Here is a 461,373-nt window from a genome sequence, read left to right as displayed (position 1 = left end):
AATTCTCGCGGGAACTTGCGGCATTATTCCCAGAACTATCACTGGCTCCGCCGGTGCCGGCGCAATGCGCGCGCATGGTTCTAAAGGGATACGAGGGCGGAATGCTGACCTCGAAAACCAGGCAATAACGCAACACGATAACCCCACACCTCCCTAACCCTAGTCCAAACCTCCTCCGGCTTAGGTGGACCCATGGGGTTACTCTGCGACCTGACGCAGCCATTTTGTTCTTCGTCGGGCTTTGCCCCCCCCGGAAGGCGTCGAAAGATAACCGCAAACCTAAACTCCGGGCCTACAATCCTAATTTTAATGCAATCACTCATATCGACCGGACGTGGCGGAACGCAAAGATCGAAGGCGGTCATGCTGCGTTGATGGGTCTGCTCTGAACACGTTGGTCACTCGATCCTTGCGCGCGGGAGGCGTCACTTTCTGCGTAAGCACCAGCTGGCGCCCACCTTTTTCTGCTGGGTCGTTTTCGGGAAGCCGTGCCTATTCTGGAACAGGGATGGAGTTCCTCATTGGAAGGTCCGCTGGAGTTTTTCGGTCAGGCGGAGTGGTCAGCTTCGCTACGGGCCGACGGCGGAGATCTGATAATCTCACGGCGCGGTTTGTGGCTGATACGCTGGAGCGCGGGGTGAAGGTTCGTGATGTGGCCGACAGGTATGGCGTGCGCGCGAACCGGATTTCGGAGTGGCGGCGTCTTGCGAAGGACGGCAAGCTGGTCCTGCCTGATGTGCCGGGACCACCCGGATTTGCGCCGCTGATGCTGTGCGATGAGGCGCCTTCGGGTTCATCGCCGGAGACCACATCGGCCCCGGGCGCGCCTTCGATCGAGATCATGGTTGGCGAAGTATTGGTCGGCTTGGACGCGGGTACTTCGGCAGCGCGGATTGCCGAGATCGTGCGGGCCGTGGGATCGCCAACATGATGATGCCCTCGCACAGGGTGCGCATTTTGATGGCGACGCAGCCGGTCGATTTCCGCAAGGGGCATGACGGGCTGGCGGCGCTGGTGCAGTCGATTTTGCAGGAAGATGCCTTCACCGGCACAGTGTTCGTGTTTCGGGCCAAGCGGGTCGACAGGCTGAAGATCCTTTTACGGGATGGGGCCGGGCTTGCCCCTCTCGGGACATCGCTGCGCAATGCTCTGCCAGGCAGTGGATGACATATAAACGTCTGGAGGAGACGACGTTCGCCTGACCAGTGATCCGGGATGGTGTGAGGACGCTGGACCGGGCATAGCTCGATGCGCCGTTTGCGGGCTTGGATTGGCGCCAGGTCAGGGCGCCGTAGGCGCGCAGGCCATCTGCGGCAGACTGAATCAGGTACCTGAATATAGCGGGTATAGGTCTGATGTTGTGTTGTAAAATTGGCTAGGATCGCTGCCGCCAAAGACCTCGGTCTCTCTGTTTTGCCGCCTGATTACCGCGTGGCGTTCGAAGCCTTGCAGGCGACGCCGCGCGCGTCGCCGAGGTTGAAGAAATCAACGAGCGCCTCGAGCACCCGGTCGCCGAATTGAATCATGTGGTGCATGCCCGGCGCAAACTGACGGAGGTGTTCGACCGTGACGGTCCCGAGATCGCGGCGGAGGGCCTGCGCCGGGTAGCCGAGTCTACGCTGTGGAGGCCGACATAACTGGCATCGACCCCGGGCAACGTTTCTCGGCTCGACAGGCACGGACGGCCCCCTTGGTTGTCGCCTTCGGCGACTGGCTCCAGAAGCAGCGCCTGCGTGTCTCTACCAAATCCCGCCTTAGCGAAAAGCTTGCCCATATCCCCCATGACGGCCGCGTCGAGATCGGCTCCAACAGCATCGAGAACCTCATCCGCCCGGTCGCACTGAACAAGAAAACGCCCTGTTTGTGGGTCATGAGGAGGGCGGAAAAGCCTGGGGCCGCATCGCCTCGCTGATCGAAACCGCCAATATTAATGGCGTCGACCCCTTCGCCTATCTCAAGTCCACGCTGGAGGCCATAGCACGCGGGCATACCCAAAACCGCAACGACGTATTGCTGCCTTGGAACTTCAGGCCGCCAATTTGAAATCCTCGTGCTGTTCAGCTGGCGCTTACCCTGGGGCTGTCGGGGCGTTCAGGACAACAGCAGCTTAGCCTCATAACCTTTCAGTGAACGGCGCGCCGCGCGATAGGCGCTCAAGCCCTGCGCCTGCGCCAGCTCGGGAAACAGTCCCAGAATTTCGTCGCGCTGCTCCTGCCCGACTGCGCCCAGCGACGTGTCACCCGGCTGAAAGCTTTCGCTCCATGCGCCATCTGCCAGAATGACCTCGTGGGCATCGAACATGACGTGAATGTAACTGACACCCGCCGGGCGCACGCGTTCGACACCGTCCATACCGACAAGGTGTTTGGCCGCGACCAGGACTTCGGACTCCTCAAACAAAAGTTGCGCGGTGGCGCGGTTCAACAGCATCCTGTGGTTCGGGCTGACCATCATGTCGCGCACCGGCATGTTGGGCCCCAAGGAACCCGCGCGGATCAGAACCGGCTGTACCTTGGGCGTTGCGATCAGTTCGCCCACCCGCAGGTCGCGCCGCCCGCACCAGCGCACGGGCTGGAGACCATTGTCACGGGTGATGACGCGGTCACCGATCGACAGCATCTCGACCGGCACCTCGCCTCGCGGGGTTGCGATACGGGTTCCGGGGGTGAAGCAGATGACTTGCTCGATCTCTGAGTAGGTCATCGTATGGGTGACGTTGCCGGATGCATCCAGGAAATCCACCGTCCCGGATTCCGCGCCGGTCCTAGTAACATTGGTACTGAGTCCGCTCAGGTCCAGAACATCGACATCCAGACCATCCGCGTCCTCACCGCCAATCACCGTGTGGTTGCCCGCAGCGTCAAATCTGAATGTGTCGCTGTTATCTTCGCCTTCCAGACGATCGTTTCCGGCGCCGCCGACCAACAGATCGTCGCCCAGATCGCCCCTAACGGTATCGTTGCCTTCGCCGCCACTCAGCGTGTCCCGGCCTTCGCCGCCGAACAACTGGTCGTTGCCCGCGCCGCCCGTCACGATATCGTCGCCGGACCCGCCTTCGAGGGTGTCGTTCCCGTCGCCCCCATCGATGCTGTCGTTACCGCCCTGACCGAATATGACGTCCTGTCCGTCGCCCCCGAGAAGGGTATCGTCGCCCGCCACGACCGGAGTGATGACGACGTCGTCGATCAGGTCGCCCGAAAACGTGAACCCGGATTGCGTGGACCGCGCCTCTAGCGTGAACTCGATGAACTCGCGGTTTTCGAACTCGGTACTGAACCATGCATCCTGATCTGTCGGATCGTTCGCTTCGGTCCCTGCGGCAGTGACCTGCCCGCCAGTGGTCGTGACATTCAGCGAGGTATCCTGTGACGTTCCATAAGCAGAAAAGCTGTTGGAATCGATCGTGACAGATTCCTGATCTCCAACGCTGTTGCGATCCAGGTCATTGAATGTCGCGGTCGAGTTCAGCGCAACCGGATCACCTGTCGCCGGATCGAAAAACTCGAACCGGAAGCTGGCCGTTCTTCCGGCGCCGACCTGTTGCCACCACGGGCCGCTGTTCAGCAGGATTTCAGCACCGTTGGATCCAGAAATATCAATGTTCAGATTTGGGTCCGACGCGCCGGTAACGATCAAACGGCCCCAGACCGAAGTTCCGTCCTCCAGAACGGCAACGTCACGATAGATCGCCGAGTCGCCGACCCCCGCGTTGTTATTGCCGCTGGCCGTTTCGCTAACGAAGTTGGTGCTGCTCAGCAGGAGCGAGCCGGCATTGCTGCCCGGCGCCGTTCCGGTGCCCGCATCGCCGTAGATGACGTCATCGCCATCGCCGCCATCAATAAAATCATCTTGACCTTCACCTGAGATCAGGTCGTCGCCACCAAGGCCGGTGATTACGTCGTCGTCTTCGGTGCCCTGAAAAACATCATCATTGGGCGTGCCATTTATTATGGCCATCACTCATCTCCAGTGCGTTACTCGTCAACAAAAAAAACATACAAACACTGCAAGACCTTATATTACGGTTTAGCCGTTTTCGGCTATAGGCAAGTCTGCCTATTTTTCGAAGTATTGTAGCCTGTTCACGTGTGATGCCGGGGCGATCACACCGCTGTGTCCAAAGTCGTCGTCACGCTTGGGCTATACGGGCCTGTCTTGGCGAAGTGTTTATGCATTGGGCGAAAACGCTGGTTCAAGGAGTGTATGGCGTTGTTGCAGAGCATCTGCCGATGCGGGAGTTTTGGTGATATTCAATGATCCTGCATGGGGGAGGCGTGTTGAATCCCGTCCGCCCCCTGCCGCGCGGCCAAGACCGTTCGCGCGGCAGGGTGTCAAAGGACAAAGCGGGGGCACGGCTCATACTTGGGATCGGCGATAATGCCGTCCGGGAATACTCAACATCCTGACGTCAGCTTAACCCGGACGGTTCATATCAAACTGCGACGCTAAAACCGGATACCGGGTGACGGGCTATGCGCAGCTACAGACCCAGACACCAGCGCATCACGGCCTTCTGCGCGTGCAACCTGTTTTCGGCCTCATCGAAGACGACCGAGCTTGGTCCGTCCATGACCGCGCTTGTAGCTTCCTCCTCGCGGTGGGCGGGCAGGCAGTGCATGAAAAGGGCGTCTGGTTTGGCGGCGGCCATCAGCGCGTCGTTCACCTGATAAGGGCGCAGCATGTTGTGGCGCCGCTCTTTGGCGGATTGGCTGTCATGCATGCTGACCCAAGTGTCGGTGACGATCAGATCGGCGCCTGAGACGGCTTTGTGAGGGTCGCGTTCGATATCGATACGCGCGCCGGCCTTGCGGGCAAGTCCGATAAATTCCGCCTCCGGGTCCAGCTGCGCCGGGCCGGTGAAGGTCAGATCGAACCCGAACTGCCCTGCCGCGTGCAGGAAGGACGCGCAGACGTTGTTGCCGTCGCCGGACCAGACGACCTTCTTTCCGGCGATGGGGCCGCGGTGCTCCTCGTAGGTCAGGATATCGGCCATGATCTGGCAGGGATGGGTGCGGTCCGTCAGGCCGTTGATGACCGGCACATCGGCATATTCGGCCATTTCGATCAGCACCGATTCATCAAACGTGCGGATCATGATCAAGTCGACATACCTGCTGAGGACGCGGGCGGTGTCGGCAATCGTCTCGCCATGACCCAGCTGCATTTCCTGCCCCGACAGCAGCATCGTCTGCCCGCCCATCTGCCGCACGCCCACGTCAAAGCTGACCCGCGTGCGTGTCGACGGTTTTTCAAAGATCAGCGCGACCATTTGCCCGGCCAATGGCTGATCATCATCCGGTGCGCCGCGACTGCGCCCGGCGCGGGCGGATTTCATCGTGGCGGCACTGTCGATGATGCCGCGCAGGGCGGCGGGGTCGGTTTTATGGATGTCGAGAAAATGATTCATTGTCGGTCCCAATTGTCGGGGGTCCGGGGGCTGTCTGCCCCCGGACCCCCGAGGATATTTTCAGCAAGAAGAAAGCGCTGCCGCGGCGTTGTCGAGGCGGTTGAGCGCCTCGGCGATGTCGGATTCTGAAATGTTGAGCGGAGGAAGCAGGCGCAGGACGTTGTCAGCCGCAGGCACCGTGCAGAGTTGCTGGGCATAGCAGGCATTCAACAGGTCCGTGTTGGGCACCTTGCATTTGAGGCCCAGCATCAGGCCGCTACCGCGCACTTCCTCGAAGACGTCCGGATGCGTCGCAACCAGCGCCTCGAGCCGCTGGCGCATATAGCCTGAGCGGGCGCGCACATCTTGCAGGAAATCTTCGGTGGCGATCTGGTCCATCACGGCGCAGCCGACCGCGCAGGCCAGCGGGTTGCCGCCATAGGTGGAGCCGTGCGTGCCCGCGACCATTGCAGCGGCAGCATGTTCAGTCGCAAGGACCGCGCCAAGCGGGAAGCCGCCTCCAATGCCTTTGGCCACCATCATGATGTCGGGGTCAATTCCGGCCCATTCATGCGCAAAAAGGCGCCCGGTACGGCCCATGCCGCATTGCACCTCGTCCAGGATCAGAAGGATACCATGTTCGTCGCACAGATCGCGCAGCCCCTTGAGGCAGACATCGGGCAGGGGACGGATGCCGCCTTCGCCCTGGACCGGTTCGATCAGGATTGCGGCAGTCTGGTCGGAGATCGCAGCCTGCAGCGCGTCGTGATCCCCCCACGGCAGATGGGTGAAGCCGGGCAGCAAGGGGCCAAATCCCTTGGTCATCTTTTCTGATCCGGCGGCAGCGATACCGGCGGCAGAGCGCCCATGAAAAGACCCTTCGAACCCGATGATATGGGTCCGACTCGGTTGGCCTGCATCGTAAAAATGGCGGCGGGCCATTTTCACCGCCAGTTCGCAGGCTTCTGTTCCGGAATTGGTGAAAAAAACCGTGTCGGCGAAGGTTGCGGCTGCCAGACGGTCGGCCAGCTCTTGTTGGGCCGGGATGTTGTAGAGGTTAGACGTATGCCAGAGCGCCTGCGCCTGCGCCGTCAACGCCGCGACCAGCGCGGGATGCGCGTGGCCCAGCGCGTTGACCGCGATGCCGGCGCCGAGATCGAGAAATCGGCGTCCATCCGCCTCGATCAGCCAGCTGCCTTCGCCCTTTACAAATGTTAGGGGCGCGCGGTTATAGGTTGGCAGAACGGTCGGGATCATGGCGTTTTCCTTGACTTGAGGCTGCAAGGAGTGACTCAGGCGCTGCGCGCTGTCAATCGGCGCGCATTACGCCTTCAGCCGGTAGCCCCGCGCAAACATCGCCAGCGCGATGCCGCTGACCGCCATTGTAGAGCCAAGCGCGACGGCAACGCCCAAGGCCGGAGCGCTGTCCGATACGCCCAGCATCGCATAGCGCAGCCCGTCAATGAGGTAGAAAATCGGGTTGAAATAGGTGATCGTCTTCAGCATGGGCGGCAGCGCATCGATCGAGTAAAACGTGCCTGACAGGAACGCGAGGGGCGTGACGATGAAATTCGTGATCGCCGCCATCTGATCGAATTTGTTGGCGAAAACGCCCGCGACAATACCGACCGCGCCCATGAAGGCCGAGCCGAGGATCACGTACCCCAGCAGCAGCACCGGGTGTGTCGGCGTGATCCCGAGGAAGATCGCCAGCCCCAGTGCGATCGCGACCGCCACGAACAGGCCCCGACCGATCGCCCCGACCAGATAGCCCACCACCAGTTCGGCCGGGCTGAGCGGCGGCATGAGCGTGTCGACGATATTTCCCTGCACCTTGCCGATGACGATGGAGGATGACGTGTTGGCAAATGCGTTCTGGATCACGGTCATCATCAGGATACCGGGCGCGATGAAATGCGTGAAGGGTACGCCCATCACCTCGCCGCGTGTAGGGCCGATAGCGATGGTAAAGATAAGCATGAAAAGCGCCGCCGTGGCCAGCGGCGCCAGCAGTGTCTGGGTCCAGACCGCCATGAAACGCTGCATCTCGCGCGAGCAGAGCGTGGCGACGCCCAGCCAGTTGACGCGGCCAAAGCGGCGCGTGCCCATTTTCGCAAAATCGTGCATGAAAGGCTCCTGAATCGTCCTGCCGCGCGGGTTTGCCCGGCGCTGATATGTATCGATGCCTTGTAACTCAAGCGTGAGTGATTAGAATAGGGATCTCAAGAAATTTGCAGGGCGGCGCGATCTGATGCGGGCCGCCCTTGGTTATAGGAACGGGTCCATGTCCTGGAGCGATGATCGCGTCGAACTGCTGAAGAAAATGTGGGGCGAGGGCCAGTCGGCCAGCCAGATCGCCAAGGAGCTGGGCGGTGTTACCCGCAACGCCGTGATCGGCAAGGTCCACAGGCTGGGCCTGTCGAACCGCAACGGCGGTGCTGCCGCTGCCGCGTCTGCGCAAACTGCCAGCCCGGCCCCGGCAGAGGCCGACGTCAAACCGGCGGCCAAGGCCCCGCTGCGGCCTGCGGCCAAGCCCACCAAGGCGCCCGCGGAGAAGCCCGCCGCCAAGGCAGAACCGGCCCCCGAGCCCGAAGAGGAAGAGCGCGCGCCTGTCACGCGGATCAAGCCGATCATTCCCGCCGGACAGCCACTGCCGCCGCAACCCTCCGCCAACGAGATTGACCCCAAGGCATTGGCAAAGGTCAACGAAGTTGAGAAGAAGGCGAAGAGGCTGTCACTGATGGAGCTGACATCGCGGACCTGCAAGTGGCCAGTGGGCGACCCGGCGACCGACGATTTCTGGTTCTGCGGCCTGCCGTCCCAAGCGGGCAAGCCCTATTGCGAGGCACATGTCGGTGTCGCGTTCCAGCCGATGAGCTCGCGCCGCGACCGGCGGCGCTAAGCCGGATTTCGGATATGCAAGGCCCCGCCGGATTGGTGGCGCATTTCGTGTGATGGGGTATGACGCCTCGACTCTTGTCAGGTGTTCCAGAAATGAGAAATGGCCGTGGCTCGGCGAGTCGCGGCCATATTTCGTATGATCGCTTGTGATTTCCGTCCTGAACCTGCTGAGGTTCCAACAATGCCACAGCCGCCATGTGAAAAGCTGAAAGCGCCGGGGAAATGCGGCGGACGTGGTTACTGCAGCAGGTTCAGCAGCGCGAAGATACCTGCGGACATCAGTGCGGCGGCGGGCACGGTGATGACCCAGGCCGCGACGATGGTCATAAAGTGGCTGCGGCGGACCAGCTTGCGGCGCTGCCGCTCATCAGGCTCGATACTTGGGCTCTCGCTGCGCACGGGCAGATTTTGCCGCCGCCGCCGCTCCATGTGCCACTCGCGGTAAAAGCCGACGCCAAAGACGCCACCGACCGCGATGTGGGTCGAGCTGACCGGCAGCCCCAGCCAACTGGCGACGATGACGGTCATCGCTGCCGACAGCGCGACGCAATAGGCGCGCATCGGGTTCAGTTTCGTGATCTGGCTGCCGACCATACGGATCAGCTTCGGCCCAAAGAGGAACAGGCCGAACGAAATGCCTAGCGCGCCGATGACCATGACCCAGGTGGGAATCTGCACGTCTGCGGCCACGTCTCCGGCCTGGACCGCATGCACGATCGCCGCCAGCGGGCCGACCGCATTTGCCACGTCATTGGCGCCATGGGCAAAAGACAAAAGCGCTGCGGAAAAGATCAGGGGCAGCCCGAACAGCACCTTGACCGATTTATTGCGGTTCTCCATGCCCTGCGACTTGCGCCGAATCATCGGGCGCGTGAGTGCCCATGTCGCTGTTCCCAGAGCGGCGCCGATCAACAGCGCGGTGGGCATGTCGATCTTGATCACGCTCTTGAGCCCCTTGAGGGCGAGGTAGGTCGCAAACGTGCCGGCCATGATACCGACCAGGATCGGCACCCACCGGCGGGAGGCCGCGATCTTGTCCTCCTGATAGAGGATCCGGCTTTTGATGAGGGCAAGGAACGCGGCGGCGACAATACCGCCGAGCATGGGCGAGATGACCCAGCTGGCGGCGATTGCGGCCATGGTGGGCCAGTTGACAGCGGAAAACCCTGCGGCTGCGATCCCCGCGCCCATGACGCCACCGACCACCGAATGGGTGGTCGAGACCGGCGCGCCGATCTTGGTCGCCAGATTGACCCAGAGCGCGGCCGATATCAGTGCCGCCATCATCGCCCAGACAAAAACGCGTGTCTCGGCCACGCCAGCGGGGTCAATGATGCCCTTGGAGATGGTCGACACCACGTCGCCGCCGGCCAGCAGCGCGCCGGCGCTTTCAAACACGACGGCGATGGCGATGGCGCCGCCCATCGACAGCGCCCCTGCGCCCACTGCCGGGCCCATGTTGTTGGCCACGTCATTGGCGCCGATATTCAGCGCCATGTAGGCGCCAAAGACGGCAGCCGCCACGACGATGCTACTGGTCGGCGTCTGCACAAAGAAGACGGCGGCGGCCAGCCCGGCCAGAACGATAAAGGCCAGCGCAACGCCGGTGGCGATCAGCGGGCGGGCGGCGTAGGCGGCTGCCGTTTCGACATGGGAAATCCGGCTGAGATCCTTGTCGATCGTGCTCCAGTTGCGGGTATCGGGGGTTTTGGCCAAAATTCGTCCGCCTTGATGTGTCGCCGCCGGGGTATAGCCTTGCGCGTCCTTCAGTAGCATCCGCCCAAACGCAAAACGCGCGAAACGGTTGAGCGTTGCGCGCGTTTTGCCACACCTCTTGGGTCAGAGATATGACAAAACGCATTAGACAGGAACGGCGGGTGGATCAATGTCTTTCGCGGGCAGGGGGCACCACCAGCGTCAGAGCGCGCGCAGAATGTCCTGAAGCCCGGGTTCGCGCACCATGGTTGCGGCCTTGGCCGGGCTGACCCAGGCCCGTCGGCGTTCGCCGGATTCGGGAAAGCTGTCTGACAATCCCTGCACATGCAGCTTATAGACCTGCACGGCGACCGCCAGATCATAGCCGGATTCTTGGGTTTTGCCGTAATCATAGCTGCCAATGGGCGTCGCGGCAGGCGGCGCACCGGTGACGCCGGCCTCTTCCCACGCTTCGCGCAGGGCGGCCTCGGCGCCGGTCAGTCCTTCGATGGGCCAGCCCTTTGGCATGACCCAGCGCCCGGTGCCGCGGCTGGTGATCAGCAGGATCTCGATGCCATCGCCGCCCTCTGCGTCGCGCCAGCATAGCGCAGCCACCTGATGTTCGCGCGGACGGCGCAGCAGGGGTTGAACCAGCTCGGTCCATGCCTTTTTGAGTCCATTGGTCATGTCGATTGCCTCACCGCTTTATGGTTTTTGTTATATGCGACACTGCAATCTACGCCGCATCGGGCATTTTTGCAAATGATGGCGCAGCGAATCGGCCCCAGACGGCCTGTTATTTGCGCGGTTTGGCGCGCAGCGTAGGGTCGGCCTGTCGGGGGTCTTCCGGCCAAGGGTGACGCGGATAACGCCCGCGCATGTCGCGCCGCACATCGCCGTAGGAGTTGTCCCAAAATCCGGGAATGTCCTGTGTCGTCTGAACGGGGCGCCCGGCTGGTGACAACAGCGTCACGCGCAGGGGCGTGCGGCCCAGCATCGGGTGGGTGGTCTGGCCGAACATCTCTTGCAGGCGCAGCTGGATTTCGGGGGGATCGATGCCATAATCGATGGGAATGTCGCGGCCCAGCGGCGTGGTGAACCGCGCGGGCGTTGCCGTGTCCAGCGCCTGCATGGCGTCCCAGTCCAACTGCGCGCGCAGCGCCTCCAATATGTCGAAACGGCGCCAATCCTGCGCCGATTTCACGCCATCCAGATAGGGCAGTAGCCACGCCTCCAGACGGTCCAGCAACGCGGCATCAGACATATCGGGCAGGTCCATCCCTGCGGCCCGCCCCAATGCCACACGCGCCGCAAAGCGGCGGGCGGCATCCGTCCAGATCAGGCCAATGTCGCGCACGCCATCCAGCATTGCGCGCGCGACAGCGGCCTGCGGCGCGCCCTTCCACTGGCGATCCTCCAGCACCAGCGCACCAAAGCGTTCCTGCTGGCGCGTCAGCACGCGGCCTTCGCGGCGCGACCAAGCGCAGACATCGTGCCAAGCAATCTGATCCGCGAAAAGCCTGCGCAGCCCCGCGTCGCTGAGCGCGATGGCCTGCCGGATGCGGGCCTCACGCGGGTTGCCGTCGGTGTCCGTCACCACGATCAGGCGCTGGCCGGCCAAGGTATCGGTCGCGTCCAGCATTGCGCCCTTGCCGCCGGACAACAGATAGCGCGGCGCGTCGCCGGGCCGGCGCAGACCGATCCGGTCGGGATAGGCGAGGGCGGCCATTTCGGCATCGCTGATTGGTTCGCCGGGCGGTTTTGTCGTGCTGCGCAGGCGACGCGCCTCCTGTGCGATGCGGTGCAGGACGGCGCGGCTGGGCGGGTAGGGATGCGGGCCTTTGGGGTTGCGGATTGCCTTCAGGCGCAGGACCAGATCGGCAGGCGCGCTGCGCGGTAGCGGATCGCGATCGGACAGCAGCGCCGCCAGCGGGGCCGCGTCCGGCCCGGCCAGTGCCAGCATATGCGCAAGGCGCGGGTGCAGCGGCAGTGCAGCCAGCGCGCGTCCGTGGGCAGTGATGTGGCTCGCGCCATCCAGCGCCCCCAGCATCATCAGCAGGGCCTGCGCCTCGCCATAGCTGCCGGGGTTGGGCTGGGTCAGCAACGGGATCTGATCGGGCGCGGCGCCCCACAGGGCCAGTTCCAGCGCCAGAGGGGCAAGGTCCGCCGCCTCGATCTCTGCCGGGGGAAAGGCGGGCAGAGCGCCCTCTTCGCCGCGCGTCCACAGGCGGTAGCAGGCGCCGGGCGCCACCCGCCCCGCGCGGCCCTGCCGCTGGGTCGCCTCGGCCCGCGAGACCGGCTCCGTCACCAGCCGGGCCATGCCCGATGCGGGATCGAACCGCGCGCGCCGGGCGCGCCCGCCGTCGACCACGGTGCGGATGCCCTCAATCGTCAGCGAGGTTTCCGCGATGGAGGTCGCCAGCACGATCTTGCGCGCCGATGCTTCGGGAGCGATCGCTGCGCGCTGGGCGGTAAAATCCATCGCGCCAAAGAGGGGGCGGATGACACAGCCGACAGGTATGTGCGGGGCCAGCAGCCCCTCCAGCCGCCGAATCTCGCCCTCGCCGGGCAGGAATACCAGCACGCCGCCCGTCGTTTGCTCCAGCGCGGTGCAGGTCAGATCGGCCAGCGCGACCTCGAATCGCTGCGCCTTGGGCACGGGGCGGTCCAACCACCGCGTTTCGACCGGATAGGCGCGCCCCTGTGATGTGATCAGCGGCGCATCCCCCATCAGCACCGCCACTGGGGCGGCGTCCAGCGTGGCGGACATCGCCAGCAGCAGCAGATCTGGCCGCAATGCTCCGGCGATTTCCAGACACAGCGCAAGGCCCAGATCGCTGTCGAGGCTACGTTCGTGAAATTCGTCGAAGATCACGGCGCCGACGCCTGCCAGCTCCGGGTCGGACTGGATGCGGCGGGTCAAAATGCCGGTTGTCACCACCTCGATCCGGGTGGATTTTGATACTTTTGCCTCGCCGCGCACGCGGTAGCCGACGGTCTGGCCGACCTCCTCGCCCAGCGTTTGGGCCATGCGTTCGGCGGCGGCGCGCGCGGCCAACCGGCGTGGCTCCAGCATGACGATGCGGCCCGGCGCCACCCCGGCGTCAAGCAATGCCAGCGGCACCAGCGTCGTCTTGCCTGCACCCGGCGGCGCCTGAAGAACGGCCCGGCCACGGCTGCGCAGCGCCTTGATCAGTGGCGGAATAACTTCGGTGATGGGCAGGTCCGGCGTCATTTACTTGCGGGTCAACTCGGCGGTGCCATAACCTGAGCGGACCGATAGTGACTGCGGTTGCATGACCCCCCCGGCAGGCGCGTAGGTGATGGAAAAGGAATAGACGCTCTGGCGCTTCATTTCGGACGCGGAAAATCCGGCAAGGCGGGTATAGGCGCCGGTACAAGTGACCAGATCACCCGCATCGCGGCGCCCGGACATAACCAGCGCCGCGCGCCGCGCGCCGTCAAAGACGATTACGCTATAGCGGCAGATCCCTTTTGCGGGACGGCCGCGCAAAACGCCGTAGAGCGCGGTCAGAGGATCGACGCTGCCTTTTTGCGCGCGCGGGTCCAGCGCATCGGGATCCTCGGCCACCTTGGCCGCGACGGTGCCGCCGGTGATGCGCGGTACGCCGGACGCATAGCTGAGCTGCGCGGTCGAGCGCCGGTCACCGGTGTCGATCTGTTCGTCATATCTGCTGGGCGCAAGGCCGCCTGCGGTGATGCGCCCCTGCGCGCTGAGCCTGAAACTGGCGTCCACGATGCGCGCAAGTCCGGTCGTGGCGAAGGTCGAACTGACGGCGTAAGCGGCCCCGTCCTCGCGCGCGGCAAGGCGCAACTGGCCGACAGGCAGGCCCAGCAGACGCACGTCATAGCTGCTGCGCGCCTCGGCGGCAGGGGCGGCTTGGGCCGTCAGACACAGGGCGGTGATGACAAGGGCAAGGGCAGGGATGCGCATGGGAAAGGCGGCCTCGTAATTGGTTCTGTGACCGGGCTGGACAATTCCCCGCCCGGCACGGCAGATAGGTATTCGGACCGGAGACGAGGACAAGAGCAGCCATGACCATCGACATTGCACAGCTTGAGAGCGGGATTGTCAAAGGGGATCGACGCGCATTGTCACGCGCGATTACATTGGTCGAAAGCACCCGCGCCGATCACCGCGCCGCCGCCGCCCAGCTGATCGAGGCGCTGACGCGGGCAAATGGCGCGCCGCGCGAGGCGCTGCGCATCGGCCTTTCCGGCACGCCGGGGGTGGGTAAGTCGACTTTTATCGAGGGATTCGGCGGCATGTTGACGGCGCAGGGGCTGCGCGTCGCGGTGCTGGCGGTCGATCCCAGTTCATCCCGGTCCGGGGGGTCGATCCTGGGCGACAAGACTCGGATGGATCTGCTCAGCCGCGATCCAAATGCCTTTATTCGCCCGTCACCCAGCCAGACGCATCTGGGCGGTGTCGGCCGCCGCTCGCGCGAGGCGGTGGCGCTGTGCGAGGCGGCGGGGTTTGACGTGGTGCTGATCGAAACCGTGGGCGTTGGTCAGTCCGAAACGGTCGTGGCCGAAATGTCGGATCTCTTTGTGTTGCTGCTGGCGCCCGCTGGCGGCGACGAATTGCAGGGCGTCAAGCGCGGCATCATGGAAATTGCCGATATCATCCTGATCAACAAGGCCGATGGCGATCTAAAGGCGGCAGCCAGCCGCACCTGTGCCGACTATTCGGGCGCCCTGCGCCTGCTGCGCAAGCGCCCGCAAGACCCCAAGGGATTCCCCAAGGCGATGATGGTATCGGCGCTGGAGGATACCGGATTGGAGGCTGCCTGGACCGAAATGGAGGCTCTGACCGGCTGGCGGCGCGAAAATGGCCACTGGGCTGCGCGGCGGTCGGCGCAGGCGCGCTATTGGTTTCAGGAGGAGGTGCGCCAAGCGCTTCTCGCGCAGCTCGACACGCCCCCCGCCCGCACAGCGATGCGTGAGTTGGGCGAAGAGGTGGCGCAGGGGCTGACGACGCCTGCGATTGCCGCTGCGGACCTTCTCGAACGGATTGGTGCGCCACGATCCGCGCAATGAGGGGCGTTGCCCCTCCGCCGCGATGCGGCTCCTCCCCAGGATATTTGACGGCAAGAAGAACGAGCGGGCGCGCTTTCTTCTTGCTTAAAATATCCTCGCCGAAGGCGTCGAATCTCTTTTGGTGCAGTTGGGTGCAAAAGGCGGGGGTGGGCCTTGACGGGCAAGCCGATTCCGCCTATCCACCGGCAACATAATTTCGGGCGCGGCCTTTGGGCGGCGTCCGTCGGTTTAGAGTGGTTATACTCAGGACCGCTGAAAAAATAGGCCGACTGGCCTTCACCTGTAAGACGAGGATGACACCATGTCGCGCCGTTGCGAATTGACCGGAAAAGGCCCGATGGTTGGCAATAACTCCAGCCACGCCAATAACAAGACCAAGCGTCGGTATTTGCCGAACCTGAACGACGTGACGCTGCAGTCCGAGACGCTGAACCGCGGCATCAAGCTGCGCATCAGCGCGCATGCGCTGCGTAGCGTCGATCACCGCGGTGGTTTGGACGCCTATCTTGCCAAAGCGAAGGATGTGGAGCTTTCGCCCACCGCGCTGAAGGTCAAGAAAGAAATTGCAAAGGCGCAGGCAGTTACCGCCTGATCCGCGCTGATGTGTCGCATAGTTTTTGGGACGGCCCTACCGCTTGCGGCAGGGCCGTTTTCCTTTGCGCTCTTCCCTCTGATGCAGGGGCGGGGCATATTCGGCATATGAGCCGGAGATTTAACATCATTGCTGCCGTCGTGCTTGCGCTGTCTTTGACCCTTAGCGGGCAAGCTATGGCGCAGTTGCGCGTGGCGCCCGGTCCGGCGGGAATGATCGAGATATGCACCGGCTCTGGGCCGGTGCGCGTGGTGACGGGCAAGGATGGTGCGCCGCTGGGCCCTGTGCATATCTGCCCGGACTGCGTGCTGGCAGCGCTCAGCGTTGATCTGCCGCAGGCTTCGTTGCCGCCGCACTGTCCGCGCGTTTCGCGGCTGCCGGTGCAGCGGATCACAGCGCATGCCGCGTCACTGGCGGGTGTGCGCCCCTCGGCAAGGTCACCGCCCGCCGAGGCCTGAGCTGTAATACCCTTTATCAACCGACCACATAAAGGAGAGACTGATGTCTTTCACATTCCGCACACTCGCCGCAACTGCGGCAATCGTCTTTGCGATGCCTGCCTTTGCCGGAAGCATCGAGATCGCTGACCCTTATGCGCGCAGTGCCGCGCCCACTGCCAAGACCGGCGCGGCCTTCATGCAGATCGTCAACCATGGCGAGGCCGACCGCCTGATCAACGCCGCATCACCTGCGGCCGACCTTGTCCAGCTTCACACACATGTCGAAGGCGATGATGGCGTGATGAAGATGATGCATGTCGAGGAGGGTTTTGATCTGCCCGCCGAAGGCACGCTGAGCCTGGAGCGCGGTGGCAAGCATGTGATGATGATGGGCCTCACGTCGCCGCTGGAGCAGGGGGCCACGGTATCCGTCACGCTGACCTTTGAGAAGGCAGGCGACTTGGTTGTGGAGATACCCGTCGATCTGGAGCGGATGCCCGGAGACGGCGCCAAAATGGACCACGATATGGAGCATGGCGACCACGCCGGCAAAAGCGAGTGACACCAGCCTGACTGCATACCGAGGCGGCCCGGTTGCGGGCCGCCTTTTTCGTATCGGCCATTCGCATGGCCCAAAATGCGACCGAACCGCCGCGTTGCAGGACCGGTCAGAGCGGTTGGATATCCGCCGCGATCTGGCGTCCGTCGCGTCCCTCTTGCAACTCGAATGCGACCTTTTGGTTGTCTGCCAGTCCGGTCAACCCCGAGCGTTCCACGGCCGAGATGTGAACGAACACATCCTTGCCGCCGTCGTCGGGGGCGATGAATCCATACCCTTTGGTTGTATTGAACCACTTCACGGTGCCAGTCGGCATGCCGCTTCTCCTTCTTGTCTGCGCACCCGGGCGGTTGCCGGGCCAAGCAGCCGCGGGGGCGATGCCGCGAGGATTCTCTGCATCTCGCCGCCGCTGCGGCACTGATTTTTGCATGGCTCGTGCAAAAATCAAGCAAAAGCGCGCTGGCCCGGCTGGAACCGGCGGCGAATCGGTGGGACAAGGGCAGGGCGCCGCGATTGAGGCGCCTTGATTGCGAGGGTTTCATGATCATCTACGGGCTCAAAAACTGCGACACATGCCGCAAGGCAGCCAAGGCGCTGCCGGATGCCACCCTGCAAGACGTGCGCGAGGCCCCGGTGCCGGGGGATACACTGGCCGCCGCGCTGGCCCAGTTCGGCGCGGCGTTGGTCAACACACGCTCCACCACGTGGCGCAATATGCCCGAGGGCGAACGGGCGCATGCGCCGCTGGATCTGATCGGGCGGCACCCCGCGCTGATGAAGCGACCGCTGATCGACGCGGGCGGGACGTATTATCTGGGGTGGGGCAAGGACGTGCAGGCGGCGCTCACTCGGGCCTGAACCAGCCGATCCATGATTGGCGAATCAGGCGCCCGATCAGTGCCGTTGGCATGTGCAGTAAGTTTAGCTGGGGCGGGCATAAGCCGCCGCCCGGGTGGCACGAGAATATCAGCGGGTTGGTCCCGACCGAGGGTTGGAATAGCGTGAGCAGGCCGGACGCCGGATAATCGAGCGCCAGCGCCGCCGTCAGATTTTTGCAAGACGCATGAGTGTTGGGCGACCTGCGCGGCGCAACCGCGCAGGTCGCGGCTGCGCTACAATTGATCGGGCGCCGTAGCCTCACGGCCCAGCTCTTGGGTGACCTCGTCCAAAGGTCGCACGCTGGACTGCTTTTCGCCAAGCCGACGCAGCGACACGGTGCGATCCTCGATCTCGCGGTGTCCGCAGGCCAGGATGACGGGCACCTTGCCGACGGAATGTTCGCGGACCTTGTAGTTGATCTTCTCGTTGCGCACATCGGCCTCGGCGCGCACGCCTGCGGCTTGCAGCGCCGCGACGACCTCCTGCACATATTCATCTGCCTCTGACACGATCGAGGCGACCACCACCTGACGCGGGGCCAGCCAGAACGGTAGCTTGCCGGCGTGTTCCTCGATCAGGATGCCGATGAACCGCTCGAAACTGCCCAAGGTGGCGCGGTGCAGCATGTAGGGCCGCTGCTTGCTGCCGTCGGCGGCAATATATGTGGCGCCCAAACGTTCGGGCAGGTTGGGATCCACCTGAAAGGTGCCGCATTGCCATGTCCGTCCGATCGCGTCGGTCAGGTAGAAGTCCAGTTTCGGCCCGTAGAATGCGCCATCGCCCGGCTCCAGCGTGAAATCGCGGCCCGTGGCCTTGATCGCGCCTTCCAGTGCGCTTTCGACGTGGTCCCAGCTTTCGTCACTGCCGACGCGCACTTCGGGGCGGGTGGCGAATTTGATCTCGAACTGCTCGAAGCCAAGATCGGCATAGATATCGGCGAGGAAGTTGATGAACTTCGCGCATTCCCCTTCGATCTGGTCCTCGGTGCAGAAGATATGTGCGTCGTCTTGCGTGAACCCGCGTACGCGCATGATACCGTGCAGCGCGCCTGACGGCTCGTAGCGCGAGCACGAGCCGAATTCGGCCAGCCGCAGGGGCAGATCGCGGTAGGATTTCAGGCCCTGATTGAACACCTGCACATGGCAGGGGCAGTTCATCGGTTTCAGGGCGTTCACGGCCTTTTCGCGGGCATGTTCCTCCTCGACCTCGACGATGAACATGTGGTCCTGGTACTTTTCCCAGTGGCCCGACGCCTCCCACAGCTTGCGGTCGACGACCTGGGGTGTGTTGATTTCCTGATAGCCACCTGCACGCTGCTTGCGACGCATGTAGTCCTGCAATTCGGTGTAGATCGTCCAGCCGTTCGGGTGCCAGAAGACCTGACCGGGGGCTTCCTCCTGCATGTGGAACAGGTTCATCTCGCGGCCCAGCTTGCGGTGGTCGCGTTTCGCGGCCTCCTCCAGCATGTGCAGATGCGCCTTCAGCTTTTCCTTGGAGCTGAACGCCACGCCATAGATGCGCTGCAGCATCTCGCGCTTGGAATCACCGCGCCAATAGGCGCCTGCGACGCTCATCAATTTGAACGCGTCGCCGGGCAGTTGGCCGGTGTTTTGCAGATGCGGGCCACGGCACAGATCCTGCCAGTCGCCGTGCCAGTACATGCGCAGGGGCTCGTCGCCGGGAATCGCCTCGATCAATTCGACCTTGAAGGGTTCGCCAGCGTCCGTGTAGTGCTGGATCGCGCGGGGGCGGTCCCAGACTTCGGTGCGGACGGGATCGCGCGCTGCGATGATGTCGCGCATCTTCTTCTCGATCAGACCCAGATCTTCGGGCGTGAAAGGCTCTTTGCGGTCGAAATCATAGTACCAGCCGTTTTCGATCACCGGGCCGATCGTGACTTTTACATCGGACCAGATTTCCTGCACGGCGCGGGCCATGACATGGGCCAGATCGTGGCGCAGCAGCTCATTCGCCTGCGCCTCGTCCTGCATGGTGTGGATGGCGATGGCGGCGTCGGCAGTGATGGGCCATTGCAGATCCCAGTGCTGGCCGTCGATACTGGCCGAAATCGCCTTTTTGCCTAGCGATTTGGAGATATCCGCAGCGACCTCGCCGGGGGTGATACCGGGGGCGTATTCGCGGGCGTTGCCATCGGGAAATGTCAGGGAGATTTGGGCCATTTTCGGCGCTCCTCGTCGGTTTGGCGCCTACGCGTGCGCCCGGTTGCGGGTAAGCGGCCCTTTTGCCGCCGCCCCGCGCGGCTGTCAAGGCGGGCACAGTACGATTGCCGTTGGAGATGACGCGGCGCGCGGATAGGCTGGTGACGTGAACACCCCCAGGAGGAGGGCCCAGAATGACCCATTACAATCCGAATATCGAACTGACCGTCGCTGATATGGAGCTGATCGAAGACGCGCTGCGCCAGTCCAAACGGCGGTTGAGCATGCCGGAAGGCCCGGAAGCGGACGCGCCCATCGCGGGCCGGACGATCCGCGAGATCGACGAATTGCTGGGACGCCTGCACAATCAAAAGGTGTTCTTTCGCCCCAGCAAGACACCCTACGTCAGCGGCTAAAACGCCCCCTTGCAACGCGCGGCGCAGGCTGTGACATTGCAGCCGCGCAGTTTTAAGGGGACAGCCATGAGCGACCAGAAGCCAGGGTATCTCGATACGCCGCAAGGTCGGCGTATCGCCTATCATCGCACCGATGGCGCGGGGCCGGGAATCGTGTTCCTCGGTGGTTTCATGTCGGACATGGAGGGCACAAAGGCCGTGCATATGCAGGCGGCCGCGATTGCGCGGGGCAGGGCGTTTCTGCGGCTGGATTATTCCGGCCATGGCGCATCCTCCGGTGCGTTTGAGGACGGGTGCATCAGCGACTGGGTGGCCGATGCGGTTGCGGCGATTGAGGCGCACACCGAAGGACCGCAGATCCTGATCGGCTCGTCCATGGGCGGCTGGATCGCGCTGCTGATCGCGCGCATGATGCCACAGTGGTTGGCGGGCCTGGTGACCATCGCTGCCGCGCCCGATTTTACCGAAGACAGCATGTGGGCCGGAATGAATGAGATCGAGCGCGCCAAGCTGATGCGGCAGGGGCGCATATTCATGCCCAGCGACTATGATGCGCCCTATACGATCACCCGAAATCTGATCGAGGACGGGCGCAAGAACCTTGTTTTACGCGATAAGCTGGAATTACCCTTCCCTGTTCGCTTTCTGCAAGGAACGGCGGATAAAGATGTGGATAGGTCCGTTGCATTATCGCTTTTGGATCATGCCAAGGGGCCGGATATGCGCCTGACATTGGTGGCCGGGGCCGATCACCGCTTTTCCACGCCTGACTGTCTGGATCTGATCGAGGCGGCGCTGGACGAGGTGACGGCGCAGGCGGCAGGCTGATGCGGCGGCCCCGCAGCATGCGAGGGCTGGAGGATCTGGGGCGCGTGCGGCTGAGCCGTCATTTCTACATGCGCGACTTTCTGTATTCCGAGATCGGCAGCATCCACGGCATCCCCAACATTCCGGACCGCCCCGATATCGCTATCGAACATGGCCGCGCGCTGTGCCAGACGCTGCTGGACCCGCTGCAAGAGACATTCGGGCGCATTGCCATCCGCTCGGGCTATCGCTCGGCGGTGCTGAATCGGTTTGGCAACGAGAACGGGCTGAACTGTGCGCGGAACGCCGCCAATCAAGGCTCGCATATCTGGGACGGGATAGGCGCCGCACCGGGCGCCTGCACGTCCCTGGTTATCCCGTGGTTTGCCGATCAATATGACCGTGGCCGCGACTGGCGCGATCTGGCGTGGTGGCTGCATGATCATCTGGAGTATTCAGAAATATATTTCTTTCCAAAGCTCTGCGCGATGAACTTAACCTGGAGCATGAAGCCGCTACGCACCATTTCCAGCTATATCGCTCCAAGGGGCCTTTTGCTGCGTGCAGGCGTTGCACCGCAGGAAGCGCCGGAGGCGCGGCGCGCCCGCTATGCCGATTTCCCGCCCTTTCGCGGCATTGCCTATCCGGCCTGTCCATCTGCCGGTTGACGCTGGCGCGGCGTGTGCGACTGTGCGCGCGATCCGGCCCTGAGCGAGAGGACAACCCATGAACGAGCCCCTTGTTCTGCTGCCGGACGTCATGTGTGATGCGCGGGTGTTCGGCCCGCAGCTGGCCGCCTTCAGCAAGAGCCACGCGGTGACCGTCGCCCCCATAACCGGCGGCGACCGGATCGAAGAGGTCGCGTCGAACCTGCTGGATGTGTTGCCGCGCAAATTCGCCATTGCGGGGCTCGGCCTGGGGGGCGCCGTGGTGATGGACCTGCTGCGCCGTGCGCCGGACCGGGTGGCGCGGATCGCGCTGATCGGCGCGAGCGCCTTTGCCGAAACGCCGGAATCTGCCGCCGATCTGGAGCCGGTCATTATCAAGGGGCGTACCGGCAACATGACTGGGATGGTCGATGGCCTGCTGAGGCCGGACATGTTGGCCCCCGGCCCGATGCGCTCAGAGTTGATTGCGCTGGTGCGGGACATGGCCGATCATCTGGGCGCCGACGTGATTACGCGGCAGGTCCGGGCGATGCAGCGGCGACGCGACTATCAGGCGGAACTGCGCCGGTGCAAGGTGCCTGCATTGGTCCTGTGCGGTGAGCATGACGGGAAAACAGACGTTAAACGTCACAGCTTTCTTGCCGATCTGATCCCTTATGCCCAATTCAGCGTGATCAAGGGCGCGAGCCATCTGCCCACACTGGAACAGCCCGATGCCACCACAGAGGCGCTACGCGGCTGGCTGCGGCAGGTGCCGCGTTAGGCCCCGCAGGAGCGGGGCCATGTCTGCATTGTCAAGTGGCAGGATCAGCGTCCAGAGCGCCCAGCAGTTTTACCATTGAACTTCGACTTGGCGCCTGATTTTGAGCGATACTTGCCCTTGCCCTGCGCGTCTTGCGCTGCCGTCACTTTCATCGCCGCGTCGGCGTTGGCCGCTTTGGGCGCCTCGTCCTTGGCCTGCGCGTCTTGCGCTGCCGTCACTTTCATCGCCGCGTCGGCGTTGGCCGCTTTGGGTACCTCGTCCTTGGGCGCAGGCGCATCGGGGCCGCTGTTGCGGTCGATGAAGTCCAGCACGAGCGGGCGGATATTGTTGCGCCAGCTGCGTCCGGCGAAAATGCCGTAATGGCCTGCGTCAGGTTCGACATGGCTGGCCTTTTTCGAATCGGGCAGGCCGGTCAACAAGTCCAGCGCCGCGATGCACTGTCCGGGCGCCGATATATCGTCCTGTCCGCCTTCGACTGTCTTGACCGCGACGGTCGTGATCTTGCCGATATCGACGCGGCGGCCGTTGATCGTGAATTCGTTGTTGGCGATCTCAAGGCCCTTGAAGATCCGCTCCACCGTCGAGAGGTAGAATTCGGCAGGCATGTCCATCACCGACAGGTATTCGTCATAGAACCGGTTGTGCCGGTCGTAATCGCCGCCTTCGCCCTTGGCGACGCGCGCGATCTGTTCGCTGAACGCCTTGGCGTGCTTTTCGCTGTTCATCGAGATGAAAGAACTCAGTTGCAGAAGGCCGGGATAGACCATGCGCCCGACGCCGGGATATTTGAACCCGACACGCTGCGTCATCGTCTCTCCCAGCTGGCCCATGGTGACGCGGCGGCCGAAATCCGTGACCTCGGTCGGGTTCGCATCAGGGTCGACCGGTCCGCCGATCAGCGTAAGCGAGCGCGGCTGTGCCTCCGGCTCGTCCTCGGCCAGAAGCGCGGTGGCGGCCAGCGCCAGCGGAACGGGCTGACACACAGCAATCACATGGGTGTCAGGCCCCATTTCGCGCATGAATTCCGTCAGGTAGAGCGTGTAATCCTCGACGTCGAACTTGCCGGCACTTACGGGAATGTCGCGGGCATTGTGCCAGTCGGTGATGAAGACCTCGCAATGGACCAGCAGGCTTTTGACGGTTGAGCGCAGCAGGGTTGCGTAATGGCCTGACATCGGTGCGATCAGAAGAACGCGTCGTTTCATTGGCTTGCGGCCCGGAACGGCGAACTGGATCAGATTGCCGAACGGCTTTTCGACGATGGTGTCGATGCTGACCAGGTGATCCCTGCCGTCGTCACAGGTAAAGGTACGAATGCCCCAGTCGGGTTTTTTCACCATCCGGTCAAAGGTGCGTTCTGTTACCTCGCCCCAGGCTGATATCCACTGAAAAGCAGGGTTTGGCGTCATGCTGAATATGGGGTAGGATGCGAATGATAGGGCGGTCGCCCCCAGCCATTGATTGGCGTTGCGCATTGTTTCCATCATGTCATAGGTGGCCATGTAGCGCATGAGACTCCTTCAGGGCGGTTAGCCCTATTATTGTGTGCCGCGGGCGCTTGGCCGACCTGGCCGAGACGTGGCGACGAAATGCTGCGACGAAATGCTGCGTAGCAGAAACTTAGGGTGAAATGATCAAGATGGCAACAAATCAGCAGAGCTCGGACGAAAATCAGGGCGAAACATTGGACCGCATGACAGCGAATCTGGCTCTTGTCGAGACGCTTTCGAAGCGTCTGATCGCAGCATTGTCACATCGCAATCCGGCCAATCCCACGCTGAATGCCCCCTCGCAGGACCTGTTTGCCAAGGCCGCCGCGTCCTACTGGAGCGAGGCGCTGGAGAACCCCGCCAAGCTGTACGAACATCAGCTGGAATATTGGGGGCAGTCCGTGCGCCAGTTCATGCAGGCCCAGCAGATGATGCTGACCGGTACGCCCCCCGCAGAGGAGGAAGGGGCGCCCCGCGACAAGCGGTTTTCCAATCCGCTATGGTCCACGAACCCCTTTTTTCGTTACGTCCGCGAGCAATACGAGCTGAACGCGCGGGCCGTGGCCGATGCCGTGGCCGAGGTCGATGATCTGGACCCGGTCGAGAAAAAACGGCTCGATTACTTCTCGCGCCAGATCATCGATATGATGGCGCCAACCAATTTTCTGGGCACCAACCCCGACGCGCTGGAAAAGGCCGTGGCGACCGAGGGCGAAAGCCTGGTCAAGGGGCTGGAAAACCTCGTTGCCGATCTTGAGGCGAATGATGGCGAAATGGTCGTGCGCCTTGCCGACGAAAACGCCTTTCAGCTGGGTGGCAATATTGCCACTACTCCGGGCAAGGTTGTCTATCGCAACGACATGATGGAGCTGATTCAGTACGCGCCCACAACCGGGAAGGTGCGCGAAATCCCGTTGATCATCTTCCCCCCCTGGATCAACAAATTCTACATTCTCGACCTCAAGGAACAGAACAGCCTGATCAAATGGATCACCGAGCAGGGCTATACGCTGTTCGTGGTTTCATGGGTCAACCCGGATGTCAGCCATGCCGATGTCGGGATGGAGCAGTATATCGAAGATGGCTACCTTGCCGCCATCCGCGAGGTCCGCGCGATCACCGGCGCCGCCAAGGTAAACGCCGTCGGCTACTGCATCGCCGGCACCACGCTGGCGCTGACGCTGGCGCTGCTGAAGGCACGCGGTGATAAATCGGTCAACTCCGCCACCTTTTTCACAGCGCTGACCGATTTCGACAATCAGGGCGAATTCACGCCCTTTCTTCAGGATGATTTCGTCGACGGCATCGAGGCCGAGATCGAGGCGCAGGGTATCCTGCGCGCGTTTATCCTGGGCCGCACGATGAGCTTCTTGCGCTCGAACGATCTGATCTACACGCCTGCAATCCGCAGTTACATGCTGGGCGAGGCGCCCCCCGCTTTTGATCTGCTGTATTGGAACGGTGACGGGGCGAACCTGCCGGGCCGGATGACGCGGCAATATCTGCGCGGTTTGTGCCAGCAGAACCGCTTTGCCGGGGATGGGTTTGAATTGCTGGGCGAAACGCTGCGCCTGTCCGATGTCGACGTGCCGCTTGTGGCCGTCACCTGCGAGACGGACCACATCGCGCCATGGAAGGACTGCTATCGTGGCATGCGACAGGTGGCCTCAAAGGACCGGACGTTTATCGTGTCCCAGTCGGGGCATATCGCCGGCATCGTCAATCCGCCCAGCAAGAAGAAATACGGTCACTATACCAATGGCGACTGGTCCGGCGATGCCGCTACCTGGAAGGACGCCGCCACCTTCACCGAAGGTAGCTGGTGGCCGCGGTGGGAGGCATGGCTGCGCCCTCGTTCGGGCGATGAGGTGCCCGCGCGCGAGCCCGGTGATTCGGACCATCCCGCCCTTGCTGACGCGCCCGGGGACTATGTGCGCAAGCGCGCCGGGCGGTGAAAATCACGCATCGTCAACGCCTTGGCTGATAGTTTCGAATAAAATGCTGCGGTGCAGAAAAAACCCTTGAAATGCCGCAATGCAGCATCCATATTGTTTGCAGACGCAGCATAGGCGGAGCACCTTCCGCCACCAGCAAAGGAGCTACACCATGGCTAACAAGACACAAGACATGAACACGATGATGAAAGACATGATGGGCGCATTCCCCGTCGACACCAAGTCGATGGAAGATTCGTTCAAGAACCAGGCCGCACTGGGCGAGAAACTGTCGAGCGTTGCACTGAGCGCCGCCGAGAAATCTGCCGAGATCCAGAACGCATGGACCAAATCGACCCTCGAGAAGATGGCCGAAATGTCCAAAGCCAAGACCGATCCGGCCGACTACGCCAAGGCAATCAGCGATTTCGCTTCGGCTAACGCCGAAGTCGCCGCCGAGAACATGGCCGCTTTCGCTGAAATCGCCAAGAAGGTCCAGACCGAGACCGTCGAACTGATGATGTCGGCAGGCCGCGACCTGCAGGAAGACGCGTCGCAGGCCGTCAAGAAGGCGACCGACGACATGTCCAAGGCTGCCGCCAAGGCAACCAACGCTGCGAAGTAATTCGCAGCTGATATCGCGCTCTTCCCTCCTCCCTGAGGGCGCGACATCAATCGGGCGGGCCGCTATGCGGCTCGCCCTTTCTTTTTGCACGCGCAGCGACTAGGCTATGCTGCACCGCTGCATTTTATTGGGAGAGCCGCCCTTGGCCGATACTGACAAGCCGCTGCTGATCAAACGCTACGCCAGCCGCCGCCTCTACAATACCGAAACGTCCGATTACGTCACGCTTGAGGATATCAGCCAGTTCATCCGCGACGGACGCGACGTGCAGATCATCGACCTGAAATCGGGCGACGACCTGACACGCCAATACTTGCTTCAGATCATCGCTGAACACGAAAGCCGGGGCGAAAATGTCCTGCCGATCAACGTGCTCAATGATCTGGTGCGCAGCTACACAACCCAGGCCGGCAGCGTCGTTCCCGAATTCCTCGCCGCCAGCTTCGAAATGCTGCGCGACGGGCAATCAAAGCTGCTGGAGAACATGACGCAGGCCACCCCGATGGCCAAGATGCCCGGCATGGAGGCTATGCGCATCCAGCAGGAGGCGTTTATGAAGGCCATGACCGGCGGGCTTGGCGGCCTCGGCGGGGCGCCCGCATCCAGCACGCGCGAGCCGACGCCTGACCGCGACCTCGATGAGATCAAGGCGCAGCTGGCCGCCCTTCAGCAGCAGCTATCGCGCATGGGCAAGTAACCGGCCATGGCGGGCAGTCCCGGCCGGATCACGCTATGGGGGATCGAGGTGTTCATGGCGGCGGCCGATGAACGCTCGATTTCCGCTGCCGCTCGGCGCCTTGGCACCTGCGCATCCACGATCAGCCAGCAGCTCAGCAATCTGGAAACCGCCGTCGGCGCCCCCCTGCTGGAGCGCAGCGCGCGCCCTCTGCGCCTGACCCGCGCGGGCGAGATCATGCATCGCCGCGCCCAGACGATCCTGAACGAGGCCGCGCAGGCCCGGGCCGAGCTGGCAGCGTCGGACCTCACCACCCTGACTCTCTTCCGCCTCGGCATGATCGAGGATTTCGAGGCGGACGTCACGCCCCGCCTGCTGACCCATATGGCGGATCGCCTGATCTCCTGTCGGTTCCAGCTGGAAACCGGCGCCAGCCATATGCTTCAGGACCGCTTGGATGCGCGCAACCTTGATGTGATCGTCGCCGCGCAGCTGGGCACGGCGCCCGAATGGGCCGAAACCCATCCGCTGCTGCGCGAGGGGTTCGTCGTCGCTGCGCCGCGCGGTGTCATCGATGCGGGGGCTGACATGCTCGGCCAACTGCGCCGCCTGCCGCTGGTGCAGTACACTCAAGCCCACTACATGGGCCGACTTATCACGTCACATCTTGCGCGCCAGAATGTCGTGCTGCCCCACCGGTTCGAGCTGGACAGCTATCACGCCATCCTCGCCCTTGTCGGGCAGGGCAGTGGCTGGACTATCCTGCCGCCACTGGCACTGATGCGTGCGCGCCGCTTTGCCGATCAGATCGACGTGCTGCCTTTGCCGTTTCAGCCGCTGACGCGCACCATCACGCTGACGGCGCGCAAGGACATTTTGCAATCCATGCCCGCCGATGTGGCCGCCGCGCTCAAGCCGATCCTGCAAGAGGCCATCGTCACCCCGGCACTGGCGCGCTATCCCTTCCTAAAGGACGCGCTGACGGTGCTGTAACGTGCCGCCGCGGCTTTTTCTTGGTTGAAATACCTAAATCCCGGCGGGCGCACCGCGCGCGACCGCCGATTTTCAAGCGCGGTCAGGTGCCATAGGCCTTCGCCTGTCCCATCACATCCTCCACCGCACCCAGTATCGCACCCGCGATTGCGTCCTGCTGGTCGCGTGTCAGGCGGGCGGGCAGGCGGGTGTCGCAGGCCCGCGCCAGCATGGCGCGCGTTTTCGGCAATTCCGGCACATCGCCGGGGATGAACTGCCAGTTCCAGAAGGCGCGCGCATTGTCGCGGCTCTGCCCGAAGATCTGCACCTTGACCCCGCGCTGGGCGGCTGCATCCGCAAAGGCGCGTGCCGCGTCCTCGTCCATGCCCACCAGATTGAACTGGATCGAATCGGGCGCGCGTTCTTCGGGCGCCAGCGGCGCAGGCACGCTCAGCCACGGGCTCTGCTCCAGCAAGGCGGCGACGTGGTCGTGCCCCGCGCGCCCATCACGCACGCGGCGCGGGATTTCGTTCAGTTGGGGGCGGATGATCGCCGCGCTCAGGTTGTTCAGGCGTAGGTTGTAGAGCGGCAGCTTGTTTTGCCAGCGACCGAAGGCGTCCTTCAGCGCGTTGTCGCCGTGGGCCAGATGTTTGGCCCAGTTATGCTCATAAGCGCCTGACATGATGATTGCGCGCGCCACCAGATCGGCGTCGTCGGTAATCATGATCCCACCTTCGCCTGCGTTCAGCAGCTTGTAGGACTGAAACGAAAAGCACCCGATCCGCCCGATCGTGCCGATGTTGCGCCCATGCCATGTGGTGCCCAGCGAATGGGCGGCGTCCTCGATCACCGGGATATCCCGCGCATTGCACAGCGCCATGATAGCGTCCATGTCGGACGTGTGCCCGCGCATGTGGCTGATGATGACCGCGCTGATATCGCCGTCCAGCCGCGCCTCGAAATCGGCCATGTCGATGCGGTAATTATCCCCGACCTCGCACAGAACCGGCACGCAATCTGCGTGCATGATCGACGATGGCACCGCAGCAAAGGTAAAGGCCGGGATCAGCACGCGCGCGCCATGTGGCAGGTCCAGCGCCTTGAGCGACAGGAACAGTGCGGCCGAGCAGCTGGACACCGCCAGCGCATAGCGCGACCCCAAGCTGTGCGCAAATTCACGTTCCAGCAGGGCGACAGGCGAATCCTCGGGGGCAGTGTATCGAAACAGATCCCCCGATTGCAGCATGGCGTCGATCGCGGCGCGGGCGGCGTCGGGGATGGGTTCGGCGTCGTATGTGTTGGGGGGCAGGGTGCTCGCGGTCATGTTTCACCTTTTCCGAAGGGACATTTCGTTTTTCCTGAACAATATACCTACCTGCGCGAAAGCACAAACCAAGCAGCGATTTGATCAGAAGGTTTTCCAGATCCCGATCTGAAGACCGAAATCCTCGGCATTTATCAGGCTGGTTGTTGTGCCGACCTCGATATGGCGGCCCGCCGAGACCTGCCAGACAACCGATGCGGTGGCGCGCAGAAAATCGGGCGCATGTGGTGCACCACCCTGTTGCAGTTGCCAAATCATCTTGGTCCCCTCCCAGACGGTCAGGCCCAGCGTCGCGTCGATGGCCAGGTCCACGTCGCCTGGCGTGATGGGGGCGCGCAGGTCGACATTGGCCCAACCATCCAGCCCGCCGATGCGCAGTCCCCGGCCGACCGAAATGCCCGGCCGTAGGGCCGGATCGTTCGCAATGGCGCCGGCGGCCAGTTGGAACGCGACATGCAGGGTGTCGCGGCGGATCGGCATCAGGACAAAGGCCAGCGCCTTGTAATCGCCCGTCTCGTCGCTGCCGATATCCAGCCCCCCGGTCAGGTCCGGGTTCAGCCCGTATTCGGCATAAAGCGTGCTGTATCCCTTGGAGTCGGCCCCGTCCTGCACCTTGATGCTCCACGAGGAAAATCCGTCGCCCTCAGCGCGCAGCCACGCGCCCGCGCGCGCCGGTCCGGCAGCGAGCCATGCCAGCAAACAGCATAGGGCAAAGGGCAGGGCGTGGGCCGGGCGCATCGCTCTACAATCGTTAAACTTGGTAAATGAATGGTTAAGGCGTTTCGCGAAAAACCTGAATCACTGCGTTTCGCCTTAAGTGAGTACCTCAAGTTTAAGGCGAAACGCTTTAATGCTCTGCCGCTTTGCGCAAGCCCGTCCCGGTGCTAGGCTGAAATGTCACAAAGGAGAGTGTCCATGCCCCAGATTCAGTTTCCCAGCCCGCATCAGACCGTTTTGACAACGTTCGATATGACCCCCGGCACCGCCCAGGACCTTCTGGATGCGCTGACGGATGCCTATGATAAATTCATCTCGCTTCAGCCCGGATTTATCGCGGCGGGCCTGCATATAAACGACGCGCAGACGCGCATCGCCAACTATTCGCAATGGAAACGTCGCGAGGATTTTCAGGCGATGTTGCGTTCGGATGAAATGCGCCGCCGCAACCGCGATATCCATGGCCTGTGCCGCAGTTTCGAGCCGGTGATGTATGACGTCGCCGCGATTTTCTGAGGTTCACACGCCCAGCCGGTCGCGCAGCGAATACCACGTCATTGCCAGCATAAGCAGCGGTGTGCGCAGTGCCGATCCGCCCGGAAACGGCGTGCACGGCACCCGCGCCATGGTGTCGAACCCGTCCGCCTGACCGCGCACCGCCATTGCCATCAGTTGCCCCGCATGGGTCGCGGTGCCGACGCCGTGGCCCGAATAGCCCGACGCGCTGAGGATATTGGGCGCCAGCCGGGCAACATAGGGCATCCGCTGGATCGTGATGGCCAGCGTGCCGCCCCAAGCATAGTCAATCTGCACATCGCGCAGATGCGGAAAAATCTGCGCCATCGGTTTGCGCACCAGCGCCGCGATATCTGACGGAAAGCGGTAGCCATAGCTTTCGCCGCCGCCGAACAGCAACCGCTTGTCGTGGCTGAGGCGGAAATAATTCACGACGAATTTCGTATCCGCAACGGCGACATCCTGTGTCAGAACGCGCGCCACCTCGTCGCCCAAGGGTTTGGTGGCGGCGATGAAATTGTTGATCGGCATGACCCGGCTGGCAACCTTGCCGTTCAGCTCGCCAAGATAGCCGTTGCAGGCAAGGATGACGTGATCGGCGCTGATCCGACCGTCCTTGGTATGAATGACCGCGCGCGCGCCCTCGTCGATCGCGGTGACTTCGCTGCGCTCGTAGATGCGCACGCCCGCCCTCTTTGCCGCGCGGGCAAGGCCCAAGGCATAGCGCAACGGGTGTAGATGCGCCGCGCCCATGTCCAGCACCCCGCCGTGATAGGCGGGCGAGGGGCAAAGCGCATGCATTTGCTCCGTGTCCAGTTTCTGAATCTGGTCATACCCATAGCGATCTGCCAGATGGTCCGCATAGGTATGCTCGTGCGCGGCCTCCTTGGCACTGAAACAGGCGTGGGCCACGCCGGGCGCCAGATAACAATCGATTTCATGTCTTTCGATCAATGACTTGACGAGGGTTTTGGCGTCCTCGGCCAGTTCCCATAGCTTGACGGCGTCAGCACCGCCCACCAGCCGCTCTAGGCCGGTCTGCTCCATGCGCTGGCCACTGCCCAATTGCCCGCCATTGCGCCCTGACGCGCCAAAGCCTATGCGCTGCGCTTCGATCAGGGCAACGTCCATGCCCGCCTCGGCCAGATGCAGCGCGGCCGACAGGCCGGTGTAACCAGCGCCGATCACGACCACATCGGCGCGCACCTCGCCGGTCAGCGGTGCAAATTCCGGCAGGGCGTTCGCCGTGGCTGCGTACCAGCTGGTGGGATATTGCCCGGCGCGGTCGTTGCTGTGCAGAAGGTTCAGCGCCATGATATCAGACGTTTAGCAGCAGATGTTCACGCTCCCAAGGGGAAATGACCTGAAGGAATTCCTCATATTCGGCCCGCTTGACGATTGAATAGACGCGGGCGAATTCCGGCCCCAGCAGCGCGTGCAACTCGGGCGCCTCGTCGAACAGATCCAGCGCATCGCCCAGAACCGGGGGCACGTCGGCCTGACCATCCCCCTGATAGCTGTCGGTCTTGCATTCCGGCTCGGGCATCTGCTGTTCCTCAAGGCCCAGAAGGCCGCAGGCCAGACTGACGGCAATGCCCAGGTAAGGGTTGCAATCCATCCCGGCCAGCCGGTTTTCCACGCGCCGCGCCTCGGGGCCCGCCAATGGCACGCGGATGCCCGTCGTGCGGTTGTCGCGGCCCCAGTCCAGGTTGATCGGCGCCGCGTGATCCTTGACGTAGCGGCGGTAGGAATTGACGTAGGGTGCCAGCACCGCGATGGCGCTGGGCAGGTGGCGCTGCATTCCGCCGATAAAGTGATAGAACGCGTCCGTTTCATTGCCGTCATCGTCGGAAAAGACGTTTTTGCCGGTGGTGCTGTCCAATATCGAGTGGTGGATATGCATGGCCGATCCCGGCTCTTCCGCGATGGGCTTGGCCATGAAGGTGGCAAAGCAGTTGTGTCGCATCGCCGCCTCGCGGATGAGCCGTTTGAAGTAGAAAACCTCGTCGGCCAGCTGGATCGGATCGCCATGGGCCAGATTGATTTCCAGCTGGCCGGCGCCGCCCTCTTGGGTGATGCCGTCGATCTCGAATCCCTGCGCCTCGGCGAAATCGTAGATGTCGTCGATGACGGGGCCGAATTCGTCCACCGCGGTCATGGAATAGGCCTGCCGCGCTGCGGCGGGGCGGCCCGAGCGGCCCATCATCGGCTGGATCGCCTGACCGGGATCGGTGTTGCGCGCGACCAGATAGAACTCCATCTCGGGGGCGACGACGGGGACCAGACCGCGTTCGGCATAGGCCTCGACCACGCGTTTCAGCACGTTGCGCGGTGAAAACGGGATCGGCTTCATGTCGCGGTCATAGGCGTCATGGATCACCTGAAGAGTCCAGTCCCCTGTCCAGGGCGCGGCGCTGGCGGTGGTCATGTCCGGCACCAGGATCATATCCTGCTCGATGAACCCGGTCTCGCCCGCGGCCTCGCCCCAGTCGCCCGTGATGGTCTGAAAAAAGATCGAATCGGGCAGGTGGAAGTGCTTTTGCTTGGCGAATTTCGAGGCAGGCAGGGCCTTGCCCCGCGCAATGCCGGGCAGATCCGAGATGATGCACTCGACCTCGTCCAGGCGCTTGCCCTCCAGATAGTCGCGCGCCGCTTCGGGCAGATTGTCGGTCCAGTCGGCCATTTCAGGCACCTCTTTTCAGGAAGGCCGCCATGCGGTGGGCCATTGTTTGATGTTGTGTAGGCTTGTCCAGCCCGGCGATGGCGGCGTCCAAAAGGTCGTCCGGGACCAGCCCGCGCCCCCGGCTTTCGATCAGGCGGCCGACGAATTCGGCGGTGTGTTCGGGATGTGGCTGGATCGTCAGGATGCGGTCGCCGTAAAGCAGGGCGGCATTGTCGCAAAATTCGTTCCGCCCGATCACCGTGGCGCCCTGCGGTAGCTGTGTCACCTGATCCTGATGCCACGCGTTCAGCGCCATGGGCTGACCGTCGATGATGTAATCATGTCGGCCCACGGCCCAGCCATGCGCGTATTTTTCGACCGTGCCGCCCATCGCCTGCGCGATGATCTGGTGGCCAAAACAAACGCCCACCATCGGTCGTCCGTCTTCATAGACATCGCGGATGAACCGCTCCAGCGGGGGAATCCAGTCATGCGGCTCATAGGCGCCATACTTGGAGCCGGTGATGAGCCAGCCGTCGCATTCGTTCGCGCGATGCGGGAATTCGCCGTCAACCACCGCGTAGGTACGGTAGCTCAGGCCGTGGCCCTTCAGCAGATCGGCGAACATGCTGTCATAATCGCCCAGATCGGCCTTGATCTCATCGGGTGAGTGACCCGTCAATAGTATGCCGATGGTCGTCTTCTCGGGCTCGGCGGTAAGCGAGGGGTGGGGCACGGTCACAAGGGGCCTCATAATTTGATCAAATTAGAGCGTATCCCAGCCAAAGCGGTCGGGCAAGGGGTTTAGGACAAGGTAATTCAAACCTTGTCGAGACAGGTTTTCCAATGATCGGATTCCGAAATCTTGCCCATGACGACAATCTCCTGCCGCATTGTTTGTACATGGTTTCGAATCAGGCGTGGCAGGAAAGATGCGCGCCGACGGCGCGCCGGGGTCCATCGCTCAAAGGCTGAACTGTTGGAGCACCATGGTCAAACCCTGCGGACGGACGCAATTGAACGGGATATCGCCCTTCTGGCTATCCTCCCGCAGGGGCAAATCGCCGGGCGATGTAGTGAACAATCCAGTCCTGCAACCGGACATCCGTGACGTCAGGCCTGCGCGGGTTCCGGCGATGGCGGGGGGGGATTGGGCACGGCGTGGTAGGCCGTCGCTGGTACCTGAACCAGGCCATACAGCGACAGCGCATCGCGCCGGGCGGGGCCCAAGGCGGCGATCGCGCCCATCAAGGCGGCGCGGATGACACCGGCATCGCGGCCCGGCCCCGTGATGAAGGGCAGGGTCGGCGTAGGCGTCGTGCGTCCGATTTCGCGCAGTTGCGCAACGTGTGGATCAAATTGCAGCATCAGCCGCCAACTGAGTGCGTCAATGGCCGCGATATCGGCGCGACCATCTGCGACGGCCCGTGCTGAGTGACGATGGCCACCTGTGCAGATCGGCTGCGTGAATTCAAAGCCGAGCGATGCTGCGTGGTTTTGCGGTGCAGCCCAGCCTGATTGCGACAGCGCCTCGCTATAGGCAAAGCGCGCCGCGCCAAAGGCGGCAAGCCCCTGCCGCGGATCGTCCGCGCGCACGATAAATACGCTGTTGTAGTGGCCGGGCGGGCAGCCGGGCAGGCGGCAATCCGGCGCGCCGATCAGTTGCACCCGTCCGGACAGGCGCGTGCGAAACGGATAGCCGCAGGTTTGCGACAAAATGAGATTGGGATCACACCAGTCACTCCAGAGATCGCCGCCACGCGTCAGTGCGGTGGGGGACTCGAACGGCAGGCGCGCGCGGATTTCCGACCATAAGGTATCTAGCATCGGCGCCGTTTCAGCGCGGTCATACATCGGCAGGCTGGCGATCACTCGGGGCTAGCGATTTGCCGCCTGAACGCGCTGGCGCGCGGCGGCGCTATCGATATCGCTGACGCCCAGCAGGCTGGCCGTCATTCGCAGCAATGCGTTTTCCGGATCGGCCCGTTCGCCATCGGCCAGAACGACCTGCCACAATGCTTCGACAACCTTGGTGCGATGCTCGTAGGGCACAGCGTCCTTGATCGCGCGGGTAAAGCGGACCGTGTCGGGCGCGTCGGCCTCGGTTGCTTCGCCTTGGCGACGCAGGCTGGCGGCGGCGTCCGCGCCCAGATCATAGCGCGCGGACAGAATGCGGTCGATGCGGTCGATCTCGGCCGGGGCATAGTAGCCATCGGTGCGCGCGGCGCGCACCAACAGCGCGGCCAGCGCGAGACGCGCATCGGTTTCGGTCATCGGAGTGGGGTCGGCGCCACTGAGACGCTTGAGGATATTTGCAATCATGAATGACGTATAGCGTGGGGCGCGGCGAGGTCAAAACACTAAACGCGGTTGTCGCAGGAATGGCGCGGATCAAAGCGGCGCGGCACGCTCCTGCGCGGCGTCGCAATCAGCCTTGCTGAGGCCCAGCGCCTCGCGGACCCGAGTGACGACGGCCATTTCTGGCGCGCTTGGCTTGCCGTCTGCCAATATGACCCGCCACAGCGCCTCGAGCGCCTCGATGCGGGCCTCGTAGCTGACGGTTTCGCGGATCAACAGCGCGAATTTACGGGTCGAAGGCGCTTCGGCCTCGATCTTTTCGCAGGTGGTGCGCATCTTGGCAGCATCGACCGGACCCAGCCCGTTCATTCGCGCCAGAATCGCGTCGATGCGGACACTCTTCTCAGCGTCGTAGTGGTTGTCGGATTTGATCACGCGCACCATCAGGGCCCCCAGCGCAAGGCGCGCGTCCGGGTCCGGCAAAGGATCCGATGGATGTTCCTTGAGGAAGTCGAGAATACGCGACAGCATAATCTCACGATTACCGCCCTTGGGCGGTAGGGCAAGCACTTTCATGCGCGTGCGACATTTGCGACCAGCGAAGACCCCGTATCCAGACCAGAGATTCATCCATATTTCCGCGTCATTTCAAAGGGGCAATAGATGCAGAACATGGTCCGCCATTCGAAAGACTGTTACCCCGCGCGCCAATTTGCGCTAGGATTGGGGCGGCCCTGCGGGCATGATGCCTCGGCTGCCGCGCCCTTTTATCCTGCCTTTCGGGACCAGACATGACACATGAGCACGCCTGACCCCTCTTTTGCCGCGCGCACGCTGTCGGACATGCAGCGCGCGATGCGCCATGCGTGGCAAGTATTGTTGGCGCGCGGACCCAGCCAGTTCCAGTTCTGGTTGATCGCGCTTTTCATCGGGATCGTCGCCGGGTTTGCCGCGCTGCTCTTTCGCAAGGGAATCAATTGGTTGCAGGTGCTTCTGTACCGGGTGGACGATCCCCAGCACCTGAACACTTTTGCACAGGCGCTGCCGTGGTATTGGATTCTGACGATACCCATCCTCGGTGGGTTGGCGGTGGGAATCATCCTCACCCGGTTTACACCCGACGGCAAGGTACGTGCGGTGGCCGATGTGATTGCTGGCGCCGCGCTGAACAATGGCCGGGTCGAGCGGCGGGCCGGGCTTGCCTCGGCGGCGGCGTCGCTGATCACGCTGGGCACGGGCGGGTCCTCGGGACGGGAGGGGCCGGTGGTCCATCTGGCGGGCGTGATCGCCACATGGGTCAGCACGCGGATCAACGCAAACGGCGTGACCGGGCGCGACCTGCTGGGCTGCGCGGTGGCGGCGGCGGTATCGGCATCGTTCAACGCGCCTATTGCGGGCGCGCTGTTTGCGATGGAGGTGGTGCTGCGCCGGTTCACTGTCAATGGCTTCGCGCCGATTGCCATCGCCAGTGTGGCGGGTACGGTCATCAACCGGATGGAATTTGGCGATATCACCGAATTCACGCTGCCGGTGGCCTCGGCGCTGGAGTTCTATGTCGAATTGCCGGCCTTTCTGGTGCTGGGCCTCGTGTGTGGTGTGGTGGCGGCTGCCCTGATCCGGTCGGTTTTCTTTGCCGAGGATCTGGGCGACGTTCTGTGTCGCCGCCTGCATATCCCCGGCTGGCTGCGCCCGGCCATCGCGGGTGCGATGCTCGGCGGGTTGGCGATTGCCTTTCCGCATATCATCGGCGTTGGTTACGAGACGACATCGGCGGCGCTGACCGGTGATCTGCTGCTGAACGAGGCGATCGTGTTTGCCGTGCTGAAAGTGGCGGCGGTGGCGATCACGCTGGGCGGCCGGATGGGCGGCGGGATTTTTTCGCCCTCGCTGATGCTGGGCGCGCTGACCGGCCTGGCCTTTGGGTTGATCGCGACATCCGTTTTTCCCGACGTGTCGGGCGCACACACGATATATGCACTGGCCGGGATGGGCGCGGTTGCCGCCGCCGTGCTGGGCGCGCCGATTTCGACCACGCTGATTGTGTTCGAGCTGACCGGAGACTGGCAGACCGGCCTTGCGGTGATGGTGGCGGTGTCGACCTCGACCGCGCTGGGCACGCGGCTGGTGACGCGGTCGTTTTTCCTGAACCAGCTGAAGCGGAGGGGCATCCATTTGGCTGAGGGGCCACAGGCGTATCTATTGTCGGTTACGGCGGTGGTGGGGCTGATGCGCCGCGCAGGCGATGACAGTGCCCCGTCCGAGGATGTATGCCGCGCCATGATCGAAAAAGGGATATATATCGACATCGGCGCAACGCTTGAGGCGGCAATGCCGGTCTTTGACGCCCATTCGGTGAATTATGTGCCGGTAATTGCGCAGGCCGAGGCGAATGCGCCGCCCGAATATAAGGGTGTTCTGTACCATGTGGACGCGTTGAAGGCGTTCAATCTGGCGCTGGCGGCAATATCGCGCGAGGATCACGCGTAGCGCACAATGGGGCGGAGTAGCGGGGGCTTTGCCCCCACGCGTTGAATTCCGACGGAATTCAACGCTCCCCCAGGATATTTTTAGCAAGAAGAATGTGGGCGGCGGCTAGACCCGCTCGACCGTGACGAGATCGCCGGTGTGGAAGGCGAGATGGCCCTTGATTTGGTCCATTTCGGCGTTGGGGGCCTCATAACACCAGGCGGCATCTTGGATGGTGCGGCTTTTCGTAACGATTGAAAAATAGCTGGCCGTGCCTTTGGCGGGGCAGACGGTGCTGTGCGCACTGGGGTCAAGGAATGCAGTCGCTATGTCGGCGCGGGGGAAGTAGATGACGGGCGGGCGCCCGTCTTCGGTCAACTCCAGCGCGTGTTGGCTTTCGCCGATGACGGCGCCGCCTGCGCGGACGGTCCATGTGCCTGTGGCTTGGTCGATTGTGATGTCGGTCATATGACCCCTCCTGATACGTCGGGTGAACAATGCCGCGTTTGGCGCGGTATTGCCAGTGCGGAGAGCCGAGTTACGTCAGATCGGCTGCGTGGCCCGCGCCAGCCAATCGGCGGCATCCGGGGCGAGGCGGGGGGCGATCTTGGCGTGGCAGTCGGCGTGATAGGCGTCGAGCCAGGAGATTTCGGGCGCGCCGAGCATGTCCCGCTGGATCAGGCGGCGGTCTACGGGCACGTAATTGAGCGTCTCAAACGCCAGCTTGCGCGCGGCGCTGTCTGCGGAGTTGCCGCCGGGCAGCGCGGTGGCGGGTTGTACGACCAGCAGGTTTTCGATGCGGATGCCGAAATGCCCCTCGCGGTAATAGCCCGGCTCGTTCGATACGATCATACCGGGGTGCAAGGCCACCTCGCTGGCGCGGCTGATGCGCTGCGGGCCCTCATGCACGCACATGTAGACGCCGACGCCGTGGCCGGTGCCGTGGGCATAATCCTGATCGGCCAGCCATAGTGGATACCGCGCGATGGCGTCGATATCGCGGCCCGCTATTCCCTGCGGAAAGCGCAGGCGGGAAATGGCGATCATGCCTTGGAGCACACGGGTAAAGGCGGCGCGTTGCTCTGCGCCGACGTCGCCCACGGGCAGGGTGCGGGTGATGTCTGTGGTGCCGTCCAGATATTGGCCGCCGCCATCCAGCACCAGCAGATCGCCTGCGATCAGCGTGCGGTTCGACGCCTCGGATACGCGATAATGGGGCAGCGCGCCGTTGGGGCCGGAGCCTGCAATCGTCTCGAAGCTGATATCGAGCAGTTTGCCAGTGGCGTGGCGACATTGCTCCAGCTTCGTGACCACGTCGATCTCGGTGATCGTACCGGGCGCTTGCGCGTCGAACCATGTCAGAAATTCGCACAGCGCGGCGCCGTCGCGCAGATGCGCCTCGCGGGTGGCGCTGATTTCGGCGCCCGTTTTGCAGGCTTTGGGCAGGATGCAGGGATCGTCGGCGAAGGCGGGTTTGACGTCGGCCTCCTGCAGTGCGGTGACGATGGCCAGCGGGATGCTGGCCGGATCGACGCGCGCCGGGCTGAGCTGAAGGGTCAGTGCCGCCGGAAACCCTGTATCGGGATGTGCGGTGACGCCATTCGTGATGCAGTTTTCAGGTAGGCTGTCCAGCTTGGCGGGGTGCATGTACAGGTCGACGCGTGCATCGTCATGCAGGACGGCAAAGGCATGCGGGATCGGGTTGCGCGGGATGTCATTGCCGCGAATGTTCAGCAGCCACGCGATGCTGTCAGGCAGGGTAAGGATGGCGGCGCGGTGGCCGACCTCGCGCAGGGCCTCGGCCAGATCGGCGCGCTTGTCGGCGCTGGTTTTGCCGGCAAGGTCATCGGGATAGGCGGTGATCGCCCCGGTGGGCGGGGCAGGCCGGTCCTGCCAGATGCTGTCAATCAGGTTCGCGTGCGGCACGGGGGAAATGCCAGAGCCCTTTAGCGTAGCGGTCAGATCGGCGATTTCCTTGTGCGTGTGCAGCCATGGGTCAAAGCCCAGCCTGCCGCCATCGGGAAGCGCGCTGCGTGCCCAGTCGGCCAGCTTGACCTCGGGCCAGTCGATGGGCTGGAACGCATCTGCATCTGTCTGAGCGCGCACCTGTGTGCGGTAGCGACCGTCGACGAAAACACCGGCTTGCTGCGCCGTGACGGCGGCAAATCCGGCCGAGCCGGTAAAGCCGGTCAGCCATGCCAGCCGTTCATCCCCCGGCGCGACATATTCGCCCTGATGCACATCGGCGCGCGGCACCAGCCAGCCATCCAGATCGGCCGAGATCATTGCATCGCGCAGCAGCTTCAGGCGCGGCGGGCCCTGTTCGGGGCTGGCCTTGTCGGTAAAACTCTGGATCATCGGGAGGCCTTTCGTATGCCCATCACCCGGGCGCGGGCGCGCGGGTCTTTGTCGAAAAGCGAGGCAAGTTGTTCGGTCATCGCGCCGGCCAACTGGTCGACATCGGTGATCGTGACGGCGCGATCATAATAGCGCGTCACGTCATGGCCGATGCCGATGGCCAGCAGTTCGACAGCCTTGCGTTTTTCAACCATGCCGATCACATCGCGCAGGTGTTTTTCGAGGTGGTTCGCTGGATTGACCGACAATGTGCTGTCATCGACCGGGGCACCATCCGAGATCACCATCAGGATCTTGCGCGCTTCGCGGCGGGCCATCATCCGGCGATGCGCCCATTCCAACGCCTCGCCGTCGATGTTTTCCTTTAGCAGGCCCTCTTTCATCATCAGGCCGAGGTTCTGGCGCGTGCGGCGCATGGGCGAGTCGGCGGATTTGTAGATGATATGGCGCAGATCATTCAGGCGGCCCGGAAGCTGCGGGCGGCCTTCGGCCAGCCATGCCTCGCGGCTTTGCCCGCCCTTCCACGCCCGCGTGGTGAAACCGAGTATCTCGACCTTGACGTTGCAGCGCTCCAGCGTGCGGGCTAGAACGTCGGCGCAGATCGCGGCGATGGAAATGGGCCGTCCCCGCATTGAGCCGGAATTGTCCAGAAGCAGCGTCACGACGGTGTCGCGGAATTCGGTATCCTTTTCCACCTTGAAGCTGAGCGGCGTCGTCGGGCTGGCCACGACGCGCGCAAGGCGTCCGGCGTCGAGGATGCCCTCCTCGCGGTCGAACTCCCAGCTTCGGCTTTGCTGCGCCTGAAGGCGGCGCTGAAGTTTATTCGCAAGGCGGCTGACGGCGCCTTTCAGCGGCTCGAGCTGTTGATCCAGATAGGCGCGCAGGCGGTCCAGCTCGACCGGGTCGGCCAGGTCTTCGGCGTGGATTTCTTCGTCGAACTGTGTGGTGTAGACCTGATAATTGGGGTCTGCATCGGAAACGGGCTGTGGCGCGGGCGGTTCTATCGGGGCGTCGCCGTCGGGAAGGTCGGCCTCTTCGCCGGCTTCCTGATCGGCCATGTCGTCCATGCTGACCTGCGCTTGGGACGCATCCTGCTGATCCTCCTGGGTCTGTTCGGGATCGGCGTCGGCATCGTCGGCATCGCTTTCGTCCTGCCCTGAACTCTCGGGTTCTTCCTCGCCGGTTTCCTCCTCGGCCTCGTCGTCCTGATCGTCGTCCTCGGCGTCGGGGTCATCGCCCAGCTGGTCGCCATATCCCAGATCCTCGATCACCTTGCGCGCGAACCGGGCAAAGGCGCTTTGATCCCCCAGATTGTCTTGCAAATTCTCCAGCGTTTCGCCTGCCTGGCCTTCGATGAAGTCGCGCCGCAATTCCATCACGTTGCGCGCACCCTCGGGCAGATCGCGGCCCGTCGCAAGGTGGCGGATGAGGTATCCGGCAGCGGTGTGCAGTGGCGCGTCCGCCGGATCGGTGATCTGCTCAAAGCCCAGCCGCGCGGCCTCGGCGGCGATCTTGGCGTCGATGTTGCTGGCGGTGCCGGGCATGGCACGGGCGCCCAGCGCCTCGCAGCGGGCGGTTTCCATCGCCTCATAGATGTCGCGGGCCATGGCGCCGGGGGGGACGTATTTCGCGTGGGTCTTGGCGTTGTGATACTTGTGGCGCAGCGCCAGCGCATCGGCGGTGCCGCGCGCGTGCAGTACTTCGTCGCGGGTCATGCGGCGGCTGATCTGGGGCAGGCGCATGGCATCGCCCGACACACCTGACGGGTCGACCGAGTAGCTGACATTCAGATCGGCATCGTTCGCCATCACCTTCGTCGCCTCGGCGAGGGCTTTCTTGAACGGATCGGCGGGGTTGTCGGATGGTTTTTTCACGGGCTTGCTCCAACGCGGCTAGGCCTTGTAGCCATCATGTAATGTACCGCGCCCGGCGTGTGCCCGGCGCGGCCGGGCCCTCACGCCATGCTGACGCTTGCTGCGCTTTCGGGCAGTTCTTCGTCAAAGCAGCGCTGGTAGAATTCGGCGACCGTCTGACGCTCGAGCTCGTCGCATTTGTTGAGGAAGGTCAGGCGGAAGGCATAGCCGACATCGCGGAAGATGCTGGCGTTCTGCGCCCATGCGATCACGGTGCGCGGCGACATCACGGTGCTCAGGTCACCATTCATGAACGCGGTGCGGCTGAGGTCGGCCACGGTCACCATCTGGCTGATCGTCTTGCGGCCTGCCGCCGTGTTGTAGGTCGGGTTTTTAGACAGCACGATCGCCACCTCGGCATCGTGGCTGAGGTAGTTGAGCGTTGCGACAAGGCTCCAGCGGTCCATCTGGCCCTGATTGATCTGCTGCGTGCCGTGGTACAGACCCGTGGTATCGCCAAGGCCGACGGTGTTGGCCGTGGCGAACAGGCGGAAATAGGGGTTCGGCGTGATCACCTCGTTCTGGTCCAGCAGGGTCAGCTTGCCGTCCGCCTCCAGCACGCGCTGGATGACGAACATCACGTCCGGGCGGCCGGCATCGTATTCGTCGAACACGATGGCGGTCGGATTGCGCAACGCCCAAGGCAGGATGCCTTCGTGGAATTCGGTGACCTGCACGCCGTCCCTCAGCTTGATCGCGTCCTTGCCGATCAGGTCGATCCGGCTGATGTGGCTGTCCAGGTTGACGCGCACGCAAGGCCAGTTCAGGCGGGCGGCGACCTGCTCGATATGGGTGGATTTGCCGGTTCCGTGATAGCCCTGGATCATCACCCGGCGATTGTGGGCAAACCCGGCAAGGATCGCCAGCGTGGTGTCGCGGTCGAACTTGTACGTGCTGTCATTGTCCGGTACGCGGTCCGTGCGCTGGGCAAAGCCCTTGATATGCATGTCGGATTCAATGCCGAACACCTCGCGCACGTCAATGTCTTCGGTGGGTTTCGCGGTCGCGTCAATCATGCCATCGGCCATGTCGGGGTCCTCAATTTAGCATCGTTCCGTTGCGACATGTGGTGCAACATATCTTTGCCAAGGGCAAGGGAAAGGAAAGAATTGCTGGCCTCGCGCGGCGCGCGCCATATATGTTGGACGAACGCGCCGCGGTGGCGCGCCATTCGGGGTGCGAGCCGCTGACCGTGACACATGACAATTTGGAACATATGATTGCCCGCACCGCGCTGGGGGATCGGGCTGCGTTCTCGGATCTATATTCCCATACGTCTGCGAAACTTTTCGGTATCTGCCTGCGTGTCTTGAACGACCGGGCCGAGGCCGAGGAGGCGGCGCAGGAGGTTTATGTCAAGATCTGGCGGCGCGCGGATCGTTACCGCGTCAATGGGCTGAGCCCGATGACGTGGCTGATCACCATCGCGCGCAACACGGCCATCGACCGGCTGCGCCGTCGGCGCGATGCCCAGCCGGGACTGGACGTGGCCGATACGCTGGCCGATACCGCCCCCGGCCCCGAGGATCTGGTGGTGCAAAGCGGCGAGCGTGCGCGCCTGATGTCCTGCCTGAACGAGTTGAACGCAAACCGCGCCGAGGCCGTGCGCCGCGCCTATCTGGGCGGCGAGACATATGCCGATCTTGCCGCGCAATTCGATGTGCCGCTGAACACCATGCGCACATGGCTGCGCCGCAGCCTGCTGAAACTGAAGGAGTGCCTGACGCGATGACCGGCCAGCCGCCATATGACGAGGATGCCGACCGCGTTCTTGCGGGCGAATACGCCCTTGGCCTGCTGACGCCCGAGGAGGCGGCCCGGTTCGAGGCGCGCATGGTGGGCCAGCCGCATCTGCGCGCGCTCTATGCCGAATGGGCCGAGGATTTCGTGCGCCTGACCGATGATATACCGGACGCTGCGCCCCCCGCCGCGCTGAAGGCTCGTATTGACGCCGACCTCTTTGGGGCGTCCCCGTCCCGGCGTCGCCCCTTTGCTGGCTGGCGCGGCATTCTCTGGCTGGTGGGCGGCGCAGTCGCCGCGACCATGGTGCTGCTGCTGGCCGTGGATGACGGGGTATTGGGACCGCAGCCGGGGAATGTGCCGGGATATATTGCCGACATCAGGGCCGAGGACGGATCGCTGGTGCTGGCGGCCAGCTACGACGCGGCCAGCGGGCTGCTATATGTCGAACGCCTTACCGGCGTGGCGCCCGCCGGACGGTCGCTGGAACTGTGGCTGATCGCGGGCGAAAATGCACCCGTGTCGCTGGGTATCCTGCCCGAGGATGGCACCGCGCGGCTGAATGTCGCGGCCGATCTGCGCGCGCTGATGAATGGTGGCCTTCTGGCCATCACGGACGAGCCGCCGGGCGGGTCGCCCACGGGTGCGCCGACGGGCACTGTCCTGGCCAGCGGGCCGGTGACGTCTGCCTGATCCCGCGGTCAGAAAATAAATTTAGCCATTTTGAAACTTCTCTGCACCGGCCCGCGTGAGTCGAGGGGTCAGCAGGCGATACCGTCTGCGCGAACCCCGAGGAGACGACACATGACTTTCAAGACAATGATGACCGCCACCGCCACCGCCGCAATTCTGGCCACCGGCGCGCATGCCGAAAACCCGATGGTCGGCGGCGCCGCGATGTACGCGGACAAGAACATCATCGAAAATGCCGTGAATTCGGACGATCACAAGACGCTGGTCGCCGCCGTTCAGGCCGCCGGTCTGGTCGAGACACTGTCGGGTGAGGGCCCCTTTACCGTGTTTGCGCCGACCGATGACGCCTTTGCCAAGCTGCCCGAGGGCACTGTCGACACCCTTCTGAAGCCCGAAAACAAGGACCAACTGACCAAGATCCTGACCTGCCATGTTGTTGGCGCTGATGCGATGTCGGGTGCGATCATGGGGATGATCGATGATGACGGCGGCGCACATATTGTGCCCACGCTGGGCGGCTGCATGCTGAACGCCACCTATGACGGCGACAAGATCATGCTGGCGGACGAGCAGGGCCAGACGATCACCGTCACCATCGCCGATGTGGACCAGTCCAACGGTGTGATCCACGTCGTCGACACCGTGATCCTGCCCGCCGCCGAATAAACGGCGCACACGCACCGCGCACGATCAGGTGATGTCGCGGGCCCGGCTCTTGTGGGCCGGGCCCGTTGCTTTCACATTGGTACCAACAGGAAGAGGAGCGAGAAAAATGGACAGACGACATTTCATCACCGGCACTGTAGTCGCCGCAGGATCGGCTGCCCTGTTTGCGCGGATGGGCGTTCCGGCCCGCGCCGAAGGCCGCTTTGAGGTGACCCGCACCGAGGCGGAGTGGCGTGAAATGCTGACCGACGCGCAATACGCCGTGATGCGCGAGGAATCGACCGAGCGCGCCGGATCGTCGCCGCTGGACAAGAATTACGCAGACGGCACGTATATCTGCCGGGGATGCGATTTGCCGCTGTATCCGTCCGAGACGAAATACGACAGCGGCACGGGCTGGCCCAGCTTCTGGCAGGCCAAGGACGGTGCGATCGGCACCAAGGAGGACCGCTCGTTCTTCTCCGTGCGCACTGAATGCCATTGCCGCCGCTGCGGCAGCCATCTGGGCCACATTTTTGATGACGGCCCGGCGCCGACCGGCAAGCGCCACTGCCTGAATGGCGTCAGCCTGAAATTCGAAGCCGCCTGATAGCCCCGCGGCGATGCAACCAATCCCGCGCGTCTGCGTTTTGTGCAGGAAGGGCCGCCTCGGTGGCCCGTTTGCAAATTATGAATCCAGTAACCATAGGAGAGTGACATGCAACGCAAGGGATCCGCAGTCTGGAAGGGCGATCTGAAAACCGGCAAGGGCCATGTCAGCACGCAAAGCGGCGCACTGAAAGATAACCCCTACGGTTTCAACACGCGCTTCGAAGACACGCCCGGCACCAACCCCGAGGAACTGGTAGGTGCCGCTCATGCCAGTTGCTACGCGATGGCGATGTCGCTGGGTCTTGGTGAAAAAGATCTGAAGGCGGATGAGATCAATGCCACCGCCACGGTGACACTGTCCAAAGTCGATGACGGGTTCGCCGTGACCAAGGTGCATCTGGACGTCACCGCCAAAATCCCCGGCATCAACGAAGCGGATTTTCAGGACGTGGCCGAAGCGACCAAGCAGAACTGCCCGATTTCCAAGCTGCTGACGGCAGATATCACGCTGGACGCAAAGCTGGTCTGACATCGTTCTGAATTGACGCGGCCCAGAATACGCGCCCGCCGGATCATATCCGGCGGGCGCGTTTGTTTCAGGATGCGGTATTCATTCTCCGGCGCGATAGAATACCTCGCCCGTCTGCGCCTCGCCGCCGAAGGACAGCACATCATAGCGCGCGGTTGGGTCGTCGCCCATTCCGGGCGAGCCCATCGGCATACCCGGCACCGCGATGCCGCTGATCGCAGGTTTGTCACGCAACAGTTTCGCCAGCGCGGCAAAGGGCACATGCCCCTCCACCACATACCCGCCGATACGCGCCGAATGGCACGACGCCAGATCGCCGGGCACGCCATGGGCGTGTTTGGTCGCGGTGTAATCGGCGTTTTCAATGATTTCGACGTCATAGCCTTCGGCGGCGGCCAGATCGGCCCATGCGGTGCAACAGCCGCAGTTCGGTGTTTTGGTGACAACCATGGACATGGCGTCGTCTTCAGCCAGAAGGGACGTGGCTGACAGGGCTGCGAAGGCCGCGACAGCGGCAAGGGTCTGGATCATTTTCATGGGATTTCTCCGTTTCAGAACAGTTTTGAGAAGGTTTCAGGCTCTCAACTGCGCCGCGGAGGGGTGAATGGTGGCGCCCAAGTCAGACCATGGCGGTCGGGCGCGGCGCCGGGCGTGGAATATCGCGCCACGCGCAACTGCGGCTGCGCCATCTGAAATATGGCAGGCGCGCAATACGCCGCGCAGGCGGGGGTGGCGTGCGCGGCGCCCGAGGCGTCATCGCAGCATGCCATCTTTGCCATGTCTGTCTGCGCGGTTATCGCCGCGCCAGCGGAATGGGCGGCCATGGTCTGTGCGTGACCCGCGCTGGCCACCAGCGCGAACAGCATGATCACCACGTACCGCAGCCCGACGTCCAAACCGGTCCGCGCCGCAGGGCGCCGAACTGCGGGCGCGTGTGCCATCTACTTGAAATTCCGGCTGTTCTTGATCTGCTCCCAAGCCCACATGACTTGTTGCAGCTGCTCTTCCTGACTGCGGTCGCCGCCGTTGATATCGGGGTGCAATACCTTGATGAGGGCGCGGTAATTCTTGCGCACCTCGGCCTTGGTCATGGTGTCCTTGGCCTCCAGTATGTCGATGGCCTGCCGCTCGGTGGGGGGCAGGCGACGGCCGCCGCCGGCCTTGTCCTTGCCGGGGTTGCGGGTGGCGTTGCCGCCCAGCACCTGATGCGGGTCTTCGATACCCAGCCGCGCCCAAGCGCGCGCCTCGGGGTCGGTGAACGCCTTGGTCTGGCGTTCCCACACCTTGTCCTTGGACAATTGCGCGTTCAGCTCGGCCTCGGTCGTGCCGTCGAAGAAGTTCCACTTCAGGTTGTACTCGCGCACATGCTCCTGACAGAACCAGAAGAATTCATCCAGCACGTCGGGCGCCTTGGGCGCGCGGTAAAGGCCGGGATTTTCACACCCGGCATGCTCGCACTGGCGCTGCGACGTTTCGGACGCACCGGACATGCTGCGCCGTCCGCGGGGGTTCTTCTTCTTGGCCGAGGATACGGACATGTCGAAGCCAAAAGGATCTGATTTGCTCATCTGGCACCTCTATGCGAGTCGAAGCGGATACTCTAATCTAATTGGGCACGAATTGAAGGGGGCCAAAGGCGATATTATGGAAAAGGCAGCAGAAATCCGCGCGGCGTTGGAACATAGTTTCGATGCGCAATTTCTTGAAGTCATTGACGAAAGCGAGGCGCATCGCGGCCATTCAGGATATCCCGAAGGGGGGCAGTCGCATTTTCGGGTGCGCATTCAGGCGCCCGAACTGGCGCCAATGTCGCGGATTGCGCGCCATCGGGCCATCCATGCGGCCATAGGCCCCGCCCTGATCGCACGCATCCACGCATTGGCAATCGAAGTCGAGATCTGACCTCAATCGGGTTTCGCAGGGCCGGGCGCATCAGGTTCGGGTGCGTCGGGCGTGTCCGGCTCTGGCGCATCGGGTTTCGGCTGGGGCGTGTCGGGCTTGGGCGCGGGGTCGGCGTGTGCCGGCTGCGCAGGGGCAAGGGACGGCTCGCGGCGCCGCGCCGGGGCGCGGTCGGGCAATATGGCCTCGGCGACGCTTTGGGCTGTCGATATCACCTCGTTCGCCGGATCCTGCGGCCCGCCACCCTTGGCACGGCGGAACACCAGCAGCGTGCGGTATACCGTCTGGGTCCCGGTCAGGCCGGAACGCTCGTCGCTGGGCAGGATATCGGTGCGCACATACTCCCAACCGTTTGCGGCCTGCGCGTTCAGCAGCTCCTCGATCGTGTGGGCAAAGCGGGCCTCCGGCATCTTGATGCCCTGGACCTTCTGGCCCTTGGTGGGGGCCGGGATCACCTTGTACTCATAGATTGCCATGCGGGGTTCCGTTCTGATCGTGGATGGGCACCAACCTAAGCCCGGTGGGCGGTAGTTGAAAGGGGGCGTCAGCCCTTGCGCGGGATACCGATGGGCAGGCCAACCCCCTCAGGGCGCGGCAGCAGATCGTGGGCCGCCTGCATGGCTGCGACGTTGGCCGCGATATCGGCAGGCATCGGCGCCACGCGCGGTCCGGTCATATCGACATGCAGCGTCAGCCCCTCGGCGGTGGCGGCCAGCCAGCCATCTTCGTGATAAAGCTGCTGAAAGCAGTGGAACCGTTTTGCGTCGTGATCCAGCAGATAAAACGCGCAGCGCACACGATCCCCCTCATGCAGCTCGCGCAGATAGCGCACGCGGAAATCCGCGACATAGGTCGTCATCCCGCGCGTGCGCGCGTAGTCCGCGCCGAAACCGATCAGGCGATAGATGTCGTCGATCCCGTCATCGAACAGGACGTTGTAATAGGCCATGTTGAGATGGCCGTTGAAATCGATCCATTCGGGCCGCACGGTCATCCAGTCCGATATCGCCGGACCGTCCTGGACGGGCGCGTCCATCATTGGCCCAGCTTGGCGGCGACGATGTCGTTCACGGCCTTCGGGTTTGCCTTGCCGCCGGTCGCCTTCATCACCTGACCGACGAACCAGCCGGCGAGTTTCGGATTGGCCTGCGCCTTTTCCACCTGAGCGGGGTTTTCGGCGATGATCCGGTCGACCGCCTCTTCGATGGCGCCGGTGTCGGTGACCTGTTTCATGCCGCGCTCTTCGACGATTTTGGCCGGATCACCGCCCTCGGTATAGACGATCTCGAACAGATCCTTGGCAATCTTGCCGGAAATGGCGTCGGACGCGATGAGGTCCACGATGCCGCCCAGTTGCGCGGGGGAAACGGGGCTGGCGGTAATATCCGCGCTTTCCTTTTTCAGGCGGCCGAACAGCTCGTTGATGACCCAGTTCGCCACCAGCTTGCCGTCGCGGCCCTCGGCGGCGGATTCGAAATAGGCGGCATTGGCGACCTCGGCGGTCAGCACGGATGCGTCGTATTCGGACAGGCCGAAATCTAGAACGAAGCGGGCTTTTTTGGCGTCCGGCAATTCAGGAAGAGTCGCTGCGATCTGGTCGACCCAGTCCTGCTCGATCTCCAGTGGCAGAAGGTCGGGATCGGGGAAGTAGCGGTAATCATGCGCCTCTTCCTTGGACCGCATGGAGCGGGTTTCGTTCTTGTCCGGATCATAGAGACGCGTTTCTTGCACGACCTCGCCGCCAGCCTCGACAATGGCGATCTGGCGGCGCGCCTCGACCTCGATGGCCATCTGGATAAAGCGCATCGAGTTCATGTTCTTGATCTCGCAGCGCGTGCCGAGATGCGAAAAATCCTGCGTTGCCTGATATTTCTCATATTGGCCAGGGCGGCAGATGCTGACGTTGACGTCCGCGCGCAGGTTGCCGTTCTGCATGTTGCCATCGCAAGTGCCAAGATAGCGCAGGATCTGGCGCATTTTCAGCACATAGGCGGCGGCTTCTTCGGGGCCGCGAATGTCGGGGCGGCTGACGATCTCCATCAGGCAGACGCCCGTGCGGTTCAGATCCACAAAGGACATGTTGGGGTCCATGTCGTGAATGGATTTGCCGGCGTCCTGCTCCATATGGATGCGTTCGATGCGCACCAGACGCGCGATGCCCGGCTCCATGTCCACCAGCACCTCGCCCTCGCCGACGATGGGGTGATACAGTTGGCTGATCTGATAGCCCTGCGGCAGGTCGGGGTAGAAGTAATTCTTGCGATCAAACGCCGATTTCAGGTTGATCTGCGCCTTCAGGCCCAGACCCGTGCGCACCGCCTGTTCGATGCAATACTCGTTGATGACGGGCAGCATGCCGGGCATGGCCGCATCGATGAACGACACGTTCGAATTCGGCTCGGCGCCGAAACGGGTGGACGCGCCCGAGAACAGCTTGGCGCTCGAGGCGACCTGCGCGTGCACTTCCATGCCGATGACCAGCTCCCAGTCATGCTTGGCGCCGGCAATCACGCGCGGTTTCGGGGTCTCATAAGTCAGGTCCAGCATGGCGGGCGTCCTTTGGTCAGATCGCCAGCGTTTTAGGGCAGGGCGCGCGCTGGGGCAAGAGGCGCGCGTACATCACTCCGGCGCCAAAGTCAGGCAGCAACGCGCCCGATTCGGCGCCGGGGTGGTTCTGGCCTGTCGGTCCAGGTGCCTCCCACATCCTTTGGTGGGCCGATTTCACGTCGGTGACTGGCATCGGCGGCAGGATGATGCGACGGCTGAGCAGGCTCGGATCTGGCGCTTTGATCGAAATGGATGGGCGCCTTTGATTGCGCGCAATTGGGCCAAATATCTGTCCCGGACAAGGCGACGCCACCGGCAATCGTGATCGCCGCCGTCCATCGCCGCCTGCTGCGCTGCGCCAGAATCTGCCTGCGCGGTCTTCGCCGGGATTGCCACAGGCACGGGTTTCAGCCAAAATACACCATGAACCCGCTGCCCCTTTGCCTTGTCATCGCTATACTGAGCATGTCCGCGCCCACGGACGTGCGCGCCGATGTGGCGGGAGAAACACGGCCCGAAGCGCGCATGGCCACCACCCCCAAGGCCCGCTGGGATCATCGCCCCAACGGCTCGGACTGGACGGACAGCGCGCTGTCCGCGCTGGCCCAGCATGGCACGCCATTGGTGCAGACCGTGCCACGCGATATTACCGAGTGGTGCCCCGGATATGCGTCAGCGGATGCGCCCCGGCGGCGCGCCTTTTGGGTGGGGTTCCTGTCGGCATTGGCCAAATACGAGAGCACCTACCGCGCCAAGGCGGTGGGTGGCGGTGGATTGTGGTATGGTCTGTTGCAAATCCTGCCGGGCACCGCGCGCAGCTATGGCTGCCGGGCGCGGTCGGGCGGGGCGCTGAAGGATGGGGGCGACAATCTGAGCTGCGCGATCCGCATCATGGCGCGCACGGTGACGCGTGACCGCGCCATCGCTGTCAAGGATGGGCGCTGGCGCGGCGTCGCCGCCGATTGGGGGCCGATGCGCGATGCAGGCAAGCGCGCCGAAATGGCCGCGTGGCTGCGCGGCCAGAGCTATTGCACCGTCACCCGCTCGCCCCGCCCGCCGCTGCGCCCGAAATCTGTCGAGACGCGCAACGGCGGCGGGGCTGCGCGCTAAAGCGTTTCGCCTTGAACTTGAGGCACTCACTTAAGGCGAAACGCTTTAGGCTTTCAGGATGCGCCCGACCATCTCGGCGGTGTCGCGGCTCAGATCAGGCTGCGCCGCGATACGCTCCAACTGGGCGCGCATAAATGTCTGGCGATCCTCGTCATAGCGGCGCCACGTCTCGAAGGCCGAGCACATACGCGCGGTGGTCTGCGGATTCAGCGGATCCAGCTTGATCAGCCAATCGGCCAGCAGCGCATAGCCCTTGCCTGATGCGTGGTGGAACCCGGCAGGCGATCCGGCCAGCGCGCCCAGCGTGGCGCGAAAGCGGTTTGGGTTTTTCATCGTAAAATCAGGGTGCTGCGTCAGGTGATTGGCCACATCAGCGGTTTGCGCCGGATCGGCCAGCGTGATTTGCAGACCGAACCATTTGTCAATGACCAGCCTGTCGCCCTGCCATTGGTCATAGAAGGCCTTCACCGCCGCATCGCCCTGACCGGCCTGCAAGAGGCATCCCAAGCCGGCCAGTTGCTGCGTCATGTTATCGGCCCCGTCATATTGGACCCGCGCCGCCGCGCCGCCATCGCGGCGGGTGATCATTGCCAGCGCCGCATTGGCCAGCGCGCGCGCGCCGGATTGTTCAGCGTCCGGGCGGTAAGCGGCCTGTACCTGATGCTGAGCGAATAACTGCTGCGCGGCCTCTTTCATGACGTCCGCGCGCGCGTCTTTCAATGTCTCCAATGCCTCGTAAATGGCCTGCGGATCGGGCGTGCCGCCGTCGTCATGCAGCGCTTGCGCCAGATCGTCCTGGCTGGGCAGCCCCAGCGCCAGCGCACGGAATGCCGGATCGAGGCTGTCGTCCAGCGCCATGGTGCGGGCCGCCTCCAGATAGGCGCTTTCGGGGGCGGCACCGTCGCGGATCATCGCCAGCAGCCCCTCACGCGCCAACGCGCGCCCGGCCTCCCATTTGTTGAAGGGGTCGGTATCATGGGCCAGCAGGAACGCGCGTTCGGCATTGTTCGTCTCGCGCTCAAGGATCACGGGCGCCGAGAAATCGCGCAGGATTGATGGGATCGGGCGCGCAGGCAGGCCAGTGAACTCGAAACTTTGCTCGGCCTCGGTCATTTCCAGAACGCGGGTTTTATGCACTTCACCGCCATTCTGGCCCAGAAGGCCGACCTTGATCGGGATTACGCGGGGCGGTTTGTCGGCTTGCCCCGGTGTGGGCGGGGTGTGTTGTTTGAAGGTCAGTGTGTAGGTGCCGTCCTCATAACCGTCCGTCACCGACAGACGCGGGGTGCCGGCATCCTCGTACCAGCGTTTGAACTGCGCCAGATCGCGGCCGGTGACATCCTCGAACACCTTCAGCCAATCCTCGATCGTGCAGGCCTGTCCGTCGTGGCGTTTGAAGTAGAGCGTCAGCGCCTTGGCCCATGCGTCATCCCCGACCAGTGTTTTCAGCATGCCGATCAGTTCGGCACCCTTTTCATAGACCGTAGCGGTGTAGAAATTGTTGATCTCGACAAAGCTGTGAGGCCGCACCGGGTGCGCCAGCGGGCCGTTATCCTCGCGGAACTGGCGGGCGCGCAGGGCGATCACATCCTCGATCCGTTTGACCGGGGCGCTGCGCATGTCAGAGGTGAACTGCGCGTCGCGAAACACCGTCAGCCCCTCCTTGAGGCACAGCTGAAACCAGTCGCGACAGGTGATGCGGTTGCCCGTCCAGTTGTGGAAATACTCGTGCGCGATGATCGCCTCGATCCGCTCGAAATTGGCGTCGGTAGATGTCTCGGGCGACGCCAGAACGCAGGAGGAGTTGAAGATGTTCAGCCCCTTGTTTTCCATCGCGCCCATGTTGAAATCATCGACCGCGACGATGTTGAACAGGTCCAGATCGTATTCGCGGGCGTAAACCTCTTCGTCCCAGCGCATCGAATCCTTCAGCGCCTGCATGCCAAAGGCGCATTTGCCCTCGTCGCCGGGGCGCACCCAGATGTTCAGATCGACCTCGCGGCCCGACATGGTGGTGAATGTGCCGGGATGATTGACCAGTCGCCCGGCGACCAGCGCAAACAGATAGGCCGGTTTCGGCCATGGGTCATGCCACTCGGCATAGCCGTCGCCCACGGCCACGGGATTGCCGTTGGACAGCATCACCGGCTCGCCGCCCTCAATGCGGACGGTGAAAATGCTCATGACGTCGGGACGGTCGGGGTAGTAGGTGATCTTGCGAAAGCCCTGGGCCTCGCATTGGGTGCAGTACATACCGCTGGACATATACAGCCCTTCCAGCGCGGTGTTGGCCGATGGATTGATCTCGACCTCGGCCTCCCACACGAATTGGCGGTCAGGAACGGTGCAGGTCAGGCCATGTTCGGCGACATCCGGCGATACCTCGGCCCCGTCGATGCGGGCCGAAATCAGTGTCATTCCCTCACCATCCAGCGCGAAATCGCGTGCCTGTGTATCGGGGTTGGGGGCAAAGGTGATGCGGCTGAGGACGCGTGTGCGTGTGGGATCGAGGCGAAATGTCAGATGCACGTCCCGTACCAGCCAGTTCGGCGGTGTGTAGTCGGACAGGTGAATGGTCTGGGGAGCGGAAGTTTGGGCGGCGGCGTCGTTCATGGTGCGTCCTTTTCGGTCGGAACCTCTTTGTTGGGATCAGAGTTAAGGGGATACTCACGGGCCTTCAATGGCCGATGTCAGCGCGTAGCGACGCGTCAAGCCACCGAAGCGGAGGACACACCATGTCGGCACCCGACACCAACACCGAAAAGAAAAAACCGGCGCACAAGACGCCCATCGTCGGGATGATCGGCGCGGTCGTTTTCGCGCTGCTCCTTTTGTTCGGTCTTGTCACATGGCTTAGCTTCGACGGTAATACACCCGGAGAGAGCGATACTGAGGAGGGCATCAATTCCGAGGTTCTGGACAATCAGCAGCAAACCCTGCCTGACTCGGATTGATCTCGGTTCGCGGTTGCGCCGGGCGGTGTGTGGCGTCAGGCATAGGTGAAACACAGGACCAAAGGCGATCTGCCGACCAATATCTGCGTCACCTGCGGACGCCGCCTTACATGGCGGCGCAAATTGTCCGGTGTTCGGGGCGACGTGCGCCCTTGCAGCGACGGGTGCCGCCGCGCCGGACCAAAAGCTGACAAAGAAGCATGACTGGCCGTCCGAGGGGGTTGAAAAACCTCACTCATACGTCAAACTGCACCACACCCATTCACTACATGAAGGCCCTCATGCGACGTCCTGTTATCGGCATCATCGGCAACCAATACGTGATCGAAAACCGCTATCCCGTTCATGCGGTCGGCCGGATGAACCTTGATGCTGCGGCCGAGGTGTCGGGCGGGATGCCTTATATCATCGCCGCCGATCCCGGGCTGGTCACCGTGGCCGAGCTGATGCAGGTCTGCGACGGGTTCATCCTGACGGGCGGGCGGGCCAATGTGCATCCCGAAACCTATGGCGAGCCGCCGACCGAGGCGCATGGCGCCTTTGATACGGCGCGCGACGCCGTCACCTTGCCGCTTGTGCGGGCCTGCATCGAAGCGGGGCAGCCTATCTTGGGCCTTTGCCGGGGCTTTCAGGAAGTGAACGTGGCGATGGGCGGCACACTGCATCCCGAAATCCGCGATCTGCCGGGGCGCGACAACCATCGCATGCCGCCGGGTGGCACGCTGGAAGAGCAGTTCGCCCTGCGCCATGTCGTGACCTTCGCCGAGGGTGGCGTGTTCCATCGGCTGATGGGTGCGCGTCAGGTGATGACGAACACGCTGCACGGGCAGGGGGTCAAGGCACCGGGGCCGCGCGTCAACGTCGATGGCCTTGCGCCCGACGGCACTGCCGAGGCGCTTCATATCACCGGGGCGCCCGGTTTTGCGTTGGCGGTCCAGTGGCACCCCGAATGGAACGCGGCAAACGATCCCGCCTCGCGTCCGCTGTTCGAGGCATTCGGCGCGGCTGCGCGCCACTGGGCGGAAGGGCATGGGCCGGTGCCGACGCTGAAATCTGCCTGAAGGGCGCGTCATGTCTGGCGTTTGTGCCTGTGGCTGGCTGCGGGTTTTGGGTATTTTTACCAAGAAAAAACATGCTGTGCCTGTTCTGCCTGAAAGTGCGGGATGTGCCGGGCTGGTCAGCTTGGGGGCAAAGCGCTAGATCTACCGTGCCGATAGCGGCGATAGCGCGAGACGCCATGCAATCAGATCCGCCCCCCTCTCCCGACAATAACGCCCGTCCGGGTGGGTCGGTGTTACGCGCGCTGTGGGTGTGCGTGGGCACGGTGTCTTTGGCGCTGGGCGCGGTGGGGGTGATCCTGCCGCTGCTGCCGACGACGCCCTTTGTGCTGCTGGCGGCGTTTGCCTTTGCCCGCAGTGCGCCACGGTTGCGTGCATGGCTGACCGACAACCGCGTCTTTGGTCCGATCATCATGGATTGGGAGGCGCGCGGCGTCATCGCGCCGCGCTACAAGGCGATGGCTTGCACGGTCATGGCGGCGGTCCTGCTGGGGTCAGTTCTGGGCGGGTTGGCGTGGCGGCTGATCGTGATTCAGGCGATCTGCATGGGCGGGGCAGCGGCCTATGTGCTGAGCAGGCCCTCGGGTACGCGGCGATAGGTTTTGATGAAGCAGTTGCATCGGAAATGCCTGTTGCGCCGCAAGGCGCGCCGACGCGTAACGCGTGCCCCTTACGAACGGGGGACATTGTGGCGCAGGACATCTTTATCCCAGGCGCTGGATTGCGTTGATCCAAGCACGGGCGAGGCGTTTGACACCATTGCCAATGGCGATGCGCGCGATGTGGATGGCGCAGTGAACGCTGCGCGCGCCGCGCTTCTGCGCCAGATTGCGGCGGCGATTCTGGAGAACCGCGAGGAACTGGCCGCGCTGGAGACGCGCGACAACGGCAAGCCACTGGCCGCCGTTCCTCAGGAAAACCTTTGACCATCCAAGGAAACCGATATTTTTCCGATGCAGGCGCTGCTGCTACCCTCGCTGCAACATATAGCCAAAAGGGGATGCCAGATGCTGAGAACCGGCGAGGAATACAAGGACTCGATCCGCGATAACCGCGAGGTTTACATGAACGGCGAGCGGGTCAAGGACGTGACCGCGCACCCGATGTTCAAGCCGCTGGTCGATATTCGCGCGCGCATCTACGACATGGCTCATGACCCCAAGACCGCCGATGTCATGGTTGACCATGACGGCACGGAAAAGAACGCTATCGGTAACGCGCTGCCCTACACGCAGGAAGATTGGTGGGCCAAGCGCCGCTCGACCGACGCGGTGATGGAGGATATCGGCGGCGTCGTCACACGCGTCGGGGACGAGACCGTGGGCGAGATGTGGTCGCTCTATGACGGGCAGGACATGCTGAACGAGGTCGATCCGCAGTTCTCCAAGAACATCGAGACGCATATTCACAAGGTGCTGAAGGAAGACCCCTTTCACGTATCCGCCAATACCGACCCCAAGGGCGACCGCAGCCTTGCACCGCAGGATCAGGACCCCGACATGCTGCTGCATGTGGTCAAGGAAACCGATGCCGGCCTGATCGTGCGCGGCGCGAAATACGAGACGGCAGCCGCCTACGCCAATCAGGCCTTTACCAAGCCGACCATTGCCAACTGGGGCAATGACACACTCAGCGACTATGCTGTCGGATTCATCTGCGATCTGGGCTCGCCCGGTCTGAAATTCCTCTGCCGGGGCGGTTTTGCCGGGACGCGGGCCGATGATCGCGACTACCCTCTGGCCGCGCGCTTTGACGAGGTCGACACCATCGTCATCTTTGATAACGTGCTGATCCCGTGGGAAAACGTTCTGTTCTATCGCCATACCAAGGCGGCGGCGTTCATTCGCAACACATTGCACCGCTATTCGGCCTTTGCCTTTGTTCAGCGCACGCTGAAACAGGCGGATCAGATGATCGGTTCGGCCTTGTTCAACGTGCGCCAGACCGGGCTGGACAAACAGCCCGCCGTGCAGGAAAAACTGGCCGATCTGGCGATCTGGCGCGAGGGGATCAATGCCCATCTGACCGCCTCCATCGCGCTTGGCGAACGCTCTCCGGCGGGGCTGATGATGCCCAACCAGTCGCTGCTGATGGCGGGGCGCTGCCATGCGCTGAACAATCTCAGCCCGATGATGCATATCGCGCGCGAGCTGTGCGGTGGTCAGATCTGCGTCACGCCCAATGCGGCCACATTCGATGCGCCCGAAACCAAGCCGTGGATGGATAAATACTATTCCATCAACGAAAACTGGGTCGCCGATGACCGCCGCAAGCTGCTGGCCTATGCGCGCGATCTGCTGAATTCGGACTATGCAGGCCACCGCCTGACATTCCAGCTGTTCGCGCAATCGCCGCCCTTTGCCCAAAGCGCCGCCGTCTATCGCAACTTTGACTGGGACGGCCCGTTGAACTTCGTCAAGAAGGGCGCATTCCTGTCGGACAACGTCATGGCCGGGATCGAGCAGAAAACGGGCGACGGATCGGTCGAGCAATATTACAGCCAGCCGCTGCTGAAAGCAGCCGAGTAACCGCCGGGAGGTATTCCAATGGGACACGAGCCACGTGCTATTGACGAGTTGATGAAGACGGCCGCGCTGCCCTTCGAGTCGGCGCGCGCCATGCCGCCTTCGGTTTATACGTCCGAGGAGTTTCTGGCGCAGGAGCAGGAGCATATCTTTGGCAAGGAATGGTTCTGCGTCGGGCGTGCCAGCGCGATGCAGGAGCCGGGCGATTATGTGGCGGTCGAGCTGGCCGGCCAGCCCATAGCGGTCGTGCGCGGGCGCGATGGCGACTTGCGCGCGATGTCCAATGTCTGCCTGCACCGGATGTCGACCCTGCTGGAGGGGCGCGGCAACACGCGCTCGATTGTGTGCCCGTACCACGCCTGGACCTATAATCTGGACGGCACGCTGCGCGGCGCGCCCGAGATGCAGCGCAACGATGGTTTCTGCAAGGCCGATTACAAGCTGGGCGACATCCGCTGCGAGGAATGGCTGGGCTGGGTCTATGTCACGCTCGATCCCGATACGCCTCCGGTCGCGCAGCAGCTTGCGCCGCTGGCTGATCTGATCGGGGATTACGGCATGGAAAACTATGTCGAAACCTTCAACGAGACCCATGTTTGGGACACGAACTGGAAGGTGCTGGCCGAGAACTACATGGAAAGCTACCATTTGCCGGTCTGTCACAAGGGGACGGTCGGCCCGTTTACCGATCTGGCGCAGGTCGATTGCCCACCGGGCCATCCGCATTTCAACATCCACTGGTTCACCAAGGAGGCGGAGCTGGCCATCGGCAACGCGCATCCCGATAATACCCGCCTGACGGGTATCATGCGCAAGACCTCGGCGCTGATCTCGATCTATCCCAGCCACATGGTCACGCTGACGCCGGGATATTTCTGGTATCTGTGCCTGCAACCCGATGGGGTGGGCCGTGTCAAAATGATCTTTGGCGGCGGGTTTGATCCGCATTTCATGGGCGATCCCAAGGCGATTGAATACAACGAAACGCTGAAAGCGATCCTCGATGACGTGAATGTCGAGGATCGCGGCTGCACCGAGAAGGTGTACCGGGGGCTTTTGTCGCGCATGGCCGCGCCCGGCCATCTGTCGCATCTGGAACGGCCCAATTACGATTTTGCCCAATATCTCAGCGGCCGCATCGCGCCCGCTGCCACCAACCAAGGACCGAACACATGATCCATAAACGTCTGCGCCCGTTCAACACCAAGAAAACCTACCCCGAGCAGAACCTGGACAACGACCTGTCCCAAGGCGTCGTTGCACGCGGCACGATGGTGTTCCTGCGCGGGCAGGTCGCGCAGGATCTGGACAGCCGTGAAAGCACCGGTGTGGGCGATGCCGGCGCGCAGACGCGCAAGACGATGGAAAACATCGACATGCTGCTGAAGGAGGCTGGCAGCGAGATGGCGCATGTCTGCCGGATCGTTGTCTATCTGACTGACATCCGCTATCGGGAGGCTGTATATCAGGAGATGGGCAAGTGGCTGAAGGGGGTTCATCCCTGCTCGACCGGGATCGTCGTGCCGGCGCTGGCACGCCCCGAATGGGTGGTTGAAATCGAAGTCACCGCCGTCATCCCCGACAGAGAAGAGAACCGCAAATGACATTTTCCGTATCTGCCCGCTGCCCCGAAACCGGCATGTTCGGCGTTGCCGTATCGTCCTCATCCCCATGCGTCGCTGCGCGCTGCGCGCATGTGCGCGCGGGCGCGGGGGCGGTGTCGACGCAGAACATCACCGACCCGCGGCTTGGCCCCAAGGGGCTGGATCTGATGGGGCAGGGCATGTCCGCCGCCGACGCGCTGGAGACGTTGAAAAAAGACGCGCCGCATCTGGAGTATCGCCAGCTTGCGCTGGTCGATGCCAAGGGCGGCACGGCGCATTTTTCGGGTGCCAACACGCTGGGCACGCATCATGTCGTCACCGGTGATGGCGTCGTTGCGGCGGGTAATCTGCTGACCTCCAAGGCGGTGCCCGAGGCGATGGTCAAGGCGTTCGAGGCGGCCAAGGGCCAGCCCTTGGGTGACCGCCTGATTGCCGCGATGCAGGCCGCGCTGGATGCGGGCGGCGAAGAGGGCGATGTGCATTCCGCAGGGATGCTGCTGGCGCGTGACGTGGCGTGGCCCATCGCGGACCTGCGCGTCGATTGGCGTGATGACTGCCCGATTGCCGCCCTTGGAGATCTGTGGGAGCGCTGGAAGGGCGAGATGGAGGCCTATGTGTCCCGCGCGCTGAACCCGTCCGAGGCGCCCAGCTATGGCGTGCCAGGGGATCTATAGCGGTATGGGAACGCTCGACATTCTAGAGCGGCTGATTGCCTTTCCCAGTGTCAGCCGCACGCCGAACCGCGATCTGATCGCCTATATCGCGCAGCTTCTGGACGATGTCGACATTCATTGCGAGACGGTTGGCACCGAGGACGGCGCGCGCGCCAATCTTTTTGCCACGATCGGCCCGCAGGATCGCCCCGGTGTCATGCTGTCAGGCCACACCGACGTGGTGCCGACCGAGGGTCAGAACTGGTCGAGCGATCCGTTCAGGATGCGCCGGGACGGCGCGCGCTATTACGGGCGCGGCACGACGGACATGAAGGGCTTTGTCGCCGCCGCCATCCACGCCGCCCGGCTGGCGGCGACGCGCGATCTGAAAACACCGCTGCATCTGGCGTTTTCCTATGACGAGGAAATCGGCTGCGTTGGTGTGCGCAGCCTGATCGACGCGCTGGAGCCGCGCGCCATCAGGCCCAGCCTTTGCATCGTGGGCGAGCCGACGGGCATGGCCATCGCCATCGGCCACAAGGGCAAGACCGCCCTGCGCGCCACCTGCACCGGCCATGCCAGCCATTCCGCCCTTGCGCCCGAAGGGGTCAACGCGCTGCATCTGGGCGCTGATTTCATGGCCCGCCTGCGCGCAAGGCAGGCGGATATTGCCGAAAACGGCGCGCAGGATCCGGCATATTCGGTGCCCTATACCACGCTGCACGCGGGTATCATGCATGGCGGTGTGCAGCTGAACATCGTGCCTGATCACTGCACGCTGGATTTCGAGATCCGAAATATCGCGGCGGATGATCCTGCCACTATCGTTGCGGGGCTGCATCAGGACGCGGCCCAGGTCGTCGCGCCCTACCGCGACAGCCATCCGCATGTCGCCATCGATTTCGCCGAAACGAATACCTATCCGGGCCTAGAGACAGATCCTGAGTCCGCCATCGTTGCGTTTCTGCGCGATGTGACGGGCAGCAACGATCCTGCGATCAAGGTCGCCTTCGGCACCGAGGGGGGGCTGTTTCACAACCGTCTTGGTATCGCCACGGCGGTCTGCGGGCCGGGGCATATGGCGCAGGGTCACAAGCCGGACGAATTCATCGACGGCGCGCAGCTGGACGCCTGCGACGCGATGCTGGCGCGGGTGCTGGACCGGCTGGAGGCCGGTTTGTAGGCGCACCCCCATTGATCCCGGCGGCCCGCTTGCGGCACTATGGGCAGCCGGATATGGACCGGACCCTCAGCACAGGACCCCGCCTACATGCGCTTTACCCTTCGCCAGCTCAGCTATTTCATCGCGGCAGGCGAAACCGGCAGCGTGACGCGCGCTGCCGAGACGATCAACATTTCGCAGCCCTCGGTATCGTCGGCCATATCGCATCTGGAAGAGGAACTGGGCGTGCAGCTGTTCATCCGCCAGCATGCGCAAGGGCTGGTGCTGACCCCCTCGGGCAAGCGCCTGCTGAAGGCGGCCAAGGAATCGATGCGCGCGGCGCATCGCCTGTACGAGGTCGCGGGCGAGACGGCATCGCTGGTCTCTGGTCCGCTGCATATCGGCACGTTTCACACCTTTGCGCCGGTGATCCTGCCGGAAATCTGGCGCTCGTTCAGCGCCCTTTACCCGGACGTGCAGCTCAAGGTGACCGCCGCCAGCGAGGCCGATCTGATGGAGGGGCTGCGCCGGGCGCAGATCGACGTGGCGCTGACCTACGAGAGCCATCTGAGCCCTGAGATGGTGTTTCATCCGCTGGCGCGTATGCCAACCTATGTGTTGTTGGCGGCCGATCATCCGCTGGCGGCGCGCGCATCGCTTAGCCTGGCCGATCTGGCGCAGGAGCCGTTCGTGGTGCTGGATCTGCCGATCAGCCGACAATATTTCATCTCGCTGTTCGAGCAGTCGGGGCAAAAGCCGCATATCGTCGCGGAATGCGCCGATCCGTCGATGCTGCGGTCCTTTGTGGCGGCGGGGATCGGATTTTCGCTGATGACGTCGCGCCCGGCCAATATGCGGGCCGAGACGAACCGCCCGCTGGCCTATGTTCCGCTGGAGCGGATCGGCGACGATGCCGCGTCGATGACCGTCGGCCTTGCGATGCTGCGCGACATGCATTCGACACGGCTTCTGGACGCGTTTCGCCAGCATTGCGAAGGTGTGGTGCGCACCGGGGCCATCCCGGGCATGTCCAGTTAAGGGCGCTGTGGGGCGTCTGCTTTGGAAATCCTGAGTGCCAGCCAATTGAAATCCGTCTTTATCGCTGCGCGGCTGCGGTCCACACTGAGGGCGCGATTATCCCGCGATCCAGCCGAAAGGGGCCAAGCCGATGAGCGATATGACACCAGACCTGAGGACGCGTTTTGTCGCCGGAATGAGCTACGCGGCCTGTACGGTCAATGTCATCACGACCAATGGCCCCGAGGGGCGCGCCGGCGTCACCGTGTCGGCGATGTCGTCCGTGTCCGCCGATGGTGAGGGGCCGACGTTGCTGGTCTGCGTCCATCACAAAAGCCCCGCCGCCGAAAAGATCGCGGCCAACGGCACCTTTTGCGTCAACGTGCTGCGCGACGATCAATCCTACGTCTCCGATACGTTCGCAGGCCGGTTCAAGAACGAGGTCGCGGACAAGTTCGACTGTACCGATTGGGAGGCCTGCACCGGCGGCGCGCCGCGCATGGCGGATGCGCTGGTCGCGTTCGATTGCCGCCTGCAATCGTCACAGCAGATCGGAACGCACCATATCTTTATCGGCGAGGTGCAGGATATCCACACGACGCGCGCCGGATCACCGCTGATTTACGCCAACCGCGCCTATGGTGCCTCCAGTCCGATCGAGGGGACCAGCACGCTGAAGCTGGCGACCGAGGCAAGCCTGGCCAAGGTGACGGTAGGCTGTTTCCAGACCTTCGGGCCGTTCCTGATGCCCCAGCTGCTGTGCGATGCCGCAGATCTGGACGTCAAGCTGATCGACGGTGATCACCGCCGCATTCGTGAAAGCCTGGCCTCGGGCGAAAGCGAGATCGCGCTGCTGTACGACATGGCGCTGGGCGAGGGGCTGACGACCGAAGTACTGACATCGCTGGAGCCATACGTGCTGTTACCCGAAGGCCACGAGCTGGCCGCGCAGCGCGAGGTGTCGCCCGCCGATCTGGCGGAGCAGGCGATGATCCTGCTGGATATCGATCCCAGCCGCGACTATTTCACCGGCCTGATGACCGATGCGGGCATCCAGCCCAAGATCGCGCACCGCACAACGTCGCTGGAAACGGTGCGCGCGATGGTGGGGCATGGCATGGGCTACGCATTGTTGGCGACCAAGGCCGGCCTCGTCGATGAGCTATGACGGCAAGGCGCTGGTCACGCGCCCCTTGGCCGGAAACCCAAAGGCCAGCGATATCGTACTGGTGCATCGCACCGGGCGTCGCCTGTCGCCCGCCGCCGAACGGTTTGCCGACATCTGCCGAAAGCGGCTGAAGGGCTGATGCCGCGCAGTTCCGGCAGGCGGGTGCGCGTGTTGGATGGGGCGGGATTTTGGGTATTTTCACCAAGAAAAGCCATGGGCGCGCTAGAATCTCAGGCGATATCGCCCTCGTAGATCTGGGCCAGCGCGGCGCGCACCTGTTTATGTACCTCGGCAGAGGATCTGTCCAGATGGACCCTGAGCGCGTCCAATGCCGTCTGCGTGTCGCGGGCCTGCACCGCCCGCAATAGGCGCTGATGTTCGTCGTGGGCGCTGGCGCTGCGCGCGCCCGGCTCAAGGTTGAGGCGGCGCACGAAGCGGATCCTGTCGTTGATATTCTCCAGATATCGCAGGCGCGCGTCGTTCCCTGCCAATCGCGCAAGGCCGTGGTGGAAATCCTCGTCCGCCGCGACCAGCGCATCGAGATCGCCGCCCGGCGATATGGCGGGCCAGCGGTCAGCGAATACGGCGAGATCGGCATCTGATGCAGTTTGCAAGGTGTGCGTCAGCGCGCCTGCCTCCAGATCATAGCGGACGGCATAGAGATCTGCGATCTCACGCGCGCTGAGCTTGCGGCAGAAGAAACCGCGCCCCGGCTCGAACCGGACCAACCCGTCCGAGATCAGCCGGTTCAGCGCCTCGCGCAGGGGGGCGCGGCTCATCCCCAGATCAGCGGCCAGCGCGCTTTCATTGAGGCGCGCGCCCGGTTTCATGCGGAAACCGACCAGCCACGCGCGCAGCTGATCATAGGCGATATCGACACTATTTTCGCGCGGCTGAGCCATGGGAGGGGCACCTTGTGACTTGGAAATACCGCCAAGCTTGACAGAATGGCGGGCGGAGTCAATTCTGCCTTCAGAATTGTCGACAGACCGGTCGGCAGTATGCGCAGCGCCTAGAGGAAACACCATGACACGCCAGACCGCCACCGTGGACGGCCCCTTGAGCCAGACACAAATCGATGAATATCATGAAAAGGGTTGGATCATCCCCGATTGGGAATTCCCGCCCGAGTTGATCGCCGAAATGCGCGCGGAATATGAGGCTTTGCTGGCGCGCAACCCTGATATCGAGGCGGATATCATTCTGGCGCCGCATCAGGTGAGCGGCGGATCGATGGGCGTGAAGGGCAGCGAGACGTTTCTGGAATTTGCCACCCACCCCAAGCTGATGGAGACCGCGCGCCAGCTGATCGGGGACGACATCATCCTGTGGGGGACGACGCTGTTCGGCAAGCCGCCGCGCAATGGCAAGGAAACGCCGTGGCATCAGGATGGCGGCTATTATCCGATCAGGCCGCTGGAGACGCTGACCATGTGGATCCCATTGGACGATGTCACGCCCGAAAACGGCCCGATGACGTTTATTCCCGGCTCGCATAAGGCGCACGAGCTATACAGCCATTCGTGGCAGGAGGGCGGCAACAAGACCATCAACCTTGTCTGCGATTCCGAGCATTTTGACGAGGCAGATGCCGTGCCGTTGATCCTGAAGGCCGGGCAGGTATCGTTCCATGACGTCTACATGATCCACGGCTCCAAGGCGAACCACACAGATCACCGCCGCGCCGCGTTTATCGTGCGGCTGATGCCGGCGACGTCGTTCTACGATCACGCTTGGGGCGCCGAGATCGGCAAGAAGCACCCCAGTCAGGGCTATGGAACCCGCCCCTTGCATCTGGTCAGCGGGCAGGACCGGGCGGGCAACAATTTCCAGATCGGCCACGGCGGCGCGACGGCGTGAGGCGTTAGCCTTGCAATTTGCGCAGCACCAGATCGCACGCGCCATTCCATGCGGCGGGGGCGCCCTTTGCCTCAAGGTGGTCAAGGCCCGCGCGGGTGATGCCGCCTGGGGTGCAAAGAGTGGCGAGGATGTCGTCCATCGGGGCGTCCTCCTCGGCGATCATGCGCCCGGCAGCTGTGAACGTGCTTGCGACCAGTTGGCGCGCCTGGGTTGCGTCCATGCCGTGTGCGGCTGTCCAGTCTGCACCGCTGCGGATCAGCGCCTGCGCCCAGCCATACATGGCTGCCGAAACGGTCGCCGCCTCGAATTCGGCCTCGCTGCGCAGAATGATGACCGTGCCGATCGCCTCCAGCAGGGTGCGGGCTGGGCCAGCGTCGGGATAGGCCAGCGTCGGGCTGGCGCCGAGCGACGCGGCGGTTATCGGCATGATCCGCACCGGCGTTGCGGCGCCGATATCAAGGGCTGCCAGCGGCACTCCGGCGCAAGCGCTGAGCATGGTCTGTCCCGCGCGCCATGGCAGGCCGCGCACCGCACCCGGCGCATCGCCCGGGCGCACAGCAAGAAGGACGATATCGCACGCGCCCACGATCTGCGCATTGTCTTTGGCCAAGGCAAAGCCATGGTCGCGCGCCATGTCCGCGCCATGTCCGCGCGGCGAAAGCAGGATACTCTCCGGCGCATGACCGGCCCGCAGCAGCCCCCTGAGGATCGACACCGACAGATGCCCGACGCCGATAATGCCCAATTTCATGTCATCAATTCCCATTCCCGCGCGATTTCGCGCCATAGTGGCATAGATATACGCACCGACAAGGGGAGGCCGCAGGAAAGGCGATGACGTTGCAACGCTCAGCAAGTGACCCATGTCTGACCGATCCGGAAATGGCACCGGGTGCTGATCTGCTGGCCGAGGGGCGGCGCATGGCGGCAGAGTGGCGGCTGGGGCGGTGTCTGTTTCTCGATACCGGAAGCGTTGCATCAGAGGCGGAGTACAAACGTCGCGCCATGGTCGAGGGGCAGATGATGCAGCACGCGCATATCGGGTTTCGCAGCATCGAGCGGACGATTGCCGCGATGGGCGAGTTGCATGACCGCGCGGCGCAGCACGGCGTGCGCATCGACCGTTTCGGCATCACGCTGGACTGGACGATGGGCTATCCGCTGGATCGTCGCGCGGATGCCGCGCGCGGCACCGGGATCGTGCTGACCGGGCCAGAGGATTTTGCGCGCATCACCAATGCCAGCCCCGCCGCCGCGCATTTCGGCGACTTCATGCTGGGCCTGCCCGGCGCGCTGGAAAATACCCGCGCGGCCATTGCTGCAGGGGCCACCGCCATCGGTAATCTGGGGCAGTACTTCACCTTTCGCCTGCCATACTGGGATGACGACGTCGCCACGACCGAGGCGACACTGCGCGCGCTGGGCCTGATCGCAGCGCAAGAGGCCGAGATACTGGTGCATTCCAACCTTGATGACGGGTTCGCAGGGCTGTTCCTGGATATGACGTCGGCCTTTGGCATGATGCTGATCGAAAAGCATATCGTAGAGGATCTGATCGGTGCGGCGGCGTCATTCTGTTTTGGGCATCATTTTTCAGCGCCGCTGACGCGGGCGGCATTTCAAGCGGCGCTGGCGCGTGAGACGGACACGCCGGGAACGATGATCTTTGGCAATACCGTGGCGTACCAAGGTGCGTCCGCGAGTAACTATGCAAGCCTTGCCAATTACTTGCTGGCTGACCTTACAGCGTTGCATGAACATCATTCCGGCCACGCGGTGAACCCCGTGCCGGTGACCGAGAATATCCGCATTCCCGATGTGGACGAGATCCTTGATGCGCAGCTATTCGCTGCGCGGCTGGCCGAACATGCGCCGGGGCATGCCGCCGTCCAGGACAATGCGCTGATTGCGCAGATGGCGGACCGGCTGATTGCGGGCGGGCGCGCCTTTGCCGAAATGGCTTTGCGGGGCTTGGCCGGGCGGGGCGTCGATACCACGGATCCGGCGGCGCTGATGCTGGCGATCCGGCGTCTTGGCGCCAAGCGGATGGAGGCGCTGTGGGGCGCTGGCACGATGCAGGACGGGCGGCGCGCGCCGCTGGTTGCCGCCGATTGGGCCGAAGAGTTGGACGAGATGGCAGGCGCGTGGGTACGCAGGCAGGCGGGCGCGCGTTTGACGCATCGCCGCGTGGCGCTGGGTACGACGGACGTGCATGAACATGGCGCTTATCTCGTGCGCCGCGCGCTGGAAGGGTTGGGCGCCGAGGTGCTGGAGGTCGGCGTCGCCATCGACGCCGAAGTGCTGGTCGCCCGCGCGCTGGAAGCCGGGTCGGATGCCATCGCCGTCAGCACCTATAACGGCATCGGGCTGGGCTATGCGCGCAGCGTCATGGCCGCGCTGGCGGCGCAGGGCGCCGACCTGCCGGTGCTGATGGGAGGCAAGCTGAACGAGATCCCGCAGGACTCGAACTCCAGCCTGCCGGTGGATGTGACGGAGCAGATCCGGCAGGCCGGGGTGATCCCCTGCGCGGGGCTGGACGATATGCTGGCGGCGCTTGGCGGCTCAGACGTGCTGACCGCCGTTGACGTCGATGGACGCGCCGTTGACGTATGACGCCTGACCCGAGCAGAGGAAAAGGACCACGCGCGCAACCTCTTCGGACTGGCCGAGGCGGCGCAGGGGGATGGTGCGGGTGATTTCCTCGGTTCCCGGCGACAGGATTTCGGTTTCAATCTCGCCGGGCGTCACCATGTTGGTGCGGATGCCGCGCGGGCCGAATTCTGCTGCCGCCTCGCGCGTCAGCGCCGCCAGCGCTGCCTTGGAGCAAGCATAGGCCGCGCCCGCAAAGGGATGCACCCGCGATCCGACGATAGAGCCCACGTTGACGACGCAGCCCTTGGCCGTCTCAAGCTCGGGCAGCAGATCGCGCATCAGGGCGGCGGGTCCGATCAGGTTGACGTTCATCACCTGATGCCAGACCTCGTCGCTGGTCGCCGCGATCCCCATGCGCGCGCCGCCGCCCCCCTTGGGCGAGATGCCGGCATTGTTGACGATGGCGCCAAGGCCGGTGCCGCCCAGCGTGTCGCGCACCCGCGCGACCAGATCGGCGCGCGCGCTCGCGTCGGCCAGATCGCCCTGGAAATGATCGGTCGCGCCGGCATGCCAAGGGCAGCGTGTATCGAATGCGGTGCGCGACACGGTCAGAACGCGCCAGCCCGCGGCCTGAAACGATTTAACGGTCGCGTGCCCGATGCCACGGCTGGCGCCGGTCAGCAGAAGTGTCCTGTTGGTCATCGAAATTCCTCCGGGTCCCGGTGCGCCGCCGCCTGTGGCGTGCCCGGGCGTGGCGATAATTAGTAGGCCGCGCGGCGTCAGTGTCAACGCAGGGACGGGTCACGAATAGGACCGCTCGGGCAGGGGGGTGCCGGTGATTTCGTCGGCCAGCATTTGCGACAGCACCGCCTCTGCGCGGTTCTGGCTACGTGCGGGGTTGGTGACGACGTGGATGTCGATGGCAGGCAGGTTCGTCGCAGGCGGCAATTGCCACAACCGCCCGGCGGCAACGTCGCGCGCCGCGACATGGATGGGCAGGGCGCCGATGCCGACATTGCACATGATCATGCGCCGCACCTCGGACAGGCTGGAGGACACGCCCTTCAGCTCGGACCGCATCCCGGCCCGCGCGCGCAGGCCCGCCAGTTCGAACAGCGGCCCGGCGCTGCTGTCGGTCTGGAAGGACACGGCGACCTCGTCCTGCAAATCCGATAGTTTCAGCCCTGTCTTGCCGAACAGGCGATGCCCCGGCCCGCAGTAATGCCCGAAATACTCGCGGTATAGCACGCGGTAATTCAGCTTGGGTCGCTTGTGAGACACAAGGCAGATCCCAAAGGATACGCGGTTCTGCTCGACCCGTGTGATGACTTCTTCGCTCTCATTGATGCTGAGCGTGTAGGTCACGTCGGGGTGGGCGGCGTTGAACCGCTCCAGCACCGCGTCGAAATGCGGGCAGGCGATGTGGCTGGCCAGCGCGATGGTGATCTGGCCGGTCACCGCGTCCTCGGCGCCGCTCAGCAGGATGGGCAGTTGCATGACCGAGCCGAAGATCGTGCTGGTTTCGCGATAGAGAACCTCGCCCATGGGCGTCACGCTGAAATGCGTCGACGAGCGGTTGACCAGCCGCTTGCCCACCTGTGCCTCCAGCCGTTTGAGCGCTGAACTGATGGTCGGCTGCTTGAGCCCCAGAAACGTCGCGGCGGGGGTAATTCCGCCCTGTTCGACCATCACCATGAAGGTACGCAGCAGGTTCCAGTCCAGATTCCACACAAAGCGTTGTTCATAGGGGCGCATCATTGATCCTCTCAATCCGGGCCATTGCCCTTATTTATTTGCATGATGATTGGTGCCTGTGCAAACCTCTTGGCAAGGCCGAAAGAGCGCACCGCAGCGGTGCCGCAGCCTGAAACAGATGCGAATCAACGGGAGAAACTGAATATGACAATGATAGCCAAGATGATGCGCCGTACTGTCCTGATGGGGGGGGCCGCGCTGCTGGGCGTCGTGGCGATGCAGCCCGCCTTTGCCGACGAACTGGAAGGCATCAAGGAGCGCGGCGTTCTGAAGATCGCGATGACGGGGCAGTATCCGCCCTTCAACTTCGTCAATGAATCCAACGAGGTCGTCGGTTTTGACCCGGCCATCGGCGCCGAAATCGCCAAGCGTATGGGCCTGGAGACCGAGATCGTGACCACCGCGTGGGATGGCATCATCGGCGGTCTGCTGGCCAACAAATACGATGCCGTCGTCGGCTCGATGTCGATCACCGAGGAGCGTGACAAGGTCATTGATTTCGTCGGCCCCTACTACCAGACCCGCCGTGCGATCTTTACCGTCGCAGGATCGGACATCACGACGATGGAGCAGCTGGACGATGCGGTTGTCGGTGTCACGCTGGGCGAGACGAACGAGGAATGGGCCAGCGCGCAGGGCTATAACATCAAGACCTACAAGGGCCTGCCCGAGCTGTTGCTGGAACTGACGAATGGCCGCGTGGACGTCATCGTGAACGACAGGATCCCCGTCATTCTCGCCATGAACAGCGGGCAGTATGATCTGGCCGAGATCCCGGACCCCACCGCCGAGCCGCTTCCGGCGGGCATTGCCATCCGCGAGAACAACCCGGATCTGGCCGCCGCCATGCAAAAGGCGCTGGACGACATGATGGAGGACGGCACCTACATGGAAATCGCGAACGAGTGGGTCGGCGGCGACATCCGCTGAACAACGGGCCTGTCGGCATTGTCCGACAGGCCGCTCACGATGCTCCGGGCTGCATCTGTGGCGCCCCGGCGCCTTTGTTGACCGCGCGCCAGCCGGCGTCACCATCATCGGAGATTGCCCTTGGACTTCGACCTGATCCTGCGGGTCTACCCGTTCTTCATCGAGGCCGCTGTCGTCACAGTGCAGCTGTCGGTTCTGACCTGCCTTCTGGGGCTGGCCTGCGGCACGCTGGGCGCGTCGATGCGCCTGTCGCGGCTGGCGCCGCTGCGCTGGATCGCGGCGGCCTATGTCAGCCTGTTTCGTGGCACGCCCGCGCTGATCCAGATCTTCCTGCTCTATTTCGGCGGCCCGCAGATCGGCATCCAGCTGGATGCCTTCGCGGCTGGCACCATCGCGCTGGGCGTCAATATCGGCGCCTACATGACCGAAACGATCCGCGGCGCCATCGTGTCCGTGGATCGCGGCCAGACCGAGGCGGCGCGCACCCTGGGCATGAGCAAATGGCAGACCATGCGCAAGGTGATCCTGCCGCAGGCCGCCCGCATGATGATCCGCCCGCTGGGCGTCAACATCAACGCGTTGATCAAGGGCACCGCGCTGGTCGCGCCGATTTCGGTGATCGAGCTGACCTATACCGCGCAACGGTTTATCGGATCCACCTACAAGCCGTTCGAAATGTTCCTGATCGCCGGCATTCTCTACATGATCATCATCTACGCAGTCGGTCAGGGCATCAAATGGCTGGACCGCCGGGCGCAGATCGTATGAGCGCGCGCGTCACACTGACAGGAGGCCGCCATGGGTCTTGATTTCACCGTCGTCCCCGATTATTTCGGCGTCCTTTTGCTGGGTATGGCATGGACCGTCGCCATCACCATCGGCGCCGGAGTGCTCAGCTTTTTCGGTGGCATCGTGTTCGCCGTCATCGCGCTATACGGCCATTGGGCCATCCGCCTGCCGTTCCGCCTGTTTGCGTGGCTCTTCATGGGCACGCCGCTGCTGCTGCAACTGTTCCTGATCTATTTCGGCCTCATCCAGATCGGCATCGACCTGCCTGCCTTTGTCGCCGGCGTGATAGGTCTGGGCCTGCATTTCGCGGTTTATAATTCGGAACTAATTCAGGCGTCTATCCTGTCGGTCGACAAGGGTCAGTATGAGGGCGCGCGCACCCTGGGCCTGTCCAGCGGCCAGACGCTGCGCCGGATCGTGATCCCGCAGGCGGTGCAGGCCGTCGTTCCGCCGATGGGCAACAACATGATCGCGCTGCTCAAGGATTCGGCGCTGGTGTCGGTGATCGGCGTGGCCGAGCTGACCCTTTCGTCGCAGCAGGCGATCAGCCGCACATACCGTCCGTTCGAATTCTATATCGCTGCCGCCGCCTGCTATTACGTCATCAACCTGTGCCTTGAGGCTGTTTTGCGCCGCCTTGAGCGCCGCATCGCGGCCCAGCGCTGAGGAGCCCCCCACATGAGCGATACCCCCTTTGTCGACATCCGCCACGCGGCCAAAAGCTTTGGCGCGCTGGAGGTGCTGAAAGACATCAACCTCACCGTCAAACGTGGCCAGATCGTCGCGATCATCGGGCCGTCCGGTTCAGGCAAATCGACGTTGCTGCGCGCCATCAACGAGCTGGACCCCCTCACCTCGGGCGAGGTTTGGCTGGAGGGCGTGCAGATCAACAAGACCCTGCCGCACCGTCAGTATGAAAAGCACGTTAACCAAGTGCGTCAGGACATCGGCATGGTGTTCCAGCACTTCAATCTGTTCCCGCATCTGAATGTGCGTGACAACATCACGCTGGCGCCCAGGATGCTGAAAGGCATGTCCAGCGCCGACGCCAACAAACTGGCCGAGGAACAGCTGGCGAATGTCGGCCTGTCGGAAAAGATCGACGTGTTCCCCTCGCGCCTGTCGGGCGGCCAGAAGCAGCGCGTCGCGATTGCCCGCGCGCTGGCGATGAAGCCCAAGGTCATGCTGTTCGACGAGGCGACATCGGCGCTGGACCCCGAGCTGGTCGAGGAGGTCAACCTCGTGATGAAAAAGCTGGCCGAGCAGCACATGACCATGATCATCGTCACCCACGAGATGGATTTCGCGGCCAGCGTTTGTGATCGCGTGCTGTTCATGGATCAGGGCGTCGTGGTCGAGGAAGGCCCGCCGGACGTGATTTTCCAGACCCCCAAGGAAGAGCGCACGAAAAACTTCCTGCGCAAACATCTCAGCCGCTAAGGGCGCCAAATGTCCAACCTGTTCTACCAGACCAAATCGCCCCGTCCCGTTCTGGACCGGGCCGACGGCATCTATATGTATGACGTCCACGGCAAACGCTATATCGACGGCTCATCCGGCGCGATGGTGTCCAATATCGGCCATTCCAACCCCGCCGTGCTGGACGCGATGCGCGCGCAGATGGACAAATCCACCTTTGGCTATCGCCTGCATTTCCAAACCGAAGCGTCCGAGGAACTGGCGCAGAAGATAGTGGCGCTGACGCCTGAGGGACTGAACAAGGTGTTCTTTGTATCCGGCGGGTCCGAGGCCGTGGAAAGCACGCTGAAATTGGCCCGGCAATACGTGCTGAGCCAAGGGCAGGCGCAGCGGTTCAAGGTCATCTCCCGCTTTCCCAGCTATCACGGCTGCACGTTGGGCGCGCTGGCGATCACCGGCATGTCCACGATGACCGCGCCGTTCGATCCGATGATGCAGCGGATGCCGAAAATTCCCGCACCGCGCGCATACCTTGATGGGCTGGATCCGAACGATCCGGCAACCGGTCTGCACTATGCCAACATGCTGGAGCAGAAAATCCTCGAAGAGGGGCCGGAAACGGTAATGGCCTTCATCGTTGAGCCGGTCGGGGGCGCCTCAACCGGCGCGCTGGTGCCGCCTGCGGGGTACATGCAGCGCATCCGCGAGATTTGCACCGAATATGGCGTGCTGCTGATCCATGACGAGGTGATGACCGGCGGCGGGCGCACTGGCGCGTTCTTTGGCGCCGAGCATTGGGATACCGCGCCCGACCTCATCTGCCTGTCCAAGGGGTTCGGCGCCGGTTACGCCCCCCTCGGCGCGATGATCGCGCGTGACGATATGGTTGACGCCGTGATGGACACGGGCGGCTTCATCCACGGGTTCACCTATGCCGGCAATCCGCTGGCCTGCGCGGCAGGGAGCGCCGTTCTGGACGAGATTGCCCGCCAGGATATGGTCGCCAATGCGGCGAAGATGGGCGACGCGCTGGCCGACCGGCTGCGCGACCTGATGCAACGCTATCCGCTGATCGGTGATGTACGCGGCAAGGGCCTGCTGACCGCGTTCGAGCTGATGGTGGACCGCGCCACCAAAGCGCCGCTGCCCAAGGACCTGAACGCCCATGCACGTCTGGTCGATATCGCCTATGACAACGGCCTGATCATCTATTCGCGCCGCACGCGGGGCGGCACGTCCGGCGATCATTTCCTCGTCTGCCCGCCGATGATCGTGACCGAGGCCCAACTGGATGAGATGACGGATATGCTGGACCGATCGCTGGCGCAGTTCATGGTCGAAATACCGAAATTGGCGGCGGAGTAGCCCATGTCGAAAATCATCATCACCTGCGCGATCACCGGATCGATCCACACGCCGTCGATGTCGCCCTACCTGCCGATCACCGCCGATCAGATCACCGAGCAGTCCATCGCCGCCGCCGAGGCGGGCGCGGCGATCCTGCACCTGCATGCGCGCGACCCCAAGGATGGCAGGCCCTCGGCCAGCCCCGAACATTTCAACGCGTTCCTGCCGCGTATCAAACAAAATTGCGACGCGGTGCTGAACCTGACCACCGGCGGCAGCGCCACCATGACGCTGGAGCAGCGGCTGGCGGCGCCGATGCAGGCCGAGCCGGAAATGTGTTCGCTTAACATGGGCAGCATGAACTTTGCGCTCTATCCGGCGGCCGAGCGGATTACCGAATGGAAATACGACTGGGAAAGGCCGTTTCTGGAAAATTCCGATGATCTGATTTTCAGGAACACGCCGCGCGACATGGCGCATGTTATGACCGAGATGGGCGACAAGCGCGGCGCGCGGTTCGAGTTTGAATGCTACGATGTCAGTCACCTTTATATGCTCAGACACTTCGTGGATCGCGGGCTGGTCAAGGCGCCGCTGTTTATCCAGTTCGTCTTTGGCGTACTGGGTGGCATCGGGCCGGACCCCGAAAACCTGACGCATATGAAGCTGATTGCCGACAAGTTGTTTGGCGAGGATTATACGTTCTCCGTGCTGGCGGCGGGCCGCCACCAGATTCCGCTGATTACCATGTCGGCCATCCTTGGCGGTCATGTGCGCGTGGGGCTGGAGGATTCCCTGATGATCTCGCGCGGGCAGCTGGCCAAAACCAATGCCGAGCAGGTGCGCAAAATCCGCCGCATCGTTGAGGATCTGGGGCGCAATGTGGCCACTGCCGAGGAGGCGCGCGCGATGCTGCACCTCAAGGGCGGCGACGCGACGGCGATCTGATGAGCGTCGCAATCCAGATCGTCACGCCCGAAACCCTGCCTGCATTCCACGCCGGGCTGCGCCACCTGTCGGACCATCTGGGCGACTCGCACCGCGCCGATGCGGATGCGCTGGGTGCCGCGCTGTTTGGCCCGCACCCCTTCGCGCTGGGTATGGTTGCCGAGGATGGCACCGGCGCGCTGCTGGCGATGCCGGTCTTTTCAACCATCTATGGCGGCGCGGGCCTATATGTCAGCGATCTGTGGGTGGCCGAGGCCGCGCGCGGCACCGGCATGGGGCGGCGCCTTCTGTCTGGCGCGCTGAACCAGACGCTCTGGGGCGCGCCGCGTTTCCTGAAACTCACGGTCTACGAGGATAACCCCAGCGCGCGCGCCGTCTATGACCGGCTGGGGTTCCAGCCGCAGGAGGCCGACACGGTCATGCTGCTGGAAGGCGCGCAGCTGGGCGCGCTGAAGGACATGACATGAAAGCGATATGCAACGACCGCCAGTGAAGGCCGATCCGCAGAGCGTCATGGCCAATGGCCTTATCACCCACTACAGGCCCTGCCAGCGGCGCAACATCCAATACCATTGATCGGGCGTGTCCAGGATCCGCGCCGATAGGCTGTCGTTGAAGGCTTGGGTCATTGTCAGGGCATCGCTCGGGGGGATGGGCGCCTCGAACTCTACCGCGAAAGTGCTGCCTGCGCCGATCCGCGTGCCATACGCGGGGACCATGGGAATGTCGTATTTCAGGGCCAGACGTGCAGCCGCGAGCGAGGTAAGCGCATCGTGACCCAGGAAGGACATGCGCACGCCGTCGACGACCTTTTCATCCAGCAGGATCGCGATAAAGCCGCCCCTGCGCAGATGGCTGACCAGTGCCTTGGTTCCGATTTTTCCGGTGGCCACGATCGGCCTGCCGCCCGCCTCGATGCCGGCCAGCAGGCGGCGCTGGTAGTGGCGGTTCGTCTGCGGGCGATAGACGGCGCCGGTTTCCATTCCGCGAGCTTTCAGCACGGCGCGGATGGCCTCCCACTGGCCGAAATGGCCGGAGACGATGATAGCGCCCTTACCCTGGCTGCGCGCAGCCTCTAGCGCCCCAAGGCCGGGGCCGGAGATGGTAATCCTGTTCTGAAGCCTTTGAAATTCGTCGCAATGGTAGATTTCGAACAGTGTCTTGCCCATGTTTCTGCCGATGCTCTGGCAGAGCCTCATACGCTCCGGGCGCGGCATGTCGGGCACGACGCGGATCAATTCACGGTCCAGCCGGCGCCGGGCGGCGGGAAACCAGCGCGCGGCAAAGCCGATGAAATTTCCGAACGCACGCACCCGTGCGTCGAATCCGCGGCGCTTTGAAAAGGTGAGCGCGGACAGCAGTGGGGCATATCGAAGATGATGCCAGAACGTGATGAAATGTCGGGAGGGCACGGGTGCTATATGGGTGCAATCGCGGCATTCGCCAATAGCTAAAATCTGGCACGCTGTCCTTTGGGGCCCGACTGGCGCTGGAATGCGCACGGTGCGCCGATCTCCTTCTGGCCACTGCCGGGCTATCGGTCTATACGCGGCGCATGACCCAAGCCCTGCCTCCATGCCCCGAATGTGCGTCTGTTTATACCTATCAGGTGGACGCTTTGCTCATTTGTCCCGAATGTGGCCATGAATGGTCGCCGCAGGCGCCACCCGAGGCCGCTGCCGAGGTGCGCGACAGTGTCGGCAATGTTCTGAAAGACGGCGACACGGTGACGGTGATCAAGGATCTCAAGGTCAAGGGATCGTCATCCGTGGTCAAGGTCGGGACCAAGGTGCGTGGTATCCGGTTGGTTGATGGCGATCACGACATCGACTGCAAAATTCCCGCATTCGGCCAGATGAGTCTGAAATCCCAGTTCGTCAAAAAGGTGCCCGACTAAAGCGTTTGGGATTATTTCAGTGTCAGCGCGAACCCGAAAAGCAACGTATCATAGAAGCGTTGCGCGCGTTTCCTGATAGACGCGGATGTCGCGGGGCATAGCCTGTTGGTTATTATTTGCTAACTATGCCCTGGGCAAGCGCGGCTTTTCATTGGTGGGCGAAGGGCGCAGCCTACTGGCATTCAGATGCGACTGTTCGGCAGTCCGCGACCGGAGGGGGCGGGGGCACCGGCAACGCTCAGGCGTGGCTCAGCGAGACCGGCGCGGGGCGTTTTTCAGGGGGCGCACTTTGGCATGATCCGCAGCGCCCGCAGCGCGTTCAGGATCACCGCGACGTCGATCACTTCTTGCAGGATCGCGCCCTCAACCGGGCTGAGATACCCCAGGGCGGCGGCGATCATGCCGATGATGGACAGCCCGATACCCGCGATGACGCTCTCCAGTGCGATCCGCCGCGCGCCGCGCGCCACCTCAAGCCCCGGCAGCAGGCGATCCAGCCGGTCGACCAGCAGCACGACATCCGCCGCCTCGGCAGAGGCCGCCGTTCCGCGCGCGCCCATCGCCACCCCTACATTAGCGGCGGCCAGCGCCGGCGCGTCGTTGACGCCATCCCCGACCATCATCACCGGGCCGTGTTCACGCTCGGACAGCACCAGGCGCACCTTCTGATCGGGAGCCATCTGGGCGTGGACCTCGTCCAGATCCAGCCCCTCGGTCACGCCATCGGCAACTGCCTGCCGGTCGCCCGTGGCCAGCAGGATGCGCGCGATTCCGATCCGGCGCAGCCCGGCCAGAAACCCGCCCGTGCCGCTGCGCAGCATATCCGCCATGACCAGATATCCGACCAGCTGGCCATCGACGGCAACGGCCACCGTCACCTCGGCCTCGGACGTGGCGGGATGGTCCGAGTGGCCTGAGCCGACCTGCCCGATAACGAAATCCGCGCCGCCTAAGGCGATCCGGTGGCCGTCGACCAGCCCGGTGATGCCCGCGCCGGGTGTCTCGACGGGATCAACCGGAACGGGCAGGCCCATCTCGCGGTCCTGCGCCGAGGCGACGATGGCCTGAGCCACGGGATGTTTCGAAGCCTGATCGAGGGCGGCGGCATAAAACAGGATCTCGTTTGCGGTCAAATCCGACTGCGTCTCAACAGTCAAAATCCGGGGGCGCCCGTCCGTCAGCGTGCCGGTCTTGTCCAGAATTACCGTCCTGATCCGGGCCATCGCCTCTAGCGGGCCGGCGCCCTTGATCAGCACGCCGTAATGCGCGGCGCGCGACATGCCGGCCACCAGCGCGACCGGCACGGCCAGGATGAGCGGGCAGGGCGTGGCCACGACCAGCACGGCGACCGCACGAATGGGATCGCCGCTGAACCACCACGCTGCGGTGGCGATGGCGACCGTGACAACAAGGAAAACCAGCGAATAACGGTCGGCAAGCCGCACCATTGGCGCCTTGGATTTCTGCGCCGCCTCGACCAGCCGGACGATCCCGGCATAGGTGCTGTCGGTCGCCCGGTGGGTGGCGCGCAGATCGAACGCATCGCCGGTGTTGGTCGAGCCGCTCATCACGTCGCCGCCGCGGGGCAGGCGGGCCGGCATCGCTTCGCCGGTCAGGGCCGACTGGTTCAGGACCGCGCCATCGGCTTCGACGGTGCCGTCCACCGGGGCGATATCGCCCTGCCGGATCAGCAGCAGATCGCCGGGCGCAATGTCGTCCAGATCCACCTCGACCAGCGCGCCATTGTCATGGCGCGTTGCGGATCGCGGCACGCGCGATAGCAGATCGCTCATCTCGCGGCGGGCGCGGCGTTCGGCAAAGCTCTCTAGGAAAGTGCCGCCGGAATACATCAGGGCGACGACCGCCGCCGCGAGGGTTTCACCGAAAACCAGCGCTGCGGACATCGACAGCGCGGCGACGATGTCCAGCCCGACATCGCCCTTGGACAGGCTGCGAATAATCTCAAAGACGAGGGCGGCCAGCACCGGGGCGACACCGGCGGTCCAAACGATGTCGGCCAATTGCGGATGCCCCGTCGCCCAAATCCCCAGACCAAGGACAAGCCCGACCAGCGCAATCGCCACCAACACGACGTTCAGACGATCCTGAAATCCTGACATTATCTTAGCTGCCGCCTCTGGTTGGCTTGATCTGCAAACTGGTTTGCGGCGCGAATAGCGGACCGCTGGGGGTCTGGTGGAAATTCCCTTGCTTGCGCAGGAAGAAAAGGACGTTCAGATCCAATCTACGGGCCGTTGCCGCCACCTCCAAGCCCCCTTTGATCATCAGGGCGGATACCCACCAACTTGGCGGGCGCTGTCAAGGCTGCAACGGACACCAACTGGCGTTGGGTCAGTGAACTACGCTTTGACGATTGTGGGGACATGCGGGTCATTCCCGACCAAAGTGTTTTAATCACGCTCGGCGTCAGTGTGACCTTGGAAGATCGCGTTTTCCAGATAGGCGGCCACGCGCTCGGCCCGGATCATCAGATAGTTTGCCGCAGCAACCGTCGGAGCGGTTTCATCAAGCGTGGCGCGAAACAACTCTAGCCAGCGTTTGAAATCCTCGTGCCGGAGATCAGGCAATTTGCGATGCACCTCGACCAGGTCGCCGACATATTCGTCCGTCTCCAGCGTGTTGGATATCCAGAATGTGATCATCTGCGCGACCTGCCGCGCCCTGTGTTCCTCGTCCTCAATCGCATAGAACCGGCCAAGGCTTTTGTCGGCGCGCAGACGCGCAACGAAAAAATGGATCAACCGCAGCAGATACGTTTCATCGATGCCGATGATCTCTGCCGCCTCGCGCCGCTGCGTGCGTGTTCGTTCGCAGGAGTCCGTTTCAAATTTGAGTTGATTGCACATATCGCGTCTCCTTCGCGAATGTTCGGGGCCATCAAATGGATTTCACCCCACGTATTAAGACAACGCCTGATCTGGGCTTTGGGTTCCATAGCCCTACCGGGATCGCGGCGCTCATATTCAGGCCCATATTCAGAAAGAACCATAAAACAGCTCTGTTGCATGGAGCGCGTAACTGGTTTCGGCCAAACTGGCCCAAAGCGCGTGAAACCCTCCGGCACTGGAAACTATAGGTATTTCCCGCCCTGTCTGACGTGCAACAGGGCGGGAAGATGGTACTCGGCAAGCGCAGAATTTACTCGGCAGGGACCGTTTGAGCGTCAGCAGGTGTCAACGGATGTTCGTAACCATATTGGCTCATATCCGTGATTTCACGATCGCTATCGACCCAATCCTGACGTTCGGCCTCGCCCGCGCGCGGCGAGAAAAGCCCGGTCCACGCATAGATGATTCCGATCACCGGTGTGACCCAGCAGGCAAACGACAACGGAATATACAACAGGTTTTCAAGATTTCCCGACGATATGCCCAGCCCGAGTGCCGTGATTACAAATGCGCCGCCGGCATTCCAGGGAATCAACGGTGACATCAACGTCCCGCCTTCTTCGGTCGCCCGTGACAGGTTCAGCGTGGAATATCCCATGCCCCGATAGACCGGCGAATACATGCGCCCCGGCAGTGCGATCGACAGATAGGGATCGCCCGCCACCAGGTTCGTTGCAAACGAAGTGCCGATTGCCGCCGTCTGTACCCCGGCAAAGCTGTGCACCTTGGTCAGGATCGCGGCGATGATGGTTTGCAGGCAGCCCGTGCGCTCCAAAACGCCGCCAAAGCCAAGCGCGATCAGGATGAGAGAGATCGTCCACATCATCGACTGGATACCACCTCTATTCAGCAGACTGTCGATTTCGCTGACGCCTGTATCAATCTTGTAGCCACCGTTCGCGAACTGGAACACCTCATGCAGGGTTACCCCCTGGGCAATGATCGCAACCAGACCGCCGACCAGCACACCGGCGAACAGCGACGGAATCGGTGGTTGTTGCAGGACGGCAAGCGCGACAACCAGCAGCGCGGGCACCAGCAACCACGGAGAAATCGTGAAATTCGTCTGAAGTGCGGATGTAATCGCGTCAATCCGCTCAAATGCGGCGCCGTCGACGCCCTCCATCAGACTGAAACCGGCCCAGACATAAATCCCCAATGCGATCAGCATGGCGGGAACGGTGGTCGGCATCATGTTGCGGATATGGGCGAACAGGTTTTGGCCAGTCACGGCGGGGGCAAGGTTGGTCGTGTCTGACAGCGGCGAAATCTTGTCGCCAAAGAAGGCCCCTGAGACGACGGCACCGGCGGTCCAGTACATCGGCACGTCAAATCCGGCCCCGATCCCCATCAGCGCAAGACCCACGGTGCCGACCGTGCCCCAAGAGGTGCCAAGCGACAAAGAGACGATTGCACACATGACCATGGCAGCGGCCAGAAAGATCTTCGGCGACAGGATGATCAGCCCGTAATAGATCAACGTCGGCACCGTACCGCTGGCAATCCAGACACCGATGATCATGCCGACGACGATCAGCACCGACACGGATGGCAACGAGACAGTGATGACCCTGAATACGCCCTCTTCCAGTCCGCTCCAGTCATGTCCCAGATAGATGCCCAGCACGCCGGTGATCGCCAGCCCGATCGCCAGCGGAATCTGCGGCGTGAAATCGCTGAAATAAAACAACTGCAAGGCTAACAGCAGCAGGGTCAGCACGACCGGCACAAGGGCCAGGAACAGCGTTGGTCGGCGCGGTGCTTTGGCTTCGGTTGACATGGATCTTTTCTCCTGTTGGATATTCAAGGCGCCTGCGGGCGGAAATATGCACCTTTCAAATGTCTTTGTTGTTTGGTCTTTCCTTGGGTCATTCCTTCCAGCGTTGGCGCCGTTTGCTTGGCCATCCGTGATCGTTTAACGCGAGCAGTGCCCAAAATTGGGTACAGTTCGATCGGGCCGCAGATTTAGGTTGTTTGATACGGTTCACGATAGCAACCCTTTGTTCGATCGGGGCTATGCGGTCCGTCAGCTGCGGAATTCTTTGTGGTGCACTCGGCGCGACGGCGGTATCCTTGGCTGGCCCGCGTACTACCAGAGCGTGCGGGCACCACATTTTGGGCGGGGTCGAAGCATGAATGCCAAGTCTGGTCACGACACCCGGCGCGAGGTCGTGATGACTCACGGGATCCTTAGTAAAAACCCCGAAGACCTGTTTTACGGAACGGGATGGCGCGTTGTGCGGGCGGTTTTGCGCGAAGCAATCCTGAGATTGTGGAGCGATGATGCATTCGGATTGGCGGGTAATGTCGCCTTCCGCGCCCTGCTGGCGCTTTTCCCGTTCCTGATCTTTACCAGCGCGATGACAGCCTTTATCGGCGACCGGTCCATGGCCGACGATCTCGTCGATTTTCTGATCGCCATCGTGCCTTCGCACCTGATCGAACCTATCGTGTCAGAGGTCGAACAGGTGATGACCGTGCCGCGCGGGGGCGTCCTCAGCGTCGGTATCCTGCTGACGATCTGGTTCGCGGTCGGTGGCGCCGACGGTGTGCGTGTCGGGCTGAACCGTGCCTATGGAATTCGCGAAACCCGATCCATGGTCGTGCGCTATAGTGTCGAGGCGGCAATGGTCGTCCTTGCCAGTCTGGCCCTCGTGCTGGTCGGCTACCTTCTGGTTCTTGCGCCGCGCGCCGGGTCGTGGCTGCATACGGTCATACCGGATTTCGATCCCGCGTCGGTCACGATCAGGTTGATCCGCTTTCCAGCGTCGGCGACCATCTTCGTGGTCGCGCTTTTTGCGGCGCATTTCGTGCTGCCGGCGCGCCGGACGACATTTTCCAACACATGGCCGGGCGTTGTGTTTACCGCCGCCGCGTGGACGCTGCTTGCCGCTGCCTTTTCGTATTACGTCGGCAGTTTTGGCACCTACGCAAGCTACTATGCCGGGATGGCGGGAATTATCGCCGCCCTCTATTTCATGTATCTTGCGGCGCTTCTGCTGATCTTCGGAGGCGAGCTTAACCGGGCGCTGCGCATCAGGCGTCTTGCCCGCGCGCTGCGCGACTGAGGGTGCAGCCAGCCCGCGGCACGATCCTCCATTAAGCAGCGCGGCAAGGCGGGCAGGGACGCCTCAATAGACCTCCTCGTAGCGGCGGCATTGCTCGACCGGGTTCAGTCCGGCGACCATGGCCGCCTCGCCCTGCTTGTGCTTGACGTAAAGATCGACGAATCCCTCGGGAAACCAGCCAGCCACCGTTTCATTGGTGGCAAAAAGCTCCAGCGCCTGCTCCAGGGTTTGCGGCAGGCGCTTGTGCCCGCTGGCGGCCAGATCCTCGGGTGACAGCAGGGACAGATCCTGCTGCGTGGCATCGGGGACGCTCAGACCCTCTTCGATGCCCTGCGCGCCGGCATGGACCAGCGCGGCCAGCACCAGATAGGGGCTGGCGGCGGCGTCGGCGGCCCGAAATTCGAAGTGGTACTGGCGCGCACGGGCCAGATCGGAAATATCCGAAACCGGGCAGATCCGTACCGACGCCTCGCGGTCGCGAAAGCCGAGGTTGTTGAACGCTGCACTCCAGCGATGCGGCGTCAGGCGCAGATAGGACACGACGCTGGGCGCGGTGATGGCGGTGAACGCGTCCAGATATTTCAGGATACCGGCCACGAATTGCCCGGCATGACGGGACAATTCATGTTTGCCGTCCGCATCATGGGTGGCCGGATCGCCATTCGCATCGATCAGGCTGATATGCACATGCACGCCGTTGCCCACCGCATCGGGGCCGCGGATCGGCACGAAGGTCGCACCCTTGCCGAACCGCGCTGCAACGGCGTGGATCAATTCGCGCAGGATCACTGCCTGATCTGCGATGGCCATGCCCTGAGCCGGGTCCATCGTCACCTCGAACTGGCCGGGGCCGAATTCGCGCAGGAACGTGTCGGGCGCGATGCCGTTATCGCGCATCGCCGCAACCAACGTCTCGCCAAAGGCGCGCCATTGGCGGAATCCGGCGGCCGAGTACGCGGTGCCGGGCTGCGGCGCCTCATCACGGATCTGGAATTCATGCTCGAACGCGCCGTTCAGCGTCAGGTCCGACACGCGCTCCAGCCGGGCCAGCGCATCGCGCAGGATCGCGCGGGTGCAGAACTCCCAAGGCGTGCCGTTCGTGTACCGGATATCGCCCAGCATCAGCACCTCATCTGGTGCGCCATCCTCGGGCAGGCGCATCACCGCGGCCTCGACCGGGATCAGCACCAGATCCCCGAACGACCCAAAGGGCGTGTCGGCGATTTTATCGAAACAGGTGATCTGCACATTTGTGGGCGTCCAGCCAATCCCGCGCTTCAGCCGCTTTTCCAGTTGCGACGCCGGAAAGGATTTGCCCCGGACCTTGCCGGCGATGTCGCTGGTGCAGGCCAGTATCAATTCTTCGCGTTTCATCGGCTGTCCTCGTTCTTTGGTGTGCTTTTACCCTCAAGCCGGGCGCGCAGGGCGTCCCAGTCCTTGATGCGTTGCTCGGTGCTGTGCCAGTTCTGCTCGGATACGGTGACGACCAGCGCCTCGATCAGGGCCAGCGCGGCGGCGCCGGTGTCCCAGGCGGTGCCAATCTCGATCGGCAGGGCGATGACGTGGCTGGAATGGCGGGCGGCGGGCGATTGCCATTTATCGGTAATCAGCACCACCTGCGCGCGGCGCTGCTGGCTGATGGCGGCGGCCAGCCGTTCCAGCGATGGCTGATAGCGGCGGAAATCGAACAACACGGCCACGTCGCGGCGGCGCATCTGCAGCGCCGTATCCGGCCATAGTTCGGGGTCGTCCGCCAGATGATGAATGCCGGGCCGGATCTGGCGCAGATGCACCGACAGGAACCGCGCCAGTGTGTCGCTGATCCGCCCGCCGCGCACATAGATGTTGCGCGCCGGATCGCCCAGCAGGGCGGCGACACTGTCCAGCTGCTGCTGCGTGATGGTCTGGGGCAGTTGACGCACCAGATCGGCAGCGCGCTGGGTATAGCTGTGCAGGAAACAGGCGCCCCTGCCGTCGCCCGCCAGCGCATGCAGATCGCGGGGGGACCGGCTGCCCTCGCGCAGTTCCCCGATCAGGGCATTCTGGAAATCGCCAAACCCCGCAAAGCCCAACCTGCTGACAAAGCGCGAGATCGACGGCGGGCTGACCCCCGTCGCATCGGCCAGTTGCTGGATCGGTTGCAGCCCGGCGAACGGGTAGTCGGCAAGTAGGGCATTGGCCAGCTTGATCTGCCCCGCCGTGAGACGGGTCAGGTTCGCACGCACGTCGTCCTGAACTGTCATCAGTGTCCTTTCGCAGGCGGGCGTCGCGCTGGCGCCGTTTGATTCGAAAGCATTGGATCATATGAAATTATCTTATCAAAGCCTAAATATGACTTGATCTTTGAGCTTCTATTTTCTTTACTTTCCTTAATCCCGGAGTCTGCTGCCTGATCATGTCCCATGCGTCCCATAGCCCGCGCCACGACGCGCCATGCCTTCTGTCGCCGTGCGATCCCGATCCGGTCGAGGTGGTTCGTGCGTCAGGCACCTCGCTCATATTTCTGCTGTGCGAGCATGCCGGACGGGCGGTGCCCGCTAACCTTGCCGGGCTGGGGCTGGATGGGGCCGATATGGACAGGCATATCGCCTGGGATATCGGCGCCGCAGCCACCGCGCGGCGCCTGTCGGACCTTCTGGACGCGCCGCTGGTGCTGCAACGCTACAGTCGTCTGGTCATCGACACGAACCGCCCGCTGAGCGCGCCTGATTGCATTCCCGAAATCAGCGATGGCACGATGGTGCCCGGCAATGCCGCGCTGGATGCTGCGGCGCGCGCGCAGCGCTATGACGAGATCCACCGCCCCCTGCATGACACAGTTGCGGAAATGCTGGACGCGCGCGCCGCAGCAGGGCGGCCGAGCGTGCTGGTCACGATCCATTCCTATACCCCGGTCTTTGCCGGGCAGGCGCGGCCCATGTCGGTCGGCTTTCTATATAACCGCGATGCGCGACTGGCGCAGGCGCTGAAGGCCGCGCTGACACAGATCGCGCCGGATGATATCATTGCGCTCAACGCCCCCTATGCGGTGGACGACGACAGCGATTATGCCATCCCCATCCATGGAGAACGGCGCGGCATCCCGCATGCCCTGATCGAACTGCGCAACGATCTAATTTCGAACACCGCCGGACAGCGGCTGTGGGCGGTTCGTCTGGCAGAGGCTCTGGGCGCCGCCCTCGAAACTTTGGAGATTACCCCGTGACCCACCCGCAAACCCGCGAAATCCCGCTTGATCCGGCCCGGTCGGGGCTTCTGTTCATCGACGTCCAGAACTTCTCGGTCGCCCGCGACGGGGGCGAATTCAGCGAGGTCTCCGACGCCGATATCGCCGGGAAATACGGCCACTACTTTGAGCGGATCAAAACCACCGCGCTGCCCAATATGCAAAAGCTGCAAAAGGGATTTCGCGCGGCGGGTATCGAGGTGATGTATACCACCATCGAGTCGCTGACGCTGGACGGGCGCGACCGTAGCCTTGATTACAAGATCACCGGCTTCAACGTGCCCAAGGGATCGCATGACGGCAAGGTCGTGGATGAAATCGCCCCCGAGGGCGATGAGATCGTGTTTCCCAAATCGTCCTCGTCGGTCTTTGTGTCGACCCATATCGACTATGTGCTGCGCAATCTGGGGATCACCCAGATCGTGCTGTGCGGCCTGCTGACCGATCAATGCGTCGAATCGGCGGTGCGCGATGCGTGCGATCTGAACTACCTCGTCACGCTCGTCCCCGACGCCTGCGCGACCTACAGTCAGGAGCGGCACGACAATTCGCTGAAAACCATCGCCGGTTATTGTCGGCAGGTGAACACAGACGACCTTCTGGCCGAAATCGCCCGAAGCTGACGATAAAAAGCGCCGGAAAAGGCGCGAAAACCAACCGGAGGAGAAAAGACCATGAGTATCAAGAAAACAGCCGCCTTGATCGCGTCCGGCGCGATGATGACGGCAGGCGCGGCATCCGCGCAGGATGGCGAAGAACTGCTGATCGGCGGCGCGCTGTCGCTGACCGGCATTCAGGCGCCGCTGGACACGCCCGGATTTCTGGGCGCCGAAGTGGCGGTCGACTACCTCAACGAAAACGGCGGCATCCTTGGCCGTCCCGTCAAATTCGTCAATATCGACGGCAAATCCGACCCCGTCACGGTCGGCAACGTCGCGGTCGAGCTGATCGACCGGGGCGCCGAACTGATCGTCGCACCCTGCGATTTCGACTTTGGCGGCCCGGCCAGCCGCGAGGCGCAGGAGGCCGGTCTGGTCGGCATTTCGACCTGCGCGTCCGATCCGCTTTATTCGTCGTGGTCGCTGGGGGACAAGCAGTTCACCCTGTCGATGTGGAACACCACGATGGGCGCCGTCGCCGCGAATTTCGCCTGCGAGGAAAAGGGCTGGAAAAAGGCCTATGTCGTCACCGATCAGTTCATCGCCTATACCAAATCGCTGTCGAAATATTTCGTCGAGCACTACCAGGATATCGGCTGTGAGGTGATCCTCGAGGATACCTATACCAACGGCGACAATGACTTTTCGGCGCAGCTGTCGCGCCTTCAGGCGCTGGACGAGACGCCCGACGTGATCTTCCTGTCGTCCTACGGGCAGGATATCGGCGTGATCATCCGCGCGCTGCGCGAGGCGGGCATCGACGCGCCGGTCCTGGGCGGCGACGCCTATGACGATCCGGCCATGCACGAGGCGCTGGGAGACAAGCTGGGCAATGACATCTATTTCGTCACCCATGCCTGGATGGGGCCGGAATCGCATCCGGATATGTTGAAATTCAACGAGCTTTACGCAGCAAAGCACGGCGAGGCGCCTGAATCGTCCTTTGTCGCGACCGGTTGGGACACCATCATGCTGATGGCCGCTGCGGTCGAAGCGGCGGGCACGACCGATGGCGCCGCTGTCGCCAAGGCATTGGAGGAGGGTGAGTTTGATCTGCTGACTGGCAAGCTGTCCTATTCGTCGGCCGAGGACGGCCACGAGCCCGACAAGGCCGCCGTGCTGACCGCGCTGGAAGGTGGCAAGCCCAGTTTCATGGGTTGGCGCCGCCCCGAGGCGCTGCCCAAGCCGTGATGCTACAGCGGGTGGCGGCGCATTGCCGCCGCTCGTTTTATCCAACTAAGGGATCATTGCACGATGCTGGATGATGCAAACCTCCGCGCGCCTCTGGAAGTGCGCGAGGCCTCGGTCGAATTTTCCGGCCTCAAGGCGCTGGATGCCGTCTCGCTGCGGCTGGAGCCGGGCGAGATCCTGGGCCTGATCGGCCCCAACGGTTCGGGCAAGACGACGACGATTAATGCCATCACCGGGCAGGTTCCGCTGGCCAATGGCGACGTGCGCATCGGCGAGCGCGTGATTTCCGGGCTGACCCCGCGCAAGATCGCCCTTCTGGGGGTGGCACGGTCATTTCAGATCGTGCGCTTGTTCAACAACATGACCACGCTGGAAAATATCGAGACGGCAGCACTGGCGCGCGGCGACAGTCGGCGCATTGCGCGCGCCAAGGCGCAGGCGCTGCTGGACGATTTCGGGTTGCGGCGCCATTCCGACGATCTGTGCGGCACGCTTAGCTATGGCGACAAGCGCCGGGTGGAAATCGCCCGCGCGCTGGCCGCCGAGCCGTCATTCCTGTTTCTGGACGAGCCTGCGGCGGGCATGAACGTGGCCGAAACCGATGCGCTGTTGGATATCCTGCGCGCGCTGCCTGCCGAGCGGGGCCTTGGTCTGCTGATCATCGACCATGATATGAGCCTGATCATGCGGCTGTGCGATCGCCTGCAAGTGATCTCGTCCGGGCGTACCATCGCCGAAGGCTCCGCCGAAGAGGTGCGCACCAACCGCGACGTGATCGAGGCCTATCTGGGAAGCGGCGCAGATGATTGAAGTCAAGGATCTCCACGTGCGCTACGGCGCCGTCCACGCGGTGCGCGGCGTGTCCTTCGCCGTTGCCGATGGCGAACTGGTGACGCTGCTGGGCGCCAATGGCGCGGGCAAATCATCCTCCATCCTGTGCGTCGCGGGCGCGATCAAGGCATCGGGCGGGCAGGTATTTCTGGACGGGCAGGACGTGACCTCGGCCAACCCCGAGGCGATGCTGCGCAAGGGCATGGCGACCGTGCCGGAGACGCGCGATGTGTTCCCCGACCTCACGGTCGATGAAAACCTGACGCTGGGTGCCTATGTGCGCCGCAGTGATCGCAAGGGCGTGGCTGAGGACCGCCAGCAGATGTTCGGGATGTTTCCGCGTCTGCACGAGCGGCGCGAGCAGGCCGCCGGCACGCTGTCGGGGGGGGAGCAGCAGATGTTGGTGATCGCCCGCGCGCTGATGTCGCGCCCGCGCATCCTGTTGCTGGACGAGCCGTCGCTGGGCCTTGCCCCCGCTATCGTCGACCAGATCTTTGAGATGATCGCAGAACTCAAGGCGCAAAAACTGACCATCCTTCTGGTCGAGCAGAACGCGCGCAAGGCGCTGCAAGTCGCCGACCGCGCCTATGTGCTGCGCCTTGGCGAGATTGCCGGCAGCGGCACCGCGCAGGAGATCGCATCGTCGAGCGACCTCGACGCGCTGTATCTGGGGGGCTGAGGCATGGATTTCGCGATACAGTTCATCATCAACGTGCTCAGCCTCGGCGGCGCCTATGCGCTGATGGCGCTGGGTTTGGTGCTGGTCTACGGCATCCTGAAACTGGTCAATTTCGCCTATGGCGAGCTGATCATGGTGGCGGGATACACCCTGCATCTGGTTGGCGGATCGCCCCTGCCGTGGCTGGTGATGGCGGCGGTGGCCGTCGTCATGGCGATGGTCGCGGGGCTGGCGACGGATTATGTCGCCTTCCGCCCGGTGCGCGCCAAATCAGTGACGGCGGTTCTGATCACCTCCTTCGCTTTTTCCAAACTGCTCCAGAACGCCGCGCTGCTGTTCATTTCGCCGCGTCCGCGCAGCGTGCCGCTGCCCGAGATTTTTTCGCAAAGCGTGATGATCGCAGGCACACCGACGCCGATGCGAGATATCATCACCATCGTTGCGGCTGTGCTGCTGCTGGGTCTGTTTGCATTCCTGATGCAAAAGACCGTCCTCGGCATCGCAATGCGCGCTGCGGCGACGAACTTCACCATGGCGCGGATGCTGGGTGTGCCGGCGAACCTGATCATTTCCTCCGCCTTCGCGATCAGCGGGCTGCTGGCCGGTGTCGTCGGCATCCTTTGGATCGGCCGTATCGGCACCGTCGCGCCCGCCATCGGGCTGGAGCCGCTGCTGATCGCCTTTATCGCCTGCGTGATCGGCGGCATGCGGTCGCTGCAGGGCGCAGTGCTGGGCGGTTTCATCCTCGCCCTTATCGACACGACGCTGAACTACACGCTGTCGCAGGATCTGCTGAAATTCCGCGACGCCTTTACCTTTAGCCTCGTCATCCTGATCCTTCTTTGGCGCCCCGAGGGCCTGATGAAGGGTCCGGCCAGCGGACAGCGGACCTGAGCCATGCAAAGAAACCTTCTGACATTTCTGATCCTTGGCGCGCTGATCGTGGCGGCGGCGCTGCTGGCTGAGTTCATGGGCATACGCCTGTACGAGCGGATCGCAACGACGATGTTCGTGTCGATGATCCTTGTGCTGGGCCTTCAGGTTTTCATGGGTAATTCGGGCATCCTGTCATTCGCGCATATCGGGTTTATGGGAGTGGGCGCCTATACCTCGGCTGTCCTGTCGATCCCGGACCGGATGAAGGGCATGGCGCTGCCCGATCTCTATCCCATTCTGGAGAACGTGCAGCTCAGCCCTTACCTGACCATCCTCATCGGCGGTCTGGTGGCAGCGCTGGTCGCGGCTGCGCTGTCCTATCCGCTGATGCGGCTGTCGGATGCGGCGGCGGTCATCACCTCCTTTGCGCTGCTGGTCGTGCTGCATACGGTCCTTACGCATTGGAGCGCCGTCACCAACGGGCCGCGCACCCTGTTCGGTATCCCCGAGGCGACCAGTCTGTGGCTGGCCTGCGGCGTGGCATTGGCCGCGCTGATCGGCGCGATGGCATTCAAGGAATCGCGCGCCGGACAGCTGCTGCGCGCCAGCCGCGATGACGAGGTCGCCGCCGCCGCCATCGGCGTGAATATCACCCGTCTGCGCTGGGTCGGCTTCATCCTTGCTGCGCTGTTTGCCGGGATCGGGGGTGCGCTCTGGGGGCATTTTGTCACCTCGTTTTCGCCGCGCGCGTTTTACCTGAAAGAGACGTTCCTGATCCTGTCCATGCTAGTGATCGGCGGTGCCAACACGGTGACCGGCGCGGTCATTGGCACGCTGATCGTGACCTTCGCCTACGAGGCGCTGCGCAGCGTCGAGGCTGGTATAAACGAGGCCGGGTTCATGCCGCAGCAGGTGATCGGCCTGACGGAAATCGTGCTGGCCCTTGCCATGATCGCGGTGCTGTCGCTGCGCCCCGGTGGGCTGTTCCCTGCGCGCGAGATCGGCACATTGTTAACCCTGAAACGCAAGACAGGAGGGAAATCCCCATGAGCTGGAAAACCGCATACCGTTCATTCTATTACGAAACCGCCGAGCCGCCCGAGGATATCGTGCTGGATCCGAAACGCACGGCGCTGCTGATGATCGACGTGCAGAAAACCTATCTGCAAGACAAGGAAACCCCCGAGGAAACCGCCCGCTGGCAGCCGTTCTACGCGCGGATGAACGACACTGTGATCCCGAACTGCGCCAAGCTGATAGAGACCTGCCGCGCCAAGAGGATCGAGGTGATCCACGCCCGCATCGCCTGCCACAAGGAGGACGGGCGTGACCGCTCGCTTAGCCAGAAGAAACCCGGTTTCAACTATCTGCTACTGCCCAAAACCCTGGAAGAGGCGCAGATCGTCGATGAACTGGCCCCGGTGGGGGATGAGATCACCGTCGAGAAAACAACCGACAGCGCCCTGACCGGCACCAACCTGCGGCTGATCCTGCGTAACATGGAGATCACGGATGTGATCGTCGCAGGCATCTTTACCGACCAATGCGTGTCGTCCACGGTGCGTAGCCTTGCCGACGAAAGCTTTGGCGTCGTCGTCGTCGACGATTGCTGCGCCGCTGCGACGATGGAACTGCACGAGGCCGAATTGCGGATCATCAATATGATTTATTGCCACGTCGCCAAACGCGACGAGGTCGAGGGCTTTGTTCAAGGGTCCGCATGATGGCAGACCTTTACGCCCGCGTCGCTGTCGTCGATGTCCCATCCGGGGGTTTTGTCCGCAGGCGGCTGCCGGGCGCAGGCTTAGCCGCCTGCGCGCATTGCTGGACGGTGAAACCCCGGCCAGCGACGTGGCGCGCAGTGTGATCGGCCCGGTCGATGTCGCCGGGCGGTGACAGTCGCCGGGCGCGACGTATTTCTAAAATATACTGGCGATTATGGGTTGATAAGAAAATCGTTCTGCTTCGGGGGGCTTTCGAGTTCAAAATTTCCGTTAATCCGGCCTTGGTTTGCGGCTGTGTCTGACCATCTTTGCGCCGCGCGAATTTCTGACTACGGTACAGGTCATCTGCCACAATCTGCCCCTTGTCACGCGGCCTGTTCCGACCGACATGGTCACTATCAATCTTGTGTTCAAACAGCCAATCCGAGGTGCCCCCATGAAGATTTTCGCCATCGCCGCGCTGGCCGTTGCCAGCTATGGCTCTGTCGCAGCGGCAGAAAATACGTTTGGCCCGCTGGTCGCGCCAGATGCCCTGAACGCCGGTCTGTCCGCAGATACGCTGCTGATCCTGGATATCCGGGGCGATGCCTATGGCGAAGGACATATCCCCGGTGCGATTTCGGCGCCTTACGCAGCGTTTCGCGGTCCGTCCGATAACCCCGGCCAAGTCATTCCCGAGGATCAGCTGGAGGCGACATTGCAAGGCTTGGGCGTGACCTTCGATCAGCCCATCGCCATCGTGCATGAGGGCGACAGCGACACCGATTTCGGCGCCGCCGCGCGGGTTTACTGGACGCTCAAATCGTCGGGCCTGACGCAACTGGCCATCCTGAACGGTGGCATGACCGCGTGGGAGGCGGCAGATCTGCCGCTGGACACCGATGCCGCCCAGCCGGTGGCGTCCGATATCGACATCACCTTTTCCGACGAATGGCTGGCCGACACAGATGATGTCGCGTCGGTTGTCGCGGGCGACCGCGATGCGGTGCTGGTCGATGCGCGCCCCGCCAGCTTTTACGAGGGCAAGCAATCGCATGGCGCCGCCGAACGTCCGGGCACATTGCCGGGGGCGCAGAATGTGACCCATTCGGTCTGGTTCAAGGATGGCACGTCGATCGTCGATGGCGCGACCGCAACTGACCTGATGGCGACGCTGGGCGTGAAAAAGGATACCGAGATCGTGTCGTTCTGCAACACGGGTCACTGGGCGGCGACCGACTGGTTCGCCATGTCAGAACTGGCCGGTGTGCCGAACGTCAAGCTGTATCCCGAGTCCATGGTCGGCTACTCCAAGACCGATAACGAGATGGCGAATGTGCCGGGCCTGTTCCAAAACCTTCTGAACAAGATCATGCCAAACTAATGTCCAATACGGTTCAATACGACGATGTGCGCGGCCCGTGGGGCCGCGTCCTGACGCGCGGCGCGTTGGTGATCGGGGCGCTGATTGCGATTGTGCTGGTCGCCGCGCTGGCCGGTCCGCGGTTCGGGCTGATGTTGGCGATCGGTCTGGGCCTTGGCATGACGCTGGAGGGGCTGCGCTTTGGCTTTGCCGGGCCGTGGCGGGCGATGATCCTGCGGCGTGATCCGGCGGGCATTCTGGCGCAACTTCTGTCGATTGGCATTGTCGCCATCGTCGCTATCCCCTTGCTGCAAAGCCATTCGGGCGAACTGGTCGGCGCCGAGGCGCCGGTTGGCCTTGCCATGATCGGCGGCGCCTTTGTCTTTGGCGCGGCGATGCAGCTGGTGCTGGGCTGCGGGTCCGGCACGCTGATCAATGCCGGCAGCGGCAATCCGGTGGGTCTGCTGACGCTGCCGTTTTTTGCCATCGGCAGTTTTTTCGGTGCGTATAGCCTGGTGTGGTGGACGGACCTGGGCAGCCTGCCGATCATCGTGCTGCGGGGCGGGCAGGGGCTGGCGATCACGCTGGCGCTGCTGGTGGCGGTCGCGGCGTTTTTGCTGTGGCGTGCAGCGCCGGGCACACGTCGGATTCCGGGCCGCCTGATCGTGGCGGCGCTGATCCTTGCGGCGCTGGCGATTGGCAATCTGCTGGTCGCGGGCCAGCCTTGGGGCGTGGTCTACGGGCTGGGTCTGTGGGTGGCCAAGGGCGCGGTTGGGGCAGGGGCGGATCTGAGCGGTTCGGCCTTTTGGTCGACGCCCGGCAATGCCGCCCGCGTGGGCGACAGCGTGTTGACGGATTACACGTCGTTGACCAATTTCGGGCTGATTGCGGGCGCCTTCGTGATCGCAAACTGGCGCGCCGGAGGGCTATCGGCGCGGATGCCGACGCTACCGGCACGCGCATGGGTGGCAACCGTGATCGCGGGGCTGCTGTTGGGTTTTTCCTCGCGGTTGGCCTTTGGCTGCAATGTCGGCGCGTTCTTTTCCGGCATCTCGACCGGAAGCCTGCATGGCTGGGTCTGGTTCGCTGCTGCCTTTGCCGGGGCGTGGGTAGGGGTCGGATTGCGCCCGCATCTGGGGCTGGAGCCACGCACATGAGTCGCCGTATCATCGCGCTGGCCGCACTGGCCCTTGTCCTGCTGGTGATCGGGCTGGACATCACGGCATCGCCGCCCAATCCTTATACGGCGCCACCGATCTTGGCCTTTGGGTCGGGCGTGGCGCCGTCCGGTGGGTTCTGCGGTGCCCTGCCGGACTGAGCCGCGCGCCATGCACAAATGAAAAGGCGGCACCGTTGTCGGTGCCTCCTTTTTGTGATCAGCCATGTTTTCCGCGCATGCCTGCGCAGGTGCGATTGCGACGTTCAGCGACGGCGCAGGAAATCGGTGAACTTCTTGGGGCTGGCCTCGGATTCGGCCAAGGCGTCGCGGATGGTGGTGACCGCCGACAGCATGTCGACAGTGTAGCTGTGGATCAGGAAGTCGGGCCAGGTCGAAAGCTTGACGGCCATGAACTCTGTCTGCGGATCGAGATAGATCAGCTGGCCAAAGACGCCTCGTGCCATGAAATCGCCGCGCTTCGCGTCATGAATCCACCACTGGCGACTATAGGCGCCGTGCGGCGATGTCGCTGTATAAGGTTCGCCGAAAGCGGCGGTATCGCCGCGGGCGCAGGCGCGCACCCATGCCTCCGGGACGACCTGACGCCCCTCGACGGCGCCGCCCTGCAACATCATCAGACCAAAGCGCGCATAGTCCCGCATCGTCGCGTTAAATCCGCCATCGGCCAGCGCGGTGCCTGCGGCGTCGACGGTAAAGAACCCGTCACGCTCGGCGCCGATATGTTGCCAGATGCGGTCCGACATCAGCGCGGCCAGCGATTGACCGCCCGCCCGCTCCAAGGCCCAGGCGGCAACGTCCGTTTCGATCGAGCGGTAGTTGAACGCCTCGCCATGGGGACGCTCGGCTTGCAGGGTCTGAATCACCTCGCGGATGGTCGGCACAGCCTCGCCCGGCACGGGCGGGCGCCAGCCACTGGCAATGTCAATCCGGGTCATGTCCGATCCGGGCATGTTGTATTCCTCGGTGAACCGCGTACCGGTGCGCATGTCCAGCACCTGACCGACGGTCGCGCCAGCGTAGCCCGAATTGCCCAGCTCGGGTATCAGGTCCAGGAGTGGTGCATGCAGATCCAGCGCGCCCTCGCCATTCAGAACGCCGGCCAGCGTGCCGACGAGCGATTTGGCGACCGATTGCGACAGATGCGGGGTGTGCCCCTCCATGTCGTTGAAATACTGCTCGGACACGACCTTGCCGCGGCTCATCACCAGAAACCCGTCGGTATAGCTGTGGGCCAGCCAGTCATCGATGGTGCTGGTCTCGCCCGCCATCGTCTTGAACGTGATCTCGCCCAGATCCTCCTGCGGAGCGGCGGGCAGATCGCGCACGGGGCCATCGCCGCGCCGTACGTCGGTTGTCGGGAACAGGCCGCGCATATTCTGGAATGACCAGCGGTTGTAGGGCGGCATGTCCCAGTTGGTTGGGCCGGGAATCTTGTCCGGCGCTGGCGGGAACCCTTGCATGATCCCCTGTTCGCGCGCGCTGAGCGGGGGTTGCGGCGCTGGGCTGGGGGCGACGGGGACGGTCATGGCGGGTTTCCTTAGGGCTGGGCGCGACGCGGTGCGCGCAAAACTTGACGGCGGGGTGCTGATATCGCGCCCCGCCTGCCTATGGCAATGCCCTATTGCTTCAGCGTCGTCCAGATACGGTTGCACAGATCGGTCACCTCGTGCGGGCAGGGCTGGACGAAATCAGGCGCTGGGGCGTCGTCCGGCATCACGATTTCGGGCGCCGTTTTCATGTACTTGCCCACGAATTCCACGCTGCCGGTGATGCCATTGGCATAGTGGGTAAAGTTGGAAATCAGCCCGCGTTCTCGGGCAACATGATGAAGTTGATGAACAACTTGGCGTTTTCCATATTGGCTGCGTTCTTCAGGACGGCGGCGTTGTCCATCCAACCGGTGAAGCCGTCATCTGGGGGGCACAGGCCAGCGTCGGGGGCTGGTCGCGCGGGCGCATGGCGGCGCTGTTCCATGTCTGGCTGAGTTTGATATCACGCAACGTCAGCTTCTCGACGGGTGCGTAGTCCGTCGTGCGCCAGCATCAGATACCCTGTGCCGGTGAGGCCGGTCAGTTGCTTGATGACCGCCTAGGCGAGCGTCTGTCCCCGGAGCGTGCATGCGGGTGGTGGCCAGTGCCGCGCCGCCGCCCAGTAATTTGGGCGTAATACAGGCGCCAACGCCGGGGATGAACACCAGAATGCAGGCCGCCACGATGCCCGGTCTCGCCATCGGGATGATGACATGGCGCAGCACCTGAAAACGGCTGGCGTAAAGGTCGTACGCGGCCTCGACCAGCCGGAACCCAGCCTTTCGAGACTGGCATAGAGCGGCAGAACCGTGAAGTGCAGGGTGATCGGGCACAGCCAGGAATTGCGATACTTCGGCGGCTTGGATGCGATGAAATACGCGGTCGGAAACCCGATGATTAGTGCGGGCGACATCAGTTGCCAGCGGCAATGACGTGCGGCGCCGAGGCGATTGATGCCCCGGCTGGCAGGATTGCGCGTTATTTTTTACATTATGATTGATGCCTAATATATTGGTATAGAATAAGGATGTCTGAACGATGGCGCGCGAAATTGTTGCGGATCTCTTTCGGGACTCCGACCTGAAGGATGCTGCCCGCCTGCATGACCGCGATCCGGTCGGACTGGTCAGCGCCTCTTTCTGATCGTGGGTCACAAAGACAAAGGTGATGCCCGTCTCGCGATGCAGGAGGTTCAGCGCGATCTGCATTTCCTCGCGCGGTTTCGGGTCCAGCGCCGACAACGGATTGCCCAGCCGCTTGCCGCAGCGCGCAGGATGGCCCAATCTGGGGGCGAATACCTTTGGCCAAGGGAGCGGGCGCATGGCGGGCACAGCGGATCTGGTGATCCTGAACGGCAAGGTTCTGACGATGGATGGCGCGTATCCCCGTGCCGAGGCGGTGGCACTGGCCGGAGCGACGATTCTGGCCGTGGGTAGCACGGCTGATATCCGCGATCTGGCGGCGCCGGGCGCGCGGGTGATCGATGCGGCCGGCGGCACGGTTCTGCCCGGTTTCATCGACAGTCACGTGCATCTGTTCCAAGGTTCTGCCGCGCTGGAATTCATGGCGATGGAAGGGGTTGAAACGGCGCAGCGCGCGGCGCAGACGATCCGCGCCTATGCAGATGCCAACCCGGGCGAGCCGATGATCCTGGGCACCGGCACCGCCTACGGGCTGATGGACGGGCGCAATCCCACGCGCCATGATCTGGATGCCATGTTGCCGGGCCGCCCTCTGGCGTTGCTGGCGCCTGATATTCATACCCTCTGGGCCAATACGATGGCGCTGGAGCAGGCGGGCCTGCTGCATGGCGGCCCGGTGCCAGAAGGCAGCGTGATCGTGATGGAGGAGGGCGGGACAGCCTCGGGTGAGTTGCAGGAAACCGGCGCCTTCGGCCCGGTGCTAAAGCTCAGCCGCACGGGCGGGCGCGACATGCTGGGCTACGTTACCGGCGCCGAGCCAGAGCCGCCTGTGACGCAAGGAGAGCGCGCCGCCGACCGCCGCCTGCTGGCCAAGGGGCTGGCGCATGCGGCCAGCCACGGCATCACGACGATGCATAACATGGACGGCAATTTCTATCAGATGGAACTGCTTAGCGATCTGGATGCCGCGGGCGATCTGAAATGTCGCATGCAGGTTCCGTTTCACCTGAAAAATTACGACCCGCTGGACCGGCTGGAGGAGGCTGCGGAAATGAGGCGTCGCTATACCGGCGACCGGGTCTGGTCGGGCCGGGTCAAGATGTTCATGGACGGCGTTATCGACACCAAAACAGCGATGATGACGCGGCCCTATCCCGGCACCGACATGGTGGGCGAGCCGGTATTCGAGCCGGATCATTTCAACGCGGCCAGCATCCGCGCCGATGCCATGGGCCTGCAACTGAGCGTTCATTCCATCGGTGATCTGGCGACGCGCTGCACGCTGGACGGGTATGAAGCCGCACGCAATGCCAACGGCGCGCGCGATTCGCGCCACCGAATCGAACATATCGAACTGATCCACCCCGACGACCTGCCGCGCATCCATGCCTTGGGCGCGGTCGCGTCACTCCAGCCGCGCCACTCGCCGCTGGGGGATTATTTCCCGATCGTTCCGCAGGGCACCCTGCTGCATGACGATCAATACCCCTACGCCTATGCATGGCAGCGCATCCGCGACACCGGCGCGCCGGTGATTTTCTCGACCGACTGGCCGGTCGTGCCGGTCGATGTGATGCGCAACATCCAGTGCGCGATCGCGCCCGCGCAGCCCGGCGTGCCGTGGGACGTGCGCCCGCAAAGCCTGATGGATACGCTCGCCTCCTACACCAGTGGCAACGCGTGGGTGGAGTTCAACGAGGGCCGCAAGGGGCAACTGATACCGGGGCAGATGGGCGATGTGGTGGTGATGGACCGCGATCTGGAGACCTGCGCGCCCGATGCCATCCACCAAGCGCGCGCAGTGCTCACGATCTGCGGCGGGCAGGTGACCTACAGCGCCTGACGGGCCAGCAGCATCAGGTTGTTGCTGGGCATGTCGATGGGCGGCTCGGGGCACAGCCCCGCGTAATCCATCCAGTGCAGAACGTCGTCGACATCCTTGTACCCGATTTCAGGATCATTCGCGCGCAGGCTGGCGTCAAAATCGGCGTCGGCCTGCGACACAGTGCATCCGCCCTGCAAGAAGGGGCCATAGACGGCGAACAGCGCACCGGGCGCCAGTGCGGCAGCGACCTCGCGCAGCAGGATCTGCGCCTCGGCGTCACTGATGAGATGCAGCAGGTTCACCAGCACGATCAGATCCTGTCCCGCGTGTCGCACGCCCCATTCGGGCGCGGTCGCGTCAAGCGGGATCGCAGGCAGAATGTTGTGCGCCTCTGCCCATGCGTCAATGCTGGTGCGGCGGGTGGCGTCAATTTCGGTCGGCTGCCAGGTGAGGCCAGGCAGGGCGGCGGCAAAGGCAACCACATGCTGCCCTGTCCCGCTGGCTATTTCCAGCGCGCGGCCTGATTGCGGGCCATGCTGCGCCAGCACCGCGGCAATCGCGGGCGCGTTGCGCTGGGCCGAAGGCGCTGTCAGCCGCGCACCAGTATCTGGCAGGGCAATTGAGGCAGAGGACGGTAGCCGCGTGCGGTGGGTCATAGGCGTATCCTTTTATTCTTGCTGCGAAATTGCCAAGATCTTGGTGGTTGTTACGACGGGTGCCGCGGGGGCATCGCGGATTGCCCACTGGCGGCTACGATACCACTGGCCTAAACTATCGCCATGTCAAATTCAGCCCGATTCATCCACCTGCGCGTTCACAGCGAATATTCCCTGCTTGAAGGGGCCATGCGCCTGAAAAAGCTGCCGGGCCTGTGCCAGAGCGCAGGCATGCCCGCTGTCGCCGTGACGGACACGAACAACATGTTCGCTGCGCTTGAATTCGCAGTGTCTGCGGCGGGTGCGGGCATTCAGCCGATCATGGGCTGTCAGATCGATCTGGCCTATGTCGACGTCGCCCCGGGCGAGAGGGTGCCGCCGCCCGCGCCCATCGTTCTGCTGGCCCAGAACGAAGAGGGGTACGAGCATCTGATGAAGCTCAACTCCTGCCTGTATCTGCGCGGCGACGGCACGCTGCCGCATGTCACCCGCGCCGATCTGGCCGAAAATTCTGGCGGCCTGATCTGCCTTTCGGGCGGCCCCGACGGCCCTGTAGGACGCCTGTTGCGCGCCAACCAGCGCCCCGCCGCCGAGGCGCTGATGCGCCAATTGGCCGAAATCTACGGTGATCGGTTGTATGTGGAACTGCAACGCCACCCCGGCGAGGATGGCCTGCCCGAGTCTGAAAGGCTGAGCGAGCGGGGCCATGTCGAAATGGCCTATGCGATGGAGCTGCCGCTGGTCGCCACGAACGACGTCTATTTCCCGAAATCCGAGATGTACGAGGCCCATGACGCCATGCTCTGCGTCGCCGAGGGAACGTATGTCGATCAATCCGCCCCGCGCCGCCGCCTGACGCCGCAGCATAACTTCAAGACGCCGCGCGAAATGGCGACGCTGTTCGCGGATCTGCCCGAGGCGATTGAAAACACGATCGAAATCGCCAAACGCTGTGCCTTTGGCGCGTATCGCCGCGACCCGATCCTGCCGAAATTCGCTGATGATGAGGTGGACGAGCTGCGCAGGCAGGCCAAGGAGGGGCTGGCCGCGCGGCTGGCCGTCATCCCGCATGCCACCAGCGTTGAGGATTATGAAAAACGGCTGGAATTTGAACTGGGCATCATCGAAGGCATGGGATTTCCCGGCTATTTCTTGATCGTTGCCGATTTCATCAAATGGGCCAAGGACCGCGATATCCCGGTGGGTCCGGGGCGTGGCTCGGGCGCTGGCAGCCTCGTGGCCTATGCACTGACGATCACTGACCTTGATCCGCTGCGCTACTCCCTGCTGTTCGAGCGGTTCCTGAATCCCGAACGCGTCAGCATGCCCGACTTCGACATCGACTTTTGCATGGATCGCCGCGAGGAGGTGATTCAATACGTGCAGGATAAATATGGCCGCGACCGCGTGGGCCAGATCATCACCTTCGGCGCGCTGCTGTCCAAGGCCGCGGTGCGCGACATTGGCCGGGTGTTGCAAATGCCCTATGGGCAGGTCGACCGCCTGTCTAAAATGATCCCGGTCGAGGGCGTCAAACCCGTCAGCATCCAGCAGGCGCTGATCCAGGAGGACCGCCTGCGCGAGGAGGCCCGCAACGAGGAGGTTGTGGACCGGCTGCTGAAATACGGCATGCAGGTCGAAGGGCTGCTGCGCAATGCATCGACCCATGCAGCCGGCGTCGTGATCGGGGATCGCCCGCTGGACGCGCTGGTGCCGCTCTACCAAGACCCCCGATCGGATATGCCGGCCACCCAGTTCAACATGAAATGGGTCGAGCAGGCTGGGCTGGTCAAGTTCGACTTTCTGGGTCTGAAGACCCTGACCGTGATCCAGAACGCGATTCAGCAAATTCACGGCGAGGGCCGCGATCTGCACACCGCCGCCGATGGCAGCGCGATTTACGAGCCGATTGAGGGCGCCGAAAATGATATCGGCCAGATCCCGCTGGACGATGCCAAGACCTATGCGCTGTATGCCAAGGCAAAAACGGTTGCGGTGTTCCAGGTGGAAAGCTCGGGCATGATGGACGCGCTCAAGCGAATGAAGCCGGACTGCATCGAGGATATCATCGCGCTGGTGGCGCTCTATCGACCCGGTCCGATGGAGAACATCCCGAAATTCTGCGAAGTGAAGAACGCGATTTCAGAGCGTGATGCGCTGCATCCGACGATCGATCACATTCTGGACGAAACGCAGGGCATCATCGTCTACCAGGAGCAGGTGATGCAAATCGCGCAGGAAATGGCGGGCTACTCACTGGGGGGCGCCGACCTGCTGCGCCGCGCGATGGGCAAGAAGATTCAGGAGGCGATGGACGCCGAACGGCCCAAATTCATCGCGGGCGCCAAGGAAAACGGTGTTGATGATGCCAAGGCGCTGGAGGTTTGGAACCTCTTGGACAAGTTCGCCAATTACGGTTTCAATAAATCCCACGCGGCGGCCTATGCGGTGGTCAGCTACCAGACTGCGTGGCTGAAGGCGAACCACCCTACCGAGTTCATGGCGGGCGTCATGAACTGCGATATCCATCTGACGGACAAGCTGTCGGTTTATTTCGAAGAGGTGAAAAAGGGGCTGGGCCTTCCATGGGCGCCGCCTTGCGTCAACCGCTCGGACGCGCAGTTCATGGTGCGCGATGGGGTCCTGCATTACGGTCTGGGCGCGCTGAAAAATGTCGGTGTCGAGGCGATGAAGCTGATCGTGGAGGGGCGGGACGGTAAACCCTTTGCCACGCTTTATGATTTCGCGCGCCGCGTGGATATCAAGCGGATCGGCAAGCGGCCGATGGAGATGCTGGCGCGTTCCGGCGCGTTCGATGAGATCGACCGCAACCGCCGCCGCGTGTTTGGCGCAATCGAAGCGTTGATGAATTACTCGGCGGCGATCCACGACCAGAAAAATTCAGCGCAGGTGTCCCTGTTTGGTGAGGCGGGCGAAGATCTGCCCGAGCCGCGCCTTCTGCCCGCCGATGACTGGCTGCCTGCCGAGCGCCTGACCGAGGAATTCAAGGCGGTCGGGTTTTACCTGTCCGGGCATCCGCTGGACGATTATATGGCGGCACTGAAGCGCAAGAAGATCAAGACGCTGGACGAAGTGATGCAGCAGGCCGCGCGGGCGCCTTGTGTCGTCAAGATGGCCGGTATCGTCGCAGGTCGGCAAGAGCGGAAATCGGCGCGCGGCAACCGCTTTGCCTTTGTCCAGCTGAGCGATACGACGGGCGGTTACGAGGTCGTCATGTTCTCGGAAACGCTGGAGAAATCGCGCGAGCATATCGACACCGGCGCGCAGGTGGTCGTCACGGTCGAGGCAACGATGGAGTCCGAGCAGTTGAAGCTGCTGGCCCGATCTGTCGCGCCGATTGACGGCGTGGTGGCGGATGCGGGCAGTCTGGGGCTGAGGATCTTCGTCGATGCGCCCGGCGCTGTGGCGTCTGTCGCGCGGGTGCTGGAGGGCGCGGCCGAGGCCGCGCGCGCGGCCCGCCCCGGCCCGATCCGGTTCTGCCTGATGGGCGATGGGCTGCCGGGCGAGGTCGAACTGTCAGCGGGGCGCGACTATCCGGTGACGCCGCAGATCAAGGGCGCGATCAAAAGCCTCGACGGCGTGATGGATGTGCAGGACCTCTGAGACGGGCCTGAGACGGGCCTGAGACGGGCCTGAGACGGGGCAGAGATTTTTCGCCGAAAAATCTGGTGCTCAGTAGTGAGGAGGGCGCTCGTTTCCCAGCGTGACAGAGCCGCCAAGGTCGGCTTCGCGCTCGGCCTCGCGGCGCATCAGCATCTCGACGCGGCGGGTCAGCATGGCAATCTCGCGATCCTGCCGCGCGACCGTGTCCGACAGATCGTCGACGGCGCGGACAAGATGGGCGATTTTCTCTTCGAGCTGTTCCATGTCGCGCTTGTCGCGTGCCGAATGGGTGGCGTCAAGCGGCGTGCGCGCAGCACCGTTCCGATATGGGTATTTTGCCCAAGAAAAAGCCGCAGGCGGAGTGCCCCGCTTGCCGGGGGGCGGTGCTTGGGCTAGACCGCGCGGCAGGTTCCACAGCTTTGGGAAGTCATGCGATGGCCAAGCAGAAAAAGACCCCGCGCCCCAAGGCGCAAACGCCCAAGGGGTTTCGCGATTACTTTGGTGTCGAGGTCGTGGAGCGTGCAGCAATGCTGGACGCGATCGCGCGGGTCTATCACCACTACGGCTTTGACGCGCTGGACAGTTCCGCCGTCGAAACGGTCGAGGCGCTGGGCAAGTTTTTGCCGGATGTGGACCGGCCCAATGCAGGCGTTTTCGCATGGCAAGAGGACGAGGGCGAAAAGCCGGGTGACTGGCTGGCGCTGCGCTATGATCTGACGGCGCCGCTGGCACGGGTCTATGCGCAGCACAAGGACGAGTTGCCGACGCCCTACCGGCGCTACGCCATGGGGCCAGTCTGGCGCAATGAGAAGCCAGGTCCAGGGCGGTTCCGCCAGTTTTATCAGTGTGATGCGGATACGGTCGGCGCGCCTTCCGTGGCGGCGGATGCCGAGATTTGCGCGATGCTGGCCGATTGTCTGGAGACCTTGGGGATTGCGCGCGGCGACTATGTGGTGCGGGTGAATAACCGCAAGGTTCTGAACGGTGTGCTTGAGGTTATGGGGCTGGACGACCAGACCCAGCGCGACGCCGTGCTACGCACCATTGACAAGTTCGACAAGGTCGGCAGCGACGGCGTGCGCCAACTGCTGGGCAAGGGGCGGCTGGATGCGTCAGGCGCCTATATTGACGGTGTGGGGCTGAGCGATGCGCAGTCGGGACCGGTGATCGCGTTTTTGACATCGAAGGGGGCGGATGCGGCTGAAACGCTTGCCAATTTGCGCGCCGCTGTCGGCGGATCGGCCATCGGGGCCGAGGGCGCGGATGAGTTAGAAGAGATTGCAGCGCTGGTCGCGGCGCAGGGGTATGGGCCGGACCGGATCGAGATTGATCCCAGCGTCGTGCGCGGCCTTGGCTATTACACCGGGCCGGTGTTCGAGGCTGAGCTGACCTTTGACATTCTGGATGAAAAGGGCGTCAAGAGGCAGTTCGGCAGCGTCGCGGGCGGCGGGCGCTATGACGATCTTGTCAAGCGCTTTACCGGGCAGGCGGTGCCGGCCACAGGCGTCAGCATCGGTGTCGACCGTCTGCTGGCGGCGCTGCGGGCTAAGGGCAAGACCAGCTGCGAGGCGCGCGGCCCGGTCGTGGTAACGGTGATGGACCGTGCGTGTATGGCAGATTATCAGGCCATGGTGGGTGAATTGCGGCAGGCCGGAATTCGGGCCGAAGTTTACTTGGGAAATCCGAAAAACTTCGGTAACCAGTTGAAATACGCGGACAAGCGCGGCAGCCCCGTTGCCATCATTGAGGGGGCGGACGAGCGCGCGCAAGGCGTGGTGCAGATCAAGGATCTGGTGCTGGGCGCGCAGATTGCCACCAGCGCAACGCTGGAGGAATGGAAGGAACGGCCCAGCCAATTTGAAGTGCCGCGCGCGCAGATGGTCGCGAAGGTGCAGGAGATATTGGACGGCTTTGAGCCGGGCGGCGAGGTTTGATGCCGGATCTGGACATGCAGCACCGCGCGCCCGGCCCTGCCAAGCCTGCCGATGTCAGCCGCGCGGCCACCCGCGCCGAGGCAGCGCGCTTGCGTGCCGCCTTTGAGGCCGCTGGCGCGCAGGTGGTTGAAACCGCGATCCTTCAACCCGCCGCAACCTTGCTGGATCTATACGGCGAGGATATTCGCGCACGCGCCTATGTGACCTCGGATCCGCTGAAGGGCGAGCAGATGCTGCGCCCAGATTTCACCGTGCCGGTGGTGCAGATGCACATGGCCGGGGGGGCCGAGCCCGCGCGCTATACCTATTCCGGCGAGGTGTTTCGCCGACAGGAGGCCGATACGGGCCGGGCCAGTGAGTACGTCCAAGTGGGTTATGAGGTGTTCGAACGTGGCACGCCAGCCCAGTCGGATGCCGAGGTGTTCGCGCGGTTGCACGATATGCTGGCGCCGCTGAAGCTGCGCGCGATGACGGGCGATATCGGGGTTTTGATGGCGGCTGTCGACGGTCTGGGCACTACATCTGCCCGCAAGGCGGCGCTGCGGCGGCATATCTGGCGTCCGCGCCGCTTTCGCGCGCTGCTGGACCGGTTCGCCGGGCGCACCCCTGTGCCGACCAGCCGGGCGGCACTGCTGCAAGCGGTCGATCCGATGGCCGGGGCCGGGCCGATGATCGGACTGCGCAGCGCGACCGAGATCACCGCGCGCATCGACGCGCTGCGCGCGGATGCGGCGGCGCCGCCCGTGGCCGAGGGCGAAGTTGAGCTGATCGACGCGATCCTTGCCGTGCGCGAGACGTGCCCCAATGCGCTGGAGCGTTTGCGTGATATTGCCGTCGACATGCCCAGCATCAACGGCGCGGTCGCGCAACTGGCCGCGCGGTTGGAGGCGCTCGCGGCGCGGGGGATCGACGTGGATCATCTGCCGTTCGAGGCGTCCTATGGGCGCAGCCAGATGGAATATTACGACGGGTTCGTCTTTGGTTTTACCTCAGAGGCGCATCCCGAATTGCCCGCTGTCGCAACGGGCGGGCGCTATGATGCGCTGACCCGGCAACTGGGGCAGGGGCGTGAAATTCCTGCCGTGGGAGGGGTGATCCGCCCCGGTCTGGTGGTCTGGCTGGGAGATTTGTCATGAGCATTCGTCTGGGCGTGCCGTCCAAGGGGCGGCTGATGGAGAAGACATTTCAGTGGTTCGGTGCGCGCGGTGTCACGCTGGGGCGGACGGGGTCTGATCGCGAATATGCCGGAATTGTCGAGGGCGCTGGCGATGTGGAACTGGTGCTGCTGTCAGCCGGGGAAATCCCGCGCGAACTGGCTGCCGGACATATCCATCTGGGCGTGACCGGCACCGATCTGGTGCGCGAAAAACTGGGCAACTGGGAGGACCGCGTCGAGGAGTTGGCCGAGCTGGGCTTTGGCCAGGCCGATCTGGTGCTGGCGGTGCCGCGGTCTTGGGTCGATGTGGGCACGCTGGATGATCTGGATGCGGTTGGGGCGGCGTTTCGCGCCAATCATGGACATCGCATGCGGATTGCAACGAAGTACCACCGACTTGTGCGTGATTTCCTGCGTGAAAATGGCGTGGCCGATTACAGCCTGGTCGATAGTCAGGGCGCGACCGAGGGCACCGTCAAGAATGAGACCGCCGAGGCGATTGCCGATATCACATCGTCGGGGGATACGCTGAACGCGAACCACCTGAAAATCCTCGATGACGGATTGATCCTGCGCAGTCAGGCAACGCTGTTTCGCGCTCGCCGGGCGGCGATGAGCGATGCGGACCGGGCCACGCTGGCAAACCTGACGGCGATACTGGGCGTCAACTGACGCAGCGATGAGTGGGGGCGCCGCGCGTCGATTTATCAAGATAAAACAACGGAAAACGCGCGGCCCGTTGGGACCGCGCGTTGCATTGGGTGGTTGCCGGGCCAAAATGGCCCGGCCGTCCAATTAGAAGCGGAACGTTGCACGCACCTGAGCGGTGGTCACGTCTGCGTCGTAGCTGGCAACGCCGGCAGCGGGGTTGCTGAAGTCATCAAACTGGTGGTACAGGACTTCGCCGCCGAGCGAGAAGTTCTGGGTCAGCATGTGCTCGTAGCCTGCGCCGATGAACCAGCCGTCCGAATCGCCAACCAAGTTGGTGTCTGCGTTGGCATAACCACCGGTTGCGTACAGCAGGCCATTGCCGAATTTGTAACCGCCGCGCAGTTTCGCGCGCCAGACACTTTCCACGCTGACAGGGGAACCGCCCAACGTGATATCGGTCCAGTCGTAGTCGAAGCCGGCACCGATGACCCAGTCACCCAGATCGTAGTCGTAACCAGCAACGAGACCACCGATGAAGCCGTCACCATTGGCGGTGAAGGGAAAGTCATCGCCGGGAATGAGCGGCGTGCCGTTGTTGTCAACGCCGTCACCGTCGACGTTCGCATAGCCCAGCTGGCCACCGGCGTAGAAGCCAGTCCAGTTCGGCGAAGCGAAGACCGGGGCTGCCGGTACAATCACGGCTTCGACGGGTGCGGGCTCGATGTTGCCGGCGAATGCGGTGCCTGCCATCAGGGCGGAGGCAGCTGCTGCGGAGAGCAAGTATTTCATGGTATGTCCTTTCGTTAACTGCTCGGGCGTGGTGTCCAGTGTTCTGGTCCTGCGCCTCATGGATCTCATATTTAGAATTGGCCTGCGGGATGCAACGGCTTCGTTGATCTGACAGCCTCAAGAAAATGTGATTTGGATGAGCGATTAACAGCCGAGCCTGGAGTGTGGTCGCGAGTCGGGTTATTCTGAAAAAAAATCTTTTATTAATAACAGTAGCTTAAATTTGGTCCCGGAGCGGGTCAAGCCGATTAAGGCATGGTCGGGGGTGCGATTCTACCTGTGCGGGATGTGTCGTCAGTGTTGCGCTTATATCACGCCGATATCGGCCAAGGCAGCGCTGAGACCGGGGGGGAGTGAGTCTTCGTCGTCGCGCGTGCCGCTCAGATCGACCGGCGCGTCGATTCCCTGCAGATAGCGCCAGCCCTGAAAGGGCCGTTTTTGCGCTGTGGCTGTACGCACGATCTGCGGGTCCAGCACAATAGCGCAGCGGCGCACACCGTCCTGGCCGATGACCTCGTCCAGACGCAGGATTCGCTGGCGGCATTGCAACGCCCCTTGGATCACCCAGTAGATCGATCCGCCTTGTAGCAATTCCTCGGCGCGTTTGGGCCACATGCGGGTGACATGGCGCGGCACTCCGTCGTCGCTCTGCGCGCGGCGCGAAGCCTGCCATGCGATCAGATCTTCGACGCTGCTGGTGCCGACGCTGAGCTTGATTAGGTTCAGGGGTGCTTGGGCCATGGCGTTAACCTTATGCCGTGCGGCGGCAAGTGCAATCCCGAAGCGGTGTTTTGCACACCCGGACGTTTTGCCGGTGCCGCGCGCACCTATCAGTGCAGATATCTGCGGGACCGACGGAGTTGGGTATTTTTCCCAATGAAAAACAAAGCTGTATGATGTATAATGTATGATTGTGGCCTGCATGCATCGATCCGCACCGTTGACCGCATCGCGACGCGGGCCTATTGTTTGCACTCCGCCACCCCATTGCATTTTCAGTCTATTCGGAGCCTCGTATATGAGCCGTTTTTCTGCCCCCATTTCCGAACAGATCTGGAACATGAAGTATCGTTTTAGTCCTGCAAACGGGGACGGCGGCGATGCGACGGTCGAGGATAGCTGGCGTCGGGTCGCGCGGTCGCTGGCCAGCGTCGAGGCCGAGCCAGACGTGTGGGAAGAGCGATTCTATGGCGCGCTGGAAGACTTCCGATTCCTGCCTGCCGGGCGCATCGCGGCCGGGGCAGGGACCGGGCGCAAGGTGACGCTGTTCAACTGCTTTGTGATGGGCACCGTGCCGGATGATATGGGCGGCATATTTGATGCGCTGCGCGAGGCGGCGCTGACCATGCAGCAGGGCGGCGGGATCGGCTATGATTTCTCTACCATCCGCCCGCGCGGCGCCGTGGTCAAAGGCGTGGGTGCCGATGCCAGCGGGCCGCTGAGCTTCATGGACGTCTGGGATGCAATGTGCCGCACGATCATGAGCGCCGGATCACGCCGGGGTGCGATGATGGCGACGATGCGCTGCGATCATCCTGATATCGAGGATTTCATCGCCGCCAAGAGCGATCCGGCGCGCCTGCGTAATTTCAACCTGAGCGTTCTGGTGACGGACCCGTTCATGGAGGCGGTCGACGCCGACGGGCCTTGGGATCTGGAATTTGGCGGCAAGGTGTATCACACGGTACAGGCGCGCGATCTGTGGAACCGGATCATGCAGGCGACCTATGACTACGCCGAACCGGGCGTGATCTTTATCGACCGGATCAATCAGGCCAATAATCTGGCCTATTGCGAGACGATCGCCGCGACCAACCCCTGCGGCGAGCAGCCCCTGCCACCTTATGGTGCGTGCCTGTTGGGTAGCATCAACATGGCGCGGCTGGTCAGCGACCCCTTTGGCAAGCGCGCCGCGCTGGACGAGGCCGCGCTGTCCGAACTGGTCGCGCTGGCCGTGCGGATGATGGACAATGTGGTCGATGCCAGTCAGTTTCCGCTGCCCGCACAAGAGGCAGAGGCGCAGGCCAAGCGGCGGATCGGGCTGGGTGTCACCGGCCTTGCGGACGCACTGCTGATGGTCGGGCTGCGCTATGGCTCGGACGCCGCAGCGGCACAGACAGAGGCGTGGCTGAAGGCGATTGCGCGGGCTGCTTATCTGGCCTCGGTCGATCTGGCAAAGGAAAAGGGCGCCTTTCCGTTGTTCGATGCGGACGCCTATCTGGCCAGCGGCACGATGCAGGGCATGGACGACGATGTGCGTCGCGCGGTGGGCAAGCATGGCATTCGCAACGCGCTACTGACGTCGATCGCGCCGACCGGCACGATCAGCCTGTATGCCGGGAATGTCAGCAGCGGGATCGAGCCGGTCTTTGCCTACAGCTATACCCGCAAGGTCCTGCAAAAGGACGGCAGCCGCACCGAAGAGGAGGTCGTCGACTACGCCGTTCAGATGTGGCGTGACACGTTCGGCGATGTCGAACTGCCCGAGTATTTCGTCAACGCCCAGACGCTGGCGCCCGCCGACCACGTGCGCATGCAGGCGGCAGCGCAGAAATGGGTCGACAGCAGCATTTCCAAGACAATCAATTGCCCCGAGGACATCAGCTTTGACGCGTTCAAGGATGTGTATATGCAGGCGTGGAACAGCGGCTGCAAAGGCTGCACGACCTACCGGCCCAATGACGTGACCGGATCGGTATTGAGTGTCAGTGAGGCTTCGAATGTGGCCCCTCAGCAGGTCAGCAGCGACGGCGCCGAAATCGTCTATATGTCCGACCCGCTGGATCGTCCGACCGAGTTGGAGGGCATGACCTACAAGCTGAAGTGGCCCGACAGCAGCCATGCCATCTATATCACCGTCAACGACGTGGTACTGGGCGGCCGACGGCGCCCGTTCGAGGTGTTTATCAACTCCAAGAACATGGAGCATTTTGCCTGGACGGTCGCCCTGACGCGGATGATCTCGGCGGTGTTCCGGCGGGGCGGGGACGTGTCCTTCGTGGTGGAGGAGCTGAAAGCCGTGTTCGACCCGCGCGGCGGAGCCTGGATGGGGGGCAAATACGTGCCGTCCATATTGGCGGCGATCGGTGGCATCCTGGAGCAACACATGGTCAAGACGGGGTTCCTCGCGGGCGAGGGGATGGGCCTGAAAAGCGATCCGACGGCAGAAGTGGTGAACTTGGGCGGTGACCGCGGCGCGGCGTGCCCAAGCTGCGGCGATTTCGCGATGCGCATGGTGGAGGGGTGCATGACCTGCGCCAGTTGCGGTCACTCCAAGTGTTCCTAGTGATTGGGTAATGTTCTAGTATTTATCGGGACGGGCGTAGTTATGCCAAAACCGCTGTTTTGGTTTGCCACGAAGCGGGGTAAGTTTTGTCAGGTGGCATTAACATCCTGAATTAGAACGATTTTGGCCGGATGAAATATTTCGACCAAAATTCGTGAAATGACCTCGCGCTGCGGCGCTGATTTCATGATCTGTTAAAGGTATAGCAGTGTCCACCGCTCCCAATCGGTAAGAGATAGGCCGATGGCTGCGGGTGCTCTACGCCGCAGCATCGCAATCAGCCATATTCAGTGTGTCATAATGCACAGGATGCCCGGTTCTTGTGCGGCTCCCTGTTTGAGAGCGCTCAGATCCGGGATCTGCGGTGAGATGCGGTTTGCGTCTGGGTAACGTGCAAGCTTGACACTGGCACATCACATTTTTCGAGGTAGATCACCGATGCAACCCGATTCACCGATGCAACCCGATACAGACATGGAGAGGTTCGCCACCCTGGACTTTGAAGTGGTCCCACTTTTTCGGACAGGTTTGCAGCGTTTCTAAGGTGTATCGGGTTTAGGTTTCATGCTGCCTTTTGCTCTTCCAAGCCGGTCCAGTATGCGTCGTCAGGCGTTTGCCGATCAAGCGCGGAATGGGGCCGCTCTGCGTTGTAGAATGCCATCCAGTTCTTGATGACATGCCGGGCTTGGAAGCCGTCATTGATCTCTTCGAGATAGATCGCTTCCTGCTTCAGGGATCGCCACAATCGCTCGATGAAGATGTTGTCCAGATAGCGTCCGCGTCCATCCATTGAGATGCGCACGCCAGCCTCGGTCAGCGTTTTGATCCAGGCCGATCCCGTGAACTGTGATCCTTGGTCCGTATTCATGATCTCCGGTGTACCGTGTTTGGCAATGGCTTCATTCAAAGCGTCTATGCAAAAGTCTGCGTGCATCGTGTTGCTCAGTCTCCAACTCAGCATCTTGCGCGTAGCCCAATCCATGATCGCGACCAGATACAGGAAGCCGTTCTTGACCGGCACGAACGTGATATCAGCGCACCAGACCTGATTGGGGCGGTCGATCTGCATGCCTCGAAGCAGATACGGATAGACCGGGTGCTGCGGGTGCGGTTGGCTGGTTCGGGGGCGTTTGTAGATTGCCTCCAAGCCCATCTTCGCCATCAATCGCCTGACGCGATGACGCCCGACTACTGTGCCCTCTCTTCGTAGATAGGCAGCGATCTGACGACTGCCGAAGAACGGATATTTGGTGAAGACCCGGTCAATCTCTTTCATCATGGCCAGCGTATCCGCGTCGATCCCGACGGGCGTATAATAAAACGCCGACCGCGATAGCCGCACCAGTTTGCACTGCTGGCTGATGCTCAGCTCAGGGTGATCCCGCTTGATCATGGAGCGTTTCTCTGCCGGGCTCACCGCTTCAGCCCTTCGGACAAAAAATCATTCTCGACGGCCAGCCTCCCAATCTTGGCATGCAGTTCTTTGACCTCCGCTTCCGTCGGGCCGCTCTGCTTGCCACCAGAAAACACATCAGCCATCCCGTCGATAGCTTGCCGTTTCCATGTGCTGACCTGGTTCGGGTGCAACTGATGCTTTGCTGCGATCTCCTGCACGGTCTTATCGCCACGCAGCGCTTCCAACGCCACCTTGGCTTTAAACTTGTCTGTAAAGTTCCGGCGCTTCGCCATTCTCGTATCCCTTCAAAGGTTTGGGATACACCTTAGCCGACTGTCCGGTTTTCTGGGACCACTTCAATACTGAGGTTCGTCCAAACAAGGACGAGAGAAAGAGCGTTGAGGGTGGGTCGTACGACGACGCCCCGTGTCACCCGATTTCCAGATCTTGCGCGGGCCCTCTTGGGAGGCCGCGCAGATCAGGAAACCCCGGTGCGACGGAACCCAAATAAACACTGACATGAGCCAGACCGACGGACCCAGTTGCTGCTACACCGGGTCTGGCCAGATTGCCTTGTGAAAGGAGGAGACAGGCATCTTGAAGCTGCCGCTTTGGTGCAGCGCAACCCGGGGATGAAACCCATGACCTATTACCAAACACTGACAAAGCTGCCTTGCCCCAATCTGGAGTATGTGCGCGCGTTCCTCCGCGATCACGGGACAGCGTTGGCTAATGCTGCACACAGGCTGGGCGGCCCAGCGGCCAGTGCACGCGCGTTTTTACTGTGTGAGGCTATGCGCCACACACGGCGCCTGACACGGGCACAAAGCAGCCAGCTGGTTGATTTTCACCGGTTGCTAACCCTGGAATATGTAGCCGATCCAGATCGGATCGAGAGCGGCCTTTTTGCCCAGATTGACCCTGCTTCCGGGTTTGTCACGGACTGCTGTCTGCTTTCGGACAAACTCGGCGCATTGCTGAAGCTAATCGCTGAGAATGATCCTACCAGCGACATCCGCTGCAAAGCATCGCAAATGATCTCGCAAGTCGCGTGATGTCCCCAACCAAAGCCGGCCCCGTCAGGGCCGGCTGTCTTGAAGGGGCTGCCTTTCCGGTCGCTCCAACGATCGACTGCTAACCATGGGGATACCCGACGATGCAATTACTTTCCGACAGACAAGACATGGATGATCTGGCTGCGCAGGCCGTGGCGCTGGGCCGTCAGATAGCCAACCGGGCCAAGTCACTCCACCTTGGCGACAATGCAAGAGACGTGGCTTTCGTGTCGCGCTGCCTCGGGCGCCTGAAAGAGCGCCAACCCTTCGATGCGAGAGACGAAGGCGGCTTGGACGCTGTCATGGACATCCTGGACCGCAGCATCGTTGCTGAATACCTCGGCAGCGAAGACCGCTTCGAGGAAACGGGGTATGACGAATTTGGTCCGCATGGCGAAATCCGCGAAATGCTCGTCTATTCGGATCGCGGCGAGGAGCTTATTGAGTTGCGATTTCTTTTCCAAGATTTTCTCAACATCCGTGAGAGCGTCCTTGATCAAGTTGCGGCTCATCGCTGTCTGCTGGGCATAATGAACAGATAAAAAGTAAGACGAGCGCCCTAAGCAGCAATGCTGCTCGGGGCGTTTTAAATTCCTTGCAGAATAGTGGTACGCCTGAGCTTTGGTCGAGATCGGCCCGGTGCTGCCGCTCGCTTCATCGGTCAGTGCTGCGGTGCAGCTTCATCGAACCGGGCATTCGTGTGCCGCGCAGCATTTTGTCAACCTAAATGACGGAGTGCGGACTTTCCCGACCTTCGCGAGTGCAGCGGAATTTTCTAGGACCGGTCATTCAATCGCGTCGATTCTGGTAGGAATTCAACCGAAATTGCCTTTTGGCCCTACCCAGCTTGGCCGGTACCTGCTCGGAAAGCAGCGAGTAGGTTCCGCTGCTCCAACGTTAGGCCGGTGGAAAGAGAGCTCGACAGACGAAGCCTACGAGGCATTCGCAGCCTTCTCGCAAGCAGAAACGTTGTAACTATATCGAACCGAAGGCGTCGCGTGACTTGCGGTCGGCCCGGAAACATGAAGGCCGACCGCAACGCAAGATCAGCTGGTGAGGTCAAGGACCATCCGGCCTTCGATCTTGCCGCTCCTCATCCGGTCAAGGATCGCGTTGATCTCGTCCAGGGGTGCTGTTTCGATCGTGGCCTTCACCCTGCCATCACTGGCGAACGCGAGCGATTCCTGCAAATCAAGCCGCGTCCCGACGATCGAGCCGCGCACCGTCACGCCGTTGAGCACCATCCCGAAGATGTTGAGCGGGAAATTACCCGGGGGAAGACCATTCAGCGCAACCGTGCCGCCGCGATCAACCATGCCGATGGCCTGCTCGAATGCCTTTTCCCCGACGGCGGTGACGAGGACGCCCTGAACCCCGCCGCCGGTTTCCTTCACCACCCTGGCAGCCGGATCGTCCTCGGTCCGGGCGTTCACGGTCACCTTGGCCCCAAGGCGCCGGGCAAGCTCGAGCTTGGCATCGTCGATATCGACGGCCACAACGTTCAGCCCCATCGCGACGGCGTATTGCACCGCCATATGACCCAGACCGCCGATCCCCGAAATGGCCACGGTGTCGCCCGGCCTGGTGTCGGTCATCCTCAGACCCTTGTAGACCGTCACACCCGCGCAGAGCACCGGAGCGATTTCGTTGAAGCCGACGTTATCGGGAAGGTGGCCGATATAGTTGGGGTCGGCGAGCACGAATTCGGCAAAACCGCCATTCACGGAATAGCCAGTGTTCTTCTGGCTCTTGCAGAGCGTCTCCCACCCGCCGAGGCAGTGCCGGCAATGTCCGCACGCGGTGTAGAGCCATGGCACGCCGACGCGGTCACCCTCTTTCACATTGGTCACGCCCTTGCCAACAGCAGAGACGTATCCCACGCCTTCATGTCCGGGAATGAAGGGCGGCTGAGGCTTGACCGGCCAGTCGCCCTCGGCGGCGTGCAGATCGGTATGGCATACGCCGGACGCGTGGATGGCGACCTGGATCATGCCCGGCTCGACTTCCGGGATGGGGACCTCTTCGATCTGAAGTGGTGCCCCGAATTCGCGGACAACGGCTGCTTTCATTGTATTGGTCATCTTTTTTCCTCCCTAGAAAAAACCAAGTTTGTTGGGGTTGTAGCTGACCAGCATGTTCTTGGTCTGCTGATAGTGATCGAGCATCATCTTGTGGTTTTCGCGGCCGATCCCCGACTGCTTGTAGCCACCGAAGGCAGCATGGGCAGGGTAGGCGTGATAATTGTTGACCCAGACGCGGCCCGCCTCGATTGCGCGGCCCATGCGGTAGCAGGTGTTCATATCTCGTGACCAAACGCCCGCGCCAAGCCCGTACATCGTATCATTTGCGATCGCCAAGGCTTCTGCTTCGTCCTTGAATGTCGTGACGGAGACAACCGGTCCGAAAATCTCTTCCTGGAAAACACGCATACTGTTGTCGCCCTTGAAGATCGTTGGCTGGATGTAGTTGCCACCTGCCAATTCGCCGCCGAACTCCGCCGCAGCACCACCAATGAGAACTTCTGCCCCTTCCTCACGGCCGATCGTGAAGTAAGACAAGATCTTCTCCTGCTGGGCTGTGCTGGCTTGAGCGCCAACCATCGTTTCAGGGTCGCGCGGGTCGCCGTGCTTGATGGCTTTTACACGTTCTATGACGCGTTCCATGAAGGCGTCATAGATGTCTTCCTGCACCAAGGCACGTGACGGGCAGGTACAGACTTCGCCTTGATTGAACGCGAACAAGACGAAACCCTCGATCGCCTTGTCAAGGAATGCATCGTCCTCGCGCATGATGTCCGAGAAGAACACGTTGGGGCTTTTCCCCCCCAACTCAAGCGTGACCGGGATCAGGTTCTCGGTCGCGGCCTTCATGATCGTGCGACCCGTCGCAGTAGAGCCTGTGAAGGCGATCTTGGCGATGCGCTTGGATGTGGCCAGTGCAGCCCCGACCTCGGCACCATAGCCGTTGACGATGTTCAGCACACCCGCCGGAAGCAGATCTTTGACGATCTCCGCCAAGACCATGATCGCAGCTGGTGTTTGTTCGGCGGGTTTCATCACGACACAGTTGCCCGCTGCCAATGCTGGCGCCAACTTCCAGGCTGCCATCAGGATCGAAAAGTTCCACGGGATGATCTGCCCGACAACGCCCAGCGGCTCGTGGTAGTGGTAAGCCACCGTATCAGCGTCAATTTCGCTCATCGTGCCTTCTTGACCGCGCAGCACGCTGGCAAAGTACCGGAAGTGGTCCGCGGCAAGGGGAATGTCGGCGGCCATCGTTTCGCGGATTGGCTTGCCGTTATCCCATGTTTCGGCTTGGGCGAGCAGTTCAAGGTTGTCTTCAATCGCATCAGCAACCTTCAGCAACATGTTCGCCCTTTCGGTGCTCGATGTGGCACCCCAGGCAGCCTTGGCCGCGTGGGCGGCATCCAGCGCCAGGTTCACGTCATCCGCGTCCGAGCGTGCGATATCATTGATTTTTTCGCCTGTAATTGGCGTTACATTCTCAAAGTATCGACCGTTCACCGGGGGCACGAATTTGCCGCCGATATAGTTGTCATATTTTGTCTTGAACGGTGATGTGTACGTACCGGCTTCGGTATGTGCGAGATCTTTCATTGTACTTTCCTCCTGAATGCCCAAGTCCTCCACCTGGGCTTGGGCGTAATCTGACATGTGCATCAGCGTCCGTCAGCAGGACGAAATCGAACGATCGTCGCAAGTGTCTCACATCTGAGACAGGTCCGGTCAGATATCGTTCAGACCGAGCCGCCTCATCCGTCGATAAAGCGTAGCACGTCCCACACCAAGCTGGCGGGCGGCCTGTGAGACGTTGCCATCTGCCCGAGCAAGGGCACGCAATACCGCGGCGCGATCGGCCCGTTCGAATCCCGATGGGCCATCTTTACGACCTAAGATATCTGATGCCGGTCGCGCTTTAAGTGGCCCGGTGGTGGCCAGATCAAATGCGCGGCGCGCTTCGCGGGTCGCGCCAACGACGAGGTCGTCCTCGTCAATTGCAAGAAGCGTCGCGGCTTCGTTGTTATCGGAATCCGCAACAATGATCCGTGCTGAGGGGAATGCGGCTCGAAAATTGGCTTCTTCGATGGCACGGGCGGTTTGGTTGACTTGTGCCGCGATCAGGCGATTAAACGCCTCCGTCTGGTCAACGCGAGCGGATGATACGTCCAACGCAGCCAAAATCTGCCCGTTTGGTCCGAAAATTGGCGCGTCCATGCAACTCATACCCGTGTTGCGGGCGTGAAAATGGTCGTCTTGATGAATGATAAGCCGACGGCATTCGGTCAGGCAGGTACCGATACCGTTCGTGCCCTCGCGCTCCTCGCTCCAGATTGCGCCGGTGGATAGACCCCAGCGTTCAAACGTCGACGTGTCTGCGTCCGCCATACGTTTATCCAGAATCACGCCATCTGCGTCCGTCAACAACACCGCGCAGCCCGATCGGCCGACCAATGAATACAGACCGTCCAGACGAGGTGCAGCAACCATCATAAACTGTTCGTTGGCGGCAATCCGGGACCGAAACTCCGCCTGTTCGAGTTTGTCAGGTGCGCGATGGTTGTTGGGATCTAGACCGTGCTTCTGCACAGACCGATGCCAGCTTGCCGCTATTTGCGAACGAGCTGCAGCAGAAGCAGAGCTTGTTGCTTCGAGAACTCTATCGGCATGCGACGTCTTACGTTCCATCGGCGACCCGTCTGGCGCTAAGTTGCGCATAGTCTAAGAAAATCGAAACAATTAGCAAGATTTCATATCCGGCAAGCTGCAGCGTAGAAAAGCGAGATGATGAGGGTTCTTGCAACCAGCTCTGGCCCAACATACTTCGATCGGCATTGAACAGCTTTCCAGTAGCTGTGACAGCTAAGTGCGGTTCGTGTCCCTTGGTGCGATTTGCAGCATCGTTCAAAAGGGCTTGAAGCTGCCTTGCGGCGGTGCAGAGAAAATCGAGCTTTGATGGTCGCCTGAATGTCAGCTTCACTTGATCGCTCCATGAGATTTCGCGCCTGCGGAGAAAGTCCGGAATCCGCCCTTCAAGTAAAATTAATCAAAATGAATGGCCAAATTTCCATCTGCTATCGTGCAAGTCATCTTATTCCCTTCACAACTGAATCGAAGCTCTCCATTGCGGCTCCCAGATGCTCGAGAATTTCTTCAGCCAGCACGACGGGATCGGGCAAGTTTTCGAGGTCGGTCATCGACACATCGCGCAGCCAGAACAAATCGAGGCTGGCCTTATCACGTTGCAGCAGATCTTCTCGGGAGTAGGCCCGCCAGCGACCATCCGGGGTGGCCTCGCTCCAGGTTGCTTCCCGCTCATGCTGGTTAGCTGGATTGTAGCAGGCGATGAAATCTTCCAGGTGTGCGAAGGTCAAGGGTTTCTGCTTGAGCGTATGATGCACATTGGTGCGGTAGTCGTAATACCAGACCTGTGACGTCTGCGGGTCGGGGCTGGCGGCGCGGTTGTCGAAGAAGATGACGTTCGCCTTGACGCCCTGGGCATAGAAAATCCCGGTCGGCAGGCGCAGGATCGTGTGCAGGTCAGTGTTTTGCAAAAGCTTGCGCCGGATTGTCTCTCCAGCGCCGCCCTCGAACAGCACGTTGTCGGGGACCACGACGGCAGCGCGGCCGGTGGTTTTCAGCATTGTGCGGATGTGCTGCACAAAATTCAGCTGCTTGTTTGAGGTCGTGGCCCAGAAATCCTGCCGATTGTAGGTCAGATCGTCGGTTTCCTGCTCCCCTTCGGCATTGGTAAAACTCATCGAGCTTTTCTTGCCGAAGGGCGGGTTCGCCAGAATATAGTCGAAGGTCTCCGAGGGCGGCGAAATCAGCGCATCGGCGGGCGAGACCAGAGAGTAGCCGGTCATCTCGCCGATCCCATGCAGGAACATGTTCATCAGGCATAGCCGCCGTGTGCCGGCGACGATTTCGTTGCCGAAGAAGGTTTCATGCTTCAGAAATGCCTTCTGAGCCTTGTCGAGCGCGAAATTCTCACTGTCTGTCAGGAAATCATGGGCGGCGAGGAAAAAGCCGCCGGTGCCGCAGGCCGGGTCGGCGATCGTCTTGCCCGGCTCGGGGCGCATGCATTCCACCATGGCGCGGATCAGGGCGCGCGGGGTGAAATACTGACCAGCACCTGATTTAGTGTCTTCCGCGTTACGCTCAAGCAGGCCTTCATAAATGTCGCCCTTCACGTCGGCACCCAGCATCACCCATTGCGTGCCGTCTACCATGTCGATCAGGCGGAACAGCTTGGCCGGGTCGGTGATCTTGTTCTGCGATTTGGTAAAGATCTGGCCCAGCATGCCCTTTTGCTCGCCCAGCTTGCGCAGGAGGGCGATGTAATGCGCCTCCAGATCGGCACCGCGGCGGGTCGTCAGGCTGGTCCAGTCATAGCCCTCGGGAACACCTACATCGCGGCTGTACGGCGGCTTGGCGTACTCATCCGCCATCTTGAGGAAGATGAGATAGGTCAGCTGTTCGAGGTAATCACCGTAGCCGACGCCATCATCGCGCAGCGTGGTGCAGAAACTCCAGACCTTGGAGACGATGGGGGCGGTGGTCATTCTGTTTCCTCTACTGCTGATGGTCCATCCCAGACATGAGCTGTCTCGGAATCGAAGAAACTATACGCCACGTCGTCACCACCGAGCTTCTTGTACTTTGCGAGTTCGGCGTCCAGGGCCGTGATCTTTTCGGCATTCGGCTGAAATACACCAAAATAGACGTGCTTAGCCTTTGAGCCGAAAATGGCGTGGTAAATATGCGCATCATTTGGATCGGCGCTGTGACCAAATACAAAGATGGCAGCGGGATTTTCGTGCAACTTATCTATACAATGCCGTAAATAGGAATTGGAGTTAATTTTCCGAACCTTTGCCTTTGAGGTGCCTTCGGCGACGTAGAGTGGGAGACGCTTCTTGACTGCAATAGAATGCGTAATAGTCGCAACTACACCGTCTCCAGTGTGCAGGGCCTTGAACACATCACCTGTGCGGGTTTGAAAGAGATGAAGTCCTCCATGAAGATTATAGATGTGGCAGTGAGCATCCGGTTTGAACGGTCCGCGAAATCCACCGCCGTCAATTACTCGTCCGAGCCCAAAACCATCATTCAGGAGACCCTTTTCCAAATTCACCCAGTAGAGCAGCAAGTCGTAGTTCAGGGTGAACACTTCTTGAAAATGACCCAAGAAAGCTGAACTACTTTCATATTCCAGATCTTCGCGATGCATAGGGTGTGTTTGATTAATTGCCGAAACAAGTGCTTCCCTAACTCTTTGAGCGTCCACTTCGAGCTCGTCTGAGTGGGCATTATTCCCGTAGGCGCGTTCGACGATGGCAGCATCTTCGATCGAACGCACGACCGCTTCAAAATCGACAGTCTCGAGAATTTCGAAAACGTTCCGGATCGGGGTGCCTGCCCCAAGACCTGACTTGGCCAGGAGGTCGGTGTAGTTGAAATACTGTGCCGAAAAGCCATTGCCAATTAGTAGCGCGCGGTCTTCGTCTTTGGTAGCTTCGATGGCTTCTTGAAAGCTGATGAAATCAGGCATTGGCAGTTCTCTTTTACTTTGTTCTTGGCGTCTTGGATTTCTCCGCCTTGATCTGGGCCAGCAGGGCGGCGGCGGGCTCGTCCGAGAGGTCGTGGGGAACGAGTTGGCCCGAGAAGGCTTTTTTCAGGATGGATTGGCGCAGGGCGTCGGCGCGGGTGAGGGCAGCGTCGATTTCGGCCTCAAGCCGCGTGGCGGCGTCGAGGCGGGCGCCGAGGATGCGGGTGATTTGGGCTTGTTCGGCGGGTGAGCAGATGGGAACGGGCATGGCTTTGATGTCGCCACCAGATACACCGGATTGCCCGGCAGTCGTTCGGATGCGACGTTCAATGTATGCGCGGCTCTCGCCGCAGTTCGTCGCTGCCTCGAGAAATGCTGGGTTCAGAATGTCGGACCTGATCTCGCACCGAATGAGCTTGTCAGGGTAGACGTGACTGCCATCGCCTCGATACATGGCCGACACCCCAACATAATCACGCGACCCATTGTAGCGCGTGAATACGAGATCACCTTCGGACAGGCGATAGTCCTCGAAGCTGCCGTCGGGATCGGTGATTCGTCGAAAATCCTCCAAGCCGAAGGCCATTGGCCGGACAGCACTGATCCGGAAAATTTTGAGCGGACCTTTTTTATCGGGTTTAGCCGAAATGCCATTTTGGACAGACCAAGCGAGGGCCTCAAATGGTAGGTAGGCCCAGCTGTCCGGCAGATCTCGAAGCTCCGAGAAATCGAACTTGTCCGGCCAAGCTGGCCGTTTCGGCTTCGTGGGCTTCTTGTCATTTTCGCCATCGGCGCGCCACTTAGCCAAATCCTCTTGCCAAGTTGCCAGAGCGGCTTTGTAGCGGGTGTCGCGTTCTTTCTGGATGCGGGCGAGGAGGGTTTTGGGGGCTTCCAGTTTGTCGGCGTTCTGCGCGCGCCAGTCGGCGGTGAGGCGGCCCTCAAAGGCGGATTTCAGCAGGGATTGGCGGTAGAGGCCGAGGGTGGTGCGCGCCGTCTGCAGGCTCTGGATCCCGGCGTCGATCTCGTCGAACAGCGCCTCGATCTTCTCCACGATGCGGCGTTGTTCGTTTGTGGGGGCCAGCTCGAGCGGTTGCGATTTGACCTGTTCGTCCTTCACGGCAGGATAGCTAACGCCGTATTGTTCGCCGGTTAGGGCGCTGACGAAGTCGTGGGAGATTGCCTTGTAGTAAAGGTATTTTGGTTCGATTCCATTTGCGCCGCGGAGAACGGAGAAACCAGTAGAGGCGATCTCACCATCATACTTAGCGGTAAACCAACGCCTCGATAAAGAGGGCGTCGGCTTGCCTCTTCGTGTTCCGGGACGCGACGCTGTCCGCACCGCAATCAAAAAGCTTGATCCCTTGCGCGTCATGATTGCCCGCCACGGCCGGGAGTATGCGATCAAGCAGCTGCGTCCGGTCGGCAAGGGCCTGGAGGTTTCGCGGCCCGGTGAGCGCGTTGAAATGGATGAGTGGTGCATTGACCTTCAGTCGATCATCCATTCTGCCAATTTGAAGGAATTTTTCGGTGCCGAACTTCTGGATCTGATCGGGCTTGATGGAGATACAGCGCGCTGGTGGCTTGTTCTGGCGATCGATTGCCGGACCAAAGTCATCCTCGGCATGAAGCTGACGCGGAACCCTTGCACCAGTGCGGCACAAGAATGCCTGCGCATGATTGTGAGTGACAAGGGCGAGTGGGCGGATGCGTCGGGAGCCCTCACACCGTGGTCAATGGCCGTGAGAACCGAGAACGCCATCATCTTGGCTACGCTGTCGCGCGAGATGTTGAAATGCCGCGCCGCTTCTCGCTGGCTCATGCCCTCGGCACAGGCCAGCCGAACTTTCCGATACAAATCCACGGTGAAAATCCTCCCGCCCTCCCTGTCGCCAGAAAGGGTAAAGGTGGACGACTTTTACGCCGCCCGCAGCAGGCTCATCCCGCCGCTACCGTGGCAGACTTTCGCACCGCCGTTCTCACCCTCACTGCTAAAAGCAGTAAGGGCTTTTTTTGTGCGTCCATCGCGGTAAATTTTACTGAGGCGAGGTCTGTTTTGCGAGTTTCGGTGGGGCGTCTGCTCTGTCTGAAGTCATTGAGCGACGCTGGTCTTGGATGTCTCTGATAACGAAGCCAATGGGGCGAAAATGACAAATTACTACTCGCCGCCAACGCCCCAAACCTCTGGAAGTTGGCGAAGATATTTCCTGCGCAGCATCAAATGCACAAGGCCTGAAAGAAGAGCGGGTCGCGTGGTCGTCAAAGCCAAGCTCACTGCGACAGCAAGCGATTGTTCTTCGGCTGAAAGGGCGGGAAGCGGACCTTTGCCGCAGGTGCGAGGACAAAGCGCAAATTAACGAAAGCCGTCGTTCCAGCCCTGTAGCTACGGGATTAACGAGACGAAAGCCGCAATTTTCCAGCCTCCACTCGCCAACGACTGTCATTGCTCTGAGGCGGCAATTCTGTAAATCCCATAGTGGTGCCCACAGAATTTCTATTCTGCCTCGCTCCACAGTTTATCTTTGGCGATTGTATATTTGACAAACCCGTGACGTAGGGGCAGGCTCGGATTCTACCAGAGGGGGATTCGAGACATGCCACTATACCTTGTAAGTTACGACCTGAACAAAGCTAAGAATTACCAGAAACTTTGGGATGAGATGGATAGGCTAGGCGGTCACAAACCACTTGAATCCGTCTATTTTCTTGACGTGACCAGTACTACAGCAACTGTGCTTCGGGATCACCTGAAACCGTTCATTGATGAGGACGACCAGCTTATCGTTGTACCCTTCGATCAGCGCCCCTCAACGTTCAGGGCGAAGCAGGGCACACAAGAATGGCTTGATCGCAAGTTCGGCTAATCTTCTTCCACGGCGCGGCGTACCCTACGCCCGCGCCAGATACCGCCGATCTGGACTTCAACGCCAAGAAGATTTGCAAGGGCTGATATGATGGAGGATCGCATAGGTATAATAATACCCCATTACGTGGGGTATGTAAATACCTCACCCGTTAGCCTTCTTGTCTTCCGGATTCTGCTTCACCAGCTTCTTTAGCCGTTCCTCAAACCGTTCTTCGTCGTCGTCCGTCTCTAACTGACGGGCGGCTTCTTTGAAACGGTCAAGTTGGGTTTTCTGTTTGGTCTTCATTAATCAAATCCATTTGCGCATACTCAGGTGGCAAATCCAAATCCCATGTGTGCTTCACGCTCAACCCCAACTGTTTTGCGAACTTTGACTGACTGTTATCGTCTGTATAGAAGATTTCAGCACCTCCAACTTTCGCGATAACTGCGATTTGCCTGTCAAATTTGACTTCCTGCCATCCGGCAGATACGCCAGACTTCTTATCGCCGCTTACTCGTGCGCGCCTGTTTACGTCTGCGAGTTCGATGGCACATCGAGCATCAAATGGTGCAATGTCGAAGGCGACAGATCGATTAATTTCACTTATGGCCTTCCCCATGTCTGGAACTGCGGCTAGCAGTTCCGACAGGCACGGTGTGGGCACGATTACTGTGTCACCTCTTTTACTGTGGCGATCTATCAGCGCTTCAATGCGCTGCAAACAGTATTCCACAGGGCTGCCGGTCGCGGGATTTGGCGTCGGTTTGGTTCTTGGATTCAACGCAAGTGAAAGAAAAGTGTTATCAAACGCTACTATCAATGCACTTGCCCGCCATTCTCTTCAAAATCACGAATTTCGCCAAGAGGATCGTCAGGCCAATTAACCCCCATTTCTCGGATGCGATTCACTGCGGAGCGTAAGCTCTCTCTCTGGACGGGGGCAAAATCAGTAATTGCGAAGTCGTCTATATCCCATGCTCCAACTTCACTGCGTGTCCACATGCCGCGACCGCTAACTTTCACTTCTTCAAAAAGGAAATCGCGCAGCGCTTTCGCAATATCTCGGGTTGTGGAGCAAAACACCACGCCATAAGCGCTAGTATTGATGCGAACTTTCACATCATCCTTGGTGCCCGCAATGTGATACAGTTCACCAGTAAAGGTCGCTGCGTCACGTATTCTAAGTTGCACGGCATCATCAGAGCGCTTCCCTGGGAATTGAATGACGTTTTGGCTTTTCGCGTCGGAAAACACCCCGCTCGTGCCGTCTTCTTTCAGCATGGCGTTGATTGTGTCGTGCGCTCTTTTGGACTTTTGAGACGCGGTTCCCTCCTTGATCGCAATCAACCGCTTTATGAGAGTGCTTTCATGGTTCCTATCGATTGCAAAGGCGCTGCCATGACTGCTTTCAAACACGCCGACCAAGTGCATGCTTTCGGCTAAGCCGAGCATCTTCTTGATCTCGGAGTAATAGTCCACCAGCCGCCCGAAAGGCATGCTTTCGGGCGTAAAATCGTCAATCTTGAAGGTGTACTTCGTAGTTTCTGTCATATCCTGCGTCTCCGGCGCAGATTCTACGCGCCCAACGAGTCCCGGTAAAGAACTCTCTTGCCAACAACCCCAGATAATGCCTTGGACGCTCTTTCCACATCGTTGACGCCGTTCGCTTCACGATTGTTGTAGCGGAAGTCGAACTCCGCAGCGTAGCGGTGCAGGTGCTGCTTTCCGCAGTGCTGATAGATGCCTTTCATGCCGCGCTTGAAGACGCTGTAGAAGCCTTCGACGGTGTTCGTGTGAACCTGCGGTTTTTCGCGCTTCACATACTCGCCCTTGCTGTGCGTGGTGAAGTCGTGGTCTACGAAATCGCGGCCAAGGTGCGTATACTGCTTGGCTTCGTCGGTGTAGATCACGGCTTCTTTCGCGATGTTCTCGCGCAGGATCGGCACCAGCGTATCCTTCTTGATGTCGTCAACCACGATGGATTTAGCTTGCTTGGTATCGCGGTCCACCAATGTCAACATGGCGTTCTTGTGAGCATACCCTCGCGCACCCTTCTTCTTGGGCTTGTTTGGGTTCTGACCGATGAAAGTTTCATCCACTTCAACTGTGCCGCCATTGCCGCCCATCGGGGCCAGATCTCCGGAGCGCATACACTCGCGGATACGGTGCGTAAGGAGCCAAGCAGATTTGTAGGTAATGCCGAGAACGCGGTGCAGTTGATGGCTGCTGATGCCCTTCTTGCTAGACACCATCAGGTGAATGGCTTGAAGCCACAGGTGCAGCGGAAGGTGACTTTCCTCGAAGATCGTGCCTTTGCGCACGGTGAACTGCTTGCGGCACTCGCGGCACTTCCACAGGCCGTGGCGCTCTTTGCCCTCTGGGTTCTTCTTGCTGGCCTTTGTGCGGACGCCTTCCAGCTTGTAGGCGCTATCGACCACGCCGCAATGCGGGCAGACCGGACCATCCGCCCAAAGCATCGCTTCGACATGGGCAAAGGCGGCTGCTTCGTCGTGCATGTATGGGGCGGAAAGAACGGACATTTCAAAAACCTCTAACTTGTTGACTCCAATATAGGACTCTCAGTTTGGTTTGTCAAATATACAATCGCCTTATCTTTGTTACTGCAGATTCTGCTATCAAAGGGGCGGCAGCTAACTGCGGCAGGTTCACATCCAGATTGGGCCAGTGTGCAGCAATAGCCGGGCTTCTTGCACAGCCGGCTTCGTACTTAGTGGGCATCTTGCGGACATGGCCTGAGTAGTCCATTTTTACCCTTAGGGGGATGAGCCGTGAAATGCCGGAAGACCTAAGAGCCAATGCGCCGAGTTATCTGACCACCAAAGAGGTGGCGGATATTTTGCGCGTGAAGGAACGCAAGGTTTACGACCTTGCGGGCGCCGGTGAGATCCCGCACCGGCGCATTACCGGCAAATTGCTGTTCCCGAAAGCAGAACTGCTGGACTGGATCGACAACGGCTGTGGGCCATTAGCGGGCACACGGCCGCCAGTTTTGACCGGATCGCATGATCCACTTCTGGACTGGGCTGTGCGTGAAAGTCGATCGAACCTTGCGACCTTGTTCAACGGCAGCCGTGCCGGTCTGGAATGTTTTTCCGAGGGGCAAGCGGCGCTGACAGGGCTGCATATCCAAGGCGGAACGGATTGGAATGTCGATGCCGTCACCGCACAAGAGCTGAAGGGTTGTGTGCTTATCGGGTGGGCATCCCGTGCCCGGGGGCTGGTTCTATCGACGGATTCGCGCAGGAAGATCACCAGCTTTAGCGACCTCAGAGGCAAGCGCGTTGTGCTGCGCCAGCCCGGTGCCGGAGGGGCCATTTTTTTCGATGACATGCTTCGGCGCGAAGGGCTGAGCGTTGCTGATCTCGATCTGGTCAGCGGGCTGGCCTACACCGAATATGACGCGGCGGCGGCGGTGGCCGCAGGCCAGGCAGATGCCGCGACAGGGATCGAAGCGATGGCGCGGCAGTTCAATCTTGGCTTTCTGCCGCTAGCTCAGGAACGCTTTGATCTTTTGATCGACCGACATGCCTATTTCACGCCAGCGGTGCAAAAACTGCTGGCTTTTGCCCGCAGCCCGGCGTGCCACGAAAAGGCTGAGGCAATGGGCGGTTATGATCTTGGCCAGATGGGGACAGTGCGCTGGTTGCCAGACTGAAGTATGGACGTTGGATAAGCCATTATTGGCGTCTTACTTTACAGTTTCAAATCCATAGCTCGCAAGGATCTGCTGCCCGTCGGACGCAAGGATGAAGGCGGCCAGATCGTCTGCTTGTGGAGGCATCGTTCAGCACGCTCAAGCCGTAGTCGGCCCCAACGACCAGCGCCTCGGGCAGTTGCACGATCTGTAATGTCGGGGTGTCACGCTGGGCAAGCACTGCGTTGGTGCAGTAGGTCAGGAACAGATCCGCCCGATCCTCGCTCATAACCCAGCCATAGGGGTTGCGGCCCTCTGGCGGCGTAGCGCTGTTCGGCCCACCGGTGAGTTGCAGGGCTTTGGCTTCGAGCGTGGCGGTGGCGCCTTGTCGAACCTCGCCCGCCTTGCCGAATAATTCCCAAGCGTAATCACCCGAAGGGTCGGCCTTGGGCGTTGAGGTGCCAAGCCGGATGTCATCTGATAGCATGACATCCAAGACTGTATCACTCGTGACCTCGACCTCCTGTTGCGCCAGCGCGCACAGGCTGTTGCGAGCGAACATAGTCACAGTGCCGGACAGGCCCTCATCGGCAAGCGTTTGCGGGTGGCGCATGTTGGCGGAGGCGAAGACCTCGGCGAGTTCACCTTGTTCGATCCGTTCACGGAGCAGGCCAGAGGGGCCGAATTTGCGCTGGACCGTTGCGCCCGTCGCGGTTTCAAAAGCGTCTGCAATATCTGTCATTGCCGTCTTGAGACTGCCCGCCGCGTGCAAGCGGACCTCTTGGGCGATGGCGGGCCCTGCAACCACTGTCATTGCGAAAATTCCGGCTGTGATGATGGATTTCATGGGATACCCCTAAATTTAAGAAAGGCGCGCCCGCTGTAGGCGCGCCTTATCATCAGATTATTTTGCGTTGGGGAAGAATAGCTGCTGGCCGTCGACCTTGAAGTCGGCAATCGCGGCTTGGCCTTCATTGGAAAGCACCCAGTCGATGAATTGCTGGCCCAGATCGGCCTTCACGTTGGCGTGCTTTTCAGGGTTCACGAGGATGATGCCATACTGGTTGAACATCTTCTCATCGCCTTCGACCGCAATTCCATAGTCGCCCTTGTTGCCAAAGCTGATCCAGGTCGCGCGGTCGGTCATGATATAGGCGTTCATGCCGGTGCCCGTGTTTAGCGTAGCCCCCATGCCAGAGCCGGTTTCGCGATACCAGCCGCCGGATGCTGCATCGACGTCAACGCCTGCGTCTTTCCACAGGCGAAGCTCGGCCTTGTGGGTGCCGCTGTCATCGCCGCGCGAGGCAAAGGGGGCCTCCGCCTCGGCGATCTTGGCCATGGCGGCGGCGACATCGGACATGCCCGCTACGCCCGCTGGATCATCCGGAGGCCCGACGATGATAAAGTCATTATACATCACGTCGCTGCGGCTAACCCCGTCACCGTCGGCGACGAATTTTTCCTCTGCCGGTTTGGCATGGACAAACAGCACGTCCCCGTCGCCATTGGTGGCGTTCTTGATCGCCTGACCGGTGCCGACGGCAACGACGCGCACCTCGATGCCAGTCTTGTCCTGAAAAATCGGCAGGAGGTATTCGTAGAGCCCCGAGTTTTGGGTCGATGTGGTGGACTGGACGATAATAAAATCGTCCTGCGCGGCAGCTGGGCCGGACAGGCCAAGTGCCAGAAGGCCCGCTGAGGCCAAGCCGAGGAAGTTGCGTCTAAACATTATCATTCTCCTTTATGATACTTTGGTTTTACGTTTCGGATGGAACGAACAGACGCCCGCCAAGCCATGCCTGCGCGGCCTCTGATGTCGGCTCTTCCAGCACCCGCTCGACAGGGCCGGTTTCGGCGACACGTCCGCCATGAAGAAAAATGAGATCATCGCCCAGCCTGCGGGCCTGACCGGGGTCATGGGTTACGAGAACGATTGTGGTGCCGTTGTCGCGCGCGTCTTGGATCAGATGCTCAATCGCCAGGATCGAGGCGGGATCGAGGCTTGCAGTTGGCTCGTCGAGGAACAGCATGCGCGGTGCGCTGATCATGGCGCGCGCCATTGCAAGCCGCTGTTGCTCTCCGCCGGACAAAACGCGAGCGGGCTTGTCTTTCAGCGCGTCCATTCGAGCGAGGGCGATTGTTTCAGCCTCCCGCGCCTTGCCCTCAGCCCCCCGGATGCCGAGCACGGACAGCGCAAAACGCAGGTTTGCCGCGACGGAGCGGCGCAACATCACGGGGCGCTGAAATACCATCGCCTGTTCCTGCCGCGCGTCTCGATCCAGTGGCTGCCCGCGCCATGACACACGCCCCTCAGTCGGCTGGATCAAGCCATGTAGTAGCCTCAAAAGCAGGCTTTTGCCGCTGCCATTGGCACCCATAATCACTGTGCAACGGCCCGGCACTATATCCAGATCAATCCCATCGATTAACCGCTGCCCGCCAGCGTCGAAGCACAAGCCGCGTGCTGACAGAAGCGGAGCAGGCGCCACCCCACTATGGTCTCGTATATCGATGAAGGCCTCAGACATAAGCTGCCCTTGCAGCGGTCCCGCGAATCGCCATCAAAAGGCCATTCACGATCACCGCAATCGTCAGCAGAATAAGGCCAAGCGCCAGTGCAAGCTGCATGTTTCCCTTTGAGGTTTCCAGCGCAATGGTGGTTGTCATCACGCGGGTGACATGGTTGATATTGCCTCCGACGATAATGACCGCGCCAACCTCGGCTACTGCACGTCCGAACCCCGCCAGCGCGACCGTCAGCAAGCTGTAGCGCGCGTCCCAGAGCAGAGCCAGAATACGGTCCAGCGGGCCGACGCCGAGCGAGGCGAACTGTTCTGCATATTCTCCATTAAGGTCTTCGATCACTTGCCGCGTTAAGGCTGCAACGATGGGTGTCACCAAAATGGTCTGCGCCACGATCATGGCCGTGGGCGTGTAAAGCAGGCCTAACACCCCCAACGGACCTGCGGCGGAGAGCATCAGATAGACCAGCAATCCTACCACCACCGGCGGCAGGCCCATTAGCGTATTCAGAGCGACGATCACGCCAGTGCGTAACGGAAACCGGAATGCGCCGATCACGGCCCCCAAAGGCAGCCCGATCAGACAGGCTGCGGCAACCGCCGTTATGGTCACTTGCAGCGATAACACGATGATCTCGATCACGTCGGGGTCCCACGACAGGATAAGCGCCACCGCTTCCATAAAGATCGCCGAAAAGCTCTCCATTCCTGCATATCCTCCCATTCCTCGGAAAAATTGCACAATAACGCATATGAATCCATAGCGATGAGTGGTCAACTTCGATGACGCGGCTGGCTAAGGGCGGATATTGCGGTATTCTGGAACGATGATCGGATGGTAATCGACGCGGAATGACCCGACCAAGCTCCAGCATCGGCGAATGGCTCCGCTCTTTCAGTGGAGAGGTTTCCGGTGCGCTTGGCGATCTCGGGACATTTCTGCCCTATGTGATTGCAATTACCGGTGCCGGTATCTTGGCACCCACGCCGGTTTTCGTCGGGTTCGCGGCCGGTTACGCGCTGGTGGCGTTAGTCTACAGGGCACCCATCGCTGTGCAGCCCATGAAGGCCGTCGGCGCGCTCATCATTGCCGGAAGCCTGACCGCGCCCGAAACCGCATGGACAGGTGCGATCATCGGAGCCTTTCTGCTGGTGTTCTCCGCAAGCGCCCAGCTTGGCAAAGTCGCATGGGCCATTCCGCAATCTGTCGTGACCGGGTTACAGGTCGGGCTTGGGCTGATGCTGGGAATGGTTGCTATTGATTTGATGGCCGCACAATGGGCGCTGGCGATCCCTGCTCTGGCGGTGCTTGCGCTGTCGTTGATCTGGGGCCGTGGGCCGTGGGCGTTGATCGTCGTGGGTGCGGCAGTTCTGGTTGCCCCTGTAAGCGACCCGCTCGTTATCACTGAGGCGCCGGATGCCAATATCTCAATCCGCGCGCTGCTGTCGGGCATCACAGCGCAGCTGCCCCTGACGCTGCTTAACGCGGTTGTCGTTGCGGCGGCGGTGACGCGGTCGCTTTATCCGTCCCGCGCTTCATTGGTAAGCCAGCGCAAGCTGGCGGCGACCAGCGGGGCGCTTAATCTGTTTTTGGTGCCGTTTGGTGCCCTCCCCATGTGCCACGGCGCGGGCGGCATTGCGGCGCATCACAGGTTCGGCGCGCGCGGGATCGGTTCTCCAATGATCATGGCGGTATTGTGTGTGGCGGCGGCGCTGGCCGGACGGGATGTGATCGGATGGCTCACGATGATCCCGATGCCAGTGGTCGGCGCGCTGCTGGCCTATGCAGCGGCTGATCTGGTGCTGAGCCGCCGGATGTTCGACGCCAGAGCTGACTGTCGCCCCGTTATCGGGGCTGCCGCTATAATGACTGTGGCACTGGGTGCCGGGGCGGGTTTGATCGTCGGATTGGCGGCCGAGGCAGTGCGGGTGCAGATCCGCCGTAGGCGCCAAGTGATGAATACACACAGATAAACGAATAAGGACATGCTCATGACCACCAACAATTCGGAAATACGCGAGCATGAGGTATCCGCTGAAGCGTCAGATCTCTCCGACAAGATCCGCAATGGGCCGGTTCGTGTCGATGCTGCAATTATCGACACAGAGGGCGGATTTCGTTGAAAAACTCACCACCTCGTCCCAACGGGTAGGATCAGCAGAATACTTTCCCTCGAAGAGGCCTTTCCGAAAACATGGTTTGCCTATGGGCCTGTGATGAGAGCGATGTTCCAGATTGTCGGGTCGATTTTTGCGTGGCAGAGTTTTTCCACAGAATGGGCGGGAAGCTGTCTTTCGCTGCAGTCGGCCCACCATGAATCAAGGCGTTTAAAGCGGACGTTGAGGGGCCTTATTATCGCTTGGCGCTGATCCGAAAAATTGAAAATCCAAGGTTCCATAGGGATAGAATATCCAACTCTTTTATTGGTCTTTATATTTTTGAATTTTTTAGAAATTGAAACTTCAGTGGTGGTCAGCAATGATTTCGAGTTAGGCAGGTAAGAGCGACATGATATTAATAATTAAGGAAATTCAAGATGCGCCTCAATATCGCGCGAATGTGTCATAATTATCAGGATTGATGCCAGCAGATGATAAGTAATCATATAATTCATGTAGGAAATTTTTTGACGCCCTAATTAGATCACTAGACATAAGGGTAATATCTCGTGGAACCTCTACAAGCGCTGATACAATTATTAAACCCCCGGCTTCTCCATGTTTAAATGCCAGTACCGGCTCTTCTTCAAAGTCCATAGAGCTATAGAAAAATTCTTGACCAGACCTTTGACGCTCTGCCGCAACCCACGCACTCAAACAACGTGCAAATTCAACTAAGAGAATCCCATCGTGAGAAAATACCAACTTCCCGCTTGAGAAAATCGTTAACTCACCCTCTGTATCGGTAATTAGCCGGTATCTTTCCGTGCCAACCAAAAGAGAGCTTACATTAAAAGATATGTGAATCACGGTCTGCCTCCGTTAAGTGGTCCAGTCTGGTTGTTAGTGCATGGTCGACCTTTGACCTATCGGAACGATGCTTTTGATCGCTGGTGACCGTTTAAGCAACCAGGGGTTTCGGAGGCAATAGATGAAGCGCCAGCTGCTCAATTCTCAATGCAGTTTCATCTGCGCGCTGAATGTACTCAGCGAGAGCGCCCGCATTCAAAGCTTCACTATCGGGCAGATCCAGTTCAAGCCGCTTTAGTAGCTCGCATCCTTCACTTTCTAGCTGTGCGATGTGAAGCGTGTCATTCCTACGGAACTCTTGGCTTCCCATGATAGGGTAATGACGATCATGATGAACGCTCCACCGGCTGCGTATCTCTTGGCAGGCCGATTTCAGCGTCAGAAAACTACGTTTTGCTCGCATGCGTTTTTCTTGAGCCGTCATCTTCAACGCGACCACCTCGTACTCTTGCGCTGTGGCCTGGGCTTTCTTGGAGATACGATGGGCGAGGGCGGCATAGATGAGTGCGGCAGAAGCAATTAAGAGAGAGGCTGCGTCAAAGAAGTAAGTCCGGAACAATTCCGCAATTGAACCTACTACCTGATCCATGGTCTATCCCCCCAGCTTTTAACGTATATTGTACTTCTGTGCGGCTTGTGCAAGGCGGGGTTGGCGGTAGGCCCGATAATCTTCACATGTCCGCTATGTTGGGCCGCACCGCGGCATCCAAGCAAGGATTGGAATGTCCGCTTCGGCCGTCTCCGAAGACGGCCCAGGCATTTAGATTTCGATAGCTTCGGCGATAGCCAGCGCATCTTCGAGCTCCACGCCGAGGTAACGCACCGTACTGTCCATCTTCGTGTGGCCAAGGAGGAGCTGCACCGCCCGCAGGTTGCCGGTCTTCTTATAGATCTGCGTCACCTTGGTGCGCCGCATCGAGTGCGTGCCATAGGCGCTGGCCTCCAAGCCAATGGACGTCACCCATTCTCGGACAATACGAGCGTACTGGCGGGTCGAGATGTGAAGCCGACATCAACCGAGCCGCGAGCATGCCTCAGCTGCCAATTAGCCACCTCAGCTGACACCCCTTGAACCGGCCTTTGGAACTTGTCGCAGCAAGACCAGTGCTCCTCTTTGAGGGCTACTGACAACCGAAAAGCTATATAGCAGCCCTAAGAATGCGTCTTGCTCACCCAAGAGTCTGTTTGGTATCCGTTTTTCCAACATCACGCTGAAGCTTGCATATTTGTGCTGAGCTCTCGCTAAATCGTGCTGCCGGAGGGCACTAGAATGGATGAAGTCAGCGGTATCGATCTGGGCATTTTTTTCGACGCAGCGCCGACGGCGCAGATGGTGTTCACGCCGGACCTCCGGATCGTCGCGGCGAACCAACGTTATTGCGCCATGCTGGGCCGCCAGCCCGAAGAACTAATCGGGAACCGGGTTTTCGAGGCATTCCCAGCTAATCCAGATGATCCGAACTCGGACGCCGAGGCGGAATTGCAGGCCTCGACAGACGCAGTTGTCGCGACTGGCGAGGCACAGGAAATGCCGTTGCGACAGCACGATGTCCAGGAAGCCGACGGTCGCTACGGCACAAGATATTGGCGCATCCTGAACTCACCCGTCTTCGCCGACGCATCCGAGCCGGAACGGGTGACCCACGTGATCCATACAGCCGAAGACGTCACGCGGAGCATTCTGGGGGAGCGCGCTGACGCTGCGAAGCGAAGGGCTGCAATGCGCGGTGCGGAGCTCAGCTACTTCGAGTTCGACCCGGCTTCCGGGAGGCTGACCCGCTCGCCGCAATTGGATGCCCTGTTCGGCTTTGAACCAGGAGAGACTGTCACAACGGCGCAGGAGTTCTTTGACCGCATCCATCCCGATGACCATGGGGCGACCATAGCCGAGATTGAGCGCGCCGGTCGCACCATTGGGTCGGACCTGCATCTCGACTACCGGATAATGCACCCCGACGGAACCGTGCGATGGGCCATTGGGCACGGCGAATCTGTTCGAGATCCGGATACGCAGCATGTCAGGATCGTCGGCATCGTGCTTGACGCGACATCGATCCGCGAACGCGAAGAGAGCCTGCGCGAGGCGGTCGGCGCGCGTGACCTCCTGATCGCAGAGGTTAACCACCGGGTGAAGAACTCGCTCCAGATGGTGACGAGCATCCTTAACCTGGAAGCATCCGCGACCGAGGACGCGGCGGCTCGCGCGTCGCTCAAGGCCGCTACGACGCGCGTGAACGCCGTAGCGGCGATCCATGCCTCGCTCTACGAGGACGAAGACGTCAGTTCGGTTCAGATCGACAGATATATGGAAAGGTTGAAAGAGCACCTTGACGCTTCGCTTTCGAGTGAAGGCCGGGGCGTGAAAATCGCGCTCGACGTGGAACCGATCCGGCTTCCAACCGACAAGGCCATCACACTGTCCCTGGCGGTGAATGAGCTGGTGACCAACTCATTCAAGCACGCCTTCGGGAACGAAGACGAAGGCGCTGTCACCATCAGCCTACGGCGTAGCGGCGGCGACACGATCGTTCTCGAGGTCGCAGATGACGGAACAAGCTCGTCTACTGATCGTTTAGAGATCAAGTCACCATCGTCGGGTCTCGGACAGCGCTTGATTAAGGGGATGGCGTCGCAATTGGGCGGGACAATCGAAGTAGAGGGCAAGAATGGCTGGCGGACACGCATTTATTTTCCCGAGTGAGGGAGCCGCCGCTCTGAAAGTGCTAGTAATTGAAGACAACATTTTTATCGCGCTTGATCTGGAAGGGCAGCTCGAAGAAATGGGACATGACGTCGTCGGCATTGCCGCGACCGCGACGAAGGCGATCGAGATGGCCCTAAAGTCGGTTCCTGATCTTGCAATCGTCGATCTTCAGCTTGCTGATGGGAGCCGTGGGCAGGATGCGGCGTTCGTGCTTCGTGCGGAGATGGATATTCCGTCCATCATCGTGAGCGGGAGCATGCACCAGGTGACCGACGAGGAGAGGGCGGCAATCCGTCCGCTGGCGATGCTGTCAAAGCCTCTGCTTTCGGGTGAACTTGGCCGCGCAATCGAAACCGTGAAAATCTCGGATAGCCCCAAGGACGAATGACGGCTGTCGCAAACCGCATAAAGCGGACCTTAACAGCCAAAACTCGAACGGCAGCAAAGTCCCGCATTGCTGCCACTCGCCACCCGAGATGCTGCACGACGGACGAATGACCGGTCTGGTGAAGCTGCGCTGCAGCGCTGTTGGCGATCATAGATGACCGCTAATGGAATGTGTCGGCTGCTTCCCCACCGTTGGGTTATCCTGAACCGGGATCAACCGCGCAACAAGGAGAAGCAGCCATGTGTGCAAAGAAGACAGGAAGCATTGGAGACCTTGCCGTCGTTGGGATCGACATCGGCAAGGATACGTTTCACTTGGTCGGGTTCGACCGGTCTGGCCAGCTGGTCATGCGCAAGCAGATCAAACGCTTGGCCCTGAACGCCACCTTCGAAGGGCTACCACGCTGCATCGTGGGAGTGGAGGCTTCAGCACCGGCGGTCGCACCATTCTCGGCCGGATCACCAAACGCGGCAGCCGCTATTTGAGGATGTTGTTCGTGCAAGCGGCGAAAGTGATCATGATGCGGCCACACCGATGGGCCGACTTCAGTTTCGGCCCGTGGCTGACCGAAGCGGTGGCACGCATGCCCCGAAACAAGGCGGCCATCGCGCTTGCCAACAAGCTCGCCCGAACCGCCTGGAGCCTACTGCGGCACGGCACCCGGTTCGACGCGCCAAAAGACGCGGCCATGGAAGCGATCTGACGCCTTCCACGGTCACAAAGGAGTTCGCGATAGAGAGAACAGCATGGAACGGAGAAAATACGCCCCCAGAGTCTGACGGCCCAAATGGTCATCATGGACCTTGCCGGTAATGAGACCACGGCGCGTGCGTAACCCCATCAAGGCCACGGCCCGCGAGCCGATCAACAGGCCGGATACATATGAGCGATTTCCGAAATCGTGCAAAATTCTCGATTGCGAACAGCAGCCGACACATACATTTGGGCCGAAACAAACTACGCTCGCATGTCCACCTGAGGCACAAAGAGCGGTCAATGGCTCCTAATGACTCGAGATCACGCTGCGACAGTATCAAGGCTGAGGTGTGCGGCCCCCGCCGCGGCCAATGCGCCTTCGAGAAAACCGCCATTATCTGGGGCGGCTTCGGTCCCAGCGAAGATCAAGCGGTCAGTCGACGGGACCGCACGATACATGTGATGGCCACCGGACGGTGTCTGGTCAGCAGCGACAGCAGTGTTTAGATCCATACTCCAATCCTTGAATATTACTTCATCGGGTGTAGCCGCCCTTGGGCCGAATAACCGCACCAGTTGGTCAACGGCTGCGTCGCGGAACTCCGGAAGGCGCCCGGCGCCGGGATAAGCAAAACCAAAAAGCGCCCCCACGCTAGCCCCATCAGGCGAAGCATCGTGTATCTCGGCCAGCGGCCCGCAGTGCGAAATCGCGTCCCCATTCAGCCCTTGGTCCCGCCAGAAGGGGGTCGCATAAGTTGCAACCAGCTTGGTCTGCCCCGCCATCCATGTGGGCACCTCCGGGACAGAAATGCCCAGCCTGGTAGCCAACCGTGGCGGCAAGGCGAGCACGACTCGCGCAGACCGTATTGTCTGACCTGCTGTTGAGACAGTTACTCCTGTCGCATCTTCAGCCACACTTTCCACCGGGCGCGATAAGAACAGGCTATCTCCGATCTCTTCCGCCAATGCGTCGCTGACACTCGTAAGCCCGCCCGCCACACGCAGCGCACCGCTCATGGTGGCAAATTCGAGATCGCGGCGGATCATGCCCCTCGCATCCTCAAAAACCAGACGCCCGGTCGCGTATTGTGGAAAGCTGTCTATTCCGAGACGAGAAAGAAGCGCCAGCATGCGGTGATTATGCGGCCAGATCCATGATGGCCCAAGATCATAGCCATTTTGCGACAACATTCGGCCACCTGGCCTGTCGCGGGCCTCCAGCACTGTTACCTCGCGCCCTTGGGCTCTTACCGCGCTTGCCAGCGCCAAGCCCGAAAGCCCTGCACCTATGATGCAAAGTTCAGTTTCGGTGCTCACGTCAAAAAGCTCTCCCACTTGGCTCAGGTGGCCTGTATTGGGTCAGGCCTGCGCAAATTCGAAATCTGAAGTGGCTTTTAACTTAGACAAGACGCGAATCTGAAACCAATGTCAAAGCTCGTTTATTTACCGGTGATGAAAGTAAACCGGCGTTCCATGAATTTTTTTTGAGCAGCATCAAGGCTCAGCGTTAAGCGTATCTCGAGAGCGCCTTTGCTGTAATCACTCTACCCGTATGATCCGGCGGGCCAGGACTGACTGGCCGGGAATGTCCAGGAAACGCAGCTCATACGTGCCCGGCGCGTCCGGAAGGGTGATGGAAAGCGGCGGCGCGCCGTCGATCCTGATGGCGGTGATCCAGGTGAAGATCGCCTGATTTGCCCGCGCGATCGAGATGCGTTGATCGCCGCTGGCATTCTGAACCGTCCAACCGACGCTGATGGTCTCGCCGGCGGCGGCAGTCTCGGGCGCGCTCAGGCTAGCGCCGCTTTGGAGCGCGGCATCCGCGGCAAGCACCTCGATGGCGTGCCGCGCAAGCACGCGGCGGCCCTCGTTCAGCACATAACGCAGCTCGTAGAAGCCCGTCTCGGCGGGGGCAGCCAGCTTGGCATCGGTATCCTCGCCGACCCTGACATAGGGACCGGATTTTTCATCCGGCGTGCCGATTGGAACGATCGTGACGTAGTCCTGGCCGTGGACGGCGCCGGTCCACGCAACGCCGATCGTGTCCTCGGCCCTGATCTGATCGGGGCCGCTCAGCGTGACCTCCGGCTCGGTGATTTCGATGGGATTTGACGCCAACGTGCGGCGACCCTCGTTCAGGACGTAGCGCAGCTCGTAAAGGCCGGTCTGGCCGGGCGCCTGCAAGTCACTCTCGTTGTCGTCCCCGACCCGAACGTAATTCTCGGCGCTGCCCTCATCAGCGCCCATCGGCACGATGGTGATGAAGTCCTGCGCGTCCACCGTTCCGGTCCAGCTGACGCGAATCTTGTCCCCGGCAAGGGCCGTTTCCGGGGCGTCTAGCGTGACCTTCGGCTCGGTGATCTCGATGGGCGTTGAGGCCAGCGTGCGGCGGCCCTCGTTCAGTACGTAGCGCAGCTCGTAAAGGCCGGTCTGGCCGGGCGCCTGCAGGTCATTCTCGCTGTCGTCCCCGACCCGTATGTAATTCTCGGCGCTGCCCTCATCAGCGCCCATCGGCACGATGGTGATGAAGTCCTGCGCGTCCACCGTTCCGGTCCAGCTGACGCGAATCTTGTCCCCGGCAAGGGCCGTTTCTGGGGCGTCTAGCGTGACCTCCGGCTCGGTGATCTCGATGGGCTTTGACGTCAGGGTGCGGCGGCCCTCGTTCAGCACGTAGCGCAGCTCGTAAAGGCCGGTCTCGCCGGGTGCCTGCAGGTCGTTCTCACTGTTGTCGCTGACCCGGATATAATTCTCGGCGCTGCCCTCTTCAGACCCCATCGGCACGATGGTAATGAAGTCCTGCGCATCCACCGTTCCGGTCCAGCTGACGTGGATCTTGTCCCCGGCAAGGGCCGTTTCTGGGGCGTCTAGCGTGACCTCCGGCTCGGTGATCTCGATGGGCTTTGACGCCAAGGTGCGGCGGCCCTCGTTCAGCACGTAGCGCAGCTCGTAAAGGCCGGTTTCACCTGGTGCCTGCAGGTCATTCTCACTGTCATCGCTGACCCGGATATAATTATCGGCGCTGCCCTCCTCGGCGCCCATCGGGACGATGGTGATGAAGTCCTGCGGCGCGACCGTTCCGGTCCAGCTGACGCGGAACTTGTCCCCGGCAAGGGCCGTAGCGGGGCCGTCCAGCGTGACGTCATATTCAGGCTCTGGTTCGGGCAGAGGTTCAGCCGAAGGTTCCGGAGTGGACACAGCCTCGCTCACGCTCGCAAAGGCCTTGCCAAGCTCGTCGGCATTGCCAGCCGATAGATACTGACCACCGGTCCTGTCCGCGAGGCAGGACAGCGCACTCGCATCCGCATCGCCAAGACCGAAGCCGACGACATGCGCGGTAAAGCCGACGCCGCCTTTTTCCAGCGCATCGGCTAGCGCGCAAGGGTCGCGCTCGCAGCTCTCCAGCCCGTCCGAGATCAGGATCACGGTCGCGGGCATATCTGTGTAGGACATTTCGGTCGCGGCTCGCTCAACGGCGCTTGTCAGGGGCGTCTTGCCGGTCGGAGTGATCGCGCCAATCCGTTCGAGGATACCCGCGCGGGTATCCTGCGCCGGCGTGACAAGTGTTTCGATGTCGGTGCAGTCACCCCGGCGGCGATGACCATAGGCCATGAGCCCAACATTGCGGTCGGCGGTCCATTCGCCCAGTAGATTTTCCATCACATCGCGTGCAATCTCGATCTTGGCAGTACCGTCGATCTGGCCCCACATCGAGTTCGAGCCATCAAAAACGATCATCACGTTTTCATCGGCGGCATACGCGGCCGTGGAATAGGCCAGAGTGCCGACAAGCGACAGTGTCGCCGCGTTGAAGAGGTTATGTTTCATATTCACTTCCTTCGCGTGTGATGATCCGTATGCGGTGCGCCTTGTTGCCGATATCGAGCCTTACTGCTTAGCAAGCTGTCAAGGTACGATGCCGTCACTTAGGGGGCCTATGACGGTTCCGCTCGCTTCGAGCGCCGTGGCGGCATCTGTCATCGCGGCCTGCAAAGCCGCCGCTTCGCGACCTATGCTCTCGCCCTCAGCCTGCCCAAGTATCTTACCCGTTTCGATGTCGATTTCCTGAGCAAAGACCAAGTAACCGTCAGGCTTTTCCACCCGGAATATCTTGAAATTGAGAAACCGGCGCGGCGGGTCGAGCTTGCCTGGCCCGGCCTGGCAGATCTCGCGCATCCCGATTTCGGGCAGGATTGCGTTGCTGCGGCCCATCCGGAACCGGATGTGCCGGGTGGATCCGTCGCGGGCGGTGCCGGCGAGGTCGCGCTCCGTCTCAAGAGCGCGAAAATAGTCGCCCGGCGCGTACTCCGCGGGCGGGGTCATGCCACGCGCAGCAAGAAAGCCGCGCGTTGCGGTGTTTTCTTGAGCGAAGTCGGGCGCTTCCGCCTCCTCGCTGTCACTGCATGCGTCCATGTTGGGCATCACGGTGTCGCGCGGTTCCATCGCAACAGGAAAGGTGTATTTGAAGCCCTCCGACACACCCTCGAGCTTGCCGACAAAAACCTTGTGGCCGATGACGCGCATCGTCAGTGAACCGCTCTCGATTCCGATGTCCTGCGCCACATATGTTGTGTCATCATTCGCCGATTGCACGAAGAGCATACTCTTGCCGCCCTGGCTGATGACGAACTCGCGCCCGCATTGATTGACTTCCATCTCGAACAGGCCTTCGCTTTGCGGTTTGCGAATGGTCTGACCAACCCAGCCCTCGCGATTGTTGTACGCCTGCGCGATACGCCCGGCATCCGGCAGGGCATTCCCCGGCGCGACGTTGACGAAGCTTTTACCAAAGAAGTACTCGTAGGTGCCCTCGCAAGGCGGAGCCCCTCCTTTGGCGGGATCGGCCATGCCCGTAATGGCCATCAGGGCGAACAGCCAGGCGACGCTGCTCTTGCGCGTTCCTTGCAAAGGTACCGTTTGCATTTCGTCCAGTTTCGGGCCGGATCTGTCGCGACGTGCTCGAATAGCCATGTTCTTTTCCTCCTTCGCTTAGGGTTCAGGATGATCGCCGTGCAGGCGGTCGATGATGCGGCGGGCCGTGGCAATATCTTCGAACACGCCGTGAAGATCCTCCTCGATCTTGTCCGCCGGCGTAGTCAGGCGGCTTAATTTGATGAAATCCGCATCGCGCTTGAGAGCCATGAAGAAAGAGTCGTCGTGAAATCCCGCCTCCAATCCCTCGGCGCCGCGGCGGCCGCCCTCTTTCTTGGCTAATCGCACGAGGCCGGCCAGAAACTCAGGCGCCAGCACGTCACGTGCAACTTGAGGGTCGGCGGAATAGGCCTCAAAATGTCGCTCGAATTCAGCATGGCCGGTTTCGACCTTGGGCATGCCGCGCCCGGAAGTGCCGCCAAACATCTCGGTCAGCTTGTTGCCCATGCCGAAATCGCGCGCGATCAGGATGCGCGTTGGAATCGGGTCCGGGACACCAATGCGCAGAAGCAAACCCTTGAACAGCGTCTTGCTGGAACGATCGCTTGTATCGTTATCCGCGTTTGAGCTGCTTTGGCTCTTATCACTGAAGAGCTTAGCCTCGACAACTTCGAATGCCGTGTCGCGGTAAGTCCCCTCGAGCCGGTCGCCGATCCACGACCGCGTAAAGGACCGGATCACGCCCAGCTTCTGCATGCGCTCCAGCGGAAATCCCTTGTGTGCGTCGCGGTCATAGCTCAGATCCCCCAGGAAATCGCAGACAACGGGCATCACGGTCTGCGCGGCCGCGCCGCTCCATCTGTCCGCCTGCCGCTTCCACAGAAGAAAGGCGGCGACGGCGCCGAAGGCAAGCGGCACGCCGAAGCCGACCAACAGCCCGGCCAGGCCGTTCGCTCCGGCCCCGAAGAGCACGAACAACAGCCCGAGCGCCGCCCCGCCCGCCAGCGCCATCGCGGCATGCCTTTTGGCCACGGCCAGAATGGCCTGTCGCTGCGCTTCCAGCTCACTCAGGCGGGGCGCGACGCGAGTCCGGAACACCTCGCTAAAGCCGGCCTCAATCGGGCTACGTTCAATGTATTCGGTCATATCTCCTCCGGTGGATCGTTTCGGACCGAAGTCCAGTCAGGGAAATTCCCAGCCTTCGTGTTCAATCCGCATGATGCGTAGCTCAGGATCGGTAAGCGATGTGTCGATGCGCAGACGAAACACCGCGCTGTCCGGGTGGCCGAAATTGCGGAAATTGGCGTGCACGGTGATCATGCCGCGGTGCATCGCGCGCTGCGGTGCCGGGACCACTTCCAGCTCGGTGATGTCGGTGTCCTGCGCATCGAAAAGGGGGTCTGCGCCTAAGCCGCCGCGCTTTAGACGCACGACGGCATCTTGGAAAAAGTAATTCCTTGCCTCGGACGGATGCAGCGGCCCGATCGCGCTTTGACTTCTGGCGCTTTGGTGCAGGTCATAGACTTGGCGCACCAGCGACACTGCTTCTGCGATCAGCGGGTCGCCAGCAGGCTGGTAAGCTGCCGACGTGTCCTCGGCTAAAAACCGCGCTGCGACCCAGCCTTGGGCGCGGCGATCCGCGCTTTGCATCAGGCACCACCGGGAGGGAAGGGCGCTGCGCTGGCTGTCGGTCAGCTCCCAGTATTTTTGGCGGGGCAGGAACGGAACGCATGTGACCATCTGCAAACCGGTTGCATCAGGCGCGAAGGCACCGATCACCAGATAGTCGGCTCCGGGCCCGGTCCGGGCATTCAGCACATCATTCGCAGCAACCCCCGTGACCTGCCAGGCATCCGGTCCATGCCCATCCATCTGCGCCAGCGCGCCGGAGGAGGGCAATAGCAGGACGGCAAGGACCATGACGCACCTGTATAATATCGGCATGGAAAAACCTCCTCCACAAAGATTGCGTGCTGTCGATTGAGCGAACGACTGACCGCTTAATCGCGAACCAAAGTCACGTCCTTGACCACCACGTTTTCAAAATTTTCGCGGTAGCGCTCGATCGTTTGCGCGCGATGCGTGCGCGCCAGCGCAGGCGTGTCAAAGCACCTCGACGACGTGCCGTTCAGAGCGACGTCATGCTGTGCGCCGATCACATGGTAGAAAAGACTGCCCAGTGACGATCGGTCTGCCGCCTTATCGGGCACGACGTTCGATACGAAGTACATGAATTTCGGGTCATGGCCCGGTGCGTGCTGACAAAGATCCAGACTACCTGTCGCTTCCTGCTGTTGGCACTGACTGAAAACAAAAACATAACCGTCTTGCTCGGTGCATTCAGCGGCGGCGGTGCCCGCCATGCCGCCCATGACCAAGACAATGCAGAGTGTAGTTGATTTCATATCGTAATCTCCTTTCTTCTGTCGGGGGAGGGGGGCCGCGCTATGCTGGACGCGCGCGGGGCTCATCCGCTGTCGCAGGCTGGCCTGCACCATTCGCCCGCTCTTTCAGCTTGCGGAACTTGGCTGACATCTGTTCCAGCTTGGCGTCCCATTCGCGGTTGGGCTCCTGGCCCTCAATCGTCTTGAAATAGACCTGCATCATGCAAGCGATGGCGAAAGGCTCCAGCAGCGCGGCCTTGACGCTCCAGGCAAACAGCAGGGCAAAGACGACGCCGCCCGCCGCCCATGCGCCGGGCATGAGGTAGACGACCAGAGCCGCGGGGGCGAGCATGACGATGAAGACAAGAAAGCTGAGGCCATAGACAATGATCGCCAGCCAAGCGGCATTTTTTAGCATCACCTTGTAGTTCTGCCCGTAAAGCACCAGCGCCTCCTTGGCCGACATCCAGGCGTTTTCAGACCGGGTGCGGATCGCATAGGCGAGGATGACCTCGTCGATGAAGCCGACCGCGACCTTCAGGAATGCGGCGAGGATACCGCCCAGTTGTTGCACACCGGGGATCGGTAGGATGGTCAGGATACCGCGCACCAGTCCGGTGATGGCCCGGACGACGCCCTTGATCAGCTGGTCGATGGCGAAAAGGACGCTGGCCTCTGCAAATCGTTCCTTGACCACTGCTGTCGCATGGTGGATCTGGCTCCGCCCCTCGGGCATCGGCTTGCCGTCGATCAACTCGATCAGCACCGCGATATGACCGGCCTTGACGATATAGAGGATGTATTCGCGCGCCCAATACATGATCGCGCCGAAAATGCCGAAGCCTGCAAAGCCGCCCCACATCGTGCTGCTGGCGCGAAATCCCTCGTCGCCGAAGCCACCGACCCCCCAGCCGACACCGGCCCCGACGCCGGTGACCAGGATGTAGCCCAGCGTGATACCGAAATAGACGGCGATGCGCAAAAGGATGAAGGGCAAGGTTCGCACCATTATCCCCAGCGCACCGCCTATGCTAAAATCCCACATGAAAAAGTCCTTCTTGAAAATCACTCTTTGAAATTCCGGTGCCGGTCCTGCCGGCGTATTCGCCACACATCACGACTCACATTTGCTGTTGCCATACCTCGCCGCGCAGGCCCGTGCGGCGCAGGAGTCGATTTGCGGATTGCGCTGCCGCGCCTTGATGTCGACAGTCTCAATCTCGGTATAAGGGATCGACACAGTCTCCATGACCTGCTGGCAATGCGTGACCGTTCCCGAGGTCGTGCAGGTCGATCGGCCTGTCGGGCGCTCTTCGCTGCGGTATTTCGTGACGGCCTCCTGGCGGTAGACCGGCGGGATCTTAAGCAGCCATTCCGCCTCGCAATGCTTGCGCTCGGCCCGGTATTCAGGCGTGCCACAGCTGGACAGAGCGACCAGCCCGAGGGTGCAAAAATAGAGAGTTGACTTCTTTAATGGCTGCATTCGCTCTCTCCGACCGTCCGATGCCGCTCGCGTCATTTGCGGACTTGGGTGGCATGTTCACATGACCTGACCGCAATCCGCCCCGTTCGTTCAGAGGGGGCGGCCAAAGATTTCCCTACGTAAGCTGTTTGCACAAATGAGCGCGTGCTGGTGAACTGCTACCGGATCAATTGGGGAGAATGGACATGCTGAGGCAGGCGCAAGTGGCTCTGAGTGGTTTGATGCTGATGAGCGGAGCGGCCGTGGCGGATCAAGGTGATGTGATCCTTGAGGTAACCGGCCAGATAGCGGATGGGCCCGCCGCACTGGACCGCGCTACGTTGCAAACCCTCCCGTCTGTCACGATCAACACCTCGACTGTTGTAACCGACGGCGTCCACGCCTTCTCGGGCGTTCTGATGCGGGATCTTTTGGATAGCTTGAATGCCGAGGGCGATCAGGTGATGGCAACTGCTCTGAATGAATATGCTGTGGACATCCCCATGAGCGATTTCTACGAGTATGACGTGATCCTCGCTACTACCATGGATGGCAAGGAGCTGGTGCGTGAGGATAAAGGGCCACTCTGGATCGTATATCCCCGCAACGATCACGAAGCATTGCAGGACATCCGATATGATTATCGTTGGGTTTGGCAGTTGCGCCGCCTCGACGTGCGATGAGACAGCTCCGCCGCCTTTGGTTGATCCTGCCTCTGGTCACCGTCCTCGTGTTCGCGGTTCTGCTATCGTCTTCGCTTGTGCGCATGTTCGCCGTCCAGAACGCTATGCGTGTCAGCGCGGAACAGAACATGCTCTGGGTGTTCCATCAAAGCGACGTAGCTGCCTTGCGCCTGACCAACTTGGTTGCGCTGGCTGAAATGGGAGAAGCCGGACAGGGAGATCTTGCACTCTGGTTCGACATCTTATCCGGCCGGATCTCCTTACTGAATGACGGGCCACAGCGCCGTTTCGTCGAGGAAATTGGATTTGGCAGAGATCTGGACCGGCTGACCGACGCCCTTGTCGCGATTGCGCCGATGATCGACGATTTCACGTCCGGCGATGGCCCGCGACTGCGCGCCGCGCTGGCACCCTTTACGGCAGTGCTGGGTCGGGCGGCAAACGCGTCGATGATCGCGGAATGGGACGAACTCGGCGGGCGGCTTGAGGCCTACCGCAACCAGCTACACCAGAACATTCTGTCGCTAATCGGGATCATGGTCGCGGGCGGCATCCTGACGGTCACGCTTGTCATTGCGCTGCGGCAGTCGCGCGCGCGCAATCACTTGTTGCGGCGAGAGCGGGATTTTTCTGGCCTGCTGATCTCGTCCAGTGGGGAAGGTATCTTGGCGGTGGACAGAGATGCAAATTGCTCGTTGTGGAACGATGCGATGGCAGAGATGATGAACCAGACGGCAGAGCAGGCCATTGGACGGCATCTGTCCGACGTCGCTGGGTTCTTCGACATCGCGCCGGTGCGGGACGGCGTAGCGCGCGCCCTTGCCGGAGAGACCTCGCGGTTGACGCTTCAGCCCCTGTTTTCCAGGGAGTATGACACGCCGCTCCATGTCGATCTGAGGTTTTTTCCAATGCGCAACGACGGTGCGATCCTTGGTGCGATCCTGTTCATGCACGACGCATCCGACCGCCACGCAGCTCAGCAAAAGGACGCCGAGGACCGCGACCGTCTGGAAGAATTGGTTGCCGAGCGCACGCGTGATCTGGATAGCGCACTCCGGCGTGAACGATCGGCGGCCGACCTTTACCGCAACTTTGCAGCGATGGTGTCGCATCAATTCCGCACGCCACTGGCGGTTGCGGATTCAGCGCTGCAACGCCTGATCCGGCGCGGCCCACGCGCCGATTCCTTTGAAGTTGCTGAACGCGCTGGCCGCGCTCGCAATGCTATCGCCGGCCTCACGCGGCTGGTGGACAGCACGCTGGATGCCGCGCGACTGGATGCGGGTCAGATCGGCGCCCGCCGGGAGGAGTGCGATTTAAACGAGATCATACATTCCGTCTGCAACCGCCAGCGCGACGCGGCGCCGGACCGGCCAATCGAGATCACACAAGCCAACCCCGGACAGGCCACCGTGTTCTGCGATCCGGCCCTTGCCGAACAAATTCTGGAAAACCTGTTGTCCAACGCCGACAAATACGCCGCCCCTGAAACCGCTGTATCCCTAACCCTGCACGGCGACGGCGAAAGCCTTTTTTGTGATGTTCACAATTCTGCTAACCCCATTCCTCCGGAAGATCGCGAGCTTCTGTTCGAGCGCAATCACCGCGGATCGAACAGCGTGGGCGTCACAGGCACCGGCATCGGGTTGTTCATGGCGCGCACCCTGGCACGCATGCAAGGCGGTGACGTCACCTTGCTACCCGATGACGACGGCGTGACTTTTCGCGTGACGCTGCCTCGATGCAAAGTAGGCCAGACATGATGCGAGACGCCGGTTCCGCCCTGATCATGGTGATCGAGGACGAAGAGGCGCTGCGGCGCGATCTCGTCGAAGAATTGCAGGAAGCCGGGTATCGCACCTTGGCCGCAAAAGACGGTCAGACGGCACTGGGCCTATTGGCCGGAACCGCGCCCGATTTGTTGCTCTGTGATATAACCATGCCCGGTCTGGACGGATATGATGTCTTGCGCCGGTTGCGCGCCGAGCGCCCTGAACTGAGCGCCACGCCATTCGTCTTTCTGACCGCCTTGTCGGATCCCCGCGAGGTCATCGAGGGCAAACGGCAGGGGGCTGACGATTATCTGGTCAAACCTGTTGATTACGACCTGATGCTGGCCACCATTGCGGCCCGACTGCGCCAGGTTGACCGTATCCGAAGCCGCCATGAGGGCGAGATGAAAACGCTGCGCCAAGCGCTGCCGGGATTGTCCGGTGGCGATGTAAGCGGCGGGGTCGAAGCCGCCCTCGACCTCATCTCGCTCGGAGTTGTCTTGCTTGACGGGCGCGGGAGGCCGGTTCATATCAATCGCGCCGCTCATGAAATGAGCGCCGACCCGGACTTCATCCAGACGGGGCCTGACGTGTTGAGCTCCCCCGATCCACTGTGTGATCGAGAATTGCAACGCGCCCTGCGTGAGACGCTAGACACTGCGAAGGCCGGAAACGAGACTGTCGTCGGCGTGATGCTGCACCGACCCCAGGATGCCAGATCCGTCCCGGTGCTTTTCTGCTCACTGGCCGTGGCAGGAGGCGCGCCACCGGATCAACCTCATGTCGCGCTGTTTCTTTCTGCTCCGGACCAGCGGAAACGCGTTCCAGATACGCTCCTGATGGACCTGTTTGGCCTGACTCCGACTGAAGCGCGGGTTGCCGGAGCGCTCGCCCACAGCACTCGTGCGGCTGATGTCGCAGCGGAGCTAGGCGTGTCGCAGACGACGATCTCATTCCACATGCGCAACCTGTTCCAGAAAACCGGCACTAACCGGCAGGCCGATTTGATCGCCCTGATCCTCGCTGGCCCGATGATGATACAGTCGGAATGAGATGAAAGCCGCTCCATCATGGAAGGCGATCCGGAAATCTAATGTCATCTTGAGTCTATAGCCACTGTAGCTCTTTCAAAGCCCAAAAATTGCTCTTCACCAACCTTCGTAGGTGGTGATGCGAGCCGTACTCATGCCTTTGGTCGCAATTTCCGGATTGTTCGCGAAGGCAACAGACAGGCCGAGTCTTCTCGCCGGCATGCTTGCTGTGAGAAAAAAATCGCCCGGCCATCCAGTTTTTACTTCGCCTCACGGAAAAATGGCCAATCTTCTCGTTGAAGTCGGAAGACAGGTGCTTGGCTGCTGCGGGACTCAGAAATAATCGCAATCGTCCAAATATTGACCGCACCCTGAAGTTGGAGGCGGGAAGTCCGCAAGCGACTGAATGAATTGCGATACTCTTCAATTGGACCGTGACTGTGCCAGCACCTTGGCGCACTCGACGACAGAAAGCAGAATGACGTGGCGTCAAGCCGTTTCCGGCGTGAGAACAATGAAAGCACATTCCGAAAACGAACCGGTTACCCGCCGACGTGCTGGCGCCGGCTTTTTGCAAAACATCCGTTCGGAGGACCTCAGAATGGCAAATGAAATTCTCGCAATGCGTACCATCGCATCAATCGCAACGCAATTTTCGGGAGCATAGTCATGAACGTTTCAACCAATGCAGCAGCGCAAATTCAAAAACTGCGTCAAATCCACATGCCCACTGAACGCGACCACCAGCTCAAGAAGCACCTCTATCGCTTGTTCGAAGTCAATAGCGAGGGACAACTGACGTCAGTGCCCTGTCGCTACACAGCAGGGCAGGAAACCCGTGGTGTTATTCTTATCGAGGAACCCGGGGGAGGCAAGACAACTGCCGTCCGCACGGTTCTTAAAGAAGCGGAGTTTCTGGCGCAAAACCCTGAGACTGGCGAGCCTCGCTATCTTGAAATTCAGGTACCGAGCCCCGCGACGCTGAAAAGCGTTGGGTTTGCCATTCTCGCCGCCCTTGGCTTGGAAGGTCTGTCTCCCAAAACTACAGAGGGGGAGATCTGGGCGACTGTCAGACAGAGGCTGAGGGTCGCTGGGATCCGTGTTCTCTGGCTAGATGAGGCGCAGGACCTCATCATGGCGCGGTCGGCCAATGAAACCGAAAATTCGCTGCGCATGATCAAATCGCTCATGCAGGGCGATAATGCTGTCATCCCGGTCTTAAGTGGGACCCGGCGGTTGGGAGAGGTCGCTGCATTCGATCCTCAGGTCTCCCGGCGCTTCACGAAAATCATGCCGTCCAACCTCCAACATGGAGTGGACGAAGCTGGTCTGATCTCTCTGGTCGAATACTATTGCAATGAAGCCGCCATCAAGGCGCGCGTTGATACCGATGTCATGGCTCGCCTGATAACTGCAAGCCGTCACCGATTCGGCCGTGGTATTGATACGATCATCAACGCTATAGAATGTGCACTTTGGGAGGGCGATAAGACCCTGACGGTCGATCACTTCTCCGAAGCTTGGGCGATGCAGGAAGGATGCGATCCAAGCGCCAACGTCTTTCTCAGTGACCATTGGCTATCGATACATCTTGATACGGGTGCCGAAGAATACGACGAGGCGCGCACAAAGCGGCAAAAGAAAAAGCTGGAGAGGGTTTGAAGATATGCCCATGCTTCCAGTCTTGCCCCCATATACTGATGAAACAACCGTTTCTTGGTGTGCCCGCGTCGCCCGGTTCCACACGGGCATGACCTGTGCGGACTTTCTCAAAATGGTCGAGATTTCACAAGCAGATGTAATGGGCCTGAACATTCCAAAGGTGGATCGCCTGTCAAATCTGACCGGCGTTCCGAGTGCTCAGATAATGGCCTGTGGGCCACAGTATGCTGGGGATCATATGTTGACCTACAAAGGTGAAACCTTTGGCACCAAGTTTATGACGCGCAATCATACCACATACTGCCCGGCGTGTTTGCTTGATGATAGAACCGAGGAGCCAAATGGCGAGAGGGTAGGGCGCTTGTCCTGGATGTTCGCGCCTGTCCGTGTGTGTCCGCGCCATGGCATTTTCCTCACTCAGCGCAAAAGCGCCGGATATCCCGGGCGATTTCAGGATATGAATATAGTCGCGCCATCTGATCAGGACCTTGCTGCGCAGATTAAGGCCGCTGACGAAGCTTCAGTGTCGGGGCTGCAGAGCTATGTCGTTGATCGGCTGTCCGGAAAATCAGGTCCCTGTTGGTTGGATGCCCAGGATGTCGATCAGGCCGCAAAGACTTGTCAGCGGTTGGGTCTTCATCGGATCCATGGAGCTTTCGCAAGCATTAGCAGTATGACGATCCAGAAGTTGAACGAGGCGGAGGCCGCTGGCTTTGAGGCGGCATCTCAGGGGCTGGACGGAATTTACAGCATCCTGGACGAAATCGTGCAGGATGCCACGAAGGAAAACCGTTTCGGTGGCGTGCGTACTGCTTTGGGCGAAATCTATATTTCGTTGCGGTCTAACAATTCAAATCGGGATGCAGGCCCCCTCAAGGATGTTGTTCGGGACTTTATCATCGAGCACTTGCCTGTTGAGCCCGGCTCGGAATTGTTGGATGGCAAGGTAGCACATCGGAAGCGCCATAACGTGGCGAGCCTGTCCAAAGTTAGCGGTATCCACCAAAAGACGCTGAACAGGGCGCTGGTCCAAGCAGGGGTGATCGCGGAGGGAGATCCGGAGCAGATCGAAATCAGGCGGACTTTTGATGCTGTTGAAGGTGAAGCGCTTGCCCACAGGATCAATAACTCCACGCCGACGAAATCGATTCCAGGTTACCTGAACTGCAACCGAACACAGGCGCAAATGATGGTCAGAACTGGGATCCTGAAGAAGCTGTCAAACGATCCGTCCATCAAGTCTGGAGTGATGACGAATGTCGCCAACGATGACCTTGATGATTTTCTGGTTCGCTTTCGTGCTGCCGGCAAGCCTGTGCAGGAGCCGAGCGCAGGCATGGTAAATACCATCGAGGCATCGGAAGTTGCTCGGGTGCCCGTTGCAGACATCGTTCGGCTTGTTTTGGACGGACGGCTCGCCACTGTCGAAACCGGCTGTGAAGAATTGCGGTTCCGCTCGGTTTTCGTCCGCCCGGAGGAGATCCGGCCTGCCGCGCAAGAAGTGATTTCAGAGCAAGGCCTGTCTCCGAAAGATGCGGCAAAAATCATTGGAATTCCTTCAACAGCAATCGAACATCTCCGCACGAATTTTTCTCCAACAGGTCAGCCTTTCCTCCAAGGTATCGAAGTATCCAACGCGCGAGGCACAATCCGTTTTTGCTATGCCAGAGACGAGGTGGAAAGGTTTTGCGAAGAGTATGTCACTCTTCAGGAACTGGCGGATGATGCAGGCACCAGCACGAAGTCTGTTGGGGTGAAGCTCACCAAGTTAGGCATCGAACCGATTATGAATCGGCATATTCTGAAAGCGAAAGTGTTCCGCCGAGGAGATCTCTAAAAACTACTTTCCATGACGATACGCAGGCCGCCCTTCGGGGCGGCCTTTTTTGTGCGATATGAACGAGGACCCCCTGCATTCGGTGGCAAAACTTGGCCCGACCACATGGCAATGGCGACCGCCGTTTTCAGGTTCGCCATTTCGGGGTGCAGTTAAGTTCCTGAAATTTAATTGTTAAATTTGGCGGTTGAGATAAGCCTGGCATAACTATGCCCGCATCGACAGTATTATGTTCTGACTACCAATTATTAGCCACTGGCCGGGCTAAAGTGTCTATTTTGCAAGCAAAAAGGGTCAATCGGGCGGTAACGCCCGATTCCGCCGATATTTCAGTCGATTGAGTGCGAACGAAGGTTCGACTCTGTCCCACGGGATATGGGTCCCGAAGACGTCAGACCAAAACGTTTCAATGGAATTTTTCGGATAGATTGACGAGGCAGCGCCAGGGCACGTCACAGGTTTATCGTGCTGTCGCTGGGTTTACGATCAGGACAAGATCGACAAGGACGTGAACTGATACGGTTACGCCCGGCGAATGTGTTGAGAGTCGTCGGTGAGTGATGATCGAACAAAAAAAGGGCGGCTCGCGCCGCCCTTTCATTGGTTTCTGATGGATTTACGAGAGACGAGACAGTCGCAAGGCAGCCTCAATCCGGGCGTAGGCCCGCAAAACTTGGTGCTGGGAGAGATCGGCTTCGAAAAGGGGATGGACGAGGATTTCCCCGCCGGTATCCCGAAGCTCGTAGCCAATCGCGAGGAATGCCGCCTCGGCACCGGAAAGGATGCGGAGAGGTTTTTCGTGACAAGCAAGCGCATGAACACCCGTAATCTGTCGACCCCGCTGCCATCGATGTCGGTACAGCCAGAGCCGGATCGACGGGACATGATATTTCACACAAAGCCAGGCAGTCACATCGCAGATGTCCTGCGTCAGATGTGCAGAATGCGGATCCTCATCCAGCCCTTGCGCTTCCCATGCGCAGGGCGACATGCGCCTATCCGACATGTCGAAACCGCGCGATCAGATCGCTCAACCGCGCACCATGCCAATGCGCGGCTTCCGCTGCGTAGAGGTTGCGCTCGCGCGAAATCCGCTCGAGCGACGACGCCGATTGCGCGGCGATGATGCGCCGGATATCGCGCAGCGCGACCTTGACTGTATCGGCATCCGGAAACGGTGCCGCAAGCATCGCGTGAAGCGCGCAGAAGGCCTCGAACCCTGCGGGATCGTCGAGCGCGTCGAGAAGATCGCACAAGCTTGCTCCGTGCTGGCGGAGGTGCTTTTGCGTTTCGGCGACCGCATCATAGCGGACCTGCTCGGTGTCGATGACGATGGTGGTGTTTTGCATGGTGGTCTCCCTTTTTGCATGCGAGAACGGTGGTTTGCCTGATTCATCGGCGTCATGTCCGTGCATGGCGGGAAGGGTTCTTTGTCCGTAGGTCTCCTCCTGGCCGTTTCAATGGCTGGTGTGTGGCGCTGGTAACGAGAACATTGGTCGTTTTGCTCCGGCACGAAGGAAAAATCTGCGGGCCGGTGCATTTTTTTAGGATGTGTCGCTATATCGTGTTGGGAATGTTCAGATCTCCTGATCAGGTTGCTGCGAGGATGCTCTGAAAGGCGGCTTCGGGCTTGATTTTGGCGCGAAGGAGGAACCAGCGCAGATAGCGGTAGAGATATTTCGTCGCTGGTCCGCAGAACGGTCGAATGAAAGCATCGTATCGCGCGTGCAACGCATTGACGTTCTGGATGTGGAACGCGCCGGCGACAACCCGTTTCCCAAGTTTGTTCGAGACCTCGTAGTGTGTGAGGCTGTGCTTTTTGCAGAAAGAGCGATATGGTCTCAAGCCATCGCTACATAGCACCGCATCATCTGGAATGATCGGTGCCAGGGCGATTTCGATTGTCCGGTTTCGGCGGTTTGCGATCGGTGCGAAGAGACGCCTGCCGCCCCGATCCATCACAGTCAGCAAGGGGATCTGCCACTGCGAGAGGCCGCGCGCCATCTTGATCCGTCCGCTGCGATAAACATACCACGGCGGCCGAGGTGGAGCGGGATACTGGTTGGAGTTAGCCGCGTGATTTGCCCACTCACGAGAGCCTTTCCGGCTTTCTCGCTGATAGGTCTCATCGACCTCCACAACGCCGCTAAAATCCTTGTCGCAAGCCTCTGCAAGTGATTCCAGAATAATCATCCGCCACCGCCATATCGTATCTTTTGTAAGTCCGAGACGCGCGGCGAGTTTGCGACACGAGAGAGGCGTGTCCGACAGCATATTCCGGATAACCTCCAAGAAAAGATCGTGCCGGTGCAGTCCGCAAATCTCGGTTCCGGTGAGAATACCCGGCTGAGGCGCGCCGTGTCGGATCTGACGCTGGACAAGATGATCCTGACCGAGGCCGCCCGGGGGAACTTCTAAGCCCTTCCCGCCGCAGACAGTGCATTGACCATGTGCGGCAAACCCTCAGCGTATCTGAGCGCCGGGTTTGCCGCACATTGGGTCAGCATCGCTCGACACAGCGCAAGGTGCCCTGTGGCCCGCCGGACGAAGAGCGGCTGACCGATGACATCATCGCACTGACAGAAGAGTTTGGACGCTATGGGTATCGCATGATCACCGGGGGGTATCGCATGATCACCGGGATGCTAAACAACAGCGGCTGGCATGTGAACCATAAAAGGGTCGAACGGATCTGGCGGCGGGAGGGGCTGAAAGTTCCGCAAAAGCAACCCAAGAAGGGACGGCTCTGGCTGAACGACGGATCGTGCGTCCGGCTGCGGCCGGAGCGCCCGAACCATGTTTGGTCTTACGACTTTGTTCAGGATCGGACCCACGACGGGCGGGTTTTCCGCACGCTCAACATCATCGATGAATTCACGAAGGAGGCACTGGTGATCCGTGTCAAACGCAAGCTCAACTCAACCGATGTGGTTGACGCCCTGACCGACCTGTTCATCCTGCGCGGCCCGCCGGAATACATAAGGTCCGACAATGGCGCGGAATTCATCGCCAAGAAGGTGCGCGCCTGGATTGGCGCGGTTGGCGCGAAGACGGCCTTCATCGCACCAGGATCACCTTGGGAGAACGGCTACTGTGAGAGTTTCAATTCCCGGTTTCGGGACGAGCTGCTCAACGGCGAGGTCTTCTACACGCTACGCGAAGCCCAGATCCTGATCGAAAGATGGCGCCGCCACTATAACACGGTCAGGCCACATAGCGCTCTGGGCTACCGCCCTCCGGCGCCGAAAAGTATCATGCCAATAGACCAGAGGCCGACCATGCACTAACATTCAAACTGGACCACCCGATGGGGGCACTCCAGCATCGCCTCGACGTGAGCAAAGGCGGCTGCTTCGTCGTGCATGTATGGGGCGGAGAGAAGGGACATGGAGAATGTCTCTAACTTATTGAATTATATAAAGGATTTTACCGTGGGCTTGTCAAGCATACAATCGCCCAATTTGGGCTGCCTTTGGTGCCAAAAACCCTGACGACGTACAGCGCCAAGCTCTTCACATCAGGTTTTACGCAAACTGTTTTGCCGATCCTCACGCTACATCCGCGTAGCAAGGTTGGCCATGATCCAGATCGTTCCGATGGACATGATAGCCAGTAAGAGTAGTGAAAAAAGTATCAGTTGCAGATCCTCGCGTTTCTGGCGCGACAGGTCGATATGCAGAAAGAACCGCAGATGGACGACCGCCTGCGCCAGCGCACAGACAAAAATCACCATCAGCACCGTTCCCTGCGCGAGCCCGCCGTGAAAGACAAAGCCAAACGGGATCAGCGTCAGGGTGAGGGCAAGACCGAACCCGGTGAGATAGCTGCGCAACTCGCGTTTGAAATCAGGATCGTTCATGCGCTCAGCCCCACGAGATAGACGATGGTGAATATTCCGATCCACACCAGATCGAGGAAGTGCCAGAACAGGCCCAGCCGCAACAGCCGCGTCTTGATGATGTCGGCCATGCCGAAAATCCGCATCTGGATCAGCATAATGATGATCCAAAGGCATCCCGTCGTGACGTGAAGGCCATGAAGTGGCACCAGCCCCCAGAAGGCCGACAGAAACCCGCTGCGCGACGGACCTGCGCCGATCTCTGCCATATGGCGCAAATCGCGGACCTCCAGCGTAAGAAATGCAAGGCCAAGCCCAAGAGTGATGCACAGCCAGAGCGCGACGCGCCTGCGACTCTGTTTATGCCGCATCGCAAGTGACGCGATGCCGAAGGTCAGGCTACTGCTCAGCAGGATCATCGTCTGCGCAAGGATGCTGCCCAGATCGAACGCGTCCTTGGGTCCCGGCCCGCCGGCCATGCCGATGGGGGTCGCCATCGTGACATAGGTTGCGAACATCAGGCCAAAGATGATGAGATCGCTCATCAGGAAAACCCAGAAGCCGAAGAGCACCGTTTCGGCCCTGTCGTGCGCCGTGCCGTGATGGGACCCCAGATTAATGCCCGGATGGAGGGTTGCGTGTTTCATTGTGCGGCCTTCATCAAATCGGGGCGCTCCAGTTGCGCAAGCCCACGGTTGGCGGTGCGCGCTTCATCGAGCCGTGTAACGGCTGATCCGGCCTCGACGGCGGCAAGCCATGCCCGATGTTCGGCGGCGACCTCCTCGGCTGGAACGATGTGGGTCGTGGACAAAGTGAACGTTCGTGCGACGCACGCGACAAGGATGATCGCAGCGCACAGGATGGCGAGCCACCAGATATAGAAGACCAGCGACAGCCCGAGCGTTGTCGCTGCCAGACACAGGATCATCCCGAGTGCCGTGTTGTTCGGCATCTCGATGTCCTCGTACTGGTCCGGCTGTTCATAGGCGCGGCCCGTTGCCTTGGCATCGGCAAAATCATCGCGATCCCGCACCTGGGGCAGTATCGCAAAGTTGTAATGCGGCGGGGGCGAGGATGTTGCCCATTCCAGGGTTCGTCCGTTCCACGGATCCCCCAGCGGAACTGCGAGGTTCTCTCGCTGACGGATACTGATCCAGAGCTGGAACAGCAGTGTGGCAAGTGCCGACAGGATCAGGCACGCGCCGAACAGAGCGACCAACATCAGGGGCTCGAACGCGGGATCGGTGAAATTGGCCGATCGGCGGGGCATCCCCATGAAGCCGAGGACATAGAGCGGAAAGAACGTGAAGGAGAAGCCGAAGATCCACAGCAGCGCCGAGACCCGCCCCCATCCCTCGTGCAGTCGAAATCCGAACGCCTTCGGGAACCAGTAGTGATAGCTGGACAACAGGCCAAAGAGGACGCCGGGGATGATGACGTTGTGGAAATGCGCGACCAGAAACAGGGTGTTATGCACCTGATAGCTGATCGTCGGATTGGCCAGCATCACGCCGGTCAGCCCGCCGGTCACGAAGAGAAAGAAGAACCCGGTGGCATAGATCATCGGCACGCTCATCCGGATCCGGCCGCGGAACAGCGTCGCCATCCAGTCATAGACCTTTACGCCGGTCGGCACCGCGATGCACATCGAGGCGATGCCGAAGGCGATGTTCACGTTGGCGCTTTGCCCCATGGTAAAGAAATGGTGCAGCCAGACGGTGAAGCTGAGCACCGAGATCGCCATCGTTGCGTAGACGAGCGAGTTATAGCCATAGAGCCGCTTGCCCGAGAATGTGGCGATTGTCTCGGAAAAGATGCCGTAGGCGGGCAGGACGAGCAGGTAGACCTCGGGATGGCCGAAGAGCCAGAAGAGGTTGACGTAGTTCATCATGTTGCCGCCCAGATCGTTGGTGAAGAAATGGAAGTCCAGATACCGGTCGGCGGCCAGCATCAGGGTTGCCACGGTCAGCGGCGGCATGGCGAAAATCATGATGATCGCGGTACAGAGTACCGTCCAGCAAAACAGCGGCATCCGGAACAGGTGCATCCCCGGCGCGCGCTCCTTGTAGATCGTGACGGCAAAGTTGATACCGGACAACGTGGTGCCGATCCCGGCAATGGCGACCGACCATATCCAGTAATCCGGTCCGGTGCCGGGGTTGAAATCAAGGCCGGTATAAGGCGGGTAGGCGGCCCAGCTCCCGGTCGAGAACCGGCCCAGCACAAGGCTGATCATCACCAGTGCGGCGCCTGTTGCGGTCAGGCCAAGGGAGACCTGGTTCATCACTGGAAATGCCACGTCCCGCGCGCCGATCTGGAGCGGCATGATGTAGTTGATCACCCCGGCGATGAACGGCATGGCCACGAAGAAGATCATGATCGTGCCATGCGTGGTGAAAAGTTCGGCGAAATGATCGGGCGCCAGGAACCCGCCATGCAGGCCGAACGCCTGCTGGGTGCGCATCAGGGCGCCTTCGATCACACCGCGCGCCATCATCACCAGTGCCAGCACGATGTACATTATGCCGATGCGCTTGTGGTCCGTACTGGTCAGCCAATCGCACCACAGGGCGCGCCACGCCCCCAGCCACGTAATGAACGCGATCACCGCGAGCCCCCCCACGATCACGATCATCCCCGCACCGGCCCCGATCAGTTCGCTGACCGTCGGGTTCTGGATCGCCTGCCATATCGGCAGCGCGGAAAGGTCGAGACGGCCGAGAAGCCAGTTCAGTGGCTGATCCGGGGTCATTGGCTCTCTCCTGTCGGTGCGGGCGGGGGAAGATATCCCACGGCTCCGGGTTGGAGGGCAGGCGGCACGGCGGTGCCACGCATATACCTGTGCAGCACGCCTTCAAAGAGCGCGGCCTCGACCGCGTTGAAATAGAGGGCATCGGCGGGCATCTGCGGCGAGCCGAGCGTGTCATGCGCCTGCGTCCCGGTCGACGCCACAGCGAGACGTCCGTAGGTTGCCTCGTCCAGCGCAACACCGTGCGATCGGACCTCTTCGACCCAGGCGGAAAAATCCGCGGGAGTCATCGCCAAAGCCCTGAATTTCTGTTTGGTGAATCCCAAACCGTTGAATTGCATGTTCTCACCTTCGTAGTCGCCAGGCTCGTCCGCGAGGACGTGGAGCTGGGTGCGCATGCCGGGCATCACGTAGATCTGGCCCGCCAGAGCCGCAATCACGAAGGATTGCATGACGGTATCGGCGGTAAGGACGAACGAGACGGACGTGCCGACCGGAAACGCCATCTCGTTGACCGTTGCGATCCCCAGTTCGGGGTAGATGAACAGCCATTTCCAGTCGAGGCCGATGACCTGCACCTCTAACGGCGCCTCGGCAGAGGCAATCGGTTTGTAAGGGTCGAGCGCATGGGTACTTTTCCACAGCATCGACGAAAGCACGACCACGATGATGAACGGCACCCCCCACATGAGCAGGTCGAGCCAGCCCGAGAATTCCCAGTCCGGCGTATAGCGCGCCTTGTCGTTGCGATATCGGTATCGCCATAGCATGAGAGGCACCAGAACGAAGACCGGCAAGACGGCGATCATGGTCCACCCCACCACCTCGATCATATGCGCGCGCTGCGCGGCTGCGATCGGCCCGCCGGGGTCGAGGAAACTGCTGCGCTGCTCGCTACAGGCGGATAACAGCATGAAGGGTAGGCCTGCCAATCCTGCAATCAGCGCGCGACCGCTCCGCGTCCTGCCTGGCTTCGCGCACCTACACCACATCATTTATCCTCCAATAGATCGGTTCCCACCGGCGGGCCGAAGGTTCATCACCCGATATCAGGGCGAGCCAGCTTGCCCGCCCGTTCGAAGCGCCGCCTTGCGGGACAAGGTGGTGCCTTTGTGCAATAAGCTCAGTTTGCGCCATGTCGGCATAAAATCTGATATTCTTGTAGCCGGAAACCTCTGCCCTTAGCAGATCCCTTTGCGCCGCTGCCGCTGCTGCTGTGGAAACGGTGTTCTCTGTCGTGGCGCCCTTAACGTGCATTTTGAGGTCCCCTTGAACGTTTCAAGCGCGAGAGCGGCAGGAACCTGTGCACGGCAAATCCGAGCAGCAGTGCCAACACATGCCCCCCATCGGCAAGAAGATCCGGCTCGATGCTGAATTTCGCCATGATCGCCAGCAGGATCACCGACAGCAGCAGCCACTTGCCGCGCCATTGCGCGATGGCCACACCGATCAGGCCGAAGCCGCCAATGGACATGCCGACATCGTTCATCGATGTCAGATCGACCCAGCCCGCAGCCCAGCCCACGCATGCGAGCAATATCAAGGTTCCAGCAATATCGAGGCCGAAGAAGAGAAGGGCTGTGACAGCGCTTGCGCGCGTCCATTCGGTGTAACCGATGGCGGCTGCGGCAAAGACAACCTGCCGACCGAACATGTCGGCGTCATGCGACAGGAAGATGCTGGTGATCAAGCGAAAAACCTCGCCCGAAAGCACGCTGTCATGTCCGATGCCCCAATCCGCAAGACTCCCGTCCGGTAGATCTCGGCCAAGGCTGCCAGCAAGCAGATTGGCAATCAGCATGGTGAGCAGAAACAGGATCGTGAACCGCAACCGAATGATCAAAGGTCCAACCAAATGCAGCGCCCAGCGGGCTTTTTGTGTGTCAACTGACATGAATTGCAAAGCTGCCCAAAAGCATGAAGAGAGCGACAACCAAGAGTATCAGAAACAGCTCGGCCGGCGCCCCGTCGTCTGGCAGGCGGTCAGGGCGCTCAATCCGTCTGCGCACATGGCGCATTCTGACCCACGCGATCAGGATGACCGCGGCCCCGGCGCCCAGCATCAAGGTTTCGGACCAGAACGGCGACGGCTGGTTGCCAAGCCGCGCCGCCGCCAGCCCGAAGCCGACGATGGCGACAGCCGTGCGGACCCACGCCAGAAAGGTGCGCTCGTTGGATGCATGGGTTTCAAAATTGATGATCATGGCCGTTTCCTATTTCCCCAGGCCGCGAAAGCCGCCTGAAACCAGAACGTTTACCTCGTAGAGGATTTGCGGCGCAGCCAAACCACCGGGGCACGCCAGATAGTTGGGGGTCCACTCGGGGTTGAATTTCTCTTTGAAGCTGCGCAGACCCTCGAAATTGTAGAAATGTTCGCCATGTTCAAAGACGAAGCCGCCGATACGGTTCCAGATCGGCGCAAGCTGCCTGCTTTCGATGCCCGAGAAGGGCGCGGCGCCCAGCGAAAACCAGTGATATCCCTCTGCCGTGCCCCAGAGCATCAACTCGGCAAAGAGCGCATCCATGGCGAACCCGGGGCCGTCCGGGCGGTAGCGCATCAGATCCAGCGACAATTCGTGCAGGTTCGCGCCCTTGAACAGGTTGGCGAAGGCGGCGATCCTGCCGGTCGGGTCCCGCAGGACAGCGGCGTCGAAATTCGCGATATACCCTTCCTCAAAAGCACCAAGGGAAAACCCCTTTTCCTCGCCCTGCTTGTGTTCGAGCCAGGCATCCGAGATGGCGCGCAACTCGGCCATCACGGGGGCGAGGTCCGATGCCGGGATCACTTCAAATACAAAACCATCGCGCGCCGCACGGTTGCGGGCTTGGCGCAGATCCTTTCGAGAGGCGCCATCCAGAGTGAACCCTTGCAGATCGACGCGGGCGACTTCCCCGATCTTCAGGATCGAAAGGCCCAGATCCAGATAGGTCGGCAGGTAGGCAGGCGAGACCGAGTAGAATGCGCATCGTCGCCCTTGGCGGTCTGCCATTTCGCGCAACCTCCAGATCAGCTGTTTGCCGGATGTTGGATCACCGATCGGGTCGCCCTTGGCGATCAGCGAGCGCCCGGTGTCAGCGTAGGCAATGAACGCGCGTTCGTCATCCGAGATCAGGAACGCCTTGTCGCCGGTCAGTGCAATCCCTGCTTCGGTATCTTCGCTGACTGCGACCAGCGCGCGCACCACGTCCGGAATCGGCTGAGGTCGCGCCTTCGCAGATTTGCCGGTGAGCAGGGAATTGAAGGTGATCACGCTGAGGATGACCGCACCCGCAAGGCTTGCACGCAGGAAGCGTGACGCATCACCGTGCCAACTGAAATCCCACCAAAGCGCGTTCTGATACGGCACATGAGAATGTGCAAAGAGGCCGATCCAGAACACTGCGCCCGACAACGCAGTGATGCTGATCAGCCACCGCGCATCGAGGCGCAGGACCGACGCACCCTCGGCGCGGTAGAAGGCGGGGCGGAACAGCCCGAGCGCGGCCAGGGTCGCAAGCATCGAAAGGGATTCCTTCCAGTCCAGCCCCTTGAACAGCGATGCGGCCAGACCAACGACGAGCAGCCCCATCGCAAAGACCCATGCGCGATAGAGTTTACGGTAAAGACCGCGCGCCACGACAAGCAGCAGCAACCCCGTGATGCTTCCCACAAGGTGCGAGGCCTCGACGAACGAGAGCGGAAGGATCTCGCGCAATATTCCCAGATGTGATTGCTCTGCCGGCAGGTTACCTGACACCAGAAGGATGATGCCCGCCAGCAGCGCGATGCCCGCCGCGAGGGGCGGAACCAACGGACGACAGGCCTGCCAGGCGATGCGCGCCCCTCCGGTCAATGCGTGCCGCCGCTCCAGTGCCGTTGCCAGACCAAGGCCGGCAACGGCTATGACAAAAGGAAGTATCGTATAGATAAGACGATAGAGCAGAAGCGAAGCCAGAACATCGGACCGCCCTGCGGCACCAAGCCCGGCGATGATCGCCGCCTCGAACACGCCCAGCCCGCCGGGAGAATGGCTGAGCATCCCGAGGCCGACCGCACCGAAGAAGATCGTGAGGAAATATGGCAGGTTCTGCGCCATGTCGCCGGGCATCAGAACATAGAGTGTCATTGCCGCGCCGGTCAGATCCAGAACGCCCGCGCCCGTCAGCAGCGCCCCGACCTTCGCATTGGGCAGGGTCATCCCGAAATGGCCCACCTTCAGCCGACGTTTGCCGGTAGCAAGCCAGATGAGATACGCAGCCAGCGCAATCAGAATTGCGATTCCGATAGCCATCTCGACTGCCGGTGACAACGGAAGCACGGCGCTGAGACCATTCGGATGGAAGCACAGCATCACGCCGAATACCAGCGCCAGACCAGCCAGAAAGCCCGTCCACGACACCGTGATGATCCCTGCAACCAGCGCCAGATCAAGGCCGAAGGCAGAATAGACACGGTAGCGAACGGCGGTGCCGGTCAGGTAAGAGACACCAAGAAGTCCGGAAATGGCGTAACCCGCGGACCCGGCCAATGCCGCGATGCGCCAGGGAACTTTGCCATGCGCGACCGAGCGGACGGCCAGCACGTCATAGAGTGCGATCCCGATGAAACTGAACAGGGTGCAGCCGATCGCCTTGAGCAGCGACACAGGAGAGGCCGCTGCAAGATCTGCCTTCACGTCGACCCATTTCACATGCGAGGCCAGCTTGTGCAGGACGACAACGGCGATCATCACGATAACGAGCGGAATGACGATCTTGAACGCCGGGTGTTCGACGATGCGCGCCAGCCTTCCCCGGGGGGGCATGGTTTCAGCGACGGCCATCCGCGTTCTCCTCCGGCAATTCGATCCCGAAACGCGGCAGCAGCAGGAAGACCAGACCCAGCAACAAGGTAATGCCGAATACAATGGCGGCGTACCGCGATTCCGTAGCCGGGCGCATTTCCCAAGCGAACCATAGGCCGACGGCGCCCCAAAATGTCAGCAACCAGGCGACAATCAGTTCACCCGCAACTGTGGCCCAGGCGGGGAGGAGGATGGCGAGTATGCCCAAGAGGACAAACACGATTCCAACCGTCTTCAAGCGTTTCGACAAGTCAGGTTTAAGGATCCTGCTTTGACGCGAGTGATCCGCAATGTTCATTTCAGATATCTCCGATGTCGGTTGATACGTGTGATCACGCTGGCCATTATCATAATCCCGGATCGCCCATGTGATTTCCCCCAACCTTACTTCTGTGCAAGGCTGGTGGAATGTCTAGGTGGACACGGGGCACTTGCGTAATCTTCTCGCAAATGCGGAGATGCCGATGAAGATCCTGCTGGTCGAAGGCGATCTGAAAATGGCGCAATATCTGCCCTGCGGGCGTGTCGAGAGCGGTCACAGCGTTCATGTCTGCGACGGGCGGGACGCGCTCAGTTAGCGTCTCTACAACGACTGCGATATGGCCATTCTGGACCGGATGATGCCGGGCATGGATGGGTTGTCGGTACTCAAGGCGATGAGGGCTGCGGCCAAGGATCTGCCGGTCCTGTTCCTGACGGCACGCGGTCAGGTGGCAGACCGCGTCGAAGGGCTGTCGGCGGGCGGTGACGATTATCTGGTCAAACCGTTCCACGTCTTGGAACCCTCGGCGCGCAATGCGCGCCGTTTGGTGACGCGCATGATGCTGCTGGAGCTGGTCTGGAACTTCAACTTCGAGCATAACACCACCGTGGTCGAAACGCACATGAGTTGCTGGTGCGCCAAGATCGACGAGCCCTTCGACATCGCCCTGATCCACACGACACGAAACGCCGGGTATTCGTGGCATGGATTGCGGTAACATTCTCTCAGGGGCCGCGTTTACGGCGGTCCTGCAATCGGCGGTGGTCTTCTTCGTCATGCTGAGCACGGTCGGTTTCCTGATAAACAGCTATGTCGAGCGTACCATTACCGGCGCGTGGCGCGAGGATATTCTGGCGCGCTGGAGCCATTTTGCCGCAAACTATCGCGAAGTGGGTGTCGCCCCCTGACGGAATCGATCACAGCGCCACGGTGTTTACTCCGCAGGGTCGACGCGCCATCGGCCTGTCTAATGTGGATGGCACGGCGGTGGCTGGCAACATTCTGACCCGCCCCGAGGCAGGTGAATAGCAGCACGGCGCACTCGATCTGGCGCCAGTTGTAAACCGGACTCCGGTCGATGGGCGCGATGTGCCTTTCGCGCTATCCGGCAACGCACCGGGATTGCGGGTTTCCATCGAATTTCCCTGAAGTGTCCGGGATCGGTGCGGAGTTCACAGAACCGCAGCACGGAACTATTCCAAGCGCGAGCGCGTTGAATCTAATGCGTTATATCCATCACGGAGGATTGCTTGATGAAACCGAATGAACTCAGAGAAAAGATCCAGGAACTCGAAGCTGTTTTAGACGAACGGATGAGCGAAGTTTCCCGTACCAAGACGCAAGCGGACGAAACCCAGATGCTTTCAGACATCAGAAAACGCGTTGATGAGCTGGCTTTGCAAGCAGATCAAATCGAGGATGACGAGGAGAAGCTCGAGGCGATCAGAAAAGCTGATGAGATCCTTCTTGAGCTTCGAGCACCCCGGGCGTGACTGCGAACGATCAGTTTCAGTTTAACGATCAGTTTCAGTTTGAGGTCTGCAAATGGAGACTGGAGTTGGCGGGACCTCAGGCGCAACTCAAGGTCGCGTGACCATCTTGCTGCAAGAGCTATAACGCAAACATAGAAAAAGCCTGCCAAGACAGATGCATGGCAGGCTTTCGGGTGTCGTATAGCGTAAGGGTAAAATTTACTCCCGGTTTCCAAAAATGCTGAGCAGGAACATGAACATGTTGATGAAGTCGAGGTAGAGGCGCAGCGCGCCCATGATCGCCGACTTGCCCATCCATTCGCTGTCGCCTTGATGCGCGTGTGCCAGATACTCGTTCTTGATCGACTGGGTGTCATAAGCTGTCAGGCCAGCGAAGATCAACACGCCGAGGATCGAGATTGCGAACATGATCGCCGGGGAGCCGAGGAAAATGTTGACGATCGACGCCACGATCAGGCCAATCACGCCCATGATCAGGAAGCTGCCCCACCCCGAGATGTCCTTCTTGGTGGTGTAGCCCCAGAGGGACAGGCCAGCGAAGGCGACCGAGGTGGTCAGGAAAACCTGAGCGATCGAGAAATCGGTGTAGATCACGAAAATATAGCTGATCGACACGCCCATGACGGCGGCGAAGGCGTAAAAGAACAGCTGCGCGGCGGCGGCCGACAGCTTGTTGATGACTGCCCCGAAGGCAAAGACCATGATCAGCGGCGCGAACATGACTACCCAGCGCAAGATCCCGGTGAACAACGTTTCCATCATGTAGGCGTTGTTGCCGACGGCCCATGCGGTCAGGAATGTCAGCAGCATGCCGACGGACATCGTGCCGTAGACCTTGTTCATGTGGGCGCGCAGGCCCTCATCAATCTGGGCGGTGCGGGTCCCGCCCGCCGTCCGGATCGTGTTGTATTCAGCCATCTGTGCCTCCGAGTTGATGGTGCCATGCCCCGTTGCGGGACTTTGAGTACAATATCGGGGGCCGGGGGGGGTAATTCAAGGCTTTTCGGTCAGGGTTTTGCGACCGCGTTGCCGGGAGGGGCATCGGCTGTGTCAGCGGGGGCTTTGGCGCTGTCTTGACGCGGCGCTATATCGTGACGACGACCTTGCCGGTCGAGCGGCGGGTGCGCAGTAGCTCCAGCCCCTCCATCGTGCGCTCCAGCGGATAGGTGTGATGCGCGCGGGGGGCGATCTGCCCCTCGGCGGCCCAGTCCAGCAGGGTGCGCAACGATCCGGTCAGCACGTCAGGGGCGAAGGTCAGATATCCGCCCCAGTAGAGACCCATGACCGTCAGGTTTTTGACCAGCAGATGGTTGGCCGGGATTTGCGGTACCTCGCCGCTGGCAAATCCGATGGTCAGAATGCGTGCCTCGGGCCGGCACGCGCGGAAGGCGGCGGTAAACTGATCGCCGCCGACCGGATCATAGACCACATCGGCGCCGCCCAAATCTTTGGTCATTGTGCGGATATCATCGGTTTCAGCATCGATCAGATGGTCGGCCCCGGCGGCGCGCGCCGCCTCCAATTTGCCCGCGCCGCGCGCGCAGGCGATGACGCGCGCGCCCATCGCCTTGCCGATCTCCACCGCGGTCAGGCCGACACCGCCCGCCGCGCCCAGCACCAGCAGCGTTTCACCCGCCGCCAGACGCGCGCGATGCGCCAGCGCCAGATGCGAGGTGCCGTAGGCGATCTGAAACGCGGCCGCGGCCTCGAATGTCAGGCTGTCCGGCAGGGTCAGCGCGCGGTCTGCGTCGAAACACCCGTATTCGGCCAGACCGCCCTGACCGCCATAGACCGCCACGCGCGTGCCTATGGTCGGCGTGTCCACGCCGTCGCCATGCGCATCGACGATGCCTGCCACTTCCATCCCCAGGGTAAAGGGCAGGGCAGGCGTGTCCTGATAGCTGCCCTTGATCATCAGCAGGTCGGCAAAATTCAGCCCACATGCATGGATGCGCAGACGGATCTGTCCGCAGGCGGGTTCGGGCAGGGGGCAATCCTTCAACTCCGGGGGCACGTCGTGCGAAGTCAGGCGTAGGGCGCGCATATTCATGGTTCTTTCGGGCCTTTTCTGCCGGATGCGGCGCTGTACAGCGGCAGGTCGCCGTCTTGTCGTACCCTGCCCAAGGCGCCGGGCGCTGTCAATTTGGCTATAAATGTCGGGGATTCTGGCCCGCGCACTCGCATAAATTGAATGTTGTTCGAATAAACAGCCTGACGGGTGCATTAATTGTTGAAAAACTTCCCTCCGGTGTTAATATTTGCACCACGTTAACGAGTGTATTTTAGGCGGACGTCCAGTGTGTGGGGTACGCAGGAGAGTATTTCCTGTACCGCATGGGCCAAGCCGCCGTAACAAGGGAAAAAACATGCCTCATCTTGTCGATATTCATGTAGGTAAACGCATCAGACACCGGCGTTGGCTGGCCGGAATGACGCAGCAGCAACTGGCTGAAAGCGTCGGAATAAAATTCCAGCAAATCCAGAAATACGAGACAGGCGCAAACCGCGTCAGCGCGTCGCGCCTGTGGGATATCGCGGCCGCGATGGGCGTCGATGTGGCGTTTTTCTTTGAGGGGATGGAGGCCGCGCAGAGCACCGCCGACTCAGGTATCCCGGCGGTCAAAGGCAGCCCGGCCGATATTCTGGGCGACAAGGAGGCACTGGACCTGGTGCGCTCCTATTACGCGATTCCCGAAAACCAGCGGCGGCGCCTGTTTGATCTGGCCCGCGTTTTAAGCGACGTCGCCTGATTCATCGCACAAAATGCTGTGGCACGCACCACGTGCCGCAGCAGGCTTGAGTTTTGCGCCGTCTGGGCCTAGTCAGGGCGCATAACTGTTGCGCGAGAGGGCCCTTTCCATGACATTCCCAGTCAGAATCAGCCCGGACGAGGCGGGCGACATCATCGCGGTCGCGGACCTTTTGGCCGATGCCGCGCGCGCGGCAATTCTGCCCTATTTCCGCACGGGCACCCTGGCGACCGAAAATAAATCTGCCCCCGGCACCCTCAGCGAAGCGCGGTACGATCCGGTCACCGCCGCCGACCGCGCGGCAGAGCGCGCGATGCGCGATATTCTGGCCCGCCGCCGCCCGGATGACGGTATTCTCGGCGAAGAGTTCGGGACCACGCCGGGCACCAGCGGGCTGACCTGGGTGCTGGACCCGATTGACGGAACGCGCGGGTTTATCGCCGGCACCCCGACATGGGGCGTGTTGATTGCCGCCTGCGATACGCAGGGGCCGGTCTATGGCATCATCGACCAGCCCTATATTGGCGAGCGGTTCGTGGGGGGCTTTGGCCACGCGAATTTGACTGGGCCAATGTGGCTGCGAACGCTTAAAACACGCGGCGACCGCCCGCTGGACGAGACCACGATCATGACGACCTTTCCCGCCGTCGGCACGCCGCTCGAGGGCGCGGCCTTTGCCGAGGTCGCGGATCACGCCCGGATCGTGCGCTATGGTTGCGATTGCTACGCCTATGCTCTCCTTTCCATGGGGCAGATCGATCTGGTGATTGAGGCCGGGCTGAAAGCCTATGACATCTGCGGGCCCATCGCTGTGGTCGAGGCAGCAGGCGGCATTGTCACAAATTGGCAGGGCGGGCCCGCCGCCGCCGGGGGGCGCGTGGTTGCCGCCGCCGGACAGGTGCAGCATAGGGCCGCGCTTGCCATCCTGTCGCAGGTGCCCTGATCTGCCAAGACACGACTGAAATCAGCTGGTCCGGCGCCGCTTGGCCCATTAATCTGTACGAAACCGTCCTATGCCGGAGACCCGATCATGCGCCCAATCCTCGCCCTTTGTCTTGGCCTTTGTCTGAGTGCCGCACCGGCGGTTGCGCAGGACATGGGCGCCGCCGCGCAGGGACAGACCAACGCCTTGCGCGCGAATGCCGGGGCGGAGCCGCTGGGCGTCAGCGCGGCATTGACACGCGCCGCAGGCGGGCATGCGCGGGACATGGCGCAGAACGGGTTTTTCAGTCATACAGGCTCGGACGGGTCGGGCATCGGCGACCGGGCACGCGCGGCCGGTTATGGGTTTTGCTTCATCGCCGAGAATATCGCGCAGGGGCAGGGCAGTCTGGACGAGGTCATGACCGGCTGGATGAACTCCACCGGTCATCGGCGCAATATCCTGAGCGAGGGCGCGCGCGAATTCGCGCTGATGCGCGAGGGCAATATCTGGGTGATGGTGCTGGGTCGGCCCGGTTGCTAGGCGCCGCGCGCGGCAGCGGTTTCTATCCACCAAAGAATTTCGGCTTGAGCCGCAGTAACGTCTCGCAGATTTGCGACGTAAGGTTCTGTGCCTGACCCAGTGCTTCCTGATGGGCGCCATAGCCGGTGGCAACCGCCGCCTCAATGGTGGCCGATTGCACCAGCGCCGCGACCAGTTCGGGATGTTTGGCGGCATAATCCGCGCCGAATTCGGCCTCGATCGCGGCGACGGCGGCGCGTAGGTGGCGGGCGGCGGTTGGCGGGTTCTGGTGGGTCATCTGTCGGCTTTCCTCATCCGTGGGCGTTCGGGCGCAACCTAGCGCAAGGCGCAGCGCGGGCGAGGGCGCGTTGGTCACGCTATTTTCAACGCGCCCACAGCCCGCGGCACGTTGTTTTTCACCCAACCATTGCGTAAAGCTGCGCAGGCCAAGGAAACGCGCAACGCGGGAGAGCAGATGAACGACCAGGACCAGACCCCGGACGCTGCCGCCCCCGAGGACGAGCGCGAGGATGCCTATGATCTGGACCGCCAGGCGGTCGCGCGCGTCATCCACGCGGTCGACAATGACGACCGCGCCGCGCTGATCGCCGAGCTGGAGCCACTGCACGCCGCCGACATCGCCGACCTTCTGGAGCAGATCGACGCCTTTGACCGGCGCCGCCTGATCGAGCTTTATGGCGACGAATTTGACGGTGAAATCCTGACCGAGCTTCAGGATTCGATCCGTGAGGAGGTGCTGCGCTACCTCAATCCCGAGGTGTTGGCCGACGCGGTACGCGAGCTGGACAGCGACGATGTGGTCGATCTGATCGAGGATCTGGAAGACCACGAACAGAACGCCATTCTCGAGGTTTTGGAGGATAGCGACCGGATCGCGGTACGCCAGTCCCTGACCTATCCCGAATATTCCGCCGGTCGCTTGATGCAGCGCGAATTCGTGATGGCGCCAGAATATTGGAACGTCGGCGAAGCCATTGATTTCATGCGCAACCAGCAGGAGCTGCCTGAGCAGTTCTATCACATCATCTTGGTTGATCCGAAACTGCATCCGGTCGGCAACGTGACCTTGGGCAAGCTGATGTCGTCGCGCCGCGAGGTCATGCTGGGGTCTCTGGTCGAGGATACGTTCCACGTTATCCCCGTCGCACAGGACGAGGGCGATGTGGCCTATGCCTTTAACCAGTATCATTTGATTTCGGCGCCGGTGGTGGATGAAAACGACCGCCTTGTCGGTGTCATCACCATCGATGATGCGATGGCGGTTCTAGACGAAGAGCACGAGGAGGACATCTTGCGCCTTGCCGGTGTGGACGAGGAAAGCTCCCTGTCGGATTCGGTTACGGCGACCTCCCGGCGGCGGCTGCCCTGGCTGGTTGTCAATCTGGTGACAGCCAATCTTGCGGCGCTGGTCATCGCGCAATTCGAGGCGACGATCGCGCAGTTCGTGGCGCTGGCGGTCCTCATGCCGATCGTGGCGTCGATGGGGGGCAATGCGGGCACGCAGGTCCTGACCGTCGCGGTCCGGGCGCTGGCGGCGCGGGATCTGACGGCGTCGAATGCGCTGCGCGTGGTGCGGCGCGAGGTGCTGGTGGGTCTGATCAACGGCGCGGTCTTTGCGGTGCTGATGGGTGTCATGGGCTATGTCTGGTTCGGTTCGCCCGTTTTAGGCTATGTCATTGCGGCGGCGATGATCATCAACCTCACCGTGGCGGGACTGGCGGGCACGTTGGTGCCGCTGACGCTGGACCGGTTCGGGATAGATCCGGCGCTGGCTTCGGGCACATTTGTGACGACCATGACTGACGTGATCGGCTTTCTGTCGTTCCTCGGTCTTGCTACGGTATTCCTGCTATGATGGATCTGGTCGAGATCAAGGCGGCGGCGCGCAAGGCCGCCTTTGCGCGCCGCAAGGCCGCACATGACGCGTCCAGCGGGGCAGCCGCCGGGCGGCTGAGTGAGGTTTTGGCCGGGTATCGCGGCGCGTCACTGGCTGGCTACATGCCAATCCGTACCGAGATCGACCCGCTGTCGGCTATGGCCGAGGCGGCGGCGCATGGCCCGGTCTGTGTTCCGGTCATTCTGGGCGAGGGGCAGCCGCTGAAATTCTCGGTCTGGACGCCCGGATGCGCGATGAAGGACGGCCCGTTTGGCGCGCGTATTCCTGAGGTGGACGATTTCATCACGCCGGAAATCTTGATTGTGCCGCTGGTCGCCTTTGACCGCGCTGGCGGGCGGCTGGGATATGGTGGCGGGTTTTACGATCGCACGCTGGAAGAACTGCGGTTTGCGGGCGGGGCGCTGGCGATCGGGTTTGCCTATGCTGCGCAAGAGGCCGACAATCTGCCGTTGGAGCCGACCGACCAACCGCTGGACATGATCGTGACCGAGAATGATGTGATCGAGTTCGCGCGCGCCTGAAGCGTTTCGCCTTAAACTTAGGCACCCAATTAAGGCGAAACGCGCGCAACACTGATATGTTGCGCGCGTTTCGCAAAAATCTGTGATTCAGGTTTTTCGCGAAACGCTTTAATCTGGTCGTGCGCTGGGTTGCCGAGGGCAGGTGCCTCCGGCGGGGATATTTTAAGCAAGAAGAATGGGGGGAGGCGCGCCCGGATTGATGGGCGCGCCGCGTTTCAGCCGAGGCGGACGAGCGCGTGGCGCTTTTTGCCGGCGCTCAGCTTGATGGGCCGGGCGAGGGCGTCGGCGTCGAGCATCAGGCCCGCATCTTCCAGCGGGGCGTCATTGAGGCGCGCGCCGTTTTCAGAGATCAGGCGTTTGGCGTCCTTGCCGGATTTGGCGAGGCCCGCGCGCACGATGAGTTGCACGATGGAAATGCCGTCTGCGACCTCTGAGGGCTCCAGCGTCAGGGTGGGCAGATCGTCGCCGATGCCGCCCTTTTCAAAGACCTCGCGCGCCGTCGCTTCGGCAGCTTGCGCCGCATCAACTCCGTGCAGTAACATCGTGACTTCGTTCGCTAATATGATCTTTGATTCGTTGATTTCCGCGCCGCCAAGCGCGCCGAGGCGATCGCATTCCTCCACCGGAAGCTCGGTGTAAAGCTTCAGGAACCGCCCGGTATCGGCGTCGGTCGTGTTGCGCCAGAACTGCCAGAAGGTGTAGGGGCTGCACATTTCGCCGTTTAGCCAGATCGCGCCATCGGCGGATTTGCCCATCTTGCGCCCGTCCGATGTGGTCAGCAGCGGCGACGTCAGGCCATAAACCTGCCCGTCGATTACCCGGCGCGTCAGGTCGATGCCGTTGACGATATTGCCCCACTGATCCGATCCGCCCATCTGGAGAGCGCAGCCATAGCGGCGGTTCAGCTCCAGAAAATCGTAGGCTTGCAGGATCATGTAGTTGAATTCGAGAAAGGATAGCGATTGCTCGCGGTCCAGCCGCGATTTGACCGATTCAAAGGACAGCATCCGGTTGACCGAAAAATGCCGCCCAATGTCGCGCAGGAAGTCCAGATAGTTCAGCCCGTCCAGCCATTCGGCGTTGTTGACCATCATCGCACCGCTCGCGCCGTCGCCGTAGGTCAGGTATCGCGCGAATACCTGCTGCATGCCTTCGATATTCTCATCGATCACCTGCGGCGTCAGCAAGGGCCGCTCGTCCGAGCGAAAGCTGGGGTCGCCCACCTTGGTGGTGCCGCCGCCCATCAGGGTGATCGGCTTGTGCCCCGTCTTCTGCAGCCAGCGCAGCATCATGATGTTCAGCAGATGCCCGATATGCAGCGATTTCGCGGTCGCGTCATAGCCGATATAGGTCGGCACCATCCCCGCCATCAGCTGGTCGTCCAGCCCTTGCATGTCGGTGCAATCGGCCAGATAGCCGCGCTCGATCATGATGCGCAGGAAGTCTGATTTGGGGTGATAGGTCATGGTGCTTGTCCCGGCTTGGTTTGCGCGGCATGTATAGGTGTGCATCAGGCAAAGGAAAAGGCCATGTTGAAGACGGGGCGCGTGTGGGCCTTGGGGGCGATGTCGGGCACGTCGCTGGACGGGGTCGATACGGCGATGATCGATACCGATGGCGAGACGATTTTTGGCTTTGGCGCCAGCCGGTACCGCGCGTATTCGGCTGACGAACAGGCGGTGCTGAGCGCGGCGCTGGGGCGCTGGCCGGGGGATGATCTGGGCGCCGCCGGGCGCGTGGTGATGCAGGCGCATGGCGAAGCGTTGGCCGGGTTTGACGGGGCCGAGATTGTCGGATTTCACGGTCAGACCTTGGCGCATGATCCGGGCGGGCGCGGCACGCATCAGTTGGGCGACGGAGCGGCGCTGGCCGAGGCGCTGGAACTGCCGGTGGTGTGGGATTTTCGCAGTGCGGATGTGCAGCAGGGCGGTCAGGGCGCGCCGCTGGCGCCGTTCTTCCACTTTGCCTGCGCGCGATATATCGGTGCGGATGCGCCGGTGGCGTTTCTGAATCTGGGCGGGGTCGGGAATCTGACTTGGGTCGATCCCAGCGCACGCCGGCCTGAGGATAATGGCGCGCTGATCGCCTTTGACACCGGGCCTGCCAATGCGCCGATCAACGATCTGCTGATGGCGCGGCGCGGCCTGCCCTTTGACGAGGGCGGCAGGCTGGCGCGCGCCGGTACGGTGGCCGACGGCGCGCTGGAGCAGTTTCTGGAGCAGCCGTATTTCCTGAAATTGCCCCCGAAATCGCTGGATCGTGATGCCTTTGCCGACATGATCGGGCTGGTGGGGGAGCTGAGCGATGCCGATGCCGCCGCCACGCTGACCGCCATGTCCGCCGCCGCCGTGCTGCGCGGGATGGAGCATTGCCCCGAACCACCCAGCCGACTGCTGGTCACTGGCGGGGGGCGGCATAATCCGGTGATGATGGACATGCTGCGCACCGCGCTGGACTGCGACGTGGCGCCGGTCGAGGATGTGGGCCTTGACGGGGATATGCTGGAGGCGCAGGCCTTTGGCTATCTGGCGGTGCGCGTGGCGCGGGGGATGCCGACGTCCTGCGCCAGCACGACAGGCGTTCGCGCGGCCGTGTGCGGCGGCACGCTCAGTAAACCGGAGGTTGGCTGATGGACTATGTGTTGAACGACGGCGCCGCGAACGGTGCACGGCTGGGATTGATCGTGCTGGCGACGGACGAGACGCTGGAATTTGAAGCGCGGCAGGTTCTGGCGTCCCGGGACGTGCAACTGTTGCATGCGCGCATTCCGGTCGCGTCTGAAATCACGCCGGAAACGCTGGCGCAGATGGATGCTGCCATGCCGGTCGCGGCCGGGCTGCTGCCTGCCGGGCTGGACGTGATCGGCTATGCCTGCACGTCGGGTGCGACCGTCATCGGGCAGGCCCGCGTGGCCGAGCAGATCCGCAGCGTGCATCCCGCCATCCAGGTCAGCGACCCCATCAGCGCCGTCATCGCTGCGCTGGGCCATTTGGGTGTGCGCCGCATCGGCATGGTTACGCCCTATGTCGCCCGCGTCACGGCGCCGATGTGCGCGCTGCTGGCGGCCAGCGACATTGATGTGGTCCGCGAAATCAGCTTTGCCGAGGGGGACGACCGCCGGGTGGCGCGGATCGATCCCGCATCAACGCGGGCGGCGTTGCTGGAGGCGGCCAAGGCGCCGGAGGTCGAGGCGCTGTTCGCCAGTTGCACGAATTTGCAGACCTTTGCGATCATCGACGAGGTCGAGGCGATCACTGGGCTGCCGGTGGTCACCTCCAATCAGGCACTGGTCTGGCACCTGTTGCGGCTGGCCGGGGTGGATGCGGCAGGCTGGGGGCCGGGGCTGCTGTTTCGCACCTGACGCACGCGCGCTTTGCCATTGCCCGCCAAGGCCCCATATTGGGGCGAATGACAGGGCAGGGGAAACACATGACCGACAGCAACGCACAGATCACACGCGCCGAGGCGCAAGGCGTGCGCTATGCCGCCGAGCTGGAGGGCCATGTGCGCTGGCTGGACAGCATCACCGGCGCCGCGCTGGGCGTGTTGGCGACGGCGTCGGGTATCTACACCTACCTCGGGGTGTCATCGTTGTTGGACGACAACGGGGCGCTCAGCTTTTTCGCGGCGGCGTCCTATTCGATCGCCGTGTCGGTCGGGATCTTTGTCTTTTGGTCCTATCTGATGCGGCTGTTGCCGTCGGTGCGCACGATGGCGTCGCGCATCGGGCTGTTGGTGTCGATGGCAATCGGATCGCTGGCAATCATCGCGATGTCGTCTTGGCTGAATGCCGCCGCGCTGGCCGGATCTGCGGCGGTGGAGCAGCATCTGGCCAAGACGGTACAGGAATATCAGGCCTCGCTGGAGCAGGCGAACCTGATCGCCGTTTCGGCGCAGGGGCTGGAGCGGGACGTGGCGCGCGTGCGCCAATCCTTCGAGGATCTGGGCGCGCAGGAGGCCGATGGCGGGTTGTCGGGCCTTGCCGGGCGGGGCGCAGTGTTTCGGGTGCTCAGCCAGAAATCGGACGAGCTGCGCGGGCTGGAGGCGCAGATCGCCACGCAGCAGCCACTGGTCGACGCGGCATTTGCCGAGGGCAACGCGACCCTGTCGCGCATGCGCGCGCTGACGGTCGAGCCGGGCCCTGTCGAGCCGCGGTCGGTCCAGTTTTCCGAAGAGGCGGTGCGACTGGCCGGGCTGATTGCGCAGCTGCGGCAGCTATCGGTTGCGCCGTTGGTATCGCGTGCGGCGCAGGATCTGGCGGCGTCGGTGGTGCTGCCGGAACTTGACGGGCGCAGCGATGCGGCGCGCGGTGATCAGCAAAGCACGATTACGTCGGTATTGGAGGTGCTGGGCCAGCGCGCCACCACGCTGCGCAGTGCCGCCGATGCGGTGGTGGCGATGCCGCCGCCCAGCGACACGACCTATACGCCGATTTCGACCGCCGATGCGGTGATCCGCTATGCCGGTAATTTCGCGCCCTCGTGGGCGGGGGCTATCGCGATTGATCTGCTGCCCGCCGTGCTGGTGTTCATCCTGATGGTGACGCAGGCCGCCATCCGGTCGGGGCGCGAAGGCGTGGGGATCGAGCAGACGCTGACCCTGTCCGAATTGCGCGCGGCGATGATGGTGCTGCATGAGATGGACGAGGTACGCCGCCCGGTGCCAGCGACTGAGGCGGAGCGGGCAGGCGACCCGGATACCTCGGCATGAGTGATGCGCCGAAGGATTGGGATGCGCGGCGCGTTCTATACGCGGTGCTGGGATTGCAGCTGATCATGGCGGCGCTTCTGGCGGGTTCGGATGTGCTGGGTGCGCTGCCGCGGCTGGCGTGGCCGTCCAGCGCGCCGGGCGTCGACAGCCCGGTGGCGCCTGGCGATCAGACCCGTCGCTATGCGCCGCGCGACACGCCCCTGCCACCGCGCGCGCCGGGCGCTCCGGAACGGCCATACCGAAACAGTGGCGATATGCCGAAACGGCTGGAATTCCTGCGCACAGGGGACACGCTACACCTGACCGGGCAAATTGCGCCGGGCGACGATGCGCGGTTTGCCAAGCAGTTGGAGGCCGAGGAGGGGCTGCTGCGCGCAGCGATCAACAGCCCCGGCGGATCGGTGCGCGATGCGCTCGCTATCGGGCGCGCCCTGCGCGCGGCGGGGTTGGAGACGGAAATTGAGGCTGGCGATATCTGCTTTTCTGCCTGCCCGTATGTCCTGGCAGCAGGTGTGAGGCGCGCCGTGGGTGAGAGTGCGCAGGTGGGGGTGCATCAGCATTATTTTGGCAAAAATACCGTACTGCCGGCGTTTCTGGCAGTGTCCGACATTCAGAGCGGGCAGGGCGACGTCATGGAATTTCTGGACGATATGGGCGTCGATATCCGCCTGATGCGCCCCGCGCTGGCAACGCCGCCGGATGAGATTTACGTGCTCGTCGAAGAAGAGTTGCGCGAGTGGCGCCTTGTGACCGGGGACGGCGCCGAGTGAGGGTTCGGGAGCGCTCCGCGCGGGGATATTTAAGGCAAGAAGAAAAGGTGGGGCGGCGCGTTATCTGCTGAGGCTGCGCATGCCACGATCGAGGCCGTCGAGGGTCATGGGGACCATGCGGCCCTCGAAGATCTGTGTGATCATCTGGGTGGATTGGGTGTAGGGCCACTGCGCCTCGGGGGTCGGATTGATCCACAGGTTCGAGGGCCATTGCGCGCGGGCGCGGTCCAGCCAGGTCTGGCCGGCCTCTTCGTTCCAGTGCTCGTTCGCGCCGCCGACATAGGCTATTTCGTAAGGGGACATGGCGGCGTCGCCGACGAAGATGCAGCGGTAGTCGGAACCATAGGTGTTGAGGATGTCCCATGTGGGGGTCTTTTCGCTCCACCGGCGGCGGTTGTCGCGCCAGACGCCTTCGTAGAGGCAATTGTGGAAATAGAAATGTTCGAGATGGCGGAACTCGGCGCGCGCGGCTGAAAACAGTTCCTCGACCAGTTGGATATGGGCGTCCATCGAGCCGCCGACGTCGAGAAACAGCAGGACCTTGGCGCCGTTGCGCCGCTCGGCCCGTGTCTGAACGTCCAGATAGCCCTTTTGTGCGGTGGCGCGGATTGTGCCGGGCAGGTCAAGCTGGTCCGCTGCTCCGTCGCGGGCCCATTGGCGCAGGCGGCGCAGGGCCATCTTGATGTTGCGTGTGCCCAGTTCGACGTCGCCCGCCAGATTGGCAAACTCGCGGCGGTCCCAGACCTTGACCGCGCGCTGGTGGCGCGATCTGTCCTGACCGATGCGCACGCCTTCGGGGTTGTAGCCATGTGCGCCGAAGGGCGAGGTGCCGCCCGTGCCGATCCATTTGTTGCCGCCCTGGTGGCGGCCTTGCTGTTCCTTCAGGCGCTGTTTGAGCGTCTCCATCAACTGCTCGAAACCGCCGAGGGAGGCGATTTCGGCCTGTTCTTCGGGGGTCAGGTGTTTCTCGGCCATCTTGCGCAGCCAGTCCTCGGGCAGGTCCACTGCGTTCAGCACATCGCCCGGCGTGATCGCTTCGAGCCCTTTGAAAGCGGCAGCAAAAGCGCGGTCGAAGCGGTCGATCAGCCGCTCGTCTTTGACCATCGCCGCGCGGGCGAGGTAGTAAAACCCTTCGGTGTCGTAGGTGACGAGGTTCGCGCCGACGGCCTCTAGAAATGTCAGGTATTCACGCAAGGATACGGGCAGGCCCGCGTCGCGCAGATGCTGGAAGAAGGGCAGAAACATCGCCGCGTCAGCTGGCCGCGCGGGTGATGAGGATCAGCGCGAACACCCAGATCAGCGTAATGATCAAGGCAAAGACGGCGGCGTATTGCGCAATATCGGCGGGGCGTCCCTTGCGGCGATACGCGAGAAAGCCACCCAGACAGGCGCCAATCAATGCTGCGATGAGGATCGTCATGTGATGTGCTACCCGTTTCTGCCATTGAGCGGGTTAGGGCCTGAAATCACGCGCAGTTTTGCGTGAACGGCCAAATCCGCGCCGTATCCGTATCGTGCCCAGCCGAGGCTGTCCAGACGCACCTGCGGCGGCGCGACCGCACTCACCGCCCGCGACGCGCCATGAAGGCCAGCCGCTCGAACATATGCACGTCCTGCTCGTTCTTGAGCAATGCACCGTGCAGCCTTGGTAGTGCATTCGCGCCATCCTTGCGCAGATCATCAGCGGTCAGATCCTCGGCCAGCAGGAGTTTCAGCCAGTCCAGCACTTCGGAGGTGGATGGTTTCTTTTTCAACCCTTGCAGGTCGCGAAGCTCGTAAAATTGCGTCAGCGCGGTGGTTAGCAGCGCGTCCTTGATGTCGGGGTGATGCACGTCGACGATGCGGCGCATCGTGTCCATGTCGGGAAACTGGATGTAGTGGAAGAAACAGCGCCGCAGGAAGGCGTCGGGCAGTTCCTTTTCGTTGTTGGACGTAATGATGACGATAGGGCGATGCGCCGCGCGGATCGTTTCCCCCGTCTCGTAGACGTGGAATTCCATCCGGTCGAGTTCTTGCAGCAGATCGTTCGGAAACTCGATATCGGCCTTGTCGATCTCGTCGATCAGCAACACTACGCGTCCGTCGGACTGAAACGCCTGCCACAGTTTGCCGGGGCGGATATAGTTTGAGATGTCATGCACGCGCGCATCGCCTAGCTGGCTGTCGCGTAGGCGCGACACCGCATCATATTCATACAGACCCTGCTGCGCGCGCGTTGTGGATTTCACGTTCCACTCAATCATAGGCAGACCCAGCGCGGCGGCCACCTGCCGGGCCAGTTCAGTCTTGCCAGTGCCCGGCTCGCCCTTGACCAGCAGGGGGCGCTCCAGCGTGACGGCAGCGTTAACGGCGACGGTCAGGTCGCGGGGGGCGACATAGCTGTCGGTACCTTCGAATTTCATAGAAGTTTCAGTCCTTTTTGCGCCAAAGTTCACTTTGGAGTTAATCCATGATAGTGCGCGTCGCCAATCACATCAATGCATTGCAATTGGTTCGTGACAATGCGGTCCTATTGCAGTAGATGCAGCCCGAAAGGGGAGCCAGATGACACAGCATCCTGACGCCTTGGACCTTGATGAAAAAAAGGATCAACGCTTGAAATCCGAAGTTTTCCTGCCCGACGATTACCAGCCCGTCGAGGACGAACCTTTCATGAATGAGCGCCAGAAAGAGTATTTCCGTCGCAAGCTTTATGACTGGCGCGAGGATCTGCTGGCCGGTAGCCGCGACACGATCGAGGCGCTTCAGGATGGCACCCGCGCCATTCCCGACGTCGCCGACCGCGCCAGCGAGGAAACCGACCGGGCGCTGGAATTGCGGACGCGCGACCGCCAGCGCAAGCTGGTGGCAAAGATCGATCAGGCGATTCGCCGTATCGACGAGGGTGAATTTGGCTATTGCCAGATGACCGGCGACCAGATCAGCCTGAAACGGCTGGACGCGCGCCCCATCGCCACCATGACGCTGGAGGCGCAGGAGCGTCACGAGCGTCGCGAGAAGGTGCATCGCGACGATTGAGCGCGCATGAATTCGTCAAATTCCAGGACGCCGGGGCTTTCGCTCCGGCGTTTTTCGTAGGATCAAGGAGTTATGGATCTAAACTCGCTTGATATGGCCGTCATCGGCGCCGGGATCGGCGGTCTTGCCGTTGCGCGGGCCTGCGCGCTGCGTGGCGCGCGGGTGACAATTCACGAGCAGGCGGACGAGATTGCCGAGGTCGGTGCGGGTCTGCAAATCAGCCCCAACGGCTTTGCGGTGTTGCGTGGTCTGGGCCTGTCCGGCGCGGTCGAAGCTGCGGGGGACAGGGCCGGGAGAGTCGCGTTGTATGACTACCGTAGCGGGCCCGTGCTGCGGCTGGACCTGACCCGATTGGCGAGCCGCGATTATTGGTTCCTGCACCGGGCCGACCTGATCGATCTGCTGCATGCCGGCGCTGTCGATGCGGGGGTGCGCATCCGTCTGGGCGCACGGGTGGAGGACCCCGCCGCATTGGATGCGGATCTGGTGATCGGCGCGGACGGGCTGCATTCGGTGCTGCGGTCCCGGCTGAATGGAACGCTTGCGCCGTTTTTTACCCGGCAGGTCGCATGGCGGGCGGTCGTACCGCATGATGGCAGCCGCAAGGACGAGGCGCGTGTTCACATGGCTCCGCACCGGCATCTGGTCACCTATCCCGTGCGCGGAGGCGGCTGGCTGAACCTTGTCGCGGTCGAGGAACGCAGCGCCTGGGCCGAAGAAAGCTGGAGCGCGGCAGGCGACCCCGATGATCTGCGCGCCCGGTTTTCTGATTTTGGTGCGGCGCCGCAGGAAATGCTGAAACGGGTGAACAAGGTCGGAAAATGGGGCCTGTTTCGCCATCCGGTCGCGCCGGTCTGGACGGGTGAGCGCTATGCGCTGCTGGGCGATGCGGCGCACCCGACGCTGCCCTTCATGGCACAGGGCGCATCGCTCGCGCTGGAGGATGCGTGGGTTTTGGCGGCCGCCGTGGCGGAGGCGCCGGATATGGGTACGGCCCTTGCGCAGTATCAGGTGCAGCGCATTGACAGGGCCACTCGCGTGGTCGCGGCTGCCAGCGGCAACGCATGGAAATATCACATCAGTTCCAAGCCCTTACGCCTTGCGGCTCATGTAGCGTTGCGGCTTGGTGGGGCGATCGCGCCGGGGCGCATGATGCACCAGTTTGACTGGATCTACGGCCACGACGTGACGGGGGGCGAAACGCTCTGACGTTTACTTTTTTTTCAGGGGCCTGCCGTAAAGCTCCATCTTGTGACCTTTCAGGCGATACCCCAAACGTGCCGCGATCTTTTCCTGCAGGCGTTCGATCTCGGGATCGAAAAACTCGATCACATCGCCGGTGTCGAGGTCGATCAGGTGGTCATGGTGATCGCGCTGTGCGTCCTCGTAACGGGCGCGGCCATCGCCAAACTCCAGCTTGTCCAGAATGCCCGTTTCTTCGAACAGCTTGACCGTGCGATAAACCGTCGCGATCGAGATCTTGGGATCGCGCGCCGACGCGCGGGCATAAAGCTCGTCAACATCCGGGTGGTCGTCGGCCTCTTCCAGAACCGAGGCAATGATGCGCCTCTGGCCTGTCATGCGCAGGCCGCGCGCCTCGCAGCGATCGGTGATGGTTTTGGGCATCGGTCTGTCCATCGTGGGTATCAAGGCCTGCTTAGCGCGACGGGCGGGGGAGTTCCACCGCCGATGCGCACTCTATTCAGCCGCCGCGCGAAAGGCGCGGTCGAGCGCGGCAATCAGATCGGCAGGGTGTTCCAGCCCGACAGACATGCGAATCAACCCTTCGCTGACGCCTGCCAGCGTCCGGGCCTCCGGCGGCACGCCCGAATGGGTGGTCGACGCAGGATGGCAGACAAGCGATTCGGTCCCGCCGAGGGATACGGCAAGTTTGAAGATGTGCAGCGCGTTGAGGATGCGGAAGGCCAGCGCGCGGTCATCCGCCACCACAAAGCTGAAGGTCGATCCCGGCCCGGTGCATTGCGCGTCATGGACGGCGCGGGCGGCGCCAGTGCTGTGTTCCGGATGCAGGACAGTGCAGGGAATGATGTCGTTCTCGGCCAGCCATTTTGCCACCTCGCGCCCCGAATTTGCGGCCCGCTCCATGCGCAGCGTCAACGTCTCCATCGAGCGCGAGATCATCCAGGCCGAATGCGGATCAAGTTGGAAGCCGTAGGCCGAACGTGTGGAGCGGATCGGCTTCAACGCCGCCTTGGACCCGGTAATGCCGCCCGCCACCAGATCGGAATGACCGCCGACATATTTGGTCAGCGAATAGACGCAAATGTCGATGCCATGCTCCAGCGGTTTCTGGAAAACCGGGCCCAGCATGGTGTTGTCGCAGACGATTACGGGGGTATCGGCACCTTGCGCCGCCGCCCATCCGTCAACCGTGCGGCGCACCATGGCAAGATCAATCACGGCATTGGTTGGGTTTGCGGGGGTTTCGATATACACCATCTTGACCGGGCCCTTGGCCGCTGCATCGCTCAGGGCCTGCGTCAGATCATCGGACGCCAGCCCGTCGGTGAAGGGGGTAGGGTGCAGATTCCATTCCGCCAGCACCTTGGCAAAGAGCGTTTCGGTGCCACCATAAAGCGGTGTGTAGTGAACATAGGCATCGCCCGGTCGCAGATAGCTGAGCGCGACGGCACTGATTGCCGCCATGCCGGAGGCTGTCAGCAGCGCCGCCTCGGCGCCATCATAAAGGGCCAGCCGGTCCTCGACGATCTCGACATTGGGGTTGTTGAAGCGGCTGTAGACCAGACCGCCGGCGCCCATCCCCTCGGGCGCGGGGGCACGTCCTGCGACCACGTCAAAGAACTCGGCGCCCTGTTCCGCTGTCTCAAACGCGAAAGTCGACGTCAGGAACACCGGCGGCTTGACTGATCCTTCGCTGAGCGCCGGATCATAGCCATAAGCGGTCATCTGCGTCGACGGGTCGAGCTTGTGATCGCCCAGATGCGTGCGGCGAAAATTACGTTTGCTCATGGCGGCCTCCGGGTGGGTCGAGTCGTGCCCACCTTAGCGCAGGGTATCGCAAAGCACAGGGGTATCTGAACGGCAAAGGTTGACTTGTCGTTGCAGAGTCGCCATATCCGCCTCAACCTACACTTCCTGCCGCGTGAGCAGCCGGGCCGCCAAAGCGTAACCCATTGAATACTGAAGTGTCGTCTAATGATCCCAAAATCACGCGTGGGGCCAGCCGCCGGATCGGCGTGACGGGCAATTCAGCCTGTGCGTCAGGGCTTTGGCGGAACCACGAAACGGGCCCGGAGCGGCCCGCATGCGGCATGGGATCACCTCATGTCCGAGAGGATGATAGTTTGAATATGTTTGAAGAAATGGGCCTGCCTTCGGTCCTGGTGCGCAAGCTGGGCCATATGGGCATCACCGAGCCGACACCGATCCAGAGCCACGCGATCCCGCATGCGCTGAACGGCCATGATGTCATGGGGCTGGCACAGACCGGCACGGGCAAGACGGCGGCGTTTGGCCTGCCTTTGCTGGCGCAGATGATGGACGTGGACGAGCGCCCCCTGCCGAAGACCGCGACGAGCCTGATCCTCGCGCCGACGCGCGAATTGGCAAACCAGATCCGCGAAACGCTGCTGCCTCTGGTCATGGACACGCCGATGAAGATCAACGTCGTGGTCGGCGGATCGTCGATCGGCCCGCAGATCAAGCGGTTGGAGAAGGGCACCCATATTCTGGTTGCCACACCGGGCCGCCTGCTGGACCTGATTGACCGGCGCGCGATCCGGCTGGACGCGACGCGCTTCCTCGTGCTGGACGAGGCCGATCAGATGCTCGACATGGGCTTTATCCATGCGCTGCGCAAGATTGCCGCGCTGCTGGCCAAAGAGCGCCAGACGATGCTGTTTTCGGCCACCATGCCCAAGCAGATGGAAGAGATCGCCAGCAGCTATCTGGTCAACCCCAAGCGGGTGCAGGTCAGCCCTCCGGGCAAGGCCGCAGACAAGGTCACGCAAGCCGTGCATTTCATCGCCAAGGCGGAAAAGCCGAACCTGCTGATCGAGCTTCTGGGCGATCACAAGGCGGAACTGGCGCTGGTCTTTGGCCGCACCAAACATGGCTCGGACAAGTTGGCGCGCAAGCTGGAAAGCGCCGGTTTCAAGGTGGCCGCGATCCACGGCAACAAGAGCCAAGGCCAGCGCGAGCGTGCGCTGAAGGCGTTCCGCGATGGCGAGGTCAAGGTGCTGGTGGCGACGGATGTCGCGGCGCGCGGCCTTGATATCCCGGACGTCAAGCACGTCTACAACTTCGATCTGCCCAACGTGCCGGAAAACTACATCCACCGGATCGGCCGTACCGCGCGGGCAGGCAAGGATGGCGCAGCCATTGCGTTTTGCGCGCCTGACGAGATGGGCGAATTGAAGGACATTCAAAAGGTGATGGGCCTTTCGATCCCCGTGGCCTCTGGCCGCGCGTGGGAAGACCTGCCTGACCCCAAGGCCAAATCGAACGGCGGCGGTGGTCGCGGTCGTGGCCGTGGCGGCGCAGGCCGGTCCGGCGGCGGACAGGGCGGTGGCGGTGGTGCCACGGCTGGCAAGGGTCCGCGTCGGCGCCGCAGCGGCGGTGGGGGTCGCAGCAGCCAGGCTGCCTGAGGCACCGCAGAAACCAGATCGCCAAGTTATATGCCCCGTCGCCTCGCCAGGCGGCGGGGCTTTCTCGTGTTCGATGCGGACTAAAGCAAATCCGGCTGCTGGCTGACCCGGCGCGCCAGTGGCGCGACGGTCAGACCCTGCACGATGATCGAAAAGACGACGATCATGTATGTCGCGGTCAGGATGATCGGGCTCCATTCGCTGGCCGGCAGGCTCAGCGCCAGCGCGACCGAGATCCCGCCCTTCAGCCCGCCCCATGTCATGATCCGAACGACCCCCGGATCAAAATCGCGGAAGGGGCGCAGGATTGCCACGGGCACGGCCACGGCGACGAACCGGCCAACCAGCGCGATGGCAATGGAGGCAGCCCCGGCCAGCAGATAATCGACGCTGAAGGCGACCGCGAACACCTCGAACCCGATCATCAGGAACAGGACGGCGTTCAGGATTTCGTCGATCAGCTTCCAGAAGGCGTCGACATAGCGGCGCGTCTCGTCGCTCATCCCGTGTTTGGCGCCCACGTCCCCGATCAGAAGCCCGGCGCAGACCGCCATGATCGGCGCCGAGAGATGCAGATAGACGGCCAACTCGTACCCGCCGAAGGCAAGGCCCAGCGTCAACAGAACCTCCAGCGAATAGTCGTCGATCAGGCGCATGACGCGGAATACCAGCCAGCCCAGCACAACGCCCAGCAGGGCGCCGCCGCCCGCCTCGCGCAGGAACAGCAAGCCTGCGTCCAGCACGCCATTGTCGCCATGGGCCGCCCCACCGGGAAAGGCGAGGCCGACCAGCACGAGGAAGACGACATAGCCAACCCCGTCGTTGAACAGCGACTCGCCCGCGATCTTGGTCTCAAGCGATTGGGGCAGGTTGGCCTGTCGCAGCACACCCAGCACGGCGACCGGATCTGTCGGGGAAATCAGCGCGCCAAAGATCAGCGCGATCATCAGGGGCATGCCCGTCAGCCAGCTGAAGGCGCCGCCCACGACTAGCGTGCTGAGGCCGACACCGATCGTCGCCATCAACACCACGGGTAGCCATTGCGCACGCAGGTCTGAAACCTTGACATGCAGCGCCCCCGCGAACAGCAACAAGCCCAGCATCCCCTCCAGCAGCGCGTCGGAGAAATCGATGCCCTTGACGATGTGCCGGGTCTGGTCCGCGATGCCGAGTGTCGGCATCAGCAGGTCCAGCCCCATCAGCGCCAGCGACGCCGCCAGTGCCACCACCATGATTCCGATCGACGACGGCAGGCGCAGCATGAGGTAGTTTATTGCGCCGAAGACGCCGGCCAGTACGATCAGCAGCGATGTGATTTGCAGGAACGTCACGGATACCTCCTTGGCGCCCGGCGGGCACGCGCAAGGCTACAGCAATGGGGAACTACCGCATAGATGGCAATACTTCACTGGTCAATCGCCGTAAAATCGGCCCAGATCGGCAGGTGGTCGGATGCGATCCGCGACGCGCCCCGCGACGCGCCGCCGCCGGTTGCCGCGACGCGCAGATCGGAACTGTGCAGGATTCGGTCCAGCCGCGCGACAGGGCGCGGCGCTGGATAGCTCAGCGGTGTCGCCGCCACGGCCAGCCGGGGTGATCCGAAACTCATCGCTTTGCCCAGCGCGCCCCATTCGTTGAAATCACCGGCCAGTACGGCGGGGCTATCGGGCAGGCGGTTCAACTCGGCCCTGATATGGGCCAGTTGCGCCTGCCGGTGGCGCCGGATCAGCCCCAGGTGAACGCCAATCACCCGCAGCGGTCCGATCGGCGTGGTCAGATCGGCGCGGATCGCGCCGCGCGGCTCCAGCCCCGGAAGGTCGATCCGCCCGGTATCCACAAGCTGCACGTCCCCGCGCATCAGCATCGCATTGCCGTGCCATCCCAGCGATACCCCGTCGCTATCATCCGCGCCGAAGGGCACAACCTGCCAGCCTGCCGCGCGCACCATGGCGGAGGGCAGGGCGGCGTGGCGGGGGGCCATTCTCTTGTCCGCCTCCTGAAGGATGACGAGGTCGGCATCCAGCCCGTCGATGATGGCCATGATCCGCTCCGGCTTGCGGCGCAGATCCAGCCCGACGCATTTTTGCAGGTTATATGTGGCGATCCGATAGATGGCTGTGCCTCGCTATACTGCGTTTCAGGTGTCGACGATTTCAGGTGCCACAGAATGTTTCGCGCACCACTTCGTGCGGCGCTGGCGGCAGGGTCAGGTCGACCGCGTCCGGCTGATCCACATAGGGGCGTGATAGTACGTCCAGAAGGCGACGGAAGGGCGCAAAGTCGCCCTCGACCCCGGCGGCGATCATTTCCTCTACCCGGTGGTTGCGCGGAATGAAGGCCGGATTTGCATCATCCATCCGCGCGCGCCAGCCATCCTCGCTGGTCAGGCGGGCCTGCCAGCGCGCCTCCCAAGCGTCAAAGCCCGCGGTGCCCATGAGGGCTGCGGGCGCGTCCGGTCGACCAAGCGCGCGGAACGTATTTGTGAAATCGACCTCAGCCACCTGCATCAGGCGCAGCAGGTCATCGATCAGCGCCCGGTCGTTCTCATCCGGGGCGGCCAGCCCGATCTTGGCGCCGAAGACGCGCAGCCATTCGGCGTCGATCAGGGCCGGCATGGCATGGACGGCTTCGGTGAACTCGGTGATGGCGGACTCCTGATCCTCCATCAGCGGGACCAGTGCGGAGGCGAATTGCGCCATGTTCCACACGATGATGCGCGCCTGATTGTCATAGGCATACCGCCCATTCCGGTCGATTGAGCTGTAGACGGTCTGCGGATGCCATATATCCAGAAACGCGCAGGGGCCGTAATCGATCGTCTCGCCCGAGAGGGCGGTATTGTCGGTGTTCATCACCCCGTGGATGAACCCGGCGCCCAGCCACTGTGCCACCAGCGTGGCCTGACGCCGAATGACGGCGCGCAGAAGATCGCCCGGCGTCTGCGCCTGAGGATAATGACGCGCGCGGGTGTAGGCGTATAGCTCGCGTAGCGCCGGAACATTCTGGCGCGCCGCGAAGAACTGGAACGTGCCGACGCGCAGATGGCTGGCGGCGATGCGCGTCAGCACCGCACCCGGCAGGGCGCCCTGCTGGCGATAGACCGGATCGCCCGTGCTGACAGCGGCCAGCGCGCGTGTGGTGGGAATGCCCATGGCATGCATCGCCTCGCTGACCACATATTCGCGCAGGACCGGCCCCAGCCATGCGCGCCCGTCGCCGTTTCGGGAAAATGGGGTCGGCCCCGATCCTTTCAGCTGAATGTCGCGGCGCTGCCCGTTCGTATCCACGACTTCGCCCAGAAGCACGGCGCGCCCATCGCCAAGCTGCGGCGAAAAGCCCCCGAATTGATGGCCGGCATAGGCCTGCGCGATGGGCTGGGCGCCGCCCGGCAGGGCGTTCCCGCCAAAGACCTGCGCCATCTCATCATCGCTGCCAAGTGAGACCCCCAACTCAGCCGCCAGCGCGTCGTTAACTGCGATCAAACGCGGTGCGCTGACCTGCACGGGCGCCTGACCAGCAGAAAACCCCGCGCCGAGGCGGGCATAGGAGTTGTCAAAGGGGAAAAGCATGCTCATCCCGCGAATGTAACCATGCAGGCCAGAATTGCCAGTGTCGCGCGTGCAATTGCGCGGTGGGATTTTGGGTATTTGTGCCAAGAAAAGCCCCGGGGACGCGCGCCGTTCTTGGACGGCGCCTCAAATGTTCTGGGGGTGTCTGTGCCAGGCAGGCTTTGACCGACAGCGAAATATCGAAAAGACTGTGCATCTGGAGACTGTCCGCGTAGCCATACCCCGGCAAGGCGTCTGCGATGGGATGTCACGTGGTGGGGGCGAGTCCCCACAGATTACAGAATCCGCGACATCAGCATCCGGGTGTCATCTGACGTGAAGTGCATCCGCTCATAAAAGGCGCGCGCGGCAGTGTCGCTTTTCGCCACTTCGAGATGCAGAACACGCAGCCCGGCAGCGCCCAGTGCGCGGGGCAGGGCTGCCAGAATGTCCGAGCCAATGCCGCGTCTGCGCACGTTGGGACGGATATAGATTTCGTCTACCGTTCCGGCCAGCCCGCCATGTGCCAGCGACCAGCCAAAGCTGATGGCGGCATAGCCGATGGGCGCACGCGCCGGACCGGCGATATAGATCGCGCCATGCGGTGCGCCGTCCAGCAGCGGGGCCACGGCGGCGTGGCGTCCGGCATCGTCCTGCGCAATCCCGGCCTCAGCGTGGCAGGCGGCGATCAGCGGCAGGATCGTATCGATGTCGTCAGGCTTGGCGAGGGTCAGGGCGGTCACGGGTGGCACGGGCCTTTCGGTTGGGGCGGGATGCGGGCCGACCATGCCTGCCTGCGCCCTTCTTGTCCATGCGGGCGAGTTAGGGCGCGCCTTTTTCCGCCGCCGCGCGGTAGTGGCGAAGGACATGCAGGCGGATGGCCGAGGCAAGGCCCAGATCGGTGCCGCGTTCGGCGTCGATTTTTGCGGCCAGCGCGTTGATCGGCAGGCCGGTGCGGTCGGCTATGGCGCGGAAGGCCTGCCAGAACTCAGGCTCCAGCGAGACCGAGGTGCGATGCCCGCGCAGGGTCAGCGAGTGTTTTACAGGCCGGTCCGTCACCGCGCTCTCATGGCTCGCGCTTGTGGTCGTCCACGCCCTTGGCGGCCCTGTCGGACCGGGCTTGCTCCAGCGATTTTTGCGCCTTCGTGCGACCAAAGCGTACGGCGTTTTCATCGGCGTGCGCCTTGGCATCGTCCCGCGCGCGCTGTTTGCGCGCGCGGTTCAAGTTGATCGGCGTGTCCGTCACTTGGGGCCGACCATGTTTTCGGGGCGCACGACGCGATCGAAAGTTTCGCCGTCGACAAACCCCAGCGCAATCGCCTCTTCCTTGAGCGTCGTGCCGTTCTTGTGCGCGGTCTTGGCGACCTTGGTGGCGTTGTCATAACCGATTTCGGGCGCCAGCGCAGTGACCAGCATCAGAGATTCGCGCATCAGCTTGTCGATACGGGCCTCATCCGCCTCCAGCCCGTCGACCAGATTATCGGTGAAGGCTGATGCCGCGTCGCCCAGAAGCTGCATGGATTGCAACACGTTGTAGGCCATCATCGGCTTGTAGACGTTCAATTCGAAATGACCTTGGCTACCCGCAAAACCGACGGCGGCGTCATTGCCCATCACATGGGCACAGACCTGTGTAAGCGCCTCGCATTGCGTCGGGTTCACCTTGCCCGGCATGATCGAACTGCCTGGCTCGTTCTCGGGCAGGATCAGCTCGCCCAGACCGCAGCGGGGGCCGGAGCCGAGGAAGCGGATGTCGTTGGCGATCTTGAAGAGGCTACCCGCGACGACGCGCAGGGCGCCCGAGATTTCGACCATCGCGTCATGGGCGGCCAGCGCCTCGAACTTGTTGGGGGCGGTGACGAAGGGGAGGCCGGTGATTTCGGCCATGTTGGCGGCAACGGATTCACCCCAACCTCGCGTGGTGTTCAGCCCGGTACCGACGGCGGTGCCGCCCTGGGCCAGCTCATAGATACGGCCCAGTGCATCCTTGATCCGCTCGATCCCCATGGCGACCTGATGGGTGTAGCCCGAAAATTCCTGACCCAAAGTCAGGGGGGTGGCGTCCTGCGTGTGGGTGCGGCCGATCTTGATGATATGGTCCCACTCCTGCGATTTCTTCTCCAGCGCGTCGTGCAGTTTTTCAAGGCCGGGCAGGGTGACGCCATGCGCGGACATGGCTGCGGCCAGATGCATGGCGGTGGGGAAAGTATCGTTGGAGGACTGGCCCATGTTGACGTGGTCGTTGGGATGCACGGGGTCCTTGGACCCGATCACGCCGCCCATGATTTCGATGGCGCGGTTGGCGATAACCTCGTTCGCGTTCATGTTGGATTGCGTGCCTGATCCGGTCTGCCACACGACCAGCGGGAAATTGTCGTCCAACTGGCCAGTAATCACCTCGGTCGCGGCCTCGATGATGGCTTCACCGCGCGCCTCGTCCAGTTTGCCCAGATCCAGATTGGCCTGGGCGCAGGCTTTCTTGATGACGCCGAGGGCGCGGACGATGGCGATGGGCTGGCGTTCCCACCCGATGGGGAAGTTGTGGATGCTACGCTGGGTCTGGGCGCCCCAATACTTGTCCGAGGGCACCTCAAGAGGGCCAAAGCTGTCGGTTTCGGTGCGGGTTGTGATTTCTGTCCGGCTCATGCGAGGGCTCCTCAGGTCAGGTTTGCCCCTGTCTTACCGTTTGGTGCGGGAAATTCAATGTGCCGCGCGCGGCCGTGCGCTCAGTGTTTGCGAAAACTGTCGAGGCTGACGACATCGGCGTCGGATCTTTTATCCTCTATGGCGTCCTCCTCCTCGCCCTCGTCGTCATCGTCGCTGTCGTGCTTTTCAAAGCGCAGGCCGAATTCGACCGACGGATCCACGAAGGTCTGGATCGCGTCATAGGGGACATAAAGGCTTTCGGGGGCGTCGCCAAAGTTCAGCGTGATGGCAAACCCCTCATCGGTGACTTCCAGATTGTCATACCAATGCTGCATGACGACAGTCATTTCGTTGGGGTACCGCTGTTTCAGCCAGTCGGCCAGCGTCGCCTCGGGGTGGTTCGTGTCAAATGTGATAAAGAAATGGTGCGCCCCCGGCAGCCCGCTTTGCTGCACCCCTTCCAGCACCTCCTGAATCAGGCCTCGCATGGCCCGATGCATCAGATTGCCGTAGTCGATTGTTCCAGCCATCCTGCGCCCTCAATTTTTATCCCCTCACAATAAGGGATTCGGAGGAAAGTGAAAGGCCTCTGAGTGACGTCACGTCCACCAATGCGCCGCCGCGCCCGTCAGGGCCATCAATGCCAGCGCAGGCAGCATCGGGATGCGTAGCGCGGCCATCAACAGGGCGGCCAGCGCCGTCAGCCCGGCGGCGGTCCAAGACAGGCTGGACAGCACCGGAACAGCGCCGAACGGCGTGCTGGCAATCTGGCCAAACAGAACATGCAGCGCGAACCACAGCGACAGATTGGCGATCACCCCGACCACAGCGGCCGAGATCGCGGCAAGCGCGCCCCGCAGGCGCGGCTGCGCAAGGATGCGGTCCAGATAGGGCGCGCCAGTGAAGATCCATAAAAAGCACGGCACGAACGTCACCCACAGCGCCAGCGCTCCGGCCAGCAGCGCCATCCCGGTGCCGCCTGTGGTGAAACCGGCCAGCATGGCGACGAACTGCGTGACCAGGATCAGCGGGCCGGGCGTGGTTTCAGCCAGTCCCAGCGCGTCGATCATCTGGTCGGTGCTCAGCCAGCCATGGGTCTGGGTGACGGTCTGGGTCATGTAGGCCAGCACCGCATAGGCGCCGCCGAAGGTGACAACCGCCAGCTTGCTGAAGAACAGCGCGATGTCAGTCAGAAACGTCGCCCCTGCCCAATAGGCAGCCAGCACCGGTGCGGCCCAGAGCGCCGCCCAGATCAGCGCGGTGCGCAGCGTGCGCGCGGTCTGACCGGGCGACGCGTGCGGCGGTGGCTCGGGCGTCGCACCGCGCGAGGTCCACGCGCCCCACAGGGCGGCGGCCGCGATGATCACGGGAAAGGGCAGGGCGCCGACATAGATCGCGGCAAAGGCCATAATGGCCAGTGCCCAATGCGCGCGTCCCTCCAGCGCCCGGCCTGCAAGACGCCACAGCGCTTGGGTCACGATCACCAGAACGGCAGCCTTGATGCCGGAAAACAGCGCCTGGACCAGCGGCACCTCGCCCCATTCTGCATAGGCCAGCGCCAATGCGGCGATCACGGCCGCGCCCGGCAGCACGAACAGCAGCCCGGTAATCAGCCCGCCCAAAGTGCCGCGCAGCTTCCATCCTGCATAGGTTGCCAGCTGCATCGCCTCGGGGCCGGGCATCAGCATGCAAAAACTGAGCGCGCCCAGAAATTGCCGCTGGTCCAGCCAGCCGCGCCGCTCGACCAGTTCGGTCTGCATCAGCGAAATCTGCGCGGCCGGCCCGCCAAAGGATAGCAACCCGACCCGGGCGAAACTTCGCAAAAAGTCGCGATCGCTTACTTTCATCTGCGCGGCCGTGCCTGCCGGATCAGTCGTGGATCCGCTTTAAAACCCTCGGGCGGGTGGACGTCGATGATGGCAGCGCAGGTGGGCGTGGCGATCAGGCGGGGCAACTGCGAGGGTGTGATTTCATTGAGGGCAGGCATGGGCATCGCTCTGATGGCTCTGAGTGAACAGGTTCAGGATGCGACATTGGGCCAAGGTCTTGTGGGGCAGTCGCGCAAGGCCCCATGCAACGGCCTTGGCGAAACGATGCAAAGCTGTCAATGCCGGTGCGCCGGTCGCCCCTGAGCAGATCAAGCCATGAGCTGCAAAATGCGGGATGAAGTGCAGGCTTCTGTTGCCAGGTGCCTGCGAACCCCGCCTTACGCTGCTAGGCGCAAGGGCTTAGGTTTCGATCTCTCGAACCGCTTACGCGGCCAGAGCTACCGGAGCACGATTGTCATTTGCAATTGTACTTTTCGGGCCGATACGGTGGCACCCCGCCGAAACAAAGCATAACCCCTTTAGACGTTCGTCGATCCTGTTTCGACCCCGATCCGCCCCCAAATGAAGGGTGATTGGTGGAGTCGCCGGGTACCGCCCCCGGGTCCGATCCGCTTATTACGAGCGCGTTTATGTCCATAGTCCCCGAGGGGACACCACAAACATAGGGCGCATTGCGGCGCAGTTAAAGGGGCATGAGCGTTGGCGCGCCGAATTTCTGCGAAAAATTGCCCGCTTTCGTGGATGGGTGGCCTCCGGCGGGTCAAACAGTCGAAAAATATGGGGCCTATATACTTAACTAGCCTATTGGATCGGTGAGGCTAACTATCCTCACCATCATAAACGCCGAACAGCATAGCCTGTTTTCCGTAGTGATGAGCCACCTTTTTTCTCAGCTCTGGCATAGTTTTGCAGGACTTGGCTAAGCCCACGACCTCATAACAGCGAGAGACAAGCTGGCGGACGCCGTAATTCTCCGTGAGGTTTTGGTGCCAGCGGACACCCGGCGCGGGTCGATTTTCTCGCAGGTATTTTGCTACGTCTGGGTCAAGGGTGTCGTAGATAAGTTCAATCACCAATTTACCCCAGTATTTGGGCCTATTGTGCAGCGATCCTTTCCAGTCTGTGAGCCTGCCAAACTCTTCCCAAAGCTCATCTGGAAAGGTCTTCTCCCAAGCCCTCAATTCCTCAGCAATAAACGCCCGGAGTTTTATCTGAAGGGCGTCTTCTTCACGCTCATACTGATAGCCGGTGGCCTCATCTACGAGGGCGTCTAGGCCAATACGTGTCAATCCGGCGGTCAGAACGGCGCATCGAATTGCGATTTCCCTCTGGCGATCAGTGAGCGCAGCCCCTTCATAAAGAGCTTGAACATATCCTCTGCAAATTAACTCAAAATGTTCTGTCGTGATCCCAGCGGCGGGCCATTGTGTTCCTGGGATTGAAAACTTGCGAGTTTCCTTCAGGATTTTTTCTATATCAATAAAGGGGTTTAGCGCCTTCTGCCCAGCGTAGTCCTTCAGGTTCGCACGATCTACTTCGGAAATAGCCATAGCGGCGGAACTTGATGCTAGGAGACGGGTGCCGTCAGGTAGCACATAGCAATCAATCTCAGCACCGCCCAAGTCAATTTGGCCGCGCCATTGCGCAACGGGGAGGTCAGGATCAGCGAACTCTTTGTTCCCCTTACCCGGACCTTGCGCATGGGCCTCGCCTTGCTGAGCTACCATAGCACCTGCAACGTCATCAAACGACGCTGGAATTGGTTCAATCACCTTTTTGTCTTTAGCCATTAGTCAGGTCCTTGTAAGTCAGACGCTTATCGACCATGCGATCAATCGTCATGTTGATGAATGCCACGGTGCCAACTTGGGCAGTGTTATGGCGGAATGAGAATTCGTTCACATAGCGGTGCAGGTGGTCTTCGCTCATGTAGTGGTAAACACCGATGTAGCCGCGCTTGAGCAACGACCAGAAGCTTTCAATGCCGTTTGTGTGGGCCATGTCGCGCACATACTCACCAGCAGAGTGACGAACTGTCTTGTGAGTGTAGCCCTTGGCAGCAAGGCCATTGTAGGCGCGAAACTCGTCTGTAACGACCTCACCGCCCTCTGGGGCGCTCTCTTGCACGAAACCTACAAGAGTGGCCGCATCGGTGCGCTTAACAGGCTTGGCGACAACTTGGCCGCTTTCGTCACGCATGCCAACCACAGCCACCTTGCCGACAGCGCCACGGCCTGCATGAAGCTTCTTATCAGCATGTTTGTTCTTTTCTTTGCCGCCCACGTAAGTTTCATCGACTTGAACTTGACCGCCCATCTTGTCGTTGTTGTTGCCGCCCATCCATGTTTCGCGGATACGCTGCGCAAGAAACCATGCTGTTTTCTGTGTGACACCCAATTCGCGTGCCATCTGTGTGCTAGGGATGCCCTTGCGGGCGCTTGTGAGCATGTAGATGGCAAGAAGCCACTTGAGCAAAGGAAGGCGGCTCTCGGCCAGCACTGTGCCTGTGCGAACGCTGAAATGCTTGCGGCAATCTTTGCAGCGGTAGGCCATTGGCTTATGGTCTTTGCACTCGGAAACATCAACGGAACCACAGTGGCCGCAAACGGCATCACTGCCCCAGCGGCGATTCTCAAAGAATTGGCGCGCCGCATCTTCATTTGGGAATTTCTGGAAGAACTCGAATGTGCTAAGTGTATCAGTCATGGGCCTAATCTCTCTTGTTGAGATTAAACTAGCCGCAATCTAACTAGCCGTCAAGGGAATTTAGGCTAGTTAAGTATATAGGCCCCAAAAATATATACGCTTCCGGGTCCGTTCGCCTAAAATTCAAACGGCCAACGCAGAGCCGATTGCCAAGTTCAATATGCCCAGGTCAAAATACCCGTCCTCCTGATCGATCTGGCAATCTGGAGCGCCCCCTTTGGGGTCTTTGCGAAAATGATCGGCCGGCTGGATCATTTCGCGATTTTGGCGAGAGTCCTGACCGACGGGCGTCCCGCAGGCCGAGCCGTCCGGCTGCGCCATTTGCGCCGACGCGCGAACCTGCTCGGGCCAAACTGGTCGCTTGGATCATCCGGCAAAGGCTATCCAAAACGCAGCCTCATCCTGATTTTCATAAATCAGCCATGATTTGCTGCAAATACTCTTGCTCCTTCGCAAAATCCGATCTAAACGCACCCACCAGACCCCCGCGGAGAGGTGCCGGAGTGGTCGAACGGGGCGGTCTCGAAAACCGTTGAGGGTGCAAGCCTTCCCAGGGTTCGAATCCCTGTCTCTCCGCCACTTAGATGACTCGACTAATTTACTTTTCTTTTTATAGTCAATGACTTCGAGGGCGGTCTTGGGTCGAGTTCTCCGTGCGACTCTTGAAGTGTCACATATTCTGCCACACAATGGCGAGTTGGGCGGTGTGCGATGAAGCTTCAGAAACGGAACAATACCTACCACCTGCGCAGGCGCGTGCCTGCCCGGTATCAGGCGGTCGAGGCGCGGGCGTCGTGCTACGTGAGCCTCAATACGGATTCGGAGACCTTGGCACAACAGAAGGCTACCGTTATCTGAAGCGAACAATTTGAACTCTGGAAGGCCCGTCTGGCAGGAGATAGCGTGGAGGCCGAAAGGCGCTATGCATCGGCGCAGGCGATCGCGCGGATGCGGTGGGGCGGTATTTGCACGCAGCGCAGATCGCTGAGTTTCCCCGGCGGGACGTGCTGGAGCGTATCGAAGCGACCCCTGTAAATAACGGTAAGGCAGACATGCCTGTTGCCGCGGCCCTTCTCGCAGCGGTGCCAGTGTCGGCGATCACCGTGTCACGCGCGCTCGAGCTTTACCGGGATCTCGCGAAGGACAAGTCGCTCGACAAGAGCGAGGATCACATAAGACGCTGGAAGATGCGATAAAATCCGGGGCCGATATGCTGGTGTCCATCGGCGGCGTTCAGTCCAATCACTCAAGAATGGTCGCAGCCACGGCGGCCAAGATTGGCATGAAATGCCGTCTGGTGCAGGAATCGTGGGTGCCGCATGATGATGCGGTCTACGACCGGGTCGGCAATATTCCGCTGACCCGCCTCATGGGGGCCGACAGTCGCCTTTTGGATGAGGGATTTGATATCGACATTCGTCAAAGCTGGGAAGATGCGATGGAGGATGTGCGCAGGGAGGGGCGGGGCGTGCCATACGGCATCCCTGCGGGCGCATCTGTCCATAAATACAGCTGTCTGGGGTATGTTGGTTTTGCGGAAGAGGTGGGTACGCTGATCGCGTTCGCGTGTGCCACGGCCCCTTCGATCAGGATATTGGCATCTGCGATATCCAAGCGGGTGACTGAAATCATGACATGTCCCTCTTTTGCGCCACACCTGCAATGTAGGTCTGCGCGATTGCACGATCATCGCCCATCATTTGAACGACGAATAATTCATCTGACAGGCTTTCGGCGCGATCCATGCGCACGTCCATCGCGGGGGTGGCACGGGCATTGACGACCACGATATCGGCCTCTGTCCCTGCATCGAGAGTGCCGATCTTATCGACCAGACCCAAGACGTCGGCGTTGCCGCGCGTGATCCAGTGAAAGGCCCGTAGCGTGTGCAGTTTCTGATCCTGAAGCTGGAGGATTTTGTATCCTTCGTTCAGCGTCTGGAGCATCGAGTAACTTGTGCCCGCCCCGATATCCGTGGCAATCCCGCTTTGGATGCTCTTTGCGCGCAAGCCAGCATCATCAAACAGACCACTCCCAAGAAAGAGGTTGGACGTGGGGCAAAACACCGGATGTGCGCCACTGTCCGCCAATGCACCGATTTCGCGGTCTTTCAAGTGGATCGCATGGCCCAGCAATGTGCGCGGGCCAAGTAATCCGTAACCTTCGTAGACGTCAAGATAGTCGCGCGCATCCGGATACAGCTTGGCCGTAAATGCGATTTCATCGTGGTTCTCGGACAGGTGCGTCTGGATGTAACATTCTGGATGTTCGCCAGCCAACGCCCCCGTCATCTCAAGCTGTTCAGGGGTCGAAGTGATTGCAAAGCGCGGCGTGATCGCACAGAGGGCGCGGCCTGTGCCATGCCAGCGTTCAATTAGCGCTTTGCTGTCGTCATACCCCGATTGCGCGGTGTCCAGCACCGCGTCAGGCGCGTTGCGATCCATCATGGTTTTCCCGGCAATCATTCGCATGTTGCGATCTTCAGCTTCGGAAAACAGCGCCTCGGTGGACGCGGCGTGGACAGAACAGAACGCCACCGCCGTTGTCGTTCCGTGGTCGGCCAAAAGATTGCAAAACCGCCCCGCCATAGAGCGAGCGTGTTGCGCATTGGCGTATTCGGCTTCAGCTGGAAAGGTATATCCATTGAGCCAGTCGAGCAATTGGCTGCCCCAGCTGGCGACGATCTGGACCTGTGGGAAATGGATATGTGGGTCGATGAAACCCGCCATCAGCAAATAGGGGCGATGATCGACAATCTCTGCATCACCTGCGTCGACTGCGACGTCTTGGTAGTTGCCGGACGCCGCGATCAGGCCATCGCGCATCAACACAGCGCCGTCTTCAATGTAGCTGTAGGCGTCGCTGTCGTCAGGGCGCGCCGGTTCGCGATGAAACGTCAGGACGCGACCGCGTAGAAGGGTATTCGTCATTGCAAGCCTACTGTTTATAGGGGGGGGGCGGCGAGGCGGCCCTGCGACCGCCTCGCAAATCATGTTGTTAGCGCGCGTCGAGTGCCGGGGAATCGTCGTCTAGGAAGTCAGGTTCGTCAGGAACGATAATGCGATGCTCAAGGTCTTCCTTGGGTGCGATCATCGGATAGATCAGCATGAATGCACCGATAATCAGGTATCCAATGGTGATCCCGTCGAATTGCGGCATCTGCAACGTGTAGCTATGGATGATCCCGATTGATGACATCACTGCCGCCGCAATTGCGAACCCGCCCGCGTGCTTGAACCGCCCGTCGATCACGTCCGCCGCGATAGCACCCCAGACAAGCCCGGTTATGATCGCACCTTGTGACAGGGCCAGGTGGCCTTCGTAATGCGCACCTTCCATAAGCAGTGCGGCCGTCAAATTGCCATCACCCAAGCCGGGCAATCCTTCGACTCCGGTATTGCGCAATGCGTTTATTAGCGACCCCCACTTAGTTACGAGGAAATTCGAGATGTGCGGCAGGATCGCTAAGGCAACAGCCGCCATGTGCGCGGGTTTCACCGCGTATCCGGTATTGGTGATCAGGCTCACGGCCACGAACACTAAAACAGGCGCTGCCGCTGCAATTGGGATCAACCCCGCAAGAAACGACAGGAAGCCAAGAAACGCAGCCGCCGCAATGACGAGCGCCACACCGATGATGTAGCCCGCGCGTGCATCCATCCGCTTGTAGGCCGGGTGACCGATGTAGACCGTTGTCGGGAAAGGCGAGCCGAACAAAGCGCCGATCATCGTACCCGCCCCGTCTGTCACCTGACAGATTGCAACCGGATAGGTGTCCCCGGCGGCTTCGGCGGATTCTACATTGTTCATCGTTTCAATGAAATTGTAGATCTGCACAGGGATCAGCACGAGGAACAATTCGGGATTGGCGAACAGGTATCGAATACCGATCAGCATATCGCCGAAGTATGGAACAGGGGGATAAAAGCCGATGCCGTCGGTGTTAAAGGACGATTGGCCCAGAAAGATCGCGATGATTGTACCCACACCAATCGCAACCAGACCGGCAGGCAGATTGCCCGGCAGACGGAAGCGGCCGATCAGGCCCCAAAGGATGAACAACAGCGACGTAAAGCCGATCAACGGCGATTCAAACACACTGGCCAGCGGAACTGAGCCGATGAACACCAGCGCGATGCCACAGAGCGTCCCCAACATACCCGCTCGCGGGGTGATACGCTTCAGGAACGGGCCGACAATCGCGCCGAATGCGGCCACGATGCCCCCCATAAAGCCCGCACCGATGCCAACTTGCCACGCTAGAAGTGAATCGCCTGTCGCCCAATAGATCGGGCCAATGACGCCGAACAGGTACACGAACATGACGGGCGTCGAGATGCCGTACGGCAGCGCGGTGACGTCCTTGCCTTGTTTGTTGGCGACCCATTTGGCCATCAACGTATAGACGGCAACACCCGCAACGATCGCGACCGCAGCGCCCGGCACGATACGGCCAAACACGATTTCGCCCGGCATCTGAAATACGAACTGACAGACGCCCGACAGGATCAGTAGATTGACAAGGTTGTCGGTAAATAGGGCCCAGAAGGCATTTAAATCGCTCCTATTGTATAACTTGTAACTGTAGGCTGTAACAGACATTTCGGGTTTCCTCCCCATTCTTATTGCCCTACGCCGCCCTCCTCAGGCGAACTATGTAGGATTTGGTTCTGTTCGCATGTCGGTATAGTTTGCAGACGTGCCGAACCCGTCAGGCGCGTCATGACTTCCGCCACAACGAAAGCCGCAATGACCTCGGGGCGTTTGTCACGGCTGACGGTCGGCCCGATTGGACAGGTCAACCCGTCGATATCTTGTTCAGTTGAATGCGTTGTGTGGAAACGGGTGAATCTGGCCCGCTTTGTCGCCGACCCAATCAAGCCGACATAGGCCGCATCGCGCCGATCCAATGCCTCGGACGTCAGGAGGAAATCAAGCGCGTGATCATGGGTCAGCACGATAAAGGCACTGTTCGGTGGGGCATCGCGAATGTTGGCCTCGGCCATCGCGGACAGACGTGTTTCGACCTTGGCGTCGCACAGCGAAAGTTCTTCGGCCCGTGCGTCGATCAGGATGCACTGAACAGGCAAAAATTGGAAAAACCTCGCCAAAGCGCGCCCAACGTGGCCCGCACCCAGAATGTAAACATGTGGGCGCAGCGCAATGGCTTGTGCCTCAGCCTGGCAGGCGTCGCGCCGGTTCGCAGCTGTCATCCGTGCAAGCGTGATCGTGACGCGACCGCCACAACATTGGCCAATTTCGGGCCCCAGTGGCACGTCCATGTCCTCGGCCAGACGCCCCGCACGCAACATCGCGCGGGCCTTGTCGATGGCCATATATTCCAGCTGCCCGCCGCCGATTGTTCCGTGCAGCCCGTCGGCAGTCACATAGATCTGCGCCCCAGCCTCACGCGGCGCCGACCCGCGCACCGCCGTCAGGTGGATGTGGATGACATCTTTGGGTGTTTCCAGAAACCGGGCGAGCGTCATGGGATCAGCCTTTCAACCGCTCGACAGCCATCAACACGCGCTCCGGCGTGGCTGGCGCATCCAAACGGGGGCACTCGCGGTAATCGGCGACACTGGCGACCGCGTGGGACAAGGCCTCGAACACTGAAATACCGAGCATAAGCGGCGGTTCGCCCACTGCCTTGGACCGTTTGATCGTGTGTTCCTTGTTCTCGGACCAGTTTGCGAGGTGCGTATTAAAAACACGCGGACGGTCCGAAGCCAGCGGGATCTTGTAGGTTGACGGTGCATGTGTGCGAAGCTGGCCTTGGGCATCCCACCAAAGTTCTTCTGTGGTCAGCCAGCCCATGCCCTGAATAAACGCGCCTTCTATCTGACCGATATCAAGGATCGGGTTCAAGGACTTACCCACATCATGCAGAATGTCCGTGCGCTCGATGCGGTATTCCCCCGTCAACGTGTCAACGGACACCTCGGAACAAGCCGCGCCATAGGCGTAGTAATAAAACGGGCGCCCTTGGCCCGTTTCGCGGTTCCAGTGGATTTTTGGTGTTTTGTAGAATCCTGCTGCGGACAGGTGGACGCGGGCCATATAGGCCAGCTTGATAAAATCGGGGAAGGAGAGAATCTCATCACCCACCTGTACCGCATTGGGGAGGAAACGCACCGCGCTGGCATCGGTATTCCAATGCTGCGCAGCGAACGCCACCAGCCGTTCTTTGATCTGCCGTGCCGCGTCCTGCGCGGCCATCCCGTTCAGGTCAGACCCCGACGAGGCCGCAGTGGCAGAAGTGTTAGGCACCTTTTCGGTCGTCGTCTTGGTAATCTTGATCGTGTCGAAATCCACCTGAAGCGTATCCGCCACGATCTGCGCGATCTTGGTGTTCAGGCCCTGGCCCATTTCGGTGCCGCCATGGTTCAGGTGGATCGATCCATCTGAATAGATATGCAGCAGCGCACCCGCCTGATTATACCACGTGGCCGTAAACGAAATGCCGAACTTGACTGGCGTCAGCGCGATACCTTTGCGGATCGTTCCGCCCTTGGCATTCCAGTCAAGGACGGCTTGGCGACGGGCGCGATAATCAGCGCTGTCCTCAAGCTCCTGACAGATGCGTGGGGCGATATTGTCCTCAACCGTCTGGTGGTAGGGTGTCACATCGCGCCCATTGTCGGCGTAAAAATTGCGCTTTCGCACCTCAAGGCTGTCCAACCCGCGGTGATAGGCGATCTCTTCCATGATCCGTTCGGCGACAATCACACCCTGTGGTCCGCCAAAGCCGCGAAACGCGGTATTAGACACGGTGTTGGTCTTCATCGGGTGCGAATTCAAAAGGACGTTGGGGTAATAGTAGGCGTTGTCGGCATGAAACAACGCGCGGTCGGTCACAGGGCCGGACAGGTCCGACGAAAACCCGCAGCGCGCCGCGAAATCACCCGTTACGGCCTCAATCACACCAGCATCGTCAAACCCCACTTCGTAATCAATTACGAAGTCATGGCGCTTCCCGGTCGCAGACATATCGTCATCGCGATCGGGGCGGATTTTTACGGCGCGGTTCCATTTCTTCGCAGCCACCGCCGCGACGGAACAGAACAGGTTCATCTGAGTTTCCTTGCCTCCAAATCCGCCACCCATCCGGCGCACATTGATGGTTACAGCGTTAGAGGGCACTCCCAGAACATGTGCGACCATATGCTGCGCTTCGCTTGGGTGCTGCGTCGAAGAGTGAATGATAACGTCGTCATCCTCACCGGGAATGGCAAATGCGATATGACCCTCAAGATACATGTGATCTTGACCACCGACGCGCATCTTGCCTTTGATGCGATGGGCCGCCTTGGCCATCGCGCCTTCGGCCTCGCCACGCTTGAGCGTCAACGGAGGGGTCACATACCCCATGCCGGCCTCTTGCGCCGCTTCAGGGTCCAGCGCGTGCGGCAAGTCTTGGTAGGTCACGGTCGCAAGCTTGGCCGCACGGCGGGCCGCATCACGCGTCTCTGCCACGACAGCAAACATCGGCTGGCCCCAGTACTCGACCTTTTCAGTGGCGAAAATCGGCTCGTCATCGCGCCCCGTCGGAGAGACGTCGTTGATGCCCGGAATATCGTCCGCCGTCAGAACACCGACAACGCCAGCGGCGGCGCGAACAGCGCTCAGGTCTACGTCGCGCAGCAGGGCGTGCGCTTTCGTGGACAGACCCAGATATGCATGCAACGTTCCAACTGGCTCTGCGATGTCATCACAGTATTCAGCGCGGCCTGTGACGTGTTTGATGGCGCTGTCATGGCGCAGATCGGTGTTCACGCCACCCTTGATCGGGGCATTCGCAGATTTTTGAACATTCATGACAAATCTCTCCCTTACGCGCTGAGGCAAGTGGTGGTTGTGTCGTCCTGTTGATCCAGCCAGAATTTCCGGAATAGATTTTTGGACACTTGCAGCCGGTAGTCGGACGATGCGCGCCAATCGCTGAGCGGACTGAAATCGTCGCCAAGGCGCGCGGCTGCCGCGATCAATGTCGTCTCACTCCACGCCGCCCCAATAAGCGCGGCTTCGGCGTGTGCTGCCCGTTTGGGCGTCGCCGCCATGCCGCCAAACGCGATCCGCGCGGCTGTGATTGTGCCATTCGCAACTGTGACATTGAACGCAGCACAGACGGACGAGATATCTTCGTCGCGGCGTTTGGAAATCTTGTATGCCGCGTGAACGGCGTCTTTGGCGGGGCGTGGGACGCTGATACTTTCCAGAAACTCGCCTTTGGCTATGTCTTGCTTGCCGTAGTCGATGAAGAAGTCTTCAGTCGGGATCGTTCGGCGCACTCCACCCTTGCGAAGCGTGATAGACGCGTCGAGGGCGATCAGAACCGGTGGTGTATCCCCAATGGGCGATCCGTTGGCGATATTGCCGCCAATTGTACCCATGCTCCGGATTTGCCATCCCGCGATACGGTCCCAGAATGCGCCAAGATGCGGGTAGTCGTCAGACATCGCCATCCGGCTGTCGGTATAGCTTACGCCTGCGCCGATTTTGATTGCGTCGCCTGAAATGTCGAGTTGCCGTAATTCGTCCAAATGGCTCAGGAAAACGACGGGGGAGATATCGCGCAGGAACTTCGTCACCCACAGGCCGACATCAGTGGCGCCTGCGATTATCGTCGCATCGGGGGTTTTCAGGAGGACATCCGCCAAGTCATCGACAGATGCGGGCAGGATACAGCAACTGCCCCCATTCGAAACCTCGACGCGCTTGCCATCTTGCAACTGCGTGAGTTTGGCGGTCATCGCCGTGCGTTCGAGCGTCAGCGCATCTTCTGCCGGACTGTCAAGGGCCGTCGCAGCCTTTGCGGCCTTGATGATCGGTTCGTAACCAGTGCAGCGGCACAAATTGCCCTGAAGCGCTGTTTCAATCTCGCCGTCGGTCGGATCAGGGTTTTCCATCCAAAGCGCATAGAGCGACATCACGAAACCAGGTGTGCAGAATCCGCACTGGCTGCCATGGTGATCGACCATCGCCTGTTGGACCGGATGCAACTTGCCGTCCGGGCCGGACAGATACTCAACGGACACGATGTGGCAGGCATCCAGTGATGCAGTCAGGCGGATGCAGGCGTTCACGGGTTCGTATCGCAGAACGCCGTTCTGCAACCGTCCCACTAGAACCGTGCAGGCGCCGCAGTCGCCTTCGGCGCAGCCTTCTTTGGTGCCCGTCAGACGGCGGTCGATACGCAGAAAATCAAGCAGTGTGTCACTGGCGCAGACGCGATCCAAGGTCACGTCACGGTTGTTCAGCACGAAGCGTATTTCGGATCTGGCTGTCATATGTCCTCCCTTGCCACAGTCTGGATTCTGCGTCCTCATCCCTTATGACCTGATTAACCACATCGAAATACGGCGCAGTCGGGTATGCTATTTCAACGAATCGTTGATAATCAGAGGTGCCGATGCCCTATGTTGAAAGCCTGAAAGTGTTCGTGAGGGTGGTTGAACTCGGTAGCATCACAGCCGGCGGACGCGATCTGCGCCTGACACCGGCCGTCGCCAGCAATCGCATCAAGGAACTGGAACGCCGGTTGGATGTGCGCCTCTTTAACCGCACGACCCGCAAACTGTCGCCAACGGATGTGGGTCAGACGTTCTATGAACATGCACGCCAGGTCGTTCAATCCATCGAGGACGCTGAGGCTGCTATTTCCGGGTATTCCCAAACGCCGCACGGCACCGTGCAGGTGACAGCGCCCCTTGGCGTGGGAAAGCGTCTGATCGCACCGCTCATTCCTGAATTTGTGGACATGTATCCGGATGTATCCGTGCGCTTGCGGCTGTCGGACCGCAAGGTCGACCTTCTGGAAGACGGTCTGGATCTCGCACTGTTCATCGGGCAGCCACCGGATTCAAATCTGAAGTTACGCAAAATTATGGACACACCGCGCGTCTTATGTGCTGCGCCTTCTTACCTTGAAAAACGTGGCGTCCCGGAAAACCCCGATGACCTGCGCCGCCACAATTGTCTGTTGTTGCGATACCCGCGTTCGCCCGAATGGTTCTGGACCCTGTCAACTTCGGAAGGGCCAAAGCGGATGGATGTGTCTGGCAGCTACGATTCCGATGACGGTGATGTGCTGACGGGCTGGGCCTGCGCAGGACGGGGCATTATCAACAAGCCGCGTTTTGACGTCATCGAACTCCTTAAGAGTGGAGAACTCGTCGAAGTGCTTGCCCAAACCCCTCCCGAGCAAGCAATGTTCGGATGTCTTTATCCACACCGGCGTCTCCAGGACAACAAGGTCCGGCTGTTCATTAATTTCCTGTTAGGGCGGTGCCGCGAAAAGCTGTTACAGGCGTGAATTAAATATGAATATTGCTGGGATCAGAAAGGCTTTGATGATGGGTTGGGTAGCCCCTCCTGACGGCACTTGTGCCAATATGGTCCGAACTGGATCAGGAGGATGGGACTATGAAGGAAGTATCGATTATCGGGGTTGATTTGGCCAAGCTGGTATTTCAGCTTTATGGCGCGACCGAGGAAGGTGAAGTTGTCTTTCGCAAGAAGCTGTCGCGCAAACGGTTCTTGGCGTTTATGCAAGCCATCCACGTTGCCAGGTTGCAATGGAAGCCTGCGCTACTGCCCATTATTGGGCCCGGACGCTCGGAGGATTTGGTCATGACGTGCGCATGATCGCACCGAATTTCGTCAAGCCGTTTGTTAGGAACCAGAAGAACGGCATGGCAGACGTTGAGGAGATCGTGGAGGCGGCCAGTCGGCCAACCATGCGGTTTGTCGAGATGAAGACGCCGGAACAGCAGAGCCTGGGTATGATCTTCCGATTGAGAGACCTGCTCATTGGGCAACGGAGGCAAACGATCAACGCACTGCGGAGCCGTCTCGCTGAGTTTGGCGTCGTAGCGGGCAGGGGTCGAGAAAATACCGACAAGTTGCAATCAGCACTGGAGACAGACGAGATTGCTGCTGAACTACCGATATCGGTGCGTCATATGGCGAAGCTTTGCTTCGATCAGATCGCGGATTTTTCCTGCCGCCCTAGGTGTTCAGTCCCGGCGTTTGATGGATCGGATTGAGGGTGAATCTTTCGGGTTCGATTGTCCATTGTTTGAAGAAGATGCCGGGGATAGGTCCCGTAACCGCCATGGCGGTGGCCGCGTTCGCGCCACCGATGGCGAATTACCGACGGGGCGGTGACTTCTCGGCTTGGCTGGGACTGGTTCCGCGACAGCACTCAAGCGGCGGTAAGCAGAGGCTCGGGCGCACAAGCAAGTCCGGGCAGCGCGACATCAGACGCCTGTTGATCATCGGTGCGATGGTCGTAATCTCCGGGACCAGAGTGCGGCCTCCGGCAGAAACCTCATGGCCCGGTCGCATGCTGGTCCGCAAGCCGCGAATGCTGGCGGCGATTGCTTTAGCCAACAAAATGGCTCGCACGCTGTGGGCCATGATCACGAAGGATGAAGAGTTTCGAGGGGGACCGCTTATGGCGCACTGACAACGCCGGAGGCACTGCTGTGAAAATTGCGGGAGAAGCTAAAGCTATATGAAGACGATCGAACAGATCGGGGACGGGAAAATCAGCACTACATGGAGAGCTTCGAGCTTGTTTTGATGTTTTGAACCTGCCCTGCGGATCCCATACCGGCCATTCAGACATGAGTGTCTGCATGAAAAGGCCTGACACATGGACGCATTCTATCGCACGATTATAACTGCAGCGTTTCCACGCAAAAACCGGGGCTACCCACACATGATGTAACCGCCCTCCGGCGGTATCGATGTGCCAAGGTGGGTCTGCAATGATCCAGAAAGGAGAGCGGTCGTGTCGGAAATTATCACGGTCGGGCTCGATTTGGCAAAGAATGTATTCCAGGTGCATGGAGCCGATTGGTGGCGTCAGTGCTGGCTTGATACATTCAGACCTTTCGAGACCTGGCGTTTCAGCACGTTTACTGGAAAAGCATTGTGATCCCCTCCTTCCATGACAAAGCTGCGGAAGCATCAAAGGCAAAGAGGTGAATCGAATGTTGCAAAGCGAGTCCCTGAGCGACAGGATCATTGCCCGATTCGACGCCATGTCGCCGCAACTGCAACTGGCAGCGCGGCATGTGCTGGAAAACCCGCAGGAGGTGGCCCTGGTCTCGATGAGGCGGCTGGCGCGCAGTGCCGGGGTGCAACCTGCCACGATGACGCGCCTGGCTCAATTCCTTGGGCTGACAGGGTATGAGGACATCCGCGCCCATTATTCCGAGGCAATCCGGCTTCGCGCCGATGGCTTTGCCGCGCGGGCGAGGGAGCGCGATACTGCTGCGCCCGGCGCTCAGGGCGGGCTGGCCCAGCAGATGCTCCAAGGCCTCGCGTCTCAGGTCGCGCGGTTAAGCGAGCCGCAATCGCTTGCCCGGCTGCAAGCGGTGGCTGACCACCTGATCCGCGCCGACAAGATCTATGTGCTTGGGCTGCGCTCCTGTCACTCGGTGGCGTGGCATTTCCACTATGTCATGACGCTTTTGGGCGAAAAGACCGTTCATCTTGACGGCCCTGCTTAAGTACCGGTGCGGATGGGCTTTTGCGGTCAGATGCGCAGGATGTTCTACTTGCGATCTCGGTCAGTCCCTATTGCGTCCAGACGCTTGAACTGGCCGATCTGGCGCGCGCAAAGGGCATGACTGTCGTCTCCATCACCGACAGCGAAGTTTCCCCCCTCATCGCCATTTCCGAAGTGTCCATCCTGTTCTCGATCGAGAGCCAGACGTTTTTCCACACGCTGACCCCCGCCCTTGCAATCTCGGAAGTATTGTGCGGGCTGATTGCGGACAACGACCGGCACGCGGCGCTGGACGCGCTACAGCGGGCGGACCGGCATCTGCAAATGCTCAAAACCTACGCCAACACGATCCCGCACCGCAGGATTTGAAATCTGAGTCCCTTCCTGAAATATCAAGGATCGCCTCATGCCCATTGGTTCCGTTCTGGACCGGATAGATGCAGACCTGCCCGCCGCGATTGATCGCCTGATGGGTCTGCTACGCATCCAACCCATCTCGACCGGCCCTGCCTACAAGGCCGAATGCGCTGCGACCGCCGATTGGCTGGTGGCGGATCTGCAATCGCTGGGCGCCACCGCCGAAAAGAGGTCTACACCGGGCCATCCCATGGTTGTCGGCCATGTCGGAGAGAGCGGGCCGCAGCTTTTGTTTTATGGTCACTATGATGTGCAGCCCGTCGATCCGCTCGATCTGTGGAACTCCCCACCTTTCGAGCCCGAGATTGAAGATATCCCCAACGGCCGCGTCATCCGCGGTCGTGGCGCCGCGGATGACAAGGGTCAATTGATGACTTTTGTCGAAGCCTGCCGTGCCTGGAAGGCGGAGCGTGGCGCGCTTCCCTGCCGCATCACGTTTTTCTTTGAGGGCGATAAAGAATCCGGCTCCCCTTCGCTCATCGCCTTCATGAAAGCCACCGTCAAGGAGCTTACCTGCGACATCGCCCTCATCTGTGACACGTCCATGGTCTCTCCGGGTGTGCCGTCCATCGCCTCGCAATTGCGCGGAGTGTGCAAGCTGGAATTCACAGTCACCGGCCCCGACATCGATCTGCACTCAGGCCGCTACGGTGGCCCCGGCCTCAACCCTCTGCGCGAGATGTCCCGCATCATCGCGTCCTTGCACGATGAAACGGGCCGTGTCGCGGTGGATGGGTTTTTACGAGGGCGTACAAGAGGTTCCCGCCGATCTGCTTTCCCAGTGGAAGAACTCGGGCTTTGACGAGAAAACCTACCTCAACTCGGTCGGCTACACCATTGGACACGGCGAACAGGGCTATTCCGTGCTCGAACAGCAATGGGCGCGCCCAACGCTGGAAATCAACGGTCTATGGGGGGCAATCAGGGGGACGGGTCCAAAACCGTGATTCCTTCGCAGGCGCATTGCAAGATCACCTGTCGCCTTGTCGGTGACATGGATCCGGCCCATGTACGCGAGTCGATCCGCGCCCATATCGAAGCGCGGCTTTTAACGGACGCCAAGATCACATGGAGCAAAATGTCAGGAGGCTCCCGCGCCGCCGTGATGGACATTTCCCGGCCCGAATTCTCTGCCGCTCGCAGCGCGTTGACCGAGGAATGGAACCGCGCCGCCGTGTTCTGCGGCATGGGCGGCTCAATTCCCATCGCCGGTTTCTTAAAGGAGATTTTGGGGGTGGAGGCCATGCTCATCGCCGATGACGCTATCCAATCCTCCAACGAAAAATACGACGTGGGGGGCTTTCACAAAGGTATCCGCAGTTGGGTTCGCGTACTGGACGCTTTGACAAAGATCTAGGCGGCGTTGCGGCACGGCTGGGTCGACTGCTCCCTACAGCTTCATCGCCCTGCACGGCGCATTTTTATACGGTCCCGCATCCTGTATTGCGCCATGAAGAAGGGCATGAACCACGGCTTGCCGTTGTAAAACGGTACCGGTGCGGGTGCGCGGAAATCAAAGGCTGACGGTGCCTCGTTCGCGTTTCCCAGCAGCTTTTGCGCGGCCTTGCGTGCGATCCACGGCGCCCAGACCACGCCTGACCCGCAAAACCCGGTCGCATAAATCATGCCGTCGCGTTCGAAAATGCGCGGGATCATGTCGCGCTGCATGGCGACGTGGCCAAACCAGGTATGGGTGATCGGCGTCTGATCCAGCTGCGGAAAAATGGACAGCATATTCTCGCGCAGATACGCGACCGGTTTGGTCGGATCGTCGAGATTGGTCCCGTCGCGCCCACCAAACAGAATCCGCCTGCCGTCAGGCGATGGACGGAAATAGAAACCCAGCGTACGCGTGTCGCACATCATCATGCGTTTGGGCGTGAGCTCAGCCATCAGATCTGCGGGCAGCACTGCGGTTGCGATCATGCGGCTGCGAACGGGCACGATGCGTCGGCGCAGCCACGGGTCCATCCGGTCAGTATAGCCGTTGGTGCAAATCATCACCTGCCGCGCGCTCAGCTTGCCGCGCGCGGTGGTGACGCTGTATCCGCTGGCGTCCTGTTCAATTTTTTCAACGGCCGTATCGGCGTAGACGGTAATCCCGGCGGCCTGAACCAAGCGCAGTAATTCCGCGATGAATTTCGCCGGATGAAGCCCGCTGATATCCATGCGGACCGTGCCGCCATGGAAATAATCACTACCGATATAGTCGCGCTGCTCGCTACGTGGCACGGCGAAGGATTCAATGCCCAATGTGCGATGCAGATGTTCGGCGCTACGCGCGTTGCTGTCGTAATCCTCAGCCCCGAGCGTGCCGGTGAAGCGGCCAACGGGCTGTAGGTCACAATCGATGCCTTCGCCCGCGATCAGATCATACAGATGCTGGCGCGCCAGCTTTCCTTCCGCCTCGATGGCGATTGTGCGGTCATTGCCGAATTTTCGCAGCAGGGTCGCGTGGTCCAGCCGGATATTGCCACTGGTAATGCCGCCATTGCGCGACGACGCGCCTTCGCCGGGGTGCTGGCGGTCGAAGACCGCGACAGACCGGCCCGCGCGCACCAGCGTCAACGCGGCGCTCAGGCCGGTATATCCCGCGCCCACGATGGCGACGTCAACCTTCTGCTCCAGCGGCACCTCTGGCAGGGGCTGCACCGGGGCGTCCTCCCACCAATAGGGGGTGGTCTTGAGGGGGCGGTGTTCGCGGGGCATTCAGCCACCTTTCTTATTGATGGCGCCGGGGCCAAGTGCTGCGTTAAAGATGCCGGTCGAACTGCACTGCGCCGATGACCCAGAGGATCCGTGCAGGTCGGTCGCTGTCGTTGCGAAATCCATGCGATAGCGCGCTGTCGAAAACAAAGCTGTCCCCCTCCGCCAGCCGCGCATCGCAATTGTCCACGCTCAGGGTCAACTCACCCTCCAGCACAAGGCCGCCCTTCTCCGCGGGATAGCTCAGCGCGGTCTGGCCCGACGTACCGCCCGGCGCGATGGTCAGGATCATAATCTGAAGATTGTGGTTGCCGCCTGACGTCAGCAATTCCTTTTGCAATGGACCAAGGTCAATATGCGGCCGCCTTGCGGCCCGGCGCACGAAGGGGGGATTGTCGGCTCCTTCCGCCGGGTCGTCATTGAACATCGACTGCATCGGAATGTTCAGGGCGCGGCGCAGCGCCGTCAGAACCCGCATCGACGGATTGGCCAGATCGCGCTCGATCTGGCTGATCATTCCGACCGACACACCGGACATGTCGGCCAACTCCCGCAGGGACATGCCCCGGTCCTGCCGCAACCTGCGGAACGTGGCCCCAATCTTGTGGTCAGCGTCATCGGTGGATTCGGACGTGTCGTGATCTGTCATGGGCAGCCCTGTGGCATTATCCGGCATATGAACGCGTTCAGTAGTGAAAGATTTTTCGCTGGCTTTCAAGAAATCTTACGCCGTTTTGCAGATAAACCTTGCCGTTGGGTGTCGGTGCTTTCAATATATCCGCACAGTATGTTCAATATTGAAATTACCGGGGCGGGGTCAAAATGCGGGTGAACCCACAAGGCGACAGCGGTGACGCGGTGCTGTCGGTGCGCAATCTGACGGTCGACCTTCCGCGCGGGATGGAGCGCAGGCATGCGGTCAAGGATGTGTCCTTTGATCTGCCGCGCGGCCAGATTCTGTGCGTCATCGGCGAATCCGGCTCTGGAAAATCGGTCACTGCCAACGCCGTGATGGGTCTGCTGCCCAGCGTCATCGACGTGTCGTCGGGCCAGATCATGTTCGAGGGCAGGGACCTGCTGAAAGAGGACGCGGCAGGCCTGCGCGAGTTGCGCGGGCGGGTCGTCTCGATGATCTTTCAGGATCCCTTGTCGGCGCTGAACCCCTTGATGACGGTCGGCGATCAGGTGATCGAGGTGATGGCCGTGCATGACGAGGGCACACCGCAATCGCAGGCGGCGCGCGCATTGGAGCTGCTTGAAGAGGTCGGACTGCCCGAACCCAAGCTGATGATGGACCAGTATCCATTCCGCCTGTCGGGTGGGCAGCGTCAGCGGGTGATGATCGCGATGGCGCTGGCGCTGGAGCCGACGATTTTGATCGCGGATGAGCCGACGACCGCGCTGGATGTCACGACACAGGCGCAGATCCTTGAGCTGATCCGCGATATTCAGCGCCGCAAGGGAATGAGCGTGATGTTCATCACCCATGATTTTGGCGTCGTGGCCGAAATCGCGGATCGTGTTATCGTGATGGAAAAGGGTCTTATCGTCGAACAGGCCAGCGCCGATGAGTTGTTCGGGGCGCCGCAGCACTCCTATACTAAACGCCTGATTGCAGCGGTTCCCGGCCTGAGGAATTCCGACCGCGGTGCTGGGACCGCGCAGGTCGACGACGATACCGTTCTGACGGTCGAGGGGTTGAACAAGACCTATCGTAGCGGCGGCGGCTGGTTCAGCAAGGAACGCGTCGTGGTCGCGGTGCAGGATGCGAATTTCGTGCTGCGCAAGGGCCGGACCCTTGGTGTGGTGGGTGAAAGCGGATCGGGCAAGACGTCGCTGGGGCGGCTCCTTATCAAGCTGATGGAAAGCGACAGCGGCAAGATGATCTATCGCGGCACGGACATTGCCCCGATGAAGGAAAGCGAATTCCGCCCGATGCGCCCGAAGATCCAGATGATCTTTCAGGATCCTTTCGCGTCGCTCAACCCGCGCTCAACCATTGGTCATATCATCACGGTCGGCCCGATTGCCCAAGGCATGGGCCGTGCCGAGGCGCGCAAGAAAGCCATGCAGATCCTTGAGCGTGTGGGCCTTGATGCCGGTGCATACGGGCGCTATCCCCACGAATTTTCCGGCGGCCAGCGCCAACGGGTGGGCATCGCGCGCGCCCTGATGTTCGATCCCGACCTGCTGATCGCGGACGAGGCGGTATCGGCGCTGGACGTATCCATTCAGGCGCAGATCCTTGAGTTGCTGAACCAGATCCAGAGCGAAACGCAGGTGGCGATGTTCTTTATCACCCATGATCTGCGCGTCGCCAGTCAGGTCTGCGACGATATCGTGGTGATGCAGAACGGCATTATCGTCGAGGTCGGCCCGCCATCGCAGATTTTTCACGCACCGCAGAATGCCTATACGCAGCAATTGGTCGCAGCGATCCCCGGTGAAAACCGGACCGAGCGTACCGCGTAATAAAACAGGGAGAAATAACAATGACATTTGCAAAACCGACACGGCGCCAGACACTTGGGATGCTTGCTGCGACTGGGCTTTTGGCCCCCAACCTGCTGGGTAAACCCGGCTTTGCCGCTGCCCCGGAAACCCCCACGGGTCAGATCGTCGTCGGCTTCAGCCAGGAGCCGACGGTGTTCAACCCGCTGATGCCGCGCGCCGAGGTGGATGAAGGCGTGATGCTGTCGATCTTCGATGCGCTGATCAGGGTCAACCCCGAGGGCGAGTCCGTCCCCATTCTGGCCGCCGAGGTGCCGTCCGTCGAAAATGGCGGCATTTCCGAGGATGGCCTGCAATGGCGGATCAAGCTACGCGACGATGTGAAATGGCATGACGGCGAACCCTTTACCGCCGAGGATGTGAAATTCACGCTAGAGCTGATCGTCGATCCCGATTTCCGCAGCTGGCGGACTCTGGGGCACAATCTGGTGCGCGATATCACCGTCGTTTCCCCGACCGAAATCACGTGGCGGATGGACGAACCCTTCGCGCCCTACATGTCGATCCTTGCCGAGACGATGATCTTGCCCAAGCATATTCTGGAGCCCGAGGCCGACCGCAACACCGCACCGTTCAATCAGGCGCCCGTCGGCACCGGGGCGTTCAAGTGGGGCAAGCGGATCGCGGGCGATCACATCGAACTGGTGGCCAACCCGGACTATTTCAGGGAGGGGCCGTATATCGAGCGGCTGATCTACAAGTACATCCCCGATCTGACCGTTCTTTATACCCAGTTCAAAAGCGGCGACATCGACATCATTGGTCTGCAGTACATTTCCCCCGACAACTATGCCGAGGCCAAGGATCTGCCGGGCAGGGTGGTGACGGTCGTGCCCACCTCAAGCATTGAATGCATCCTGTTCAACATGGAGCGCCCGCAGCTTCAGGACAAAGCGGTGCGCGAGGCGCTGTATGCCGCGCTGGATAAGCAGACCATCATCGATGCGCTTTACTACGGCCTGCCCACGCCGACCGAAAGCTACCTGCCGCAGCAGTCCTACTACTACAACCCGGCCCTGCCCACGCATGAGTATAATCTGGAGACGGCAGCCAAGCTTCTGGATGACGCAGGCTGGGCGCCGGGGGCCGACGGCATCCGCGAAAAGGATGGTGTGAAGCTGTCATTCAGCAATTCGACGACGTCGGGCAACCATCTGCGCGAACAGGCGCAACAATTCATCCAGCAGTCGCTGGCCCAGATCGGCGTCGAGCTGACGATTGAAAACCTGCCGCCTGCGGTCATGTGGGGGGAATACTGGACCAATTCCAAGTTCGATTCGGTGATTGTCGGCCTGGTGTTCACCAGCGGAACCGATCCCGATGTGACGGCGCGTTTCCATTCCGGGGAAATCCCGGCCAAAAGCGGGCGCGGATCGAACAATGCGCAGTACGAGAACCCCGAACTGGATGAACTGCTCGAAGAGGGCGTACAGATTTTTGATCCCGTGGCGCGCAAGGAAGTCTACATGAAGGTGCAGGAAGTGATCCGTGACGATCTGGTGATCCTCCCGATCTTCCAATACGCGACAGTGCGCGGCCGCAAAGACGGCATCGAGGGCGTCGTTCCGAACATCAACGTCAAGATCGATACCTGGAATGCCGCCGCCTACTACTGGGACGAATAAAGTTCGGGCCGGGCATGACTTGCCCGGCCTCGCACTCCTCTGCCGATGAAATAGGCAGCGCGCCGACCGACCAACAGGAGCAGTGATGGCCAGTTACATTCTGAACCGCCTTGGACAGAGCCTCGTTCTGCTGATCATCGTGTCGATGATCGGGTTCGGCGTGCTGCACCTGACCCCCGGCGGGCCGCTTTCGCAATATGCGCTGACGCCGGGCATGACGCAGGAAACGTTGGACCGGATTTCGGAGCAGATGGGCCTGAACCGCCCCCTGCCGATCCAGTATCTCGAATGGGCCTGGCGGTTGCTGCAGGGGGATTGGGGCACGTCCTATCGCGACAACCAGCCGGTTCTGACCGTCATCGGGCGGCACCTTTTCGCAACGTTCCTGTTGATGGGAACGTCAACGGTCATCTCTATCGCGATTGGGACGTGGATCGGCATTCGCGGCGCGACGCACCGTTATTCCACCTTTGACTATACCGCCACGATCGGCGCGATGATCGCGCTTTCGATCCCGACATTCTGGTTCGGTCTGGTCGGGATATATCTGTTTTCACTGAAACTCGGCTGGCTGCCTGCGGGCAATATGTACACCATCGGCGATCAATCGGTTCTCGATTACCTGCATCATCTGATCATGCCCAGTCTGGTGCTGGCGCTGGTGAATATCGCAATCTGGAGCAGGTACATGCGCACCTCGACGCTGGACGTGATCAATCAGGATTTCGTCAAGACAGCCCGCGCCAAAGGCGCGAGCGAACGCCGGGTGCTGATGAAGCATGTGGTTGGCAACGCCCTGCTGCCGATGATCACCCTTGCGGGGATGCAATTGCCCAACCTGCTGAGCGGCGCCCTGGTGACCGAGACCGTGTTCACCTGGCCCGGCATGGGGCGGCTGTTTCTCGACAGTCTTGGCTACAGCGACTACCCGGTTGTCATGGGCCTTCTGATGTTTTCCGCCATCCTCGTTCTTGTGGGCAATCTGATCGCAGATCTGGTTGCCGCCGCAATCGATCCGCGAATCCGTCTTAGCTGACGACCCCACCCGCCAAGCTGCGAAGGACCTGACATGAACGCCACCCAGATCGCCCCTCCCGCCCATCACTGGTGGAATAGCCGTGGCATGAAGCGCTTTGCGCGGCACCGGTTGGCGATGGTCGGTCTTGCCATGCTTTTGATACTGACGCTGGCCTGTGTGTTCGGCCCTTACCTTCTGGCCTTTGACGAGCTTTATATCGATCTGGCGGCGCGTTTCTCCCCTCCGTTCACCGGCCAGCATTATCTGGGCACTGATCCGCTGGGCCGTGATCTGGCGGCGCGTCTGCTGATGGCCGGGCGCATATCTTTGCTGGTCGGGTTCTTTGCGATGGTTATTTCAACCGTGATCGGAACTGTCATCGGTGTCGTCGCAGGTTATTACGGCGGCAAGGTGAATTCAGTCCTGATGCGTTTCGTCGATGCGTTCCTGGCCTTCCCGTCGATCTTCCTGCTGCTGGCACTGGCCGCTTTCATCAAGCCCAGCCCGATCATGATCACCGTCATCATCGCAATCACCAGCTGGATGGAGATCGCCCGCATCGTGGAGTCCGAGGTGAAATCCCTGCGAGAGCGGGATTTTGTCATGGCTGGGCGGATGCTGGGCCTTAGCAACGCGCATATCATGTTCCGTGAATTGCTGCCCAATATCGTCGGCCCGATCATCGTTGCGGCAACGCTGACCGTGGCCCGCGCGATATTATTGGAAGCCTATATCAGTTTTCTGGGCTATGGAATTCAGGCCCCGCTTCCAAGTTGGGGCAACATGCTCAACGGAGCGCAGCAATATCTGGCCACCGCGCCCTGGCTGGCAATCATTCCCGGCATCACCATCACCATTGCCGTGACCAGCTTCAATTTCATCGGTGACGGGCTGCGCGACGCGCTTGACGTGCGCACCGATCCAACCTGATATTGGGCAGGTCGGAATTGCAGGAACTAAGATCAGTCAAGCTCCTGAGTAAAGGTGTGATCCGGATTTAGGTGGCTGGAAAGAAACCGACGACATCTGTAGCGATCGAATCTGTTCGCGCGGCCTATCCGATGCCCGATGTCTTCGGCGCCTATCTGCGCGACCCCTGGGGTAATAAGCTGGAAGTGGTCCATGATGGCTTTTCAGCGTGACGACGGCGGAGCGGAGATCTGCAAGCCCAATGTGAAGACCATATTAATGCTCTCCTAGTGAGTTATGTCTATCCGGCCGCAGTAACGTCGTCGGCCTTATAGTGCGGCTTCCCAAGGGCTGAGGCGACCAGCAAGATCCATGGCGACATATGAGGGCCGGCGATTTTCCGGTGCGCCTCAATATAGGCCAGAATACTCTCCTCTCCAACGATATAACTGATGACCTTGACGACGTTCTGTAAGACCGCATGTCTTTTCCCAGTGGCGCGCGCATGACGGATCAGGCAATTTTCTGCTGTTCGCCTGCACGGTCGGGGCATGATCCGTCCGCCCTCCCGCCCAACTGACCTGAAAGCGTCATCAAGCTGCGCCGGAATAAAATGGAAACCATGTTTATGGTGGTTGGCCGACGGCGCGATGGTGTCAGGGTTTACTGGAGTGTTCACTACATAATTCCTTGATCAAGGGGCCATTTCCGACATGACGCGCTATTTGTTCATGTGCTGCTTTTCGCGTCGTATCCCCGATCTCCCGGCAGCCAGTCGGCCGCGGGCAGGCCGTTCACCAAAGCCTTGGCCCCGGCGTAGATGGAGTGGTTGCCGCCCTCCCCGACGGCATCGCAACGTGCCAAGGTTGTGGTGTTCAAGGCCACACAACAGAGAGGACGGCGAGATGAACGATATGATGATCGGAGTCGATCTGGCAAAAAATGTTTTTCAGGTCCACGCAGCCCTGCGTTCGGGGGAGGTGCAGTTTCGCAAGAAACTTACGCGACAGCAGTTCCCCGCGTTCATGGCCCAGCAGGCCCCCTGCCTGATCATCTTCGAAGCCTGTGGTGGCGCGCACTATTGGGCGCGCGAAATGGAAGCGCTTGGGCACGAGGTGAAGCTGATCGCGCCGCAATACGTGCGCCCGTTCGTGAAGCGCCAGAAGAATGACGCCGCCGATGCTGAGGCGATCGTCATCGCGGCCCGCCAGGCCGAGATGCGCTTCGTGGAGCCCAAGACAGTTGAGCAGCAGTCCCGCGCGGCGGTTTTCCGTGGCCGGGAGCGGCTAGTTCATCAGCGCACCGCGGATGTGAACGCCTTGCGGGCTCTGCTGTATGAGCATGGCGACGTCTTTCCCGTAGGAATACGCTACCTTGATCGCATGACAGCGCTTGTGGACGATGATACTTCAGATTTGCCCGCGCTGATCCGGGAGGAGTGCCAGGACCTGCTGGCGCCGACTGCAGACCATGCCAGGCGTCGGCCCGCTGACGGCCATCGCGGTGGAAGCTTTCGGGCTGGAACATGGCGCATTTTAAAACCGGGCGCAACTTTGCGGCTTGGTTGGGCCTTGTACCCAGGCAGCATTCCTCGGGCGGCAAGGAGCGCTTGGGGCGGATGACCAAAGCCGGTCAGGCCGACATCCGACGCCTTCTGGTCATGGGCGCAATGTCGCGACTGGGCTGGCTTGGGCGGCGCACTCTTGCGCAGGGCAACTGGCTGTCACGCATGTTAGCGCGCAAACCCACCATGCTGGTCGCAATCGCGCTGGCCAACAAGATGGCGCGGCAGATCTGGGCGATGTTAACAAAAAACGAGGATTACAAGGATCCGGCGCTGGCAGTCGCGGCATGATGCGCATGTCGAACCGCTAGCGACGGTGCCAAGGGGGTGTGAGAAGACGACGACCTGAATGGGCAAAATGATCGAACAGATCCGGATTGAGAAAACCAGTTCAGCGATACGAGCTGAAAGCTCGAGGTGTAGATTTGGACCCAATCCGCTGATCACCATCCCGGCCCGCGGCTAATGGAAGTGCCGCATCACGAGGCCTGACAGAAGTTCGCACTCGATCACGCGCAAGTAGGGTCAAAAAATTCTTGCATCACGGGCGGCAACCACAGAAGTCGCTGACCTGGCCTGCGGTCATGAAGAACTTGAGCGGCCGTCCAATCGTGTCGGTGACAGCATGCAGCTTCGTCCCTCTCGTCGATTGTTCCAATTGCCTGCCGGGCAACGGGTCATGCCGCCCTTCGTTCGCCCTATCAGACGTCCATGCCCCCTTTTTCACCCGCAGGCTCGAGGCCGTGCGGTGTGCTTTGACCCTCTCGTGGTTTGTAGGCAAACCCCTGCCGGGCAGCGGATAGGTTGCATCAATCGAGATTGTCTTGTGGTCGGGTGCCTCGGCGGCCAGGCCCGTCATGATTCGCGCGAACACCCCATGTCGCTCCACCGTTTCCAGCGGTTGTAGAGGGTCTTGTGCGGACCATACTCCCGGGGAGCATCGCGCCAGAGCAACCCATTGCGATTTATGACGATAATGCCACTCAGAACGCGCCGGTCGCCGACACGCGGCACCCCATGGCTCTTCGGAAATATGGCCGAAGCCGCGCTATCTGATCTTCGCTCAGCCCGTAAAGATTGCTCATCAGCCCCCCCATCACTCCGGGAGCTTGAATCATCAAGGACTCGTAGCTTCAAGCCAATCAATGGGTCCAGAGCCTAGTCACCTGAATCTGAAGTTCCTGCCAGTGTTTTCTGACAGAACCTTTTGACGGAGGCTAGGATTTCGTCGGCGGACTTGACCCATTTGTAGGGCTTGGGGTTCTCGTTGTGGGCATCGATAAATGCGGCGATATCGGCTTCGAGTTCCGCGACAGAGCGGTGAACGCCGCGCTGGATTTGTTTGCGGGTTAACTCGGCAAACCAGCGTTCGACCTGGTTCAGCCAGCTTGCCGATGTCGGTGTGAAATGCACATGCCAGTGCGGGCGGCGCGCCAGCCATGCCTTGACCCCCGGGCGTCTTGTGGGTGGCGTAGTTATCCATGACGATATGCACGTCCCGCCCCTTGGGTATCCTGCGGTCGAGTTCCTTGAGGAAGTCGAGGAACTCCGTCGCGCGGTGGCGTTTGTAGCACTTCCCGATCACCGCTCCGGTGGCAATGTCGAGGGCGGCAAACAACGATGTCGTGCCGTTTCGGGTGTAGGTATGGGTTCTCCGCTCGGCCACGCCGGGGGCCATGGGCAACACCGGCTGTTCGCGATCCAGCGCCTGAATCTGGGATTTTTCATCTACACACAATACGATAGCCCGGTTCGGCGGCGACATGTAGAGGCCGACCACGTCCTGCACCTTGTCCACGAACAGCGGGTCGGTGGACAGCTTGAAGGTTTCAGCGCGGTGCGGCTGCAGCCCAAAGGCGTTCCAGATGCGGCGAATCGTGGTGTGTGACAGGCCGATTTCTTCGGCCATCGACCGGATCGACCAATGGGTTGCATCCTTTGGCGTGGTTTCCAGCGTTCGTTTGATCACATCGGCAACCTGTTCGTCCGAGATCGTTCGTGGGCGGCCCGCGCGATACTCGTCAGAAAGGCCTTCGATGCGCTGCTCGGCAAACCGCCGCCGCCACTTGCCGACCGTATGCTCGGAATGGCCGAGTTCGGCGGCGATCTCCTTGCTGGTCAGGCCGTCAGCGCACCTCAACACGATCCGGCACCTGTCGGACAGCGACCGCGCCGCCTTGTGCCTGCGCAACTGCGCTTCCAGAAAACCGCGCTCCTCATCGCTGAGTGAAATCGCAACAGATGCCCGACCCCGCATGCCGTACCCCCCAAAATTTGCCTCATATCAATGATGGCAAATTTGGTTCCGGGTGACTAGGGGCTCGAACTCCGCATCCACCGACCCTGCCGGGGCGCGACGCCATGCAGGCCGTCCGCGTTTATGTTGGCTTGGCACAGGCAGGTACGGCGCAAGAGCGCGACGATGTCGCGCTGAGGGAAATGATACGCCAAGGCGGCTTTGATTGGGACGTGCTGATCATGGCGCTGCCAATAATGACAGGCTGGCTTGATACCAGTGCCGTGGACATGGTTGAGCACATGCACGGGGGCAACATAGCGACGATTGCCGTGCAGTATCCCTATCTGCAATCACCGCTCGCCCTGATCCTCGAAACACGTTCCGGTCTCAATCAGGCCGACGCTTTGATCGGTACCGTTCAAAGCTATTGGCGCGACCTTCCCAGAGATGCGCGGCCTAGGCTGTATATCCATGGCCTCAGCCGTAGTGCATGGTCTTCCATGCACGGTACAGACCTGTTTGCCTTGCTGGGCGGTCCTATCAATGGTGCGTTCTGGGCTGGCCCACCGTTCCCGTCAACAATGTGGCAGGGCATCGCGAAATCCCGATAGCCCCTATATCGCTCCGACTTTAGGTGACGGGCAACTCGTGCGTTTTGCCTCGCATGCAACGGAAGCAGGCGGACCGGATGGCTGGGGCAGGATGCGGATCGCCTGTCTGCAATATTCTAACGACCCGATTATCTTTTATGAATCGGCGTCACTGCTCCGGTCACCTGCTTGGATGAACGAAGCACCGGGACCGGACGTATCGCCGGATATGCAGTTCATGCGGGTTGCAACGCGATGCCGACTGGCCGTGGATCTACCTTAGCCAATTCGGCATTCGCCGGGCATGGCCACGTCTACTACGGGTCTGATTTCATCGGCCCCTGGGTGGCGGTAACTGCACCGAATGACTGGACTTCAGAAGACACGGCTAGGCTGATCGCGCATTGTGATGGTGGCATCGGTCTGGGTCGCGACAATGATTGATCCAGAGCAAGGAACGATACGGGCCGAAGTTAGGCCTGGATCGACCGGATCGAACACGATGCCTTTGGCGTGATCTATGGGTCCGTCACGATCATGGCGCTTTCGATGGCGACAGATCGTGGCGGAGGGTGGCCAATAGTGACAGCAGTGATTCTGTTCGGATCGATCTTCCCGATTGTCTGACAGAATCACTTGCCAGGATTTTCTCCAAAGCAGCGCAGAGACGGCAATCATTCGGTTGGCCCGAAGTCTACCGTGGCTGGACAGCGTGGGCCTCGTCGGTTTCGGCGAAGCCGATGAGGCACGTTGCATTCTAGACCATGTTGGAGTCTCCATGGTTTGAAGACCCCCCCGGGCATCGCAGCATCAACGCGCAACGCCGTCCAGCATCGTATTTTATTGCTGGCGTTGATCCTGATACAGGTTTGAAACAGCCCACTGTCAGAACTTGAAGCCAAGGAAGACGCTGTAGGCATCCTCGTCAACGCTGGAGATGCCAAACTTATTTTCGAAATGAATATATTCGACACCCAGATGGATCTTGTTTTCCTTACCGCCGAAGGCATGACCGATATCCCAGCGGACCTGTGGCGAAAAGATCACCTGATTGGCCACGTTCGAGCCCTGCGAGCCGATAAAATCGACAAAACCCTTGGTCTGAAACTTCTGCGCGCCGATGTCGAAAGGGACATCCCAGACAATGGTTGCCTGATAGGTGGTGTCGAGGCTACGGTTGAACGGATCGGCAAAGTTGTCATAAGCGTAGAGACCAAGCGACAGCACGCGAAAGCCCGGAACGTCAAAAGCCAGTCGCGGACCGACGAGCCCGGCCGACACGTCCGTTCCCTGATTCAGCGCCACACCGAAATCCAGCGCCTTGACAAAGCTCGCTTCGGGAAAGGCGAGGCCCAGCTGGCTGCCGTGAAGGTGATAGTAGATCTCGCCGTACTGGTCGCCTTCGGCGCGTGTGTCTGGCGTCAGCTTGTCGAGGTCACGGAAAAAGTCGACAAAGAAGAACAGATCGCCGACGTCGTTGGTCGAAAAATGGTCGAGCGTGATCGTCTGTCGTCTAGTGGTATTGTCGAAAATTGGAAAATTGCCGTTGCGGCCCAGCTTGTATTTGTCGCCAAAGTGCAGTTGGACTTCGGTCATCGAGAAATCCGCGATTGCGGAGGTTCCCGCCGTCAGTCCTGCCGTCAGCGCGACCCCGGCGAAGAGCCTGGCCAAATGCGATTTGAGAGTCATTTTCCCTGTGATCCTTTTTTGAAGGCGCTACGTTTTACATGCTTCGGCAGACCCCCGCCCCGTGGTGCCGCCGTCATCTAGAGGAGTGCTTTCCTACCGATCAAGTAGGGGAACGGCGTTTTCGGGAGGGTTGTGGCCGCGCCGTGCTGGTCAGGGGCATTGGCGACGCAGTGGTCCAAATAGCTATGATATAAAGGAAAAACTGCCAGTCGGACGCCGGAAGTGACTGTCTATCAAGTTTTCCAAGTAAGGCCTTCTCTTTGTATCGCGTTTACGAAAGATGCCTTGCGGTTGGATTCCGGGCTTTGGGTGGCGTCGATGGTAATATCCGAGAATCGCCCTGTCTGCGCGGGATCAGTCAGAACCAAAAAGACCTTCAGGATAAACCGGGAACCCATGCAGTAGACAAAGGACGGCGATGGGACTAACCCTAGCTCGGTATACCATGGAATGCCGGATTTAACATGCCCAGAGCCACCCGACACACCCTAGACATCGACGCGCAGCTCGTTGAGTTCATTGAAGAGCGGGCCTTGCCCGGCACCGGTATCTATCCCGCCATGTTCTGGTCGGCTCTGGCCGGGCTGGCAGATGATTTCGGTCCGCGCCACGCCGCGCTTTTGAACCGGCGCGCGGATTTGCAGGCGCGCATCGACGCTTGGCACCGCGCCCGACCAGGCAGGCAGGGGACGGGGCCGCAATATCGCGCTATGCTGTCCAAGATCGGATATCTGGTGCCAGAAGGCGCGGATTTTCAGATCGAAACCCGCGATCTCGACCCCGAGATTTGCGCAGTGCCGGGGCCGCAACTGGTGGTGCCGTCGACGAATGCGCGCTTTGCGCTCAACGCAGCGAATGCGCGCTGGAGCAGTCTTTACGACGCGCTTTACGGCACCGATGCGCTGGGAAGTGTCCCGGTAGGGGGCAGCTTCGACGCCGCGCGCGGGCGTCAGGTAATCGGCTGGGCGCGCGATTTTCTGGACGAGGCCGCGCCGCTGGAAAGTGCGTCGCACCACGATGTCACGCGCTACCGCGTGACAGATGGTGCGCTTTGCGCCGAGATTGGCGCCGACGTGGCGCAGCTGGCCGACTCTGCGCAATTTTGCGGGTATGGTGGCGACGTCGAGACGCCGGATATGATCGTCCTGCGCAACAACGGTTTGCATATCCTGCTGGACATCGACGCCGCGCATACGGTCGGGCGTCTTGATCGTGCGCATGTCGCGGATATGCGTCTGGAATCCGCGCTGAGCGCGATCATCGACCTCGAAGACAGCGTCGCGGTGGTCGATGGCGCGGACAAGGCGATCGCATACGGCACCTGGCTTGGCCTCATGCGCGGCGATCTGGAAGAACGGTTCGTCAAGGGCGGGCGCGAGGTGGCGCGCCGTTTGTCGGACGACATCGCCTATACTGGCGCGGATGGGCGGACCGCCGAACTGAAGGGCCGCGCGCTGCTGTTCGTGCGAAATGTCGGACATCTGATGACGACGCCTGCCGTACGCGACGCCAGCGGCGCCGAGATTCCCGAGGGGATACTGGACGCACTGACGACGGTGGCCATCGCGCTGCACGATATCAACGGCGCGCGTGCCAACTCGCCCGCCGGATCGGTCTATATCGTCAAGCCCAAGATGCACGGCCCCGACGAGGTGGCGCTGGCCGACACCCTCTTTGCTGCGGTCGAAGACGCGCTGGGGCTGGCGCGCAACACCGTCAAGCTGGGCATCATGGACGAAGAGCGGCGTACCAGTGCCAACCTCAAGGAGTGCATCCGCGCCGCCAAAGGCCGGGTCGCCTTCGTCAACACTGGCTTTCTCGACCGGACGGGGGACGAAATCCACACCTCGATCGCGGCCGGGCCGATGCTGCGCAAAGATGACATGAAGCAAGCGCCGTGGTTGGCCGCCTACGAGGCCCGCAATGTCGAGATCGCGCTGGCGGCCGGGTTTCAGGGCCGCGCACAGATCGGCAAGGGGATGTGGGCGGTGCCGGATAACATGGCCGAGATGCTGGAAAGCAAAATCGCCCATCCGCTGGCCGGCGCGAATTGCGCATGGGTGCCGTCGCCCACGGCCGCGACGCTGCACGCGACGCATTATCACCGCGTCGACGTGATCGCGCAGCAGAACGCTATCGTGCAGACCGATCGGAATGACAGCCTTGCCGCGCTGTTGACGCCTCCGCTTGCCGAAAGCGGGGACTGGAGCGCGGACCAGATCGCTGCCGAACTGGACAACAACGTGCAGGGCATTTTGGGCTATGTCGTGCGTTGGGTCGATAATGGTATCGGCTGCTCCAAGGTGCCGGACATCGACGATGTCGGCCAGATGGAGGATCGCGCGACCTGCCGGATCAGCGCGCAGCATGTCGCGAACTGGCTGCGGCACGGCATCGTCACACGCGACGACGTCGAGGCGGCGCTGGCGCGCATGGCGGCTGTGGTTGATCGGCAGAACGCGGACGATCCGTCGTATCTCCCGATGGCGGGTGGTGATTCCCTGGCCTTCCACGCGGCGGCAGATCTGATTTTCGAAGGGGCCGGGCAGCCCTCGGGCTATACCGAGCCACTGCTTCACGCCTACCGGCTGACGCGGAAGGAAACGACTGGCAAACTGCGGCGCGCCGCCTCCTGACATTCTGTACATCCACGCAAAAGCGCCGCGAAGAGCGATCTTCGCGGCGCTTTTCTAGAGTGGCGAGAGGTCTTACCGCAAGGCCACGTAGAATGGCAGATCCTTGCCCGCGTTCCTGAACCACTCGACGATCTTCTGGCGCTCTTCTTCTTCCATGTAGGACACATTGGCTGGCGGCATTGCATGGGTCACGCCGGCCTGAAGATAGATCTGGCGCGCCGCGCGGGCGATGTCGGCGGGGGTTTCCAGCAGCACGTCCTTGGGGGCGCGGCGGATGCCGTCCCAGAAGGGCTCGCGCGCGTGGCACATGGCGCAGCGGCCCGGCACGATGTTCGTCACCTCGTCGAACCCCTCGGCGGATGCGAAAACCTGCTCAATCGGGTTGAGCGCGCGCTCTTCGGAGGCTTCATAGCTGTCCTGCATCAGCGGCGCGGTGCTGAGCCACATGATCGCGATGAACAGTGCCGCGGTCGCCGCCCATGTCCAGGTCGGGCTTTTGCCGCGTGCGTGCATCGTGTTGAAATAGTGCCGGATCGTCACGCCCATCAGGAACACCAGTGCCGCGATCAGCCAGTTATATTCGGTGGCGAAGGCCAGCGGATAGTGGTTGCTGAGCATCAGGAACAGCACCGGCAGCGTCAGATAGTTGTTGTGGGTCGAGCGCAGCTTGGCGATCTTGCCATATTTGGGGTCGGGCTTGCGGCCTTCCTGAAGGTCTTTGACCACGATACGCTGGTTCGGCATGATGATGAAGAACACGTTGGCCGTCATGATCGTGGCGGTGAAGGCACCCAGATGCAGCAGTGCGGCGCGCCCGGTAAAAATCTGGTTATACCCCCATGCCATCGCCACCAGCAGTACGAACAGCAGCACCATCAGGAAGGTCGGCTTTTCGCCCAGACCCGATTTGCAAAGGAAGTCATAGATCAGCCAGCCGATACTGAGCGATGCGGCAGAGATCAGGATTGCCTGAAAGGTCGAAAGGTCGGCCTTGGACGGATCGATTAGATATAGCTCGGCGCCGACCCAGTAGACGATCATCAGCATCGCCGCACCGGACAGCCACGTTGCGTAGCTCTCCCATTTGAACCACGTCAGATGATCCGGCATGTTTTCCGGTGCGACCAGATATTTCTGGATGTGGTAGAACCCGCCGCCGTGAACCTGCCATTCCTCGCCATGTGCGCCGACGGGCAGGTGCGGCACCTTGCGCAGGCCCAGATCGAGTGCCACGAAATAGAAGGACGAGCCGATCCACGCGATGGCCGTGATGACATGCAGCCAGCGCACCGCAAAGGCCAGCCAGTCCCACATTATTGCCAGATCATACATAGTTTGCTCCCTGTGTTCGTATCTGAGCGGTGGTATCGTATTTCCAGACTGTCCTGAATTCTGGAAAATGTCCTAGCTGCTTCAAGCGAAACCTAATAATGATGTGTCATGGCGTATCTGGACAATATCCGCACTTTCGTCAGGGTCTACGAGCTTGGCAACATGTCCGCGGCCGCGCGCGATCAGCGAATTTCGGCTGCCGTCGCGTCAGCGCGCATCGCCCACCTTGAGGAACATCTGAACATCCGCCTGTTTCAGCGCACCACCCGCATGCTGAACCCGACCGAGCAGGGGACGGTCTTTTATGCAGGCGCCTGCCGCATTCTCGAAGCGGTGGACGAGGCCGAAAGCGAGATGTCCAGCATCACGCAATCGCCGCGCGGAACGCTGCATGTCGCCGCACCACTGGGCCTGGGTCAGCGGCTGATCGCGCCGGCGATGCCGCTGTTCAAGGCTGAATACCCGCTGATAGATCTGCGGCTGCGGCTATCGGACCGCAAGATCGACATCGCTGCCGAAGGGCTGGACGCCGCGTTCTTTCTGGGTCTTCCCGAAGATTCCACCATGCGCATCCGCAAGATCGCGGATTGCCCGCGCGTTTTGTGCGCGGCGCCGTCCTATATCGCGCGCAAGGGGATGCCCGAAACCAGCGCCAGCCTGAAGGCCGACGCGCATGACTGTCTGAACCTGCGTTATCCCGGCGCCCCGGAATTCCAGTGGCCCTTGCAGACGCCCGACGGGATCAAGCGCATTACCGTGACTGGCCCGTTCGAATGCGACCATGGCGACGTTCTGACCAACTGGGCGCTGGACGGCCACGGGATCATCCTGAAGTCGTTTTTCGAGGTGGCCGATCACCTCAAGGCGGGCCGTCTCGTCAAGGTGCTGGAAGAAGAACCGCCGCTGCCGGTGCAGATGGGGTGCCTCTACACACACCGGCGCAAGCAGGACCCGAAGGCGCGGCTATTGATCGATTTCATGGTGCGCCACATCAACGCCGCGCTGCCCAAAGGCGGCTGAGCCGGCTTAGCTACCGCGATAGGTGGAATACCCGAACGGCGACAACAGCAGCGGCACATGATAATGGCTGGCCTCGGACATGCCAAAGCGCAGCGGCACCACGTCCAGAAAGCGCGGCTCTTCGGGCGGCGTTCCGGTGGCGGTCAGGTAGTCACCGGCGTGAAACACCAGTTCGTAGGTACCGGTGGCGAACTGGTCGGCGGGCAGGATCTGTTCATCCGTGCGCCCGTCGTCGTTGGTGGTCAGCGTCTTGAGATGGGTGCGGCTGTCGCCCTCGATGCGGAAAAGCTCGATCTTCAGCCCTTCGGCGGGGCAACCGCGCGCGGTGTCCAGAACATGTGTCGTCAAGTAACCTGCCATCTCATATCCTTCCTGCTGACGTTGGAATATGTCCTGCACCGTCCGGCCGCACAATGACATTGTAGAGTTGCAACAAGCTCTTTCAAAAATTTTGGGAAGGTCACGGCGATTGTTTTTTTTTACAACCAGATCAAAGCTCAGATGAGGTAATACATGAATCGTTATGCCCGCGACATGCGTGGATATGGTCCCGCGACGCCCGATCCCAAGTGGCCAAATGGCGCGAAGATCGCCGTTCAGTTCGTCATAAACTACGAAGAAGGCGGGGAAAACAACATCCTGCACGGTGACGCTGCGTCAGAGGCGTTCCTGTCCGAGATCGTGGGCGCCGCGCCCTGGCCGGGCCAGCGTCACTGGAACATGGAATCAATCTATGAATACGGGGCACGCGCCGGATTCTGGCGTCTGCACCGTCTTTTCACGGAAAAGGACATTCCGGTGACGGTCTATGGTGTCGCCACCGCGCTGGCCCGCAGCCCTGAACAGGTGCGCGCCATGCAGGCCGCCGATTGGGAAATCGCCAGCCACGGCCTGAAATGGATCGAATACAAGGACGCCACCCCCGAGGCCGAGCGCGCCGACATGCTGGAGGCGATTCGCCTGCATACCGAGGTGACGGGGATGCGCCCCCGTGGCTGGTATACTGGCCGTTGCTCGGAAAATACCGTGGCTCAGGCCGCCGAAGAGGGCGGTTTCGACTATGTCGCGGACGTTTATGCCGACGATCTGCCCTATTGGGTGCATGCCGCCGGGCGCGATCAGCTGGTCGTCCCCTATACGCTGGATTGCAACGACATGCGGTTTGCCACTCCGCAGGGGTTCAATTCGGGCGACCAGTTCTTCAGCTACCTCAAGGACAGCTTTGATGCGCTTTATGCCGAGGGTGAGGATGGTCATGCCAAGATGCTGTCGATCGGCCTGCATTGCCGCCTGATCGGACGCCCCGGACGCGTCATGGCGCTACGCCGATTCATGGAATACGCTCAGGAAAAGCAGGGCGTCTGGTTCGCGCGGCGCATCGACATTGCCCATCACTGGCAGCAGCATCACCCGGTGCAGCATTATGCGCGCCCCTCGCAGATGAGCCGCGAGGAGTTCGTCGCCGCCTATGGCAGCATTTTCGAGCATTCCCCATGGATCGCCGAGCGCGCCCATGATCTGGAGCTTGGTCCCGCGCATGACAGCGCGGCCGGCCTGCATCACGCGCTCTGCCGCATGTTCCGTAGCGCCACCCGCGAAGAGCGGCTGGGCGTTCTGACCGCGCACCCCGATCTGGCCGGGAAGCTGGCCTCGGCGGGCAAGCTGACGGCGGAAAGCACGTCGGAACAGGCGGGCGCCGGGCTGGACCTGCTGACCGACGAGGAACGCGCGATGTTTCAGAAACTGAATGGCGAATATGTCGAAAAACACGGCTTTCCCTTCATCATCGCGGTGCGCGACAACACCAAAGCATCGATAGAAGAGGCGTTCCGCCGCCGGATCCACAACGACAGCGAGACCGAATTCGCGGAGGCCTGCAAACAGGTCGAGCGGATCGGCGAATGGCGCCTGAAGGACGCACTGCCCACATGAGCAACATATTGAAAACCACCCCGCTGAATGCCGCGGACTTCGCCCGTTATGGCGACGTGATCGAGTTGCAGGAGACCCCGACCAAGCTGATCAATCAGGGTATGTGCGGACGCCATCACGATCTGGCGAAACTCGATTTCGCGGATGGGCGCGCAGGTATCAGTCTGTTTGATGCCAAGCCGCGGCATCTGCCCCACACGGTCGACATGGTCGAACGTCACCCCGAGGGCAGCCAAGCCTTCATCCCGGTGACGCCGGTGCCGTTTCTGGTGGTCGTGGCGGATGACGAGGGCGGCACGCCGATCAATCCGCGTGCCTTCGTGACGAAGCCCGGCCAGTCGATCAACCTGCATCGCGGCGTCTGGCACGGCGTTCTGGCCCCGATCGAGGCGCCCGGCACCTTTGCCGTGGTCGACCGCATCGGTGACGGCGCAAATCTGGAAGAACACTGGTTCGACGCGCCTTACGTCGTCGAATCCATCACATAGCCGCCACCAAGAGCGGGCAAAAAAACCAACAATCTCCACGGGAGAAACATCAGTGGCCGACAATTCCATAGGAACGCCAGAACAGCTGCGTGATCCGAATTATTTTCCGGGTCTTGGGCGTGGCATACCGCTGGGCATCCAGCACGTTCTGGCGATGTTCGTCTCGAACGTGACGCCAGCAATCATCGTGGCGGGGGCGGCGGGTTTCGGCTTTGGCTCGAACTCGCCCGATTTCCCCGAACTGTTGTATCTGATCCAGATGTCGATGCTGTTCGCGGGCATCGCGACGCTTTTGCAGACCATCACCGTCGGACCCGTGGGCGCAGCGCTGCCCATTGTGCAAGGGACGTCATTCGCCTTCCTTCCGATCATGATTCCGCTGGTTGCGGGCAAGGGGATCGACGGCTTGTCGGCTCTCTTTGCCGGTGTCATCATCGGCGGCATCTTTCACGCCTGCCTTGGCACCGTGATCGGCAAGATCCGCTTTGCCCTGCCGCCTCTGGTGACGGGGCTTGTCGTGACGATGATCGGCCTCGCTCTGGTTCAGGTGGGCATCCAATATGCGGCTGGCGGCGTTCCGGCCAAGATGTCGGGCGCGGCTGAATACGGTTCCTTGCTGAATTGGTCAGCAGCGCTGGTGGTGATCGCGGTCACGCTGGTGCTGAAATTCTTTGCGCGCGGGATGCTGTCGGTTTCAGCTGTCCTGCTGGGCTTGCTGGTCGGTTATGGTTACGCGCTGCTGGTCGGTATCCTCGATTTCGGCGCGATCGGTACGTCATGGAACGGCGCGGCGGCTTTCGCCCTGCCGCAGCCCTTCAAATACGGGTTCGAGTTCAGCGCGGCGGCGATCATCGGCTTTTGCCTGATGGCCTTCGTGTCGGCGGTGGAAACCGTCGGTGACGTTTCGGGCATTACCAAGGGCGGCGCAGGCCGCGAAGCGACGGACGCGGAAATTACCGGCGCGACCTATGCCGACGGCATCGGCACCGCGCTGGCGGGATGCTTCGGCGCCTTTCCCAACACATCCTTTAGCCAGAACGTCGGCCTTATCGCCATGACCGGCGTGATGAGCCGCCATGTCGTGACCTGCGGCGCTGTGTTCCTGATTATCTGCGGCCTTGTCCCCAAGGTTGGCGCGGTCATCCGCACCGTGCCGATCGAGGTGCTGGGCGGCGGCGTGATCGTCATGTTCGGCATGGTCGTGGCTGCCGGCATCTCGATGCTGTCGGATGTGGACTGGAACCGGCGCAACATGGTGATCTTTGCCATCGCGCTCAGCGTCGGCCTTGGTTTGCAGCTTGAGCCTGACGCGGTCATGCACCTGCCCGACACGGCGCGCATTCTCATCACGTCGGGTCTTCTGCCGGCGGCGTTCATCGCCATCGTGCTGAACCTTGCCCTGCCCGAAGAACTGGCCGACGAGGCGACCGAAGAGGTTTCGGGCGGCTGGTCGGGCCATGGTCACGGCTCCTTGCCAAAGGACGATCGCGGCTGAGACCCCGGCCTGCGCCCCAAAAATGGGGCGCAGGCCAACCCCGGCGCGCAGGCGCCCGTGACGACCCCCTCTTATTCGACGGCTGTCGGCCACGCCGCATTTCGCGATGCTGTGATCCATAACGCCAACGATCTATCGCCAGGAGACTGAAATGACCGACCCGACGACCGACATTGACCCCATTGAATCGCTGGAATGGCAGGAAGCGGTCGAGGATGTGATCCTGCGTGACGGCGCGGACCGCGCGCATTACCTGCTGGACAAGGCCGTGCAACAGGCGCGCGCAGCGGGTGCCAACCTGCCGTTTTCCGCGACCACGCCCTACCAGAACACCATCCCCGCCGACGATCAGGAGGCGTTTCCCGGCGACACGGAGATGGAATGGCGCATTCGCACCATCAACCGCTGGAACGCCATGGCGACCGTCGTGCGCCGCAACAAGGAAAGCAGCGAATACGGCGGGCATATCGCGTCATTCGCATCTTCGGCGGTGATGTATGATATCGGCCTCAACCATTTCTGGCGCTCGAAATCGGCCATCCATGGCGGCGATCTGGTGTTCTTTCAAGGCCACGTGATTCCCGGTATATATGCGCGCTCCTTCATGGAGGGGCGGCTGAGTCAGGAGCAGATGGACAATTTCCGCTCCGAGGTCTCAGGCGAGGGGCTGAGTTCCTATCCGCATCCGTGGCTGATGCCGGATTATTGGCAGTTTCCGACCGTCTCGATGGGTCTGGGGCCGCTGATGGCAATCTATCAGGCGCGCTTCATGAAATATATGCACAATCGCGGCCTTATCGACATGGCTGACCGCAAGGTCTGGGTATTCCTCGGCGACGGCGAGATGGACGAACCCGAAAGCCGCGGCGCGATTGATCTGGCCGCGCGCGAAAAGCTGGACAATCTCATTTTCGTGGTCAACTGCAATCTTCAGCGCCTTGACGGGCCGGTGCGCGGCAACTCCAAGATCGTGCAGGAGCTGGAGGGTGATTTTCGCGGCGCGGGCTGGAACGTCATCAAATTGCTCTGGGGCAAGGGCTGGGACGAGCTGCTGGAAAACGACACCTCCGGGCGCCTGCGCCAGTTGATGGAGGAAACCGTCGACGGCGATTACCAGACGTTCAAATCCAAGGACGGCGCCTATATCCGCAAGCATTTCTTCGGCAAATATCCCGAAACCGCCGCGCTGGTCGAGGAGTGGAGCGACGATCAGATCTGGGCGCTGCGCCGCGGCGGGCATGATCCCGACAAGGTCTATACCGCCTTCAAACGCGCCAGCGACAATCGCGGCACGCCGACCTGCCTGCTGATAAAGACGGTCAAGGGCTATGGCATGGGGACCGCCGGCGAGGGGCAGAACATCACCCACCAGCAGAAAAAGCTGGCCGAGGATCAACTGCGCGCATTCCGCGACCGTTTCGACATCCCGGTCAGCGACGCGGACCTGCCGAATGCACCCTTGGTCACGCTCAACAACGCGCAAAAGGCGTATCTGGGCGACCGGCGCAAGGCACTGGGCGGCGAGTTCCCCAAGCGCGAGTGGCGTGACGCCCCCAAGCTGGAAATCCCGCCGCTGTCGAAATTCGAGACGCAACTGAAAGGCACCGGAGATCGCGAGATTTCCACGACGATGGCTTTTGTCCGCGTTCTGACCACGCTCTTGCGCGACAAGAATATGGGCAAGAACGTCGTGCCCATCGTGCCGGACGAAAGTCGCACCTTCGGGATGGAGGGGCTGTTCCGCTCTGCGGGCATCTATAACCCCGAGGGGCAGAAATACACGCCCGAAGACGCCGACCAGATGATGTTCTACAAGGAACAGACCGACGGTCAGGTCTTGCAGGAAGGTATCAACGAGGCCGGCGCGATGGCAGACTGGATCGCCGCCGCCACGTCCTATTCCAATCACGGCGTGCCGATGGTGCCGTTCTTCATCTATTATTCGATGTTCGGCTTTCAGCGCATTGGCGATCTGGCCTGGGCCGCAGGCGACAGCCGCGCGCGCGGCTTCATGTTGGGCGGGACGGCAGGGCGCACCACCCTGAACGGCGAGGGTTTGCAGCACGAGGACGGACACAGCCACATTCTGGCGTCGACCATTCCGAACTGCATCAGCTACGATCCGACCTTCAGTTTCGAGGTCGCCGTGCTGATCCATCACGGTCTGCAACGCATGTTCGTCGATCAGGAGGATGTCTATTTCTACCTGACCTTGATGAACGAAAACTACACGCATCCCGATATGCCTGCGGGCGTCGAGGACGACATCATCAAGGGTCTCTACCGCCTGTCCGAGACGAAAAAGCCCGGCAAGAAACATGTCAATCTGATGGGGTCCGGCACGATACTGGTGCAGGCATTGAAGGCTGCCGAAATGCTGGAGGCCGATTTCGGCGTGACCAGCGATATCTGGTCGGCCACCTCGCTGAACGAGCTGGCCCGCGACGGGCAGGACACCGCGCGGTGGAACCGTCTGAACCCGCTGGCCGATCCGCGCGAGTCGTTCGTAACGCAGCAACTCGGCCGCGCCAAGGGGCCTGTGATCTGCGCGACGGATTACATGAAGAACTTTGCCGAGCAGATCCGCGCCTATGTGCCGAACCGCTTTACCGTGCTGGGAACGGACGGGTTCGGCCGCTCGGACAGCCGCGTGAATCTTCGCCGCTTTTTCGAGGTGGACGCGAACCATATCGCCGCTGCCGCCATGGTCGATCTTTACCGCGAGGGGGCGATTGCCGCCAAGGATCTGCAGGCGGCGCTTAATAAATACGACATCGACGGCGCCAAGCCGAACCCGCGCCTTGTGTAAGTGCCGGATACGAGGAGACATGAGATGAGCATAGAAGTAACCGTTCCCGATATCGGCGATTTCACGGATATTCCGGTGATCGGCATTCTGGTCAGCGTCGGCGATACCGTCGCCGTCGAAGACCCCCTGCTGGAGCTGGAAAGCGACAAGGCCACGATGGAGGTTCCCAGCCCCGCCGCCGGCAAGGTCGCGGAAATCCGCGTGTCCGAGGGCGACAGGGTCAGCCAGGGATCGCTGGTCCTTATCCTCGAAGGGGAGGGCGCAGAACCTGCGTCCGCATCCGCCCCGGCCCCTGCCGCTGCGGCGGCGCCTGCGGCCCCCGCTGCGGCGTCAGCCCCCTCCGCGCCTGTCACCGACCGCGGATTCGGCAAGGCGCATGCCTCGCCCTCGGTGCGTGCCTTCGCGCGGCAACTGGATATCGATCTGTCCAAGCTGAACGGCACCGGGCGCAAGGGCCGCATCCTGCGCGAGGACGTGACCGCGCATCTGAAATCCGCCTCCGCCCCGGCCAGCGGCGCGGCGCCCTCCGGCGGCGGCATGGGCATCCCGCCCATCCCGGCGGTCGATTTCTCGAAATTCGGTCCTGTCGAAGACGTCGAGATGGCGCGCATCAAGAAGCTGAGCGGCCCGGCGCTGCACCGCAGTTGGCTGAACATCCCGCATGTGACGCATAATGACGAAGCCGACATCACCGATCTGGACGGCTATCGCCGCGAGTTGGACGGCGCGGCCAAAGCCGAGGGCTATCGCGTCACGCTGCTGAGCTTTGTCATCAAGGCCAGCGTTTCGGCTCTGAAACAGCACTGGGAGGTCAACAGCTCGCTCCACCCCGACGGGACCAAGCTGATCCGCAAGGGGTATTACAACATCGGTTTCGCCGCCGACACGCCCGGCGGGCTGGTCGTGCCGGTCATCCGCGATGCCGACCGCAAGGGGATCATCGAGATATCGAAGGAGCTGGGCGATCTGTCGGCAAAGGCCCGCGAGGGCAAGCTGAAGGGCGATGAAATATCCGGCGCCACCTTTACCATATCGTCGCTGGGCGGGATCGGCGGCACGTCGTTTACACCCATCGTCAACGCGCCCGAGGTCGCCATCCTCGGTCTCACGCGCTCGAAAATGGCGCCGGTCTGGGATGGCGAGGCGTTCCAGCCGCGCAACATGCAGCCGCTCAGCCTCAGCTACGATCACCGCGCCATCGACGGCGCATTGGCCGCGCGGTTCTGCGCGACGCTGAAACACCTGCTCGGCGATGTGCGCCGGCTGATGCTGTGAGGGGGGGTGAATCATGGATGTAACCGTTCCCGATATCGGCGATTTCACGGATATTCCAGTGATCGGCATTCTGGTCAGCGTCGGCGATACCGTCGTTGTCGAAGACCCGCTGCTGGAACTTGAATCCGACAAGGCCACGATGGAGGTGCCCAGCCCAGCCGCCGGCAAGGTCGCGGAAATCCGCGTCGCCTTGGGCGACAAGGTGTCCCAAGGGTCCGTCATCATGGTGCTGGAAGCCGAAGGTGAGGCGGCAGCGCCCGCCACCGCGCTCAAGGTGCAGGCGAACATGGGCGATATTCACGGCGAGGTCGTCGTGCTCGGCTCCGGTCCCGGTGGTTATTCGGCGGCGTTCCGCGCCGCCGACTTGGGCAAGACTGTCGTGCTGATCGAAAAGGATACCAATCTGGGCGGCGTCTGCCTGAACGTGGGCTGCATCCCCTCCAAGGCGCTGCTGCACGCGGCCAAGGTGATCACCGAGGCCGAAGAGATGCAGGAACACGGCATCAGCTTTGGCAGGCCCAAGGTCGATCTGGACGGCTTGCGCGGCTGGAAATCATCGGTCGTCAGCCAGTTGACCGGCGGTCTTTCCGGATTGGCCAAGGCGCGAAAGGTGCAGGTCGTGAACGGCTTTGGCCGCTTTACCGGGCCGAACACAATCGCGGTCGAGGGCGCGAACGGTCCCCAGACCGTCAGCTTCGATCAATGCATCATTGCCGCCGGGTCCGAGCCCGTGGCGCTGCCCTTCATCCCACAGGATGATCCGCGCGTGATCGACAGTACCGGCGCGCTGGAGTTGGAGGATATTCCCAAACGTCTGCTGGTGCTGGGCGGCGGAATCATCGGCCTGGAAATGGCCTGTGTCTACGATGCGCTGGGCTCAAATGTCACGATCGTCGAATTGATGGATCAGCTCATACCCGGCGCTGACAAGGATATCGTCAAACCCCTCCATAAAAGGATCGAGGGGCGCTATGAAAAGATCCTGCTGAAAACCAGGGTCACAGCCGTCGAGGCCCAGAAGAAGGGGCTGAAAGTCGCCTTTGAGGATGAGGGAGGCGCGGCCAGCACCGACACATTCGACAGGGTTCTGGTCGCCGTGGGCCGTCGTCCCAACGGCAAGCTGCTGGATGCCGAAAAGGCGGGCGTAGTGGTGGATGATCGCGGCTTTATCGCCGTCGACAGCCAGCAGCGCACCGGGGCACGCCATATCTTCGCCATCGGCGACGTGGCCGGACAGCCAATGCTGGCGCACAAGGCCGTGCATGAGGGCAAGGTCGCCGCCGAGGTTTGCGCAGGCAAGAACCGCCATTTCGATGCGCGCATCATTCCCAGCGTCGCCTATACCGACCCCGAAATCGCCTGGGTCGGCATGACCGAGACGCAGGCCAAGGCCGAGGGGATCACGGTGGGCAAGGGCGTGTTCCCATGGGCCGCTTCGGGCCGCTCGCTGTCGCTGGGCCGTTCTGAAGGCATCACCAAGCTGGTTTTCGACGAGGTCGATGATCGGGTGATCGGCGCCGGCATTGTTGGGCCGAACGCCGGCGATCTGATCGCCGAGGTCGCGCTGGCGATCGAGATGGGCGCCGATGCTGTCGATCTGGGCCACACGATCCACCCGCATCCGACCCTGTCAGAGACGGTGAACTTCGCCGCCGAGATGTTTGAAGGCACGATCACCGATCTCATGCCACCGCGCAAGAAGAAGGACTGAGGCCCGTTCAGGGCAACTGAAGCGCGCGACCGCGAACTTGGGTTTTGGGCGCCCCGGGCTGGCTGCCGGGGCGTTTTTCATTGCGCTCAGCCCGCGCCGTAAAGCAGTGCCAGCCCCGGCGGCCAACCCGTGCATATCCTGGCCAGCAGCATCATGGCGCCCGCCCGCACATCCTCCACGTCGCCCGCGCCAAGGGCCGTCACCGCCGCGACCCTAGCCGAGATCGCCGCCACGATCAGGTTGATGACCACGGTCTCGCGGTCGGCGATCCGGTCCGTCAGCCACAGACCGTTGAGAAACGGCACCGCCCCCACACAGAGTAGCACCAGGCCTGTCAACATCGGGGAACCCATTCCTTACCGCTACGCGTGAAAAAGAGGGCGCACGCGGCGCCCTCTCCTTGTTAGCCTCATGCGCACCCATGGGCCGAGCGCGATAGCGCGCGATCAGTGGCCGCCGTCGGATTGCTTGGCAGCCTCGCGCAGTTCGTCCTCGGAAATCTCGACGGCGTTGTTGAACACGATGTTCAGACCCACCGCCGAAATCGCCGCCAGCAGGATGCCCGAGTGGATCAGCGGTTCGATCGAGTGGGGCAGCCACATGGTGAAATCGGGCGCGATCAGCGGGATCATTCCCATGCCCAGTGAGATCGCGACGATCAGGCCGTTGTAGCGGTTGGTCTTGAACTCGACCGATCCGAGGATACGCACGCCGGTAGCCGCGACCATGCCGAACATGACCAGACCCGCGCCGCCCAGAACCGCGACCGGCAGCGCCTCGACCAACGCGCCCATCTTGGGTACCAAACCCAGCACGATCATGATCGCGCCCCCGGTGACGCAGACATAGCGGCTGCGGATGCCCGTCACACCGACAAGGCCCACATTCTGGCTGAAGGAGGTATAGGGGAACGTGTTGAACACCCCACCGATCAGCGTACCCAGACCATCGGTCCGAAGGCCAGCCGACAGCGACGGACGCTCGATCTTGCGGTTGCACATCTCGCCCAAGGCCAGGAACATGCCGGTTGATTCAATCATCACCACAATCATGACAAGTGTCATGGTCAGGATCATGATCGGATCGAAAATCGGCAGGCCAAAGCGGAAGGGCGTGATCAGGGCGAACCAGTCGGCATGGCCAACGGTGTCGAAACTCATCATCCCGATAAAGGCCGCAAAGACAGCCCCCACGATGATCCCCAGCAGCACCGAGATATTGGCGAGGAAGCCTGTCGCGTACTTCATCACGACAATGATCGTCAGCAGCACAAGGCCTGAAATCATCATGTTCTGCGGCGTCGCATAGCGCGGGTTTTCCAACGTCGGCGCCACGGTCAAACCGTCCGGCACCGCCGGGATTGCGCCACTTGCAAGCATGCCCCGCACGTCTTCGAGCCAGGCTATATGGGTTGGATCGACAATCTCGGGCGCCGTGGGGCCAACCGGCAGGCCAAAGATCCAGTTGATCCCGACCCGCATCAGGGTGACACCGATCACAAGAATGATCGTGCCAGTGACGACGGGCGGAAAGAACCGCAACATGCGGCTGACAAGCGGCGCAATCAGCATCGCGATGATACCTGCGCCGATAATGGCGCCAAAGATCATCCGTGCTCCTTCCGGGCCGGGATTTGCAACCGCGATCGATACCATAGGTCCGACCGAGGCAAAGGTCACACCCATCATGACAGGCATCTTGATGCCAAACCATTTGGACGCACCCATCGACTGAATGATTGTCACGACTCCGCAGACAAACAGGTCAGCCGAGATCAGGAATGCCACCTGTTCAGGGGTCAGGTTCAGCACTCGTCCCACGATCAGCGGCACGGCGATGGCACCGGCATACATCACAAGCACGTGCTGCAAGCCCAGTGTAAAAAGTTTCGCGGGCGGCAGCTTTTCGTCGACCGGGTCCACGTCAGTGGTTATTGCAGTCATTTGGGTTTTCCTCCTCCAAATCTGTTTCAGGTCCAGGGGGCCGCACCGATCCTCCACCCGTTCGGCGCCCCGGTTTGTTTTCAGCCGTAGCTTGCGACCGCCGATCCGGCGAGCGCGGCGGTATTGAGCAGGCCGCGCACGGTGATCGAGGGCGTGACGATATGCACGCGGTTGCCCATCCCCATCAGGACCGGCCCGACCTCAAGTCCGCCGGCGACGGATTTCAGGATGTTGCGCGTCGCGCCTGCGGCATCGGTATTGGCAAAGATCAACACGTTGGCCTTGCCCGTCATGCGCCCGCCGGGGAACAGCCGCTCGCGCAGGTCGGGGTCCAGCGCAGCATCGGTGTGCATCTCGCCCTCGTATTCGAAATTCGGCGCCTGCGCGTCCAAGATATCGAGCGCACCGCGCATCGCGTAGCCGGTGGGGCAGGCCAGATTGCCGAATTGCGAGCCTGAACAAAGCGCGATTTTGGGTTCGATCCCGAAGCGGCGCACATGGCGCGCAGCGGCCAGAACGGTCTCTGCCAACTGCTCAGGGGTGGGCGTGATGTTCACATGCGTGTCGGCGACAAAGAGCGGCCCCTGATCGAGAATCATAAGCGACAGCGCGCCAACGGGGTGCAGATCACCATCGCTCAGCACTTGCTGGGCATAGTTCAGATGCCAGCGGTAATCGCCGAACGTGCCGCAGATCATGCTGTCGGCGTCGCCGCGCTGTACCATGATCGCCGCAATCGCCGTGGTGTTGGTGCGCAGCACCGCCTTGGCCAGATCGGGCGTAATACCACGCCGGGCCATGATCTGGTGATAGCTCTGCCAATAGTCGCGATAGCGCGGGTCGTTCTGCGGGTTGACCAGTTCGAAATCGGTGCCGGGCCGCAGGGTCAGACCCTCACGTTCGATCCGTGCGGCGATGACGTCGGGGCGCCCGATCAGGATGGGGGTATCGATGCCATCTTCGATCATCGACTGGGCGGCGCGCAGCACGCGCTCATCCTCGCCCTCGGCAAAGACGATGCGGCGACTGGACGCGCGCGCGGCGTCAAAGACGCGACGCATGATGGTGTGCGACTTGAATACCTCGCCCTGTAGGCGGGTCTGGTAATCCTTGAGGTTCAGTTCGCGTGTCGCCACGCCGGATTCGATCGCCGCACGCGCGACAGCAGTCGCGATGGTCGGCAAAAGGCGCGGATCAAACGGCTTGGGGATCAGGTATTCCGGCCCGAAGGTCAGCCGCTCGCCGCGATAGGCCGCTCCGACCTCGGCCGAAGTGGTGGCACGCGCAAGGCCCGCAATCGCCTCGACACAAGCCAGCTTCATCGCGTCGTTGATCTCGGTCGCGCCGGCGTCCAACGCCCCGCGAAAGATGAACGGGAAGCACAGCACGTTGTTGACCTGATTGGGATAATCCGAACGGCCCGTGGCGATCAGCGCGCCCGGCGCGGCGGCGCGCGCGTCTTCCGGCATGATTTCGGGCGTGGGGTTGGCCAGCGCAAAGATGATCGGGTCATCCGCCATCTTGCGCACCATGTCCTGCGTCAGCAGGCCGGGGCCGGACACACCGAGGAACAGATCGGCCCCCGCCATCGCATCGTCCGTCGTGCGCATGACGGTGTCGCGCGCGAATTCCTGCTTTTGCTCGTTGAGGTCGCTGCGCCCGGTATGCACGACGCCCTTGCTGTCCAGCATGGTGATATTGTCGCGTTTGACGCCCATTACTATCAGCATCTTGAGGCAGGCGATGCCCGCCGCACCGGCGCCGAGGGCGACGACCTTGATATCCTCGATCTTCTTGCCCGCAACGATCAGCGCGTTATGCGCCGCAGCCGAGGCAACGATGGCCGTGCCGTGCTGGTCGTCGTGAAAGACGGGGATGTTCATCCGCTCGCGGCAGAGCTTTTCGACGATGAAACACTCGGGCGCCTTGATGTCTTCGAGGTTGACGGCGCCGAATGTCGGCTCCAGCCTCGCGACCAGATCGGCCAGCTTTTCGGGATCGGTCTCGTTCACTTCGATGTCGAAACAATCGATGCCGGCGAACTTCTTGAACAGGACCGCCTTGCCCTCCATCACAGGCTTGGACGCCTGCGCGCCGATATTGCCCAGCCCCAGAACGGCGGTGCCGTTCGAGATGACGGCGACCAGATTGCCCTTGGAGGTATAGCGCGCCGCATCCGCCGGGTTTTTCTCGATCTCAAGGCAGGCATCGGCGACGCCGGGCGAATACGCGTTCGACAGATCGCGGCCCGTCGCCATGGGTTTCGTCGCGCGGATCTCCAGCTTGCCGGGGCGCGGAAATTCGTGGTAATCCAGCGCCTCCTGCTGGCGGTCTGTTTTCAGCTCGTCCTTGGGCATTTCTTCATATCTCTCTATTGCAGTGCCGCCGGGTTTTGCCCCGGCGGTCAGTTGTTGTCGGGCTTAGAAATCCACCTGAACGGCAATCCCGCGCTTGACGGCTTCGTCGACCACGGCGGATGCGACCGCCAGATCCTGAAGGCCGACGCCGGTGCCGTCGAACAGGGTGATTTCGTCCTCGGACGTGCGGCCGGGATGGTCGCCATTGATGACCGCGCCGATTTCGTTGATGTGTTCTTTCTTGATCGTCATGTCGATGATCGCATGCTGGAATTCGCCCAGCGTCACCGACTGTTCGATTTCATCCGTGAACAGGGTTGCGCGGCCCAGGATATTGTTCATGTCGACTTCGCGCTTGCCTTTGGTATCGGTGCCCATGCACGCGATATGCGTACCCGGCTTGATGTGGGTGCCATTCAGAATCGCGGCGTAGCTCGACGTGATCGTGACAATCACGTCGGACTGCGCGCCCAGTTCTTCCAGCGACACGGACTCGAACGGCAGGCCCAGATCCTTGGCCGTCTGCTCCAGCGTCGCCAGCTTCTCGGGCGAGCGGTTCCAGGCGACGACGCGCTCGAAATCGCGTTGCTCGGCCACGGCTTGCAGTTGGAATTTCGCCTGATGGCCGGCACCGACGATGCCCAGCACCTTGGCATCCTTGCGGGCCAGATGCGCGACCGACACGGCAGCGGCGGCGGCGGTGCGCAGCGCGGTCAACAGGTTGCCGCCCACGACGGCGCGGCATTTGCCGGTTTCGGCGTCGAACAGGAAAATCGTGGACTGGTGGTTCGTCAGCCCCTTGTCGGCGTTGCCGGGCCAGTAGCCGCCTGATTTCAGGCCCAGATTCAGCGCCGCACGGTCAAAGCCCGACTTGAACCCGTATAGCGCATCGGCGTGGCCGATCGCCTCGCGGATGACGGGGAAGTTATAGGCCGATTTGGCCGACATGGAGGCGAATACCTTTTCCACGGCGTCAAAGCTTTGTTCGCGCGTGACCAGATCGGCGATTTCCGTCTCGGGGACGATATACATGAAATATCTCTGTTATTTAGGGGTTTGGGCGGCAGGGGCGATCATCGCCCCCGCCGTTCAACCGGTTTCAGTAAGCCTTGCCGCGGGCCGACACGGGCCAGAGGGTTTCGACCTTGCCGGCGCGCACGCCGACATACCAGTCATGTACGTTCGCGGTCGGATCGCAGTGACCCGGCACCAATTTCAACTTGTCGTTGACCTTCAGCACGCCCTTGGGGTCGGCGACGACGCCATGCTCGTCCGAGCATTTGATGTATTCCACATCGTCGCGCCCATAGATGAAGGGCAGGCCGCTATCGACCGACTGTGCCTTGAGGCCGGCATCGACGATGGCCTTGTCGGCCTTGGCGTGGCTCATCACGCTGGTCAGGATGAAGAACGCGTTTTCCCATTCGCCCGCGTCGATCCGGTTGCCGTCCTTGTCGAGGATACGGCCATAATCGGCATCCATGAAGGCGTAGGAGCCGCACTGAAGCTCGTTATAGACGCCCGAGTTGCTCTCGAAGTAATAGGACCCCGTGCCGCCACCCGACACCAGGTCGCAGTCGATGCCTTCGGCCTTCAGCCCGTCGATGGCGTCCTTGACCTGTGCGATGGCCGCGTCGAGTTTCGCCTGACGGTCGTCAAAGCTGTCCATGTGCTGCATCGCGCCCTGATAGGCCTGAATGCCCTTGAAGGTCAGGTTCTTGGCGTCGCGCACGGCCTTGCCGATCGTAACGACGGCGTCGGTGGTGGTCACGCCGCAACGGCCCGCGCCGCAGTCGATTTCGATGAACACGCCCAGATCGGTGCCGTGCTTTTGCGCCGCTGCCGACAGGTCGGCGATGTTGTCGACGTCATCGACGCAGACGATGATCTCGCTGCCGCGCTTCGGAAGTCGCGCCAGGCGGTCGATCTTGGCCGGGTCGCGGACCTGATTGGAAACGAGGATTTCCTTGATGCCGGCACGCGCGAATACCTCGGCCTCGCTGACCTTCTGACAGCAGACGCCGACAGCGCCGCCCAGTTCCATTTGTAGCTTCAGCACGTCGACGGATTTGTGCATCTTGCCATGCGCGCGGTGACGCATGCCGTGGGCCTTGGCGTAATCACCCATCTTCTTGATGTTGCGTTCCAGCGCGTCCAGATCGAGGATCAGGCAGGGCGTCTGGATGTCCGCCTCGTCCATGCCGGGCAGGGCAGGGACGTCAAAGCCCACTTCGAGGCCGTCGAAATTTTCATGTTTGGTCATTGTCTGGGGTTCCCTTTACTTGAGCCACGGCAGCAGATCGAGATCCACGTTGCCGCCGGTGATGATGACGCCCACGCGTTTGCCGGCGAATGCGTCCTTGTTTTTCAGGATGGTCGCCAGCGGGACCGATGAACTGGCCTCGGCCACGATGCGCAGATGTTTCCAGGTGATCTTCATCGCCTCGATGATCTCGTCCTCGCTGGCGGTCAGGATGTCGCTGACGTGATTGCTGACGAAATGCCATGTCAGATCCTTCAGCGGCACCTTCAGCCCGTCGGCGATTGTTTCGGGCGCGTCGTCGGCGATGATGTGACCCGCCTTGAAGCTGCGATAGGCGTCGTCGGCCTGCTCCGGCTCTGCCGCGATGATCTGCGTCCTGGGCGCGATATTCGACAGGGTCAGGCAGGTGCCGGAAATCATGCCGCCGCCGCCGATGGGGGCGACGACGATATCAAGGCCGCCGGTCTGTTCCATCAGTTCCTTGGCGCAGGTTCCCTGACCCGCGATGACGCGCGGATCGTTATAGGGATGCACAAAATCGCCGCCGGTCTGCTCCTGCACCTTGGCAAAGGTTTCCTCGCGCGAGGTGGTGGATGGCTCGCATTCGGTGATCTTGCCGCCATAGCGGCGCACGGTGTCCTTCTTGGCCTGCGGGGCGGTGTGAGGCATGACCACGTTGCAGGGAATCCCCCGCAACATGGCCGCATAGCTGAGGCAGGAGGCGTGGTTGCCCGAGGAATGGGTCGCCACGCCCTTTGCGGCCTGCGCCTCGTCCAGCCCGAACACCGCGTTGCTGGCGCCGCGCACCTTGAACGCGCCCGGCTCCTGAAAGTTCTCGCATTTGAAGAACAGTTCGGCGCCGGTCAATTCGTTGAGGTAATCCGACGTGCGCACCGGCGTGTGCCGGATATAGGGCTTGATCCGCTCATGCGCGGCCTCGACGTCGCTATAGGTGGGAATATACATGGCGGCGTCCTTCATCACGCAGCCGCCTGCAGGCTTTGGACGCTTTGGTTGCGATAGAAATCCTGCGCAGCCGCGACACCCGATCCCAGTTGGATATCGAGGCCCAGATCGACCATCACCATCTCGGCGGTTGCGACGCCACTGAGGGCCAGAACGTCCGTCAGCATGCCCAGATGCCCGATGCGGAACACTTTGCCTGCAACCTCGCCCAGACCGACGCCGTAAGCGACGCCGTATTTCTCGGCGGCGTGGGTGACGATATCAGTCGCGTTGAACCCGTCGGGTGTGCAGATCGCGCTGACCGTGTCGGAATAAAGGTCAGGGCTGGCGGCGCACAGGTCCAGACCCCATGCGCCGACCGCGCGGCGCACACCCTCGGCGATGCGGTGATGACGGGCAAAGACATTCTCCAGCCCCTCGTTCAACAGCATCTGCGTGGACAGCTTCAGTCCATTCAGCAGCCCGACGGCAGGCGTGTAGGGATAGGCGTTGTTCGAATACCCCTTGGCCATGTCGCGGATGTCAAAGAAAGTGCGCGGCAGATTGGCCGTCTCGATCGCTGCGCGCGCCTTGGGCGACAGCGCCACGATGGCAAGGCCCGCAGGCAGCATGAAGCCCTTTTGGCTGCCGGTCACGGCGATATCGACGCCCCATTCGTCCATGCGGAAATCCATCGACGCGATGGAGCTGACCCCGTCGACCAGCAAGAGGGCTGGATGACCGGCCGCGTCGAGCGCGGCGCGCACGGCGCCGATGTCGGATTTCACGCCTGTTGCCGTCTCGTTATGCGTGGCCAGAACGGCCCTGATCTGATGCCCGGTATCGGCGGTCAGGATTTCCTCGTAGCGGTCGGCGGGCAAGCCCTGACCCCAAGGTGTTTCGACGATTTGCACGTCCAGCGCATGACGCTGGCACATGTCGATCCAGCGATGGCTGAACATGCCGTTGCGCGCTGCCAGCACCTTGTCACCGGTGCTGAGCGTGTTGGTGATTGCGGTTTCCCAGCCGCCCGTTCCGGTGGACGGAAAGACAAAAATCTCGGCGGCATCGCTTTTGAGGATCTTTTTGACCCCGGCCAGCGCTGGATGCAGGATCTCTCCGAACAGGGGCGAGCGGTGGTCGATCGTCGGCATGTCAGCCGCTTTGCGAAGCTCCTCCGGCATGTTGGTGGGTCCGGGGATGAAAACGGGGTTTTGCAAGCTCATTCTATGCCCTCCTATGGCGTTGTTGACGACAATAGGACGCAGGCTGCAATCGCCATACTTTTTTGAAATGGAATTTCAATATGTTGATAAATCGTTAAAAACAATGAAATTACAAAATGATAGATTTTTTCATTGTGTGGAATTAATTTTCAATTATAGAATGAAAGAGATATCGGAATTTCATTAAAGGGGGCCGCAATGGCACAGGAACCAAGGCGCAAGGGTCGCCCCAAGAGCTTTTACGACAAACCTGCACAAGGGGTGATCCAGTCGCTGGATCGCGCGCTCGACGTGCTGGATCTGCTGGCGGCGCAGCCGGGGCTGACCCTGACCGAAATCGCCAATGAGCTGGCGCAGTCGCCCGCCACCATGCACCGGGTTCTCGGCACGCTTGAGGCGCGCAATTTTGTCGAGGCGGATCGTCACAATCAGACTTGGTGGATCGGCGCGATGGCGTTTCGGCTCGGCTCGGCCTTCCTGCGGCGCAGCGATCTGGTCGAGCGCAGCCGGCCCATGATGCGCGACTTGATGGAAAAGACGGGCGAGACATCGAATCTGGGGATTGAGATGAACGGCAATGTCATGTTCGTCAGTCAGGTCGAAACGCATGAGACAATTCGCGCCTTTTTCCCGCCTGGCACCCAGTCGCCGATGCACGCTTCGGGGATCGGCAAGGCGCTGTTGTCACATTTCACGCCCGAGCGTCTTGCCGGGCTGTTCCGCGACGGTCGGCTGGAGGCATTCACGCGTAACACGATGACGTCGCCAGACGGGCTCAAGGCCGAACTTGCCCGTACCCGCGCGCGCGGCTGGGCCTTTGATAACGAGGAAAAGACGGTGGGCATGCGCTGCGTCGCCGCCCCGATCATCAACATGTTCGGAGAGGTGATTGCAGGCATTTCGGTGTCCGGCCCCACGCAGCGCATGACGGAAACCCGCATCCACTCGATCGCCGCGCAGGTCCAGTCCGCCGCCCAGGAGCTGTCCCGCAGCCTGGGTGCGCCGGACGGTGCGACGTGATAGGCGTGCCTTAACCCTTGGGGAAGGGCATGTGACGGTTCACGTCCTTATACAGCAGGTAGCGGAACGGCCCCGGACCGCCCGCATAGCAAGCCTGCGGGCAAAAGGCCCGCAGCCACATGTAATCGCCTGCCTCGACCTCGACCCAGTCCTGATTCAAACGATAGACCGCCTTGCCTTCCAGCACGTATAGCCCGTGCTCCATCACATGGGTTTCCGCGAACGGAATGACGCCGCCGGGCTGAAAGGTCACGACGGTCACATGCATGTCGTGGCGCAGATCCTCGGGATCGACGAAACGTGTGGTGGCCCAGACGCCGCCGGTGTCGGGCATCTCGGTCGGGGCGATGTCGTTTTCGTTCAGAACCAGCGGTTCGGGCGTATCCAGCCCTTCGAGCGCCTGATAGACCTTGCGCACCCAGTGGAACCGCGCAGCAGCTGCACTGGTGTTGCGCAGGCTCCATTCCGTGTTCGCGGGGATGTAGGCATAGCCGCCTTCGACCATGCTGTGCATCTTACCGGCGATGGTGACGTCGATGGCGCCCTCGACCACGAAGAGGACCGATTGAATGCCTGCTTCGGTTTCCGGGCGGTCGCTTCCGCCGCCGGGTGCGACTTCGGCGATGTATTGCGAGAACGTCTCGGCAAAGCCCGATAGCGGCCGTGCCAGCACCCAGAATCGCGCCTGATCCCAGAACGGCAGAAAGCTTGCCACGATGTCGCTGAACGTACCTTTGGGGATGACCGCATAAGCATCGGTGAACATCGCCCGATCGGTCAAAAGTTGCGTCTGAGGGGGCAGCCCGCCCGTCGGTGCGTAATAGGTGCGGTTCGTCATCAATTCATCCTGCGCTAATTTGTTAACGCATAACATGACGTTGACGCGCTGTGGGCAAGGCGTTTCCCGCCTTGAACGGCACGAAGGCATTTCTTGCAACGCCTGATAATCCCGAGACTGAGAAGCGTGGAGTTCCGCGAGACGACACGAGACTGACAAGGTGGGGTTAAGATGGGGCTGTTGCATTAACTAAAACCCTGACTTCATGCGGGCAGGGCAAATCTGTATTTAGCCGTTCTGTGAGTCAGTGTGTCCACATATAGTCCGCGATTTGCAATTTATCGATCAACTTCCAAACCATTCAGATTAATGCAACAGTTCCCCTTGAGGCGTGGCGGGTTCCGCCGCCTCGCTCTGCCTTGCCTCAGCCGCCATCGTCTGCCAACACATTCGGAGAGCCTGCCTCCATCGTCCCGCCACAATAAATCCCGTTCCCGATCCGGGCCAACGGACGACCATTCACAGACACGGTGGGCGATTCGCCCGCGACGGCCCGGCCATGTGGTGAATAACTACGACAGCCATGTGCCGCTACGGCATCACCTTGTCGCAGAGCGGGGACGTCGTTGATGTCAACATTCGGGCTACCAACTGTAGCGACAGAAGGTGGAAAACAGCCGTGGCCGGAGGCATTGTCGGTCTTGCGAGAAGTTGAGGGCACGATGAATGCCCCCCCTTTTGTCAAAGATGGCTCTGCGACTCGTTGACGCCCGCCAAGGTATCCTGACGACCGCGCCAAAGCCGGATTATGCATCATAAGGCAATTAATCATGCACATTCGCATTATATCGAACGGCGCGTTTCAACCCTCAGCCAATCCTTCTAACCTAGGCTCTGGACCCATTGATTGGCTTGAAGCTACGAGTCCTTGATGATTCAAGCTCCCGGAGTGATGGGGGGGCTGATGAGCAATCTTTACGGGCTGAGCGAAGATCAGATAGCGCGGCTTCGGCCATATTTCCGAAGAGCCATGGGGTGCCGCGTGTCGGCGACCGGCGCGTTCTGAGTGGCATTATCGTCATAAATCGCAATGGGTTGCTCTGGCGCGATGCTCCCCGGGAGTATGGTCCGCACAAGACCCTCTACAACCGCTGGAAACGGTGGAGCGACATGGGGTGTTCGCGCGAATCATGACGGGCCTGGCCGCCGAGGCACCCGACCACAAGACAATCTCGATTGATGCAACCTATCCGCTGCCCGGCAGGGGTTTGCCTACAAACCACGAGAGGGTCAAAGCACACCGCACGGCCTCGAGCCTGCGGGTGAAAAAGGGGGCATGGACGTCTGATAGGGCGAACGAAGGGCGGCATGACCCGTTGCCCGGCAGGCAATTGGAACAATCGACGAGAGGGACGAAGCTGCATGCTGTCACCGACACGATTGGACGGCCGCTCAAGTTCTTCATGACCGCAGGCCAGGTCAGCGACTTCTGTGGTTGCCGCCCGTGATGCAAGAATTTTTTGACCCTACTTGCGCGTGATCGAGTGCGAACTTCTGTCAGGCCTCGTGATGCGGCACTTCCATTAGCCGCGGGCCGGGATGGTGATCAGCGGATTGGGTCCAAATCTACACCTCGAGCTTTCAGCTCGTATCGCTGAACTGGTTTTCTCAATCCGGATCTGTTCGATCATTTTGCCCATTCAGGTCGTCGTCTTCTCACACCCCCTTGGCACCGTCGCTAGCGGTTCGACATGCGCATCATGCCGCGACTGCCAGCGCCGGATCCTTGTAATCCTCGTTTTTTGTTAACATCGCCCAGATCTGCCGCGCCATCTTGTTGGCCAGCGCGATTGCGACCAGCATGGTGGGTTTGCGCGCTAACATGCGTGACAGCCAGTTGCCCTGCGCAAGAGTGCGCCGCCCAAGCCAGCCCAGTCGCGACATTGCGCCCATGACCAGAAGGCGTCGGATGTCGGCCTGACCGGCTTTGGTCATCCGCCCCAAGCGCTCCTTGCCGCCCGAGGAATGCTGCCTGGGTACAAGGCCCAACCAAGCCGCAAAGTTGCGCCCGGTTTTAAAATGCGCCATGTCGGGCCCGAAAGCTTCCACCGCGATGGCCGTCAGCGGGCCGACGCCTGGCATGGTCTGCAGTCGGCGCCAGCAGGTCCTGGCACTCCTCCCGGATCAGCGCGGGCAAATCTGAAGTATCATCGTCCACAAGCGCTGTCATGCGATCAAGGTAGCGTATTCCTACGGGAAAGACGTCGCCATGCTCATACAGCAGAGCCCGCAAGGCGTTCACATCCGCGGTGCGCTGATGAACTAGCCGCTCCCGGCCACGGAAAACCGCCGCGCGGGACTGCTGCTCAACTGTCTTGGGCTCCACGAAGCGCATCTCGGCCTGGCGGGCCGCGATGACGATCGCCTCAGCATCGGCGGCGTCATTCTTCTGGCGCTTCACGAACGGGCGCACGTATTGCGGCGCGATCAGCTTCACCTCGTGCCCAAGCGCTTCCATTTCGCGCGCCCAGTAGTGCGCGCCACCACAGGCTTCGAAGATGATCAGGCAGGGGGCCTGCTGGGCCATGAACGCGGGGAACTGCTGTCGCGTAAGTTTCTTGCGAAACTGCACCTCCCCCGAACGCAGGGCTGCGTGGACCTGAAAAACATTTTTTGCCAGATCGACTCCGATCATCATATCGTTCATCTCGCCGTCCTCTCTGTTGTGTGGCCTTGAACACCACAACCTTGGCACATTGCGATGCCGTCGGGGAGGGCGGCAACCACTCCATCTAAACCGGGGCCAAGGCTTTGGTGAACGGCCTGCCCGCGACCGACTGGCTGCCGGGAGATCGGGGATACGACGCGAACTGGTTCCGCGAGGCCCTGATAGAAAAGGGAATAAGGCCACTTCTGGGCGGTACCCTTCCGCGTGTCCAGATCGATGCGGGCCCCTGGATGATCCTGCCCGACCGCGCACCGCTCGACCCTATCGCCGTTGCGGACCTTGCCGCAGGCATCCCCGAAGCTGACCCCGATGCGCGGTCGGACGCACTGGCCAAGGCGGCGCTGGATGCGATGGATGTTGGTGACGAAACGGGGGGCGGCCTTTTCGGGGGCGTCAGCATCATGCCCAACGATGACGATGCGACCCATTACGCGCTTGCACTTCTGATTGAACGCCACGCACAGCTCGGTCCGGTGTTCTGGGCGCTGTCCGCCGATAATTGTGCTGCCGACGGGGCTGTGGATGAGGATGCCGAAACCCTGCGCCGCCATCTGCGGGGGCTCAACCTCATCTGCCTCGCGCGGCGCCCGCGCCCCCGGCATCCTGTCGTGACAGGCTATGAGGAGGTCGGGTTTCGCCATGCCGACGGCCGGGTGATGGCGGCGCTGGCACCACTTTTGCAACCCGAACAGATCGTGCGGATGCTCGGCCCCGCTCGGGCCCTCTTTGCCGTGGTGCCGGACCTTTCCGATGTACCCGATGGGTCCGCGTCTCACGTGGTCCATGTAGATCCCCCTTCGCCCGAAGATATCGAAATGAAACTTGTCGAAGCCGACAGGCCGCTCACCTTGGAAGCGCGGCAGGTGGATCTTCTCGAAGACGCCCGCGCGGTGCCGCTCGACGCGGCCATTGCGCGCCACCTCACCCAGGCGGACCCGGCGGTGGCTGCAATGGACTCTGAACACGTACGTTACCGCGTGCGCGACTTGCGCCGTGCGGTAATCGCCCGCACGCCACTGCGGTCGGACCGGCACGTCGCCGACATGGTCGAGATCGCCTGGCACCATGACGTAAAGGTGTTGGACCGGCCTGACGTGGTCGCGACACTCAATCGCCCGGGCTGGTCACAGGAAAGGAAATGTACGACACTGCGCTGCATGCTGCTGTCCGCCCCCAAGACGCGAAAGCCTACCTGATGCCTCAAGATGCCCCGCTGAGCACCACCAGCTCCTCATTCTCCTCCGTAGGGACATGTCCGGACAATTGCGAAGAGGCGATGGCGCAGGCGCACGATGAAGTGAACCAGATCAGGCGGCAGGGGCCGGGAGCGGTGGACTTCAACATGGCGGAAGGGTCCTACCGCGAAGTACCCGCCGAGGTCATGCGCAACGGGCGCATAACGCAGGCCTATAGCGATCTTGCCCGCGACATGCCCGAGAACCACTGGGTGCGGCTTGCCTCCTACGTTTCGGTGCAGGGCGGGTGCGCGATGCGGCAGTTCACGAACCCCTCGCAGAACTGGCCGGGCGCGGTATCCGACTTCCCGCAAAACGGGCTGGCCGCCTTGGGGGATGCCAACGTGGCGATATTCGAGAGCATCTATCCGCCCAATCGCATGGCCGCGAATTGCGGCATCGACCGGTTTCTGGAATGTGTCGAGAATGGCGAGATAGAGGTCAACGAGAACATCGTGAGAGCGATGAAGCAGATGCGAGACGGGGATTTGCGCCGCGCGGCGAACACCATCGCACGTTATGAGCAGGAGGAGGTCGTCCAACCGGTCTATGCGCGTTGGCCAGGCACGTTCCAGACGATGGCGGCAATCGACACCGTCAATGTGTTTCAAGACATGACCTCGATTCCCATTGCCAGGACCTGCACGCGCGACGGGTTGGTTCCGCTTGAGGGAAGCATCTCGAATCCCCGTGACAGAGTGGATTATTACGAAGCGCTCCTGAATGAGATGTATCGGATTGAGGGTATCAATTGAGCCGGCGCCAATGGATCATCATTTTTGGGCTGGGTGCTCTGATCGGGATCGCGATATTAGGTTATGGAATGAGAGGTGAACAGATGGCCAAACCCGCAGTGGAGCTGGTCGTAGGGCTGAACGATACCGTTTCGGACTTTTCCAAGAGCAACGGATTGGATCGCGAAGCCGATTATCATGGGCGGTCGGACCAAGGCATCTTCGCCTTTCAGGCGCGCGCCTCGGTCAGCAGCGATCCGGACGGGTATATCGTCACTTACAAGAGCGGCGGCTGCGGTGCCACGCTGCCCGCCGGGCGTTACGTTCAGATCGGTTATGTCGGGCCGAAGATCGACGGCATTACCTCCGTGCTGCCGATGGAGCCGCTGGAGTTCGAGGATGCCCGCGCCATGGCCGAGGATATCTACCGCAGGCTCGAGCAGGGCGGGTGGGAGACGAAGCGATACCGCCCCGAGGTCAGCCCGCAATCTATTGCCGAGACGATCGGCACGACGCCTCGTCATACCTATGCCCTGATGGTCGGATGCGGCGATGACGAGGCGCGCGTTTCCATCGTGATCAAATACTACAACGCTCTGCCGCCCGGTCCCAGCGCGCCGCCGGTTCCGGGAACGCCGTTACCGGACGACTATCCCGACCGATACATCCTGACCGTCGGGTGGCTGACTTATCCATCCGATTTTTACGATCTCCTCGAAGCGCGTCGCGAAGCCATTACCGGCGACAGGAACAAGGACATAGGTATCGATATCTGGCTGGACGATCCCGACTGGCGGCCGGAGAAGTGATCTGCGGCGCGGAGCTCCGGCGCTTTCGGTGGCGGTCATCGGTGCGATTCAGGACGTGTGGTGGGTCTGGGACCGTGACGATGCATCGGAAAATATCGTAATGGAGCCTCTCAAAGTGCTGACGAGTCATCTTCTCGACACCATCACGGATTTCCAGAAGCGCAACGGCATCGACCTCCAGAACGATCTCGATGGGCAGAAGGATATAGGCGCTCTCTATTTCGAGACGCCCGCCTCGGCCACCGAGGGGCCGGACGGCTATGCAATCCGCTGCAGCGATGACCAGTGCGATCCGGTGGAAATACCGCCGGGGCGCATCATCGTGGTCCGTTACACGGCCCTGTGGCTGGACAGCTTGAGGTCGGTGCTGCCGATGGAGCCGCTACCCTTCGAAGAGGCCGGTGCGCTCGCGCAGGCGATCCACGACAGAATGATTGAGGCGGGCTGGGAGCGGTATGCCTACCGGCCTGATTATATGGCCCGGGGCGGCGTCTACCAGTCTCCGGCCGCAGCGGCATAAGCCCGCTGTAGGTCGCGAGGACATCGGAGCGTAAGGGGGCAGGGAGAAGTTTGGCGCAACTGAACCGCGCCGGGTTTGCCGGAGGCTCCAACTCATGAATAGGATGGAGCATCATGAACAAAACAACGAACAAATATTCCCCGAAGTGCGCGAACGAGCCGTTCGCATGGTTTTGGACAATCAAGGGCAGCATGAGAGCCGCTGGTCGGCGATCCTGTCAATTTCGTCGAAGATTGGCTGCGCACCACAAACGCTGAACGAGTGGGTCAAAAAGGTCGAAGTTGATACGGGCCAGCGTGGCGGCGCCACGACCGAGATGGCAGAGAAGATGAAGGCCTTGGAACGCGAGGTTCGCGAACTCAAGCAAGCCAACGAGATCCTTCCAAGGCATCAGCGTATTTTGCCCAGGCGGAGCTCGACCGCCCGTTCAAACGATGATCCAGTTCATAGAAGTACACCGTACCGATCTTGGGGTCGAGCCAATCTGCCGCGCGTTGCCGATTGCCCCAGCGACGTTTTACGACCATCTGGCCAAGCGATCGGATCCGTCGCGTCTGTCGGCGCGGGCGCAGCGTGATACTGAACTGAAGCCCGAGATCGAGCGGGTATTTGAGGAAAACCTCCGCGTGTATGGCGTGAGAAAGGTCTGGCATCAGATGCGCAGGGAAGGCTTTGCCATTGCACGTTGCACCGCTTCCCGCCTCATGAAGGATATTGAGATCGAGGGCGTCATTCGTGGCAAGAAGCCCAGAACGACGACCCCCGACAAAGCACTGGCGTGCCCGCTGGACCGGGTGAACCGCCAGTTCCATGCGCCCGCGCCGAACGTGCTGTGGGATCGTTCTTTGTCCGCCACTGGTCCAAGGACAATGGACGATGACTTCACATATGTCGCGACCTAGCGGGGCTTTGTCTACGTTGCCTTCGTGATCGATGTGTTTGCCCGTCGGATCGTCGGTTGGCGGGCAAGCCGCACGGCACGCCGACTTCGTCTTGGATGCTTTGGAGCGAGCCATTCATCAACGCAGGCCCGCGCAGGACAAGCTCGTGCATCATTCGGACCGCGGATCGCAATATTTGTCGATTAAATACACAGAGCGGTTGGCCGAAGCCAAAATAGCACCTTCGGTTGGCAGCGTCGGGGATGCCTATGACAATGCCTTGGCCGAGATCAATGGCTTGTTCAAAGCCGAAGTCAAACGTCCCCGTGGGCCTTGGCCGGACTTTAAGGCTGTCGAGTATGCCACGCTCGAATGGCTCGACTGGTTCAATAACCGCCGTCTTCTCGAACCCATCGGGAACATCCCACCAGCCGAGGCAGAGGCAAAGTTCTATACAGCTCTGGAAAGATCAGACATCGCCGCGTTGCTAAGACAAATCAGCCTCGGGCGAACCCGGCGCGGTTCAGATGCTGGTTGAACAGTAGGGCAGAGAATTTGCATCTGCCGTTTCGAAGACAGGAGCGGGCGATGTTACGTTTCAGGCGATTGCGAAGCCGACAGAAGTTGGCCTCCGGTCACGCCTCCCTCTACAATCATTTAGATCAGGAGCGCAGCCTCTCAAGTCGACCCATTTTCAAGCTGAACCGCGCCGCCGCTCTTGCCGAGCGGCGCGGTCTCTGCGCGTCATAAGAGACAGCGACACTGTCTATTCGGAGACTGCTTCGAATCTGTCTGGCAGCACCGACCGGACTGCCGCTCTATCAGACTGACTTTGGTGGACTATACCGAATCCGCCGAGCGTCTATCAAAATTGATAGGTGGACGCCCACTCATCACTGCCGCTAGCATCGCGATGAAAATGAGAGGAATCCGTTATGTGGTCAGAAATCCAGCCGGATGACGTGCAGGACGTCACGGTAGACGGTTACACCGTCAAAACCTACAGCTTTGGCAACGGCGACAATGTCGTGCTCTGCGCAAATGGCGGGCCGGGACTGCCCTGCGACTACCTGCGAGACTCGCATTCGTGCCTTGCTGAAAAAGGATACCGGGTCGTCGCGTGGGACCAATTGGGCACCGGCGCGTCGGATCGACCGACCGATCCCGCCCTTTGGACCATCCAGCGCTATGTGGAAGAGACCGAGACAGTGCGCACGGCGCTGGGCCTCGGTAAAGTGCATTTCATCGGCCAATCATGGGGCGGCTGGCTGGGCATAGAGTATGCGCTGACCTATCCTGATAGCCTGAAAACGCTGATACTTGAAAACACGGCTGCCGACATTCCGCATCTGGTGTCCGAGTTGAACCGCCTGCGCGACGCCTTGGGGTCTGAGACGGTGGCGATGATGCAGCGCCACGAAGCGATGGGAACGCTGGATCATCCTGAATATCAGGCGGCTGTCACGCTGCTGAATTATCGCCATGTTTGCCGGTTGGATGAATGGCCTGCGCCGGTGAAACGCTCGCTGGATGATTGGAATATGGGGCCATACGAAACGATGCAGGGGCCGAACGAATTTCTGTATACTGGTAACATGGCAAACTGGAATCGCATCCCGGACATGCACAAGATCAAGGTGCCGTGCCTTATCACCACCGGCCAGCATGACGAACTGACCCCTGCTTGCGCGCGGCGCATGAAGGAGGTGCTGCCCGATGTCGAGTTGCATGTTTTCCCTAACAGCAGCCACATGCCCTTCTTTGAAGAACCGCACGCCTACTATCCGGCATTGCTGAAATTTCTTGAGAGGACGTCGACGGCATGATTTCTGGAATGGCCGAAACGGGGCGTCTGACCCATGGTTTTCGCGTTTGGGATGATCGCGCTGCCGACGAAGTAACGCAGATCGAGACGCCGCATGGTCGCGTGACGGCCTATAGCTATGGCACGGGCGAGCGGGTGCTCTTTTGCCTCAATGGCGGGCCGGGTCTGCCCAGTGACTATCTGCGCGACCCGCATGTGCCGCTGGCGGATGAGGGATTTCGTGTGGTCACCTATGATCAGCTCGGCACCGGCGCGTCTGACGCACCCACCGATCCAGCTTTGTGGGAAATCACCCGCTACGCGGATGAGGTTGAGGCGGTGCTGGATGCGCTTGGACTCGGATCTGTGCATTTTCTAGGCCATTCTTGGGGCGGCTGGTGCGGTATTGAATATGCCCTGCGTCATCCGGCCCGTCTGCGTAGCATGATATTGGCCAATACCTGTGCCGACATGCCGCATCTACTGCAACAGATTGAGCGGCACCGAAATGCGCTGGGTTCGGAGACGGTCATGATGATGCAGCGATACGAGGCGATGGGATGGTTCGATCATCCAGCCTACGCGGCGGCGATCACCTTGCTTGATCACCGCCATATCCGGCGTCTGAATGAGCGTCCAAAACCCGTTCAAAGGTCCAAGGAGGGCTTCAACTATCCGATCTTCGAAACCATGCAGGGCGCGAACGAGTACCACTACACCGGCAACCTGAAAGACTGGAACCGGCTGGGCGCTCTCAAGGATTTCAACTGGCCCTGTTTCGTTATTCAGGGCACGCATGACGCCTTGGCACCTGTCTGCGGCATGAGAATGCATCAGGTGCTGCCCGACTCGCAGATCGAGATTTTTGCCAATTCCTCGCATTCACCCTTTTACGAAGAGCCCGAGGCCTATCGCGCCGCGCTCACGGCGTTTCTCGACCGCGTTGACGGGGTATCCGGATGAGCCGATACCGCTTTGTCCTCTACCGTCCGTTTCAGCTGATTCCGGTCTTGGTGGGCATAAGTATCATCACGTTTGTGATGGTTCGCTCGATCCCCGGTGATCCGGCGCGTGTCCTTCTAGGGCCGCGCACGACCGAAGAGGCGCTGCGCCGTGTGCGCGAGCAGTTTGGTCTGAACGAGCCGCTTTGGCTGCAATATTTCTACTTCGTCAAGAACCTCTTCAAGGGCGAGTTGGGCAAGTCTATCCTCTACAAGGTCGACGTGCTCAAGCTGATCGCGACACGGATCGAACCGACGCTGGTGCTGGTTATCGGCAGCGTGCTGCTGGCGCTGTTGATCGCGACACCGATGGCGGCCATTGCGGCGCGGCGGCGGGGCGGTTGGGCTGATCACCTGATCCGCATCATCTCGACCGCCGGGCTTGGATTTCCGGCGTTCTGGCTGGGAATCATGCTGATACTTTTGTTCAGCGTGCAACTGGGCTGGTTCCCGGTGACAGGTTATGGCCGCACGTTTTGGGCCAAGGTGCATCATATGGTTCTGCCGTGCCTGACGTCCGGTTTGGCGCTGGCGGCCGTTCTCACACGCAACCTGCGCGCCTCGATCCTGGCCGAGTTGCAATCGGATCAGGCCACTGCCGCGCGCGCGCGGGGGCTGTCTGAAAATACGGTGTTCTGGCGTCATGTCGTACCAAACTCCCTTGTGCCTACAGTGAACCTCCTGGCCGTCAATATCGGTTGGCTCATCAGCGGATCGGTCGTGATCGAGACGGTGTTTGCAATCCCCGGCATGGGGCAGCTTCTGGTACGGGGCATCTTTACCCGAGACTACATGGTGGTGCAGGGCGTCGCGATGGTCTTTGCTTGCGCGACAGTGCTGGTGAATTTCCTCGCCGATATCCTGACCGTCACGATCGATCCGAGGATCAAGCTATGAGCCGCGCGCAGATCCGTGCCCGCGCGTGGGCCATCCGCTGGCCATTTGCCAGCCGCGTCACGCCGCTGGCGCTGGGCGCTGCTATCCTGATCGCATGGCTGCTGATCGCGCTGTTTGCGCCGCTGTTGGCGCCCTATGATCCAATATATCAGGATGCGACGGTGCGGTTGCAAGCGCCCTCATGGGCGCATCCCCTGGGCACCGACAATTTCGGGCGGGACATGCTGTCGCGCGTGATATGGGGCGGCCGGATCGATCTGCAGATCGCCCTGTTTGGCGTCGTCTTCCCCTTTATCCTCGGCACGATCATTGGCAGTGTCTCGGGTTTTTTCGGCGGCTGGGTGGATACAGTTTTCATGCGGGTGGTTGACGTGGTCCTCGCCTTTCCATTCCTCGTGTTGATGCTGGCGATCATCACCATCATCGGCCCCGGTCTGGGCAGCTTCTACATCGCGATGGCGCTGGTCGGTTGGGTGTCCTATGCCCGCCTCATCCGCGCGCAGTTTCTGGTGCTGAAAAAGTCGGATTTCGCGATGGCCGCAGTCAGCCTAGGGTATAGCAACACGCGCGTGATGTTTCGCCATATCATGCCCAACGCCATCCTCGGGTCGGTCGTGTTTTCGATGTCGGATGCAGTGCTGGTGCTGCTGAACGGCGCGGCGATCAGCTATCTTGGCCTTGGTGTGCAGCCACCGGTCGCGGAATGGGGCGTGATGATTGCCGAAGGGCAGGGGTTCATCACAACCGCCTGGTGGATCACCACCTTTCCCGGCATTGCCATCGTCACGCTGGCCATGGGGTTCAGCCTGATGGCTGACGGTCTTGGCGAAGCTTTGGGGGTGCGCGAATGAGCGATCCGGCCAAACCCGTGCTGAGCGTGCGGGATCTCAGCGTCGCATATGAGGGCGCCGACGCCTCGCATTCCATCATTGAATCTGTGTCGTTCGATCTGCGCCCCGGTGAGATATTGGGCATCGTCGGCGAGTCGGGCTCGGGCAAGAGCGTGACTTGCCGCGCGCTGATCCGCCTTTTACCCAGCAGTCGGCTCAAGGTGACGGGCGGCTCGGTGCAGCTAAGTGATGGGCGCGACGTTCTAGCTATGTCTGCAAAGGATCTGCCGCAGGTGAGGGGCCGCCGGATCGGGATGATCTTTCAAAACCCGGCCAGCCATCTCGATCCGGTCATGACGATAGGGCGCCAGATCGCCGAGAGTATCCGGCATCATCAGGGCGTCGGTCGGCGCGATGCATGGGCGCGGATGCTCGAAATTCTGCGTCAGGTCGGTATCCCCGATCCCGAGGGGCGGGCCAACGCTTATGCCCATGAGTTTTCGGGCGGAATGCGCCAGCGGGCGATGATCGCTGTGGCGCTGGCCTGCGATCCCGAGATCCTCATCGCGGACGAGCCGACAACGGCGCTCGACGTTACGGTACAGGCGCAGATCCTGCGCCTCTTGCAGCAACTCCGCGATGAGCGTGGTCTGTCGATCATCTTTATCACCCACGATCTGGGTGTGGTCTATCAACTCTGCGATACCGTCGCCGTGATGTATGCCGGCCGCATCTGTGAATACGGTCCAAAACACCAGGTGATCCGCAAGCCGCGCCACCACTACACAGCGGGTCTGGTCGCCTGCCAGCCCAGTTCCGACGGGGGCAGCGGGCCGGTGCATACCATATCGGGCCAGCCGCCGACCGCTGGCCGCATGCCCAGCGGATGCCGGTTTCATCCGCGCTGCGAAGCGGGCGATGCGCTGTGCAAGGCCGAGCAGCCCGCGTTGATCGAGGCAGAGCCGGGGCATGCGCGCGCCTGCCATCATCCGGTCGTCGCCAACGCGGAGGCCGAGGCATGAGCGCTGAGACGCTTTTGGATGTGCGCGATCTGAGCGTCGAGTTCCCGATGGCGCGCGCGCGCTTCGGCGTTGGCTCCAAGCGCAGCCTGCGCGCAGTCAGCAATGTGTCGATGAGTGTCGCGGCAGGCGAAACAGTTGGCCTCGTCGGCGAGTCGGGCAGTGGCAAAAGCACCTTCGGCCGCGCCATCCTGCGTTTGGGAGAGTTGACAGGTGGCCAAGTATTGCTGGACGGGCAGGACATGGCCCACGCTCGCGGCGCCGATCTGGCACGGCTGCGGCGGGAAACCGCAATGATCTTTCAGGACCCCTATGGCGCGCTCAATCCGCGGATGACGGTCCGCCAAACCATTGCTGAGGTGCTGCGCGTCCATGACAAAGTCGCGGCAGGCGACATCAAGACGCGCGTGGGCGAGTTGATGGACCTGGTCGGTCTCGACCGCTCGCTCATGAGCCGCCGGTCGGGCGATCTGAGCGGCGGGCAATGCCAGCGCATCGGCATCGCGCGCGCACTTGCTATCGAACCTCGTTTGATCGTTGCTGATGAATGCGTCGCCGCGCTGGACGTGTCAATCCAAGGGCAGATCATCAATCTTCTGATGGATCTGGGTCAGCGGATGGATCTTGGCATGATCTTTATCGCGCATGATCTGGCGATGGTGCGGCGCCTGTGCGACCGGATTGCTGTGATGTATCTGGGCCGGATCGTCGAAGAGGGGCCGACAGAAGAGGTCTTTGCCAATCCGAGTCACCCCTACACCCGCTCCTTGATCGAGGCGATCCCCGAGATCGACCCGGACCGGAGCCTGCCCATGCATCCGCTGGCGGGAGAACCTCCCAGCCCCGTCAACTTGCCCAAGGGCTGTGCGTTTCATCCGCGCTGCCCACTGGCGAGGCCCGAATGTCGCGCCACTGTGCCGCCCTTGGCGGGCGCTGGTGCGCATCGCGCCGCCTGCATTCTTGCACCGGGCGGCACCCTGAACAAGGCAGGGGAAAACCTGCCAGAAACGACAGACAGAACCCCAACAGAGAGGATGGAAAATGCTGAAAGGTAAATTTACCCGCTATCTAGCCGCCGCAGCCGTTGCCGCGTTGATGACAGGTACCAGCGTCGCCGAGGCCGCAGGCGTGCTGACGATTGGTCGGCGCGAAGATGGCACGACCTTCGATCCTATTGCGACGGCTCAGAATATCGACTTCTGGGTATTCTCGAACGTCTATGACGTGCTGGTGCGCGTTGATAAATCCGGCACCAAGCTAGAGCCGGGCCTGGCCGAAAGTTGGACCGTGTCCGAGGACGGTACCGAATATACCTTCAAGCTGCGCGAAGCCAAATTCTCGGACGGTACGGACATTACTTCGGAGGACGCCAAGTTTTCGCTGACCCGCATCCGCGACGATGCAAGCTCGCTCTGGAGCGACAGCTATCAGATCATCGAGAGCATGGAGACACCTGACGAACATACGCTGGTGGTCAAGCTGTCCGGCCCGTCGGCGCCGTTCATGGCCTCGCTCGCAATGCCGGGTGCATCGATCCTGTCCAAGGCCGGGATGGAGGAAATGGGCGCCGAGGCCTATGCGGAGCGCCCTATCGGATCGGGCGCGTTTTCGGTCGAGGAGTGGCTGCGCGGTGACCGCGTGATCCTAACGAAAAACCCGCATTTCTGGGAGGCGGACCGCGTCAGCCTGGACGGGGTGGAGTGGATATCTATCCCCGACGATAACACGCGTATCCTGAAGGTTCAGGCAGGCGAGATCGACGCGGCCATCTTTGTGCCTTTCGCACGGATAGAGGATCTGAAAACCGATCCGAACCTGAAGGTGCTGTTGGATCAATCCACGCGCGAGGATCATCTGCTGATCAATCACGAACATGGCGCGCTGGCCCAGAAAGAGGTGCGCCAGGCGCTGGATATGGCCATCGACAAGCAGGCGATCGTTGACGCCGTCACCTTCGGCATCGGCGAGGTGGCGTATTCCTACATCCCCAAGGGATCGCTTTACCACTATGCGGACAACCTTCAGCGACCCTACAACCCCGAGAAAGCCAAGCAGATGCTGGCAGACGCGGGCGCCAGTGATCTTACCTTGGATTATCTGGTCAGGGCCGGCGATCAGGTTGACGAACAGATTGCCGTCCTTCTTCAGCAGCAACTGGGCCTCGCGGGTATAACCGTCAATCTGCGCAAGATGGATCCCAGCCAGACATGGGATATGCTGGTCGCGGGTGAATACGATATCTCCGTGATGTATTGGACCAAGGATGTGATCGATCCCGATCAAAAGACCACCTTCGTTTTGGGCCACGATTCAAACCAGAATTATATGACCCGCTACAATAACCCGGAGGTCAAGGATCTGGTGGCAGCGGCCCGTGTTGAAATGGACGAGGCCAAGCGCGAGGCGATGTATGTCGACCTGCAGAAGATGGCCAAAGAGGACGTCAACTGGATCGATCTCTATTACAGCCCCTATCGCAACGTGGCCCAGTCAAATATCGAAGGGTTTTTCCAGAACCCGTTGGGCCGCTTTTTCCTTGAAGATACGGTGAAAAACTGAGGCGATATTTTGAGTGTCGGCGGATGGCTCCGCCGACACTTTACTATTGTTTTTGGATGTGTCGCTATATCGTGTTGGGAATGTTCAGATCTCCTGATCAGGTTGCTGCGAGGATGCTCTGAAAGGCGGCTTCGGGCTTGATTTTGGCGCGAAGGAGGAACCAGCGCAGATAGCGGTAGAGATATTTCGTCGCTGGTCCGCAGAACGGTCGAATGAAAGCATCGTATCGCGCGTGCAACGCATTGACGTTCTGGATGTGGAACGCGCCGGCGACAACCCGTTTCCCAAGTTTGTTCGAGACCTCGTAGTGTGTGAGGCTGTGCTTTTTGCAGAAAGAGCGATATGGTCTCAAGCCATCGCTACATAGCACCGCATCATCTGGAATGATCGGTGCCAGGGCGATTTCGATTGTCCGGTTTCGGCGGTTTGCGATCGGTGCGAAGAGACGCCTGCCGCCCCGATCCATCACAGTCAGCAAGGGGATCTGCCACTGCGAGAGGCCGCGCGCCATCTTGATCCGTCCGCTGCGATAAACATACCACTGCGGCCGAGGTGGAGCGGGATACTGGTTGGAGTTAGCCGCGTGATTTGCCCACTCACGAGAGCCTTTCCGGCTTTCTCGCTGATAGGTCTCATCGACCTCCACAACGCCGCTAAAATCCTTGTCGCAAGCCTCTGCAAGTGATTCCAGAATAATCATCCGCCACCGCCATATCGTATCTTTTGTAAGTCCGAGACGCGCGGCGAGTTTGCGACACGAGAGAGGCGTGTCCGACAGCATATTCCGGATAACCTCCAAGAAAAGATCGTGCCGGTGCAGTCCGCAAATCTCGGTTCCGGTGAGACCAGAGTAAGTTCGCAGACAGCAGTCGCAGCGATAACGCTGCACACCGGTTCGCGTTTGTCCCCATTTCTGGCGCCTCTCTTCGTTGCAATGTGGGCACTTGCGTTCTTGTTCTGTTCGTGTTTCTATTTCTGCCAATGCAGCCCGCCTCTGGCGGACATCGTGCGCCCGCGAAAGCAGATCCTCAATCTGTCGCGGGGTAAGCTGGATGATCCGATCGAGGAACTGACGGAACGCGTGCTGGCTGATATTCGTGGCTTGCTTCAATGACACGGAGGCCTCCGGTTTATTGCGACCAGAGTGGAATATTGGCCATTTCTGGCAAAACGAAGGCCGACCAACACGATATCAAGACACAGCCTTGTTTTTTTCTGGTACTTGGCAATGACACACAGGTTGCGATGAGGCTATGGGCGTTTTGCATCCGATCTGTGGTGGCATATCAGCTCCAGTGGGGACATTACGGCCGAGGGTCTTGGGAGATATCTAGGGCTACACATTTGGTCGTTTGCAACCTGCCTCATCGCGCAATCCGCGCTTCTCGAAGTGTTGCGAAAAAGTCTCCAGATCTAGCTCCCGCAGCCAACACTATTCAGCCATTTGGATGCCACACAATTTGCCACACATTCATCTGTGCGGAGATTTGCAAGCAACTGAAGATAAACAGTAATAAATAGAGATCATGTGGATATGGCGGACTGTCCTCCGCCAGTTTCTAATTTCACCCATTGCTGTTCGGCCCCATACAGTCCCTTAGACCGCTGTATCTGCGCACATATTCGGCGCGGAGGCTAACGTGGCAGGAGTGTCAATTTTACTCGCTCATAACCCACCCAAGTGGGTCAATTTCGCATGCCGTTTCACACATCTCCGCCAAGAACAGTTCACGCCGTGTCTGCTTCTTCATCGCATCGCGAAAACCGGGAAAGCCGGGCTGCTTCGGCATCGGAACGGCTCCTTGGACGGGCCCTAAGTCTGCCAAATCACTCCAAAAGCGGGAGGTTTTTCAGACGTTCCTTACCTTAGTGGTCAGCTGCCACAGCGGTTGTGTTACAGTTCCCGCGGAAGAAGGTTCGTGACTCAAAAGCCAGGATATTGTATAATTTCCACATAGTTCTTCATTTTTATAGAAATTTGACGTGCCGGAAACCGAAATGCAAACCGCCACCGTGTTAAAAATAATTATACTATTCGGTCTCGTTCTTGGGGTGCTTTATTGGACAGTTCACGATCCGGGCGTGAATGCCGAAGGTTCCGCACGCACCGCGCGGCTGGAGGAATTGAAGGCGCAATTGTCGCCTACCGAACAAGAATCGGTGATCTGGGCGCCTTGGCTGGTCTCGGAAAGCTACGCCATTGGAACGGTATTTGCAGGCGAAGGATATGCGCAGGCCTATTCCGGCGCTTGCGACAATGTCAACGTGAAGCAGAACCCGTTGAGCTTGAAGCTCGGGGCCAACCAACGTTACAAAGTTGACGCGGAAACTGCGCAGCCACTGGCCGGTCAGTTGTCCGTCGATGGGGCAAAGGCCATTGAATATAAAGTGAGTTTTTCGGGTGCCGAACTGGCGCTTGCGAACCGCGAACTGCTGGAACAGATGTATGCCGATACCGATTGCCTTGCGGCGATTGCGAACCGCCAAGTGCTGGTGCTGTATGGCAGGTACAGTGGTGCCGAGGAATACAAACTGAGCCGATCCTGGACGGCGAACCTGTCGCTGGACAAGATCTTCGAGAAATTCGGTGTCAAAGGATCCGGTCAGGACGACAGCACCTTTACCCGCGAGGGTACGCTGATTTGGGCGCTGACCAAGGTGCATTTCAAGGATGAGGTGAATTTTGCCGGCGACCTGTCGGACGGGGACCGCAAGCTATTGGTTAAAGATCTGATGCTGAATGAATCCAATGATTACGTGCCGATCGCGCTTGCCCAGACCGACCTTTCCGTGCCGTCGGAAGCGGATCTAAACAAGCTGACGTCGGCGTTGGAGACAGCTGCCAATTAACAACAAACCCGAAAGGACAAGACCGTGATGCACGCTCTGAAGCCCCTTGCTGTTTGTTTTATATTCGCTTTTGGGTCCGCACAGGCCGAACAGATGTCGGCTGCGGCGAAATATGGTGCTCAGGTCGAGGCCGAAATCCGCGGGGTTGAAATTTTCCGCCAGGATGAATCCCGCCGCGCCCGCGCCCAGCGGATCCTCGCTATGCGCGCGGCGCTTGAACTTCAGATTAGGAATTCAAAAGACCCCGCAATCACCGCCGCATTGCGGCCCATGCTGATGTCTCTTGCGGATATGCGTATGCGTTTGAAGACGGGCGAAACGGTGGATCCGTTGCAGATTGATCTGTTGGTGCAGGATGCGAACTGTGCCTTGCAAGGCATATTGGGCAACTGGGGCGGCAGCATTTGCGGCGAACGCGACGTTGTCGTGCCGCGTGCGGCCTCTTCGACGCTAACCGCAAATGTGAATTCCGTGGCCCGCACCCCGGACCATAGCCGCCGGGTGCAAAAACCATCAGCTTTAAGACCTGTTTGGGTGCAATCATTGCAGGTCCCGCGGATGCGCCCGACGGCGGTTGCAACTGAAACGCAAGAACCACGCAGTCCGGCAAAGAACCAAGTACCCACCTATGACGAACACCGCGTCCGCTATGTGGTCTCGCTCTATGGTCATTCGGTGGACAGCGATTTGGGCCGGATGCTGGCCCGGCTGGCGGAAACCGCGCCGGAAGTGCTGCGCCCGATTCCGATTGACCGGACGTTTTGGCGCAGCCGTTGCGTCAACAAGGGCCTGTCCCCGGTGATTGTGCGCGACCGTCCCAACGACGCGGATCGCGCGTTCCGCGACATGCTGGATGAGGCGAGCAATCTGTGGGACAGTGGCACGCGCCAAGTGCGGTTTACTCTGGTCAGCGACACACTGGCCGAGAAGCGCAGTCGCACGGGCGTCACCGTGCCCGACACGCTAGCGGATTTTGAACTTGAAGATGCGCACCGGTTGATCACGGCCGATTTCGAGCTGCGCTATGGCCTATTGAGCGGTGCCGATCCGGCGCTGAGGGATGCGCTGCGCAATCTTGAGATCGCGCTGGGCGCGGAGGAGTTCCTAAACGTCATGGCGCGCGCAGTGGGGCCAGACTCGTTCCTGGCACCAAGCCAGCTAGGCAGCGCGCTGGCCCAGACGAACGGGACGACCAGGTCGCTCTGGTCACGGGTGTTGCGCGAGGCCGGGGCCAACCTGAACTGCAACGACGCTGATAAGGCGCTGGAGGCCTATGGGCTGGTCTATCGGCGCGGCGATTATCCAAGCGCGCGGGCGACGATGAAGTCCCTCAAGAAGCACACTGGCTATGATGCGATTCCCAGCATTACCGTATTGAAATCCGAACATGAGGTCACCGAGTCACAGCCCCAGAATTGTGCCCGCTTTGGCCCCTATCGCCGCTATCTGCCCGATGCGGACCGCGATTTCTGTAATCTGGGCGCAATTCGCGTGGACGGCATGACCCAGCATCGCGTTCTGGCGGGCGGCGTGGATGTGGAATTCTTGGCAACGGATGAGGATCGCAGCAAGATCCGGTCGGTCATGTATGAACTCGAAGACATCGACCGGAGTGGGGACAAGCTACGTTGGCATGACACCAGCTTGCTGGGCACCCAGACTCAGGCGCGCAGTTTTGTAAATGTCGATCTGACCGAAGCCGCGCCGGGCAAACAGTTTCCCTGTGTTATCAACCTTAGCAAAGGCGATCAGCTCTCCAATCTGGACGGCATCAAAACTCACGTAGAGAATTACCGGACATCCTTCTACCCAACCGGGACGATGGCCGGGCCAAATGAGCTGCATTACGTATTTGTCATCGATGCATTCCAAGCCCACCAGAACCCGGAGGTCAAATCGCGGTTGATGGAAACGGCGCAGTCGCTGCAGTCCCAACTCAAGAGTTTCGGGCAGGCCTTTGAAGACGAAATTCTAGGCACCCAGGAAGAGAACAACGACAAACTGATCGGCGCCAATGCACTGCCATTTGACTGGTCAAACGTTTGCCAGCTGGTCAACCAGCAGTTTGCCGATGTGAGCGCGCTGAATGCGCCGCTGAGCCACGGTGAGTTCATCATGGGCCTGTTACTGGGCGGTTCCGACAGGGCGGACGGGCACTTTGGCCTTGGTCTGTTGAACCCGCAGGGCGAATGGGCTGCCGGGTTGTTTGAAAACAAGGTGCGCGGCTGGTCGGTTTATGACAAGCGCACCGGGCTGGTATCGTCCGAGAGGATGCTCAACCATGTGAAAGGGTCGAAGGAGCGCATCTATGATGTGATCGAAGACGCCGAAGAAGATGGCGGCCACGCACCGGCCCCTGCGATCATCAACATCAGCCTCAGCGAAAGCTACCTGCATATCGGTGATGAACATGCCAAGCGTGACGCGCAACGGCTAATCGAACGGCTATTGGAACAGATGGGACAGGTGGGTGACAAAGGGTTGTTTGTTGTTGCCGCTGGACAGGCGGTGCGACAGTCCGCCGATGCAGCAAGCCCCGGCAAATACCTGCAATTCACTCAAGCGCGGAAAGCCGATGTGCAGGACGCAGAATGCGATTACTTTCCGGCCTGCCTCAGCGATCGCAAGAATGTGATTACCGTGGGCGCGATCAAGCCAAGCGCCAGTGCCGCAGGCCACGCGCGCCCGATAATGATCAGATGGGCAAATCACGGCTCCGCGGTGACACTTGCCGCACCCGGACAGGCGATCCTAGGCGCGGATCAGGGGTTCACCCTTGACGAAGGCTCCGACCGGCTCACCGCGTTGAAAACCGAAAGCCTGCGCGATGGCACCTCTGTAGCTACGGTGTTTGTCACCGGCATCGCGGCGCAACTGGCCGCGCGTTACCCTGATCTGCGCGCCTCGCAGCTAAAAAAACGATTGGTCTCGACCGCGCGACCTTACTGGACGCCGGACAATGGCAACGCTTCGGAACTGATGGTCGGATACAAAGCCGCACGCCGCGACGAGGTGGCACGGCAAGGCATGCTCTTTGCCGGGGTAATCGACCCTGAAGCCGCGCTGCGCAACCCTTACAAGTACCAGGTGACCTATCGCAAGGGACCTCACAGGGGCACCACGCGCAGTTTCGAGCGAATCGAGTTGCAGGTCGGCGTGGAGCGCCATCCCAAGCTGACGGTGTTCAATTCCACCTCCAGCTCCGCGACCTCGCATAAGCAATGCCCGTGGCACGAGATGTACCGTATCCACATTACAGGGGCCTCGGAGCGCGACGACAGCGAGCCCGGTGCGCCGATCTTTGATGGAGCGATGGCCTGTCAAGACCGCGACACCGGCGAAAAGGTCAGCGTCGCTTCGGGGCCGTTCGGCACCCGCAACCGCCAGCACAACCCTTGTCTGGTGACCGACACCTGTTTGCAGGGCCAGCTTGAGGACGGCTTCTGGGAACCGCTGAAATTTTCGGAAATCAGCGACATTTATTTCTCCGTGGTGAAATAGGTGATGCGCGGCGTCCTCCACAGTCTGGCACTGATCCTTGCGCTGGCCTGTTCTGCGCCGGTAATGGGCCAGCAAACTGGTAAGGCCTTGCAGGAATTCGTGGTGCCGGCCGACGCGCATGTGACCGAAGTGGTGTTGGGCGCGCTGACCGAGATCACGGTGACCGCCCCGCACTTGGCCGACGACCGGCCTTGGCGGGCGTGGCTGTCGGTGCCCGACGCGGATCAGCCAGTAGAGATCCTTGACCTCTCAGGCCGCCTGAAACAACGCATTCCAGCCCGTGACGCACGCGCAGGCGCCTGGACGCGTTATTTCGACAGCCGTGACGTGTACTTCACTGCGCCCGGCGAGGCAGAGGTGCGCATCATCAGTTGGCGCGAGATCGCCATCATGACGCAAACTCCGGTCAACGGATTGAACTTGGTGCCGGTCAAGGGGCATTCGATGGATCTAGACCTACAGGATTTAACCCGTGCGGTGGGATTTTTATCGATCCATTACGGCGACACGGATGAGACGGATGGCGCGCCGAAACGGTTCGTGCATTGCACTACCTTCATGATCAGCACGACCATTGCGGTGACGGCGGCCCATTGCGTGGAATATGGGCTGGATGGCAAATTCGCCGAGCTGGTGCTGGGCTATACCGATCTGGGGAAGCCAAACGGAGCAGGGCGCTTTGGCGTGCGACTGGCCCATATGTCGCGGACCCATGACCTTGCCTTTCTGGAACTGGACCGACCCGCCGACGTGCCTGCGGTTTTTACCATCGCGGATACCGCGCCGGTGCCGGGCCAGGAATTATTAGTGCTACAACACTATGGCGCGGAGGCCATGTCGATTTCCGATGACGACGATTGCCGACTGACGGATGGCGTTTTCGACGGTCGGTTGATCAACGACAAGGGCAAGATTGTGCCCCGGATCAAGGACCTCGCGTGGGGGCATGGCTGCGACACGACCAAGTCCAGCTCCGGCAGTCCGGTTCTGGACCGCGACACGCTGGAAGTCGTGTTGGTCCATCAACGCGGCTATGATGACCGCGACGGTACGGTGAAACCGGAGAACCGCGGGATCAATACGCATGAGTTGGCGATCCTTGTGACGGACGTTCTGGAGAGACGGGGCGGATGAGGAACCGAAAGATGAAAAGGGAGAACGCGATGACGCGATGCATAAGGATATGGGCTTTTGGGCTTGCGATGGCGATGCTGTTGACTGCGCCCGCAGCATGGGCCTCGACGGCGGGATGCGTGGTTCACCTGGTCGGACCCGAAGGCGACACAGTGACATCGAATGCGCCGTCCTGCCCACCGGGATACCGGACATGCGGCTCGGGGTGTTGCCCGACATGAGAGCGCATCTTTGTGCCGTCATGAGCATCCTGATCGGTTTGGCCTCCGGCGCGCAGGCCGATGAAACAACACTGCGTGTGGGGTTCCGTGAAGATGCGCCGCCGTTTTCCGCCCAGACCGAAAGCGGTGCGCTCACCGGTGGCACGGTTCAGGCTGCCTATGAAGGGTTCAGCGTTGATATCTGTCACCGCATTGTGGACAGCTATCTCGAGGGTCACCCGGACCTGAAAGTCGTGGTCTTTGGCTTCACCGCGCCCAAGCGTGAGGAGATGATGGAGGCTAGGGAGCCAACCTTTGACATCCTGTGCGATTCCACGTCGATGACGCGGGCGCGGCTGTCGTCCTGCGCCTTTTCCTTCCCGTATTTTGTGACCGGCATTACCTATGCCACGGCAAAATCTGATACCGGCGTTGAACTGAAAACACTGGCGGAAGCCAAGGTCGGTCTGGTGGGTGGAACCACGGCGGTCAACAGGCTAAATACCATGTGGCAGAACGATTTTGGTGTCGACCCACAGGCCACCCTGTACGAAGATTACGCCACCGGGCTTGCGGCGATCGAGGCCGGCGAAGTCAAGGCGGTCTTTGGCGATCAAATCCTCTTACAGGGGGCGGTGATGGAGAACGAAGAGAAATTCGGGGTGGCCAAAGACATCTATTCGGTCGAGCTTTACGGGGTATGCATCAACCCGGCGCGGCAGGACCTGTTGTTGACCACCAACCAGACGCTTGGCTCGCTTTACGCCTCCAATGAGATCTACGCGATCTTGGGCGATCATTTTGGTGGGCGCGGGGCGTCGCGCATCCTCACCAACGTCTACCGTATGTTTGCCCTGCCCGAGGAGTGACCGGGCCGCAGAGGGTGAGGCAGCGATCTGTGTCATAGGGGGCCGCCATGGCTGATCTATCGCAGGTGCAACATGTTATCCATTTCATGGAAGGGCTTTCTGCCTTGTTTCGCCCGATGTTGATATCGGGAGACTAGATCCGCTGCTCTTTGACACAGTGAACAGGAAACGACGGGTCGGTTCAGTAGCGGGCTTGTTGAAGCATAGGGTTCTTCCGGCTTGCAGGTCCGGCCCGTCATCTTCCCGCAATCTCATGTGGTGGAAGGCGCGTCTCTTGCGGCTTGCAACGCTGCGCAGCGTCGATTCATATTTCCACAAGTTCCGCAGCAATATCCGCTTTGCGGCCCGCGCCGGGATCGCCGACATTACCAGACATACCTGGGACCGCTACTACCTCTACAAGCCCGAACTGATGGTGAAGATAGCGGAGATCTATCGCTTCTGCCACGACTGGTGCGAACCCGGTAGGACAAGAAAATGCCCGCGATGAGGCTCGGTCTGGCCAAGGGCCGGATTTACGAAAGGGACTTTATGTAAATGTTGAATCGATCTCAAACAAGCAAGAAGCCCCAACTGTTCATAGCAAAGTCTATGCTCGCGCCAAACAGGAAAACGGCAATCATTCGCTTTGCCGAAGTCGATTTTTTCATGACCGCAAGAATTACTACCATAAGAAGCGAACCTATGAGAGCCCAGCCTATGCCAAAGGTTTGCAAGGCTATCGATGCCCATTCCGCAATGAGAATCAATCAATGTTTCTGGATTCTTAACTAGGGGAACGCAGTGCTTTCTGACCCAATAGGCATTCCTTATTCTGTCCGCAAACCCCAGCACGAAAACGCCACTAAAGAGCCAAAGAAAACCCGTCTCAAAGGACCAGTTGATGAAGGTCTTGAGGTGAATGTGAGCTTGATGGACTTTTGTGTTGCAAATCATTCCAACGAAATAGGCATCGTCAAATCATATGAAAAAGCCCACAGGCGCAATCCTGCGGGCTTCAATATTTACTTTCAGGGGCTGGGCCGAAGGCCCATCCTGTAATCGACCGAAACCAGAGTGCATCCAGTTGCGCGGGCCAAAAAACGGGCCGTGGTATCGTATGTGTCCAGGCTGCCAAACACATATCCTCCACCATGATAGAAAACGATGACTGGCGCCCGAACATCCGAAGATGTTCTGTAGATTCGAACGAGGACATGGCTATAGCCCGGCCCTGTAGAGGTGTTTTCAACCTTGAAAACCTCAGGGGGAGGATAGTCCAAGCGTCTTGCAGCAGCCATAGTCTCAATCAGCGATCGGGCCGCACCAGTCGAAAGGGCCCGTATCTTTGGGATGCCCAGTTTGAGTGTATGATCTATGATGGCCTGTATTTGCGGGTGAACGTCATCGGGCATCGTCTCACCGCTCTTTGCTCTCAGATTGCTAACGCTTCGTCTATTAAAGTGCCGTGAGCAAGCTGGTTGGCGCCGTGGTGGACGCAAGTGCAAGGCCCGTCACCGCCACACCGGGTATGAGGAATGTGGTATGGTTCATAGTTGAGGGGGGTCCGATCAATGGGAAATCAAAGGACATTGCGCGCGCCGTTCGCTTGAGGAGAGAAGGGCAAACAAAGCTCGGAAGATCTATGCAACATCTTCTGAACACGGGTCCGCAAAATCGCCGAGGCCAGCTCCCGCCTCTGTATTCCCAAGCCGGAATCGATATTGAAGTTACAGATTTGCCGTTCATGCCGGGTTCTGATTGAGGCTGGCTCTGATGCTGTAACCGCCCCCCGGCGGCATCAATGTGCCAAGGTGGGTCTGCGCTGATCCACAAAGGAGGACGGTCATGTCGGAGATTATCACTGTCGGGCTCGATCTGGCGAAGAGTGTATTCCAGGTGCATGGAGCCGACGGCGCAGGTCGAGCGGTTCTGCGTAAGAAGTTGCGGCGAGCGCAGGTGCTGGAGTTCTTGGGTCAACTGCCGCCGTGTGTCGTCGCAATGGAAGCTTGCGGCGGCGCTCATTTCTGGGGCCGAGAGATCGGCAAGCTTGGCCACGACGTGCGGCTCATCCCACCCGCCTACGTGAAGCCATTCGTTAAACGCCAGAAGAATGATGCCGCCGATGCCGAGGCCATTTGCGAAGCTGCGCAGCGCCCGACGATGCGCTTTGTGCCCGTGAAGAGCGAAGAGACCCAAGGGGCAGCGATGGTCTTTCGGGGCCGAGAGCTTCTGATCCGGCAGCGCACGCAGGTGGTCAACGCCCTGCGCGGACATCTGACAGAGTTCGGGCAGATTGTGCCGCAAGGAGTGGCCAATGCCAAGCGGCTGGTCGCGATTGTTGAGGATCCGGACAGCAGCTTGCCGACCGATGCGATGGCCACCTTGAAGGTGCTGATCGCGACGCTGTGCCATCTGGACGCGGAGATCGGAAAGCTTGATGCCGAGATCACCCACCGGGCAAAGGAAAATGATGTGGCACGGCGTCTGATGACGGTTCCGGGCATCGGTCCTCTGATCGCCACGGCCATCGCGACCCTTGCGCCGCCGCCCGAGACATTCCGCAAGGCACGCGATTTTGCGGCCTGGCTGGGTCTTGTGCCGCGACAGCATTCAACCGGTGGCAAACAGCGGCTTGGGGCTACGACCAAGATGGGCGAGCGATCCTTACGGCGGTTGCTGATCATCGGTGCCAACAGCGTCATCATCAAACGGCACACCCATGCTGCGGCCCAGCCAGGCACTTGGCTGGGCGGGATGCTGTCACGCAAGCCACCAATGCTGGTGCGGGTGGCGCTCGCGAACAAAATGGCGCGGATCGTCTGGGCCCTTATGGCCCGGGGCGGCGTCTACCAGTCTCCGGCCGCAGCGGCATAAGCCCGCTGTAGGTCGCGAGGACGTCGGAGCGTAAGAGGGCAGGGAGAAGTTTGGCGCAACAGTCGTGAGACGGGATCGGGAGAACCAGTGTGCAACAGAGTGCCATCGAGCACGCGGCTTTGATCTGGACCCGACCTTCGAACACCATACGGGCCCGCGGCATGTATGACGCCGCATACAAGGCCGGATACATGTCAGCACCCGATGACGCGCCAAGATCAGCTCTGAAAATACCTCTTGCGCAAGGGGCGGTTATACATGTTGCACGGATCGGCCGACGATTAGACTACGCGCTAGCCTTGGATTTCGCGATGACTATCCCCAGCCGTAGCGCGGAAAGGGGTCGCTGGCCCTTCACCTCATTCATCCAGTTTCGCCGCATGATCCAGGATATCTGGATAAACTATTGCGGGCTAGCGCGAGGCGTCGAGAGTCGGTAAGCTGCCGGTCAGTTGAATATTGTTGACTGTTTGTATCGTTATTGCACAGCCCCGACCGCGTTCAGATTGCAATAGTCAGGCGCTCGTCCCGGTGGGCCGGGCCGGTCGCGATCCGCAGCACCGGGAGATCGCTTTGCCGGGTGTCCATCGAAGAGGGCGGCGAATGATGATCTGGGGCGGCGCGCGCAGGCAACGGCAGATTGGGGAGCATGATGGAACAGGCCGAGAGCGGCTTTGCCGCGTTTCGCAACTCATACTACTTCTGGGATTGGATCACGCTCGGATGCGGGTTTCTTACCATGATCGGCGGGTTGTATGTGGTGACCCGGATTCTGGGGCTGCCGGGCCGGATCGCGGTCGCCCGCAAGCACCCGGACGCAGAAGCCGTCTATACCATGGGCTGGGTCGGGTTTCTGGCAGTCGTGCCCTGGATCCAAGCCTTCATTTGGGCGTTCAAACCCACTGACAAGGTTGATATCCGGCGCTTTCCAAAAGAAGAGCAGGAAGCCGAGAAGGAAGATCTGGCCCGGCTCATGGCCTATGCCTATGGCACAACGCCAGACGGCGAACCGCCCCAGAAGGATGCGCCGACACGAGAAACCCCGCCGAAACCCGAATCCGACAGCACGGACAAAGCCTAGATCATGCTCGGTGTTCTGGTCATCACCTTTGTCTATGTCGCGTTCATGTGGCTGGTGTTCTACAGGTTCAAGCTGATGCGCCTGACCCCGGGATGGGGGGTGTTTTCGCTGTTTTTCATCGTCCATCTCATTCTGGTTCCGATGGTGGGCGCGCGGTTCTATTCGCCCTTTTCCACCGATGTCCGGGTTGTGCGCCATACCGTACAGCTGGTGCCACGGCTGCCTGAACCCACGCTCGTCGCCGAGGTTCTGGTCAAGGAGAACATGCCGGTCAAGAAGGGCGACATCCTGTTCGTCTTTGACAAGTCGATCTATCAGTCGCAAGCGCGCGGGGCCGAGGCGGCCCTGGTCGAAGCCCAGCAGAACGTGAAGATCCTCGAAGCGGATATCGCGATCGCCAAGGACGCGGTCGCGCGGGCGCAGTCGGAACTGGACTTCGCCATGATACAGCAGAAACGCTTCTCCAACCTTGCGTCGCAGCGGGCCGCCTCGCAGGAAGCGGCTGACGAATGGAACTCGCGCGTGGCATCAGCCGAAGCGACACTGGCCAAGGATCAGGAATCCCAGAAACGCGCCGAGCTGTCCTACGCGTCTCAGATCGACGGTGTGAATACCACCGTGATCCAGGCGCAGGAGGCCCAGGCTCAGGCTCAGTATTACCTTGACCAGACCGATATGAAGGCGCCGCAGGACGGGGTGATCGTGAACCTGCAAGTGCAGTCGGGCATGGTCGCCGGCATCATTCGGGCTGGCGCTATCGCAAGCCTGATCGTCGACGAGAATCCCTATCTTCTGGCCGCGTACCGGCAGGAGAACCTGAAATTCGTGGAACCGGGCCAGCCGGTGGTCGTGACGCTGAACACCCATCCCGGAGAACATTTCAGCGGCAAGGTCGAGGAAATCATCTGGGCAAGCCGCAAGGGTCAGTTTCTGCCCTCGGGCCGCCTGCCGCTCTTCCCGGATATTCCGCTGGACAAGGAAGTGCGGTTTCCGGTCAGGATCACGCTGGACGATCCGACGGTGCCGCTGCCGATCGGCGTTCAGGGCGCCGCGCTGATCCTGACCAGCGACAACCCGTTCACCTGGCTCGGCCAGATTTCGCTGCGCACCCACACATGGGGCCGCTGGCTGTATCCACTTCCGTTCTGAAGCCGATAGGGGGCGCAGGGTCATGACTATTCGAAAGACAGCCTTGGGACCGAAGCTCCTGATCGCAGGCGCGACGTTTCTGGCGATCTCGGCCTGCGAGATACAGCCCCCGCCGTCCAACACCGACATTATGACGCAGGCGCTTCCTCCCGGAACGGTCGTACCGGCTGCCTGGTCCACGACCGGCGCGCCCACGTCAGCCGTCGGCGGCAACTGGGTCGCCAGTTTCCGCGATCCGAACATGACAAGCCTGGTCAACGAGGCGCTGCGCAACAATCGCGATCTGGCCGCCGCTGCGGCTCGGGTCGAGGCGGCGCTGCAGACGGTGGTGATCGCCGGCGCGCCAATTCTGCCCCAGGTCGGGTTCGAGGCCGGCGCGCAGGCGTCCCGGAACTACACGCGCAACCGCAACTCGCAAGAGCGCGGTGCCCTGCTGGTGGCATCCTGGGAACTGGATGTCTGGGGGCGCTTGCGGTCGGACCGGGCGGCGAGCGTCGCGGTGGCGCGCAGTGTCGCGGATGACGCGATCTACGCCCAGCAATCCATCGCCGCCACCGTCGCGCGAAGCTGGATCGCCAATATCCAGCTCAGGCGTCTGAAATCCGTCAGTATCAAGTCGGCCGATATCTATGCCCACCTTTTGCGACTTACCGAGGAACAGGTTGCGGAAGGTTTGGTCTCGGATTTCGATGTCGCACAGGCCAGTTCGCGGCTCAATGCCGCCAGAGCGGCTACGAGCGAGATCGAAACAACCCAGAACGAGGCCATCGGCGGCCTCGAATTGTTGCTGGGCCGCTACCCGGCGCTGAAATTGCGGGCAACCCAGAGCTATCCCAGAATGCCCGGAGCGCTGCCGGCGTCGGGACTGCCGCTGTCGCTGCTCGACCGGCGCCCGGACGTGGCCGCTGCGCGCAACCGGGTGATCGCTGCCTTCTACAAAGTCGATGTCGCGAAACTGACGCGCCTTCCGGGCATATCGATCAGTGCCGCCGGCGGAAGCCTGCTGGACCCCGATTTTCTATTGACCGGCGCAAATCCGCAGTTCCTCCGGATCGGTGTCAGCCTACTGCAACCGATCTTTGCCGGCGGCGCGCTGGAAGCGGATATCGCGCGGATGAACGCCAAGCAGGCGGAGGCGGTCGCGAATTACGGCCAGACCGTTCTGAAGGCGTTCAAGGAGGTGGAAACGGCCCTGGCCAACGAACGGGTCCTGCGTCGGCAACTCGCGAACTGGCGCCAGTCGCTTACCGACGCGACCTCGGCGCTCGAATTCGCGAACGACAATTACATCGCGGGCACGATCGACATGCTCGGCTTGCTGCAACTGCAGGAGTTCCAGATCGGCCGGCAGGTGGACGTGATCGAAACCGAGGCGGATCTGCTGAGTAACCGCGTCTCTCTCTATCTGGCGCTCGGCGAGCCATTCTGATGGGGATTGTTGTATTGGCGGGCTCGCCATGGTGATGCTGACTATGACCCACTGTAGAAAAGGGGGCTGTCATGCGGCGCAATCCGTTCAATGGGCGCCGGTATCCGCGAAACATGATCCTTCTCGCTGTCCGCTGGTATTGTCGGTTTCCACCGTCTTACGCCGACGTCCGGGATCTGCTGGCCGAGCGAGGGATTGTTCCTGATCAGGTCTCAATGTACCGCTGGGTTCAAAAGTTCGGGCCCGTGATCGCCAAGCGTGTAGACGATCACAGGCCCTAGCGCGGAGAACGGTGACAACATGCCCTGTCGAATTTTGACAATCACATACTTAGGATTGATGGCTTCGGCTTTGCTTTTTCCTTCCGTGTTACAGAGTGCGGAAACTCGAACGTGTTGGGCTGGTCACACCGGTGAGTGTGGCGCCACGGCACCGCAAGTCCTGGACCTTGCCGTGCCAAGGTCGACCGCCGCGAAGTCTGAGATGTCGGATGTCATTGATGCACCGCTTGAGGTCCGGCTGGAGCGTCAGTTCCTCGATGATTTTTTGGGATCCTCGCCTGATCATGATATTTGGCGGCACCACTACAACCATGGCCGCTACGACGAATTTCGTGGGAGGACACTGCAAGCCAACAAAGAACAACAAATCTACGTTGATCCAGGTTTTTCGGGCACCGGCGATACGCCTCTGGGGTTGAATCCGTTCGATATCCGTGACGGGGTTCTGGGTATTACGGGCCGCCGTGCAAGATCGGATGCGATGCCGTATCTCGATGGCTTCGCATATACATCCGGTTTGCTATCGTCTCAGAATACCTTCGAGCAGACTTACGGATACTTCGAGGCACGCATAAAGGTGCCAGTCGGGCAGGGGTTGTGGTCTGCATTCTGGCTGAAAACACATCACGCACACACGCCCAAGGGGCTACCCGCATGGCCGCCGGAAATCGACGTAATGGAGTTCATCGGAACAAGGACGGACAGATATTACACCACAGCTCACTGGGACGTCATGCCGGACAATAAGAAAAGTGGTTCAGCGGTTTTGAATGTTAACCCTGGTGCTGACTTTAATGCCTACGGTGTGCTCTGGACGCCTGATCAAACTGTGTTTTACTTCAACAGGCAGCCTGTCAAAACGATAGAAACAAAGCCTAATCACAATGTCCCAATGTTTATGGTGCTAAACTTGGCACTAGGGGGGAAATGGCCAGGCAATGTCAGCGACAGTGCGCTACCCGCTCGGCTAGAGGTCGACTGGGTCGCAGCGTACGAGATTTCGCCAAATCAGAAGGTCAGGCAATAGCAGTCTTGTTTGACGTCGCGCCTATCGGGCCAAATAGCGGTATGTGATAAGAAAGAGTTTCTGGCTCATCGTAACTACCGAGGAGTGGAACAGGAGGCAGCCAACCAGGACGCGAGCGGCGTCTCTGGTGGTCCCTCCGTCCAAGCACGCACTGCCGTGGATCGGGCGTACGTCGTACACCGACTGCGGCGTCATGCAAGATCACGGGGTCAAGCCAATCGCTTTGGCCAACTCACCCTGAACCCTGCGACGGTTCCAATCCAAGCAGGGTGGTCGCAGCGCGCAAGAGGAAGTCCGCCTTCGAATAGGCATAATTCAGCTTAATCGACCACAACAGCGTGGTTTTCCAAGTTTTTGGGAACTATCTCGCTAAGCGTTGATTGTGGCAGGTAGTTAACAAACGGTAAATGGTAATGGGTTTCCTAGCGGGGCCATGAGGTTGAGGGTGGTTTGTGTGTTTGGAAGAGGTAGTAGTAGTTTGAATAACATCGGGACCAGCCAACCGCTAGGCGGCGCAATTAAGCGAAATTTTGATATATTATTTGCAATTATAGCAATTACGGCCAGCTTCGGAATCGTCATAATCAGTGTCGTGTGGATTAAGGTGGTCAGTCGTGGGCCAGCTTTCTTTGTCCACTATAGAATCGGATTTGGTGGAGAAGAATTTCCATGCCTGAAATTGCGTACAATGACGGTTGATGCCGATGAACGTTTAAAAGCCCACCTTGCCGCAAACCCCAGAGATCGAAAGGAGTTCGAGGAACACCAAAAGCTGACGCATGACCCTCGGATCGTGCCTGGCATTGGCAAATTTTTGCGAACAACCAGTTTGGACGAACTACCGCAATTCCTCAATGTACTCCTTGGGCATATGTCGATTGTTGGTCCACGCCCGGTCACCGCCGCAGAAGTTGATCGCTATGGTATACATCGGGCTACTTATTTGGCAACGCGGCCCGGTGTAACCGGGCTTTGGCAGGTGTCCGGCAGAAATGCCTTGTCTTTTGAAGAGCGCGTGGAGATTGACTCGGAATATGTGAAAAACTGGTCCATGGGTCGAGACGCCAAGATCATCTTGAAAACGATAAAAGTGGTCTTCACCGGTGAGGGAGCCTGTTAAAATATTTCAAGTTGAAACTGGATTTGTTGTCAAAACGGGTGTTCCGGTAGTGCCCACGCGGTAACCTGATCAGAAGTTGAGTGCCAGATGCGGTTGGCGACCTCGACGCCGTGAATGACGTCGGCGAGGTGGGTGATGCCGCGTAGTTTGCGCGTTTTTTGGCTTGTAGTCTGTCGTGAACAGATCGGGCGCTTTGACCGCGGCCTCGCAGGTTTCAGCCATCTCAGATGATGCCCATTGCTCAGGGGCGCAGCGTGCGCTTGTCTTGGATCTGTACGAGAATGCGAAAACCACGTCCCGATCAGTGAATCCGACACTGTTAACTTCTTGTGTGGTGGCGTGTCCTCAAGGGTTGGTCGGTGATGCTGCAACGACAATCCAACCAGATACGCCTCCAGTCTTCAAGTCACTCCACAACCAGATTCACCCATAGCCCTTGGAGATGTGGTCGAGCTTGCATCGGATCTAAAGGTTGACTGGACCGCGAATGCCACTTCGGCATATCACGCTCTAATCTCTCCCCTTCCGGCTTCCAATGAAACCCATTGTCAGTGCAGCGCATATTGCAGGGCTGCCAAAAAAAATATCACGACACCGCTCACAACGATAAAAAAAGCGATTGCCAAAAGAAGTGATGAGCCGAGAAATAGACTGACCATGGCTGAAATACTGCCGAGTAGCGCGCCAATAATCAAATATCCGACATTCATGACCAGTCGCCATATATCCTGTGGTGGTGTGTTCAATATAGAATACAACTTTTGGCGACTTCGGTCAATTTCATTCAACCACTGGGTGACTACATTGATGGATTTGTAATCCTTCAAAACCAAAAAAAATGCGAACGTAGAATTTTCTTAGCAAGATGCCGGGGGAATTCTGATAAACGTGAGGAGATTTAACGACCCCCAAATTCTCGCGATCCTGCGCCAGGCTGAGGGCGGGATGCCGGTGGCAGAGCTGGGCCGCGAACGCGCGATGAGCATAAATCTGTGGATCTCTCTCCCATAGCAAGATTTGCGTGGGTAACCCACCGCAGCCACATCCTGAAGAGCGAAACGACAGCGTTCGATTCAAGGCCAGTTCGGCCGTAGCTGTGTGGAATAAAAGGCAGGACAATGATGTCTTGACCCCAGCCTGACCCCCAACACATAGCCTGAAGGGGCGCGTTCTCGATGAGAGAACTGGGTCACTTCCGGGCAGAGATTAACAGCCCCAGCCGTAGAAAACGGCGCCATTTAAGGCGCCGTTTTTGATTTCTTGTATCGGGTTACTCAGCTGCGGCGACTGTTTCCGCATGCTTGTCGCGCAATCCGTCGCGGTAAAGCGCCTTCACCAGCGCGACGCACATCAGCCCCATCACCATCGTGAACGGCAGCGCCCCGATGATCATGGCACTCTTCAGGGCCTCCATCGGGTCTGAGCCGGAGCCGTTCTTGCCCGCCACCAGAAGCGTACCGATGACCAGCGTCAGGATCACACCCCAGACGATGCGGTGCTTGATATCGGTCTCTTCCGCGCCGCCCGACATAATCGTATTCATCACAAGGATGCCCGAGTCTGCCGAGGTGACCAGGAAGGTCATGATCAAGATGACACACATCACGGTGATAGTGGTCAGGAACCCGCCGGATATCATCTGGCCCAATGTCACGAAGAGCTTGGCGGTGTTCGACGCGCCGATGATTTCACCGTTGGCGCCGCCAGTCAGCTCCAGATCGATTGCCGTTGCGCCAAGAATGGTCATCCAGGCAAAGCAGACCATCGCCGGTGCAAAGACGCAGCCGATGATGAATTCGCGCACCGAGCGACCCTTGGAAATGCGGGCAAGGAACAGTCCGACGAAAGGCGAAAACGCGATCCACCAGGCCCAGTAGAACGTCGTCCAACCGGCCTGCCAACCAAAGAGCCGACCTTCGGATCCTGCCGCGTAGGCTGCCTGCTGCACCTGTGCGGGGAGTTCCGCCGCGGCGCCAGTCAATCCACCTTGAAATGCGTCGAACGAGCCCCAGGCATTGGTGGCACCTGAGTAAAGCTCACCCGCGAGCGGTGCTGCTTCAGCCGGAAGGGCTGCGGTAAATGCCGTCTCGGACAGCGGCATATATGGGCCAAAGCTGAGCTGGGTGAAATGCGCGACATAATCGATGAAGGCCGATCCATAGGTCGACATCGCGAAAGCAAACGAGCCGAAAATGACGAAGACCAGCAGGAGGATTAGCGACAGCACAAGGTTGAGGTTCGACAGGTATTTGACCCCACGCCCGACGCCCGAGACCGCCGAGATGATCGACATGCCCATGATCGCAACAAGTCCGGCGATCAGGCCGACGGAACCCGGTGCGGGGGCGTCCCCGCTCATGTCCATCATCCAGTCCATGCCGGTAATCGCATAGACGCCGTCGATAAATTGGCTGACACCAAATCCGATGGTGACCGACACCCCGAGGATTGTGGCCACGATGCCAAGAATATCGACGATATGACCCAGAATCCCGTTCATATGCCTGCCGAAAAGCGGCGTCAGTGCCGAGCGGATGGTCAGAGGCATGTCACGGGTATAAGAGTAGTAGGCTAGGCAGAGACCCGTGACCACATAGATCGCCCAAGCGTGAAAGCCGTAATGCAGGAAGGTATATCGATAGCCAGACTGCAATGACTCAACGCTATTGGCGGCAACGCCACCCTTGATGATTTCAGGGTTCGAGCCCCAAAGGCCAAGCGGCTCTGCGGTAGCGAACACCATCAAGCCTACGCCCAGACCGGCACCGAACATCATCGAGAACCACGAGAAATTGGAAAATTCCGGGGCTACGCCTGGCGTGCCCATGATCCGCTTGCCGGTTTGCGGCAGGGCCGCGACGATAAAAAGAAAAAAGGCGAAAAAGCCGACAATGACGATATAGAAAGCATTGAAATCCTCCAGCAGCCTCCAGTTAAGGCTCCCAAGCACACCATTTGCATTGGCGGGCAGGACCAGTGCCCAGATGACGAGAAGCGCCATCGACAGTTTCGATATTAATGCGATTGGCAGGCTGTTGCCTTGGTAAAATCCCGATGGCGCCTTTTGGATGCTGATATCCGTGAATGGTGGTTTGATACTCATGATTTGTCCTGTTCATGTCGTTTCCCGACAGAAACGTTCGGGTCGGTTGCGTCGACTTAGCCCGCGTCCAACCTTTCCCTCCTGGCAGGGCAAAATGTAACAGATTGGTGACGGCGGGGAGGCGGAAAACGACTTGTCTGTGGCTTGAATACGACGAAACTTGCCACGGGGCGGATTTCTAATGGCCCCAGAGGTGAAGTATCTGTGTTGCTGATCAAGCGGGTTTTGCTCTCCGCTCTCGGCTTGCTGCAACCAGAGCATGTGCAAAGACAAGCTCTGGTTGCGCATGACAGCGACAAGAGAGGCGCTACCAGGTTTTCCACGGGATTGAAGCGTAGGCTGGTATGGCTTTGGTTATGGGGGCTAACGAGCGCTTCTCGACACGATGGCATTGTTCGTTATTTTCGGTTTATTGTCTGGGATCCTCTTACTGCCACAGACCAAGAGATAAAAACGTGACCAACACTCCTAAACTTGCGGCACTGGCGGTTGTGATGCGCGAGAATCGTGTTCTACTCGTGAAGCGAAAGAACGAACCTGATGCCGGTCTCTGGGGCTTTCCCGGAGGGCATGTTGATCTTGGCGAAACGGCCCTTGCAGCCGCAGCCCGTGAACTGCGGGAGGAAACCGGTGTCGTAGGGCGACCCACGCGGTATCTGACCAATATCGATGTGATCATTCACGACGGCTGTGGCGGCGTGCGGTTCCATTTCCTGCTGGCTGCGGTGCTGTGCGAATATGCGAGCGGTGAACCTGCGGCTGCCGATGATGTCAGTGACGCCGCGTGGGTTCCTGTCAGCGATGTTTTGCAGCGTCAGATTGCATGTAGTGAGCATGTGGATGACGTCATTCGAACAGCCACATTATCTCATGGGTGATCAGGAATAAGAGTCCATTTCCGGGGGTGAGGAAATGAATCAGGTTGGGCCCGAGCCAGCGGCAGCGCGGGGCGGCACCGCCACTACTATACTGGATTGCAATCTTTGCCGGAGCGTCCGGCATAGCTGTAGAACGCCAATCCCAAAGTGATCAACGCTAAAACCGCAGCCGCGGTGAAGGTCATTGAGAAGGCATAGGCAACATCGGCCACGGGCGCCTGCGCAGTGTCACCTGTCCCCAGAATGGTGACGAACAAGGTGGACATGGCAGAGGCGCCGGTCATCAGCCCCAGATTCCGCGAGAGACCGAGCAGACCAGAGAGGCGACCGCGCTGCTCTGGCGCGGCATCGACCAGCACCGCCGTGTTGTTGGCGGCAAGGAACAACTGAAAGGCCGGCGTCAGCGCGATCAGTGCGGCCACATATCCGCCAACGCCGAAATATCTCGGCAAGAAGGCCAGGCAGAGCAATCCGAGCACGGTCTGCGTCAGGCCGATAACCATGACGCGCCGCGCGCCGAGCCGATCCGTCAGCCGACCGGCGGGCACGCCGGAAAGCGCGGCGACGACTGGCCCGACCGCCATGGTCAGACCGATGAGCGCCTCGTTCAGCCCCAGTGAAAACGCCAGAAAGAACGGGCCGATAACCAGTGTGGACATCATGACAGTGCCGATAGCGAAGTTCATGGCAAACCCGATGCCTGCCGTCCGGTCCTGCAGCAAGCCCATCGGCACCAGCGGCGAGGTGGCGCGGGTTTCAATGATCACGAAGAGGGCGGTTGCAATCAGGGCGGCGAAGATCAGCACACCCGACGACACCGGAATGCCGGAGACTCCACCGCTTGTCGCGAGCGCGTAGGCCGCCAGCGCGATCACCAGAACAAGGGTTCCCGGAAGATCCAGATCCCTGAACGATGTGTCCGCCCGCGCAGAGCCGCGCGTGATGACGGTGACAGACAGGACCAGCGCAACCCCGGCAAAAGCGGCCAGCAGCCAGAACGCCATCCGCCAGTCGCCCCATGTCAGCAGCACACCGCCAAGCGAGGGACCGAGCGCCGTCCCGACCGCAGAGGTCGTCCCGAGCAAGCCCATCGCCGTGCCAAGCTTTTCTGTCGGGACGAGGTCACGTGCGATTGACATCGGAAGCGCGATCAGGATCGCCCCGCCAAGCCCCTGCAACGCGCGACCGGCGACCAGCACATTGAGCGTCGGCGCCACCGCGCTCAGAACGGATGCGGCAATGAAAAGAACGAGCCCGCAGAGCAGCACCCGGCGATGGCCAAAGAGGTCCCCCAGCCGCCCGGCCGAGACGATGGTGATCGTGACGGTCATGAGATAGGCCAACACGACCCACTGAACGTCTGAAACTGTCGCTGAAAAGCTACGGGTCAGGGTGGGAAGCAGGACTGACGCCACACTGATGCCCAGTGAGGCGGTTAGCGTGGTGGCGGCGAGGGCGATCAAGATGGGAATGAAGGGGCGGGCCTGTACCGTGTTGTTCATGGTGATTTCTCTTGTCATTTATGGCAGTAGGCAACTATCCTGCCACCTCAAGTCGACTTGAGGTCAATCATGAAATTTCTCGATATTGGAGTTTTGTCAAAACAGAGCGGCATCCCTCCCTCGACGTTGCGCTATTACGAGGAAATCGGGCTGATCCGGTCGGTCGGACGCCGCGGGTTGAGACGGCAGTTCGATACGCCTGTGGCGGCACAGCTTGCGCTGATCTCATTGGGAAAAATGGCTGGGTTTTCGCTTGATGACATCAAGGGCATGTTCGCCAAGGACGGCTCGCCGCAATTGCCGCGCGCCGAGTTGCACCTGCGCGCCGATGCGCTTGACGAGCAGATCCGTGGGCTGAGACGGCTGCGCGATGCGATCCGGCATGTAGCGGATTGTCCGGCAAAGACGCATATGGACTGTCCGAAGTTCACGCGCCTTATGGACTTTGCGTCGCGTTCCGCCAACTCTTCCAGGGTCGGTTTGCGATGACGCGAGCGGAGCGCGAGATGATGCCTATGCGGCGCGCGACCGGTATCGCCGCTCTCATTTCCCGGTCGTGCAGGGGCATCCGACATTGGCCTTGCTATCGCAAATATGGACGTAAGGTGGCTGGCATGGTTTCCGACGATTTGGGTCTGGGCGGTCGGCGGTTGAAGGAATGCAATGATGTCCTTGGATTTGATGGTGGAGCAGGACATGTCGCGATCGGATGCGACTTGATTGCTCTGAGAGCTTGAGCCTTCGTCCGGACACTCTCTTTGACCGCTTTAGCCGTATAGCGATCAATCGCCTTGGCTAGCGATGGGGCTGCCACATTGACCTCGGCGATTGCGCCCGGCGTTGCGAGTTCTCGCGCTCGTTTCTTTATTCAGACGGTGGCCGCTGGCCGTCTGTCAAAGGTCTTTGTCTCGTGATAATTACGGCCCTCTCGCATCACGCGCATGCAGGCCATCTAACCGGCGCTGCCATCCTTGCGTTTGCGCGTGGTGATCGAGCTTATGGCCGCCTCTTTGTTTGGTACATGGGTATCCTATTTGATACATTGTGCCAGGTACGGTGTCGAATTCGGCGTATTTGGTACAGAATGAGCGGGAATATGGCGAAAGTGAGGGGCCTTTAAGTGTCTGAAAAATATAACCTGTCAGAAGTATCAAGCGCATCTCGTCTGTCTGTCGCCCCCATGATGGATTGGACGGTCATTTAGAAAAGCGGTATATATTTCAAATCAGTAAGGCTATGTTGTAACTCGTGTTGTAAAAAATGTTGTAAGTCGGTCCCGCCTCTGACCTAGAGTCTCGCCATCGCAAAACGGCTGCATGCTTCCGCGCTCGAAATTTTTAACGTTCAATTTCAGTGAGTTGTTCGGATGCGGCCCGAGCTTTGGTTGCTGCGGCCCGGCTAGACCTCTTCTTCCCCCAGAATGCCTCTGAAAGTTTCAAATTTGCGCTTGATGACGGCAGGAGTTTTCCCGGTCATCCATTTCGGGCGGTAGTTCTATGCTGAGGCTGATGCGCAGTAGGGGAACTACTGTTTCACCCCTTGAAGGCATCACGCTCGTAAAGGGCGACTTCGCGCCGTTTGTCGAGGTAGGTGGCCAAGTCCGAGAGATGAACACCCTTTGCACTTTTCTGACTACGCTCGGAGCGGACCAGTGGCAGATCGATTTCGCCTGCACTTACTTTTCTAAGGAATTTGGGCAAGGTCAGATGCGAAAAGTAGTCCTTGCAGACCGCGTCGACCGGTATGACCGCGCGTCCATCATATTGAGCCATCAAGAGAAAAAGCGTGTTCATTGGTCCAACCCGGTAATCTTTCTGGACCATATCGTGAGCCTGGTGCCGAATTCGATCAATGCGAGTGGGCGGCGGTAATCGGCGGGGTTCGCGGACCTTGGCGCGTTGTGGAAAAGTCCCGGCGGTGAAAGGTGGCGAACAAATAGGACAGAAACAGGAGCAAATCGGCGGTTTTGAGAAACATATCTTGCCAATGGCCGAAGAGAGAGGCGGGCAGGGGAGCCGTGACGGGTTGAAGGCTGGAGGAGAGGCTTCCGGCGCCCGTCGTGGAGGTTTTCCCATGATTCAGGAACAGGTTTTCGATGCTCGCCCCGACACCAGCGGCGGCTATAAGGTGGATGTGTCACGCGGTGAGAATTTGGACCGCGTATCATCGGAGTGGTTCTCTCGGCCGGATGACGAGCGGTACCTGTCGCTCGACGATCTCTTCGCGTCGGTCAAGGGTCGCGCGGAACGGAGCCGGACGCGCACTGTCGAGAGTGCAGCGATCCGGGTCGAGGCGCATCGCGACAACCCTGAGAAGTTGGGGCTCGTCCTGCCCGGTGCCGACGAACCCATCGCGCCGACGCATTGGAGCTTTGGCCAACTCGCCAGCCTCGTCGGCGCGCCCGCCGCCTATCTGCGTCAGCTTCCCGCACCGCTGGCGGGGATCAATTTGCAATACGGGCTGACCAACCACCGCGCGGAACAGATCAAGACACTAGAAACCGGCGACGGGCGCACAGAACTGCGTGCCGTGACCGGGCCAGACTATGGCCGCATCTACGATCACGAGCTTGTCTCTGCTGTTCAGCGCATCGCGGGCAACGGCACCGGCGACACGCGCTGGAAGGTTCCCGGCGTACTCGATTGGTCGACCGGCATCTACAACCCGCGGGTCGATATTACCAAGGACACCACCACGCTTTACGCCTCGGACCGCGACGTCTTCCTCTTCCTGGTCGACGATCTGAACCCGATCGAGGCGGGGCTGCTGCCTGATGGCTCGCCGGACCTCTATTTCCGCGGCTTCTATTGCTGGAACTCTGAAGTCGGGGCCAAGACCCTTGGCATTGCCAGCTTTTACCTGCGTGCGGTCTGCCAGAACCGTAACCTCTGGGGCGTCGAGGATTTCCAGGAGATCAAGATACGGCATTCCAAATATGCGGCGCCCCGCTTCGCCCATGAGGCTGCCTCGGCACTCACCCGCTTTGCCAACTCCTCGCCCGCGCCCTTCATCGACGGCATCCGGGCATCACGTGAGAATATCGTCGCGCGAACAGACGAAGACAGGGAAGAATTCTTGCGCAAGCGCGGGTTCTCGAAGGCGGAGACAGGTCGTATCGTCGAGACGGTCCTGGCCGAGGAAGGCCGCCCGCCCGAGAGTGTCTTCGATTTCGTGCAGGGGATAACCGCCGTGGCCCGGTCGAAACCGCAGCAGGACGCGCGGTTGGTGATGGAGGGAAAGGCGAAGGTGTTGTTGGAGAAGGTCGTGTAGGCTGTTTGGTTCGGAGGTGGTTCTGGAACGGGCCGCCTCCCTAATCTGCTTTGAGAATTCTGGCATGCTCTCTTGGTCTGATCCACGATCAACGCTTTGGGTTAGGAGTTAACAGATGGCTGTTCTTGTCTGTTAAATATCAAACAATTAGAAAAGTTGTGCAAGGCCAGCGCCTATTTTGCAGCTGAGATCAGTGGCTCGCATGCAATCCAGCTTTTCGCCAGCAGCTTCAATGATTTGGTAAATTTCATACTCTCGCAACTATTGTGCTTAAACACGACACCGACTTGAAACTGATAGTTTGAACGCTTGTTGGCAAAGACATCGTATAAAGCGTCAAGCCATTGTGGTTGGTGCTTCGCTGAATGTCCGGTATTGAACGCAGTTCTAAGGTCAAATTCAAGCTCCGCATCTAAAAAAGGAATTGATCTTTGCGATGGATATCTTCGTTGAACACTACGCATTGTTGGAACTGCATTGGGTTCGTCATCAAGGAGTGGTTTGAGGTTCTCAAGTATCTGGAAACAGATGTCGCGAAAGCCGTCCAAGCCAAGTGCTTTCAATGCATTCTTGGGTTGTGTCGCAAAACCGTTTGGAACAGTTACCATCGCTTCAACGCCATCAAAATGCAGCCCAAGAGTTAAATGCATGAAATCAGTGAAGTTAGCAGTGTCAAAGCCACTATTTATGGCGAGGTAGTCCCATACTCGCTGTTCAGATTTCCCCGTTATTGCGCCACGTCCCAAATTGCTTGGGTCCATGCCAAGTGCGGTAACCAAGTCTTTGTCTTTACGCAGTTCTTGCATGGCTTTGCGCAGTTCGGATTTGGCAACAAGGTAGCTGTACCCATCGTCATGCGACGAAAAACCATCAAACGCGGTGATTTCTGCATTGCCCAATTTGCCGTGCTCCAGCATCCGCGCCTCCAATATTTCAAAGTATTCAGCAGCGTGTTTAGCCCATGTTGAACTGTTGGACTTGTCCCGCAACCACAGGTAAATATTCGACCACTTGAGTTCGCTCCAGCTATCGAAACTCTTGGCGTTACTATCTGCAACGATGGTGAAAAAGGTTGCGTCGTCAAAACCCTGTTTGGCTGAAACACGTTGGTGACCGACAAGTTGTATTTGGGTCAATGTAGCGGTGATCTTAGCTTCAAAAACGAGAGTAAAGCCTTCGTCGTCAAAAATCCACGCATCCGGTATGTTGCGGTCATCTATTTCGATTTCATCGTAGTGGTTGGAATACGGATAACGTTGGACTGACAAATGCAGTTTGTACGGTTTGGGATGCTTGCTGCCGCAGATGTCTTTGACAAAGGAACCCAACAGGTTGCGATCATTGTCCAACGCGGTGAACAACGCATGTGTAAGCTGGTTTTCTGCTTGGGAGTAGTTATCGAATATGTTTCTCATGCTTAGGGTGCAGACCGATTTGACCAAAGAGGCGAGGCATCTATGCTTGGCCGTTTGAACTCAGAAAGCGGCCATTTTTTGAGGTCCGGCGCACAAGTCGCGTATGTGGATATCCGTTTCTTGTTGCCCCACAAGTTCATCTTGGCCACAAAGCCAGCTTTCTTTATCGCATGCTTCTCAAAAAACAGCGTAACTCCCTTCGTGCCGGCCTGCGGATTTCCGAAAGTGAGAACAGTGTCAGACCTACGTTCATCTTTGTCCAAGTAGTGGTAGTGATACCCAAAATGGCCGTGATTTTCGCGGCACAATTTTTCCTTCAGTCCAGGGATAGATATCAGGCAAAAGGCCAACTTTCGCGATTGAGTGGAGCCAACAGGCTCGCTCTTAACCGCTTCAGCAAATCCTCTTAGAATGGGCTTTTGTTCCAGCAGTTTATGCACAGTACCAAAGCAAAACACTTCGCTGTCCCCTATCGTAAAATCGCTGGGAATGTCCGCAGCAAAATCGGAAGGGATTTGGTCATCAATTTCTTTGAGCGTCGTGGATAATTCATCCAGCATTGGTTGCAGCTGATCAAAGTCATTTGATATCAATGGTGCTACAATGCGGTGACGTTGCCGAATATTGGTGCCAAGTGCAGCCATCACTTGAGCTTGACGCAGATCGATACTTTGCACTGCATCGTGCAGTATATTTACTTGACCCAATAGTTCAAAAATCTGCCCTAGCGTTCGCTCAGCATCTACTCGCATTTGGTGGTCAGCAAGATTATCCTTATCGTTACGCATGTATGTGGCGTTCCTTATGCAATGGGCAAACGCCTATACGGATGTTCGCGCAGAATTTGATCAGATTCAACCGTCAATAGGTCAACGCAGAGCCGCCTTTCCCGGCTGTCTGATCTCGATCTATCGCTTCTTAGAGTGAGAGGTGGGCCGGGTTTTCCGTGACGGGTTTGGAGGTCGGGAGAGTGGCTCCCGGCTGGCCCGTCGCGGAGATATCCCGATGACCAAGCAACAGAAGATCACCCTCAGCGCTTCGCGCGACATCCCCTTCAACAAGCTGATGCTCAGCCAATCGAACGTGCGCCACATCAAGGCGGGCGTGTCGATTGAGGAGCTGGCCGAGGATATCGCCCGGCGGACGCTGTTGGCCTCGATCACCGTGCGGCCCGTGCTGGACGACAACGGTGCCGAGACCGGTATGTTCTCAATCCCTGCCGGTGGGCGGCGGTTCCGGGCGCTGGAACTGCTCGTGAAGCAGAAGCGCCTGAACAAGACCGCCCTCGTGCCCTGCATAGTGCGCATGGACGGCCTCGCGGAAGAAGACAGCCTGGCCGAAAACATCCAGCGCGCACCGCTGCATCCTCTGGACCAGTTCCGCGCATTTCAGGCGATGCGCGAGAAAGGCCGGACCGAGGAGGAGATCGCCGCGGCCTTCTTCGTCTCGGCCAGTGTGGTCAAGCAGCGGCTGAAGCTCGCCGCAGTCGCGCCTTCGTTGCATGACGTCTACGCCGAGGAGGAAATGACGCTCGACCAGCTCATGGCCTTCACGGTCAACCCCGATCACGCGCGGCAGGAACAGGTTTGGGAGGCGCTGCAGCGGCACTATTCCAAGCAACCCTACGAGATCCGCCGGATGCTGACCGAGGGCGCGGTGCGGGCTTCGGACAAGCGGGCGCAATTCGTCGGGCTCGACAATTATGTCGAGGCCGGGGGCGACATCCTGCGCGATCTGTTCCAGCAGGACGATGGCGGCTGGCTGCAGGACGCCAGCCTGCTCGACGTCATGGTGACCGAGAAACTGGCCGATGAGGCCGAAGTGATCCGGGCCGAGGGCTGGAAGTGGGTCGAGGTCGACACCGACTTTCCCTATGGGCACACCTTCGGCATGCGGCGCATCCATGGCGCGGCGGAACCGATGAGCGACGCTGAGGCCGCCGACTATCAGGCGCTGAAGGCCGAATACGACGCGCTCGAAGCGGAACATGCGGAGGCGGATGAGTTGCCCGATGAGGTCGACGCGCGCCTCGGGGAGATCGAAACCGCGATGGAGGCGCTGCAGGACCGCACGATCCGGTTTGAGGCAGAAGACTTGGCCCTCGCGGGTGCCTTCGTCAGCATCGACAGCTCCGGGCGGCTTCGCGTCGAACGCGGCCATGTCCGGGCTGAGGACGAGCCGGTTAATGAACTGGAAGAGAACGGTGACGTCGGTGCCGAAACAGCGATCGTCGAAGATGCGGAAGCTAATGTCTCGTCCGCCGTCGAAGATGAAGAGGAGGAAGACGGCCTCAAACCCCTCTCCGACCGCCTTGTTATGGAACTGACGGCGCATCGTACGGTGGCGCTGCGCAATGCGCTGGCGCAGGACCCGCAGGTCGCTTACCTCGCGGCGCTCCATGCGATGACGCTCCGTCTGTTCTACCGCTATGGCCTCGACAGCTGCGTCGAGATCGAACCGCGCAACGCGGCGTTCGGGTCGCAGGTGCCGGGCCTTGGCGATACGGCCTATGCGCAGGCCATCGACCAGCGGCACGAGACCTGGGCGCGCAACCTTCCCAAGGCGTCGGAGGATCTCTGGGAGGCGCTGACCGAGTTCGACAGCTGCAGCCGCGAGGCGCTATTCGCCCATTGCGTGGCGATGAGCGTGAATGCCATCCACGATCCCTACCAGCGTCGACCCCGCGCGATCGCGCATGCGGATGTTCTGGCCGGGACCGTCGGGCTCGATATGGCCAAGGCAGGCTGGGTGGTCACCGGTGACAGCTATCTCGGTCGCGTGACCAAGGCCCGCATCCTCGAGGCTGTTCACGAGGCGAAGGGCGAGGACGCCTCTGACCGGATCGCCGGGCTGAAGAAGGCCGAGATGGTGACGGCAGCCGAGGACCTGCTCTCCGGCACCGGCTGGCTGCCCGAACCGCTGCGGACGCCGCCTCTGCCGGAGGACGATGGCCCAGCATTCGAACTGGTCGATACCGTCGATGAACGAGCTTCGGACGACGATACCGACGCAGGCGAAGGGCAAACGGCGGAAGACGGCGGCGAACCGGCTATCGGAGATCCCGAGTCATTGGACGAAGATGATCCCGTCACCACGGACGCCTTCGCCAAGACAGCCGCCGAGTGACCTTCGAGGAGGTCGAGGCCCCTCCAAGAGGCCCGGCCACAGGGGTCCGCCAGCAATGGCGGGCCCCTACTTTTGTCTATTGCTGAAGGAGGTCCATATGCACAGCCCCGCCGCAGAACTGTCCCGTCGCCTTGCCGAGAACGCCGAGGCCGTGTGCCGCCACTACCTTTCAAACGGCAGGAGGCAGGGGCACTACTGGATTGTCGGTGATGTTCAGAATGCTCCAGGGCGGTCCATGTATGTCCTTCTTTCCGGACCTGCGAATGGCAAAGGAGCTGCAGGCAAGTGGACCGATGCGCAATCCGGCCTGCACGGGGATCTGCTGGACATGATCCGCGAAAGCTGCGGCTTGCACGACTTCAAGGATGTTGCCGACGAAGCGCGGCGGTTTTTGAGCCTGCCACAGGCGGAGGCCTCCTTGCCGCTTGCGGCCCGATCACAGGCACCGGTGCCCTCCGGATCAACCGAAGCTGCACGACGGTTGTTCGCGATGGGCCGTCTGATCTGCGGCACTCCAGCCGAGACCTATCTGCGTAGCCGCAGGATCACTCTGTTCGATCCGGTGCCGAACTTGCGGTTCCATCCAACGTGCTACTATCGGTGCGAGAACGGCGAGCCCGCGCTCCGGCTTCCGGCTACCTATGGCTCAGCCCGCTGGGCGGAACGGTCGGAGGTCGCGGCCGCTGGGCTGCTTGGCTCAGATGGCGTTGTTCTAGGCAAGTTGGACCAGACCTATCTTCGCCATGACGGCCCGGAACATGTCCTTTGCTTTGCGCCGACCCGGTCCGGCAAAGGCGTCGGTCTGGTGATCCCGACGCTTCTGACCTGGCCGGGCTCCGCCATCGTCCACGACATCAAGGGCGAGAACTGGGATCTGACAGCAGGCTTTCGCGCGAAACATGGCCGGGTGCTTCGTTTCGACCCGACCAGCATGACCTCCGCCGCTTACAATCCGCTGCTCGAAGTTCGTCGCGGCGAATGGGAGGTGCGCGACGTCCAGAACGTGGCGGACGTCCTGGTCGATCCCGAAGGATCGCTTGAGAAACGCAACCACTGGGAAAAGACATCGCATTCACTGCTGGTGGGTGCGATCCTGCATGTCCTCTACGCTGAGAAGGATAAGACGCTGGCCGGTGTGGCTGCCTTCCTCTCAGATCCGCTCCGCCCGATCGAGGAGACGCTAGAGGCGATGATGGCGACCCACCATCTAGGCAATGCCGGGCCACATCCTGTCATCGCCTCGACTGCACGAGAATTATTGAACAAGTCCGACAATGAACGCTCAGGCGTGCTTTCGACGGCCATGTCCTTTCTCGGGCTCTATCGAGATCCAGTCGTCGCCCATGTGACCCGCGGCTGCGACTGGCGGATTGCCGACCTGATTGGCGGCGAGCAACCCTCTACGCTTTACCTCGTGGTGCCACCTTCTGACATCTCACGCACTAAGCCGCTGATCCGACTTGTGTTAAACCAGATCGGCCGCCGATTGACGGAGGATTTGCATGACACCAAGCGCCGTCACCGTGTCCTCATGATGCTCGATGAGTTCCCAGCTCTTGGGCGGCTAGACTTCTTCGAAAGCGCACTGGCCTTCATGGCGGGCTACGGAATTAAGAGTTTCCTGATTGCTCAATCTCTGAACCAGATCGAGAAGGCCTATGGCCAGAACAATGCGATCCTCGACAACTGCCATGTCCGGGTGAGCTTTGCGACCAATGACGAACGCACTGCCAAGCGGGTTTCAGACGCCCTCGGCACGGCGACCGAGATGAAAGCAATGCGGAATTATGCCGGGCACCGACTGGCACCTTGGCTCGGCCATTTGATGGTGTCCCGCTCCGAGACCGCCCGCCAGCTTTTGACCCCAGGTGAGATCATGCAGCTACCGCCCGACGACGAGATCGTCATGGTGGCCGGTTCGCCGCCGATCCGGGCGAAAAAGGCACGATATTTCAAGGATCAACGGTTTTCAGAGCGCGTGCTGCGGCCACCGGAGCCGGAGAACACTGGAGCAACGCCTAAGAATGATCCGTGGTCTTCTATGGTGAAACCAAGTGCTACAGATCTAAAGCCAACCGCCAACATTAAGGCCCACGGCGACGAAGCCAACGCAGGGCTGCGCCGAGAGCCTGAACTGCCCGATCATGTTGAGATCGTGCCAGAGCCTCCAATGGAGCCAGCACGTGAGTTTGAAATGATGATGGACGAAGAACCCGAAGAGACAGCCCGACAACGACAGGCACTGCGCCGACAGATGGGACAGGTGGCCCAACAAGCTTCACTTGACCGTAATGATGGCATCGATCTTTGAGGGCTGACCTATGCGCAACCGTCTCAACCTGTCTCTGCCAGCCGAACTAATCGGACGCATCAACGACTTGGCCGACCGGAAACGACTAACCCGGTCTGCGGTCGTCGAAGCGGCCGTCGAGTCTTTTCTCTCTCCCGATCACGCAGATATGCAGGAAGCTGCTTTAGGCAGAAGACTGGACCGCCTTTCGCGGCAGATTGCGCGGCTCGAACGAGACCAGCGGATCACAACCGAGACGTTGGCGTTGTTCGTCCGGTTTTGGCTCACTATCACGCCGCCCATACCGGCGGAGGAACAAGCGTCTGCTCAAGCCAAAGGGCGCGAGCGGTTTGAAGGATTCGTTGAAACCCTCGGGAAGCGAATGCAGCAAGGGAAGCAGTTCCCTAATGAGTTTCCAGGCGATCGGCCCAAATAAACTAAGTCCACCCTGTCGATGGCCCGTTAAACATTTTCGCAATGGGGTTGGATGCTGGAAAGTAGCTTGCGCTCGTGCAGCGATAGGGTATGCGTCCTGAATAAAGTTCGCTTTGCCCAACAACACTAAAGTGTCATCTCAAGTGATTGATTTATAGAGAATTCCCTCCCAATTGCAGCTTGCTTGCTCTAAGGGGTAGACTGTTCGAGCGCATCCATCAGAAGAGCGACCGCTGCCTCTACTTGCGCCATCGTGGAATACCTCCCAAAGCTAAAACGGATACATTCTAACGAAGCTTTCTTGTCGAAGCCCATCGCTTGCAATACATGAGAGGGCTCAATGGAGCCCGACGAACATGCAGACTGAGTAGAGGCTGCGATTTTTGGCTGCAAACGCGCCAAAAGATCTGAGGCATCGTGGCCTGCAAAACGGATTAGAGCATTGCCTGGGTGCCGGTTTTCTAAACACCCAACTAGTTTCCCAATTTGTTTTTCGTGAAGCTTTTTCACGAAATGGTCTCTAATAGCTGCTAAGCTTTTGCGTTCAGTTTTCCCGACCTCTTCAACGAGTCGACAAGCTTCCCCGAAGCCAACAATTAATTCTGTTGGCATAGTACCTCCACGCCGTCCGCCTTGCTGCCCTGCACCGACAATAATTGGTGTCATCATTTCTGCGGCACCTGGACCGGTGAGCAAAGCACCCACTCCTTTGGGACCATAAAGTTTATGAGCCGATATGGTGGCCAGGGCGATGTCGAAACCAAGTAGATCAATATCCATTGCGAGCGGGGCTTGTGACAGGTCAACATGAAACAGGACACCAAACGATCTGCATAAGTCTGAAATCGTCGCCAAATCAGCAATTGCACCATTCTCATTGTTCACGCCCACAATAGATACGAGAGCCGTTGCATCGCTTAACAGATTTTTCAGATCCACTGCATCCGGAGCTCCGCTGTCGTCAAGAGCGATAAAGCGCACGACCAAACCACAGGATTCTGCCTCTTTGAAAATCGAGCCATGATCCCCTGCTCCGATTAGGATTTCAGTTCTTCCCGACTTCTCAGCGATGGCCTGTGCTGTGCGGAAGACCATCGCATTTGCTTCACTCGCTCCCGACGTAAAAATCACGTCATCCCCTTGAAGGCCAAAGAGATTTCCAACTTGGTTAGCCGCAATATTGATGGCCGCAGCTGCGCGCCATCCGAGCGCGTGATCTGCCGCATGCGGATTAGCAAAAAGCGTCGTTGACGCTTCGGTCATCACTTTCAAAACCCGCTGATCGGTAGGCGTCGAGGCCTGATAGTCGAGGTATATGGTTTCACCAACCTGCATGTCACCCTCAATACTGGACGAAGTCTCCAGTACGTAGTATGGATGATTTATATACTGGATGCTATCCCCAGGAGGTCAAATGAGCGCTCACGGTTTAATATCTGACGGCTATCGTCCGAGCTTCTCGGGACATGAGACGTTTCCTTTGCGCTATGGGTGGCTGCAGAAAGCCTATCACGCGGTGAATGACGCGGCCTCGGCCAAGCAGGCAGTTCATGTCTTTAGGGATCCGGACTCAATCGCGCGCTTTGGTGTGGGCAGGAACATGGTTGGCGCAATTCGGTATTGGGCGACAGCCGCCGGAATACTCGAGGAGTCTAGCGACGGCCTTTTGACAACATGGCTTGGGGCCATGCTGTTCGAAATGAACGGTACGGACCCTTACCTCGAAGAAGATGCCTCGCTTTGGCTCCTTCATTGGCATTTAGCATCCCGGCCCCACCTTACCTCTGCGTATTGGCTGTTTAATGAGTTCAGGGGCGGTAGTTTTGTTCGACAGGACATCGTATCGCAGCTGCTTAAGCTCGCACAGGAACAAGGATGGAGCCGCGTAGCCTCGACCACGGTTGATCGGGACCTGCAATGCCTTCTACGTACATATATTGGCGGTCGCGGCTCAAGCGAAGCAGGCGAATCCATTCTTGCGGAACTAGGCCTCATTCGGCCGATGGATAAATATCGATCGCGACTTTCTCGCGGGCGGAAAACGAACCTTCCAAATTCTGTATTCCTTTATTGTATCAATGAGTTCTGGGAGAGTTTCGCGCCCGAACAAACTACCATGTCGTTCGAAAACGCCGCCTATGGACGCGGCTCTCCGGGTAGGGTGTTCTTGCTGGACGAAGATGACATTGTAGGTCGCCTTGAGCAGCTTGATGACATTTCAGACGGAACATTAACGTGGTCAGAGACGGCGGGGCTTAGGCAAATCATTCGACGCAAACCTCGCCCGTTGAAAACGGAGCGGCGTCTACTTCGCGAAGCCCTGGCGAATGGTCGCTCGAAGGTGGCAGCATGAACGATTCCGTTGCGATAACACCAAGATTTCGTCGGTCAGTTCGTCTCGACACTGACTATGCGTCGGCGACTGCAATTGACGGCTTCCATTGTCCGGCATCCTTCCAAGCGGCCGTAACCTTCATGGCCGCGCATGTTTCGGATACAGAGCAAGGTGCGTTTACATGGACCGGCCCCTACGGCGGAGGCAAATCTAGTCTGGCCGTAGCGCTCGCATGTCTCTTCGGCGCGCCCAAGAATGTCCGAGAGCAGGCAGCGGCGCTGTTTGGCGAACAGGTTATTACTGCTTTGAAGTCAGCCTTGCCCTACTTTCCATCTCGATGGGATGTTTTGCCCTTGGTCACTGAGCGTCGCTCATTGGCGGCACAGCTCGCAGAGTTGCTCGATCTCCCATCCTCATCAAGTGGATCAGAAATCCTCAAAGAAATCGAACGAAGAACAGAAGACCGGGGCCTCCTTCTCATCATGGATGAACTCGGCCGCGGGTTAGAGGCCGCCGCAGATGGAGAAGGCGATCTTCATCTCCTGCAGGACATTGCAGAACTTGCTGCGCGGAGCCAAGGAAAGTTTATATTTCTTGGAATCCTGCATCAAGCATTTGAAGAGTACGCGGAACGCTTGGGCCGCAAGGTTAGGGACTCCTGGGCAAAAATTCAGGGCCGCTTTGTTGATATTTCGATTTCGGTGTCGCTTGAAGAAACCGTCGAGCTTATTGGTGAGGCGCTCGGTCACGAGCGCGCTGTCCGCAAAGCCATCCCCTTGGCAGAAGATTGCGTTGAGCAATTGCGCCCGGCCCGCAAAAAAACCGAAGCGAAACGAATGGCGGGTAAACTTGCCCGAACGGCCCCGCTGCATCCGCTTACTGCATGTCTCGTAGGACCGCTTTCGCGTCGACGTTTTGGACAGAACCAACGAAGCGTGTTCTCTTTCTTGAGTTCTGCCGAACCATATGGGCTGCAAGACGCGCTCACGAAAGAGGCCGTCGATGGATATTACCCTCCCCATCTCTTGTGGAACTATCTTCAAGCCAATTTTGAAGCGGCTATCCTTTCCTCACCGGATGGGCGTCGTTGGGCCTTGGCGCATGACGTACTTGAACGGTGCGTCGCACGAGGCGCAAGCGATCTTGAGCAAAAAGTATTGAAATCGATTGCGATCTTTGAGCTTCTCAAGGATCGCTCAGGGCTTGCAACAGATCTCGACACGATTGCCCTTTCGCTCAATGAGACCAACCGCACTGATGTAGAGGCTGCGCTCGCACGCCTCGAACAACAATCAGAAATCATATTTAGGAAGCATGCCGGAATCTACGTCCTTTACGCTGGTTCCGATTTTGATGTTGAAACCCGATTGGGAGAAATTCTCTCAGAGCCAACCGATATCGATCTCAATATGGTTCGCGTATTAGCGGACCTTCAGCCGATGTTGGCAAAGCGCCATCATGAAGAAACCGGTGCTATGCGCTGGTTTGAGATGTCTATCGAGCCCGCATCTGAACTAGAAACTTTCAAGCCGCCAAAATATGCCCAGGATATCATTGGCCGCATTGTGTTTGCCTTGCCGATGCACGGCGAGAGCCAAAGCGAAACTATGGTCGCATGTGAGCGTGCTGCACGATCTCAAACTTCTTTTCCGTTGATCATCGGCTACCATGCTGACGCGGCCAAACTTCTCGATCTTGCACGAGAGCTCGCAGGCCTCAGCACATTGGAAAAGAATTTTCCGGAACTGCGTGGTGATCCAATCGCACGGCGGGAAATTGACGCGCGTATCGCGGAAGTCCGTCAGAAACTCGAAGATATTCTGAATGGCCTAATCGACGAATGTCAGTGGTTTGTTACGGAGCACAAAGCACAAAGGCTTACCAAGCGCCTCCTAAACGAGCAGCTGTCCGCCTTGGCTGATGCAATTTTCAGCGAGGGGCCACTGCTTCGCAACGAGCTGCTGAACTGCTCTGAACCGTCCTCAAATGCTGTTAGCGCGAGAACCAAACTCATGAAACGCATGGCAATGCGTGGATCCGACGTTGATCTCGGGTTTGACGGTAAGAACTATCCCGCCGAACGCGGGCTATTCATCTCTCTTTTGCAAGAAACCGGAATTCATGTGGATGGCGAATACACTGCGCCAAAGAAAGATGACACGCTTTACCCACTGTGGCACGCAGCGGACAAATTGCTACTTGCGGAACAAGGCGTGGTCGGGGCTGACGAGATCATTCATGCTTGGGGCAAAGCCCCAATTGGATTAAAAGCTGGCCTTGGACCAGTATTCCTGTCGGCTTACATTTTATCCCGTCGAGATCGCGTAGCGGTCTACGGTGAAGGCATATTCCAAGCGAGTTTTAACGAACTTTGTGTCGAATTTCTTGCGCGAAACAGCAAAGATATTGGACTGCGCCGTGTTGAGATGGAGGGGTTTGTCGGAGATACATTGAAGACGCTCGGCAGTCTCCTGAAGATCAAGGGGGCTGCTGGACCATTACTCGTTGCACGCTCGATTATCGGCGAATTTGACGCGCTTGTCCCGTGGACGTCCAGAACTCAATCTCTTTCCCCGCAAACACTTAAGGTTCGTGAAATTCTAAAACGGGCGAGTGACCCGAACAAACTTCTGTTTGATGATCTCCCACGGCTGACCGAGCCGCTAGCCGATGGGAACTTTGATGCAAATGCAACTGCGTTGCTTCTGAGGGACGCACTGGCAGAAATGCGCGCGGCCTATCCAAAAGTGCTCGATGACTTGAAGGACCTGATGCTCAAAGAGTTGGATGTGCGAAGCCAAAGCGATGACGCATTCAAGAGTTTGCGCGACCGTGCAGACAATATTCGCCACATCGGCGGCGACCTGCGTTTAGAAGCCTTCGTCGGGCGCCTGACACAATTTCACGGAACGCGTGAAGATATGGAAGGCCTCGCAGGTGTGGCCGTTAACAAGCTTCCCAGAGATTGGAACGACGGTGATCGCGAACGCGCAGCCGTTGGCCTTACCGAGCTTGCAACAGTCTTTTTGAAGACCGAAACTATGGCTCGTGTGAAAGGCCGCAAGGATGGACGCCATGCAATGGCTGTTGTGGTCGGAAAAGAGAACACGGCGCACTCACTATTCAGCGAGTTTCAAGTGGCCGATGTCGACTGGGATGATGTCGAGGCCCTTGCTGCTACTCTCGATCGAACCCTGAGCGAGGCGGATCATCAGCGTCGCGAAATTATTCTTGCGGCTTTGATCGAAGTCACCTCCAAGTACCTCAATACCGGCGACGAACGCCGGGTCGGAGAACGCGCATGACGACGACCCGCCACGTATTAGGACTCTCAGGTGGGCGTGACAGTGCTGCGTTGGCCATCTTCATGCGCCAGAGACATCCAGAAATCGAAGTGGAGTATTTCTTCACCGATACAGGCAAAGAGTTACCTGAAGTGTACGAGTATTTAACTCGTCTTGAGGGCTACCTCGGCAAACCAATACTTCGGTTGAATCCTGATCGAGATTTTGACTATTGGCTTAAGAGCTACAAGAGCTATCTGCCCTCTGCACAGTCAAGATGGTGCACCCGCCAACTCAAGCTGCGACCATTTGAAAAGTGGGTACGCGAGTTTCTCGACGCAGGCGAAACAGTCATTTCTTACGTCGCGATCCGCAGTGATGAGGAGTATCGTGCGGGTTATCAATCGAACAAAGAAAAGCTACTGATACGATTACCTTTCAAAGACGCCAGCATTGACAAGCCGGGGGTCATCGAAATTCTTGAAGGTTCGGGTCTCGGACTTCCAGACTATTACAAATGGCGCAGTCGCAGTGGCTGCACGTTCTGTTTCTTCCAGCAAAAGATCGAGTGGGTACGTTTGAAAGCAGAACACCCTGACGCTTTCGAGGAAGCAAAGCGCTATGAGAAAAACGCTATCGAGCATGGCTCGCCCTTTACTTGGAGCCAAGGTGAATCACTTACCGATCTTGAGCAACCGGAACGGCAGGAACAGATTAAACAGGATCACGAAAAGCGACTGGTCCGGGCACGTACGCGAATGCAGGCGAACCCCTTGCGCCCAGATACTGCGTTGGATTTAGATGATGTGTATGGCGGCGCGGCCAAAGCCTGCCTGACTTGCCATAAGTAATTGTATGCAAAATAAAGAATTTCGACCTAAGGTCATCTCATGTTCAAAGTAACTGCACGAACCGTATTGGAATTGGGATCGGAGCTCATAAGCTCGGATATCATCGCATTTTACGAACTGATTAAGAACGGATTTGACGCTGGCTCAAAAAAAGGCGTGGACATTCGCTTCGTTGTCCCACTTCGACGTAATGCATTTCTGCGGCTCAAGTCTCAAATCGCAGCCGGAATTGACCTTGATGATCTCAAAGAGAACTTGCGAAGCCTGCTGGACTCTGGCTGTTCCGAGGAGGCAGGACAGTCTTTTGTCAAGGTATTGGCCGCAGAAACCAAAAAGGGGTTTTTGACTGCTTTGGTTGAAGCCTATCGAAGTGCGAATGTTATTGTCGTTACAGATCAGGGAAAAGGCATGTCTTTGGCTGAACTTGGTGATAACTATCTCACAATTGGAACGCCAAGCCGGAAGCGCAGTGTTGATGATGCGATGAAGGCAGCAACCGATGATGACGACGACGGTCCGCCTCCCTACCTGGGTGAAAAAGGAATTGGGCGCCTATCGGCGATGCGATTGGGTGAGCGGCTACTTCTTACTACTGCCCGCGATACTGATACCCATCTGAATGTACTGGATATCGACTGGCGGTCCTTTAGTGATCTCGATGCGATGGTCGAAGATATCCAAATCAAGCCTAGCCGTGGCGACAAGAAAAAAGACCTAGCTTACAGCGGCACAACACTGTCCATTAGCGATTTATCTGAAGATTGGACGCGCACAAAGCTCGAATTACTTGCCGAGCACGATTTTGCGAGACTTGTAGATCCGTTCAATGACCCCAAAAAACGCCCACGGATCGCGCTGTATTGGAATGATGACAGAATCTCTATCCCTTGGATGGATAAGACACTTCTGAAACACTCCCATGCTACGGTAGAAGCCGCTTATCGCATCGGCGAAAATGGGCCGGAACTCACCTATCGGATGGAAGCGCGTAAGTTGGGCTTTGATCATCCGCGGGAAATTGATGAGGGAACCTTATCGCTTCCCGATCTCGTCGGGTCTATCATCGGTAAAGACGATGTTTTTCCAGTGGAAGCCTTAACGTCTTTGGGACCGTTTCAGTTTAATGCACATTGGTATAATCGGCGAATGCTTGGCGGTATCGAAGGTCTAGGAGATCAAAAACGTGTGCGCGAACTTCAGCGCCGATGGTCTGGAATAATGATGTTTCGCGATAGTTTTCGTGTTTTCCCATATGGCGATGATGATGATGATTGGTTAGGGCTTGATCGAAAAGCATTGGGAAGTCCTGGTTATTCGCTGAATAAAGCGCAGTTCGTTGGCCATGTGCGCATTAGCCGGCTACGCAACCCATTTCTCTTAGACCAAACAAACCGCGAAGGACTTCGTGCAACACCGGAACAACAGGTGCTGGTGGGAATACTTCAACATATTATCCAAGGACTCTTCAGAGGATTTCTTCGCGAAATGGATCGACGCTACAAACGTCAGCCACTTGATTTCTCCACTGTTGAGACTGAGATCGCGAGTTTAGAAGCGCGTGCCAAGACTGCCTTAAAGCAAATTCGGCAACATGTGCCCCATGAGGATGAAGAACTGTATGTTGATCTCCAGCATGCATTTTTTGAGTTCAAGGAGCTTACGGAAAGAGCCCAAAGAAAGATAAAAGAAGTTGAAGAAGATAGCAAACAGATGACACAGATGGCAGGCGTAGGTTTGATGGTCGAAGTGGTGGCCCACGAGCTTGCTAGATCATCTGAATCTGCGCTCAAGACGCTCGAGGCTCTCAGAGGACAAGAACTTCCAGAAACCGCGCGGGCTCACTTTGAAACGCTGCGCGCTGAGATGAAGAGCGTGAGCAAGCGACTGCGTGTTCTCGATCCACTAAGTGTCTCAGGGCGACAGAGATCAGAGGTTTTTGATCTTGGGCATTTGATTAACGAACTCGAAGAGGGGCATCGCGCACAGTTTGAGAGGCACCGCGTTGATTTCAAATTTTTCGGAACGGAGAAACCTCTACGTATACGTGCAGTCAAAGGTATGATCGTTCAGGTTCTCGAGAACCTGATTTCGAACTCAATCTATTGGATGGACATCAAGTCCAAAAGAGAAAGCAGCTTCACTCCACGAATCACAATCGAACTGGAAGCTGACCCAATTTTGATTACCTATCAAGATACCGGATCAGGCATCGCCCTGGAGAACGCTGAGAAAGTATTTCGGCCATTTTGGTCATTGAAAGAAAAAACAAAACGACGAGGGCTAGGCTTATTTATTGCAAGAGAGTGTGTGGAGTATCACAATGGCACATTGAAACTCGATACGTCTGATGTTGGCGAAGCTAAACGCTTGAACAGATTTGTTATCGAACTTCCCGAAAGTGCTAGAGCATGAGCGCGATTGAACTCTTAAAGGAAAGAGGAATAGCAAGCGCGCTCATCATAGACGACGGTTACGATGAAGTTCCAACTTCGGCAGACCTTTCTACGAACGACGACGGATGGCGCAACTTTTTTGACGACTTTTCAATTCACGAAGAGGTCGTCGCCGAGGCTTTTCCTGACTACGAGAAGGTTGATGCTGGTGATCTTATCATGCGTGACGACTTTGTCGCAGCGCTATGGGATCACCGCGATAAACTTGATGCAGGAACACAGGAAGCGCTGTTCGGGGATTTCTCACGTGACAAGGGCAATGACCTAATCTTCCTCACGGGCTTGGAGGACAAGCTGAAGGGATGTGGCATTAGGCCTATCGCTGTTGGAAGAGACGCAGACATTCCCGATCAAGAAACCGTTCCGCTTATTTTTGTGGACCTCTTTCTCGATGGTGCCCAAAATGATGCTTCTGAGGAACGATCCATTGAACGCGTACTTGGGATTATCGAAGGACGCAGAGACGATCCTCCGCTTATTGTACTTATGTCTCGCAGCACACGGCTCGAGCAACGCAAAGAAGAATTTCGTCGAAAGTCAAAATTGCTTGGGGCGATGTTCAGGGTTGCCACGAAAAGCAGCTTGGAAGATATTGACGTTCTTACACGTGTGCTGTCCCGCTTAGCTCAGCACAGGCCAGACGCTAAAAAGATTGCAAAACTGCTGCATGTCTGGGACGAAGGACTAATCGGAGCTCGCACACGCTTTATGGAGTCGGTGCGAAAGCTAGATCTAACTGATTACGCGCAAATCCGCGATTTACTTTTGAATTTTGAAGGCCAACCATTGGGTAGCTATTTGATCGACGTTTTCGATCGTGTGCTTCAACATGAGATTGAGCGAGATACTGATTTAATAGCAGCGGCGGCTGATGTGAACACGGTGGACTTAGAAAGGTACCTAGCTCCTAACATTTCCGGTTCGCCTGATCTCCAAGAATTGGTTTATAGAACAATTTATCATAATCCAGAACGTTTGAATGTTACGGGGGACATCGGGGATCTTCCAATTTCATTTGGGGATTTACTTATCGATAAGCGAGTTTTCGATGACCCTTCAAATCTGACACTTCCTTTTGATGTCATGGCGGTTCTGACGGCAGCCTGCGATTTGGTCCGTGATGGCGTGGATTACATCTTGCTTCTTCAAGGAAAGTTGAAGCCATTGGGTCCAACTGCGTGGAGCTACGATGACAAAGCAATTCGAACGCCAATTATCTCTTTCGCAGACGGACGCCGTTTTTGGATCAGTTGGACAATCAAAGCAGTAACAGGTTGGTCGCGAGAAGACGTAAAGGTGCACTTAGCTGATGATGGCGGCTTTGTGAAACACGCGAGATTGCGGGAAAGCGTTGCACTTGAGCTGCAGCAAAAGATGCTATCCAATTTGGGTAGAGTTGGACAAATCGCACCAATGCCTGCTTGTTTCCCAGTAGCTATCCAACTTTACAGGCCAAATGCTAATGGTGATTGGATCCAGCTCGCGTCCGAATTGCTAACACGTAGGGGCGGCGTGATCTTCGTAGGGCGTGATGATGACAGTAACCCAAACTCAAGGTTGGTGATTTCGGAGGACGTCTGCGAAGAAATTGCCATGTTAATTAATTCACTGACGGATGAAGATGTGCCAGAAGCAGGCCGACCGAGCCTAGCAAAGATAAAGGCGGGCCAAGGCTTTCTAACGAATCTCGAACAAGGGCTAAATGTGTCGGGATTGAAGGAGAACCTTCTAGAAATAAGAGCCATGGTGGACGTTGGCGGGGGCCCTAAAGAAGAGATCGTGGCATTTGCCACTCGTGGTTCGAATCCTACAAAGATCCATAAACAAGCTTGCAAGCGTGCTGTAATTGCATTGATCATTTCTGAACCAGAGAATGGTCCAGTTCCAATGGGGGCTAGTTAGCAGTTCCTTCGATCGATCATTTTTCTATATCAAAGTTGGGCTAAAAATAGGACCATTTGAAGGAAATTCGAAGCCATGTAAAACTGCAAGGGCTAGCGACTTTGAACTGTTGCGGTTGCGCAAGTTTCTGTTGCAAAAAAATAGTATTTATTGAAGTCGACACTGGGAATTGAGGGGAATGCGAGTGACAAGTTCATCACCAGGTATTTCTCTGAAAGCACTGTTAATGAGTGCAAAATCAAAAGCAGTTCAAGAGCTGTTCCCATCATCGGTGATCGAACTTGTTGAAAGGATGTCTCCAGGGTTGTTGGGTACTCATGAGGTAAATCGCATTGCCGCAGTAATTCTTGACCCTGCAGAAGTGTTGCTTGATACCGCTACCCGGTTGAAAATTATCAGACTGCTTCCGCTCGCCAAAGCGCGTGAGCTTTGCACGACACTGGGCCTTATGATTGAACGAAGTCCCTATGAAACCATAGAGGCAAAGATCGGCGAAATTGGTATCAATCAACTTTTCGATTTTTTTGGAATCGTCGATGATCCACGTGCACCCAAATTTGCCGCTCCTTCATCGCAGAGTGTTACTGCAGCCTATGGCCTGTTTCCCCACCAACGAGTTGCCGCTAGCAAGGTTGCAGCTGCTCTAACGAAACCTCCACGTAAAGTTGTGCTTCACATGCCAACCGGCGCAGGAAAAACGCGTACTGCTATGCACCTAGCGGCCCGCCATCTGCGCGAGCACGGACCTACGGTCGTCATTTGGCTGGCACAAAACCGGGAACTGTTGGACCAAGCTGCGGAAGAATTTGAAAAAGCATGGGCACCACTGGGTGATCGCGATGTGCAGCTTATGAGGTTCTGGGGAAGCAAGCGCGCGCCACTTGCGGATCTAAATGACGGGTTACTTGTCGCGGGCTTGGCAAAGATGGTGGCATTGGACGCCAGGGACGCGAACACGATCCTAACTCTCGCTGATCGAGCTTCACTAATCGTTATCGACGAAGCTCACCAAGCAATTGCACCGACTTATGCGCGCGTTTTGCGGGCTTTGAGTTCAAAACGCCCAGACAATGCTCTCTTGGGCCTTACAGCCACACCGGGGCGTAGTTGGTCGGAGATTGACGAAGACAAGCGCCTTTCCGATTTTTTTGAAGGGCAGAAAGTCGTTCTTGAAATTGAGGGATATGATGACCCGGTAACTTTCCTTATGGATCAAGAGTACCTGGCTCGGCCCAACTTTCGCCAACTTAAAGCACCGGCCGAAACCTGCCTCGACAAGGCTGATATTCGCTCGCTGGAAAACGACCCGGACCTCACGGATGATCTTCTGGAGAAGATTGGTCTCGACGCGGCGCGTAACGAAGCCATCCTGTCAGCAATTTTTGACGCGTTGACGCGGCATGACCGTATAATCGTATTTACCCCGTCGGTAGATAACGCAAGGCTGCTGCAAGCGATGCTGACAATTAAGAACATAGAGGCTCTCTTTGTCGCTGGAGAGACTGAAGGCGGCGAACGCGAGCGACGTATCAAGCGCTACAAGTCTAGTGGACCCGGCAAGATCGTCATGTTGAACTATGGCGTACTGACCACTGGATTTGACGCTCCACGCACGAGTTGCGCGATTATTGCGCGGCCGACAAAATCGCTTGTCCTGTACAGCCAAATGGTCGGTCGGGCAACTCGAGGTCTTCGAGCTGGTGGCAACAAAGAAGCGGAAATCATTACGGTTACTGATCCCGATCTACCTGGGTTTGGAAGCGTGACGGAAGCATTTCAAAACTGGGAGGATGTCTGGCATGAACCAGATTACGGCTAACGAAACAAACAGATTCAATGGCGACATCATTCCCACGGAGCTAGCCGTGCGCGCGATGCGTGACAGCGGTTATAGAAATACAGACTATGCGCTGGCCGAACTCATCGATAACTCAGTTCAGGCTAATGCTTCACAAGTCGATGTCGTTTGTTTCGAAGTAATGAAACAAGTCAACCAACGCAAAAGCCGACGAATTGACCAGATCGCTGTCATTGACAATGGTGACGGTATGACACCGGAGACACTACGCATCGCACTCCAATTTGGCAACGGCACGCATTTGAAGGACCGAAAAGGAATTGGCCGTTTTGGCATGGGGCTTCCCAACTCTTCGATCTCTCAGTGTCGGCGCTTGGAGGTTTGGTCCTGGCAGGCCGGGCCGCAGAACGCGATGTGGACCTATCTCGACGTGGATGAGATCGAGCAAGGACTTCTGAAGTCGGTACCAGTACCAGAGCAAAGGCCAGTGCCACAGGAATGGCGTGATAGGTCAGATGTCATCGGCACTTCCGGTACACTCGTGCTTTGGTCGAATTTTGACGATCACAGACTGCAATGGCGCGGTGCCAAGGCTACTCTGGAAAACACTGAGGTCCTTATTGGGAGGATGTATCGCAAGTTTATCGATGCGGGCGACCTTGCCATTCGATTGACGGCTTATAGTGAAGACGGTGCATCATTTGATGCGCCGGCACGGGTAAATGACCCACTTTACTTGATGCCAAATTCATCTACGCCCGCCCCTTTCGACAAAGAACCCATGTTTCAAAAATGGGGAGAGGGCGATCAATCTTTTGAAATTGAGTTGGATGGAGAGATTCACACAGTTCTTGTCCGGATCAGTTGGGCCAAAGAGGATACAATTACGCGGGGATCTTCACCGGACCGCGGATCAATGCCATATGGCAAACATTCCGCCAGGAACGTCGGGGTTTCTGTCGTACGTGAGCGCAGAGAACTTGAGCTCGATAAGGGTTGGACGATTGGATACGATCCACGCGAACGTTGGTGGGGGATCGAGGTCGAATTCCCATCGGCGCTTGATGAAATATTCGGAGTTACAAACAACAAGCAGCACGCAAACACCTTTGCTGCCATGGCGCAATTCGACTGGACCGACGAAGCCGAGCCGGGTGAGCCACGTTCCGCGTTCCGCGAGCGCCTTCAGGCAGATGGCGACCCACGTTCGCTGCTTATCGATGTTGCTGAATACATTCACGAGCAACTCGATGAAATTCGACGCCGGGTAAAAGCACAGACAAAGGGCAAGCGCAGCTCGCAGAAACGTCACGAAGATCCTGACGTCGACGATCAGGCAAGTGACAAATTCCGCGAGCGCGCCGAATCTGGCCACGAAACCGAGACAGATGAGGCGGGATTTACCGATCAGGACAAGACAGAACTCGAAGCTGATTTGGTTGAGAATGACCACTACTCAGCCCAAGACGCCAAGAACATCACTGAAGCCGTGGTAAGCCGAAAACGCAAAGTGCAATTTTCTACAGGTCACCTCGATGGTCACCATTTTTTCTCAACCAAACAGTTTGGTGACCTGACAAAGATCACTTTCAACACCAATCACCCCATCTATGAACAACTTTTGGAAGCACTAAATCCCGAAACCGATGATGACACAGACGGACTCTGTTGCACAAATCGGCTGATGGTCAGAGTCCCCCTTTCCCCGGACGGACTTATCCCACAGCCTCGGTAATGGGTATGCCGAGCGCAGTGTAGCCGTTCATGACGGCGATGCGGACCTGGACTTCTGCGACCTGTCGGTCGAAGTCCCGCGCCACGAGGCGCTGCCCCAGCAGTTTAATGCAGTGCATCTTGGTCTCGACGCGGCTTCGGCGGTGGTATCCGCTCCAGTTTCGCCAGATCGCGCGGCCGAGGTATTTCGAAGCTCGCAGGGCCTCATTTCTGGCTACGGCACCAGCAGTGACGGTCCTCCAAGGCTTCGCGTTCTTGCGGGGCGGGATGACGGCATGGGCGCCGCGGTTAGCGATCGCATCATGGCACTTGCGGGTATCATAGGCACCATCAGCGGTAACGCTGCCGATCTCTTCGCTTGCTGGGATCTGGCTGAGCAGATCGGGCAGCACCGGCGCATCACCGATGTGGCTCCCGGTGATCTCGACGGCCCGAATCTCCAGTGTTTGCTCATCGATCCCAAGATGTATCTTGCGCCAGACCCGCCGCTTGGGCCCACCATGCTTGCGTGCGTTCCACTCGCCTTCACCCTCGACCTTGATGCCGGTGCTATCGATCAGCAGGTGCAGTGGGCCGTTGGAGCCACGATATGGGATGTTCACGGCCAGCGTCTTCTGGCGGCGCGATAGCGTGCTGAAGTCCGGCACCACCCAATTCAAACCGATGAGACGCAACAGGCTCTCGACGAACCCGGTCGTCTGCCTGAGTGCCATACCGAACAGCACCTTCATTGTCAGGCAAGTCTGAATGGCAGTATCGCTGTAGGATCGCTGTCGGCCACGTTTGCCACTCGGTGTAGCATCCCAGATCATCTCGGGGTCAAACCAGATCGTCAGCGACCCACGGCGCTTGAGCGCTTCGTTATAGGCCGACCAGTTCGTGGTCTTGTAAGTCGGGGGTATGTGTCTGCTCATGCATCCCAGTTACCACGCTGGATTCACGAGATGAATCCCTCACGCGATTTGTGCAACAGAGCCGGTGCCGGTAGGAAGTAGTTAGTGTGAAGGTCGCGCACGGAGGTAAAAGTTCGCAGCATCTCGGCATGAAATTCGAGATCAGACATAGACTCCTCGGAGGACTCCAGTTTTTGTAGCAACAGATTGAGCGCTTGGATCGGGCGAACAGCATGCATGCTTTCCTTCAGAGGCAGGTGCACATAATTGTCCCGCATCAGGACTATGCCCTGACGCACAAGTTGAAGCTTCTCCTCTGTTTCCAGTTCGCTTGGTGATTGCCGAAAATCCGGCAACGTCTCAGTCGCGGCCATTACGGTTTTTACTGCTTTGTTCGTGCCGGCTAAGAAGGGGGCGGCCAAGGTCCCACGCCGGTCGCTTGCTTTCGCTTTTGGTTCGTTTAGCGACCGCTTGAGTGTTTTGCGTGCCATGTTTTTCTCCAAAATCAAATTCAATACAGTTCGAATGCGCGAATAAAGGTTTCTTCCTCAAGTAATAGAAATTCTGTATGCACCTACCTTAGCGAGAGCGCAGCAAGAATCAAATTAGAACCTCGAACCCGACTTCGCTACGATCTTTTGGAGCGGCACAGACGCAGCAATACCCGCCAAACATCAGCCGCTGGGACGCATCGACAGATTGCGTTGGTGACCTTCAGGCGGCAGATTTTCGGTAATCTGCTGCTAAACCCATCAGTATGCCTATTCGGCCGTGTGGCGAAAAATGTTCGGGCCGGTTGTTTGGAGGCGGGCCACTGGGATGGTAATCCCCCCATTTTTAACAGGCTGCTGAAAAAGGATTTCGAAGCGTTGTTTTCGTCGAGCTGCTTGATGCCCGTCACGATCCATTTTTGTCAGCTCGATGAGAGGATGCGAAAATCGGCCCCGATCGGCGTCATCAAGGGCAGCCTCGGACTTTTTAAGCAGCCTGTTAATGGGGCCCAAGGGCTTTGATGATGTGACCGCCCCCCGACGGCATGAATGTGCCAAGGTGGGTCTGCAACGATCCACAAAGGAGTACGGTTATGTCGGAGATTATCGTGGTCGGGCTCGACCTTGCGAAGAATGTGTTCAAGGCGTATGCGGCCAATGCGTCGGCCCGGGCGGTGCTGCGTAAGAAGCTGAAACGGGATCAGGTCCTTGAGTTTTTCGGATGGCTGCCGTCCTGCGTCGTTGCGATGGAAGCCTGTGGCGGCGCGTATTTCTGGGGTCGCGAGATCGGCAAGTTGGGCCATGACGTGCGGCTGATCCCGCCAGCCTACGTGAAGCCCTTCGTGAAGCGTCAGAAAAACGACGCGGCCAATGCCGAGGCGATCTGTGAGGCCGCACTGCGCCCGACGATGCGGTTCGTATCCATGAACCAGGTCGTCTGCCTCAAAGGCAATCCGAAAAGAACTTTGATGGTCAGGCAAGCGTGCATCGCAGCATCGCTGTAATCCTGCTGACGTCCCCTCTTGCCACAAGGTTGCGCCTCCCTCCCCATCTCATCATTAAACCAGATCGATAGTGAACCGCGCTGCTTTGGCGCTAGAATATAGCCTGACCAATTTTTGGTCTTGTAAGTCGTCGGTATCCAGCCCCTCATTCTCTCCAGCTATCACGCTGAATTCCTGAGGTGAATCCTACAAGGCAGTCGTGCAACAAAGACATTGCGCACACTAAATAGTTGTGTTTTTTGAAATTTTCCAATACGATTGACGAAGAAAAATGTAGGTCAATGGCGTCTGACTGTTTCGTCGCGCCGGAATATTTTTCGTTTGAATTACAGAAGCCGATTCTCTGGGGGGAATGAATTGCGTGGGATTCTGAACAGTTTTTCTTGTTGCGTTTGTAATAGCCAAACGGTTTCAAGACTCGGATCATCCCTTCTTCCACAAGCTCACTTTTTCTTTCTTGCCCTGGCCTTTATCGGGTTTCAGTCGAGTCCCGCGGGCGCGCTAAGTCTTTGCCCCCTTTCGGAACAGATGCGGTCGCTTCCGGCGACGATACAGGTTCCTCCGAATGCCGAGGCACCGCAGGCTGCCAGATTGGGTCCGATCGACCGGTTCTATGTCGCGCTTGCCGAGTTGAACGGCCATCTCGATGGCGTTCCTAGACTGGTGTATCCGCTTGGCTCCAACAGCCTCAGCTCGAAAGGTCAGGCCTGTCTGGATACGCTTGGGAGGTTGTTCCGCTCCGCGATGCGCGAGTCCCAAGGCAGCGGCGCCGCGCAAGCGGGCCTTGTGGTAATCGGGCACACCGACGCGTCGGGTTCGGCTGAAAGAAACTACCGGTTGTCATTTGAGCGGGCCAATGCGGTGGCCGAGCTGTTACGCCGCTATTCGGGACGCGTTCGTGCCGAGGGCCGGGGATTTTCCGAACCCTGGTTCTGCGGCGTGGGGACAAGTGACCAAAGTGGTGTTCCGGACGCCGCACAGATTGCGGCTTGCAAGATCACCGACGCCGAACTTTCCGCGGGTGAGGGCCTTTCTTCACCTGTGGAGCGCGTGCCACCCGATCGCCGCGTTGAAATTCGGGTTGCGGGAAGCAGTATCGCGGGACCCAAGCTGGAGCCGTTGACAAAGCTGGTCTCATCCGAGGGCGGCGGCCCGCTATTGCGGGAAGTAGTGACCGGTGCGAAGGGCGGACGCGGCTATTTCGTCCAGCGCATGCGCCTTTATCCTGTCGAGACGGCACCGCTGGCACCGGTTGTAGTCGAGGTCGGGCAACGCTTGAGGCGGCGTACGGTCGAACAATGCGAAGCAATCAATCTACCTGCCATGAACTGGCGGCTGGTGCCGACGACAGTAGCCGTCGGGAAGTTTCAAGAAAGAAATCTGTACTACCGGATGCGGATCACGCCAGTTGTGACCGTGTCCTCCGTTCGTCCCCAGTTTTTCAAGCTGGAGGTTTTGCTGGCGACCGGTTTGGTCGATCAGGTCGCGCCGCCGGGAGATTCCGCGGCGCTTATCGACGAGGATGGCAGCGACGATCCGTATCCCCGGATGGAACTCGGGCTTGGCGTGCCGGAGTACTGGAGGACGCGCTTGCGTCTACGCGAGGATATCGAGGCCTTCTTTGGGACGTCCGGGGCAAGTCTACTGAAGGCGGCCGTGAGCGACTGCTGGTATCCGCCAGGAGCCTCGAACGCTTCGCCCCCGGACGGCCAACTGGCGGACTGGATCGCTCGCGAAGTCCGGGACTCCATGCCGCTCGATTTCGATGGCATATGGGGCGAGGCGCATGACCATGACCCGCGCACGCGGATGTTCGGCCTGTTCCCCGGGCATCACTTGCGGGTGATGGCGGGTGGGTATGGTTTGGCTACGGGCAGTGGAAGCTCTTTCTCAAACCCAGCACTCTTTGGCGTGCAACAGGACCTTTTGCTCTATGCTTCGCCAGTGGGGGTTTTTTCGTCGAAATTGGATTCAGAGGACTTAGCGGTTCAACCCGGTTCATCAGGAAACCTCTCCGTGTCACTTGATCCAGCGCTTGCCTCCACCTGGCAGGGCATTGGCACGGCAACGGATATCGATGACCTGCATTCGCTAGGTGATCCAAAAATTGCCTATAACCTTGACGATCCTCGTGAGTTGGAACGGTTTCTGCGCGGGCGTGTGGTGAGGGTTTTTCAACCCGGGCCGACCCGGGGTGAAACTGCGCTTAGCGCTCTCAAGGACAGGCTACTGAGGATTAATACGGACATCAATTTTGGTGCACCAGATGACTTGAGAGACACAATTCTGGTGGGGGCACCAACGCTGCGTTCATTGGAAACTTTTGCTGCGTTCTACGAACTTGATAATCCAGCCGGTTCGATCCGGCTCGCCGACAAAGAGAACTTAGAAGTGCTATGTCGTGCGCTTATGGTGCCGGACGAGGTGACAATCGGTTCTGTGCTGGGAGACAGGCCGCTGAGCAAGGCGGATGCCGAAAAGCTGCGGGAGCTTGGTAAGGAAGGCACGCGCTGCGGGTACTTCCGCCACAACGTGCTGATGTCGCTCTTGCTGGACGTCAATTTGCGCTTGACAGAACTTCGGCTGCCGCTGGGCACGCGCCTCGGCGCCATGCTGGGCTCCGACGAACTCGCGCCTTGCTTCGAGCACACCGGGGTCGCAATGGGTGAGAAAGGTTTCTCGGAGTTTCCGTCCAATGCCCAACCGGACTGGGACCTGTCCATCCGCGACCTTGGCGACCGTTTCGGACGACCGGATCTGGTCGATGCTGACGATTGCCGGCTTCTTGCACTACCTATTATTGAAGGAGGGAACATCAGATGGTGATCATGAACAAGCCGGACGACTTGAACATCTATCTCTCCGACCAAGGCCCTGATGGGGGTGGCGTTGCGTTCCTGCCTGCTGTTGACACAGGGGCGACAACCCTGGAGTTGAGTGAAGCAGATACTCAAACCGGATTCTTTGCTGCCTGGACCGGGCAAGTCGACCCGCAATCCGTCGAAACGCTCTTGGGAGAGACGCGTGAACGCGTGGTCGACGGAAGGCGCGCGTTTTTCCAGTTCCTTACTCCGGGCATCAAAGATCCCGGCTTAGTCTTGCATGCTGTAGGTGATACGGCAGAGCAGGAAGAGATCACGCCAAACCAGAACCAGGGCCTAGACATTCCGAGGGTGTTAGAACTGTCGTTGAAAGCTTCTAAGATATCTCTGGCAAACAATGTCCTCACGCTGACTCCTTTGGACACCAGTCGCTTTCATCTCCTTTCGAAAGTCGACAACTTCCTCCTGACCGGATTTGGTATTTGCCTTGAAGGAACCCTCGCCGGTTGCTTCAAAGGCGACTTCCAAGTGCAACGCGGTGAATTGCGCCGCAACGGGTTCGTTGTTTCGATGGCAACTAAGGGGAAAAAATTCTTCGACCCGGATGACCCATTCGGAGGCAGCGGATTTTTGATCGAGAAAGACGAGCGCCAGATCGTTGTCGATGGCGCAGACGGCGCGGGTGTCGCTCTGACGCTCTTCATGGACCCGCTTGCCGCGCTCAATCTCAAACGAACGTTTTTTGCGATCCCGGAAGGGAAACCGGTGCTGTCGGCACTGGGGACAACAAAAGGGCACAACGTTATTCTCAGCGCGAAACGACCGGCTCATATCAACGGGGGCGAGATACCGCCCGAGCACCTGCCGCGGTTTTCCATCGTGCAGGAGAGAAGCGGCATGAACAATGACGACTCGGTCGTCCGGAAAAACGTCACTCTGGTCCTAGAGGGCGATTTCGACATCAAACTCGTGGATGAAAGGTTGCGTCACTCCCTGGTGGACAGCGACGCCGTGCCTGACGAGATCGGTATCGTGATCGGCGACAGTCCGCACGAGTACCTTGCCGCTCCTCCCGTCACACCTTTGGATGAAGACAGTTCACTGACATTATCGCTGCGGCGCGGGCCGAATTTTCTGGGCTCGTCTGATCCTAGCGCACCATTCGACATAACCGCCGAAAGCGACGACGCAACCGCCGATCAGACCATCTACGGCAAGCTGAGCCGAGGAGATGTGGAGGGTCCGGTTGTCTCGGAGGCGCGCAATGTCCGGAGGCTGAATGCAGAAGACAGTTCGAATGTGCGGCACGATCCCTTCCGGCTTGAGCCCGTAGGTTCGGCCGCTGACACGGACAAAGGTGTTCCACCCGGCATGGTCCCGATCCTGCCGCGCGCCGATGCGGACGCGATCAAAGCACCGGTGTCGGCCGACGGAGTCCTAGACGCCGCCGAGGAGGAGACCAGGACAGATGCCGACCCGACCGAAGCGCTTGCGGATGCGTTGATCGACGGCGAGGAGGCCGCGGTTTCCATTGCCGATATGGTTGCACGAGAGCGACGCAAGTTACTGAAACTGAGAGAGAAAACAGGTGGGTTTTCAGATGGGGCTGCGGACTCCGCCGACGCAGACATTGACGAGGACAATCAACCAGTTCGGCAGACACCGCTCGGGTTCGAGATCGTTCAGGACGGCGACTTCATCAAGAAGGTCATCTTGGCACGGACGCCCGCCAGCGCACCTAGAAACGGGACGTTGGAGATCGTGCCTTCCGAGGGAAAAGAGTCGATCGACAGCAGGTTTCTGAACGCGATTGTTCGCAATCAGTTGTTTGTGGTGGCGAACCGGTCGGGAAGCGCCACAGCCGATTTTGGCTTGCGCGGTGTCCTCGAGCTGTCCGGCTGGGGCTTTGAAATCAATCTCTGGGAAGGCTGGAAGGAAGAAATCACGGGTGTGCCGCCGATCGTACCGATCGTGATCATCAAGGGTTATGAGGGAAGATCCATCTCCGAACTGATGGAGACACCGGATCAATGGTCGGCCCGGGATTTCCTGGTTACGCAGAATGGAGGTCAAACTGCGGAAGAATATGCGCTGTCAGTCTTCAAAGAGTCGGTGGAGAAGGCCAACGAAAAGCCCAACGGCGCCGACAGGCCGCCCGAGGCGTTCAAGAAGTTTCGCGAGATCGTCAATGACAAGACCTGGAATGGCGTTCTTGTCATAAACGTTCCGATCCCGTCGCAGGTTCTGCCCGATGAAATCAAGGGGCTGCTCGGCGGGATGGACATGTCCAAATTCCGCGCACACCACATTGGCATACCGGTACGCCAGATTACCGGCGCAAAATTCTCAAAGGCCTTCGCGGCGATCAATTACGAGGTCGGCGAAGGCGAAGAAGACACCGTGTCCTACAACACCGAACTGGAGCATGGCGATATTCCAGGTCCCCGCTTGGCGCACAATGGTTCTGACGGCGGGAAACTTGAGAACGGGACGTTCAGCGAACGATTTGCGATGCGAGTCAAGCTGTTGCGCGTCGGGTTCGATGCAGGAAAAATCCAGAACTTCGCCTGCAAGCTAGATCTCAAGATTGGCTCGTTCTTCCACAACAAGTTCGGGAACGACAACGACATAAGGTACAAAGTCATCGAGCTCGATGGCCGTTTTCGGCGCGATGGTGAAAAGGTCACGTACGACTTCATGGCTGCGCCAGATTTCCGCATTGACGAGAACGACCTCGACGTCATCCCGCTCATCAAGTCCGTCTACATCGAACGCGTAAGTTATACCACGACTATCACCAAAAACGACGATGGCACCGAAACAACGGATTCGCGGTTCGACATCTCGGGAGATGTCGATTTCAAGAAACTCGGCGACATAGATGTCTTCGGAGATGGCGAGATCAGTTTCCGCAATCTCGGCATCGACATGCGTTTCAAGCTGCCGAAGATCGGCAGGGTCAGTTGGCCGAGTTTCCGGTTCTCGCCGGGTGCACTTTTGTTCGATTTCCATAAGGTGAAATCCGGAGGTGGGGATTGGAATTTCTGGAATTCGCTCCCTCTAAAATTCACTGGGTTCGGGTGGCTTGGGGACGTGCTGACCCTACCGAAGCTCGGATTTCTTTCACTCGGACGCACTGGTGGCGATAATGATAGCGAGGGTGCACCGTTCTTTCTAAAGTTCGACCTCGATCTCGGTTCGCTCGGGTCGTTCGCATCCCGGTTGGCCGACTTCAAGATGGAGCTCGGTCTTGTCTTTGGCCTAGACAAAAAAAGCCGGCCAAGTTGGGATTTTGGGTTCCGGTTTGCCGGTGCTGGCGGCACCGGGCTTGAGATTGGACTGCAAGGTTTCCTGAAACTTGCTTGCGACCGCTACAAGCTCGTTCGGCTCGAATACGACGATGAGGGCGAGACCAAGACATACTGGGCCTTCATGGGCTTGAATGCCCGGCTTTACGTATTCGGCAACCGGATACCGCCGGAGGACAAAGATAATCCGAACCGGGCGGCCAGCATTTACCTTTTCGTAGACCCCGAGAAGCTTGAGGGGGAGAAAGAGATTGGCTGGCTGCTTGCGACAACTGAACAGTTCGACTCGGAACTGTTGAAAGTGCCGACATTTGCACTTGGCCAACGTATCAAGCCATTTGAGCTTCCGGCCAACGAGCGGATCCAGACCAGGGATGTCCTTGAGAAGTTCAACACACTGACGCTCGGCATGCCGAACGAGGCCAAGGGCGCGGATCCGGACGTCGTACCAAACTTCCCAGAAGATATCCGCTACGCACCCGATTATGGCTGGACCATCGGGTTCAAGGGTATTTTCTATGACCTTGTCCATATCGGCTTTGTGTCCGTCGATCCCGAGTTGGCTGGGATACTACTCGATGTGAAGCTATCAGAAGGATCGTCGGATAGCTTGTTTTCCGTCGACGTCCTCTACCGGAAGCTCGCGGACGATCTCGGTGTCTACGCCATAGAAATAGAACTGCCCCCGTCGCTGCGGAACTGGCAGTTCGGTGCCGTCGGGATCACCATTCCCGTGATCGGAGTGGAAATATTCACCGACGGCAATTGGGGTGTGGATATCGGCTATCCCCACGACAAGGACTTCCAGCGATCATTCGCTGTGAACGTATTCCCTTTTGTCGGTGCGGGCGGCTTCTTCTACCGGCGCGTGGCGGGTCCGGCTTCTCGCCTCGTTCCGCAAGCGGCAAAGGCCATCGACGGAACGCTCATCCGCTACGACCCCGTCACCGAGGTCGGCATGGGCATGCGTGTCGGTTTAGGGGTGACCCTTGCGCAAGGCGTTCTGAATGCGGGACTGTCAGTGACGGTTTATGGCTACCTTGTTGGTGCCTACGGCAAGCTCAATAACCCGAACAATCTGCCGACGCCGGCCAAGCGGAGCTACATCACCGTTTGGGGGGCCGTGGGGATCATGGGCGAACTCTACGGTTACGTTGATTTCGGCATCGTCAAAGCGGGTGTCTTCGTCCAGCTTTATGTCGAGGTCGGCCTGCGCTTCGAGACGGACCGTGCAACCGAACTCTATCTGGAAGTCGGTGTCCGGGTCCGGGTTCGGGTCGTGATCGGTTCGTTCAAAGTCTTCGGCAAGCGGATTGAGATCGCTATCACCTTCTCGTTCGCCACGAAAGTCCGGTTCAGCCGGTTCATCGGTTCGAACAAGAACCAAGAATACTACGTCCGCACGAATCTCGCACCGCTTGACGGGCTAGATCAGGAACGCCCCGACGTCGTTCCCCTGCGTCCGGCGACGACTTGGATGAACGCCCCTGCTCCCAGCGATTGGAGCGAAATCGAGGGCAAGATTCCGTTGTCCGTCGTGCTGCAGCCCGACCTTACCGTCGCTCCTGCCGCTGCCGATGGCACGCTCGAGGTGCATGCCGTGTATTCGATGGCGGCCACGATCAATGCCGATATAGATATGCCGATCGAACGGCTGGTACAGGCGCTGACCGCCTGGGCGATCTGTGCCGGGCTGGAGATCGAGCCGGAGGACCTCAAGACCCTTGCGATACGGCCGGAGGAGTTGAACATCGTAGCGGAACGGCTGGCGACGCCCGGGCGGAGCGGGCCGAGCTACGATCAGATCGTCGCGTTCCTGAAAGACCATTTCCCGGGAACGGTCGAGGAACCCGCAGAGAACCTGGAACAACTGGGCCAGAACGCTCCTCGCGCGGCATTGATGCCTATGCCGGAGGGGGTCGTCTTCCGCCGCGTTTTCAAGACGACCGACGAAGAGGGCAAAGTGGTCGAGGAAGCGCGAGACCATCGCCCGTCCGACTTCGATTTTGTCGATAATGAGTATCGCAGCCTGCTTGAGACCGGGATTTCCCGCTTTATGCACGATCAGCGGACGCGGTCACCGTCTGCGCTCGACTCGGACACCAAGGAAAGCCTTGCGCGCGTTCTCACCGAAGAGTGGGTCGAAATGATCATGCGGGCAGGAACCGCGGAACTGGTCGACCGGCTGACGGACGGGCTGGAGGATGCCGATGACGAAGATCAGTCGAACGAAGTAAGCGACGTCTATATGGGTGCCGCCGATTTGATCGGCACACTCCTGTCTCCCTCGCGCTGGGCGGACGATGCCGAAGGCGACGCTGCTTCCTCCGCTGCGGAAGAGATTGCGGTGACGGCCGGGCGTTTCTTCGCCTACGGTCAACGGTTGCCCGAGCCGACGGACCCTGCCGACCTCCCGGAAGGTCAAGAAAAAACGCCGGACGGCCGAGATGGGTCGAGCGTTCCGGAAGATCGCTTCTTCCACGCAATACACCGCCTGGGCGGAATGCAGTTCGCGCTTGGAGATGCGATCCGCCTTGAGATCCCGGAAGGCACGTACGACTCTTGGCTCGATGTTCCTGCTGGCATCGATACGGGTAGCGAGAATGATATCTCTTCAGCCGACGTCCAGGCATTCGCCAATGCGGCCCGGGGCTGGACAGAAGGCTCCAAGCCGGGCCTTGCGGTCGGCGAGTTCTTCGACAGCAAGCCGCACCGCATCTCACTTGGGATCATGCGGATGGCCTCCAATCTGGACCAGGCCGTCTATGACGGAGATGACCCCGAACAAATCTCTCACTTTGATCCGAAGAAGAAGATCTGGCTGTTGAATAACGATGCCCGTAAAGCATTGATTGAACAGGACGGCGCGCCGGATATTCGCATCGCCTCACCCCGCAACGGTGCCGCAAGGACCTTCGACAAGGTAGCCACAGGGCTGCATCCGACGATTGTGCTCGACGTAGCCATTCGCAGGCCGAACGCGAAGCGATTCGACGGTGCCGGGCTGGAAACGGATCCGGCGTCCACACAGAACGCGTTCGAAATCGCAGCATTGCCGGAGCCGGAGCGCAGATTGCTCGATGTCTTCGCGCCGGCGGCGCATCAGGAGAACGCGACCGAACCGCCAAATATTGCTGGCATCCGCATCTATGTGCCGACCAAGGAGGGGTATCGGGCACTCAATGACGGTGGCAAGGGTGAAGCACTGACGATCGTGCAGTCCAACCTTTCCACTGAAATTGCTCCGTCCGGCGGCATCTTGGATACCGACGAAGCGCCCAAGCGTATCGCCCCCGTGGCGGATCGGAAAGCCGATGCTGTCGGGTTTCTGCAGCTTCTCCGCCAGGCGACACTGGTGAACACGGGCGGCTACACACTGAGCTACCCGAATGCCGAGGCCGATCTGGCCGAGCTTGTGGACGCAGCGGGGCAGGGAGACCCAGTAAACGCCGCAGCGCGCATTCGGATTGTCGTCGCGTTGAAGGACGCTCGCGACGGGCTTCGTTATTCCAACGCACTACTGAGTGACGACAAACTGGGGCAGGACATAAGCGTCGCACCGACAGCAGTGGTCGGATTGTCCGCTGGACAAACACGCGCACCGCTGCACGACCCGGGCGTGATTCCGATCCGTGTAACTCGGGCTGCTCCCGAAGACGACGAGGTACATGCTGTTGCAATCCAGGTTCAGGAGCGGTTTACGAACCTCGCACTTGAAGCTTCGGTGCTGAAGAAGAACGAAGACGGCGACTGGGAAGAAATCGGCAAGCGTCAATTTTCCGACCAGTCCATCGCTACGGGTCCAGACTTCGTAGATCCGGTGGACGCTACGGAACAGGCGCCAGAGGAAACGGAGGATGGCGATAAGGATAAGAAGAGCAAGCCGCGTATCTATCGCGTCGCCATTCCTGCCGCCGGCATCGCGTTTGGCCCCAAAGCGGCGGATCGCGCCTATGAGCTTGTCGGCTGCAAAGTCGCGGTGGACGGCGTCTGGCGCGACATCTACGGAAACAGCTTTCCTGCTGCGCGCAATCCGATCGAAATAGATGTACACTACTCGGACCGCCTGACAGGGCTAGGCGGGCTGCCGCATCAGCGCTTGTCCTACTGGCCGATGCCAGATCGTCGGATTCGCGTCGGCATGGAAAGCCGGTTTGACGCTTTGACGGAATTGGATCTGCCAGAAGATATGGGCGGAGAAGGCGACCCAATTCCACAGACTTGGCTGCGCCAGAAAGTGCGGGATCTAGAACGCGACATGGCGCTGATTAAGCGCGCGCGTCTGCAATTGCTCGACAAAGGCGTAACCGTGGCTCTTACATGCCCGCTGGGGACTGTCGAGCTTAGCAAGTCCAGACTTGCAGACCATATCCTAGAAGTTCTCGACCAACTGAATCAAGTGAGCGATGTGTTCAAGGGCGGCTTACCGGAAGGCGGAGACAAACGCGGCGCCATCCGAGGCAAGCTATACGATTTTGTCCGCCCGCCCAAAGACGACGAAAGGAAGCCGCCGCAGCTCTGGCTGTTCTGGGACGAGACTGCCGCATTCACTGAAACACCGGTCGGGAATTTCACCGAGTTTGACGTGACGCTCCGCGTTTACCGCCCAGACCCGCTTGAGGCTCCGGACCTGTACGACGACGGGGTGTTGCTTCCGGTAAACGAGGATGGGCAGAGATTGCCTGACCCGGACCTTTCAGAAATCTGGACACATGAGCAGATCCTTTCGTCCAACGTCATCGGTGACGCAAACAATGTTCAGCCGGAGGACATTGAAGGTTTCGGCGGCACGACAGAGGGGCTCCTTCAGGCATTGGCGAAATGTGCTACGGAGCACCGCATCGCGACGGGATACAGCGAAAAAGAAGTTTCCACCGAAAGGGCGATCTGGCTGATCCGCAACAGCTATATTGACATGGTCAGCAGCGCACAGATCAATCTGCAGAAGCCTCTGGCCTATGCCTTCCCGCCGCTCAGGAACGCGCCATTGAGCTATGAATTCAAGCTGGTTCGAAGAGGGGTCCCCGAAGTTGAAAAACGCGGCATCATTGATGCGGATGCCGATGCCTATGGCCGTGTCGCACTGGAACGGCTTGAACATCTGCTGTCTCCCGCATTGACGGTTCCGCTACTGAATGCGAATGGGGGCGATGCCGCGAAGCGTCAGGCTCTGACGGCTGCAATCGGTGATCTGATGAATGCCAAGGACGCTCTTGCAGGCGAACTGTCGCGGCGCCTGAGTCTTGTTTTCAAAGACGACACCATGCCAGCGGACAGCACTCGGACAGGGCGGTTGTTGAACCATGCCAAGGACCGACTCCGCCGCGACCTTCGAAACCATTATCGCACGACGGCGTTTCTTGGGTATTTCGCGGAGAATTCCGAAGGCGTTCCTGGGGAAATTCCCGTTGCGCACGGAAAGCTTCTCTCGCAGGGGGTAGAAGAAAGCAAGATCATTCGGATGACTCCGTTCAACCTGCCTCTAGCACCTGACGACACCCGGATATCCAACGACCTATTCGTTTCCTGCGAAATTCCGCCTTACAAGAATGACCACTCATATCCGACGCCTACGCATCTGGAGTTGACACATGTCCAGCGCAAGGAACGCCCGGATGTTGGCGCCGGAGGCGCAAGTTACCGCGAAGCGGCATGGCTGCAGTTGTATGCACCGGACACTGACCGCTGGACGAAAATCGATCTGCCGGTGAGTGAAGACAGCTTCGTCCCGAATATCCTACGTGGTCTGCCAAGGACACCCCGTATTGAGGAAGAGTGGTTCGAACCTTCGGTCGGCACCTTGGACAAGAACGAAATTAGTGTTTCGATCCGTCGCGCCCGCCAATGGCAGTCGTACCGTGAAATCCAGTGGGAGACCGACGCGACGGATCTTCTGGAGGTGAAGGTCGAATATCGCACTGCGCCCGCGCGTGTCGAAGGAGACTCCGACGGTGACCCGACTCTCATGCTGATGACCTTCGTACTCGAAACCGATCCAGAGATGACGGCCATCGTCGAGCGACTAGACGCAGACGCGTTCATCTGGGTCGCCGGCCGGTTCAAGGCGTACCAACGGGGCGGCGGTTTGCCAATCGACGCCATAGACGCGGAGAGTCCCATTGGTGACAGCGCGGTCTTCCAAGAGAAGGGCGATACGGAAGAACCGGCCGAATTCAGAGCCGACTGGGTCGAATTGGCGTCGCCTCCACTTCTTGTTGATCATAAAGAAAAAGAAGGGGTATTCCCGGACCTCGAAGGCCGGAGCATGTCCTATGGTATTCGAAAGAGATCGAATCAAACCGGCAAGGAAGACCGTACCAACAAGTTCGTCATAACGGGGTCTTTTGAGGAAGAGAAATTCGAGGAAGTTCCCGGGGCCACTGCCAAGGAGGGTTTGGACAAGAGAGTCGTCGGAACACATGGTCTGGATATCCTGACTCATCTGGAGGCCAAGACGATGCTGCTCCACACGCGAAACAGGTTGATCAGGAAACGTGAACCCCAGGACGTGTTCGTTTACAATCTTCCCGCCGTGGTTTCCGGTGAGCCGGTCCGACCCGTCATAGACCGATCCGAGATCGTGGACGGCGGCACGATTTATTTCCGCGATTGGGCAGTCGTCCAGGAGCCATTAGATGGGGCCGAAGAAAGCAGTCTGCAGCGGGTCCTGCTCGACTTCGTCAATGCCTTGATGGGCGATGTCTCGGCGCAGCAGGTCGGCACGACGCGCGCCGACATCGTCTTTGAATACGAAAGCGGACTTTATACCGCCGAGGATGGTGGCGCGATCATTCACTTGGAAGTGTCATACGAACGTCCGGTCAAGCCGACGGAGGCAGACTTTGATGACATGGCCGCGAAAGTGGGGAACTGGCTAAATAACCAGCCTTCCTACACGGCGGACAGGGTTCCGCGCGGGGCGCTGGTGGCGGATGCGCGCGTCTATCTTGTGGATGACGAGGATCGGATGGCACTGCGCCTGCGGCGCGTGCGTTTCGGTTTCATAGATGTTTCGTAGAGGCGGTCGGACCCGAGTGGAAGGAGGATCAAGATGGCGATAATCGGTACCGACCTCAACTCGCGACTGATGACCATGTCGGGCGAAGATACGGTCGAGGTCGTCGTGTTCGTCGCAGACGACGACGAAGAGGATGCCGAGCATCTCTCGGCGAGCCTTGACAGCCCGCAGCCTTCACGCGCTGAAGTTTTGTCGTACCTCCAGGCCCAGGCAGAAGCACGTCAGGCTGATCTCCTGGGCTTTCTTCAGGGTGATGTTGCGGCACAAGGCGGCGCGGCGGACGAGGCGCTCGGGCCGCAAGCGCGCGTCATAGAACGCTTCTGGATCAACAACTCCATTCGCATGGAGGCCAACGCGGCAATGATTTCGCGATTGGCCGATCGCGACGACGTCACCCATATCGAGATGGTGCGGCGCGCGTACCTTGACGACCTACTCGACAACAATCAATTACTAGGTGCCTTGCCCGTCCCTCATAAGCCGGACTCGACAGAAGAAGACGCACCAAAGCCGACATGGAGCGTCAAGCAAATCAATGCTCCCAAGGTGTGGGCGCTGGGGCACAAGGGCGAGGGCGTGCTGGTCGCGGTGATAGACACCGGCGTAAACTACAAACACCCCGATCTGATCGACCGGATGTGGGAGTCGGGTGAATACCCCAATCACGGATACGACTTCTCGGGAGGTGGCGATGACGATCCAATGGATCATCATGGACACGGGTCGAAGGTTGCGGGAATCGTTGCCGGAGACGGCACATCCGGCAAGTCGACAGGCGTTGCACCCGAAGCGAAGATACTCGCGATAAGGATTGGGGAAACGGAAACCGCAATCTGGAATTGCCTGGAATTCGCCATCGCACAGCAGGTGGATGTGATTTCCATGTCGGTGACCTGGAAGGGCCATCAGAACCCCGATTATCCGGGCTGGCGGCGCACCTGCAAACGGATTGAACGGTGCGGTATCGCTCATGCCAACAGTAGCGGCAATCAGGGTAATGAGTCGTACGCTTACCGGATTCCCGGCAACATCGGTGCTCCGGGGAATTGCCCGCCGCCGTGGCTGCACCGTGATTTGCCGCAAAAGGGAGGCACTTGCTCGCCAATGACCTGCGGATCATCCGACCAATCCGATCAACTCAGAGGAAGTTCCGGTCGCGGCCCGGTGGCGTGGGAAAGCGATGAATACGACGACTATCCCTATGAGGATGGCGAGAAGCCCGGCTTGATCAAACCGGATATTTGCGCGCCCGGCAGTTCGACCGACACCTGCGGACATCGGTATTTTGAAGGAGGCTCCGCTGCAAGCCCTTATATAAGTTTCAATGGCACCTCGGCGGCGACACCGCATGTTGCCGGTTGTATGGCGCTGCTGATTTCCGTAGCCAGGGCGGCGGGTACCTCGATAAGGCCAGCGCAGTTGCAAGAGGCGATTGAAATGTCAGCGGTCAGGATGCCCGGGCAGTCGCAGTCAAAGGAGAATCACTATGGCGCCGGACGTATCGACGTGCTTGGCGCATACCGTTATGGCGCGGCGCAGGGGTGGTGGCCGACGGAAACGCAGAATATCAGTTGAGACCGGAAGTGCTACTACCCGTGCCCGGGTGTCTTTCGGTTTCGTCGCAGAGCAATTTCGGCAAATGCCGTGCGATCCAGATCGGTCCTGCTGCAACCTCGGCACGCACCGGTTGGGGCGTGTACGGGTTCTTTCACTGACTGACCAACGAGGAGCGAAAAAATGGAAAACACTGGAGCAGTCGAGCGTCTTGCGGACATAGCCGCGGCGAATGAAGAGCAACTGCGCAGCATCGCATCGGCGACCTCGCTGGCAGAACTCGAGGCGTTGGACGGATTCTCGGATCTTCCGCTCATCTCGGATAAGCTGAACGCTGCCGAGAAGAAGCTATTCGACGAGAACCCAATCGTCGGAGCCGGAGTCCTTCTAAACGCAATTAGCGCAAAAAGCGCAGCGTTGAAACTGTATGAGGGCTCCGAAGCGGTCCAGCACAACGGTAATGGCGACGCGTTCCGCCATATGTACTGGAATTTCCTGATGGCGGATTCCACAGTTGTCGGGGTTACTTGGGCCAAGAAATGGGCCGATGCCCACGAAACCGTATCGTCGGCCGCGATTGAAACGAAGATGGACAATTACAACAATGGGCGCGGACGTGTCCTGGCAGGTGAAGGCGCATCCGGCGACAAGAAGAAGTTGCGCGAATATGTGGGCAAAGGAAGTTGCCGGATCATTTCTGGTGGAAGCTTGGTGCAGTCCACAAAGGCAGGCGAAAAAAACTAGCCCAATGTCCTGCGGGTCGGCATGGCCGATAAAGGACTCCCTATTTCGTGCAGCTCAGAAATGCATCTGTAAGTATGACGATCGCACAAAGGAACACTTCGATTTGTTTCCACTACCTACGCAAGCGTTGCAAGTCACGCTTGCGGGTTCAATAGACAGAGCCGTGACGGCTCACACGTCCTTGATGACAACCTGGATGTTCCGACCGTCCAGCGGCTGTATGGCGGAGTGAAGTTCTTTAAACTTTTCCTCCGCCACAAGGAAACTGCCGTTCGCGTTCTTGGCATGCTCGCCGGCGCGAATTCCGATCCGTTCAGTCTTGCTCGCGCTGGGAATCCAGATTACGGGGACCGGGCTGAGTGTTCCCGCCGCGTCTACCTTCATCTCCAGATGGGTCTTCGAACAATCGTTGTAGATCCCTTCTGTAACGGCAAAGTTCGGGTCGCAGATGATCTTGGCCTCGACACTGTTCGAGTCGTGAGTGAAACTTAGCACGCCCTCGCTCGTAGAGCTTCTGCTCATGGAGATAAGGTATGCCGGAGAGCCTGCGTTGCGCCGCGCTAGCATTGCGGACCGTTCCTGAGAAGATAGGGCCATGGACTCTCCCAACCGTCCCAATCCGCCGCGCAGAGCCTCGGCCACCTCGTGAAACAGGGTCGCACCTCCCGCCATCAGGCCAGCGGAGATGGTGACGTCTATTCCGAACCAAAGCAATAGCGCGGACCAGTGTTGGGCTGGTTCGGGCGCGTTTCCCAAGGTCTCCAGAGCATTCTTTAGAGCATCGGCTGCCGCCGAGAATACAGCGCCATCCGAAGAGTCCGTTCGTGACTCGAAGTAGCTCAAGGTTTCTGTCAACAAGAGTGGATGTCCGGCTGTCTGTAAAGTCCCCATCGTACCAACGAGACGAACGCCGACCAAGGCGACAATCAACGCCATGAAAAAAGACACATATCCGGCGGTGACCGCCGCACCATCACTTTTACCGTTGTTATTTTTACTCATATCCATTGCCGTGCTGAAGCGATCGGGTCCATTTGAATCAGTAATTTGCAGGTAGACCTCCGTGGCGCGTTCGATAAGAACAGCGAAAACAAACATCACCTGAAACCGAGCCCAAAAGTCGGCCATCCAGTCATGTTCCGTAGGTAGGATCGAGGCATTTAACCACGCGCCTGCTAGTCCCGCTATTCCAAGCAAGGCAATCAACCCAAAAGCGACAATCCAAGGCTTATTTTCTTTGTACTTGTCCGACATCTCACATCCTCCCCCTGATCAGATCCCGTGAAACAAGCATCCAGCGCGAAATTAACTTACTGGAATACAGTAACTGAAATCATATTCTAACATGAGAAAGCTTGGCGAAACAAACCGCCATTGCGAGTCTCATCGCCGACGCGCCAATTTAAAAAACTAATCGTGCAGAAGAGCGAAAGGCTCCCATCTCTGCGCTCACTGGGTTCGAGGCCCATCGTGCCGATGCCGTGAAAAGATTCCGACGCCCTAAGCCATGATCGCATCGACGATCATACTGGCGAGTTTTTCGGGCATTGTCAGTTGGGGAAAATGCAAAGTTTCGAGCGCGTTCTCGTATACAAGCTGGCCGGAGGTCGCATAAATATCCTGAATCATCGCCTTCTGTTCGCCATGCGGTATGATCCCGTCTTTGGTGCACCGGATATAGGCTTTGGTCACTGCATCATACTCATCGCTTGAAGGCATTGGGTCGTCAAACACGCCCATTGGCTGCGACGCCAGAGTTACGCGCGAAAGTTGGTGATGCCCTGAGGGGCGGCATATCATGGCGGTGTTCAGACGCCGTCGATTCTCTGCTGAGAAAAGGATATGCCACATGTCAGAGACTACCATTACCCAACTGCCCGATCCATCGGGATTTAGCACCGACGCGTTCACGGATGTCCTCCGCGATGGCGCACGCAAGTTGATCGAACAGGCGATCCACGCCGAACTGGCGACGCTCATGGCCGCCTTTTCCGGAGAAAGGCTGGAGGACGGGCGGGCACGCCTGGTGCGCCATGGTCACCTACCCGAACGCGAGGTGATGACCGGCATTGGGCCAGTGCCCGTGAAAGTGCCGCGCGTGCGGGATCGGGGCGCTGGCGAAGACAAGATCACCTTCACGCCCAGCATCCTGCCGCGGTATCTTCGCAAAGCGAAATCGGTCGAAGAGCTGCTGCCGTGGCTATACCTCAAGGGCGTGTCCACGGGTGATTTCACCGAGGCGCTGGAGGCGTTGCTGGGTCCGAACGCCAAGGGCCTGTCTGCCAAGACTGTCACGCGGCTGAAGGCTGACTGGTGGAAAGACTACGAGGCTTGGCAGAAACGCGATCTCGGCAACCGCCGCTTTCTCTACATCTGGGCGGATGGCGTCTATTTCAAACCGAGAATGGCCGAGGAAAAACAATGCGTTCTGGTGGTTGTCGGGGCCGACGAATATGGCCGCAAGGAACTTCTGGCCATGACCGACGGCTTTCGCGAAAGCACGCAAAGCTGGCGCGAGCTACTGCTCGATCTCAGACGTCGCGGCCTGAAACAGGATCCCAAGCTTGCCATCGGCGACGGCGCCCTGGGGTTCTGGACGGCGCTGCGCGAGGCATTCGCCACGACGAGGGAACAGCGGTGCTGGGTTCACAAGACCATGAACGTGCTGAACGCGATGCCGAAATCCGTGCAGGCAAAAGCCAAGGGCCATCTGCACGATATCTGGCAGGCCGAGACAAAAGCCAAGGCCAACCTCGCCTTTGATTTCTTCGTCGAAAACTACGGAGTGAAATGGGATAAGGCGGTGGCCAAGCTGGTTAAAGACAGGGACGCGTTACTGACCTTCTACGATTATCCGGCGGAACACTGGAAACACATCCGGACGTCAAACCCGATCGAAAGCACCTTTGCCACCGTCCGGCATCGCACCAAACGAACCAAGGGGTGCCTCAGCCGCAAGACCGGTCTGGCCATGGCCTTCAAGCTGATGATGTCGGCGCAGAAGAAGTGGCGCAAGCTCGACGGTCAAAACCGCATGCCCGAGATCATCCAGGGGATTGAGTTCCGCGATGGGATCCGCCAACTTCAAGCTGCCGCCTGATCAAGCGTCACCAACTTTTGCCCATATCTCGCGACGCAAGCGTGGTCATCGCTCTTATGGCGCCGACGAGCCCCAGTTTGTGAAACTCTGCCAAGACGGCCCCCTGACCTTTGCTCAGAACCGGCAGAAGTGCCCCGGCGGTCTGGCCGGCCATAGGCATTACTGCAGCGACATAGACCAGTCGCTTGATCCGGCCCTTGAGGGCCGGGTCCGCGGCGGCCGCGGAGATGGCCATCCCGCCCAGGCTATGCCCGACAAGCACGCATTGCTCGGTCTCATCGTCGGGGAGCTTGCCCTCGATTGACCGGACATAATCGTTGAGCGATCCGATATTCAGGCTTTGAACCGGCTTGTCGTGATGCTTAAGTTCCACTCGCTTAGGGATAAGATCCGCGTTCAGGTTCTCCACATGTTCGGGGATGCCGAACCAGCTGTCAGCATCGGCAAAGGCACCGTGTACGTAGATAACGCGAATTTGCCGTCCTCCGTGCGACTTTTCATGACTAGCATACTACGTTAGCAGAAATTCCAGAAAGATTCTCTGTCCGAATTGAAACACACATAGTTGATCTCTTTGAGGTGCCCCTAGTTTCCTAGATGCCTGCCTCGTTCATTTTCTTCTGTCCGCCTTCTGATCCTCTCGCGTTTCAAAAGATGGAAGAAGCTGTCTGCGACAGTGTTGTCATGACAATTCCTGCGCCTGCTCACCGGACCGTTTTGCTTGTGCTGTCAATGACTGGAAAGTCCCACTTGTCGGTCACTCAAACAAGATCAATTGAATGATCGTTCTGGCACCCGCATCGTCTGTCTTGCCCGCTTGTCACTGACCGACCAGACCACGGTTCCGATGATCAGCAGCTGTAGTTTCCGAGCGGCAGATCTTCGAAAACAACATAGGCGGTGCCGCGTTATGCGGGCGTGCTCAATGGCAGCGCCAACGACACCGAGAACGAAAGTTGCCACGTGGGGATCTCAGCGTTGCGGGAGCAGGACGGCGAAGGCGATGCGCCGCCGCCAAGACAGGGTGAGCGGTTCGACAATCACGCCGAGACGCACGTAGGCGTTGAGAAAAGTGTCGGGCCCGGTGAGCATCCCGACATGTTTGGCGATCGCGCGCGGCTTCATGCGGAAGAGAACCAGCGCGCCGGGACCGGCCTCGGAAGGTATGATCCCCGGCTTTATACCCCGCGCGCTTTTGGCCAGCACCTCGCCGGGCCAGTTCGACCCAGTCACGGCTATAGGGCAGGATCGGGAACGGCTCCGGGTCTACAACATCCCGCCAGACGCGCCGTGCAAGATCAAGGCAATCGCCGCCGCCCCGGAGGTTGGCCTGATCGTGATAAGGAGTGCCCAGCCAGGACCGTGCGACAGTAACAACTGGCTCGCGTGTGGTTGTCTGCCGTTGAATGACTATCATGAGGGCAGTTTTCTGCTATAAATAGTACGTTCTGATCGGAGAGATGCTCATGCGAGAATTAATGGCTTTGGCAGTGTTTTTGGGACTGAGTGTCACCGCTAATGCTCAGCCGGTTTTTAAATGTCCTCCAGGGCCATTTGAGTGCGTGCCTTGGGGTGGTGGCGGTGGAGACCCTGCACCGCCGCCGCCGCCATTCTTTGAAGTTCAACCCAAATTCATTCATCCCGAGAGCTTTCAGGGATATGTGGCACGAGGAGACGGTTCCACGCTTCAAATTTCTGAGGAGGCCGTACCAGACGAAATACGCGATGCGGTGGAGAGCTATCGAGATACCATGGATCCGGCCAAACTGTATTTGATTCCTGATCATGGAGTTCAAGCAGGCAATGGGTCTGGATACCTGATTTTCAACGGTATAGGCTCTGAATGAACCACATAGTTGATATATTGAAGATATTTGGCGCGTCTGTTTTGATCGGATCTTTAATTCCGTTCGTGCTCTCGCTAGCAGTTCAACGAGATCGAAAACTAGAAATTGGGATTATTTTAGTCGTCTTATCAATCGTAGGTTCATGTGCTGGACTAGCAGGTGGAATGAGTCGAATTGGTGCAGTCGGTAGTATCATTCCAGCATTCCTCGGCCTTCTTGGGGGACTTTCCATTTATTTGTTCGGTGTCGACCGCTCAAAAGGCTTGATTGCCTCATTTGGAACAGCAGCGCTCTCCCTTTCCTTAATCATCTCGTACACTGCCGGATCACAATTCAGAAATATTGGAGATGATCACAGAGACATTAGGTCGATTTGCGCGGCCGCTTACAGTGATTGGGAACTGCTTTCTAATGGTGTCGCATATGACAAGTTTCGCGAACGCCTTGGCGGTCTCTGCGACCGTTCGATGAGCTGGCACATTGCTCAATAGGCTGATCACAGCATCGCTCCCTTATGCCCGCCATCCTTTGTAGCGTATCGCAGCACGGCGTCCTGGCCGGGGAAGTGCGGAAAGCCCGGGCAGTTGGCGGTGTTGGCGAACTTCGCGCCGCAGGTCTCGATGCGCTTATGCAGCCTGCTCGAATGGTGAAAGCGTCATCGCCAGAGATGGATCGAACCGGCGCTTCGAGCAGTGTCAGCACAGCAATGCCATCGGTCACGTCATGTGCAATGAGCTCGACGCGCCGAACCACATTTGCGCCACCGGTCCATTCGACAGTGCCGAAGGGGAACCAACTAGCGGTGAAACCGCTGAGTCCTGAGGCTGTGAACGCCTGGTCGCACAGGAAATCAACAACGCCGCCCATGCCCTTAACACGGAATTCTCCAGGTCGACCCCGCAGCGCGCATCGCAGTGCGCAGGCACCTCGCGCGCGAACGGTCCGATCAGCGCGAACTGCGATATTTCCCGAAAAGCAGGCCAAATCTACGCCGCAAGCCGAGGGACCACGCCTTCGGTCAATCGCAGAAATCGTGAGTTGTGAGCTCCCGCAACCAACTTTGTTTGCAAACCTGCCGGTGGCCCGTTCTATGATGTGGACACTGCATCCGCTGTTTTTTTTGTGGAGTAGATCGCGCCAGACGAATGCTACGAGCGGCGAATCCTGGACGATGGAGCTAATAGAGTCCGGAAGCTGAAAGTTATATTAAAACAAGGTATTGTGCATCTATCTTCAAGCACTAATTTCCATGCTTTCGAACCGGCTTGGTCCTGATTCGGACGGTAGCCGGACGTCGATTTGGCCTTCTCGTGCGCTGCTTTGGGTCGGGTGTGGTGACTTCCGTTGTCCAGCCCCAGCCTTCGTACTTGTCACCCGTCTGACGCAGGTGCGTGTATCGCTTGAGTGATACCCAAGATCGGTGCCCAGAAACCGCAGCTGCATGCGGAACGTTGTAGCCGATCTCGAACAGGCGGGAGACGCCCTCATGTCGGAGGTCATGGAAGCGCAGGTCCGCGATGCAGAGAAATTGATTGGCGCGCGTGAAGGAAGCGCTGATCGCGTCGGTCGAGTAGGGGAATATCTGGTCTGAATTTCGGGGCATGGCCTCTATGATCGCGAGCGCTGGATCAGGAAGGTCGCACCACACGTCGTTGCCGATCTTTTCGCCTGGGTTCTTCATGTCGCGGACCAGCATGCGCTTGCCCTCCTGGTCCAGGTCGGCCCATTTGACGCGTGTGATTTCTTCTTGCCTTCTGGTTGAGAAGATCGCGAAAGCCATGACGCGGTGCATCGGGACGGAGGAGGGGCGTCGCGTTGAGCGTTCGAGGAAATGCGTCATCAAGCGATCAAGCTCGTCCAGCGTCGGTCGCCGGTCCCGATGCCGGCTCTTCTGGGTCAAGCCAAGCTTCTTCGCGACAATCAGGGCGTCGCGCATTGCTTTGTCGTTCAGGGGAAAATTCCACGCGGGTCCGGCCACGGTGAAGACTGCGCTCATATGAGACAGGTAGTTTGACACCGTCTGAGGCGTCACGCCCGATTTCAGTTTTTCCTGCGCGAAGGCGATGATGTCTGCGCTATCGATCTCGGCGCAAGGTTTGCCCGCGATGTCGAAACTCTTGATGCTCTTAAGTACCTGGGACTTGGTCCGACCGATTGCCTTCGCGCTATCATCAACGTATTTGTCTATGGCATCGCCGAGGGTTACATCACGGCGCTTGTGGTCGCCTGCGCGGAAGACGTCCAATGCGCCGGGCTTCGCTAGATCCTTCTCGCGTTTCTCGAGCCAGGCCGCGGCGATCGAGCGGCGCTCGAAGGTACGGTTCTCGCGGAAAACCGTCTTTCCTGCTCGCCGGATCGCGATTTGGGCGAGCCAGGAAGTGGAGCCGTCTTTCCGCTTTCGCTTGATGATGGTACCCATGGGTTACAACATGAGGCCTGAGTTACAACATTTGTTGTAAACCATGCCAAAAATGGACGAGAATTACAACATATGAGACAAGAACGGGACGGATAACTGAGCGGTAAATGGCTGATAAAGATAAAAAATATAATGTTCTCAATGCGTCCCGTTTATCCGTCGCGCCGATGATGGATTGGACTGATCGCCATTGCCGCTACTTGCACCGGCAGCTGTCACGCCGCGCGCTGCTTTATACCGAGATGGTGACGGCGCCCGCGTTGGTACGGGGCGGGGCGGTGCATCTGCTGGATTTCGACGGGGCCGAGCATCCCGTCGCGCTGCAACTGGGCGGGTCGGACCCGGCGGAGCTGGCGCAGGCCGCCAGGTTGGGTGCGGGAGCGGGCTATGGCGAGGTCAATCTTAACGTTGGCTGTCCCAGCGACAGGGTGCAGTCGGGCACGTTTGGCGCGGTACTGATGAAGTCGCCGGATCTGGTGGCCGAGTGCTGCGCCGCGATGATCGCTGCCGTGCCGGTGCCGGTGACGGTCAAGTGCCGCATCGGCGTGGACGATCAGGTGCCGGGCGATATTCTGCCAGATTTCATTGCGCGGGTTGCGGCGGCGGGCGTCACGCGGTTTTCCATTCACGCGCGCATGGCATGGCTGGACGGGCTGAGCCCCAAGGAAAACCGCGACATCCCGCCGCTGGATTACGCGCTGGTGCACCGCATGAAAGCTGAATTTCCGGGTCTGCACCTGTCGGTCAACGGGGGCGTCGCGTCTTTGGAGCAGGCCCGCGGTTTTCTGGATGCGGGGCTGGACGGCGTGATGATCGGGCGGGCGGCCTACCATCAGCCTGCCGAAATCCTCAGCGCCGTCGACCGGGTTATTTTCGGCGCTACGTCGCCTGACACCACCGCCGAGAGCGCCGTACAGGCGATGCTGCCCTACACCGAGGCGCATCTGGCGGGCGGCGGGCGGCTGAACCAGATCACGCGGCATATGCTGGGGCTTTTTGCCGGGCGACCGGGCGCGCGGGCGTGGCGGCGCATGCTGTCTGAGGGTGCGCATCGCCCCGGCGCGGGTTCCGATCTGATCGAAGCGGCGCTGGCCGAAGTGACGACGGCGCGCGCCGCCTGATTTCCGTTTGCAGCGGCCCGGCAAACCCGATTAAGTCCCCCGAAACAAGGAGCCGTCGCCATGCCCGATCCCACCTTGCTGCTGGCCATGACGGCCATGCTTCTGGCCATCGGCGCCTTTGCCGGCGTTCTGGCGGGATTGCTCGGCGTGGGTGGGGGGATCATTCTGGTGCCGTCGTTTTTCTATGCGTTCCAGACGCTGGGATATGGCGGGCCGCAATTGATGCAGATCTGCCTTGCCACGTCGCTGGCGACGATCATCGTCACGTCCGTTCGGTCGGTCCTGTCACATAACCGCAAGGGCGCGGTAGAGTGGGATATCCTGCGCACATGGGCGCCGGGTATTGCGGTGGGGGCGGTGCTGGGCGTGATTGTGGCGGCGGGGCTGCGGTCGGGCACGTTGCAGGCGATCTTTGGCGGGCTGGCGTTGTGTGTCGGGATTTACATGGGGCTGGGCCGGGCACATTGGCGGCTGGGCGCGGCGATGCCGGGCGCGGGCCTGCGCACGGTGCTGTCGCCCATCGTCGGGTTCCTGTCGGTGCTGATGGGCATCGGCGGCGGCAGTTTCGGCGTGCCTCTGATGAGCCTGCATGGCGTGCCGATTCACCGGGCTGTCGCAACCGCCGCAGGCTTTGGGGCCGCCATTGCGGTGCCGTCGGTCATCGGTTTTTTGATGCTGGACATCGCACCCGAGGGACGCCCGCCGCTGACCATCGGTGCCGTCAACCTGCCGGCCTTTGCCATCACCATCGCGATGACACTTCTGACGGCGCCCTTGGGCGTGCGGCTGGCGCATGCGATGGACGCCAAACCGCTCAAGCGCGTGTTCGGCGCGTTCCTTGTGCTCATCGCACTTAATATGCTGCGCAAGGCGCTGGGGTGGTGAGCGGGCTGCTGGGCAGGGGCTGGGCGTGGTTTGGCCATGACGCCGGGCTGGCTGCGTGGGCCGGGGTAGCGCGCGTGGCGGCGCTGGCGCGGATCGCCGATCCGGCGCACCGGGCCGAATGGTTGCAATGCGGCGGGACGTGGTTCGTCGGGGTGGATACGCTGCCCAATGACGTCAGCGGCACAATCGCGGATAGCGGACCGTTGACCGGACCAGCCTATGCCGAGGCGTGCGCGCTGTATGGTGATCTGCCGCTGCACGCGGGGCAGGTGTCGGTGACCTATCCCGGCTATCCCCGTGCGCGCGCTGGCGAAAGCGACGCGGCCTTTCGCTATCGCCAGCGGCGGGATGCGGCGCATGTGGACGGTCTGCTGGCCATCGGCGCTTCCCGCGCGCGCATGCTGAAGGAACGCCACGCCTATATCCTGGGGGTGCCGCTGACGCAGACAAGCGCCGATGCCAGCCCGCTGGTGGTGTGGGACGGCAGTCACGAGGTGATGCGCGCCGCCTTCGCCGCCGCGCTGGAGGGCGTGCCGCCCGAGCAGTGGGGGGAGGTCGATCTGACCGACATCTACAAGGCCGCGCGGCGAGACGCCTTTGCCCGGTGCGCGCGGGTGGAACTGCCTGTGCGGCCAGGCGAGGCGACGCTGGTTCATCGGCTGGCGCTACATGGTGTCGCACCTTGGCCCGTAGGGGCGCAGGCGCCCGAGGAAGGCCGGATGATCGCCTATTTTCGCCCCGAGTTCACCGGCGACGGAACCGACTGGCTGTCGGCGCCCTGACGCCATGTCGGGACCGGGGTGCCGGATCCCCTTGCCCAGCATCCGGGGCGCGCATATGGTCTGCGCGAAACGTGTTTGGGGCGCTGCTGCCCCGCCTTCATGACTGGAAAGGACGCATCCATGACGCGGCTTGGCTCTGTGCGCAGATCGACCGATAGATCATCACTTACGGCATTGGCCGGCTGGGCGTTTGCGGTTGCGATTGCCATTTCTGCGGCGCCTGCGCTGGCGGGGGCGACGTTGTCGCTGCCACTGGAGACGGGGCCGCAGGACGAAGTCCACTCGATCCGCTATTCCTGCGCGGATGGGACCGAATTGATCGTGCAATACATCAACACTCAGGCCAATGCGCTGGCGGTCATGCGGCTGGCCGGACAGGATCTGATTTTCGTCAACGTGATCTCGGGATCTGGCGCGCGCTATGTTTCGGGCGCGCGGGAATGGTGGACCAAGGGCGATGAGGGATCGCTGCGCAACGAAATGTCAGGCGCCGATCCGGTTGCCTGCACCGACATGGCAGGCGCAGACACCAAAGATTGAGGCTGGAGATTGAGGATGGCCCGGCCCCGTCGCCCGGCTGCCACAGTCAGCAACTGAAGTCAGGTGGCGCGCCCCAGCCGGGCGGCGCGCCCGCCGCGCCGCTGGCGCAGCAGGACGGCGCGCGCCGGCAGCCCGTCCATGATCGCGGCACGCTCGTCATCGGTCATCCGTGACCAGCGTGTGATTTCATCAATGCTGCGCAGGCAGCCGGTGCAAATCTGAGCGTCGGGATGGACCACGCAGATTTGAACGCAGGGGGATTGCACCTCGTCCCGTGTCCAGACAGGGGGCTGGGCTGCAAAATTATCTTCGCCGTCCATCATTGCGTGCTCCTCATGTGTCCGATCCGATCCAGCACCCCTTGCAGGATATACGATGCGGCGATGTTGTCGATAACCTCTGCGCGACGCTTTCGAGACGTATCCGCCTCCAGCAGGGCGCGTTCGGCGGCAACCGTGGACAAACGCTCGTCCCAGTAGCCGATGGGCAGGTCGGTCAGGCGGCTGAGGTTGCGGGCAAACGCGCGCGTCGATTGGCAGCGCGGTCCCTCGCTGCCGTCCATGTTGCGCGGCAGGCCAAGGATGATGCCGCCGATGCGGCGCGCCTCGACGATCTCCAGCAGCCGCGCGGCGTCCAGACCGAACTTGCGCCGACGCACTGTCTCGTGCGGGCTGGCGACGGACAGCAACGGGTCCGATATGGCCACGCCGATCGTCTTGTCCCCCAGATCCAGGCCCATCAGCGCCTGCGCCGGGGGTAGGGCGGCAACATAGTCGGCAATATCGTCGTGGATCATTGCGCCGTCTCACTTTCTGGAATGCCGGCCTTTTGGGCAGCGGCGCGGATCACCTGAAGGGCCTCGGGGTTGGCACCAAAGATCACCAGCGCCTCGTCGCGGATCGCAGCGGCGCGCCCGGCCTCGCCAAGAACGCCGAGCGAGGCGATCAGCCGCGCCCATTCTTCGGGCGGGCCGCCCTGATCGGCAAGGCGGGACATCAGCCCGTCTACCATGCCGCGAATCATCTGCTGGCGCTCTTCGCCAGTCATGTCGCCAGCGGCGTCGATATCCTGGGCGCTGGGGCCGGGGGCGTCGGTCAGCGGCGGCAGGGAATAGCGGATACCGGCGCGATCGGCCGCGCTGACGATTCGGGTGCGCAGCGGCGCAATCCAGGCGGCGCCGGGCTGGCTGTCGTGCAGCAACCGTTCCCATGTACGGAACGCGGCGTCGGGCCGGTCCACCTGATCGTAATAGATCCCAAGGTAATACCGCGCCTCGGGATGGCCGGGATCCTTGGACAATGCGGTGCGTAATGCTGCCTCGGCCTCGCGCGACACATACCCGCCAGCGGCCGTGATCAACAGATCGGCCAGAAAGGCGTGATCGCCGCCGGACGCCTGATCGCCCCGCAGCGCGATCAGGCGGGTCTGTGCATCAAGGGCGGCGGACGTGTTGCCCAGCCCGGCCTCGTTGCGTGCCAGCAAGGTCAGGCCGCGCAGGTCATCGGGGCGCTTTTCGACCGCGGCGCGCAGCTGTTGCATCAGCTGTGCAAAATCCTCGCCCGGGGCAATCGGGGCCTCGGGCACGCCGAACTGCGCCACCGCGTCCGCTTGCGCCAACCTGTCGGCGCGGGCCGCGTCCGACGCGGCCAGCCTTTCGCTGCGCGGCATATCCGCATAGCCGGGCGCGCCCAGTTTGAAATATCCCGCCAGCGCGCCTGCCGTGACCACCAGCGCCAGTATACCGGCCAGCAGGGCCGCGCCGCCGCTTGGCTGCGCAATGCCTGCGCCGACCTGCCGCAGCTGGGCATCGGCGGACAGGATACGGCGCGATACTTCGGTGCGCAGACGCTCCGCCTCGGCGGCGGTGATGATTCCGCGTGCCAGATCCTTGTCGACATCTTTCAGCTGCACCCGGTAGACGTCCAGATCATATGCGGCGGGCGGCACTGCATCGCCGCGCCTACGCAGCAACGCGGCGGCAATCAGACCGCTGCATCCCAGTGCCAAAATGGCGGCGATAGCCCAGAATATCATGGGTTTCCTCCTGCTATGCCGATCACATAACGGCGCGCGCGCTCCGGCGAAAGGGGCGATGCGCCGGAGCGGTACGCCTGTTGCCAAATGTCGCGCCTCCAGCGGCGCTGCGGCGCAGCTGTCGCAAATTACACATACCGCGCCGCACCGTGTATAAGGGCTGTGCGGCAGTGGCCGCATAAATACACCATTCCCGTCGCCACCCGCGAATCCATCGCAAAAGTGAGACCGCGCATGAAACGTTATTCTGCCTTCGCCGTCGCCCGTGAGGCGCTTCGCAACCATACAGGGTGGGAGCGCGCCTGGGCCTCGCCCGAGCCGAAGAAAAAATACGATGTGATCATCGTCGGCGCCGGTGGCCATGGCCTGGCGACCGCCTATTATCTGGGCAAGAATTTCGGCATCACCAATGTCGCGGTTCTGGAAAAGGGCTGGCTGGGCGGCGGCAACACAGGCCGCAACACCACCATCATTCGCTCGAACTACCTTCAGGACCCGTCCGCCGCGATCTACGAAAAGGCCCGCAGCCTCTACGAGACGCTCAGCCAGGACCTGAACTACAACATCATGTTCAGCCCGCGCGGCGTCATGATGCTGGCCCAGACGCAAGCGGAGGTGCGCGGATACGAGCGCACGGCCCATGCCAACGCCCTGCAAGGCGTCAAGACCGAATATATCGGCCCCGAACGGGTCAAACAGCTGGTGCCGATCATTAATATCGACGGCCCCCGCTATCCGGTGCTGGGTGCGATCTGGCAGGCCCGTGCTGGCACGGCGCGCCACGACGCGGTCGCCTGGGGCTATGCCCGTGCGTGCAGCGATATGGGCATGCACATCATCCAGAAATGCGAAGTGACCGGCGTCGAGCAGTCCGGCGGCAAAGTGACGGGCGTCAACACCACGCGCGGCACCATCGGCTGTGACAAGCTGGGTGTCGTCGTCGCGGGCCATTCCGGCCACCTCGCCGACATGGCCGGCTTCCGCCTGCCGATCGAATCGGTCTCGCTTCAGGCGCTGGTCAGCGAGCCGATCAAACCCTGCATGGACGTGGTCGTCATGGCCAACACCGTGCACGGCTACATGAGCCAGTCTGACAAGGGCGAAATGGTCATCGGCGGCGGCACCGACGGGTACAACAACTACACCCAGCGCGGCGCCTTCCACCATATCGAGGAAACCGTGCGCGCGCTGGTCGAGACGTTCCCGATGGTCGCGCGACTGAAAATGCTGCGCCAGTGGGGCGGCATCGTCGATGTCACCGGCGACCGCTCGCCGATCCTGTCGAAAACCCCCGTCGACGGCATGTTCGTCAATTGCGGCTGGGGCACCGGCGGGTTCAAGGCGATCCCAGGCTCCGGCTGGGGCTTTGCCGAACTGATGGCCAAGGGCCACTCCCCCCTGACCGAGGCGTACGGCCTGAACCGCTTCTACGAGGGCCGCTTTATTGATGAATCGGTCGCAGCAGGGGTGGCACACTAATGTGGAACTTTATCACGCTACGGGCCGTTAGGCGGGTTGAACACCGTCACCAAGGAGATACTCCGTGCCCGATCAGCAGCAAAACCCGAATTCCGGCAACAGCTTTCTCGCCTTCATCGTTGGCGGCCTACTGGTCGCGGTTGTCGTGCTGGGGTGGCTGTTTTACAGCAGCGCAGAAGACAGCAATGACCTCAACATTTCAATCGAAGGCGGCGGTGATGCCGTTGATGCTGTCAAAGGCGCCGTTGACGGCGAATAACACATCCCATTCCACGGTTTCGCGAAACGGGCGGCGCCATCTGGCGTTCGCCCTTTCTGCGTTCGTCGCCCTTCCGGGCGATCCTAGCATCACGGAGATTGCCCCATGCTGATCCTGACCTGCCCCTGCTGCGGCGTGACTGGCGAGGAAACCGAATTTCACGGCGGCGGTGAGGCGCACCTGAAGCGCTTCGGTCCCGGCTCGACCGAAGAGGATTTTCACAATTACCTCTTCTCCAAGGTGAACCCCAAGGGCGTGCACCTGGAACGCTGGCGCCACAACAACGGCTGCGGCAAATGGTTCCACGCCGCGCGTGACACCGTCACCCTCGAAGTCTTCGGCACCTATCCCGCCCAGACGCTAGAGCCGCCACAATCCATCAAGGACACGATCACGGCCAAACGCCCCGGCTGGTCGTGGAGGGAATTCGCATGATCTTTCAATGTTCTGAAAATACTCAAAATTCCAACGGAATCACGGGCACGGGGGCACGGGCATGAGCACACGTTTGGCAAATGGCGGTCGCCTTCTGAACAAGGGCCGCAAGATCGATTTCACCTTCAACGGCAAGCGCCTGCGCGGCTACGAGGGTGACACCATCGCCTCGGCGCTGCTGGCCAACGATCAGATGATGGTCGGCCGTTCGTTCAAATACCACCGCCCGCGCGGCGTGGTCGCATCGGGCGCGGAAGAGCCGAACGGTCTGGTCGGTATGGGCACAGGCGCGGATTTCGAGCCGAACCAGCGCATCACCACGACCGAACTGTTCGAGGGGCTGACCTGCACCTCGCAGAACCACTGGCCGTCGCTTGATTTCGACGTGGGCGCGATCAACACCAAGCTGGCGCGCTTCCTGCCGGCGGGCTTCTACTACAAGATGTTCATCCATCCGCGCCCCTTCTGGAAACACGTTTACGAGCCGATCATCCGCAAATCAGCCGGCCTCGGCAAAGCACCGGATCAGCGTGACACCGACACGTACGAGCATTTCTATGCCTTCTGCGACGTGCTGGTCATCGGCGGCGGCGTTGCCGGCCTGCAAGCAGCCCGCGCGGCGGGAGCCACTGGTGCCAAGGTCCTGCTGATCGAGCAGACCGCCCATTGGGGCGGCCGTGCGCCGGTCGATGGCGGCACCGTCGGCGGCCAGCCTGTGGATAAGTTTGTGGACGAAATCGTGGCCGAGCTGGCCGCGATGGACAATGTCACAATGCGCAACCGCACAATGGGCGCGGGCGTCTACGACCACGGCTATGCGTTGGGCTACGAGCGTGTCGGCGATCACCAGCCCGAGGCGCAGGGCCCGCGCCATCGCCTGTGGCGCATCCGCGCGGCGCAGATCGTGACCGCGACAGGCGCCATCGAGCGCCCGCTCAGCTTCGCGGGTAACGACATTCCCGGTGTCATGCTGGCGTCGGCCGTGCGCGACTATGTGGTCGATTTCGGCGTTTCAATCGGGGATCGCACGGTCGTCGTCACCAATAATGACGACGCCTATCGTACCGCGATCACCCTTAAAAAGAGCGGCCTTGACGTACCTGCGATCTTGGACGCGCGTGTCCCGGGTCAGGATAGCCCGCTGATGGCCGAGGCGAAATCTCTGGGCATCAGGGTGTTGATGGGACACGGCATCTCATCGGTGCAGGGCGGCAAGCGTGTCACCGGTGTCGGCGTTTGCTCTCAGGTCGGCGAGGGCGCCGTGCTGGAAGAGATCGCTTGCGATGTCGTTGCCATGTCGGGCGGCTGGTCGCCGGTGGTTCACCTGTGGTCGCATTGCGGCGGCAAGCTGATCTGGGACGAGGCGACAGCCGCGTTCCGCCCGGATGGGGACAAAGCGCCCACCGGCGCTACGGGCGAGGCGTTCGTGACGCCCGCAGGCGCTGCCAATGGCGCGTTTTCGCTGGGCGATGTTCTAAGCGATGCAACCTCCGCAGGGGCGTCTGCGGCCAAGGCCGCTGGCCACACCGGCGGCGCCGTTTCAGCTCCCGATGTGGATAAGGTGGACGAAGCGTCGATGGCCCCCGTCTGGATGATGCCGCAGGGCGCGGGTATCAAGAAGCGTCAGAAGGCGTGGCTGGACTATCAGAACGACGTCAAGGTATCGGACGTCCAGCTGGCGGCTCAGGAGGGCTTTGAATCAGTCGAACACGCCAAGCGTTACACCACCCTAGGCATGGCGACGGATCAGGGGAAGTTGAGCAACATCAACGGTCTGGCGATCCTTTCTGATGCTTTGGGTCAACCTATTCCACAGACCGGCACGACCACGTTCCGCCCGCCCTATACACCCATCTCGATGGCCTCCATCACCGGCGAAGCGCGCGACGAACGGTTCATGCCGATCCGCCAGACGCCGATGTATGACTGGCATGTGGAAAACGGCGCGTTTTTCGAGCCTGTCGGCCAGTGGCGCCGCCCCTACACCTACCAAAAACCGGGCGAAAGCATCGAAGAGGCGGTCAGCCGCGAGGTCAAGAACACGCGCGCCAGCCTTGGCATGCTGGACGCCTCGACGCTGGGCAAGCTGGTGGTCAAGGGCAAGGACGCGGGCAAGTTCCTCGACATGCTCTACACCAATATGATGAGCACGCTGAAGCCGGGACGCTGCCGCTATGGTCTGATGTGCAGCGAGAACGGGTTTCTCGTCGATGACGGCGTGGTGGCGCGCATCGATGACGACACGTTCCTGTGCCACACGACCACGGGCGGCGCCGAATCGATCCACGGTCACATGGAGGAGTGGTTGCAAACCGAGTGGTGGGATTGGGACGTCTATGTCGCCAACCTGACCGAGCAATATGCCCAGATCGCCGTTGTCGGCCCGCGGGCCCGCGAAACGCTGGAAAAACTGACCGGCGATGATATCAGCGCCGAGGCGCTGCCGTTCATGGCGTGGAAGGACATCACCCTTGGCGGGATGCAGGCACGCGCCTATCGCATCTCCTTCTCGGGTGAGTTGAGCTATGAGATCGCGGTCAAGGCGTCCGAGGGCCGCGCGCTCTGGGATGCGCTGTTGGCGGCGGGATCATCGGCGAACATCACGGTCTATGGCACCGAAGCGCTGCATATCATGCGGGCCGAAAAGGGCTTTATCATGATGGGGGATGAAACCGACGGCACCGTGATCCCGCAGGATCTGGGGCTGGGCTGGGCCATTTCCAAGAAGAAAGAGGATTATATCGGCAAACGTGCGCAGGCTCGCAGCCATATGACCGATCCCACGCGGTGGAAGCTGGTTGGACTGGAGACCGTCGATGGCGCTGTGCTGCCCGATGGCGCCTATGCCACGGCCGAGGGCACGAACGCCAACGGTCAGCGCGAAACGCAGGGCAGGGTCACCTCGACCTATCATTCGCCCACGCTCGAGCGCGGGATTGCTATGGGGCTGGTGCTGAACGGGCCGGACCGTATGGGCGAGGTGCTGGAGTTCCCGCGTCTCGATGGTACGGTGATGCGCGCGAAAATCGTCGATGCGGTGTTCTTTGACAAGGACGGGGAGAAGCAGAATGTCTAACACAGTCAGCGCCTTGAATGGCGCCAGCGCCCAAGGGTTCACATTGGTCCGCGATATGGGCCTGCAAGGTATGATCACCCTGCGCGGCGATCTGAGCGCGGCCACGCTGAAGAAGGCCGTCACATCCGTGGCGGGCGGCGACATGCCGACCGCCGGGCATATCAGCCTGACCGACACCGGCGCTGTGGCGTGGATGTCACCGGACGAGTTGCTGATTATCGTGCCCTATGCTGATGTCGACGCCAAGCTGGCCGAAATCGGCACCGCGATGGGCGATGATCACCATCTGGCGGTCAACGTATCGGACGCGCGCTGCATGTTCGCGCTCAGCGGTGACGATGCGCTGGTGCGCGAGGCGTTGGCCAAGCTGATGCCGGTTGATCTGTCAGCGGGCGCGTTCAAGGTGGGCCAGTTCCGCCGCTCGCGCATGGCGCAGGTGCCGGCTGCGATCTGGATGGCTGATACTGGCGAGGCGCGCGTCGTCTGCTTTCGCTCGGTCGCGCAATATGTGTTCGATCTGCTGAAAGGCGCCACTGCTCCGGGCAGCGAAGTGCGGTATCTGGCGCAGTAAACGCGCATCGGTGACGCGATTTATCCCCCGTGCCGTATAGCGGCGCGGGGGATTTCCGTTCGCCGGTCGGCCTGCCTTGGCCGCAGCTTTGTCATAACTGGCCGGAACCATCCCGTTACCCTTGACGTTGCGACCATAAGGCTACCATCTAGGGCCATCTGAATTTCCATCACAAAGGGGGCTAACTCATGCCATTCGAACTTCCCGATCTTCCATATGCTCACGACGCTCTGGCCGGTAACGGCATGAGCAAGGAGACACTGGAATACCACCACGACATCCACCACAAGGCGTATGTCGACAACGGTAACAAGGCGATCGTCGGCACCGAGTGGGAGGGCAAATCCCTCGAAGAGATCATCAAGGGCACCTACGACAAGAACGCAGTCGCCCAGTCCGGGATCTTCAACAATATCAGCCAGTTGTGGAATCATAACCAGTTCTGGGAGATGATGAGCCCAGGCAAATCCGAAATGCCGTCCGAGGTCGAGGCCGCGCTCAATGACAGCTTTGGCAGCGTCGATGACTTCAAGAAGGAATTCGCCGCTGCGGGCGCCGGTCAGTTCGGCTCGGGCTGGGCATGGCTGGTCAAGGACACGGATGGCGGCCTGAAGGTCACCAAGACCGAAAACGGCGTGAACCCGGTTTGCTTTGGCCAGACTGCATTGCTGGGCTGCGATGTGTGGGAGCATTCCTATTACATCGATTTCCGCAACAAGCGTCCCGCTTACTTGGATAACTTCGTGGATTCGCTGGTGAACTGGGAAAACGTCGCCAGCCGCATGTAATTTGTCTATCGGCCAGATATCAGCCCCGGTGGAGCACTTCGCCGGGGCTTTTTCGTGCGTGGTCGGAACCGCAGGTCGCCCACACCGTTTCCCCCCCCTGAGAGTTTCAATCACTGGAGGATACATAATGGCCGAGCTGAAGCCGGGCACATGGGTGCTGGTCTGCGATGGGGAAAAGGCGCTGTTTCTGCGCAATGACGGTGACGCGACGGCGCCGGACCTGAATGTTGTGCGCATTGACCAGCAGGACAACCCCAAGGATATCGACCAGTCCGCCAACAGGCCGGGCCGCATGGCCGACAACGGACCGGGCCATCGGTCTGCATTTGATGATACCGATTGGCACGAACTGGCCAAGGAACGCTTTGCCAGCGATCTGGCCGAGCGTCTGTACAAGCAGGCGCATCGCGGCGCGTATGATCACCTTGTCATCGTTGCGGCAGCGCGGACCCTGGGCGCCCTGCGCGGTGAATTGCACAAGGAAGTCACGGACAAGGTTATTGCCGAGATCGACAAGGATCTGACCAATCATCCGCTGGACGTGGTCGAACAGATGGTCAAGAAACAGCTGGCGGATATGTAGACCCGCCCGCCGGTCGGCGCTGCTATGCGCCGACCGATTGCGCCCCTTTCTAACCCGGTACCGCTGGGATATGCATCGCCTTGTCTGACGGTGTAATTCAGGGGTAGGACAACATGACCGACGCGGCCAAAGGCGTCCTAGCCATGGTAGGGGCCTGTACGATCTGGGGTCTGTCGGGCCTCTACTACAAACAGCTCGATAACGTGCCGCCCATCGAAATCCTGTGCCATCGTACACTGTGGGGATTTCTGTTTTTCATCTGCGTCCTGCGGTTCCAGGGCCGACTGCGGCTTCTACCTGCGGCTCTGGCGACACCGCGATCGTTTGCTATCGTGGCCTTTGCGTCTTTTGTGATATCCCTAAACTGGTTCGTGTTCATCACGTCCATCCACCTTGATCAGGCGACCGAAGCATCGCTTGGCTATTACATATTCCCGCTTGCTGCTGTCCTGTTCGGCGCGATCTTCTACCGCGAAAAACTGAGCCGCGCGCAACTGGTGTCCGTCGCGCTTGCGGCGCTTGCGGTTGTGGTCCTGTCGGTTGGGTTGCAGGTGACGCCGTGGGTGGCACTGGTTCTAGCGGTGTCGTTTGCCACTTACGGCGCCGTCAAAAAAAGCCTGCCGACCGGTCCGGTCGTTTCGGTCACAGCCGAGGTGTCACTGCTGGCGCCCATCGCGATAGGCCTGCTGGCGATGATCCATTCGCGCGGCGACGGACATTTCGGCGAGGATCTGGTAACATCGCTGATGCTGGCCTTTGCGGGGATCCTGACGGCGGTGCCGCTGATCCTGTTTTCCTACGCCACGCGCCGCGTGTCTCTGGCGACCATCGGCCTCGTGCAATACCTCAATCCCACGCTGCAATTCATCGTGGCGACGCTGATTTTCCGCGAGGCGTTTTCGATGTGGCACGCCATCGCCTTTGGCATGATCTGGACGGCGCTGGCGATCTACACGGCCTCGTCGCTGCGCCGGGGCAGGGCCGTGCGCAAGGCGGCAAGGGCGGCAGGCACGTCCGGCACGGTCATATAGGCCCGGGTCAGGTCGTCTCCGGCAAAGCCTTCGGCGACAAGATGATCGAGCAATGCGATCAAGTGGCGCCAATAGCCGTCCACATCGATCAGCACCACCGGTTTGTCATGCAGGCCCAGCTGGCGCCATGTCACCACCTCGAACAACTCGTCCAGCGATCCCGCGCCGCCGGGCAGCAGCACGATCGCGTCCGAATTCATGAACATGACCTTCTTGCGTTCGTGCATCGTCTCGGTGACGACGTGATCGGCGCCTGCATTGGCCTCAAGGCCCACCAGGTGCTGTGGGATCACCCCCAGCGTGGCGCCGCCCGCCGCGATGGCGGCCCGCGCGCAGCGTCCCATCAGCCCGACATCGCCCGCGCCGTAGACCAACCGCCAGCCGTCCTGCGCCAGCGCAGTGCCCAGTTCGTCTGCCGCCGCACCATAGGCCGGGCGCGCGCCCTCGCGTGCGCCGCAAAAGACACAGATAGACGGGGTGCGCATGTTGAGCCTGCCTTTTGACATGGGTTGTTTTGACCCGTGATACCGCTGTTGCTAAGCTCGGGCAACAGGCGCGTCGGATGCGCCACACGACAAAAATCGGGGGCCGGAGCGATGAGCAAGCTGTCGGGATTGCGGGGCGCGGGCGCCATTGTCGCAGGTGTGGCGGTACTGGGGCTTGTGGTGCTCTACCTTGCCGGTCTCACCCGGCCCGCGCCAGAGCGCGCAGGCGATCCGCCCGCCAGCGCCGCCGTTCAGACTGACGACAGTGCGGCGCCGCAATCCGCCGATGCTGGGCCCGGGCAGGACAGCCCCCTGTCGGTGCAATCCGCCGTCGCCCCGCCTGCGCCGCAGATCGACATCTTTCGCCTGCAACCCGACGGCGAGGCACTGATCGCAGGGCGGGGCGTACCAGGTTGGAGCGTGCAGATTCTGCTGGACGGGGCCGTACAGACCGCGGCGGAGCCGGGTGACGATGGCAGGTTCGCGGTCTTTCTAAGCCTGCCGCAGGCGCCTGATCCGCGCCTCCTGTCGTTGCGGATGATCCATGCCGATGGCGGCGCGCAAATCGCCGGCGTGCAGCAGATCGTCGTTGCAGCCGCGCCCGTGATCACTGCGGACCTACCAGAGCGGCCAGCCCCGCCAGATACAGCCAAGGGTGCGCCGCCGGATGCGGGGCCGTCCGATACCGACGCGCAGCAGACGCCGCAGGGCGTTACCGATACGGGCACCAGTAAAACACTGGCACCTGCCGATGCTGCTGGGCCTGCGCAAGTCGTGATGATGGCCGATGCCGGTGGCGCCCGTATCCTGCAATCCGCCAGCGCCGCCGCCGCCCCGCGCGTGCAATCGAACGTCGCGCTCGACACGATCAGCTACACGGATGACGGCGATGTCCAGCTTGCCGGGCGCGCCGTTGGCCAAGGCATCGTGCGCATCTATCTGGATAACCGCCCCATCGCCACATCGCGCATCGCGGCCGACGGCACGTGGCGCACCGGCTTGCCGCAGGTGGATACCGGTATCTATGCCCTGCGCATTGACGAGGTCACCAGCAGCGGCACCGTCGCCAGCCGCGTCGAGACACCTTTCAAGCGCGAGGATCGCGCGCTGCTGGCCGAATTGCAGGATACAGACGCGCGCCTTCAGGGCATATCCACTGCAAATCCGCAGACAGATTCGCAGCCAGGCACCGCGCCTGCGATCCGCGTCGTTACGGTGCAGCCAGGCAATACCCTCTGGGCGATCTCGCGAGAGACATACGGCGAAGGCACACTCTATGTTCGCGTGTTCGAAGCCAACGCCGAACGTATCGGCAACCCGGACCTGATCTACCCCGGACAGGTGTTCACCTTGCCCGACTAAAGCGTTTCGGGAAGATCTGAGGCGCTGCTTTTCTCCAAGCGCCCTAGGGCTTTCATCGTTCAAAAAATACTCAAACTCCAACGCGCGCCACAGCGAAATCCATCAATGGGACGCGCTTCGGCTGGATATCCGCGCCGCCACGGCCTATCTGATGTCACTTGCACCACATAAAAGGGCCTCCATGCGCCACCCTTCCGCACATTCCCCGCAGACAGACACCGAAATGCCCGCCTCCGGCTGGGCCACCATCATGCGTGTGTCGCCTTATCTGTGGCCAAAGGTTGGCGGCACCTGGATCAAGCGCCGCGTTGTGCTGGCGCTGATCGCTCTTTTCACGGCCAAGCTGATCGCGGTCGGCACGCCGTTTTTCTACAAGGCCGCGGTCGATACGCTGTCCGGCGAGGGCAGCGCAGACGCCGCCTGGACGCTGGGCGCGGGGGCCATCGGTCTGACTGTCGCCTACGGCGTGGCGCGGCTGATGAATGTGGGTCTTCAGCAGTTGCGTGACGCGCTGTTCGCCCCCGTGGGCCAGCACGCGCTGCGCAAGGTGGCGCTGCGTACTTTCCGGCATATCCACGCGATGTCGATGCGTTATCACATCAGCCGCAAGACAGGCGGCCTCAGCCGGATTATCGAGCGCGGGGTGAAGGGCGTCGATTTCCTGCTGCGCTTCCTGATCTTCTCGATCTTCCCGCTGATACTGGAGCTGTTTCTCGTCGGCATCATCCTGTGGGCGGCGTTCGATTTCTGGTATCTGGTGGTGGTGGTGATCGTGATCACTCTTTATGTCGCGTTTACGTTCAAGGTCACAGAATGGCGCGTGAAACTGCGCCGCGAGATGAACGATCAGGACACGGACGCCAACCAAAAGGCGATCGACAGCCTGCTGAACTATGAGACGGTCAAGTATTTCGGCGCCGAGGATCGCGAGGCGGCGCGCTATGATGTCGCGATGGCGGGGTACGAACGCGCGGCGGTGCGTACCTCCTATTCGCTGTCCTTCCTCAATTTCGGCCAGTCGCTGCTGATTACCACGGGCCTTGTGATCGTCATGGTCATGGCGGCGATGGGGGTGCAGGAGGGCACGCTGACGGTGGGCGATTTCGTGATGGTCAATGCCTATATGATCCAGATCACCATGCCGCTGAACTTCCTTGGGACGGTTTACCGCGAAATCCGGCAGAGCCTCGTCGACATGGGCGAGATGTTCGGCCTGCTTGATCAGGCGCCGGATGTGACCGATGCCAAAAACGCGCCACCGCTGACCGTGACCGGCGGCAAGGTTGAACTGCGCGACGTGCATTTCGGCTATGACGCGGATCGCGAAATCCTCAAGGGTATCAGCCTGACGGCCGAGCCGGGCCAGACCGTTGCCATCGTCGGGCCGACAGGGTCGGGCAAATCCACTATCGGCCGACTCCTCTTTCGGTTCTATGATGTCTCGCAGGGCGCGCTGCTGATCGACGGTCAGGATGTGCGCGGCGTCACCCAGCGCAGTCTGCACGATGCGATCGGCGTCGTGCCGCAGGATACGGTCCTGTTCAACGACACCATCGGCTATAACATCGCTTATGGCCGCGAGGGCGCGACGCAGGATGACGTGATCGAGGCCGCCCGCGCCGCCTCGATCCACGACTTCATCACCTCGCTTCCGGACGGCTACGATACCACCGTGGGCGAGCGGGGGCTGAAGCTGTCGGGCGGTGAAAAGCAGCGAGTCGGCATTGCACGCACGCTGCTGAAGGACCCGCCGATCCTGCTTCTGGACGAGGCGACCAGTGCGCTGGACACCGCGACCGAGCGGGACATTCAGGGCGCGCTTGCCCGCGCCGGGCAGGGCAGGACGGTGCTGATCATCGCGCACCGTCTTAGCACCGTGGCCGATGCCGACCGGATCGTGGTTCTGGACAATGGGTATATCGTGGAGGATGGCACTCACGCCGACCTCCTGGAGGATGGGGGCGCTTATGCGGGCCTTTGGCGGCGCCAGCAATCGGACGAGGCTGCCTGATGGCGCAAAAGGACCGCCCCCAGACGCCCGACGGCCGCTATTTCGTCGCGCGCGGGCAATTGCGCCGTTGCACCGATCCATCGTTGAACCCGACCACCCGGCGGGCCGGGATCAAGGCGCTGATGCAGGCCCGCCGCGCGGCATTGCAGGTCGATAGCGATCCCGCCGCCAGTGCCAGTGCCGGGGCCATCGCTGCCGTCGATGCCGCCAAACGCATGCTGGGCGAACGCGGCCCGGTGTGGTGGCCTGACGACGCCCCAGACCAATCTGGGATGGAACCGGCAAGCAGCAGCTATGCAGGCTGGTGGGCCGCTCTGGACGGGGCCACCCGCGCGCTCGGCGGCTGACAGTGGACGGCCTGTATCAGGGTTTCTTCACGCCAAGGCTATTATTCTGACTGATAAACATGCGACGAGTTACAGATATGCCTGACACGCCCCTCTCTCCCATTACGCAATCGCCGGTGCGGTCGCGCGTCGTTCTTTTACCAGCCCTCTTTCTGGCCGAGCTGGTCGCGCTGGCGCTGCTTTTTCAGATATTGACGCCGGTTGAATGCCACATGACCGCGCTGCCGCTGGCCTGCAGGGGGCTTCGGGGGGTTGCGCTGGGCCTGATCTGCGTGGCGGCGGTGGTTGCCGTCTACCTGTGGGCGGCGCGCACTGCGCGCCGCGATCTGGTCGCGATGCTGCGCAGCGCCGACCCGTCGTGGCCATGGCGGATGCTGCACATTGCGGGCATCATTGTGATGCTGCTGCCGCTGTTGATCCCGCCACAGTCGGGGCTGAACGCTGCGTTTGGTTTGCTTTTTGCCGCGCTCGCCAGCGGCGCGCTGATGGCCGGGATCGGCGCGCTGTTCTGGATGGCGCGCCCGGCCGCCTGGCGCGCGTGGCTGAGCGGGCGGACGCATACCCTGCTGTGGTTGATAGCGGCGGCGGCAGTGATGCCGATGCTGGCGGATGCCATTGCGCCGCTGTGGTATTGGCAAAAACTGACCGAGGCGACTTTTGCTGTAGTTGCGCTGATGCTGCTCGCGCTGGGTGAGGTGCCGGTCGGCGATCCGGCGACCCAGATTATCGGCACCGGTGATTTTATCGTCGCGGTGGCCGATAGCTGTTCAGGCATCGAGGGGCTTGCGCTGATCACTGCGTTCATGGCGCTTTACGCGGTGCTCTTTCGCGGTACGCTGCGCATGGGGCGGTTCTGGGGCGTGGTCTGGCCCATCGCGCTGGTTCTCAGCTGGTTGCTGAACGCGGTGCGCATTACACTCCTGATCGAGATTGGCGCGCATGTCTCGCCGCAATTGGCAGTCAACGGGTTTCACAGCTTTGCCGGATGGCTTTTCTTTATAATACTGTCGCTTGCGGTACTTATCGCCGCCTCGCGCATAGGCTGGTTGCAGAGCGGGGCGCCGCGCAGGGCCACCTCGCCTCTGGCCGAGGATGAGATCGCGGCGCGCATCGTGCCGTTCATCGTGTTCATGGCATCGGGCGTTGTCGCGCAGACCTTTTGGCAGGTGCCTGCGCTTGCCTATCCTTGGCAGGCCGCCGCGATGGTCGCTGCATTGTGGTGGATGCGCCGACCCTTGTGGCAAATCGTGCGGCGTCCGGCAGCGTTGGCCGTTCTGGCGGGGGCGGGGATCGGGGTGCTTTGGGTTCTGATCGCGCCCGAGGCCGAGGCGGCGCCAATCGCGCTGGGCGGCGCCGCCTTTGCCGCGTGGGCCGCGACACGGCTGGTCGGCACCGCGCTGCTAGTGCCCATCGTCGAGGAGTTGTTTTTTCGCGGATACGTGCAGGCCAGGATTGACGACGGCACACCGCTGCGCAGGGTTGCCGCCATCGCCCTGTCAACGGCGCTGTTCGCGGCGCTACATGGCCGCTGGGTGGCGGCGGGGGCAGCCGGGGTGGTGTTTTCGCTGCTCTATCTGTGGCGCGGTCGGCTGGCAGATGCCATCGCGGCACACGCGGCCGCGAACATGGTGATCGCGGCCGCAGCGCTATGGTATGGCGACTGGTCGCTTATCTGATGTGCGACGACACGCAAAAGGCCGCCCCAATCGGGACGGCCCGGTATATCCGTGGTCGAAAGGCCTTAGCTGCGGCGACGCTTGATTTCCCACGTCAGAAGCAGCGCGGCAAGGACCGCGGCCATCGCCAGCAGGCCTGAAGAGGCGTCGATTTCCGGTACGTTGTGAGCCGGGCTATCAGGCAATGTCGGATTGAAAAAGTCCCAACGTGGGTGCCACCATGAAGGACGCGACGCTTGGTCGCCATACGCCTGCGCCGAAGCCGATATCGCGCTGAGGGCCAGCAAAGCGGGCGCAGCTGCGATTGATTTAAGCATGTTACTCATTAAAAAACCTCAAACTCACACTAAACTACAGCTACCATTTAGCTATTCGCGTTGACCTTGTCAAAGATTTCCATCGTAGTTGCAGAATTGGAAACAAGCGGCGGATCCGCGTGTGACTGTACTGATTTTGTCAGCAATCGGATAGCGTTCCGCGCTGAACCGAGGGCACCTGCCGCATCATATTGGCAATGCTCGGGGTGGAGGGCTGCTGCCGCTACTGGGCGGCGCGCAGGGGCTCCTTGGGCTGGTCTTTCGCGGCGATGCTGCCATCGTCCCAGATAATTTCGGGCGCGCGTTTGCGGCGTGCCGCGCTTTGCAGCGCCCAGTCGCGCGCGGCGCGGCTGGTGCGGCCCATCGACAATGCCGCCGCCGCGCGCGCCAGCCAGCCTGCATAGGTTCCCAACCAGACCCGCAGCGCCAGCATCGACGGGGTAAAGATCAACGTCAGGACCGTCGCGATGCCAAGGCCAAACACCACCGCCGTCGCCAGCTGTTTCCACCACAGCGCGGTGGGGCTGTTGAAACTGTAGCCGCCATTCACGAAATCCAAGGACAGCCCGAACATCATCGGGGCAAGGCCGGCCATCGTGGTTATCGTGGTCAGCAGAACGGGCCGGATGCGCGCCTCGGCGGTGCGGGTGATTGCCTCGATTCGGGGCATGTAGCGGCTGAATTCCTGATAGGTATCAATGAGAACGATGTTGTTGTTCACCACGATCCCCGCCAGCGCCACGATCCCGGTGCCGGTCATGATGATCGAAAACGTCTGCCCCATCACCAGCATCCCGATCAGGACGCCGGTGGTGGACAGCACCACCGCCAGCAGCACCAGCACCGCGTTATAGATGCTGTTGAACTGCGCGAGCAGGATGATGAACATCAGCCCGAGCGCGCCCAGAAATGCCTTTTGCAGGAAGGCGCCGGATTCTTCCTGATCTTCCTGATCGCCGGTCCATTCATAGCTGATTCCGTCGGGCAGCGCGCCGTCCTCCAACCACTCGGTCAGATAGGCGATCCGCTCGTTCGCGGTCAGCGGCTCGGTCGTCTCGGCCCCGTCAGGGCCGGTCGTAGTGATTGTCAGGCCAGCGATGACGCCCGCCTTGACGTCAAAGAACCGCGTCTGGTCGATCCGGTCGATCTGGGCCAGCTTTTGCACGGGTTGCCGTGTGATGAAATTGCTCAGCGGCACCAGCCCCTCATCGGTGCGCACCTTGAGCGTGTCCAGCGTGCTGAGAACGCGGTCCTTTTCCGGCACCCGCGCGCGAATGTCGATTTCTTCGTCCGAGGACGGCACGCGCATCGTATCCAGGAACAGGCCCCGCGTCACCAGCTGCACCATACCGCCGACCGCCGCCACGTCGGCGCCGAAGCGGCCGGCCTTTTCAACGTCGACATCGATCTGCCAGTCGATGCCGGGCAGGGGCAGGGTGTCCTCGATCAGTTTCAGGCCCGTCGTCGTTTCGAATTTCGCGCGCGCGATTTCGGTCGCTGCCATCAGTTGCACCCAGTCGTCGCCCTTGAGGCGCAGATGCACCGGCTTGGCCGAGGCCGGGCCGCCGGTCTGGCCAAGAATCTCGACCTTGATGCCGGGGATCTTCTCCAGCTTGGTTGTGAGATCGGTGATGATGAGATCGCCGTCGACGGCCGGATCGCTGATCTTGCGATTCCACAAACCCCATAGCCACGGCTGGGTGATTGTCGGGCGTTTCTCCCAGGCGGTCGTTTCGAACTGGACCTGCCCGATCGTGTCGAGGGGCGGCGACGCGCCGCCGGTGTTGTTGTTCAACCCGCCATCGCCGGCAAAGGCGAAGGCCGATTCGACGCCCCGCTCGGCCAGTACGACCTGTTCGACCTGGGCGACCAGATCGTCCTTTTGCTCCAGCGACAGGTTGCCGCGCGCGCGCACATAGACGATGGCCAGCTCGGGTTCGGATTCAACGAAGAACTCGGTGCCGTTATTATTGTTCATGTAGAAGATCAGCGTCGTGCCGACGATGACAAACACGGCGCCAAAGGCGACCAACGGCATCACCGGGTTGCCAACGATGGCGTGGATCGCCCAGCCGAACGGCGAGCGGCGATAGCCTGCGCGCACGTGGTCGCGGTGGCGCGGCAGCGCCCGCGCACCGATGTGGCGCGCGCCGTTCATGATCCGGCGCCAGCCCGCCATGAGGCCCAGCAGGGTCGCCACCACGCCGACCACCGCAATCGCGGCAAGCGCCGCCACCACGACCATGAGGGCAAAGGCGGCGGCCAGCGACGGAATGACCGACCCCAGGATCGCGCCCATGTCGATACCGGCAAAAATCGCCTGCACCAGCGTCAGCATCCCCGGCGCGGCACCGCCCGCAACAGCCACGGCCAGCGCCGCGATGGGAAACAGCGCCAGATGCCACACCCACCAGCCGCCCGCGATCTGACTGATGCGCGCGTTGAACCAGTTCTCCAACCGCCCGGTGACGCCGCCCAGCACCGGCAGGTAGACCAGCGCCACCAGCAGCGAGGCCGACAGAACAAAGATCAGCGTGACGGGCAGCATGCCCATGAATTGCCCCGCGACACCGGGCCAGAACAGCATCGGCAGGAACGCACAGAGCGTCGTCGCTGTCGAACTGACGATGGGCCAGAACATGCGTTTCGCCGCCTCGACATAGGCGGTCATCGGGCCGGAGCCCTCATTCATGCGGCGGTCGGCGTATTCGACCACGACGATCGCGCCGTCCACCAGCATGCCGACGGCCAGGATCAGGCCGAACATGACGATGTTGGAAATCGTGATGCCCATGATGGCCAGCGACGCAAAGCACAGCAGGAACGATGTGGGAATGGCAAACCCCACCAGCAGCGCCGGGCGGATGCCCAGCGTGGCCAGCATCACGATCATCACCAGCGCGATGGCGGTCAGTACCGATCCCTCCAGCTGTCTGACCATCGAGCCGACGGTGCGTGACTGGTCGTTGGACGTTCCGACGTTCACCGCGGCCTTCAGTCCCTCGGGCCACGCCTTTTTCGCATCTGCCACCGTGCTGCGCACCAGCGCGGCAGTGTCGATGATGTTGAAACCCTTGCGTTTGACCACCTGCAACGCGACGGTCGTCTGCCCGTTAAAGCGCGCCGTGCCGGCCCGGTCCTCGAATGTCAGATTGATCTGCGCCAGATCGCCCAGCGTCACGACGCGGTCGCCATTCGTCTTGACCGGCAGGCTGTAGATATCACGCGTGTCATCGAAGGAAGACGGGATCTTGACCGCGAAGGAGCCGCCGTTGCTGCGCAACTCGCCCGCCGCCACCAGCAGGTTGTTGTTGCGCACGGTATTGATCAGCTCGCCCGCCGTGATGTCGTAGGATTCAAGGCGCAGGGGGTCGATCACCACCTCGACCAGTTCGTCGCGGTTGCCCGCGATGCCGGCCTCCAGCACCGGTTCCAACGACTCAAGGCGGTCCTGAAGATCCTTGGCGACGCGTGCCATCGTGCGTTCTGGTACATTGCCGGTGAGGTTGACGATCAGGATGGGAAATTCGCTGAAGTTGATTTCGGTCAGCGTATATTTTTCGGCCCCGTCGGGAAATTTGGCCTCGGCTGCGCTCATCGCGTCGCGCACATCGGCCATGATGCGGGTCTTGTCCCAGCCGAACTCGAATTCCAGCGCAACGCCGGCATAGCCTTCGGCGGCAGTGCCGGTCATGTCCTTCAGCCCGTCCAGATCGCTCAGCTCGGTTTCCATCACCTTGACCAGCAGCTTTTCGCTGTCCTCGGCAGAGATGCCGGGAAAGACGAGCGACACGAAGAGCGCCGGGATCTCGATATCCGGCTCGCCCTCCTTGGGCAGGCCGACATAGGCCAGGCTGCCCGCCAGCAGGCTGAGCACAATGAAAGCCAGCACCATGCGCGCGTGGCGCGCGGCCCAGTCGACGATACCCGTCATTGTGCGAGGTCCCCGTTGCTGTCACCGTAGCTGGCCCTGACAGGCACGCCCGCGACGACATATTCCTGACCGATCACGATGACGTCCGCAGCCTGCGGAAGGCCCGCGACCCATACGCCGTCGGCAGTATCGCGCATCAGGGCGACGGGGATGAAACCGGCCGTATTCTCGGCGGTCACGATGCGCACGCCCAGGGTGCCTTCGTCGTTCAGCGTCAGCGCCGATTGCGGTAGAAGGTGGGCGGGCGTGCCCTCCGAGGCAATCATGATCTCGGCGGTCTGGCCGTCGCGCAGGGCCAGATCGGCGTTCGGCACCGCCACTTCGACGCGGAAGGTGCGGGTTTCGGGATCGGCAGAGCGGGCCACGAAGGTCACGGCGCCTGTGACCTCCTGCCGGTTGACCAGCCGCGCGCGCGCGTCGGCACCCAGTGTGACACGCGCCACATCGGCTTCGGATACGAAGCCGACCAGCTTGATCGGGTCCAGCTGGATCACCGTTGCGCACAGCGCACCAGGTTGCAGCAGGCTGCCCAGCTCGGCCGTGTCTGATTCCAGCAGCCCGGCGAAGGGCGCCGTGATGTTGAGGCGGGTCATCTCCTCCTCGGCTGCGGCGACGCCGGCCTCGGCGCCCTCAATACCGGTGCGCGCGGCGTCCAGCCCGGATTTTGCGGCCTGAACCACTGCCTCGCCTGCGCTGAGCGCGGCGCGGGCGCCGGCCACGCGCGTGTCCGAGGCAAAGCCACTTTGGCTCAGGGTGGAGGCTGCGGTGTTGTTCAGCTGCGCCTCGGCCAGTCGCGCCTCGGCCTCGGTCAGCCGGGCCTGGGCTTCGGGCACGCGCGTTTCAGCTTCGGCGCGGCGGGCGCGGGCTTCGGCCAGGGCGGCATCGCGCGTGCCGGGGGCCAGACGGCACAGCGTCTGCTGCGCGTCAACAAAGCTGCCCTTGCGCAGCGGGTCGCTGATGACCTTGCCCGAGGTTTCGGCGCGCACCTCGACCTGACGGTTGGCCTGCGTCTGGCCGCGCAGCACCACCGCGCTGTCGAATTCCTGCGCGCGGCTGTGGACGGCGACGACGCCGATGGCTCCCGGATCGGGGCTGGATTCTGTTGGTTCAGCAGGCTCTTGCGCGACATCGGTGGTGTCGGGGGCATCCGTCCCCAAGGCAGCCATCAGGCGCGGCCGTTCGAACACGAAGGCGTAGATCATCAGCGATACGGCGATCGCGGCAAGGATCGAGAACAAGCGCATATAGTACCTTTTACTTTGTCTCCGCGCTGATAGCGCAAATCGCGCGCGTGGTCACAGGTTTCTTACGGTATTCTACGTCCAGTTGCGTCCACCTGGTCGCAGTTTTGCCGCGCTGCGCGAAAACTGGCCGGACCGTAGCGCGCCGCGCAGCCCTTGGCAGGCCCGGCATGACACGCTAAGAGAGGCAAAACCGCAGCAAGGCAAGGCAGGCGCCCCCGTGAGTGACAGCGACAGTTTCATCGAAGAGGTCAGCGAAGAGGTCCGCCGCGATCGCCTGTTTGCCCTTATGCGCCGCTATGGCTGGATCGCGATCCTGGCTGTTGTCGTTCTGGTCGGCGGTGCCGCCTGGAACGAATGGCGCAAGGCGCAGGACCGTGCCCAGGCCGAGGCGCTGGGCGATGCCATGATGGCCGCGTTGGAGACCGAGGACCGCAGCGCGCGGGCCGCGGTGCTGGATGATGTGGGCGCAGCCGGGCCAGGCAGCCGCGCGGTGATCGACATGATGGCCGCCGCCGAAGCACTGGAGAGCGATCCCGAAGGCGCGCAGCAACGCCTGCTGCGCATCGCCGAAAATCTGGACGTCGCGCCGATCTATCGTCAGATCGCCACGCTCAAGGCGGTGATGATTTCGGGCGGCGCCATGGATGCGGACGCGCGGCGCGCGCAGTTGGATGGCCTGGCGCTGGGCGGCGGTGTGACGCGCCTTCTGGCCGAAGAACAGCTAGCCTATCTTGATATCGACGCGGGCGATACGGATGCGGCGGCGGACCGCCTGAGCAGAATTGCTGGCGATGCCGATGCAACGCCGGGCTTGCGTCGCCGCGCGACACAAGTGATTGTGGCGCTTGGCAAAGACATCGATCAGGTCGGTATGGGCGCAGATGCAGCGGATACAGATCAGATCGATGCAGGCGACGAGAATAACGCCGCAGGCGATGCGTCCGGCAACTAACCGGGCGCGCGACTGTGGGTGACAAGGCAGTGCGCAGATCATGCGACACGGGCGAAGACGGAAAGAGGGATGCACGCGGTGACACGTAACGGAACGATCATTGGCCTCGTCGCATCAGCGATGCTGTTGGCCGCCTGCGCTGAAAAAGACGCGATCTTGCCCGGCAAGCGCGAGGGCCTGCGCGAGATTCTTACCGGCGATCAGGCCGAAGCGGCAACCAGCGAGGTGGTCGGCGCATCGGGCCCAAACATGGCCGCACCTGTGCGCCAGCCCGGCGCGGCCACGAATGGCGAATGGACCCAGCGCATCGGCACGCCAGCGACGCGCGCGGCCCATCCGGCGCTAAGCCCGGCCCCAAATCTGATCTGGTCGGCCTCCATCGGCGCAGGCGACGGCGCGCGCCGTCGCATTACCGCCGATCCGGTGGTCGCGGGGGGGCGCATCTTTGCGATGGACGCCAATGCGCTTGTCAGTGCACACGGCACCAATGGCGCGGCGCTATGGACGGCCAGCCTGGTCCCGGCCTACGATTCGCCCAATGAGGGCAGCGGCGGCGGCCTTGCCTATGGTGGTGGCAAGCTTTTTGCCTCGACCGGCTTTGGCCGGATCACCGCGCTGAATCCGGCGACCGGGCGCACCATCTGGGAGCAGGACCTGCTGGAAAGCGGCTCAGCCACGCCGACCGTCATGGGCAATCTGGTCTACATCGTCGCCGGTGACGAAACAGCATGGGCGCTGGACATCAATACGGGCCGCATCGAATGGCGGCTGGTGGCCGCGCCCAGCGTCAACAATGTGACCGGCGGCCCCGCGCCGGCCGTGTCGGACCAATACGCCGTCTTCGCCTTCGGTTCGGGCGAGGTGCAGGGCGCGTTCCGCAAAGGCGGTCTGCGGATGTGGGATGCCACGGTCGCGGGGCGTCGCAGCGGTCTGGCCCAGAGCAGGGGCACCAGCATTGCGGGCGACCCGGTGATCTACGGGGACCGCGTCTATGTCGGCAATCAGGCGGGCCGCATGTCTGCGCTGAAAGTAGCCAATGGCGAGCGTATATGGACCGCCAACGAGGGCCCGATGAATCCGGTCTGGCCGACATCCGATTCGGTATTTCTGATTTCGGACAAGAACGAGCTGGTCCGTCTGCGTGCCTCCGATGGCAGCCGTGTCTGGGGGGCGAAACTGCCCTTCTTCGTCAAATCCAAGCCCAAGCGTCAGGCCGAAGTTTTCACCCATTACGGCCCCGTCATGGCGGGTGGCCAGTTGGTTGTCGCGTCCAATGACGGTTATCTGCGGTTCTTCGATCCGGCCTCGGGGGGGCTGCGCCGCAGTGTTGCGGTTCCGGGCGGTGCCACGACAAATCCGGTCGTCGCGGGCGGTGTTCTCTATGTCGTGAGCACCAATGGGCAACTGCACGCTTTCCGCTGATCGCGGTTTGCTGTAACACGGCGGCTTGATCCGTCTCGGAGCGCCAAAATGACCTTCAGCCTCGCTATCGTGGGGCGCCCCAATGTGGGCAAATCCACGCTGTTCAACCGCCTTGTCGGCAAACGCATCGCGCTGGTCGACGACCAGCCCGGTGTCACGCGCGATCTGCGCGAGGGCGCGGCGCGTCTGGGCGATCTGCGCTTTACCGTGATCGACACCGCCGGCCTTGAGGAGGCGACGGACGAATCGCTGCAAGGGCGCATGCGCAAGCTGACCGAGCGGGCGGTCGATATGGCCGATATCTGCCTGTTCATGATTGATGCGCGCACCGGCGTGACGCCCACGGACGAGGTGTTCGCCGAAATCCTGCGCAAGCGGTCGAAACATGTTATTCTAGCCGCGAACAAGGCCGAGGGCGCCGCCGCCGATGGCGGCGTGATCGAGGCCTATGGCCTGGGACTGGGCGAACCCATTCGCCTGTCCGCCGAGCATGGCGAGGGGCTGAACGATCTCTATTCGATCCTGATGCCATTGGCCGACGGGTTTGAGAAGCGCGCCGCAGCCGACGCGCCCGACGTGGATGTCGCGGTCGAGGATGGCGATCCTGACGCGCCGCGCATACCGACCGCCAAGAAGCCACTACAGATCGCCGTCGTAGGCCGTCCCAATGCCGGAAAATCGACCCTGATCAACAAGATACTCGGCGAAGAGCGCCTGCTGACCGGTCCAGAGGCCGGGATTACGCGCGATGCCATATCGCTTCAGATCGAATGGGATGGGCTGCATACGCGCATCTTTGACACGGCCGGCATGCGCAAGAAGGCGCGCGTTCAGGAAAAGCTGGAAAAGCTCAGCGTTGGCGACGGTCTGCGCGCGGTGAAATTTGCCGAGGTCGTGATTGTCCTTCTGGATGCCGCCATCCCGTTTGAGCAGCAGGATCTGCGCATCGCCGATCTGGCCGAGCGCGAGGGCCGGGCCGTGGTCGTTGCCGTCAACAAATGGGACCTGGAGCCGGAAAAGCAGCAGAAGCTGCGCGATCTGCGCGAATCGTTCGAGCGGCTTTTGCCGCAGCTGCGCGGTGCGCCGATGGTCACGGTGTCGGCCGTGACAGGCAGGGGGCTGGACCGGTTGCGCGCGGCGGTGGAGAAGGCGCATGACGTTTGGAATCGCCGCATCACCACGGCGCAGCTGAACCGCTGGCTGACCGGCATGCTGGAGGCGCATCCGCCCCCCGCGCCCGGCGGCAAGCGGATCAAGATGCGCTACATGACGCAGGTCAAAACGCGCCCGCCCGGTTTCGTCGTGATGTGCAGCCATCCCGACAAGCTGCCGGAAAGCTATACGCGCTATCTGGTTAATGGTCTGCGCGTCGATTTCGACATGCCGGGGACGCCGATTCGCCTGCACATGCGCAGCCAATCGGACAAGAACCCCTACAAGGCCAAGAAGAAGGCAGGTCCGTCCAGCCTGCGCAAGCATCTGGGCAAAGCCCCGAAATAGCGTAGGTGCGACGTCACGTGCGCCTGATATTCAGGATGGCCAGCGCGACCAGCAACGCGGCGCCCATGGCGGCGGTGATCAGCACCGCCAGCGGCCCGCCCTGCCAGTTCTGCACGCAAACGCCGACCAGCGCCCAGATCACCCCGGCCAGATAGCCAAAGGCGTCAGGGCGTCTGCGCGCGATCACCACTGCCAGAACCAGCGCCAGCAGCAGCGCCAGAATGGCGGCGGGGATCTGGCCCATCACGCCGTATCCCGCAGCCATCAGGCCCAGAGATACGGACGAGGCTGCTGTCAGCCAGCCCGCGTAGAGGGCAACAGGCGCGCGGCCCAGCCACGCATTTGCGCCCCGCCCCTTGGGCGTGCGCAGCACGGCGAGCGCGGCAAACCCCAACATCACCCAGATCAGGATCGTTGCCCAGACCGCGCTGGTCTGCGCGATGGGCAGCCATGTCGCGCCGACCGCCAGCGACAGGATCAGCGGCAGGCGCATCGGCGCCCATTTGGCGTCATCGAGCTTTTTCCAGACACCGTAGGCCGCGCCGATGATCAGCCACAGATAGATCACTCCCCAGATGCCGAAGGCGTATCCGGCCGGCTGTACCGGCGGCTGGACCTGCGGGACGGGGAATTGGTTTGCATCAAACCCGCCAAAGCCCGGCGCCAGAAGCGGCGACAAGGCAAAGGCGAGGGCGGCAAGCAGCACCAGAACAGGCATCACGATTACAGGCATGGCGGCATCCTTCTATGCAGGCGGTTTCATGCCGCCCGACAAGCGACTTAGCGCGCCATTTACGGGGTCAAGCGGCCACGAGGCGGTCAGACCAGCACGCCCTCGGCGCTCAGCACCGATTTGCCGCCCAAGTACGGGTGCAGTGCCTCGGGCAGGCGCACGGCGCCGTCGGCCTGCTGGCCGTTTTCCAGAACCGCGATCAGGCAGCGCCCGACGGCCAGCCCCGAGCCATTCAGCGTATGCACGAATTGCGGTTTGCCACCATCTGAGGGCTTGAACCGGGCATTCATGCGCCGCGCCTGAAAATCGCCGCAGACCGACACTGACGATATCTCGCGGTACGTATCCTGCCCCGGCAGCCATACCTCGATGTCATGGGTGCGCCGCGCGCCAAAGCCCATGTCGCCGGTGCACAGAACGATGGTGCGGTAGGGCATGCCCAGCTTTTCCAGAATGCCTTCGGCGCAGGCAGTCATGCGGTCCAGCTCGTCCCGGCTGGTATCGGGATGGGTGATGCTGACCATCTCGACCTTTTCGAACTGGTGCTGGCGCAGCATGCCCGACGTGTCGCGCCCGGCTGACCCCGCCTCGGAGCGGAAGCATTGGGTGTGCGCGACATGGCGGCGGGGCAGGCTGGATTCCTCCACCACCTCGCCGTTGACGAGGTTCGTTACCGGCACCTCGGCGGTCGGGACCAGCCACCAGCCATCGGTGGTCTTATAGCTGTCTTCGCCGAACTTGGGCAGTTGCCCCGTGCCGATCATCATCTCCTCGCGCACCAGCACGGGGGTCCACGTCTCAAGCAGGCCGTTCTCATCGATATGGGTGTCGAGCATGAATTGCGCCAGCGCGCGGTGGATGCGTGCGATCGCGCCCGTCAGTACGACAAAGCGCGTGCCGCTGAGTTTCGCGCCCGCCTCGAAATCCATGCCCGGCAGGACGCCGGCGATCTCGTAATGCTCGCGCGGCGCGAAATCGTAGGTGGCGGGCGTCCCCCAGCGGCGGATTTCGACGTTATCAGCCTCATCCGCGCCGTCTGGCACATCGTCCATCGGCAGGTTGGGCAGGCCCAGCAGCATATCGGCCAGTTCGGCATCCAGCGCCTTGGCTTCGGCTGTCATGGCCGCAATCTCGGCCTTCTTTTCGCCAACCAGCGCGCGCAGGCGTTGAAATTCGGCATTATCGCCGCTTGCCTTGGCGGCGCCGACCTCCTTGGAGGCCTTGTTCTGTTCGGCCTGGGCCATCTCGGCTGCGGAAATGCGGGCGCGGCGCGCCTCGTCCAGCGCCAGAATGGTGTCTGCGGCGGCATCATTGCCGCGCCGCGTCAGGGCGGCGTCGAAGGCGGCAGGGTTTTCGCGGATCGCACGGATGTCATGCATGTCTGGTGTCCTTGTGGCGCAGGTGACTCGGTTCCTTTGCCAGCCTTATGCACCAGATCGCAGGCTGGGTGTAGTGCGGGTGCGCTCTGCCCAGATGACCGTGATCAGCGCAAGAATGCCCACAATGCCAAAGCCCAGCACCAGCGGCACGACGGTGCCGTTAAAATGATGGCCGATGTATAAGGAAATCGGCAGCGCGATAAAGTTCGACAGCGATCCGATCAGCGCGGCGCCCAGCCCGGCGAGGTGGCCCAAAGGCTCCATCGCGATCGAGTTCAGATTGCCGAACAGGATGCCGACACAGAAAAACGCCGCCATCAGCCATGCCATGAACAGCGCCAGCGGCGGTGTGCCACCCCAGCTGAACGCGGGGATCAGGAACAAGAACGACAACCCCGCCAGCCCGATCAGCGCCAGACGCGTCAGGTGCCGCATGCCCATCCGCATGACAAGTAGCGAATTGACCACGGATGCGCCGCCGATCGACAGCGCCGCCATCCCGAAATAGAGCGCGAACAGCGCGCCGGTATCATAGGCCATCTGAAAGATCTGCTGCGCCGTGCTGAGATAGCTCAGGAACACGCCGAATATCAGCCCAAGCGCGACGGTATTTCCGACCGCCACGCGGCTGGCCATGATTTCGCGCAGGCCCGCACCGATGCTGCGGGCGGAAAAGGGGCGTCGCTCGTGTGGCGGCAGTGTTTCGGGCTGGCGCAGCGCGAACCACAGACTGGCGCCGATCCCAAGGGTGATCAGCACGCCGAAGGTCGCCCGCCAGCCACTGATATAGATCACGACCTGTCCCAGCGCGGGCGCGACGGTCGGCACCAGGATGAAGACGGCCATGACGATGGACATGATCCGCGCCATCGCGCGCCCCTCATAACCGTCGCGCACCAGTGCCATCGTCACGATCCGGGGCGCGGCGGCGCCGAAGCCTTGCAGCACGCGGCCCGCAATCATGACTTCCCAGCTGACCGCGAATAGCGACATGAGACAGCCGATGGTGAAAACGACATAGCCGGCATAGATCACCGGCTTGCGCCCGAAACTGTCCGATAGCGGCCCCGCCAGCGCCTGACCCACGGCAAAGCCCAGAAACAGCGACGACACGATCAATTGCACGCTGTTGGGGTCGTCCACGCCCAAATCATGCCCCATCACATCCAGCGCGGGCAGCATGATGTCGGTCGACAGCGCCGTGGTGGACACCATGATGGCCAGCAGGATAACGAATTCGGGGATTGGCAGGGTGGCGATGGGTCTGCGCATGTGGGGCCTTTCGCGGCAATGCACCGGATGTGCGGATAGCCTCGGGCCGGTAGCGGCGCCGTGCAGGGGGTCAGGGCGGGCTGCGAGCGCGCGCCCATGACGGGCGGCTTACGCCTGCGGGCGCCTCAGGTCCAGCGCAATTCGGCGGGGCGGATCTCAAACGCGATATGATGGCCGCCTCCGCGCAGCCCGTCGCGGGAATGGTTGCTCAGCGTGCGCCAATAGGGCTGCACCGTCACAGCATCGTCGCGCACCAGCGTCTCCAGCCGGGCCATGATGCTGCGACGCGCTTCGATATCCAGGGTCGCCAGCGCCTCTTGCAGCAGGGCGTCGAATTCGGGATTCGACCAGCCAAATTCGTTCCACGGTTCGCCGCTGCGATAGGCCAGCGCATAGGTCTGCACGGCCAGCGGGCGGTGCCCCCAGTCGGTCGTGCTGAAGGGGAATTTGTTCCACCGCGCCCAATAGCGCGTGCCGGGCAGGATCGTGCGGCGCACCCGCAGACCCGCGTCGATCATCAGGGCCGCGGCGGTATCGGCGGTGTTGCGGCGCCAACTGTCATCGATCGAGATCAGCTCATGCTCGAAATCCAGCATGCCTGCCTGATCCATCAGCTGCCGGGCGCGCACCGGGTCATATTCCGGCGCGGGCATCGGCGCATAGGCCGGTTGCAGCGACGACACGTGGACGTTTTGCGCCACCTCGCCACGATTGCCGTGGCCCAGTTCCAGCAGGATCTCGTTGCTCATCGCCAGTTGCAGCGCCCGGCGCACGCGCAGGTCGGCGTAGGGGCGTCGGCCGTTGATTTCTGCCAACTGGTTGGCGCGGATCGTGACGGTCGATGCCGTGCGGATGGTATGCGCGCGCCAACCCTCAAGCTGGTCGAAGACGTCGATGTAACTGCCCTCGACGGTGTGGGTCATGTCGATCTCGCCCGCCAGCGCAGCGCGGTAGGCGACGGCGGGATCTGTCCCGGTATCGATGAATTCGATCCGCTCCATCCACGCGCCATTACCCGCGTTCCACCACGCATGCGCATCGTTACGCACCAGCACCGCGCGCTGGCCCGCCACGAATGACTCGGGCAGGTAGGGGCCTGTTCCGACGGGGTTTTCCAGCATTGTGTCCGGATCAAACCCAGGCGGCACGATGGCCGCCGGATAATCGCCCATGCCCGCAATCAGTGAAATATCCGGGCGCGGCAGGGTCAGCGTGACGGTGTGGGAATCGGGCACTTTGATCGCGCCCTTTATGGCCTGGCCCGTTTCCGGATCGATCAACACTGCAAAGCGGGCGGCCATGGAATTGCCCGGCGCGGTGCGGTCGCACCAGCGCGCAATGTTGCGCGCTACGTCTTGGGCGGTAAAGGCGGTGCCGTCATTCCATGTCACGCCCTGCCGGACGAAAAGGGTATAATGTGCGGCGTCGTCGCTGATCTGCCAGCCCTCCAGCAGGCGGGGCAGAAAGGTGCCGTCATTTTCATAGCTGACAAGGTATTCCAGCCAGCCGCGCGTAACGTTCGCGGCCTGAAACCAGTCAAAGCTGCGCGGATCGCCAAGATCGCGCACCAGCATCTGGATGCGCAGATGCGCCGGACGGGCGGCGCCGTTGCGCCCCTCCGTCCGGGCGGTTGTCCCGTCCGTGTCCTGTGCGCGAGCAGGGGCGGGCAGACCAAGCAGCGCATAGGCCGCGCCCGTGCTGACGCCAAACGCGCTGGCCTGCGTCAGAAATTCGCGCCGCGCCGCATTGTCCGGCTGGCCCTGTGTCATGCGCGCGGCCTGCATGCGCAGCCATAGTGGCAGGGGCCTGTCGGATTTGGGGCGTCGGGTCATGGTTGGTATCTCCGGCGTGGCTGCGGGGGGCGGGATTCGCCGCCCGGCCCGACCATTTGTCATGTAATGTGGCGCAGAAGGCAAATCACAGGGCGGTGCGGCGCTTTGGGCGCCTGATTGCCTCTCGCACCTTTGGGCCATCTTCCCTATAACCACGCAAAACACCACGGAGTCGCTGCCATGACCGGAGAATTGTCGCCCATCGACAAGGCCAAATTCGTCGCCGCCAAGCGCGCGGTCGACTATGTCAAGGACGGTATGCGCGTCGGGCTTGGCACCGGATCGACCGCCGCGTGGATGGTGCGTTGTCTGGGCGATCGGGTGCGCAATGACGGGCTGAAGATACGCGGCGTGCCGACATCGACCCGCACGGCCAAACTGGCCCGCGAGGTCGGAATCGAGGTGGTCACCCTCGACGAGGCGAAATGGCTGGATCTGACCATCGACGGCGCCGATGAGTTCGATTCCGAACTGAACCTGATCAAGGGTGGCGGCGGCGCGTTGCTACAGGAAAAGATCGTGGCGACCGCCAGTGACCAGATGATCGTGATCACGGACGCGGCCAAGGAGGTCGGCATGCTCGGCGCCTTTCCGTTGCCGGTCGAGGTCGTTCCGTTTGGCTGGCAAATCACCCGGTCGCTGATCGAGGAAATGCTGAACTCGGTCGATGTAACGCGCCGCGACATAACCCTGCGTATGGACGGCGATCTGCCCTATGTGACGGACGAGGGCAATCATATCCTTGATCTGCATCTGGACCGGATCGGCAACGCCCGCGAACTGGCCGTCGCGTTGAATCAGATTGCCGGCGTCGTGGAAAGCGGCCTGTTTATCGATATATGCGATGTGGTGGTGATCGGGCATGGCGACGGGCGCATCGAGATGCGCGACATTAACGAAGGTACGGTCGAATACGACCAACTGAATTTCGAGGACTCCGACAACCTTTTCAGAACGATGCTGGAATGACGCAATGGCGGCCTCCGCATGATCTGGAATTTTCGCAACGATGAGGCATGAATGACGTTCGACTATGATCTATTCGTGATCGGCGGCGGCTCGGGCGGGGTGCGCGCAGCGCGCGTCGCGGCTGCCACCGGCGCCAGCGTGGCACTGGCAGAAGAAAGCCGGTATGGTGGCACCTGTGTCATCCGTGGCTGCGTGCCGAAAAAGCTTATGGTTTACGCCAGCGAATTCCCCGGCGAGATGCGCGATGCGCAGGCCTTTGGCTGGACGGTGCATGCGGGCGGCTTTGACTGGAAGAAGTTCCACACTGCGCTGACCTCCGAGCTGGACCGGCTGGAAGGCGTCTATCGCAACCTGCTGAAAAACAGCGGCGTCGTGACCTATGATGCGCGTGCAACGCTCAGCGATGCCCATACGGTCACGCTGGATAGCGGGCAGAGCTTTACCGCCAAGCATATCCTGATCGCCACCGGCGGGCGCCCCGTGCGCCCCGATCTGCCGGGCGCCGAGCATGGCATCGTCAGCGATGATATCTTTCAGTTTGAGACGTTGCCGCGCAGTATTCTGGTCATCGGCGGCGGCTATATCGCCTGTGAATTCGCTTGCATCCTCAACGGCTTGGGGGTGGGCGTCACGCAATATTACCGCGGCGAGCAGATCCTGCGCGGCTTTGACGGTGAGGCGCGCGGGCTTGTCTCTGACGAAATGATCGAAAATGGCATTGATCTGCATCTAGGCACCAATATCCTGGATGTCAGGCCCGAACGCGGCGGATATGTCGTCACCTCCACCAAGGGCACAGAAAAGTGGTTCGAAACGGTGTTCTTCGCCACCGGTCGCAACCCCAATACCGCCGGGCTGGGGCTGGAGCAGACGGGCGTCCAGTTGGGCCGACATGGGCAGGTCGAGGTGAATGAGTATTCGCAGACCGCCGTGCCGTCGATCTACGCCATCGGGGATGTGACGGACCGGGTGAGCCTGACGCCGGTGGCGATCCGCGAGGCGATGGCCTTTGTCGAGACGGTGTTCAAGGGCAACCCCACGCCGGTCGATCATGACCTGATCCCGACCGCGATCTTTACCCAGCCCGAAATCGGCACTGTCGGCCTGAGCGAGGAAGACGCGCGCGCGATCGAGCCGGTCGAGATCTACTGCACCTCCTTCAAGCCGATGAAGGAAGCATTTGCAGGGCGCGGCAATCGTGTGTTGATGAAGCTGGTGGTCAGTCAGGCCACGCGCCGCGTCATGGGGTGTCACATCGTCGCGCCCGGCGCAGGCGAGATGATCCAGATGGTCGGCATCGCGGTCAAGATGGGCGCCACCAAAGAGGATTTCGACCGCGTCTGCGCGGTGCATCCGACCATGTCGGAGGAATTGGTGACAATGAAATCGCCGGTCCGCACAAGCTGACGGGAACAAGATCGGCCGGGGCGGGTTGAATTCCCCCCTCGGCTATACAGTTTATACAGGGTTGGCGCATCAGGCGGCGTCGGCAGGGACAGCAAGAGGAATGATGTACATGGCGGGACAGTCGGGCGGCCCATGGGGCGGCGGCGGTAAATCCGGGGGCGGCTCGGGGGATGATAATGGCAGTGGCCAGAACGGCGACGGGCGCCGTCCCGTCAGCGGTGGTCAGAGGTCGGAAATCGACGAGTTGGTGAAAAAGGGTCAGGATCAGCTGCGCGTCCTGATGGGCGGTCGCGGTGGTCGCAGTGGCGGCCCCGGTGGGGCTGGTGGCGATGGCGGCGGCGGGCCTGCCGTGACGCGCGGCACGGTCATTCTGGGCCTTCTGGCGCTGATCGGTTTGTGGCTTTTCGCCAGTTTCTATACGGTCAAGCCAGAAGAGCGCGCTGTCGAGCTGTTCCTTGGTGAATACCATCGCACGACCGGCTCTGGCCTGCATCTGGCACCGTGGCCCTTCATCACGTACGAAAAGGTCGTCGTCACGTCCGAGCGTAACGAGGATATCGGCGTTGGCGAACGCGGCAGCGAGGCGGGGCTGATGCTGACTGGCGACGAGAATATCGTCGACATCGATTTTCAGGTTGTCTGGAATATCAACGATCCCGCGATGTTCCTGTTCAACCTGCGCGATCCGCGCGCCACGATCCGCGCCGTATCTGAATCGGCAATGCGCGAAATCATCGCACAGTCGAAACTGGCGCCGATCCTGAACCGTGACCGGGGGTCTATCGCCCAGCGGCTGGAAGATCTGGTACAGTTGACACTGGACAGCTACGATAGCGGTCTCAACGTCATCCGCGTCAATTTTGACAAGGCCGACCCGCCGCTTCAGGTGATCGACGCCTTCCGCGAAGTGCAGGCGGCCGAGCAACAGCGTGACCGGCTGGAAAAAGAGGCTGACGCCTACGCCGCCCGCGTGCTGGCCGAAGCGCGCGGTCAGGCGGCACAGACCCTGGAGGAGGCCGAAGGCTACCGCGCCCGCGTGGTAAACGAGGCCGAAGGTCAGGCGAGCCGCTTCAGCGCCGTTCTGGGCGAATATGCAAAGGCCCCGGACGTGACGCGCAAGCGTCTGTATCTGGAAGCGATGGAAGAGGTGCTGGGCGGCATGGATAAGGTCATTCTCGATCAGGACCAGTCCGGCGGTGCCCAGGGCGTCGTGCCCTATCTGCCGCTCAATGAGCTGCGCAAGAATTCGGAAGGTCAGTAATCATGCGTAAAACAGCTTATATTCTGCCGGTCATCGCCGTCGTCGCCGTCGTCGGCATGCTGTCGGTGTTCATCGTGGACGAGCGCGAAAAGGCGCTGGTTCTGCAATTCTCCAAGATCATCGACGTGAAGGAAGAACCGGGGCTTGGCTTCAAGATCCCGTTCATCCAGCAGGTCGTGCGCTATGACGACCGGATCCTCAGCCGCGATGTCGACCCGCTGGAGGTGACCCCTCTGGACGACCGGCGTCTGGTGGTCGACGCCTTCGCGCGCTATCGAATCGCGGATGTGCGTCGCTTCCGCGAGGCGGTGGGCGACGGGGGTATCCCGTTTGCCGAGAACCGGCTGGATTCGATCCTGCGTTCGCGGACGCGTGAAGTGTTGGGTTCGGTCAGTTCGAACGATATCCTCAGCTCGGACCGCGCCACGCTGATGCTGCGCATCCGTAACGCCGCCATCACCGAGGCCAAGGAACTGGGCATCGAAGTGGTCGACGTGCGCCTCAAGCGGACGGATCTGCCCAGCCAGAACCTTGATGCCACCTTTGCCCGGATGCGGGCCGAGCGCGAGCGCGAGGCAGCGGACGAGATCGCCCGCGGTAACGAGGCGGCGCAGCGTGTGCGCGCGCAAGCTGACCGGACGCAGGTCGAGTTGGTGTCGGACGCGCGGCGTCAGGCCGAGATCACCCGAGGCGAGGCCGATGCGAAAAGCAACGCGGTCTTCAACGAGGCGTTTGGCGCGGATGCGGAGTTCTTTGAATTCTACCGCTCTCTTGACGCGTACCGAATGGCGTTGAGCGGCAGCAATTCGTCGATCGTCATGTCGCCGGATAGTGATTTCTTCAAATACTTCAAGGATGCCGGCGAGTCTCTGGCGGCGACCCCGACCGTTGCCGACCAAGCGGGCGATAGCGCAGACACCGGTGCTGACGAGACTGGTGACGCGCAGACTGGCGATACCCCGGCGGGTGACGCCGCCACGGCGGTGCAGTGATGCTGGCGGTCGGCGCCCTTGCCCTTGGGTTGGTGCTGATCGTCGAGGGGCTGGTCTATGCGCTGGCCCCTCGCATCGTCGAAGATATGCTGGCCGCCCTGCGCGCCATTCCACCCGAGGCCCGGCGCATGCTGGGCCTTGCTGCATTCGCGACGGGTGTTTTTCTGGTCTGGTTAGGCAAAAGCCTGGGCGCATGACGCAGCGCGGCATGGTTTGGCGGCGTTTTTCGCTGTCACCTTCGCGTGACAGATGCAGCAACTGTTTGCACGTCGCGCGCCTTTGCCTAAATTGTTCACAACAGTCTGGGCCACGCAGCCCCGGCGCCAAGTCATTTAAGAGTGAGGAGAACCGGCAGTGAGAGAAACAATCCGAACGGCAACCATATCGCAAAGCGGCGCGATGCAATCGCTGGCGCTTGCGCTGCTGAGTGCGGCGCTGATCATGGCGCAGGCCATCGCCGCCCATGCCCGGCCCGAAAGCTTTGCCGATCTGGCGCAGAAATTCAGCCCGTCGGTGGTCAACATCACGACCTCGACCACGGTCGCACAGGGTGCAGGCCCGGCGCCGTTGGTGCCGGATGGATCGCCGTTCGAGGATTTCTTTCGCCAGTTCCGCGACCGGGGCCAGGGCGGTGACCGTCCACGGCGCAGCTCGGCTCTGGGCTCGGGCTTCGTGATTTCCGAGGATGGCTATATCGTCACCAACAATCACGTGATCGAGTCCGCGGACGAGATCATCATCGAATTCTACGAGGGCGGTGAGCTGGAGGCCAAGGTCATCGGCACCGACCCCAAGACCGATATCGCCCTTCTCAAGGTCGAGGCGACCAGCCCGCTGCCCTTCGTCAGCTTTGGCGACAGCGACACCGCACGCGTTGGCGATTGGGTGATGGCGATGGGCAATCCGCTGGGACAGGGGTTTTCGGTCAGCGCGGGCATCGTTTCGGCCCGCAATCGCGCGCTGTCCGGCACCTATGACGATTACATCCAGACGGATGCGGCGATCAACCGGGGCAATTCGGGCGGTCCGTTGTTTGACATGGATGGCAAGGTCGTCGGCGTGAATACCGCGATCCTCAGCCCCAATGGCGGCTCTATCGGGATCGGGTTTTCGATGGCGTCGAACGTGGTCAGCCGTGTGGTCGACCAACTGCAGGAATTCGGCGAGACGCGGCGCGGCTGGCTGGGCGTGCGCATTCAGGACGTGACCGCAGATGTGGCCGAGGCGATGGGCCTTGAGAACGCATCGGGCGCGTTGATCACGGATGTGCCCACTGGCCCCGCCGCCGAGGCCGGGATGATGGCGGGCGACGTGATCCTGTCCTTTGACGGGGTCAAGGTGCCGGACACGCGCGATCTGGTTCGTCAGGTTGGCTCCACGGAGGTCGGCAAATCGGTGCGGGTCGTGGTCTTCCGCGAGGGCGGCACCAAGACGCTGAGAGTGACGCTGGGTCGCCGCGAAGACGCCGAAAACGTCGACGGCACCGACCTGTCGGATGGCGGGTCTGACGCCACGCCGGCGCCGCAAACGATGATGGGCCTGACCCTCAGCCCGCTGGACGACGACCTGCGCGCGCAGTTGGAACTGGCGGAGAGTGCCACGGGCCTTGTCGTGCGTGACATCGATCCGCTGTCGGAGGCCTATGAGAAGGGCTTGCGCGCGGGTGACGTCATCACCGAGGCTGGCCAGCAAAAATTGGCCACAATCGACGATCTGAAGGACCGGATCGCCGACGCCCGTGAAGCGGGGCGCAAATCCCTGTTGCTGCTGGTGCGTTCGGCCGGGCAGCCGCGCTTTGTCGCGCTGTCGCTTGGGGACGACTGACGACTACGTGCACTGCGCAACGGCGACTTACCGACAAGGAGCGGCCTCGATCGGGCCGCTCCTTTGCTTTTGCCGCTGTGGTTTGCACCCCGTGCCCCCGAAGTGTTCAACGCTGAGATTAAGGCGGGGCGAGGTTGGCGTCTTCAGGGTTTTACGGGCAGTTTTCGGAACAAAATTCACCAGGGTCGGTTGGCAGACGCGGCTCATTGTTGTTACAACTTGATCTCAAGGCGGCTCGAACGCCGACGGACCAAATGAGAACAAGAGGCCCGGCACGGCATGACGCATGGCGCCTTTGATCTGCTGGACCCTCCAAATTGAAAGGAAGCCGCATGGTCGATTCATCGGGAGAGCAGGGAATTCCGCCACCAGAGGGCGACTGCGATCTGATCGATACGGAATACGAGATCGGTCAGGACAATGTGACTACATCCATCGGGCCTTTTGGTTTGGATTTTCACAACCCCGTTTTCGCCATGGCCGGAATTTCGATCGTGGCCTTCGTGTTTTTCGCGTTGGCGCTGCCAGATCAGGCGAACGCGATGTTCAGCTGGTCGTTCTCGTTCGTCACCAAGACCTTTGACTGGTTTTTTCTGGGCGCGGCCAACATCTTTGTCCTGTTTTGCCTGTTTCTGATCGTCAGCCCCTATGGGTCTGTCCGGCTGGGAGGCTCGGATGCGACGCCGGACTATAACTATATCGGCTGGTTCGCGATGCTCTTTGCGGCTGGCATGGGCATCGGCCTGATGTTTTTCGGTGTGTCCGAACCGATGAGCCACTTCGCCTCCTCTTTGGGCGGTACCTCGGTCGAGGGCGGCTTGCGCACCGATTGGGCGCCCTTGGGCGCGGCATCGGGCGACGAAGCTGCGGCGATGCGGCTGGGCATGGCGGCGACGATCTTCCACTGGGGTTTGCACCCTTGGGCGATCTACGCGGTCGTCGCGCTGGCGCTGGCGCTGTTCAGCTATAACAAGGGCCTTCCGCTGACGTTGCGCAGCGCGTTCTATCCGATCTTCGGTGAACGCGTCTGGGGCTGGACCGGCCACGTCATCGACACGCTGGCGGTTTTTGCAACATTGTTCGGCCTGGCCACATCGCTGGGCTTCGGCGCGGAGCAGGCGGCATCCGGGCTGACGTTCCTATTTGGATCGGGCGACAAGGTAGAGGGGACGCGCAACCTGCTTGGCATCGCTTACGGCAACACCGAGGAAAGCGGCGTTGCAAACTCAAGTCTGTTACTGGTGCTGCTGATTTCCGGCATCACGGCCATTGCACTGATTTCGGTCGTGCGGGGTCTCGATGGCGGGGTCAAGGTGCTGTCGGAGATCAACATGGGGCTCGCCGGTCTGTTGCTGGTCTTTACGCTGATTGTGGGCGGTCCGATATTCTTGCTGACGTTCTTTGCCGATAGCCTATGGGCCTATTTGCAGAACCTCATCCCGCTCAGCAATCCGTTCGGGCGCGATGACACCAACTTCGTGCAGGGCTGGACGGCGTTCTATTGGGCCTGGTGGATCAGCTGGTCGCCGTTCGTGGGCATGTTCATCGCCCGCGTCAGCCGGGGCCGGACGGTGCGCGAATTCCTGATCTGCGTGCTGCTGATCCCCAGCCTTGTCTGCGTCCTGTGGATGAGCGTTTTTGGCGGCACCGCCATCAGCCAGGTCGTCAATGACGGCTATACCCTGGCCAAGGATGCATCGCTGGAACTGAAGCTGTTCTATATGCTGGACCATCTTCCGCTGGCGACGATCACCTCGGCCATCGGGATCATCCTTGTGGTGGTGTTCTTCGTCACCTCGTCGGACTCGGGCAGCCTGGTGATCGACACGATCACCGCAGGCGGCAAGGTCGACGCGCCGGTGACGCAGCGGGTGTTCTGGTGCATCTTTGAGGGTGCGGTCGCGATCGTGCTGCTGGTCGGCGGGGGCCTTGCGGCGCTGCAATCGGCGGTCATCTCAACGGGCCTGCCGTTTACGATGGTGCTGCTGGTGATGTGCTGGGCCATCTTCAGGGGGCTACAGTCCGAACGCGGCTGATCTTCAGCTTTAAGTGACTGCATGGCCCCCGGCGCTTGCGCGACCGGGGGCTTTGCTGTTTTCTGTAGGCAGGCATCAGGGAGGGCGGCAATGAGCGGCACATTGGATCTGGATTTCGTGCGCGGACAATTCCCGGCCTTCGCCGAGGCGCCGCTGCAGGGGCAGGCGTTTTTCGAGAACGCTGGCGGCTCTTACACCTGCGCACCCGTCATTGATCGGCTGACGCGGTTCTACCGCCAGCGCAAGGTGCAGCCCTACGCGCCCTATGAGGCATCCAAACTGGGCGGCGCCGAGATGGACGAGGCGCGCGCGCGCCTTGCGGCGATGATGGGCGTGGACACCGATGAGCTGAGCTTTGGCCCGTCGACCACCCAGAACACCTATGTGCTGGCGCGCGCCTTTGCCCAGTGGATGCGCCCCGGTGATGCGATCATCGTTACCAATCAGGACCACGAGGCCAATACAGGCCCTTGGCGGCGACTGGCCAATGAGGGGTTCGAGGTGCGCGAGTGGCAGATCGACCCCGACACCGGCCATCTGGACCTCGCCGATCTGGAAGAGCTGCTGGACGACCGCGTGCGCCTTGTGTGTTTTCCGCATTGTTCGAACGTGGTGGGCGAGGTCAATCCGGTGGTGGACATTTCCGCGCTGGCCCATGCCGCCGGGGCGTTCGTCTGTGTCGACGGGGTCAGCTATGCCCCCCACGGTCTGCCGAATGTGGGGCTGATGGGGCCGGATATCTACCTGTTCTCGGCCTACAAGACCTACGGGCCGCATCAGGGCATCATGACCATCCGGCGCGAACTGGGCATGCAACTGCCCAATCAGGGGCACTATTTCAACGAAGGCGGCCTGTATAAACGTTTTACCCCTGCCGGGCCGGATCATGCGCAGGTGGCGGCCTGCGCCGGCATGGCAGATTATATTGACGCGCTGGCGGATCATCACGGGCTGGACGGTGATGCGGCTGCGCGCGCGACCGGCGTGCACGATCTGATGCACGCGCATGAGGAGGTGCTGCTGGCCCCGCTGCTGGACTACCTCAAATCGCGCAACTCGGTGCGCCTGCTGGGGCCGGGTATGGCGCCGGGCCGGGCACCCACCGTCGCCGTGCGCCTTGACCGCCCGGGCGAGGAAGTCGCGCGCGATCTGGCGGCGCATGACATCATGGCTGGCGGTGGCGATTTCTATGCCGTCCGGGCGCTGCGGGCGATGGGCGTTGATCCTAACCATGGCGTGCTGCGGCTGAGCTTTGTGCATTACACCAGCCGGGCAGAAATTGACCAGCTTTTGACCGCGCTGGAAGACGTGCTTTGATCCGCCGCGCAGCGCGCTATGTCCAACCCGGATATACATGAATCCGGAAAAGATATGCCCGATAGCAAACCCACTCTCCTCTGGCTCCGCCGCGATCTGCGGCTGACCGATCATCCCGCCCTCTGCGCCGCGTTGGACACGGGTGGTCCCGTCATTCCCGTCATTCCCGTTTTTATCCATGACGATACGGTCGCAGGCCTCGGCGCCGCGCCGAAATGGCGGCTGGGGCTGGCGCTGGAGCGGTTTGCCAAGACGCTGGAGGCCAAGGGCAGCCGCCTGATCCTGCGCCGGGGCGCCGCGCTGGACGTGCTGCGCGATCTACTGCGGGAAACGGGGGCAGGGGCGGTGTATTGGTCGCGGCTTTACGATCCAGGCGCCATCGCGCGTGACAAGGCGGTAAAGGCCGGGCTGCGGCAGGATGGCGTTGATGCGCGTAGCCACGCGGGCCATCTGCTGTTCGAGCCGTGGACCGTCGAGACGAAGGAGGGCGGTTATTACAAGGTCTACTCGCCGATGTGGCGTGCGGTGAAGGACCGCGATGTGCCCGCGCCGCTGCCCGCGCCAAGCGATCTGAAAGCGCCCGAGGCATGGCCCGCCAGCGATGATCTGGTCGATTGGCAGATGGACGCCGCGATGCAGCGGGGCGCAGACATCTGCCTGCCCTATCAGCAGGTTGGGGAGGAGGCCGCGCAGGACCGGCTGGCGTGGTTCATCGAGGACTCGATTGACCGCTACAAGACGCGCCGCGATCTGCCCGCCATCGACGGCACCTCAAACCTGTCGGAGAACCTCGCGCTTGGCGAAATCAGCCCGGCGCAGTGCTGGCACGCCGGCCTGCGCGCACTGCACGAGGGCGCCAAGGGTGCCGAGACATGGGTCAAGGAACTGGTCTGGCGCGAATTTGCCTATCACCTGATCTACCACACGCCGCAGATCGCCACGCGCAACTGGCGCGAGAAATGGGATGATTTCCCTTGGAACGAAGACGGGACTACGTCCGAGGTCGTGGCATGGAAACAGGGGCGTACCGGCATCCGCTTTGTCGATGCGGCCATGCGCGAGATGTACGTGACGGGCCGGATGCACAACCGTGCGCGCATGATCGTGGCCAGCTACCTGACCAAGCACCTGATGACCCATTGGCGGGTCGGGCAGGCGTGGTTCGATGATTGCCTCACCGATTGGGATATCGCCAGCAACGCGATGGGCTGGCAATGGGCGGCCGGGTCGGGGCCGGACGCCGCGCCCTATTTCCGGATCTTCAACCCCGAGACGCAGCTGGAAAAATTCGACCCGGATGGAAACTATGCCCGCGCGTGGATCGCCGAAGGGTATGATGATCCCAGCAAGACCGCGCTAAGCTATTTCGATGCGATCCCGCGCAGCTGGGGCCTGTCGCCTTCGGATGCCTACCCCGCCCCGGTGGTCAGTCTGCCCGAAGGGCGCGACCGGGCGCTGGGCGCCTATCAGGACCGAACATTTTGACGCGCGCTGACACGGCACTGCCGATGCCCGAGATCGGCCAAGAAACGGAAAAGACGACATGATCCTGACCACGACAGACGGACAGTCGAATTTGCCGCGCTACTTTGCGCGGGTTTTCGACAAGACCCGCAATATCAACCGGGGGCGGCTGGATTTCGTGCTGCCCGATGGCCGGGTGTTTCGCGCCGAGGGGCCGAATCCCGGCCCGGTGGGCGAGGTGCATCTGCACAATACCGACGTCTTTGCCCGGCTGATCCGCGAGGGTGATCTGGGGTTTTGCGATGCTTACCTTGATGGCTGGTGGAGCAGCCCGGATTTGCAGGCGCTGATGGATTTCATCTGCACCGATAACGAGGATGTCTATGACGGCTTTCCCGGCCTGTCGCTGGTGCGCGCGTTCGAGCGGGCGCGCCATTGGCTGCGCAGCAACTCCAAGGGGCAGGCGCGGCGCAACATCAGCCATCACTATGATCTGGGCAATGATTTCTACAGCCTCTGGCTGGACGAGACGATGACCTATTCCAGCGCCCTGTTCGAGACCGGGCAGGAAAGTCTGGAAAAGGCGCAGACGGCAAAATACGCTTCGATGGTGGACCGGATGGGGGTCCAGCCGGGTGATCATGTGCTGGAAATCGGCTGTGGCTGGGGCGGCTTCGCCACATATGCGGCTGCCGAGCGCGGGCTGAAAGTGACCGGCCTTACCATCAGTCAAGAGCAGTTGAACTATGCGCGGCAGCGTATTGAAAAGGCAGGACTTTCAGATCTGGTAGACTTCAAGCTACAGGATTACCGCGATGAGCGTGGCAGCTATGACGGCATCGCCAGTATCGAGATGTTCGAGGCGGTCGGACAGCAATACTGGCCCGCTTATTTCAACACGGTGCGCGACCGGCTGCACCCCGGCAAACGCGCGACGCTTCAGATCATCACGATCAGCGACGCGCGCTGGGAGGTTTACCGGCGCGGTGTCGATTTTATCCAGAAATACATCTTTCCGGGTGGTATGTTGCCCAGCCCCGCCGCCCTGCGCGCGGAAGTGGAGCGCGCGGGGCTGACCGTCGCCGGGTCGATGGAGTTTGGCGAAAGCTACAGCCAGACCCTGCGCCGCTGGCACGACCGTTTCAACGATCAGTGGGACGGCATCGCGGCCATGGGCTTTGACGAGCGATTCCGCAGGATGTGGAATTTTTACCTCACGTCTTGCGCCGGATCGTTCCACGCGGGTAACTGCGATGTCACTCAGATCACCATCGCAAAGCCCGAATAATGCATGCCAAAGGTACGCACCCTGCCGACCGCCGTGTCGCGACGATCACCGGCATTCTTGCTAGCGCGCTGTTGGCCGCAGCGCGGCGCTGGACCGTAACGACGTGAGCGCCCTCTTTCTATATGGCACATTGCGCGACACGGCGCTGCTGCGGATCGTTCTGGGTCCGCGCGCTGACGCAGTATCGATGTGGCCCGCAACCCTGCCGGATCATGTGGTGACATGGGCCAAGGGGCAGGTGTTCCCGACGATCGCCATACAGCCCGGCGCCAATACTGTGGGTGTGCTGCTGGAGGATCTCAGCCCGCAGGAGGTGCAGCGCCTTGATTTCTACGAGGGCGGCTTTGGCTGTGATCTGCGCGAGGTGGTTGTGTGCGCCGAAGGCGGCCCGCATCAGGCGCGCATCTATTTCCCGCAGGCGGGATTGTGGCAGCAGGGCGTGCCATTTGATCTGGACGATTGGGCACAGCAATGGGGCGCGATCAGCCGTCTCGCCGCGACCGAGGCGATGGGATATCTGGGCACATGCAGCCCGCAGGACCTGGCCGCGCGGATGCCGATGATCCGGGCGCGGGCGGCGTCACGTCTGGCAGTCACCGGCGTGCCGGCGCAGGTGCGCAGCGACACCGGCGCAGATGCGGTCGAGGCCGTCGAGACCGAGGTTCTGCACGCCGGTTACTTCCGCACCGAGGCGCGCGTTCTGCGCCATCCGACGTTTCAGGGTGGGATGAGCAATACGCTGCGCCGCGAGATTTTCGTGGCAACCGATGCGGCGCTGGTGCTGCCATATGATCCGGTCCGCGACCGCGTGCTGCTGGTGGAACAGTTTCGCATGGGCCCCTATGGGCGCGGCGATCCTCGCCCCTGGATGCTGGAGCCTGTCGCAGGTCGCGTCGACCCCGGCGAGACGCCCGAGCAGGCAGCGCATCGTGAATGCATGGAGGAGGCGGGGCTGTCCCTGACCCGGCTGGAGCGGATCGGGAGCTACTACTGCACGCCCGGGTATTCCACTGAATACTTTCACAATTTCGTGGGCCTCGCGGACCTTCCTGACGATCTGCCCCGCTATGGCGGGCTGGATACCGAGGCCGAGGACATCCGCCTGCATGTGCTGGATTTCGACGCCGCCATGGCCCTGCTGGATACGGGCGAGGCCGACAATGGTCCGCTTATCCTGTCGCTGATGTGGCTGGCACGCGAACGGGCCAGACTGCGCGCTGCGGCTTGAGTTGCCGCGCCATCGCGCCTAAGTATTGGCCCACGTTTTCATGCTGGAAAGGACGCGCCATGCGCATTGCACAGGATCTGGCCGACGCGGTCGGCAACACCCCCATGATCAAGCTGCGCCGCGCCAGCGAAGAGACGGGCTGCACCATTCTCGGCAAGGCCGAGTTTCTGAACCCCGGCCAATCGGTCAAGGACCGCGCGGCGCTGTACATCATCCGCGATGCGGTGGCGCGCGGCGAATTGAAACCGGGCGGCACGATTGTCGAGGGGACCGCCGGCAATACCGGCATCGGTCTGGCGCTGGTCGGTGCGTCGATGGGGTTCAAGACCGTCATCGTCATCCCCGAGACGCAGAGCGAAGAGAAAAAGGACATGCTGCGCCTTGCCGGTGCCGAACTGGTGCAGGTGCCCGCCGCGCCCTACAGTAACCCCAACAACTTTGTGCGCTACTCCGAGCGTCTGGCCGCGGAGTTGGCCAAGACCGAGCCGAACGGCGCGATCTGGGCCAACCAATTCGACAACGTGGCTAATCGGCAGGCCCACGTTGAGACCACCGGCCCCGAAATGTGGGAGCAGACCGGCGGCAAACTGGACGGTTTCTGCTGCGCTGTCGGCTCGGGCGGGACGCTGGCGGGCGTCGGCATGGCGCTTCAGCCCAAGGGCGTAAAGGTGGCACTGGCCGATCCGATGGGCGCCAAACTTTTTTCCTACTACACCACCGGCGAGCTTGAATCCGAAGGCAGTTCGATCGCCGAGGGGATCGGGCAGGTGCGCATCACCGCCAACCTCGAAGGGTTTACGCCCGATTACGCCTACCAGATCACCGATGAGGAGGCGCTGCCGATCGTGTTCGACCTGCTCCACTATGAGGGGCTGTGCATGGGGGCATCGACCGGCGTGAATGTCGCGGGCGCGATCCGTCTGGCGCGCGAAATGGGGCCGGGCCATACCATCGCGACGATCCTGTGCGACTATGGCTCGCGTTACCAGTCCAAGCTGTTCAACCCTGAGTTCCTGCGCGAAAAGGGTCTGCCCGTGCCGGACTGGATGCATGGCGCGCCCCGCTCGATCCCCGGAGTGTTCGAGGAATGATAACAGTGCTGCGCCATCTTCTGCTGGCTTTGACGCTGGCGCTGTTGCCTGGCGCAGCGACGCTGAGTCTGACGGCGACCACAGCTGCGGCGCAGCAGCCCCCGTCCAGCCCTGATTACGACCGCTGGGACACGATCAGCCAGCGCGCGATCACGGCTATCGAAAACCAGCGCGCGTCGACCTCCGCATTCGAGAGCCTGCGCGACCAGTTGGCCGAATGGCGCAGTGTCTTTTCCGCCGCGCAAAGCATCAACAGCAATGCGATTGCGACCCTGGATGCTCAGGTGCGCGCCTTTGGCCCCGCACCGGCCGAGGGTGAGCCCGGCGAGGGGGCGGAGATCGCCTCGCAGCGGGAATCGTTGACCAAAAAGCTGGCAGAGTTGCGCGCGCCCGTGAAGCGGGCGGAACTGGCCTACAGCAAGGCCGACGAAATGATAAAGAGTATCGACCGCATCGTGCGTGAACGAACGGCCGAAGAGCTTCTGGAGCGTGGGCCATCCCCGTTGAACCCGCAGCATTGGCCGATCGGCGTCCACGCCATTGTGAGCACGTTCGAAGATGTCCGCAATGAGCTTGCGGTTGGGCTGTCCAGCACCGCACAGCGCGCGGATCTTTGGAGCAGGATGCCCGTAACGGCCCTTATGGGGCTGGTGGGCCTTGTGCTGCTGCTGCGCGGGCGGTTCTGGGCTGAATTGCTGGTGCGGATCGCTATGCCGCAGGCGGCGACCTCGGGGCGTTGGTTGATTTCGTTCCTGATGTCGCTGGGTGGAATCATAGTGCCGTTCATCGGCCTTATGATCCTGATCAAGGCCTTTGCCATCAGTGGTCTTTTCGCGGCACGCAGCAACGACATGCTGCAAGTGTTGCAGGTGTCGGTGCTGATCTTCCTCGTGGCGCGCTGGCAGGCGCTGCGCTGCTTTCCGCGTGGTGACGGCGGACAGCTGCCGCTGGACCTGACGCCCGAACAGCGCCGATCCGGGCGCCTGTATGGCGGCGCGATGGGTTTTATCATCACCGTTTTTCACTTCATCTACGAAGTCGGAAGCATTAACGGCTGGCCCGCCGAGGCGCGCGCTGTCGCGCTGTTCCCGGTCATGGTGCTGGCAGGGCTGCTGTTGATCCGCCTTGCGCGGCTGCTGGCGCATCATACCCGGCAGCAGCCCGACGAGCAGGACGTCGAAGCCGAGGGCGGGGCGGACACGTACCGAAACAAGCTGGGGCGCGTACTGTCCAAGCTACTGGTCATCGTCGCCGTCGTCGCGCCCCTGCTGGCTGCAATCGGCTATCAAAAGGCGGCCGTCGGCCTGTTGATGCCATCGCTTCTGTCCCTGATGTTGTTGGCGGCGCTCATTATCCTGCAAAGTGTCATCGTCGAGCTGTACTCGTTGGCGACCAATGATCGTGACGGCGCCGCAGACGAATTGATTCCGATGTTGCTGGGGTTTCTCGTCGCGCTGGCGTCGTTGCCGCTCTTTGCATTGGTCTGGGGCGCGCGCGTTTCGGATCTGAGTGAGCTGTGGGTGTCGTTCCGGCGCGGCATCACGGTAGGCGACATGACGATATCGCCGACGATCTTCCTGACCCTGGCCATCATCTTTGCGATCGGATTCGTCGTCACACGGGTAACACAGGGCATGCTCAAGACGTCGCTTCTGCCCAAGACGCGGATCGATACCGGCGGGCGCAATGCCATCGTCTCGGGCGTGGGGTACATCGGAATTTTCTTGGCAGGGCTGATCGCCGTGACCAGTGCGGGGATTGATCTCAGCAGTATCGCCATCGTCGCCGGTGCGCTGTCGGTCGGTATCGGTTTCGGTCTTCAGACCATTGTGTCGAACTTTGTGTCCGGCATCATCCTGCTGATCGAGCGCCCCATCAGTCAGGGCGACTGGATCGAAGTGAACGGCCAGCACGGCACGGTGCGCGAAATCTCGGTCCGCTCCACCCGGATCGAAACCTTCGATCGCTCGGATCTGATCATCCCGAACTCGGATCTGATCAGCGGCACAGTCACGAACTACACCAAGGGCAGCACGGTGGGCCGGGTGATCGTCAAGGTCGGCGTCGCCTATGGCACCGATACGAAATGGGTCGAAAGCATCCTGCGCGAAATCGCCCGCGCCCATCCCATGGTGCTGATGAACCCCGAACCAGCGATCATCTTTCATGGGATCGGCGTCGAGTCCTTTGATTTTGAAATCCGCGCCATCCTGCGCGATATCAACTTTATCATGAACGTGACCTCGGACATGAACCACGAGATCGCCGCGCGCTTTGCCAAGGAAGGTATCGAAATGCCCTATCAACAGCGCGACATCTGGCTGCGCAATCCCGAAACGCTGACCGGGGCCATGGGCGCGGCCCGCGCGAAGCCGCGCAAACCGCGCCCGGCCAGTCAGGATACGTCAGCCATGTCGGTTGACGAGGCGCAGCGCATGGACGATGCGGATGGTGGCGGCGGGGCAGGGGATGCAGACCGATGAGCGTGCCCTATTTCCGCACAGACGCCTACCTGTCCGAGGCATCCGGCCAGGTGGTTGCCCATACCGCCGAGGGCGGCGTGGTGCTGGACCGGTCGCTGTTCTATCCGACAGGGGGCGGTCAGCCAGGGGATAGCGGCCATCTGACATGGCCCGGCGGCGCCGTGCAGATCGCCACCACCGTCAAGGGCGGCGGGGCCGACATCGTTCTTGTGCCCGCCGCACCGCAGGCGCTGCCCCCGGTCGGCACGCGGGTCGAGCAGCATCTGGACTGGACCCGCCGCCACCGCCTGATGCGTATGCATACCGGGCTGCACCTGCTGTCGGTCGTCATTCCGCTGCCGGTTTCCGGCGGCGCGGTCGGCGAGCTGCGCAGTCGGCTGGATTTCGACATGCCCGAGGCGCCCGAGGACAGCGAAGCGTTGGAGGCGCTGCTGAACCGCATGATCGATGACGACCTGCCGGTATCCGAAACATGGATCACCGACGCCGATCTGGCGGCAAATCCCGGCCTCGTAAAAACGATGTCCGTAGCTCCGCCCCGAGGTGCCGGCCAAGTGCGTCTGGTGCAGATCGGCGAGGGCGAAGGCATGGTCGATCTACAGCCCTGCGGCGGTACGCATGTGGCCCGCACCGGCGAGATCGGTCGCCTGCGGCTGGGCAAGATCGAAAAGAAGGGGCGTCAGAACCGCCGCGTCTATGTGCACCTTGACGGGTAGGGGCGCATAAGCTCTTCACACCGGTGATTATCTGCTTGAAATCCCGGTAACACGGACGGTAAAGAAGCGTAACGGAGCGGTGGCCGAGTGGTCGAAGGCGCACGCCTGGAAAGTGTGTAGGCGGGAGACCGTCTCCAGGGTTCGAATCCCTGTCGCTCCGCCACTTAGATGACTCGACTAATTTACTTTTCTTTTTATAGTCAATGACTTCGAGGGCGGTCTTGGGTTGATTTCTGCGTGCGACTCTTGAAGTGTCACACATTCTGCCACACAACGGCGAGTTGGGCGGTGTGCGATGAAGCTTCAGAAACGGAACAATACCTACCACCTGCGCAGGCGCGTGCCTGCCCGGTATCAGGCGGTCGAGGCGCGGGCGTCGTGCTACGTGAGCCTCAATACGGATTCGGAGACCTTGGCACAACAGAAGGCTACCGTTATCTGAAGCGAACAATTTGAACCCTGGGAGGCCCGTCTGGCAGGAGACAGCGTGGAGGCCGAAAGGCGCTATGCATCGGCGCAGGCGATCGCGCGGATGCGGGGGGCGGTATTTGCACGCAGCGCAGATCGCTGAGTTTCCCCGGCGGGACGTGCTGGAGCGTATCGAAGCGACCCTTGTAAATAACGGTAAGGCAGACAAGCCTGTTGCCGCGGCTCTTCGGGGGGCGTGGGCATTTCCGGTATCGTCAGAACCGCCACAGCCCGAACAGGATCATCAGGGGGTCGGCTGCCGGTTCGCGGGATGAAACAAGCCGCGGAAACCAGCGAGACAGGATCACGATGCAGCCGACGATGGCGAGTGTCAGATGATACGGGCTGAACGTGAAAAACGGGTCACTTTCCATGTCAAACCTGGGCTATACCCTTGAATAGCGCCTCATCTACCTGATCACCATGAAGCACCGAGATGTCGCCGGTTGTCTCCAGTACCACGGCATGGACAGAAGACATTTCGAGTGCGTTTGCTTCGCGCAGTTTCGCGATAAGGTCTTCCTCGGCCACACGCGTCGCGTGCAAGGCATCGTGCAGGATGACGCCATCTTTCATGAGCAGAACTGGCGTGTTCTGAACCAGTGCATCAAAACGGGGGGACCGACGCCGAAGCCGGGAGACAAAATATTGCACTGCGAAGAGGCAGGCCATTGCCGTGAGTGTCTGCACGAAGCCAGTCCATTGCTGAGATTGCGAAACCCCTGCAAGAAGCGACCCCATGGCCACCGTCATCACGAAATCAAAATTGGTCATTTTCGAGAACGACCTCAACCCGACGATGCGGACCAGAAAGATGATCCAGGCAATCCCGATCACGCTCAGCAGGGAGCCCTTGGCCAAAGCGTCGAGTATAGGTCCATCAAAAAACATCCGCGTTTCCCTGTTTGAAGAGTTTCATTTACGTCCCGGGATTCAACGGTCCGACACATGACCATAAGCTTACGCCGAACGCCCCGTCTCAATGCAGATTAAATATCAACAAGCCAGTCGTCGCTAAAGAAGAGATATGGCAAGGTGGGCGCGAGAACAGGGAGTTCCCCAATAGTGGTCGATGTCAGCGATTTTATACTCCGCGTTCTGTTTTCGGGGAGATGCGGACTGGTCGTCGGGCTCGACCGCGAGATCAAGGGAAAGCCTCTGGGGGCCGGGGCCCATGTTCTGGTGGCGATCGGCTCTGCCGCTTTGATGACGGTAACGCTCAACTTCGCGTTGAGCGGTATGGCCGAAGATGATGCCATTTCCATCGACCCCACCCGCCTGATCCAGGGCATTGTTGGCGGTATCGGATTTCTCGGAGCGGGCGCGATCATGTCGCCCAGCGACGACGGACGGCTGAAAGGGCACTGTCAGAAGAAACTGGCCTGAGCCGGGCAGGGAGGACTCATAGCGTTTGAGGATGAGAAAACACAGCCCTTTTCGCTACTTCAAGACGTCGCCTGAAATCGTCCGGCTTGCTGTTATGCTCTATGTCCGGTTCCCGTTGTCGTTTCGCAATGTGGAGGACCTTTTGCACGAGCGTGGTATCGAGATCAGCCACGACACGGTTCGGTTCTGGTGGAATAGATCTGGTCCGCTGTTTGCGGCCGAGATCCGCAGAAAGCGCGCCAGTCGGATTTGCTTATTTTAGAACTGGCAGTGGCATCTGGACGAGGTGTTCGTGAAAATCAACGGCGAGCGGCACTATCTTTGGCGGGCGGTGGATCATGAGGGCGAGGTGCTCGAAAGCTATGTCACGAAACGGCGTGATCGCAAAGTGGCATTGAAATTCCTCAGAAAATCAATGAAGCCCATGGTCGATCCGAAGTCTTGGTGACGGACAAGCTTCGGTCTTACGGAGTTGCGATGAAGGTTATCGGCAACGCCGATCGACAAGATACAGGACGCTGGCTCAACAATCGGGCGGAGAATTCACATCAGCCATTTCAAAGGTGAGAACGGGCCATGCTTCGCTTCAGGCGCATGCGAAGTTTACAGAAATTCGCCGCTGTTCACGCTTCCGTCTACAATCACTTTAATCAGGAGCGCAGCTTTTACTCACGTGACAATTTTAAGCTGAACCGCGCCGTCGCTCTTGCTGAGTGGCGCGATTTCGGCGCGGTATAAAGCGCAGGCTTGCTGTCCTTGACGAGGCTGGTTTGCATTTGCCTGACAGCACCTCTGAGCGAGCTATAAAGGGTTAGACGTCCGTCCTGCGTGGCAGAGCAAAGACTACTTGAGCAATTTGAGGCAGTGTCCCGCGGCCTCGCCCGCCTTGCGGCCTTCTGACAAATCGACCTTGCCCTCAGACATAAGCTTCTCGACTTCAGACTTTATAATCTCTCGTCCAGTCGCTTGGGTTGGATGCTGCGCCAGTGCGGCAGTGTATATCTCCTGACCAATTGGCGAAAGATCGGCTTTGCAGGTGTCGGCAGCCATCGTATCGGCGGCGGCGACACTGGTGGACAAAGCAAGGATGAAAACTGTAGCCATATAGCGCATATCAGGTCTCCTGAAAATTTGTGTCAGTGTCTTCCATTTCGAGTGGAATTTCCAGTTATTTGCCTTCGCACAGATGACCATTCGGCAAGACTTGCTTTTGACGCAGTATCTTAGATCCAGCTTTGGACGCGGCACCAAGGCTATTTTGAAGCTCTCTAGGTCTACCGGGGAGTAAAACTCTCGAAGGATGAACCCCATGGAAGAGAAAAAAAATCCCCGAAATACACAGCCGAGCTTCGCGATCGCGACGGTCGGTTGTTCCCCGAACATCGCCCAGACTACGGAAGCAACGATGCCCCCTACAAGGCGATTGCGCCGTCGCTGCGCAGTGCGCCCGACGCGCTTCGTGGTCTGCGCCTTCAGGCCGCGCGCCATTTCCGGCTGGTACGCTGATTGACGGTCGTTCGCCCCACAAAGCGGAACGGACGTTTCCTGCGATCCGAAAACGCTACCGGGGCAGACGGTTTTGGTGTGAGGGTACGTTGCCTCCAACGATGCGCGCACAGAAGACACGGTACTTCGGTCCTTGGGAGAAACGATATCGTCGATCCTGCCTACGCCAGCCGTTTGTCCCTCAGCCCCGCATACGCGCGCCATCTGCATCAAAAAGTGGCGCGGTGATCAGCGTGGCATCGCGCATTTGGCCCAGTATCTCAATCTGCGCCGCGCGGCCCTCTGTCGCCATCTCGCGCGGGATCAGCCCCAGCGCAATGGATTTGCCCGCATGGTGCGAATATCCGCCCGAGGTGACGAAACCCTGCACCGTGCCATCAATCCAGATCGGCTCGTAGCCATGCGCGTCGGCGTCATCGGCCTGCACGTCAAATGCGACCAGCTGGCGCGCGGCGCCCTTGGCACGGTCGGCCTCCGCAGCGGCGCGGCCGATGAAATCGCTGTTCTTGGACCATTGGATAAAGCGATCCATGCCCGTTTCGCCCGGCGTGTAATCGGGCGAGAATTCCGCGCCCCACGAGCCAAAGAATTTGTCCAGCCGCAGCGACATCATCGCGCGCATCCCAAAGGGGCGCATGTTATGCGGCCGACCTGCCTCGTGCAGCGTATCCCACAGGGCGCGCTGGGCCATGGGGTCGCAATAGATTTCATACCCCAGATCGCCGGTATAGCTGACGCGCTGGATCAGGCAGTCTGTCATGCCGACAGTGGCGTGGCGCAGGTCCATGAAGCGCATGTCTGCGACGCTATCGCGCGTGCAGGTAATCAACACCTCGCGCGCCTTCGGCCCGGCGATCTGGAAGCCGGTCAACCGGTCGCTGATGTTCTCGATATGCACGCCCTGCGTCTCGTGGCGTTGGAACCAGCGCATGTGATTGGCCTGCGCACCGTAAGAGGCGGTCAGTTGGAATGCCTCATCCGAGAGGCAGGAAATGGTGAAATCACCCATCAGCCGCCCTTGCGGCGAAAGCATCGGCGTCAGCGACAGGCGTCCCGGCTGTGGTACGCGACCGGCCATGATCCGGTCCAGCCAATCGCGCGCGCCGGCGCCTGTCACCAGATATTTGCCGAAATTCTGCACCTCGTTGATACCAACGGAGCTGCGCACGTCGCGGACCTCGCGCGCGGTCGCCTCAAAGGCGTTCGAGCGGCGGAAGCTGGGCGTCTCGTAGCGCGGCTCGTCACCGGTCGCAAAATAGTTCGCCACCTCCAGCCCGTATTGCTGGCCCCAGACAGCGCCCATGCCGGTGAGCACGTCATACATCGGCGTCGTGCGAAACGGGCGGGCGGCGGGCAGTTCCTGGTTCGGGTAACTGACGGAAAACCGGGTCTGGTAATTTTCGACCACCTTGGGGCGGGTGTAGCCCGGCGTGATCCAGTCGCCGAAACGCGCGACATCCATCGCGGTGACGTCGCGCTCGCATTCCCCCGCCGTCATCCACTGTGCCAGCATCAGGCCCACACCGCCCCCTTGGGAGAACCCCGCCATGACGCCGCAGGCCGACCAATAGCCGCGCAAGCCCGGCACCGGGCCGACCAGCGGATTGCCATCGGGGGCAAAGGTGAAGGGCCCGTGAATGACAGATTTGACGCCCGCGCGGCCCAACGCCGGGAACCGGCGATAGGCGAATTCGATGCTGTCCTCGATCTTGTCGAGGTTGTCGGGCAGCAATTCATGCCCGAAATCCCATGGGGTGCCATCCACCGCCCATGGCTTGCACGGCTGCTCGTAAAAACCGATACACAGGCCGCGGCCTTCCTGGCGCAGGTATGATTCCCCGGCGGGGTCCATGACATGGGGATGTTCGGTGTCGCGCGCCACGATCTCGGGCACGTCATCGGTGACGATATACTGATGCTCCATTGGATGCAGGGGTAGGTAGACACCCGCCATCGCGCCGACCTCGCGCGCCCAGAGGCCACCGGCGTTGACCACATGCTCGGCGTGGACCGTCCCCTTGTCCGTCACCACGTCCCAGGTGCCATCGGCGCGCTGGCGCGTTTCGCGCACCATGCAATGCGTGTGAATGGTCGCGCCGCCCATGCGCGCCGCGCGTGCATAGGCGTGGGTGGTGCCGGAGGGGTCCAGATGCCCGTCGAGCGGGTCATACAGGCCGCCGAGGATACCTTCGATGTTCGTCACCGGTGCGATCTGCGCGATCTCTTCGGGCGTCACGATATGCGTGTCGAGGCCCATGTAGCGATGCTTGGCCCGCTCGGCCAGCAGCATGTCAAAGCGGTCGGAATTGTCGGCCAGCGTGATGCCGCCGACATGGTGCAGACCGCAGGACATGCCGGTGATCTCTTCCAGTTCCTTGTAAAGGCGGATGGTGTAGCCCTGAAGCGCGGCCATGTTCGTATCGCCATTCAACGTGTGAAATCCGCCTGCCGCATGCCATGTGCTGCCCGAGGTCAGCTCGGACCGGTCCAGCAGCATGACATCGGACCAGCCCAGCTTGGTCAGGTGGTACAATACGCTGCATCCCACGACGCCGCCGCCGATCACGACAGCCTGTGCGGTGGTTTTCATAACCCAATCTCCCTCGCTGGTCCTGAGCTGAACCTGCGATCCTGCAAGGGTGGCGTCATGCGCGCCTGCGACAGATCCTGTCGTTTTATGTCACTCATGCCGTTCAAATGGCGAAAAGAATGGAACCCGATCCGCGCCCGTGCGATTAATTTATGATGAAAAACATCCTTCTGATCCCCTCGACGCTGTGGCGCAGGACGCGCAATTATTCTCGCAAGCTGTGGGTGCGGGTGCTGGCCATGGGCCTTTTGTCGGTGGTGGCGCTGGGCGTGACGCAACTGATCGAGATGTTCGTGCCCGATGAAATGGCCGGGCGGTTGTCGGGCGCGTCGGCGGACAGGTTGCTGGATATCATCGCCAGCGCCATGCTGTCGGCAACGATCTTTTCGATGACGGTGATGGTGTCGACCTACCGCAGTTCGGCCTCACAATGGACGCCGCGGGTGCACCAGCTGATCATGCAGGACACCACCACGCAAAAGACGCTGGCGGCCTTCATCGGCGCCTATCTCTATGCGCTGGTGGCGATCATCCTGCGCGAGATCAGTATTTTCGGCGATGAACACGCGCTGGTCATATTCTGGCTGACGGTTCTGGTGCTGGCCTATGTCGTGTGGTCGCTGGTGCGATGGGTGCTGCATTTGCAGACGTTCGGCAGTCTGCTGCACACAACCCGGCAGGTCGAGGATATCACCAAAAAACGCTTTCGCGAACGGCTGACCACGCCGTGCCTCGGGGCCAATCCGCTGCGCGGTGCGGTGCCGGAACAAGCATGGTCGGTGGAGTCCGATCAGAGCGGGTACATACAGCACATCTACCCCGAGGGGCTGCAAGCCGTGGCCGAGCGGTACGAGGTTCAGGTCTATCTTCCCAAAGCCATCGGGACATTCATTTTCCTGCACGAGCCGCTTTTATGGGTGGTGGGCGACGCCCCTGCCGAGGAGGACCGCGACGAATTCCTGTCGCTTCTGCGCGGCCATGTCACGGTCGAGGATCTGCGCAGCTATGATCAGGATCCACGTTTCGGCCTGACCGTCATGGGCGAAATTGCGTCCAAGGCACTGTCGCCCGGCATCAACGACCCGGGCACGGCCATCGACGTCATCACGCGCGTCGGGCGCATCCTGTCCAGTTATTCGGACGAAACCGTAAACGAAGAAGATCAGCAGGGCGGCCCCGAACTGGACCGTCTTTGGGTGCCGCCCCTGATGCCGGGCGATCTGCTGGATGACGGGTTCGGGTCGCTTGTGCGCGATGGTGCGCAAATCTACGAGGTTCAACACCGGTTGCAGGCGACGCTGGCCGGACTGATGCAACACCCTGACAGTGGCCTGAGCGATGCGGCGCGCGATTTTGCCGAATTGTCGCTGCGCCGCGCGCTGGCGCATATGGATTTCGCCCCCGACCGCGAGCGTCTGCTGGCCTCTGTCAGCGACCGATTGCGCCTGCGCGTGACCGAGACATAAGGCAAACCGACTTGTCTCACCGCGACGTTGTGTGTCGCAGTGAGGCAACCGTGGCGCCATGTGGTGGGTAAAGCTGGGGGCGATTTACAGCTAAGGGATACTCCCATGAAAACCCACGCACAGGCCGTCGTGATCGGTGGCGGCGTTATCGGATGCTCGATTCTCTATCACCTGACCAAACTGGGCTGGTCCGATGTCGTGTTGCTGGAGCGGGACGAACTGACCAGCGGCAGCACCTGGCACGCCGCCGCGAATATTCACGGTCTGCATGACAGCGCTAATATCAGCCGACTTCAGCACTACACCATGACGCTTTATAATCAGCTGGAGTCCGAGACGGGGCAAAGCTGCGGTGTTTTCCAACCCGGCAGCCTCTATCTGGCGCAGACCGAGGCGCGCGAGCATCAGCTGCGCCTTCAGGCGGCCAAGGCCAAATTATACGGAATGAATTTCCACGAGGTCAGCCGCAATGAGGCCGAAAAGCTGCATCCGCTGGTCGATTTCGACGGCATCCGCTGCATCATGTGGGAACCCGATGGTGGCAATGTCGACCCCTCCGGCGTGACGGCGGCCTACGCGGCGGGCGCACGGGCCGCGGGGGCGGAGATTCACCGCTTTACGGTCGTCACGGCGACGGTTCAGCAGCCCGATGGCACATGGATCGTCGAGACGCCAAAGGGGAACATCCGGACCCCTTGGGTCATCAATGCCGCCGGTCTGTGGGGGCGCGAGGTGGCGGCGCTGGCTGGGATCACGCTGCCGCTGCAGCCGACGGAACATCAGTATTTCGTGACCGAAACCATTGCAGAGATCGCCGCGCTGGATCGCCGCCTGCCGTCCGTCGCCGACCGCGACGGCGAATATTACCTGCGTCAGGAGGGGAAGGGCCTGCTGATTGGCGCCTACGAGAAAGACATGCGGTTCTGGGCCGAAGGCGGCACGCCGCTGGATTTCGCGCATGAGCTGTTCGCTGACGATCTGGACCGGATTGAGGAAAACATGATGCGCGCGATTGCCCGTGTACCCGCCGTGGGCGAGGCGGGCATCAAACGCGTGATCAACGGCCCGATGATCTGGACGCCCGATGCCAACGTGATCCTTGGCCCGGTGCCTGAAAAGAAGGGGTATTTCTGCTGCAATGGCATCATTCCCGGCTTTAGCCAGTCGGCCGGCATGGGCCTGATGGTGGCCGACTGGATCGTCGAGGGCGAGATGCGGTACGACATGTTCGCGTGGGACATGGCCCGTTTTGGCGACTGGGCCGACAAGGCGTTCACCAAGGCCAAGGTGCGCGATCAATACGCCAATCGCTTTGCCATCCACTACCCCTATGAAGAACGCAGCGCAGGCCGCCCGTGCCGCGTGCGCCCGGCCTATGAGATGCAAAAGGCGATGGGCGCGGTTTTCGGCCTCAACTATGGTTGGGAACATCCTTTGTGGTTCGCGGATCAACCCGGCACCGAGGAAACCAAGGGCTTCACTCGGCAGAACTGGTGGGCGCCGGTCGGCGCCGAGTGCCGCATGCTGCGCGAGGCGGCGGGCATTATCGACATCTCGAACTTTGCCAAATACCGCTGCGCCGGGGCAGGGGCCGAGGATTGGCTGAACGCCGTTTTCGCCAACACCATGCCGAAATCCGTGGGCCGGTCCTGCCTGACGCCGCTGATTTCGGTGCGCGGCGGCATTGCGGGCGATTTCACCGTGACGCGCACCGGACCGGATGAATTCTGGATCATCGGATCGGGCATGGCGGAGCGGTATCATGCGCGGTTTTTCCAGATGGTGCCACTGCCCGAGGGGACGGTATTTGAAAGCCGGACCGAGGCGATGTGCGGCTTCAACGTCGCCGGGCCGAAATCTCGCGAGATTCTTCAACGGCTGACGAATACATCGCTGGAGGCGGCGGACTTTCCCTTCATGCGGTCAGCCCGGATCGAACTGGCAGGTGTGCAGTGCCTTGCCCTGCGCGTCAGTTTCACCGGCGATCTGGGATGGGAGCTGCATTGCGCCGCCGCCGATCAGATGCAGCTCTACAACGCGCTGCTGGAGGCGGGCCGCGATTTCGGGACAGGCCCCGTCGGCAGCCGCGCCTTGATGAGCCTGCGGATCGAAAAAGGCTATGGCAGCTGGGGGCGCGAATACAGCCCCGAATACTGGCCGCAGGAGGTGGGGCTGGCGCCACTGGTTAAGATGGAAAAGGACTTCCTGCACAAAAGCGCCGCCGCCGAGGTCATGGGCAAGGATGCCCGCGAAACGCTGGTCCTGCTGCATCTGGATGAGGATGACACCGCCGCATCGGGCGCCGATGCGACGGGGGGCGAGCCGATCTTCAAAGATGGCATCAGCATCGGGCGCGTGAGTTCGGGGAGCTACGGATATTCGGTGGGAATGAGTCTGGCGTTGGGCCATGTCAAAGGCGCCGTGCCGGGGGACACGGTCGACGTGATGGTGCTGGGCCGCCCACACCGGGCGGTGATTTTGACCGCGCCGCCGTTTGATCCCAGTGGCGCGCGGCTGCGTGGTTGAGGGGTATGGGCGACAGGGAAAAAGGGTGCGCTACGATCAGGTTTGAATGCAGCATGCGTGGATAGGTCGACAAAATACGCACCCTCCCACACGGCGCCTAAGCCAAGGTTTGAATTCAGTCTGTTTTCCGAAGATCTCTTCTGGATTTGCGGCATGGTCACTGAATCATTTTGCGTATTGAAGCATGGGAAGGGAGGGCGATGCCAGGTCGGAAGCAATAGGCGCAATGTGCCGTGCTCAATGATCTTTAGATCGAAGATCACGCCCCGCAAGATCATCTGCTGCGGTCCATTGGCCGTTTCGCAGATCTATCTGGTATGCGTCAGCATCTCGCCCCGTTTCATAGCAACACAGACCGACCCTCAATCGTTTCCAAGCTGCTGATACGGCTCGCTGCCCAGGCCCGGTGCTGGGTTGATTGAGGCTAGATGATGTAATTTCTACGAAAAAAACTGTGGAAATCCTGTGGTTTAGGTTTTCCGAACCCCAAACGATGGGAGTTTTGGCGGAGACGATGGGATTCGAACCCACGAGACCCTTCCGGGCCTACTCCCTTAGCAGGGGAGCGCCTTCGACCACTCGGCCACGTCTCCACCGACGCGTATAACCAAGCAAACATAGGTATTACAAGGCGAAACTGACCTTCCTGAAATATTTTCGCACCGGGCTAAAATCCCCTCGAAACCCCTTCAAATTGGCCCTGAATGACGCTGGGTTTGGGAAATATTTGGGCAATTTCCGCAACAGCCAAAGCGCCCTCGAAGAATCTGGGACCGCAAGGCGGCGCCGTCCTACACGGCCGAGTTTGGTACCTGCGGCGCCCGGCTTCGAGGTCGGGCCATCAACGTGGTCGGTCCGTGGAAGTCAGTAGACCAGGTCGAATGGGAAACCCTCAAATGGGTTAACTGCTACAGTACGAACGCCTGCACAGCGGCATTGGATACCTCGCGCCACAAGAAGCAGGGAGGGGCCTGATGAAGCCTTGAACGCAAATGGAAAAGCAGTCCGAGCGTTGAGTGACAACACTCCGGTAGACCCGGGGAGGGGCAGGATTTAGTAGTGTCGGCCTGCTCCGTTGACAGGCTAATTGCGCTACATCATACTGACTTGCACAGTTGGGGGGCAAGTTGGACAGAACGGTGAACATTTTCACATTGGCTCATAATGTGCCGATGTCATCGAAAGCCGGAACAATACTTGGTCTCGCTCGCGAGGGCGTTCTGACAAACAGTTGAACACCTTCGCCAAAAAAAGCAACATGCTGCTGAGCATGGAAAATAACACTATCAACCGGGAGAAATACGTGAAGATATTCAAACAGATGGCCTTTGTCGGCGCGATGATCGCAGGGACCGGAGCGCAAGCTCAGGAAGAGTTCATTACAATCGGGACGGGCGGGCAAACCGGCGTCTACTTTGTCGTCGGCCAATCAATCTGTCGTCTGGTGAACCGCACCACGGCAGAAACGAACCTGAAATGCACCGCCCCTTCGACGGGTGGGTCCATCGCGAACATCAACGCCATCATGGCAGGTGATATGTCGATGGGCGTCGCGCAGTCCGACTGGCAGTACCACGCCTACAACGGCACGTCCGATTTCGAAGGTAACAAGTTCGACAACGAGCGCGCTGTATTTTCAGTTCACTCCGAACCGTTCACCGTGGTTGCGCGCGCCGACGCGGGCATCGCCGAATTTGGCGACCTGAAGGGCAAGCGCGTCAATATCGGTAACCCGGGTTCCGGCCAGTACGCGACGATGCAAGTCGTCATGGAAGCGCTGGGCTGGACGATGGACGATTTCGCGCTGGCGTCAGAGCTGAAGCCGGCCGAGCAGGCCGCAGCTTTGGGGGACAACAAGGTCGATGCGATCATCTATACGGTCGGTCACCCGAACGGATCCGTTTCGGAGGCGGCCTCGACAGTTGAGACCGTCCTTGTTCCGGTCGCGGGACCCGAGATCGACGCGCTGATCGCTGACAATCCCTATTATGCCGCCGCGACCATTCCGGGCGGTATGTATGCAGGGTCGCCGGATGATACCCAGACGTTCGGTGTCAAGGCGACGTTCGTGACCTCTGCCGATGTGGACGAAGAAACCGTCTATCAAGTGGTCAAGGCCGTGTTCGACAACTTTGATCGGTTCAAGAAACTTCATCCGGCCTTTGCCAATCTGACGCAAGAGGAGATGATCAAGGATGGCCTGTCGGCGCCGCTGCATCCGGGTGCAGAGCGTTACTACAAGGAAATGGGCTGGATGTAATTCCCGCCTGATTGGCACTGGTGGCAGCCTGCCAAGGCTGCCACCGCCAAGGAGATCGCCCAGATAAGGCCGACCCGACGACAATTTCCAAAAATCTCGCCCGTCCTGAACGGGCCACCGGGGGATAAAAATGACCGACGATCCGAACCAGTATAAGGCCGCGCGCGTTGAAACCGAGGCGGCCGGTCGCGGCGGTCTGGACCAATCTGAACTGGATGCGCTTGTCGCATCCGCCGACACTGGTGGCCGCAACGTTGCGGGCCCGGTCGGAACGTTTCTGATGCTGGTCGCGCTGGCGTGGTCGCTGTTTCAGCTTTGGATCGCGTCGCCCATCCCGTTCATCGTCGGTTGGGGGGTCTTCAACGATACCGAAAGCCGGTCGATCCACCTTGCATTCGCACTCTTTCTCGCCTTTGCCGCGTTCCCCGCGACGCGGTCGAAATTCCAGCTGGGTCTGGGTATCTTCATCCCGGTCCTGCTGTCCTACCTGTTTGTCGTCAGTTCCAAGGACGGCACGTCCGTCTGGTGGATTCCGGTCATCGGTCTGGCTGTCGTGGCTGCGATTGTCGCGGGCAGTCCCAAGGACCGCGTGCCGCCTTGGGAATGGGCGCTGGCCATCGTCGGTGCCGCTGCCGCACTTTATCTTTTTGTCTACTATCGCGATATTTCCGGCCGCGTCGGCGCGCCGATCATGCAGGACTTCGTGGTGTCCGTCATCGGTATCATGTTACTGCTTGAGGCCACGCGTCGCGCGTTGGGACCGGCCCTGATGATCGTGGCGACCCTGTTTCTGGTCTACACCGTCCTAGGTCCGCAGATGCCCGGCATCATCGCGCACAAGGGTAACAACCTGTCAGAGATCGTGAACCACCAGTGGATCACGACAGAAGGCGTATTCGGCATCGCCCTTGGCGTGTCGACGAGTTTCGTGTTCCTGTTCGTGCTGTTCGGTTCGTTGCTGGATCGCGCGGGTGCCGGTAATTATTTCATTCAGGTCGCGTTTTCACTGATGGGTCACATGAAGGGCGGGCCGGCCAAGGCCGCTGTCGTGTCGTCGGCCATGACCGGGCTGATCTCGGGGTCAAGCATCGCGAATGTCGTGACCACGGGTACGTTTACCATACCCCTGATGAAAAAAGTCGGCTTCAGCTCGGAAAAGGCAGGTGCGGTCGAGGTGGCATCGTCCGTGAACGGTCAGATCATGCCGCCGGTCATGGGCGCTGCCGCGTTCCTGATGGTGGAATACGTGGGCATCCCCTATTTCGACGTGGTCAAGCACGCGTTCCTGCCTGCCGTCATTTCCTATATCGCGCTGGTCTATATCGTCCACCTGGAGGCGTTGAAGGCCGGCATGGAAGGCCTTCCGCGTCCCTATGAGCCCAAGCCGATCATCCGTCGCCTGGTCGGTTTCGCGTTCGGTGTCGCGCTTGTCTGTGCGCTGTCATTCCTCGTTTATTACGGCATGGGCTGGATCCGTCCTGCATTTCCCGTCGCCGCACCCTATATCGTCTTCGCCGTCTTGACGGCTGCCTATGTAGGGCTGCTCTACGTCGCCTCCAAAGAGGCGCCGCTGAAGCTGGACGATCCGAATGCGGCGGTGACAAAGCTGCCGCTGCCCGGGCCGACGGTGCGGTCGGGGTTGTACTTTATCCTGCCGGTCGTCGTGCTGGTCTGGGCGCTGATGGTGGACCGCCTGTCTCCGGGCCTGTCAGCGTTCTGGGCGACAATGTACATGATCTTTATCCTGATCACGCAACGCCCGCTGATGGCGATGCTGCGCGGCGACGGCCAGATGGGGGCCCGCATCATGGAAGGGGCGAACGATCTGCTGGAAGGTCTGGTGATCGGTGCCCGCAACATGATCGGCATCGGTATCGCCACCGCCACTGCCGGTATCATCGTGGGTGTGGTCAGCCAGACCGGCGTGGGATCGGCCCTTGCTGACGTGGTCGAAGTGCTGTCGGGCGGCAATATCCTCGGCATCCTGTTCCTTACGGCAATCCTGTCACTGATCCTTGGTATGGGGCTGCCGACAACGGCGAACTACATCGTCGTGTCCGCGCTGCTGGCGCCGGTCATCGTGACGCTGGGGCAGCAAAACGGGCTGATCGTGCCGCTGATCGCAGTACACTTGTTCGTCTTCTACTTCGGCATCATGGCCGACGTGACGCCCCCTGTGGGGCTTGCCTCCTTCGCCGCCGCGGCCGTGTCGGGCGGTGATCCTATCAAGACCGGCGTGATCGCGTTTTTCTACAGCTTGCGGACGGCGGCCCTGCCGTTCCTGTTCATCTTCAATACCGAACTGCTGTTGATCAACGTGACGATGGTGCAGGGTATTTTTGTCTTCATTGTCGCGACGGTGGCAATGCTGCTGTTCGCGGCAGCCACGCAAGGGTGGTTCCTGGCCAGGAACCGGTTCTATGAAACCATTGCCCTGCTCCTGATCGCGTTCACCCTGTTCCGCCCTGGTTTCTGGATGGACATGGTCAGCGCGCCGTATCTTGAAGAAGAACCGGCGGCAATCACGCAGGCCGCCGCCGACACCGACATCGGACAGACGCTGCGGGTGCGCGTCGCAGGCGTGAATGATCTGGGCGACCCAATTGAATTTGTGGCGCTCGTCCCGATCACCGAAGGCACCACAGGCGAGGAAAAGCTGGAGAATGCCGGCCTGACCTTCCGCGACGAAGGCGACAAGATGTTCATCGACGACGTGGCCTTCGGCAGTGCGGCCGCAGAGGCCGGGCTGGACTGGGACCAAGAGGTGGTGCGCGTGCTGAAACCCGTGCCGCAACCCAGCAAATACCTGATGTTCATTCCTGCGCTGCTATTGCTGGCCCTGATCGTCTTTTTGCAGCGGGGCCGCAATACGCGCGCGCCACGCAAAACCGCACACGCCTGAGGAGAGAGACGATGTTCAACACGGTTCTTCTGACCATAGATCTGAATGCGAAAGCATCATGGAAAGAGGCGCTGCCGGCGGCCATCGAACTGGTGCGCACCTCTGGCGGCAAGCTGCATATAATGTCGGTGGTGCCTGACATGGGCACGCCATTGGTCGATGGGTTCTTTCCACCCGATTACGAGAAACTGGCCGTTGAGGCGGCCAGTAGGTCGCTCGACAAACTGGTCGAGGAGAACGTCCCAAGCGATATCAGTGTCAAGCAACATCTGGCATTTGGCAAAATTCACCGCAGGGTTCTGCACGTGATCGAACAGACCGCCTGTGATCTGGTGGTCATGGCCTCGCACAAACCCGACCGCGTGCGCGAATTTCTGGTGGGGTCGAACGCCGATCGCATTGTGCGCCGCTCGCCGGTTTCTGTGCTTGTCGTCAGGTCGTAGACGGCATCACCGGACATATCTTCTGACGGTCGACCAAGCGCATCTTGGCTACCGCAGTGTCTGGCGGTGGATGATATCTGATTGACGTCGGTGGGGGGCGGTATCCGCACGGGCCCGTTGGAGCGCATAGCATTCAAACTTCTCTGCCAATGCAGTGATATCCTTGTCAGTCGCGCGTTCTGCGGCAGACCACAGTGCACGGCACCTTCCGCTGAGTCGATCGATTCTGTCCCAGTGTGCCTCTGCTCCGATACGCCAAGGGTTTGGCGCACGTGATCAATGCGCCGACGGCGGCGGGAGGGGCTTGAACTGTTCCCCACGTAGCCTCGGTCAGGACTACCTTGTCCACGATGCCAGATCCGGCACCGCACGGCCGAGCCGGCACGGCTTTGAATTGCGCTTCATGGATGGCATTCGGCTCAAAGAGCAGGGCGATCACGGCGTCCCCCGTCAATGTTCTTGGCTTGCGCCGGCAGAACCTCGTGGGCCGTTCGCTGCTGATCTGACTCACGCGTTCGAATCCGTGGCCAACGTCGTGACGGACGGTTCACTCCGCGTCGTCCCGGCACGAAAATGGAGCAAAAGTGCTGGCCATGCCTTCAGACATGGTCATCAGTGTCAGCATATTGGCCAGATTCAATTCCTCATCACTTCTGGGACAGACATTGCCCTGTATTGTGCATCCCAGGGTGACAAAAGTATCGTTTCTCTCCAGAAATTCAGGGCTCAGACCGTCGAGGCCGGGGCCGCTTGTCGCGGCATCCCACGCCCCCTGATAAAGAACACATTTCTGCTCGGTCCAAGTTAGGCCGTCGAGATTTTGCGCCTGTGTTGAAGCCGTCAGCAATGCCACGGCCACCCCAGCTGTGGTAACCTCTATCCGTGTGAGTCTGTTCACGGTAAAACCCTCGATGCAAGATCACAAAACCGTCCAGTATTTCAATACGCGCGCGCACGCCCGGAGAGACCGGTTGACGGGTCTCGTCCTGCAATAAATGCGCAAACACGAGCGTGGTGTCGTCACGCTGTGCCCAGCCCACATAGCATCCCCAACCATTTGCATAATCGAAATTGTCTGTGTCGCTACGCGAATAACCCTCGCGGAAGGGCAGGCGCGGTGTGTGGGCATCCTGCACGATGCCGGCATCATAAGCCATCAGCGCGAGCGCGATCTCGAACGTCGAGGCGGGCGTGACGCGGCTGTCGCAATCACCCTCTTCGTGAGCGATTTCGCGACTTTCACCATCCATGATAACGGTGCAAATTGTACTGGCTGCGGCTGAGGACGCTGCGCTTAGCACAGCGATCAGTAGGGAAATGAGGGTGTATTTTTGCATGTGGATCCGTAACGATATGGAGAGAAGACAGGGTGGTGACTCCCTGCGTGTGTCGTTTCGTCTGGCAGCACATGAAAGTACTATTTGAGTCCTTGGGATGAATGCGAGTTCTCCACAAAGCTCACTCCAGTCGCTGCCGTCCAAACTGTTGCCCTCGGGTAAGAATGAAAGTGGAGCTGTCATTGGCAACGGCAGGTCAGGCGCCTTACCCTGAATCCGCGTCATGGTTTCGCGCCAAATCTCGGCAGGGAGCCCGCCGCCGGGAGTGTCCTGAAGTCTGTGTATCGGGTCCGGCCCATGCGGTTTCAGATACTCAAGCGTCGAAGCGCTCGCCGAACATTATGGCGAACTGATTGCGGGCTGCAAACCATTCCCGGACATTGCGGCCGTCCTTTTCGAATTTGCGGATTGCCAGGTAGATCAGCTTGGTCGCGGCCTCGTCTGTGGGGAACGAGCCCCGCGTCTTGATGGATTTGCGGATCACGCGGTTCAGACATTCTATGGCGTTCGTCGTGTAGATGATCTTGCGGATCGTCGGATCGAAGCCAAAGAACGGGATCACCTCCTGCCAGGCCCTGCGCCAGGCCGGGGCGATCGAGGCGTATTTCCCGGCCCATTTTTCCTCGAAGGCATCAAGCTCCGCCTCGGCCAGATCGGCGGTCGGGGCACTGTAAATCCGGCGTAGATCGGCGGCCACTGCCTTGCGGTCCTTCCAGGAACAGAAGTTCAAGGAATGGCGCACGAGGTGAACGATGCACGTCTGGACCATGGCGTCCGGGAAGGCGGCGGTAATGACCTCCGGAAAGCCCCTCAGCCCGTCCACGACCGCGATCAGGATGTCCTGCGTGCCCCGGTTCTTCAGCTCATTCATCACCGAGAGCCAGAATTTGGCGCCTTCATTGTCAGCAATCCAGAGACCGAGAACCTCGCGTTGGCCATCTCGGGTGACGCCGAAGGCGACATAGACAGCCTTGTTCTTGACCGTCCGGCTGTCGGCATCGCGGATCTTCACCCGTAGCGCGTCGAAGATCACGATCGGATACATCCGCTCCAGCGCCCGGCTCTGCCATTCCCGAACCTCGTCCAGGACAGCGTCGGTGACCCGGCTGATCAGGTCGGGCGAGACCTTCAGCCCATAGATATCAAGCAGGTGAGCCTGGATGTCCCGGACCGTCAGCCCGGCCGCGTAGAGCCCGATGATCTTGTCATCCATCCCGTCGATCCGGGTCTGGCCCTTCTTCACCAGTTCCGGCTCAAAGCTGCTGTCACGGTCGCGGGCACCGCCACCGGCATCTCGCCGTCCTGCCCCTTCAGCACCTTGGTCGAGGCGCCATTCCGTCGATTGGTCTGACCGAGGCGTGCCTCCTTGCCTTCGTCATAGCCAAGATGCGCAGTCAGCTCCGCTCCCAGCATCCGCTCCATGAGCCTGATCTTCAGCTCTTTCATTAGCCCGGCATCGCCGAGCAGATCTTCAGGGCGCTCTACGCCCTTCAGCAGTTCGTCCAGGACTTCTTTCGAGATGGTCATTCATGCTTCCTTTCGGTGAAGCATGAACCGGATCAGTCATACACAGAAGACCTGACACTCTCCCGCCGCCCGCCACGCCACGCAAGGGCCGGTTATCATCATGCCCCATCCAGACACCCACCACATAATCGGCGCTGAACCCCACGAACCAGGCATCGCGATTTGACCACGTCGCCCCGGTCTTTCCGGCGGTTTGCAGCCCCGAAATGCGCGCCCGCTTGCCGGTCCCCGACTCGATGGCTGTGTGCAGCAAGTAGATCAACTGCGCCGCCGCGCTTTTGGAGATGACACGCTCTTGAATACCGCTTTGATACGTGACCAGCGGGTCAGTCTCACCTCTCAATAGCAACTCCGAAATTCCATAAGGTGCGGCCTCGCTGCCGCCGTTCAAAATACCGGCATATGCAGCCGTCATTTCAAGAAGGGAGGCCTCGGAAACCCCGAGAACCAGCGCGGGTCCAGCGGCCAGATCGCTTTCGATACCGAACCCTTCGGCGACGGCGCGAACACTTTCCAAGTCAATTTCCTGAGAAAGCTTGATGACCGACATATTCAGTGACCGGCTGAGCGCGTCGAGCAAGGTCACTTTACCATAGAAGCGGCGTGTGAAATTGCGCGGCGACCAGGGCGATGCTCCGGGTGCCTGAATGGTGATGGACTCATCGACAATCGTTTCAAGCGGGCTGTGCCCCATGTCCAAAGCGGCGGCATAGATAAAGGTTTTGAAGACGAAACCGGTCTGCCGCTTGGCGTGAAGCGCCCTGTTGAACTGCCCTTCAACACCGCGAAATTGCCTACCGCCGATCATTGCGCGCACCGCGCCATCTGCTGACTGTACGACAATTGCGGCTTGAACATCGGACTCCGGATCGATCTGGCCCTTGCAGGCCGAGGCCAATGCCTCTTCGGCGCCTTTCTGAATGCGAGGATCGAAAGCCGTCCGTACGGAGAGATCTTCCGTGGTGTCCCGGATCAGAAAGTCAGGACCGCTGTCTATCACCCAGTCGGCAAAGAACTCGCATTGCATGTCGTCAGCCGCCTCGGAGAGGACCGCAGCGACAGCCCGTGCTTGTTCGGCGTCGGCGCCGGTGTCAAATAGCCCTGTTCGGACATCACGGCGACTACGACAGAGGTCCGGTCCTGACTGCGTTTCAGGTTCTCAGTTGGGGCAAATAAGACGGCGCCGTTGGCAAGCCCGCCAGCATGGCTGCGTCTGCCGGGCCGAGATCAACCGCAGATTCGTCAAAATACCTCTGGCTGGCGGGCTCGACCCCTCGGGTTCCTGCACCCAACTATGCGTGGTTCAGATAAATCGACAGTATTTCATCCTTGGAATAGCGCGCCTCCAGCGCCAGTGCGAAAATCGCCTCCAGCGCCTTGCGCCAAAGTGACCTTTTCCGACACTCCGCCCCGTAGGCGGCTTCTGACGGCCAGATGGATGGGTCGTAGTTTACGCCGATGCACAACAGCTTGGCGGTTTGCCGCGTTATGGTTGACCCCCTGCGTCCAGAGAGGGGTCCGCGCCCTCCCTGAGGTTGATCCGGGCCGCGCTGCCCACACCATGAGGGTTGATACCAAAATGGCTATGAAACCGTTTGTCTTCGGTGGTGAGAACTGCATCGCGCAAGTAGAGGGAGACCGACCCGGCACGACTGCCACTGCCGAACTGATCACCGCGCCAGGCGAAAACTTCGGCATGGGTGGTCAAAAAGGTTACAGAGCCGCGGGAACGCCCATTAAGTAATGCTGAAACATCGGGAAGGTCTTTGTAAATGACAGCCACTGCAATGGCGGTCATCACTGTTACAGCCGCTGAAAGCCGCCACAGAAAACCAAAACTCAACCGCCGTAAACCGCCGGTCAATCGCCGGATTTTTCCGTGAGATCGCGAAGTTGAGCCACGCTTTTCGGTGGGGCGCGACGCTGCGGTGTTACCTTTGCGTCTATCTATCCGCTGGTGACGGGCTGGCATCATGGCCCGATTTCCATATAATAAATTTTGTGCTCGAAGGGTAATTCTCTGCAAAGGCTTTCGCAAACGACGATATTTTGGCAGCGGCATAAGAAAAATTTGCAGCTATGGATCGCCCGAACCTTCCCTTGACTGCCCTTCGCGCGTTTGAGGCCGCCGCCCGCCAAGGCAGCTTCACATCGTCTGCGGTGGAGTTGTGTGCCACTCAGGCGGCGGTCAGCTATCAGGTCATTTCACCGGAAAAGACGCTCGGCGTCTCTCTCTCTCTTCAAACGGACCTCCGGTGGGTTGATCCTGACCGACGAGGGCAGCGCCTTGCTGCCGGTGCTGACGAAGACGCTTGATCAGGTCAGAACTGTTCTGGATCGGTTTCTTGACGGGCAGTATCGTGAGGCGCTGAATGTCAGGGTCGTGACCACGTTCGCCACAGGCTGGCTGCTTAATCGTTTGCCAGAACTTTCGGAATAGCATCCCGGCATTGATCTGCGAATTTCCACGAATAACAACCGCGTTGACTTGATCCGCGAAGGCCTGGACATGGCTATCAGGTTCGGCGGTGGAACGTGGAAAGGCTGACCGCAACACCGCTAATGGAAACGCCACTGACCCCGCTTTGCGCGCCGGACATTGCAAATACAATCACGTCCCCCGAGGATTTTGATGGTCAGAATTTGTTTCGTTCCTATAGGGCCGGGGAATGGCCAAGCTGGTTTGCCAAGCAAAAGCTATCTTGCCCAGACCTGCGCGGCCCGATTTTCGCTTCTTCGGTGGCGATGGCTGAGATGGCCGCCAGAGGACACGGGATAGCGCTATTGCCGTCGGAAATGTTCAAGAGTTACATTCAGTCTGGGCGTCTTGTCACGCCATTCACAGCAGAGATTACAACGGGGAGATATTGGCTTACCTGTATGAAATCGAGAGAGAAATCCCCAGCTATGGCGATGCTGGAAGACTGGCTGGTGAAAAATATAAACGGATTATGAACTGAAAGAAAACACCTATGCGAGCTAAAACTGCGTATCGCGGCACTTGTCTGACTCGCTCGCGCAGCGCCGAAATCCACGCGACCTAGGGCGCGAAATATAGCGGTGAAGCAGTTCGATCTGGACCTGTTTGTGGACCGGTAACGAGGCGGCATTGTTAAGCTGTTTCGATGCAGGTTTCTCGGAGGGTGTGGTGCCATAAAAGGATCGCAACACCACGAACTGATCAAGACGTAAGTGGGTTTTATGGTTCACCCCTCCAAAGGTATTTTTTCTGATCCAAGTAGCTAAAGGCAATTTTTAACTGATATTTCTTAATAGCAACCGTTCACCGCTGTGCGGGAGATGGTTAATCGGGCTATCTTGAGCCCTTCGATTCGTTCGTCAAGAACGGCTGCAATCGGGCAATACCCTCTGTACAACCTATCTTCCAAAAACTGCCGTTTGTTGAACCGCTAAAAGATCGGGTATCGAAATTATCCGCCGATCTTTCCAAATTAGCTGCTTAAAACCCGAATGGTTGTTGCAGGTTTCCGGAAAGGTCGCGGACATGATTTTCAGATATACAGGTGTTTGGGCGGCCGATCAGGACGTTGATGCCCAGATCACAGCACTCGAAAGAATGACGTAACCCCGGTATCGTAACCCAATATCTTAGTGGAAGTTTTAAAATTCGCATCCTAAATCTGGTGATTTGGGATTCTGATCGTTAACAGCGCCCAGATCGGCTAAAACCCTAATTGCGGACCGAAACCTGTCAATTGCGGCAAGTTTGCCTGCATCTTATGGTCGGCAGGCAGGCGTCAAAACCATTGGCCCGGCTCCATCAGGCCAAGATCCAGCAATTGGCGCGAATGCCATTCGAAGCGCACCGAATTATGCCATTTGAACGTCGGGATGTCGAAGGTCGAGCCGGGGTTGCGTTTCAGTGCTTTGGCGGTGCGAAAGGATACGGTGACCGCTGTCAGGTTGTTGTGCCACGGGCAGGCGTAGGTATTGTATTCTTCGTCCGAAAAAACATGCCCTTCGCGTAATCTTAGACCCCGTTTGGAGCGGAACATCGATATCCGGTCGATATTGCGGCGCCGCCACGGAATATGCTCCTCATATCGCCAGCGCAGGCCACCGAAGAAATCGAGCTGTCGGTCCTTTGGGTGATGGTTGTTTTCAGGATCAAGCCGCGCCAGTGCATAATAGCCTGATTTGTCCATCCATGCATCTTCCAACGCGACGGCACCGGGATGTAGATCGAGATCGCCGGCGTAGATATCGACGACATAGGTCAGCATGGCATCGCGCCGCTCTTCGGCATGGAAGGCCAGCAATTCACCGACGCTGCGCGTTTCGCAAAACGGAAAGAACAAATATTCGGCGTTAAAGCAGTAATACAGCCATGTTCTGCGCGGGGCGGCGTCGATAATGCGGTTTACCGCGTCGATATGCCCGTCGGCCGCGGCGTCGTGGTCGACGCGGACCGTAGTCTTTACAAGGTCATCGGGCAGGGCGAAACTGGGTGGCATCAACGCGATCACTGAGGCAAAGCCCAGCGACAGATGGTGACGCAGGGTGGTGTCCAGTTCGACGCCATCCTCGGCAAAGATCAGTGCGACGGGCCCCTTGGCCAGATGGCGTGCGCCCTTGCCGCACAGATCACGGACAGATGTGTAATGCATACCGCTCTTTTCGTTTTGCGCGCCAAGGTCTGTCAATTTGCCGCGCATTGCAAGATGGCGCCGCTGTGGTATAGGCCCGTACACCACATGCGCACACTCCGGAGGCCCGTCATGGCAGAGCCCAAGAAGCTCTACATCAAGACATATGGATGTCAGATGAACGTCTACGATTCCGAGCGCATGGCCGAGGCGATGGGCGGCGCGGGCTATACGGAGGTCGCCAGTGCCGATGAGGCGGACATGATCCTGCTGAACACCTGCCACATTCGCGAAAAGGCGGCCGAGAAGGTGTACTCCGAACTGGGCCGGTTTCGCGATCTCAAGGATGCCAAGCCCGATCTGAAAATCGGTGTCGCGGGCTGCGTCGCGCAGGCCGAGGGCGCCGAGATCATGCGTCGGCAGCCCTTGGTCGATCTGGTCGTCGGCCCGCAAAGCTACCACCGCCTGCCTGAAATGGAGGCGAAGGTGCGCGCGGGCGGCACTGCGCTGGATACTGATTTCCCCGAAGAGAGCAAGTTCGAGAAGCTGAAGGCCCGCCCCAAGGCCAAGCGCGGCCCAACCGCATTTCTGACCGTGCAGGAGGGCTGCGACAAGTTCTGCGCCTTCTGCGTCGTGCCCTATACACGCGGCGCTGAGGCGTCGCGCCCGGTGGTCCGCGTCATTGACGAGGCAAAGGATCTGGTAGAGCGCGGCGTGCGCGAGATCACGCTGCTGGGCCAAAACGTCAACGCCTATCACGGCGCAGGGCCAAAAGGGGATGACTGGACATTGGCCCGGTTGATACGCGCGCTGGCCGAGGTCGACGGGCTGGAGCGCATCCGCTTTACCACCAGCCACCCCAATGACATGGGCGACGATCTGATCGAGGCGCATGGCGATTGCCCCAAGTTGATGCCCTACCTGCATCTGCCGGTGCAATCGGGCAGCGACCGCATTCTGAAACGGATGAACCGCAGTCACACGGCGGATAGCTATATCCGGCTGATCGAACGGATTCGCGCCGCGCGGCCCGATCTGCTGCTGTCGGGCGATTTCATCGTCGGCTTCCCCGAAGAGACGGAGGCCGATTTTCAGGCCACCTTGGACCTGATCCAAGAGGTTCGCTATGGGCAGGCCTATTCGTTCAAATACTCGACCCGCCCCGGCACGCCCGCCGCCGAGCGCGCGCAGGTGGATGACGCTGTGGCCGGCGAGCGTTTGCAGCGGCTCCAGGCCCTGTTGACCCGCCAGCAGCGCGAGATCCAGGAGAGCATGGTGGGCCGCGAGGTCAACGTCCTGTTTGAACGGGCAGGGCGCCAGCCGGGGCAGATGGTGGGCAAATCGCAATATTTGCATGCGGTTCACGTCGTGGGTCCGAATGTCGAGGTGGGCAGCTCGCACCCGGTGCTGATCACCGGATCGGGCACCAATTCGCTGTCGGGCAGGATTATCACTTAGAATTAGCACTTAAGAGTGAGGATTGTGGGCAACAAAACGCTCGAATCTGCGGTGTTTTCCCTGCTGAGGTCTATTTTCGCTGGACGATTTTGACCTGAATGCGCTTTCTGACACACAAGGAAACTCGTTTCGTCGATGCGAATATTTTTATTTTGGGATTTGGTGCCATGAAGTCTGCTCGCCGCGTATCTGCTGTAACATTTAATGGTCTGGCCTGTGCCGGTGTGCTTGCGGCTTGTGCCGTGAGCGGCGCTGCTCATGCGGGTAACCTTGAACAGGTGCCGGTCGATCCGGTTGTCGTCGTTGCGGCCCCGACGTGGCAGGGTTTCTATGTCGGCGGTACTGCCGGTTATGCGTTCGGCGCCGATGACAGGGTAGGGCACAAGAACCCTGCCGGTGTTTTGGTGACGCGGCGCGCCGGGGATCTGGACGGTGAGGGTTTCAACTACGGGGTGCAGCTGGGCTGGCGCGGTGAACGTGCGCTGAGCAGGGGCTCTTTCGTTTATGGGATTGAGCTGGGTTACAACGGCGGCGACGTGGACGATTCTTTCGTCAACGGTGGATATACCGGGTCTGTCGATCTTAACCATGTGCTTGGCCTGCGTGCCAAAACGGGTCTGACCAACCAGTCCGGTAACACGATGGTCTACGGTATCCTGGGCTATGTGCACGGCGATTTCGACTACGCCGTCAACGGCACGGCGGGTGGTGATACCATCAATTTGAACACGGCATACGACACTGACGGATACTCGATCGGTTTGGGTGTCGAACATCTTTTGAGCGATTCCTGGTCGGTCAAGGCCGAGTGGGAGTATTACAATTTCGGCAGCAAGACTCTGTTCGATGCGGGTGGATCCTCTACCGTCGCGACGCCGACCTACAGCAATGTCCAGCTTGGCCTGAACTTCCGTTTCTAAGCTTCCTGCGGAGGCTTTCGGGCCGGGACATGTCGCAATTTATCGCTAATCCTGCGTGAAATACACGCCCGGCATCTTGCGCCGGGCGGTTGTTCTTGCCACGGTGCCGCTAGCATTCATGACAGGAGAGCGGATTGGCCACTGGCGCCCGGACCCCCCCGCAGGACGCACCGCAAGAGGTGCAAATCGAGTTTCCCGACAATCGCTTGTTGATAGATCTGTGCGGTGAGCATGATCGCAATCTGGCTGAGATCGAACGCACTCTGGACGTCCAGATCCTGAGGCGCGGCAATCACCTGGCCGTGCACGGCGATTCGGTGCATGTGACCGAAGCAGTGCAGGTCTTGCAGGCGCTGTATCAGCGGCTGGAGGCGGGCAGGGATGTCACCCACGGCGACATTGATCGCGAGCTGCGTATGGGCGCTGGTAACGGCGCGATTCCCACCGATGACGGCCACCAGTTCGAGATGTTCAAGGGCGGCCGGGTTGAGATCAAGACCCGCAAAAAACTGGTCGAGCCGCGCACGGAGGCCCAGAAGGCCTATGTGCATTCGCTCTTTGAAAAGGAGCTGGCCTTCGGCATCGGCCCCGCCGGCACGGGCAAGACATATCTGGCCGTTGCCGTTGGCGTATCGATGTTCATCGAGGGCCATGTTGACAAGATCATCCTGGCGCGCCCCGCCGTCGAGGCGGGCGAGAAATTGGGCTATCTGCCCGGCGACATGAAGGACAAGGTCGATCCCTACATGCAGCCGCTCTATGACGCGCTGAACGATTTCCTGCCGGGCAAGCAACTGGCCAAGCTGATCGAGGACAAGAAGATCGAGATTGCGCCGCTGGCCTTCATGCGGGGCCGCACCCTGTCGCGGGCCTTCGTGGTGCTGGACGAGGCGCAGAACGCCACGACGATGCAGATGAAGATGTTCCTGACCCGCCTTGGCGAGGGCAGTCGCATGGTGATCACCGGGGATCGCACCCAGATCGACCTTCCGCGCGGCGTGGCGTCGGGGCTGCACGATGCCGAACGGCTGCTGCAAACGATCCCCAAGATCGGTTTCAACTATTTCACCTCCAAGGACGTTGTGCGTCACCCGTTGGTTGCCGCCATCATCGAGGCATATGAGGCCGATGGCTGAACCGCGAACACTCGCACCACCCGGAGTGCGCCCATGTTGACAGACGTCATGATCGAGGACCGCCGTTGGCGTGCGCTGGGGCTGGAGGCGTTGGCAGACCGCGCGGCTGTGGCAACATTGGTGCATCTGGATATCGACCCCGGGCAGTTTGAAATCAGCGTACTGGCCTGCAATGATGCCCGCATCGCCGTCCTCAACGAGGATTTTCGCGGCAAGCCGCAACCGACCAACGTGCTCAGCTGGCCCAGTCACGAGCGCGGCCCAGAGCGCGCGGGCGCCGTGCCCGACCTTCCGCGCGTCGGCCCCGATGCCGAGCTGGGCGATATCGCCATCGCCTATGATATCTGCGCCGCCGAGGCCGCGCTGGGCGACAAACCGCTGGCCGATCACACCACTCATCTGATCGTGCATGCAGTGTTGCATCTTCTGGGCTATGACCACGTTCGTGACGAAGATGCCGCATTGATGGAATCGTGCGAGGTAGCCATCCTTTGCAAACTGGGCATAGCTAACCCATATTGACGGCAGGCACCCGGTGCAGACAGCGCCGGGCTATTTATTAATTTGGAATAAAGAGTAATGGACGACCACCACGACAGTACCGACGTATCCTCTAGCGCAGCGCATGGCGCGCCGCCCGAGAGGCCCAGTGAAGACGACGACAACACCGGTTTTTTCCGCCGCATCTTCGGCGCGTTCAGCCCATCCGAGCCAGAGAGCGACGCGGAGCCCGCCACCTCTGCCACGCAGAAGGGTCGCGGCCTGATCAACCTGCGCGACATGGTGGTCGAGGATGTGGCCATCCCCAAGGCCGACATCGTGTCCGTGCCCGCAACGATCACGCAGGGCGAGCTGGTCCATGTGTTCCGCGACAGCGGCATGACGCGCCTGCCGGTCTACGAGAGCACGCTGGATTCTCCTGTCGGATTCATCCATCTCAAGGATTTCGCGCTGCGCCACGGCTTTAACGGTGATGCCGAGGATGCGTTCTCGCTCAAGGAGATGCTGCGCCCGCTGCTCTATGTGCCGCCTTCCATGCGCATTGGCGTACTGCTCCAGAAGATGCAGACCGACCGGCGCCACATGGCGCTGGTGATCGACGAATATGGCGGTGTCGACGGCCTTGTGACCATCGAGGATCTGATCGAGCAGGTGCTGGGCGAGATCGAGGACGAGCATGACATCGGCGAGGATGCTCACTGGACCGAGGAAAAGCCGGGCTGCTACATCGCGCTGGCCAAGACCCCGCTGGAGGATTTCGAGGACGCGATCGGCCAGTCTCTGACCGATGTCGACGACGTGGACGAGGAAGAGATCGACACGCTGGGCGGACTGGTCTTCATGCTGCTGGGCCGGGTGCCTGTGCGCGGCGAAGTGGTCGAGCATCCGGGCGGCACAACTTTCGAAGTGGTCGACGCCGATCCCCGCCGGATCAAGCGCCTGCGCGTGCGTGTTCCCTATGCTGGCGCCCATGCCTGACGCCGCCGCGCTGCGCTGGATCGCGGCGCGCGGGCGGTGGATGCAGGGAGGCATCGCCGCTGCGCTGGGCGCGGTGGCGGCATTGGGGCAGGCGCCCTGGGATCTGTGGCCGCTGACCCTGCTGGCCTTTGCCGGGCTTTACGGCTGTTATTCTGTTGCGCCAGGCTGGCGCCGCGCGGCGTGGTTGGGCGTTGCCGGGGGTGCGGGGTATTTCGCCGTCGCACTCAGCTGGATTGTCGAACCCTTCTTGATCGACGTGGCGCGCCACGGCTGGATGGCGCCCTTTGCGCTGGTGTTATTCGCGGTGGGCTTTGCGCTGTTCTGGGCCGGGGCGCAGGGCATCGCGCGTCGGCTGGGCAGCGGCGCGCTGGGCTGGGCGGCAATGCTGACACTGTCCGAGGCGCTGCGCGGGTGGCTGTGGACCGGGTTTCCATGGGCGCAGCCGGGGCACGTGCTGATCGCGACGCCCATGCTGCGCTGGGCCTCTATTGGCGGGGCGTTGCCCCTGACATTTGCCGTGCTGATTGGGGGGGCCGCGCTGTGGCATCTGACGCTGGGGCGACGCTGGACCGGCGCTGCGGGACTTGCTGCGCTTGCTGCGCTTGCTGCGCTTTGGGTCGGTACGCCGTGGCTGGGTGCGGTGCCCGCGCCGGGCATGGATGCGCCTGTCATCCGTCTGGTCCAACCCAACGTGCCGCAGGCCGAAAAATGGGACCCGGCGCATATGCAGGAGCATTTCGACCGTCAGATGCGATATACCCTTGCCGACGCGCCGCCCGACCTGATCGTCTGGCCGGAAACCGCCGTGCCCACGCTGCTCAACCGTGCCGAGGGTATTCTGGCGGGCATCAGCGAGGCTGCCCGCGGTGCGCCTGTGGTGCTGGGCGTGCAGCGGGCCGAGGGTGCGCGTTATTTCAATTCGCTGCTGGTGCTGGACGGGCAGGGCAACAGGTCGGCGCTGTATGACAAGCATCATCTGGTGCCTTTCGGCGAATACGTGCCCTTCGGCGATCTGCTGGAACAGTTCGGAATCCGGGGCCTCGCGCAGCAGGGCGGCTATGGCTATTCGCCCGGACCGGGCGCGCGGCTGATCGATATGGGGCCGCTGGGCGCGGCGCTGCCGCTGATCTGCTACGAGGGGGTCTTTGCCCGCGACGTGGCGTCGGCAAAGGGGCGGGCAGATTTCATGTTGTTGATTACCAACGATGCGTGGTTTGGGCAGGTGTCGGGACCGTTCCAGCACCTTGCGCAGGCGCGTCTGCGCAGCGCCGAGCAGGGCCTGCCGATGATCCGTGCCGCCAATACCGGCGTGTCCGCCATCATCGATGCGGCGGGGCGTATTACCGCCGAAATACCGCTGGGGCAAGCGGGCTATCTGGACGCCCCGCTGCCACCGCCCACCGCCCCGACGCCCTATGCACGAAATGGTGATTGGCCTGCGCTGGCGCTGCTGGCCTTGCTGGCGTTGGTGTCTGCACTGCTGCACCGCGTGAGAAACGCGCGCGCATCGATGGTCGGCGATTGACCTTTCTGTGCGGGCCTGTTTAGGCAGATGCATACCGTCGCAACGGCTTCCTGGCGCGACGGGATATCATAATGGAGCGATCTCATGTCACGACAGAATTATACACTGACCTCCGAATCCGTCTCGGAAGGGCATCCCGACAAGGTGTGCGACCGCATTTCGGATGCGATCCTTGACGCCTTTCTGGCCAAGGAACCCGAGGCGCGCGTCGCCGCCGAAACCTTTGCCACCACCAACCGCGTCATCATCGGCGGTGAGGTCGGGCTGTCGGATCAGGACAAGCTGACCGAATACAAGGACCTCATGTCGACGGTCGTGCGCGACTGCGTGCGCGACATCGGCTATGAGCAGGACAAGTTTCACTGGCGCACGCTGGAAGTGACGAACCTGCTGCACGAGCAGTCCGCGCATATCGCCCAGGGCGTTGACGCGCGCGAGGACAAGGAAGAAGGCGCGGGCGATCAGGGCATCATGTTCGGCTACGCCACGACCGAGACCGAAGAGCTGATGCCGGCGCCGATCCAGTTTTCCCACGCGATCCTGCGGCGCCTGGCAGAGGTACGCAAGGACGGCACCGAGCCGCTGCTACTGCCCGATGCCAAGAGCCAGCTGTCGGTGGTCTATGAAAACGGCAAGCCTTCGCATATCGGCTCGATCGTGCTGAGCACCCAGCACCAGCAGTTTGACGAGGCAGGGGGCCGGGAATTGACCCCCGGCGACGTGCGCGACATCGTTGAGCCCTATATCCGCGAAACGCTGCCTGATGGGTGGCTGCGCGATGATACGGTCTGGCACGTGAACCCCACCGGCACCTTCGTCATCGGCGGCCCCGACGGGGATGCAGGCCTGACAGGCCGCAAGATCATCGTCGACACCTATGGCGGCGCCGCGCCCCATGGTGGCGGCGCGTTTTCGGGCAAGGATCCGACCAAGGTCGACCGCTCGGCAGCCTATGCCGCGCGCTATCTGGCCAAGAATGTTGTCGCGGCGGGAATGGCCGAGCGCTGCACCATACAGTTGAGTTACGCCATCGGCGTGTCGCACCCGCTGTCGATCTTTGCCGATACGCACGGCACAGGCGAGGTGGACCCCAAGGCGATTGAAAAGGCGATCCGCGAGTGCATGGACCTGAGCCCGCGCGGGATCCGCGAGCATCTGTCACTGAACCAGCCGATCTACCAGCGCACGGCGGCCTACGGTCATTTCGGCCGCGCCCCCGAAAGCGACGGCGGCTTCAGCTGGGAGCGGGTCAATCTGGTGGACAAGCTGCTGTCCTGCGTCTGATCGATCAGGGAAAAGGAATGCGCTGGCGCGCATGCGGGTATTCTCAGGCGGCGGCCCGATGGGCCGCTGCGGCGCGTTTTGCGTTTGGTGTGCCTCTAACGCTTGTGGCGTGCGTGGCGCAGGTTGTGCCGCCTTCGGCGAGGATATTTGGAGCAAGAAGAATGAAAGGCGCGTGCGTCATCGGTGATCTTGCGCCTTGGGCGGGGGCAGGGTAGAGCCTGCGGCCATGATAATAGACAGGCATCCATCAGGCGCGCCGTGGCGCAATTTCTACGGTCGGTTCAAGGGCAAGAGCCTGCGCAAGTCGCAGGAGGTTTTGCTGGACGAGGATCTGGAGGGGCTGTCCCCCGGCCCGGTGGGTTGGGACGTCAATCCGGCGCGCGCGGCGCTGGATCTGGGTGCGCTGTTTGGCGGGCGCGATCTGTGGCTGGAGATCGGCTTTGGCGGGGGCGAGCATCTGGCGCATATGGCGCTGGCCGAGCCGGATGTCGGACTGATCGGGTGCGAACCCTATCTGAACGGCGTTGCCATGCTGCTGGCCAAGCTGCGCAAGGTGGATGCGCCAAATGTGCGGGTGCATCCCGGTGACGCGCGCGATCTGTTCGATGTGCTGCCGGACGCGTCGGTGGGGCGGGCCTATCTGCTTTATCCCGATCCGTGGCCAAAGGCGCGGCATCATCGGCGCCGGTTCGTGACGGGCGAGCATCTGGAGCCACTGGCGCGTGCGATGCGCCCCGGCGCCGAACTGCGGGTGGCCACCGACATCGAGGATTACGTGCGCCAGACGCTGGAGGAAGTGCCGCGCTGCGGGTTCGAGTGGCTGGCCGAGGGGCCGACGGACTGGCGCCAGCCATGGGATGGCTGGATTTCGACGCGGTATGAGAAAAAGGCGCTGCGCGAGGGGCGCGTGCCCCATTACCTTCGTTTTCGGCGGGTTTGATCAGGCGGCGGCCAGTTTCAGGCTGAGCCGGTCGAGCATTTCCAGACACTGGGTCATCTGATCTATCGTGACGAACTCATCTGCCTTGTGCGCCTGCTCGATCGAGCCGGGGCCGCAGAGGATGGCCGACATGCCCATGCTCTGGAAAATGCCGGCCTCGGTGCCGAAGGGGACGACGTCTGCGCCGTTGGCGCCGGTTAGTTCCATCATGATGTCGCGTGCCTCGGAAACTTCGGCGGGGATCAGGCCTTCGACCTCGCCGATTGTTTCGGTGTGGATTTCCGCGCCCGGATAGACCGCGCGCATGGCGGGCAGGAGGATGTCGGTGCAATAGTGATGCAGATCCTCTCTGACCAGCGCGAAATCGGAATGTTGGACCGGGCGCATCTCCCAATCGACCTGTGCGGTCGAGGGGATGACGTTATGCGCAACCCCGCCGATCAGCGCGCCGGTGTTTATCGTCGTCCAAGGCGGATCAAAGCGGCTGTGCAGCGGCGCGCGGGTACGCAGTGTATCCTTGAGCGCCAGCAGCCGGGCGACGAAACGGGCGGCGTATTCGACTGCGTTCACGCCCCGGTCGGGCCCGGACCCATGGCCCGCCAGCCCGGTGAAGTGCGTGCTGTATTCGCAGCAGCCCTTGTGGCCCTCGATCACGCGCATCATCGTCGGCTCGCCGATCAGCGCGACCGAGGGCTTCAGCCCACGCGCCGTCAGGGCCTGCGCCAGATCGCGGGCGCCGACGCAGCCGGTTTCTTCGTCATAGGTGAATGAAAAATGCAGCGGGCGCACCCCGATGCGCTGGGCAAAGGTGGGCGCCATGGCGATGGTGGCGGCGATGAAACCCTTCATGTCGCAGGCGCCGCGCCCATAGAGGCAGCCATCCTCCTCGTGCAGCAGAAACGGATCTGTCGCCCAGACCTGATCGGCCACCGGCACAACATCGCTGTGACCTGACAACACGATGCCGCCATCTCCCTCGGGGCCGAGGGTGGCGAAGAGGTTGGCCTTCTTGCCGGCCGTGTCCTGCATCACCTCGACCCGCGCGCCCGACGCCTCGAGCCGGGTAGCAAGGTAGGCGATCATGTCAAGGTTGCTGTCTTGCGAAACGGTTGGAAAGCCGATCAGCGAGCGCATCAGAAGCAGGGTATCGTCGATGGGCAGTGACACAGGTGGCGCTCCGTCCTTTGGCGGCCGTTCTTGGGTATATTCACGCAAAAAGGGCGACGCGAAAAATGGGGCGCCACCCTGATCCATTGCACGGCTGCGCGGCTGTGCCAAGACCTGTGTGGTAGGCGCGATGAATTGTGGTCAGGGCGGAGGATGCGGGCGGCCAGGGCATGTCCCGAGATCTTGCGCGGTTCAGACGTCCAGCCAGATCGTGACCGGGCCGTCATTGACCAATGACACCTGCATGGAGGCGCCAAAAAGCCCGGTTTCGCACGCCACACCCTGATGGCGCAGGGCGCCGGTGAAATGCTCATACAGGCTGCGGCCCTCATCTGGCGACGCGGCGGACGAGAAGCCCGGCCTGTTGCCGCTGCGCGTGTCGGCGGCCAGCGTGAACTGGCTGACCACCAGCGCGCTGCCGCCGGTATCGCGCAGGCTGAGGTTCATCTTGCCGACTGGATCCTGAAAAATCCGCAGCTTGGCGATCTTGGCCGCCAGCAGGTCAGCCTTGGCCGGATCGTCGCCCAGCATGGCGCAAACGAGGACCAGCAGGCCCGGCCCGGTCTGGCCGATGATCTCGCCATCTACCGTGACGCGGGCCTCTGTGACGCGTTGAATGAGGGCGCGCATGGTCAGTCTCCTTGGTCGGGGGCGGGAGGGGCGATCAGACCGCGCCCTGCTGCACCGCATAGGCAAAGCCGACGGCGCCGGCCAGCAGTAGGCCCAGGATGATGGCAAAGGCAATCTTCCACGCTGACCATGGCCGCTCGCCCTGCACGCGCCCGGTACGTCCGTTGACGACAAAACGGAAGCTGCGGCCGCGATATTTGTAGGCGGCCATCCAGACCGGCAACAGGATGTGCTTGAACGACGCATCGCTGATATCGGTGTCGACGGCATGGATGCGCTGCTGGTCACCGCCGATATCAAAGCGCACGTCGCGGGCGATGACCGCGTCCATATGCGCGCGTGCCTCGGCATAGCCGTCCTCTAGCGGGACGGTATAGGCTTCGGCGGCGAAACCGGCCAGAAATGCGGGGCTGTAGGGCTGAAGCGCCGACAGATCCCACGGCTCCAACGCGTCGGTATAGCGTTTGGGCAAGGCGTGCGAGGCCAGCACGAGGATGTCGTCAAAGGCGCGCGCGACGCGGCCCGATACTGGACGCCAGCGCACCTTGGCCACCCGCACCGTCTGACGTTTTCCATCGCGCATGACGGTCCGCGTCTCGTAATAAACCGTGCCGCGCTCGCCGCGATAGGCCGATCGGGTGGCGGCGTCATAGGTCCAGTAGGGGACATAAACACCCTGAAGTTTGCGCCCCTTGCGGGCGTAATCCTTGAGGCCCGATGGGGCAAACCACAGCTGCCCCAGCCAGTCGGTCATTGCGGATCGGGCGGTCCGTTCGTCCAGCGCAAAGGGCAGCACGCCGCGCGGTTTGTAGCGGCGCGCATCCCCGGTGCCGGTGATCATCGGGGTTGCGCAGAACGGGCAGGTGCCCGCGTGGGCCTCGCCCTCCAGCACCACTTCGGCGCCGCAGCTGGGGCATTTCAGCTGCGCGCGCTGCTCGGTCTCCTCGGTCGGCAATTGGGCGGCGAGGGCGGCGGCGAGGTCCAGCTCTTTCAGGGAGCTATTCCATGGTCCGGCGCCTGGGATTTCCTGCCGGTTTCCGCAATGATCGCAGATCAGCGCACCGCCGCCCGGCGCAAAGCGCATCTCGGCACCACAAGCGTCGCATGGGTAATTATGCTGCGCCGGTGGTTTCGCGTCATCAGGAGAGGGCATGGGCATGTGGCGGGCCGGTGTGATTTGAGTATTTTGGGAACGATGAATGGCGGGCGCGTGACATGCGCCGCAGTCAGGCCGGTGGCGGCGGGGGTGGGGGCATGACGGTGAAAAGCTGGGCCAGTTCGGTCACGTCGCCTGCACGCATCCAGCCGTCCTGCCCGGCGGTCCAGACCTGAGTCTGGCGAGTCAGATCGCCCGAACTTGCCATGCGTCCCATCGCGGCGCGCGAATAGGGGCCGCGCGTCTCGCCGTTTTCGGCGATGTGCCAGACATGCTCGGGCTGGGGCGGTGGCGGCGGGGTTTGCGGTGCCTGCGCCGGGCGCGCGCCCCAAGGGCCAGATTGGCCCGATTGCTGGCCTGCCATCTGCTGTGCCATCGCCATGCCCATCCCCATGCCAAGGCCTGCACCCATGCCGCCGCCCGACGGGTTGCCGGCGGCCTCTGTCATTGCTTCGGCGGCGGAGTATTTCGTATAGGCGCCCAAGTCACCGGCGAGGCCCATCGACGTGCGCTTGTCCAGTGCCTTTTCCACCGCAGGGGGCAGCGAAATGTTCTCGATATACAGTTCGGGGATGGTCAGGCCGTATCCGGCGACCGTCTGGCTGATCGCGCCTGCCACCAGTTTGCCCAGATCGGCCGTGTTGGCGGCCATATCGAGCACCGGAATGCCCGAGGCCGCGATTGCGCGGCTGAATTCCTGCACGATGATGTTGCGGATCTGATAGCTGATCTCGTCCATGGTGAATTCGCCGTCGGTGCCGACGATTTCCTGCAAAAAGCGGGCCGGATCGGTCACGCGTACGGTATAGGTGCCGAAGGCGCGGATGCGCGTCGGGCCGAATTCGGGGTCGCGCAGCATGATCGGGTTCTTGGTGCCCCATTTCAGATTGTTGAAACGGGTGGTCGAGACGTAATAGATTTCCGACTTGAACGGGCTTTTGAATCCGTGATCCCAGTGCTGAAGCGTCGTCATCACCGGCATGTTGTTCGTTTCGAGCATATAGAGGCCGGGGGTGAACACATCGGCCAGCTGCCCCTCGTGGACAAAGACGGCGGCCTGACCTTCACGCACGGTCAGCTTGGCGCCGTACTTGATTTCGTGGCCCTCACGCTCGAAACGCCAGACCATCGTATCGCGGGTGTCGTCCGTCCAGTGGATGACGTCGATGAATTCGCCGGTCAAGAAATCGAAAATGCCCATTTTACTCGTCCTCAGCTAGTTTGAATAACGCTTGATGTTCTGCATGCCTGTCGAAATTGCCGCTGCTTAAGGAAGGTGCGGTGCGATACCATCAGAGACAAGAGTGCTAGGTCGCCGCAAATTGCCGATCACAAAGTTACCCCTGTTTGAAACCGACTTATTTTCAAGACCTCTCACGGCATCCTACCTTCTTAACTGGACCCGCCCCGCTGCTCTGCAATCAGTTGGACCAGGATCGGGCGCGCCTCGTCATAGCTCATCCCCGGTTTCAGGCGGGGGGAGTAAAGCAGACGCAGCAATTCTTCGTCATGGGTGGTCAGCAGCGCAAATTCGTCGTCGTCGTTAAAGATCGAGGGGCGCGCGTGGGGGCTGTCATTGGCCAGTCCCAGCCCTTGGGCCAGTTCCTCGTGCACGCAGGATTTGCGCAACAGGCTGGGATGCTCGGTACGGATCAGGGCGATGGCGCGGCGGTAGGTGTGATCCTGATTATTGCTGGAAAACGCCACGACCAGGCAGTGGATCGAGCGCGGCAACGTCTGGAACAGATTTATCGACGATTGGTTGATGTTGGGCACCAGTTGGCGGATGCGTGCGACGGTCTCTGCGCGGTCATCCTCGCCCATGAACAGCACATTGAAATTTGCGTCCGCCGTGGCGCCCACGCTGATCGAGTGGCCGGTCACGCGCGCCAGACGGGCGACATAGCCTGTCACCATACCGCGGTCGATCTCGCGCTGGTCCAGCGGCACCGAGGCGCCGAATTCGACCGACATGCGCACCGGTCCGGTCCATTTACGCAGCCCACCGGGGCGCCCGTCCGACTGGGCCAGCCCGCGATCGCGCGCGTATTCATCATGAAAGGCAATCCGTTCGAAATTGCGCAGGATGGCGGTGTCGGTATAGGGCGCGTCCGGCCCGCCGCCATCGGTGCGAAGCAGTCCCTGACGCAGCAGGCCGGCCTCGACGCGCGCGTAGTGGCCCGCCAGCGCACGGCTACGTTCGGACGCGGCGACCGGTGCCTTGGGCGCAGGAGGGCGCATGGCGGAGGGCTGCGCCTGAGGCGCCTGCGCATCGGGCGCGGGCATGTCCGTGCAGGCGGCGAGCGCCGCAAGCAGGGCTGTGCCTGCCGCTATCCTCAGGATGCCGCCCGCGCCCATCGCCTTAGACCTTTGCAGCGTTGGCGACTGTATCGCCAAGGCCGGTTTTGCGCGCCTTGGCCGAGGCCAGCGTGTCACGCAGTTCGGTTTCCATCTTTTTCAGATCCTCTTCGGCAGCGGCGCGGCGGGCCTTGCCCTCGTCCGCGATCTGCAGGCTTTCCTGAATGGTGCCGATCAGATCGGCGTTTGCCTTCTTGACGGCCTCGATGTCGAACACGCCGCGCTCCATTTCCTGACGGATCACCTTGTTGCTCTGGCGCAGGTTGGAGGCGTTGGCGGTCAGCAATTCATTGGTCAGATCATTGGCGCCGCGCACGGCCTCGGCTGCCTCGGCGCTGCGCTGGATGGTGACGGCCTGCGCCAGCTGCGTTTCCCACAAGGGGACGGTATTGACGAGTGTCGAGTTTATTTTCGTCACCAGCGACTTGTCGTTTTCCTGCACGAGGCGAATGGATGGCAGCGATTGCATCGTCACCTGCCGCGTCAGTTTCAGGTCATGCACACGGCGCTCCAGATCGTCGCGGGCGGCGCGCAGGTCGCGCAGCTCCTGGGCGGTCATTACCTGATCGTTTTGCGCGGCCTTTTGCACCTCGGCCTCCTTGGCCGGGATGTCATTTTCATCAAGCAGGCGGATTTTTTCTTCGCCCGCCGCGATATAAAGCGCCAGTTCATCATAGAACGTCAGCGTGCGATCATAGAGCATGTCGAGCGATTTGATGTCTTTCAGCAGCACATGCTCGTGGCGCAGCAGATCGTCCGTCACCTTGTCGATCTGGCCTTGCACCTCTTCGAAACGGGCGGTGAATTTGGCGAAGGGGGCGGCGCGGCCCAGCAGCCTTTCCCACCATGACCGCTCGCGGCGCACGTCCAGTTCGGACACGGAAAATCCGCGAATGGTGGTGACGATCCCGCGCAGGGAATCGCCGGCCGGGCCGACATCCTTGTTGCGTACGCCTTGCAGCATGGATTGCGAGATTTCTTGTAGTTCCGCCTGTGCGCCGGACCCGAAGGAGACGATGGACTGCGTGTCGCCGATGTCGATTTCGGCCATGCGGCGCTGAATTTCGGCGCTGGCCGGTTTATCCGCGTCCTTGAGCGGCACGATCGCGTTCGCCTCCTGCGGCATGGGCAGGATATGCTGGCTGACTTCGGTGACTTCGGCAAGGCTGGCTTGGGCCTGTTGGCGCACGGATTCGGGCATTATCGGTCCTCTCGGGTGGGGGATGATGTTTGGGGCAGGGGAACGCCTTCGCGCTCCAGCCGGTCGCGTAGCACGGAGATCTCGATCTCCAGATCGCCTTGGTCGTCCTGCAACAGTTTTTGTGTCTTGGCGGCGAAATTTGCCTCCAGATCGTCAAGCAGCGCCATGTAGTCGCTGCGCGCGCGGTCGTCGCGGGACCGCGCATAGATGTCGGCGAACTTGATCGTCGCATCGCGCGCGCCCATCAGGTAAACGCCGGTGTAGCGCCGCGCCGAGGTCAGATCGCGCGGATCGTCCTCGATCGTGCGCAGCATGTCCCGCACAGTGTTCTGAAACCGCTCTACCCGGGCATCGGCGCGGCGATCCCCGGCGCGTCGGACGGCGTCCGCCATCTGCGCCAGAAGGCCCTCGGCCTGCGCGACCGTGCGCTGGGCGCGATCCTGCTGGAAGGTATCGATGCCCTCCATCCCCTTGTCGCGCATCGGGTCCAGCCCGAAGGACAGCACATGCAGCCCGGTCGTGACAACACCATACAGCAGCGCGGCGATGAGTCCGCTATCGCCGGAGTAGGACGCGAGCGAGATGCCGATCCCCGCCAGCACGGAAGAAAACAGTTTGCGCGGAATGCCGGGGCGGCGCGCGACCTTGCGGTCTGCATAGGCGGCCTCGGCCCGCAGCCCGTGGCGCAGCAGCCAGGCCGACAGCGCCAGCACCGCGGCCGACGCAGCACCCAGCGCAAGGCCGGCAGCCCCCGAGGCGAGGGACGTGAACAGCACGATGGCGGCGGGCGCGAACATCAGATTCGCGCGCGCACCAACGGGATCAATGCGCTGGCGCGAGGGCGGCGCGCCCTTCACCGGGGTGCCCGCACCGTTGCCCTCATCGGGGCTGAATTTACCACCAAAACGTTGCGCCATGCCGATCAGAGTCCCCCGAGAAGGCCGCTGGTGACGCCCAGCATCAAAAGGATCAGCGCAGTATAGCTTATGCGTTCCATCGTTACCCCTTTATCCGGCGCGATCATGCCCTGGGCCAGTGCCTTGCTGTCCTGCGCCGCGCGCGTCAGCGCCGATACCGCCAGACCGACCAGTGCCAGAAGCACGCAGATCAGACATATAAGCAGTAGCAGACGTGCCATCTATCCCCAACGCTCCTCTGCATATGCTGCACACATTGAAAAATAGGGGATGCGCCCCGCCGTTACCAGAGGGAACCGTGCCGGTTTCTCCCTCAAGCGCGCCTGCGGTTCGTTTTCTAGACGCATTGCGCGCAGCTTGGATCCGAATTCAAGGCGTTCTGCGGCGGCGCTGAACTGTGGGGCGCGTGGTCCTGTCACCCCCGGGGCCGGATTTGGGGGCGGGTTTAGCAAAGGGTTTGCCGCCAGTTTTAGAATCAGGTTTTCCGCCGCCTTTGAAGCCGGGCTTGGCGCTGGGCTTGTGCCGTGGCTGGTCGCCCGGCTTGCCCGCCATGTGCCCCGGTTTGGCCCCGGACCGGCCCCCAGACTTACCACTTGGCTTGCCTGTCTCCGGTTGCGCCGGGCCGGGTTTGCCTGCCAGGGACGCCTTGCGATGCGGTGCGCCCTTGCTGCGGGGTTTCGGTTTCAGGGTCGGCTCGGCCTCCTCGGGGCCTTCCAGACCCAATTGGTCGCGCAGCACGCGTGCACGGATTTCTTCCACGCCGCCCGGTTTCAGATCGCCCAGTTGGAAGGGACCATAGCTGACGCGGATCAGGCGGTTGACCGTCAGCCCGACCGCCTCCATCGCGCGGCGCACCTCGCGGTTTCGGCCCTCGCGGATGGCGACCGTGACCCAGGCGTTCGCCCCTTGCTGGCGATCCAGCGAAACGGCCATGGGCTGAAATCGCTCACCGTCCAGAACCAACCCTGCGCGCAGCGGCGCGAAGGTGGCATCGGTTGGCCGTCCGTTGACCCGCGCGCGGTACTTGCGCAGCCAGCCGGTGCTGGGCAGTTCCAGCTTGCGCTTGATGTCGCCGTCATTGGTCAGCAGCAACAGTCCTTCGGAGGTGATATCCAGCCGCCCGACTGTCATCACGCGGGGCAGGTCGTCCGGCAATTCGTCGAATATCGTGACGCGGCCCTTCTCGTCGCTGTTGGTGGTCACGAGGCCCGAGGGCTTGTGATACAGCCACAGGCGCGCAGGCTCGGGCGTGCCCAGCGGCTTGCCGTTGACGGTGACGCGGTCCTGGGGTGTGACGTTCAGCGCGGCGCGGTCGATGACGACGCCGTTGACGGTGACGCGGCCCGTTTCGATCAGGCGCTCGGCCTCGCGGCGGCTGGCGATGCCGGCGCGGGCGATGACCTTGGCGATACGCTCTCCGGGGGGAGGGGTGGTACCGGGGGTGGGGGACTCTTTGCTCATGTCGCAGGGCATAGCTCAAACGCGGGCCTTGCGAAAGCGTCTATCGCCGGGCAGGAAAGGCGTATGCGCTTTACCAGCCACATGGACGCCGCCCTTGCCGAGGCCCGCGCCGCCGCCGCCCGCGGCGAGGTGCCGGTGGGCGCCGTGCTGCTTGATGGATCGGGCCGGATCGTGGCGCAGGCCGGTAACCGCACCCGCGAGCTATGCGATCCGACAGCCCATGCCGAGGTTCTGGCGATCCGCGCCGCCTGCGCCGCAGCCGGGTCCGAGAGGTTGGCGGGCCACACGCTCTATGTCACGTTGGAGCCCTGCGCGATGTGTGCCGCCGCCATTGCCGCCGCGCGGCTCAAGGCGGTGTATTTCGGTGCGTCCGATCCCAAATCCGGCGGAGTCCTGCACGGCGCCCGTGTCTTTACGCACAGCCAATCGCATCACGTTCCAGAGGTCTATGACGGCATAGCTGCCGCCGCCTGCGAAGAGGTTCTGAGGGCATTTTTTTCCGCGCGGCGGCGCTTACTTTGAATCAGTGCATATGACTCAAGCGGCATAAATCTTAACCCAGATGCATCTTGGCTGGGCCGCAAGCCTGTCCGAAAAAGCAGGATCGCTTCAGAAACCCCACTCCATTTTGTTCAACAATATTATACCCTGTGTAGGATTAAACCACTCACCTCCTATTGACATCCATTTCTGTTTTCCGATTGATTGGGGCAGGTGCCAAGTTGGGATAACAGCTGTCCAGACGCGTGGCTTGCACGAACAGTGATCGTGATCGCTGCAGCATAGAGGGCGCTATGAAAGATCTATCGTTACAGCAGATTTTGTCGGTTGAGGGGCTGTCGGTCTCATTCGGCAATGCGCGTGTGATCGAGGGTCTGAGTTTTGCTGTGCCCATGGGGCGCACGGTGGCCGTGGTTGGCGAGAGCGGTTCAGGCAAAAGCGTGACGTCGCTGTCGATCATGCGGTTGGCTGATCTGGCCGGTGCGCAGTTTGATGCAGGCCGCATCATGCTGGATACGGGCGATGGCGAAACCGATCTGCTGGGCCTGACTCAGGACGCCGCCCGCAAGATCCGCGGCAAAGACATCGCCATGATCTTTCAGGAGCCGATGACGTCGCTCAATCCGGTTTTCACGGTGGGCGAACAGATCGCCGAGGTCCTGATGCTGCATAACGGTCTTTCGCGCGAGGCGGCGCTGCGCGAGGCTGCGAAACTGCTCAGCCTCGTGCGTCTGCCAGACGCGGATGCAATGCTGAAGCGCTACCCGCACCAGCTGTCGGGCGGGATGCGCCAGCGGGTGATGATCGCGATTGCGGTTGCCTGCCGCCCCAAGCTGCTGATCGCGGACGAACCGACGACGGCGCTGGACGTGACGATCCAGGCGCAGATCCTCGACATTCTGCGCGATTTGCAGGCCGAGATGGGCATGTCGATGATCTTTATCACCCACGATATGGGGGTGGTGGCGGAGATCGCCGACGATGTGGTCGTCATGTGGAAGGGCGAGAAGGTCGAGGAGGGGCCGGTCGAGCGTATTTTCGCGCACCCCCAGCACCCCTATACCCGCAGCCTGCTGTCCGCCGTGCCCAAGCTGGGCTCGACCAAGGGGCAGGATTTCCCCAGCAAGACACCGCTGACAGTGCTAGTGGACGGCAAGCCGCAATTGGTGGGCGAGACGCGCCTACAGGACACGGCGCAGACGGGCGGCGATCCGCTTTTGTCGGTGCGGGACATGTCCGTCAGTTTTGACATCAAAAAGACGTGGTACGGGCGCACCACGCATTACATTCCGGCCGTGACCGGCGCGACATTCGATGTCTATCCCGGCGAGACGATTTCACTGGTCGGAGAAAGCGGATCGGGCAAGTCGACCATCGCGCGCACCGTCATGCAACTGGTCGATCCGACCAGTGGTGCGATCACGTTCGAGGGGCGCGACATGGCCGCGATGAGCCTGTCTGACAGGCAAAAACTGCGTCGCGAGATCCAGTATATCTTTCAGGATCCTTTTGCCTCGCTCAACCCGCGCCAGACCATCGGCTGGTCCGTGGCCGAGCCGATCCGCACCCATGCTCTGCTGGGCAGTGACCGTGAAACGCGCCAGCGCGTGGGCGAGTTGCTGGAGCGTGTCGGCATGCCCGCCAGCGTGGCCGAGCGTTACCCCCATCAGTTCTCGGGCGGTCAGCGGCAGCGAATCTGCATCGCCCGCGCATTGGCCGGCAGGCCCCGCCTGATTATCGCGGACGAGGTGCTGTCGGCGCTCGACGTGTCGATTCAGGCGCAGGTGATCAACCTTTTCATGGACCTGCAAAAGGACGAAGGCATCGCTTTTCTTTTTGTCAGCCATGACATGGCGGTGGTCGAAAAGGTCAGTCACCGGGTTGCCGTGCTGTATCTGGGCCAGATCGTCGAACTGGGCAGCCGCAGGCAGATTTTCGAGCAAACGGCGCATCCCTACACCCAGCGCCTGCTGTCGGCGGTGCCGAACCCCGATCCGACCGCCAAGCGCGCACGCACGTTGCTGGAGGGCGAACTGCCCTCGACCACGCGCCGGGTGGATGACCGCCCCGCACCCGTTACCTATGACGAGATCGCCAAGGGCCATTTCGTGGCCCGCCACTGATGCGACAAATTCAATCACCGGAGGAGAAACAGGAATGAAAAAGACCCTGACAGCAACCGCGATGGCCGTCGCGCTGGCCGCGACCGGCCTTGCCGCACCCGCCATGGCCGAAGGCAAGATCACCGTGTCCTCTCCGCAGGACCCCGGCAGCTGGGACCCCATCGATACCTTTCTGATCAACTGGGCGTCGCTGGCCACCAACGTGTTCGAAGGTCTCACCTATCGCGGCCCCGACATGGAGCTGGTCCCGGCGCTGGCCACGTCGTGGGAGACGCTGGATGACGGCACGCGCATCCGCTTTACCCTGCGCGAAGGCGTGACATTCCACAATGGCGAGCCCTTCAATGCGGACGCCGTGAAGTTCACATTTGAACGACTGTTGGGCGACGAGGGCGCCAAAGGCCCGCAGCAGGCCAACTACACCTCGATCAAAGAGGTCGAGGTGATCGACGAGACGACCGTCGATTTCCACCTGACGCAGGCGGATCCGGTTCTACTGACCAAGCTGGCCGGATATGGCGCGATGATCGTGCCGCCCCAGTACATCGCCGAGGTCGGCGATGCCGGGTTCAACAACAACCCCGTCGGCACCGGCCCGTTCAAGATGACCTCCTACACCCCCAAGGTGGGCGCATCGCTGGCCGCGAACGCCGACTATTGGGGCGGCGCACCGAACCTGTCGGAGGTCGATTATCGCTTCATCTCCGAACCGTCGACGGCCTTGGCTGAATTGCAATCCGGCGGTGTCGACGTTGTCATCCCCCCGTCGGTGCCCGTCGGCATGATCCCGACGATTGACGCGGATCAAAACCTTGAAATAATCTCGACCGCGGGGCCGACGGTGACGGCGCTGCGCTTCGACACCGGCAGCGGCATTACCGCCGACGAAAACGTGCGCAAGGCGCTGATCATGGCGGTGGACCGCAACGCCATTGTCGAGACAATTCTGGCCGGCCAAGCCTCGGTGATCGCATCGTTTCAGGGTGGGCGCTCCTTTGGCTATGACGCAACAATGGAGCCGTTGCCCTATGACCTGGAAAAGGCCAAGGCGATGCTGAAGGAGGCAGGCGTCGCGCAGGGCGCTTCGGTCGAAATCAACACGCGCGGCAACGATGCCACCTTTAACGAAGTGGCGCAGGCAGTCGCGGCGTATCTGAGCATGGCGGGCGTCAACGCCACGATCAAACCCTATGAGACGAACGTTCTGCTGAACGATATCATCCCGCAGGGCAAGACCGGCGAGATGTTCCAGCAAAGCTGGGGTGGCTGGACCTTCGACTATGACAATACCGCCTATGCGATGTATCACACCGGTCAGAAGTGGAACCCCTACGACAGCGACGCCGATCTGGATGCGATGCTGGAAACGCAGCGCCCGATGACCGACCGCGCCGAGCGCGAGAAGGTGTTGCAGCAGATCGCCGCCTATGCCGCCGATCGCGCGCTGGAGATGCCGCTTTACAACATGAACGCCATCTACGCGATCAACAAGCGCGTCCAGAATTTCGAGCCGGCACCCGACAACCGCCTGCGTCTGGACAAGGTTTCGGTCGAGTAAGCCACAGATGCTGCGGGCGGCGACAATAATGCGCCGCCCGCAGCCCTTTTCCCAAAGCCCCAGAGAGGCGGACCCATGGCCGGTTTCCTGATAAAACGTTTGGCACAGGCCATTTTCGTCGTGATCGTCGTCACGCTGATCGTGTCCGTCGCGGTACGCATGACAGGCGATCCCGCGCTGATGATTGCGCAGGGCGCGACCGACATCACCGAGGCCGATCTGGAGCGTATCCGCGAAGGGCTGGGCCTGAACGAGCCGTTCATCACCCAATACCTCGCCACTCTGTCGGGCCTTTTCACATGGGATTTCGGCCGCAGTTTCCTTGGCGGGACCGAAGTGTCGACGCTGATCGCCGGGGCGCTACCGGCAACATTGCTGCTGGCCTTTTCGTCGCTGGTGGTGTCGATCCTCATCTCGGTCCCATTGGGTATCAGGGCCGCCATCCGCCGCGGAAAATGGGAGGATCAGCTGATCCGCATCCTGTCTCTGGTGGGCCTGTCCTTTCCGAATTTCTGGCTGGCGACGATGCTGGTCCTGCTGTTCTCGATCACGCTGCACCTGTTGCCGCCCAGTGGTATGACGGGCTGGGCCACGCTGGTCATGCCGGCGATGACGATGGGCGTGATCCTGACGGCGACGAACGTGCGGCTGGTGCGCACCTCGATGCTGGAAGTCATGCAATCGCAATACATCATGGTCGCCCGCGCCAAGGGCCTGTCCGAGCGCAGCGTTCTGTACAAACACGCCCTGCGCAACAGCGCGATCCCGCTGATAACCTTTCTGGGCCTGCAATTCGGCGGCCTTCTGGGCGGTATCGTGGTGGTGGAAAAGGTGTTCAACTGGCCCGGCATGGGCAGTTTGGCCTTTGATGCGGTCAGCGCGCGCGACTATCCGGTGCTGCAATCGGTCATCATGATCCTGTCCACCCTGATCGTGCTGGTGAACCTGATCGTCGACATCGCCTATGGGCTGATCGACCCGCGTATCCGGACGGAGTGAGCCCATGACTGCCTTTTTCCAATCGCGCTACTGGTCGCTTGAATTCATCCTCGGGGCGGGGTTGACCGCGTTCATCGTGATCGGCGTTCTGCTGTCAAAATGGCTGTTTCCCGATGTCGGCGCGATTGATCTGACTGCGCGGCTGGTCCCACCGTTCGAGCGGCCTGACCATCTGCTGGGCACAGATCCGCTGGGCCGCGATGTGATGGCGCGGATTTTCGTCGGCGGCTGGATCTCGCTTGAGGTCGGGTTCCTGTCGGTTCTTGGCTCGGTGCTGATCGGCGTGCTGATGGGGCTGATCGCTGGCTATTACCGGGGCTTTTGGGATGTGATCGTCATGCGTTTTGCCGATGTGCAACTGGCGCTGCCCTTTATCCTGCTGGCCATCACCATCATCGCCATTATCGGCGGCAGCCTGACCAACACCATCATCCTGCTGATCGTATCGCAGTGGGTGCAATACGCCCGCCTCGTGCGTGCGCAGGTGATGGCGCTGCGCGACCGCGAATTCGTGCTGGCCGCGCGCGCCATGGGGGTCAAGAACCGTAATATCATCCTCAGTCACCTTTTGCCCAATCTGATGGGGCCGGTCGTGGTGCTGATGACGCTGAACGTGGCCAATAATATCCTGCTGGAAAGCAGCCTGACCTTTCTGGGTCTTGGCGTCGATCCGACCATTCCCAGTTGGGGCGGTATGCTGGCCGACGGGCGCACCTATCTGCAAACCGCATGGTGGGTCAGCGTCTTTCCCGGCGTCGCAATTCTTCTGACCGTGCTGGGCCTGAACCTGCTGGGTGACTGGCTGCGCGATACGCTGGACCCGACGGGGAGAACCGGCAAGTGAACTACCACTTCGCGCCCGCGCGCACATTGAACACGCTGATCGCCGGGGCGACCGGCCCGTTCGATGCATGGACCTTCGACGATCGCGCCGCGCGCTGTGCCGCCGAAGAACAACTGGCCGCCAAGGGAATTCCCGCGCGCATTCGCAGTGCCTACAAGCCCCTGCTGCATTTCTTTCTTGAGGAGGCCCGCCCCGGGTTTACGGTTGCGCATGTCGTCTGGCCCTGCCACGCCGCCGCCGTTTCCAACCGCTTCCTGCTGGAGACATATCCACTGGCCGCGCTCTACCCGGATGCGGAGATCAGTTTCGCGCCGGGCAGGGAGACCGCCAGCTATGCCGTCACGCTAACCTATCCTGACGGGACCGAGCAGCACGAGGTTCTGGCGCCCAACCGCGTCCACACTGATCACGTCGGCGCGCAGACCCTGTCGCCCACCGGCTGGCTGGTGGATGCCGGGGGCGCACGGCGGCTTGAGACGGATTACGAGCAGATGTTTCACGGCGCGATGGCCGCGATTACCGCGCAGGATTGGGGCAGGGACGAGCCGTTTTTCGAAGAGCTGAACATCACAGCCACCGTGCCTGCACGCGACCTCGATCTGGGGTATGACGACGAGGTGCTCAGCCTTGTCGAGGCGCTGCACGAAGATCTTTATTTCTCGTGTCTCGAATTTTTCCAGCGCCATTCCGGGCGCCCGATCGGGGACCGGCATCTGCAACCGGGGCAGATCGTGCCTGAGGTACAGCAGGGGGAAGCACCTGAAATCAGCGTCAGTCTGCGCGCCTATCACACCGCCGACCGGGGCGGCGATATGCAGGATTTGGAACGGGCCGGGGCTGCGCTGTCCATCGCCCAGATCCGGGCCGAGCTGGCGGAAATCGGCGGTCAGCCCTTGCGTGCGATCAGCCGCGCAGGCCGCGAGGTGCTGGCGCATTTCCGGACCGGCACGGGCAAGCCGGTGATGATATCCGCCGGTCAGCATGCCAATGAAACGACGCCGGTCGTCGGGGCGCTGCGCGCGGCGCACCGGCTGGCTGCGGAGGGCGCGGCCTTTGTCATTTCTCCGATGGAAAACCCGGATGGCTATGCGCTGCACGGACGGCTGACAGACCTGACGCCGCGCCATATGCTGCATGCCGCGCGCTACACCGCACTGGGCGATGATCTGGAATATCGCGCTGCGTCCGGCGCCCTTTATGAAAAGGCAATCCGGCACGAGGCCGAGCGCCTGTCAGGCGCGCAGCTGCATATCAACCTGCACGGATACCCCGCCCATGAGTGGACGCGCCCGATGACCGGCTATATCCCGCGCGGCTTTGACATGTGGACGCTGCCCAAGGGGTTTTTCCTTGTCATGCGCTATTTGCCGGGCTGGGGCGATATTGCCCGCCAGTTAATCCAAGAGGTCACGTGCGACCTGATGCAGGTGCCGGGGTTGCCTGCGTTCAATGCGCGCCAGATCAACCTTTACCGCGTACATGCGGGCGAGACCGGGTTTGAGATGGTCAACGGCTTTCCCTGCTATATCCACGAGGATGACCGCCATTCGGTACCGCTGACGCTGATCACCGAATACCCCGATGAGACACTTTATGGCGCACCGTTCATCGCCGGGCACGGCGCGCAGATGCAGACAGTTCTGGCCGCGCGCGCAGCCTGGCAGAGGCTGGCCAGCGTCTGAGGGATGTCGGCATCATGCCAGATTGGATTTGGCAAACGCCGCCAGAACGGCCCGCTCGGATTGCGACAGATAGGTCTCCAACAGGGCGGCAGCCTCAGCGGGGCGGCCTTCTGTGAGCTTTGCAAGGATGGCGCCGTTCATCTGGATATAGGGCATGTGCAACCAGCGCGCGGTGCCCAGTGCCACAAAGACCAGCCGCAATTCGGCGGACAGATTGCTGTAGAACGCGGTCAGGCGCGGGCTGTCGGCCAGATCTACGATGGCAGAATGAAAATCCATGTTGGCATTGCCCACGCCGCGCCAATCCTCCTGGCCCTCGCAGAGGCGCGCGGCCTCGACCGCTGCGCCCATGCGCGCCACTGCCGGGTGATGCGCATGGGCGGCACGCAGGATCGGACATTCAATACTGCGCCGCACGCGATAGATGTCGATGATGGACTCCAGCGACGGGGTGGCAACGAAAACGCCGCGATTGGCCTCGTGGACGAACAGACCGTCGCGCGTCATCATGCGAAACGCCTCGCGCAGCGTGTTGCGCGACACGGCCATCTTTTCGGCCTGCGTCGCCTCGGATAGCCGCTGCCCCGGCGCGAGTTCACCAAATGTCAGCTGATCGCGAAGCGCTGTTGCAACCTTGGTTGCCAGTGATGTGGCTGGTTCGGACATGGGCACAGCACCGGATTATAGTCTGAGAATTGAACAGGGCGGCAGGTTTTGTGGAACAACCAGCATCTTTCATCCAATCAGATTACCTCCGGCCTGTCCATGCGTGGATCAATCGCCGCCCGTATCTGTGGCATTGACGACTCCGCTGATGAGGTTTGCCGACAATAGCGCGCGGCTTGACAGGCTGGCCGGGTCAATGCTGAGTGGGGCGATCGTGGCCAGTATGTCCGAAATCTCGCGCCGGTTGGCGATCTGGATCGCCTGCGCATCCGTCACGGAAACCGCAGCAAAACGCAGCAGGGCGCCGGGGGCCAGACGGCCCAACGCGGGCAGATCGGTGGAAATGACCGTCGCGATTTTGGGGTAGCCCCCGGTTGTCTGGTGATCGGCCAGCAGGATGATCGGCTGGCCGTCGCCCGGTACCTGAATGGCGCCCGTCGCGATGCCGTCCGAGGTGATGTCGTACCCGTTTTCATGCGCCAGTACCGGCCCGGCAAGGCGCAGGCCCATGCGGTCGGCCTCGTTCGTGACGCGAAATTCAGCCTCCAGCAGGGTGGCGATTGCGGCCTTGGAAAAATAATCGTCCTGTGGGCCCAGCACGACGCGGATCGTTGCGGACGGCATCAGCGTCGGAGGTCGGCCAAGACGCATATCAGCGCGCCCGCTCGCCTCGCCCAGGGCCAGAGGCAACGCATCGCCGTCGGCCAGCGTGCGGCCCTCCAGCCCGCCAAAGCCCGCGCGAAGACAGGTCGACCGGCTGCCCAATATCGGCAGAAGATCGAACCCGCCCTCGACGGCAAGATAGGCGGTGACGCTGTCCTTCAGCGGTGGCACGCGAAAGACCGTGTCGCGCTCCAGCGTCACGGATTGCCAGGGCGGCACTTCGCGCGGCTCGGGCGTCAGTATCTGCAACGGAGACGACGTGCCGCAAAGTGCAATGCGCACGCGGGGCGCATTGACCTTCAGCACTGGCCCGGCCAGCCGGATTTCAAGCGCGGCCTCGCCGCCCTCATTGCCGACCAGCGCATTGGCGATGCGCAATGATACGGGGTCCAGCGCGCCCGACACCGGGATACCGGCAGCCTGATGTCCCACGCGCCCCAGATCCTGAACCGTGGTAAAAGGCCCGGCGGTCTGGACGATCAGCGCCGCGCTCATCGGGTAGGGTCCTCAATGGTGATTTGATCGACCGTGGGGCGGGCCAGCAGATCATCGTATTCGCCCGGGCTTATGGGGCGCAGTCGCACCGTGTCGCCCGCGCGCAGTAATGCAGGCACCTCGCGGGCGATATCGAACAGATCCACGGGGGTGCGTCCGATAGCATGCCAACCACCCGGCGATGCAAAGGGGTAGATCACCGTTTGCCCGACCGCGATCGCCACGGTGCCCGGCGCGATCCGTGTGCGCGGCGTCTTGCGGCGCGGCAAGGTCAGTTCTGCGGGCAAATCACCCATATAGGGATGCCCCGGCGCGAACCCGATCATGTAGACATAATGCGCGATCCCGCTATGCAGCGCGATTGCCTCGTCCACGCTTAGCCCGCCGGCCGCTGCGACATCGCCCAGATCGGGACCATGCGCGCCACCATAGGCGACGGGCAGGGTAATGAGGCGGCCGACATCCATTTCCTGCGACGGGGCGATGTCCAGCGCGTCGATTTCCCGGCAAAGTCGCGCGTGATCGATCACCGAAGGATCGTAATGCACGATGAGCGAGCGGAAGGTCGGCACGGTTTCCGTCACGCCATCCAGCGCACGCGCCTTGAGCGCGGCGTCCAGCGCCATCACCTGCATGTTGAGCCGCCGATCAACGCCGCGCCCGAACTCGACCGTCAGCGCACAGTCGCCCGAAGGCAGATATCGAACGCCGGGTGCCATTCAGCCGGCCATCGGGCACAGACGCACGCCCGCATCGGTCAACGCACGGCGCACGGCGCGGGCCATCGCGACGGCATGGGGATTGTCGCCATGCACGCAGATCGTGTCGAACTCCAGCGCGATCTCCGGCCCGTCCAGCGTGGCGACCTTGCCGTCGATCACCATGCGCGCCATGCGCGCGGCGGCCTCTTCGGCATCCTCCAGCACCGCGCCGGGCTGTTTGCGCGGGGCCAGCGTGCCATCTGCGCAATAGGCGCGGTCGGCAAACGCCTCGCGCGCAATGCGCAGGCCCGCGCGCTCGGCTGCGCGCTCCTGCTCGGTGCCGGGCATCGCCAGAAACAGCATGTTTGGGTCTGTCGCCAGCACGGCGCGCGCCGTGGCATCGGCAACCGCCGCGTTAACCGCGGTCACATTGGCCAGCGCGCCATGCGCCTTGAAATGCGTGACGGGCACGCCAACGGCGCGCGCCATCGCCTGTATCGCGCCGATCTGGTAGATCAGCAGTTTCTCGATCTCGTCGGGGTCGTCATCGACAAAACGTCGGCGCCCAAAGCCCCACAAATCCATATAGCCGGGATGCGCGCCCACGCCGACGCCCTTCTGCTTGGCCAGACTTAGCGTGCGGTGCATCACCAGAGGATCGCCGCCATGAAACCCGCAGGCGATATTGGCCGAGGTGATGATGTCGAACATCTCGCCGTCGTGGCCCATAGTCCATGCGCCCCAGCTTTCCCCCAGATCGGCATTCAGATCGATTTCCCGCATTGCTGCCTCTTTGATATTCGATAGCCTTTGCACTGGATGGCTATACCCAGCCGGATGGGATGGAAAGACCGTGCCATGCAAACTGAAGGCTGCTGGTCGGATAATTATGGATTTCTTCAGGGACCGATATGTGGAAATGATCCGGCCCCGTTGCGTGAATTGATGATTGCAAAGCTTCCCCTTTCCGGTCGGACCATATCCTATGGCCTCGGTGACAGCTATGCCAAGCGCGGCGATGCGGACGTGAAGCTCCACAACCTGTCGCGCGACGAAGTGTGCGTTGGCGACCGTGTCACGAATGGCGGCTTTGAGGAATACTGCACTTGCCTTAGGCTCGTCTTTGGCAATTATCCGGAGCGTATTGTGCTAGAGATTGATGAACAGATTGAGACTATTGAACGCCTTAGAGAGCTCTTGCCAACCGAGGGTTTCACAAACACCTTCCTAAAGGTGAGTGACCGTTTGAATGACGTGGCACGAAAATTCATCGCGCATTCGCCATTTGTTATTATCGCGACCAAGGCATCCGAGGGTTTGATCGACGTTTCGCCCAAAGGTGACCCGGCGGGGTTTGTCGAGGTCTACGACGATAAGACACTGATCATTCCGGACAGGCCCGGCAATCATCGGGTAGATGGCTTTCGGAACCTCTTGGAAGAGCCCAACGTGGCACTCTTGTTCGTCGTGCCCGGCCATGGAGATACCCTGCGTATCGCGGGCAAGGCACGTGTCGTTCGGGATGCGGCAATCAGCAAGCGCCATGCGATCAACGGGAAAGAGCCGTTGCTTGCGCTCGTGATCGAAGTTGAAGAAGCCTTCATGCACTGCTCCAAGTCTTTCATCCGCTCTCGCTTGTGGCATCCGGATCACTGGCCTGAACGGAAGTCGGCACCGACGCTTGCAGAGTGGGTGCTTGCGACAGTCGATAGAACGCAAACGCTTGACGAGGTGCAAGAAGACCACACTGCTGACGAAGGCACTCGTCTATATTAGACGGGGAAACCAGATCACTCAAAGACAGACATGGCTCAGCTGCCAGCAATACAATACTTCGACTCGCTGTAAATGCAGACATCGGTGCATCATGCGGTATCCGACATGACGTGCCCCCGAAACTTCCCTCACTTTGATGTAGAATTTGCTCAGCCCTTCGAAGGAGCAAACAGATGCGAAAAAGCCGTTTCACAGAGGTGCAAATAATTGTGATGATTAAGGAGCAGGAGGCGGGGATGCCTACGGCTGAGGTTTGCCGCAGGCACGGCCTGAGCCCCGCGACGTTTTACAAGCTGAAGGCCAAATACGGCGGCATGGAGGTGTCAGACGCGCATCGGCTAAAGTCGCTGGAAGATGAAAACGCTAAACTCAAACGCCTTGTTGCCGAGACCATGCTGGATAGCGTTGTGCTGAAGGATTTGCTGGGAAAGAACTGACGACGCCAATCGAGCGGCGGAGTGCAGTGCTCAAAGCGATGCGGGATCATGATATCTCGCAACGCCGGGCATGCATGCTTGTTGGCGTCGAGCCTAAAACTGTCCGGCGTGACCGTCCGCCTGACACTCCTGAAGTTCGCGACGAGATGCAGGCAATTGCGGCTGCGCGCCGTCGGTTTGGCTATCCACCGCCCGGTAGTGCATTGCGCAGAAATGTCACGAGAGGGGGCGGATCGGCGTGCTGTTGGAGCGCAAAGGAATGATCATGAATCACAAGAAGCTGTACCGCCTCTACACTGAAGAAAAGCTGGGCGTCCGGCGACGTCGAGGCCGCAAACGGGCACGTGGATCGCGGACACTAATGCCGGTGGCTTTGCGTCCTGGCGAGCGCCCCCTCTCGGTGATTGCTTGCAATCACCTGCCGGGCAACGGGAGCCTGCGGGATGAGCTGTTGAATGAAGAACTGTTCGACAGCCTCGATGAAGCCCGGCGAAAGCTGGCGCTCTGGCGATACGATTATAACCACGTCAGACCGCACTCATCATTTGGAAACAAAACACCCGTTGAAGCCCGTCGGGCACTTGAGCAATTTGAGGGCATTGCGCACGACGCGCTTGCCCAAAACGAAGCCAAGGAGTATGAAATCCAAACCCGAAAACTCTCGTTATGAATGAGGGAGCCTTGGGGGCAGGTCAGACACTTTGGACTCTTTTGAACCATCCGCTGCGATCCGCACCAACGGCGGCATTGCTGCTTTCGTAAAATTGGCTCCGTTTGCTGACGCAAGGGTCAAAGTCACGTGACCTCTCACAACGCGGCACCGGCGATGGTATTTGCTGTATTGAGGCCAGAGCGTATGACCCAGATATCATGATGCTCGCAACGCGTCGTTTTTGGCGGAAGAGCCGACCGACGGGGGAGGTACATTATGCGCGTCGTTATCCATCACACTCCAGATTGCGGTCGCAATTGGGTCTGCGACGTCAGTGGCACGCGCGTGTCAATCGACCACTCGTGGACTTTCTCATCCGTGCCGGGTCACGTGTGCTGGGCCTGTGCCGCCTGCAATTCTTCTTGCAGGCGCGCCTCCTCCCTTGCCTTGGGGGTCGAGAAGCGGGCCAGCAGAAGATACGCCACCGGCGTCAGATAGAGCGTCGAGAGCGTGGCCAAACCCAGCCCGCCGACGATCACCCAGCCCAAGGCCTCGCGCGCCTCGGCGCCGGCGCCTGATGACAGCACCAGCGGCACGCCGCCCAGCACAGTCGAGGTCATCGTCATCATCACCGGGCGCAATCGGATCGTCGACGCGTCAAGGATCGCATCATGTACAGTCGCCCCCTTGTCGCGCAGCTGGTTGGCGAATTCGACGATCAGGATCCCGTTCTTGGCCATGATGCCGATCAGCATGACCAACCCGATCTGACTGTAGACGTTCAGGCTTTGCCCGGTCATCAGCAGGGCAAAGACCGCGCAGGCCAGACCCAGCGGCACGGTTGCCATTACCACGACGGCGGAAATGAAGCTTTCGAATTGGGCCGCCAGAACCAGAAACACGATGAGGATCGCAAAGCCGAAGGTCACGACAATGCCGGAATTGGTCTGATCCAGCGTTGCGGCCTCGGCCAGTGGCACGATGCGGTTTTCGTCGGCCAGAATGTCGTCGCCAATTTCCAGAACCTGCGCCAGCGCGTCACCCAGCGACAGATCCGGCGTCAGGCCGGCGGTCAGTTCCACCGAACGGTTCTGCCCCTCGCGGTTCAGCTCGGGCGCGACGGCGCGTTCCTTGAGCGTGACGAAACTGGCCATCGGGACCATCTGACCATTGCCTGCCTTGACAAAGATGTTCTCCAGATCGCCGGGATCGTCGATCGGGTCGGTGGTGGACAGCATCTGCACGTCAAAGCTTTTGTCCTCGACGAACACCGACGCAACCTTGCGCCCGTCCAGAACGGCCTGCAATGCCTGCCCCAACCCGGTGATGTCTATCCCCAGGTCGGCGGCCAGCGCCCGGTCGATCTGCACGAAGAGTTGCGGCTGGGTGCGTTCATATTCCAGCTGGACCTTTCCCATTTCAGGGATCTGCCGCAGCCGGTCCACCATGTTTTCGGCCACGTCCGACAATTGACTGTAACTGTCACCGGTGATGGCAAAGGCCAGTCCCCGGCCAGCGCCCCGGATGCCCAGCGAGTTGGGCTGAATGGCAAAGGCCCGCACGCCGATGATGTCGCCCAGCTTGTCGTTCATCTCGGCCACGATGTCTTGCTGGGTGCGGGCGCGGTCCTCCCACTTGGCCAGCGTGAACACCATGAATCCGCGATTGTCCGCGCTGAAGCCGCTGAAGGCAAAGATGTGGGTCATCTCGTCCTTTTCCAGCATGGGCGCGACCATGTCCTCGATTTCCTGCATCTTGGATTGGGTGTATTCCAGCGACACGCCTTGCGGGGCCGTGATGCTGAGCAGGGCGACGGCGCGGTCCTCGGCCGGGGTCAGCTCCTGCCGGATGCTGGCCGCCATCATGGCCGCCGTGACCGCCACGAACAGGGCGATCAGAACGATGACGAAGGGCATGGCAAGCGCGCCGCGCAGCGTGACCTCGTAGAGCCGCATCAGCCGGTTGCCCAGCCAGATCATCGGGCCACGCGCGTCCTGCTGCGGCGGTTTGGTCAGCAGGCGGCTGGCCAGAACCGGACACAGGCTGAGCGCCACGACCGACGACAACAGCACCGCAATCGCCAGCGTGAACCCGAACTCCCGGAACAGCCCGCCGGCCTGACCGGGCAGGAAAGACAGCGGTACGAACACGGCAGCCAGCGTCGCTGTCGTCGTGACCACGGCAAAGAAAACCTGCGCCGTTCCGTTCACCGCAGCCGCCCGCGGACCCATGCCGGCGGCGCGTTGGCGCACGATGTTCTCCAGCACGACGATGGCGTCATCCACCACCATGCCCGTCGCCAGCACCAGCGCCAGCAGCGTCAGGATATTGATCGAGAACCCCACCAGATAGATCGCCGCCAGCGTGCCCACCAGCGCCACCGGCAAGGTTAGCGCCGGGATCAGTGTCGCGCGGATGTCGCGCAGGAACAAGAAGATGACGGCGACCACGATGGCGATGGCAAAGCCAAGCGTTTTCAGCACCTCTTCGATGGAGCCCGAGATGAACCTCGCATCGTCGGAGGTGACAAAGACGCTGACATCGTCGGGCAGGGTGCGGTTCAGCTCGGCGACGACGGCGTGGACGCCTGCCGAGATTTCCAGCGTGTTCGACGTGGCCTGCCGGATGACCCCCATGCCCACCCCCTGACGGCCATTGGCCCGCAGGATCGTCTCGCCGGGGGCAGGGCCCAGCGTAACCTTGGCAATATCCCCGATCCTGACGTTGGGTTTGATCTCCAGCGCCTCGAATGCCTCGGGGGTCACTACGTTTGCGGTGGTGCGCACATTGATCGACTGGCGGCTGCCGGCCAGATCGCCGGCGGGCGTATCCAGGGCAACATCGGACAACGTGCGCTGTACGTCGCCCACTGTCAGCCCGCGGCTGGCCAGTTCCAGTTGGTTGATATCGACCCGAAAGATCGGCTCGCGGTCGCCGTAAACCTGTAGATCGGCGACACCGTCTACGGAAATCAGTCGGTCTTCGACGCGGTCCTGCACGATGGCGGTCAGTTCCTGCGGCGAGCGCGCGAGGGATGTCACGGCGATGCGCATCACCGGCTGGGCATTGGCGTCCGCCTTGACGATCTCGGGCTGGTCCGCATCCTCGGGCAGGTCGTTCACGATCCGCGCCACGGCATCGCGCACGTCAGTCGCGGCCACGTCGATATCCACGTTGTCGTTGAATTCGACCGTGACGCGGCTGCGCCCAAAGCGCGAATTTGATGAAATGCCGCGCACGCCCGTTACCCGGCCCACGGCGCCCTCGATCCGTCCGGTCAGTTCCTGATCGACCGATTCCGGTGACGCGCCTGCAAATCGGGTGGTGATCGTGACCACTGGCCGGTCCACATTGGGCAACTCGCGGATTTCCGCCCCGAACAGCGCGGCAATACCCGCCAGAATGATCAGCGCATTCAGCACGAAGGCCAGGATCGGCCGCCGCACGAACAGCGCTGTGCCTGGCGAGGTCGGCGTGCTCACAGCGCGGCCTCCCGAGTGGTGGCGCTCAGGCCTGATACGGCCTCGTCATTGGACGTCAGGCTGACCTCGGCGCCGTCGCGCAGTGTCTGCACGCCTTCGGTGACCACCGTTTCACCCACCTCAAGGTCATCCGATGTCACAAGCACTGCATCGCTCTCGCGCTGTACGATGGACACGGCCACCTGCGCCACCTTGCCATCGCGAACCGCCCAGACGAACGGGCCGTCGCTGGACCACTGCACGGCCAGCGGGGGGATCGACAGCAGCGTTTCACCGGGGAAGGACATGCTGACCGAAAAGGCCATCCCGGCGCGCAGCATATCGCCCTCATTCGGCACGCGCCCCTGAACCAGCAAGGTTCGGCTGGCGCGGTCCACGACGGCATCAATCGCGCTGATCTCTCCGATCAGGGCCGCATCGCGGCCACCCAATGGGGTCACTTCTATCTGTTGGCCCGTCGCGATTTTGCCGACCACGCGCTCGGGCACGCGAAAATCGATCAGGATGTCCGACCGGTCCGAAATGTTGACCAATAGATCCTGTGCATTGACGCGGTCGCCTTCTTCGAGGTCGATGATCCCGATCCAGCCCGAAATGGGCGCCACGATATGACGTTGGGACAGGTCAAACTCGGCTTGGCGAACACCCAGTTCGGCACTACGCAGCGCCAGTTCGACTTCCCGCAGACGCACCTCGGCTACGGCGCCCGTCGCCTCTAGCCGCCGGGCGCGGTCGGCATCGGTGCGGGCATTCACCAACTGGATCTGTGCCTGTTCCAGTGCAATTTTCTCGGCCTCGTCCTCGAGCCGGACAATGACAGTGCCCTTGTCCACATAACTCCCGGCGAGCAATGCCATATCGGTGATCGTCCCCACGGCGTTGGACCGCACATTGACCGAGCGGAGCGCGCGCCCGTCACCGATGGCATTGATGCGATCCGCCAGCGCCTGTTCGCCGACCGTTGCGGTAATCACGCGGGATAGGCCACCGCCCGGCCACCCGTTTCCCTGGTCGCCCCCTTGGGTCTGTGACGCTTCGATCCCCAATAGATCGAGCAGTCCAATCCGGTCCAGCACGGGCTGCGCCGCAGGGACATATGCGATCCACACGTACAATCCTGCGGCGAGAACCGCGACCGACAGGGCGAGTTGGCGAAACGCTTTCATTGTTGAGGCTTCCGTCTGGTTTTGGCGACATCTTAGCATTTAGCACGCCGCGTAGAATAACACGTCATTTCTGTATTTTTGCCAGGAAGGTTCAATTCCTTTCAACAGCCCGATGGCGCTTGAAGGTTCGATGATCGACCACGGCAAGTCCCTCAGACCACCGGCGCCGACCCGATGCAAGGGCGCGGGCCGCGCGGACCAGGCAGAGAGCGGTTCGGGTTCCAACACTGCACGTCCTGAACGGCGATGGGCAGGGGCGGTTTGGGCGCAGGAAAAAATCGGTGGCGTTGTTTTGATACGCCTTTCGATCGATCGAAGGTTATCGAGAAGACGGCCTGCCGCGCGCCTTGGCAGCCCACCGATAGCGGATGAGGTGCGAATTCACGTATATGGCATGGAAGAAATCGGGCAGCGTGGCATTCGCGATGTCACCAAGGCGGTCGCGTGTTTCAGGGCTTGGCAAAAAGGGCGCTCAAACAGGTGGATTTACCCAAACCTGTCTGAGCGGCCGCCCCCTTAGATCACACCCAAGGCGCGCATGGCCTCTGCCACGCGGATGAACCCGGCGATGTTGGCGCCAATGACGTAGTCGCCCGGCGCGCCGTATTCGTCGGCGGTTTTATCGCAGGATTCGTGTATGCCATGCATGATTTCGGCCAGCCGGTCCTCGGTCTTTTGAAAACTCCAGCTGTCGCGGCTGGCGTTTTGCTGCATTTCCAGCGCCGACGTGGCAACACCGCCGGCATTGGCGGCCTTGCCCGGTGCGAACAGCACTTTGGCCTCGCGGAACAGATGCACGGCCTTGGGCGTGCAGGGCATGTTGGCGCCCTCGGCCACGACGATCACACCGTTTTCGACCAATGTCTTGGCATCCGCTTCGGTCAGTTCGTTCTGGGTGGCGCAGGGCAGGGCGATCTCGCAGGGTACATCCCAGATCGAGCCGCCGTCGACATAGTGGCACCCCGCGCCCCGCAGGGCGGGGTATTCGGAAATGCGGCCCCGCTGCACTTCCTTGATCTGTTTGACGAGTTCCAGATCGATGCCATTCTCATCGACGATATAGCCGCCGGAATCCGAACAGGCGACGACCTTGCCACCGAAGGCGCGCACCTTTTCCATCGCATAGATCGCCACGTTGCCGGACCCGGAAACAACGCAGCGCTTGCCCTCGAAATCGGTGCCGTGCCGGGCCAGCATGGAGCGCACGAAATAGACCGTGCCGAAACCTGTCGCCTCCTTGCGGGCGCGCGACCCGCCATAGGACAGTGCCTTGCCCGTCAGAACGCCCGCCTCATAGCGGTTGTTCAGGCGTTTATACATCCCGAACATATAGCCGATTTCGCGTGCACCCACGCCGATATCACCGGCCGGCACATCGACATATTCGCCGATATGACGGTGCAGTTCGGTCATGAAGGATTGGCAAAAACGCATGACTTCGCGGTCCGAGCGCCCCTTGGGGTCGAAGTCGGACCCGCCCTTGCCGCCGCCGATGGGCATGCCGGTCAGCGCGTTCTTGAACGTCTGCTCGAACCCCAGGAACTTGATGATGCCGACATTGACTGACGGGTGGAACCGAATCCCGCCCTTGTAGGGGCCAAGCGCCGAGTTGAACTGCACGCGAAAGCCGCGATTGATGCGCACCTGATTCTGATCGTCGATCCACGGCACGCGAAAGATGATCTGCCGCTCGGGCTCGCAGATGCGTTCGATCAGGGCCTCTTCGGAAAATTCGGCATGTTTCGTGATGACCCGGCCCAGGCTCTCCAACACTTCGCGCGCGGCCTGATGGAACTCCGGTTCGCCTGCATTACGGTGCAGCACGGTGTTAAGAATAGGCTGAAGCCGCTCATCGATAACGTTCAAGGTGTCGTCCTTTATTTACGTGGTGCAAAATTCGATGCTTGCAATATTCGCAGCGCAGCCGCTGCGACCTGCGCCGCGCCTGTATGTCTGGCACGCCGCGCGGTCGTTTACGTGGGCCGGGAGGGGCGAAAGGCGCGGTTCTGTTTGTCGCAGGCAAAGACGCTCCGTTCTGACAGGGATTAGATGCTTTGGGCGATTTTGGCGCCGCACGGCAACAATATGTCACTGCACTGCGCGATTCCGGCGCACTATTGCGAAGCTTTCAGGATCATTCAACTGTAAATGTCGCAGGCATTATTGCCACGTCAGGCTTTGATAAGCTGGGCAGCGAAAAAAGGTGCGGGCCTGCATGGCCAGCACCTTATCATTTTGCAGGGAACAGGCCCGGCTTAGTTCATGTACCAGCCATGGCTGACCACCAGCGACTGGCCCGTCAGCGCGTTGGTCGGGAAGGCGGCAAAGACATGCGCGACCTCGGCAACATCTTTGATCGTGGTGAATTCCTGATCGACGGTGTTGCCCAGCATGACCTTGCTCACGACCTCCTCTTCGGAGATGCCCAGATCCTTGGCCTGCTCGGGGATTTGCTTTTCCACCAGTGGCGTCTTGACGAAACCGGGGCAGATCACGTTGGCGCGCACGCCATGCTTGGCACCTTCTTTCGAGATGACGCGCGCCAGCCCCATCAGGCCGTGCTTGGCCGTGACATAGGCCGATTTCAGCGGCGACGCCTCTTTGGAATGGACCGACCCCATGAAGATGATCGCGCCGCCGCCGTCCTTGTACATATGTTTCATCACGGCCTTGGAGGTCAGGAATGCGCCGTCCAAGTGGATCGACAGCATCTTTTTCCATTCTTCGAACGGGAAATCGACTACCGGATGCACGATCTGGATACCGGCATTCGACACCAGCACATCAATCCGGCCCCAAGCGTCGATCACCTGCTGAACGCCGGCATCAACCATCGCCTCGTCCGTCACGTTCATTTCGACGGCCATCGCACTGCCTGGCCCATTCGCAGTCAGCGTATCGGCAGCCTTTTGTGCCGCGTCCAGTCGCAGATCAGCGATGACGACCTTCGCGCCGTCCGCAATGTAGCGTTCGGCGATGCCATAGCCGATGCCGCTGGCGCCGCCCGTGATGATGCAGACCTTGTCCTTGAGATTCATGATACGTTTCCTTCTGTTAGGGTATGTGCCGCGTGTAGGTCTTTGTAGCCGGGGGAAGGTATTGCCCGTGGGCTTGCGCCGTATTCCAGGGTGCCGCGGAATGTGGCGATGGGGTTCATCGCCTCGGGCGGTTGCGGCCCGGCGGCCATGGTGGCGAATGGCGTGGTGCCGTAAATCAGATGTTCATACATGTCGTCGGATAATACCCAGATATGGGGATGGCGCTCCAGCACATCGGCCAGTGCGCGCAGGCTGTCGGATTTGCGAAACTGGGTCATGGCTGGCCTTTCGGAAGTTACGCCGACATTAGGCGCCTTTGGCCCAAGTGCAAGCAGGCTAAAGCGTTTCGAGAAAAACCTGAGACACTGCTTTTCTTGAAACGCGCACAACATAAATGCATAGCGCGCGTTTCGAATGATCTTCGTGCCTCAAGTATAATTCGAAACGCTTTAGCCGTCGAAGATGGACCAGCTGGTGAAATTGGCCAGCCGATGCGCTGCCTCCGTCCCGGTCGGCGATGTGTCGTAGTGGTTCAGAACCGGGAAAACACTGAAAGCCCGGAAGGTGAAACCACGGATCAGATGTCCCTGAGGAAATGGCACAGGCGTTGCAAAACGCGAATTTACAAGCGCAATCAGTGCCCCGGATGTGTTCGCGGGGGCTACCTGGAACTCGACCGCGCCCCCCCCCTTGGAGGGATCATCTGGTGTGAGTTGCTTGTTGATGCCGGTGTGCAAGACCGCCCTCAGAGGCACGTTGGTGCCGTAGTTGCTGCGGCCCCCCTGGGTGTTTTCCTAAGAAGTCGTGCGCCGCCAGCGCCGAGAGCTATTTCGAGTCCGTCTGTCGGATTATGTCCAAATTGCCGACGATAAACTCGATCTCTGTGTGGGGCGGAAGGAGATTGTCAGCGAGTCCCGGTTATAGATCTCGGGCCGATCCTGGCTGAGGTGGACCTGTCCACCTCGGATATGGGCAGATTCTCGGTCGCTTCCGTGTATCTGAGTTTCTCAATTGCGGTGCGTGATGGTCGCGCTTGTCCGGTATTCACGCACTGAGTGCGCTCATGCATGACTGCGAAATGAATATTTTATGGTGCATCCCCGCGCCGCCATCCAGCCACCAAGATCTAAGTATCGGTCTTGGACGCCACCCGAGGCAACAGTTATGGACGCGATCCTGGAGCTTGATGGGGCGGGTGGCAAGGATAAGGGCATAAATTCTCATGCTGAGCTTAATGTCATGACAATCAGGGGCTTAATCTCAAAATTGGCGGAGGAGGTGGGATTCGAACCCACGGAGGACTTACACCCTCGTCGGTTTTCAAGACCGGTGCATTCGACCACTCTGCCACTCCTCCGACGCCGCCCTGTCTAATCGCCCGTTTGCGATTCTGAAAGCGCCTCTTTGCCCTAAAATCCACCGGCCTCACCTTGGGGAATTCCGCTGAATTGGCATAGTGCGCTTTTCTTGGCCTGCCGGACTGGTTATGCTGCGCGAACGTCGCAATGACCGTGGCGGCATGGACGGCTCGTCGGGTCCGGTAGGGTCGCGGCGGGCATGGCCGGGGTAGAAAAGCCCGGAGCGCAACAGGCAAGGGGCGGGGCATGGGTTTGACATATGCAAGCGGCAGCGCCGGGTGGCGCGGAGCGGCCCCTTTGGTGCTGGCGGGTTGTCAGGGTTCTGAAGGCGGTAATCCGTTCGAGGCCGGGCCCGAGCACGTCTTCATCGCCAACACGATCGGGGCGTCAGACGCTTCCGTCAAAGGTCAAGGGCGTCGGTATTGATGACGCCTACGCCGCCCTGGAATTAGGACACCACCTCAGGACATACGCCACCCTACAGACCATCAGACACAACATTCGGACTTTGCCTCATGATCAGCTCTTTCAGAACCATCCTGACCGCCCTTGCGCTTGGCTGCGCCGCGTTGCCTGTCGCCGCCTTCGATACGGCGGCCAAGGCGGCCTATGTGGTGGATGTGGGCACCGGCACCGTATTGCTGAACAAAAACGCGGATCAGCCGCTGCCACCGGCGTCCATGTCCAAGCTTATGACGCTCTATGTCGCGTTTGAGGCGATCCGCGACGGGCGCCTGTCGATGGACGAAAAACTGCCCGTGTCTGAGCACGCGATGAGTTATGGCGGCTCGACCATGTTTCTGGACACGACCGACCGGGTCGCGGTCAGCGATCTGTTGCGCGGTATCATTGTGCTGTCGGGCAACGATGCCTGCGTGGTCATAGCCGAGGCGCTCAGCCCCGATGGAACCGAGGCTGGCTTTGCCCGTTTCATGACGCAGCGTGCGCAGAAGATGGGTCTGACCAATTCGACCTTCGCCAATTCCAACGGCTGGCCCGCGCCCAGCCACAAGATGAGCATGCGCGATCTGGCCTTGCTTGCGCGCCTGATCATCACTGATTTCCCGGATTTCTACCCAATGTTTGCAGAGACCGAATACAAATTCGACGGGCGCGCGCCGCAGAACACGCGAAACCGCAATCCTCTGCTCAGCCTGGGCATTGGGGCGGACGGTTTGAAAACCGGGCACACGCAGGCGGCGGGGTACGGTCTGGTCGGATCTGCCAAGCAGGGCGACAGGCGCGTTGTCTTTGTCCTGTCGGGATTGCAGACCCCTCAGTCGCGCGCCGAAGAGGCCGAGGCGATCGTCAACTGGGCCTTCCGCCAGTTTGCCGAAAATACGCTGGTCAAGGCCGGAAATGATGTGGCACGTGCCGATGTCTGGATGGGCGACGCGACAAATGTGGGCCTTGTCACCGCTGCGGATGTCACGATGCTGCTGCCTGTGCTGGGCGGGGATCAGATCGCGGCCGAGGTGATCTATGACGGCCCGCTTCAGGCGCCGATCGCGCTGGGTGACCATTTGGCCGAACTGGTCATCACCCCCGAGGGTATGCCAGAGACGCGCGTGCCGCTGCTGGCTGCCAATGCCGTGGCGCGTGGCGGCTTTGCCGTGCGGCTGAAAACGGTTTCGGGCATCTTGCTGAACCGGCTGCGACAGGGGCCCGAGGGCGCCTTGTGAGGGCACCGGATACGGGCGGGCGCGGCCTGTTTGTCAGCTTCGAAGGGATTGATGGATCGGGCAAATCCACGCAGGCAAGGCTGCTATTCGAGCATCTGACCGCGCTGGGCCATGACGCCATCCTCACGCGCGAGCCGGGCGGAAGCGCGGGGGCCGAGCAGATCCGCGCGCTGGTTCTCAGCGGCGATGTCGACCGCTGGTCGCCCGAGACGGAACTTTTGTTGTTCACCGCCGCCCGTCGCGACCATCTGGAACGCACCATCCGCCCGGCGCTGGCCGCCGGACGGATCGTCATTTGCGATCGTTTCGCCGACAGCACGCGGATGTATCAGGGCCTGCGCGGGCCGGGGCTGCGCCGTTGCGTCGAGGCGCTGCATGATCTGATGATCGCGCAGGAACCCGACCTTACCTTGCTGATCGACATGGAGGCGGGCACCGGCCTGTCCCGCGCGATCGAGCGCGGCGGCGGCGAGGATCGCTTTGAGGCGTTCGGCGGCGACCTGCAAGCGGCGATGCGGCAGGGATTTCTGGCATTGGCCAAAGAGTTTGCGCCGCGCTTTCGTGTCATCGATGGCGCGCGTGATATAGATGCGGTGGCGCAGGACGTGCGCGCCGCAGTGGCGGAGCGGCTGGCATGAGCGACGACATCGCGCAACCCGACCGGATCGAGGGCGCGCCGCACCCGCGCGAGACGCCACGCCTGATCGGGCAGGGCGCTGCCGAGGCCGCGTTTCTGGACGCCTATACCGAGGACCGCTTGCATCACGCTTGGCTGTTGACCGGCCAGCGCGGCGTGGGCAAGGCGACCTTTGCATGGCGCGCCGCGCGGTTCCTGCTGGCCCATGACGCGCGCGGCAGCGCGGCGATCAGCCTCGATATCGCGCCCGATCACCCCGTCGCACGCCGTATGCTGGCCCGGTCCGAGCCGCAGCTTTATCATATCACCCGCACGATCAACGAGCAGACCAAACGCATGCGCGACATGATCGTGGCGGAGAACGTGCGCAGCCTGCACGGCTTTCTGTCGCTGTCCAGCGCCGATGGCGGGCGCCGTGCGGTCATCATTGACAGTGCCGATGAGATGAACGTTCAGGCGGCCAACGCCTTGTTGAAAATGCTCGAAGAGCCACCCGCGCGCACGACGCTATTTCTGATCAGTCACCAGCCCTCGGGCCTTTTGCCGACTATCCGCTCGCGCTGTCGCGAGCTGCGCCTGCCGCCATTGGATGCGGGCGACATGGAAGCGGCCTTGACGCAGGCCGGGATTGAGCAGGGCAGCGATACGCAGGCCTTGGCCGCCCTATCGGGTGGATCGGTGGGCGAGGCGATGCGCCTGATCAATCTGGACGGTCTGAAAATCTATGCCGAGCTGGTTCAGCTATTCTCGGATCTGCCCAATATCGACCGCCCCCGCGCGCTGGCGCTGGCCAATGCGGCGGCGCAGCGCGGTGCCGAGGATCGCCTGAAGCTTCTGATCTGGTTGATCGATCTGCTGCTCGGCCGTATGGCACGGACCGGCGCAACGGGCGCAGCCCCCACCCCCGAGGGCGCCCCCGGCGAGGCGCAGATGCTGGCCCGCGCAGCCCCCGATCTGGCCGCCGCGCGCCGCTGGGCCGATTGCGCGCAGGACGTCGGCGCGCGCATGCGTCATGGCCGGGCGGTCAACCTTGACCCTGCCGCGCTCGTCCTAGATACGGTGTTCAGAATACAAAAGGCGGCGGCGCACCAGCCCGCCTGAAGGGTCTGTATGCACGTTGAAATCACCGACAGCCATTGCCACCTCGATTTCCCCGACTTTGCCGAGGAACTGCCGCAGGTCATTGACCGCGCGGTCGCTGCCGGGGTTACGCGTATGGTCACGATCTGCACGAAATTGCGGTCCGAGCCGCAGGTGCGCGCCATCGCCGAAGCGCACGCGCCGGTGTTCTACGCCGTCGGCACCCACCCGATGAGCGTCGCGGCTGAGCCGATGGCAAGCGTCGATGACCTGATCGCACTGGCGCGCCACCCGAAATTCGTCGGCATCGGCGAGACGGGGCTGGATTACCACTACACCGCCGAGAGCGCCGAGGCGCAGCAGGCGTCCTTGCGCGCCCATATCGCCGCCGCGCGGCAGACCGGCCTGCCGCTGATCATCCACGCGCGCGATGCCGATGACGATATGGCGCAGATCCTGACCGAGGAATACCGCAATGGCGCCTATAGCTGCGTCATGCATTGCTTCAGCTCCGGCGCTGCGCTGGCACGTGCGGCGCTGGAGCTGGATTTCTACCTCAGCATGTCGGGCATCGCCGCCTTTCCCAAAAGTCAGGAGATCCGCGACATCTTTGCCGCCACGCCGCGCGAGCGGATTCTGGTGGAAACCGACGCGCCTTACCTCGCCCCGCCGCCGCATCGCGGCCGCCGGAACGAGCCTGCCTATACGTTGCATACCGCCCAGAAGGGCGCCGAGACGATGGGCATGGACTGGCCCGATTTCGCCGCGCAGACTCAAGCAAATTTTGATCGCCTGTTCGCCAAGGCGGCCGCATACGGGAGGCAGGGCTGATGGCGACGCGGCGTTTCATCATCCTTGGCTGCGGCTCCTCCGGGGGGGTGCCGCGCCTGGCCGACAAACCGGGCGGCGACTGGGGCGATTGCGATCCCGATGAGCCGCGCAACCGGCGCACGCGGTGTTCACTGCTGATCGAGCAGGAGGGGCCGGGGGGCCTTACCCGTGTGTTGATCGACAGCGCCCCCGACATGCGCGAACAACTGGTGCGCCACGGCGTCGGCACGCTGGATGCGGTGGTTTATACCCACGGCCATGCCGACCACTGTCATGGTCTGGACGATCTGCGCATCATCGTATTCAACATGTCCGGACGCCTGCCGGTCTGGGCCGATCCCGTCACGCGGGACGCGCTGATGACGCGGTTCGGATATGCCTTTGAACGGCCCGAGGGGTCAGCCTATCCGCCCATTCTGGATATGCACACCATCGACGGCGACGTGACGGTGACGGGCGCCGGCGGCGCGATCACCCTGACGCCATTCCAGGTGAACCACGGCGCCATCGACGCGCTGGGATTTCGCATCGGGGATGTGGCCTATCTGCCCGACGTGGCGGACATGGATGAGGCGTGCTGGAATACGGTGAAGGGTCTCGATACATGGATTCTGGATGCGTTGCGGCGCAAGCCACATCCGACGCATATCCATCTGGCGCGCAGCCTTGAATGGATCGCGCGCGCCGCGCCCCGGCAGGGGATCATCACCAACATGCATACCGACATGGACTATCACACGCTGCTGTCCGAAATGCCGGATGGCGTCGATGTCGCCTATGACGGGATGACGCTGACCTTTCAGGTCTAGCGGGATGGCTGCGTTTCTGGACGTCGTTCTGCCGGTCTTTGTGGTGATCGGGGCGGGCTATGCGGTGGTCTGGCTGGGCTGGTTTGCGCAAAGCGGCGTCGACGGGCTGATCCGCTTTACCCAGATTTTCGCAATTCCCTGCCTATTGTTCACCGCGATCTCGCAACTGGATCTGAGCCAGAATTTCAATGTGCCGCTGCTGTTCAGTTTCTATGCGGGGGCGTTGGCGGGCTTTGGGGTCGGTACATTCGGCGCGCGGTTGATTTTTCGGCGTGACTGGCCCGACGCGATTGCCATCGGGTTTTGCTGCTTGTTCTCGAACTCCCTCCTTCTGGGGCTGCCGATCACCGAACGCGCCTATGGCGCCGGGGCGCTGGAGGCGAATTACACGATCATCGCGATGCATTCACCGTTTTGCTACGCCGTCGGTATCACCGCGATGGAGATCGCGCGCGCCCGCGGTCAGGCGGGCGGCGCGGTGCTGCGCAAGGTGGCGCGTGCGATGTTTTCCAACGCGCTGATCATTGGGATCGGCCTTGGATTTGTCGTCAATCTGGCGGGGGTGCCGGTGCCCGCGCCGCTTCAGGACGGGTTGGACCTGATCGCGCGCGCTGCGCTGCCGGCCGCACTGTTCGGGCTGGGCGGGGTGCTGGTGCAATACCGCCCCGAGGGCGACCTGCGTATCATCGTCGCGATCTGCGCGGTGTCGTTGCTGTTGCATCCGGCGATCACGCTGGGGCTGGGGCAGGTGCTGGATCTGCCGACATCGGCATTGCGCAGCGCGGTTATCACCGGGGCGATGGCGCCGGGGATCAATGCCTATATCTTTGCCAACATGTATGGCGTGGCGCGCCGCGTTGCAGCCTCTGCCGTGCTGATCGGCACAGCGGCGTCGATCGTGACGGCGTGGGGCTGGCTGAGCGTTCTGCCGTAGTCACATCCCGGTGTCCCCCGGTTGCGGCGGCGCGCGGGCGGCGCTATGGCGGGGCGGAGATCATACAAGGGGGCGCCTCTCTCATGCGAAGCACTGCCGACCGCATCCGTCACGCCCTCGTGTTCGAGGGGCTGGGCCTGGCCATTGTCGTGCCAGTGGGTGGCTGGGTGTTCAGCCTGCCGATGCACGACATGGGCATCGTCGCCATTGTCAGCGCCACGCTGGCGACACTGTGGACCTATATCTACAATCTGATCTTCGACAAGGTCATGCAGGCCCGCGTGGGCCACACAAGCAAGGGGCTGGGGCTGCGTATCGTCCATTCGATCCTGTTTGAATTCGGCCTGCTGCTGGTGCTGATGCCATTCCTTGCGTGGTATCTGGGCATCACGTTGCTACAGGCGTTCTGGATGGATATCGCGTTCGCGCTGTTCTATCTCGTCTATGCGTTTGTCTATAACTGGCTTTACGATATCATCTTTCCTGTGCCGGGCAATCAGGCGGCGCCGCAGTCCTGATGCCTCAGTCCTGATCCCGTGGCGCCCCGCCGGTAAAGGCGTTGGGGCCGTGATATTTGCAAGGCTCCTCGGTCATTTCCAGATGCAGGCTCTCGCCGCGATAGGGATGCGCGCGGGCCAGATCCTCGTCCACCTCGACCCCAAGGCCGGGCGCGTCCGGTACGGCGATATAGCCGTCTTCGATGCGGATAGAGTCGCGGATCAGGGCGCGGTGGAACTCCGTGTCGATGGTTTCGGCCATCAGAAGGTTCGGCAAGGACGCCGCCAATTGCACGTTTGCCGCCCACTCGATAGGGCCGGCATAGAGATGCGGCGCCACCTGCGCGTTATAGACCTCGGCCATGGCCGCAATTTTCTTGCACTCCCAAATGCCGCCCGCACGCCCAAGGGCCGGTTGCAGAATGCTGGCCGCCCCCTCGCGCAGGACGGGGGCGAACTCGGCCTTGGTACAGAGCCGCTCGCCCGTTGCGATGGGCAGGCCGGTGGCGGATGCCACGCGCGCCATGGCGGCGACATTGTCTGGCGGGATCGGCTCCTCGTACCACAGCGGATCGTAAGGCGCGATGGCGCGGCCCAGCCGGATCGCGCCGGCGGTGGTGAACTGCCCATGCGTGCCGAACAGCAGGTCGGCGCGGGTGCCCACCGCCTCGCGGATGGCGGCGCAAAACTGCACGGATTGCTCGATATCGCTGAGGCTGGGCATGTGCCCGCCGCGCAGGGTATAAGGTCCGGCCGGGTCGAACTTGACGGCGGTATAGCCCTCATCGACCAGCTCTGCCGCGCTTTCGGCGGCCATGTCGGGCGAGGACCAGAATTCGTCTTCGTCATGGTGGGGCAGGGGATAGAGGTAGCTGTAGGCGCGGACCCGGTCGTTCATCCGCCCGCCCAGCAAGGCATGGACGGGGCGACCGCGCGCCTTGCCCAGAATATCCCAGCAGGCGATTTCCAGCCCGGAAAACGCGCCGATCACCGTCAGGTCGGGCCGCTGCGTGAAACCCGAGGAATAGACGCGGCGGAACATCATCTCGATATTCTCGGGGTTCTCGCCGGCCATGTGCCTCTCGAACACGTCGTCGATAACGGCGCGCATTGCCTCGGGGCCGACGCTGGCCGCGTAACATTCCCCCCAGCCGGTGATGCCGGTATCGGTCGTCACCTTGACGAGAATCCAGTAGCGCCCGCCCCAGCCGGGCGCGGGGGGGGCGGTGATGATGATATCGAGGGTTGAAAGGCGCATGGTCAGGCTCCTCTTTGGTAGGATTGCGCGCCGCGATGGGCGCGACTCATGTCAGATCGCCGTAGCTGGTCAGCGCCCGCTGGAACATGCCCGCATCCACATTCCCGCCCGAGATGGTGACGATCACGTCGTCGCCTTCGATCTGATCCGCGCGGAACAGCGCAGCCGCCAGCGCAACAGCGCCGCCCGGTTCGGCCACCAGTTTCAGTCGGCCCCATGCCAGCGCCATGGCGTGCAGCGCCTCCTCGTCCGACACGACCAGGCCGGGGCCGCACAGGCGCTGCATGATGGGAAAGGTGATGTCGCCCGGCTGCGGCGTAACGATCGCATCGCATAGTCCGCCCGATGGCTGTGCGTTGCGCTGTATTGCGCCCGCGCTGAGGGATCGTGCGGTGTCGTCGAACCCCTCCGGTTCGCAGGGGCGGGCGCGCAGGCCGGGCGCGTCCGCCTCCAGCGCCA

General features: G+C 60.8%; 407 protein-coding genes, 4 tRNA genes, 1 other RNA gene, 25 pseudogenes, 1 riboswitch and 1 other annotated feature (2 of these 439 running past the window's edge). Of the genes and pseudogenes, 241 read left to right on the top strand and 196 right to left on the bottom strand.

Features of this window, described 5'->3' with window-relative positions; genetic code table 11:
- From FGD77_RS18910 to FGD77_RS22510, 5 genes are all read left to right on the top strand, one after another.
- Positions 1–128 carry the 3' portion of a Hint domain-containing protein gene (locus FGD77_RS18910; RefSeq protein WP_255012589.1) on the top strand. Its footprint begins 718 nt before the window's first position, so 128 of the gene's 846 nt are visible here — the last part of the coding sequence; its start codon lies beyond the left edge, outside the window; the stop codon is at positions 126–128.
- A 380-nt stretch (positions 129–508) separates the two neighbouring features.
- Positions 509–931 (top strand): transposase, encoded by a 423-nt coding sequence (locus tag FGD77_RS18905; RefSeq protein WP_255012584.1) that lies wholly within the window; start codon positions 509–511, stop codon positions 929–931.
- The gene (tnpB, locus tag FGD77_RS18900; protein WP_255012581.1) at positions 928–1,167 is read left to right on the top strand and encodes an IS66 family insertion sequence element accessory protein TnpB; all 240 of its coding nucleotides are present in this window, start codon (positions 928–930) and stop codon (positions 1,165–1,167) included. Before FGD77_RS18905 ends, tnpB begins: the two co-directional genes overlap by 4 nt.
- Before the next feature lie 454 nt (positions 1,168–1,621).
- Positions 1,622–1,912 carry a transposase gene (locus FGD77_RS18895; protein ID WP_255012578.1) on the top strand — a complete coding sequence of 97 codons (291 nt, stop codon included), beginning with the start codon at positions 1,622–1,624 and terminating at the stop codon, positions 1,910–1,912.
- Positions 1,864–2,043 (top strand): transposase domain-containing protein, encoded by a 180-nt coding sequence (locus FGD77_RS22510; protein ID WP_369682740.1) that lies wholly within the window; start codon positions 1,864–1,866, stop codon positions 2,041–2,043. Before FGD77_RS18895 ends, FGD77_RS22510 begins: the two co-directional genes overlap by 49 nt.
- Positions 2,044–2,091: 48 nt before the next feature.
- Here FGD77_RS22510 and FGD77_RS18890 read toward each other — a convergent pair whose 3' ends face one another.
- The 4 genes from FGD77_RS18890 to FGD77_RS18875 all read right to left on the bottom strand — a co-directional run bounded on the left by FGD77_RS18890 (position 2,092) and on the right by FGD77_RS18875 (position 7,513).
- Complete coding sequence (locus tag FGD77_RS18890) at positions 2,092–3,957, bottom strand: Hint domain-containing protein (RefSeq protein ID WP_255012575.1); 1,866 nt, start codon at positions 3,955–3,957, stop codon at positions 2,092–2,094.
- Between the two features lie 523 nt (positions 3,958–4,480).
- Positions 4,481–5,407: an ornithine carbamoyltransferase gene (gene argF, locus FGD77_RS18885; protein WP_255012572.1), complete on the bottom strand. Its 927-nt coding sequence runs from the start codon at positions 5,405–5,407 to the stop codon at positions 4,481–4,483.
- A 60-nt stretch (positions 5,408–5,467) separates the two neighbouring features.
- Positions 5,468–6,643 carry an aspartate aminotransferase family protein gene (locus FGD77_RS18880; protein WP_255012568.1) on the bottom strand — a complete coding sequence of 392 codons (1,176 nt, stop codon included), beginning with the start codon at positions 6,641–6,643 and terminating at the stop codon, positions 5,468–5,470.
- A gap of 66 nt (positions 6,644–6,709) precedes the next feature.
- On the bottom strand, positions 6,710–7,513 hold the full coding sequence (locus tag FGD77_RS18875) for an ABC transporter permease (protein WP_255012565.1): 804 nt from the start codon (positions 7,511–7,513) through the stop codon (positions 6,710–6,712).
- 157 nt (positions 7,514–7,670) lie between these two features.
- Between FGD77_RS18875 and FGD77_RS18870 the strand changes: the two genes are divergently transcribed.
- Positions 7,671–8,288: a GcrA family cell cycle regulator gene (locus tag FGD77_RS18870; RefSeq protein WP_255012562.1), complete on the top strand. Its 618-nt coding sequence runs from the start codon at positions 7,671–7,673 to the stop codon at positions 8,286–8,288.
- Positions 8,289–8,524: 236 nt separating this feature from the next.
- Here FGD77_RS18870 and FGD77_RS18865 read toward each other — a convergent pair whose 3' ends face one another.
- The 4 genes from FGD77_RS18865 to FGD77_RS18850 form a co-directional block, all read right to left on the bottom strand.
- Positions 8,525–10,003, bottom strand: a complete 1,479-nt coding sequence (locus FGD77_RS18865; RefSeq protein WP_255012560.1) for an inorganic phosphate transporter — start codon at positions 10,001–10,003, stop codon at positions 8,525–8,527.
- Between the two features lie 201 nt (positions 10,004–10,204).
- Positions 10,205–10,669 (bottom strand): NUDIX hydrolase, encoded by a 465-nt coding sequence (locus FGD77_RS18860; protein ID WP_255012557.1) that lies wholly within the window; start codon positions 10,667–10,669, stop codon positions 10,205–10,207.
- A 109-nt stretch (positions 10,670–10,778) separates the two neighbouring features.
- Positions 10,779–13,217 carry an ATP-dependent helicase HrpB gene (hrpB, locus tag FGD77_RS18855; RefSeq protein WP_255012554.1) on the bottom strand — a complete coding sequence of 813 codons (2,439 nt, stop codon included), beginning with the start codon at positions 13,215–13,217 and terminating at the stop codon, positions 10,779–10,781.
- Positions 13,218–13,937 carry a DUF3108 domain-containing protein gene (locus tag FGD77_RS18850; RefSeq protein ID WP_255012538.1) on the bottom strand — a complete coding sequence of 240 codons (720 nt, stop codon included), beginning with the start codon at positions 13,935–13,937 and terminating at the stop codon, positions 13,218–13,220.
- Between the two features lie 101 nt (positions 13,938–14,038).
- On the opposite strand from FGD77_RS18850, the gene meaB reads away from it, so the two are divergent.
- The 4 genes from meaB to FGD77_RS18830 all read left to right on the top strand — a co-directional run bounded on the left by meaB (position 14,039) and on the right by FGD77_RS18830 (position 16,637).
- Positions 14,039–15,043, top strand: a complete 1,005-nt coding sequence (gene meaB, locus FGD77_RS18845; RefSeq protein ID WP_255012536.1) for a methylmalonyl Co-A mutase-associated GTPase MeaB — start codon at positions 14,039–14,041, stop codon at positions 15,041–15,043.
- 301 nt (positions 15,044–15,344) lie between these two features.
- Entirely contained in the window at positions 15,345–15,635 is a 291-nt protein-coding gene (gene rpmB, locus FGD77_RS18840; RefSeq protein WP_255012534.1) for a 50S ribosomal protein L28, read from the top strand.
- Between the two features lie 107 nt (positions 15,636–15,742).
- The gene (locus FGD77_RS18835; protein ID WP_255012532.1) at positions 15,743–16,093 is read left to right on the top strand and encodes a hypothetical protein; all 351 of its coding nucleotides are present in this window, start codon (positions 15,743–15,745) and stop codon (positions 16,091–16,093) included.
- A gap of 43 nt (positions 16,094–16,136) precedes the next feature.
- The gene (locus FGD77_RS18830; protein WP_255012530.1) at positions 16,137–16,637 is read left to right on the top strand and encodes a copper chaperone PCu(A)C; all 501 of its coding nucleotides are present in this window, start codon (positions 16,137–16,139) and stop codon (positions 16,635–16,637) included.
- A gap of 106 nt (positions 16,638–16,743) precedes the next feature.
- Here the strand turns inward: FGD77_RS18830 and FGD77_RS18825 are convergent, their stop codons facing one another.
- A complete protein-coding gene (locus FGD77_RS18825) occupies positions 16,744–16,950 on the bottom strand; it encodes a cold-shock protein (RefSeq protein WP_255012526.1) in 207 nt (68 codons plus the stop codon).
- Between the two features lie 224 nt (positions 16,951–17,174).
- On the opposite strand from FGD77_RS18825, the gene FGD77_RS18820 reads away from it, so the two are divergent.
- On the top strand, positions 17,175–17,492 hold the full coding sequence (locus FGD77_RS18820) for an arsenate reductase family protein (RefSeq protein ID WP_255014323.1): 318 nt from the start codon (positions 17,175–17,177) through the stop codon (positions 17,490–17,492).
- A gap of 254 nt (positions 17,493–17,746) precedes the next feature.
- Here FGD77_RS18820 and thrS read toward each other — a convergent pair whose 3' ends face one another.
- Positions 17,747–19,693: a threonine--tRNA ligase gene (gene thrS, locus FGD77_RS18815; RefSeq protein WP_255012522.1), complete on the bottom strand. Its 1,947-nt coding sequence runs from the start codon at positions 19,691–19,693 to the stop codon at positions 17,747–17,749.
- Between the two features lie 173 nt (positions 19,694–19,866).
- Here thrS and FGD77_RS18810 point away from each other — a divergent pair, with 173 nt between their 5' ends.
- From FGD77_RS18810 to FGD77_RS18795, 4 genes are all read left to right on the top strand, one after another.
- Positions 19,867–20,088: a hypothetical protein gene (locus tag FGD77_RS18810; protein WP_255012519.1), complete on the top strand. Its 222-nt coding sequence runs from the start codon at positions 19,867–19,869 to the stop codon at positions 20,086–20,088.
- 66 nt (positions 20,089–20,154) lie between these two features.
- Positions 20,155–20,916: an alpha/beta fold hydrolase gene (locus FGD77_RS18805; RefSeq protein ID WP_255012516.1), complete on the top strand. Its 762-nt coding sequence runs from the start codon at positions 20,155–20,157 to the stop codon at positions 20,914–20,916.
- 17 nt (positions 20,917–20,933) lie between these two features.
- Positions 20,934–21,563, top strand: a complete 630-nt coding sequence (locus FGD77_RS18800; protein WP_255014321.1) for a hypothetical protein — start codon at positions 20,934–20,936, stop codon at positions 21,561–21,563.
- A 58-nt stretch (positions 21,564–21,621) separates the two neighbouring features.
- Positions 21,622–22,326 (top strand): alpha/beta fold hydrolase, encoded by a 705-nt coding sequence (locus FGD77_RS18795; protein ID WP_255012513.1) that lies wholly within the window; start codon positions 21,622–21,624, stop codon positions 22,324–22,326.
- A gap of 44 nt (positions 22,327–22,370) precedes the next feature.
- Here the strand turns inward: FGD77_RS18795 and phaZ are convergent, their stop codons facing one another.
- Positions 22,371–23,837, bottom strand: a complete 1,467-nt coding sequence (phaZ, locus tag FGD77_RS18790; RefSeq protein ID WP_255012510.1) for a polyhydroxyalkanoate depolymerase — start codon at positions 23,835–23,837, stop codon at positions 22,371–22,373.
- Between the two features lie 128 nt (positions 23,838–23,965).
- Between phaZ and FGD77_RS18785 the strand changes: the two genes are divergently transcribed.
- From FGD77_RS18785 to FGD77_RS18770, 4 genes are all read left to right on the top strand, one after another.
- Positions 23,966–25,771 (top strand): alpha/beta hydrolase, encoded by a 1,806-nt coding sequence (locus FGD77_RS18785; RefSeq protein WP_255012507.1) that lies wholly within the window; start codon positions 23,966–23,968, stop codon positions 25,769–25,771.
- A gap of 151 nt (positions 25,772–25,922) precedes the next feature.
- On the top strand, positions 25,923–26,375 hold the full coding sequence (locus FGD77_RS18780) for a phasin family protein (RefSeq protein WP_255012504.1): 453 nt from the start codon (positions 25,923–25,925) through the stop codon (positions 26,373–26,375).
- A 142-nt stretch (positions 26,376–26,517) separates the two neighbouring features.
- Positions 26,518–27,072, top strand: coding sequence for a polyhydroxyalkanoate synthesis repressor PhaR (gene phaR / locus FGD77_RS18775; RefSeq protein WP_255012501.1), 555 nt, complete (start codon positions 26,518–26,520; stop codon positions 27,070–27,072).
- 6 nt (positions 27,073–27,078) lie between these two features.
- Entirely contained in the window at positions 27,079–28,044 is a 966-nt protein-coding gene (locus tag FGD77_RS18770) for a LysR family transcriptional regulator (protein ID WP_255012498.1), read from the top strand.
- A gap of 82 nt (positions 28,045–28,126) precedes the next feature.
- Here FGD77_RS18770 and FGD77_RS18765 read toward each other — a convergent pair whose 3' ends face one another.
- Complete coding sequence (locus FGD77_RS18765; protein WP_255012496.1) at positions 28,127–29,347, bottom strand: DegT/DnrJ/EryC1/StrS aminotransferase family protein; 1,221 nt, start codon at positions 29,345–29,347, stop codon at positions 28,127–28,129.
- 84 nt (positions 29,348–29,431) lie between these two features.
- Entirely contained in the window at positions 29,432–30,085 is a 654-nt protein-coding gene (locus FGD77_RS18760) for a hypothetical protein (RefSeq protein ID WP_255012493.1), read from the bottom strand.
- A gap of 177 nt (positions 30,086–30,262) precedes the next feature.
- Between FGD77_RS18760 and FGD77_RS18755 the strand changes: the two genes are divergently transcribed.
- On the top strand, positions 30,263–30,580 hold the full coding sequence (locus FGD77_RS18755) for an antibiotic biosynthesis monooxygenase (RefSeq protein ID WP_255012490.1): 318 nt from the start codon (positions 30,263–30,265) through the stop codon (positions 30,578–30,580).
- Positions 30,581–30,583: 3 nt separating this feature from the next.
- Here the strand turns inward: FGD77_RS18755 and FGD77_RS18750 are convergent, their stop codons facing one another.
- The 6 genes from FGD77_RS18750 to FGD77_RS18725 form a co-directional block, all read right to left on the bottom strand.
- Positions 30,584–31,894, bottom strand: coding sequence for an FAD-binding oxidoreductase (locus FGD77_RS18750; RefSeq protein ID WP_255012487.1), 1,311 nt, complete (start codon positions 31,892–31,894; stop codon positions 30,584–30,586).
- Positions 31,895–31,898: 4 nt separating this feature from the next.
- A complete protein-coding gene (locus FGD77_RS18745; protein WP_255012484.1) occupies positions 31,899–33,263 on the bottom strand; it encodes a glutamine synthetase family protein in 1,365 nt (454 codons plus the stop codon).
- A 1-nt stretch (position 33,264) separates the two neighbouring features.
- Positions 33,265–33,984, bottom strand: a complete 720-nt coding sequence (locus FGD77_RS18740) for a type 1 glutamine amidotransferase (protein WP_255012482.1) — start codon at positions 33,982–33,984, stop codon at positions 33,265–33,267.
- 371 nt (positions 33,985–34,355) lie between these two features.
- On the bottom strand, positions 34,356–35,069 hold the full coding sequence (locus FGD77_RS18735) for a phosphate/phosphite/phosphonate ABC transporter substrate-binding protein (RefSeq protein WP_255012480.1): 714 nt from the start codon (positions 35,067–35,069) through the stop codon (positions 34,356–34,358).
- 51 nt (positions 35,070–35,120) lie between these two features.
- A complete protein-coding gene (locus FGD77_RS18730) occupies positions 35,121–35,564 on the bottom strand; it encodes a TerB family tellurite resistance protein (RefSeq protein WP_255012478.1) in 444 nt (147 codons plus the stop codon).
- Positions 35,565–35,633: 69 nt separating this feature from the next.
- A complete protein-coding gene (locus FGD77_RS18725) occupies positions 35,634–36,116 on the bottom strand; it encodes a TerB family tellurite resistance protein (RefSeq protein WP_255012476.1) in 483 nt (160 codons plus the stop codon).
- A gap of 222 nt (positions 36,117–36,338) precedes the next feature.
- On the opposite strand from FGD77_RS18725, the gene FGD77_RS18720 reads away from it, so the two are divergent.
- Positions 36,339–38,027 carry a chloride channel protein gene (locus FGD77_RS18720; protein ID WP_255012473.1) on the top strand — a complete coding sequence of 563 codons (1,689 nt, stop codon included), beginning with the start codon at positions 36,339–36,341 and terminating at the stop codon, positions 38,025–38,027.
- A gap of 105 nt (positions 38,028–38,132) precedes the next feature.
- On the opposite strand, the gene FGD77_RS18715 is transcribed toward FGD77_RS18720, so the two are convergent.
- From FGD77_RS18715 to cobS, 4 genes are all read right to left on the bottom strand, one after another.
- Positions 38,133–38,474, bottom strand: coding sequence for a DUF427 domain-containing protein (locus FGD77_RS18715; protein ID WP_255012470.1), 342 nt, complete (start codon positions 38,472–38,474; stop codon positions 38,133–38,135).
- A 75-nt stretch (positions 38,475–38,549) separates the two neighbouring features.
- Positions 38,550–40,364: an aminopeptidase P family protein gene (locus FGD77_RS18710; RefSeq protein ID WP_255012467.1), complete on the bottom strand. Its 1,815-nt coding sequence runs from the start codon at positions 40,362–40,364 to the stop codon at positions 38,550–38,552.
- Complete coding sequence (gene cobT, locus FGD77_RS18705) at positions 40,361–42,238, bottom strand: cobaltochelatase subunit CobT (RefSeq protein WP_255012464.1); 1,878 nt, start codon at positions 42,236–42,238, stop codon at positions 40,361–40,363. The genes FGD77_RS18710 and cobT overlap by 4 nt, the downstream gene beginning before the upstream one ends.
- Positions 42,239–42,318: 80 nt before the next feature.
- Positions 42,319–43,305, bottom strand: coding sequence for a cobaltochelatase subunit CobS (cobS, locus tag FGD77_RS18700; RefSeq protein WP_255012448.1), 987 nt, complete (start codon positions 43,303–43,305; stop codon positions 42,319–42,321).
- Between the two features lie 110 nt (positions 43,306–43,415).
- Here cobS and FGD77_RS18695 point away from each other — a divergent pair, with 110 nt between their 5' ends.
- The 5 genes from FGD77_RS18695 to FGD77_RS18675 all read left to right on the top strand — a co-directional run bounded on the left by FGD77_RS18695 (position 43,416) and on the right by FGD77_RS18675 (position 46,496).
- Positions 43,416–44,009 carry a sigma-70 family RNA polymerase sigma factor gene (locus tag FGD77_RS18695; RefSeq protein WP_255012430.1) on the top strand — a complete coding sequence of 198 codons (594 nt, stop codon included), beginning with the start codon at positions 43,416–43,418 and terminating at the stop codon, positions 44,007–44,009.
- A complete protein-coding gene (locus FGD77_RS18690; RefSeq protein ID WP_255012428.1) occupies positions 44,006–44,710 on the top strand; it encodes an anti-sigma factor in 705 nt (234 codons plus the stop codon). Before FGD77_RS18695 ends, FGD77_RS18690 begins: the two co-directional genes overlap by 4 nt.
- A gap of 111 nt (positions 44,711–44,821) precedes the next feature.
- The gene (locus FGD77_RS18685; RefSeq protein ID WP_255012425.1) at positions 44,822–45,376 is read left to right on the top strand and encodes a fasciclin domain-containing protein; all 555 of its coding nucleotides are present in this window, start codon (positions 44,822–44,824) and stop codon (positions 45,374–45,376) included.
- Between the two features lie 106 nt (positions 45,377–45,482).
- A complete protein-coding gene (gene msrB / locus FGD77_RS18680; RefSeq protein WP_255012423.1) occupies positions 45,483–45,965 on the top strand; it encodes a peptide-methionine (R)-S-oxide reductase MsrB in 483 nt (160 codons plus the stop codon).
- Positions 45,966–46,073: 108 nt separating this feature from the next.
- Positions 46,074–46,496, top strand: coding sequence for an OsmC family protein (locus FGD77_RS18675; protein WP_255012411.1), 423 nt, complete (start codon positions 46,074–46,076; stop codon positions 46,494–46,496).
- An 81-nt stretch (positions 46,497–46,577) separates the two neighbouring features.
- On the opposite strand, the gene FGD77_RS18670 is transcribed toward FGD77_RS18675, so the two are convergent.
- Genes FGD77_RS18670 through FGD77_RS18660 form a run of 3 tightly spaced genes read right to left on the bottom strand, consistent with a single transcriptional unit; the run spans position 46,578 to position 48,064 of the window.
- Positions 46,578–47,033, bottom strand: a complete 456-nt coding sequence (locus FGD77_RS18670) for a DUF411 domain-containing protein (protein ID WP_255012408.1) — start codon at positions 47,031–47,033, stop codon at positions 46,578–46,580.
- A gap of 44 nt (positions 47,034–47,077) precedes the next feature.
- Positions 47,078–47,437, bottom strand: coding sequence for a hypothetical protein (locus FGD77_RS18665; protein WP_255012405.1), 360 nt, complete (start codon positions 47,435–47,437; stop codon positions 47,078–47,080).
- The gene (locus tag FGD77_RS18660; RefSeq protein ID WP_255012402.1) at positions 47,438–48,064 is read right to left on the bottom strand and encodes a DnaJ domain-containing protein; all 627 of its coding nucleotides are present in this window, start codon (positions 48,062–48,064) and stop codon (positions 47,438–47,440) included.
- A 76-nt stretch (positions 48,065–48,140) separates the two neighbouring features.
- On the opposite strand from FGD77_RS18660, the gene FGD77_RS18655 reads away from it, so the two are divergent.
- A complete protein-coding gene (locus tag FGD77_RS18655) occupies positions 48,141–48,398 on the top strand; it encodes a BolA family transcriptional regulator (RefSeq protein ID WP_255012398.1) in 258 nt (85 codons plus the stop codon).
- A 2-nt stretch (positions 48,399–48,400) separates the two neighbouring features.
- Here FGD77_RS18655 and FGD77_RS18650 read toward each other — a convergent pair whose 3' ends face one another.
- The 3 genes from FGD77_RS18650 to gatB form a co-directional block, all read right to left on the bottom strand.
- Complete coding sequence (locus FGD77_RS18650; protein ID WP_255012397.1) at positions 48,401–48,871, bottom strand: DUF4177 domain-containing protein; 471 nt, start codon at positions 48,869–48,871, stop codon at positions 48,401–48,403.
- Positions 48,872–48,939: 68 nt separating this feature from the next.
- Complete coding sequence (locus FGD77_RS18645) at positions 48,940–49,431, bottom strand: thioesterase family protein (protein WP_255012394.1); 492 nt, start codon at positions 49,429–49,431, stop codon at positions 48,940–48,942.
- A complete protein-coding gene (gene gatB / locus FGD77_RS18640) occupies positions 49,431–50,942 on the bottom strand; it encodes an Asp-tRNA(Asn)/Glu-tRNA(Gln) amidotransferase subunit GatB (RefSeq protein WP_255012391.1) in 1,512 nt (503 codons plus the stop codon). The genes FGD77_RS18645 and gatB overlap by 1 nt, the downstream gene beginning before the upstream one ends.
- A 276-nt stretch (positions 50,943–51,218) precedes the next feature.
- On the opposite strand from gatB, the gene FGD77_RS18635 reads away from it, so the two are divergent.
- Positions 51,219–52,052, top strand: a complete 834-nt coding sequence (locus FGD77_RS18635; RefSeq protein ID WP_255012375.1) for a transglycosylase SLT domain-containing protein — start codon at positions 51,219–51,221, stop codon at positions 52,050–52,052.
- Positions 52,053–52,097: 45 nt separating this feature from the next.
- Here FGD77_RS18635 and pepN read toward each other — a convergent pair whose 3' ends face one another.
- Entirely contained in the window at positions 52,098–54,665 is a 2,568-nt protein-coding gene (pepN, locus tag FGD77_RS18630; protein ID WP_255012372.1) for an aminopeptidase N, read from the bottom strand.
- Positions 54,666–54,787: 122 nt separating this feature from the next.
- Between pepN and FGD77_RS18625 the strand changes: the two genes are divergently transcribed.
- From FGD77_RS18625 to FGD77_RS18565, 13 genes are all read left to right on the top strand, one after another.
- A complete protein-coding gene (locus tag FGD77_RS18625; RefSeq protein ID WP_255012355.1) occupies positions 54,788–55,006 on the top strand; it encodes a hypothetical protein in 219 nt (72 codons plus the stop codon).
- 45 nt (positions 55,007–55,051) lie between these two features.
- A complete protein-coding gene (locus FGD77_RS18620; protein WP_255012353.1) occupies positions 55,052–55,210 on the top strand; it encodes a DUF2256 domain-containing protein in 159 nt (52 codons plus the stop codon).
- 77 nt (positions 55,211–55,287) lie between these two features.
- Complete coding sequence (locus FGD77_RS18615) at positions 55,288–56,067, top strand: gamma-glutamyl-gamma-aminobutyrate hydrolase family protein (RefSeq protein WP_255012350.1); 780 nt, start codon at positions 55,288–55,290, stop codon at positions 56,065–56,067.
- Positions 56,068–56,243: 176 nt separating this feature from the next.
- Positions 56,244–56,663: a YbaN family protein gene (locus FGD77_RS18610; RefSeq protein WP_255012348.1), complete on the top strand. Its 420-nt coding sequence runs from the start codon at positions 56,244–56,246 to the stop codon at positions 56,661–56,663.
- 87 nt (positions 56,664–56,750) lie between these two features.
- The gene (locus tag FGD77_RS18605; protein WP_255012345.1) at positions 56,751–56,990 is read left to right on the top strand and encodes an aldehyde dehydrogenase family protein; all 240 of its coding nucleotides are present in this window, start codon (positions 56,751–56,753) and stop codon (positions 56,988–56,990) included.
- An 81-nt stretch (positions 56,991–57,071) separates the two neighbouring features.
- The gene (locus FGD77_RS18600; RefSeq protein ID WP_255012343.1) at positions 57,072–58,592 is read left to right on the top strand and encodes a 4-hydroxyphenylacetate 3-hydroxylase family protein; all 1,521 of its coding nucleotides are present in this window, start codon (positions 57,072–57,074) and stop codon (positions 58,590–58,592) included.
- Between the two features lie 18 nt (positions 58,593–58,610).
- The gene (locus FGD77_RS18595; RefSeq protein ID WP_255012327.1) at positions 58,611–59,765 is read left to right on the top strand and encodes an aromatic ring-hydroxylating dioxygenase subunit alpha; all 1,155 of its coding nucleotides are present in this window, start codon (positions 58,611–58,613) and stop codon (positions 59,763–59,765) included.
- Complete coding sequence (locus tag FGD77_RS18590; protein WP_255012315.1) at positions 59,762–60,193, top strand: RidA family protein; 432 nt, start codon at positions 59,762–59,764, stop codon at positions 60,191–60,193. Before FGD77_RS18595 ends, FGD77_RS18590 begins: the two co-directional genes overlap by 4 nt.
- Positions 60,190–60,867 (top strand): DUF1028 domain-containing protein, encoded by a 678-nt coding sequence (locus tag FGD77_RS18585; protein WP_255012313.1) that lies wholly within the window; start codon positions 60,190–60,192, stop codon positions 60,865–60,867. The genes FGD77_RS18590 and FGD77_RS18585 overlap by 4 nt, the downstream gene beginning before the upstream one ends.
- Positions 60,845–62,029 carry an acetylornithine deacetylase gene (gene argE, locus FGD77_RS18580; RefSeq protein WP_255012311.1) on the top strand — a complete coding sequence of 395 codons (1,185 nt, stop codon included), beginning with the start codon at positions 60,845–60,847 and terminating at the stop codon, positions 62,027–62,029. Before FGD77_RS18585 ends, argE (FGD77_RS18580) begins: the two co-directional genes overlap by 23 nt.
- Before the next feature lie 87 nt (positions 62,030–62,116).
- Positions 62,117–63,046: a LysR substrate-binding domain-containing protein gene (locus FGD77_RS18575; protein ID WP_255012303.1), complete on the top strand. Its 930-nt coding sequence runs from the start codon at positions 62,117–62,119 to the stop codon at positions 63,044–63,046.
- A gap of 130 nt (positions 63,047–63,176) precedes the next feature.
- Complete coding sequence (locus tag FGD77_RS18570; RefSeq protein WP_255012301.1) at positions 63,177–64,193, top strand: flavin reductase; 1,017 nt, start codon at positions 63,177–63,179, stop codon at positions 64,191–64,193.
- The gene (locus tag FGD77_RS18565) at positions 64,183–64,332 is read left to right on the top strand and encodes a LysR substrate-binding domain-containing protein (RefSeq protein WP_255012299.1); all 150 of its coding nucleotides are present in this window, start codon (positions 64,183–64,185) and stop codon (positions 64,330–64,332) included. The genes FGD77_RS18570 and FGD77_RS18565 overlap by 11 nt, the downstream gene beginning before the upstream one ends.
- 91 nt (positions 64,333–64,423) lie before the next feature.
- On the opposite strand, the gene FGD77_RS18560 is transcribed toward FGD77_RS18565, so the two are convergent.
- Entirely contained in the window at positions 64,424–65,095 is a 672-nt protein-coding gene (locus FGD77_RS18560) for a GntR family transcriptional regulator (RefSeq protein WP_255012298.1), read from the bottom strand.
- Between the two features lie 124 nt (positions 65,096–65,219).
- Between FGD77_RS18560 and FGD77_RS18555 the strand changes: the two genes are divergently transcribed.
- On the top strand, positions 65,220–66,053 hold the full coding sequence (locus tag FGD77_RS18555) for a phytanoyl-CoA dioxygenase family protein (RefSeq protein WP_255012296.1): 834 nt from the start codon (positions 65,220–65,222) through the stop codon (positions 66,051–66,053).
- A 4-nt stretch (positions 66,054–66,057) separates the two neighbouring features.
- Here the strand turns inward: FGD77_RS18555 and FGD77_RS18550 are convergent, their stop codons facing one another.
- Positions 66,058–66,804, bottom strand: coding sequence for a pyrroline-5-carboxylate reductase (locus FGD77_RS18550; RefSeq protein WP_255012294.1), 747 nt, complete (start codon positions 66,802–66,804; stop codon positions 66,058–66,060).
- A gap of 83 nt (positions 66,805–66,887) precedes the next feature.
- On the opposite strand from FGD77_RS18550, the gene FGD77_RS18545 reads away from it, so the two are divergent.
- Positions 66,888–68,666, top strand: coding sequence for a cobalamin-dependent protein (locus tag FGD77_RS18545; RefSeq protein ID WP_255012292.1), 1,779 nt, complete (start codon positions 66,888–66,890; stop codon positions 68,664–68,666).
- Here FGD77_RS18545 and FGD77_RS18540 read toward each other — a convergent pair.
- Together FGD77_RS18540 and FGD77_RS18535 are read right to left on the bottom strand one after the other, a co-directional pair.
- Positions 68,616–69,347 (bottom strand): SDR family NAD(P)-dependent oxidoreductase, encoded by a 732-nt coding sequence (locus tag FGD77_RS18540; protein ID WP_255012290.1) that lies wholly within the window; start codon positions 69,345–69,347, stop codon positions 68,616–68,618. The genes FGD77_RS18545 and FGD77_RS18540 overlap by 51 nt on opposite strands.
- Positions 69,348–69,446: 99 nt before the next feature.
- Entirely contained in the window at positions 69,447–70,403 is a 957-nt protein-coding gene (locus FGD77_RS18535; RefSeq protein WP_255012288.1) for a LysR family transcriptional regulator, read from the bottom strand.
- Positions 70,404–70,544: 141 nt separating this feature from the next.
- On the opposite strand from FGD77_RS18535, the gene FGD77_RS18530 reads away from it, so the two are divergent.
- The 7 genes from FGD77_RS18530 to FGD77_RS18500 all read left to right on the top strand — a co-directional run bounded on the left by FGD77_RS18530 (position 70,545) and on the right by FGD77_RS18500 (position 76,300).
- Complete coding sequence (locus tag FGD77_RS18530; protein WP_255012286.1) at positions 70,545–71,330, top strand: transporter substrate-binding domain-containing protein; 786 nt, start codon at positions 70,545–70,547, stop codon at positions 71,328–71,330.
- Positions 71,331–71,450: 120 nt separating this feature from the next.
- The gene (locus tag FGD77_RS18525) at positions 71,451–72,098 is read left to right on the top strand and encodes an amino acid ABC transporter permease (RefSeq protein ID WP_255012284.1); all 648 of its coding nucleotides are present in this window, start codon (positions 71,451–71,453) and stop codon (positions 72,096–72,098) included.
- 30 nt (positions 72,099–72,128) lie between these two features.
- Entirely contained in the window at positions 72,129–72,785 is a 657-nt protein-coding gene (locus FGD77_RS18520; RefSeq protein ID WP_255012283.1) for an amino acid ABC transporter permease, read from the top strand.
- Between the two features lie 12 nt (positions 72,786–72,797).
- Entirely contained in the window at positions 72,798–73,559 is a 762-nt protein-coding gene (locus tag FGD77_RS18515; RefSeq protein WP_255012282.1) for an amino acid ABC transporter ATP-binding protein, read from the top strand.
- Between the two features lie 9 nt (positions 73,560–73,568).
- Entirely contained in the window at positions 73,569–74,903 is a 1,335-nt protein-coding gene (locus FGD77_RS18510; RefSeq protein ID WP_255012281.1) for an aspartate aminotransferase family protein, read from the top strand.
- Between the two features lie 3 nt (positions 74,904–74,906).
- Positions 74,907–75,833: a 3-keto-5-aminohexanoate cleavage protein gene (locus FGD77_RS18505; protein ID WP_255012278.1), complete on the top strand. Its 927-nt coding sequence runs from the start codon at positions 74,907–74,909 to the stop codon at positions 75,831–75,833.
- Positions 75,833–76,300 carry an N-acetyltransferase gene (locus tag FGD77_RS18500; RefSeq protein WP_255012275.1) on the top strand — a complete coding sequence of 156 codons (468 nt, stop codon included), beginning with the start codon at positions 75,833–75,835 and terminating at the stop codon, positions 76,298–76,300. The genes FGD77_RS18505 and FGD77_RS18500 overlap by 1 nt, the downstream gene beginning before the upstream one ends.
- A 69-nt stretch (positions 76,301–76,369) precedes the next feature.
- Here the strand turns inward: FGD77_RS18500 and FGD77_RS18495 are convergent, their stop codons facing one another.
- Complete coding sequence (locus FGD77_RS18495; RefSeq protein ID WP_255012273.1) at positions 76,370–77,146, bottom strand: lysophospholipid acyltransferase family protein; 777 nt, start codon at positions 77,144–77,146, stop codon at positions 76,370–76,372.
- A gap of 242 nt (positions 77,147–77,388) precedes the next feature.
- On the opposite strand from FGD77_RS18495, the gene FGD77_RS18490 reads away from it, so the two are divergent.
- Positions 77,389–77,730: a zinc ribbon domain-containing protein YjdM gene (locus FGD77_RS18490; protein WP_255012272.1), complete on the top strand. Its 342-nt coding sequence runs from the start codon at positions 77,389–77,391 to the stop codon at positions 77,728–77,730.
- Positions 77,731–78,005: 275 nt separating this feature from the next.
- Here the strand turns inward: FGD77_RS18490 and FGD77_RS18485 are convergent, their stop codons facing one another.
- From FGD77_RS18485 to nhaC, 3 genes are all read right to left on the bottom strand, one after another.
- Positions 78,006–79,850 carry a heavy metal translocating P-type ATPase gene (locus FGD77_RS18485; protein ID WP_255012267.1) on the bottom strand — a complete coding sequence of 615 codons (1,845 nt, stop codon included), beginning with the start codon at positions 79,848–79,850 and terminating at the stop codon, positions 78,006–78,008.
- A 291-nt stretch (positions 79,851–80,141) separates the two neighbouring features.
- Entirely contained in the window at positions 80,142–80,597 is a 456-nt protein-coding gene (locus tag FGD77_RS18480; RefSeq protein WP_255012266.1) for a group III truncated hemoglobin, read from the bottom strand.
- Positions 80,598–80,889: 292 nt separating this feature from the next.
- Complete coding sequence (nhaC, locus tag FGD77_RS18475) at positions 80,890–82,419, bottom strand: Na+/H+ antiporter NhaC (RefSeq protein ID WP_255012265.1); 1,530 nt, start codon at positions 82,417–82,419, stop codon at positions 80,890–80,892.
- A 352-nt stretch (positions 82,420–82,771) separates the two neighbouring features.
- Between nhaC and FGD77_RS18470 the strand changes: the two genes are divergently transcribed.
- On the top strand, positions 82,772–83,707 hold the full coding sequence (locus FGD77_RS18470) for a YihY/virulence factor BrkB family protein (RefSeq protein ID WP_255012258.1): 936 nt from the start codon (positions 82,772–82,774) through the stop codon (positions 83,705–83,707).
- Between the two features lie 63 nt (positions 83,708–83,770).
- Here the strand turns inward: FGD77_RS18470 and FGD77_RS18465 are convergent, their stop codons facing one another.
- Together FGD77_RS18465 and FGD77_RS18460 are read right to left on the bottom strand one after the other, a co-directional pair.
- Entirely contained in the window at positions 83,771–85,081 is a 1,311-nt protein-coding gene (locus FGD77_RS18465) for a glutamine synthetase family protein (protein WP_255012257.1), read from the bottom strand.
- Positions 85,078–85,950: a MurR/RpiR family transcriptional regulator gene (locus tag FGD77_RS18460; protein ID WP_255012255.1), complete on the bottom strand. Its 873-nt coding sequence runs from the start codon at positions 85,948–85,950 to the stop codon at positions 85,078–85,080. The genes FGD77_RS18465 and FGD77_RS18460 overlap by 4 nt, the downstream gene beginning before the upstream one ends.
- A gap of 152 nt (positions 85,951–86,102) precedes the next feature.
- Here FGD77_RS18460 and FGD77_RS18455 point away from each other — a divergent pair, with 152 nt between their 5' ends.
- From FGD77_RS18455 to FGD77_RS18405, 11 genes are all read left to right on the top strand, one after another.
- Positions 86,103–86,912, top strand: coding sequence for an N-formylglutamate amidohydrolase (locus tag FGD77_RS18455; RefSeq protein WP_255012254.1), 810 nt, complete (start codon positions 86,103–86,105; stop codon positions 86,910–86,912).
- Positions 86,909–87,556 (top strand): isochorismatase family cysteine hydrolase, encoded by a 648-nt coding sequence (locus FGD77_RS18450; RefSeq protein WP_255012243.1) that lies wholly within the window; start codon positions 86,909–86,911, stop codon positions 87,554–87,556. The genes FGD77_RS18455 and FGD77_RS18450 overlap by 4 nt, the downstream gene beginning before the upstream one ends.
- A 51-nt stretch (positions 87,557–87,607) precedes the next feature.
- The gene (locus FGD77_RS18445) at positions 87,608–88,783 is read left to right on the top strand and encodes an ABC transporter substrate-binding protein (RefSeq protein ID WP_255012239.1); all 1,176 of its coding nucleotides are present in this window, start codon (positions 87,608–87,610) and stop codon (positions 88,781–88,783) included.
- A gap of 63 nt (positions 88,784–88,846) precedes the next feature.
- Positions 88,847–89,593 carry an ABC transporter ATP-binding protein gene (locus tag FGD77_RS18440; protein ID WP_255012236.1) on the top strand — a complete coding sequence of 249 codons (747 nt, stop codon included), beginning with the start codon at positions 88,847–88,849 and terminating at the stop codon, positions 89,591–89,593.
- Complete coding sequence (locus tag FGD77_RS18435; RefSeq protein ID WP_255012235.1) at positions 89,586–90,293, top strand: ABC transporter ATP-binding protein; 708 nt, start codon at positions 89,586–89,588, stop codon at positions 90,291–90,293. Before FGD77_RS18440 ends, FGD77_RS18435 begins: the two co-directional genes overlap by 8 nt.
- 3 nt (positions 90,294–90,296) lie before the next feature.
- Complete coding sequence (locus FGD77_RS18430) at positions 90,297–91,187, top strand: branched-chain amino acid ABC transporter permease (RefSeq protein WP_255012234.1); 891 nt, start codon at positions 90,297–90,299, stop codon at positions 91,185–91,187.
- Positions 91,188–91,190: 3 nt separating this feature from the next.
- Entirely contained in the window at positions 91,191–92,219 is a 1,029-nt protein-coding gene (locus FGD77_RS18425) for a branched-chain amino acid ABC transporter permease (RefSeq protein ID WP_255012228.1), read from the top strand.
- Complete coding sequence (locus FGD77_RS18420; protein ID WP_255012226.1) at positions 92,216–92,893, top strand: cysteine hydrolase family protein; 678 nt, start codon at positions 92,216–92,218, stop codon at positions 92,891–92,893. The genes FGD77_RS18425 and FGD77_RS18420 overlap by 4 nt, the downstream gene beginning before the upstream one ends.
- Before the next feature lie 436 nt (positions 92,894–93,329).
- Positions 93,330–94,256 carry a sulfurtransferase gene (locus FGD77_RS18415; RefSeq protein ID WP_255012223.1) on the top strand — a complete coding sequence of 309 codons (927 nt, stop codon included), beginning with the start codon at positions 93,330–93,332 and terminating at the stop codon, positions 94,254–94,256.
- Positions 94,256–95,392: a YeeE/YedE family protein gene (locus tag FGD77_RS18410; protein ID WP_255012212.1), complete on the top strand. Its 1,137-nt coding sequence runs from the start codon at positions 94,256–94,258 to the stop codon at positions 95,390–95,392. Before FGD77_RS18415 ends, FGD77_RS18410 begins: the two co-directional genes overlap by 1 nt.
- Positions 95,389–95,553 (top strand): hypothetical protein, encoded by a 165-nt coding sequence (locus FGD77_RS18405; RefSeq protein WP_255012211.1) that lies wholly within the window; start codon positions 95,389–95,391, stop codon positions 95,551–95,553. Before FGD77_RS18410 ends, FGD77_RS18405 begins: the two co-directional genes overlap by 4 nt.
- 104 nt (positions 95,554–95,657) lie before the next feature.
- On the opposite strand, the gene FGD77_RS18400 is transcribed toward FGD77_RS18405, so the two are convergent.
- The 4 genes and pseudogenes from FGD77_RS18400 to FGD77_RS18385 form a co-directional block, all read right to left on the bottom strand.
- Positions 95,658–96,941 (bottom strand): serine hydrolase, encoded by a 1,284-nt coding sequence (locus FGD77_RS18400; protein WP_255012210.1) that lies wholly within the window; start codon positions 96,939–96,941, stop codon positions 95,658–95,660.
- A gap of 274 nt (positions 96,942–97,215) precedes the next feature.
- Positions 97,216–97,389, bottom strand: coding sequence for a hypothetical protein (locus FGD77_RS18395; RefSeq protein ID WP_255012209.1), 174 nt, complete (start codon positions 97,387–97,389; stop codon positions 97,216–97,218).
- Positions 97,390–97,555: 166 nt separating this feature from the next.
- Positions 97,556–97,752: pseudogene (locus FGD77_RS18390) on the bottom strand (ABC transporter permease subunit); the annotation flags it as partial.
- A 251-nt stretch (positions 97,753–98,003) separates the two neighbouring features.
- Positions 98,004–98,188 (bottom strand): annotated as a pseudogene (locus FGD77_RS18385) (spermidine/putrescine ABC transporter ATP-binding protein); the annotation flags it as partial.
- A 76-nt stretch (positions 98,189–98,264) separates the two neighbouring features.
- On the opposite strand from FGD77_RS18385, the gene FGD77_RS18380 reads away from it, so the two are divergent.
- Positions 98,265–99,929: an amidohydrolase gene (locus FGD77_RS18380; RefSeq protein WP_255012208.1), complete on the top strand. Its 1,665-nt coding sequence runs from the start codon at positions 98,265–98,267 to the stop codon at positions 99,927–99,929.
- Here FGD77_RS18380 and FGD77_RS18375 read toward each other — a convergent pair.
- Positions 99,917–100,567, bottom strand: coding sequence for a DUF938 domain-containing protein (locus FGD77_RS18375; protein WP_255012207.1), 651 nt, complete (start codon positions 100,565–100,567; stop codon positions 99,917–99,919). The two genes, FGD77_RS18380 and FGD77_RS18375, sit on opposite strands and share 13 nt — an antisense overlap.
- 123 nt (positions 100,568–100,690) lie before the next feature.
- Here FGD77_RS18375 and dnaE point away from each other — a divergent pair, with 123 nt between their 5' ends.
- Positions 100,691–104,191 (top strand): DNA polymerase III subunit alpha, encoded by a 3,501-nt coding sequence (gene dnaE, locus FGD77_RS18370; RefSeq protein WP_255012205.1) that lies wholly within the window; start codon positions 100,691–100,693, stop codon positions 104,189–104,191.
- Positions 104,192–104,260: 69 nt separating this feature from the next.
- Here the strand turns inward: dnaE and FGD77_RS18365 are convergent, their stop codons facing one another.
- Positions 104,261–104,455 (bottom strand): SlyX family protein, encoded by a 195-nt coding sequence (locus FGD77_RS18365; protein ID WP_255012202.1) that lies wholly within the window; start codon positions 104,453–104,455, stop codon positions 104,261–104,263.
- Positions 104,456–104,625: 170 nt separating this feature from the next.
- Here FGD77_RS18365 and hisS point away from each other — a divergent pair, with 170 nt between their 5' ends.
- From hisS to hisG, 3 genes are read left to right on the top strand one after another with little or no spacing between them, the layout of a single operon-like run.
- On the top strand, positions 104,626–106,125 hold the full coding sequence (hisS, locus tag FGD77_RS18360; RefSeq protein ID WP_255012195.1) for a histidine--tRNA ligase: 1,500 nt from the start codon (positions 104,626–104,628) through the stop codon (positions 106,123–106,125).
- Entirely contained in the window at positions 106,125–107,261 is a 1,137-nt protein-coding gene (locus tag FGD77_RS18355) for an ATP phosphoribosyltransferase regulatory subunit (protein ID WP_255012190.1), read from the top strand. The genes hisS and FGD77_RS18355 overlap by 1 nt, the downstream gene beginning before the upstream one ends.
- A complete protein-coding gene (hisG, locus tag FGD77_RS18350; protein WP_255012189.1) occupies positions 107,258–107,953 on the top strand; it encodes an ATP phosphoribosyltransferase in 696 nt (231 codons plus the stop codon). Before FGD77_RS18355 ends, hisG begins: the two co-directional genes overlap by 4 nt.
- Positions 107,954–108,076: 123 nt before the next feature.
- On the opposite strand, the gene FGD77_RS18345 is transcribed toward hisG, so the two are convergent.
- Both FGD77_RS18345 and FGD77_RS18340 read right to left on the bottom strand, forming a co-directional pair.
- Positions 108,077–108,721, bottom strand: coding sequence for an outer membrane protein (locus FGD77_RS18345; protein ID WP_255012188.1), 645 nt, complete (start codon positions 108,719–108,721; stop codon positions 108,077–108,079).
- 306 nt (positions 108,722–109,027) lie between these two features.
- Positions 109,028–109,462, bottom strand: coding sequence for a DUF1489 family protein (locus FGD77_RS18340; protein ID WP_255012187.1), 435 nt, complete (start codon positions 109,460–109,462; stop codon positions 109,028–109,030).
- Between the two features lie 277 nt (positions 109,463–109,739).
- On the opposite strand from FGD77_RS18340, the gene FGD77_RS18335 reads away from it, so the two are divergent.
- A complete protein-coding gene (locus tag FGD77_RS18335; protein ID WP_255012183.1) occupies positions 109,740–112,007 on the top strand; it encodes an adenosylcobalamin-dependent ribonucleoside-diphosphate reductase in 2,268 nt (755 codons plus the stop codon).
- Between the two features lie 562 nt (positions 112,008–112,569).
- Here FGD77_RS18335 and FGD77_RS18330 read toward each other — a convergent pair.
- Positions 112,570–113,696, bottom strand: a protein-coding gene (locus FGD77_RS18330) for an IS3 family transposase (protein WP_108892635.1) whose coding sequence is annotated in 2 segments (ribosomal slippage) — positions 112,570–113,450 and positions 113,450–113,696 — 1,128 coding nt in all. Because the reading frame shifts where the segments join, the coding sequence is not laid out codon by codon here.
- A gap of 348 nt (positions 113,697–114,044) precedes the next feature.
- Here FGD77_RS18330 and FGD77_RS18325 point away from each other — a divergent pair.
- Positions 114,045–114,458: a hypothetical protein gene (locus FGD77_RS18325; RefSeq protein WP_255012182.1), complete on the top strand. Its 414-nt coding sequence runs from the start codon at positions 114,045–114,047 to the stop codon at positions 114,456–114,458.
- A 101-nt stretch (positions 114,459–114,559) separates the two neighbouring features.
- Positions 114,560–115,000, top strand: a complete 441-nt coding sequence (locus FGD77_RS18320) for a hypothetical protein (protein ID WP_255012181.1) — start codon at positions 114,560–114,562, stop codon at positions 114,998–115,000.
- A gap of 504 nt (positions 115,001–115,504) precedes the next feature.
- On the opposite strand, the gene adhP is transcribed toward FGD77_RS18320, so the two are convergent.
- The 8 genes and pseudogenes from adhP to FGD77_RS18280 all read right to left on the bottom strand — a co-directional run.
- A complete protein-coding gene (adhP, locus tag FGD77_RS18315; protein WP_255012180.1) occupies positions 115,505–116,527 on the bottom strand; it encodes an alcohol dehydrogenase AdhP in 1,023 nt (340 codons plus the stop codon).
- A 24-nt stretch (positions 116,528–116,551) separates the two neighbouring features.
- The gene (gene adh / locus FGD77_RS18310; RefSeq protein WP_255012179.1) at positions 116,552–118,075 is read right to left on the bottom strand and encodes an aldehyde dehydrogenase; all 1,524 of its coding nucleotides are present in this window, start codon (positions 118,073–118,075) and stop codon (positions 116,552–116,554) included.
- Between the two features lie 129 nt (positions 118,076–118,204).
- The gene (locus tag FGD77_RS18305; protein WP_255012178.1) at positions 118,205–119,164 is read right to left on the bottom strand and encodes a GAF domain-containing protein; all 960 of its coding nucleotides are present in this window, start codon (positions 119,162–119,164) and stop codon (positions 118,205–118,207) included.
- A complete protein-coding gene (locus FGD77_RS18300; RefSeq protein WP_255012177.1) occupies positions 119,154–119,456 on the bottom strand; it encodes a hypothetical protein in 303 nt (100 codons plus the stop codon). Before FGD77_RS18300 ends, FGD77_RS18305 begins: the two co-directional genes overlap by 11 nt.
- Before the next feature lie 106 nt (positions 119,457–119,562).
- Positions 119,563–121,041, bottom strand: a complete 1,479-nt coding sequence (locus tag FGD77_RS18295) for a class I SAM-dependent DNA methyltransferase (RefSeq protein WP_255012176.1) — start codon at positions 121,039–121,041, stop codon at positions 119,563–119,565.
- Entirely contained in the window at positions 121,038–122,030 is a 993-nt protein-coding gene (locus FGD77_RS18290) for a DUF4917 family protein (protein WP_255012175.1), read from the bottom strand. The genes FGD77_RS18295 and FGD77_RS18290 overlap by 4 nt, the downstream gene beginning before the upstream one ends.
- A gap of 13 nt (positions 122,031–122,043) precedes the next feature.
- Positions 122,044–123,399: a restriction endonuclease subunit S gene (locus tag FGD77_RS18285; RefSeq protein WP_255012174.1), complete on the bottom strand. Its 1,356-nt coding sequence runs from the start codon at positions 123,397–123,399 to the stop codon at positions 122,044–122,046.
- Positions 123,400–123,774: 375 nt separating this feature from the next.
- Positions 123,775–123,888 (bottom strand): annotated as a pseudogene (locus FGD77_RS18280) (helix-turn-helix domain-containing protein); the annotation flags it as partial.
- Between the two features lie 730 nt (positions 123,889–124,618).
- On the opposite strand from FGD77_RS18280, the gene cas2 reads away from it, so the two are divergent.
- Positions 124,619–124,888, top strand: a complete 270-nt coding sequence (gene cas2 / locus FGD77_RS18275) for a CRISPR-associated endonuclease Cas2 (protein ID WP_255012173.1) — start codon at positions 124,619–124,621, stop codon at positions 124,886–124,888.
- A gap of 144 nt (positions 124,889–125,032) precedes the next feature.
- On the opposite strand, the gene FGD77_RS18270 is transcribed toward cas2, so the two are convergent.
- Genes FGD77_RS18270 through FGD77_RS18255 form a run of 4 tightly spaced genes read right to left on the bottom strand, consistent with a single transcriptional unit; the run spans position 125,033 to position 127,413 of the window.
- Positions 125,033–125,176, bottom strand: a complete 144-nt coding sequence (locus tag FGD77_RS18270) for a hypothetical protein (protein ID WP_255012172.1) — start codon at positions 125,174–125,176, stop codon at positions 125,033–125,035.
- On the bottom strand, positions 125,148–125,693 hold the full coding sequence (locus FGD77_RS18265; RefSeq protein ID WP_255012171.1) for a hypothetical protein: 546 nt from the start codon (positions 125,691–125,693) through the stop codon (positions 125,148–125,150). The genes FGD77_RS18270 and FGD77_RS18265 overlap by 29 nt, the downstream gene beginning before the upstream one ends.
- Positions 125,690–126,424, bottom strand: a complete 735-nt coding sequence (locus FGD77_RS18260) for a hypothetical protein (protein WP_255012170.1) — start codon at positions 126,422–126,424, stop codon at positions 125,690–125,692. Before FGD77_RS18260 ends, FGD77_RS18265 begins: the two co-directional genes overlap by 4 nt.
- A gap of 23 nt (positions 126,425–126,447) precedes the next feature.
- Positions 126,448–127,413, bottom strand: a complete 966-nt coding sequence (locus FGD77_RS18255) for an IS1595 family transposase (RefSeq protein WP_255012169.1) — start codon at positions 127,411–127,413, stop codon at positions 126,448–126,450.
- A gap of 242 nt (positions 127,414–127,655) precedes the next feature.
- On the opposite strand from FGD77_RS18255, the gene FGD77_RS18250 reads away from it, so the two are divergent.
- The gene (locus FGD77_RS18250) at positions 127,656–128,549 is read left to right on the top strand and encodes a helix-turn-helix transcriptional regulator (RefSeq protein WP_255012168.1); all 894 of its coding nucleotides are present in this window, start codon (positions 127,656–127,658) and stop codon (positions 128,547–128,549) included.
- A gap of 46 nt (positions 128,550–128,595) precedes the next feature.
- Here FGD77_RS18250 and FGD77_RS18245 read toward each other — a convergent pair whose 3' ends face one another.
- The 4 genes from FGD77_RS18245 to FGD77_RS18230 are packed head-to-tail and all read right to left on the bottom strand — an operon-like array spanning position 128,596 to position 131,756.
- Complete coding sequence (locus FGD77_RS18245; protein WP_255012167.1) at positions 128,596–129,375, bottom strand: molybdate ABC transporter substrate-binding protein; 780 nt, start codon at positions 129,373–129,375, stop codon at positions 128,596–128,598.
- A 57-nt stretch (positions 129,376–129,432) separates the two neighbouring features.
- A complete protein-coding gene (locus tag FGD77_RS18240; RefSeq protein WP_255012166.1) occupies positions 129,433–130,257 on the bottom strand; it encodes an extracellular solute-binding protein in 825 nt (274 codons plus the stop codon).
- Between the two features lie 28 nt (positions 130,258–130,285).
- Positions 130,286–131,056 carry an ATP-binding cassette domain-containing protein gene (locus FGD77_RS18235; protein ID WP_255012165.1) on the bottom strand — a complete coding sequence of 257 codons (771 nt, stop codon included), beginning with the start codon at positions 131,054–131,056 and terminating at the stop codon, positions 130,286–130,288.
- Positions 131,049–131,756 (bottom strand): ABC transporter permease, encoded by a 708-nt coding sequence (locus FGD77_RS18230; RefSeq protein ID WP_369682769.1) that lies wholly within the window; start codon positions 131,754–131,756, stop codon positions 131,049–131,051. The genes FGD77_RS18235 and FGD77_RS18230 overlap by 8 nt, the downstream gene beginning before the upstream one ends.
- A gap of 146 nt (positions 131,757–131,902) precedes the next feature.
- Between FGD77_RS18230 and FGD77_RS18225 the strand changes: the two genes are divergently transcribed.
- Positions 131,903–133,024, top strand: coding sequence for a putative sulfate/molybdate transporter (locus FGD77_RS18225; protein ID WP_255012160.1), 1,122 nt, complete (start codon positions 131,903–131,905; stop codon positions 133,022–133,024).
- Positions 133,025–133,042: 18 nt separating this feature from the next.
- Positions 133,043–133,174, top strand: a complete 132-nt coding sequence (locus tag FGD77_RS18220) for a hypothetical protein (protein WP_255012157.1) — start codon at positions 133,043–133,045, stop codon at positions 133,172–133,174.
- Between the two features lie 420 nt (positions 133,175–133,594).
- Here FGD77_RS18220 and FGD77_RS18215 read toward each other — a convergent pair whose 3' ends face one another.
- The 3 genes and pseudogenes from FGD77_RS18215 to FGD77_RS18205 all read right to left on the bottom strand — a co-directional run.
- Complete coding sequence (locus FGD77_RS18215) at positions 133,595–134,020, bottom strand: hypothetical protein (RefSeq protein WP_255012156.1); 426 nt, start codon at positions 134,018–134,020, stop codon at positions 133,595–133,597.
- 91 nt (positions 134,021–134,111) lie between these two features.
- Positions 134,112–134,609: a hypothetical protein gene (locus FGD77_RS18210; RefSeq protein ID WP_255012149.1), complete on the bottom strand. Its 498-nt coding sequence runs from the start codon at positions 134,607–134,609 to the stop codon at positions 134,112–134,114.
- Between the two features lie 171 nt (positions 134,610–134,780).
- Positions 134,781–135,029 (bottom strand): annotated as a pseudogene (locus FGD77_RS18205) (tyrosine-type recombinase/integrase); the annotation flags it as partial.
- A 261-nt stretch (positions 135,030–135,290) separates the two neighbouring features.
- On the opposite strand from FGD77_RS18205, the gene FGD77_RS18200 reads away from it, so the two are divergent.
- The 3 genes and pseudogenes from FGD77_RS18200 to FGD77_RS18190 all read left to right on the top strand — a co-directional run bounded on the left by FGD77_RS18200 (position 135,291) and on the right by FGD77_RS18190 (position 137,815).
- Positions 135,291–136,721, top strand: coding sequence for a sensor histidine kinase (locus tag FGD77_RS18200; protein WP_191287631.1), 1,431 nt, complete (start codon positions 135,291–135,293; stop codon positions 136,719–136,721).
- Positions 136,687–137,112: a response regulator gene (locus FGD77_RS18195; protein ID WP_191287630.1), complete on the top strand. Its 426-nt coding sequence runs from the start codon at positions 136,687–136,689 to the stop codon at positions 137,110–137,112. Before FGD77_RS18200 ends, FGD77_RS18195 begins: the two co-directional genes overlap by 35 nt.
- Positions 137,113–137,351: 239 nt before the next feature.
- Positions 137,352–137,815: pseudogene (locus FGD77_RS18190) on the top strand (transposase).
- A gap of 314 nt (positions 137,816–138,129) precedes the next feature.
- Here the strand turns inward: FGD77_RS18190 and FGD77_RS18185 are convergent.
- The 8 genes from FGD77_RS18185 to FGD77_RS18150 form a co-directional block, all read right to left on the bottom strand.
- On the bottom strand, positions 138,130–139,143 hold the full coding sequence (locus FGD77_RS18185; RefSeq protein WP_369682739.1) for a flavin monoamine oxidase family protein: 1,014 nt from the start codon (positions 139,141–139,143) through the stop codon (positions 138,130–138,132).
- A gap of 204 nt (positions 139,144–139,347) precedes the next feature.
- Positions 139,348–141,633, bottom strand: a complete 2,286-nt coding sequence (locus FGD77_RS18180; protein ID WP_255012081.1) for a VWA domain-containing protein — start codon at positions 141,631–141,633, stop codon at positions 139,348–139,350.
- Between the two features lie 78 nt (positions 141,634–141,711).
- On the bottom strand, positions 141,712–142,776 hold the full coding sequence (locus tag FGD77_RS18175) for a hypothetical protein (RefSeq protein WP_255012079.1): 1,065 nt from the start codon (positions 142,774–142,776) through the stop codon (positions 141,712–141,714).
- 18 nt (positions 142,777–142,794) lie between these two features.
- Positions 142,795–143,823: a DUF3137 domain-containing protein gene (locus tag FGD77_RS18170; RefSeq protein WP_255012077.1), complete on the bottom strand. Its 1,029-nt coding sequence runs from the start codon at positions 143,821–143,823 to the stop codon at positions 142,795–142,797.
- 36 nt (positions 143,824–143,859) lie between these two features.
- Entirely contained in the window at positions 143,860–144,621 is a 762-nt protein-coding gene (locus FGD77_RS18165; protein WP_255012075.1) for a hypothetical protein, read from the bottom strand.
- 56 nt (positions 144,622–144,677) lie between these two features.
- Complete coding sequence (locus FGD77_RS18160; RefSeq protein ID WP_255012072.1) at positions 144,678–145,082, bottom strand: hypothetical protein; 405 nt, start codon at positions 145,080–145,082, stop codon at positions 144,678–144,680.
- Positions 145,083–145,122: 40 nt separating this feature from the next.
- On the bottom strand, positions 145,123–146,106 hold the full coding sequence (locus FGD77_RS18155; RefSeq protein WP_255012059.1) for a hypothetical protein: 984 nt from the start codon (positions 146,104–146,106) through the stop codon (positions 145,123–145,125).
- A gap of 69 nt (positions 146,107–146,175) precedes the next feature.
- Positions 146,176–146,544: a hypothetical protein gene (locus FGD77_RS18150; RefSeq protein ID WP_255012057.1), complete on the bottom strand. Its 369-nt coding sequence runs from the start codon at positions 146,542–146,544 to the stop codon at positions 146,176–146,178.
- 185 nt (positions 146,545–146,729) lie between these two features.
- On the opposite strand from FGD77_RS18150, the gene FGD77_RS18145 reads away from it, so the two are divergent.
- The 5 genes from FGD77_RS18145 (at position 146,730) to FGD77_RS18125 (ending at position 153,508) form a co-directional block, all read left to right on the top strand.
- Positions 146,730–147,206, top strand: coding sequence for a molybdopterin-dependent oxidoreductase (locus FGD77_RS18145; protein ID WP_255012055.1), 477 nt, complete (start codon positions 146,730–146,732; stop codon positions 147,204–147,206).
- On the top strand, positions 147,203–148,969 hold the full coding sequence (locus tag FGD77_RS18140) for an ATP-binding protein (RefSeq protein ID WP_255012053.1): 1,767 nt from the start codon (positions 147,203–147,205) through the stop codon (positions 148,967–148,969). Before FGD77_RS18145 ends, FGD77_RS18140 begins: the two co-directional genes overlap by 4 nt.
- On the top strand, positions 148,966–150,030 hold the full coding sequence (locus FGD77_RS18135; protein ID WP_255012032.1) for a response regulator: 1,065 nt from the start codon (positions 148,966–148,968) through the stop codon (positions 150,028–150,030). The genes FGD77_RS18140 and FGD77_RS18135 overlap by 4 nt, the downstream gene beginning before the upstream one ends.
- Positions 150,031–150,678: 648 nt before the next feature.
- A complete protein-coding gene (locus tag FGD77_RS18130; protein WP_255012030.1) occupies positions 150,679–151,671 on the top strand; it encodes a TniB family NTP-binding protein in 993 nt (330 codons plus the stop codon).
- Positions 151,672–151,675: 4 nt separating this feature from the next.
- Positions 151,676–153,508, top strand: coding sequence for a TniQ family protein (locus tag FGD77_RS18125; protein WP_369682738.1), 1,833 nt, complete (start codon positions 151,676–151,678; stop codon positions 153,506–153,508).
- Between the two features lie 616 nt (positions 153,509–154,124).
- On the opposite strand, the gene FGD77_RS18120 is transcribed toward FGD77_RS18125, so the two are convergent.
- The 3 genes from FGD77_RS18120 to FGD77_RS18110 form a co-directional block, all read right to left on the bottom strand.
- Positions 154,125–154,499, bottom strand: coding sequence for a hypothetical protein (locus FGD77_RS18120; protein ID WP_255011997.1), 375 nt, complete (start codon positions 154,497–154,499; stop codon positions 154,125–154,127).
- 4 nt (positions 154,500–154,503) lie between these two features.
- A complete protein-coding gene (locus FGD77_RS18115; RefSeq protein WP_255011995.1) occupies positions 154,504–154,857 on the bottom strand; it encodes a hypothetical protein in 354 nt (117 codons plus the stop codon).
- Positions 154,858–155,098: 241 nt separating this feature from the next.
- On the bottom strand, positions 155,099–155,800 hold the full coding sequence (locus FGD77_RS18110; RefSeq protein ID WP_255011992.1) for an IS1595 family transposase: 702 nt from the start codon (positions 155,798–155,800) through the stop codon (positions 155,099–155,101).
- Positions 155,801–155,842: 42 nt separating this feature from the next.
- On the opposite strand from FGD77_RS18110, the pseudogene FGD77_RS18105 reads away from it, so the two are divergent.
- Positions 155,843–156,795 (top strand): annotated as a pseudogene (locus FGD77_RS18105) (IS3 family transposase); the annotation flags it as partial.
- Between the two features lie 266 nt (positions 156,796–157,061).
- On the opposite strand, the gene cyoD reads toward FGD77_RS18105, so the two are convergent.
- The 9 genes from cyoD to FGD77_RS18060 all read right to left on the bottom strand — a co-directional run bounded on the left by cyoD (position 157,062) and on the right by FGD77_RS18060 (position 165,216).
- Positions 157,062–157,367: a cytochrome o ubiquinol oxidase subunit IV gene (gene cyoD, locus FGD77_RS18100; RefSeq protein ID WP_255011989.1), complete on the bottom strand. Its 306-nt coding sequence runs from the start codon at positions 157,365–157,367 to the stop codon at positions 157,062–157,064.
- Positions 157,364–157,993: a cytochrome c oxidase subunit 3 gene (locus tag FGD77_RS18095; RefSeq protein WP_255011986.1), complete on the bottom strand. Its 630-nt coding sequence runs from the start codon at positions 157,991–157,993 to the stop codon at positions 157,364–157,366. Before FGD77_RS18095 ends, cyoD begins: the two co-directional genes overlap by 4 nt.
- Positions 157,990–160,098, bottom strand: a complete 2,109-nt coding sequence (locus FGD77_RS18090) for a cbb3-type cytochrome c oxidase subunit I (RefSeq protein WP_255011958.1) — start codon at positions 160,096–160,098, stop codon at positions 157,990–157,992. Before FGD77_RS18090 ends, FGD77_RS18095 begins: the two co-directional genes overlap by 4 nt.
- Complete coding sequence (locus tag FGD77_RS18085) at positions 160,095–161,009, bottom strand: cytochrome ubiquinol oxidase subunit II (protein ID WP_255011951.1); 915 nt, start codon at positions 161,007–161,009, stop codon at positions 160,095–160,097. Before FGD77_RS18085 ends, FGD77_RS18090 begins: the two co-directional genes overlap by 4 nt.
- Positions 161,010–161,076: 67 nt before the next feature.
- Complete coding sequence (locus tag FGD77_RS18080; protein WP_255011949.1) at positions 161,077–161,352, bottom strand: hypothetical protein; 276 nt, start codon at positions 161,350–161,352, stop codon at positions 161,077–161,079.
- A complete protein-coding gene (locus FGD77_RS18075; RefSeq protein WP_255011947.1) occupies positions 161,342–161,785 on the bottom strand; it encodes a hypothetical protein in 444 nt (147 codons plus the stop codon). The genes FGD77_RS18080 and FGD77_RS18075 overlap by 11 nt, the downstream gene beginning before the upstream one ends.
- Positions 161,786–161,978: 193 nt before the next feature.
- Complete coding sequence (locus tag FGD77_RS18070) at positions 161,979–162,299, bottom strand: YidH family protein (RefSeq protein WP_255011946.1); 321 nt, start codon at positions 162,297–162,299, stop codon at positions 161,979–161,981.
- Between the two features lie 9 nt (positions 162,300–162,308).
- Entirely contained in the window at positions 162,309–164,897 is a 2,589-nt protein-coding gene (gene mprF, locus FGD77_RS18065) for a bifunctional lysylphosphatidylglycerol flippase/synthetase MprF (protein ID WP_255011944.1), read from the bottom strand.
- The gene (locus FGD77_RS18060; protein ID WP_255011942.1) at positions 164,884–165,216 is read right to left on the bottom strand and encodes a DUF308 domain-containing protein; all 333 of its coding nucleotides are present in this window, start codon (positions 165,214–165,216) and stop codon (positions 164,884–164,886) included. The genes mprF and FGD77_RS18060 overlap by 14 nt, the downstream gene beginning before the upstream one ends.
- 166 nt (positions 165,217–165,382) lie before the next feature.
- On the opposite strand from FGD77_RS18060, the pseudogene FGD77_RS18055 reads away from it, so the two are divergent.
- From FGD77_RS18055 to FGD77_RS18045, 3 genes and pseudogenes are all read left to right on the top strand, one after another.
- Positions 165,383–165,898: pseudogene (locus FGD77_RS18055) on the top strand (response regulator).
- Positions 165,885–166,088 (top strand): hypothetical protein, encoded by a 204-nt coding sequence (locus tag FGD77_RS18050; RefSeq protein WP_255011934.1) that lies wholly within the window; start codon positions 165,885–165,887, stop codon positions 166,086–166,088. Before FGD77_RS18055 ends, FGD77_RS18050 begins: the two are co-directional and overlap by 14 nt.
- Before the next feature lie 345 nt (positions 166,089–166,433).
- A complete protein-coding gene (locus FGD77_RS18045) occupies positions 166,434–166,673 on the top strand; it encodes a hypothetical protein (RefSeq protein WP_255011932.1) in 240 nt (79 codons plus the stop codon).
- A gap of 198 nt (positions 166,674–166,871) precedes the next feature.
- Here the strand turns inward: FGD77_RS18045 and FGD77_RS18040 are convergent, their stop codons facing one another.
- The gene (locus FGD77_RS18040; RefSeq protein WP_255011930.1) at positions 166,872–167,591 is read right to left on the bottom strand and encodes a Bax inhibitor-1/YccA family protein; all 720 of its coding nucleotides are present in this window, start codon (positions 167,589–167,591) and stop codon (positions 166,872–166,874) included.
- 166 nt (positions 167,592–167,757) lie between these two features.
- Positions 167,758–168,717, bottom strand: coding sequence for an NADPH:quinone oxidoreductase family protein (locus FGD77_RS18035; RefSeq protein ID WP_255014320.1), 960 nt, complete (start codon positions 168,715–168,717; stop codon positions 167,758–167,760).
- A gap of 322 nt (positions 168,718–169,039) precedes the next feature.
- On the opposite strand from FGD77_RS18035, the gene FGD77_RS18030 reads away from it, so the two are divergent.
- From FGD77_RS18030 to FGD77_RS18020, 3 genes are all read left to right on the top strand, one after another.
- Entirely contained in the window at positions 169,040–169,423 is a 384-nt protein-coding gene (locus tag FGD77_RS18030) for a helix-turn-helix domain-containing protein (protein WP_255011928.1), read from the top strand.
- A 109-nt stretch (positions 169,424–169,532) separates the two neighbouring features.
- Positions 169,533–170,366, top strand: a complete 834-nt coding sequence (locus tag FGD77_RS18025) for an inositol monophosphatase family protein (RefSeq protein ID WP_255011920.1) — start codon at positions 169,533–169,535, stop codon at positions 170,364–170,366.
- A gap of 87 nt (positions 170,367–170,453) precedes the next feature.
- Positions 170,454–170,888: a CAP domain-containing protein gene (locus FGD77_RS18020; RefSeq protein ID WP_255011918.1), complete on the top strand. Its 435-nt coding sequence runs from the start codon at positions 170,454–170,456 to the stop codon at positions 170,886–170,888.
- Positions 170,889–170,910: 22 nt separating this feature from the next.
- Here FGD77_RS18020 and FGD77_RS18015 read toward each other — a convergent pair whose 3' ends face one another.
- Positions 170,911–171,165, bottom strand: coding sequence for a hypothetical protein (locus tag FGD77_RS18015; RefSeq protein ID WP_255011916.1), 255 nt, complete (start codon positions 171,163–171,165; stop codon positions 170,911–170,913).
- A gap of 177 nt (positions 171,166–171,342) precedes the next feature.
- On the opposite strand from FGD77_RS18015, the gene mgtE reads away from it, so the two are divergent.
- Positions 171,343–172,743, top strand: a complete 1,401-nt coding sequence (mgtE, locus tag FGD77_RS18010) for a magnesium transporter (RefSeq protein WP_255011915.1) — start codon at positions 171,343–171,345, stop codon at positions 172,741–172,743.
- The gene (locus FGD77_RS18005) at positions 172,740–173,306 is read left to right on the top strand and encodes a 5-formyltetrahydrofolate cyclo-ligase (RefSeq protein WP_255011913.1); all 567 of its coding nucleotides are present in this window, start codon (positions 172,740–172,742) and stop codon (positions 173,304–173,306) included. The genes mgtE and FGD77_RS18005 overlap by 4 nt, the downstream gene beginning before the upstream one ends.
- Before the next feature lie 215 nt (positions 173,307–173,521).
- On the opposite strand, the gene tyrS is transcribed toward FGD77_RS18005, so the two are convergent.
- Positions 173,522–174,772 (bottom strand): tyrosine--tRNA ligase, encoded by a 1,251-nt coding sequence (gene tyrS, locus FGD77_RS18000; RefSeq protein ID WP_255011900.1) that lies wholly within the window; start codon positions 174,770–174,772, stop codon positions 173,522–173,524.
- 63 nt (positions 174,773–174,835) lie between these two features.
- On the opposite strand from tyrS, the gene FGD77_RS17995 reads away from it, so the two are divergent.
- The 4 genes from FGD77_RS17995 (at position 174,836) to FGD77_RS17980 (ending at position 178,786) form a co-directional block, all read left to right on the top strand.
- Entirely contained in the window at positions 174,836–175,936 is a 1,101-nt protein-coding gene (locus FGD77_RS17995; RefSeq protein ID WP_255011898.1) for an anhydro-N-acetylmuramic acid kinase, read from the top strand.
- On the top strand, positions 175,936–176,667 hold the full coding sequence (locus tag FGD77_RS17990; RefSeq protein ID WP_255011896.1) for an Asp/Glu racemase: 732 nt from the start codon (positions 175,936–175,938) through the stop codon (positions 176,665–176,667). The genes FGD77_RS17995 and FGD77_RS17990 overlap by 1 nt, the downstream gene beginning before the upstream one ends.
- Positions 176,668–176,735: 68 nt before the next feature.
- Positions 176,736–178,016, top strand: a complete 1,281-nt coding sequence (locus FGD77_RS17985) for a hypothetical protein (protein WP_255011894.1) — start codon at positions 176,736–176,738, stop codon at positions 178,014–178,016.
- Complete coding sequence (locus FGD77_RS17980; RefSeq protein ID WP_255011892.1) at positions 178,013–178,786, top strand: hypothetical protein; 774 nt, start codon at positions 178,013–178,015, stop codon at positions 178,784–178,786. Before FGD77_RS17985 ends, FGD77_RS17980 begins: the two co-directional genes overlap by 4 nt.
- Positions 178,787–178,846: 60 nt before the next feature.
- Here FGD77_RS17980 and FGD77_RS17975 read toward each other — a convergent pair whose 3' ends face one another.
- From FGD77_RS17975 to FGD77_RS17965, 3 genes are all read right to left on the bottom strand, one after another.
- Positions 178,847–180,031, bottom strand: a complete 1,185-nt coding sequence (locus FGD77_RS17975; protein ID WP_255011891.1) for a VWA domain-containing protein — start codon at positions 180,029–180,031, stop codon at positions 178,847–178,849.
- Between the two features lie 7 nt (positions 180,032–180,038).
- Positions 180,039–180,206: a hypothetical protein gene (locus FGD77_RS17970; protein ID WP_255011888.1), complete on the bottom strand. Its 168-nt coding sequence runs from the start codon at positions 180,204–180,206 to the stop codon at positions 180,039–180,041.
- Between the two features lie 142 nt (positions 180,207–180,348).
- On the bottom strand, positions 180,349–181,188 hold the full coding sequence (locus tag FGD77_RS17965; RefSeq protein WP_255011886.1) for a MoxR family ATPase: 840 nt from the start codon (positions 181,186–181,188) through the stop codon (positions 180,349–180,351).
- Positions 181,189–181,330: 142 nt separating this feature from the next.
- Between FGD77_RS17965 and dksA the strand changes: the two genes are divergently transcribed.
- A complete protein-coding gene (gene dksA, locus FGD77_RS17960; protein ID WP_255011884.1) occupies positions 181,331–181,804 on the top strand; it encodes an RNA polymerase-binding protein DksA in 474 nt (157 codons plus the stop codon).
- Positions 181,805–181,876: 72 nt separating this feature from the next.
- Positions 181,877–183,013: an FAD-dependent monooxygenase gene (locus tag FGD77_RS17955; RefSeq protein ID WP_255011877.1), complete on the top strand. Its 1,137-nt coding sequence runs from the start codon at positions 181,877–181,879 to the stop codon at positions 183,011–183,013.
- A gap of 3 nt (positions 183,014–183,016) precedes the next feature.
- Here FGD77_RS17955 and FGD77_RS17950 read toward each other — a convergent pair whose 3' ends face one another.
- Together FGD77_RS17950 and FGD77_RS17945 are read right to left on the bottom strand one after the other, a co-directional pair.
- Complete coding sequence (locus FGD77_RS17950; protein ID WP_255011875.1) at positions 183,017–183,430, bottom strand: Fur family transcriptional regulator; 414 nt, start codon at positions 183,428–183,430, stop codon at positions 183,017–183,019.
- A gap of 72 nt (positions 183,431–183,502) precedes the next feature.
- On the bottom strand, positions 183,503–184,795 hold the full coding sequence (locus FGD77_RS17945; protein ID WP_255011873.1) for a cystathionine gamma-synthase family protein: 1,293 nt from the start codon (positions 184,793–184,795) through the stop codon (positions 183,503–183,505).
- Between the two features lie 335 nt (positions 184,796–185,130).
- Here FGD77_RS17945 and FGD77_RS17940 point away from each other — a divergent pair, with 335 nt between their 5' ends.
- Positions 185,131–186,432 (top strand): DEAD/DEAH box helicase, encoded by a 1,302-nt coding sequence (locus FGD77_RS17940; protein ID WP_255011871.1) that lies wholly within the window; start codon positions 185,131–185,133, stop codon positions 186,430–186,432.
- Positions 186,433–186,512: 80 nt separating this feature from the next.
- Here FGD77_RS17940 and FGD77_RS17935 read toward each other — a convergent pair whose 3' ends face one another.
- The 12 genes from FGD77_RS17935 to FGD77_RS17880 all read right to left on the bottom strand — a co-directional run bounded on the left by FGD77_RS17935 (position 186,513) and on the right by FGD77_RS17880 (position 197,161).
- On the bottom strand, positions 186,513–187,763 hold the full coding sequence (locus tag FGD77_RS17935) for a sodium:proton antiporter (RefSeq protein WP_255011869.1): 1,251 nt from the start codon (positions 187,761–187,763) through the stop codon (positions 186,513–186,515).
- Between the two features lie 74 nt (positions 187,764–187,837).
- On the bottom strand, positions 187,838–188,521 hold the full coding sequence (locus tag FGD77_RS17930) for an endonuclease/exonuclease/phosphatase family protein (protein WP_255014317.1): 684 nt from the start codon (positions 188,519–188,521) through the stop codon (positions 187,838–187,840).
- Between the two features lie 64 nt (positions 188,522–188,585).
- The gene (locus tag FGD77_RS17925; RefSeq protein ID WP_255011867.1) at positions 188,586–190,007 is read right to left on the bottom strand and encodes a YdiU family protein; all 1,422 of its coding nucleotides are present in this window, start codon (positions 190,005–190,007) and stop codon (positions 188,586–188,588) included.
- 269 nt (positions 190,008–190,276) lie between these two features.
- Positions 190,277–190,723 (bottom strand): GNAT family N-acetyltransferase, encoded by a 447-nt coding sequence (locus FGD77_RS17920; protein WP_255011865.1) that lies wholly within the window; start codon positions 190,721–190,723, stop codon positions 190,277–190,279.
- 79 nt (positions 190,724–190,802) lie between these two features.
- Entirely contained in the window at positions 190,803–191,039 is a 237-nt protein-coding gene (locus FGD77_RS17915; protein WP_255011858.1) for a ribbon-helix-helix domain-containing protein, read from the bottom strand.
- A 7-nt stretch (positions 191,040–191,046) separates the two neighbouring features.
- Complete coding sequence (locus FGD77_RS17910) at positions 191,047–191,226, bottom strand: DUF4169 family protein (RefSeq protein ID WP_255011856.1); 180 nt, start codon at positions 191,224–191,226, stop codon at positions 191,047–191,049.
- Positions 191,223–192,626, bottom strand: coding sequence for a class II fumarate hydratase (fumC, locus tag FGD77_RS17905; protein ID WP_255011854.1), 1,404 nt, complete (start codon positions 192,624–192,626; stop codon positions 191,223–191,225). Before fumC ends, FGD77_RS17910 begins: the two co-directional genes overlap by 4 nt.
- An 80-nt stretch (positions 192,627–192,706) precedes the next feature.
- The gene (locus FGD77_RS17900; protein WP_255011852.1) at positions 192,707–193,156 is read right to left on the bottom strand and encodes an SspB family protein; all 450 of its coding nucleotides are present in this window, start codon (positions 193,154–193,156) and stop codon (positions 192,707–192,709) included.
- Between the two features lie 69 nt (positions 193,157–193,225).
- A complete protein-coding gene (gene chrA / locus FGD77_RS17895; protein ID WP_255011845.1) occupies positions 193,226–194,473 on the bottom strand; it encodes a chromate efflux transporter in 1,248 nt (415 codons plus the stop codon).
- A gap of 320 nt (positions 194,474–194,793) precedes the next feature.
- Positions 194,794–195,146: a transfer-messenger RNA gene (gene ssrA, locus FGD77_RS17890) on the bottom strand.
- Between the two features lie 127 nt (positions 195,147–195,273).
- On the bottom strand, positions 195,274–196,245 hold the full coding sequence (locus FGD77_RS17885; protein ID WP_255011843.1) for a P63C domain-containing protein: 972 nt from the start codon (positions 196,243–196,245) through the stop codon (positions 195,274–195,276).
- Positions 196,238–197,161 carry an IS1595 family transposase gene (locus FGD77_RS17880; RefSeq protein WP_255011842.1) on the bottom strand — a complete coding sequence of 308 codons (924 nt, stop codon included), beginning with the start codon at positions 197,159–197,161 and terminating at the stop codon, positions 196,238–196,240. Before FGD77_RS17880 ends, FGD77_RS17885 begins: the two co-directional genes overlap by 8 nt.
- Positions 197,162–197,650: 489 nt before the next feature.
- Between FGD77_RS17880 and FGD77_RS17875 the strand changes: the two genes are divergently transcribed.
- The 3 genes from FGD77_RS17875 (at position 197,651) to FGD77_RS17870 (ending at position 198,357) form a co-directional block, all read left to right on the top strand.
- Positions 197,651–197,740 (top strand) — tRNA-Ser (locus FGD77_RS17875).
- Between the two features lie 132 nt (positions 197,741–197,872).
- Positions 197,873–198,019, top strand: coding sequence for a DUF6538 domain-containing protein (locus FGD77_RS22505; protein ID WP_369682732.1), 147 nt, complete (start codon positions 197,873–197,875; stop codon positions 198,017–198,019).
- A gap of 107 nt (positions 198,020–198,126) precedes the next feature.
- Positions 198,127–198,357, top strand: a complete 231-nt coding sequence (locus FGD77_RS17870) for a hypothetical protein (RefSeq protein WP_255011835.1) — start codon at positions 198,127–198,129, stop codon at positions 198,355–198,357.
- A gap of 432 nt (positions 198,358–198,789) precedes the next feature.
- Here FGD77_RS17870 and guaD read toward each other — a convergent pair whose 3' ends face one another.
- The 5 genes from guaD to xdhA all read right to left on the bottom strand — a co-directional run bounded on the left by guaD (position 198,790) and on the right by xdhA (position 206,451).
- Positions 198,790–200,091, bottom strand: a complete 1,302-nt coding sequence (guaD, locus tag FGD77_RS17865) for a guanine deaminase (protein ID WP_255011833.1) — start codon at positions 200,089–200,091, stop codon at positions 198,790–198,792.
- Between the two features lie 67 nt (positions 200,092–200,158).
- Entirely contained in the window at positions 200,159–201,763 is a 1,605-nt protein-coding gene (locus FGD77_RS17860; protein WP_255011819.1) for a xanthine/uracil/vitamin C permease, read from the bottom strand.
- Positions 201,764–201,783: 20 nt separating this feature from the next.
- Positions 201,784–202,650: a xanthine dehydrogenase accessory protein XdhC gene (xdhC, locus tag FGD77_RS17855; protein WP_255011811.1), complete on the bottom strand. Its 867-nt coding sequence runs from the start codon at positions 202,648–202,650 to the stop codon at positions 201,784–201,786.
- Between the two features lie 4 nt (positions 202,651–202,654).
- Positions 202,655–204,979: a xanthine dehydrogenase molybdopterin binding subunit gene (gene xdhB / locus FGD77_RS17850; protein ID WP_255011810.1), complete on the bottom strand. Its 2,325-nt coding sequence runs from the start codon at positions 204,977–204,979 to the stop codon at positions 202,655–202,657.
- 14 nt (positions 204,980–204,993) lie between these two features.
- Positions 204,994–206,451 carry a xanthine dehydrogenase small subunit gene (xdhA, locus tag FGD77_RS17845; RefSeq protein WP_255011808.1) on the bottom strand — a complete coding sequence of 486 codons (1,458 nt, stop codon included), beginning with the start codon at positions 206,449–206,451 and terminating at the stop codon, positions 204,994–204,996.
- Between the two features lie 122 nt (positions 206,452–206,573).
- Between xdhA and FGD77_RS17840 the strand changes: the two genes are divergently transcribed.
- From FGD77_RS17840 to FGD77_RS17810, 7 genes and pseudogenes are all read left to right on the top strand, one after another.
- Positions 206,574–207,476: a LysR family transcriptional regulator gene (locus FGD77_RS17840; protein ID WP_255011806.1), complete on the top strand. Its 903-nt coding sequence runs from the start codon at positions 206,574–206,576 to the stop codon at positions 207,474–207,476.
- A gap of 110 nt (positions 207,477–207,586) precedes the next feature.
- Positions 207,587–208,631 (top strand): annotated as a pseudogene (locus FGD77_RS17835) (IS110 family transposase).
- Between the two features lie 327 nt (positions 208,632–208,958).
- On the top strand, positions 208,959–209,105 hold the full coding sequence (locus FGD77_RS17830; RefSeq protein ID WP_255011798.1) for a hypothetical protein: 147 nt from the start codon (positions 208,959–208,961) through the stop codon (positions 209,103–209,105).
- Between the two features lie 55 nt (positions 209,106–209,160).
- Positions 209,161–209,682, top strand: coding sequence for a MurR/RpiR family transcriptional regulator (locus tag FGD77_RS17825; RefSeq protein ID WP_255011796.1), 522 nt, complete (start codon positions 209,161–209,163; stop codon positions 209,680–209,682).
- A gap of 20 nt (positions 209,683–209,702) precedes the next feature.
- Positions 209,703–210,050: a MurR/RpiR family transcriptional regulator gene (locus FGD77_RS17820; RefSeq protein ID WP_255011794.1), complete on the top strand. Its 348-nt coding sequence runs from the start codon at positions 209,703–209,705 to the stop codon at positions 210,048–210,050.
- A gap of 37 nt (positions 210,051–210,087) precedes the next feature.
- Positions 210,088–210,900, top strand: coding sequence for a M20/M25/M40 family metallo-hydrolase (locus FGD77_RS17815; RefSeq protein WP_255011788.1), 813 nt, complete (start codon positions 210,088–210,090; stop codon positions 210,898–210,900).
- A gap of 75 nt (positions 210,901–210,975) precedes the next feature.
- Positions 210,976–211,455 carry a peptidase dimerization domain-containing protein gene (locus FGD77_RS17810; RefSeq protein ID WP_369682737.1) on the top strand — a complete coding sequence of 160 codons (480 nt, stop codon included), beginning with the start codon at positions 210,976–210,978 and terminating at the stop codon, positions 211,453–211,455.
- 41 nt (positions 211,456–211,496) lie between these two features.
- Here FGD77_RS17810 and FGD77_RS17805 read toward each other — a convergent pair whose 3' ends face one another.
- Complete coding sequence (locus FGD77_RS17805) at positions 211,497–212,807, bottom strand: FAD-binding oxidoreductase (RefSeq protein WP_255011784.1); 1,311 nt, start codon at positions 212,805–212,807, stop codon at positions 211,497–211,499.
- A 43-nt stretch (positions 212,808–212,850) separates the two neighbouring features.
- Positions 212,851–213,453 carry a cupin domain-containing protein gene (locus tag FGD77_RS17800; RefSeq protein ID WP_255011782.1) on the bottom strand — a complete coding sequence of 201 codons (603 nt, stop codon included), beginning with the start codon at positions 213,451–213,453 and terminating at the stop codon, positions 212,851–212,853.
- A 173-nt stretch (positions 213,454–213,626) separates the two neighbouring features.
- On the opposite strand from FGD77_RS17800, the gene FGD77_RS17795 reads away from it, so the two are divergent.
- The 5 genes from FGD77_RS17795 to FGD77_RS17775 all read left to right on the top strand — a co-directional run bounded on the left by FGD77_RS17795 (position 213,627) and on the right by FGD77_RS17775 (position 219,100).
- Positions 213,627–215,276 carry an ABC transporter ATP-binding protein gene (locus FGD77_RS17795; protein WP_255011776.1) on the top strand — a complete coding sequence of 550 codons (1,650 nt, stop codon included), beginning with the start codon at positions 213,627–213,629 and terminating at the stop codon, positions 215,274–215,276.
- A 20-nt stretch (positions 215,277–215,296) separates the two neighbouring features.
- Entirely contained in the window at positions 215,297–216,940 is a 1,644-nt protein-coding gene (locus FGD77_RS17790; RefSeq protein WP_255011771.1) for a peptide ABC transporter substrate-binding protein, read from the top strand.
- A gap of 85 nt (positions 216,941–217,025) precedes the next feature.
- On the top strand, positions 217,026–217,976 hold the full coding sequence (locus tag FGD77_RS17785; protein WP_255011769.1) for an ABC transporter permease: 951 nt from the start codon (positions 217,026–217,028) through the stop codon (positions 217,974–217,976).
- Between the two features lie 33 nt (positions 217,977–218,009).
- Positions 218,010–218,888, top strand: a complete 879-nt coding sequence (locus FGD77_RS17780; RefSeq protein WP_255011758.1) for an ABC transporter permease — start codon at positions 218,010–218,012, stop codon at positions 218,886–218,888.
- A gap of 71 nt (positions 218,889–218,959) precedes the next feature.
- Positions 218,960–219,100, top strand: a complete 141-nt coding sequence (locus FGD77_RS17775) for a hypothetical protein (RefSeq protein WP_255011754.1) — start codon at positions 218,960–218,962, stop codon at positions 219,098–219,100.
- A 68-nt stretch (positions 219,101–219,168) separates the two neighbouring features.
- On the opposite strand, the gene FGD77_RS17770 is transcribed toward FGD77_RS17775, so the two are convergent.
- On the bottom strand, positions 219,169–219,546 hold the full coding sequence (locus tag FGD77_RS17770) for a hypothetical protein (RefSeq protein WP_255011752.1): 378 nt from the start codon (positions 219,544–219,546) through the stop codon (positions 219,169–219,171).
- A gap of 226 nt (positions 219,547–219,772) precedes the next feature.
- On the opposite strand from FGD77_RS17770, the pseudogene FGD77_RS17765 reads away from it, so the two are divergent.
- Positions 219,773–220,722 (top strand): annotated as a pseudogene (locus FGD77_RS17765) (IS110 family transposase).
- Between the two features lie 262 nt (positions 220,723–220,984).
- Here FGD77_RS17765 and FGD77_RS17760 read toward each other — a convergent pair.
- A pseudogene (locus FGD77_RS17760) lies at positions 220,985–221,516 on the bottom strand (transposase); the annotation flags it as partial.
- A gap of 73 nt (positions 221,517–221,589) precedes the next feature.
- Positions 221,590–222,688, bottom strand: a pseudogene (locus tag FGD77_RS17755) (IS630 family transposase).
- A 104-nt stretch (positions 222,689–222,792) separates the two neighbouring features.
- Between FGD77_RS17755 and FGD77_RS17750 the strand changes: the two are divergent.
- Positions 222,793–223,543, top strand: a pseudogene (locus FGD77_RS17750) (alpha/beta-hydrolase family protein).
- Positions 223,544–224,145: 602 nt separating this feature from the next.
- Here the strand turns inward: FGD77_RS17750 and FGD77_RS17745 are convergent.
- The gene (locus FGD77_RS17745) at positions 224,146–224,949 is read right to left on the bottom strand and encodes a hypothetical protein (protein WP_255011746.1); all 804 of its coding nucleotides are present in this window, start codon (positions 224,947–224,949) and stop codon (positions 224,146–224,148) included.
- A gap of 464 nt (positions 224,950–225,413) precedes the next feature.
- Here FGD77_RS17745 and FGD77_RS17740 point away from each other — a divergent pair, with 464 nt between their 5' ends.
- Positions 225,414–227,585 carry a malate synthase G gene (locus FGD77_RS17740; RefSeq protein WP_255011743.1) on the top strand — a complete coding sequence of 724 codons (2,172 nt, stop codon included), beginning with the start codon at positions 225,414–225,416 and terminating at the stop codon, positions 227,583–227,585.
- A gap of 72 nt (positions 227,586–227,657) precedes the next feature.
- Here the strand turns inward: FGD77_RS17740 and FGD77_RS17735 are convergent, their stop codons facing one another.
- Positions 227,658–228,917 (bottom strand): urate hydroxylase PuuD, encoded by a 1,260-nt coding sequence (locus tag FGD77_RS17735; RefSeq protein ID WP_255011740.1) that lies wholly within the window; start codon positions 228,915–228,917, stop codon positions 227,658–227,660.
- Between the two features lie 108 nt (positions 228,918–229,025).
- Here FGD77_RS17735 and FGD77_RS17730 point away from each other — a divergent pair, with 108 nt between their 5' ends.
- Entirely contained in the window at positions 229,026–229,937 is a 912-nt protein-coding gene (locus FGD77_RS17730) for a LysR family transcriptional regulator (RefSeq protein ID WP_255011737.1), read from the top strand.
- Positions 229,938–229,943: 6 nt separating this feature from the next.
- On the opposite strand, the gene uraH is transcribed toward FGD77_RS17730, so the two are convergent.
- On the bottom strand, positions 229,944–230,297 hold the full coding sequence (gene uraH / locus FGD77_RS17725) for a hydroxyisourate hydrolase (RefSeq protein WP_255011734.1): 354 nt from the start codon (positions 230,295–230,297) through the stop codon (positions 229,944–229,946).
- Positions 230,298–230,450: 153 nt separating this feature from the next.
- On the opposite strand from uraH, the gene puuE reads away from it, so the two are divergent.
- The 6 genes from puuE to lpdA all read left to right on the top strand — a co-directional run bounded on the left by puuE (position 230,451) and on the right by lpdA (position 239,647).
- Complete coding sequence (gene puuE / locus FGD77_RS17720) at positions 230,451–231,869, top strand: allantoinase PuuE (RefSeq protein ID WP_255011726.1); 1,419 nt, start codon at positions 230,451–230,453, stop codon at positions 231,867–231,869.
- On the top strand, positions 231,866–232,357 hold the full coding sequence (locus tag FGD77_RS17715) for an ureidoglycolate lyase (RefSeq protein WP_255011723.1): 492 nt from the start codon (positions 231,866–231,868) through the stop codon (positions 232,355–232,357). The genes puuE and FGD77_RS17715 overlap by 4 nt, the downstream gene beginning before the upstream one ends.
- 52 nt (positions 232,358–232,409) lie before the next feature.
- Positions 232,410–233,852 carry a nucleobase:cation symporter-2 family protein gene (locus FGD77_RS17710; protein WP_255011722.1) on the top strand — a complete coding sequence of 481 codons (1,443 nt, stop codon included), beginning with the start codon at positions 232,410–232,412 and terminating at the stop codon, positions 233,850–233,852.
- 151 nt (positions 233,853–234,003) lie between these two features.
- The gene (aceE, locus tag FGD77_RS17705) at positions 234,004–236,661 is read left to right on the top strand and encodes a pyruvate dehydrogenase (acetyl-transferring), homodimeric type (protein WP_255011721.1); all 2,658 of its coding nucleotides are present in this window, start codon (positions 234,004–234,006) and stop codon (positions 236,659–236,661) included.
- 24 nt (positions 236,662–236,685) lie between these two features.
- Complete coding sequence (gene aceF, locus FGD77_RS17700) at positions 236,686–237,936, top strand: dihydrolipoyllysine-residue acetyltransferase (RefSeq protein ID WP_255011720.1); 1,251 nt, start codon at positions 236,686–236,688, stop codon at positions 237,934–237,936.
- A gap of 13 nt (positions 237,937–237,949) precedes the next feature.
- Complete coding sequence (gene lpdA, locus FGD77_RS17695; RefSeq protein ID WP_255011719.1) at positions 237,950–239,647, top strand: dihydrolipoyl dehydrogenase; 1,698 nt, start codon at positions 237,950–237,952, stop codon at positions 239,645–239,647.
- Between the two features lie 86 nt (positions 239,648–239,733).
- On the opposite strand, the gene FGD77_RS17690 is transcribed toward lpdA, so the two are convergent.
- From FGD77_RS17690 to bhcA, 7 genes are all read right to left on the bottom strand, one after another.
- Entirely contained in the window at positions 239,734–239,988 is a 255-nt protein-coding gene (locus tag FGD77_RS17690) for an AmiS/UreI family transporter (RefSeq protein WP_255011716.1), read from the bottom strand.
- A gap of 105 nt (positions 239,989–240,093) precedes the next feature.
- Positions 240,094–241,590, bottom strand: a complete 1,497-nt coding sequence (locus tag FGD77_RS17685; RefSeq protein ID WP_255011713.1) for a nucleobase:cation symporter-2 family protein — start codon at positions 241,588–241,590, stop codon at positions 240,094–240,096.
- Between the two features lie 80 nt (positions 241,591–241,670).
- Entirely contained in the window at positions 241,671–243,947 is a 2,277-nt protein-coding gene (locus FGD77_RS17680; RefSeq protein ID WP_255011710.1) for an NADP-dependent malic enzyme, read from the bottom strand.
- 63 nt (positions 243,948–244,010) lie between these two features.
- Positions 244,011–244,979 carry an iminosuccinate reductase BhcD gene (gene bhcD / locus FGD77_RS17675; RefSeq protein ID WP_255011707.1) on the bottom strand — a complete coding sequence of 323 codons (969 nt, stop codon included), beginning with the start codon at positions 244,977–244,979 and terminating at the stop codon, positions 244,011–244,013.
- 67 nt (positions 244,980–245,046) lie between these two features.
- On the bottom strand, positions 245,047–246,210 hold the full coding sequence (bhcC, locus tag FGD77_RS17670) for a 3-hydroxy-D-aspartate aldolase BhcC (RefSeq protein ID WP_255011704.1): 1,164 nt from the start codon (positions 246,208–246,210) through the stop codon (positions 245,047–245,049).
- 15 nt (positions 246,211–246,225) lie between these two features.
- Complete coding sequence (gene bhcB / locus FGD77_RS17665; protein ID WP_255011702.1) at positions 246,226–247,191, bottom strand: beta-hydroxyaspartate dehydratase BhcB; 966 nt, start codon at positions 247,189–247,191, stop codon at positions 246,226–246,228.
- A complete protein-coding gene (bhcA, locus tag FGD77_RS17660; protein ID WP_255011700.1) occupies positions 247,191–248,381 on the bottom strand; it encodes an L-aspartate--glyoxylate aminotransferase BhcA in 1,191 nt (396 codons plus the stop codon). Before bhcA ends, bhcB begins: the two co-directional genes overlap by 1 nt.
- Before the next feature lie 198 nt (positions 248,382–248,579).
- Between bhcA and bhcR the strand changes: the two genes are divergently transcribed.
- Complete coding sequence (gene bhcR, locus FGD77_RS17655) at positions 248,580–249,401, top strand: HTH-type transcriptional regulator BhcR (protein WP_255011698.1); 822 nt, start codon at positions 248,580–248,582, stop codon at positions 249,399–249,401.
- Positions 249,402–249,411: 10 nt separating this feature from the next.
- On the opposite strand, the gene FGD77_RS17650 is transcribed toward bhcR, so the two are convergent.
- Together FGD77_RS17650 and FGD77_RS22500 are read right to left on the bottom strand one after the other, a co-directional pair.
- On the bottom strand, positions 249,412–250,239 hold the full coding sequence (locus FGD77_RS17650; RefSeq protein WP_255011696.1) for a bifunctional allantoicase/(S)-ureidoglycine aminohydrolase: 828 nt from the start codon (positions 250,237–250,239) through the stop codon (positions 249,412–249,414).
- Between the two features lie 364 nt (positions 250,240–250,603).
- A complete protein-coding gene (locus tag FGD77_RS22500) occupies positions 250,604–250,993 on the bottom strand; it encodes a PAAR domain-containing protein (RefSeq protein ID WP_369682768.1) in 390 nt (129 codons plus the stop codon).
- Between the two features lie 150 nt (positions 250,994–251,143).
- Here FGD77_RS22500 and FGD77_RS17645 point away from each other — a divergent pair.
- A pseudogene (locus FGD77_RS17645) lies at positions 251,144–251,675 on the top strand (transposase); the annotation flags it as partial.
- 262 nt (positions 251,676–251,937) lie between these two features.
- Here FGD77_RS17645 and FGD77_RS17640 read toward each other — a convergent pair.
- A pseudogene (locus FGD77_RS17640) lies at positions 251,938–252,886 on the bottom strand (IS110 family transposase).
- An 89-nt stretch (positions 252,887–252,975) separates the two neighbouring features.
- Between FGD77_RS17640 and FGD77_RS17635 the strand changes: the two are divergent.
- From FGD77_RS17635 to FGD77_RS17575, 13 genes and pseudogenes are all read left to right on the top strand, one after another.
- A pseudogene (locus FGD77_RS17635) lies at positions 252,976–253,086 on the top strand (IS5/IS1182 family transposase); the annotation flags it as partial.
- A 1,016-nt stretch (positions 253,087–254,102) separates the two neighbouring features.
- A complete protein-coding gene (locus FGD77_RS17630; RefSeq protein WP_255011693.1) occupies positions 254,103–254,897 on the top strand; it encodes a hypothetical protein in 795 nt (264 codons plus the stop codon).
- A gap of 83 nt (positions 254,898–254,980) precedes the next feature.
- Entirely contained in the window at positions 254,981–255,685 is a 705-nt protein-coding gene (locus FGD77_RS17625; protein ID WP_255011690.1) for a hypothetical protein, read from the top strand.
- A gap of 28 nt (positions 255,686–255,713) precedes the next feature.
- Entirely contained in the window at positions 255,714–256,205 is a 492-nt protein-coding gene (locus tag FGD77_RS17620) for a hypothetical protein (protein WP_255011687.1), read from the top strand.
- 113 nt (positions 256,206–256,318) lie between these two features.
- A pseudogene (locus FGD77_RS17615) lies at positions 256,319–257,624 on the top strand (IS3 family transposase).
- Positions 256,598–256,714, top strand: a sequence feature (AL1L pseudoknot). It overlaps the preceding pseudogene by 117 nt.
- Positions 257,618–257,836 (top strand): annotated as a pseudogene (locus FGD77_RS17610) (IS6 family transposase); the annotation flags it as partial. The pseudogenes FGD77_RS17615 and FGD77_RS17610, both read left to right, overlap by 7 nt.
- A gap of 185 nt (positions 257,837–258,021) precedes the next feature.
- Positions 258,022–258,912: a proline iminopeptidase-family hydrolase gene (locus FGD77_RS17605; protein WP_255011684.1), complete on the top strand. Its 891-nt coding sequence runs from the start codon at positions 258,022–258,024 to the stop codon at positions 258,910–258,912.
- Positions 258,909–259,853: a proline iminopeptidase-family hydrolase gene (locus FGD77_RS17600; RefSeq protein WP_255011682.1), complete on the top strand. Its 945-nt coding sequence runs from the start codon at positions 258,909–258,911 to the stop codon at positions 259,851–259,853. Before FGD77_RS17605 ends, FGD77_RS17600 begins: the two co-directional genes overlap by 4 nt.
- Positions 259,850–260,788: an ABC transporter permease gene (locus FGD77_RS17595; RefSeq protein WP_255011679.1), complete on the top strand. Its 939-nt coding sequence runs from the start codon at positions 259,850–259,852 to the stop codon at positions 260,786–260,788. The genes FGD77_RS17600 and FGD77_RS17595 overlap by 4 nt, the downstream gene beginning before the upstream one ends.
- A complete protein-coding gene (locus tag FGD77_RS17590) occupies positions 260,785–261,639 on the top strand; it encodes an ABC transporter permease (RefSeq protein ID WP_255011678.1) in 855 nt (284 codons plus the stop codon). The genes FGD77_RS17595 and FGD77_RS17590 overlap by 4 nt, the downstream gene beginning before the upstream one ends.
- Positions 261,636–262,640, top strand: coding sequence for an ABC transporter ATP-binding protein (locus tag FGD77_RS17585; RefSeq protein WP_255011677.1), 1,005 nt, complete (start codon positions 261,636–261,638; stop codon positions 262,638–262,640). The genes FGD77_RS17590 and FGD77_RS17585 overlap by 4 nt, the downstream gene beginning before the upstream one ends.
- Complete coding sequence (locus tag FGD77_RS17580) at positions 262,637–263,692, top strand: ABC transporter ATP-binding protein (protein WP_255011670.1); 1,056 nt, start codon at positions 262,637–262,639, stop codon at positions 263,690–263,692. The genes FGD77_RS17585 and FGD77_RS17580 overlap by 4 nt, the downstream gene beginning before the upstream one ends.
- Positions 263,679–265,196, top strand: a complete 1,518-nt coding sequence (locus tag FGD77_RS17575) for an ABC transporter substrate-binding protein (protein ID WP_255011662.1) — start codon at positions 263,679–263,681, stop codon at positions 265,194–265,196. The genes FGD77_RS17580 and FGD77_RS17575 overlap by 14 nt, the downstream gene beginning before the upstream one ends.
- A 97-nt stretch (positions 265,197–265,293) precedes the next feature.
- Here the strand turns inward: FGD77_RS17575 and FGD77_RS17570 are convergent, their stop codons facing one another.
- A complete protein-coding gene (locus FGD77_RS17570; protein WP_255005374.1) occupies positions 265,294–266,313 on the bottom strand; it encodes an IS1595 family transposase in 1,020 nt (339 codons plus the stop codon).
- A 541-nt stretch (positions 266,314–266,854) separates the two neighbouring features.
- A complete protein-coding gene (locus tag FGD77_RS17565) occupies positions 266,855–266,986 on the bottom strand; it encodes a hypothetical protein (protein ID WP_255011655.1) in 132 nt (43 codons plus the stop codon).
- Between the two features lie 208 nt (positions 266,987–267,194).
- On the opposite strand from FGD77_RS17565, the gene FGD77_RS17560 reads away from it, so the two are divergent.
- From FGD77_RS17560 to FGD77_RS17535, 6 genes are all read left to right on the top strand, one after another.
- Complete coding sequence (locus tag FGD77_RS17560; RefSeq protein ID WP_255011652.1) at positions 267,195–268,046, top strand: hypothetical protein; 852 nt, start codon at positions 267,195–267,197, stop codon at positions 268,044–268,046.
- 27 nt (positions 268,047–268,073) lie between these two features.
- The gene (locus tag FGD77_RS17555; RefSeq protein ID WP_255011649.1) at positions 268,074–271,547 is read left to right on the top strand and encodes a S8 family serine peptidase; all 3,474 of its coding nucleotides are present in this window, start codon (positions 268,074–268,076) and stop codon (positions 271,545–271,547) included.
- Between the two features lie 3 nt (positions 271,548–271,550).
- Positions 271,551–272,681, top strand: coding sequence for a serine protease (locus FGD77_RS17550; RefSeq protein ID WP_255011646.1), 1,131 nt, complete (start codon positions 271,551–271,553; stop codon positions 272,679–272,681).
- Between the two features lie 97 nt (positions 272,682–272,778).
- A complete protein-coding gene (locus FGD77_RS17545) occupies positions 272,779–273,750 on the top strand; it encodes a transporter substrate-binding domain-containing protein (RefSeq protein ID WP_255011644.1) in 972 nt (323 codons plus the stop codon).
- A 274-nt stretch (positions 273,751–274,024) separates the two neighbouring features.
- Positions 274,025–274,240 (top strand): hypothetical protein, encoded by a 216-nt coding sequence (locus tag FGD77_RS17540; RefSeq protein WP_255011638.1) that lies wholly within the window; start codon positions 274,025–274,027, stop codon positions 274,238–274,240.
- Positions 274,241–274,533: 293 nt separating this feature from the next.
- Positions 274,534–274,791, top strand: a complete 258-nt coding sequence (locus tag FGD77_RS17535; protein ID WP_255011636.1) for a hypothetical protein — start codon at positions 274,534–274,536, stop codon at positions 274,789–274,791.
- On the opposite strand, the gene FGD77_RS22495 is transcribed toward FGD77_RS17535, so the two are convergent.
- A complete protein-coding gene (locus tag FGD77_RS22495) occupies positions 274,761–275,030 on the bottom strand; it encodes an alpha/beta hydrolase fold domain-containing protein (protein WP_369682767.1) in 270 nt (89 codons plus the stop codon). The two genes, FGD77_RS17535 and FGD77_RS22495, sit on opposite strands and share 31 nt — an antisense overlap.
- 547 nt (positions 275,031–275,577) lie before the next feature.
- Here FGD77_RS22495 and FGD77_RS17530 point away from each other — a divergent pair.
- The 6 genes from FGD77_RS17530 to FGD77_RS17505 all read left to right on the top strand — a co-directional run bounded on the left by FGD77_RS17530 (position 275,578) and on the right by FGD77_RS17505 (position 282,693).
- Complete coding sequence (locus tag FGD77_RS17530) at positions 275,578–276,606, top strand: IS110 family transposase (protein ID WP_255011633.1); 1,029 nt, start codon at positions 275,578–275,580, stop codon at positions 276,604–276,606.
- A gap of 652 nt (positions 276,607–277,258) precedes the next feature.
- The gene (locus FGD77_RS17525; protein WP_255011627.1) at positions 277,259–277,687 is read left to right on the top strand and encodes a DUF3302 domain-containing protein; all 429 of its coding nucleotides are present in this window, start codon (positions 277,259–277,261) and stop codon (positions 277,685–277,687) included.
- Positions 277,688–277,690: 3 nt separating this feature from the next.
- Complete coding sequence (locus FGD77_RS17520) at positions 277,691–278,836, top strand: HlyD family secretion protein (protein ID WP_255011626.1); 1,146 nt, start codon at positions 277,691–277,693, stop codon at positions 278,834–278,836.
- A gap of 22 nt (positions 278,837–278,858) precedes the next feature.
- Positions 278,859–280,265, top strand: coding sequence for an efflux transporter outer membrane subunit (locus FGD77_RS17515; RefSeq protein ID WP_255011623.1), 1,407 nt, complete (start codon positions 278,859–278,861; stop codon positions 280,263–280,265).
- A 483-nt stretch (positions 280,266–280,748) separates the two neighbouring features.
- Entirely contained in the window at positions 280,749–281,573 is an 825-nt protein-coding gene (locus FGD77_RS17510) for a family 16 glycosylhydrolase (protein ID WP_255011618.1), read from the top strand.
- 478 nt (positions 281,574–282,051) lie between these two features.
- Positions 282,052–282,693 carry a sugar transferase gene (locus FGD77_RS17505; RefSeq protein ID WP_255011617.1) on the top strand — a complete coding sequence of 214 codons (642 nt, stop codon included), beginning with the start codon at positions 282,052–282,054 and terminating at the stop codon, positions 282,691–282,693.
- A gap of 548 nt (positions 282,694–283,241) precedes the next feature.
- Here the strand turns inward: FGD77_RS17505 and FGD77_RS17500 are convergent.
- Complete coding sequence (locus FGD77_RS17500; RefSeq protein WP_255011610.1) at positions 283,242–283,403, bottom strand: hypothetical protein; 162 nt, start codon at positions 283,401–283,403, stop codon at positions 283,242–283,244.
- A 560-nt stretch (positions 283,404–283,963) separates the two neighbouring features.
- Complete coding sequence (locus tag FGD77_RS17495) at positions 283,964–285,796, bottom strand: BCCT family transporter (RefSeq protein WP_255011608.1); 1,833 nt, start codon at positions 285,794–285,796, stop codon at positions 283,964–283,966.
- A gap of 344 nt (positions 285,797–286,140) precedes the next feature.
- On the opposite strand from FGD77_RS17495, the gene FGD77_RS17490 reads away from it, so the two are divergent.
- The gene (locus FGD77_RS17490; RefSeq protein ID WP_369682736.1) at positions 286,141–286,674 is read left to right on the top strand and encodes an NUDIX hydrolase; all 534 of its coding nucleotides are present in this window, start codon (positions 286,141–286,143) and stop codon (positions 286,672–286,674) included.
- 86 nt (positions 286,675–286,760) lie between these two features.
- On the opposite strand, the gene FGD77_RS17485 is transcribed toward FGD77_RS17490, so the two are convergent.
- Complete coding sequence (locus FGD77_RS17485; protein ID WP_255011605.1) at positions 286,761–288,176, bottom strand: MFS transporter; 1,416 nt, start codon at positions 288,174–288,176, stop codon at positions 286,761–286,763.
- 69 nt (positions 288,177–288,245) lie between these two features.
- Here FGD77_RS17485 and FGD77_RS17480 point away from each other — a divergent pair, with 69 nt between their 5' ends.
- A complete protein-coding gene (locus FGD77_RS17480; RefSeq protein ID WP_255011604.1) occupies positions 288,246–288,665 on the top strand; it encodes a helix-turn-helix domain-containing protein in 420 nt (139 codons plus the stop codon).
- A 1,043-nt stretch (positions 288,666–289,708) separates the two neighbouring features.
- On the opposite strand, the gene FGD77_RS17475 is transcribed toward FGD77_RS17480, so the two are convergent.
- Entirely contained in the window at positions 289,709–289,999 is a 291-nt protein-coding gene (locus FGD77_RS17475; RefSeq protein WP_255011603.1) for a pyocin activator PrtN family protein, read from the bottom strand.
- A gap of 250 nt (positions 290,000–290,249) precedes the next feature.
- On the opposite strand from FGD77_RS17475, the gene FGD77_RS17470 reads away from it, so the two are divergent.
- On the top strand, positions 290,250–291,446 hold the full coding sequence (locus FGD77_RS17470) for a DUF932 domain-containing protein (RefSeq protein ID WP_255011602.1): 1,197 nt from the start codon (positions 290,250–290,252) through the stop codon (positions 291,444–291,446).
- Positions 291,447–291,619: 173 nt separating this feature from the next.
- Here FGD77_RS17470 and FGD77_RS17465 read toward each other — a convergent pair whose 3' ends face one another.
- The gene (locus tag FGD77_RS17465) at positions 291,620–292,861 is read right to left on the bottom strand and encodes a hypothetical protein (protein ID WP_255011599.1); all 1,242 of its coding nucleotides are present in this window, start codon (positions 292,859–292,861) and stop codon (positions 291,620–291,622) included.
- Between the two features lie 2 nt (positions 292,862–292,863).
- On the bottom strand, positions 292,864–293,649 hold the full coding sequence (locus tag FGD77_RS17460; RefSeq protein ID WP_255011597.1) for a hypothetical protein: 786 nt from the start codon (positions 293,647–293,649) through the stop codon (positions 292,864–292,866).
- A gap of 217 nt (positions 293,650–293,866) precedes the next feature.
- Between FGD77_RS17460 and FGD77_RS17455 the strand changes: the two genes are divergently transcribed.
- From FGD77_RS17455 to FGD77_RS17445, 3 genes are all read left to right on the top strand, one after another.
- A complete protein-coding gene (locus tag FGD77_RS17455) occupies positions 293,867–295,987 on the top strand; it encodes a ParB/RepB/Spo0J family partition protein (RefSeq protein WP_255011587.1) in 2,121 nt (706 codons plus the stop codon).
- 97 nt (positions 295,988–296,084) lie between these two features.
- Positions 296,085–298,298 carry a conjugal transfer protein TraG gene (traG, locus tag FGD77_RS17450; protein ID WP_255011585.1) on the top strand — a complete coding sequence of 738 codons (2,214 nt, stop codon included), beginning with the start codon at positions 296,085–296,087 and terminating at the stop codon, positions 298,296–298,298.
- Between the two features lie 10 nt (positions 298,299–298,308).
- Entirely contained in the window at positions 298,309–298,713 is a 405-nt protein-coding gene (locus FGD77_RS17445) for a ribbon-helix-helix protein, CopG family (protein WP_255011583.1), read from the top strand.
- 188 nt (positions 298,714–298,901) lie between these two features.
- Here the strand turns inward: FGD77_RS17445 and FGD77_RS17440 are convergent, their stop codons facing one another.
- On the bottom strand, positions 298,902–300,047 hold the full coding sequence (locus FGD77_RS17440; RefSeq protein ID WP_255011572.1) for a cysteine desulfurase family protein: 1,146 nt from the start codon (positions 300,045–300,047) through the stop codon (positions 298,902–298,904).
- Between the two features lie 79 nt (positions 300,048–300,126).
- On the opposite strand from FGD77_RS17440, the gene FGD77_RS17435 reads away from it, so the two are divergent.
- From FGD77_RS17435 to FGD77_RS17405, 7 genes are all read left to right on the top strand, one after another.
- Complete coding sequence (locus FGD77_RS17435) at positions 300,127–301,065, top strand: DUF4007 family protein (protein ID WP_255011570.1); 939 nt, start codon at positions 300,127–300,129, stop codon at positions 301,063–301,065.
- The gene (locus FGD77_RS17430; RefSeq protein ID WP_255011564.1) at positions 301,062–304,352 is read left to right on the top strand and encodes a hypothetical protein; all 3,291 of its coding nucleotides are present in this window, start codon (positions 301,062–301,064) and stop codon (positions 304,350–304,352) included. Before FGD77_RS17435 ends, FGD77_RS17430 begins: the two co-directional genes overlap by 4 nt.
- On the top strand, positions 304,349–305,182 hold the full coding sequence (locus tag FGD77_RS17425) for a phosphoadenosine phosphosulfate reductase family protein (RefSeq protein WP_255011563.1): 834 nt from the start codon (positions 304,349–304,351) through the stop codon (positions 305,180–305,182). The genes FGD77_RS17430 and FGD77_RS17425 overlap by 4 nt, the downstream gene beginning before the upstream one ends.
- A 39-nt stretch (positions 305,183–305,221) precedes the next feature.
- The gene (locus FGD77_RS17420; RefSeq protein WP_255011562.1) at positions 305,222–307,594 is read left to right on the top strand and encodes a sensor histidine kinase; all 2,373 of its coding nucleotides are present in this window, start codon (positions 305,222–305,224) and stop codon (positions 307,592–307,594) included.
- The gene (locus FGD77_RS17415; protein ID WP_255011560.1) at positions 307,591–309,537 is read left to right on the top strand and encodes a hypothetical protein; all 1,947 of its coding nucleotides are present in this window, start codon (positions 307,591–307,593) and stop codon (positions 309,535–309,537) included. Before FGD77_RS17420 ends, FGD77_RS17415 begins: the two co-directional genes overlap by 4 nt.
- Positions 309,538–309,721: 184 nt before the next feature.
- Positions 309,722–311,356: a DEAD/DEAH box helicase gene (locus FGD77_RS17410; RefSeq protein WP_255011558.1), complete on the top strand. Its 1,635-nt coding sequence runs from the start codon at positions 309,722–309,724 to the stop codon at positions 311,354–311,356.
- A complete protein-coding gene (locus FGD77_RS17405) occupies positions 311,337–313,070 on the top strand; it encodes an ATP-binding protein (protein WP_255011554.1) in 1,734 nt (577 codons plus the stop codon). The genes FGD77_RS17410 and FGD77_RS17405 overlap by 20 nt, the downstream gene beginning before the upstream one ends.
- On the opposite strand, the gene FGD77_RS17400 is transcribed toward FGD77_RS17405, so the two are convergent.
- On the bottom strand, positions 313,051–313,983 hold the full coding sequence (locus FGD77_RS17400) for an IS5 family transposase (RefSeq protein WP_255011552.1): 933 nt from the start codon (positions 313,981–313,983) through the stop codon (positions 313,051–313,053). The two genes, FGD77_RS17405 and FGD77_RS17400, sit on opposite strands and share 20 nt — an antisense overlap.
- A gap of 23 nt (positions 313,984–314,006) precedes the next feature.
- Positions 314,007–314,453: a hypothetical protein gene (locus tag FGD77_RS17395; protein ID WP_255011550.1), complete on the bottom strand. Its 447-nt coding sequence runs from the start codon at positions 314,451–314,453 to the stop codon at positions 314,007–314,009.
- 593 nt (positions 314,454–315,046) lie between these two features.
- Here FGD77_RS17395 and FGD77_RS17390 point away from each other — a divergent pair.
- Positions 315,047–315,373: pseudogene (locus tag FGD77_RS17390) on the top strand (IS110 family transposase); the annotation flags it as partial.
- On the opposite strand, the pseudogene FGD77_RS17385 reads toward FGD77_RS17390, so the two are convergent.
- Positions 315,370–315,606, bottom strand: a pseudogene (locus tag FGD77_RS17385) (transposase); the annotation flags it as partial. The pseudogenes FGD77_RS17390 and FGD77_RS17385 sit on opposite strands and share 4 nt — an antisense overlap.
- 442 nt (positions 315,607–316,048) lie before the next feature.
- On the opposite strand from FGD77_RS17385, the gene FGD77_RS17380 reads away from it, so the two are divergent.
- The 5 genes from FGD77_RS17380 to FGD77_RS22490 all read left to right on the top strand — a co-directional run bounded on the left by FGD77_RS17380 (position 316,049) and on the right by FGD77_RS22490 (position 331,058).
- Positions 316,049–318,283: an OmpA family protein gene (locus FGD77_RS17380; protein WP_255011547.1), complete on the top strand. Its 2,235-nt coding sequence runs from the start codon at positions 316,049–316,051 to the stop codon at positions 318,281–318,283.
- On the top strand, positions 318,277–328,605 hold the full coding sequence (locus tag FGD77_RS17375) for a hypothetical protein (protein ID WP_255011546.1): 10,329 nt from the start codon (positions 318,277–318,279) through the stop codon (positions 328,603–328,605). Before FGD77_RS17380 ends, FGD77_RS17375 begins: the two co-directional genes overlap by 7 nt.
- Before the next feature lie 33 nt (positions 328,606–328,638).
- The gene (locus FGD77_RS17370; protein WP_255011545.1) at positions 328,639–330,180 is read left to right on the top strand and encodes a S8 family serine peptidase; all 1,542 of its coding nucleotides are present in this window, start codon (positions 328,639–328,641) and stop codon (positions 330,178–330,180) included.
- Between the two features lie 162 nt (positions 330,181–330,342).
- Positions 330,343–330,903, top strand: coding sequence for a hypothetical protein (locus tag FGD77_RS17365; RefSeq protein WP_255011543.1), 561 nt, complete (start codon positions 330,343–330,345; stop codon positions 330,901–330,903).
- 47 nt (positions 330,904–330,950) lie between these two features.
- Positions 330,951–331,058, top strand: coding sequence for a hypothetical protein (locus FGD77_RS22490; protein WP_369682735.1), 108 nt, complete (start codon positions 330,951–330,953; stop codon positions 331,056–331,058).
- Between the two features lie 16 nt (positions 331,059–331,074).
- Here FGD77_RS22490 and FGD77_RS17360 read toward each other — a convergent pair whose 3' ends face one another.
- Complete coding sequence (locus FGD77_RS17360) at positions 331,075–332,157, bottom strand: hypothetical protein (protein WP_255011541.1); 1,083 nt, start codon at positions 332,155–332,157, stop codon at positions 331,075–331,077.
- A 246-nt stretch (positions 332,158–332,403) separates the two neighbouring features.
- On the bottom strand, positions 332,404–332,754 hold the full coding sequence (locus FGD77_RS17355; protein WP_255011539.1) for a hypothetical protein: 351 nt from the start codon (positions 332,752–332,754) through the stop codon (positions 332,404–332,406).
- Between FGD77_RS17355 and FGD77_RS17350 the strand changes: the two genes are divergently transcribed.
- Complete coding sequence (locus FGD77_RS17350; RefSeq protein WP_255005911.1) at positions 332,753–334,003, top strand: IS256 family transposase; 1,251 nt, start codon at positions 332,753–332,755, stop codon at positions 334,001–334,003. The two genes, FGD77_RS17355 and FGD77_RS17350, sit on opposite strands and share 2 nt — an antisense overlap.
- 7 nt (positions 334,004–334,010) lie before the next feature.
- Here FGD77_RS17350 and FGD77_RS17345 read toward each other — a convergent pair whose 3' ends face one another.
- Positions 334,011–334,469: an alpha/beta fold hydrolase gene (locus FGD77_RS17345; protein ID WP_255014311.1), complete on the bottom strand. Its 459-nt coding sequence runs from the start codon at positions 334,467–334,469 to the stop codon at positions 334,011–334,013.
- Positions 334,470–334,975: 506 nt separating this feature from the next.
- Positions 334,976–335,420 (bottom strand): annotated as a pseudogene (locus tag FGD77_RS17340) (peptidase).
- 49 nt (positions 335,421–335,469) lie between these two features.
- Between FGD77_RS17340 and FGD77_RS17335 the strand changes: the two are divergent.
- Positions 335,470–335,850, top strand: a complete 381-nt coding sequence (locus FGD77_RS17335) for a hypothetical protein (protein WP_255011538.1) — start codon at positions 335,470–335,472, stop codon at positions 335,848–335,850.
- Entirely contained in the window at positions 335,847–336,341 is a 495-nt protein-coding gene (locus FGD77_RS17330) for a hypothetical protein (protein WP_255014414.1), read from the top strand. The genes FGD77_RS17335 and FGD77_RS17330 overlap by 4 nt, the downstream gene beginning before the upstream one ends.
- Before the next feature lie 5 nt (positions 336,342–336,346).
- On the opposite strand, the gene FGD77_RS17325 is transcribed toward FGD77_RS17330, so the two are convergent.
- From FGD77_RS17325 to FGD77_RS17315, 3 genes and pseudogenes are all read right to left on the bottom strand, one after another.
- Positions 336,347–336,472, bottom strand: coding sequence for a phage BR0599 family protein (locus tag FGD77_RS17325; protein WP_255014309.1), 126 nt, complete (start codon positions 336,470–336,472; stop codon positions 336,347–336,349).
- A gap of 68 nt (positions 336,473–336,540) precedes the next feature.
- Positions 336,541–336,717 (bottom strand): annotated as a pseudogene (locus FGD77_RS17320) (beta tubulin); the annotation flags it as partial.
- Between the two features lie 373 nt (positions 336,718–337,090).
- Positions 337,091–338,269, bottom strand: a complete 1,179-nt coding sequence (locus tag FGD77_RS17315; protein ID WP_255011536.1) for a tyrosine-type recombinase/integrase — start codon at positions 338,267–338,269, stop codon at positions 337,091–337,093.
- Positions 338,270–338,376: 107 nt separating this feature from the next.
- On the opposite strand from FGD77_RS17315, the gene dusA reads away from it, so the two are divergent.
- The 4 genes from dusA to FGD77_RS17295 all read left to right on the top strand — a co-directional run bounded on the left by dusA (position 338,377) and on the right by FGD77_RS17295 (position 341,597).
- Positions 338,377–339,390 (top strand): tRNA dihydrouridine(20/20a) synthase DusA, encoded by a 1,014-nt coding sequence (gene dusA / locus FGD77_RS17310; protein ID WP_255011534.1) that lies wholly within the window; start codon positions 338,377–338,379, stop codon positions 339,388–339,390.
- A gap of 60 nt (positions 339,391–339,450) precedes the next feature.
- Positions 339,451–340,275, top strand: coding sequence for a sulfite exporter TauE/SafE family protein (locus tag FGD77_RS17305; protein WP_255011532.1), 825 nt, complete (start codon positions 339,451–339,453; stop codon positions 340,273–340,275).
- On the top strand, positions 340,272–341,057 hold the full coding sequence (locus FGD77_RS17300; protein ID WP_369682734.1) for a hypothetical protein: 786 nt from the start codon (positions 340,272–340,274) through the stop codon (positions 341,055–341,057). Before FGD77_RS17305 ends, FGD77_RS17300 begins: the two co-directional genes overlap by 4 nt.
- Positions 341,058–341,177: 120 nt before the next feature.
- Entirely contained in the window at positions 341,178–341,597 is a 420-nt protein-coding gene (locus FGD77_RS17295; RefSeq protein WP_255011528.1) for an MliC family protein, read from the top strand.
- 59 nt (positions 341,598–341,656) lie between these two features.
- Here FGD77_RS17295 and FGD77_RS17290 read toward each other — a convergent pair whose 3' ends face one another.
- The 3 genes from FGD77_RS17290 to ccmI are packed head-to-tail and all read right to left on the bottom strand — an operon-like array spanning position 341,657 to position 343,631.
- Positions 341,657–341,920 carry a DUF1289 domain-containing protein gene (locus FGD77_RS17290; RefSeq protein WP_255011527.1) on the bottom strand — a complete coding sequence of 88 codons (264 nt, stop codon included), beginning with the start codon at positions 341,918–341,920 and terminating at the stop codon, positions 341,657–341,659.
- Positions 341,917–342,393: a Holliday junction resolvase RuvX gene (gene ruvX, locus FGD77_RS17285; RefSeq protein WP_255011525.1), complete on the bottom strand. Its 477-nt coding sequence runs from the start codon at positions 342,391–342,393 to the stop codon at positions 341,917–341,919. The genes FGD77_RS17290 and ruvX overlap by 4 nt, the downstream gene beginning before the upstream one ends.
- Positions 342,390–343,631, bottom strand: coding sequence for a c-type cytochrome biogenesis protein CcmI (ccmI, locus tag FGD77_RS17280; protein ID WP_255011524.1), 1,242 nt, complete (start codon positions 343,629–343,631; stop codon positions 342,390–342,392). The genes ruvX and ccmI overlap by 4 nt, the downstream gene beginning before the upstream one ends.
- A 234-nt stretch (positions 343,632–343,865) precedes the next feature.
- Here ccmI and FGD77_RS17275 point away from each other — a divergent pair, with 234 nt between their 5' ends.
- From FGD77_RS17275 to rarD, 8 genes are all read left to right on the top strand, one after another.
- Complete coding sequence (locus tag FGD77_RS17275; RefSeq protein ID WP_255011523.1) at positions 343,866–345,110, top strand: sarcosine oxidase subunit beta family protein; 1,245 nt, start codon at positions 343,866–343,868, stop codon at positions 345,108–345,110.
- A 64-nt stretch (positions 345,111–345,174) separates the two neighbouring features.
- Complete coding sequence (locus tag FGD77_RS17270; RefSeq protein ID WP_255011522.1) at positions 345,175–345,369, top strand: hypothetical protein; 195 nt, start codon at positions 345,175–345,177, stop codon at positions 345,367–345,369.
- Between the two features lie 105 nt (positions 345,370–345,474).
- A complete protein-coding gene (locus tag FGD77_RS17265; protein WP_255011520.1) occupies positions 345,475–345,804 on the top strand; it encodes a sarcosine oxidase subunit delta in 330 nt (109 codons plus the stop codon).
- Positions 345,805–345,865: 61 nt separating this feature from the next.
- Entirely contained in the window at positions 345,866–348,880 is a 3,015-nt protein-coding gene (locus FGD77_RS17260; protein ID WP_255011517.1) for a sarcosine oxidase subunit alpha family protein, read from the top strand.
- Positions 348,873–349,451, top strand: coding sequence for a sarcosine oxidase subunit gamma (locus tag FGD77_RS17255; protein WP_255011513.1), 579 nt, complete (start codon positions 348,873–348,875; stop codon positions 349,449–349,451). Before FGD77_RS17260 ends, FGD77_RS17255 begins: the two co-directional genes overlap by 8 nt.
- A gap of 188 nt (positions 349,452–349,639) precedes the next feature.
- Positions 349,640–350,239 carry a superoxide dismutase gene (locus tag FGD77_RS17250; RefSeq protein ID WP_255011510.1) on the top strand — a complete coding sequence of 200 codons (600 nt, stop codon included), beginning with the start codon at positions 349,640–349,642 and terminating at the stop codon, positions 350,237–350,239.
- Between the two features lie 127 nt (positions 350,240–350,366).
- Entirely contained in the window at positions 350,367–350,822 is a 456-nt protein-coding gene (locus FGD77_RS17245; protein WP_255011508.1) for a host attachment protein, read from the top strand.
- Positions 350,823–350,935: 113 nt separating this feature from the next.
- A complete protein-coding gene (gene rarD / locus FGD77_RS17240) occupies positions 350,936–351,853 on the top strand; it encodes an EamA family transporter RarD (protein ID WP_255011506.1) in 918 nt (305 codons plus the stop codon).
- On the opposite strand, the gene FGD77_RS17235 is transcribed toward rarD, so the two are convergent.
- Positions 351,772–352,338: a TIGR00730 family Rossman fold protein gene (locus tag FGD77_RS17235; protein ID WP_255011504.1), complete on the bottom strand. Its 567-nt coding sequence runs from the start codon at positions 352,336–352,338 to the stop codon at positions 351,772–351,774. The genes rarD and FGD77_RS17235 overlap by 82 nt on opposite strands.
- A gap of 111 nt (positions 352,339–352,449) precedes the next feature.
- Here FGD77_RS17235 and FGD77_RS17230 point away from each other — a divergent pair, with 111 nt between their 5' ends.
- The 4 genes from FGD77_RS17230 (at position 352,450) to xrtE (ending at position 357,734) form a co-directional block, all read left to right on the top strand.
- Positions 352,450–353,700, top strand: a complete 1,251-nt coding sequence (locus FGD77_RS17230) for a LysM peptidoglycan-binding domain-containing protein (RefSeq protein WP_255011503.1) — start codon at positions 352,450–352,452, stop codon at positions 353,698–353,700.
- Between the two features lie 181 nt (positions 353,701–353,881).
- Entirely contained in the window at positions 353,882–355,711 is a 1,830-nt protein-coding gene (locus FGD77_RS17225; RefSeq protein WP_255011502.1) for an ABC transporter ATP-binding protein/permease, read from the top strand.
- Positions 355,711–356,058, top strand: coding sequence for a hypothetical protein (locus tag FGD77_RS17220; protein ID WP_255011500.1), 348 nt, complete (start codon positions 355,711–355,713; stop codon positions 356,056–356,058). The genes FGD77_RS17225 and FGD77_RS17220 overlap by 1 nt, the downstream gene beginning before the upstream one ends.
- A gap of 77 nt (positions 356,059–356,135) precedes the next feature.
- Positions 356,136–357,734: an exosortase E/protease, VPEID-CTERM system gene (xrtE, locus tag FGD77_RS17215; protein WP_255011499.1), complete on the top strand. Its 1,599-nt coding sequence runs from the start codon at positions 356,136–356,138 to the stop codon at positions 357,732–357,734.
- Between the two features lie 65 nt (positions 357,735–357,799).
- Here xrtE and FGD77_RS17210 read toward each other — a convergent pair whose 3' ends face one another.
- The 3 genes from FGD77_RS17210 to FGD77_RS17200 all read right to left on the bottom strand — a co-directional run bounded on the left by FGD77_RS17210 (position 357,800) and on the right by FGD77_RS17200 (position 363,229).
- Positions 357,800–358,051 carry a VPEID-CTERM sorting domain-containing protein gene (locus FGD77_RS17210; protein ID WP_255011497.1) on the bottom strand — a complete coding sequence of 84 codons (252 nt, stop codon included), beginning with the start codon at positions 358,049–358,051 and terminating at the stop codon, positions 357,800–357,802.
- A 223-nt stretch (positions 358,052–358,274) separates the two neighbouring features.
- Positions 358,275–361,985, bottom strand: a complete 3,711-nt coding sequence (locus tag FGD77_RS17205) for an efflux RND transporter permease subunit (RefSeq protein WP_255011495.1) — start codon at positions 361,983–361,985, stop codon at positions 358,275–358,277.
- Positions 361,982–363,229 carry an efflux RND transporter periplasmic adaptor subunit gene (locus FGD77_RS17200; protein ID WP_255011493.1) on the bottom strand — a complete coding sequence of 416 codons (1,248 nt, stop codon included), beginning with the start codon at positions 363,227–363,229 and terminating at the stop codon, positions 361,982–361,984. The genes FGD77_RS17205 and FGD77_RS17200 overlap by 4 nt, the downstream gene beginning before the upstream one ends.
- A gap of 82 nt (positions 363,230–363,311) precedes the next feature.
- Here FGD77_RS17200 and FGD77_RS17195 point away from each other — a divergent pair, with 82 nt between their 5' ends.
- The 3 genes from FGD77_RS17195 (at position 363,312) to der (ending at position 367,103) form a co-directional block, all read left to right on the top strand.
- Complete coding sequence (locus FGD77_RS17195; protein WP_369682733.1) at positions 363,312–364,181, top strand: hypothetical protein; 870 nt, start codon at positions 363,312–363,314, stop codon at positions 364,179–364,181.
- Positions 364,182–364,259: 78 nt separating this feature from the next.
- Positions 364,260–365,603, top strand: a complete 1,344-nt coding sequence (locus FGD77_RS17190) for a PQQ-like beta-propeller repeat protein (protein WP_255011491.1) — start codon at positions 364,260–364,262, stop codon at positions 365,601–365,603.
- Between the two features lie 48 nt (positions 365,604–365,651).
- On the top strand, positions 365,652–367,103 hold the full coding sequence (der, locus tag FGD77_RS17185; protein WP_255011488.1) for a ribosome biogenesis GTPase Der: 1,452 nt from the start codon (positions 365,652–365,654) through the stop codon (positions 367,101–367,103).
- Between the two features lie 13 nt (positions 367,104–367,116).
- Here the strand turns inward: der and FGD77_RS17180 are convergent, their stop codons facing one another.
- The 4 genes from FGD77_RS17180 to FGD77_RS17165 form a co-directional block, all read right to left on the bottom strand.
- Positions 367,117–367,836 (bottom strand): tryptophan-rich sensory protein, encoded by a 720-nt coding sequence (locus FGD77_RS17180; RefSeq protein ID WP_255011485.1) that lies wholly within the window; start codon positions 367,834–367,836, stop codon positions 367,117–367,119.
- Between the two features lie 86 nt (positions 367,837–367,922).
- Positions 367,923–369,215: a serine--tRNA ligase gene (gene serS / locus FGD77_RS17175; protein WP_255011482.1), complete on the bottom strand. Its 1,293-nt coding sequence runs from the start codon at positions 369,213–369,215 to the stop codon at positions 367,923–367,925.
- Positions 369,216–369,260: 45 nt separating this feature from the next.
- Positions 369,261–370,487: a multidrug effflux MFS transporter gene (locus tag FGD77_RS17170; RefSeq protein WP_255011481.1), complete on the bottom strand. Its 1,227-nt coding sequence runs from the start codon at positions 370,485–370,487 to the stop codon at positions 369,261–369,263.
- A gap of 125 nt (positions 370,488–370,612) precedes the next feature.
- Complete coding sequence (locus FGD77_RS17165; protein WP_255011478.1) at positions 370,613–372,319, bottom strand: ABC transporter substrate-binding protein; 1,707 nt, start codon at positions 372,317–372,319, stop codon at positions 370,613–370,615.
- Positions 372,320–372,499: 180 nt separating this feature from the next.
- On the opposite strand from FGD77_RS17165, the gene rpiA reads away from it, so the two are divergent.
- From rpiA to FGD77_RS22485, 16 genes are all read left to right on the top strand, one after another.
- On the top strand, positions 372,500–373,288 hold the full coding sequence (gene rpiA / locus FGD77_RS17160) for a ribose-5-phosphate isomerase RpiA (protein WP_255011475.1): 789 nt from the start codon (positions 372,500–372,502) through the stop codon (positions 373,286–373,288).
- A 51-nt stretch (positions 373,289–373,339) separates the two neighbouring features.
- Entirely contained in the window at positions 373,340–374,695 is a 1,356-nt protein-coding gene (gor, locus tag FGD77_RS17155) for a glutathione-disulfide reductase (RefSeq protein ID WP_255011472.1), read from the top strand.
- A gap of 109 nt (positions 374,696–374,804) precedes the next feature.
- Positions 374,805–375,956 (top strand): FtsH protease activity modulator HflK, encoded by a 1,152-nt coding sequence (gene hflK / locus FGD77_RS17150; RefSeq protein ID WP_255011468.1) that lies wholly within the window; start codon positions 374,805–374,807, stop codon positions 375,954–375,956.
- Positions 375,957–375,958: 2 nt separating this feature from the next.
- Complete coding sequence (gene hflC, locus FGD77_RS17145) at positions 375,959–376,948, top strand: protease modulator HflC (protein WP_255011467.1); 990 nt, start codon at positions 375,959–375,961, stop codon at positions 376,946–376,948.
- Positions 376,948–377,145 carry a DUF2065 domain-containing protein gene (locus FGD77_RS17140; RefSeq protein WP_255011465.1) on the top strand — a complete coding sequence of 66 codons (198 nt, stop codon included), beginning with the start codon at positions 376,948–376,950 and terminating at the stop codon, positions 377,143–377,145. The genes hflC and FGD77_RS17140 overlap by 1 nt, the downstream gene beginning before the upstream one ends.
- A gap of 202 nt (positions 377,146–377,347) precedes the next feature.
- Complete coding sequence (locus FGD77_RS17135) at positions 377,348–378,772, top strand: Do family serine endopeptidase (protein ID WP_255014304.1); 1,425 nt, start codon at positions 377,348–377,350, stop codon at positions 378,770–378,772.
- 332 nt (positions 378,773–379,104) lie between these two features.
- A complete protein-coding gene (locus FGD77_RS17130; RefSeq protein WP_255011464.1) occupies positions 379,105–380,808 on the top strand; it encodes a BCCT family transporter in 1,704 nt (567 codons plus the stop codon).
- Positions 380,809–380,898: 90 nt separating this feature from the next.
- Positions 380,899–382,125, top strand: coding sequence for an aminotransferase class V-fold PLP-dependent enzyme (locus FGD77_RS17125; protein WP_255011462.1), 1,227 nt, complete (start codon positions 380,899–380,901; stop codon positions 382,123–382,125).
- 54 nt (positions 382,126–382,179) lie between these two features.
- Complete coding sequence (locus FGD77_RS17120) at positions 382,180–383,610, top strand: deoxyribodipyrimidine photo-lyase (RefSeq protein ID WP_255011460.1); 1,431 nt, start codon at positions 382,180–382,182, stop codon at positions 383,608–383,610.
- 58 nt (positions 383,611–383,668) lie between these two features.
- Positions 383,669–384,877: a cyclopropane-fatty-acyl-phospholipid synthase family protein gene (locus FGD77_RS17115; protein ID WP_255011459.1), complete on the top strand. Its 1,209-nt coding sequence runs from the start codon at positions 383,669–383,671 to the stop codon at positions 384,875–384,877.
- A 103-nt stretch (positions 384,878–384,980) separates the two neighbouring features.
- Entirely contained in the window at positions 384,981–386,105 is a 1,125-nt protein-coding gene (locus FGD77_RS17110; protein ID WP_255011457.1) for an NUDIX domain-containing protein, read from the top strand.
- Between the two features lie 59 nt (positions 386,106–386,164).
- Entirely contained in the window at positions 386,165–387,196 is a 1,032-nt protein-coding gene (locus FGD77_RS17105) for a cysteine synthase A (protein ID WP_255011454.1), read from the top strand.
- Entirely contained in the window at positions 387,193–389,679 is a 2,487-nt protein-coding gene (locus tag FGD77_RS17100) for a DUF3772 domain-containing protein (protein WP_255011452.1), read from the top strand. Before FGD77_RS17105 ends, FGD77_RS17100 begins: the two co-directional genes overlap by 4 nt.
- On the top strand, positions 389,676–390,395 hold the full coding sequence (locus tag FGD77_RS17095) for an alanyl-tRNA editing protein (protein WP_255011449.1): 720 nt from the start codon (positions 389,676–389,678) through the stop codon (positions 390,393–390,395). The genes FGD77_RS17100 and FGD77_RS17095 overlap by 4 nt, the downstream gene beginning before the upstream one ends.
- A 73-nt stretch (positions 390,396–390,468) precedes the next feature.
- Positions 390,469–390,558, top strand: a tRNA-Ser gene (locus FGD77_RS17090).
- Positions 390,559–390,690: 132 nt separating this feature from the next.
- Positions 390,691–390,837: a DUF6538 domain-containing protein gene (locus FGD77_RS22485; protein ID WP_369682732.1), complete on the top strand. Its 147-nt coding sequence runs from the start codon at positions 390,691–390,693 to the stop codon at positions 390,835–390,837.
- A gap of 241 nt (positions 390,838–391,078) precedes the next feature.
- On the opposite strand, the gene FGD77_RS17085 is transcribed toward FGD77_RS22485, so the two are convergent.
- Positions 391,079–391,237, bottom strand: a complete 159-nt coding sequence (locus FGD77_RS17085) for a hypothetical protein (protein WP_255011445.1) — start codon at positions 391,235–391,237, stop codon at positions 391,079–391,081.
- 1 nt (position 391,238) lies between these two features.
- A complete protein-coding gene (locus FGD77_RS17080) occupies positions 391,239–391,754 on the bottom strand; it encodes a DUF421 domain-containing protein (RefSeq protein ID WP_255011443.1) in 516 nt (171 codons plus the stop codon).
- Between the two features lie 174 nt (positions 391,755–391,928).
- On the opposite strand from FGD77_RS17080, the gene FGD77_RS17075 reads away from it, so the two are divergent.
- Positions 391,929–392,249 (top strand): MgtC/SapB family protein, encoded by a 321-nt coding sequence (locus tag FGD77_RS17075; protein WP_255011441.1) that lies wholly within the window; start codon positions 391,929–391,931, stop codon positions 392,247–392,249.
- Between the two features lie 31 nt (positions 392,250–392,280).
- Positions 392,281–392,987: pseudogene (locus tag FGD77_RS17070) on the top strand (IS6 family transposase).
- Between the two features lie 105 nt (positions 392,988–393,092).
- Here the strand turns inward: FGD77_RS17070 and FGD77_RS17065 are convergent.
- Both FGD77_RS17065 and FGD77_RS17060 read right to left on the bottom strand, forming a co-directional pair.
- A complete protein-coding gene (locus FGD77_RS17065; RefSeq protein WP_255011440.1) occupies positions 393,093–393,875 on the bottom strand; it encodes a hypothetical protein in 783 nt (260 codons plus the stop codon).
- Between the two features lie 61 nt (positions 393,876–393,936).
- On the bottom strand, positions 393,937–396,345 hold the full coding sequence (locus FGD77_RS17060) for an FAD-dependent oxidoreductase (protein WP_255011439.1): 2,409 nt from the start codon (positions 396,343–396,345) through the stop codon (positions 393,937–393,939).
- A 155-nt stretch (positions 396,346–396,500) separates the two neighbouring features.
- Between FGD77_RS17060 and FGD77_RS17055 the strand changes: the two genes are divergently transcribed.
- Together FGD77_RS17055 and FGD77_RS17050 are read left to right on the top strand one after the other, a co-directional pair.
- The gene (locus FGD77_RS17055) at positions 396,501–397,811 is read left to right on the top strand and encodes a DUF2254 domain-containing protein (protein WP_255011438.1); all 1,311 of its coding nucleotides are present in this window, start codon (positions 396,501–396,503) and stop codon (positions 397,809–397,811) included.
- 105 nt (positions 397,812–397,916) lie between these two features.
- A complete protein-coding gene (locus tag FGD77_RS17050) occupies positions 397,917–400,337 on the top strand; it encodes an FAD-dependent oxidoreductase (RefSeq protein WP_255011437.1) in 2,421 nt (806 codons plus the stop codon).
- Between the two features lie 503 nt (positions 400,338–400,840).
- Here FGD77_RS17050 and FGD77_RS17045 read toward each other — a convergent pair.
- A tRNA-Ser gene (locus FGD77_RS17045) sits at positions 400,841–400,930 on the bottom strand.
- Between the two features lie 710 nt (positions 400,931–401,640).
- Here FGD77_RS17045 and FGD77_RS17040 point away from each other — a divergent pair.
- From FGD77_RS17040 to FGD77_RS17030, 3 genes are all read left to right on the top strand, one after another.
- The gene (locus FGD77_RS17040) at positions 401,641–402,597 is read left to right on the top strand and encodes a TAXI family TRAP transporter solute-binding subunit (protein ID WP_255011436.1); all 957 of its coding nucleotides are present in this window, start codon (positions 401,641–401,643) and stop codon (positions 402,595–402,597) included.
- A gap of 130 nt (positions 402,598–402,727) precedes the next feature.
- A complete protein-coding gene (locus FGD77_RS17035) occupies positions 402,728–405,499 on the top strand; it encodes a TRAP transporter permease (protein WP_255011435.1) in 2,772 nt (923 codons plus the stop codon).
- 11 nt (positions 405,500–405,510) lie between these two features.
- A complete protein-coding gene (locus FGD77_RS17030) occupies positions 405,511–405,942 on the top strand; it encodes a universal stress protein (RefSeq protein ID WP_255011434.1) in 432 nt (143 codons plus the stop codon).
- Between the two features lie 719 nt (positions 405,943–406,661).
- On the opposite strand, the gene FGD77_RS17025 is transcribed toward FGD77_RS17030, so the two are convergent.
- The 5 genes and pseudogenes from FGD77_RS17025 to FGD77_RS17005 form a co-directional block, all read right to left on the bottom strand.
- A complete protein-coding gene (locus tag FGD77_RS17025) occupies positions 406,662–407,279 on the bottom strand; it encodes a hypothetical protein (RefSeq protein ID WP_255011432.1) in 618 nt (205 codons plus the stop codon).
- Between the two features lie 313 nt (positions 407,280–407,592).
- Positions 407,593–408,806, bottom strand: a pseudogene (locus tag FGD77_RS17020) (IS256 family transposase).
- On the bottom strand, positions 408,751–409,833 hold the full coding sequence (locus FGD77_RS17015; RefSeq protein ID WP_255011430.1) for a transglycosylase domain-containing protein: 1,083 nt from the start codon (positions 409,831–409,833) through the stop codon (positions 408,751–408,753). Before FGD77_RS17015 ends, FGD77_RS17020 begins: the two are co-directional and overlap by 56 nt.
- A 124-nt stretch (positions 409,834–409,957) precedes the next feature.
- A pseudogene (locus tag FGD77_RS17010) lies at positions 409,958–410,272 on the bottom strand (biosynthetic peptidoglycan transglycosylase).
- Between the two features lie 20 nt (positions 410,273–410,292).
- Complete coding sequence (locus FGD77_RS17005; protein ID WP_255011429.1) at positions 410,293–410,781, bottom strand: transglycosylase domain-containing protein; 489 nt, start codon at positions 410,779–410,781, stop codon at positions 410,293–410,295.
- A gap of 104 nt (positions 410,782–410,885) precedes the next feature.
- On the opposite strand from FGD77_RS17005, the gene FGD77_RS22205 reads away from it, so the two are divergent.
- The 3 genes from FGD77_RS22205 (at position 410,886) to FGD77_RS22195 (ending at position 411,761) form a co-directional block, all read left to right on the top strand.
- Positions 410,886–411,122 carry a LysR family transcriptional regulator gene (locus FGD77_RS22205; RefSeq protein WP_303626381.1) on the top strand — a complete coding sequence of 79 codons (237 nt, stop codon included), beginning with the start codon at positions 410,886–410,888 and terminating at the stop codon, positions 411,120–411,122.
- Positions 411,067–411,246 (top strand): hypothetical protein, encoded by a 180-nt coding sequence (locus tag FGD77_RS22200; protein ID WP_303626557.1) that lies wholly within the window; start codon positions 411,067–411,069, stop codon positions 411,244–411,246. The genes FGD77_RS22205 and FGD77_RS22200 overlap by 56 nt, the downstream gene beginning before the upstream one ends.
- 95 nt (positions 411,247–411,341) lie before the next feature.
- Positions 411,342–411,761 carry a LysR substrate-binding domain-containing protein gene (locus FGD77_RS22195; protein WP_369682731.1) on the top strand — a complete coding sequence of 140 codons (420 nt, stop codon included), beginning with the start codon at positions 411,342–411,344 and terminating at the stop codon, positions 411,759–411,761.
- 803 nt (positions 411,762–412,564) lie between these two features.
- On the opposite strand, the gene FGD77_RS16995 is transcribed toward FGD77_RS22195, so the two are convergent.
- Positions 412,565–413,434 (bottom strand): hypothetical protein, encoded by an 870-nt coding sequence (locus tag FGD77_RS16995; protein ID WP_255011427.1) that lies wholly within the window; start codon positions 413,432–413,434, stop codon positions 412,565–412,567.
- Between the two features lie 111 nt (positions 413,435–413,545).
- On the opposite strand from FGD77_RS16995, the gene miaB reads away from it, so the two are divergent.
- From miaB to FGD77_RS16955, 8 genes are all read left to right on the top strand, one after another.
- Entirely contained in the window at positions 413,546–414,871 is a 1,326-nt protein-coding gene (miaB, locus tag FGD77_RS16990; RefSeq protein WP_255011426.1) for a tRNA (N6-isopentenyl adenosine(37)-C2)-methylthiotransferase MiaB, read from the top strand.
- Positions 414,872–414,969: 98 nt separating this feature from the next.
- On the top strand, positions 414,970–415,791 hold the full coding sequence (locus tag FGD77_RS16985) for an outer membrane protein (RefSeq protein WP_255011424.1): 822 nt from the start codon (positions 414,970–414,972) through the stop codon (positions 415,789–415,791).
- 134 nt (positions 415,792–415,925) lie between these two features.
- Positions 415,926–416,927: a PhoH family protein gene (locus FGD77_RS16980; RefSeq protein WP_255011421.1), complete on the top strand. Its 1,002-nt coding sequence runs from the start codon at positions 415,926–415,928 to the stop codon at positions 416,925–416,927.
- Positions 416,928–416,960: 33 nt separating this feature from the next.
- On the top strand, positions 416,961–417,449 hold the full coding sequence (ybeY, locus tag FGD77_RS16975; RefSeq protein WP_255011418.1) for an rRNA maturation RNase YbeY: 489 nt from the start codon (positions 416,961–416,963) through the stop codon (positions 417,447–417,449).
- Positions 417,450–417,506: 57 nt separating this feature from the next.
- On the top strand, positions 417,507–418,406 hold the full coding sequence (locus FGD77_RS16970) for a hemolysin family protein (RefSeq protein WP_255011417.1): 900 nt from the start codon (positions 417,507–417,509) through the stop codon (positions 418,404–418,406).
- Positions 418,399–419,931, top strand: coding sequence for an apolipoprotein N-acyltransferase (gene lnt, locus FGD77_RS16965; protein ID WP_255011415.1), 1,533 nt, complete (start codon positions 418,399–418,401; stop codon positions 419,929–419,931). Before FGD77_RS16970 ends, lnt begins: the two co-directional genes overlap by 8 nt.
- 31 nt (positions 419,932–419,962) lie before the next feature.
- Positions 419,963–420,010, top strand: a riboswitch (SAM-SAH riboswitch).
- 5 nt (positions 420,011–420,015) lie between these two features.
- Complete coding sequence (gene metK / locus FGD77_RS16960) at positions 420,016–421,215, top strand: methionine adenosyltransferase (RefSeq protein ID WP_255011413.1); 1,200 nt, start codon at positions 420,016–420,018, stop codon at positions 421,213–421,215.
- A gap of 226 nt (positions 421,216–421,441) precedes the next feature.
- Positions 421,442–422,155, top strand: coding sequence for a tRNA (guanosine(46)-N(7))-methyltransferase TrmB (locus FGD77_RS16955; protein ID WP_255011411.1), 714 nt, complete (start codon positions 421,442–421,444; stop codon positions 422,153–422,155).
- Here FGD77_RS16955 and argE (FGD77_RS16950) read toward each other — a convergent pair whose 3' ends face one another.
- From argE (FGD77_RS16950) to FGD77_RS16910, 9 genes are all read right to left on the bottom strand, one after another.
- Positions 422,156–423,322 carry an acetylornithine deacetylase gene (gene argE, locus FGD77_RS16950; protein WP_255011408.1) on the bottom strand — a complete coding sequence of 389 codons (1,167 nt, stop codon included), beginning with the start codon at positions 423,320–423,322 and terminating at the stop codon, positions 422,156–422,158.
- Between the two features lie 192 nt (positions 423,323–423,514).
- Entirely contained in the window at positions 423,515–423,952 is a 438-nt protein-coding gene (gene dtd, locus FGD77_RS16945) for a D-aminoacyl-tRNA deacylase (RefSeq protein WP_255011406.1), read from the bottom strand.
- Positions 423,953–423,986: 34 nt separating this feature from the next.
- Positions 423,987–425,105: a primosomal protein N' (replication factor Y) - superfamily II helicase gene (locus FGD77_RS16940; RefSeq protein WP_255014301.1), complete on the bottom strand. Its 1,119-nt coding sequence runs from the start codon at positions 425,103–425,105 to the stop codon at positions 423,987–423,989.
- 73 nt (positions 425,106–425,178) lie between these two features.
- Positions 425,179–426,309, bottom strand: a complete 1,131-nt coding sequence (locus FGD77_RS16935) for an SPFH domain-containing protein (protein ID WP_255011403.1) — start codon at positions 426,307–426,309, stop codon at positions 425,179–425,181.
- Between the two features lie 191 nt (positions 426,310–426,500).
- Positions 426,501–427,466, bottom strand: coding sequence for a DUF2927 domain-containing protein (locus FGD77_RS16930; protein ID WP_255011400.1), 966 nt, complete (start codon positions 427,464–427,466; stop codon positions 426,501–426,503).
- A 4-nt stretch (positions 427,467–427,470) separates the two neighbouring features.
- A complete protein-coding gene (locus tag FGD77_RS16925) occupies positions 427,471–428,667 on the bottom strand; it encodes a toxic anion resistance protein (RefSeq protein WP_255011398.1) in 1,197 nt (398 codons plus the stop codon).
- Complete coding sequence (locus tag FGD77_RS16920) at positions 428,667–429,584, bottom strand: 5-bromo-4-chloroindolyl phosphate hydrolysis family protein (protein WP_255011396.1); 918 nt, start codon at positions 429,582–429,584, stop codon at positions 428,667–428,669. The genes FGD77_RS16925 and FGD77_RS16920 overlap by 1 nt, the downstream gene beginning before the upstream one ends.
- A 5-nt stretch (positions 429,585–429,589) precedes the next feature.
- Positions 429,590–429,805, bottom strand: a complete 216-nt coding sequence (locus tag FGD77_RS16915) for a hypothetical protein (protein WP_255011395.1) — start codon at positions 429,803–429,805, stop codon at positions 429,590–429,592.
- A gap of 148 nt (positions 429,806–429,953) precedes the next feature.
- On the bottom strand, positions 429,954–431,045 hold the full coding sequence (locus tag FGD77_RS16910; RefSeq protein ID WP_255011394.1) for a pseudouridine synthase: 1,092 nt from the start codon (positions 431,043–431,045) through the stop codon (positions 429,954–429,956).
- Positions 431,046–431,108: 63 nt separating this feature from the next.
- Between FGD77_RS16910 and FGD77_RS16905 the strand changes: the two genes are divergently transcribed.
- The 6 genes from FGD77_RS16905 to FGD77_RS16880 all read left to right on the top strand — a co-directional run bounded on the left by FGD77_RS16905 (position 431,109) and on the right by FGD77_RS16880 (position 438,752).
- Positions 431,109–431,567 (top strand): nucleoside deaminase, encoded by a 459-nt coding sequence (locus FGD77_RS16905; protein ID WP_255011393.1) that lies wholly within the window; start codon positions 431,109–431,111, stop codon positions 431,565–431,567.
- Between the two features lie 272 nt (positions 431,568–431,839).
- Positions 431,840–433,669, top strand: coding sequence for an ABC transporter ATP-binding protein (locus FGD77_RS16900; RefSeq protein ID WP_255011392.1), 1,830 nt, complete (start codon positions 431,840–431,842; stop codon positions 433,667–433,669).
- Positions 433,670–433,703: 34 nt separating this feature from the next.
- Positions 433,704–435,227, top strand: coding sequence for an ABC transporter substrate-binding protein (locus FGD77_RS16895; protein ID WP_255011390.1), 1,524 nt, complete (start codon positions 433,704–433,706; stop codon positions 435,225–435,227).
- A gap of 75 nt (positions 435,228–435,302) precedes the next feature.
- Positions 435,303–436,226: an ABC transporter permease gene (locus tag FGD77_RS16890; RefSeq protein WP_255011389.1), complete on the top strand. Its 924-nt coding sequence runs from the start codon at positions 435,303–435,305 to the stop codon at positions 436,224–436,226.
- A gap of 4 nt (positions 436,227–436,230) precedes the next feature.
- Positions 436,231–437,070 carry an ABC transporter permease gene (locus tag FGD77_RS16885; protein WP_255011387.1) on the top strand — a complete coding sequence of 280 codons (840 nt, stop codon included), beginning with the start codon at positions 436,231–436,233 and terminating at the stop codon, positions 437,068–437,070.
- Positions 437,067–438,752 (top strand): peptidase M14, encoded by a 1,686-nt coding sequence (locus FGD77_RS16880; protein WP_255011384.1) that lies wholly within the window; start codon positions 437,067–437,069, stop codon positions 438,750–438,752. Before FGD77_RS16885 ends, FGD77_RS16880 begins: the two co-directional genes overlap by 4 nt.
- Positions 438,753–438,764: 12 nt before the next feature.
- Here FGD77_RS16880 and FGD77_RS16875 read toward each other — a convergent pair whose 3' ends face one another.
- The 4 genes from FGD77_RS16875 to FGD77_RS16860 all read right to left on the bottom strand — a co-directional run bounded on the left by FGD77_RS16875 (position 438,765) and on the right by FGD77_RS16860 (position 442,060).
- Complete coding sequence (locus FGD77_RS16875; protein WP_255011382.1) at positions 438,765–439,418, bottom strand: GntR family transcriptional regulator; 654 nt, start codon at positions 439,416–439,418, stop codon at positions 438,765–438,767.
- A gap of 108 nt (positions 439,419–439,526) precedes the next feature.
- The gene (locus FGD77_RS16870; protein ID WP_255011379.1) at positions 439,527–440,576 is read right to left on the bottom strand and encodes a biotin-dependent carboxyltransferase family protein; all 1,050 of its coding nucleotides are present in this window, start codon (positions 440,574–440,576) and stop codon (positions 439,527–439,529) included.
- Positions 440,573–441,295, bottom strand: coding sequence for a 5-oxoprolinase subunit PxpB (gene pxpB / locus FGD77_RS16865; protein ID WP_255011376.1), 723 nt, complete (start codon positions 441,293–441,295; stop codon positions 440,573–440,575). The genes FGD77_RS16870 and pxpB overlap by 4 nt, the downstream gene beginning before the upstream one ends.
- Complete coding sequence (locus FGD77_RS16860; protein ID WP_255011373.1) at positions 441,296–442,060, bottom strand: LamB/YcsF family protein; 765 nt, start codon at positions 442,058–442,060, stop codon at positions 441,296–441,298.
- 75 nt (positions 442,061–442,135) lie between these two features.
- Between FGD77_RS16860 and FGD77_RS16855 the strand changes: the two genes are divergently transcribed.
- On the top strand, positions 442,136–443,053 hold the full coding sequence (locus FGD77_RS16855) for an MSMEG_1061 family FMN-dependent PPOX-type flavoprotein (RefSeq protein ID WP_255011371.1): 918 nt from the start codon (positions 442,136–442,138) through the stop codon (positions 443,051–443,053).
- A 173-nt stretch (positions 443,054–443,226) separates the two neighbouring features.
- Positions 443,227–444,160, top strand: a pseudogene (locus FGD77_RS16850) (transposase).
- Between the two features lie 368 nt (positions 444,161–444,528).
- On the opposite strand, the gene FGD77_RS16845 reads toward FGD77_RS16850, so the two are convergent.
- From FGD77_RS16845 to FGD77_RS16815, 7 genes are all read right to left on the bottom strand, one after another.
- Positions 444,529–447,624, bottom strand: a complete 3,096-nt coding sequence (locus tag FGD77_RS16845; protein ID WP_255011368.1) for an efflux RND transporter permease subunit — start codon at positions 447,622–447,624, stop codon at positions 444,529–444,531.
- The gene (locus FGD77_RS16840; RefSeq protein ID WP_255011365.1) at positions 447,621–448,790 is read right to left on the bottom strand and encodes an efflux RND transporter periplasmic adaptor subunit; all 1,170 of its coding nucleotides are present in this window, start codon (positions 448,788–448,790) and stop codon (positions 447,621–447,623) included. Before FGD77_RS16840 ends, FGD77_RS16845 begins: the two co-directional genes overlap by 4 nt.
- 516 nt (positions 448,791–449,306) lie before the next feature.
- Entirely contained in the window at positions 449,307–450,656 is a 1,350-nt protein-coding gene (gdhA, locus tag FGD77_RS16835; protein WP_303626380.1) for an NADP-specific glutamate dehydrogenase, read from the bottom strand.
- Between the two features lie 389 nt (positions 450,657–451,045).
- A complete protein-coding gene (locus FGD77_RS16830) occupies positions 451,046–451,828 on the bottom strand; it encodes a 3-hydroxybutyrate dehydrogenase (protein WP_255011362.1) in 783 nt (260 codons plus the stop codon).
- Positions 451,825–452,106, bottom strand: a complete 282-nt coding sequence (locus tag FGD77_RS16825; RefSeq protein ID WP_255014412.1) for a hypothetical protein — start codon at positions 452,104–452,106, stop codon at positions 451,825–451,827. The genes FGD77_RS16830 and FGD77_RS16825 overlap by 4 nt, the downstream gene beginning before the upstream one ends.
- Positions 452,107–452,277: 171 nt before the next feature.
- Positions 452,278–452,565: a hypothetical protein gene (locus FGD77_RS16820; RefSeq protein ID WP_255011360.1), complete on the bottom strand. Its 288-nt coding sequence runs from the start codon at positions 452,563–452,565 to the stop codon at positions 452,278–452,280.
- 530 nt (positions 452,566–453,095) lie between these two features.
- Positions 453,096–453,185: transfer RNA gene (locus tag FGD77_RS16815), tRNA-Ser, on the bottom strand.
- A 516-nt stretch (positions 453,186–453,701) separates the two neighbouring features.
- On the opposite strand from FGD77_RS16815, the gene FGD77_RS16810 reads away from it, so the two are divergent.
- From FGD77_RS16810 to FGD77_RS16780, 7 genes are all read left to right on the top strand, one after another.
- Positions 453,702–454,868 (top strand): D-alanyl-D-alanine carboxypeptidase family protein, encoded by a 1,167-nt coding sequence (locus FGD77_RS16810; RefSeq protein WP_255011359.1) that lies wholly within the window; start codon positions 453,702–453,704, stop codon positions 454,866–454,868.
- Positions 454,865–455,506 carry a dTMP kinase gene (gene tmk / locus FGD77_RS16805; protein ID WP_255011358.1) on the top strand — a complete coding sequence of 214 codons (642 nt, stop codon included), beginning with the start codon at positions 454,865–454,867 and terminating at the stop codon, positions 455,504–455,506. The genes FGD77_RS16810 and tmk overlap by 4 nt, the downstream gene beginning before the upstream one ends.
- Positions 455,503–456,606: a DNA polymerase III subunit delta' gene (locus tag FGD77_RS16800; RefSeq protein ID WP_255011357.1), complete on the top strand. Its 1,104-nt coding sequence runs from the start codon at positions 455,503–455,505 to the stop codon at positions 456,604–456,606. Before tmk ends, FGD77_RS16800 begins: the two co-directional genes overlap by 4 nt.
- Before the next feature lie 9 nt (positions 456,607–456,615).
- The gene (locus tag FGD77_RS16795; RefSeq protein ID WP_255011356.1) at positions 456,616–457,416 is read left to right on the top strand and encodes a TatD family hydrolase; all 801 of its coding nucleotides are present in this window, start codon (positions 456,616–456,618) and stop codon (positions 457,414–457,416) included.
- A complete protein-coding gene (locus FGD77_RS16790) occupies positions 457,416–458,225 on the top strand; it encodes an MBL fold metallo-hydrolase (RefSeq protein ID WP_255011355.1) in 810 nt (269 codons plus the stop codon). The genes FGD77_RS16795 and FGD77_RS16790 overlap by 1 nt, the downstream gene beginning before the upstream one ends.
- 4 nt (positions 458,226–458,229) lie before the next feature.
- Positions 458,230–459,159 (top strand): AEC family transporter, encoded by a 930-nt coding sequence (locus FGD77_RS16785; protein WP_255011354.1) that lies wholly within the window; start codon positions 458,230–458,232, stop codon positions 459,157–459,159.
- Positions 459,160–459,242: 83 nt separating this feature from the next.
- Positions 459,243–459,677 (top strand): PACE efflux transporter, encoded by a 435-nt coding sequence (locus FGD77_RS16780; protein WP_255011352.1) that lies wholly within the window; start codon positions 459,243–459,245, stop codon positions 459,675–459,677.
- Positions 459,678–459,681: 4 nt separating this feature from the next.
- On the opposite strand, the gene FGD77_RS16775 is transcribed toward FGD77_RS16780, so the two are convergent.
- Together FGD77_RS16775 and FGD77_RS16770 are read right to left on the bottom strand one after the other, a co-directional pair.
- Positions 459,682–460,914 carry a mandelate racemase/muconate lactonizing enzyme family protein gene (locus FGD77_RS16775; RefSeq protein WP_255011351.1) on the bottom strand — a complete coding sequence of 411 codons (1,233 nt, stop codon included), beginning with the start codon at positions 460,912–460,914 and terminating at the stop codon, positions 459,682–459,684.
- A gap of 46 nt (positions 460,915–460,960) precedes the next feature.
- Positions 460,961–461,373 carry the 3' end of a threonine/serine dehydratase gene (locus FGD77_RS16770; RefSeq protein ID WP_255011350.1) on the bottom strand. Its footprint extends 568 nt past the window's final position, so the window shows 413 of its 981 coding nt (coding positions 569–981); the start codon falls outside the window, past its right edge; its stop codon occupies positions 460,961–460,963.

This window comes from Roseovarius sp. M141, from assembly GCF_024355225.1.
GTDB lineage: Bacteria > Pseudomonadota > Alphaproteobacteria > Rhodobacterales > Rhodobacteraceae > Roseovarius.
Note: the sequence above shows the minus strand (reverse complement) of the source record. Positions and strands in the feature narration are given on the sequence as shown.

Bases quoted from the DNA above. Each gene is read 5' to 3' on its own strand.
- FGD77_RS18905 (WP_255012584.1), top strand. From the start codon at position 509: ATGGAGTTCCTCATTGGAAGGTCCGCTGGAGTTTTTCGGTCAGGCGGA.
- tnpB (WP_255012581.1), top strand. From the start codon at position 928: ATGATGATGCCCTCGCACAGGGTGCGCATTTTGATGGCGACGCAGCCG.
- FGD77_RS18890 (WP_255012575.1), bottom strand. From the start codon at position 3,957: ATGGCCATAATAAATGGCACGCCCAATGATGATGTTTTTCAGGGCACC.
- argF (WP_255012572.1), bottom strand. From the start codon at position 5,407: ATGAATCATTTTCTCGACATCCATAAAACCGACCCCGCCGCCCTGCGC.
- FGD77_RS18880 (WP_255012568.1), bottom strand. From the start codon at position 6,643: ATGATCCCGACCGTTCTGCCAACCTATAACCGCGCGCCCCTAACATTT.
- FGD77_RS18875 (WP_255012565.1), bottom strand. From the start codon at position 7,513: ATGCACGATTTTGCGAAAATGGGCACGCGCCGCTTTGGCCGCGTCAAC.
- FGD77_RS18870 (WP_255012562.1), top strand. From the start codon at position 7,671: ATGTCCTGGAGCGATGATCGCGTCGAACTGCTGAAGAAAATGTGGGGC.
- FGD77_RS18860 (WP_255012557.1), bottom strand. From the start codon at position 10,669: ATGACCAATGGACTCAAAAAGGCATGGACCGAGCTGGTTCAACCCCTG.
- hrpB (WP_255012554.1), bottom strand. From the start codon at position 13,217: ATGACGCCGGACCTGCCCATCACCGAAGTTATTCCGCCACTGATCAAG.
- FGD77_RS18850 (WP_255012538.1), bottom strand. From the start codon at position 13,937: ATGCGCATCCCTGCCCTTGCCCTTGTCATCACCGCCCTGTGTCTGACG.
- meaB (WP_255012536.1), top strand. From the start codon at position 14,039: ATGACCATCGACATTGCACAGCTTGAGAGCGGGATTGTCAAAGGGGAT.
- rpmB (WP_255012534.1), top strand. From the start codon at position 15,345: ATGTCGCGCCGTTGCGAATTGACCGGAAAAGGCCCGATGGTTGGCAAT.
- FGD77_RS18835 (WP_255012532.1), top strand. From the start codon at position 15,743: ATGAGCCGGAGATTTAACATCATTGCTGCCGTCGTGCTTGCGCTGTCT.
- FGD77_RS18830 (WP_255012530.1), top strand. From the start codon at position 16,137: ATGTCTTTCACATTCCGCACACTCGCCGCAACTGCGGCAATCGTCTTT.
- FGD77_RS18825 (WP_255012526.1), bottom strand. From the start codon at position 16,950: ATGCCGACTGGCACCGTGAAGTGGTTCAATACAACCAAAGGGTATGGA.
- FGD77_RS18820 (WP_255014323.1), top strand. From the start codon at position 17,175: ATGATCATCTACGGGCTCAAAAACTGCGACACATGCCGCAAGGCAGCC.
- thrS (WP_255012522.1), bottom strand. From the start codon at position 19,693: ATGGCCCAAATCTCCCTGACATTTCCCGATGGCAACGCCCGCGAATAC.
- FGD77_RS18810 (WP_255012519.1), top strand. From the start codon at position 19,867: ATGACCCATTACAATCCGAATATCGAACTGACCGTCGCTGATATGGAG.
- FGD77_RS18805 (WP_255012516.1), top strand. From the start codon at position 20,155: ATGAGCGACCAGAAGCCAGGGTATCTCGATACGCCGCAAGGTCGGCGT.
- FGD77_RS18800 (WP_255014321.1), top strand. From the start codon at position 20,934: ATGCGAGGGCTGGAGGATCTGGGGCGCGTGCGGCTGAGCCGTCATTTC.
- FGD77_RS18795 (WP_255012513.1), top strand. From the start codon at position 21,622: ATGAACGAGCCCCTTGTTCTGCTGCCGGACGTCATGTGTGATGCGCGG.
- phaZ (WP_255012510.1), bottom strand. From the start codon at position 23,837: ATGCGCTACATGGCCACCTATGACATGATGGAAACAATGCGCAACGCC.
- FGD77_RS18785 (WP_255012507.1), top strand. From the start codon at position 23,966: ATGGCAACAAATCAGCAGAGCTCGGACGAAAATCAGGGCGAAACATTG.
- FGD77_RS18780 (WP_255012504.1), top strand. From the start codon at position 25,923: ATGGCTAACAAGACACAAGACATGAACACGATGATGAAAGACATGATG.
- FGD77_RS18770 (WP_255012498.1), top strand. From the start codon at position 27,079: ATGGCGGGCAGTCCCGGCCGGATCACGCTATGGGGGATCGAGGTGTTC.
- FGD77_RS18765 (WP_255012496.1), bottom strand. From the start codon at position 29,347: ATGACCGCGAGCACCCTGCCCCCCAACACATACGACGCCGAACCCATC.
- FGD77_RS18760 (WP_255012493.1), bottom strand. From the start codon at position 30,085: ATGCGCCCGGCCCACGCCCTGCCCTTTGCCCTATGCTGTTTGCTGGCA.
- FGD77_RS18755 (WP_255012490.1), top strand. From the start codon at position 30,263: ATGCCCCAGATTCAGTTTCCCAGCCCGCATCAGACCGTTTTGACAACG.
- FGD77_RS18750 (WP_255012487.1), bottom strand. From the start codon at position 31,894: ATGGCGCTGAACCTTCTGCACAGCAACGACCGCGCCGGGCAATATCCC.
- FGD77_RS18745 (WP_255012484.1), bottom strand. From the start codon at position 33,263: ATGGCCGACTGGACCGACAATCTGCCCGAAGCGGCGCGCGACTATCTG.
- FGD77_RS18735 (WP_255012480.1), bottom strand. From the start codon at position 35,069: ATGCTAGATACCTTATGGTCGGAAATCCGCGCGCGCCTGCCGTTCGAG.
- FGD77_RS18730 (WP_255012478.1), bottom strand. From the start codon at position 35,564: ATGATTGCAAATATCCTCAAGCGTCTCAGTGGCGCCGACCCCACTCCG.
- FGD77_RS18725 (WP_255012476.1), bottom strand. From the start codon at position 36,116: ATGAAAGTGCTTGCCCTACCGCCCAAGGGCGGTAATCGTGAGATTATG.
- FGD77_RS18720 (WP_255012473.1), top strand. From the start codon at position 36,339: ATGAGCACGCCTGACCCCTCTTTTGCCGCGCGCACGCTGTCGGACATG.
- FGD77_RS18715 (WP_255012470.1), bottom strand. From the start codon at position 38,474: ATGACCGACATCACAATCGACCAAGCCACAGGCACATGGACCGTCCGC.
- FGD77_RS18710 (WP_255012467.1), bottom strand. From the start codon at position 40,364: ATGATCCAGAGTTTTACCGACAAGGCCAGCCCCGAACAGGGCCCGCCG.
- cobS (WP_255012448.1), bottom strand. From the start codon at position 43,305: ATGGCCGATGGCATGATTGACGCGACCGCGAAACCCACCGAAGACATT.
- FGD77_RS18695 (WP_255012430.1), top strand. From the start codon at position 43,416: ATGTTGGACGAACGCGCCGCGGTGGCGCGCCATTCGGGGTGCGAGCCG.
- FGD77_RS18690 (WP_255012428.1), top strand. From the start codon at position 44,006: ATGACCGGCCAGCCGCCATATGACGAGGATGCCGACCGCGTTCTTGCG.
- FGD77_RS18685 (WP_255012425.1), top strand. From the start codon at position 44,822: ATGACTTTCAAGACAATGATGACCGCCACCGCCACCGCCGCAATTCTG.
- msrB (WP_255012423.1), top strand. From the start codon at position 45,483: ATGGACAGACGACATTTCATCACCGGCACTGTAGTCGCCGCAGGATCG.
- FGD77_RS18675 (WP_255012411.1), top strand. From the start codon at position 46,074: ATGCAACGCAAGGGATCCGCAGTCTGGAAGGGCGATCTGAAAACCGGC.
- FGD77_RS18670 (WP_255012408.1), bottom strand. From the start codon at position 47,033: ATGAAAATGATCCAGACCCTTGCCGCTGTCGCGGCCTTCGCAGCCCTG.
- FGD77_RS18665 (WP_255012405.1), bottom strand. From the start codon at position 47,437: ATGGCACACGCGCCCGCAGTTCGGCGCCCTGCGGCGCGGACCGGTTTG.
- FGD77_RS18660 (WP_255012402.1), bottom strand. From the start codon at position 48,064: ATGAGCAAATCAGATCCTTTTGGCTTCGACATGTCCGTATCCTCGGCC.
- FGD77_RS18655 (WP_255012398.1), top strand. From the start codon at position 48,141: ATGGAAAAGGCAGCAGAAATCCGCGCGGCGTTGGAACATAGTTTCGAT.
- FGD77_RS18650 (WP_255012397.1), bottom strand. From the start codon at position 48,871: ATGGCAATCTATGAGTACAAGGTGATCCCGGCCCCCACCAAGGGCCAG.
- FGD77_RS18645 (WP_255012394.1), bottom strand. From the start codon at position 49,431: ATGGACGCGCCCGTCCAGGACGGTCCGGCGATATCGGACTGGATGACC.
- gatB (WP_255012391.1), bottom strand. From the start codon at position 50,942: ATGCTGGACCTGACTTATGAGACCCCGAAACCGCGCGTGATTGCCGGC.
- pepN (WP_255012372.1), bottom strand. From the start codon at position 54,665: ATGAACGACGCCGCCGCCCAAACTTCCGCTCCCCAGACCATTCACCTG.
- FGD77_RS18625 (WP_255012355.1), top strand. From the start codon at position 54,788: ATGTCGGCACCCGACACCAACACCGAAAAGAAAAAACCGGCGCACAAG.
- FGD77_RS18615 (WP_255012350.1), top strand. From the start codon at position 55,288: ATGCGACGTCCTGTTATCGGCATCATCGGCAACCAATACGTGATCGAA.
- FGD77_RS18610 (WP_255012348.1), top strand. From the start codon at position 56,244: ATGCAATCAGATCCGCCCCCCTCTCCCGACAATAACGCCCGTCCGGGT.
- FGD77_RS18600 (WP_255012343.1), top strand. From the start codon at position 57,072: ATGCTGAGAACCGGCGAGGAATACAAGGACTCGATCCGCGATAACCGC.
- FGD77_RS18595 (WP_255012327.1), top strand. From the start codon at position 58,611: ATGGGACACGAGCCACGTGCTATTGACGAGTTGATGAAGACGGCCGCG.
- FGD77_RS18590 (WP_255012315.1), top strand. From the start codon at position 59,762: ATGATCCATAAACGTCTGCGCCCGTTCAACACCAAGAAAACCTACCCC.
- FGD77_RS18585 (WP_255012313.1), top strand. From the start codon at position 60,190: ATGACATTTTCCGTATCTGCCCGCTGCCCCGAAACCGGCATGTTCGGC.
- argE (WP_255012311.1), top strand. From the start codon at position 60,845: ATGGCGTGCCAGGGGATCTATAGCGGTATGGGAACGCTCGACATTCTA.
- FGD77_RS18575 (WP_255012303.1), top strand. From the start codon at position 62,117: ATGCGCTTTACCCTTCGCCAGCTCAGCTATTTCATCGCGGCAGGCGAA.
- FGD77_RS18570 (WP_255012301.1), top strand. From the start codon at position 63,177: ATGAGCGATATGACACCAGACCTGAGGACGCGTTTTGTCGCCGGAATG.
- FGD77_RS18565 (WP_255012299.1), top strand. From the start codon at position 64,183: ATGAGCTATGACGGCAAGGCGCTGGTCACGCGCCCCTTGGCCGGAAAC.
- FGD77_RS18560 (WP_255012298.1), bottom strand. From the start codon at position 65,095: ATGGCTCAGCCGCGCGAAAATAGTGTCGATATCGCCTATGATCAGCTG.
- FGD77_RS18555 (WP_255012296.1), top strand. From the start codon at position 65,220: ATGACACGCCAGACCGCCACCGTGGACGGCCCCTTGAGCCAGACACAA.
- FGD77_RS18550 (WP_255012294.1), bottom strand. From the start codon at position 66,804: ATGAAATTGGGCATTATCGGCGTCGGGCATCTGTCGGTGTCGATCCTC.
- FGD77_RS18545 (WP_255012292.1), top strand. From the start codon at position 66,888: ATGACGTTGCAACGCTCAGCAAGTGACCCATGTCTGACCGATCCGGAA.
- FGD77_RS18540 (WP_255012290.1), bottom strand. From the start codon at position 69,347: ATGACCAACAGGACACTTCTGCTGACCGGCGCCAGCCGTGGCATCGGG.
- FGD77_RS18535 (WP_255012288.1), bottom strand. From the start codon at position 70,403: ATGATGCGCCCCTATGAACAACGCTTTGTGTGGAATCTGGACTGGAAC.
- FGD77_RS18530 (WP_255012286.1), top strand. From the start codon at position 70,545: ATGACAATGATAGCCAAGATGATGCGCCGTACTGTCCTGATGGGGGGG.
- FGD77_RS18520 (WP_255012283.1), top strand. From the start codon at position 72,129: ATGGGTCTTGATTTCACCGTCGTCCCCGATTATTTCGGCGTCCTTTTG.
- FGD77_RS18515 (WP_255012282.1), top strand. From the start codon at position 72,798: ATGAGCGATACCCCCTTTGTCGACATCCGCCACGCGGCCAAAAGCTTT.
- FGD77_RS18510 (WP_255012281.1), top strand. From the start codon at position 73,569: ATGTCCAACCTGTTCTACCAGACCAAATCGCCCCGTCCCGTTCTGGAC.
- FGD77_RS18505 (WP_255012278.1), top strand. From the start codon at position 74,907: ATGTCGAAAATCATCATCACCTGCGCGATCACCGGATCGATCCACACG.
- FGD77_RS18500 (WP_255012275.1), top strand. From the start codon at position 75,833: ATGAGCGTCGCAATCCAGATCGTCACGCCCGAAACCCTGCCTGCATTC.
- FGD77_RS18490 (WP_255012272.1), top strand. From the start codon at position 77,389: ATGACCCAAGCCCTGCCTCCATGCCCCGAATGTGCGTCTGTTTATACC.
- FGD77_RS18485 (WP_255012267.1), bottom strand. From the start codon at position 79,850: ATGTCAGGATTTCAGGATCGTCTGAACGTCGTGTTGGTGGCGATTGCG.
- FGD77_RS18480 (WP_255012266.1), bottom strand. From the start codon at position 80,597: ATGTGCAATCAACTCAAATTTGAAACGGACTCCTGCGAACGAACACGC.
- nhaC (WP_255012265.1), bottom strand. From the start codon at position 82,419: ATGTCAACCGAAGCCAAAGCACCGCGCCGACCAACGCTGTTCCTGGCC.
- FGD77_RS18470 (WP_255012258.1), top strand. From the start codon at position 82,772: ATGAATGCCAAGTCTGGTCACGACACCCGGCGCGAGGTCGTGATGACT.
- FGD77_RS18465 (WP_255012257.1), bottom strand. From the start codon at position 85,081: ATGAAACGCGAAGAATTGATACTGGCCTGCACCAGCGACATCGCCGGC.
- FGD77_RS18460 (WP_255012255.1), bottom strand. From the start codon at position 85,950: ATGACAGTTCAGGACGACGTGCGTGCGAACCTGACCCGTCTCACGGCG.
- FGD77_RS18455 (WP_255012254.1), top strand. From the start codon at position 86,103: ATGTCCCATGCGTCCCATAGCCCGCGCCACGACGCGCCATGCCTTCTG.
- FGD77_RS18445 (WP_255012239.1), top strand. From the start codon at position 87,608: ATGAGTATCAAGAAAACAGCCGCCTTGATCGCGTCCGGCGCGATGATG.
- FGD77_RS18440 (WP_255012236.1), top strand. From the start codon at position 88,847: ATGCTGGATGATGCAAACCTCCGCGCGCCTCTGGAAGTGCGCGAGGCC.
- FGD77_RS18435 (WP_255012235.1), top strand. From the start codon at position 89,586: ATGATTGAAGTCAAGGATCTCCACGTGCGCTACGGCGCCGTCCACGCG.
- FGD77_RS18430 (WP_255012234.1), top strand. From the start codon at position 90,297: ATGGATTTCGCGATACAGTTCATCATCAACGTGCTCAGCCTCGGCGGC.
- FGD77_RS18425 (WP_255012228.1), top strand. From the start codon at position 91,191: ATGCAAAGAAACCTTCTGACATTTCTGATCCTTGGCGCGCTGATCGTG.
- FGD77_RS18420 (WP_255012226.1), top strand. From the start codon at position 92,216: ATGAGCTGGAAAACCGCATACCGTTCATTCTATTACGAAACCGCCGAG.
- FGD77_RS18415 (WP_255012223.1), top strand. From the start codon at position 93,330: ATGAAGATTTTCGCCATCGCCGCGCTGGCCGTTGCCAGCTATGGCTCT.
- FGD77_RS18410 (WP_255012212.1), top strand. From the start codon at position 94,256: ATGTCCAATACGGTTCAATACGACGATGTGCGCGGCCCGTGGGGCCGC.
- FGD77_RS18405 (WP_255012211.1), top strand. From the start codon at position 95,389: ATGAGTCGCCGTATCATCGCGCTGGCCGCACTGGCCCTTGTCCTGCTG.
- FGD77_RS18400 (WP_255012210.1), bottom strand. From the start codon at position 96,941: ATGACCGTCCCCGTCGCCCCCAGCCCAGCGCCGCAACCCCCGCTCAGC.
- FGD77_RS18395 (WP_255012209.1), bottom strand. From the start codon at position 97,389: ATGGAACAGCGCCGCCATGCGCCCGCGCGACCAGCCCCCGACGCTGGC.
- FGD77_RS18380 (WP_255012208.1), top strand. From the start codon at position 98,265: ATGGCGGGCACAGCGGATCTGGTGATCCTGAACGGCAAGGTTCTGACG.
- FGD77_RS18375 (WP_255012207.1), bottom strand. From the start codon at position 100,567: ATGACCCACCGCACGCGGCTACCGTCCTCTGCCTCAATTGCCCTGCCA.
- dnaE (WP_255012205.1), top strand. From the start codon at position 100,691: ATGTCAAATTCAGCCCGATTCATCCACCTGCGCGTTCACAGCGAATAT.
- FGD77_RS18365 (WP_255012202.1), bottom strand. From the start codon at position 104,455: ATGGAACAGCTCGAAGAGAAAATCGCCCATCTTGTCCGCGCCGTCGAC.
- hisS (WP_255012195.1), top strand. From the start codon at position 104,626: ATGGCCAAGCAGAAAAAGACCCCGCGCCCCAAGGCGCAAACGCCCAAG.
- FGD77_RS18355 (WP_255012190.1), top strand. From the start codon at position 106,125: ATGCCGGATCTGGACATGCAGCACCGCGCGCCCGGCCCTGCCAAGCCT.
- hisG (WP_255012189.1), top strand. From the start codon at position 107,258: ATGAGCATTCGTCTGGGCGTGCCGTCCAAGGGGCGGCTGATGGAGAAG.
- FGD77_RS18345 (WP_255012188.1), bottom strand. From the start codon at position 108,721: ATGAAATACTTGCTCTCCGCAGCAGCTGCCTCCGCCCTGATGGCAGGC.
- FGD77_RS18340 (WP_255012187.1), bottom strand. From the start codon at position 109,462: ATGGCCCAAGCACCCCTGAACCTAATCAAGCTCAGCGTCGGCACCAGC.
- FGD77_RS18335 (WP_255012183.1), top strand. From the start codon at position 109,740: ATGAGCCGTTTTTCTGCCCCCATTTCCGAACAGATCTGGAACATGAAG.
- FGD77_RS18325 (WP_255012182.1), top strand. From the start codon at position 114,045: ATGACCTATTACCAAACACTGACAAAGCTGCCTTGCCCCAATCTGGAG.
- FGD77_RS18320 (WP_255012181.1), top strand. From the start codon at position 114,560: ATGCAATTACTTTCCGACAGACAAGACATGGATGATCTGGCTGCGCAG.
- adhP (WP_255012180.1), bottom strand. From the start codon at position 116,527: ATGAAAGCAGCCGTTGTCCGCGAATTCGGGGCACCACTTCAGATCGAA.
- adh (WP_255012179.1), bottom strand. From the start codon at position 118,075: ATGAAAGATCTCGCACATACCGAAGCCGGTACGTACACATCACCGTTC.
- FGD77_RS18305 (WP_255012178.1), bottom strand. From the start codon at position 119,164: ATGGAACGTAAGACGTCGCATGCCGATAGAGTTCTCGAAGCAACAAGC.
- FGD77_RS18295 (WP_255012176.1), bottom strand. From the start codon at position 121,041: ATGACCACCGCCCCCATCGTCTCCAAGGTCTGGAGTTTCTGCACCACG.
- FGD77_RS18290 (WP_255012175.1), bottom strand. From the start codon at position 122,030: ATGCCTGATTTCATCAGCTTTCAAGAAGCCATCGAAGCTACCAAAGAC.
- FGD77_RS18285 (WP_255012174.1), bottom strand. From the start codon at position 123,399: ATGACGCGCAAGGGATCAAGCTTTTTGATTGCGGTGCGGACAGCGTCG.
- cas2 (WP_255012173.1), top strand. From the start codon at position 124,619: ATGCCACTATACCTTGTAAGTTACGACCTGAACAAAGCTAAGAATTAC.
- FGD77_RS18270 (WP_255012172.1), bottom strand. From the start codon at position 125,176: ATGAAGACCAAACAGAAAACCCAACTTGACCGTTTCAAAGAAGCCGCC.
- FGD77_RS18260 (WP_255012170.1), bottom strand. From the start codon at position 126,424: ATGACAGAAACTACGAAGTACACCTTCAAGATTGACGATTTTACGCCC.
- FGD77_RS18255 (WP_255012169.1), bottom strand. From the start codon at position 127,413: ATGTCCGTTCTTTCCGCCCCATACATGCACGACGAAGCAGCCGCCTTT.
- FGD77_RS18250 (WP_255012168.1), top strand. From the start codon at position 127,656: ATGAGCCGTGAAATGCCGGAAGACCTAAGAGCCAATGCGCCGAGTTAT.
- FGD77_RS18245 (WP_255012167.1), bottom strand. From the start codon at position 129,375: ATGAAATCCATCATCACAGCCGGAATTTTCGCAATGACAGTGGTTGCA.
- FGD77_RS18240 (WP_255012166.1), bottom strand. From the start codon at position 130,257: ATGTTTAGACGCAACTTCCTCGGCTTGGCCTCAGCGGGCCTTCTGGCA.
- FGD77_RS18235 (WP_255012165.1), bottom strand. From the start codon at position 131,056: ATGTCTGAGGCCTTCATCGATATACGAGACCATAGTGGGGTGGCGCCT.
- FGD77_RS18230 (WP_369682769.1), bottom strand. From the start codon at position 131,756: ATGGAGAGCTTTTCGGCGATCTTTATGGAAGCGGTGGCGCTTATCCTG.
- FGD77_RS18225 (WP_255012160.1), top strand. From the start codon at position 131,903: ATGACCCGACCAAGCTCCAGCATCGGCGAATGGCTCCGCTCTTTCAGT.
- FGD77_RS18220 (WP_255012157.1), top strand. From the start codon at position 133,043: ATGACCACCAACAATTCGGAAATACGCGAGCATGAGGTATCCGCTGAA.
- FGD77_RS18210 (WP_255012149.1), bottom strand. From the start codon at position 134,609: ATGGATCAGGTAGTAGGTTCAATTGCGGAATTGTTCCGGACTTACTTC.
- FGD77_RS18200 (WP_191287631.1), top strand. From the start codon at position 135,291: ATGGATGAAGTCAGCGGTATCGATCTGGGCATTTTTTTCGACGCAGCG.
- FGD77_RS18195 (WP_191287630.1), top strand. From the start codon at position 136,687: ATGGCTGGCGGACACGCATTTATTTTCCCGAGTGAGGGAGCCGCCGCT.
- FGD77_RS18180 (WP_255012081.1), bottom strand. From the start codon at position 141,633: ATGAAACATAACCTCTTCAACGCGGCGACACTGTCGCTTGTCGGCACT.
- FGD77_RS18175 (WP_255012079.1), bottom strand. From the start codon at position 142,776: ATGGCTATTCGAGCACGTCGCGACAGATCCGGCCCGAAACTGGACGAA.
- FGD77_RS18170 (WP_255012077.1), bottom strand. From the start codon at position 143,823: ATGACCGAATACATTGAACGTAGCCCGATTGAGGCCGGCTTTAGCGAG.
- FGD77_RS18165 (WP_255012075.1), bottom strand. From the start codon at position 144,621: ATGCCGATATTATACAGGTGCGTCATGGTCCTTGCCGTCCTGCTATTG.
- FGD77_RS18160 (WP_255012072.1), bottom strand. From the start codon at position 145,082: ATGAAATCAACTACACTCTGCATTGTCTTGGTCATGGGCGGCATGGCG.
- FGD77_RS18155 (WP_255012059.1), bottom strand. From the start codon at position 146,106: ATGTGGGATTTTAGCATAGGCGGTGCGCTGGGGATAATGGTGCGAACC.
- FGD77_RS18150 (WP_255012057.1), bottom strand. From the start codon at position 146,544: ATGCAGCCATTAAAGAAGTCAACTCTCTATTTTTGCACCCTCGGGCTG.
- FGD77_RS18145 (WP_255012055.1), top strand. From the start codon at position 146,730: ATGCTGAGGCAGGCGCAAGTGGCTCTGAGTGGTTTGATGCTGATGAGC.
- FGD77_RS18140 (WP_255012053.1), top strand. From the start codon at position 147,203: ATGAGACAGCTCCGCCGCCTTTGGTTGATCCTGCCTCTGGTCACCGTC.
- FGD77_RS18135 (WP_255012032.1), top strand. From the start codon at position 148,966: ATGATGCGAGACGCCGGTTCCGCCCTGATCATGGTGATCGAGGACGAA.
- FGD77_RS18130 (WP_255012030.1), top strand. From the start codon at position 150,679: ATGAACGTTTCAACCAATGCAGCAGCGCAAATTCAAAAACTGCGTCAA.
- FGD77_RS18125 (WP_369682738.1), top strand. From the start codon at position 151,676: ATGCCCATGCTTCCAGTCTTGCCCCCATATACTGATGAAACAACCGTT.
- FGD77_RS18120 (WP_255011997.1), bottom strand. From the start codon at position 154,499: ATGTCGCCCTGCGCATGGGAAGCGCAAGGGCTGGATGAGGATCCGCAT.
- FGD77_RS18115 (WP_255011995.1), bottom strand. From the start codon at position 154,857: ATGCAAAACACCACCATCGTCATCGACACCGAGCAGGTCCGCTATGAT.
- cyoD (WP_255011989.1), bottom strand. From the start codon at position 157,367: ATGAACGATCCTGATTTCAAACGCGAGTTGCGCAGCTATCTCACCGGG.
- FGD77_RS18095 (WP_255011986.1), bottom strand. From the start codon at position 157,993: ATGAAACACGCAACCCTCCATCCGGGCATTAATCTGGGGTCCCATCAC.
- FGD77_RS18090 (WP_255011958.1), bottom strand. From the start codon at position 160,098: ATGACCCCGGATCAGCCACTGAACTGGCTTCTCGGCCGTCTCGACCTT.
- FGD77_RS18085 (WP_255011951.1), bottom strand. From the start codon at position 161,009: ATGCTGTTATCCGCCTGTAGCGAGCAGCGCAGCAGTTTCCTCGACCCC.
- FGD77_RS18080 (WP_255011949.1), bottom strand. From the start codon at position 161,352: ATGCACGTTAAGGGCGCCACGACAGAGAACACCGTTTCCACAGCAGCA.
- FGD77_RS18070 (WP_255011946.1), bottom strand. From the start codon at position 162,299: ATGATCATCAATTTTGAAACCCATGCATCCAACGAGCGCACCTTTCTG.
- mprF (WP_255011944.1), bottom strand. From the start codon at position 164,897: ATGGCCGTCGCTGAAACCATGCCCCCCCGGGGAAGGCTGGCGCGCATC.
- FGD77_RS18060 (WP_255011942.1), bottom strand. From the start codon at position 165,216: ATGAACATTGCGGATCACTCGCGTCAAAGCAGGATCCTTAAACCTGAC.
- FGD77_RS18050 (WP_255011934.1), top strand. From the start codon at position 165,885: ATGGATTGCGGTAACATTCTCTCAGGGGCCGCGTTTACGGCGGTCCTG.
- FGD77_RS18045 (WP_255011932.1), top strand. From the start codon at position 166,434: ATGAAACCGAATGAACTCAGAGAAAAGATCCAGGAACTCGAAGCTGTT.
- FGD77_RS18040 (WP_255011930.1), bottom strand. From the start codon at position 167,591: ATGGCTGAATACAACACGATCCGGACGGCGGGCGGGACCCGCACCGCC.
- FGD77_RS18035 (WP_255014320.1), bottom strand. From the start codon at position 168,717: ATGCGCGCCCTACGCCTGACTTCGCACGACGTGCCCCCGGAGTTGAAG.
- FGD77_RS18030 (WP_255011928.1), top strand. From the start codon at position 169,040: ATGCCTCATCTTGTCGATATTCATGTAGGTAAACGCATCAGACACCGG.
- FGD77_RS18025 (WP_255011920.1), top strand. From the start codon at position 169,533: ATGACATTCCCAGTCAGAATCAGCCCGGACGAGGCGGGCGACATCATC.
- FGD77_RS18020 (WP_255011918.1), top strand. From the start codon at position 170,454: ATGCGCCCAATCCTCGCCCTTTGTCTTGGCCTTTGTCTGAGTGCCGCA.
- FGD77_RS18015 (WP_255011916.1), bottom strand. From the start codon at position 171,165: ATGACCCACCAGAACCCGCCAACCGCCGCCCGCCACCTACGCGCCGCC.
- mgtE (WP_255011915.1), top strand. From the start codon at position 171,343: ATGAACGACCAGGACCAGACCCCGGACGCTGCCGCCCCCGAGGACGAG.
- FGD77_RS18005 (WP_255011913.1), top strand. From the start codon at position 172,740: ATGATGGATCTGGTCGAGATCAAGGCGGCGGCGCGCAAGGCCGCCTTT.
- tyrS (WP_255011900.1), bottom strand. From the start codon at position 174,772: ATGACCTATCACCCCAAATCAGACTTCCTGCGCATCATGATCGAGCGC.
- FGD77_RS17995 (WP_255011898.1), top strand. From the start codon at position 174,836: ATGTTGAAGACGGGGCGCGTGTGGGCCTTGGGGGCGATGTCGGGCACG.
- FGD77_RS17990 (WP_255011896.1), top strand. From the start codon at position 175,936: ATGGACTATGTGTTGAACGACGGCGCCGCGAACGGTGCACGGCTGGGA.
- FGD77_RS17985 (WP_255011894.1), top strand. From the start codon at position 176,736: ATGACCGACAGCAACGCACAGATCACACGCGCCGAGGCGCAAGGCGTG.
- FGD77_RS17980 (WP_255011892.1), top strand. From the start codon at position 178,013: ATGAGTGATGCGCCGAAGGATTGGGATGCGCGGCGCGTTCTATACGCG.
- FGD77_RS17975 (WP_255011891.1), bottom strand. From the start codon at position 180,031: ATGTTTCTGCCCTTCTTCCAGCATCTGCGCGACGCGGGCCTGCCCGTA.
- FGD77_RS17970 (WP_255011888.1), bottom strand. From the start codon at position 180,206: ATGACGATCCTCATCGCAGCATTGATTGGCGCCTGTCTGGGTGGCTTT.
- FGD77_RS17965 (WP_255011886.1), bottom strand. From the start codon at position 181,188: ATGAAATTCGAAGGTACCGACAGCTATGTCGCCCCCCGCGACCTGACC.
- dksA (WP_255011884.1), top strand. From the start codon at position 181,331: ATGACACAGCATCCTGACGCCTTGGACCTTGATGAAAAAAAGGATCAA.
- FGD77_RS17955 (WP_255011877.1), top strand. From the start codon at position 181,877: ATGGATCTAAACTCGCTTGATATGGCCGTCATCGGCGCCGGGATCGGC.
- FGD77_RS17950 (WP_255011875.1), bottom strand. From the start codon at position 183,430: ATGCCCAAAACCATCACCGATCGCTGCGAGGCGCGCGGCCTGCGCATG.
- FGD77_RS17945 (WP_255011873.1), bottom strand. From the start codon at position 184,795: ATGAGCAAACGTAATTTTCGCCGCACGCATCTGGGCGATCACAAGCTC.
- FGD77_RS17925 (WP_255011867.1), bottom strand. From the start codon at position 190,007: ATGAGCATGCTTTTCCCCTTTGACAACTCCTATGCCCGCCTCGGCGCG.
- fumC (WP_255011854.1), bottom strand. From the start codon at position 192,626: ATGAGCCGGACAGAAATCACAACCCGCACCGAAACCGACAGCTTTGGC.
- FGD77_RS17900 (WP_255011852.1), bottom strand. From the start codon at position 193,156: ATGGCTGGAACAATCGACTACGGCAATCTGATGCATCGGGCCATGCGA.
- chrA (WP_255011845.1), bottom strand. From the start codon at position 194,473: ATGAAAGTAAGCGATCGCGACTTTTTGCGAAGTTTCGCCCGGGTCGGG.
- FGD77_RS17885 (WP_255011843.1), bottom strand. From the start codon at position 196,245: ATGGCTAAAGACAAAAAGGTGATTGAACCAATTCCAGCGTCGTTTGAT.
- FGD77_RS17880 (WP_255011842.1), bottom strand. From the start codon at position 197,161: ATGACTGATACACTTAGCACATTCGAGTTCTTCCAGAAATTCCCAAAT.
- FGD77_RS22505 (WP_369682732.1), top strand. From the start codon at position 197,873: ATGAAGCTTCAGAAACGGAACAATACCTACCACCTGCGCAGGCGCGTG.
- guaD (WP_255011833.1), bottom strand. From the start codon at position 200,091: ATGACGAATACCCTTCTACGCGGTCGCGTCCTGACGTTTCATCGCGAA.
- FGD77_RS17860 (WP_255011819.1), bottom strand. From the start codon at position 201,763: ATGTCTGTTACAGCCTACAGTTACAAGTTATACAATAGGAGCGATTTA.
- xdhC (WP_255011811.1), bottom strand. From the start codon at position 202,650: ATGACGCTCGCCCGGTTTCTGGAAACACCCAAAGATGTCATCCACATC.
- xdhB (WP_255011810.1), bottom strand. From the start codon at position 204,979: ATGAATGTTCAAAAATCTGCGAATGCCCCGATCAAGGGTGGCGTGAAC.
- xdhA (WP_255011808.1), bottom strand. From the start codon at position 206,451: ATGACAGCCAGATCCGAAATACGCTTCGTGCTGAACAACCGTGACGTG.
- FGD77_RS17840 (WP_255011806.1), top strand. From the start codon at position 206,574: ATGCCCTATGTTGAAAGCCTGAAAGTGTTCGTGAGGGTGGTTGAACTC.
- FGD77_RS17825 (WP_255011796.1), top strand. From the start codon at position 209,161: ATGTTGCAAAGCGAGTCCCTGAGCGACAGGATCATTGCCCGATTCGAC.
- FGD77_RS17815 (WP_255011788.1), top strand. From the start codon at position 210,088: ATGCCCATTGGTTCCGTTCTGGACCGGATAGATGCAGACCTGCCCGCC.
- FGD77_RS17810 (WP_369682737.1), top strand. From the start codon at position 210,976: ATGGGCGCGCCCAACGCTGGAAATCAACGGTCTATGGGGGGCAATCAG.
- FGD77_RS17805 (WP_255011784.1), bottom strand. From the start codon at position 212,807: ATGCCCCGCGAACACCGCCCCCTCAAGACCACCCCCTATTGGTGGGAG.
- FGD77_RS17800 (WP_255011782.1), bottom strand. From the start codon at position 213,453: ATGACAGATCACGACACGTCCGAATCCACCGATGACGCTGACCACAAG.
- FGD77_RS17795 (WP_255011776.1), top strand. From the start codon at position 213,627: ATGCGGGTGAACCCACAAGGCGACAGCGGTGACGCGGTGCTGTCGGTG.
- FGD77_RS17790 (WP_255011771.1), top strand. From the start codon at position 215,297: ATGACATTTGCAAAACCGACACGGCGCCAGACACTTGGGATGCTTGCT.
- FGD77_RS17785 (WP_255011769.1), top strand. From the start codon at position 217,026: ATGGCCAGTTACATTCTGAACCGCCTTGGACAGAGCCTCGTTCTGCTG.
- FGD77_RS17780 (WP_255011758.1), top strand. From the start codon at position 218,010: ATGAACGCCACCCAGATCGCCCCTCCCGCCCATCACTGGTGGAATAGC.
- FGD77_RS17745 (WP_255011746.1), bottom strand. From the start codon at position 224,949: ATGACTCTCAAATCGCATTTGGCCAGGCTCTTCGCCGGGGTCGCGCTG.
- FGD77_RS17740 (WP_255011743.1), top strand. From the start codon at position 225,414: ATGCCCAGAGCCACCCGACACACCCTAGACATCGACGCGCAGCTCGTT.
- FGD77_RS17735 (WP_255011740.1), bottom strand. From the start codon at position 228,917: ATGTATGATCTGGCAATAATGTGGGACTGGCTGGCCTTTGCGGTGCGC.
- FGD77_RS17730 (WP_255011737.1), top strand. From the start codon at position 229,026: ATGGCGTATCTGGACAATATCCGCACTTTCGTCAGGGTCTACGAGCTT.
- uraH (WP_255011734.1), bottom strand. From the start codon at position 230,297: ATGGCAGGTTACTTGACGACACATGTTCTGGACACCGCGCGCGGTTGC.
- puuE (WP_255011726.1), top strand. From the start codon at position 230,451: ATGAATCGTTATGCCCGCGACATGCGTGGATATGGTCCCGCGACGCCC.
- FGD77_RS17715 (WP_255011723.1), top strand. From the start codon at position 231,866: ATGAGCAACATATTGAAAACCACCCCGCTGAATGCCGCGGACTTCGCC.
- aceE (WP_255011721.1), top strand. From the start codon at position 234,004: ATGACCGACCCGACGACCGACATTGACCCCATTGAATCGCTGGAATGG.
- aceF (WP_255011720.1), top strand. From the start codon at position 236,686: ATGAGCATAGAAGTAACCGTTCCCGATATCGGCGATTTCACGGATATT.
- lpdA (WP_255011719.1), top strand. From the start codon at position 237,950: ATGGATGTAACCGTTCCCGATATCGGCGATTTCACGGATATTCCAGTG.
- FGD77_RS17690 (WP_255011716.1), bottom strand. From the start codon at position 239,988: ATGTTGACAGGCCTGGTGCTACTCTGTGTGGGGGCGGTGCCGTTTCTC.
- FGD77_RS17685 (WP_255011713.1), bottom strand. From the start codon at position 241,590: ATGACTGCAATAACCACTGACGTGGACCCGGTCGACGAAAAGCTGCCG.
- FGD77_RS17680 (WP_255011710.1), bottom strand. From the start codon at position 243,947: ATGCCCAAGGACGAGCTGAAAACAGACCGCCAGCAGGAGGCGCTGGAT.
- bhcD (WP_255011707.1), bottom strand. From the start codon at position 244,979: ATGTATATCGTCCCCGAGACGGAAATCGCCGATCTGGTCACGCGCGAA.
- bhcC (WP_255011704.1), bottom strand. From the start codon at position 246,210: ATGACCAAACATGAAAATTTCGACGGCCTCGAAGTGGGCTTTGACGTC.
- bhcB (WP_255011702.1), bottom strand. From the start codon at position 247,191: ATGAAGGACGCCGCCATGTATATTCCCACCTATAGCGACGTCGAGGCC.
- bhcA (WP_255011700.1), bottom strand. From the start codon at position 248,381: ATGAGCTTGCAAAACCCCGTTTTCATCCCCGGACCCACCAACATGCCG.
- bhcR (WP_255011698.1), top strand. From the start codon at position 248,580: ATGGCACAGGAACCAAGGCGCAAGGGTCGCCCCAAGAGCTTTTACGAC.
- FGD77_RS17650 (WP_255011696.1), bottom strand. From the start codon at position 250,239: ATGACGAACCGCACCTATTACGCACCGACGGGCGGGCTGCCCCCTCAG.
- FGD77_RS22500 (WP_369682768.1), bottom strand. From the start codon at position 250,993: ATGCATAATCCGGCTTTGGCGCGGTCGTCAGGATACCTTGGCGGGCGT.
- FGD77_RS17630 (WP_255011693.1), top strand. From the start codon at position 254,103: ATGCCTCAAGATGCCCCGCTGAGCACCACCAGCTCCTCATTCTCCTCC.
- FGD77_RS17625 (WP_255011690.1), top strand. From the start codon at position 254,981: ATGGCCAAACCCGCAGTGGAGCTGGTCGTAGGGCTGAACGATACCGTT.
- FGD77_RS17605 (WP_255011684.1), top strand. From the start codon at position 258,022: ATGTGGTCAGAAATCCAGCCGGATGACGTGCAGGACGTCACGGTAGAC.
- FGD77_RS17600 (WP_255011682.1), top strand. From the start codon at position 258,909: ATGATTTCTGGAATGGCCGAAACGGGGCGTCTGACCCATGGTTTTCGC.
- FGD77_RS17595 (WP_255011679.1), top strand. From the start codon at position 259,850: ATGAGCCGATACCGCTTTGTCCTCTACCGTCCGTTTCAGCTGATTCCG.
- FGD77_RS17590 (WP_255011678.1), top strand. From the start codon at position 260,785: ATGAGCCGCGCGCAGATCCGTGCCCGCGCGTGGGCCATCCGCTGGCCA.
- FGD77_RS17585 (WP_255011677.1), top strand. From the start codon at position 261,636: ATGAGCGATCCGGCCAAACCCGTGCTGAGCGTGCGGGATCTCAGCGTC.
- FGD77_RS17580 (WP_255011670.1), top strand. From the start codon at position 262,637: ATGAGCGCTGAGACGCTTTTGGATGTGCGCGATCTGAGCGTCGAGTTC.
- FGD77_RS17575 (WP_255011662.1), top strand. From the start codon at position 263,679: ATGCTGAAAGGTAAATTTACCCGCTATCTAGCCGCCGCAGCCGTTGCC.
- FGD77_RS17565 (WP_255011655.1), bottom strand. From the start codon at position 266,986: ATGCCGAAGCAGCCCGGCTTTCCCGGTTTTCGCGATGCGATGAAGAAG.
- FGD77_RS17560 (WP_255011652.1), top strand. From the start codon at position 267,195: ATGCAAACCGCCACCGTGTTAAAAATAATTATACTATTCGGTCTCGTT.
- FGD77_RS17555 (WP_255011649.1), top strand. From the start codon at position 268,074: ATGCACGCTCTGAAGCCCCTTGCTGTTTGTTTTATATTCGCTTTTGGG.
- FGD77_RS17550 (WP_255011646.1), top strand. From the start codon at position 271,551: ATGCGCGGCGTCCTCCACAGTCTGGCACTGATCCTTGCGCTGGCCTGT.
- FGD77_RS17545 (WP_255011644.1), top strand. From the start codon at position 272,779: ATGGGCCTCGACGGCGGGATGCGTGGTTCACCTGGTCGGACCCGAAGG.
- FGD77_RS22495 (WP_369682767.1), bottom strand. From the start codon at position 275,030: ATGGCTGCTGCAAGACGCTTGGACTATCCTCCCCCTGAGGTTTTCAAG.
- FGD77_RS17530 (WP_255011633.1), top strand. From the start codon at position 275,578: ATGTCGGAGATTATCACTGTCGGGCTCGATCTGGCGAAGAGTGTATTC.
- FGD77_RS17525 (WP_255011627.1), top strand. From the start codon at position 277,259: ATGGAACAGGCCGAGAGCGGCTTTGCCGCGTTTCGCAACTCATACTAC.
- FGD77_RS17520 (WP_255011626.1), top strand. From the start codon at position 277,691: ATGCTCGGTGTTCTGGTCATCACCTTTGTCTATGTCGCGTTCATGTGG.
- FGD77_RS17515 (WP_255011623.1), top strand. From the start codon at position 278,859: ATGACTATTCGAAAGACAGCCTTGGGACCGAAGCTCCTGATCGCAGGC.
- FGD77_RS17510 (WP_255011618.1), top strand. From the start codon at position 280,749: ATGTCGGATGTCATTGATGCACCGCTTGAGGTCCGGCTGGAGCGTCAG.
- FGD77_RS17500 (WP_255011610.1), bottom strand. From the start codon at position 283,403: ATGAATGTCGGATATTTGATTATTGGCGCGCTACTCGGCAGTATTTCA.
- FGD77_RS17495 (WP_255011608.1), bottom strand. From the start codon at position 285,796: ATGAGTATCAAACCACCATTCACGGATATCAGCATCCAAAAGGCGCCA.
- FGD77_RS17490 (WP_369682736.1), top strand. From the start codon at position 286,141: ATGGCTTTGGTTATGGGGGCTAACGAGCGCTTCTCGACACGATGGCAT.
- FGD77_RS17485 (WP_255011605.1), bottom strand. From the start codon at position 288,176: ATGAACAACACGGTACAGGCCCGCCCCTTCATTCCCATCTTGATCGCC.
- FGD77_RS17480 (WP_255011604.1), top strand. From the start codon at position 288,246: ATGAAATTTCTCGATATTGGAGTTTTGTCAAAACAGAGCGGCATCCCT.
- FGD77_RS17475 (WP_255011603.1), bottom strand. From the start codon at position 289,999: ATGGTCCAGAAAGATTACCGGGTTGGACCAATGAACACGCTTTTTCTC.
- FGD77_RS17470 (WP_255011602.1), top strand. From the start codon at position 290,250: ATGATTCAGGAACAGGTTTTCGATGCTCGCCCCGACACCAGCGGCGGC.
- FGD77_RS17465 (WP_255011599.1), bottom strand. From the start codon at position 292,861: ATGAGAAACATATTCGATAACTACTCCCAAGCAGAAAACCAGCTTACA.
- FGD77_RS17460 (WP_255011597.1), bottom strand. From the start codon at position 293,649: ATGCGTAACGATAAGGATAATCTTGCTGACCACCAAATGCGAGTAGAT.
- FGD77_RS17455 (WP_255011587.1), top strand. From the start codon at position 293,867: ATGACCAAGCAACAGAAGATCACCCTCAGCGCTTCGCGCGACATCCCC.
- traG (WP_255011585.1), top strand. From the start codon at position 296,085: ATGCACAGCCCCGCCGCAGAACTGTCCCGTCGCCTTGCCGAGAACGCC.
- FGD77_RS17445 (WP_255011583.1), top strand. From the start codon at position 298,309: ATGCGCAACCGTCTCAACCTGTCTCTGCCAGCCGAACTAATCGGACGC.
- FGD77_RS17440 (WP_255011572.1), bottom strand. From the start codon at position 300,047: ATGCAGGTTGGTGAAACCATATACCTCGACTATCAGGCCTCGACGCCT.
- FGD77_RS17435 (WP_255011570.1), top strand. From the start codon at position 300,127: ATGAGCGCTCACGGTTTAATATCTGACGGCTATCGTCCGAGCTTCTCG.
- FGD77_RS17430 (WP_255011564.1), top strand. From the start codon at position 301,062: ATGAACGATTCCGTTGCGATAACACCAAGATTTCGTCGGTCAGTTCGT.
- FGD77_RS17425 (WP_255011563.1), top strand. From the start codon at position 304,349: ATGACGACGACCCGCCACGTATTAGGACTCTCAGGTGGGCGTGACAGT.
- FGD77_RS17420 (WP_255011562.1), top strand. From the start codon at position 305,222: ATGTTCAAAGTAACTGCACGAACCGTATTGGAATTGGGATCGGAGCTC.
- FGD77_RS17415 (WP_255011560.1), top strand. From the start codon at position 307,591: ATGAGCGCGATTGAACTCTTAAAGGAAAGAGGAATAGCAAGCGCGCTC.
- FGD77_RS17405 (WP_255011554.1), top strand. From the start codon at position 311,337: ATGAACCAGATTACGGCTAACGAAACAAACAGATTCAATGGCGACATC.
- FGD77_RS17400 (WP_255011552.1), bottom strand. From the start codon at position 313,983: ATGAGCAGACACATACCCCCGACTTACAAGACCACGAACTGGTCGGCC.
- FGD77_RS17395 (WP_255011550.1), bottom strand. From the start codon at position 314,453: ATGGCACGCAAAACACTCAAGCGGTCGCTAAACGAACCAAAAGCGAAA.
- FGD77_RS17375 (WP_255011546.1), top strand. From the start codon at position 318,277: ATGGTGATCATGAACAAGCCGGACGACTTGAACATCTATCTCTCCGAC.
- FGD77_RS17370 (WP_255011545.1), top strand. From the start codon at position 328,639: ATGGCGATAATCGGTACCGACCTCAACTCGCGACTGATGACCATGTCG.
- FGD77_RS17365 (WP_255011543.1), top strand. From the start codon at position 330,343: ATGGAAAACACTGGAGCAGTCGAGCGTCTTGCGGACATAGCCGCGGCG.
- FGD77_RS17360 (WP_255011541.1), bottom strand. From the start codon at position 332,157: ATGTCGGACAAGTACAAAGAAAATAAGCCTTGGATTGTCGCTTTTGGG.
- FGD77_RS17350 (WP_255005911.1), top strand. From the start codon at position 332,753: ATGTCAGAGACTACCATTACCCAACTGCCCGATCCATCGGGATTTAGC.
- FGD77_RS17355 (WP_255011539.1), bottom strand. From the start codon at position 332,754: ATGTGGCATATCCTTTTCTCAGCAGAGAATCGACGGCGTCTGAACACC.
- FGD77_RS17335 (WP_255011538.1), top strand. From the start codon at position 335,470: ATGCGAGAATTAATGGCTTTGGCAGTGTTTTTGGGACTGAGTGTCACC.
- FGD77_RS17330 (WP_255014414.1), top strand. From the start codon at position 335,847: ATGAACCACATAGTTGATATATTGAAGATATTTGGCGCGTCTGTTTTG.
- FGD77_RS17315 (WP_255011536.1), bottom strand. From the start codon at position 338,269: ATGGGTACCATCATCAAGCGAAAGCGGAAAGACGGCTCCACTTCCTGG.
- dusA (WP_255011534.1), top strand. From the start codon at position 338,377: ATGGCTGATAAAGATAAAAAATATAATGTTCTCAATGCGTCCCGTTTA.
- FGD77_RS17305 (WP_255011532.1), top strand. From the start codon at position 339,451: ATGCCCGATCCCACCTTGCTGCTGGCCATGACGGCCATGCTTCTGGCC.
- FGD77_RS17295 (WP_255011528.1), top strand. From the start codon at position 341,178: ATGACGCGGCTTGGCTCTGTGCGCAGATCGACCGATAGATCATCACTT.
- FGD77_RS17290 (WP_255011527.1), bottom strand. From the start codon at position 341,920: ATGATGGACGGCGAAGATAATTTTGCAGCCCAGCCCCCTGTCTGGACA.
- ruvX (WP_255011525.1), bottom strand. From the start codon at position 342,393: ATGATCCACGACGATATTGCCGACTATGTTGCCGCCCTACCCCCGGCG.
- ccmI (WP_255011524.1), bottom strand. From the start codon at position 343,631: ATGATATTCTGGGCTATCGCCGCCATTTTGGCACTGGGATGCAGCGGT.
- FGD77_RS17275 (WP_255011523.1), top strand. From the start codon at position 343,866: ATGAAACGTTATTCTGCCTTCGCCGTCGCCCGTGAGGCGCTTCGCAAC.
- FGD77_RS17265 (WP_255011520.1), top strand. From the start codon at position 345,475: ATGCTGATCCTGACCTGCCCCTGCTGCGGCGTGACTGGCGAGGAAACC.
- FGD77_RS17260 (WP_255011517.1), top strand. From the start codon at position 345,866: ATGAGCACACGTTTGGCAAATGGCGGTCGCCTTCTGAACAAGGGCCGC.
- FGD77_RS17255 (WP_255011513.1), top strand. From the start codon at position 348,873: ATGTCTAACACAGTCAGCGCCTTGAATGGCGCCAGCGCCCAAGGGTTC.
- FGD77_RS17250 (WP_255011510.1), top strand. From the start codon at position 349,640: ATGCCATTCGAACTTCCCGATCTTCCATATGCTCACGACGCTCTGGCC.
- FGD77_RS17245 (WP_255011508.1), top strand. From the start codon at position 350,367: ATGGCCGAGCTGAAGCCGGGCACATGGGTGCTGGTCTGCGATGGGGAA.
- rarD (WP_255011506.1), top strand. From the start codon at position 350,936: ATGACCGACGCGGCCAAAGGCGTCCTAGCCATGGTAGGGGCCTGTACG.
- FGD77_RS17235 (WP_255011504.1), bottom strand. From the start codon at position 352,338: ATGCGCACCCCGTCTATCTGTGTCTTTTGCGGCGCACGCGAGGGCGCG.
- FGD77_RS17230 (WP_255011503.1), top strand. From the start codon at position 352,450: ATGAGCAAGCTGTCGGGATTGCGGGGCGCGGGCGCCATTGTCGCAGGT.
- FGD77_RS17225 (WP_255011502.1), top strand. From the start codon at position 353,882: ATGCGCCACCCTTCCGCACATTCCCCGCAGACAGACACCGAAATGCCC.
- FGD77_RS17220 (WP_255011500.1), top strand. From the start codon at position 355,711: ATGGCGCAAAAGGACCGCCCCCAGACGCCCGACGGCCGCTATTTCGTC.
- xrtE (WP_255011499.1), top strand. From the start codon at position 356,136: ATGCCTGACACGCCCCTCTCTCCCATTACGCAATCGCCGGTGCGGTCG.
- FGD77_RS17210 (WP_255011497.1), bottom strand. From the start codon at position 358,051: ATGCTTAAATCAATCGCAGCTGCGCCCGCTTTGCTGGCCCTCAGCGCG.
- FGD77_RS17205 (WP_255011495.1), bottom strand. From the start codon at position 361,985: ATGACGGGTATCGTCGACTGGGCCGCGCGCCACGCGCGCATGGTGCTG.
- FGD77_RS17200 (WP_255011493.1), bottom strand. From the start codon at position 363,229: ATGCGCTTGTTCTCGATCCTTGCCGCGATCGCCGTATCGCTGATGATC.
- der (WP_255011488.1), top strand. From the start codon at position 365,652: ATGACCTTCAGCCTCGCTATCGTGGGGCGCCCCAATGTGGGCAAATCC.
- FGD77_RS17180 (WP_255011485.1), bottom strand. From the start codon at position 367,836: ATGCCTGTAATCGTGATGCCTGTTCTGGTGCTGCTTGCCGCCCTCGCC.
- serS (WP_255011482.1), bottom strand. From the start codon at position 369,215: ATGCATGACATCCGTGCGATCCGCGAAAACCCTGCCGCCTTCGACGCC.
- FGD77_RS17170 (WP_255011481.1), bottom strand. From the start codon at position 370,487: ATGCGCAGACCCATCGCCACCCTGCCAATCCCCGAATTCGTTATCCTG.
- FGD77_RS17165 (WP_255011478.1), bottom strand. From the start codon at position 372,319: ATGACCCGACGCCCCAAATCCGACAGGCCCCTGCCACTATGGCTGCGC.
- rpiA (WP_255011475.1), top strand. From the start codon at position 372,500: ATGACCGGAGAATTGTCGCCCATCGACAAGGCCAAATTCGTCGCCGCC.
- gor (WP_255011472.1), top strand. From the start codon at position 373,340: ATGACGTTCGACTATGATCTATTCGTGATCGGCGGCGGCTCGGGCGGG.
- hflK (WP_255011468.1), top strand. From the start codon at position 374,805: ATGGCGGGACAGTCGGGCGGCCCATGGGGCGGCGGCGGTAAATCCGGG.
- hflC (WP_255011467.1), top strand. From the start codon at position 375,959: ATGCGTAAAACAGCTTATATTCTGCCGGTCATCGCCGTCGTCGCCGTC.
- FGD77_RS17140 (WP_255011465.1), top strand. From the start codon at position 376,948: ATGCTGGCGGTCGGCGCCCTTGCCCTTGGGTTGGTGCTGATCGTCGAG.
- FGD77_RS17135 (WP_255014304.1), top strand. From the start codon at position 377,348: ATGCAATCGCTGGCGCTTGCGCTGCTGAGTGCGGCGCTGATCATGGCG.
- FGD77_RS17130 (WP_255011464.1), top strand. From the start codon at position 379,105: ATGGTCGATTCATCGGGAGAGCAGGGAATTCCGCCACCAGAGGGCGAC.
- FGD77_RS17125 (WP_255011462.1), top strand. From the start codon at position 380,899: ATGAGCGGCACATTGGATCTGGATTTCGTGCGCGGACAATTCCCGGCC.
- FGD77_RS17120 (WP_255011460.1), top strand. From the start codon at position 382,180: ATGCCCGATAGCAAACCCACTCTCCTCTGGCTCCGCCGCGATCTGCGG.
- FGD77_RS17115 (WP_255011459.1), top strand. From the start codon at position 383,669: ATGATCCTGACCACGACAGACGGACAGTCGAATTTGCCGCGCTACTTT.
- FGD77_RS17105 (WP_255011454.1), top strand. From the start codon at position 386,165: ATGCGCATTGCACAGGATCTGGCCGACGCGGTCGGCAACACCCCCATG.
- FGD77_RS17100 (WP_255011452.1), top strand. From the start codon at position 387,193: ATGATAACAGTGCTGCGCCATCTTCTGCTGGCTTTGACGCTGGCGCTG.
- FGD77_RS17095 (WP_255011449.1), top strand. From the start codon at position 389,676: ATGAGCGTGCCCTATTTCCGCACAGACGCCTACCTGTCCGAGGCATCC.
- FGD77_RS22485 (WP_369682732.1), top strand. From the start codon at position 390,691: ATGAAGCTTCAGAAACGGAACAATACCTACCACCTGCGCAGGCGCGTG.
- FGD77_RS17085 (WP_255011445.1), bottom strand. From the start codon at position 391,237: ATGGAAAGTGACCCGTTTTTCACGTTCAGCCCGTATCATCTGACACTC.
- FGD77_RS17080 (WP_255011443.1), bottom strand. From the start codon at position 391,754: ATGTTTTTTGATGGACCTATACTCGACGCTTTGGCCAAGGGCTCCCTG.
- FGD77_RS17060 (WP_255011439.1), bottom strand. From the start codon at position 396,345: ATGAAAACCACCGCACAGGCTGTCGTGATCGGCGGCGGCGTCGTGGGA.
- FGD77_RS17055 (WP_255011438.1), top strand. From the start codon at position 396,501: ATGAAAAACATCCTTCTGATCCCCTCGACGCTGTGGCGCAGGACGCGC.
- FGD77_RS17050 (WP_255011437.1), top strand. From the start codon at position 397,917: ATGAAAACCCACGCACAGGCCGTCGTGATCGGTGGCGGCGTTATCGGA.
- FGD77_RS17035 (WP_255011435.1), top strand. From the start codon at position 402,728: ATGACCGACGATCCGAACCAGTATAAGGCCGCGCGCGTTGAAACCGAG.
- FGD77_RS17030 (WP_255011434.1), top strand. From the start codon at position 405,511: ATGTTCAACACGGTTCTTCTGACCATAGATCTGAATGCGAAAGCATCA.
- FGD77_RS17025 (WP_255011432.1), bottom strand. From the start codon at position 407,279: ATGCAAAAATACACCCTCATTTCCCTACTGATCGCTGTGCTAAGCGCA.
- FGD77_RS17015 (WP_255011430.1), bottom strand. From the start codon at position 409,833: ATGCAATGCGAGTTCTTTGCCGACTGGGTGATAGACAGCGGTCCTGAC.
- FGD77_RS17005 (WP_255011429.1), bottom strand. From the start codon at position 410,781: ATGATGCCAGCCCGTCACCAGCGGATAGATAGACGCAAAGGTAACACC.
- FGD77_RS22205 (WP_303626381.1), top strand. From the start codon at position 410,886: ATGGATCGCCCGAACCTTCCCTTGACTGCCCTTCGCGCGTTTGAGGCC.
- FGD77_RS16995 (WP_255011427.1), bottom strand. From the start codon at position 413,434: ATGCATTACACATCTGTCCGTGATCTGTGCGGCAAGGGCGCACGCCAT.
- miaB (WP_255011426.1), top strand. From the start codon at position 413,546: ATGGCAGAGCCCAAGAAGCTCTACATCAAGACATATGGATGTCAGATG.
- FGD77_RS16985 (WP_255011424.1), top strand. From the start codon at position 414,970: ATGCGCTTTCTGACACACAAGGAAACTCGTTTCGTCGATGCGAATATT.
- ybeY (WP_255011418.1), top strand. From the start codon at position 416,961: ATGTTGACAGACGTCATGATCGAGGACCGCCGTTGGCGTGCGCTGGGG.
- FGD77_RS16970 (WP_255011417.1), top strand. From the start codon at position 417,507: ATGGACGACCACCACGACAGTACCGACGTATCCTCTAGCGCAGCGCAT.
- lnt (WP_255011415.1), top strand. From the start codon at position 418,399: ATGCCTGACGCCGCCGCGCTGCGCTGGATCGCGGCGCGCGGGCGGTGG.
- metK (WP_255011413.1), top strand. From the start codon at position 420,016: ATGTCACGACAGAATTATACACTGACCTCCGAATCCGTCTCGGAAGGG.
- FGD77_RS16955 (WP_255011411.1), top strand. From the start codon at position 421,442: ATGATAATAGACAGGCATCCATCAGGCGCGCCGTGGCGCAATTTCTAC.
- dtd (WP_255011406.1), bottom strand. From the start codon at position 423,952: ATGCGCGCCCTCATTCAACGCGTCACAGAGGCCCGCGTCACGGTAGAT.
- FGD77_RS16940 (WP_255014301.1), bottom strand. From the start codon at position 425,105: ATGCCCTCTCCTGATGACGCGAAACCACCGGCGCAGCATAATTACCCA.
- FGD77_RS16935 (WP_255011403.1), bottom strand. From the start codon at position 426,309: ATGGGCATTTTCGATTTCTTGACCGGCGAATTCATCGACGTCATCCAC.
- FGD77_RS16930 (WP_255011400.1), bottom strand. From the start codon at position 427,466: ATGGGCGCGGGCGGCATCCTGAGGATAGCGGCAGGCACAGCCCTGCTT.
- FGD77_RS16925 (WP_255011398.1), bottom strand. From the start codon at position 428,667: ATGCCCGAATCCGTGCGCCAACAGGCCCAAGCCAGCCTTGCCGAAGTC.
- FGD77_RS16920 (WP_255011396.1), bottom strand. From the start codon at position 429,584: ATGGCGCAACGTTTTGGTGGTAAATTCAGCCCCGATGAGGGCAACGGT.
- FGD77_RS16915 (WP_255011395.1), bottom strand. From the start codon at position 429,805: ATGGCACGTCTGCTACTGCTTATATGTCTGATCTGCGTGCTTCTGGCA.
- FGD77_RS16910 (WP_255011394.1), bottom strand. From the start codon at position 431,045: ATGAGCAAAGAGTCCCCCACCCCCGGTACCACCCCTCCCCCCGGAGAG.
- FGD77_RS16905 (WP_255011393.1), top strand. From the start codon at position 431,109: ATGCGCTTTACCAGCCACATGGACGCCGCCCTTGCCGAGGCCCGCGCC.
- FGD77_RS16900 (WP_255011392.1), top strand. From the start codon at position 431,840: ATGAAAGATCTATCGTTACAGCAGATTTTGTCGGTTGAGGGGCTGTCG.
- FGD77_RS16895 (WP_255011390.1), top strand. From the start codon at position 433,704: ATGAAAAAGACCCTGACAGCAACCGCGATGGCCGTCGCGCTGGCCGCG.
- FGD77_RS16890 (WP_255011389.1), top strand. From the start codon at position 435,303: ATGGCCGGTTTCCTGATAAAACGTTTGGCACAGGCCATTTTCGTCGTG.
- FGD77_RS16885 (WP_255011387.1), top strand. From the start codon at position 436,231: ATGACTGCCTTTTTCCAATCGCGCTACTGGTCGCTTGAATTCATCCTC.
- FGD77_RS16875 (WP_255011382.1), bottom strand. From the start codon at position 439,418: ATGTCCGAACCAGCCACATCACTGGCAACCAAGGTTGCAACAGCGCTT.
- FGD77_RS16870 (WP_255011379.1), bottom strand. From the start codon at position 440,576: ATGAGCGCGGCGCTGATCGTCCAGACCGCCGGGCCTTTTACCACGGTT.
- pxpB (WP_255011376.1), bottom strand. From the start codon at position 441,295: ATGGCACCCGGCGTTCGATATCTGCCTTCGGGCGACTGTGCGCTGACG.
- FGD77_RS16860 (WP_255011373.1), bottom strand. From the start codon at position 442,060: ATGCGGGAAATCGATCTGAATGCCGATCTGGGGGAAAGCTGGGGCGCA.
- FGD77_RS16855 (WP_255011371.1), top strand. From the start codon at position 442,136: ATGCAAACTGAAGGCTGCTGGTCGGATAATTATGGATTTCTTCAGGGA.
- FGD77_RS16840 (WP_255011365.1), bottom strand. From the start codon at position 448,790: ATGAAAGCGTTTCGCCAACTCGCCCTGTCGGTCGCGGTTCTCGCCGCA.
- FGD77_RS16830 (WP_255011362.1), bottom strand. From the start codon at position 451,828: ATGAATCTCAAGGACAAGGTCTGCATCATCACGGGCGGCGCCAGCGGC.
- FGD77_RS16825 (WP_255014412.1), bottom strand. From the start codon at position 452,106: ATGACCCAGTTTCGCAAATCCGACAGCCTGCGCGCACTGGCCGATGTG.
- FGD77_RS16810 (WP_255011359.1), top strand. From the start codon at position 453,702: ATGATCAGCTCTTTCAGAACCATCCTGACCGCCCTTGCGCTTGGCTGC.
- FGD77_RS16800 (WP_255011357.1), top strand. From the start codon at position 455,503: ATGAGCGACGACATCGCGCAACCCGACCGGATCGAGGGCGCGCCGCAC.
- FGD77_RS16795 (WP_255011356.1), top strand. From the start codon at position 456,616: ATGCACGTTGAAATCACCGACAGCCATTGCCACCTCGATTTCCCCGAC.
- FGD77_RS16790 (WP_255011355.1), top strand. From the start codon at position 457,416: ATGGCGACGCGGCGTTTCATCATCCTTGGCTGCGGCTCCTCCGGGGGG.
- FGD77_RS16785 (WP_255011354.1), top strand. From the start codon at position 458,230: ATGGCTGCGTTTCTGGACGTCGTTCTGCCGGTCTTTGTGGTGATCGGG.
- FGD77_RS16780 (WP_255011352.1), top strand. From the start codon at position 459,243: ATGCGAAGCACTGCCGACCGCATCCGTCACGCCCTCGTGTTCGAGGGG.
- FGD77_RS16775 (WP_255011351.1), bottom strand. From the start codon at position 460,914: ATGCGCCTTTCAACCCTCGATATCATCATCACCGCCCCCCCCGCGCCC.